We start from the raw sequence: 440,483 nt of genomic DNA, 5'->3' as shown, positions 1-440,483 counted from the left end.
GTCATCGACTTGCTCTTGACGACGGTTTCGGCGTCCTCGCCCTCGACCACCTCGCGAACGTACCGGTTGGCGTCGGCTGCGTCGGCGGCGACGTAGAGTGTGCCGCCGTTGGCTTCGACCGACTCCCGAAGTTGGTCGACGAGTTCGGGCAGTCGGTCGATGGCGTCCTTCTTGATGGCGCGGGCGCTGTCTTTCAGTTCCTCGTAGTCGTCGAGTCTCGCGACCGACTCGTAGCGACCGGCGTTGAACCCGCGGGTGCCCTCGGCGACGGCGTCGCCCTCGGTGGCGAGGAAGTGACGAATCCTCGCCGCCTTCTCGTCGCGCGTCGAACTCATTCGACGACCACCACCCAGACCTCCTTCGGTCCGTGCGCGCCCTTCACGAGCGCGCCCATGTCGGCGGTCGCGCTCGGTCCCGTGGCGATGATGGCGCTGTCGCCCGCGGCAGTCCACTCGGCGAGTCGCTCGAACGCCTCGGACATGCCGGGGACCACGTCCTCGGCGCGGACGACGGCGACGTGGCGGTCGCAGAACAGACTCACCTGCTCGGTGGGGTCCGGCGTCGCGCGAATCACGACGCTGCCGTAATCGGCGATAGCCAACTCCGCGGCCGTGACGCCCGTCTTCGCACGCTTTAGGTCGGCGGGCGTCGGGTCGGTCGGAATCCAGTCGGGCAGCGAGCAGTTCTCGAACGGCAGCGGTGCACCGACGACTGGGTCGAGGGTCGCCGACCCGAGCGCGTCGTCCAGCGCGTCGGCGCTCGTTCGGGCCACCCCTACGTCGAGGCGTCCGAGTGATCGCTCGAACGCCGAAACCGTTCCTGAACTCATGTCACCACGTAGCGTGGGGCGCACCATTGTGTTTCCGGTTGTAGAAACCTGAAACGAACCGGGCAGAGTGCGAGGAATCTGCGGGGGAGGCGGACGACTCCGGGAGTCGACGCCGTCGCGTCCGGACGTTTATAGTTCGATACCACACAACACATACCAATGGCATCTCACTCTTCGCCTCCCGCGTCCGCGGATTCGTCGACGGACGCAGACCCCTCGACGGACGCCGCCGCGAACTACGACTACCGGAGCGACGACGTCGCCAGACCGGGCGTCGTCCGCGACCTCGAATCGCGCATCGACGGCGACGTCCGCTTCGACAGTTACACCCGACAACTGTACGCGACGGACGCCTCCGCCTACGAGGTGACCCCCGTCGGCGTCGTCTTTCCTACCTCTACGGCCGACGTGGCGGCGGTCGTCCGCTACTGCGCGCAACGGCAGATCCCCGTCCTCCCGCGCGGCGGCGGCACGAGTCTCGCCGGACAGACGGTCAACGAGGCGGTCGTCCTCGACTTTTCGCGCTATATGGACGGCGTCGTCGACGTCGACCCCGGTGAAAGAAGAGCGACGGCGCAGGCCGGTGCGATACTCGGCGAACTCAACGAGGAACTCGCCCCGCACGGCCTGAAGTTCGCGCCCGACCCGGCGTGGGGCGACCGCAGCGCCATCGGCGGCGCTATCGGCAACAACTCGACGGGGTCGCACTCACTGAAGTACGGGAAGACCGACTACTACGTCGAGGAAGTCGAGGCCGTCCTCGCCGACGGCACCGTGACGAGGTTTGGCGACATCGCAGTCGACGAACTCCGCGAGAAGGCCGACCCCGACGCGGAGGCGTGGGGCGACGACGGACCCGACAGCGACCTCCTGCCGCGCATCTACGCCGAAGTCGTCCGCATCCTCGACGAGGAGACCGAAGAAATCGACGCCCGCTACCCGGAGCTGAAGCGCAACGTCTCGGGCTACAACCTCGACATGCTCGTCGACGAGGCGCGCGGCGAACGTCGCACGCCGGACAACTCGGAAATCGACCCCGACAGCGAACCTAGCGTCGTCAACCTCGCACGCCTGCTCGCCGGGAGCGAGGGGACGCTCGCCGTCGTCACCGAGGCGACCGTCTCGCTCGAACCCGTCCCGAACACGAAGTCGGTCGCGCTGTTGACGTACGAGAGCGTCGTCGACGCTATGGAGGACGTCGCACCCATCCTTGAACACGGTCCCGCCGCCGTCGAGGTGATGGACGACGTGTTGCTCTCTTTGGCCCGCGACACCGCCGAGTTCGCCGACGTGGTCGGCTTGCTCCCCGAGGGAACCGACTCGGTGCTGCTCGTCGAGTTCTACGCCGAGAACGACGACCACGGCCGCCAGCAGGTCGCAGACCTCGTCGCCGACCGCGTGAGCAAAGACGTGTCGGCGGCCGACCCGACGCCGGGCGCAGCCGAAAAGAGCGACAAGGAACGCTACGCGGTCACGGCGATGGAAGCGCACGACGACGAGACGATAGCGAAGTTCTGGAAGATGCGCAAATCCGGGCTTCCCATCCTGCTGTCGCGCACGTCGGACGCGAAACACATCGCCTACATCGAGGACACCGCGATTCCGGCCGAGAACCTGCCCGCGTACGTCGCCGACTTCCAGGAGATTCTCGACGACCACGAGACGTTCGCCAGCTACTACGCCCACGCCGGGCCGGGCGTGCTGCACATCCGCCCGCTGACGAACACCAAAACCATAGAGGGCGTCGCGGAGATGGAGGCGATCGCCGACGCGGCGACGGATCTCGTCGTCGAGTACGGCGGGTCGGTGTCGGGTGAACACGGCGACGGGCGCGCGCGGACCCAGTGGAACCGCAAGCTGTATGGCGACCACCTGTGGCAGGTGTTCCGCGACCTGAAGACGGCGTACGACCCCGACTGGATTCTGAACCCCGGAAACGTCTGCGGGGACGTCGACATGACGGAGAACCTCCGGTTTTCGCCGGAGTACGAGTTCGACGCTGGACTGGAGCCGACGCTGAGCTGGGAGAACGAGAACGGCTTTCAGGGGATGGTCGAACTCTGCCACGGCTGCGGCGGCTGTCGCGGCGGGCAGTCCACGGTGGGAGGAGTGATGTGTCCAACCTACCGCGCGGCCGACGAGGAGAGTCTGTCGACGCGGGGCCGCGCGAACATGCTCCGGCAGGCGATGAGCGGCGATTTGAGCGAAGACGAGCAGTTCGACGTGGAGTTCATGCACGAGGTGATGGACCTCTGTATCGGCTGCAAGGGCTGCGCGCGCGACTGTCCGAGCGAGGTGGACATGGCGAAGCTGAAAGCCGAAGTGACTCACGAGTACCACCAGCGCCACGGCGCGAGCCTCCGCGACCGCATGTTCGCCAACATCGACCGGCTCTCGTCGCTCGGGTCGCGCTTCGCACCGTTCTCGAACTGGGCGACGAAAGTACCCGGCGCGCGGACACTGCTGGAGAAGACGGTCGGTATCGCGAGCGAGCGAACGCTGCCGACGTTCTACGCCCAACCGTTCGCGGCGTGGTTCGAGAGTCGCGGCGGGTCGCGCGTCCCTGAGTCGCAGGCGACCCGCAAGGCGCTGTTACTGCCGGACACGTACACGAACTTCAACCACCCCGAGGCGGGGAAGGCGGCCGTCAGGGTGTTGGAAGCCGCCGGCGTCCACGTGGACGTGCCCGGCAACGTCGTCGACAGCGGTCGCCCGGCGTTCTCGAAGGGCTTTCTGAGCAAAGCGTACGATACCGCCGAGTCGAACGTCGAGACGCTCGCCCCGCGGGTCCGAGACGGCTGGGACGTCGTTGTCGTCGAACCCTCCGACGCGGTGATGTTCCAGTCAGACTACCTCGACCTGCTCGGGGAGGAGCCCGCCACGGTGACGGAGCCGACGAAGGCCGAAGAGCGAAGCCCCGGCGAGACGCTCGACACCGACGTGGGCGTCGTCGCCGCCGGGACGTACGGGATACTGGAGTACGTCGACACGTTCCGCCTCGACGAGGAGATCTCCTTCGCCGAGCGCAAGCACCGCGAGTTCCTCACCTACCACGGTCACTGCCACCAGAAGGCGACGAAGAAAGACCACCACGCCGTCGGTGTGCTCCGACGGGCAGGCTACGACGTCGAAGCGCTCGACTCCGGCTGCTGCGGGATGGCCGGGTCGTTCGGCTACGAGGCCGAGCACCATTCGATGAGCGAGGCCATCGGCGGGATTCTGGCCGAACAGGTCGAACACGCGGGCGGGACTGTCGTCGCGCCGGGTGCCTCCTGTCGGACGCAACTCGGCGACGTGGCGACCGACGAAGAACCGCCGCACCCCGTCGAGAAACTCGCGACGGCGCTGGACTGAGCCGAGTCAGTGTTCGTCCAGCACCGCTCCGAACGCGTCGAGTCCCGCGTCAACTTCGTCGGGTGCGCGGCCGAGCGACAGCCGGAACGACGACGCGTCGTCGAAGAATCGCCCCGGAACGACCAAGACGCCTTCTTCCCACGCCGCTTCGGAGACGGCGTCGCCGTCGGCCGACTCGTGAGAGAGGAACGCGTAGCTACAGCCGTCGTGGACCTCGCCCGAGAGGTCCGAGCGACCCTTGACGAACGCGGCGAGAAGGTCGTAGTTGGTCGCGAGGAGGTCGCGCGAGCGCGCCGTGAGTTCGGCCTCGTGGTGGAGTGCCCGCCGCGCCAGCGCCGTACTCGGCTCTGCGAGACAGGGGACGTGGGTGACGACGCGCCGGGCGCGTTCGACGAACGCCGGCGGACCGACGAGCCACCCGGCTTTGAGTCCGCCGAGTCCGTAGAACTTCGTGAGCGACCCGGTGACGACGGCGTTCGGCAGCCCCGTCGCCGTGACGCCGCCGAACGGTCGCGGAGCGTCTCCGTCGTCCGCAGTCGCATCCGAGTTCGAGACGAACGGGGCATACACCTCGTCGACGAGGAGGTACGCGCCGGCGTCGGCAGTCCGCTCTGCGAGCGATGCGAGCGTGTCCCGCGTCGCGAATCGACCGCTCGGATTGTGGCGGTTCGTCACCGTCACCAGCGACAACTCGTCGGTGAAGGCGTTCGCCGCACGCTCGGGGAGGAGTCCGTAGTTCTCCTTGAAGGGGCGTCGGAACCGCTCGACGCGCGCGCCGAACGCCTGCGGAGTTCGGACGAGCGGTTGGTAGCCGGGCGCTTCGACGAGAACGTCAGGCGTCGTCTCCGCTCGCTCGGTAGCGATGTCGAGGGCGGTGGCCGCCACGACTAGATTCGCGTGAGTTGCACCGGCAGTGACGAGAATTTGGTTCGAAGAGACGTCGTAGAGATCTGCAATCTGTGCTTCGAGCGTCGTCTCTGTCGGCGGGTCGTTGCGCCCCGAGAGCGCCGGTGGGACCACTTCCGGCGACGGCGACGCCCGTCGAAGGTCGCTCGAGCCGAGGTCGTAGTCGGCGGCCGCTGGGCGTCCGGCGATCCACTCGAGATAGGGTAACCGTGGAAACATCTGCGCGCACCTACGCGAGGCAGTAAAAAGAGCTACTGGTCGGAGAGCATCGGTAACGGCGTGGCGTCGCTCCACCACTCCTCGAACACCGTTTCGGCCCACTCGACCGCTTCGGGGTCGTCGTTGCCGATGAACGCGTACGCGCCGGTGTCTCCGTAGAGGAGGAGGCTGATTTCGGGACCCGTCGGCGTCTCGGCGCAGACGAGACTGTACGGCGGTTCGCTCTGTGTCTCGCGTACGTCGAGGCGGCCGGTCGAGAGGGCTTCTCGGAGTTCGTCCTGATAGACGCCGAGTATCCGTTCGATGACGGCCGTCGAGAGCGCGATCTCGGCGGTCAGATCGCCGTCGACGAGACGGTCGTGGTAGATCTGAACCTGCTGTGGGAGCACAGCCGGGGCGAGCGTGCGGACGGCATCGGCGCGCGCGACGAGATCACCGTGCCGCGTGACTGGCTGGTGCGGGGAGTGTTTCTCGGCGTAGACGATGTCGGCACCGTCGAGAACCCGCGCGTCGAACTCGGTCGTCGGATTCAAGATGTCGAGCGCGTCGAGGGAGTCGACGATACCGTCGAGACGCGACGTGAAACGGTCGTACTCCGCGAGGACGAGTTGGCCCGCGAGTGTCCGGCGGTAGCCGTCGTCGATGCGTTCGACCAACCCGTGGCCTTCGAGTTCGCGTACGCCACGGTCGACGGTCGACCTCGAAACCGAGAGTTCCTTTACGAGTCGGCATTTTCGGGTCCCGTTGTCGTCGAGCGCGCGGAGGACGTTACCGCGCCGAGCGACAGCGGCCATCATCTCGGAGGGACCCAACTGGCTCATTCAGGTAGTGTAGCCGAGACGACGAGTAAAAGCGTTCGGATGCGATACATGGTATATAAAATAGCGACGTGTTTATATATTTGTTGTCGAGGGTTGCTGAGAATCCACGATAGGTGATGTAAAGACACCCCCAGTCGTAGTTTCGGATGCCGGGGTGCCTCTGACAACCGGCATTTCGTCGGCCGTCGCCCTTGCCCGGAACGACGGCCGTCGAAGGGAGAGCATTCGGCCGGCGGGCGGCTCTGCCCGGACCGCCCGCCAGCCACGGTCTCTCCCGATGTCTCATCGATTTACTCCTTCGAGCCGCCGGCCCGTTCGTGCGCTCGTATCGCCGCCCGCCGAGCGTCGTCGACGGTGGGCCAGTGGGCGAGATGCGACAGACACCCGCAGTCGGACGACCCGAAACCGGGGACCGGACCGTCGCTGAGCGCCCGCGAGACGACGCACTCGACGTCCTCGCCGGGAGTCGTGACCACGTCGCGAATCGACGCCGCCGAATGTCCGAGCAGGTAGTCAACGTGCCAGTGACGAACGACTCGTTCGCCCGCGTCGAGCGACACCGGGAAGTCGCCGCGGGCGAACCCGCCGGACCCGAGCGCGCTGCCGGTGTACGCGTAGCCGCCGGCGAACAGATCGACCGATCCGAGCGCGCCGACGGTCAGCCGTGTATCGTCTTTCAGTTTCACGACCAGCGTGTACGTGCCGCCGTCGGCGGCGGTCACGGGCTCTCAAACCCGTCTGGTCGTTCGGCCGACGCGGCGACGAGCGCGTCGAACCGCTCGCGGGCCGCGTCGGTCAGCGGGTACACATCGTGAACGTCGTCGGGGTCGCGCGCTCGGCCGCTGGCCGCGCCGACGACGGCGGCGATGCGGTCGTAGTTGTCGCGGACGAGCGACCCGACAATGCCGGGCGTCCCCGCTCTGTCGGCGAGTTCTTCGGCGGCGGCGCGACCGGCGTAGACGCGGTTCCGGCGGGCGTCGACGAGCACCATCGCGAACGGCGTCTCGCCGAACTGCGCCGTCAACGCCTCTTGGGCGGCGTCGTTGTACCACGAGATCGCGCCGATGTCGTCGAGCGTTCGTAGCGCGCGGGCGGCGACGGAGCAGTACGGACACTCGCCGTCGAAGATGAGCACCGCGTCGTAGTCGGCCATACTCGTCGGTTGGAACCATCGGGACAAAAATCCCGCTAGCGCCGAAATCGGCGAGGCGATCCGGGCGCGAAACAGCGCGTAGAGCACCGAACAGAGACGGCAACGTGAGGATCGTCTCCCGACGACCGCAACCGTTAGGCGCGTTCACCGCCGAGCGCGGGTGTGGATGAGTTCATCGCGTGGCTCCGGGACCGACCGTACTATCAGGGACAGATAGCCGACCACCGGACGGTTCCGGCGCGCGACCCCGAATTCACCGACGTGGAACTCGAATCCGGACTTCGGTCGGCGCTCGAGGGGCGAGGGATCGACCGGCTCTACCGCCACCAGACCGAAGCGGTCAAAGCCGTCAGAGACGGCAAAAACGTCGTACTGGCGACGCAGACGGCCAGCGGCAAGAGCCTCGCGTACACGGTTCCAGCGTTCGAGCGAGCGATGGACCACGGCGGGCGGACGCTGTATCTCGGCCCGCAGAACGCGCTCGTCGCCGATCAGGCCGAGACGTTAGACGAGTTGGCGCGGGGGCTGGGGTTCGGCAGTCGGGTCTCCGTCGCCCAGTACACCGGCCGCCTCTCGCAGTCCGAGAAGCGGGCGGTTCGGGACCGCGCGCCGACCGTGTTGCTGTCGAACCCCGACATGCTCCATTACGCGCTGCTGCCGCACTCGCACCGACTCTGGGAGTGGTTTTTCTCCTCGCTCGAAACGGTCGTCGTCGACGAGGTGCACGGCTACCGCGGCGTCTTCGGCAGCCACGTCGCGCTGACGCTCCGGCGGTTGAACCGCGTCTGCGAGCGGTTCGGCTCCGACCCGCAGTTCGTCTGCTGCTCGGCGACCATCGGCAACCCTGTCGAACACGCCGCACGCATCACCGGACAGGCGAAATCGTCGTTCGCGCTCGTCGACGAGGATACCGCGGCGACCGGCGAGAAACACTGGGTGCTGTGGAACCCGCCGGAGTACGATGGCGGGGAGCGCGGAGGGGAGAGCGGACGACGGAAATCGAGTCACATGGAGACGAAGAATCTGTTCGTCGACCTCGTGGCGAACGGCTATCAGACACTGGCGTTCACCCGCTCTCGACAGGCCGCCGAGCGCTACGCCACCGACAGCAGCAAGGAGTTGCGTAGACGGGGAGAGCGCAACCTCGCGCGGAGGATACAGGCGTACCAGGCGTCGCTCAAACACGACACGCGCCGCGACATCGAGTCGCGGTTGCACGACGGCGACCTCAGGGGCGTGTGGAGCACGAACGCGCTCGAACTCGGGGTCGACGTCGGCGGACTCGACGCCGTGATCCTCGACGGCTATCCGGGTACCCGGATGTCGGCGTTCCAGCAGGCCGGGCGCGCAGGACGCGGCTCCGACGCGGCGCTGGTCGTCCTCGTCGGCGGCGAGGACCAACTCGACCAGTACCTGCTGCGGAACCCCGACGAACTGTTCGACGGAGATCCCGAACGGGCCGCTTCGGACCCCGAGAACACCGAGCTGCTGCCCGACCACGTCGCCTCCGCCGCGGCGGAAAACTGGCTCTCCGTCGACGACGAGGCGTGGTTCGGGTCGCCGTACCCCGATGTCGTCTCGGAGCTCGAATCGGCGGGGAGACTCCAGCGTCGCGACACGGCGCGCGGAGTCAGGTGGATTCACTCCGGCGACGGCAGTCCCCAGCACTCGATGAGCCTCCGGACCATCGAACGCCGCGAAGTCGACCTCCTGGTCCGCGACCGCAACGAGGTCGTCGCGTCGCTGTCGTTCTCGGACGCCTTGCGCGACGCCCACCCCGGCGCGGTGTACCACCACCAAGGGCAGTCCTACGAGGTAATCGACCTCGATCTGGACCGCGACGTCGCCGAGGTGCAAGCGACGTGGGCTGATTACTACACCCGCGTACTGACGGAGAAGGAGATCGTCGTCAACGAGGATCTGACCGAGAAACCGCTATCGGCGCAACCCGACACTCGGGTTCGGTTCGCCGACGTGACGATGACCGAGCGGATAACGGGCTTCGAGCGCCGCGACCCCAAGCGCGGGGAGGCTATCGGGCGAGAGGGGCTCGACCTCCCCGAGACGACGCTACGGACGCAGGCGCTCTACTTCACCGTCCCCGGAGATGTGGAGCGCAAGATGCGCGACACGGCGGGCGAGCGGGGGTTCAACGGCGGCATCCACGCCGCCGAGCACGGGATGATATCGCTGTTCCCGCTCACCTTGCTCTGCGACCGCGCGGATATCGGCGGTCTCTCGACGCCGCACCACCCGCACACGGGCCAGAGTACCATCTTCATCTACGACGGCTATCCGGGCGGTGTCGGCCTCACCCGCGGCGGCTACGAGCAGGTGGAGACGCTGATGGTGCGCACTGCCCGCCTCATCTCGGAGTGCGACTGCTCCGACGGCTGTCCGGCGTGCATGCAGTCGCCGCACTGCGGCAACGCGAACGAACCGCTCGCGAAGGAGCCCGCGGTCCAGTTACTCGACGCGCTGACCGGCGGGTCGTCGGCGTCGTCGGACTAGTCGTCGCGTTCTCGGACCAGTCGTCGGCGTTCTCAGAGCACGCGTCGTCGCCTGCGACGTCGAGATGAATCGTCGTCACTGTTCGGATAGGTCAGTTCGGTAAAGAGAGAGGTCGACGCGTCGACTGTCGAGTGCATGGCACGACAAACGGGGTTGTCGACCTCCTGACTGTCATGGATTCTGTACAGTCATAAGTCTTTATAAAAAGCACGTTGTGTGACGACAGCTACGTCGCCAGTTGTCGACAATCGGCCGAGAGGTTCGTGCCGACGAACGGGTTTTGCACCGCAAAAGTGGGATGGGCAGTGTAGTTATACATCTCAGACTGCCGAGTCACTGTCGTTCAACACAGTCTCGAACTCGTCGATGCGAGTCTGTATCTCACGGAGTCGCTCGCGCGCTGTATCGGAGCCATGATATAGTTCGAGCGACCGGAGGCGGTTCTCGATGCCGACGAGCAACGTGTCTATCTCGTCGTCCCAGTCTGCGCCCTGGAGGTTCGCGAACAGGTGGACGAACATCCACCACCCGGCGGAGACGGCGGCCTCGTCGTCGACGACGGCGGGGACCGGCCCGTCGAACGTCTCGTACCACTCTTTGGCGGCGCTGGTAGCAAGAAACGGCGCGTGCGCCGCGACATCCGTTCTATCGCCCGCGAACCGTTCGCTGGCGATGCTCTCGGCGTCGCTCTGCTGGGCTTCGACGCACCACGAGTCGACTAGCGGCGAGTCGCGGAGGTCGTCCCACCTGTCGCGTTCGCGGGCGACAACAGCCTCGTACTCGCCTTCGACGGCCATGCGCACCTCACCGCCGGGTAACTCGGGGTCCGCGCCGTAGCGAAACGCGCGGATTCGGTGGTCTGCGTCGAGGTCGTCGAGGCAGTCCATTGCGGGGAAGACGTACTCGCGGAGCAGGCGAACTTCATCGTCGGCCGTCGGAAGCGAGAAGACGACCATCGCGATGCCGGGCATGCCGAGAAAAGCGGACGAACGAGTGATATACTTTCAGGTGTTTGAGAGGCGGAACCCGCCGAGTGTCTCCTCACTCGTCGACCGGGAGCACCGCGACGTGGTCGACGTACAGGCCGCGTTCGTCCGCGTCGAGCGTCTCGCCGGAGACGACGTCGCGGTTCTCGACCGACGGGCCGAACGAGACGGATTTCGGCTCCTCGGCGAAGTTCAGCGCAACGACGTACTTCTGCCCGTCCTCGCGAGCAAACGCGACGACGCGGTCGGAATCGCACTCGTAGTCGACGCGGCTGAACGCGCCGTCGTAGCGGAGCGCGCCGGTCTCGTTTCGCGCGTCGATGAGCGACTCGTAGTGCGCTCTGAGCGCTTCGTTCGCGTGGTCCCACGCCAGCGCGTCGCGCCGACCCATCTGGCCGAGTTCCTGGCCGCCGTAGAGCATCGGCACACCGGGGAGCGTGAACAGCGCCCCGCCCGCGGCGTACGCCTCGGAGTCGCCACACTCGACGATGTATCTGGTTTCGTCGTGGTTTTCGAGGTAGAGCATGAACGACGCGTGGTCAGGGAAGCCGACCTCCTGACGCTGTTCGACGGCGTCGAGGATCGCCTCGGCGGGTTCGACGCCGCGGCCGACCTGCCGGAGCGTGAAGTACAGCGTCGTGTCGAAGTGCATGTCGAACGCCAGGTCGTGGAAGTCGGCGATGTACGGAATCGTCTCGTCGAGGAGCAGAAACTCGGGGTCGCGCGTCTTGAGCCGTTCGTGGAGTTCAGTCCAGAACGGACGCGAGACGGCCCACGCCATATCGCAGCGGAACCCGTCAGCGATTTCGGCCCACGTGTCGGCCGCGTCGAGCATGTGCCGTCGTACTTCCAGGTTCGTGAAGTCGAAGTTCGCGATCTTCTCCCAGTCGAAGTAGGTGCCGGGTTCGCCGTTCTCCTGCCACTCGTACCAGTCGTAGTACTCCGACTGAGGGTTTCTGTACGCGTCCTCGAAGAACGGGTGCTGGCGCGCGGAGTGGTTGAGCACGAGGTCGAACAGCACCTTCATCCCGTGGTCGTGGGCGGCGTCGACGAACGCCTCGTACTCCTCGCGGGTGCCGAGGTCCTCGGCGATGGAGAAGAAATCCGTGATGTTGTAGCCGTGCGGCGCGTCGTCGTTCTGCAGGACGGGCGTGAGCCAGAGGCAGTCGACGCCCAGTTCTTCGAGATAGTCGAGCCGCTTCGTCAGCGCCTCGAACGTGTTGCCGCTCTCCTCGTCGTCCGACGCGAAACCGCGGACGTAGATCTCGTACAGCGTCACCTCCGTCGACCACTCCGGCGGTTCGTTTAGGCGGACGACAGAGACGTCCGCGTCGACGTCGGCGGTCGAGTGACCTTCGGCGTCGACGCGCCCCGCCGACGTGACGCGGCCACGCTCGATGGCGACGGAGTCGGGAACGCTGTACGACTCGCCGACGGCAACGGCGTGGACGCGGGCGAGTTGGGGGAGTTTCTCGACGGGGACGCGGAGTTCCCACCCGTCGACCGTCACGTCGCGCGTTTCGAGCGTGTCGCGGTCGTCGACGAGGAACTCCACGTCGAGCGAGTCGCACGGCCGATCGCTGTTCGGGTTAGGCTGCGGGTTGGCGCTGACGACGACGTCGTCGCCCTCGACGGAGCCATAGAGTTGGATTCGTGGACGTCCACCGCCGTCGCCGCCGCCCGAGCCGGCGCCCGACCCGGAGCCGCTGACGCCGCCGCTCCGACCGGTCGTCCGAGCCGACCCGCTGGCGAAGCCGCTCATCCCGCTGGCACCGCCTGCTGTGTTCGCGGGGGCGAGTTCGCCGGGGAACGCCCGAATCGTCTGTCTGTGCGTCCCGTCGGGCGCGTCGAGTTCGACGACGTACGTGCCGGGCACGTCCGGGGTGATAAACTCGACAGCGTCGTCGCCGAGCGACACCCGGCTAGTGAGCGGCGCAGTCTCGACGCGCCAGCGATAGGTCGCGTCGGGGTCCGGATCGGTCGGTGCGAGTTCGAGCGTTCGTCCGGTCGCGGTGAACCGCGGCGGACCTGGGTGGTGCATGGGCGTGCTATCGCACCCTACACCATTGACTTTACGCCCATTCGAACAGTTGCCGCGCGAGCCGACAGGTTTCGGCTGCGTCGACGGCGAGTGCCACCAACGCTTATGCTATTTCGTCTCGCTTCTCCTGCATGAGACTCCGAACCGCGTTGAACGATTACAAGAGAAATCGTGGCGCGCGTTTTCCGGAGGAGTGTCCGACCGCAAACGGGGCCTTTTCGGCGCACGGCGACCGTCTCGTCTACGTCGACCCCCGCGGACGCCTCCGGGACTATTCATCTTCGCTCTCCGGGCTTTACGGCATCGACCGGTCGCGTTTCGGCATCGAAACCGACGACGGCACCCGCTGGTTCGACGAACTCGACGCCGTCAGACAGCACTACTACCGCGAGACGAACGTCGTCGAGACCGAGTACGACGCCGGAGCGTACACCGTCCACCAGTACGACCTCACGCTGGGCCGGGCACACGTCACGCACGTCGAACTCCGCGGCGCGATACCGACGGACGCCCACCTGACGGCGTTTCTCACCTTCGCACCCGAGGGCAGAGAGACGCGCGTCGGCCGCCTCATCCACGAGTCGGCGGGACCGAACGGCACGAAAGCGGTCGAGGTTTTCCACCGGACCGAACACGACTACGTAACCGCGTCGACGGGACTCACCGACGTGCGGGGGCAGATTCCGGAGCGGTTCGACGAGATGCTCTCCGAGAGCTCGTTCGAGTTCCCCCGCGAGGCGGTGTTAAACCGGTACGAGGACACCCACCTCAGCGGCGACATCGTAGTCTCCGCGCCGTTCGAGCGCGAGGGTCGCGCCGCCCGAACGACGTTCGTCACGCAACTGTCGGACCACAACGAGTTGACCCGCGAGGAGGCGCTGGCTGACCTCCGCGACTGCGCACTCTCGCACGCGACAGCCGACGACCTCCGGGAGGCGGGCCGGATGCGCGCAGAAGTGTACGTCCCGGACGGGGCACCGAACGCCCGCGTCGTCCGCTCCGACCTCCGAGCGCTGTCGCTTCTCACCGCGCCGACGGGCGCACACATCGCCGGACCCGAGTTCGACCCCTTCTACGCGCACTCGGGCGGCTACGGCTACACGTGGTTCCGCGACGACGCCGAGGTGGCGGCCAACCTGTTGGAGAGCGACGAACTGCTCGGTCTCGACGTGGACGACCAACTCCAGCGGAGCGTCCGGTTCCTCTGCGAGACCCAGGAGGACGACGGGTCGTGGCCGCACCGCGTCTGGGCCGTCGACGGGTCGCTCGCGCCGGGGTGGGCGCACGGCCGCGTCGAGGGCGGCGACAGCGACGAGTACCAGGCCGACCAGACGGCCAGCGTCGCGACATACCTCGCCACCTACCTCCGCGAGCGCGGCACGCGACTGAGTTCGGCCGAGCGCCGGGAGGTCCGCGAAAGTATCGACCGCGCGGTCACCGCGATGGACGAGACACTCGGCGCCAACGGTCTCCCGATTCGCTGTCAGAACGCGTGGGAGAACATGAGCGGGCGGTTCACCCACACGGCGGCGACGTTCCTCGAAGCGTACGCCGCCGTCGCTCGCGCGCCCGTCGACGACGACCTGAGCGACCACGCGGCGGCGCAGGCAACCACCGTCGTAGAGGGACTCGACGAACTGTGGCTCGAAGACGACGACCACTACGCGCTCCGTCTCGACGGCGACCACCGCGACGTCCGCCTCGACTCCAGCACGCTGGCGCTCGTCGACGCCTTCGACGAGTACGGCCACCTCGAAGAGCTGACCGAGGAGGTGCTCGACCGTCTCCGCGACCACGTCGGCGAGACGCTCGACGGTCTCTACCGCGACCCCGAGGGAACGCCGGTCGCCGGTCTCGTCCGTTTCGAAGACGACACGTGGCGGCGCAGCGGACAGGAGCAGCCCAAAGTGTGGTCGGTGTCGACGGCGTGGGGGGCCAACGCCGCGGCCACGCTCGCGTCGCTGCTCGCTCGCTCCGGCTACGACGGCGAGCCGTTCCTCGCCCGCGCGGAGACGTTGTACGAACTCCTGCTGCCGGACGGGCCGTTCGCCACCGAGGCAGGCTATCTCGCCGAGCAGGTGTTCGACGACGGAACGTACGACAGCGCCACACCGTTGGGCTGGTCGCACTCGCTTCGGCTCGCGACGACAGCGCTGCTGCGCGAGACCGACGCGCTCCCGATGAGCACGCCCGCGCCGTCGGGTCCCGAGGAGTGGCCGCGGTGGACCACCGGCGAGAAGTACGGCGTCGGCACCGTCGCCGACCACGACGACGAGGACCCCTCGCGAGTCTGGTTCACGCTCACCGAGGGCGCGCTGACAGAGGTCCGATTCCCGCGCGTCGACCTGATGAACCTGCGGACGCTCGATTTCCTCGTCGTCGAGGCCGACGAGGGGTCGAGCTATACGGCCAGAACGTACAACGAGACCCGCCGCGACGACGCCGCCGAGACGATAGAACGGCGGGCCGAAATCGTCGAAGAAGACGCGCTCGTCTTCCGCCACACTGTCGTCGAACGGGGTGACGGCCGCGGACACGAGTGGAACCTCACGCTCGAGTACGTCGCCGACCCCGAACACGACGCGCTCCTCGTCAACGTCGACTTCGAGGCGCGCGACGACAAGGAGTACCAGTTGTTCGCCGTCGCGGACACCTCGCTGACGAATACCGGCGCGAAGGACCGCGGCCTCCGACTCGGCAAACCCGGCAGCTACCACCTCGTCGCCCGTGACGCCGGCGCGTACGACGTGGGCGACCCGCTTCTGACCGACGAGGAGGGCGAACCGTACAGCGTCGCTCTCGCACTGGCGGCGGCGAACCGCTTCGAGTGGGCCACCGTCGGCGTCGCCGGATCGGAGTACCTCCACGGGCTGTTCTCGGGCGGCGAACAGCCCGAATCGCACTCGCGCGTCGACGACGAGAACATCGTCCTCGTGGGGCGGGTCGGCAGCGGCAGCGAACTCGGCGAGACGCTCGCGCTCGGCTTCGGCGAGAACGCCGATACGGCGGCGGCGCTCGGCGAGGCCGCGGGGGCGTTGACCCGCGGCTACGAAACGGTCCGGTCGGCGTACATCGACTCGTGGGAGCGGTTTCTCGAACCGAAGGAACTGCCGACGTGCGTCGCCGACGACGACGAACTCAGAGCGCAGTACAAGAGCTGTCTGATGGGGCTTCGTGCCGTCGAGGACAAGACGTTCCTCGGAGCGGGCATCGCTTCGCCCTCCGTTCCGTGGGGGGAGGCGGTCAGCGCCGAGGAGGCGAAGGGGTACGGCTACAACTTCGTCTGGGCGCGCGACCTCTACCAAGTGTTCACCGTCTTCGAGGCAGTGGGCGACCTCAAAACGGCGGAGGATGCGCTGTCGTACATCTACAACTACCAGCAGGACGATCACGGATTCATCCCGCAGAATTCCTATCTCGACGGTCGCACCCGGTGGGGCGGCGAGCAGATAGACAACATCTCCTTCCCGCAGGTGATGGCGTACCAGCTCTGGGAGGACGGTCTCGGTTTCGACGACACCAACTACGACTACGTCAACGTCAAGCGCTCGGCGGACTACGTCGCCCGGAACGGTCCCGCGACGGCCCAGGAGCGCTGGGAGGAGGAGGCAGGCTACTCGCCGTCGTCCATCGCCGCCGAGATCGCGGGGCTGACCTGCGCGGCGGCAATCGCGCTCAACGAGGGGAGAACCGAGGACGCCCTCGTCTGGTTGGCGCTGGCCGACGACTGGACCGAGAACGTCGAGAAGTGGACCGCCACCGAGACGGGGACGGATCTGCACACCCACACGCCGTACTACGTCCGCGTGACCCGCGACGGCGATCCGGAGGCGGGCCACCTGCGGACGCTGGCGAACAACGGTCCGACGCTCGACGAGCGCGAGATAATCGACGGCGGTTTCCTCGAACTCACCCGACTCGGCATCAAGCCGTGGGACGACGAGGTGATTCGGAACTCGCTGACGGAGGTCGACGAGACCATCCGCGTCGACACGCCGTACGGCCCGGCGTTCTACCGCTACAACGGCGACGGTTACGGCGAGCAGGGCGGCGACGAGGAGGGTGCGCCGTGGTCCATCGAGACGAAAGGACAGGGCCGACTCTGGCCCATCTTCACGGGTGAGCGCGGCGAGTACGAACTGCTCGCCGGGACCGAAGACGGTCTGCTGGCCCCCGAGAACCTGCTGAAGACGATGGCGGCATTCGCCAACAGCGGGCGGATGCTCGCCGAGCAGGTATGGGACCGCGACCAGGAGACCGAGTACAACTGGGAGTTCGGCGAAGGCACCGGGTCGGCGACGCCGCTGGCGTGGAGCATGGCGCAGTACGTCCGCCTCGCCCACGGCATCGACGCCGGGAAACCCGTCGAGATGCCCGCGGCGGTCGCCGAGCGCTACCTCGAAACCGAGCGCCCCGACGGACCGTCGATTCGCGTCGACACCGACTTCCGCGGTGACAATCTCCACGTCACCGGCAAAACCGACGCGGCAGTGGTCGCGGTCAGGACCCGTGAGGAGACGGTGATCGTCGAACCCGAAGATGGTACCTACGAAGCGACGGTCGGTATCTCCCACGGGGAGAACCAGATAATTGTCGCCGCGGCGACCGACACAGACCTCGAAGCGGCGGGGACGACGGTGAAACGATTTACGCTCTAGCGGACAGAGAAAATTCAGTTTTTAGCGGCGGTAGACGTGTAGACGGCGCAGGACGGGTTTTTCCCGAATGAGTAGAAGACGAGCGTTAAAGCGAAGAAAAACAGCCAGTAACCAAGCGGATCAGGGCCGCTCAGGTATACGTTCACCCGCTCCCGACGTCGGGGCGCGGCGGCGCGTCGCGCGCCCGCTTCTCTCGGACATAGAAGTACGCCGCCAGCGCGAGCAGCCCCGGGAAGAATCCGGCGAAGAACAGCGCGACAACTCCGAGCGCCCACGCGGGAGCGTAGTCGAACCCGTGGCGTTTCGCGTCGCTATAGACGAATCCGCCGACGCCGACTGGGATGAGCAAGAAGATGAGGAAGATGATGAGGAGTTCCGGACCGCCGGGCAATGCGCCGAAGAGTGGTGTTGGAGGGGCCATCGGCAGTTTGTTCACGTTATCTGCTAAAATACTCTGGGTTCTGTTCGGATACTTAACAGTACCGCGGGCATGCGTCACACACTCCGAGTACGGTTAAGTGACAACCGAATGTAGAGACGACTGCGACGCCCCCGTTGACGTCCACGCACGGAGGACACGACCCATGCCACTTCACATCGATCCGACCGACGCCGCCCGAAATCGCGCGCTCCGCCGCGCGTTCGGCGAATGGGCCGGGGTCCTCCGCGTCTCACTCCTGCCGACGGAGTTGCGCGGAATCTGAACCCGCCCGAATCCGTCGACGCGCTACCCGTTCGAGAGCGACCAGCGACCGGTCCGCGAGACCGGTTCGCCGAGTCGGTCCCCGCACCGCTTCGGTCCCGCCCCCGGTCGGCGCGCCCGTCCAGTTTCCGATCACCGACTACACCAGAGAACGATGTACACTACGTCACAGCACAGAAGTACCGCCCAGACGACACCCACGGCCGATCCCACGTTCGGCGTCACAGTCGCGCTCGCCGTCGCCCCCCTGGCGATATTCGTCGCACTCTCGTACGCGGCGTTCACCGCCGTTTTCGCCGTCGGCGTCCTCGCAACGCTGGCGGTCATCGCCGTCCAGCGGCGTCTCTCGGAAGCGACGGCCCGTCGCTGGAAGTCGGCGTTCGAACGCGCGACCCGCGCGTGAACGAATCCGGGAACGGACGGGCCGTTCGTCGACATAGATAGTCCGCTTTCCGACGGACGGCCTTTTGCCGCTGTCGCCCGTAGCATCAACACCGATGGCCGTCTACAAGCGACGAGTTCGCGTCGCCGCGCCGCTCCACGAGGTATGGGAGTTTCACTCTCGAATCGACGGGCTGGAAGCGCTGACGCCCGAGTGGATGGGGCTGACCGTCGAGCGCGTCCGCGGTGCCGACGGCGAGGAGAACCCCGAGACTCTCGACGTCGGGTCGGAGATTCGAATGACGATGCGACCGCTCGGCGTCGTCCCGATGCAACGGTGGACCTCCGTCGTCGTCGATCGCGAGGAAGGCGGCGGGTCGCCGTGGTTCCGCGACGAGATGCTCGGCGGCCCGTTCCAGAAGTGGATTCACACCCACGAGTTCTACGGTGATGGCGACGAGACCGTCGTCGCCGACACCGTCGAGTACGAACTGCCGGGCGGGGAACTCGGACGAACGGCGAGCCCCCTCGGGCGAATCGGCTTCGAGCCGATGTTCCGGTATCGGCACCGGAAGACGAAGGAGTTGTTAGAGTAGCCTGCCGTCGGCCGACGAGCGCCGCCGCCCGTACGATTTTGTCGCGTCGCATCGAAACTCGGCTATGGATGTTTCCGTCGTCGACATCGACCACGTCGCCATCCGCGTTTCGGATATTGACCGCGCGCTCTCGTTTTACCGCGACCTGCTGGGGATGGAAGTCCGCGACCGAGATCGGTTCGACGCGGGCGAAGTACCGTACGTCGCCGTCGTCGCCGGGGGGCGACACATCCACCTCGTTCCGACCGACGAGGACGAGCGTATCGACGTGGACGGCGAGCACATCTGCCTGTTGCTCCGCTCGAACGAGATGGAGACCGAGGAGGAACTGGAGTCGCTGCTCTCGGAACTCCGAGAGGAAGGAATCAAAGTCGAGGAGGACGAACCATACAAACGCTACGGAGCCTACGGCCGCGACTGGGCGGCGTACGTCCGCGACCCGGACGGTCGGCGAGTCGAGTTGAAACTGCACTGACCGACTCGGGCCGATCTCTCACACTCAGGCGTCGACGACGGCCGCTTCGTCGGCGGCTGGGTCGCCACGTCGCGCCGACGCGGTGACGTAGATGCCGCCGAGGACGACCGCCCCGCCGGCGAGCGTCGCGGGCGTCGGCACCTGCGAGAGCAACACGAGCGCCAGCAGCGTGCTGCCGACGGGTTCGCCGAGCAGCGAGACGCTGACGACGCTCGATTCGAGGTGCGCAAGCGCCCAGTTGATGACGGTGTGTCCGAACAGACCAGGACCGAGCGCCATCGCCGCGAACAGCAGCCACTCGCGGGCGGGGTAGTCGAACAGCGGGAGGCCGCGGGCGACGGTCAGTACGAGGAGGACGACAGCGCAGACGCCGTAGACGACGGTCACGTATGGGAAGAGCGCGACGCGCTGGCGGAGCGAGCGTCCGGCGAGCACGTAGCCCGCGGCGGTCACTGCGCCGACGACGGCGAGCGCGTTTCCGTAGAGCGGATCCGTGCCGACGACGGCCGCGCCGGTGAGAAAATCGCCGAGCGACATCACGACCATACCGACGAGCGCGATGCCGATACCGACGAGCGTTCGCCCGGTGACGCGTTCGTCCAACAGCGCCCACGCGCCGACGGCAACGAACAGCGGTTGCGCCTGTACGAGCGTGACGCTCGCGGCGACGGAGGTCCAGTTGAGGCTCTCGAACCACGAGGCGAAGTGCAGCGCCAGCGCCGCGCCTGACACGCCGGCGAAGAACAGGTCGCGGCGACCGATTCGGGCGAAGTCGCCGCCGTTTCGCGCGACGGCGACGGGGGCGACGAGCGCGAACGTGAACAGCACGCGGTAGAAGGCTTTGACGAGGCTCGGCGCGTCGCTCCACGTCACGAGGATGGCGCTGGTGCTAATTGCCAGAATAGCGACGGCGAGTCCTGCCAGCGGCGAGATGCGGACCTCTTCGGCGGCGAATCGCACGTGACGCCCGACGAACACCGGACGTTTACCGGTTGCGGATGCGGCACCTTCGGAGACGCTCGGCGGTCGAACGCCCTTCGTCTCGTTTCACGCGCCGGCCCGAATCAGCACTTTCAGGTTCGAGAACGCTCGAACCCCGTCGTCGTCGAGTTCGATTTCGTACAGGTCGCGCGCCTCGGCGGACGCGTTCCGGAATCGGCGTACGAGTTCCACGCGCTCGTCGGCCGGCACGTCGGTGCGGTCGACCCATGGGTCGTATTCGAGGCGCATCTTCGTCGCTGCGGACTCCTCGACCGAGAGCCCGGCGTCTTCGAACCACTCATGCCACCGCGACTCAGGATACAGCGAGACGTGCGCCGGGTCGCGGATACGCTCAATCTCGTCGAGAAACGCCGCGAGGTCGACGTCCTCAGGCGCGACGTTGTCCTCGAAGGCGAAGACGCCGCCGGGGTCGAGCACGCGAGCGACCTCCGAGACGAACGCCTCGGGATCGGGGAAGTGGTGCGCGGCGATGCGACACGTGACGGCGTCGAACGCGTCGTCGGCGAACGGGAGGCGTTCGGCGTCGGCGACGACGCCGGCGAGGTCGTACTCGCGGGTCGCGATGGTGACCATCTCCGGAGCGATGTCGGCGGCAACGACGTCTGAGACGCCCGCGTCGGCGACCGCGCCGGCGGTGTGACCCGCACCCGTCGCCACGTCGAGCGCGCGGTCGGCGTCGGCGCACCAATCGGCGAGCGTCTGCAGGTCGTCGCCGTCGCCGTCGCGGTGGACGGCGCTGTCGAAGTACGACGACGCCGCCCGATCGAACGACCGCGCGTTCTCCCGCTTTCGATCCGCCTGGCTCTTGTGGCCCACTTCGCTCTTGCGGTCCGTCTCCCTCTTTCGGCCCCCGTTCTCGGCCATGGTCGTCGGTCACTCGGAGGGGTCAAAACGGTAGCTTCCGTCGGAGAGGTAGAAGCCGAGAGGGGCGCCGGTCAGTCGGCGTACTGCGGCCGCTCGGCGTACTCGATCGGGTCGCGGACGCCGACGTTCTGGAACGACTGCAGTCGGTACGCACAGGAGTCGCAGGTGCCGCACGCGGGTTCCTCGGTGCGGTAGCAGCTCCACGTGTGCTCGAACGGGACACCGAGTTCGACGCCGCGCTCGGCTATGTCCGTCTTCGAGTCGTTCACGAACGGCACTTCGACCGCGATCTCGGTTTCGGGTTTCGTCCCTGTGTCGACCATCGCCTCGAACGCCTCGAAGAACTCGGGACGGCAGTCGGGGTAGCCCGCGTAGTCTTCCGAGTGCGCGCCGACGAAGACGGCCTCGCAGTCGTTCGCTTCGGCGTACGAGACGGCCATCGAGAGGAGGTTCGCGTTGCGGAACGGGACGTAGGTGTCGGGTATCTCCTCGCTGTCCATGTCGACGTCTTCGACGGCCATCGCGTCGTCTGTGAGGCTCGACACGCCGATGCGCTTGAGGTGGTCGGTCTCGATGTGCAGGAAGTCGCGCGCGTCCATCTCTTCGGCGAGTTTCGTGGCGCAGTCGTACTCTTTGCTCTCGGTCTTCTGCCCGTAGGAGGTGTGCAGGAAGTAGAGTTCGTAGCCGCGCGCTTTTGCCTCGTAGGCGGTCGTCGCGCTGTCCATCCCGCCGGAGACGAGCACGACGGCGCGCTTGTCGTTCCTGTCGTTCTGGGGTTGCGCTCGTTCTGCGTCTGCGGTCCACTCGTCGTCTTTGTCGTTGTCGCGTTTCATCGGTAGTGTCGGTTATTTCTCGGGTGCGTCGTTCCACAGGTCGACGTGGATGCGCGGGGTGTAGCGGTAGCCGTACTCGACGGCGAGGTCGGCGACCAGGGCGCGCGTGCCGTCGAGTTGATCGCGGGTCTGTCCTTCGGGCATCAGCAGCACGTCGTCGTCGGAGACGGGCACGTTCGTCGCCTCGCGTAGATCGGCGACGAGCGCCTCGATTTCGGTCATGTCGTCGCGACCGGTGACGACGAACTTCAACTGGAAGTCGAAGCGGTCGACGAGCGTCGCGAGCGCGTCGAGGTCGATGCGGCGCTCCTCGTGACGGTCGGCCCACTCGCCCTCGGCCATCGGGTCTCCCTCGGGCGTCGGCGTGCTGCTCTCCAGTTTCGGGCTGATGCTCGCCAGATCGGCCGGCGCGTCCGGGACTATCGTTCCGTTGGTCTCGACGGTGGTGTGATACCCCCGGTCGGCGAGTTCGTGCAGGAGCGTCGCCGACGCGTCGTGAATCAAGGGTTCGCCGCCGGTCAAAACGACGTGGTCAGCGTCGAACGACTCGATCTTGGCCAGAATTTCGTCCAGCGACATCCACGCGTGGGTCGGCTCCCACGAGGTGTGATAGGAGTCGCAGAACCAGCAGCGGAGGTTACAGCCGCTGGTCCGGACGAAGACGCTCGGCACGCCCGCGAGTTTCCCCTCGCCCTGCAGCGAGAGAAACAACTCGTTGATAGGGAGCGCGTCGCCGTCAGGGAGGTCGGCGTCCGCCGCATCGCCGGCGTGTTCGCGGTCGTCGACGCGCGAGGTGACGGGCATGGTTACAATCGGCCGCCGCAAAGTTCGCTCGTCTCGCTCACCTCGACGGCGATGTCGCGCACGGTGTCGGAGAGCGCCTCGCGCAGTTTCTCCTCCAAGAGGACGCTCATCACCTCGGCGGTCGGCGGCGCGTCGAGAACGACCGTCGCATCAGCGTCTCCGGCGGCGGCGAACGCCTCGACTAGCGGGTCGCCGTCTTCGAGCAGGAACATGTGGTCCCACTCGTCGATGACTCCGGTCACCTCGCCCTTGTCGACGACCCACCCCTCCTCGGTGAGTTCGCCGACGAGGCGGACCGAAATCTCGTAGTTGTGGCCGTGCGGGCGGCTACATTTCCCATCGTGGTGCAGCAGGCGGTGACCCGCGCTGATACGGATGGGTCGGTCGCGGCCGACGTGGAGGACTCGCTCGCCCGCCCACGAGGTGAGGGTCTCCGAGTCGTCTTCGAGTACGCTCCGAGTCATATCCAGAGAATATCGCTTCCTGTATAAATGCGTGGCGTCAGCTCGGCCGCGAATCTCGGAGGGCCCGGGCGAAACGCTCAGTCGAGCGCGGGTTCGTGGTCAAGGAGTTGCTCCCGCCACGCCGTCGGAACCGCGGTCGGGCGCTTGCTTTCCGAGTCGATGACGACTTGCGTCGTCTCGGCGGTGGCGGCCACCTCGTCGGTTCGGAGTTCGTACGACATCTTGAAACTCGACTCGCCCAGATTCGTCACGGAGACGGCGACGGTGAGGTCGTCGTCGTCGAACATGATCGGTTTTCGGTAATCGAGTTCGAGGTTGGCGACGACCATCGGGAGGTCGTCGACGGTAAGACCGAGTACCTCGCGAAGGTACCGGATGCGCGCCTGTTCGCAGTAACTGGCGTAGACGGCGTGGTTGACGTGGCCGAGAGGGTCGAGGTCCCGAAAGCGCACTTCGATGTCGATTTCGTAGGCGAACTCTGGCATCGACAGTAGTCGTCGGCCCACTGAGTAAACGACGGCGGTTCGTCGGCGACCGGATCGATACCGGCGTTCGGTTCGTAGCGAGTGTTGAACGACCACGACCCGGAGAAGCCGAGTTAGTCGGAGTAGTCGTCGGGGTCTATCTCCTCGCCGTCGAGATAGACCGTCGCGTCGCCGTCGAACTTCGTGAACGTGACAGGGTCCCCGCTGGAACCGCCGCCGTCCAGTCGGTAGGCGTCGGTTCCGCCGGCGGTTGCACCTGAGGCCTCGCCGTCGGAGACGGTGTCCTCGTCGTCGTACGTCGGGTTGAGGTCCAACCCGGTTCCGTCGACTTCGGTCGTCTTGATGACGTCGCCGGCGGTTCTGAACGCGTAATCGGTGCGCTCAGACCCGCCGGTGATAGCGAGATGGTGGGGCAGTTCGTCGGTGTAGTCGCCGGGATGTATCTCCTCGCCGTCGAGGTACACCGTCGCGCCGCCGTCGACGCCGACGTTCGTCAACTCGCCGGTGAAAACGTACGCGTCCGCACCGCCGGCGACGCCGCCGCAGGCGGAGTGACCGGAAACGAAGTCCTCGTCGTCGACGGTGGCGCTGTCGAACGGCGCGTCGCCGGTCTCGGTCGTCCGTTCGAGCGATCCGGTGACGGTGACGCGGTAGTAGGCGACTTCGTCGCCACCGCCGACGACGAGGCGGCGTTCCGTCGCCGGTTCGGGTTCGATCACGTCGCCGGTTCTGAACGTCGTCGACTCGCTCTCGGCGGTGTCGGCGTCCTCCTGGTCGCCCCAGAAGTCGAGCATCGTCGTGGCGGTGGCAGTGTACTCGGTGTTCGGGTCGAGTCCCGTGACGACGGTTCGGAAGAACGACGGCTCCTGATACGGGTCGTCCCGTTCGGTGACGTACCGAGGCGTCCCCGAAGTGGGACCGTCGACCGACGCTCGCGCGCCGAAAATCAGCGGTTCTTGCGGGTCCACCTCGTACTCGATAGTCGCCGTCGTTCCCGAAACCGAAACGTCGAGCAGTTGTGGTGCCGGCGCTTCCGTCTCCGGTGAGAGGCCTACTGAGTCGATGGTGTAGTACTCCGAACCGGCTTTCACGAACGCGTAGCAGGAGTACGGCGCTCGGTTCAGCGGAACTACCTTCGAAACCGTCGCCTCGCCGGACGCGTCGTTGAACCAGTACGCGGCGATGTCGACCGTTTCGTCGTTGTAGTCTTCGACGATGAACCCGATTCTGTCGACGGCGTTGTCCGGGTCAGTGACGCTGATCGTGACGTTGAGTTCCAACCCGTCGGTGAAGAAGTCGACGACTTCAGCGTCCACTGTTGGGTGGTGTTCGATGCTCTGTTCGCCTTCGAGATCCGCGGCCGAACCGAGTCCCGTAGTTGCGAGCGCCGCGCCAGCGCCGAGTGCGAGGACCTTTCGGCGGGAGGAATCGAATTTCATATCGTTGCAACGTGTCGATTCTCAGATAGTCAATATAATTGTAAGGAGAGCCAGAATGAGAAGAATATCATATGGAAGTGTATTAACATTTTCTTGGCAATTTTCCAGTTCTGAACATTGTAGATAGATTTTGTACGTTCAGTTTATAGAGGAGAAGTCGTAGTAGTCGGTTCGCTCCGCTCGCGGGGTAGCGACACGAGAAATCCGAAGTCCGCTCTCCCCGATTTGAACGCGGTCGTTCCCGTTCGCTTGCTCGGCTCGCTCACCTCCCACTCCCTGCTCAAATCGTGTCGAAGTAGACTTTTCACTCTCACGTTGTTCGCAGAAAAAGTCCGCTCTCCCCGATTTGAACGGGGGACAAGCCGATCTACAGTCGGCTGCTCTGCCAGGCTGAGCTAAGAGCGGTATCTGAAGGTAGGTCGACTGTCGAACTTAAGAATTACTCATCGCGCTCGGCGAGCAACCGCTCGACGGTGCGGTCGAGTTCGCCAGTTACGGTCTCCAGTTCGGGTATCGTCGTCCGGTTGTACGCGCGTTTACTCACGTCGACGTGGTCGGGGACGATGCCGTGCGCGCGCTCGGAACAGTCGGCGATGCGCCGAAACAGGGGGTCGTCTCGCCATTCGGGGAGGTAGAGCTTCGAGACGGTGCTCTTCGAGAGGCTCGACTTCCCCTCGCCGCCGAGTTCGCGCAAACAGCGCTGATACGGCGCGGAGTTGAGCAACCCGCAGAGCAGGTGCGCCTCCCGTCGGTCGTCGATGGCGACGAACATACAGTGGTCGCCGGGGACGACCGTTTTCTCGCCCAGTTCGGGGTCGTCGACGGTCGAGACGACCACGAAGTGGGGTTTGAAGCCGAGGCGACACCAGACTACCTTGTAGTCGGCCCACGTGTACGTCCCGAGACCGAACAGGTTGTAGAACGGCCCGCCGTCGAACCACGTCGACGCCCGCGCGTCGAGCGCCTCGCGGTGGGCGTCGAGATACTCGTACGTCCGCGGCGCGTTTCGGGCGAGTTCGGGCTCGTTTTCCTCGTTCGTGCGCCGCTGCGGGACGAGGTGGCGGTCGTAGCCGAACAGCCCGAACTTCACGACGTGTTTCGACCGGAGATACGGGTAGACGTGGTCGGGTTCCAGCGCCGAGAGCGTCTCATCGTCGACGGTGAACACGTCCTTCGCGTCGTCTTTGAGACCGTGTCGGATGTCGTGTGCGCACGGACCGAGCGCCGTGCGTTCGGCGTCGACGCGGACCCACGGCCCCGCGGTGTCGTCAGGGTCGACGGGGACGAGTCCCGTCGTCTCGGCGTCGAGCGTTCGGCGCATCGCGTCGCCGCTGTCGAACTCCGGAGATTGCGCGCCAACGCGCGCGCGCCACGTCCGCAGACCCACCGGAAACTCGGTGTCGGCGTCGGCGACGAACTCGTACAGCGCCGCGGCCGCGCGGACCTGGTCGCCGAACGGCGCGAGGTCGCCGAAATCCTCGACGCCGCGGAGCGAGAGCGGTCGGTCGCCGACCCGGAGTTCGCGGAGCAGCCGCCCCGCCGGACCGCTTCGCAGGTCGCGCTTGAGGACGAACGCCGCCCGGCCGCCCTGCCGGAGGTAGCGCTCGACACAGACCCAGACGAACGGGACCGACAGGTCGTCGTTAGCGTGGCCGAGTAACCGCTCGGCCCCCCGTCGCGGGAGGAGGTTCAGCCGGTCGATGTGGCGCGAGCACCACCGCGAACGCGCGCGCTCGCCGAGGCGTTCCCACGTCAGCCACGGAGGGTTACCGACGAGCACGTCGGCGCGGAGGTCGGTCGTCGGTGGTCGTGTCGTGACGGAATCGGGCGTCGCCGTCGACTCCTCCTGGAGGCCGAGCGAGTCGCCCAGATGGACGGGGAGTTCGACCGTCGGCGAGTCGGCGGCGGCCAGTAGCGGCGCCAACGCGAGGAGGTACGCGAGTCGGGCGCAACGGACGGCGACGGGGTTGAGATCGACGCCGACGACGGTCGAGGTGATTCGGTCGAGCGCCCGCTGCGGCGCGAGACCCGAGAGCGCCGCGCGCTTTCGGTCGGTGGCCGCGACGAGGAAGATACCGGCGCCGCACGCCGGGTCCAACACTGTCTCGTCGGCGCAGTCGGCCGGAAGCGCGAGTTCGGCGAGACCGCGCGGCGTGTAATACTCGCCGAGGGAGAGGCGAGCGCGGCGGGGGACGACCCGCTCGTACAGCTCGCCGACGACGGCGGCGTCCAGCGAGATGAGCGCGTCGGCGTCCGTCGATTCCAACCGGGCGAGTCGTACCGCGTTCTCGTCGCCGAAATCGCCGCGAATCCGCCGGTGGACCGCGTCGAACGTCCGGTCGAAGTCGGCGTCCACGTCGACGCAGTCCGGCGCATCGGGCGACGAGCAATCGACGTCGAACGCCGATTCGACTGCCCGTCTCAGGCGCGAGACCGCGAAATCCGCGGCGAGGACGTCGAGAAAGACGGCCCGCTCCGTCGGAGCGAGAGAGTCGTCGGCGTGAGATGCGTCGGTGTCGGCGGGTTCAAGATAAGTGGCGTCGGCGGCAGCGGTCTCAACGCGAGCGGCGTCGCTCTCGAAGACGTTTCCGTGGTGGTGTCGGACGAACGCCACCCACGTCTTCGCTGCGTCGACGATGGAGGGGTCGCCAGCACCGAGCCTCGTCGCCGCGGCGTCTCGGTAGGCGTCGCAGAGCGTCTCGGTGGACGCCAGGAGCGTCGGTTTCGGACTCGACTCGGTCATCGCCGACGCAACGCCGACGCGAGTGAGTCGGTGGCCAGCGCAGATGAGTCGGTCAGCGACGCGGGGACGACAAACGAGGCGGAGGTCACAGTTCTCGTGAACAGTCTGCCGGGAGCGACTTAACGATAGTCACGCGCGTAGCGGTCGGGCGGCGGTTACAGGTGGGGGCTACTGAACAGGAACGGCGGAGACGCGACGCCCGCAGTCCGAGTGCAGAGCGTTGATTACGTCGCCGTACCGTCGGTTCAACATGACCGACGAGAGACAGGCGACGTTCGGGTCCGACGGGACTCTGCGGGCTGACACGCCGCCGGAGGCGACGGGCGAGAACGACTTCGGCGAGGAGAAGGCCGAAAACGAGACCGACGGCGGCTACAGTCGGTACGTCGTGTCGAGCCTGCTCCAGAAGGCCGTCCGACGCTCCGACGAGGAGGTTGCCGCGTGGGCGGCGTGGGAACTCGCCCGCTCGGGGTTCGGATGGAACCTCTGGGACCGACTCAACCTCTACGTCGTCGAGGACCTCCGCGCGGGCGACGAGGTGGCGCTGACGATTCAGCGCTACGAGGAACTGGCGACTGACCGGTGGTCGATGGACTCGTGGAAGGGTCGCCTCTGCGCGATTCACGCCGCGCTGGCGGCCGCGCGCGCCCCGTCGACGCGGGAGGCGTCGAACGCCGACGAGTATTTCCGGAAAGTCGCCGAGGAACGCGCGGCAGCGCGAGAACGCGGCGAAGAACCGGCGCATGACTTCGTGGTCGGCAATCTCGACGTCGGGGGAAAGTTCGACGCGGTCTTCGACGGGCACACCGGCGAAGGCTCGAAACGCGGCCGCGGCACGGAGTTCTTCAAGACGCGCGGTGCGCGCGTCGGTCCCGAAGGCGAAAGCGAGTTGAGCGCCCGCTGGCAGCGACTCGCGATGGTGTTAGACGACATCGACTACACGGAAGAACAGATCCGCCGCGCCGTCGAACCGGTCGATCCCGACGAGCGGTGGGACGAACCCGAGGAGTTCTGACTCGCCTCGGCGTCGACCGGCTCCGGGGTCGACGGTTGCTACTCCCAGAGCGCGTACATCTCGTCCTCCGGTGGCGACGCGAAGAACTCGTCGCCGAGACGGAGACCGGCCGCCTCCGCGTCCGTCTCTGCGAGGCGCTCGCTGCGCTCGACGATGCCGATTTCGGCCGCATCGACGCCGGCATCGTCGAGCGCAGCGAGCGCCTCGTCAACGCAGTCCTCGGGGACCGTCGCCGCGAGCGCCCCCGATCCGAGAATTCGAAGCGGGTCGACTCCCGCGGCGTCGCAGAGTCGCCGCGTCTCGGCGCGAACCGGAACGTCGTCCGGGTCGACCGAGAGCACGGCGTCGCCGGCGACGGCCATCTCCGTGAGTCCGGCGACGACACCGCCCTCGGTCGGGTCGTGCATCGCCGTCGCGAACGGCGTGAGTGCCGCCGCGTCGGGGATGACGCTCAAGTCGTCGAAGAACGCAGTCGCGTCGGCGACGAGGTCCGCGGGTGCGCCGAACTCCTCGGCAAAGTCGCTCGCGAGGACGGCCGTTCCCTCGACGCCGGCGGCTTTCGTGAGCAGAATTCGGTCGCCGGGTCGCGCGCCGCTCGTCGAGACGTACCGGTCGGCGGTGCCCGCGCAGGTGAGCGACAGGAGCGGGCGCGAGAGCGCCGAGACGGACTCGGTGTGCCCGCCGACGATGGTGATGCCGAGGCGGTCCGCTTCGGCGTCGAGTTGCGCGGTGATAGTGTCGAGAAGCGCCGCGTCGTCGTCCGGCAGCAGAATCGTGCAGGTGAGCCACTCCGGGACGCCGCCGCAGGCGGCCACGTCGTTCGAAACAATGGCGACGCCGAGCGTTCCGATCCGCTCGGCGGCCAGCGAGATGGGGTCGGTGCTGACGACGAGCGTCTCGCCGCCGACTCGCACGGCGGCGGCGTCCTCGCCGAACGCCGGGCCGACGAGCAGGTCGTCGTTGGGCGCGCCCGCCCGAGAGAAGACGTAGGCTGCGAGATCGTCGGGCGTGAACTTCCCAGTCATGACCACCACTCCGAACGGACGGGTGATGTTTCTTCCCGTCGCCGACGGCGCAGAACGGATCGGACTGTGAGGAGCGAACGGGTGAGGGGCGCGTCGGCCACCGACGGGCTAAAGTTCCGCAGCGCGGAGAGACGAGTATGCTACTCACACCCGGTCCGACTGCGGTTCCCGAACCCGTTCGACGCGCGATGGCCCGCGAGCAACCGAATCCCGACGTGGAGGAGCGTTTCCGCCTCCGCTACGAAGACCTCACGGAGAAGCTCGCCGAGATTTACGACGCCGACCACGACGTCGTCGTTCCCGGCGGCGAGGGGATTCTGGGACTGGAGGCGGCCATCGCCTCGCTGGTCGAACCCGGCGACCGAGTGCTGTGCGTCTCGAACGGTCTCTACGGCGACGGCTTCGCCGACTTCGTGGAGTCGTACGGCGGCGAACCTGTCCTCGTCGGGGTCGAGCACACGGAAGCGCTCGACGTCGACGCCGTGGAGGCGGTTCTCGAGAAGAGCGAGGAGATGGACGAACCGTTCAAACTGGCGACGATGGTTCACTGCGAGACCCCGACGGGGACGCTCGCGAACCTCGACCCGGTGCTCGACACATTGGACGACTACGGCGTGCTCTCGGTCGTCGACGCCGTCTCGTCGCTCGGCGGGACCCCCGTTCCGACGGAGCGAATCGACGTCTGTCTGGGCGGCTCCCAGAAGTGTTTCAGCGCGCCACCGGGACTGACGACAGCGGCCATCAGCGACGAGGCGTGGGCGGCGATGGGGGCGCGCGACCCGCCGTCGCTGTACACGAACTTCTTGCCGTGGCGCGACGTGAGCGACGAGTTCCCGTACACCCACCTGGCGGCGAACGTCGCGGCGCTCGACGCCGCCGTCGACCTGCTCTTAGAGGAGGGGTTAGACGCGGTGTACGGTCGCCACGTCGCCGCCGCGGAGGTGTGTCGAGAACGCGGTGCCGATCTCGGACTGGAGCTGTTCGCCGACACTGCACGGCCGTCACCGACCGTGACGGCGTTTTACGTCCCCGGCCAGGCGACCGAGTTACAGCGACGGCTGGCCGACGACCACGACGTGATTCTCTCGACCGGGTTGGCCGACCTCGCCGACGACGTGCTCCGCGTCGGCCACATGGGATACGGTGCCGACGTCGAGAAAGTCGACCGCGCGATGGACGCGCTCGAAGCAGTTCTCTCGTAGTCGTTCATTCACGGGAGTTTTCTCGTAGTCGTTCGTTCTCAGAGATTCCCCGTAGCCGTTCGTTCTCGGAGGTTCTCTCGTACTGTAGGAAGACGCGTAGCCCTCACTTCGAAACGAGTCGTCGAGCCGGCGTTCGGATACTGCTTACGTAATTAGGCCCGTCGATTATATGTCTGGAGGGCTTTCTAGTCTTGGGTAGGGATTAGAAATAAACATGCCCGGCCAGTTCGACAGAGACGAACCGAGAGACATCAGCTACGACCCCGAGAGAGAGCAGTACAGCGTCAAGTTCAGCCGGACGAGAGACGCTCCGAGCATCGAACTCATCGTCGCGATAGCTGAGATCGAAGGCAGAGACACCGACGACATCGAACCGCTGTACGAGGCGATAGATCCCGACGCGCTCGATGCGATCTTCCAGCAGGACTCCGAGACGACCGCCGAACGAAACGGCCGCCTCTCGTTCGTCTTCAACGGACGCGACGTGACTGTGTGGTCGGACGGTCGAATCGACATCTCCCTCAGCGACACCGAGCGCGAACGGGCGGCCTCCGAGCGTGAGGACGAGGGGACGACCGCCAGAGGATGCGACGAACTGGGTCGGGACGGAAACGACGAGACCGATTCGGACGGAAACGACGCAGATACCAGGCCAGACCGGGCCAACGCCGAAACGACCGAAGCGAACGACGATCCGTCGGAGCGTTGATTCCGGGACCGACATCGGAGAGACGACGCTCCGGTGACCGCGAGCCACGCCCGCCGACGCGACCGCGAATGTCGAGGAGTCTCTACGCTTCGTCGCCACCGGTCGGCCAGGCACCCGACTCGCGAACGCGAATCCCCTTCTCGGCGAGGTGTCGGAGCTGTCGCTCGGCGAAATCTTCCTCGGGAGAGCCGCGGGTGGCGAGCACGTACATGATGGCGTTGCCGACGGGACGCATCGTCCGTCCGGCGCGCTGTGCGCCCTGCCGTCGCGACCCGCCGAGACCGGAGGCGACGATGGCGATCTCGGCGTTCGGCAAGTCGATACCCTCGTCACCGACGCGGGAGACGACGAGCGTTCGGACGTCGCCGTCGTCAGAATCGCGGAACTGCTGGAGCAGCTGCCGGCGGCGATAGTGAGGCATCTCACCGCTGATGAAGGGCACGTCGAGTTCCTCGGCTAACGCCTCGCCCTGTTCGAGCCAATCGACGAAAATCAGAGCCTTGGCGTCGAGATACTGACTGCGCAGGTGGCGAACCTCGTCGACTTTCGCGGGGTTGAGCGCGGCGAGCTTGTACCGCTCGCGGCCGTCGGCGCTGCGGTACTCGTTCTCGGCCATCTCGTCGGTCCACGGAACGTACCGAATCTCGACTTCCGGTTCCTGGACGAATCCGGCGTCGAACAGTTTGCCCCAGTCGGTTCCGATGGGCGGTCCGACCAAGGTGAATATCTCCTCCTCCTTGTCGTCCTCACGGATGGGCGTCGCCGACAGGCCGAGTCGGTGTTTGGTCTGTAAGTCGGCGCTACGCCTGAACACGCGACTCGGGATGTGGTGGACCTCGTCGTAGACGATGAGTCCCCACTCGCGCGAGTCGAACAGCCGGCGGTGGCGGTCCATCCCCGCTGTTTGGTACGTGGCGATGGTGACCGGACGAATCTCCTTGGATCCGCCGTGGTACTCGCCGATCTGGTCCTCTGTGAGCGTCGTGTGTTCGAGTAACTCCTGCCGCCACTGACCGGCGAGTTCGCGACTCGGTACGAGGACGAGCGTCTCGCCGCCGACGGCCGCGAGTACGGCCATTCCGGCGATGGTCTTGCCGCTGCCCGGTGGTCCGACGAGGACGCCCGACCTCTGGTCGACGAAGCGGTCGACCCAGTTCTGCTGGTAGTCGCGTAGCTCGACCTCGAGGTCGATTTCGAGTGGATCGCCGGTGTCGAGGTCGCGCTCGTCCGTGACGGGGTAGCCGGCCTCGTAGAGGATGCGTTTGATGGCCGCCTCCTCGCCATCGCGGACCCAGCTCTCGGTGTCGGAGATAGGGGCGTGCAGGTGCTGTTCGCTGAGTTTCTCGCGGGCGACGTTCCCCATCAGGTCCTCGTTGGCCGCTTCGAGGACGACGTAGCCGTCCTCGTGGGTTCTGAGCGTGAACTGGTGGGCGCGCTTCCACTGCCGTTCGGCCCACTCTTCGAGATGTGGGGAGCGTCGCGGCAGCACGGAGCGCATGCTCCGGAGCAGCCCCTCGAATTCGTCGAACGGGGCCTGCCAGACGTCTTCGGTGCGAATCGTGTAGAGGTAGCCGCGTTCGTCTGCGTCGCCGCCGGTGGTGTCGACGAGGTGGGCGAACTGCGACAGTTGCGCGCGGGTGTACTGCTCCGGGCGGTCGACGACGATTTCGCGGCGTTCGGGGAAGAGAATGACGCGCTCGCGTGCGGCGACCTCGCCCCACTGCGTCGGATACCAGACGACGGGGTCGGACTCCACTTCGACCCGTTGGACGGTTCCGGCGTCGGCGAGTGCGTCGAGCGCGTCGGCGGCGGCCGCTTGGGAGATGCCGAGGCGGCGGGCGACCTGCTGTGCGGTGACGAGGGGTCGTCCTTCCGCCTGCAGCGCATCGTAGAACGAGTCAAGCGTGACGGGCTCCTCAGTTTCTTCGGATTCTTCGGTGTCTTCGGTGTCTTTGGTGACTTCGGCGTCAGTGGCGCGTTCCGGGGAGGATGTGTTCGTCTCGGGATCGGGCGGGTTCGTTTCCGGGTTCTCACGAGCGTCGTCCCCGTGGTCGTCGGTCATCGTGCGGGCTACGAACGCGGGCGGAAAACCGTTTCCGACTCTGGCGGTGTCGGCGAACGGTACCGGCCGCGTCGGGTTCACGACCGCTCTCTGGAGAGCCACCGTGTGCACCGCGCGTGCCGTGCACTACCGACCCACGAAACCGTATTCAACGAGCGGACCCAACTTTCGAGGGATGAGAAAAGGCGTCGTGAGCTCGCGCGAGACCCTCCTGACCTACGGCGAGGACTGCTGCACCCGGCTCGGCTACGCAGTTCAGCGTCCGGAGAGTGGTCGCGAACCTGACGCCGTCGCCGAACCGGTCGAATCGGTCTCTACCGGAGACGCTGCGTTCGTCGCCGACGCGCCCGTCGCTATCGAACCGCTCGAAGTCGACGAAGTGACGCCGACGACAGTGCTTTCGAAACACGCAGACAACCGTGACCGGGGTCGGAAGACACTGTTCGTCGTTCCACCCGCCGACCGAAGCCGTCTCGCGAGAGAGACCCGCGCACCGTTGCCAGACCTACCGTCGCCGGACCTACCGTTGGTGGACGAGACGCTGGCAGCGACGGTCGTCGAACTGCTCTCGGACCCGGCGGGCGTCAGAACCGACGGCGGCGAACGAGAGTTCCACAACGGCCCCGACCGAATCGCCTTGGCGAGCGACACGGATGCAGACAACGAACTGTCGAGAAGGGGAGAATCCGGACCCGAGCTATCCGGCGGCGGCTACGCACTGTGCGCCGTAGCGCGGCCGGACACGCAACTGACGTGGCGCGAGGAGTTGGGCGGCGGCCCGTCGCGTGACGAAAGCGAGACGCGGGTCGTCCTCCGGGCGGACGGCGAGGTCGTGACAGCGGTCGACGACTGCGACGAACTGCGCTGTCCGCTACCGACAGTGTTTCCATACTCCTACCGACGAGGAAGTGACAAGCGGATGCACGTCCGGGACCCGGAGGGAGTCGTCGTCGGGTCGTTCGACGGCGTGAGGGACATGCGCGAGGCTGGCTTCGAACCGATCCCGATGCCGCTTGTTCCCGAACAGCTCTTCGAGGGATCGGTCGACGAAACGTGGGCCGTCGTCGTCGCGGCAGCGACGACCGACCGCCTGTACACGAGCGACGGGGCGCGATCGCTGTCATCGCTGTTCGACGGCGACGAATCTGTGTGAGTTCGCGGTTTTTAGTTTCGTTCTAGTCTGTAGAGCTGCGCCGATCGTAACTGTTCGAGCGAGGAGTTGGCGGCCGAGCCGTCGAGCGAGCGTAACGGAGCGAGTCGGTGCCGACTCCGATGTCTCGTTTTTCTCGAATCGGCTCAGCCGGGCGGCAGTTCGCGTCGGTGCCGGTGCGAGAGTTTGGCGTAAACCGGTTTGAGGTCGGTTCGGTCGACCCATCCCGGGAGTTCTTCGAGCGAGCGGTAGCCGTCGAGATACGTGTACTCGTACGGTTTTTCTTCGAAGTTCCGAAACGCCTCGACGGGTCGTTCGTTTGCGACGGCGACGAACATCCGCCCGTCAGCGTCGACGTGCGGCGTCACCCCGTGTTGTAGATACAGCGCGCTGACGGCGAGCGCACTCGCGAGTGGAGCCGGTCCTTTGGTCAACTGCCACGTCACGTCACGGTCGGTGTACTCGACCGTCGTGACGTAGCCGTCGGCGACGCCAAAGCACTCGACTGCTGTGTCGGCTTTGCGCCATCGGACTTCGCTTCGCGTGAGCCAGACGCGTTGCCACGGTTTCGACGGCTGTTCCGCCGACAGTCGAGTTTCGGCCCAGTTCATGGCGAACCGAGCCGTCTCTACGACGGGCGAGGCAACTCTCCGAAGGGTCCGTCGTGCTCGTGTCACTGTTCTATCTAGTGCTGGCGTTCGCATGGTAGAATCTCCTCATCCCGAGGGTCGTCTGACTTCCGTCAGACGGCATGGTAGCAACGCGCCGAAGGTAGTTATATCCCTGCTTGGGGGTATTCTCAGAAACTATCTCGACCGTCCGAGTGTACACTACGGTAGATAGTGCGGCCGAAATCGAATCGAGAGAAGGAGCGAGGAGAGACCAGGGAGAGACTGAAGAGAGGAACTGGGGAAGATAAACGAAGATGCGAGATAACGCTGCGTCGGAGCGGACGACGAGACAGAATGGCGTATCTCGATCCGCATCGACAGCCTCTGTGTCGACAGCCCTTTGGGCGTCCTTAACTCCGACGACACGAGATCGTCAGTAACTGGCATTTCGACCGGAATCGACCGCCGCAGTCGCAACATTCGACGTGTCCCTCGCCCGCAACGGTCGTGAGTCGGTGTCCGCCGATCTCGAACGGCCGCCCGACGACTCGGGGCCGGATACGCGACGGTATCCGGCGTTCTGGAGTCTCACTGAGCGCCGCTCGCAACTGAATCGTGTGAACGTCGTCGACCGTCCAGCGGTCGGCGGCCATCGCGCCCTCCCAATCGGCGATTTCGGTCCACGCAGTGACGACGACGGGCGAAGTCGTCTCCGTGTCGCCGACGACGACGACGAATCGAACGCCGTCGCGGACGAGCGCGAAGCGCCACCCTTCGGTACGGTTCCACCGCAGTTGCCCGTGCTCGATGGCATCACTCACGACGGGTATCGAGATGTATCGACCCGGCTGTCGGAGTCGATCTCGAAAGTGGTCGGTGAGTGCGTAGAGAGTCGGGTCTCTGAGCGGAGGGTCGTGTGGCGTCCGCCCGGCGCGGATGCTCGGCGATTCGACGCGTTGACCGCCGTGTCGAGTAGCCACTACTGACACGTATACACACAGTGCATATTGACTGTTACGCCCGTCCGCACCGTGTGAAACGTAGCTACGTCGAACGAGACACGCCGTCACACCGTGTTTCCGATGAACGAGAGTCGTGTTCAGTGGTATCGCTATCCGCCGACACCACCGTCCGAAGATGCCATTATTCGCTAATTGACAGGCGGTATCGGGAGACGGAAACGTCGGTGACAGGCCGACAGAAAGGAGGCGACACCTGATTTTCGGTGAACTGACGGTCGGAAACGGTGACCTTCGTGACAGAGGCACACCGTGTTTCCGATGAAACTCCGAGAGTGAGACGAGGCGTGTCGGGCGTCTGGTCGAGTCTATTGAGAGTCCCGACGAGAGGGGAGTACTCGGTAAACTTGGTAAACGTGAGTGCAGAGAGACACCTTGTTTCCGGTGAAATGTCCCGTTTCGACCCCTGGGGAAGGTGATACTCACGGCGGTTCATGCTTTCTCACGGCGCCTCTGTTGATAGTGACCGAAAGAGTTCGGGGAACGCGAGACCCCCGTCCGGGTGTCGGTAGATGGAGTGAGAGTGAGCCACACACTACGTTTCCGGTGAAATCAGCAGACGGGACGCAACCCGCTACTCAGATGAATAGAGAGTCGAACTGAGAGGGCTGAACAGAGTGCAGCCTCAGTTGGACGGAGAGGAGTTCGAGGAGTTTCTGGTATCTTTGCAGTCGAACAGAGATTCGTGAACAGTCGTGCAGTTGGTCACGGACACACCACGTTTCCGGTGAAGCGACCCGAAGCGTTACCGGTAGGTGCCGAACAGTCGCTTCGAAGGCGAAGCAGAAGGGGCGAAAGGAGTAGTATCGAACGACTTCTCCACGAATTGTCTCATTCGATGGCGGTTCCTAAACCTGTTGTTTTATACAACCAGATAGATAACAGCCCAGTAAACTGGTTGCAAAGTGTATTATAATAAGGTTGCAACCTCTCGCCACCGGAACCGATGGTCCGGTTATCGGGTCGAAATGAATGGGTTGTCCGATCGATGGATGATCCAATGAATGGACTGTTCGATGAATTCACCGTCCAATGAGGACCTAACGCTCAGGAATGGCGGATATCGTGGTCTACATCTCCGTCTGCGTGGTCAAGCTCGACTCCCGTTGTCCACTACCAACTCAACCCGTTCGGAGGTCACCCTCTCTCGGGGGGTCACCTCGTTTCCGGTGAACACACACCTCCGTTTCACCTGAACTCTCTCCCGCCTTCGAGCCGCTTCACCGGAAACGTGGTGTGTGTGTCGACGCTCGGAAATGAGAAACCATTTCACCGGAAACGTGGTGTGCACGGGTATGCCGGACGCAGGGGACGACCTCTTCACGCGCGAGGACCCGATATTCGCTAACAAGGAGCTACTCGAAATCAGCCACCTCCCTGGTGAGGGGCGTATCGTCGGACGCGACGACGAGATTTCGGACCTCGCGACGGCGGTCAACCCCGCCATCTTCGGGCAGAGCCCGAGCAACGTCCTCATCTACGGAAAGACGGGGACCGGAAAATCGCTCTGTGCGAAGTACGTCTCCCAGCGACTCGTCGAGACTGCCAGCGATGAGGCGGTCAACGCCACGTTCGCGTACGTTGACTGCGCCCAAGACACGACCGAGACGCAAGCGGTCCAGACTATCGCCGACAGCGTCAATCGTCCCGAACTCACCGACATTAAAGTACCCGACAAAGGGCTCAGCACGGCGACGTACTACAAGCGCCTGTGGCGAATCCTCGACGCGACGTACGACGTCGTCCTCATCATCCTCGACGAGATAGACAAACTCGAAAACGACGACATCCTCATGCAACTCTCTCGCGCCGGCGAGGCCGGGAAGATCGAGAACTGCAAACTCGGCGTCATCGGCATCAGCAACAAGATACAGTACAAGGACCGCATGGACGAACGCGTCAAGAGCAGCCTCTGCGAACGGGAGTTCGTCTTTCCCCCGTACGACGCGAACCAGCTCCGCGACATCATGGACGCTCGCAGCGACGCCTTCCGCGACGGCGTCCTCGACCCGTCGACGATTCCGCGGGCGGCCGCACTCGCCGCCCGCGAACACGGTGACGCACGGAAAGCCATCGACATTCTGCGGTACGCCGGCGAGATTGCGCAGTCCAACGGCGCGCCGACGGTCAAGGAAATCTACGTGACGCAGGCACGCGAGCGCGCGGAGACCGACCGGTTTCGCGAACTCATCCGCGGGTCGACTCCACACTCGCGGTACGTACTGCAGGCGCTCGCCGTCCTCTCGCTGTCGAATCAGCGCAAAGACGGCTTTCGAACCAGTCGCGTCTACGAGATATACGAGAGTATCTGTCGGCAGGAAGGTTCCGACAGTCTCTCGCTGCGTCGCGTGCGGGACCTACTGAAGGAACACGCGTTTCTCGACATCATCGAACAGTCGAAACACAGCGGCGGAAGCGCGGAAGGCAGTTACACTAAACACCAACTGCTCGAGAACCCCGAGGTCGTCAAAGAAGTGCTGACCGAAAACGGCGATTCGTAGCTGCTTTCGCGTCCCTGAGTCGGTTGGAGGGCCGAAACGAGTCAACGAGAGCGACTGCGTTTGGGCCGATGCCAGAGGGCCATATATATTTTATCACCGAATATGTAAAAGAAACCGTCACGTGTGATGGGGTCAGTCACAGCATCGTCGTACGCCCAGCATCAGTCGTCATTCTCGTGTGACTTCCTTCGCGCCGTCGGGTCCGGTTCGATTTCGGTTGCCGTCGCGCACACGCGGTCATACTCGGCTTCCGCCCATTCGAGCAGTTCGGAGTCGTCGCCGTCGACGCACGCGATGAGGTTCCCTCGGTCGTACGCACCCAGCCACGCATAGCCGTCGAAGACGGCGAGACCCATCTCGACCGGCGTGGGCGAGAGATACAGCGTGAACTGATCGAGTTCGTGCGCTCTCTGCACCGCTTCTGGGTCAGCGGTCGTCGACGCTTCGAGTACGGACGCGTCGACGACGAGTTCCATCTCGGTCTCCGGGCCGATGACTCTCGCCGCCGCCTCGTTGAACACGCGGCTGACGATCGGGGAGATACCGCGGTACGTCTGAACTGGCTCCGTGCCGAGTACGGAGAGATACCGATCAATCGGCGCGTGGGGGTTCTCCGTCGTTCCGGCCGTGACCGTCGCCCGTTGGAGAACCGAGTGTGAGAGCCCGGCGAGCGAACTGTCAACGTTCGTGACGAACGGCGTCAACCTCGCCGCGTTCTCGCTCGCATCGGCGAGGTCGCGGTAGTGGGTCAAGACGAGTTCACCGCCGAGCGTGAGGTGATACTCGTGTGACCGTTTTTCGACCCACCCTCGTTTGACGAATCCGGCGAGTGCTCGCTGCACTGTCTCGCGCGTGCACGGACACGTCTCGGCGAGTTCTATCGGCCGCTGCGGGGTGCGGTGCAGCTGTTCGAGTACGGCGATTCTGCTCGCCGACCCGACGAGAAATGCGACGTCCTCGCGTGCGGTCATCGGTTCGGGTTTTCTGACGCCCGCATATGACCGTTGTGTCCCGTCGACCCGGCCGTGCCCGTCACCCTTCGAGTGGTACGGCTGCCGCCTGAGTCGAACGCGTAACCGTCTCGTCGAAGGGAGCGTCTAACCCAGAAGGCCGAGGTTCTGAATCCGCTCGACGATTTCCTCGACGGCCGTCTCCGCGTCGTCGGTCCGCTTGCCGCCGGTGATCACTATTTTCCCGCTACCGAAGAGCAGGATGACCACTTTGGGCTGGTCCATTCGGTAAACCAGTCCCGGGAACTGCTCTGGTTCGTACTCGACGTCCTCGAGGCCGAGTCCGATAGCGAGTGCGTTCAGGTTGAGGTTGTGTCCGAGGTCCGCGCTCGAGACGATGTTCTGGACGGTAATTTCGGGGCTCTCTTCGACGGGGATGCTCAGATCTCGAAGCTTCTGGAAGATGATACCAAGCGCCTCGTGTACATCGTCGATGCTCTTGGCCCCCGTGCAGACGATTTTCCCCGAGCGGAAGATGAGCGCGGCCGCCTTCGGATTCTGCGTCCGATAGACGAGGCCGGGGAAGTTGTCGGGGTTGAAGTCGGCCCCTGGAAGGTCCTCCGCGAGCGCCTCCAGGTCGAGCTCCTGTCCAATACCTGTCGATGCGACTACGTTCTGTATCTCGATTGAGTCTGCCGGCGTCGTCATTGTTCGGTCTGGATTCCTCGCCCCGGCCTTATAAACCGACACGAATCTTGTCTCACACATGCGTGCGAATGATAATATTACTATCGCGTCTTTTCGTTCGGACGGCCGCTACTCGTTCGGACAGCCACTACCGATGTCGCCGGTTATCACCACCGTAACCGAAACTGAGTGTTGTGTGAATCAGTGTACCATGTTGGACGGTAACTCGAATTTGTCGGTATTTTTCGTAGATACGAGCGAATCAACAGTATTAAGTTCTACGTACCACTCAATAGGAATGCAGCAAGACGCAGTGTGGTTCGGTGACCGTTCGACCGGTCACCAATCACGGACCGCCAACGAGATTCGACGGGTTTATACCCGCGAATCGCATTGGTTCAGGTCCGAAGGAAATGAGGATTCCGCCCCTGCGGTCCGCCGTACAGACGGAATCTGATGTGAGCCAACGTAGTTCGGTGACACCCGACCGACCGACGGTCTCGTCGCCGAACTCGGACCATGCAATACCTATAACGGTGATTCGCTTTCTTCTTCGAAGAGAGCAAATCCCGCCACGCCCCCCGGACCTTGTGTCCGGGAGCATTCCGGTTGATCCTGCCGGAGGTCATTGCTATCGGGGTCCGATTTAGCCATGCTAGTTGTACGAGTTCAGACTCGTAGCGGATAGCTCCGTAACACGTGGCCAAACTACCCTACAGAGAACGATAACCTCGGGAAACTGAGGCTAATAGTTCATACCGTACTCACGCTGGAATGCAGAGTACTCGAAACGCTCCGGCGCTGTAGGATGTGGCTGCGGCCGATTAGGTAGACGGTGGGGTAACGGCCCACCGTGCCGATAATCGGTACGGGTTGTGAGAGCAAGAACCCGGAGACGGAATCTGAGACAAGATTCCGGGCCCTACGGGGCGCAGCAGGCGCGAAACCTTTACACTGCACGACAGTGCGACAAGGGGACCCCGAGTGCGAGGGCATACAGTCCTCGCTTTTGTGAACCGTAAGGAGGTTCACGAATAAGAGCTGGGCAAGACCGGTGCCAGCCGCCGCGGTAATACCGGCAGCTCGAGTGATGACCGATTTTATTGGGCCTAAAGCGTCCGTAGCTGGCCGCGTAAGTCCATCGGGAAATCCATCCGCTTAACGGATGGGCGTCCGGTGGAAACTGCGCGGCTTGGAGCCGGAAGACCCAAGGGGTACGTCCGGGGTAGGAGTGAAATCCTGTAATCCTGGACGGACCGCCGATGGCGAAAGCACCTTGGGAAGACGGACTCGACAGTGAGGGACGAAAGCTAGGGTCTCGAACCGGATTAGATACCCGGGTAGTCCTAGCCGTAAACGATGCCTGTTAGGTGTGGCACCCACTACGAGTGGGTGCTGTGCCGTAGGGAAGCCGCTAAACAGGCCGCCTGGGAAGTACGTCCGCAAGGATGAAACTTAAAGGAATTGGCGGGGGAGCACTACAACCGGAGGAGCCTGCGGTTTAATTGGACTCAACGCCGGACATCTCACCAGCATCGACAGTAGCGATGATCATCAGGTTGATGACCTCTATGTTGAGCTACTGAGAGGAGGTGCATGGCCGCCGTCAGCTCGTACCGTGAGGCGTCCTGTTAAGTCAGGCAACGAGCGAGACCCGCACTCTTAATTGCCAGCAACACCCCCGGGTGGTTGGGTACATTAAGAGGACTGCCGTGGCTAACACGGAGGAAGGAACGGGCAACGGTAGGTCAGTATGCCCCGAATGTGCTGGGCAACACGCGGGCTACAATGGCCGGGACAAAGGGTTCCAACCTCGAAAGAGGGCGGTAATCTCAGAAACCCGGTCGTAGTTCGGATTGTGGGCTGAAACTCGCCCACATGAAGCTGGATTCGGTAGTAATCGCGTATCAGCAGTGCGCGGTGAATACGTCCCTGCTCCTTGCACACACCGCCCGTCAAAGCACCCGAGTGAGGTCCGGATGAGGCTTGGATACCCAAGTCGAATCTGGGCTTCGCAAGGGGGCTTAAGTCGTAACAAGGTAGCCGTAGGGGAATCTGCGGCTGGATCACCTCCTACTGACCCGTGACCACCCCGACGTGGGTGGCACACCTTTCATTGCATCCCCGAGTTCGCTGACGACCGCTCTGTCGGTCGGGCACCTTAGAACTACGTTGGCTCGCAAAGACGCTCCTGCTCTCCGTCGAGATCAAGACGAAAGCAGGAGTGGGCCCATAGCTCAGTGGTAGAGTGCCTCCTTTGCAAGGAGGATGCCCAGGGTTCGAATCCCTGTGGGTCCATGACTCGGACTGAATCGAAGACCGTGTCCCTTAAGTGGGAGACGACACTCGATTCAGATCCGAAGCAAGAACCGATGCACCACCCCGTGTAAGCGTGGGTGGGAAGGGTTGAACACGTGACCATTCACTCCGGCACGTGTTATGAAACCGTGTGTACGTGCAATCCAGACGTCCACTGGACCCGTTCATTGACTTGAACGGATTACAGTGTCCATCACTATACCATCGTATGGCTACTCTGCCATCTGGTGGATAGCTCGGCTCGAGAACCGAAGAAGGACGCGCCAAGCTGCGATAAGCCTCAGGGAGCTGCATGGAAGCAAAGAACTGAGGATCTCCTAATGGGAATCCCTTCACAATTGCCTTTGCGCAATGGGGAACGTCGGGAACTGAAACATCTTAGTACCGACAGGAAAAGAAAGCAAACCGCGATGTCGTTAGTAACGGCGAGTGAAGACGACACAGTCCAAACCGAAGCCCTCACGGGCAATGTGGTGTTCGGACTGACCACCATCGACCAATCATCGACGAGAAGTCTTCTGGAACGAAGCGTGATACAGGGTGACAACCCCGTATCGTCGACGAGCGGTCGTGGGTCAACTCCAGAGTAGCGGGGGTCGGATATCCCTCGTCAACATGGCTGGCATCCTCAGCCAAGACTAAACATTCCTCGAGACCGATAGCGAACAAGTAGCGTGAGCGAACGCTGAAAAGCACTCCAAGAAGGACCGTGCAATAGAGCTTGAAATCAGGTGGCGATGGAACGACGGGGCATGAAAGGCCTCACGACAAACGACACGGGAGCGATCCCGCAGTAGAACTCGTGAGGAGCCGATGTCGCGTCGTGCGTTTTGAAAAACGAACCAGAGAGTGTACCTATTCGGCGAGTCTAACTCGATTATCGAGGAAGGCACAGGGAAACCGATACGACCGCAGCCTTATGGCCAGGGTCACCGTCTTCAAGGGCGGGGAGCCGCGTGGGTACGACCCGAAACCGAGTGATCTACACGGGGGCAAGGTGAAGCGTGGCGAAAGCCACGTGGAGGCCTGTTAGAGTTGGTGTCCTACAATACCCTCTCGTGACCCATGTGTAGGGGTGAAAGGCCCATCGAACTCGGCAACAGCTGGTTCCGACCGAAACATGTCGAAGCATGACCTCAGCAGAGATAGTTCGTGAGGTAGAGCGACCGATTGGGAGACCCGCCTCCGAGAGGAGTCGGCCTCCCTGTCAAACTCCGAACTTACGAACGTCGTAGAAGCTGGGAGTCCGGTCTGCGGGGTAAGCCTGTGGACCGTAAGGGAGACAACCCAGAGCTGGGTTAAGGACCCAAAATGTGGACTAAGTGCAATCGAAGATAGTCTCGAGCCCTAAACAGCCGGGAGGTGAGCTTAGAAGCAGCTACCCTCTAAGAAAAGCGTAACAGCTTACCGGCCGAGGTTTGAGGCGTCGAAAATGATCGGGGCTCAAGTCCACTTCCGAGACCCGGCGGTACTCTTATAGAGTAATCCAGTAGGTCGGCACTCTGAGCGGGCGGAAGCACGGGTGAGAATTCGTGTGGACCGCTCAGTGACGAAAATTCTGGTCACAGTAGCAGCGAGAGTCGGGTGAAAACCCCGACGGCCTAATGAGCAAGGGTTCCTCGGCACTGCCAATCAGCCGAGGGTTAGCCGATCCTAAGTCCTACCGTAATTCGAATAGGACAAAAGGGTAACTGGTTAATATTCCAGTGCTATCACCACTCAAAGTCGACGCCTGGGGGTAGATCGAGCCGGACAGTCGTCCGGTCGAATCATCAAAATCCGTGGAAGCCGTCATGGCACGAAGCGGATGAACGGTGAGACAGCGAAAGTCGATCCAACCTCGGGCCCGTGAAAAGACGAGCGTGATATTCGTACCGAGATCCGACACAGGTGCTCAGGCAGAGAAAGCCAAGGCCTGTCGGGAAAACCGACGTTAGGGAATTCGGCAAGTTAGTCCCGTACCTTCGGAAGAAGGGATGCCTGCCCCTCACAGGGCAGGTCGCAGTGACTCGGACGCTCCAACTGTCTAGTAACAACACAGGTGACCGCAAATCCGCAAGGACTCGTACGGTCACTGAATCCTGCCCAGTGCAGGTATCTGAACACCTCGTACAAGAGGACGAAGGACCTGTCAACGGCGGGGGTAACTATGACCCTCTTAAGGTAGCGTAGTACCTTGCCGCTTCAGTAGCGGCTTGCATGAATGGATCAATGAGAGCGTCACTGTCCCAACGTTGGACCCGGTGAACTGTACATTCCAGTGCGGAGTCTGGAGACCCCCAAGGGGAAGCGAAGACCCTATAGAGCTTTACTGCAGGCTGTCGCTGGGACGTGGTCGCTGATGTGCAGCATAGGTAGGAGTCGTTACGCAGGCACCCGCGCTAGCGGGCCGCCGAGACATCATTGAAATACTACCCGTCAGTGACTGCGACCCTCACTCCGGGAGGAGAACACCGGTAGCCGGGCAGTTTGACTGGGGCGGTACGCGCTCGAAAAGATATCGAGCGCGCCCGAAGGTTCTCTCATTCGGGTCGGAAACCCGAAGAAGAGCGCAAGAGCAAACGAGAGCCTGACAGTGACATTCCTAACGAGTGTCGCTGACACGAAAGTGTGGTCTAGCGAACCGACGAGGCCCATAGATGGGGCCCGTCGATGACAGAAAAGCTACCTTAGGGATAACAGAGTCGTCACCGGCAAGAGCACATATCGACCCGGTGGCTTGCTACCTCGATGTCGGTTCCCTCCATCCTGCCTGTGCAGAAGCAGGCAAGGGTGAGGTTGTTCGCCTATTAAAGGAGGTCGTGAGCTGGGTTTAGACCGTCGTGAGACAGGTCGGCTGCTATCTATTGGGGGTGCGAGGTATCTGACGTGAACGATCGTATAGTACGAGAGGAACTACGATTGGTTGCCACTGGTGTACCGGTTGTCCGACAGGGCAGTTGCCGGGCAGCCACGCAACACGGGGTAAGAGCTGAACGCATCTAAGCTCGAAACCCACATGGAAAAGAGATACCACCAAGGTCACTCGTAGAAGACGAGTTCGATAGACTCGGGGTGTACGCAACGAGGCAACGAGTTGTTTAGCCCGCGAGCACTAACAGACCAGCCAACATTCATACCGCATGAGTATGGTGAAATGAGGTTTTCAGACGCTGCATTCGTTCGATCGATCGAACGGGTCCAGGCGTTTACTGGATTGCACGTATACAACGGTTTCACAGTCACAGAAAGCCCAATGCAAACGTCTTGCATGACCGATAGTGGTTTGAGAACGGTTCGATTCCGTTCGTCGGCGTTAAGGCGGCCACAGCGGTGAGGCAACACCCGTACCCATCCCGAACACGGAAGTTAAGCTCACCAGCGTGAACGCAACTACTGGAGTGCGCGAGCCTCTGGGAACACGTTTTCGCCGCCTCCCACTCATACTTCATTCATCGCCCACCGAGCGACAGCTCCGTGGGCGACCGCTATTTCGAAACCCAGCAGCTCGCCTAGAAACACAGCCGTAGATATATTTCCTGGAAACTGAACACAATCATCAGGTGACCGGCACACTTATCTTTCTATCACGCACGACACTGATAAGGAACATCTTCATGGGTGACTCGTCAACGCCGCCGGCCGTTCGCCCCGGAGTCCACCTCCGAAACCGAGGTGAAACGGAGCCGCTGCCGCCAGAACTCGCACGACATCCGGCGCTGGACGTCGTCGCGTTGCTGACGAAGACGACGCCCGACGAGTGGGTGGACCGCTGGCGGACAGAGGTCGGCCCATCGCCGGATGGACACACCATTCTCGCCATCGACGAGGGGATACGAAGCGCTGCGACGACGCCGACGACATCCAGCACACCGATTTTCGGAGGAATCTCGCTGAAAACAGCGTCGGCTCCAGTTCGCGCGGAGGTCGTCGCCGACACGCTCGAAATCGCTCTCGCGCAACCTGCTCCCGAGCGCCAGCTGTTCGTCTGGGTAGAGTCGTTGACGCCGCTTTTCGACGGTGGTTCCGCGGTTCCGTTCCTCCGGACGCTCCGCGAACTCGGCGAGAGTCGCCCCGTGACCGCTATCTGTCACGCAGACGTCGAGCGTCTCGACGACGCCGTCGTTGACTTCTTCGACACCGCCGACATCGACGAGTCGGTGGCGGAACGCCTCGACAGACTCCGCGCCGAGAACCCGACGAACTTCGGCTACCTCCGCCGGCACTGGCGGGATACGCGCCGCGCGATCGAAGCGTCGACCAGAAGCTATCCGCAGGCCCGGCAGTTACACGGCGCGTTGACCGACACCGAGACGACGCCGCAGAGTCTCGGCGTCGCGCTACAAGCGCTCGTGGAACTCGGCGTCATCGAACTGTGGAACGACACCGTCGGGTCAAATCGCTACGACCTGACCACGTACGACGCCGAGCTGCTCGACGCTATCGGCGAGTCGCTGGCGGCCGCAGAGCAGGCCGAGTAGTTACGACTCCGTCGACGGCGCGCGGAGCGACTCGTCGACGACCGTTCCGTCGGGGTCGAGCGTCACCGTCCCCAGAGTGACCGTCTCACCGGTCGGCGTCGTCGACGAAATCTCTCGGAGCACCGTCTGTTGGTCGAGTCGTTCCCAGACGACGCGCTCGACGAGTCGCTGGAACTTGTCGGGATCGGTCCACCCCGAGTCGATTTCCGAGGGAACGTGAACGACGAACTGGAGGTCGGTCTCGGTGACGTGGATACCGACGCCGAACGTGTCACTCATAGGCGGCCGTTGGGCCGAACGCCCCAAATGTACATCGGACGTCGCCGGCGAGTAGCGCCGAGAGCGCGGAGCGTACGACAGAGTGTTTCACGCACACGCGACTCGGGTAGAACGGTTTTTGGGCGTCGCTCGGCCAGAACGACCAATGAGTTACAAAATCGGTCTGGTGGGAAAACCCTCCGTCGGGAAATCCAGTTTCTTCAACGCAGCGACGATGAACGACGTACCGGAGGGGGCGTACCCCTTCACGACGATTGACCCGAGCATCGGCGAGGCGTACGTCCGCGTCGACTGCGCTGCCCCGGAGTTCGACGAGACGTGCACCCCGAACGTCGGCTTCTGCAGTCACGGCACCCGATACGTCCCGGCGAAACTCGTCGACGTGGCCGGTCTCATCCCCGGTGCGCACGAGGGGAAAGGACTCGGCAACCAGTTTCTCACTGACCTCAACGAGGCGGACGTGCTCGTCCACGTCGTCGACTTCTCCGGCGAGACCGACATCGAGGGCGAGCCGACGGAGGGCCACGATCCCCGCGAGGACATCGACTTCCTCGAAGACGAACTCGACATGTGGTATCTCGAAATTCTAGAGAAAGGTATCGAACGGTACCAGGGCGGCTACGACGGCGACGAAAAGTACATCGAGGAGGACCTCGCGGAGCAGATGAGCGCGTTCAAAATCGACAAAGACCGGATGAAGCAGGTCATCCTCGCGGAGGGACTCGAACTCGATCCGGAGGCATGGGACGACGACGACCGCGAGTCGCTGGCGCGCGAGATTCGCAAGCGGACGAAACCGATGGTCATCGCGGCGAACAAGATGGACAAACCCGTTGCCCAGGAGAACTACGAGGAGATCACCGCCGACCCCGACTACGACCACCTCACGTTCGTCCCCGCGAGCGCGCACGCGGAGAAGGCGCTGAAGAACGCCGCCGAGGCGGGCGTCGTCGAGTATGACGCGGGCGACGCCTCGTTCGACATCGTCAACGACGTTTCGGTCGAGCAGGAGGCGGGGCTCGAACAGATTCGGGAGTTCGTTGAGGAGTACGAGGGGACGGGCGTGCAGGCCGCGCTCGAAGCCGCGTTGTTCGACGCCCTCGGCTGTATCGCCATCTTCCCCGGCAGCGCCAACGGCTCGAAGGACGAGAAAGGCGTCTTCCGCGACTGCTTCATCCTCCCGGCGGACTCGACGACGGAGGACTTCGCCTACCACCTCCACTCGGACATCGGCGACGGTCTGCTCCACGGCATCGACTGTCGTAGCGGCCGCCAGATCGGTGCCGGCCACGAACTCGGTCACCGTGACGTCGTCGAAATACTCACCACGAACTGAGCCGCTCGTCGACGGACGGACGGATGCAGATGAGTGCGGACGGATGTGAACGGTCCCAACGGGTACGGACGCAGATACCGATAAGTGAATACAAAGATGGATGACCACGACCGAACGGCGACCGACGGCGACCAGTCGGTACACCTGTGAGTCGAACGAACTATCTATCTGCCGTCGAATTGCTCGGTCGATGGTGCGTAAGCACCCGGAGACTGTTCGCGCAGCCTCGCTTCAGGAGGTGCTCGACGCTCTCGACGACCCCGACTGTCGGACCATCGTCCGGCAACTCGACGACGCCATGACCGCACGACAGCTATCCAACGCCTGCGACATCCCCCTGTCGACGACGTACCGCAAACTCGAACGACTCACCGATGCGTCGCTGTTGGAAGAACAGACCGAGATCCGCAGCGACGGCCACCACACCACGCGCTACTGGGTATCGTTTCAGTCGGTCGAAATCGGCCTCGACGAGAAGCGGGAGTTCGAGGTAACGATAACCCGCCGTCCGCAGTCGGCGGACGAGCGTCTCGCGGATATGTGGTCCGAACTCCGGAGGGAGACGTGACCGACCCGGCCTCTCTGAGCGTGCTCGTCGTCGCGCTCAAGACGCTTACTCTCGTCTTAGGCGGGCTTATCACCTACTTCGCGTACAAGGCGTACCGCCGGACCGGCGCGGTGGCGCTTCGCCTGCTCGCCATCGGGTTCGGCATCGTCACGCTCGGATCCCTTTTGGCGGGTATCGCCGACCAGGTGCTCGCGACCGAACAACTGTACGCCCTCGTCGTCGAGAGCGGTCTCACCGCCGTCGGATTCGCGGTCATCGTCTACTCGTTGTACGTCGACTGACGCTCGCTTCCTCTCTGTAGTTCGTCACCGCTGTCCGACGGTTGTCCCGCATATCAAACAGTGCCAGTCGCCGGAACCAGTTTGGTCCCCGGGAGTGTATCGACGCCCATGGTGTTCGATACGGTCGCGTCCGCGTTCGACCTCTCCGCGGACGACCGAAAGGGTCTCGCGGCGTGCATCGCGCTCTGCGAACTCGCTGGTATCGTCCCCGGGGTACTGACTTGCGACGAGATTTCCGACTGGTACACCACGCTCGAACGTCCCGCGTCGACGCCGCCGGGATGGGCGTTCGCCCCCGTCTGGACGTTTCTGTACGTCACGATGGGCGTCGCACTGTATCTGGTGTTCCGCGACAACGCCCGGTCGGTCCGCGGCCGACAGGCGCTGTGGGCGTTCGTCGGCCAACTGTTTCTCAACGCCTCGTGGACGCTGGTCTTCTTCGGACGGCGGTCGATTTTCGGCGGCCTGGCCGTCGTCACGGGTCTCTGGCTGTCGGTGCTGACAACCCTCGTCGCGTTCGCTCGCGTCAACAGGCGCGCGGCGCTGTTGTTCGTCCCGTACTTCCTCTGGGTGAGTTTCGCGGCGCTGCTGAACGCTCGACTCTGGCGGCTGAACCGCTCCGACGATTGAATCGCCGCCCGTCGCTTTCGCTTTCGTTTCCTTTCGCCAGCGCGACCGACCGTCTCCTCCGGGACGGAACGCGTACCGCCGTAACGGGCTGACTCGTCGATGCGCTGCGATCCCGCTTGCAACAGTCGCCGTCGATGCAAGTGGGGTGACGCACTTGGTGCGCGACGGGACTGACGCCACCGATACGGTCGACTGACGTGACCTGCGGGGTCGATGCACCTGACGCAGCCGACACAATAGTCACGACGGTCACGACCGTCGCGTGTCAATACTGAATGTTCTCTCACGAGACAGTGAATATGCATGTGTCCGACAGACGCGGTCGACGGATGGCGCGGCCGTACCCGCCTCTGATGCGGTCGCCGTTGCCCGCCGTGTTCGTCCCCGCCGACGCCCCTCCGCGCTGCGCGGTCGCAGCGTTTCGGGCACATGCCGGAACGCGACGCCTCCGTCGTCGGTCCGTCCCCCTCGGAAGTCGCCCGTGCTCGAAGCCCGGCGTCCTCGGTCCCCGCTGACGCGACCTCTCCCGGGTCGTTTCCGTCGACACCCGGCCCTCCATCCGTCAACGTTCGGTCCTCCACTCGTCGACATTCGGTCTTCCCCTCGTCGGCTTCCTTTCTCTCGCCGGTGGCCGTTCTGTTTCGGTCGCCACGTCCGCCGCTGCTTCCGAAGATTGATTACCTCGTTGACGACACTCCGCACATGGACGGCATCCGCGACATTCGGTCGATGCGCCGGGTGCAGATCGCACCGCTCGGCTACGAACGCGACCGCGTATTCGTCCCCGCAACGCAACTCAACGCCGACCGCCTCTACCTCCTCGTCAACGCCGACGACTACTCGACCGTGACGTATCACGAGACGCTGCGCGACGACCTCGAAGACGCCGGCGTCGACATCGAGGAACGCGAAGTGAGCCTCCACGACGTGTGCGATGTGATGGGCGTGACGACGACTATCGCGGCCGAGCACTCCGACGACGAGGTGTTCGTCAATATCTCGAGCGGCACGAACGTCGCGGCTGTCGGCGCGGCCATCGCCTGCATGACGACGCACGCCACCGCGTTCAATGTCGAACCTGAGACGTACGGCCACGACATCCGCGAAGCACCGCTGACCAGCGGCGTCGTCGACATTGGCCAACTCCCCGACTACCCCATCGAGTCGCCGACGAGCGAACAGATCGCGGTCATGGGGTACGTCCGCGACCAGACCGACCAGGGCTACACCGTCCACAAACGCGACCTCATCGAGTTCGCCGAGCGCGAGGAACTGACGTTCATGACCGACGCGCCGACGGAGAACCGGCAGTCGAAGTATCGCCGCCTCGACGCGCACGTCGTCGACCCTCTGGAGTCGAAGGGATACCTCGACCTCCGCCGGGCAGGACGGCGAACGCTCGTCTCGCTCACCGACACGGGCGAGAGCGTCTACCGAGCCTTCGAGCACAAATTCCAGTTCAGCTGACCCCCGAAGCGACTGTATCGCTGTCAAATCAGTCCTCCGTCGGCGACTGTCGTGAGAACCGCCATTGACCGGAGAAACGCCCCGTCTAAGCAGTCGTTAGCCGACGACCGACGCCGAAACGTCGCGTTACGAAAACGCCGAACGAACATTCACAGCACGTCGTCGGCGGACGACGTCGCCCGCGGCCGTTCGGCAGGTTCACCGTCGTCCGCTCGCTCACCGATAACAGACTGTGAGCTGTAGAACACATTCTAAAACAGGATCTATTCAGCGATAAAACGGGTAGAAAGCCCATTTTTATCCAAAAAACGGTATTTTCCGAACGAAAACGATATTCAAGCTGGTTCATAACAAAGGACGCATTTCCCCTCTAAACTACCGAGGATGGTGCGCGAATCAAACACTGTACGAACGCTTCTGATCGGCCTCGACGCCGCCTGCCTGCCGGTTCTCGACCCGTTGTTCGAGGACGGCGCGCTCCCGGCGCTCCGGTCGGTGTTCGAGGAGGGAACGGCCGGACCGCTGGCGTCACAGGTCCCGCCGTGGACGCCGAGCGCGTGGCCGTCAGTGTACACCGGCGTCAACCCTGGAAAACACGGCGTGTTCGGGTTTCTCCGATTCGAGGGGTACGACTGGGACGTCGTCAACGCCTCCGACGTGAAAGCGCGGACGCTGTGGGAGTATCTCGACGAGGCGGGCCTGACGAGCGTCGTCGTCAACGCGCCGGTCACCCATCCGCCGCCGGAGATAGACGGTGCGGTCGTCCCCGGCTACATCGCCCCCGAAGCCCCCGACTGCCACCCGGCGGGACTGATGGACGACCTCCGCGACGAACTCGGCGAGTATCGGGTGTACGCGCCCCCCGACGCCGGCGAGACGACCGAGTCGCGAATCGAAACCTACCGCGAGCTGGTGCGGATGCGCGGCGAGGCGTTCCGCTACCTCGCCGACCGGTTCGCCCCCGAGTTCGGTTTCGTCCAGTTCCAGCAGACGGACACGGTCTTCCACGAGTGCCCTGGGGACGACGAGGCGGTGCGCGCCGTCTACGAGGCCGTCGACCGAGAACTCGCCGGAATACTGGACGCTTGCGACCCCGACACGGTCGTCGTCGTCAGCGACCACGGCATCGGCGAGTACCGCGGCGGCGAGGTGCGGGTCAACGAGCAGTTGGCGGCCCACGGCTTCCTCGAAACTCGGCGCGGGGGCGAGGGAATGCCGTCGTGGAACCGCATCGCGACCGAGCGACTTCGGCCGGGTACCGACGGCGACGACGGAATCGGTGACGGAACTGTCGGCAGCGACGCGACAACGGCGCTTCTTTCGACGCTCGCGCGGGTCGGCCTGACGAGTCAGCGACTCGGCCGCGTGCTCTCGCGTCTGGGTCTGGCGTCGTTCGTCCTCAGACACGTCCCATCCTCGGCGGTTGAGGCCGCGAGCGAACAGGTCGACTTCCCAGCGTCGTCGGCGTATCTGCGCTCGCGCATCGAACTCGGCGTCCGCGTCAACCTCGCCGGTCGCGAACCGAGCGGCGTCGTCCCCGAAAGCGAGTACGAGGCGGTCCGGTCGGCGCTCGTCGACTGTCTGCGAGCGACTACGACGGACGAGGGCGACCCAGTCTTCGAGCGCGTCGCCCGTCGGGAGGCGTTCTTCGAGGGACCGTACGTCGAAGACGCCCCCGACGTGGTCGCCGTTCCGGCGGACTACAACTACTTTCTCACCGCCCGACTCCGCGGCGACGTGTTCGACCCCGACCCGCAGGAGTCGTGGAACCACAAATTCGAAGGCGTCGTCGCGCTCGCCGGCGGCGACGTCGATACCGCCGCGCCCCTCGACGGTGCCTCGCTGTTCGACGTCGCCCCGACGGTGCTGTCGACGCTGGGCGTCCCCTACGACGAGCGGATGGACGGCGAACCGCTTGCCCCCGTGACGGCGGTCGGTCCGCGCACGTATCCGTCGTACGACGCAGAGACGCACCGAGCGACGGCCGACCGCGTCGTCGAAACACGACTCTCCGACCTCGGCTATCTCGAACGATAACGATGGCACAATCGACCACCCCACCCACCGACTCGATAGAAAAACACGGCGTCAGTATCGCTCCGGCGACCGACGACGAACTCAAACGCTGGAACGACCTCGTCTCGCAGTCCCCGCATGGAACCGTCTACCACCGACTCGAAGCGCTGGAGGTGCAAGCCGACCACGCGGGCGCGGAACTCACGCCGCTCGTCGGCTACAAAGGACAGGAACCGATCTGTCTGTTCCCGCTGTTCTCGCTCTCGAAAGCCGGTATTCAGGGGGTTTTCTCGCCGCCGCCGGACCTCTGGGTGTCGTATCTCGGCCCGGCGCTGCTCAACTTCGAGCATCTCAAACAACGACGGGCCGAGAAACGCCATCGACGAGTCGTTGAGGCAGCGGTCGAGTGGATCGACACGGTCCTCGACCCGAGTTACACTCACTTTCGGACCGCCTGCGGCTACGACGACCCGCGGCCGTTCGAGTGGAACGAGTTCGACGTGACGCCGCGGTACACCTACCACGTCGACCTCTCGCCCGGAGAGGAGGAGCTACTTGACTCCTTCAGCAGCGACGCCCGCCAAAACGTCCGCACCGACGCTGACTACGACATCGACGTGGAGGGAGCGGCCGCTATCGAACGCATCATCGAACAGGTCCGCCTCCGTCACGAAGAGCAGGGCGAGTCGTACACGGTCACCCCGGAGTTCGTCACCGATCTCTACCGTCGGCTGCCCGACGGTTCCGTCCGGCCGTACGTGCTCCGCGCGGACGACGAATTCGTCGGCGGCATGGTGACGCTCGCACACGACGACACCGTCTACCGCTGGCAGGGCGGCGCGAAGACCGACCACGACCTCCCGGTCAACGACCTGCTCGACTGGCAGATCATGCGGGACGCGATGGAACGGGGGGAGACGACGTACAACCTCGTCGGGGCGAACAACCCCCGTCTCTGCGACTACAAGGCGAAGTTCGCTCCCGAGGTGGTCCAGTACCACAGTCTCGGGCGGCGGAATGCGGGTCTGAAAGTGGCTGCGAAGTTCTACAGACGGTTCATCCGGTAGCTCGGGTTCCTCGGCGACGTTCGCGCAGTGGCGGACCCGACGAACCCGACGAAGTCGGCGATCCGACAGCGTTCGTCAGTCGTCGTCACGAGCCGTCGTCACGTTGTCGCCGTCCGTCGTCGACCCGCCGCGCCGTCGCGAGATGAATCCCGCGGCTTCGACGACGACGAGGCCGACGACACCGACGAGACCGACGAAGATGGCGAACAGTTCGGGGATTCCCATCCACGGGGGCGTGATGTACATCAGGCCGTTGAGGTACTTCCCGGGTATCACGTTCTTGACGCCGATCCAGAATTGCTCGTCTATCGAGGCGTCGCGGGAACCGATATCCGCGGACTGCGCGCTCTGTCCTCCAGCGGACTCGTCACCCGTGCCGAGACGTTCGGACTCGTAGGGGAACGCGATGTTGACGCTCCAGACGATTTCGCCCGTCTCGTCCACCTCGAAGACGCGGTTGCCGTTGGAGTCGGAGATGAGCGTGTGGCCGTTCGGCAGTCGGTCGGCGTCGCGGGGCCACTGCATCCGGGCGTCCCGCCACTTCCACGTCTCGGTCCACTCGCCGTCCTCGCGCTGGTACTCGATGACGCGGTTGTTCTCGGAGTCACCGATGATGACGGCGGGACCGCCGTTCTCCTCGGAGATGTAGTCGGGGTTGTGCTGCTCGTTGAGGATGTCGTAGTTGTCCTCCTCGCCGAGCGTCCAGTCCTCCTGGACGCCCTCGCCGGGTTCGACGAAGATGACACGGTCGAGGTTGCGCGGACTCAGCATGAACCGGCCGTCGTCGAGCACCTCGACGTCGTTCAGGTGCGTCCAGTCCTCCGCGTACGGACCGCCGGTCTCGCCCGTTTCGAACTCCTCGCTGGCGTTCCACGTCCACGTGATCTCCTCGGTCTCGGTGTTCACGACGAACATCCGGTCGAAGAGGATGTCGGCGACGGCGTAGTGCGTCTCGTTGATGCGGTCGCCGTCGTGCCAGCGCGAGGAATGCTTGCCGGGCGTCTCGACGGAGTAGATGCGCTCGACTTCGCCGGTCGTTAGGTTCACGCGTTCGATACCGTTCTGCGTGCAGGCGTTTACGTCGCTGTGCGCGTCGAGGTAGGTGTCGAGCGTCTCCTGGTCGACCCCGAGTTCCGAGGCGTTCCACTCGTCGGGACACTCGTCGGGGTCGAGGTGATCGGCGTACAGATACTCGACCGTCGCGTCGGTGCCCTTGACGGGGTCGACGTCCCAGTACCGCGTGTGGGTGTCGTTGTAGTACAGCGTCGACCCGTTCGGGTTGAACGCGACCAGTTCAGCGCGCGCCCGCGGGCCGTCGGCGCTCTCGCCGCGCCACGAGTTCGAGTCGGTGGCAACGACGGTGATGCCGTCCGTTTCCGGCGCGATTTGGGCGCTCGGGTCGGCGACGCCGTCGTCGGCGAGATTGCTTTCGAACGTGGACTCGGTCGCAGACGACGCGTACCCGAATCCCACTGCGAGTACGGAGAGTGCGATGAGAGCGACAAAGACGACTCGGAGACTAATCCGTCCGGCCATAGGTAGGCCATCGGGAAGAGTCGGTTTATCCGTTGTGTCCATTCTCGCCGAGTAGGAACGGACTATCGCCGAGAACTAGTCTATTTGAAAGAATGTCTATCTAAATAACCATATTTCCGGCCAAAAAATCGTGTTTATCTAAAGGTCTCGTCCACCAGTTGCGGGCGTTCAGACGAGGACTGCCGTCCGTCGAGCGGTTCGTCGACGTTACGCCGACGCCATGTTCCGACAGGACTCCGCGCAGTCGCGGAGCACATCGGCGCACACCTGGCAGTGCTCGTGGTCGTGCTGCTCGCACTCCTCGGCGCACTCTTCGCACGCGCCCGCGCACACTTCCGCGAGGTGGGTACTGTAGTTCGAGTTGCGCGCCATGAATCGCGCGTGCATCGACGCCACGTCGGCGACGTCTCGGCAGAGACGGATACAGCGTTCCATCCCTTCGCCTTCGTCGATGCACTCGTCGGCGCACCACTCGCAGACCTGCGTCGCCTCGAAGCAGTTGTCGATACAGTCGCGCTGTTCGTCGGACAGATGTGAGATCTGTTGTAGTGCCATGCACGGTATGGTCAACGTCTCTCTTTTAGCCCGTTTTCCTTGCGAGGGTGCCGCTGTTGCCGACTCAGAGTTTCGTTTTCGACCCGCTCTCGGTGATAGAATTCGGTTTCCAAGCTGCGACGAACCGGCACTCCGGACGGTCACCGAACGCCCACCGAGCGCGTCATCGGTGAGTACGCTAGATTCCCTTTTGCTGTTTTTCGTCTGACACTGTCGTTGAACAGAGATACCATAACTCCTTAGGTAGGGCCCGTAGACCGTAGTGTATGGTAATATCTGGCGGTCTGGAGTGGAATGTCCGATATGCCCGATTGTGCAGATGACCATCTCGAACGGGACACGTACCGCATGACCGACGACTCGTACCGCACGACCGACGACTCATACTGGACGTTCTCCGCCAGCGGCGAGTCTATCAGCGAAGTCGTCGTCAGGGCCGTCGCAACGACCACCGGGCGCGACCCGCTCGAACTCGATCAACTGTACGGGAGGGTCGACCCCGACGCACTCGACGACCTGTTTACCGACAGGTCGGTAGACGGACAGTTCGTCTTCTCGTTCAGCGGGTGCGAGGTCGTCGTCTCCCCCGGAACGGTCGCGGTCAGACAGCTCGACGGCGGTGAACGGGAAGCCAGCGAGTGACGTGGGCTTCGATCACTCTACCGCTCAAATTTCATCTCTCGCGTACGCGAGCGTGCGCGTTCTCATACACTCAGAACTCCCGAAGCGACGAGAACTACCGAGCGACTAGACTCCCCGAAACGACCGACTCGAACGCCGCGAACAGGCGCGCAACCCAGAACGACACCGTCTCCGTCGGTTCCGTCGGGTCGGTGCCGACCGCCACCTCCCGATCGTCGTCGTAACCGTCGCCGTCGGTGTCGGCGTCGGTCGGGTCGGTTCCCCGCTCGCGTTCTGTAGCGTCCGAGAGGCCGTCACCGTCAGTATCGACGACGCCTGCGTCAGTGCGGTCAGTTCCGTCGCCGGTCTCTTCGCCCTCGCCTCCCGTCTCGGGCGTCGAGTCCGCGACGGTCGGGTCGGTTCCACGCTCTCGCTCCTCGCCGTCATCGTAGCCGTCGCCGTCAGTGTCGGCGACGAACGGGTGCGTACCGGTCGCTCGCTCCTCGGCGTTGGTGAGACCGTCGGTGTCGGGGTCGTCGCTCGGATACTGAGTGTAGTCGAGCGGCCGCGTCGAGACGTTCGGCGTCGCCGTCGACCAAACCGTCCGGTCGAGTTCCGCCGCGACCGACTCGTCGCTCACGTCGACGACTATCGCGCGGAACGTCTCGTAGTCGACGGTTCCCTCGTGGGCGTTGACCCGCTCGAACACCGCCGTCAACGTCCGCTCGCCGTCGGTGGCGTCGTGAATCGACGCGTCGAGCGCGGCGAGCGCGCGAGCGCCTTTCCGATACGGGACGAGCGGACTCGACCAGTTCGACGGCGTCGACAACACGGCGTCGTCGTACGCGTCGGTGCGCACCGTCGCTTGGAACCGTTCGAACGCGAGGTCGCCCGACTGCAGGGGCAGATAGCTGGCGTAGTATTCGGCGCTCGCCTCGCGGAACCACCGCATCTCGGCCGTCGCCTTGTACGACTGCCGCACGTGGACGTACTCGTGGACCCAGACGTTGCTCGGGGCGTCGACCGAGGCGTCGTCGCGGACCCACGCCGTCGCGCCACCGTCGAAGCTCAACCCGCCGGCGGTCGTCTGAACGTACCCCGACGGAATCGCGAACAGGTGCGCCTCGTCGCGGTCGCTCTCGGGCAGTCGCTCCGCGGCCGACGCCACCGACGCGAGCACCGCCGACGGCTCCGACGCCATTGACGCCGCGTCGGGGACGACGAGGCTGATTCGCTCGCCGTCGACGGTCCGGTTGGACACCTCAACCGGACCGAGGAAGGCGAACGAAGGCGTCGCGTGGCCCGGCCCCTCGACGGAAACGGCCGTCGAGACGCCCGTCGCTCCTGCGGTCCGTCCCCGAATCGACGGAGTGAACCGCCGCACGTCGACGGCGGCCCACGTCCCCGTGTCGACGCCCGCGCCGCGGTGGTCGAGCGTCGTCCGGCTCACCGACCGCTCGAACGTCAGCGTCGGGCGGCGGCGCTCGCCCGTCCAGCGGTAGACGCCGGGTTCGACGCGCTCGAACCCCGCCGTCTCCGCGACGGTGACGTTCGCCGCCTCATCGAACCGGAGTTCCAGCGCCGTCGCCTCGTCGTTGAGACGGTACGTCACCTCGGCGGCAACCGCGCCGGGTCCGGTGCCGTTCGAGAGGTGAATCTGCTGTTCGACGCCGACGTTCTCGGCGGCCGCTCCCGCCGCCGAGCGGTACGGGACGGACGCACCGTCGTCTCTCGGCGACGTCTCTGCGCCGACACCGACGCCGGCCGACGAGACGACCAGAAGCGCCGCGAGGACGACCGCGAGACACCGCCGAATTCGTCCGGTCACGACCGTAATATCGGCGGAGACGACTATCAGCGTTTTGTTGATACTGGCCGAGTTCGACACCCTCGTGCGCTACCCCGTCTCAACCGTGACCGAGGTCCCCGCCGCCGTCCGGACATCTCTGCTGCATCTGGGCGTCTCGAAATCCGTCCACTCGAAACGAAACAGGCTTCCGCTCCGACACGTCCGAAATCCGACGAAGCGTCGATTTATGCCCGTGCGTCCCCTGAATCGAGTGCGAACCGATAGCCTCCAGAGCACCTCGCCTCGCCGAAACACACCAGGGCGACACATGACCTCGACATCAGATACTCCCGACGCGATAACCGAATCGACCACGACCTCCGTCGACGAACGCGACGTGCGCGCGCTCACCGAGACGATGTTCGTCGACAGAGAAGCCCCCGACTTCTACCGGGTCCGCACGCAGAGCGGCGACGAGTACGTTGTCGACACGCGCGAACCGGCCTGCACCTGCCCCGACTTCCAGTACCGCGACGTTCGCTGCAAACACGTTCGACGGGTCCAGTTCGAGGTCGGCGAACGCGACCCCGACGCCGTCGTCGACGACGTCCACGACGCGCTCAACCACCTCGACGACCGACTGGCCGCGCTGGCGACCCGCCGCGCCGAGTACGTCGGTCTCCTGACGGCGCTCGAACGGTTCGACCGCCGCTGACCGTCGGCGACCGCCGGTAGCTCGTTTGTAACCGCCAGACTGTCGGTGACTGTCAGAACGTGTCGGAACTGTCGGTAACTCTCGGTCGCTTCCGACAGTGACTGCTGTCCCTCAATCAGTGCCGAACTCGCGTTCCGAGCGGGCACGTTCGCCCACTCGACGACGCAGATACCACTCCTTGGCGGGACGTGAGTAGAGATTTGTAAACTTGTACGCTTCCTACAGTTTGTAGAAATTGCACACCGTTTACAAAGTGTCGGGGTTCTCGAACCCCCGGCTATCGGTGCTGGTCGGCGTTTTCGACGCGGGCGGAAAACAGTCGTCCGAATTAAAGTTCCCCGCGTCGGCCGTACTCTTCTTCGGCGCCGGCGGCGAACGGGCTTCTCTCGACTTCGGTCTCCTCTCGGTCGGCGACATCTCTGTAGGCGTCGAGACCGGCGGTGAGCAGTTCCTCTACCGCTCGCTCTTCGTTGAGAAACTCCTCCTCGGCGAAACGCTCGAACTGTGCTTGCTTGTCGTTCGGAAGCGTGATTTCGATCTGCGCCACGGTGTGAGCTTGCGCGAGTCTCGGTGTCAAGATAATCCCGTAAGAGATTGGGATACCACTAGGTTCTCCGACTACTCAGTCGGTTGCAGACGGATACCGTCGATGTCGTCGGTTACGTCCGTGACGACCCGTTCGTCCCCGTCGAAGCAGATGATCTCTGCCTCGTCGAGTTTCGGCAGGTCGACGTGGTACAGTGCTACTCGGAGTCGTTTTCGGACCGCCGCCTCGTCGGGAACGTCCTCGGGGTTTTGTGCGACGACAGCGTCGACGAGCGTATCCAACGATATCGGCCGCGGATACGTCCGAATCGCTCGGACGACCTGCTGGCGTCGACTACTGGCAAAGAGCGTCTGGAGTTGCCCGGTAGAAAGCGACGTGACTGGACGACTATCGATATCGGGCGTAGATGAATCGACAGGTCGGTCGTACATCGACAGAACCACTGTATCGAACTCCCATATGTTAACGGCCGAAAGAGATTGGTTTCTTCGTGGAGACTCTCCCATATAGCGGTTACAAACACACACACACCCTCACTAATTATGAGCACCCAGACGATAGCCAGCGTAACGGCATCCCTGTGTGAATATAACCCGACTTCCACGTACTCGGTGTCCCCACTACGGCTACACGCTCGACAGTTTACCGGTGAGAGGAGAGTTCGATTGTGGGCCATCACAGAGAGCTGAAACACCGGTCTTCGACTACAGATCTCCCAAAAGATGACACACCAGAACCCGCCGGAAGACGGACGCCGAATCGCCTCGGGAGCGCCCGATACGACACACCGATGCACCATCTGGTTGCAGACGGACGGTACCATCGCCGCGGTGACCGACCGCTTCTTGGAGACGACTAGATACACCCGCGAAGAGTTCGTCGGTCGGGACGCGCTGTCGGTTCTGACGCGCGAGGTTGACGAACCCGACGACGAAGCGAACGACGCCCTCGCGAAGGCGATTCAGCGGCTGCTCGACGCCAACACCATCTCGGTCGAAACCGTCGAGACCGAGGTCCCGACGGCCGACGACGACACCGCCTCGTTCGCGCTCGACCTCATCTCCCGCCCGCCCGACGAGGAGTTCCGCGGCTCCGTCGGCGTCCAACCGGACGAGAGCGAGCAGGGAATCCACGGCCGCGACCGGTGGGTGAAAATCCGCGCGATGGACGACGCCTCCATCGCGCTCTGTCTCACCGACCCACGTCGCCCCGGCAACCCACTCATCTACGTCAACCGCGGATTTGAGGCAGTCACCGGATACACGGCCGAAGAAGCCATCGGACAGAACTGTCGCTTCCTCCAGGGCGACGACACCGATCCCGAAGCCGTCGACCAACTGCGCGAGGCCGTCGACGAGGGCGAACCCGCCTCGGTAGAGCTGAAAAACTACCGGAAGGACGGCACGCCGTTCTGGAATCAGGTCGAGGTCGTCCCGATTCGCGACGAGAACGGCGAAATCGTCCACTTCCTCGGCTCACAGCGCGACGTGACCGAACGGAAGCAGCGGGAACGAAAGCTCCGAGAGCAGCGCGAACAGCTGCTTGCGCTCGACCAGATAAACCGAGTCATCCAGGGTATCAACAGCGCGCTCGTCTCGATGTCGACCCGCGAGGAAGTCGAGGAGCTCGTCTGTCGGCGACTCGCCGACTCCTCGTCGTACGCGGCGGCGTGGATCGGCGAAGTCAACAGCGCCCGCGGGACGATTACGCCCCGCGCCAGCGACGGAATCGACACCGCCGCGCTCGAATCGGAGACGGAGGCGCTCGACGTGGCTAACGCCGACGACGAGCGGTTCGCCTCGCCGGCGATGCGGGCGACCCGAACGCAGGAGGTCGTAGTCGTCTCCAACATCGAAGACGAGGCCGACAGCGAGTGGAGCGCGTGGGCGCTGGAGAACGGATACAACTCGGCGGCCGCGGTTCCCATCGGCTTCCAGGAGTTCCAGTACGACGTCCTCACCATCTACTCGTCGCGCGACCACGCCTTCAGCGGGCAGGAACGCGGCGCCGTCGCCCAACTCCGCGAAATCGTCGGCCACGCTATCAACGCCATCGAGCGCAAGGAGGCGCTTCTGGACAACATCGTCGTCGAACTGGAGTTCGTCATGCGCGACCCGAGCAGCCCGCTGTTCGGCGCGACGAACGACGGGGATTGCACGGTGACGTACGAGCGGACGATTCCGCTCGCCGACGACAAAGCCATCCAGTTCATCCGCGTCAACGGGATGGGATGGGAGGAGGTTCGGACCGCGCTCACCGACGACCCCTCGGTCGACCACGCCCGCGTCGTCTCCGAGCAGGAGGACGGCTGTCTGGTCGAGATTCGCTCGCCGGAGACGCCAATCACCTCGAAACTGGCGACGTACGGCGGGCAGGTCGTCGAAGCCGTCGTCGAAGACGGCGAGTTCCGCGTCGTGGTCGAGGTGCCCCACGAGATCGACATCCGCGAAATCGCGACGGCGGTCCAGCGGGCGTACCCCGACGCCGAACTCGTCGCCCAGCGCTCAACGACGCGCAGCGTCCAGACGCTCAAGCAGTTCCAGTCAGCGCTGGCCTCGCGGCTCACGGACAAACAGCAGGCCGCGCTCGAAGCGGCGTTCGTCGCCGGCTACTTCACGTGGCCCCGCGAGAGTACCGGCGAGGAGATCGCCGAGGGACTCGGTATCGCCCCAGCGACGTTCCACGAACACCTCAGAAACGGTCTCGCGCAGTTACTCGGCGCGTCGCTCGAAGGCGCGGACCGCTCGAATTGACGGACCTTACGGAACTGGCGGCTTTCGACCGCAGAATCGGGTGCGACGCTTTGGGGTTCGGTTCTCCACTCTATCGATACGAGTACATTCCGTTCGACGCGAGTTAGTTACATCACTGTCTCCCCGGTACACTGCCTCCCATGCCCGAGGCCGTCTCTACGCTCTCGACGCTCCTGGGCGTCTCCGCGCTCGCGCTTCTCGTTCGGTTGCTCACCGACCGCGTCTCGAACGTCTCCTATTCGGTGACGCTCGTACTCGTCGGATTCGCCGTCTCTGCGCTGCAGATCCCTCTCACGCTCACGCTCTCGCACGACCTCATCATGGCGATCCTCCTGCCGACGCTGCTGTTCCAAGGTGCGGTCGAACTCGACCACGAGACGTTCCGACGGAACTGGGAACTGCCGCTCGTGCTCGTCGTCGTCGGTCTACCACTCGCGATCCTGCTGCTCGCCGTCTCGACACACGTCGCGCTGGCGGTTCCGCTGGCGGTTGCAACGCTGTTCGCGACTATCATCTCGCCGACGGACCCGGCGGCGGTGCTCTCGCTTTTCGACGAGTTGGACGCGCCTGAACGACTCTCGGTGGTCGTTGACGCCGAGAGCCTGCTCAACGACGGCGTCGCTATCGTCGTGTTCACTGTCGTCCTCGGTACCATCTCCTTCGGATCGCGAGCGCCCTCGACCTCGCAGTTTCTCTCGCTGGTCTCGATAGAGCAGTTGGCCGTCCGACTCGTCGTCGTCGGCGCGGGTGGCTTGCTCGTCGGCGTGCTCTTCGGCTACCTCGGACGCTACGCGACGCGGTACATCCGTGACCCGATGGGGACCGTGCTGTTCACGCTGCTTCTGGCGTACGGGAGCTACGTGCTCGCCGAACACACCCTCGGCGTCAGCGGTGTCCTCGCGACGGTGGGCGCCGGTCTCGCGCTGGGGCTGTCGGGCGAACAGTTCACCGAACGGAGTGACGAGGCGCAGTTCGTTCGGACGGTCTGGGACACGGCGGCGTTTCTCGTCTCGACGTTCGTCTACCTGCTCATCGGGACGAACGTCCGGTTCGACCATTTCATCGCGCAGTTCGACCTCATCGTCCTCGTGGCCGTCCTCGTCGTCCTCGCGCGCGCGGTAACAATTTATTCCGTCGTCGGTCTCGCGAACCGCGTCGCCGACGAGGGCGTCCCGCTCACCATCCAGCACGTGATGGTCTGGGGCGGCCTCCACACCGTAGTTCCGGTCGCGCTGGTGCTGAGCCTCCCCGACGGCGTCCCCCATTTGGATGCACTCCGCACGCTCGTTTTCGGCGTCGCCGTCGTTGGTACCGTCGTCCAAGGGCTCCTGATGCCGTTCGTTCTCCGCGCGACCGGAGTGACGGAGTGACCAGATTTATCAGCCACGGAACACGATTCTCGGTGCTCTTCCGTTGCCGTCTCGTACGGTTCGGTGGTGACCACCAATGACCGACTACCCGTTCCACGACGACGTCGTCGACGCCGTCGCCGACGCGCGCGGCATCGACCGCGACGGCCTCTCCGAGGCGCTGGCTGCCGTCCAACGCAGTTTCGAGTGCGACGACGGCGGGTACGAGTACTCCAACCGCCACCACTTCGGCTGGCGGGACGACCAGTCGTACTACCTCTACGGGAGCGAGCACCTCTGGGAGCGACTCGGAGAGGAACTCGAACTCGACGACGACCTGACGGCGGCGGCCCGGGACGCGCACTACCGCGAAATGGTTCGCTCGGCCGAGGACCGCGGCGAACGTGACCGGGTCCGCGAGATGCTCGACGCCGACAACGAACCGCTCGTGCTCGTCGGGTTGGAAGCGGAGGGACCGCCGCCCGGTATGGAGGGGTGAGGCGTCGCTCGCAACGAGGAGGAGTAATGATGCGCCGCTCGGACGAGGCGACGCTCTACCGCCGAAAGCGCCTGCTATCGCGGAGAGGACCCGATTCAACGCGAAAAAGACAGCCTCGGTAACCGGCACTCGGTCCCCGTCTCGCCCGACCGCCGCCGCGCTCACCCGGTGAGCTTCTGGAACAGTTCCTTGAGTTTCGACCCGGTCGCCATCGTCTGGAGTTCGTCCAGCGTTCGCTGCTCTTCGTCGAGGTTCTGCTCCAGCGGCTCGGTCACCTCGCGACCCATATCCAGCCGGTCAGCGAGCATCTGGAGGCTCTCGTAGCCCGTTATCTCGAACCGCTCGGTCTTCATTCCGGCGCCGAGATAATGGACGTTGCGGAGTTCGTCTTCTCCGACCATCTCGTCGAAGTTACGTTTGTCCTGGAGCATGCCGTCGAGCGCGTACACCTCGTGCTCGAATGGTTCGCGGTCGATGGCGTCGAACACGCGTTCGAGCCGTTCGACCTGCTGTCGGGTCTCGTCGCGGTGGTCGGCGAAGCCCTGGCTGACGTTCTCGTTCGGCGTCTGCATCGCGAGTTCGTCGAGCGCGTCGACGAGTTGGTTCTCCACGTAGTACATACAGCCGAGTTCGTACTCGAACAGGTCTCGAAGCGTCTGCAGGGATTGTGTTTCTGTGGCCATGGTTTCTGCACATGAGTTCGCCACGAGGACGCCGATAAACGTTCGTCGACAGTCATCCTGTGCAAACGGTTCCGTTTCAGGGTCTATCGATTCAAACCGATCGTCACCGTAAACGAACGACCTCGGAGACGGTCGCCTACTCCTCGCGCGTCTCGACGACCAGTGCGGCGATGTCGTCGGCGTGCTCGGCCGCGACGCGCACCAAGGCGTCGTGAAACTCCCGGCCGGTCACGTCGCGGACGCCGTGCTCGCGCCGAAGCGCGACCTCCACCTCGAACTCGAGGTCTTCGAGCGCGTCGAGCGTCTGGTCGCGGACGTAGACGCTCTTCGGGGTCGTCTCCTCGAAGGAGAACGCCGGGCCGCCCTCCTCGGGCGTCGATGCCGATGATTCCTCGTCGAGCGTTTCATCGTCCATCGTTTCGCTGCTGATTGTCTCGTCGTCCGCACCCTCAGGCGATTCCGTTCTCTGTGCTTCTTCGGCCGTTTCCTCGTCGCCGAGCGCGTCGCTCAACCCCGCGAAACGGTTGCCGTCAGGCACTGGCCGTCACCTCTTCGTTCTCCTCGCTCCTGTCGGCGTCACTGTCGGCGCCGACGTCGACCGTTCCCGCTTCGACGACGTGGGCGAGTTCGTTGAGGCGCGCGACCATGTCGTTGTCCGGTTCGTACTCGCGCAGCGTCTTGCCGTCGCGCCACGAGCGCCGGAACGCGATGCGGCGACGGAGACCGGGACCGGGTGAATCGTCGTCGTCAAACTCCGTGCTGCGGGCGAACCCGGGGAGGTACTCGGCGAACGATGAGGATTCGAGGTCGCGGATGATGCGCTTCTCCTCGTTGTTACCGCTAAGGTCGTTCGGCACGATGGCGAGCAGTTCGAGGTCAACCTCCTGGCGAATCGGAACGATCTGCTGCTCCCACATCCGCTCGAACCCGCTGACGCTCGGTTCACTCATCAGCAGCGGAACGATGACGTTACCCGACCCGATGAGCGCCGCGTCCGAGAGCGGCCCGAGACTCGGCGGTGAGTCGATGACGACGTAGTCGTAGCGCTCGCCGAGCAACGGTTCGACGATGCGACGGCGGACCCACAGCACCCCGAACGTCGAGTTTCGAACTCGGTCCTCGGCCCCGTCGAGGTCGACGTGCGCCGGAACGACGTCGAACCCCTCGCGCTCGCGGATCACCGCGTCGACGGCGACGGGGTCGTCCTCGGTGAGGACATTGCCGATGTGCGGACTCTCTGCTTCGTAACATTCCTTGAGACCGACGCCCTCCGTTGCGTTCCCCTGCTGGTCCAAATCGACGAGCAGTACGTCGTTGCCCCGCGCAGCGAGCGCGTCCGCGAGGTTGATCGCGACAGTCGTCTTGCCGACGCCGCCTTTCTGCAGCGAGACGCTGACCGCACGACTCACCGCATCTCACCCCGTCCGAACTGCGTGAACATTTTACAATTTGTAGACAGTCTCCAATTCGAACACCGCGTACCAAGTGTCGACCGTGTCATCGTCGCTCACGTCTCTCCGACGTGGCTTAACAGTATCCACGCGCACCTGACTGTCCACCCGCTTTGGAATTTCCAGAATTTGTAAAAACCACTTTCTTTAAGAAATCCTGCCGAGTCGTCTCAGTCGCGTGGTGGCTCTAAAATTTGTAAAAGTTGTAAAAATTGTAATTCTACGGGCAGCGTTACCGGTTGCGCGAGAGTGTGTCCGGCCGCAGTCGGACGATTCGAGTATCAACCGAGACAAACGAAACTGCGGTTGTTACCGTATGCGTCCATTTTATGTAAGCGCGTTACGGTAGCCTCGAATGCGACGCTCACGCACACTCTGGTCAGTCACGGTTCAGACATGCGGCGACGAGCGTCGTACCGGTCCCCGTTCTCTCTGGTGTCGTTACTTCAGTCGAGACTTAACTTATCGCCGACATTATCACCCTACTCGGCTATCTGCTGACTCGTGACCGTTCGAAACTCCCTGCTGGACGTCGCCGTCAACGCGAACGCCGTTGCACCGCCCTCCGACAAAACGCCGTCTCGTCGACGCCCGTCGGTGATTGGATGTTGACTCGACAGTCGACGTTGACCCGCGAGTCGGCAGTGCGTCGACGAACGATGCTGACAGCTGTCGCACGTGGCTTCGTCGTGTTCTCCGTTCTCCTGACTGCTGTGGGAACCGGTACCGTCGCCGCGGCTGCCGACGATTCGGACGAAGAGCTAGTCCTCCTCTACGCAGGTGACGAACTCCTGCTCGAAGCTGCGGAGAACCAGGTGGTCCACGGCGAGACGACGCTGGACGCGGGAATCGAAGTGACTGTTCGAATACGGTCGGCACACGGTGCCGACGACGTGTTCCTCGAAAGTCGGTTCACCGAGGTAGACGAGTACGGGACGTTCAACGTCTCGTTCGACCTGAGCGACAAGCAGGCGAACACGTCGTTTACCATCTCCGCATACGGCGGTGGTCTCTCGTCGGACGACGTGGACGGCCGACTCGAACCGTGCACTGACTGCACCTCGTCCCCGACGCAGATGACGCTGCCGCCCGCCGACGAAGCAACCGTTGTACCCGCCGTTCGGGTCCGACAGAGCAACACCGCGCGTATCCCAGTGACGTACGGCGACGCCAGCCGAGTGACACTCGTCATCGGCGGCGAGGATGTGGGCTTCACCGCCACTGTGACGGTTCGCGACGAGAACGACGACGGTCGCGCGGTTATCGAGTTCGACACCAGCGAAGCAGGGTTCAGTTCCTCTCCGACGCGTTCCGACGACGACGTAGTGGACGAGTCGCAGACGCAACTGAGCCGGGTTCTCGACCCCGGCGACTACCCGCTGCGACTGTATCTCGGATCGGATACCGACGGCGAACCGGTCGACGTCGGCACGCTCTCCGTGCTCGAAACTCCGGTGTTGACCGAGACACCGACGACGCAAACGGCCGAGCCGACGCCGAAGTCAGAGACGGAGACGCCCGTGCGGAATCAATCGACGGTTCTCGATAGCATGTCGAATCTTCTCGGGAGCGTCGGTGCACTCGCGCTCGGCGGCGCTCTCGCCGTTGTAGGTATCGGCGTTCTCCTCGGATTCTTCCGGTCGTAACCGGTCGTAATCGGTCGTAACTTCCGGTCGTACCGGTTCCCAAATTCTCTCTACGGACGATTTTCCGGCGAGTCAGGCAGGCGAATTACGCGTCTGCGGTGAGTGCGAGTGCGGCAACGACGAGAAGACAACCGAAGAAAAAGAGCACACCCGGTTCGACGACTCCGAAGACGACCCACGCGAGCGTCGTACCCGGGTCCGGCGCACCCCAACTGGCCGGACCGAGAACCGCGTCTCGCGACCCCCCGACCAACCGCTCGGTACCCCACTGGACGAGAACGCTCGCTCCGACGAGGATACCCAGTCCGGCGACGAGTTCTCGAAGCGATCGGTCGACGGCGGGCCGGAGTTCGTGGTTACTGACGAAGACGAGAGGGTCGCTTGTCGGCCCGTAGACGGTCATCTCACGACCCTTCTTGGAGTACTGAGTATCGACGGCCTCGGTGAGACCAGCCTCTCTGAGGTTCATGAGGTGGTAGTTGATGTTCTGGACCGACGTGTCGGTGTGGTGAGCGAGTTCCGAGGGGGTTCGGGGCTCTTCGAACAGGCTGCGAAGCAGTCGACGTGCCGTATCGGACGCGAGCGCATCGAGCACTTCGTCAGTTTCTTCGGACTGGACGTCGAGGACGCGAGGACATTCGTTCGTCGTCGAACTACGCTGGTGGAGTTTGTCGATAAATCCGGACATAGCTAGAGTGGAGTTTCGTTCGGACCGACGACGAGTCGGTACTAAGTGCTATCTATGAGTCAAATGCTGATTTAACCGTCCCGTTGCCGACGGCCGCAACCGGTTCGACACGGCCGTACCCCGTCGATGTGTCGATTCCGGTCTTCCCGACGTCTGTCGCCGTTCGTTCGAGTCGGCGCTCGACTTCCCACGGTTCGAGCGTCGGGTCCGCGTCTAGCAAGAGCGCAGCCACACCGCCGACGTAGGCGGCGGCCGCGGACGTTCCGACGAACGGCTCTTCCTGCCCGGCGACGCGGTGGCGACTCGGTGCGACCACGTCAACGCCGAGACGACCGTCGTCGGTCGGCCCGCGCGAACTGAACGGTTCGAGTCGTTCTGCCTGCTGGTCGTACGCGCCGACAGAGAGAAGTTGTCCCGTCGCCGGGGCAGTGACGCTCCGTTCGGGCGTGGTAAACTGTAACCCGTGCGTCGACGATTCGAGCGTCACTCGCGCCGTCGTCTCGTTTCGAGGGCCACGAACGACGACGAAGTACGTCCCCGAGCCGACGTGTGCGGTCAGCCGCTCGTTCGGGGTCGTGTCGGCCGTGTAGGGCTGTGACCGAGCGACGAGACGCGTTCCGTCTTCGGTCGTTCGGTATAGTTCAGCGGTGAACGCCTCGTTTCGATGCGCGTCGTCCCACGAGAGCCAGAGCGTCACCGTTCCCGTGTCGCCGCGCAGATAGTTCCGCTCGTCGTTGCCGAACTGATGGACGCCGGTCGCTCCTGACTCGTTTCGCCCCGACTGGTACCGTCCGGACCACTGCCCCCGCGCGAGATTCCCGTCCGGGGCGACGAAGACGACTCCTCGTTCGGTCGCCCTCGTCGCGAGTCGGGCGACACGCGAACTGCCGTCACCGGGTTTGCCGTAGAAAGAGACGGGGGTGACGACGATGTCAACGTTCGCTCGAAGAAACCACTCAACTGCCCGTTCGTAGCCCTCTGGCGAATCGACTGTCGCGAGATACAGCTTCGAGTCGGGCGCGGTTCGAGCGACAATGGACGCGACGCTGGTTCCGTGCGTGTTCGACCGACGGTCCAGACTCACTCCGACCGATTTGTCCGATTCGAACGTGCGCGATACGACGACTCTCTCACTCAGATTCGACTGTGAGCGGTCGAATTCGGTCACGTCTACGATGCCGACGGTGACGTTCTCGCCGGTGAGTCCAGCGCCGTGGAGTCGGTGGAGTCGCTCCTCCGACCCGACCGTCGCGGAGCTCGGGGTCGATTCGGCGGCGCTTCGCTCCCCAAACTGCGGCGAGACGGCAATGTAACAGATACCGCCGGTGAGGGCGAGTACGCAGAGACAGACGACGAACACCGTCGACGTTTCGTTTTCAGTCACGGGTGGGTCGAAAACGTCTGAGAGAGATGACCGCATTCAGGCGTTCCCGAGTACAGCTGACGATACTGGAGGGCATGCTGTCGGCGGTTCACCGGCAGGTGACAAAACGTTGCTGTGTTCGACCTCGACCACTCGTCCCGCCATCAGTTATTCCCCGCTCGCGGTCGTACGTCGCGTATGGCATCTCAACTATCCGAGGACGACGTCGGCAAATCCGTCTATGACGACGGTGGAAACGAGGTCGGTACCGTCGACGAGGTGACCGACGACGGGTTCTACCTTCGCTTCGGCGAAGGTGTCGAAGTTACGTGGGGCGGCGCGGACGAGGAGCGCTACCCCGTCGGTTCAGGTTCCGTCGCGGAAGTGACGGGCGACCGCGTGACGCTTGAAGGCGACTTCGAGGGGTAGGTACGGGCAGCCGCGAGCAATCGGGAGAAACTCGATCAGTCACGCTCCGTCGCGCTCCAACACCCGGTCGACCCGTCGAGCGGTTTCGGCCGCCCGGATGTCGGAGTACGACTCGTGCGTCGTCTCGATACTCGCGTGCCTGAGCGCTGACTGCGCGAGTTCGGCGTGACCGCTGGCGTACAGTTCGTGGCCCAGCCCCCGCCGCGCACCGTGCGGTTTGAGGTACTCGCCGCGAACGTCGATGTCCGCGTCGGCGCAGAGACGCTTCATCACGCTCCGCGCGCCGTTCGTCGTGAGCGACGGCGGCGTCACCCGCTCCTCGCGGACGACATGCGACAACGGCGCTTTCTCGCAGCGTGCGTCGATCTCCTCGTCAGTCCACCCCCGCGCGCCGAGTTGCATCTCGATAGCCTGCCGAAGTGACGGACCGTGACCGGTCGGAAACACCGGCCACGACGCGTCGGCGGGTTTACAGTACTCGCGGTGGTCGACGAGCGCCGCACTCGCGCGTTCAGGCAACTGCGCGTACTCGTACTCGCGGGACTTGCCGAACACCCGAACTGCGTTGGCGTCGGTGTCGACGTCGTTCCACGTCAGTCCCGAGCGCCTGTCGTCGGCGGCAGCGGCGAACGCTTCACCGCCGCGAACGCCGGAAAGTGCTAACAGGGCGACGAGCGCCCTATCGCGAAGCGCACGCCGTATCTCGCGCTCGGAGCCGGTCTCTTGCGCCTCCTCGGCTCGGCGGTCGACGTAAGTGAGTATAGCGTTCCGCTGTTTACGGCGCCAGAACTGACGTTCCCTGTCGCCGTGGTCTTCGGGGAGTTCGTCGGTCGCACGCGCCGATTTCGCCGGATTCACGTCGAGGAGTTCGTCGGCCACGCAGAACCCGAGAAACGCCCGGACGTAGGCGTAGTACGTGTTTGCCGTGCTCGCGCGGAGTTCACTTTCGCGCACAAGTTCTTTCAGGTGACGGGCGTAGCGCCGACAGTGCATGACGGTCAGGCCGTTGAGTGAAGCCACGTCTGCCTCGTCGCGAAGCCACGCGGCCCACCCGGCTAGCACCGAGCGGTAGTTCTTCCGGGAGTTCCCCGCCTCGACGCCGTCGAGATAGCGCTCGATAGCCGACTCGATGGTCGCCGGGTCACTCTCCTGGTGCATCGGTTCCGTTTGACGTAGCCAGCCGTAAATAGCTGTCAGTCCGGCGTTCGAGTCCGAAAACGGCCGACTGGCTCGACGGACGCGAGACTTATAAATCAGATATTACTATACAAACGACGGAGACGAGAGCTACCCTCGCTTTTACTCTCGAGGTGTTCTAACTCTCCAGACGATGACTCCGCCGACACCGGGCGATAGCCACACGGTCGAACGCACGTTCACCGCCGAAGAAGTCGACGCCTTCGCCGATCTCTCGGGTGACACGCAACCGCAGCACACCGAACCGGACGAGGAGGGGCGGCGGATGGTTCATGGATTGCTGACGGCGACGCTCCCCACCCAAATCGGCGGCGAGCAGGGAGTCCTCGCGCACACGATGGAGTTCACGTTCGCTCGCCCGGTGTACACGAACGAGCGAATCACCTGCACGTGGACCTACGAGACCGTCGAGGAGCGCTCCGACCGGTACGACCTCACCGCCACCGTTGTCTGCTCTTGGAGCGACGAAACCGTTCTCTCGGGTACGGTTACCGGACTACTCTGGAAGGAAGAGCGCCGATGACCGGCGTCTACGAGCGGGCGCTCGGGTCCGAAGCCGACGAACTCCACCCGGAGGTTCGAGAGCGATACGTCCTCGACGCCGAAGACGACGCGCTCTGCGTCGGCCGCGGTGAGATGAACATCAGTCGCGGGACGCACGTGTTGCCGGCGCTGTACGCGATGGCCTCCCGAAATCTCCTCTTTCCCGAAGCCGGTAACGACGTCCCGTTCACGCTGAAAACTGTCGGTCTGCGCGACGACGCCGGGCGCGAGGCGCTTTCGACGATTCGAACGTTCCGCTTCGACCACGGACGCCGCCGGTTCGACTCGCTGACCGTCTGGGACGCCGAGAACGGGCGATTACTCGACTTCCTCGGAACGGGCGGTCTCCTCGTCACGGAACTCCGACCATCGGTCGAGGCGGGCGCGCTCGTCGTCGAAAGCGGCCGCCAGTGGGTTCGACGCGGCGACCGGTACGTCCGACTTCCCGCCCTGCTGGCGGCGAGCGTCGAGGTTCGCGAGCGGTACGACGACGCCGACGAGCGGTACCACGTCGACGCCGTCGTCGAAAACCGACTCGCGGGTCACGTCCTCAGTTATCGCGGCACGTTCACTCAGGAGACGGAGACGCTCGAAACGATCCCCGACGAGTTCCGACCGACGCGCGGACTCGACGCGCTCCCGCCACGGTGAGGCTCCGTTCAGAACTCCACTCGGTTCCTGAGCTCCGCGGTCTCTTCGGTCTCTGCGAGCCTTTCGACGTTCTCGGCGACGATGTCGGCAACGCGCTGCCAGTACCGCGGCGTGTCCCCGGCGCTGTGCGGCGTGATGATGACGTTGCCGAACGTCCACAGCGGGTGGTCCTCGGGTAACGGTTCGGGGTCGGTCACGTCCAGCGCCGCCGCGGCAATCGAGTTTTTCTGCAGGGCGGTGACGAGCGCGCCGGTGTCGACGACGGGGCCGCGGGCGACGTTGACGAGAATGGCATCGGTCGGGAGCGTCCGGAACGCGTCGCCGTCGACGAGCCCGCGGGTCGTCTCGGTCAGCGGGCAGGCGAGGACGAGCGCGTCGGTCCGCGCGAACGCGTCGGCCAGTTCGTCGTCCTCGAAGCCGATGACCTCGTCCGTCGGCCCGCCTTTCTCCGGCGAGTAGCGCACCCCGACGGTGTGGACGCCGAACCCCGAGAGGCGTTCGACCAGCGCCTCGCCGATTGCGCCGAGACCGACCACGGTGACGGTGCTGTCGTACAACTCGCCGCGAGTCTGGAACCGCCGCCACTCGCGGCGCGCCTGCCGACGCATCCCCACGTCGAGGCGGCGGGTGAGCGACAGCAACGTCGCCAGCACGTGCTCGGCCATGTTCGGTCCGTGGACCCCCGACGCGTTCGTCACCGCGACGTCGCGGTCGGCGAACGCGTCGAGCGGCAGGTGGTCGACGCCCGCCGAGCCAGCGGCGAAGACGTGCAGGTTCGGGGCGTGTTCAAGCAGTTCTTCGTCGGCGCGGAGACCGACGAGTACGTCGGCATCTGCGGCGACGTCAAGTTCCTCGGGGCGCGTCCGCGCGTAGCGAACGTCGTGGGTCGGCAGTCGTTTGCGGAGCGCCTCGGCCGCTTCTTCGCTCGACCGACCGTGAGCGCGGCCGCGGAGAACGCCGACAGTGAGTTGTTCGGCCATCGCCCGTGACTTTGGCAACGGGGGAGGCAAGCGTTGTGGTCGACCGTCAGGGAAGCAGGCGTTGCGGTCACTGAAGGGCGGCGCGCGCCGGTCACCCAAGAGGCTACTATCTCGCGGCCGTCTCTTCCTCTATGACGCTCGAAAACCGAAGTGACACGTTCGACATCGGCGGCGACCTCACCGTGCATCGACTCGGCTACGGCGCGATGCGCCTCACCGGCGAGAACATCATCGGCGAACCCGACGATGGCGAGGAGGCCCGCCGCGTGCTCCACGAGGTCATCGCGACCGGAACCGACCTCGTCGACACCGCAGACTCCTACGGCCCGGCCGTGAGCGAACGACTTATCGGCGAGACGCTTCACCCGTACCCGGAGGACCTCGTCGTCGCCACCAAGGGCGGCCTGCTCCGCAACGACGAGGGCGACTGGATACCGAACGGCGACCCCGACTACCTCCGCAACGCCGTCCTCGGGAGCCTCGACCGCCTCCGCGTCGACAGCATCGATCTCTACCAACTGCACCGCCCGGACCCCGACGTCGACTTCGAGGAGTCGGTGCGGACGCTCGCGGAACTGAAGGACGACGGAAAAATCGAACACGTCGGTCTCAGCAACGTCTCGGTCGATCAAATCGACGCCGCTCGCGACATCCTCGACGTCGCCACCGTCCAGAACCGATTCAACGTCGGCGACCGGGAGCAGGAGGACGTACTGGAGGCGTGCGAAGACGCCGGCATCGGTTTCATCCCGTGGTACCCGCTCGGCGCGGGCGACCTGGGCGACAAAGCCGACGCCGTCGAGGAGATCGCCGACGCGCACGACGCGACGACCCAGCAGATCGCGCTGGCGTGGTTGCTCCACCGCTCGGAGGTGATACTGCCAATTCCGGGCACATCCAGCGTCGACCACCTCCACGACAACGTCGCCGCGTCCCGAATCGACCTCTCCGACGACGAGATGTCGCGGCTGAACGAGTAACCGAACGCGCTCGGCCAAACGACCTCCCTTTCCGTAGCATCTTAACGCCTCGCGCCCGTATCTACCCTATGAGCAACACGGAGACAGCGACGTTCGCCGGCGGCTGCTTCTGGTGCATCGAGGCGGCGATGAAGGAACTCGACGGCGTCCTCGAAGCCACCTCGGGTTACACCGGCGGCGACGTGGCCGACCCGACGTACGAGCAGGTCTGCACGGGCGAGACGGGCCACGCTGAGGCCGTCCAAATCGAGTACGACCCCGAGAAACTGAGTTACGAGGACCTCCTGCAGGTGTTTTTCACCGTCCACGACCCGACGATGCTCAACCGCCAAGGTCCCGACGTGGGCACGCAGTACCGCTCCGCGGTGTACTACCACGACGACGAGCAGCGGGTACTCGTCGAGTCGTTCGTCGAGGAACTCGAAGCGGAGGACGCGTTCGACGACCCCATCGTCACCGAGATCGAGCCGCTCGGGCCGTACTACATCGCCGAAAAGTACCACCAAGACTACTACGAGAAGAACCCCGGCGACGCCTACTGCACGTTCAACGCCGAACCGAAGATCAGAAAGGTTCGCGAGAAGTTCACCGACAAAGCGAAGCAAACCCCCGCGGACGACTAACGAGTCCGACACGAATCTGCGACGTACCGTACGTGTTTTGTAGCCGGGTGAGAGTCTAGAAACATGGGTTTTGGTAGCTACGACGAATCCGAGCAGCGAGACCAGACCGTGAGCGCCGACGCCGACGACGGCGTGAACGTCCACGAGAACGACCACGAGGGGAAGGTGACGTTCGACTCGGAGGCGACGACGGACGACCTGCTCTCGCAGCTCGAAGAAATAAAAGCGGATGCGGAAACGGAAGACGAGTAGCGACGGTCTCCGGCCGTCTCCGATGACGCCCGTCTGACATACGTTTATATATTGGTTGTTCATCTACGGAAGTACAGACCGTAGGTCGTCGGGAACACGGGTAGGGGTACGCGTCGTTCACGCGCCCTACGGAATTTTCAGTCGGCGAGCGATAGCTCTCGCCGTCGGCGCGGGATGCGAGGGCGGCGCTACCGGTCGCTCCGAAGCGACGACTCCCGCAGCGCCTGTCGGCGACCAGTCACCAATCGGGATGAATCCATGCGCTTATACGAGGAAACGGATTTGACGAACGCAATGTGGTTCCCCGCCCACCTCGCCGTCGGCTACCTCCTCGGCGTCCGGGTCCGCCTCTCGCTGGGGTGGTGTCTGCTGGGCGCCGCGCTGCCGGACCTCGTCGACAAATCGCTCGGCTTGACCGGTATTTTCCCCGCGTACCAGACCGTCTCGCACTCGCTTTTCGGACTCGCCGTCGTCGGCACGGTGCTGTACTCGACGCCCACCGAGTACCGAAAGACGGCGGGCGTCGCGTTCGGCGTCGGGTGGCTCTCGCATCTCGGCGCGGACCTCCTCCAGTTGACGCTCGACGGCCGAGGCGCGCATGCCGCCGGAATGCTCGGATGGCCGGTGACGCACTGGTCGAACCCCATGGTCGATGGGTCGGTTCCGGGTTACACCGACACGCTGCTGTCGGCGGTGCCGTTCCTCTCGGACGGCTACGTCAGTCAGTACCTGTCGTCGGTGTCGTTCCCACTCGAACTGCTCGTCTGTCTCGTCGCGCTCGCGCTGTTCGTCGCGGAGCGACGCCGAAAGAAGCGGTCGGTCCCGCAACGTATTCAGAGGTAACTGCCCGCGCACCACGTCCGATTACCCCGATGCTAAGGCCGCTAGACCGCCGGAAACAGTCGAAACGGAGCTTTGGATTTATCTAGCTCCCGCGTGGAGAACTCTTCTGATATGTGGGTCCAGCTCCGACCGACGATAGCCCCGTCGAAGACGGCGCAACTGCGGATGAGCGGGTCCCGTTTCTGCAGGTGGGCGGCACCGTGCCGTTGAGTATGGACGGTGACCCTGACGACGGGCCCGACCGGGACGCCGACGGCGACTCGGACCGAAACGTCGACGGAGTGGCGACGGCCGCTGGTCTCGAAACCGACCTCTACGAACTCGTCGTCGAAGCGTATCTCGCACACCCGAGCGTCGTGCTCTGCCCCACGCTCGACGCGGTCTCGGAGTCGACCCTCAAACCGCGGTCGCAGACGACGTATCGCGGCCGCGAGACGCTGTTTTTCACCGCCTCGAACGTCGACTACCGCGGCTTGGAGACGGCGCTCGTCGAAGACTCGACGGTTCGCGACCCGACGCTCGTCGGCGTCGAATCGAACTACAGGATGTACCGGGTCGGGTTGAGCGAGTCGGCGAAGTGGCCCACCGAGTTGCCCGAGGCGCTCGGTGCGTCCGTGATGACCGCCGAGAGCAACAGCAGCGGGTGGCTCGTCCGTATGCGCCTCCCGGACAGAGAGGCGCTGGCGACGCTGAGCGGCCGCTGCCGCGAGAACGACGTGGACTTCCGGGTTCGGCAACTATACACGACCGACACCGAGGAGGAGCGGGGTCAGAGAACACGCTACGGCGTCACCGACGACCAGGAACGACTGCTCCGCGCCGCCTACGAGATAGGGTACTACGACGTCCCCCGCCGGAGTTCACAGAACGAGTTGGCCGAGCGATTCGACGTGTCGCCGTCGGCGGTCTCCCAGCAACTGCGGCGCGGGACCGGCGCGCTCGTCGGCAGTACGCTCGTGACGCCGACGTTCGAGAACGAGTTCTAACCGCGATACGGGATCGCCCCGCGCCCTCTCATCGCTCGAAAAACAGCACGAGACGTCGTTTAGCAAGCTAGTAACCGTTCGAGTGACACCGGGTTTCGGACCGAAAAGCCCACCCTCGCACCGGCGTCCGTTGCGTCCGTTGCGCCCGTTCCGGTGGCGATTTGGAGGCCGGTAAGCTCCGATTAACCGCTCGTTATTGGGGGTCGGTTATTTAAAACCTACAGCACTGAACGACTGTCTATTAGACCTGATTGTTCTGTATTATTTCCACGAACGTTGCAGACCTACCAAACTGGGTGCCACGTTAGGGTCACGATAACGGGGGGAAGAACGCCGTTTTCGATACGAGGTAGGGAGCGACGCACGAGACATCATGCCTAACAATATGTACGTCTGCGGAAACGAACGTGGAGCGGAATCGAACGAACATGCGACGAACCGAACCCGACGCGGCTATCTCAAGGGCGTTCTCGGCGTGGGGGTCGCCGGGGCGGGTGTTCGACTGGGTAGCGGCGTCGGTGCGGCTACAACGAGCACCGACATGAGCGAGCTGTTCGAGGAGTACGACCGCGTGTACGACGTCGTCGAAGCGGGGGCTGACAACACGGGCAACCAGCCGATAAACGACGTTCTGGAACGTCTCCGCGGCGACAACACGCTGTTGGTGTTCCCGCCGGGCCGCTACCGGATGGACCGACAGTTCCGCTACTCGGACTTCGAGCAGTTCGGTCTCGTCGGCAACGACGCGACGCTGGTCCCGGCGAACTATCACGAGTTCGACGGCCCGCAGTACCGCCTGTTCCGCCTCGGCGTCCACTACGCGCCGGGCGCGGACATCCGGTTCGAGGGATTCGAGGTCGACTTCACCGCCGACGACACCGGAATTCGCGTCATCGACGCGCTGGCGTCGGAACGGTTGCTCGTGCGCGACGTCGACGTCGTCGGCGAGCACGACAGTGGAACGTGGGGTCCGGGGCGGTTCTGCGTCACCGACCCCGACGGTGTCGGTATCGTCGAGCGTTTCCGCGCGCCCGACGGCGGGGCGTGGGTCGACGAGACGCCCAACGACGGTAACCTCTGGAAAGGGCCGAGCGGCATCATCTCGAACGTCCACAACCACGGCGAATTGACGTTCAGAGACTGCGAGCTCGGTGCGTTCCCCGACAACGGCCTGTACGCCTCGGGCGGAACGGGGAAAATCGTCGTCGACGGCGGTCTGTACAAGAACAGCGACACCGCCAACATCCGTCTCGGCGGCACCGAAAGCGAGATTCGGAACGCGACGGTGGTCGTCGACGACAACCGCCCGCAGGACGTCAACCAGCGGGCGATTCGCCTCGAAAACGGCGAGAATCTTGCGGTTCGGGACACCGATATCCGTATCCGGTCGGTCAACGGCCACGCACTGACGGTGATGAACACCTGCGAGTCGACGTGGATTCAGGACGTTCGAATCTCGATGGCCGGCGACAAGGTCAAACACGGTATCGTCATCTCCCCGGAAGCGGGCGAGACGACCGTCTACCGAACGGCGATCGACATGAACATCCCCGGCGGCTACGGCATCAAACTCACCGACAGCAACCGGACAGCCCGGGTGAACTGCGAGGAAGTGAAGATAACCGGCGACGTGGGCGACGAGGGCGCCCGGTCGGGCATCTTCTGTGCACGGGACAACGTACGATTCTCGATGGTGACCGTCGACCAGACGGGGGTGGGCCACCGCCGCGCCATCGAGAACGTCGGCGACGACTGCAAGCTATACGGCGGCGAGTACCTCGCGAGCGAACGCCCCATCTGTAACTACGGTAACGGTTTCCGCGTCGAGAGCGTCTACGCCGAGTCCGACGACGACTACTACGGGCTGTATCTCTACGAGCCGAGTCGTGACGCATACGTCAAGAAGAGTACGCTCGTCGGCGGCATCTACGACAAGACGGAAGACAAGCTGCGCGCGTGGGGCAACGAGTTCTGATCTCGATCGACGAGAACTAAATAAACGGAGGCGTCTCGACGCGACGCGAACACCGCTGGCTTACGACCGCCCGAACTCCGGCGGCTCACCGACATAGCGTCTCTATAATAATCACCCCGGAGGGCCGAGTGGTTCCCATGTCACCGCGCCTCCACAGCATCGCCCCTGTCAGACGCCTCTCCTATCGCTACCCGGTGAGGAGCTGATGGACCGGTCCATTCTGAAAGGGATCCTCTCGGTCGGCGGCAGTCGCGTCGCCACGCTCATCATCGGCGCGGCGACGACGCCGCTGCTGTACCGCGAACTCGGCGACGCGAACGTCGGCGCGTACACGACGCTGCTGTCGGTGTTCGCGCTGATGATGATTTTCGTCAGCTCTGGCGTCACCGACGGCGTCCGCAAGTACATCGCCGAGGACCGCGACGTCGCCGACTGGGAGGACGCCGTCGTCGGCTTCTACTTCCGCGTCGCTATCGTGCTCGCTCTGCTCGGTAGCGGGACCGTTCTCGTCCTCGCCGAGACCGGTCTCGGGGGCCGACTGTTCGGCGATTCGTTCGTCCAGTACGCGACGGTCCTCGCCGGATTGGTCGTCGCTGCGCAGTTCCGCGCGTACACCCGCCGGACGCTGATGGGGTTCGGTCTGGAAGAGTACTCCGAACCGCTTCGCGTCCTCGACTCGCTGCTGTTCATCGGTATCGGCGTCTCGCTGGTCGTCCTCGGCTACGGCGTGCTCGGCGCGCTCGTCGGTCACCTCGTCTCCGGCGTCGTCGTCGGCATCATCGGACTAGTGCTGGTCGGAAAACAGGTGTCGCTCTCGGCGGTGTTCCGCGGTGCGCCGGACACCCTTCCGCGCCGCGAGATGCTGACGTTCAACGGGATGAGCATCGTCCTGATGGCGCTGATGATGTCGCTGTACCACCTCGACATCCTGATGCTGCAGTACTGGTGGCCGAACGACGTGGTGGGTCACTACAAGGGCGCGCTCGCCATCGCGGAGTTCCTCTGGTTCGCGCCCATCGCCTTCCAAACCGTGTTCGTCCACTCCACCTCCGAGATGTGGTCGAAGGGCCAGACGGAGCGTATCTCGAAGCTCGTCGCCCGGACGACGCGCTACACGCTCCTGTTTACGGGCATCATGGCGCTCGGTCTGGCGGCGCTCGCGCCCGTCGTCGTCCCGCTCTACCTCGGCGAGGAGTTCGTCAACGCGGTCATCCCGCTCATCCTGCTGTTGCCTGGAACCGTCGGTTTCGCCGTCGCGCGGCCGATTCTCGCCGTTGCGCAGGGTAACGGGACGATGAAGTTCCCCGTGGCGGCGACGGGAGCGGCGGCGGTTATCAACGTTGCGCTCAACGTCGCGCTCATCCCGCAGTTCGGGATGCGCGGCGCGGCCGTCGCCACCAGCGTCGGTTACGGGTCGATGTTCCTCTTTCACCTCTGGAGCGCGAAACGGGTCGGCTTCGACCCCGTCTCGGAGGCCCGTCTCTTCCGGAGTATCGCGACCATCGGCATCGCCGCGCCGCTCGTGCTCGTGCTGCCGTCGCTCGTCGGCAACGACCTGCTCTCGCTGGTCGTCGTGCCGCCGGTCGGTCTGCTGTTGTTCCTCTGCGTCGCGTTCCTCACGGGCGCGCTTGGCGTCGGCGAGCTACTCGAACTGCTCGCGGAGTTCCCCGGCCCCGTCGGCGGCGTCGGCGACAACCTCTACTGGCGTCACGCCCGCCTCGTCACCGACGGCGGCACCAACGTGATGCAGCGCGGCATGTTCGTCGCCGGCCTGCTGCTGTTCGTCGCCGCCGGCGGCGTCGTCCTCGCCGACGTAGGCGGCGACAGCGGCGACGACGGCGGCCCGTCGATACCCGACTACGCGAACACCACGGAGACGCCGACGGCGACGCCGGCACCCACCCCGGCGGAGGCGTCCAACGAGACGACGCCCGCGGAGGCCAACGACACCGGTCCCGGGGATACGAACGGGTCGCCCACGCCGAACTCGACGCAGACACCGCAGAGCGGCGGCGGTGATGGCGGAGACGACGGGGGCGACAGTGACGACGACTCCGGCGGTATCGGCGACTGGTTCGGCGGCGGCGACGATGACGACGATAGTGGGAACGACGGCGATAGTGACGATAGCGGCGACAACGACGACGGTGGCGACTCGGACACGCCGACGGAGACGCCCACCGAAACGACGACCTCGGAGCCGACGGGAACTCCCAACGAACCGACGACGACCACTGAACCGACGACGACCACCGAACCGACGACGACGGAGTCGCCGCCCACGACGACATCGACGCCGACGGAGACTGAGACGCCCACCGAAACAACGACGTCTGAGCCAACCACCACGTCGGAACCGATCACCACGTCGGAACCGACCACCACGTCGGAGCCAACCACTACGCCAGAACCGACCACCACGTCGACGCCCACCGAGACGCCAACGGAGACGGAGACGCCGACTCCCACGTCGACACCCGTCGAGACGACGACCTCGGAGCCGACGACGGACACGTCGCAGTCGGGGAACACGACCGAGGATACCGACGGCAGCCTGTTCGACGTGCTGACGTTCTCTCGCCTGGCGTTGCCGTTTTCGATCTGACCGGGGGATTCCCCGTCGGCGCGTACGCCGGGCCGACACCCCTCGATCCGGATGTCTACTGTTCAACCGTTTCGGACGTTGTGAATGTGTTTTAGGGCGGTTAGTCGCGTGGTAATAAAATGCGCCCAGCGGTGCGTGACAGACGTGCCTACCGACCGATCCCGCAGCACGCAGATGAACCGTCGCTCGTACCTCTCGCTCGCCGGTGCCGCCGCCCTCGGCGTCGCCTCGTTCTCCGGCACCAGCGCCGCGACGCACTCGCTGAACGACGACTTCGGAACCGTCGTCGACATCGTCGACGCCGGTGCGGACCCCGAGGGTGGCGAGTCGATAACGCCGGTGCTCCGCGAGGTAGCTGACGACGACACGCTCGTCAAGTTCCCGCCGGGGCGCTACTACATGGACGAGCAGTTCCGTTTCACCGGCTTCGAGAACTTCGGTCTCGCCTCGAACGGAGCAACCATCGTCCCGGCGAGTTACGACGAGTTCGACGGTCCGCAGTACCGCCTCTTCCGACTGGGCGTCTCCTACGACCCCGGCGTCGACCTCCACGTCGAGAACTTCACCATCGACCAGACCGCCGCCGACACGGGCATCCGCGCGTTCCACGTCGAAGTCGAGGACGGTCTCGTCGTGCGCGACGTCGACGTCGTCGGCGAGCACGACAGCGGGACGTGGGGACCGGGACTGTTCAACATCACCAGTGCCTCCGGATCGGGTCTCGTGGAAAACTTCCGCGCGCCTGATGGCGGGACGTACTCGATTCGAGCGCCCGGCGACCTTCGGTGGGGACCGACCGGCATCATCGTCGACGTGAACCACCGCGGAACCATCGAGTTCCGCGACTGCGAACTCGGCGGCTTCCCCGACAACGGACTGTACGTCTCCGACGACGACGGGCAGGTTCTCGTCCGCGGCGGCGAGTACCGAAACAGCAGGGCAGCGAGCATCCGCCTCGCCGGGCAGGGTAGTTCCGTCCGCGGAGCAACGGTCGTCGTCGACCGGAACCGCGAGTACGACGACACCCAGCGCGGCATCCGCCTCGAAAACGGGTCCGGGCTGTCGGTGTTCGACACGACGATTCGCCTCGACGCGGCCAACGGGGCGGCCATCTCGGTGCAGAACAGCGCCGAGTCGGCGTGGCTGTCGGGACTCTCGGTCAGCGTCGACGGCGACCGACCGAACCACGGCGTCGTCGTCTCGCCGGAGGCCGGCGAGACCGTCCTCCTGCGCAGCGACGTCGAGCAGCGCACCCCCGGCGGCTACGGTCTCTGGACCAAAGCCGGAACGAACTCCGACCGCGTCGTCGCCGAGTACTGCACGTTCACCGGCGACGTGGGCGACGACACCTTCCGCGCGGCGATTCGCGCCGACCGCGACGACACGCAGATCCGTGCCGTCGGCATCGACCAGATTAGCACGCGGTACCGCCACGGCATCGAACTCACCGGTGACGACTGCTTCCTCTACGCGGGTCGGTATCGCTCCGGCGGCTACCCCGTCGTCAACGTCGGCGACGACACGTGGATGGAGGAGCTCACAGCGGGTTCGACGGGCGGCAGGGAGGCGGTCCAACTGTACGACGAGAGCAGCGGCGTGACCATCAAGGAGAGCGTCCTCGAAAACGGCATCGAGAACCTCGGTTCGTCGGGACTTCGGATGTATCTGAACCAGTACCCGTAAGTCGGCGGACGAGGCGGTCGAATCAGTCCTCGCGTCGAATCTCGATGGTTGTACGGCCCTCACCAGAAGAGCAGCGCGTACAGCTACGCTCCCCCGTTCGCGGATGCAACGAAGATCACGCACTTCGTGCTGGTTTTCTACGGCTCGAACGGAGAAAGACGAGATGCGGTGCGAGAGCTGAAACGACGAGCCGACCCCGGAGCACACCTGACAGGAGCGGGAACGAGCGGGGTCGGAAGGACAGTGTGTTGCGGCGAAAACGAGTTACGGCGCGGATTTTCGCAGCTTCCAGAGCTGCGAGAAGTTGATGACCTCGACGCCCTCCTTCTGCGTGACGTGTTCGAGGAGCTTCCGGTAGTCGCTTTTGTTCATCGTGTTGTCGTTGGCGAAGTCGTGGAAGTTGAGGATGCCGACGTTCTGGTGTTTCGCACACTGGTCGACAACCCGCTTCGCGATGTCCAGATCGTGGCCGACGGTGCGGGGAAGCACCAGCGGGTCGAACGCGTACGGGCTGGTCGTGTTCAGCTCGAACGACTGGTTCATCCCGCCCATGTAGTGGTACTTGTTGACGATGTCGAGCGCGGTCGCGTCGTAGTCGTTGCCGGGGTAGACGACGAAGTTCGACCCTTCGAAGCCGTGGCCGAGGAGCCACTGCTTGTTCTGGCGGACAATCTTGTCGAGTTCGTCGCCCGACAGCGAGTGGAAGCGGTTGCTGATGCTCTCGTGGGCGACGATCTCGTCACCGGCCTCGTACCGCTCCTTCAGTTCGCCGAGCGTCATGAACTTCGACTGGCCGACAAATCGCGGGACGGCGGCCTGCACGGCGGGGACGCCGAATTCGTCGTGCATCGGCGCAGCGTCGTCGTAGTAGCTCTTGCGCCCGTCGTCCCAGCTGAAGACGATGTAGCCCTTGTCGGGTTTGTCGTGGATGCGCAGGTCGTCGACCCACACCTCGATATCGTTGCCAGTGGCGTTGTTGGCGACGATTTCGATGCGCGAAATCTGCGTGAGGTCCGGCGGCGTGTTGCTCGTCTCGTAGACGCCCGGCGCGGTGCGGAACCAGCCGACATCCGGCGTCTCCATCGAAATGTTCCGCAGTTCGAGCACCGCGTAGTTGCCGAACGGGTCGCGGAGGTAGACGAACAGCGCGAACTTCGACGGCGTCGTCGTGCGCAGCGCGAGCGAGAAGTCTTTCTTCGTGAGGTCGCGGTTGTTCTCGAACGAGCGCGCGATGCTCGCGTTCTCGCCGCCTTTGCCGATGAGTTTCGCGCTCGTGTCGCCTCTGAACGCGTGGTCGGAGGCGGACTCCATCTCGCCGGCGTTCGAGAGCCACGCCGAGAGGTCGGTGAAGTCGTCGAGCAACTCGCCGGGTTCGTTGTACTTCTCCCGACTCTGGTACTTCGTCTCCACCGTCGCCGGTTCGTCCGTGACCGGCTTTTCGGTCTCCGTCGGCTCGTCGGTCGCCGCGCCGTCGCCCGCGGTCTGGTTCGCGCTCTGGGTCGACCCGTTGGCGGCGGAGTCGTTCGCGTCGTCGGGCGACTGGCCGCTACAACCCGCGACGCCGACGAGACCGGCCAAGCCGGCCGCGCCGGTGGTCTGGAGGAACCGTCTTCGGCTTCGACTGTCGTCCTTCATCTGTACCTCCCGCTTGGCGAACTGGGTGCATTACTATGGATTCGCTATGCGTCCGAGCCACCGGCGCTTACCGACGCGCTAATCGGAGCGAGCGACTGTTCGCTCCGTTTCGAACGTTTCAGTCCGTTCGGTCGGCGGCCGCCCGGCCCGAACGTCGGCGTACAGCGACAGGAACTCGTCGACGACGCGTTCGCGCGAAAAGCGCGCCAACTGCCCCGGAATCGCCGCACGGTAGCCGTCGTATCCGTCTCGTAGACGCCCGAACGCGCGGGCGAGTGACTCGGGGTCGTCGGATTCGAAGCGAACGCCCGCGTCGCCGACGATGAAGCCGGTACTGCCGACGTCCGAGGAGAGTACCGGCGTTTCGCTCGACAGCGCTTCGAGGAAGACGCGCCCGAACGGTTCGTCGAGCAGGCCGGGGTAGACGAACGCGTCCGCGGCGGCGTACTCCGCCGGGAGGTCGTCGTGGTCGACGAACCCCAGCCAGTCGACGCGGTCGTCGACGCCGAGGTCCGTCGACAGCGAGCGAAGCGCGTCGCCGTACGGCCCGGCCCCGGCGATGCGGATGCGCACGTCGTGGCCGTCGTCGAGTATCGACGGCAACGCCCGCAGCAGCACCTGAAACCCCTTGACGTACTTGAACGCGCCGACGGCGAGCAGCGTGAACGGCTCGTCGTCGTCTCGGCCGACTCCAGTATCGCCGCCGCGCTTGTACGCCGCCGGGTCGTCGACGGCGAACTCGCCGCTGTCGAAGTGCGGAATCACCTTCAGGCGCTCCTCCGGGAATCCGAACTCGGCGTAGTCGTCGCGCTGGTGCGGCGACAGCAGGTGGTACGCCGAGATGCCGTCTCGCGCAGCGATGGAGTTCTGGACGAACTCTACCTTCGCCAGCGAGTCGTACGAAGACCGAAGGGTGGTCTCGACGCCGGACTTCCGCGTGTAGGCGCTTCCGGCGATGCAGGCCGTGCACTTCGCCCGACCCGGCCCGCCGCACTTCTTTCGGTCAAGCCACATCATGTCGCCCTTCGGGCAGACGGGTTGATAGGAGTTTAGCGTCACCACCGTCGGCGTCGACAGCGCCGACAGCGGTTCGATGAAGCCCGTCGAGTACGAGTGGACGAGGTCGTGTCGCTCCAGTCGATCTGCGAGTTCCTCCACGGCGTCGATTTTGGTCAGGAGCGGGTGCGGCAGTTTCGCGAGGCCGTCGCGGACGACGTAGTCGACGCGGTCGGTCGCGGGTAACTTCGAGCGGTCCGCGCTCCGCTGGCTGACGACGTACACCGTGAGGTCGTGATGTTTCGAGAGTTCGCGGATGAGGAGGGCGGCGGTGTACGTCGCGCCGGTGCCGTCGAGACCGGGGACTTCGACCGGGACGAACCCCACGTCGAGGCGTTCGGGCGGTTCGAATCTGGTCTCGTCGCTATCCACGAGTCGTCACCGGGGAAGCGTCCCGACGGCGTCGACGCGGGTGCGTCAATTTCGGTACGTGCGCGCGACGCTGGCGGAGGGAACTGTTCATCGTCGGTGGGTGAGTTCTTCGAGGGGATTATTATGAACCGGATAAGCCCGCATTCGGTCGTGAACCGTCGGTTACGCCCACCACAATCGATCCGATGAACTCGCTTACCCGGTTCATAGCAAAGCCCCGGGCGTTCGCAGTGAGTCGTATCCGAACCTATCGACAGCTATGATATCGACTACCCGCCGCGCGAGTCGGCACGACGCGTCGACTCCCCGCGGCACATCCACCCTTTCCCCAGTCGGACAGCGTTCAGAGCGCGTCGTTCGTCGCCCCGCGCGAGGCCGGAGCGTGGGACGGTGAGCATGAAAAAGCAGTTCTTCGGCGTCTTCGGCGACGCCGACGAGTTCGAGCGTCTGCGGTCGCCGAACGAGTTCGACGCCGTCGTCGGCGGCGACGTCGCCACCGTCGGCATCCGCGACCCGGCGCTCGGGCACCCAGGCCGCAGCGACACCTACTCGGGTCCGAAAGGCGAGTGCGTGGTCTGGGGCGAGGCGTACGCGCCGAGCACCCACGCCAACGTCGCCGAGTGGGTGCTCGACCGCTTCGCCGAGCGCGGCCGCGACGCCTTCTCGGAACTCAACGGTTCGTATCTGGTGTTCGTCGAGCGAGACGGCGAGGCGTTCGTCGTCACGGACTCCATCCGCTCGTGGGACTGCTTCTACGCCGACACCGACGACGGACGCGTGTTCAGCACTGACGCGGCCGCCGTCGCGCGGACGCTGTCGGGCCACGCCATCCGCCGCGACGCCCTCCTCGAGTTCCTCCACCTCGGCGTCGTCCTCGGCGAGAAGTCGCTGCTCGAACGGATGTTCCGCCTCCCCATCGACTCGATGCTCACCTCCTCGAACGTGTGCGACCTCTCGCGGTTCGTCTACGAACCCAAGGAGTTCGACTACGTACAGGAACTGGCTGACCGACTCGGGCGGGCGGTCCGCCGTCGCGCCCGCGCACCCGGACGGAAGGGACTGCTTCTCTCCGCGGGCTACGACTCCCGGACGGTGCTCTCGAAGATGCCCGAAATCGAGCACTGCTACACCGTCGGTCACCACGAAGACCAGGAGACCGAGGGCGCTCGGACGCTCGCCGCCCAGTACGGCGCGGAACACACCGCCTTCCCGCCGACGCACCGGTATCTCCTGGCCGACGAGGCGAAAGTCCGCTACTCGCAGGGCATCAAGGAGTCGCTGCACATCCACCACGCCGGATACACCGACGAGATGGACGTCGACTCGATGTTCCACGGCCTGCTCTGCGACACGTTCCTCCGCGGGCACTTCCTCGCGCAGGACGGCGTCGAACTGTTCGGCAAGACGGTGCCGTTCCGGCGACTCGACTCGAATCCGAACCCCGTCGAGAACCTGCTCTCGAAACTCGGCTACATGCCCGAAGCGAGCCAAGCCGTCGCCGAGCAGCTCGTCGGTCTGGACGTGGACCCGGCGACGTTCGTCAGGGACGCCGTCTCCCGCGAGTTCGAGAAGGCGTGGGACCGCGCCGACGGCGTACAGAACGCCATCGACCTCACGGGCATCAGCAACCAGCCGTCGACGCCGTTTCGGACCCACCTCGCGGACAACTTCTTCGAGTCGTTCGTCATTGCCGACGTCGAGCTGCTCGACTGGCACCTGACGACGCCGCCGCAGCACCGCAACACGGCGACGTTCATCAAGGCGCTCCGGCGTCTCGACGACGATATCCTGCGGAACCCGCCGCCGGACCGCCCCTACGACACGCAGATTTTCAACCACGTCGAGGGCTTTATCCGCCGGAAACTGCCACTCGTCGAAGGGTTCGAGTCGCCGTGGCCCAACCGCCGCGACATCTACCGCGAGTACGAACTCGACGAGGTACTGTTCCCCGACGAACCGTACGTCCACGACCTCCCGGTTCGACACAAACTCCGCATCAACGACAGCTTCGGCTGGCTCGAACTCTGCACGGAGCGGTCGATTCGCCCGAAAGAGGTGTTCGCCGTCGACGAACGCGCGCCCGACACCGGAAAACGGGGTGCCTGAGCGACGTGTCCCACTCCCCGTACTCGCGCCGCAGCCCGTGGTTCACCGACCTGCTCGCGGCCGTCGCGCTCGTCGGTGTCGCCGCCGCGGCGATTCACAGTTCGCTGTCGGGACTGCCGCGTCTCCTCCTCACGCTCCCGCTCGTGCTGTTTCTCCCTGGTTACGCGCTGGTGTCGGTCGTCTTCCCCGACCGTAACACGACCTCCCGAACCGCCTTCGACGACGCCGTCTCAGGCCTCCGCAACCCGCTTCCCACCGCGCGGTCGGTGACGGGCGTCGAGCGCGTTGCGCTGGCCGTCGTCGGGAGCGCGCTGCTCGTTCCGCTCGTCGCGGTCGGCGTCCACTTCTCGCCGCAACCCATCGAACTGCTTCCCGTCGCAATCGGCGTCGAGGGGACGACCGTCATCCTGTTGGCCATCGCCTTCGCGCGACGCGCGGCACTCGACCCGGACGAGCGCTATGCACCGCCGTATCCGACCGCTATCGCGGGACTGTTCTCCTCGCGACCGCCGGAGCACCCGATGCGCGGGCGCGCCGAGGGCGGACGGCTTCCGGCCGTCGCGCTGGCGCTGAGCCTGCTCGTCCTGCTCTCGACGGTCGGCTACGCGGCGACGGTGCCGACCGACGACGACGGCTTCACCGAGTTCTACGTCGAGACGGAGAACGTAAACGGCAACACGCAGTCGATGTACCAGAACCAGTTCGCGGCGGGCGACCCCGTGAACGTCACGTTCGGCGTCGAGAACCGCGAACAACAGGAGATGTCGTACACCGTCGTCGTACTGAGCGAACGCGTCCAGACGGACGGCAACGAGACGACGGTGACGGAGTCCGAGCAGATCGGCTCGACCGACCTCACGCTCGACTCCAACGAGAACGTCACCCGCGACGTGACCGTGACGCCGTCGATGTCCGGCGACGTTCGCTTCACGCTGTTGCTGTACCGCGACGGCGCACCGGCGGACCCGTCGGTCGAAAACGCCTACCGGAGTCTTCGCCTCTACGTCACCGTCTCCGGCGGTGACGGACAGTCCAACGCGTCGCTCGCGCCCCCGTCTCCGGGCGACGCGGCGCTCGTGACTGACTCGCTCACCAGATCGACGGCACGGACCACAGGATCTCTCTGATGTGGCCGTGGGAGCATCTCGCGTTCGGCTACGTCCTCTACTCGCTGTTTCGACACGCGACCGGTCGAAGCCCGACGGGACCTGAGGTGTTCGTCCTCGCGGCGGCAACGCAGTTTCCTGACCTCGTCGACAAGCCGCTGTCGTGGACGTTCGGCGTGGTGCCGACGGGGTACGGGCTGGCGCACTCCATCTTTCTCATGCCTGTCTTCGCCGCCGCGGCGCTCCTCGTCGGCAAATGTCTCGGCGACGTGATGTGGGGCGCAGCGTTCGTCGTCGGCCACCTCTCGCACCTCGCGGGCGATGTCGTCTACCCGCTCATTGAGGGCGACACGCTCTCGTTCGCCCCGCTGCTGTGGCCGCTGGTCAACAACACCGGCGCGGCCCCCGAGGCGGGGTCGCTTGAGCTCGTCGTCTACTACCTCGCCCGATGGTTGGTAGACCTGGTTCGACTCGACGTAGGTCTGCTGCTCGCCTTCGAGTTGGCGCTGGCGGCGTGCGTCTTCGGTCTCTGGGCGTACGACGGTTTCCCCGGCGTCGCGACGGTGGTTCGGCCGCTGCGCCGGTGACTTCTGACACGTTTTGACGCCTCTCACGATTCGTCGTCCACGCTTCACCGTCTACGCTTCGTCGTTTGGACAGCCCTCGTAGACGTACGTGAAGTTGAAGTCGCCGCCGCGCTCGATGGTCGGTCGGACCCCGAGACAGGCGCCGTCTTCGACGACTTCGTCGGTCGGAACGCAGCGTAGCGGTCCGTCGTCGATTCGAACGCTGACGGCGTAGCTACCGGGTTCCGCGAGCGGCGGCTCGAACTCGACGCGCCCCTCGCGTTCGAGGCTCCCGTCGTCCCACTCGCCCGGCGACGCGACGCTGGAGTCGAGAAAGACGAGCGAGTCGTCCTCGACTCCGACGGTCGCGTCGTGCGGTTCAGTGTCGCGGTTCTGAACGACTATCGGGGGCGAGTCGGTAGCTGAGTTCGTCGTCTCGGAGCGTTGCACATCCGGCGAGGTGGGTCGAGAAGGTCACCGAGACGAAGCCGGAGAGGACCGTTCGGCGGCGCATAAAAACAGCTGACGACGCTTCGAACCTATCGATTCCGGTCTCGACACGGAGTTCGGAGGAAGGTTCCGGTATCTAAGGGGTCACACTCTCTATGCGACTCGCGGTAGTACCACCAACCAGCACTATCACACCAGCACCACCTCACCAACAACACCACACCAACGCGCCACCCCAGACCGCCGACGAACGCGACGACGGAAATTCCGAGGAACACGACCGGCAGTTGAAGACCCCTGAGAAGCAAGCGGAGGTCCATCTCCGATGATCGGATATCGGTGTGAGACGTTCTCTGCGGCGGTAGTTCCCCGGCGGTACTCAGTCTGTGGGACGCCGTGCGCTGGCGTCCGCTGCTGACACTGCCGAAGACGTCGCGAAAAGAAAGTTAGCCGCTGGCGTCGTCGTCTACTGGCGTGACGCACATCGTCACGTCGCCGTTGTCGTACAGCGTGCTCTGGTCGGGTCGGCAGATGCGCTCCTGCGGAATGTCGCGCGTCTGTCCCACTCCGTCCTCGTTGATGAAGTACGTCGTGCCGTCGGACTGGAACTCGCGGTAGACGGTCACGTCGTGAGTGACCGGGTCGCCGTTGGTGACGTTCGCCGTGTCGGCGGTGTACGCCCCCGTTCGCTTGAACACCGTCTGATACGGGTGGTCGGTCCGCAGTTGCTGTTCGGGTCGAATCTCCATCGGTTCGGGACCACCGGTCATCTCGCCGATGGTGTGCACTGCGGCGACGGATTCCTCGTTGTAGCTCAGCGTCTCGCCCGCCGGGAGCACCGGGTTGTCGATGGTGCCGTTGCGCGAGACGACCATCGCTCCGGGGAACACCAGCGCGGCGACGAGCAGGCCCGCGACCAACACGCGCGCGTTGAGGTTCGCGGCGAGGTAGCGCACGCCGACCGCGCTCAGAATCGCCATCGGCGCGTACATGAACGCGAACCATCGCTGCGGGATGAAGTTCCGGATGCCGAACATCGGCAGCCCCAGCGTGAACACGAGCATGATGGCCGTTCCGATGAGGAGCGTGAACACCGACTGCTTGGCGTGATCGCGGTGAACCACGTACAGACAGCCGACGAACGTGCCCAACAGGAGCAAGAGGAAACCGAGCACGTCGATGTACATCGCCGCCTGTTCGAGCGGCAACGTCGCGCCTGCGCTCTCGGTGCTCGCCTCGGCACCGGCGCTCGCACCGCCCGCGAGGTTCCCGAACCCGGCGCTCGACGCCACCGTCTCCGCGAGGAAGCTCAGAATCGTCTCCAGGAACGTCCCGCCCTTGTACGGCGTAAACGACCAGAGGAAGGTGATGAGTCCCACGTCGAAGACGACGAGACCGAGGATGTTCACCGGATTTCGCGCGCGGAACACGTCCGGGCGAAGCGGCGAGACGCGGTAGATGCCCAGATTCAGGAGGAAGTACGCGATGACCGCGCCGCCGAAGACGACGAGCATGATGAACGACGACACCTGGTGGGTGAGGATGAGCGCCACAGAGAGTCCCGCTAGCAACGCGAAGTCGCGCGGTGCGTAGTCGGTCTGCATCAGTCGAATCAGCGCGTACAGCACCGTCAGGAAGATGACGAGACCCATGCTCGTCGGGATAATGTGGATGCCCCACTCGATGACGTAGTCGCCGAACGAGAACAGTGCCGCCGCGAGCACCGCCCAGCGCTCGGCGACGAGTTCGCGCGTCGCCATGTAGACGAGAAGCGGCGATAGGGGGAGGACGAGCCCCAACGAGAGGTACAGCGCCGTCCGAAGCGGTACGTCGTAGATAAGCGACGCCGACGCGACGAGCAGGTGGTACAGCGGCGAGACGTAGTGTTTGTCGTCGGAGATAGCGTCCAACGACCCCGCTTCGAGGATGCCCGTCGTCAGCTCCGGTAGGTGCGTCCAGATGTCGATGCCGACGAACCCGGGTACCGTCGCGAGCGCCGCGAAGCGGACGGTCCCGGCGACAAGGACGATCTGCAGGAGGAGTATCGAGGGGTTGAACGCCTCCTCCTTGGCGAACAGAATCTGAGAGAGAAGTAACGCGCCCGTTACCCCGGCGATCGCGTAGAAGGCGACGCCTCGCTCGCCGGCGGTCACTGCTGCAAAGAGCATCGCCGCGGTGCCGAAGACGACGACGCTCGGGAGGTACCGGGAGACGCCGACGGGTAAGACGAACGTGCCGTTCGAGTTCTCCCCTCGATTGCTGTACACCGACAGCAGGTACAGCACGGCGGCTCCGCCGAGGACCAGCGGGATGGTCTCGACGTACACCTGCGAGAACAGCAACCGCAGCGGCAACATCGCGATCGCCGCGAGCAGCGCGAGCACCGCCGCGTCCACGTCGAAGCGACGGCTTCGGAGCCAGTCGCCGACCGAACCGATGCTCATCTTAGGCCGCCCCCTGCGCGACGCACTCGTACAGCGAGGCGAGGCGCTCGCCCATTCGGTCGACGCTCACGTCCGGGGAGACCGAGCGTCGGCGCTCGCGGTCCACGAGCGCGTCCGCCTCGGCGACCACGTCGTCAAGCCCGGACGCGAGTTCGTCGCTCGTCGTTCCGACGACGACGCCCGGCGCGTCGCCGAACTCGTCGCGGACGAAACCCACGTCCGTCGAGACGACGGGGAGTCCGCACGCGGCCGCCTCCTTGACGACCATCGGACCGCTCTCGCGGCGCGAGGTGACGAGCAGCGCATCGCTGGCGTTCATATAGTACGGCATCTCCTCGTAGGGGACGTTCGAGACGGTCCGGAGGGTGACGTCAGCGTCGGCCGCCTCGACGACGGCCCGTGCGCGCGGGTAATCCTTCTCGTTGCGCGACTTCTCGTACGGAAAGAGAGCGATTCGCTCGTCGGTCTCCCACCCGATTCGTTCACGCGCCTCGTCGCGGTCGATGGGTCGAAACCGGCCGGTGTCGACGCCGAACGGGAGGTACGTGTAGTTCTCACCGAGGTGACTCGCCATCGCGCGACTCGGGAGAACGGTCTCGTCGGCAACACGCGCGCCGTAGCGACTCATGCGGCGGAGCCACCCGTACTCGCCCATGACGTCCGTCCCCCAGAGGGTGAGGACGAGCGGACGGGTCGGTTGCGCCAGCGCGAACGGGACCGTCAGGCCGTAGTTCGCGTGGACGAGGTCGTAGGAGTCGAGTCCCTCGGCGAGCACCTCGGGGTAGTATCGGAGGTAGTCGCCGACGGTACGGGGGGAGTCGGGGCTGTACTCGCCGGGAACCGCGACGACGGTGCAGTCGACGCCGTTGGCTTCGAGCGCCTCGACCTGCTGTTCGAAGAACGAACGCGTCGAGGTGATGAGTTGGAGGACCCTCATGCTGTGGCTCTGATTCGACGACCGCCGCCCGACGACTCCAGTTGGTCGACGATGACGTCGGTCACGTCGACGCGCTCGGAGAGTAGTCGGTCGCGGCGGGCGCGCCACGTCTCGGCGTCGCCGTCGTGACCCTCGAGGATGGCGACGGCGTGGCTGAGCGCGTCGCGGTGTCGGTTCGGCCCGTTGCAGCTGTAGACAAGATCGTACTCGTCGTCGAGTTCGCTGACGTAGCCGAGCGAGAGGCTGTTGACGTAGACGGCCGGCGTGCCGAGCATCGCGCACTCGGCGGCCGTCGTCGCCCCCTCGCCGACGTAACAGTCGGCGTAGTACAGCAGGTCGTGCATCCGCTCGGGCGAGAGGTCGAGACGATGCCCCGCTACGTCCGCCGGAAGCTCCATCTCGGCGGTGACGAACACCGTCGCGCCGGTGTCGGAGAGCCGTTCGACGACTTCGCCGATGTCGTCGAAGCCGCTCTGACCCATATCGTGCGACGAGCCCCAGTCGTTGAACCGAGTGACGACGAACGAGTCGCCCTCGTCGAGTCCGAGGTCGTCAAGCACCGCGGGGTCGGGCGAGAAGCGGTCGGGGTGGAGGTAGGCGAGTTCGTGGTAGCCCGGATACCTGACCTGCTTCGGGCCGATGTCGCCGACGTAGCACGACGGCGTGCAGACGGTGTGTGCGAACGGATACGCAAGGTTCTTGATGATCGTCGCGTGCTCGGTGTCGTAGAAGACGACGCTCCGCGCGCCGACGAGCGGCGCGACGTGGGCGGCTGCGACGCCGCCGATGGCCGTGATGACGTCGGGATTTAACTCGCGCGCCCGGCGGAGCAGTCGCAGTTCGTACGTCGCCTGCACTGCCGCGAGGGAGGCCAGTCCGTGCGACTCGCCGGCGAGCACCTCGTGTTCTATCTCGTAGAGTTCGAGCAGGCGGACGGCCATCTCCTTCTCGCGCGCGAAGACGTGGACGTCGTGGCCCCGCGCCTCCAGTTCGTCGATGGCGTGCTTGAAGAAGTGGACGTGACCCGGATGTTGGACGGTGACGGCGACTCTCACTCTCGGCGCACCTCCAACTCCTCGTTTTCCTGCATGTCGAACACCATCGCCAGGAGCATCGACACGGTGCCGATGGCGGCGAGGACGCCGCCGGAGCTCTCTCTGTCGTCGTCGACCGCGCTCCGCAGCGCGTCGAGGACGCCCGCGCCGGCGATGGCGGCGCCGAACAGGTAGAGGCCGGCCAGCGGGTGGAAATCGACGGTGAGGTACTTCACGCGGAGCCGCCACAGGAAGTCCCGGGCTAACAGTGCCGACAGGCGGGGGACGAACGTCTTGTACTCGATGGTGCTCTCCTCGTCGCCGTAGACGGCCGGAATCGCCACGTCGGCGACGCGGAGGCCGTGAGCGTTCAGACGGACGAGCACGTCGTTGCAGAAGCCGTAGCGCTCGTACAGCGACTTGTAGTCGATAGTCTCCAGCGCCTCCCGCGAGATGGCAGTGTAGCCGTTCTGGGGGTCCATCGTCTTCCAGTAGCCGCTGGCGGCCTTGGTGAGCAGCGTGAGCAGCCAGTTGCCGAACGAGCGCCACGCGCTCATCCCCTCGCGGTACTCGCGGTAGCGGAGGCGGTTGCCCTTCGCGTAGTCGGCCTCGCCGGAGACGACCGGGTCGATGAGGCGGTCGAGCTTCTCGGGGTCCATCTGCCCGTCGCCGTTCATCACGGCGACGACGTCGATGCCGTCAGCGAGCGCGCGTGCGTAGCCGGTCTTGATCGCGCCGCCGACGCCGCGGTTGCGTTCGAGGCGGATGGGGACGACGCGCTCGTCGAAGGCGGGCGGCGACTCGCTCGCTGCGTCGTCGTCGGGTCCGCGGGCGTCCGTGTCGTCGTCAGTCGCCGACCCGTTGCGTCGGTGAAGTTGGGCCGTGCCGCCGTCGGTTTCGACGAGGCGCCCGCCGTCGCCGACGTGCGCGGCGTTCGCGCGTTCGGCGTGGCGCCGTATCTCGTCCCACGTGCCGTCGGTCGACTGGTCGTCGACGACGTACACCCGATCGACGAACGCGGGAATCGTGTCGATGACCTCGCCGACGAGACCCTCCTCGTTGTAGGCGGGGACGACTACGCCAATTCTCGACTCTCGGTACATCAGACCCTCCGATAGGTAAAGCCGTGTCCGACGACTTCCTCGGCGTCGAGCGCCCCGCGAACGTCGAAGAGGAACGGGTCGTCGTTCATCACCTCTCGCGCGGCCGCGAGGTCGAGGTTCTCGAACACGTCGTGCGGCGTCGCGAGCACGATACCGTCTGCGCCCTCGAAGGAGGGCTGGTCCATCACGTCGATGCCGAACTGTTGGCTCGTCTGCTCGGGGTCAGCGTACGGGTCGAATCCGAGCACGTCGACGCCGTACTCTTTCATCGTGTCGATTACGCCGTCGACGACCGACGTCCGCGTGTCGGCGACGTTCGGTTTGTACGTCAGTCCGAGCACGACGACGCGACTCTCGCCGAGGACGTTACCGCAGTCGTTCAGCGTCTTCAGCGCGAGTTCGGAGACGTGCTCGGGCATCCGGCGGTTGACGTCGCGCGCCTTCAGCGTCAGTTCCGGGACGTAGCCCTCCATCTTCGAGCGGTACGCGAAGTAGAACGGGTCGACGGGGATGCAGTGGCCACCGACGAGGCCCGGCGAGTAGTCGTGGAAGTTCCACTTCGTCCCGGCGGCGTCGAGCACCTCCTGGGTGTTGATGCCGATGTGCTCGAAGGCGATGGCGAGCTCGTTCATTAGCGCGATGTTCAGGTCGCGCTGGACGTTCTCGACGACTTTCGACGCCTCGGCCGCTTCGAGCGACGACGTGCGGTGAACGCCCGCGTCGACGACGCGCTCGTAGAGGTCAGCAACGTCTTCGAGCACCGCGGGGTCGTCGGCGCCGACAACTTTCACCACGTCGCGGAGACCGTGTTTCTCGTCGCCGGGGGTCGCACGCTCGGGCGAGTATGCGACGAAGAACTCCTCGCCCGCGGTGAGACCGGACGCCTCTTCGAGCACGGGGGCGAGCACCGAGCGGGTCGCGCCGGGGAACACCGTCGATTCGAGGATGACGGTCGTCTCGGGCGTCATGTGCGTGCCGATGGTCTCACCGGCGCTCTCGACGAACCGGAGGTCCGGGTTCTCCATCTCGTCGACGGGCGTCGGCACGGTGACGATGACGTAGTCGGCGTCGGCGATGGTCGCCGGGTCGGTCGTGAACTCCACCTCGCTGTCGGCGACAGCGGCGTCTCCGAGATCACCGGTCGTGTCGGTGCCTTCGGTGAGAGTGTCCACCTTCTCGTCGTCGATGTCGTAGCCGATGACCTGCTGGTCGACGCGGTCGAAATGAACTGCGAGCGGGAGACCGACGTAGCCGAGACCGACGACACAGATGGTCTCGGTGCGGCCGACCGACTCGATGCGGCGGCCCTCGTCGCGACGACGGGTGTCGGTCAGTCCCGAACTCATCGCTGGACCTCCGCTGCAGGGAGCCGTCCGTTTTCGACCGTGCAGTTCCGTCTGCCGTGACGAAGCGTCTGTATCTCGCTCATGTGGAGTTTCCTTCCCCCTGCGTAGACCGCAGGTGGGCTTCGTCTCTCCCGAACCACGATACCGGCTTTATTATAGAGCGAGTAAGCGGAATTGCCCGATTTTCGATGCACGAGACGGTCGGAAACTGCCGTCGCGGCCCTTCTCGAGGCTCTCGCGTCCGTTCTTCGTGAAAGTGACGCCGACTGTTTCGTCTATTCACTCGTTTAGGAGGTCCACAAGCCCTCTCGCGACGCTCTCCGGATTCCTCGGACCGTCTGCGTCGACCAGGCGTCGCGCAGGCGGACCGCCGGCCGTTTCAACGAATTTCACTGTTTCCGTCATTGTGTCGCATATAACAATGTGGGTGTCTCCCCTCGGAGAATCTGCGGGAGCCTTCCCGCGAACCCCATGACGTACGCGACACCCACCGCCATCGTCCGCTCGCTCGCCGCGGAAGCGACGCTGTCCCGCGTCGCCTCCGGTTCGGCAACTCCAACCGAGGTGACCGAACAGAGCGGCGAGTGAGACGACCCGAACGGGCAATCGGACCGCCGTCAGGACGCCGCGTCTTCGACGGCGAGACGAGTGACTGTCAACCCTCTCTCCACGCCCGTTTTACCAGATTTAATACCATTTCTCGGGGCGATTCGTCTCCGATCTCGGAAAATAGCAATTCGAACTTGAGTAAATAACTATAAACAGCTAAAACGGTCGCATACAACAGTCTGAAACGGTTTGCAACAGTACGTCTGACGCGCTGCAACAGTTGCATCTATCGATACAGACATCCTGATTTATTACCTCCCCAGAGTTTGTACCTGCCACATGACAGTCACAGAGTCCGATAACATGGCCCGGTTCGAGCCCCCCCAGATGGCGGAGGAAACCCCCCTGTCGAAGGACCAGTTGTTCCACATCCTCCAGAACCGTCGCCGCCGCGACGTACTCTGGTATCTCCGCGGAACCGAAGGCCCGGTTCGCATGCGCGACATCGCAGAACAGGTTGCCGCGTGGGAGAACGACACCACCGTGGAAGCGTTGATGTCCGACCAGCGCCAGCGCGTCTACATCGCGCTCTATCAAGAACACCTCCCGAAACTCGACGAAGACGGCGTCATCGACTACAACAAAAGCCGCGGTGTCGTCGAGCGAAACGACATCGCCGACCAGTTTGACCCGTACCTGACGAACGAGATCGTCGAGGAAGCCTCCCCATCTGGGCCCGCAACCCCAGGGGTCGAGGCAGTGGAATCGGCCTCGTGGCAGAAGTACTCCATCGGCGTCTCGGGCGTCGGCGCGCTCGCACTGCTCGGAATCACCTTCGACGCCCCCGTACTCGGCCAATCTAGCGGTCTCGCGGTGGGACTCATCGCGGTGATGCTCACCATCGCCACCGTCACGTACGCCCTCTCGGGATACTCCCGATCCGCCCTCTCGACCGACACCGATAGCAACTGACTGTTCCGCTCGGAACGCCGCCCCCCGCCCCCGACGCGGATGTCGTGTTTGATTACCGCCAAGTGCGGTCGGAAAGACTAGCCCCCGGTAATGATTAATTACCCGAAAACGAGTCCTTGACGGGGCGTAAGACGCTCTCTTCGAAACCTGTCATTGGCTCGCATTTGTATCGGTAATGAGATATTACAACACCGAAAGAACTACGTTCGATATCGACCGACCACTCTCGTACCCATCAATCGAGGGGAGAGTGTAACGTGACGAAACCGAAGCACCGAGTCGCCCGAACGGTTCTAGCCCTCCTGTTGATACTCGCGAGTGTCCCGGCCGCGACGGCGGCGAACGCCCCGGCGCTCTCGCAGTCGGAGGGCGTGAGCGCCGGCTCCTCGTTCGGGGAACTACGCGTCTCCGAAGCGGGAACCGTCGAACAGGGCGAAAACCGGACGTACATCTGGCGGAACGAGTCAAGTTCCCTCTCGGCGCGCTTTCACAACGCCGGAAACAGCTCCCTGTACGAGTTCTGTGCGTACGCCGAAGACGAGAGCGGAAAGCGGGTGCAACTCGACTGCCAGCAGATGAACGTCGACCCGAACGGGTCGAGAAACGTCGTGTTCGCCTTCGAGCGCTACCCGCCGAACATCAGCGGCGAACGGAACGTCACCCTCGTCGCGAGCCGCGGGTTCGGCAACGAGGAAGCCGTCGCGTCGACCACCGCGACGTACACTTTCATCGAACGCTCCGGCGACTACGACGACGACAACCTCTCGAACGAACGCGAGGTCGAACTCGGCACCGACCTCAACTCCCGCGACACCGACGGCGACGGAATCTTCGACGGCGCGGAGGTCTACGACCGTGGCACCGATCCGCTCGACCCCGACACCGACGGCGACGGACTCCGAGACCAAGAGGAGATAATCGTCGGAACGAACATCACGAACCCCGACACCGACGGCGACGGCGTCCCCGACGGCGCGGAAGTCGACGACCACGGCACCGACCCGCTCAACCCCGACACAGACGGCGACGGTCTCACCGATAGCGAGGAACTCGCCTTGGAGACCGACCCCGTCGAAGAGGACACCGACGACGACGGTCTCCTCGACGGCGCGGAAGTCGACGAGCACAACACCGATCCGCTCGACCCCGACACCGACGGCGACGGTCTCAACGACAGCGCGGAGGCCACCGTCTACGGTACCGACCCGCTCGACACCGACACCGACGGCGACGGACTCTCCGACAGTACGGAGTTCGCGTTGGGATCCGACCCGACGAATCCGACGACGACGGTCGGGTTCGTCGGGCTTGCGCTCGCGCTACTCGCTGCGCTCGGCGTCTGGTACCGTCGCAGCGACCGCAGCATCGCCACGGTGGTCCACACGCGCGGCGATGCGCTCGTCGCGGCGCTCAAAACCGGCTCCGACGAGGAACGAGACGCCATCGAAGCCGGACGCGCCCCCGCCGAACCGTCCGCCGAGGCGTCGTTCGACCCACAGATTCCCCTATCGGACGACGGCCGCGTTTTGCAGATGCTACACGAGGAGAGCGGGCGACTCAAACAGAGTGAAATCGTCAAGCGCACCGAGTGGTCGAAGTCGAAAGTGAGCCGCCTCCTCTCGCGGATGGAGGAGGAGGGCAAACTCACGAAAATAAACGTCGGTCGCGAGAATGTCATCGCGCTCACCGACGAGACGCCCGACTGGGCCGACTCGGCGCTTCGGTGACGTTCGAGCCGTCGGCAGCTGCTGTCACCGTTCTTCGGCCGTCGACGCTGCCATCGCTTGAGATCGTCGAGAGCCGCCGGCACCCGGGGAGTCAGACCTGTTTTCGGAGACGTAGACGGTAGCGCGTACTCGGCGTCGTCCGATTCGCCCTCCGCGTCACTCGATCTGCCAGTCGACGACGCGAGGGCCCGCCCGGACACGCAACCCTCCTCCGACGCGGTGACGCTGTCGGTCGGACGACGAGACGCAACGTACTGCCTGTCGACTCGGTGTGAATCGACTCGACGGCCTCACTACGGCGTGTCGCTGGCTGCGCCGGTGGGTGTGCCGACGACAGACCCATCTCGCGCTCGAAGACGTGGTATCGAACTGTCGGTGTGTCGGCGACGGGTTTTTCGGTGGGGGTTCCGCGACCGTCACCGACACCACCGGAACCCCTGGCGGGTGCCGTGGTTGTTACTGTTGCAGGTTGAAACGGTCTTTAGCGGCGAAATAAGTTCTCATTACCTCGTTCATAGTAATTGATACAGGGTGGGAGGTCGAAGTATGGTCCGCGACAGTTCCGCCCTATCGGGACGCAGCACCGAAATCAACCGACACGCCCGCCCTCTGGCTCGAAACACCACGGAGGTAATGTAGATGTGCGGCATCATCGCTCGCGTCGGCCGGACGGACTCCGTCGGCGCGCTCGTCTCGGGGTTAGAGAGCCTCGAATACCGCGGCTACGACTCTGCCGGCGTCGCCGTCAAGAACGGCACCGGTATCAAAGTCCACAAGCGCTCGGGGAAAGTCGCGGAGCTGAAAAGCGCGATTCGCGGCGCGGAGCCGAGCGGTAACGTCGGCATCGGTCACACGCGCTGGAGTACGCACGGCGCGCCGACCGACGACAACGCCCACCCCCACACCGACGAGTCCGGTCGGGTCGCCGTCGTCCACAACGGCGTCATCGAGAACTACGAGGAACTGAAGGCGAGTCTCGAAGCAGAAGGCGTCGAGTTCGTCAGCGACACCGACACGGAAGTCGTCCCGCACCTCATCGCTTCCCATCTCGGGGAGGTCGGCACGCCCGAAGAGGCATTCCGCCGCACCGTCCGCGAACTCGAGGGCAGCTACGCTATCGCCGCGATCGTCGACGGATTCGAGGCCGTCTACGCCGCGCGACAGGGGTCGCCGCTCGTGCTCGGACTCGACGACAGCGAGTACTTCCTGGCTAGCGACGTGCCTGCGTTCCTCGAACACACCGCGGAAGTCGTCTACCTCGAAGACGGCGACATGGTCGTCGTCGAACCCGACAGCGTCACGATGACCACCGTCGGCGGCGAACCCGTCTCCCGCGAGATCGACACCGTCGACTGGGACCCCGAGGACGCCGGGAAAGGCTCCTACGATCACTACATGCTCAAAGAGATTCACAACCAGCCGACGTCGCTGGCGAACACGGTCGACGGCCGAATCGACGAAACCGGCGTAACGCTCACCGAACTCGACGCGTTCGAAGACGTGACCGAAGTACAGTTCGTCGCCTGCGGAACGTCGTACCACGCGGCGCTGTACGGCGCGCGACTGCTCAACGCTGCCGGCGTCCGCGCCCGCGCTTTCCGCGCCAGCGAGTACGGTACCTCCGACCCCATCACCGACGAGACGCTCGTCGTCGCCGTCACCCAGAGCGGCGAGACGGCGGACACCCTCAGCGCGCTCGAACGCGCCGACGCGGAAGGCGCCCGGACCGTCGCCGTCACGAACGTGCAGGGATCGACTGCCTCGCGCGAGGCCGACGAGACGCTCCTCGTCCGCGCCGGACCGGAAATCGGCGTCGCGGCGACGAAGACGTTCTCTTCGCAGGTCGCGGCGCTCTGTCTGCTCAGCCACTGCGTCGGCGAGGACGTGACCGGCGACCTGCCGTGGGACGACCCGAAGAACTTCTTCGAGTCGCTGCGCTCGCTGCCCGCGGACGTCCGCGAGGTGCTCGACGGCGACCAGGCCCACGAACTCGCCGACCGCTACCTCGGCAGCGAGGCGTTCTTCTTCATCGGTCGCGGCCTCGGCTACCCCGTCGCCGTCGAGGGCGCGCTGAAGTTCAAGGAGATCACGTACGAGCACGCCGAGGGGTTCGCCTCCGGCGAGCTGAAACACGGCCCGCTGGCGCTCGTCACGCCCCAGACGCCGGTGTTCGCGGTGTTCACCGGCACTGACGACCAGAAAACGCTCACGAACGCGAAGGAGGCGCAGACTCGCGGCGCGCCCATCGTCGCCGTCGCCCCCGAGGGTCACCCCGCCGTCGACGCCGCCGACGCGCACCTCCCGATTCCGGACACCGACCCCGCACTGGCCGGTCTACTCGCGAACGTTCAACTCCAGCTGGTGTCGTACCACACGGCGAACCTGCTGGGTCGCTCTATCGACAAACCACGGAACCTCGCCAAGAGCGTCACCGTCGAGTGAGCTAACCCCGCGGACCATCCTCTTTTGACGCCCGGTGGCCCGACCCACCGAGTTCGTCTTCGACTTCCCGCCCGATCGACTCTCCCTCCGGAGTGCTACGGCACTCGCTCTCGATTTTGACAGCGACGTGAGCGAAGCGAGGGGCACGAAAGGACAGAAGACGGGGACACGGAGAGACAGAATACGGGCACAGAACACGAGAAATACGAAAGAACAGAACGAGAGAACGCGAGAACAGCGCGGAGCGCTACCCGAGACGAGGAGAAACCGAAGCCAGAGAACCCTCGTCGGTAACGCGAGGCGAACGCGCTACGCCGACGCTTTCGCGGCTTCCTCGACCATCGCGTACGCCTCGTCGAACAGTTCCTGCGCGCGCGCCTCGTCGCGGGCTTCCGCCGTCACGCGGACCAGCGGCTGCGTCCCGCTGGCGCGGACGAGGAACCACCCATCCTCCAGTGCGACGCGGACGCCGTCCATCTCGTCCACCTCGTCGAACTCGTTGTTGACGCGCCGGGCCACCGCCGCCATCGTCGCCGTCTTGTCCTCGACTTCCACGCTGTCGCGGAGCGTCGGGTAGCGCGGCAATTCGCCGAGTAGCGTCTCGAGCGAGCCTTCGACGCTCACGAGTTCGGCGAGTTTCACCGCGGCGAGAGGACCGTCGGGACAGAGCGTCTCGTCGGGCCAGATCCACGCGCCGCTCGGCTCACCGCCGAAGGCGACGGCGGGGTCGCTAGCGGCCTCGGCGACGTACACGTCGCCGACGGGCGTTCGTTCGACCGTCGCTCTCTGCGGCGAGAGCGCGTCGTCGACGGCGAGGCTCGTGTTCAGCGGGGCGGCCACGCGTTCGCCGTCGCCGGCGGCGCGGCGGCCGAACAGCGCCAGCAGGTGGTCACCGGGGACGAACTCACCGTCTTCGGTGACGGCCATCATCCGGTCGGCGTCGCCGTCGTGTGCGATACCGAGATCGGCGTCCGTCGAGGCGACGACCGAACAGAGCGTCGTGCAGTTCTCCTCGGTGGGTTCGCTCGGCCGACCGGGGAAGCTTCCGTCGGGTTGCGCGTTCAGCGTCGTCACCACGCAGCCGAGTTCCGAGAGCGCGTGCGCCGTCAGCGCGCCGGGCCCGTTCCCGGCGTCGACGACGACGGAGAGTTCGCGCCCGAGATCGACTGCGGCGACGAGCGCCTCGATATGGTTTTCGATAGCGTCGTTTCGCTTCCGTTCGACTCCTACGGTCCGCCAGTCGGCGCGCTCGAACGACTCGTCTCGAATCCGCTTTTCGATGGCCGCGCGGTGCTCGGCGTTGAACGCCTGGCCGCTGCGCGTCCAGAGTTTGATGCCGTTGTCGGTCGCAGGGTTGTGCGAGGCCGTGATGACGACGCCAGCGTCGGCGTCGAACTCGGCGACGCTGCGTGCGACGGTCGGCGTCGACGCGACGCCGACGCGGGTGACGTTCGTGCCGCACTCCTGTGCACCCGCGGCGACGGCGTTGGCGAGGAAGGCACCGCTTTCCCGGGCGTCGCGTCCGAGGACGACGTGGTCGTAGCCCTCTGCGGCGAGGGCGCGACCGACGGCGAGGGCTAACTCCCCCGTCACGTCGTCGCCGACTGCTCCACGGATACCGCTGGTTCCGAACATTGTCTGTAGTTCGGTCTCGCGGGTGGTAGTTATAGAGGGAATAAATCGGCTCACCTGACACACCACAGTCGGGGCTGTGCCCCGACGAAAGACGAGGGGGAGAGTTGGGTTGGCGGATCCGACTGCCCTCGGGTCAAAGGGCCGTCGAACCCGTGTGGTGGGTGGTCGCGGAGAACGGGTGTGATCTCACAGACTGTGAGAGTTCGATTGCCCGGAACACCGCGCTCGACGCGACGCAATTCATCGGAGAACCGCTATGAATATTATTATGAACGCGGTAACCACTCGATCCGCACCCTCTCGTCGGTCGATGCCCCTCGCCCGAACGGTTGAACCGTTCGAAACCGAGCACAACGGTCGCCGACGGGATCCAGCGAGAACCGATTAAACGACCGATTTCGGCTTATCATGTCGATAGTAAAGTCTCGTCGGACTCGAGCGCTGGGTACGAATGCCATCGAAAGACACGACACGACGCCGATACGTCCAGGCGCTCGGGGCGGCGGCGACTATCGGTGTCGCCGGATGTGCGTCCTCGGGAGACGACGAGGGCACGCCGACGAACGAGTCGACACGGACCGCCGACCCGACCGAGACCGACGCGGCGTCGAACCAGACGACCGACGCCGCCACCAATGACTCCGTCGACGAGTCCGCCGACGCCGCCGGCTCGTTCGAGGACCTCGACGGACCGCGACACGGCGACGACCTGCCGGAGGAAACGGCCCCGCTCGACGGCTATCCGCCCGAATTCGAGACAGTGCCCGCGGAGCGGACCGTCGACACGGGTCAGTTCCCGACCAACCGGGTCGAACGCGACTCCGGCATCGTCAATGTCCCGTTGGTTCCGGTCGACGTTGCGTACTATTGGTACGCGCGCGGTGAAGCCCGTATCGTCGACGCGCGCAGCGCGGCCGCGTACGACGTCTCGCACGTGTTCGGCGCGGCCCAGAGCATCGCTCCCGACGGACTTGAGCGAAACGACCCGACAGCCGACTGGCCAAAATCCGACCGCATCGTCGTCTACTGCGACTGCCCGAACTACCTCTCCTCGCAGCGGGCGGCGACACTCATCGAGAACGGCTACACGAACGTCTTCGCAATCGAAGAGGGCTACCGCGCGTGGGTCGACAGCGAGTACCCGATGGCCGGGTCCGACACGAACCGCTCTATCGACGTTCGAACTATCGTCGGTCAGACGGACCCCGAACACGCCGACGAGGGCGCGTGGGCGTACCACGAAGCCTCCGGCCAGCAGGAAGCATCGAAGATTCAGGCTGACGGAAGTTACGAACTCGAACTCCGATGGGTGGACGTTTCCGGGTCCGACGAGGTCACCGTCGAAACCCCCGGATACACCATCACCGACTCGCTGAAGGCGATGACGAGCGCCGAGATTACGTCCGAGGGGACGCTCTCGACGGACGACGGGTCGGGGAACGACTCCTCGAACGCGCTCCTACGCCGGCTGTTCGGCTGATTACTCGCGCCGCGCTCGGGACGTTCACAGGTGTCGAACAGTGCGATGATGCGGTCAGCCACTGCCGACGCCATACCCCTCGATGGCCTCCCTGTGTCTTCTGCAGAGGTGCTGTCGTCTCTCTTCCATCGTCATCACGAGTCGACAGTGCAACCGGAGTCGATGGCACGTGAACTCCCCACTAAAACGCTCAGTTCACGCTTTCGGAACGCCAGTGGTCGTTGTGGCTATCGAAGCGTCCTTCACCGTTGACGTAACCGAGTTTCCGTTACGTCGTATCTTCGAGGAACTCCCCGACGCGACCGTAGAACTGGACCGGCTCGTCTCCACTAACAGGGAGACCGTCCCGTATTTCTGGGTTCACGCTGACGGAGTGAACGAGACCGTCTCTCGTCTCGCCGACAACGGCGGAGTAGAGACCATCACCGTAATCGACGAGGTGGGAGACCAGTTGCTCCTCCGCGTTCTCTGGGATTTTAGCCGTGACACCGTCCTGACCGCGTTCGTCGAGACCGATGTCGACCTCGTCTCCGGAATCGGGGAGAAGGACCGGTGGACGTTCGAGGTCCGAAGCACTACCCAAGAGGCAATCTCGGAGTTCCAAGCGTACTGCCGAGACCACGGTATTCCCGTCAAACTCTCTCAGCTCCACGCGCTATCGACGCTCGCCCCCGACCAAGAGTACGACCTGACAGAGGGTCAACGCAAAGCGCTGATGTTAGCGTACACGAGCGGATATTTCGACTCTCCGCGCGGAGCCACACAACAAGATATCGCCGACGCGCTCGGAATTACCCGACAGGCGGTTTCCTCGCGATTACAGCGAGGGACGCGGAGACTGATAGCGAGTACCCTCGCCACCCCGAACTAGCTGACACGTGATCGGTGAGTATATAACCGGGTTGCACGAGCAAAATCTAGCCTTACGCGGCTTCGGAGACACTAGAAACACGATGACCGGAAAATCCGCGGGGTGCGAGAAACCACCTGTCCGATACCCCAATTCGACCGAATTCGTCGACTCCATAGACACGATCAGATACCACCCCGAAGACGATGTCTTTCGGGCGCCCTACGACAGCAGTCGTGACGAACCTAGCTTGGCGGTGGTTGCTGTGTTGGCGGCCGTCGACCGGCGGGACCCGCTGGAGCTGTCTTCGCTGTTCTACACCCTCGATACCGACGCGCTCGACGCTCTGTTCGACGAGTCGACAAGCCGTGAAGGGAGTCGACCCCGTATCTCGTTCTACTACGAAGGCTTCGAGGTGGTCGTCTTCGGGGAGGACGTCATCGAGGTTAGCCCCCTGAGAAACTGATGATCGGTGCCGGTTTTCTCCTTCATGACCGTTTGTTCTGACTACGACACGCGACGTCCCGCTCGCAAGCGGTTAAATGACAGTAGATGAGGCTCAGACGGTTCGTGTTCCGTTTCGTTGAGAACGCGACTCGCTTCACTCTCTGATTCGTATTCCTTCGTCGCATTTTCGGAGAATCGAACACGACTCGTCGGGCTCGGCGGTTCGGTAGTAGGAAAAGTGCTCCGTCAGGGATTCGAACCCTGGTCCTTGCCGTGAGAGGGCAAGATGATTGGCCGGACTACACCAACGGAGCGCATCTCCTACTATCCGCGAGTGATGTTTAACGTTTGCGTTTCGACGGAACTGTGTCCCGTCCTGTCGCACCGTGCGTTACTCGTCGTCGAACGGTGACTTCGTCGCCTCGGGTTCGTGCCCGTCGAGGCTGATGACGTTCTCGCGGCCGACGCGGAGTTTCGAGATGAGACCTTCGTCTTCCATCTCCGAGAGCAGCATGCTCACTTTCGACTTCGACCAGTCGGTCTCTTCGACGATGCGCACCTGCCGCATCCGTCCGCCGTGGTCTTCGAGCATCGAGACGACGCGGTCCTCGTCCGAGAGCAACTCCTCGTCGGACACTGACGGCTCCGGCGGTGCGGCCGCAGCCTCGGAGCCGTCTGCCGTCTCGCCCTCGACGGGTTCGACCGTCTCCTCGCGGCCGCGCCGGTACCACAGCGCGGCAGCGACACCGCCGAAAACGACGAGAACCGCTCCGGCGAGCCACATACTCCCGCCGCCGCTGCCGATGGGCGTCGTCGTCACGTCGTCAGTGCCGTTCGCTCCCTCATCGTTTCCACCGGCGCCGGCGTCGATGGTCTGGGTTCCCTCGGGGACGAACGCGACCTGTGGTCGGTTGTCGGTGAACCGACGCTCGCCCATCCACGTCACCGAGTCGCTCGCCGGAAGCGAGCTCGTGTTCGACTGCGTCCCCGCTGGCGTGACGTTTTTGAACTCGAGGTTCTCACCGGCTTCGACGACCAGTGACTGGTTCTCGCTTATGTAGAGGCCGCCCTCGAACACGTCGCCGACGGTCACCGTCCCGTCGTCGTCGGTCTGCGCGAAGCCCGTCCAGACGAACGACATCTCGACGACGCCGATGGAGTTTCCGAGACTGTCGGTCACGTACGCCTGCCGCGTATGATTTTGGGCGTCCATCGGCCGTTCGGTGGCGTTCGCACCGCTTCTGACGAGCGACTCCGACTCGCTTTTGAAACCGTTGTACAGCGGCGTGTCGCTGTTGTTGAACTCGTCGGCGAACGCTTGGAAGTTCTGTCTCTCCGTCTCGTTTGCGAGCGTCTGTTCGTAGTGGAAGGTCCACCGAGCAGAGCCGTCCTCGTGGACGACGATTCGAACTTCACTGCTGTCGAACGACTGCTGCATCGCCGCCATCGAGTCTGTCGTCGAAACGGCGGCGGTCCCCCCAGCCCTCGTCCCCGAAAACGCCATCGCTGGCGGGGCTACCGCCGACGTGACGAGGAAGAAGGCGAGCAGGACGAACGTTGCCCGGCGGTGCATCGGCCGGATACACTCAGTGGTGGGCAAAAGAGTTTGTGACACTAATCGACTGTGTCTGCTGCTCTCATAATCGCTCCGTGCTGACCGTCGCACGACCATGTAAATCGTTCACGTTGATTATTTGACTCGTTACCTGGCCCGTTCTCCGCCCGCGAACACCGCCGTCGGGGACTGCCACGCCGTCGCGTCGGCGTTGGGGTCCGTCTCGAGCACTACGAGGTCGGCGCGGTACCCCTCGGCGACGCGGCCGATGTCGTCACGGCCGACGAGCTCCGCGGCGTTCACCGTCGCCGCTTCCAGCGCGGCGTCCGGTTCGAGACCGTAGTCGACCATCAGTTCGAGTTCGCGTGGAATGTCGCCGAAGTAGTTGAACGGCGTCCCGGCGTCGGTCCCCATCGCGATGTCGACGCCCGCTTCCAGCGCGTGTTCCCACGCGCGCTCGAACCGGGCTGCGGCGTCTTCCGCCTTCTCGACGGCCTCTTCGGGAATACCCGCCTCGACGCCGTTCTCGACGATGTTGACGAGGGCGCTCGCCGTCGGCACCCAGTAGGTCCCGTTGTCGGCCATCATCTCCGCCGCCTCGCGGTCCATGAACGTCCCGTGTTCGACGCTCGATATTCCGGCGCGAACCGCGTTCTTGATTCCCTCTTCGCCGTGCGCGTGTGCGGCCGTTGGGACGCCCTTGGCGCTCGCGGCCTCGACGGCCGCGCGCAGTTCTTCTTCCGTCAATTCGGGCGACCCGGTCACCGCGCCTTCGGTCAGCACGCCGCCGGTCGCCATACACTTGATGACGTCCGCGCCGCGCTTCAACTGCTGGCGGGCGCCTTTCAACACCTCGTCTGAGCCGTCGGCTTCGCATCCGAACGCGTGCCCGTGACCGCCGGTCATCACGATGTTCTGACCCGAGCCGAGCACCCGCGGTCCGGTCAGGAGGCCGTCGTTGACGGCGGCCCCGGCGTCAAGCGCCAACGTCTCGCGACTCCCCAGGTCGCGAACTGTCGTCACGCCCGTCTCGACGGCGGCTTCGAGGTTCGCGGTCGCCCGGTAACTCGCGGTGTAGGGGCTATCGTCGAAAATCGTGCTCACGTCGGGTCGTCCGTCCATCATCACGTGGACGTGCGTGTCTATCAGGCCGGGCGCGACGACCTGCCCGGAGATGTCCGTCTGGCTATCGCCCTCGGGAACGTCGCCGACGGCGACGATTTCACCGCCTTCGATAGCGACGTCCGCGTCCCGTGTCCCGTCTGCGTCCGCGACTGTCCCACCAGTCAGTACGTGCATACTCTGGAGTTAGTGGCTCGTATCCTAAAAGGCGTGGTGTCGGCAGTCCGCGACGGGTGACAGGCGTCCGCGACGGTGTCGGCAGTCTGCGACGGGTCGTCGGGTCCCGTCTGTCAGCGCGGACGCTCCGTCGTCAGTCGCGCACGCCGTCGTTCCAGTATCGCCCCGTCATCGCCGACGGCGACCTGCCGGTCGGTCGCGGCGCAGACGCCGCGGAGCGTCTCGTCGGTCGGCGTCTCCCGGCGCTGCCAATCGCCGTCGTTGCCGTCGAGCGCCGTCCCGTGTTCGCCGACCGCGACGACGCGGTCCGAATCGCCTTCGACGACCATCGCCCAGAGTCCTTCGTCGGTCGGGCGGACTGGCGTCCACCGCGCTCCGTCGTACCGGTGGACCGTGCCGTCGTCCTCGGTGACGAACGATTCGGTGTTCGACGCTCTGTCGGACACCGGTTCGACGGCGGTCAGCGTCCCGGCGTCGTCGATGCCGAGCTCCTCGTACGTCTCGCCGCCGTCGGTCGTCCGGAACACCGATCCGTTCGTGTCCGCGAGATACCCCCGGCCGTCGTCTACGAACGCGACGGCCGAAAAACTCGAACCGCTGCCGGGCTTTTCGGCGGCTTCCCACCGCACGCGTTCGCCGTCGTACTCGCCGCGGCGCACCTCCCCCGACCCGTTCACCAACACGACGACCTCCGCTCCCGCCTCGCCGACGACGGCGATATCGGACAGGGTGCTGGTGTCGCCGTCGGGCGCGGAGTGGTCGGTGTGTCGGGTCGACGCCGCGTCGACCCTGCCGAGCGCGCCTCCGTCGCCCGCAACCCACACGGCGTGCCCGTCGTCGGTGGCGTCGACGCCGGTCAGGTTCTCGCCCTGCGCCGCGGGACCGTCTTCGAGGACTGCCGACCACTCGCCGTTCGCCCGTGCGAGAACGTAGCCGTCCTCTCCGACCGCGTACACCCCGTCCTCGGCGTCGACCACGTCGGAGAAGTCGACGCCGACGGGCGAGTCGACGTCGACCCACTCCTCGTCGTTCACACCGCTCTCGTCGCCGACTGAGCCGACTGAGCCGACATCGCCCTCCGGCGTCGATCGAGGTTCGCTGCGTTCGTCTTCCGTGAGATGGTCGCTACGCTCGTCTCTCTCGTGCGTCCCGACGATCCCATCGCCTCCGCGACTCTCGCCGCCACCCGTCCCGTCTCCGTCGACCCGCTCCTCCGGCTTCTCGGCCGGCCTCCCGGCCGCCGAGGGGTCGGAACGGCCAGTCTCGGTGCTCCGGTCGTCCCCGTTCTCGGTCTTCTGCCCGTCCTCGCTTCCCCATTCGGCGTACATGTAGAGCGCCGGAACGACGTACGAAAGCAGCGCCAACACGGCGAACGCTTCGTGGTAGATGGTGAGCAGGCCGAACGCGGTCATCGCGGCGGCGCTGGCGGCGTGGATACCGCCGCGGGCGTACTCCCGGTAGAAGTTCGAGATGTCCTGCATTCGCCCGTTCGACGACATGGGTTCCGATAGTCGACGAAGCACAATCAGCGTTGTCGCCGTCGGTGGAGCAGAGCGTCGTCCCGTTTTTGCACCGGCCTCGGAAACTAAGTCACCGCCCGAGAATCGGTACGTATGGCAGACGAACTCTCCGGCCGCATCGCGCTCGTAACGGGCGCGAGTTCCGGAATCGGCGCATCGACGGCGCGGGCGCTGGCGACCGACGGCGCGAACGTCGCGCTCTCCGCACGTCGCGAAGAGCGACTCACCGAACTCGCCGACGAACTCGAAGCCGACTACGGCGTCGAGACGCTCGTCGTCCCGGCGGACGTTCGAGAGGAGGAGGCGGTCGAATCCGTCGTCGCCGACACCGTTGATCGGTTCGGGAAACTGGATATCACCGTCGTCAACGCCGGTTTGGGGCGCGGCTCCGGCGTCGACATCTCCACCGAGGAGTACCGGACGATGATGGACACGAACGTCGACGGGGCGTTCTTCACCACGCGCGCAGTGCTTCCGCACCTCCGCGAGACGACCGGGAACCTCATCTTCGTCGGCAGTTTCGCCGGAAAGTTCCCGCGTCCCGCCAACCCGGTGTACGCGGCGACGAAGTGGTGGCTCCGTGGATTCGCTCACAGCGTCGAAGCGGCCGTCGGCGAGGACGGCGTCGGAATCAGCGTCGTCAACCCCACCGAGGTCAGAACCGAGTTCGGTTCGGAGATTGACGAGGCGTTCGAGGACCGATTTGACCCCGGCGAGGTGACCGAACCGGAGGAGATCGCCGACGCCATCGCCTTTGCCGCGAAGCAGACGAACTCCACGGTGAGCGAACTCGACCTCTACAGGCGAGACAAGTTCTCGGGGTGGTAGTTCGGTTCGAGGTTACGCGGGTTCCGTCCCGCGTATCTCCAGTTCGTCGCCGACCGAGAGCGTCTCTCCCCAGTCGGCCTCGTCGACGCGGGTGTTGACCATCACCCGGAAGTGGTGATCGAACCAGTCGCCGCCGCTCCACTCGGGTATCGTCTCGCGGCGCTTCTCGACGAACCGTTCGCGAAAGCCGTCGTACTCCTCGCCGGTGTCGGGGTCGCGCGAGGGGACGACGCAGCGCTGACACGGGTTGACGCCGTCGAACGCGATCCCGTCATCGGAGTCGCCGTCCGCGTCGCCGACGGTGAACTCGACGACTTCGTCGCGACCCGCGAAGAGGCGGTCCTCCCAGAAGGGCGGAACGCCGCCGATTTCGAGGTTAGGCCGGAGGCGGCGGCGCATGCTCTCGGCGTCGATGTCGGGGTACCACGACGCGAGTTCCCGGATCGTCGCCGTCGAGATGATCGTCGGTCCCGACGCGTCGGTGTCGTCGGGGAACCCGCCCGCGCGCTCGCGCTCTAACGTGACGGGTTCGCCGAAGTACGACGAGAGCCAGTCGGTGAGTTCGTCGTCGTCGAGGGTGAACGTCCGGGCCTCGCCTTCGGGCGGTTCGAGACGAACAGCCTCGCGTTCGAAGTCGACCGCCGAGCGGAGTCGGTGCGTGTCGCGGTTACGTTTGCCGTTGACGTACCGGCCGTCGGCGTCGAACAGTGCGAACTGCCGGTCGCCGTCGAGACCGCCGTTCTCGACGATGCGCGCGGTGTCGACCGCCTGCGCGTCGAGCGACTTGATCGGGTAGACGAAGATTCGACGAAGCGTCGCCATCGCCGACCGTTCGCCGACCGTCCGCAAAAACAGTCGTGGTCGGCGGTGACGAGGGTTGTCTTGCGAGTTACTCGTCGTCGCTACCGGTGTCGATGCCGTCGATGATGGTAGCGATCTCGTCGGTGTCGTAGGTGCGGTGCCCCGACTCGTCGACCGTCGAGATGCTGACGCTCTCGGCGTCGATGTCGTCGTCTTTCGCGCCTTCGAGCAGCGCCTCGACGGCGAGCGTCACCCCGTCGTCGACGCTCATCTCGGGGTCGTACGCCTCTTCGAGATACTCGCGGATGGTCGCGCTCTCGCCGCCGATGGCGACGGCTTTCCACTCGTGGGGCGTGCCCGAGGGGTCCGTCTCGAACAGGCGTGGACCGCTGGTGTCGACGCCGGCGACGAGCAGCGCCGCGCCGAACGGCCGCGTGCCACCGCGCTGGGTGTTCTCCTGGATGAAGTCGGTGACTTCCTTCGTGAGTCCCTCCACGCCCGCCGGTTCGCCGTAGCGGAGGCGGTTGACCTGCGCCTCCCGTCGGGCGTAGTCGACGAGGCGCCGGGCGTCGGCGACGTGGCCGGCGCTGGCCGCGCCGACGTGGTTGTCGACCTTGTGGAGTTTCTCGATGCTCTCGGTGACCATCAGTGGCGAACTCGAACGGGTCCGGGCGGCGAGTACGACGCCGTCCGCCGCGCGGACGCCTACCACGGGCGCGCCGCGCTTGACCGCCTCGCGCGCGTACTCAACCTGATAGATTCGGCCGTCCGGGGAGTACAGCGAGGTGCCCCGGTCGTACGCTTGCTGATTCGAGTTGTTCATCGACCATCACCGCCGATTCGACTAGTCCGTGCGAGGACGCTGCCGGTCATCGGACCCGTCTACGAGGCCCGCCCGGAAAAACTCTCGCTAAGACGAATTTTAGCCGATATCACCGCCTGCCCGAACTCTCAGGTTCGCAAGGGTGCGCAAACACGCGCGAGCGGTACGTTCTCCCGATTACGACTCGCGACGGCGGTACTCGACGAAGTCGAACTCGCCGCGTTCGTCGCGTTCGACTTCGACCCACGAGTCGCGGTCGAACGTCGGGAACTCGGTGTCGCCCTCAACCGACTCGTGTATCTTGGTCAACACGAGTCGGTCGGCGCACGGGATGAACTGCTCGTACACCGTCGCCCCGCCGACGACGAAGACGGTTCCGTCGTTCCCGTCCCCCTCGGCGTCCTCCTCGCGCCCGTCACCCTCGTCGCTTTCGCCGTCTCCATCGCCGCCGACCGCGTCTCTCTCGTCGACGGCCTCGCGCGCCGCCGTCAGCGCGGCGTCTATCGAGTCCGCGTGAACCGCGCCTTCGGGGAGATCCATCTCGCCCCTGCTCAGCACGACGTTCGTCCGTCCCGGCAGCGGACCGTCGAGCTGTCGGGCGATGCTCTCGTACGTCCGCCGGCCCATGATGACGGGGTGGCCGGTCGTCGTCTCCTTGAAGTGCTGGAGGTCCTCGGGGTAGTGCCACGGCATGTCGCCGTCGACGCCGATAACGCCGTTGTCGGCGACGGCGGCGATGAGCGCGAGTTCCATCCCCGGTTACGGTGCGAGGCGGTTCTTCCGGTTGCGCATCTTCTCGTTGTAGTGAGCGAACGTGATGGGACACCACTCCTCGGCGAGCTCCAGCACCGACTCGGTGAGTTCTCGAATTTCCCACTGCGCGTCGGCGGCGGCGCGCATGTCGGCGACGTGCATCAGCATCCGGACGTTCATCGACATCACGATGTTGACCTCCGTGCCGATCGGAAGCACGAACCGAGCGTCCTCCGGCGGCATCCCGAGGTCCAGCAGTTCCTGGTAGTCGGCGACCGAGCGACTGACCGACTCGCGGAACACCTCCTTTCGCTTCTCGACGGTTTCCTCGTCGACCGCGCCGGTCTTCTGGTTGCGGCCGACCCAGTTGGGGTCCGACGCCGACGGCGGCGTGACGACCATCTCGCCCGCGGCCACGTCCTCGGGGTCGACGTCGTCGAAGGAGACGTAGCGCATCGACTGCACGTCGAAGCTCACGTGTCGATGCCGCGTGATCTGGGCCATGCAGGACCGACTGACGCCCTCGATGGCGAACGTGGCTTGCGGATGCTCGAACGGCCCGAAGTGGCCGTGGCTGAGCAGATGGCCGATGAGCGTCTCCATCTTCTCCCGCTGGCTGTCGCCGTCGACGGTCTCCATCGTCTCCTCGAACGACTGACTACCGACGAATCCGGCGGAGTAGTCGTTTCTCGCGCCCTTGCAGACGAGTTTCTCGGGATTCGGCGTGGCTTCGAGCAGGCGTACGTCCATATCGGAGGTGAGGTGACTCGGGGCGCAAAAAGACTCTCTTTGACGCCGGCGGTCGATCGCTCTCGTGGCGGACCGATGGAGTCGAGTTCTCCCCGCGCGAATCGGTCGTATGATTCGGAACCTCGCACAGGGCATCTCCGCCTTCACGAGCAACGCGTTTCTCGTCGACGGCGAACGAACCGTCCTCGTCGACACCGGTGCGAACTTCGACGTCGTGCCGAAAATTGGCGAGCACGTCGAAACGCTCGACGCCGTCGTCCTCACTCACACCCACCCGGACCACGTCGGCAACGTCAACGCCGTCCGCGACGCCTTCGACGCGGAGACGTGGGGGTTCGACCCCGACCAACCGGCCGTCGACAACGAGATCGCGGACGAGTCGAGCGTGCAACTCGGCGACGAGGAGTACGTCGCCCTCCACACGCCCGGACACAAGAACGACCACCTCTGCTTCTACTCGGCCGACCCCGGCGTGTTGTTCGCGGGCGACCTCGTCTTCCAGAACGGTGGGTTCGGGCGGACTGACCTGCCGGAAGGGAATCGGGAACGGCTGGTCGAGAGCATCGACCGCGTTCTCGCCCGCGTCGACGTCTCGCTCGCGGCGATGCATGTCGGTCACGGACCGAGCGTCACTCGCCGACCGTACGACCACGTCGAGATGGCCGCTCGCGCCGCGAGACTCGGGTAGGAGCGATGCGTGGGTCAGTTTTCCGCCGCGTCGACCAGCGCGCCGTACGCCTCGGCGTAGGCGTCGGCGACCCGGTCGGGGTCCCCGCGGACAGCGCTCCCGAGCGCCCGTAAGTCGACCGTCGCCAGCGGATCTATCATCTCGACGATACTATCGACGTACTCTTCGAGTTGACCCTCGTGCGGCCCGCCGCTGGCGACGTCGCGGGCCTTTAGGTATCGCTCGCCATCGTAGATGCGCGCTCGGCCCGGGTCGACGACGGCGACTGCGTCGAACGTCACGTCCGAGAGCGGGACTGCGATGTCCGCGTACGACTCGGCGACGCTCGTCTCCGTCGCCGTGACGCGCCGTGCGAGACGCTCGGCCGCGGGTACGTACCGCTCGCGCATCACCTCGTTGAACTCGGGGACAGACTCGACGCGAACGGCGCCACTGAGCGGCAGCGAATCGCTCATCGACTCCGGGAGTAGTCCCTCGGCCTCCGCCACCGCATTGACGACGAACTCGGGGCCGCTCTCGCCGGTCACCCGGTCGACTAGAAACGTTCGGCCGCTCTCGCCGAGCAGGCCGGTTCGGCCAGGCGTCGGCCGCCAGAGGCGGTGAACCGGGTTTATCGTTTCGGGGTCGACGTCGCCCACGCTCGCCGCCGCGAGTTTCCGGGCGTCCTTCCCGTACAGTCGCCCGGCGTCGACGGCAACACGGTAGTCGTCGTGGTCGAACCAGTAGTCATTGCCCGCACGGGGTTTGAAGCCGACCGGCGCGCGGCCGTTGCGCCGAAGCGAGGCGAGCAACCCGACCGAGAACGTCGTCTTTCCGGCGTTGACGCGGTCACCGCCGGCGACGAGCAGTCGCATCCGTCAGTCGTCCCCGTCGTCTCGCAACCCGTAGTAGCCGGGTTCCTCGTCGCTGGGCGGTTCGGCGACGACCATCTCGTCGGAGTTCCGCATTATCCACGGAATCGCCCAGTCGAGGAGGATATCCTCGACTCCCTCGTCGATTTCGGCGTCGGCGTCTAGTCCCTGAAGGAGGCGGGCGATCTCGTAGACGGTGTACATTTGGTCGGCGTCCAACAGTTCCTCGGGCGTGTAGAAGTCACACGGGAACAGTTCTTCGAACTCCGATTTCGGTCGTGGCATGGATCCAGATACGCCCGCCCCGTCGTAAACTCCTGCGGTCGCGCAGCGACGTACAATCCGACCGGCACACGATTTTATTGTGTACTACGTGTTGATTATATAATAGAGGAGAAACCATCTTGAGTACGGTACCACGTGCGACAAACGTCTGACAACTGTCCAATCTATCACAAAAATGATTATCACTCATCGACGAATGGAGGTCGTATGAGCGACGCGACAGAGCGACTCCTCGCGGCGATTCGGCAGTTCGGCGGCGAGTCGCTTCGCGACGTGTGGTTGTTCGACCAGTGGACGCACGAACAGCTGTACGTTCGTTCGGACGTCGCGGACGACCGCTCGACGCTCGACGTCGACGCGCTCGTCGACAACGAGCGCTACGGCTACGTCACCCGGGACACGTACGAGTCGCTGTTCGCCGACGAGTACGCCTACACGGTTCGCGGCTTCGAGCACACCGAACAGTTCCGAACCTTTCTCGCCGACTGCGACCACCGCGTCGGCGTCTTCGCCGGCTTCGACCGTCCGAACGGCGGTCACGACTTCGCGCGACTCCACGACGAGATCGTCGCCGCCGTCGAGCAGACGCCCGTCGAGGAGTTCATGCCGAGCACGTGTGACTGACCGTCGACGGCGACCGACCCGGCGTCTCCGCTCCCGGCACGGATTGCGACGTCTCTCCCTGGTCGGTCACGGGTCGCGTCGAAAAAAAATTGTCGGGGTTGTCGGCTTACTCGAACAGTTTGAGTGCCTGCTCGTAGCGTGCGCTGGGTTCGTCCCAGTCGACGACCTCGAAGAACGCGTCGATGAAGTCGCCGCGCGCCGGTCCGTAGTCGTAGTAGTACGAGTGCTCCCACACGTCGAGCGCGACGATGGGGTGTGACCCCCAGAGTGCGCCCTGGTCGTGCTTGTCGACGACGACGTTGCGCAGCTGGTTCGAGAACGAGTCGTACACCAGAAGTGCCCAGCCCGAGGCGTTCTTCGCGGCGGCCTCGAACTCGCCCTTCCACGCGTCGTAGGAGCCGAAGTCGGTCTCGATGCGTTCAGCGAGCTCGCCCGACGGCTCAGAGCCGCCCTCCGGCGACATGTTCTGCCAAAACAGGTCGTGAAGGATGTGCCCGCAGCCGTTGTGGGTCACGTTGCGCAGCGCGCTGCCCGACGACCCGAAGTCGCCGGACTCGCGGTTCTCTGCGAGTGTCTCTTCCGCCGAGTTCCAACCGTTGACGTAACCCTGGTGGTGGGTGTCGTGGTGCCACGTGAGCACCTGCTCGGAGATGTGCGGTTCGAGCGCGTCGTAATCGTACGGGAGTGGGTCGAGTTCGTAGCTCATAATGATACCTCCAGTCTATCAGATACTCCGGAACGGTGTTAAAGTTTGAGGAGTGATACGATAACACGCGACACCCGACGCGGCCCGCTCAGGCGCGCTCTCCGGCCGCTCCGGGTTCGCGAACTACCCTTGTCGGGCCAGAAAAATAGGAGGAGTGCAGCCGCCGATGACGCGAGCGGACGGCTTTAGTGGGTGTGCTGGCCGAGCAGGTCGGCGTTCTGCGCCTGCTCGTAGCGTTCGGCGACATCGTCCCAGTTGATGACGTCCCAGAAGTTGTCGACGTAGTCGCCGCGGCCGTTCTCGTACTGCAGGTAGTAGGCGTGCTCCCAGACGTCGAGCACCAAAAGCGGCGTCACACCCTGTGGCGTCTGGTTCTGGTGGTTCTCGGCCATCGTCACGATGGGCTTGTCCGCGACGTGGTCGTAGGCGAGGAACGCCCACCCGGAGCCTTCAACGCCCTTGGCGGCCTCCGAGAAGTGCTGTTTGAACTGGTCGAAGCCGCCGAAGTGCTCGTCCAGCGCGTCGGCGAGCTCGCCGCTGGGTTCGCCGCCGCCGTCGGGCGACATGTTCTCCCAGAAGACGGTGTGGTTGACGTGGCCCGAGAGGTTGAACGCGAGGTTGCGCTCGACGCCCTTGATGTCGCCGTAGTCGCCGTTCTCGCGCATCTGCTCCAGTTTGTCGAGCGCCGCGTTCGCGCCGTCGACGTAGCCCTGGTGGTGCTTGTCGTGGTGCAGTTCCATGATTCGCGCGTCGATAGACGGTTCGAGCGCGTCGTAGTCGTACGGGAGGTCGGGAAGTTCGTAAGTTGCCATTCCGTGGGAATGCTCAACGAAGAGGCGATTAAACGTACCGTCTTTTGACACTAGCGGAGACTCTCTTCGAGAGGTGTCTCTCCCGTCGACAGACTGATTCTCCGGGCGTCGATCACCCCTGGTACGGCGTCTCTCGACGCTCGTACTCCAGTTCGGTGGCGACGCGGTCTGCGATCTCCGCCCCCGCCTCGCGTTCGACCAGATGCAGCGAGAGGTCGATGCCCGAGGTGACGCCGCCCGCGGTGAGCAGGTCGCCGTCGTCGACGAACCGGGCGTCGACGACCTCCGCGCCCGACTCCCGGAGATCGTCGAGCGCGCCGCCGTGGGTCACCGCGGGCCGCCCGTCGGTGAGTCCGGCGGTCGCCAGCAGCATCCCGCCGGTGCAGACGGACGCGACAGTCGCTCCCGCACCGTGCAGGTCGGCGACGGCTTCGGGAATCGCGCCGCGTTCGGCCTCCGCTCTCGCCCCTGCCTCGCTTCGGTCATTCCACCCGCCGCCGGGGACGACGACGAGGTCCGGCCGGTCGTCCGCGTCCGCCTCGGGGAGGACGCCGTGGACGCCGACGCGGAGACCGTGACTCGCAGTCACCGAGTCGCGGTCGTCGAGCGTCACGAGTCGAACGTCGAACTCGGCGCCGAACGTCGCTGCGGTCGAGAACACTTCGTACGGGCCGACGGCGTCGAGTTCGTCGAAGCCGTCGTAGAGGACGATGTCTACGCGCATGGTGGCTGTGCGCCCGCCGAGGAGAAAGCCGTTACCCGAGCGGGTCAGTCGTCGACCGTCGTGGGTTCGCTCGGTTCCGCACGCGTCTCGTTGCTGCTCGAGTCGATGTCCGACTTGCCCGCCGACGAGACGACCGGCACCTCGACGGTGACGACCGATCCCGTCGGATCGTTCTCCTCGAACTCGACGGTCCCGCCGGCGATGCCGACCGCCCACGTGACCAGCCAGAGACCGAGACCGCTGCCGTGTTCGAGTGCCGTTTCGGTTCCGCGTTCGAGCACGGCCCGCTCGTGGTCGTCGATGCCAGGTCCGTTGTCGGCGACGACGACGTGAAGCCATCCGTCCGAAGCGGTCGCGTCCACCTCGACGCGCGCGCCGGGTTCGGTGTTGTGTTCAGCAGCGTTCTCGACGAGATTCGAGAGCGCCGGGCCGAGAACCGCGTTCACGCGGACGCCGGCGGGGAGCGGCCCGACCCGAAGGTCGACCTCCGGAAAGCGCTCGTCGGCGTCGGCGACGTGTTTGGACGCGAGGTCGTCGAACGGAACTGCCCGCGGTTCCTGACGAACCTGCTCGAAGATATCGACGATCTGTCTGGCTTTCTCGCCCATGTCGGCTATGGTTATCGCGCGTTCTTTGATTATCTCGGCGCGGTCACTCTCGGCGCCGCCTTCGTCCGCGAGAAGGTCTGCGTAGCCGTAGATGACGTTCGTCTCGTTGCGGATGTTGTGTCGGAGGACGCGGTTGAGCACTTCGAGGCGCTGTTGGTGACGCAGGTGTTCGTCGACGTTGTGATAGGAGATGACACGGCCGACGTTCCGGCCGTGGAAGTCGCTGACTTGCGTCACGGCGACGTCGTAATGTCGTTGTCCGTTCCGTTCGTTGACGGAGACGTACTCCGACGTCGTGCCGATGTCGGGAACGTTGCCGTTCCTCGGGAGGACCTCCCGAGCGGGTCGACCGAGCGCCTCTCCGGGCGTTGTCCCGAGCATCTCCGTCGCACTCTCGTTCATGTCGACGACGTAGTCGTGACTGTCGACGACGATGGCGGCGTCCTGCATGCGCTCGAAGACGAGCCGTCGCGCCCGGCGGTTGGGTGCGGGACTGGTCCCAAGCAGCCGAAATCTGGTGAGCGCACCGAGGTAGGCGACGCCGGAGACGGCGAACGCGACCGGCGTCGGGTCGAGTCCCGGAATCGGCACCGCCCCGTACAGAAAGAGGACGTTGCTCGCCCACGGCGCGGCAGTGCCGACCAAGAGTGCGACGCTCTGACCGCGGAACTGTGCGGTTTCACTCCGTACGTAGCCGACCAACGGAACAGACCCGACGGCCCCGAGGAGGTAAGTGTAGCTGGCGGCCACCCAGTACCACGGGCCGCCGATTCGCCGCAGTACGTCAACGTTGCCCCGCTCGACGAGCTCCGACCCCGTATAGAGTAAGTCGTGATAGGCGCCGGTCATCGCCAGAACGACGGTGAGAACGGGAACGACGGAGAGAAGCGCGACGTACTTCGGTCGCACGTACTGGTCGCGGCCGGTGTACTCCATCGCGAACAACACCCACGCGACGGGGATGACGACGACGCCGAGCCACTGAACGTCGGACCAGAACGCCTTGGCGGCGAGCGTCGTCGCCTGCAGTTCGAACGCGAAGAACACCGACCACCAACTCTGCCCAGCCAACATAGCGACCAGCGGCGTCGCTCCCGGTTCGGGCCGCTCGCGCCACGCGAGTAGCGCCGCGGTCAACCCGATACCGACGGTGGCGAGTACGACGACGTACAGTTGGCTGAGTGCGCTCACCGGTGTACTGTCCGATGTGACCGCTCACATATTAAGAAACCGACGGAACGGTGCCTCGGTGACGGTTCCGCTCGACCCGGACCGGTCGAGCTGCGCCCCGCTCAGACGCCCAAGACGACGACTGCGGCCATCACGCCACCGACTAGGAGATACTCGCACTCCGAGACCAGGTTGAGCAGTTCGTAGTCGTCAGTCCGTCCGATTCGGGAGACGAGCACCAGCGAGTAGAGGATTCCGACGCCCATCGCCGCAGCGACGCCGGACGAGACGAGATCGGTGCCGATCGCGAAGACGACCAGACCGAGCGAGAGGAGGTCGACGCCGTACAGCGCGTAGCGCGCTCCTCGGACGCCGAGGACGATGGGGAGCGTCGAGACGCCGGACGCGCGGTCGCTCTCGATGTCCCCGACGTTGGGCAGTTCGGTGTCGACGAAAGAACGCAGGAAGAAGTAGCAGAAGACGACGCCTGCGGCGGGGGTGAACATCCGTCCGGCGAACGTCAGCGGCAGGAAGGTCAGCGTGACCGCCCACGCGAACGCCACAACGGCCGTGTTGACGACCAGAATATCTTTGAACCGAGCGACTTGGACGCCGACGCTCGGAATCCAGTCGGAGGCGTACAACACGCCGAACATTCCCGGCAGTAGCGTGATGGCCAGCGCGAACGGCCCGCCGAGCACCGACAGCGCGACGGCGAACCCGTAGGAGACCGACGCCAGCAGATACAGTACGTCGCGGTGTCGCCTGATAAAGGCCGACTGACGCGGATTCGACATCTCGTCGGCATCGACATCGACGAGTCGGTCGTACGAGTAGACGGCGAAGGTGACGAGTGCCACGACCAGCGGCGCGGGGTTCGCTTCGATGCCGAGAATCGTCATCACGATGGCGAGTTCCACCATCGCGATGACCGCGAGGTACCCCGAACTGTACAGCAGGGCGTCGCCTGCCCGTTCGCCGTACGTCGTCAATCCCTCGACGATCTGCTCTCCCCACGGTGCCGTACGCTCCGCATCTACCGTCTGCTGTGAACTCTCGTGTTCCATGTGTACCTGTTCGGTGGGATGGCCTCCACGCGGTGTCGGCCCACCCTGTCGTTGTTCGCGACGTGAGTAAGGTTTATAATTACTTCCCCAAGAACGATGAATCTTCGACACCGAGAACCGAACCGGAGGCGTTCTGAACGTCATTGCAGGATTTCTGGCACCGCATGAGGACGGATTGGTGGTCAACAGTTCGCCCGTCTACGAGCCGGAGTTCATTCCTCCGCTCCGCCGCGCGCCCGCTCGAACATCGAGATCGCTTCCTCGCGTCGCTCGGCGTGGTCGACGATGGGGTCGGGGTAGTCGGGAGCGGCGTCTCCGCGCTCTTCGTCCAACAGTTCGTGCCACGAGTGAATCGTGTCTGCGTCGACGCCCGCCAACTCGGGGACGTACCGTCTGATATACTCGGCGTCGGGGTCGTAGCGTTCGCCCTGTGTCATCGGGTTGAACACGCGGAAGTACGGCTGGGCGTCGGTACCCGTCGAGGCGGCCCACTGCCACCCCCCGTTGTCGTTCCCAGTGTCGTGGTCGGCGAGCAGCGTCCGAAAGTGGTCGTACCCCTCGCGCCAGTCGACGAGCAAGTCCTTCGTCAGAAACGAGGCGACGACCATCCGCAGGCGGTTGTGCATGAACGCCTCCTCCCGCAGTTGGCGCATCCCGGCGTCGACGATGGGGTAGCCCGTCTTCCCGTCTTTCCACGCCTGCAACCCCTCCTCGTCGTCGCGCCACTCGACGTCGTTCTCGTACGATTTGTAGTTCTCAGAGACGACGCGCTGGTTGAAGTAGAGGACCTGCGTGTAGAACTCGCGCCACGCCAACTGCGAACGAAACTCCTCGACGGACGCCGCCTCGTCGCTGTCGGTCTCGGACTTCGCCCGTTCGGTCGCTTCGTACACCTCGCGGATGCCGATAGTGCCCCACTTGAGGTCCGCCGACAGCCGAGAGGTCGCCCCGCGCGCCGGGTAGTCACGGTCGGCCGCGTAGCGGAAGATGGCGTCGTCGCAGAACGTCGCGAGTCGCTCGCGCGCCACGTCGGTCCCGGCGCTCTGGATCGTCGCTTCGGGTTCCTCGAAGCCCAACTCCTCGATAATCGGAAGCTCCTCGTCCTCGTCTATCGACGCCAGTTGCTCCGCGCCGGGTTCCGGATACGGCTCGTCCTTGTCGCGGTCGCGCCACTTCTTCCAGAAGTAAGTGAACACCGAGTAGGGGTCGCCCGCGTTCGTCCGAATCTCACCGGGTTCGTGGTGAACTTGATCACAGAACGACTCGTACTCGATTCCCGCCTCCGAGAGCGCGTCTCGAACCGCTTCGTCGCGCTCCTCGGCGAGTCCGGAGTAGTCGTCGTTCCAGACGACTCGCTCGGCGTCGAACTCCTCGGCGAGGTCGACGAGCAGCGTCGAGGGGTCGCCGCGGACGGCGACGAGGTCGCTGCCGCGGCCGCGATATCGCTCTCGGAGTTCCGCGAGCGCGTCGAGCATGTACCGTACGCGAGAGGCGGCCGCGTGCTCCAAAACGAGGTCGTCGAAGACGAACACCGGAACGACCTCGCCGCGACGCTCGGCGTCCTCGGCCGCCGCCGCGAGCGCGCGGTTGTCCGACACCCGCAGGTCGCGGCGGTGCCAGTGTAGTTGCATACGGTGCGAAAGGACGCAGTTTCCGTTAAGCTACCGGCGAGAAAGCCGTCTCGGTTCAGAACTCGTCGATGACTGGGATGCCGACCGTCTCGAAGTCGGTCATCGCGTCGAGTTTCTCCGGGACGTCGTCGAGACCCACCGTCTCGGAGACGACGGCGCTCGGGTCGAGTTTCCCGCTGGCGACGAGGCGAAATATCTCGTCGTAGCGCGTCGGCGGCATGCCGAGCGACCCGATGAACTCGATCTCCTGCATCACCATCGCGTCCGTCGGCAGCGACACCATCCCCTGTTCGTCCTGCGTCGTCAGCCCGATTTGGACGTGTTGACCGCGGTTTCCGAGGCTCAGCACCGAGCTCTGACACGTCGTCTCGATGCCGAGCGCGTCGACGGACACCTGCGCGCCGCCGCCGGCAAGCGCCTTCACGGCACCCGGAACGTCCTCTGTGTCGGAGGCGTCGACGGTATCCACCGCTCCGGGCGATTTTCGCCTTCTCCAGTTTCTCCTCCTGCAGGTCGACGGCGACGACGTTCGCGCCGAGCACATCGGCGATGTGGACCGCCGAGAGACCGACGCCCCCGCAGCCGTGGACGGCCACCCAGTCGCCGGCGCCGACGTCGTCGCCTTCTACGCCGACCACGGCGAACGCCTCGCCGACCGACCGCTGTGGAACCTCGGGTCGGAGTGGCGCGAGGCGGTCCTCTCCGAAGACCCGTGGTGCGTCCGCGTGACGACGCGACTCGGCGACGAGGAACTCCAGTTGCTCGTCGGCGACGGCCCGACCGTCGTCGACGCCGAACGCCGATCGGTCGACCCGCTGGACGCCCCCGACGCGGGCGACTCCGCCACCACTCCCAAAGAGAGCGAGACTACCGAAGCGGCCAAAGCGGTCGAGGCGGCCGAATCGGCGAACTGACCGGTCGCTTTCGACTAACTGCCGACCGCCGAGGTGTCGTCGAACTGTTCGATTTCGACGCCCGATTCCGTCACCGTCGCCAGACAGAGACCGTTCCCGCTGGCGAGGTCGCGTTCGCTCGCGGCGGCGACCGCTCGCGCTCCGAGGATCCGCGCCTCGTCGGCATCCAAGTCCCCGGTGTCGACCGATTCGAGCAGTCCGTAGGCGTACGGGCCGCCGCTCCCGGCGGCGACGGCGTCGTGCTCGGTAAGGCCGCCGCCGCCGTCGAACTGGTACAGCGCCGCGTCGGTGACGCCGTCGACACCGCCGAGGAGCGGCATCACCCCCATCGGGTTCTCGCGCAGAAGGTTGCTCGTGTACGACGCCAGCGCGGTCGTCGATATCGGGTCGCCGCGGCGAAGTTCGTACAACCGTGCCTCCGTCGCCAGTTCGTCGGCGAGCGCCTGCGCGCCCGAGAGCGTCCCCGAGAACGCCACCGCCGCGCGGTCGCCGACGGGAAGCGCCTTCGGCGTCGACTTGCTCGACACCATCCCGCCGAGGCTGACGCGGCGGTCCGTCGCCAACACGACGGCGTCCGCCGCCGCGAGTCCGACGATGGTCGTCCCCGTCGAGAACTCACTATCTCCCGCGCTCGATTCGCCCGCGTCCGTCTCGTGTTCGGTTGGCATCGCGCTCGGGAATCGGCGATCAGTTCGGAAAACAGCTCGCTAAAAGGTACTTTAGCGCTCGGCCGTGAGAAAACTTCGAGATCGACTGCGAGCGGGGCAGACGCGGCGCGTCACAAACAGCGTACAACGGGGTTTCCGTTCACCGAAACTTATCGGCGACCGCCCCCTATGCGACCCCATGCGCGCGATTCGTGTGACCGAGTTCGGTGGAACTGACGCGCTCGAACCCGTCGACGTCGAGGAACCGAACCCAGGACCGGGCGAAATTCGAATCGACGTGAAGGCCGCCGGCGTCAACTTCGCCGACATCATGCAGCGGCGCGGTCACTACCGCGGCGGCCCGGAACCGCCGTACGTGCCGGGGATGGAGGCCGCCGGAACCGTCGACGCCGTCGGGGAAGGAGTCGACCAGGAGGTCGGCGACCGGGTCGTCGCCATGACCGGCGGCGGGGCGTACGCCGAGAAGGTCGTCACGCCGGCGAACGGCCTGTTCGACGTTCCGCAGGGGAGGGAGTACGCTGAGGCCGCCGGCTTTCCGGTGCAGTTTCTCACGGCGCACTGCTGTCTCCACGAGTGGGGCAGTCTCGACCCCGACGAGCGCGTGCTGATTCACGCTGCCGCCGGCGGCGTCGGGACGGCGGCGGTGCAGTTAGCCGACGCCGCGGGCGCAGAGTCGTTCGGCACCGCCAGCAGCCGGGAGAAACTCGACCTCGCGGAGCGTCTCGGTCTCGACCACCCGATCGACTACACCGAGGAGGCGTTCGAGAAGGTAATCGAAGCCGAGACCGACGGTGAAGGGGTCGACCTCGTCCTCGACGGCGTCGGCGGCGACGTGTTCGACGCGAGTCTCGACGCGCTGAACTACCGCGGCCGACTCGTCACCTACGGCGTCGCCAGTGGCGACCCCGCGCAGGCGGACACGACGCGCCTCCTCTTCGAGAACAAATCGGTCGTCGGATTCCACCTCGGACGGGCGATGCAGCACGACCCGCAGTCGGTGTTGAAGGCAGTGCCCGAACTGACGGAGTTGCTCGCCGCCAGCGACCTCGAAGTCGTCGTCGGGGAGCGGTTCCCGCTCTCGGAGGCCGCCGCCGCCCACGAGTACATCGAGAACCGACGGTCGACCGGGAAAGTCGTGCTCGAACCGTAAGCGCCGCCGACGGAGACGGAAAACGCGGCGCTCCCCTTTCGGAAATGTCCGTCCGGTGGCCGGTTACGCCCCACATACCTATAGCACCCGAGGCGAATTAGCCGGTAGCGTCGACGTGGCTGACGGAAACCCAAATTCGATGATTCGAACACTACTCGAACGCGCGAGAACGCCGGAGTACACCGGCGAGAATCGCTGCATCCCCTGTACGGCGGTCAACGTCGCTCTCGCGGGTGCCGCGGCGCTCGCGCTCGTCGTCGTCTCGCCGCCGGTCGCAGCGCTCGCGCTCGGCGTCTCGCTGACGCTCGTCTACCTCCGCGGCTATCTCGTACCGGGAACGCCCGCGCTGACGAAGCGGTACCTCCCCGACTGGTTCCTGCGGCGCTTCGACAAGCCTCCGCGCGCACGCACGTCGTCAGTCGACAACCCACCGAACGACCTCTCTTCGAACGAGTCCTCACCGAACAGCCACTCCCCGCCCGACTCCGCGGCGTTCGACCCTGCGACGTTCGACGCGGAGGCGTTCCTCTTCGAGGTGAACGCGCTCCGCTACGGCGACGACGACGTGCTCCTCGACGCGTCGTTCGAGCGGGCGTGGTACCGCCGTATCGACGTCATACGCGAGGGCGACGGAGGCGTCGGCCAGCTCGCCAAAACGCTCGGCGTCGACGCCGAACGGGTGTCGCTGAGCGACCACGGAAACGCCGTGGCCGCGTGGTTCGACGACGACTGGCTGGGCCAGTGGGAGTCGCGGGAGGCGTTCGCGGCGGACATGGCGGCGAGCGCCGAACTCGCCGATCGCTCCGACGTGTGGCGCCGACTCTCCGTCGACGTTCGCGGGCAGGTTCTTAGCGGGCTTCGCGCCTGCGTCGAGCGCTGTCCGGCCTGCGGTGGTTCGGTCGAACTCGGCGAGCGCACCGTCGAATCGTGCTGCCGGAACTACGATGTCATCGCGGCGACCTGTACGCACTGCGACGTTCGCTACTTCGAGGCAGAGTACGACGCCGTCGACGGTGCGTTCGTCGACTGACGGCGGTCACCACCGACCGAGTCCGACGGTCGCGTCGCTGATCGGCGTCGAAACAAGAGATGAGAGATTGCCGATGCGCGTGAAACCACAGAGCGGTTCCACCACCTTCACGTGTACTGTATCGGTTGCTCAAACCGTCAGCATCGACAATCGATTCACGATAAATAGCCGTCGGTCATAACTATTTTGATACGCACTTACTAACGAAACTTACGAAACGAGGCTCGCTGACCCCTGTTCCACTCACTCCCGCGTCTCGTCGCCGAAATCTCGTCCCTCTTCGTCGAGCGGTTCGGGGGCCGACCGCCGTCCGTCGAGCACCGAGAACTGCTCGCCTCGGCGTCGTTCCAGCCACCCGAGGAGACGCTCGGCCCACGCGAGTTTTCTCGCTTTCGTCTCGTCGACCGTCGGGTCGTCGAACTGCCATCCGGCGAATTTCAGCTCCCGGGCCCCGAACTCGTCGGCCAGAAACGCCGCTCTGTCGCCGTCGGTGAACCCGCCGTAGTCGACGACGGCTCCTACGGGGGCTGCCTGCGTCGTCGCCAGCACGTTCTCCGACCGGAACCGCGGGACCCACTCGCGAATCGCCGAGCGGTTGTCGCCGTGGGCGTGCGCCGCTACCGGGACGCCTCGCCGGGTCAACTCGCGGGCCGTCTCGGGGTTTTTGTCGAGGTCCGTCACCATCAGGTCGACCGAGACGCCGCGGTCGCACAGCACGTCGACGGCCGTCGACGCGGCGAAAACGTAGTCCGCGGCGGCGGCGCGGTCGACTTCGTCGGCGAGCGACGGTGCTGCACCGACGACGGCGACGCTCGCGCCGTCGACGACGCGCAGACGCGATTCGTCGAACGGCTCGCTGAGTTCCGCCAGTTCGTCGCGAGCGCGTTCGTCCGCCTCGCGGTCGAACCCGAACTCCGCGAGTAGCCGCTCGTAGACGGGTTCCCACGTCTCGAAGTTCACGCCGCGGACCCCCTCGGCCGAGAGGGCAGTCGCTCGCGGTTCGTGAGGGTTCGCGTCGCTACGCACGTCGAATCGCGTCGCCGGTGTTCGCGGGGCGAACGCTCGGCGATAATATTACGGTATGGGCCGGAGTGGCACCAAGTACCCCTACCCGCGTGCCGTTCCGGCGTCCACTTGCTCGGTTCAGGCCCGTTCGCCATAAGTTTTCTCGTACGTGAATGTTTCCGCGACTTCCTCCAGAACGTCGTCGAAGGCATCTGAGACACCCGATGCGGCGGTCGTAGTTCGGGTGATCGCACCCGAGGTACCGACGAGCAGCGCCCGTCCCGTGTCGCCGCCGACGAGCATCGCTCCTGACTCCTTCGTCGCGGCGACGAGCGCTCCGCGCTCTTCGGGCGACAGCGACGAGAACTCGAACACGTTCGAGACGAACTCGGGTGCGGCCCGTTCGTCGCCGCCGACGCGTTCGATGTGCCGGGCCGCCTCGTGCGGCGTCGTCACGTCGAGTTCCTCGACCCGAACGTCGCTCTCGTCGCCGTCCTCGCGGACGCGCGCTCGCGCGAACGCTGCGCCGACGAGCGCCGCATCGCGCGTCTCCGTCACGTCGTGGGTGCGAACGACGTGGGCACCGCGCTCGACCGCCATGGAGGTGGCGGCGAGGCTGACCGGCAGCGCCGCCTCGGTGGAGCGGCCGGCGAGTTCGCGGAGGAAGTTCTTCCGGTTGATGGAGACGAGAATCGGCTGACCGAGCCCGCGAAATTCCCGGAGGCGACGGAACGTCTCGCGGTCGTCTTCGAGCGTCTTCTCCTCGGACCACCCGCCGAACGCCGGGTCGACGATGGTCTTGTCCGTCAGGCCGTTGCGCTTCAGTGCCTCGTATATGTCGTCGACGTCCTCGACCGCTCCCGGTCGTTTGAGGTCCGGCGGACTTGCCATCTTGGCGATGGCGACGTCGTGAGCCTCGCACACAGCGGGCATCTTCGGGTCCGCGAAGCCGCAGATGTCGTTGACCATGTCGAAGCCGCGCGAGAGCGCCTCGTCGGCGACTTCGTGGTACCGCGTCTCGATGGAGAACACCGCGTCGCCGGAGACGTGTTCCAGCACCTCGATTGCGGTGTCGAGGCGTTCGAGTTCGTCCTCCGCGGAGAGTACCTCGAACCGCTTGTTCGCCGATTCGAGACCCACGTCGACGATGTCTGCGCCCTCGTCGATGAGCGCGGTGTCGACGTAGTCGGCCGCCTCGGCGACGTCGTTGAAGACGCTTGGTTCGTACGGCGACTCCTTCGAGACGTTGAGTACGCCCATGATACGGGGCGGATAGTCGTCGCCGATGCCGAGACCGGCGGCGTCCACGTTTCGCATGTATCTCCGGTAGGACGCATCCGTGATAGGCCGTGCGGTGTCGGTAGTTCGGGGATTCAGTCGGGTTTTCCGAGCGGAATGGCGTCCATAACTATCAACGGGCTGTCCGAAACAAGATCGATGGACGCCAGAGTGCGTAACGACGATTCTCGACGAGCGACGGAGCTATAGAATTTGAATGAGAGTTCAACGTATCGACAGGTCCCTCCTGACTCGAATGGCGCTCGCCGTCGTCCTCCTCGTCGTCGCCGTCGCGTTCGTCGTCGCCTTCGTCGCTGGATTCGGCGCCGCCGCGATGTCTCTCGGCTTCCCGTGGCACGTTTCGCTCGTCCCCGTCGGCATCGTGTTGCTCGCGCTCGCCGCGCTCGAGCTCACGCAGGGCGCGCGTGTCGTCGGTGAGGTGGACGCTTACGAGGTGGACGCCGATACGTTGCCGCGACTTCACCGCATCGCTAGCAGCGTCGCCCAGCAAGCCCACCTTCCGATGCCCGCCATCGCGGTGTCCGGTGACGACACGCCCGAAGCGTTCGTCACGGGCTACACGGCGGGCAGCGCGACGCTCGTCGTCTCGCTCGGGATGCTCAGCGCGCTCGACGACGCGGAGCTACGGGCCGTCGTCGCCCACGAACTCGCACACGTGAAGAACCGCGACGTGGCGCTGATGACCGCGCTCTCGCTCCCAACGGCGACGGCGAGCCGATTGCACGACATCGCCGAGAAACTCGGAGAAGGTAAAAGCGGAGTCATCGGAGTTGCGGGGCTGGTCGTCGCCCTCGTCGCCGGTCTGTTCTCGTTCGTTGGGCGCTCGCTCATCGCATCGTTCTCCCGCGTGCGCGAACTCGCCGCCGACCGCGGGGCCGTCGCCATCACCGGCGACCCGGCGTCGCTGGCGAGCGCGCTCGGGTCCATCGATATGGAACTCCGAAAACACCCGGTCAAAGACCTCCGGAGCGCCCGGAGCGTCGCCGCGTTCACCGTCGTCTCGCCCGAACAGGTCGAACCCGACGAGCCGATCATGCTCGGCGCGGAGGGCGACCGACCGGCGACGATGACCTACTACTCGGACCGCTACGAGGCGTTCGTCTACCGGACGTTCCTGCGGACGCATCCGTCGGTGAGCGACCGGGTCTCCCGACTCCGCGAGGCGGAGCGCGAGGTGCAGACCGGGAGTAAACAATAACAGTTCTGAGAACCATAACGAATTTCATACGGTCGCACATCTGTCAGCACATGTTCACTGGCTTGGTCGAAACGACCGGTACCATCTCGAAGACCGAATCCGCCGCGGAAGGCCGCCGTCTCCGCGTCGAAACCGCTTTCGCGACCGACCTCGCCGTCGGCAAAAGCGTCGCCGTCAGCGGGGTCTGTCTCACCGTCGAACGCCGGAGCGACGACTGGTTCGAGGCGTTCGCCACCGAGGAGACGCTGGGGCGCACCTACCTCTCGGACCTCCGCGTTGGCGACGCGGTGAACCTCGAACGACCGATGCCCGCCGACGGCCGCTTCGACGGCCACGTCGTCAAAGGAACCGTCGACGCCACGGGCACCGTCGCGGGAATCCGCGAGCAGGCCGAGGGCGTCGAGTTCGTCTTCGACGTTCCCAACTCGTTTGCGGGCTACCTCGTAGAGAAGGGGGCCGTCGCCGTCGACGGCGCGTCGCTGACCGTCGCCGACTATGGCGACCGGAGCTTTACCGTCGCCGCGATTCCCGAGACGCTTCAGCTGACGACGTTCTCGGAGAAGGACGTCAGCGACCCGGTTCACCTCGAAGCGGACGTGCTGGCGAAGTACGTCGAGCGCAGGCTGGCGGTCGAAGTGGCGCAGTAACTCAGCATCGTCGAAGTCACGTGCTTTTTATCCGACCGCCGGCTACCACCGCCTAATGGCGAAAGTCAGCGTCGGACTCCGCGGATGGCGGTTCGAGGAGTCCGAAATCTTCACCGACGAGGGTGAGTTCAAACCCCTTGACGAGATTCCGGAGGACCCCCGCCAGCGACTCCTCCGCCTGAGCCTGCTCGTAGAGAAGCCGTGTCAGGCCTGCTACCTCGTGCACGGCGACGAGAACATCGAGCGCTGCCGACAGGCGACCATCGTCTACGGCGAACCGCTCAACGAAGTCGTCCTCTGCGACCAGCACGAGGCGGACTTCCTCTACTGGTTCCGCGAGGCGGGCGGCCGCGAGTTCGTCGGCGACGAACTGTTCCGCGACGAGTTTCAGGAGTGGTTCGCCGACGGTGGCCGCGCCCCCGACGGCTACGGCGGGATGGAACACGTCGAGACCGACCCCGAGAACATGCCGAGTCCCCCCGACGCCCAGGAACTACAGGACCGCCTCAACGAGGAGTTCGAGGGCGAGCGCATCGACCTGCGCGCGTACGGCCCCGACGCGGACGAGGCAGATGTCGGCGGCGACGGCGACGCCGAGACCGAAGCGGACGCAGACGACGAGGACGAACCGGAGGAGCTGGACCTCGACGGCGTCGACCTCGGCCGAGAGTATCCGCGGAAATGAGCAGGCAGAAACCCGTCGTCGTCGTCGTCGAACCGAAGACGCCCGGCAACATCGGTACCATCGCGCGGGCGATGAAGAACTTCGGTCTCTCCGAACTGAAACTCGTCGACCCGCCGGAACTGCACCGCGACGGCGACGCCTACGGCTTCGCCGGACACGCCCGTGAGGACGTGCTCCCGAACGCGGAGACGGTCGAGTTAGACGAGATAATCGAGAACTACCACACCGTCGCCACCACGGCCATCACGAACGAGGACAGCCGTCGGCACATCCGCTACCCGTTCAAGACCCCCGTCGAACTCCGTGAGACCCTAAAATCGGTCGAGACGCGCACAGCGCTCGTCTTCGGCCGCGAGGGGACGGGGCTGAACAACGAGGAACTGGAGCGGATGGACGAGATCTGCTCGATCCCCGCCAGCGAGGAGTACCCCGTGCTCAACCTCGGACAGGCGGCGACCGTGCTCATGTACGAACTCCGCGAGTTGACCGTCGAGGAGAGACAGTTGCCCGACGTGGAACGGTCGCGCGCGCCCGAGGAGGACATCGAGCGCTTCTACGACCTGTTCGGCGACCTGCTCAACGCGACCGGTTACGACGACCACAAGCGTCAGAAGACGACGCGCTTGATGCGCCGTCTCGTCGGCCGGTCGCACCCGACCGACCGCGAGATCTCGACGCTTCTGGGTCTCTTTCGGCGGACGAACCGACAACTCCGGCACCGACGCGACCTGCTGGAGAAGTACGACGAACCCGACCGCTGGCGGTAGTCCCTCGAATCACCGCTACTCGCGACCGAACATCACCACCCCGACCATCGAGAACACCGCCTCACCCGATTGATTGAGCGTCGTCGTCTGGACGTGCGCGAGGCCGCGCTCGTCGCTCTCGACCTCCTTCTCCAGTACCTCGTTGCGCAGGGTCAGCACGTCGCCCGGGCGAACCGGCCGGTACCAGCGGAGTTCGTCGACGCCCTTCGCACCCAGCGAGGCCGCGTCGGAGAGAAACCCGTCGACGAGCATCCGCATCGTCATCGACGCCGTGTGCCAGCCCGAGGCGATGAGACCGCCGTACATCGTCTCTTCAGCCTTTTCGGGGTCGACGTGGAAGAACTGCGGGTCGTAGCGCTCGGCGAACTCGACTATCTCCTCTTGCGTCACTTCGTACTTGCCGAACTCGGTCGTCTCGCCGACCGTGAGGTCTTCGAAGTAAATCGGCATGTCCGTCCAGACACGCGAGCGGCGCAAATAGTTTTGCAGCGCGGCGGTCGAGCGAACTGTCCCGGTCGGTTGCGGAACTCGACGAGATTTTTGCTCCTCGGCCGCCGCTTCCACAACGGTATTGCGTCGAGACTTCGAACCGGGGGTATGACGCGGTCAAGTACGGTGAGTTCGGACTGATGTCGAACCGACTGGGCGTCAACTCGCAGGTGCTCGCGCTGGCGTTGGCCCGGATGACCGAGTCGGTGGGCAACTCGTTTCTCATCGTCGTTCTCCCGCTTTTCATCGGCAGCGAACTCGTCTCGGGGAACACCTTCGGATTGACGGAGGTCGCCGTCACCGGCGTCGTGCTCTCGCTTTTCGGCTTCGTCAACAGCCCGCTCCAGCCGTTCACCGGGCGACTGTCGGACCGGACGGGTCGGCGAAAGATATTCGTCCTGGCCGGACTGCTGCTCATCGGCGTGGCGAGTTTTTCGTATTCGCTGGCGTCGGCGTACTGGCACCTCGTCGGACTGCGCGTGCTGCAGGGGGTCGCCGGGGCGCTGATCATCCCGACGACCGTCGCGCTAGTCAACGACTTGGCGTCGGAGTCGAACCGCGGCGGCAACATGGGGACGTACAACACGTTCAGACTCGTCGGCTTCGGCGTCGGTCCCATCGCGGCGGGGGCCGTCGTCTCAGCCGGACCGTACACGGTCGGTCTGAGGGGAACGCAAATCCAGTTCAGCGGCTTCGACGCGGCGTTCTACTTCGCCACGCTCACCGCGAGCGTCAGTTTCTTTCTCATCCTCTCGCTGATTCGCGACCCCGATAAAATCGAGACCGACGCGGCGGCGGACGAGGCGGACGCGGGCGCTCTCGACGGATTCTCCGTTCTCGACCGGAGCGGACGGGGCTTTCTCGACCCCGTGTTCACGCTCGGCGTCGTCTCCTTTTTCATGGCGGTCGGCATCGCGCTGTTCGCCACGCTGGGCGACATCATCAACACGCGACTCGACCAGGGACCGACGCTGTTCGGTCTCCAGTTCGCGGCGTTCGTCCTGGCTCAGATATTCCTGCAGGTTCCCATCGGCCGGGCGACGGACTTCTACGGCCGGAAGGTGTTCATCGTGGCCGGCACGGTCCTTCTGGTCCCGACGACGCTGGTGCAGGGAGTCATCTACGACCCGTGGCTGATGTTCGCCGCCCGGTTCGCGCAGGGCGTGGCCGGGGCGATGGTGTTCGCGCCCGCGCTCGCGCTGGCGGGTGACCTCGCACCCGACGGGAAGTCAGGGTCAACGCTCTCGGTGCTGACGATGGCGTTCGGCTTCGGCGTCGCCTTCGGTCCCCTGGCCGCCGGCTTTCTGGTCTCGTTCGGCTTCGTCGTCCCGTTCGCCTTCGGCGCGTCGCTGGCGGCGCTCGGAGTTGTGCTGGTCTGGACGCAGGTCGAAGAGGCCATGACGCCGCGTCGCTCGCTGTTCTCGGCCGACTGACCGCGAATCGCGGGAGGGAGTGGTCTCGATTCTTTGCTACGCGATCAGTCCGCGTCCGGGTACGCGTCGGTCGCGACCGGCGCGTCGCCGACGACGAACTCGCGGAGCGCGTCGCGCTTCAGCACGCCGAAGCCGACGAAGATGGCGACGAACCCGACGAGCGCGTTCGCTTCGACTACGTGACCGACGAACGCCGCACTCACCAACGTCGCGACCACCGGTTCGGCGTAGCCGACGAGGTTGATCTCGGTCGGTCCGGTTCGGTCGAGCAACTCGAAGTACAGGAGAAATCCGACGACGCCGGAGACGAACGTCAGGTAGAGGAACGACGCGACGGCGACGGGCGTCACGTGGACCGCCGCGAGCGACTCGCCGCGCAGCGCGCCGACGACGAACAGCGACCCCGCGCCGAGCAGCATCGCCCACGCCTCCATCGATATCAGCGAGAGGTCGGACTCGAGCGGTCGCGTCAGGACGGAGCCGAGCGCGAACGAGACGGCGCTGAGGAACACGAGCGCGACGCCGAGAACCGACCCCAGTTCGAGCGTTGTCGGGTCGGGAGCGACGAGGACGACGACGCCGACGAGGCCGAAGGCGAGACCGATGATCTCGCCGAGACCGAGTCCCTTCGACGGGAGGAGCGCGCTCGCGAACGCGGCCGTCAGGATGGGCGTGAGGCTGATGACGACGGCAGCGACGGGACCCGATACCCATAATTCGCCGAGGTACAGCAGTCCGTGGTACGCGCCGATGAGAAACAGGCCGGCGATACTCACGACGAGCCACTCGTCGCGGCCCGAGGGGAGCCACCGGTCGCTCGTCGCGACAGCGTACACGAAGACGACTGCACCTGCGACGGCGTAGCGCGCGCCCGCGAAGTACAGCGGCGGGACGTAGTGAAGCCCGACCTCGATGGCGACGAAGGAGGTTCCCCAGAACGCCGCGAGGAGGGTAAACAACACTGTGGTCGAATGTTGGTGATAGAGACGACGGAGAGACATTGGTTCGTACCACGTTCGTAATTAGCCCTAGTTGTTAAACTTGTCTACAACAGAATCGTTTAAGATAGAACGTGACGGATATCGAGGAGTCGACGTTAGAGAATCCTCGATTGTATGATTGCAAAGTTAGAGAAACGTTCAACTTTCAATCGCCGGTGACTACATAGGGGCGTCGTCCGAACCGACAGGCCATGGACGAACGCGACATCACGCTTCTGAAGGCCATCTCCGACCTCGGGACCGGCAGTCCCGAACGCCTCCACGAAGCGACGGGTATCCCGGTGTCGACGATTCACTACCGGCTGAACAACCTGAAGGAGGACGGTATCATCGAGAACGACCTCTACGACGTCGATTTAGAGGAGTTCGGTCTCGGCGTCACGGTCATCGTCGAGGTGCTGGCCGACTACAGTGGCTCGTACGAGGACGTCGGCGAGAAACTGATGGAGATAGAGGGGGTGACGCAGGCGTACTTCACGATGGGTGAGACGGATTTTATCGTCATCGCGCGACTTACCGGCAGCGAGATGGTCGAACGGCTCATCTCGGAGTTCGAGGCCGTCGAGGAAGTCGACCGGACGAACTCGACGTACGTCATCTCGACGCTACGCGACAGCCAACGCGTGCTGCAGAGCTACAGCGTCGAGACGCTCATCGAGGAACTCGCCGAGGAGTAATCCCGAGTTCGAGGTCCGCCATATCGGTTCGGTGCATCGCGGCTAGCCCGCTGTCTCGGTTCGAGGTATCGCCGTCGACTCGTCGTGTCAGTCTGTCAGGGGCGAATTTCTCGCGGGAGTGGAAGCAGCCAAATTTGAGGAAATACGCTGTATTATACACCTCACTATCGTAAGGCGATCGATGTCGACACAGAATCAAGTGAGCGACACTTCGGTCCCGAGCGGTTACTGCGCCCTCTTCAACCCACACGTCGACTCCGTCGTCGAAGAGCTCGTCGAGACGGTCTCGGCGCTTCGCGGCGCTCCGCCGTTCGAAATTTCGCCCCTCTACCCCACCGTCGACCCGGACGCCCTCGAAACGCTGTTCGGAGAGCCGAACGCTTCGAACTGGACGGGCAGTCGCGTCGTCACGTTCGACTACGAGGGGTTCGAGGTGACGATCCGAAGTAACGGTTGCATGAGGCTCGTTCCCGTCGACACGGCGTGAGCAAACGTCGAAGAGACAGTGAGCAAACGTTGGAGAGACGAGTCCTCGACGGTCCCCGAAGCCCGATCCGCTGCGAGTCGAAATCGACCTCGGAGACCCCCGACTTTCGACTCAGGTGCGCTTTTGAATCTCTTCTCGGAGGACGCTACTGACGACTTCGCCGTCGGCGCGGCCGCGGAGCGCACCCATCGCCTCGCCCATGAGCCCGGAGAACGCGGCCATCCCCTCCGTTTCGACCTGTTCCTCGTTGCGCTCGACCACGTCGACGACGGCGTCGCGAACCTCGTCTTCGCTCACGCCGGAGAGCCCCGCCTCCTCGACGGCCGCCTCGGCGGATAGCTGTGGGTTCTCCGCCAGAAGCGTCAGCACCTCGTTGACGCCCTCCTTGGCGAGGTCACCGTCGGTGACGAGTTCGACGACGGCCAGGAAGTGCTCGTCGTCGAGGTTCTCGACCGCCACGTCGTCGCGCCGCAGTTCGGTCACGGTGCTCTCGACCAACCCGGCGACGAACGTCGGGTCCGCGCCGTCGTGGACGGCCCGCTCGAACAGCGGCATCCGGCGGCCGTACGCCACTTGCTCGGCTAGTCCCGCGTCGAGACCGAACACCTCTTGGTAGCGTTCGACTTTCTCGGTGAGCAGTTCCGGCACCTCGACCTCCGAGGGGTCGGGTTCGACCGGCGGCACGTCCGTCTCGGGGTACATCCGCGCTGCGCCCGGCAGCGGCCGGAGGTAGCGCGTCGTTCCGCCGTCGTTCGCGCCGCGCGTTTCCTCGGGGACGCCCTCGATGGCGGCCTCGGCCCGCGCCGCCGCCGCGTCGATGGCGAGGTCCGCCGTCTCGGCGTCGGCAGCGACGATGGCCACCGCGTCTTCGGACTCCGCGCCGACCGCCTCGCGCAGCGCCGCGACCTCCTCCTCGGTGACGCCGTAGGCGGGCAGTTCGTCGGTGTGGAAGATGCCGCCCGCGCCGTGGCGCTTGGCGTGGTCCGACAGTTCGGTTCCGAGGCGGTGGTCGGGTTGGAGTTCGCGACCGACGAGGCCGTCGAAGCCGGCGAGGCGGACGCCGGTGACTTTCCCGCCGGCGTCGAGCGCGCCGTGAATAACACCGGAATCGCTGTCGGCGAACACGTCGGTCACGTCCTGTGGGTCGCCGACGTGGGCGTCTCTGTCCCGCAACTCGTCGCGGATGGCCAGTAGTTCGACTTGTCGGCCGACCTCGTTGCGGACAATGTCGTCGATGTCGTCGAGGCTCTGGACGCCTTTCATCTCCACGCGCGCGCCGTCGGCGATCGAGACGTTCACGTCCTGTCGAATCGTACCGAGACCGCGCTTGACCTTCCCCGTCGACCGGAGCAGCATCCCGATGGTTTCGGCGGCCTCGCGAGCCTGTTCGGGCGAAGAGATGTCCGGCTTCGTGCCGATTTCGACCAGTGGGATGCCGAGTCGGTCGAGGCTATAGAGGACGCCGTCGTCGCGCTCTTCGATGCGCTGGGCGGACTCCTCTTCGAGCAGGAGATCCTCGATTCCCACTGCACCTTCGCTCGTCTCGATCTCGCCGTCCTGGGCGACGAGCGACGAGCGCTGGAAGCCCGAGGTGTTCGACCCGTCGACGACGATTTTCCGCATCACGTGTGCCTGGTTGACGACCGACATCTCCATCAGTTCGGCTATCTGCATCGCCACGTCGAGCGCTTCGGCGTCAAGTTCCGCCGGGGGTTCGTCGTCCTCTTCGACGAGGCAGGTGGTGTCGTAGGCGAGATACTCGAACTCGCGGTCGACGCGACTCTCTTCGAGCGCCGCTTCGTCGATTTCGCCGAGTTCGCTCCGCGTGGGGTGGAGGTAGCGCGTGAATGTTCGCGCCGCCTCCTCGGGTTCGCGGCGCACCGTCGGCGAGTCGCAGAACAGCTTCGTCGCGGTGTCGAGCTGCTGGTGAATCTCCAGCCCCGCGACGAGGCCCAGCTCCTCGTAATCGTACTCGGTCATTGTCTCTCCCTGTGCGCGGGGGGCGTAAAAATGGTTCAGTCTCCCGCTCGCTGACGCTCGGCCTCGACGATTTCGTCGCGAGTACGTATCGGAGTTACCTCGAACTCACGTCGCGATTACGGCGCGACCCCTCGCGAGGAGTTCGCGGCGCGGGGATGAAGGAGGAAGAGGGATGATAGCGTCCAACACGGGTCGATATCCATCCGACATCGATTTGCCGCAGCGGTCCGTTTTTGCGTCGATACAGCGTCTATCTACGGGCGCTCAGGCGCGCCGAAGTCCTTCGCCGAGTCCCTCGGCGTCGCAGTCGTCTTCGGGGCATCGATAGTGCCAGCCGTCTCGGGTCGCTTGGCCCTCAGGAAACTCCGCTCCGCACTTTCGGCACAGCAATACGTCGCGACCCTTCGACTCGCGTAGAACGTTCATCCCGACCATGGCGGGAAAATCACCCGCACACCCCATCAAGATGTCGCTTTTCGCCCGTTTCGTGAACTGTTCGCACGTCGTGTCGCCGTCTGTCGGTTTCGTCTCCTCGACACTGTGTTGCGTGCGGTCAGGTGTCGCTCGCCGACGGGAACGGGCCCCAGTTTCGTTCGCTCAGTCGTCGCCGAGGATGCCGCGGTGGGTCATCTTCTCGGGGTCGAGCACCTCGTCGGCCTCCTCCTCTGTTAGGTAGCCCTCGTCGACGGCGACTTCGCGGACCGTCTTGTTCTCGGCGAGCGCTTTCTTGGCCACCTTCGACGCCTTGTCGTAGCCGATGGCGGGGTTGAGCGCCGTCGCCAGTGCCATGCTGCGCTCGACCTGTTCGGCGGTGTACTCCTCGTTGGCTTCGAGTTTGCGGACGAAGCGGTCGGCGAACACCTCCGCGGAGTTCGAGAGCAGTTCTGACGACTCGAGGAAGTTGTGCGCCAACACCGGTTTGTAGAGGTTGAGGTCGATCTGTCCCTCCGCCGCCCCGGCGGCGACGGCGGCGTCGTTGCCGACGACCTGCTTGTGGACCTGGTTGACCGCCTCAGCGACCACGGGGTTGATTTTGCCGGGCATGATGCTGCTACCGGGCTGATTCTCGGGTTGCTCTATCTCGCCGAGACCGTTCCGCGGACCCGATGCGAGAAGTCGCAGGTCGTTCGCTATCTTGTTCATCGACCCCGCGACCGTTCGCAGCGCGCCGTGAGCCTCGCCCATCGCGTCGTGGGCGGACTGCGCCTCGAAGTGGTCGTCGGCCTCGCGGAACTCGATGCCCGTCTCCTCGGAGATGTACGACGCCGCCTTTTCGGGGAACTCGGGGTGGGTGTTGAGACCCGTTCCGACCGCCGTGCCGCCGAGCGCCAGCTCCGAGAGGTGTTCGCGGGTGTGCTCGACGCGGCGGATGCCCTTCTCTATCTGCGTCCGATAACCGCCGAACTCTTGCCCGAGGCGGACGGGCGTCGCGTCCTGCAGATGCGTCCGACCCGTCTTGACGACGTCGTCGAACTCGTCTTCCTTCTCGCCGAGCGCCTCGGCGAGTTCGTCCAGAGCCGGAATGAGATCCTTCTCGACGGCTTCGAGCGCCGCAACGTGCATCGCCGTCGGAATCACGTCGTTCGAGGACTGCCCGAAGTTGACGTGGTCGTTCGGGTGGACCTCGCGGGATCCGATCTCGGCGCCGACGAGCTCGGCGGCGCGGTTGGCGATGACCTCGTTGGCGTTCATGTTCGACGACGTGCCACTGCCGGTCTGGAACACGTCGACGGGGAACTGGTCGTCGTGGTCGCCCGCGATGACCTCGTCGGCCGCCTCAACGATGGCGTCGGCTTTCTCTTCGGGAATCAGGCCGAGATCGCGGTTGGCCTGCGCGGCGGCCTTCTTCACGACGCCGAGCGCGCGGACGAACCGTCGCCCGAAAGTGATGCCCGAGATGGGGAAGTTCTCGACGGCGCGCTGGGTCTGTGCGCCCCAGTACGCGTCGGCCGGTACCTGCATCTCGCCGAGGCTGTCCCGCTCCGTTCGGTACTCGTCGCTCATGGTCGCCCTCACGTGGAGTGGCGCGTAAAAGCCACCGATACCGGCCGACTCGCACCCGAAACGAGCGACGGACTTTCGGCCCGCCTTGTGGACTCGCATACCCTGACAGCCCGCTCACACGCTCCGAGAGGTGTGCGACGCTGTCGGGTAGTTTTCCGAGTCTGTTTCGATATATGATAACAATTCACTCGAAACCGAAGAAAGCCGGGACAATACTTAACTATCGATGGAGGACATATCTCTGCGTATATCGTTGAGGATACATCATGACAGACAATGAAACGCCCGTTTCCCGACGCTCGTATCTGAAACTGACTGGTCTCGCCGGTACCGCAGGCGTGACGGCGCTGGCCGGCTGTTCGCAGGGGTCCGATGGCGAGAACGAAGGCGGCAACGGCAGCGGTGGCAGCGGGAACCAAAGCGGTGGCGGAGACAGCGGTTCCAGCAGCGAAGAACTCGAAATCGTCCACTGGTGGACCGCCGGCGGCGAACAGGACGCGTTGAACGCGCTCCTCGAAGGGTTCCAGGAGGAGTACCCCGACGCGAGCGTGAACAACAACCCCGCGCCCGGCGGCGCGGGGAGTGCGCTCGACACGGTCATCAAGAACCGAGTGCTCAACGAGAACCCGCCGAGCACGTTCCAGATTTGGCCCGGTCAAGCGCTGACGCCGTACACCGAGAGCGACATGCTTGAAGACATCAGCGACAGTGTTTGGTCGAGCGATATGGAGAACGCCTATCTCGAGGGCGTTCGGAACGCGGCGCAGTTCGACGGCAGCTACGTCGCCGTCCCCATCAACATCCACCGACTGAACAACCTGTTCTACAACGTTTCGGTCGTCGAGGAGGCGGGCGTCGACATGCAGAGCGTCGACACGCCGCAGAAATTGCTCCAGGCGATGCAGACCATCGCGGACAGCACCGACGCGGTGCCGATGGCCCACCAGACGCAGTCGCCGTGGTCTTCGCTTCAGCTCTGGGAGGCAATCTTCCAGGCCGAACAGGGCATCGACGCCTACATGGACTTCACGAAAGGCAACGTCTCTAATCATGAACAGGGCGTCAAAGACGCGCTCTCTCGACTCAAGTCGTACAGCGAGCACTTCAACGAGGACGCCGGTTCCATCACGTGGGACCAGGGTAACAGCAAAGTCATCAACGGCGAGGCGGCGATGATTCACCAAGGTGACTGGGCGGCCGGCCAGTACGAAGGCGCCGACAACTTCAACTACGGCGAGCAGTGGGAGCACGTCCCGTTCCCCGGGACGAGCGGCCTCTACGCCGTCGTCACCGACTCGTTCGTCATGCCGACGAACAACCCGTCGCCGGAGACCACGCAACAGTTCCTGAGCTACTGCGGCTCCGTCGACGCCCAGGAGCGTTTCAACCCCATCAAGGGGTCGATTCCGCCGCGAACCGACGTGCCGAACGAGCCGTTCGGCCCGTTCCTCAAACAGCAGCGCCAGGATTTCGAGAACTCCGACTCGCAGCCGCCGACCATCGCGCACGGGACCGCCGTCACGCCGGACGTCAAGAGCAGCCTCGAAGAGGCGTTCGCGGCGTTCAACGAGAACTGGAACGTCAACGGCGCGTACGACCGCATCGCGAGCTCGTTCTAATCGCAGAGACCGATGCGCGATTTCATTCTTCGACTGTTCCGAAGCGGCGGTCGTCCCCGCGACAGCGACGCCACCGCGCGCGCAGACGACTCACAGCGTTCGCTCCACACCGACGGCGGCACGGTGACGAAAGAACGGACCGCCGGACACTCGCGTCTCCGAAACGTGCTCGAAAGCGACTTCGTCGGGTCGATGCCGTTCTGGCTTCCGCCAGCGCTCCTGATGGGGCTGTTCGTCTACGGCGCCATCGGCTGGAACGTCCTCATCTCGCTGACCGACTGGAGCGGACTCGGCCAACCCGACTACGGGTCGCTGAGTTTCGCGATGTACGAGGAGATGCTGTCGGACCCGACGTTCTGGATGGCGACGCAGAACACGTTCGTCCTGCTCATCGTCTTCACCGCCGTCACGCTGCTTTTGGGCCTCCTGATGGCGATTCTCGTCGACCAGAAGATACGGTTCGAGAACACGTTCCGGACCATCTACCTGCTGCCGATGAGCCTCTCGTTCGTCGTGACGGCCATCTTCTGGTCGTGGATGTACAACCCCGAAATCGGGATGATAAACGTCGTGCTCCGATCGCTCGGTCTCGGCTTCCTCGCCAACGCGTGGCTGTCGGACCCACAGTTTTCGCTCGGGGCGGTCATCTTCGCGCTGATGTGGCAGTTCTCCGGGTACTGCATGGTTGTCTACCTCGCGGGGTTGCGCGCGATTCCGACCGACCAGTACGAGGCGGCCCGGATCGACGGCGCGAGCACGTTCCGCATGTATCGCCGCGTCATCATCCCGCAACTGCGCGCGTCGACAACGAGCGCGGCGGTCGTGCTGATGGTGTTCGCGTTGAAAGCGTTCGACTTCCTGTTCGTCCTCTTCGGGCCGACGCCCGGTCCCTCGACGGACATCCTCTCGGTGATGATGTTCCGCGAGGCGTTCCGTTCGACGAACTGGGCGTACGGGTCGGCTATCGCCACCGTCCTCTTCGTGATGGCGCTCGGCGTCATCGGCCCGTACCTCTACCTGCAGTACAGCCGAGGTGAGCTATGAGTTCACAGACAGCGAACGAATCGGCGAGCGGATTCGACTTCCAACGCGTCGCGCTGTACGCGGTCCTCCTCGTGATGGCTGCGTTCTACCTCTCGCCGCTCGAAAGCGGCCTGATGACAGCGTTCAAGACTCAAGAAGCGTTCTTCGGATCGACGCCGTTCGTCCCGCCGCCGCCGTCGGGGTTCACCATCGACCCCTGGTTCGAGGCGTGGAGTCGCCTCCAGTTGGGCGTGTTCAACAGCCTGCTGTTGGCGATTCCGGCGACCGCGCTCTCCGCCGTCCTCGGCTCGCTCGCGGCTTACGGGCTGACGAACGTGAACTGGCGCGGGCAGGTCGCGGTCATCATGCTGTTCGTCGCCGGCATCTTCGTCCCGTACCAGTCGGTGCTGGTGCCGCTGACGCAGTTCTGGACGATGGTCGGCCTGCCGGACCTATTGGCCGGCGTTCCGGCGCTCGCGCAGCGCTCGGGACTCATCGAACTCATCGTCACCCACACCGCCTACGGCATCCCTATCTGCACGATTCTCTTTCGGTCGTACTACGCGACCATCGATCCGGCGATGCTGGAGGCGGCCCGACTCGACGGCGCGACGGTAGCGCGCGTCTACTGGAAGATCATCCTGCCGCTGTCGGTGCCCATCTTCGCGGTGACGCTCATCTACCAGTTCACCCAGATCTGGAACGACCTGCTGTTCGCGCTAGTGCTCGTCACCAACCCGGGCAATCAGGTCGTCACCCTTTCTCTGAACCAGTTGCAAGGCTCAATGGTCCAACAGTACAACTTACAGATGGCGGGCGCGTTCGTCGCGGCGCTTCCCACGCTCGTCGTCTACGTGCTGTTCGGCGAACAGTTCGCGGAAGGCGTCGCGGGAGAAACCTAACATGGCACAACTCACACTCGACCACGTTACGAAAGTGTTCGACGACAACGGAAGCGACATCGTCGCCGTCGACGACGTGAACATCGACCTCGCCGACGGCGAGTTCCTCGTACTCGTCGGCCCCTCGGGCTGCGGAAAGTCGACCACGCTGCGGATGGTTGCCGGACTTGAGACCATCACGAGCGGCGAGATTCGCCTCGGCGACCGCGTCATCAACGACAGTTCGCCGCGCGACCGAGACATCGCGATGGTGTTTCAGTCCTACGCGCTATACCCGCACATGACGGTCCGCGAGAACATGGCGTTCGGTCTCGAAGAGTCGACGGAGCTCTCCGACGACGAGATCTCGCGGAAAGTGACCGAAACGGCGGAGATGCTCGACATCGGCGAACTGCTCGACCGAAAGCCCAAAGAACTCTCCGGCGGTCAACGCCAGCGCGTCGCGCTCGGCCGCGCAATCGTCCGCGACCCGAAAGTGTTCCTGATGGACGAGCCGCTGTCGAACCTCGACGCCAAACTCCGGTCGGGGATGCGGACGGAACTGCAGCGACTCCAGGAGGATCTCGGCGTGACGACGATGTACGTCACGCACGACCAAACCGAGGCGATGACGATGGGCGACCGCATCGCCATCCTCGACGACGGCAAGCTCCAGCAGGTGGCGACGCCGCTGGAGGCGTACCACCAACCAGCCAACCAGTTCGTCGCGGGCTTCATCGGCGACCCGTCGATGAACTTCTTCGAGATGGAACTGCAGGGCGACAGACTCGTCGGCGACGAGTTCGCCTACCCCATCTCGCAGCAGACCCGCGGACACCTCGGCGGCTCGACACGCGTCGTCCTCGGCATCCGTCCCGAGGACATCGAGCTCGTCTCCGACGCCACCGGCGACCACGACTACGAGACGGTCGTCGACGTCGTCGAACCGATGGGCAACGAGAACAACGTCTACCTGAGCTTCACCGCCGACAGCGAGACGACGTTCGTTGCGACCATCGGTGGGATGCGCTCCGTCGAGGGCGGCCAACCGGTTGTCGCGCACATTCCCGAGTCGGCGATTCACCTCTTCGACGCAGAGAGCGGCGAGGCGCTCAAGAACCGCTCGCTGGACGAACTCGAAGACGCCGAACCGCGGCTGTAAGGAGCGTCAGTCGAAACTCCGCAGCGCCTCCCAGCACGCCCCGATCGGGTGGTAACCCGGTTCGACCGCCGGTCCCTCGTTCGCGTCGACGTACTCGTTCTCTCGGGTGAGTTTCGCGTACCAGTTACCGCCGGGCGCGACGAGGTTCGCTTCCGCGTACGCCCAGAGCCGGTCGTACCACTCCAGATAGCGCTCCTCGTCGCTTTCGTCGACCACGTCCGACAGCGCCGTCGCCGCGCCGATGGCCTCGGCGACCGGCCAGCCGTACTTGTCGTCGACGACCGGTTCGCCGTCACGGTCCAGCGTGTAGTAGAAACCGCCGTACTCGTCGTCCCAGCCGTCGAGCGCGGCGTCGAACAGTTCGATTCCTCGGCGCCGGAGCCACGGTTCGTCGCTGTGTCGCGAGAGCATCGCGGTCAGCTTCGCCCACTCCGCGTGGTGACCCGGTTGATACCCCCACGGCCGGAACTGGTCGTCGGGTTTGTCGCGGTTGTAGTCAAAGTCGTGCTCCCACGACTCGGTGTAGTGCTCCCAGATACGACCGCCCGTCTCCTCGGCGAGGTCGACGGTCATTCGCTGCGCGATGGCGAGCGCTCGGTAGAGATACCGCTGTTCGCCGGTCGCTTCGTACGCGCCGAGCATCGCCTCGCACATGTGCATGTTCGCGTTCTGTCCGCGGTAGGACTCGACGGGGTTCCAGTCGGCGTCGAGTTCGCTCCGGCAGAGTCCGTGCGCCTCCTCCCAGAACCGGTCGTCGATGAGCTCGAACGTCTCGGCGATGCGCGCCTCGGCGCCGCTGACGCCGATTTCGGCGGCATCCGCGTACGCGAGCAACACGAACGCGTGACCGTAGCAGGAGCGTCGCTCGTCGACGGGGTCGGTGCCAGAGAGAAGCCACCGATAGCCGCCCGTCTCGGCGTCTCGATGGTGGTCTACGAGAAAGGAGACGCCGCGCTCCGCCGCGGGTTCGCACCAGTCGGAGACGTTGAGACGCGCTCCGCGACTGAAGTTCACGACGAACCGAGCAGTGGCGACGAGATGCTTCGAGTCGGCGTCGTAGACGTGGCCGTCCCGCTCGTCCAACTGCGCGACGAAACCGCCGTACTCGTCGTCGATGCACGCCGGGTAGTAAAACTGCAGAACGTCGCGGATCTGCTTGGATACCCACGACGCGTCGCGGGCGGTAGAGTGTCCCGTCATCGTACGCATCAGAACGCGCCTGCAACCGAAAAGTGTGGGGTTGGCGTATCGGGACCGGAAACTACGGTTCGTACTCCTCGGGCGTGTACGTCTTTATCTCCATCGCGTGGATGTCCGTCGTCATGTGCTCGCCGAGCGCGTCGTACACCATCTGATGCTGTTGGACGAGCGACTTTCCTTCGAACGCCGGCGAGACGACTACCGCCGCGAAGTGTGCGTCCTCGTGGTTCTCGTCGGGACTTCGGGGTCGCGACACTGTCGCGTCGGCGTCGTCGATGCCGGCTTCGATGAGTTGCTCTATCTCGTTGAGGTCCATGTCCGATGCGGCGCGCGCAACGCCCAAAAATAAAGTGGATGTTCCGTTGACGGGTTCGGGAGTCGAGCGTCGGTTCCGAAGCGTCGCACATCTCAGGCGCTTCCGACCGTCAAGGAGTCGGCCTCCTCGCGGGCGTGGTTTCGGCCGTCCATCGCGACCATCACCATCGAGAGACCCGAGACGAGACGGGTCCCGTCGAACAGCAGGTCGACTGCCCAGGTCGCGGTGCTCGGGAATCCGACGAACAGCAGAGCGGCGACGCCGACGAGCTCCGACACCCGTTTGTACGCGCGGAGTGACGAACGCCCGTGTCTTCTGTCGCCGACCGCGTTCGAACGCACCTGCTCGCCGAGGAGTCCGCGCTCCTCGACGGAATCGCTGACTGTGCGGACGCCGTCGCCTCAGGGTGGGCCGGGGAGTCGACGACCGAACGCGCGAAGGTCGTCCCTCCGCTCAAGGCAGTCCTCGCCCGCGCAGGCATCACTGACCAGTTGCCGGGCCTGCTCGCCCGCTGCGTCGACGCCGCGGGATTCGAACTCGCGGCGCCCCCGGTCGCCGCCCCGCCGTACGTCGTCGTCACGGCGACGGGTCCGGTGCTCCGGGCGACGCTCGACCCCAGTCGACTCGTGATTTCGCTCCGCGTCTTCGAGGTCGAACGCGGCGACGACTGCCGTGACGACGGAAGCGTCGAAATTGGCCGTAGCGACGGTGACGGCGAAACCGGCGGTGATCGCTCCGGCGAACCGAGGTACCGTCGTCGGGGCGAGACGCCGGAAGAACTCGTCTGCGTCGAACTCAGATAATCAGGTCCAGCGGTCCAGTCCTGTCTGACTGAGTGCGTCGTCGATGCGCTCGAACCCGCGTCCGACCTCGTCGGCGTCGACCTCCCACTCCTCGGTGACGTAGGTACGCGCCGCCGAGACGTCGGGGTCGACGTCGGTGTCGAACTCGTACTCGTCGGTGACCGGCGGGTCCAAGAAGAGGTCGCGGATGCGGTCGGCGAACTCGACGTGCTCGCCGCGGGCCTCCAGCGCGGCGAAGAGGTCGCCGTGCTCCTTGACGAGTTTCAGCGCCGTCTTCGGGCCGATGCCGTCGACGCCGGGGTTGAAGTCGGTCCCGCAGAGGATGCCGACGTCGACGAGTTGCTCGTAGGTGAGGTCGTGTTCGGCGAGCGTCGCGTCGAGGTCCATCAGTTCGGGATTCCCGGAACTCGTCAGTTGTCGGAGCGTCAGCGGCGCGCCGAACAGCAACGTGTCGTAGTCTTCGCTGCCGACGTAGTCGGCGTCGCCGCGGCGCGCCATGTACGACGCCTGCGCCTCGCCTTCGGCTGGCGCTTCGACGTAGGGCACGTCGAGCAGGTCGAGCAACTCGCGGCTGGTCTCTTGGATGACGCTCGTCAGTCGCTGTGTGCGGGCTTCGAGTCGCGCGGCCTCGATGTAGTCGCCGCGCTCGCGGGCGTCTTCGAGCAGTTCCTCGGCCTGCCTGCGCTGCTCGCGGCGCGACTCAACCTCGTCGTCTTTCAACTCCGTCACGCCGCCATCGAAGACGAACACCGGGACGAGGTCGTTCTCGAAGAACTTCGGGAGACCCTGCACGATACCCACGAGGTTGGCGACTTCCTCGCCCTCGCTGGTCGTGTACACCTCGTCGCGAGTCCACTTCACCGTCGTCGTCAGATACCGGTAGAGCCAGTTGTGGGCGTCGACGGCGACGATTCTCCCGTTCAAATCGTTGAACGACACCTCGGAGAGCGCCGCCAACTGGCGCAACGCTGCGTTTCCCATCGGCCCACGTTAGACCGTCTCGGAGTTAAACGTCCGCACTTTCCGGCGCGGGAATCCGCCGGGGCGGTTCAGCGTCGGCTCTCGATTCGAGAAACGCCCGCTCCGCCTCGCCGAGGCCGCGTTCGCGGTACACGTCCAACCCGGACTGGTACGTCTCGCGGTCCCGGCACTCTCGTCTCCTGTCGCTTCCGTCGTCCTCGTCGCCCAACTGCCGCTCCAACACCAACTCCGCCAACCCGGTCTGCCGGCCGGTGTACGCGAACCCCGCTTTGTAGAGCGCTTCGTAGGCGAACGGGTTGTTGACCGCGATTCGAAGACGGTCGTACCCGCGTTCCCGCGCGCGCACCGCGAGAAACGCGGCCAGTTTCGGTCCGACTCCGTCGCCGCGGCGGTCTTCGTGGACGGTGACGTAGCGAATCCAGAGAGTAGAGGCGTCGGTTCGGTCCTCGTTGAACGCGACGGCGGCGAGCACGTCGCGGTCGAACTCGTCGGCTTCTCCTTGCGCTTCGTCCGCCGGTTCTTCGTCCTCGACGCGGACGACTGCCTTCCCCGTGTTCGACATGACGAACTTCCCGGCGTAGCTGAACTCCCGGTAGTCGAGGCGGAGCGTCGGACCGCCGCCCCCCTCCGGCCATCCGAGCACGAGGAACTCCATACTATTCGATTCGTACGCCGTGGCAAAGGCCGTGCGGTCCGCCGACGGCCGTCCGCGAGGAGACCGAGTGCTGCCGCCTCTGGCGAGTCTACGTACTCCCGTTCGGGACGAGTCTACGTGCTCCCGTCCGGGACGAATCCGCGTGCTACCGTCTCACGCGCGAAAACGCAAACCTGACAATCATTAGGCCCCGTACGAATCACCCGATATGGCCACCCAATCGGAATCGTTCTGGGACCAACGAATCGACCGGGGGACGCTCCCGTTAGCCGTCGGCGACGTGCTCGTCATCGGCCTCGTGCTGACGCTCGGCGTCATGATGCACAACGGCGGCGTCTCGTACCTCACAAGCGACACCACGGGCTGGTTGCTGACGCTCGTGCCGTTCTTCGTCGGCTGGCTCGTCTGCGCGCCGCTGGTCGGCGCGTACTCCGCCGGGGCGGGCGAGTCGGCGAAGGCGTCGATTCCGCTCGCCGTCCGATCGTGGGTGCCCGCGGACATCGTCGGACTCGGCATCCGCGCCTCGCCCTTTTTCGAAGGCGGCGCGGACCCCGTGTTCATCGTCGTCACGCTGGTCACCGTCGGCTTCGCGCTCGGTGTCTGGCGGTGGCTCGCGTTCAAACTCCGCTGAAAAACCGAACTTTCCTTCCGACGGTCGACTCGGACGCTCAGACCGTCGACGCATTTCGAGAGAGGTAGACGCCGACCAGCGACGCGACGGCGGCGAATCCGGCGAGCGTGACGAACAGCACGCCGGGCGAGGCGTATTCGAGAATCCCGCCCGCGATTGCGCCGCCGAGCGCGCCGACGCCGAAGACGCCGAGGTAGGTGTAGCCGTACGAGAGGCCGCGTGTCCCTGCGGGCGTATACTCCGCGACAGTCGCCTGGTACAACGGTTGGACGACGAACAGTGCGAAGCCGAGAATCGCGGCGACGACGAGCAGCGGTCCGATGCCGAGGTTAGCCACTGGGAGGAAGACGAGCGCGAGCACGGCGAGTGCGCCGAACGCGCCCGCGATGCCTTTCTCGGGAGCGACGCTGTCGGTCAGTTTCCCGCCCGCGTACTGGCCGAGAACGCCGATGATGAGCAGGCCGGAGTAGATGTAGCGCTCGGGGTTGAGCTGGCTGTCGCCGGACGCTTCCAGCCCTATCGACGCGAGGAGGTCGCCGGGGATGAACGCCGAGAGCGAGACCGGGTCTACACCCGGTAATCCGGCGAGTAACTGCGGGAGGAACGTGAGGACCCCGCGGTAGTACAGCCCCGAGCACATCACGACAACGAACACGAAGACGAAGCTTCCGGCGAACAGCCGCTTCGACTCGCCGACGAACTCGGACCACGATTCAACGCTGGCGTCCGCCTTCGAGTCGCCGCCATCGGTCTCCGCTGCCGAAGCGGTGACGGCAGCGGTCTCGTCGAACTCGGCGCGGTAGGCGAATAGCGCCGCCAGCAGCGCCGGAACGGCGAGAACGATCGCGACGACGCGCCAGTCGACGAACAGCAGCATGATGGCGGCGACGAGCGGACCGAGGCCGATACCAATGTTTCCGGCGATGCCGTGGTAGGCGAAGCCGGTTCCGCGCTCTTCGACGCCTTTACTGATGAGCGCTAGTCCAGCCGGGTGGTAGACGCTCGCCGCCGCCCCCCACATCAACAGCGCGAAGGCGATGGCGAGAACGCCCGGCGCGACACCGAGAACGAAGAAGGACGCCGACATGCCGAGCAGACAGAGCGTGATGAGACGCCGCGAGCCGAGCCGGTCGACGAGCACGCCGCCAGGTAGCGCGCCGAGGCCGAACAGCCCGTATCCGGCGGTGACTACGAGACCGAGCGTCGCCGGATTCACCGGGAACTGTGCGATGCCGAGGTCGATGACATTGAACTCGAGCAACCAGATAGTGACGAATATCGGAACGGACAATTCGTAGGTATGGACCATCCCGTGGGCGAGCATCACGAGTGCCACAATCGAACGGTCGTTACGGTTCACGGTGGTGATTCTAACGACGGAAGGGTTTAACTCTCCGATGGGGGCAAGCCGGACGAAAAATCGGTCCGAAACGGCGAGGAGGGAGAGAATAGCGTAGTCGTCACACGGCTGATGCGACCTATCAGTGACATCGATACACACGCTAGGAAACGTCGATGCCCCTCGATTCCGGGCGTGTGATGCCCTGAAACCTGGTTTTCGCGAGAGCGGCGCTTCCGGTCGTCTCCGAGGCGAAGCGACCATGTATTTGAATAACTTATAGAAATCCCACCCGCTGATTCTACAGTGGTTGTAACTTAGTCACAGGAAAGAATTATATATCCCCCATGCATACTTTGTAATACATTATGACGGGATACTACGACTACGTGCTCGGCCTCATTCCACTCGTGTTGTTCGGTGTTACTGCAATACTCACCATCGCGGGCGTCGGTCTCACCACCGCCGTCCCCATCGCAGCGATGGGCTCAGTGGGAATCATGGGTCACGCGCTGTTCGTCAACGGTCCCGTCGATACCCAACCGGTCTCGACCTCTCAGAGCACCAACACCCAGCCAGTCAACGCCGACTGAGTTCTCTTTCTCCCTCTCCCGTCTCTCCCGCTTCTCATCTTTTCGGGGGTTTCGGTTCGTTTCTCGCCTTCGACCTTCTGTTTCACTTGGCCGACGCCCGCACGGTTTTAGGCGTCGCGTCCGTTTCGACGGGTATGACAGACGCGCTGTTTCTCACGAGCGACGACGTTGCGGGACTCGCGACGCCCGCCGAGTACGTCGACGCGGTTCGCGAAGGCTATCGACAACGCGGCGACGGCGCGCCCGCCGAACCGCGGACGAAACTCGTCAACGACGACCCGCGAGGGATGCTCACCACCTACGCCGCCGTCCTCCCCGAGACAGGAGCGATGGGCGGCTACATGTACACCGCCGGATTCGGCGAGAGCGATGCCTGGTTCATGACGCCGCTTTTCGACGCCGAGTCGGGCGAACCGCTCGCGCTGCTCGACGGTGCGAGCATGAACCCATTCAAGACGGGGGCGGCCGGCGGCGTCGCCGTCGACGCGCTCGCCCGCGAGGACGCCGAATCGGTGGCGATCATCGGCAGCGGCGCGCAGGCGCGCGGGCAATTGCGCGCAGTGGCCGCCGTCCGTGACCTTGACACCGTCTGGGTCTACTCGCCGACGAAGGAGAACCGCGAGTCGTTCGCCGGGGAGATGGACCGACTGCTCGACGCCAGTGTCGCCGCCGTCGCCTCCAGCGCTGCCGCTGTCGAAGGCGCGGACGTCGTCGTCACGGCGACGAACGCGTCCGAACCCGTCTTCGACGGTGATTTGCTCGAACCGGGAACTCACGTCACCGCGATGGGTCAGTACAGCCCTAACAAGCGGGAGGTCGACGCGACGACTGTCGAGCGCTCGAAGTACGTCCTGGACCTCCGGGCGCGCGCGACGCAGGACGCCGGGTCGTTCCTCCACGCGGTCGAGGAGGGCGTCGTCACCGAGGACCACGTCTACGCCGAACTCGGCGAGGTGGTCGCGGGCGAGGTGCCGGGCCGCGAAGACGACGAGGAGATTACGCTGTTCGACAGCGGCGGTACCGGTATCGAGACGGTCGCGGCGGCGCACATGTTGTACGAGAAGGCGCGCGAGGAGGGTCTCGGCACGACGCTCGACCTGGCGCCCGCCAGCGAAGCGCTCACCGGCGAGTGACCGAACACCAACCGGCGTGTGACGGAACACGACCGGCGTGTAACAGGGCGCTCACCGAAACGTGAGGGGGACGACGGTTCGCCCTCGAACCGCCGTCAGAAACTCGCGCGGGCGACGCGAAACAGGGTGTCGAGGAACCGAGGCAACGCCGCCAGCGCGAGAAGCGAGAGGGCGGCGGGGACGACAACGACGGTCCATCCGACGCCGGTTCGCAGGTAGACGGCGGTTCCGAGATACGTCCCGACACCGACGACGCTGCCGTAGTACGCTGACCGAATCGGCATCGTCCGAAACTGTCCGACGCGCGGCCACGCGCCGACGTCGAGGTACCGTCCCCTGAAACTTCCGACGGCGACGACGGTGGTCGAAAGCGACGTCATCGCCGCCGCCGACGCCGGTCCGGCGGGACGAACGCCGAGTAGCAGTACAAGCACCGGCAGTACGAGAAACGACACCTCCATCGCCGCGAAGAAGATGAAGTCGAGCCACCGCTCGAACCGGTTCGAAAACGGCTCTCCGTCCCGTCCACGGCGGGCCACGGGAACCTGTAGGGTTCGAGACGCAAAAGCGTCATCCCCGCGACGTGACGGTCTCTTCCGTATGTGACCGGCCGTTTTCTCGTTTTACCTCTGACGGCCGGGCCACTTTGCGACGGCCAGATACCCCTGACGGCCGGTGCTACTTGAGTCGGTAGCGCAGTAGCGCCGCGATGCCACCGAGATTCTTCAGTTGCTGACCAGGCTGGAACTCCACGGAGAAGACGGTCACCTCGCCGCCTTTCTGCTCGACGGTTTCGATTATCTCGTTTACGTCCCGCATCCAGTCGCCGCGGCCCTGTCTTTCGTCCCGCAGCCGGGAGTCCAGAATCAGCAGTTCCTCTATCGCGCCGAACTCGGCGGCTTGCGCCACCTCATCGACGCCGTAGGCGGCTTTCGCGCCCTCGGCGATGCGTTCCATCAGATCGTCGATGCGCTCGGCCTCGCGGGCGATGCGGGTCTCCTTCTGGACGTCGTCGACTGCCCCGCGCTTCAGCACCTCGTGGACGCCCCGGTCGCCGACGCTCGCGGTGTCGACGGTGGTCAGTTTCTCGGCTACCTCGGGGTAGTTGTCGGCGATGTAGTCGCGGGCGTCCTGCTTCGTAAAGCCCGGCCCGGCCAGAATCACCGTGTCGGCGTCGGCGTGCGACAGCGCCGACCCGAGTTCGTCGAACAGTTCGCTTCGCGGACGCGCGTACTCGCCCTTCCCGGTCGGTGCGGTGAACGATGCGTACTCCTCGGTGCCGTACTGGGCGACGGTGTGGATGTAGGCCTCGCCCTCCTCGACGGTGGCGATGACGACATCGGGGTTCTCGGTGGCGCGTTCGGCCTCCTCGATGCGGTCGATCTGGTCCGGCTTGAAGTGCTTCTCGATGGTTATCTCGCCGCGTTCCTCGACGTTGAGCGTGTGGTGGTGGCCGAGTTGGTCCTCGCGGGAACAGCCGACGATGACGCCGCCGACGCGAAGCCGATTGGCGAAACGGGCGAACTCCACGTCGTCGACTTCGATGGTGACGTGGAGGTGTTCACGCTCGCCGCCGGTGTCGCGCATCTGGTCGTCGGCGCGCTGGATGCGCCGGGTCGTATCGCCCGAGACGTGGTCGCCGGGTTCGAGTACGTACGAGAGATGCCAGAGGTCGTCGACGTTCTCGGGGACGAGCGTGATGCGCTCGCGCCCCTCTTCGCCGCGACCACGGCCTGCGATTCGCATGTTCGAAACTCGCCCTCGGGGGTTAAGGTGGCTTTGCATCAGCGCAGCCGCGGCGGTGAACTCCTTGACGACCATCCGAGACGATCCGCGACCGTCGATTCGCGGCCGTCAACTCGGGACCGTCACCCCGCGACGGCGACGAACCCTTATCCCGGATGAGGGAACCACTCCCGTCCGTGAGCTGAGAGCTCACTGCGGGTCGCTCCGACAGACCGTCGGAGCGTGGTCGAGGCCGTCGCGTGGTCGCCGCCCGCAGACCGAGACGAAGACTGCCTGTTCGCCACACCGCCGCTTCAGTGACGCGTCATTCCGAACTTGCCGACTCCGTCCGCTCCGCCGGGACGCTCTCGCCGTAGACGCGGCCGACGAGCGCCGCCGCCGCGACTTCCGTGTAGAACAGCACGAAGAAACCAACGAAGCGCGGTAGCGACCGGGGTGCGCCCAGTACCGACACCACGGCGGCGGCGCTCAGGACGCCGGCGGCGGTGACGACGGCGACGAAGTACCGCGCATCCGTCGCCGTCGTCCGAAGCGTCGCTCGGTCGAACGCCGCTCGAAGGCGACGCGAGCGCGCGTAGCCGACGAGCGCCGCCGGGAGGAGATACGCGACGCCGAGCGCCGCGAGCAGTGCCGCCGTCGACCCAATGAGGACGGCGACGCTCGCCGTTCCGGCCAGCGCCTCGGGCGAGAGCTCGCTCGCACCACCGAGCGTCACTAGGAGTACGACGATCGGACCGACCACGTAGAGACCGACCACCAGCGTCGCTTTCAGCCCATCGACGACGAGGCCGCGTAGATCGCCGAACCCCGGAGGTGTCCCGTCTCTGAGCGCCGTCGGACCGTCGCTCCCCTCGTCGAGCACGCGGACAAGGTAGCCGAGAACCAAAATCAGTGGAACGAACGGGACGAAGACGGTGACGACGTGGAGACCGCCGCCGATCAGCAGCGTCTCCGTCGCGTCGTCACCGCGGAGCGGGTAGCGAAGCGACTCCCGTAGCATGCGCTCGTCGTTTCGGGGCGAGTCGTTTCATCGTGTCGTTACGCGTCCGTAGTGGACACGCTACGGGTCACCGGTCACCACCTTCGAAAGTGCGGCCGCGGGTTCCGTCACGGGGTCGGTCGTCGCGGGGTCGGTCGTCGTCGCGCCTCGTCCCGCCGACCCGGTCGTCGCCGCACTCGCTGCCGGACGAGAAATCGCCGTCCGTCGGCGACACCGCCTCGCCGCGGCCTTCGGCGAGGCCGACGCTCCGTCCCACCTGAACCGCCGCTTCGACCTCCGGTCGGCGCTGTCCGCGTTCGGCGCGCGCCCGATCGTCGTCGCCGAGTTCGACAGCGAGCGCCTTCCGTGCTGTCCGGCCGTACAGCGAGTGGACGACGGTCTGGAGGTAGAAGAGGACGAACACGCCGACGAGAAACAGCGACAGCGGAACGGCGACCGTCAGCGCGCCGAACAGGAGGAGGCTCGCCACCGCCCAGCCTTTCGCGTACTCGCCGTCGACGAGAACGCGGCCGACGGTCCGCGGGGAGAACGCCGCGGCGAGGCGTCCCGTCGCGGCGTACGTCACGAGCGCGGCGGGGACGAGGTACGCGAAAACCGGCAGATAGAGACCGCTGACGACCGCCGCTAGCGCCGTCGAGAGCGTGACGAACACCGAACTGGTCGGTCCGCCGAGAGTGCGCAGTTCGACCGCTATTGCGACCACGGCGACGAGTACCCACAGCGTGACGACCGGGAGCAGATAGACGAACGCGACGGCGTACGACCGGAGACCGTCGGCCACCAGTCGATTCCACCGTACGAACGACGGCGCGGCCTCCTCGCCGCGGAGTCCCGCCTGCATCACTCGGACGTAGTACCCACGCAGCAACAGCGGCGGGAGCAACACGAACGGCAACGCGAGAACGAAGAACGGAACGGTCCCCACCGTCGCCAGCCACCCAATCGGTACCAGCAGCGCGAGAAGCGACAGAAAACCGCCCAGAAACAGCGTCTGAACGGCGTCGGCGGTGCGGGCCGGAGCGTTCAGCGCGTCGCGAAACATCTACTCACACAGTCGGACTGTCGACACATAACCGTACCTCCAAAATTCGATATCTTCAAAAGACGATTCGACCGACGCCGGCCGTCAGATGGCGGCGCGTTCGGCGGGCATCTCGTCGTCGCGCATCGCGACGGGGTGCAGCTCGCCCCACGCGCGGCCGATAATGTGGTAGCCGGCGACGGCGGCATAGAACGTGACGAATACGCCGACGACGGTGCCGAGCAGCGGGACGACGTTCAGCGCGCCCGCGACGACACCGGCCACGAGGAAGACGGCGAACGCCGTCAGCCACGCGGTCGCGTAGGTACCCGAGGTCAGCGTCGAGCGGAGCATTCCGGTGTTGAACGCGGCGCCCATCCGGTCGGTCTCGGCGTAGTTCGCCAAGCCGGCGGGCAACGCGTAGACGACGGCGAGACCCGTCACGAAGACAAGCAGCGCGCCGACGAGGCCGAATAGGCCACCGACGACGCCGATGTCGCCGCCGCCGCTCGCGAGGCCGGTCAGCACCGCGAAGACGACAGCCAAGGTAAGCGGAACGAGACCGTAGGCGAGTCCGATGGCGAAGCCTTTCAGGCCGTCGACGGCCATCTCGCCCCAGTCGTCGAACGCGGGCGGTCGTTCGTCGCCGCGCATCGACCCGCGGACGACGCGGAGCAGGTAGCCGATGACGAGGAACGTCGGGACGATGAGGAAGCCGAGCAGGCTGAGGATTCCCCCGATGAGGACGTTCTTGACCCAGTCGTCGCTGTTTCGCACGTACGAGAGTGATTCGGTAAGCATGATGTTCTCCGAGAACTCCCGCGAGTCGCTCAAACGTTCGTGGCGAACGCGACGCTCCCCGTGTAGTTCTCGCTACGCAGATACTACGTCTGTGGATATATCCTTTTCTTCGTGAAAACGGGATGTTCAGGCGATGCAGCGGTTCAGACGCCCGATTAATCGACTATCTCGCTCCCGCCCGGCGGCAGGAACTCCTGTATCTTGTCGGCGCTCGCCACCTTTCTCACGAACGACTGGTCGGCGAACCGCTTGCGGAGTTCGCGGTAGCACATCTGCGCCATGTCGTTCTGGGCGTAGCGACCTGGCTGAAGTCGAATCGACGTCTCGGCCTGCGGTTCGACCGCCGACGGCGGTCCGCCGACGACGCGCGTCTCCGGTTCGCAGGCGATGCCGACGGCGACTTCGGCTTTCACGTCGCGGAAGTACGTCCGGTTGCCGCGAATCACGAACGACCCTTTCTCGACGTACTCGCCGCTCTCGGGCGTTTTCGACACCTGGTCGTGGCTCACCATGTACGCGTCCCCAGCGAAGCGCCCCTCCTTCCAGACGGAGGCGTAGGAGACGGCAAACTGCGCCGCCTCCTGTCTGCTCTGCTCCGGAATCTCTACGTCGCGGGCGGGTTCGCTCGGTCCGGTCGCTTTCAGAATCGTCACCGGACCGCCGCGGGCCTGCGTGTGGAAGAACAGGTCGCCTTTCCCGAGGTACTTTTTCACCAGTTCCTCGTTCTGGTCGGCGTTGCGGCCGCCGATGACGAGGAAGTCGTCGCTGGTCCGGAACCAGCGGAACCGCTCGAACCAGTGCTCCTGTTGCCGAATCGGCACCGACTGCCGCGAGAGCCAGTCTATCTCCTCGTGCTCCTCGTCGTCGTCTTCCTCGACCGCTTCCTCGTCGTCGGCCTCCCACTCCTCGCGGCGTTTTTCGAGCGCTTCGAGCTGTTCGCGGGTGTTTTCGATGGCTTCGAGTGCGCCCTCCTTCTTCTCCTCGATGCGCTTGGCTTCTTTGTACAGTCGGTCGGCGTTCTTCTCTACGCCTATCGACACGTCGAGGGTGACCGTCGTGTCGTCGAGCGCCACGGAGACGGTTCCGTTCGCACCGTCGACGCCGCGGACGGCCTCGGCCGCCTCGATTCCCTGCTCTCTTCCCTCCTCGAACTTCTGGCCGATCTCGTCCCACGGAACGCCCTGCTCGCGCGCGCCCCGGATCGTCGTCAGAATCTCGTTCACGAGATCGTAGCGCGCGTACACCTGTTCGGCGCGCTCTCGCTCCTCTCGGGCTTGCTCGTCGAACCCGCTGATAGCGCCTTCCTGCTGCTCGATGATGCGCTTCTTCTTCGCTATCTCCTCCTCGAAGTTCGGGCCGCCGGAGTCGGCGGCAGCCTCGGCGCCGCCGTCGTCGCCGCTCCGGTCGAGGCGGTGGAAGTACTCGTCGAGCGCGCCGTTGAACGAGTCGTACGCCTCGGCGTCGAGACCCTCTCGTTCGTGTTCTTCGAGCGGGAACGGCGTCACGTCGACGACGGCGTCGTCTTCGAGGTAGACGCGGGGGTCGAACTCGCCGCGCGAGAGCTGTTCGCGAATCCGTCCGAGCGCGTCGTACAGTCTCTCGTACTGCTCGTCGCCTGCGTCGGCGATGTCGAGCGTCTTCTCGACGCCCGCGCGACTGCACACTTCTTCGGCGTAGAGTCCGCCCAGATTCAGTTGAGTCGCGAGCGTTCGTACGACGTCGGTGTCGGAGTCGTCCATCTTGTGCGCAAACGCCTCGTAGCGCACGTCAAGCGGATTCAGCCGCGAACTCGGGAACTCGTACTGACTACCCGGCGCGACGGTCCGCGACTTCAGGCGAACGGTCGAGAGGCTGCTCACCACCTCCCGATTCTCGTCCAAAACGGCGATGTTTCCTTGCCCGAACAGTTCGGCGACGATCTCCGTGTCGGCGTCGGGTCGCTCGAATTTGAAGACGAGAATCCGGTCGAACTCGAACTGTTCGACGCCCGCGAAGTCCGCGCCCGACAGTCGGTTTCGGAGCATCTTCGCGAAGTTCGGCGGTCGACCGGGTGCGTCCGGAACGTGCTCGGCGTCGGCGACGTGCGCGCGCTTGACGTCGCCCACTTCCACGAGGAGTTCGACGCGTCCGCGGTCGAAATCCCGCATCTTGAGGCGCAGGAGGTCGTCGCCGTACAGATAGGCCTTGTCGACCTTCGCGCCCTCGTACCGGCGAAGCTCCGTCACGAGCGCGGCAAGGTCGATGCTCGAAAGCTCCCGCTTTGGGTCCATACCGTTCGATTCCCGTGGCGGCAAAAAAGGAGTGTCGTTCCGACGACCCGACGGTTCGATCTCTACTCGGTCGTCGCGAAGAACAGCCCGAAGTCGCGGTTGCCGAGTTCGTCGACGACTCCCTGCGGCGGTTCGAGGTAGCCGGAAGCGTAGGCGGTGTAACTGACGCCCGCCTCGAGCGAGGCCGGAACGCTCGCAACGATGTCGCCGTCGTTTCCGGGAGTCGCCGCACGAACCTGGATCGTGTAGTTCGTCGCCGGGACCGGCAACGGCTCGCTCGCGTTGCCGAAGCTGAGGCCGTCTATCAGCGTGAGAACGGCCTTCCCATCGTCGTTGAATCGCACTACCCGCATCGGGAGACCCATCAACACTTGCTGCGGGAGCGACCGCAGACGTTGGTTGAGTTGCTCGGACTCGACGACTGCGGTCACGTCGACTGGCGGCGCGTCGGGCGCAGCGTGAACTGCCTGCACCGTCGACAGCGCCTGAGAGCCCTGTCCGGTCAGGATCGGACTCTGCGTCACGAGCGGCTGGATGCTCCCGTCGCTCAACTCGCCGATGGCGGCAAGCGAGTAGTTACCCCTCTCGAGGGTCACCTCCGTGTCGATGACCGCCTGGCCTTGGCCCGCACCCGTCGGGGTGACCGCTACCTGGTAGCTGCCCGGCGGACCGGATAGGTACGGACTGACCTGCTGGAACTCCAACCCTTCGATCACTACCTCACCGTCGAGATAGACATCGACGGGCGGTGCGTCTGGCACGGCGTGAACCGCTCTAACGCGTGCTGACTGCTGTTGGGCCGCGACGGTCTGTGTCCCTGCACCGACCGCCAGCGCACCGCCGCCGAGAACTTTCAACGCCGTTCGACGTGACGTGTTTATCATTTCAATTTTCCTCCATGCAGTATCTGGTCTTCATCCATCAAAAAGCTCTACTCTTTCAAAAATTTTGGAAATTGTGAGCGTTAGAGTGGTTTATTGTAACGGTTTTCTGTGTCAACGTACAGACTACTCCGGCAGTATGTCTCCCGAAAGCAGACGACTTGGTCGATGCTACGACGAGCAATTTCGCTTCGCTCTCTTGCTTTCGCTCGGGTGCCCTGAAACCGCTCTCTTCGCGGTCAGAGTCGCTTACTGACGTACGGGCCGTCCTGATGGTAGCCCATCTTCTCGCGGTAGTACTGCCGCACTCCGATGCCGGAGATGACCGAGATCTTCTCGAATCCGGCGTCCGCGGCGATGTCCTCGGCCTTCCTGAGGAGTCTCTTCCCGTAGCCCTTGTGCTGCCACTGGTCTCGCGGCGTCCCGCCGCTCGACTTTTTCGAGGCACGTTGCGCCTCGCTACCCCCTTCGCTTCCGATACCTGCCTCGCTCCCGTAGACGTGGAGTTCGCGGACGAGCGCCGCGTCTTCGAGTTCGCGGCGTACCGGGTCCCGTGCGGAGAGTTCCGCGCCGCCCTCGGGCGCGGCGTGCGAGTACGACGGAAAGCGGAGGCGACAGAAGCCGACGAGCAGGTCCTGTTCCGTATCCTCGAAGCTGATGAACTTCTCCGTTCCGCCGCCGGCCTCGTACGTCATCACGTCAAGTTCCACGTCCCCGGGGTTGGGGTTCGCCTCGTTCATCCCCACCTCGCGAGCGCGGATGTCGCGGAGCCGTATTCCTCGCTCCTCGGCGCGCTGCTCGGCGAGTTGCCGGAGGTTCGACTTCCACACTCCGGCGTCGATGAAGTCGGCGGGGATGTCGCGCTGAACGCGCTGGAGGCGCGTGTACTTCGGAATCATCCCCATCGCCTCGGCGACGATGTCGGCTGCCTCCTCGTTCGTCAGCGGGTCGTAGTCGTCGCGCCGCCACCAGTCGTAGATGCGCGTGCCGCGGACGACGAGCGTCGGGTAGATTTTGAGGTAGTCGGGCCGCCAATCGGGGTTCTTGAACAACTGCCGGAAGTCCTCGACGCACATCTCGCGCGTCATCCCCGGTTGTCCCGGCATCATGTGGAAGCCGACCTTGAACGCCGCGTCGCGGAGGCGTCGGTTGGCGTCGATGGAGGCCTGGTTGCCGTGGCCGCGGTGCATCTCGCGGTTGATGCGCTCGTAGGTCGTCTGGACGCCCACCTCCACCTTGGTCGCGCCCAGATCGAGCATTCGGTCTATCTGCTCGGGGTCGCACCAGTCGGGCTTGGTCTCGAACGTTGTCCCGATGTTTCGAATCTGTCCAGTTTCGTTCTCGGCGATGACGTCCTCCAGGTAGCGGAACTCGACGTTCTCGGGGTCGGGCTTGAACGACTGGTCCTCGGCCGGTTGCGGCTCGGAGTCCAGATCGTAGTCGTTCATCGCCTCTAGCGCGCGCTTGACGAACCACTCCTGGTAGTCGTGGCTCCGGGCGGTCATCGTTCCGCCCATCAGGATGAGTTCGACCTTGTCGACGGGGTGGCCGATGTGCCGGAGCTGTTCGAGGCGCAGCGTCACCTGTCCGTACGGGTCGTAGTCGTTCTGCACGCCGCGGGCGGCGGCGGGTTCGTGGCCGGTGTAGCTCTGCGAGGAGGAGAACTCCGAGGCGGGACCGCCGGGACAGTAGAGACACTTCCCGTGCGGACACATCTCGGGGGAGGTCATGATGGCGACCGGCGAGACGCCCGACGCCGTCCGGACAGGTTTGCGACGGACGACCTCTTTCACGTCGTCGCGGTGTTCGTCGGGCGCGTACTGCAGAATCTCGGTGTTCTTCGGCACTTTCGGCGAGGAGAACTCCGAACAGACGTTCAGCTTCTCGGACTCGAGGTCGTCGCGGTCGATCTCGCCGTCGACGATTCGCCGGGCGAGTTCCGCACACGCTTCGCGGAACGCTTCGGGTTCCTCCTCGGCCGCGTCGGGGCTGTCGGTACTCATCGCGTGGGTGAGACCTCCGTACGGGCGACGAGTCGATTCATTACCTGCGTGTCATCGGTTTTCGGGGTTAAGGGTGTCGCTCCCGGGGGCGGCGACAGCGGTTACGCGACGCGCATGGCTACGATGGCCCCCGTCGCCGTCACCTCGCCGTCGTGACCGAGCTCGCTCCGGATTCGCATCCGTCGGCCGACGTCGCACCGTCCGGCGGCCGTCTCAGCGCACCTCCGAGGCTGCAATCGCCTCGTCGACTGCGTCGTCGACGACCCGGCCGGTCGCGAACGCGAGAACGACGGCGCAAACGAGCGCCGCGACGCCCGCGAACAACAGCAGCGTCGCGTAGCCCGTCGCGAGTGCGATTCCGGCGAAGATAACGGGTCCGGCGGCGCGGCCGAGGAACGTCGCGCTGTTGCGCAGGCTGAGCGCCCCGGCGCGGAAGTGCGTCGGGACGAGGCGACTCACCTCGGCGTCGACGGAGGGGAGGACGAACCCCGCGCTCGCACCGACGAACATCACTCCAACGCCGACGACGAGCACGGCCGGCACCGCCGAACCGGCACCGAGACCGGTGGCGGCCCACGCGATGCCGAGACCGACGGCCGCACAGACGAAGCCGGCGACGACGAGCGTCCCGTTGGAGACGTGCTCGGCGAAGCGGCCGTTCGACGCCGCGACGCCGACGGCGACCACCTCCGCCGCGGTCAGCGTGAGCCCGACGAGAAGCGGCGAGAACGCGAACGTCCCCGTCAGGAGGAACGGCAGCGTCGTCAGGACAGCACCGAAGAACAGCAACTCCGCGGCGAACGTCGCGCCGAAGTAGACGACCGTTCCGGAGGCGACGAGCGACCCTGCGACGCCGCGGAGGTAGCGGACCGTTCCCTCCTCCTCGGGTTCGGTGTCGTGTTCGAGGCCGGCGAGCGCGTACCACGCGACGACGGCGAGCGGGACCGCCAGTAGGTAGGCGAGGAACGGGACGTTCCAGCCGTAGGCGACGAGCGCGCCGCCGACGATGGGAAACGCCGCCGCGCCCGCCGACAGCACCGCCGTGTTCGCGCCAAGGACGGCGTTGCGCTGGACGCCGTCGAACGCGTCGCCGATGATGGTGACGGTCGTGATGAACACGCCCGCCGCCGCCGTGCCGCCGACGAGGCGGAGCGCGAGCACCGTCGCGAAGTCGCCGGCGACGTACACCGCGCCGCCGGAGAGACCGAACACGAACAGGCTCACGACGAGCACGCGCCGCCGCCCGACGCGGTCGGCGAGCATCCCGATGAACGGCGAGAGGACAATGCCGGTCAGGAAGTAGACGGTGATGAGCAAACTCGCCGACGCGTCGCTCACGCCGAAGACGTCGCGGATGACCGGGAGCGCCGGACTGACCAGCGGGACGCCCAGCGGAGCGAGCAGCGTGCTCGCGAGCACGACCAGCACGACCGGCGAGCGCCACGGGACCGACGCTTTTTCCGTGGAAGCTGTCGCGCTCATCTTAGGCCTCCAGTCGGTAGAACCGCCAGAATTCGTTCTCGATGGGCAGCACCTCGAACGTACCGAAGCCCGCGTCGTCGGCGTAGCCGCGGAGCGTGTCGGTCCGCATTACGGTCCCTGTGGCGGCGGAGTGCTCGCCGACGCGCCCGGCGGGGAGGCAGTGAAAGACGCTGCAGCCGTAGAGGAACTGCTCTAACTCGTCGGCCTCCGCGGTGAACTCGTCGCCGACGCGCTCGTCCATCACTAGGACGATTCCATCGCCGTTTGCGAGGCGGCGCATCGTCGCCAGCGCGCCGACCGGATCGGCCATGTCGTGGACGCACTCGAAGGCGGTGACGAGGTCGTACGCTCCCTCCAATTCGGGGTCACTCGCGTCGCGCACCGCGAAGGTGATCCGGTCGGCAACGCCGTACGCCTCGGCGTTCTCCGTCGCGGCCGCCACCGAAGCCTCGTCGAGGTCGTATCCGTCGACGCGGACGTTCGGGTACGCCCGCGCGATGCCGATGCTCGACCAGCCGTGTCCGCAGCCGATATCGGCGACGCGGGTGGGTGTAGCCGACGAGAGGCGCTCGTGAACGTCCGGGACGCTCGGCAGCCACGCCTCACCGAGTAGGTGGAGGAACGACGGCCGGTTCATCGCCGCCAGTCCCTCGTGCAGGTTCGCGCCGTAGTCGGCGAATGGGACGCCCGCGCCGGTTCGGTAGGCCTCCACGATATCGTCGAGCGGACCGACGAGTCCGGCGGCCGCTCGCGCCAGCGGCGCGAGGTAGTAGAGGCTGTCGGCGTCGACGAGAAGGGGTTCGTACGCCTCGGGGAGCGAGTAGCGCCGTTCATCGGCCGCGGCGCGCTCGTCGTCGATGGCGAGGATACCGGAGACCGTCTGGTGTTCGAGCCACTCGCGGACGTACCGCTCATCGGTCTCAGTTCGCGCCGCGAGCTCGCCTGCGGTCTGCGTCCCCGCCGCCGCGAGCACCTCGTACACCCCGAGTCGAGTACCGAGGAAGACGCTGAACAGCGTCAGCGTCGAGTTCGCGTCGGCGAACAGCTCGCCGGCGAGCGCTTCGGTCGGGTCCGGTGGTGTCGTGGTGTCGGTTACTTCTGCCATAGGTGTCGGGAGGCGACCGACCCGGCTATAGTTAATTTTCGAGAATCGTTTCCCGCAATCAGACGTGTCTCACGGCCTGAGACAAAGATTAAGCCGTGATACGGCCTCCAATTCTGTAAGGGTTCCTCACGGGGGGAGAGAACTATGGACAGAACATCGCTATTCGAGGAGTTACTCCAGCAGTCGTACGCGCTCCGACGCGACGTTCGGGAACCGGAGACCGACCGGCAGCGACTGGAGACGGACGACCTGCTGGACGTGCTCCGACATCGGGAACTGCTGGAACTACTCATCGAGGAACCGTTAGACCGTAGCGACATCCAGACCCGATTAGGAATCTCCCGCGCGACCAGCCATCGCTTCACCCGCTGGCTCGAGCAGCACAGACTCGCCAAGCGTCGCGACGGCCGCTGGTGTCTCACCGGACGCGGCGAGACGGTCGCTGAGGAGGTGCTTCGCTTCGAGCGGAACCTCCGTGCGGCCGCTCGACTCGAACCGCTGTTGGAGTGCATCTGTCCGGACCACAAGGACTTCGTCATCGAACCGTTCGCCGACGCCGTCGTGACGACGGCCACGCCCGAAAATCCCTACAAACCGGTCGAGCGATTTCTGCGCCTCTTAGAGACGAGCGACACCTTCCGCGGCTTCAACACGACGCACATGGTTCCGCCGGGGGTCGAGCGGTTCTACGCCTCGCTGTTCGACGACACCGAGAGCGAGATTATCTACCTCCCCAGCGTCGTTGACCACCTCCGGTCGACGCACCCGAACCAACTCGCTGACGCCATCGACCGCGGTCACCTGACGCTCCGGACGCGCGAGGCGCTCCCGTACGGACTCGCCATCTTCGACGACCGCGTCGCCGTCGGCGGTTACGACGACGAGACGGGGACGATGCGCGTCTTCGTCGACACCGACGACGGCATCGCCCGCGAGTGGGCGCGCCGCGTCTTCGAGGCGTACCGCGACCACTCGGTCCCGCTCGAATCGACCGCCGGGGCGTAACGGCACACCCGTTCACGCCACTCTCCTCGCTTTCGCGAACGTCCACCGCCGAACGAGAGCGGTCGCCGTGAGAATCGGGAGCGGAACGAGAGAAACGGAGAGACGGAGAGAAGGAGAACGCCTCGCGACAGCTTACGACAGCTGCTCGGCGATGGCTTCGACGACGGCCTCTTTCACCTGTTCGCGCCGACCCGAGAGGAACTCGATACGACCGTCGCGGATGCCGACGGCCGTGATGCCGGCTTCGGGGGCGCGTTCGCGCGCGGCCTCGGCGACGGCGCGGAGGTCCACGTCGACAGTGCTGCGGAGGTAGAGTTCGTCCATCGCGACGCCGATGGTGACGAACTGGTCACCCTCGCGCTCGCGGCGGTGGAGTTCGTCGAGCAGCAGCGCCGTCGGCGGGAAGTCGAAGCGGTGGGTGTACGCGTCCGTGTCGAGGACGGCGAACTCGACGCCGTCGGACTCCCGGGATTCGAGGTTCGCCTTCGCCGTCTCGACTTCGGCGTCGAGTTTGAGACGGAACTGCTCGGAGACGTGGCTGGCGAGGTTGCCCGCGTCCTCGCCGTCGCCGTCGGGGGTGACGCCGTTGTCGAACAGCAGGTCGGTGATGAGTTCGCGCTTATCCTCGTAGGACTGGTAGTACGCCTCCAGCGCGACGGCCTCGCGGAGTTCGCGCACGTACGTCTCGTCGTACCCCGCGTCGTTCGCGACGTCGAGGTACGACTCGGGGGCGTTCTCCCAGTAACTGACCGCCGGGAGGTGCCGCAGATCGTCGCGCACATCCTCGTTGACGGCGGCGGCGAGGTTGGCGACGAGCGCGCCCGTCGAGAGGTCCGACGCGTCGGCGTCGGCGAGCACCGGCGAGACGAGCACGTCGGTGGACTCCTCGACTTCGGCGTCGACGGCGGCGGCGTCGACGACGACGCGCTTGGCGCCGTAGATGCTGAGCAGGTCGAGTCCGTCGCTCGACTCGACGGTGGCGCCGGTGCCGACGAGGAGGACGAGCGGCAGTTTTTCACCGTGGCGGTCGCGGTCCTGCAGCATCCGCGTCACGTCGTTCGTCGCGGCGTCCATCCCGTAGACGGCCTCTTCGAGCGGGCGGCGGTCGAAGTAGTGGTACTCGGCGTCGGATTTGGCGTGCTCCTCGCGGATGAGCGGGAGGACGGCGCGCTCGACGGCGGCACCGGCGACGTAGCCGTCGGCGGTGGCGGTGTGGCGGACGATGATTGGCCGGGACTCGAAGACGGCGCGGCGGAGTTCCTCGGCGGCGTCCTGCAACTGACCTTCGACCGCCGAGACGGCGTCGTGGTCGGCCAGCGGCGTCACGCTCTCGGGCCGCGCGCGGCCGCGGAGCGCGTCGGCGAGACGCGACTGGACGACGTCGGCGTCGTCGTCCTCGAGCGAGACGAGCGCCTCGGTCTCGACCTGAATCTCGTTGCGGCGGAGTTCGACCTCGCCGTCGAGACGAATGACGGAGCCAACGTCGACTTCGGGGTAGGCGCGGACGCCCGCCTCGACGAATGCGGCGGCGTCGACGACGCCCGTCTCGTCGCGGATCTCGAAGACGGTCGGGCCGCCGGTCTGCTGGGTGCTGACGACTTCTCCCTCGATACGGACCGTCTGGCCCACGCGGTCGCTCAGCGTGCCGATTTCGACGCGCTCGTAGTCGGCTGCGGATTCGGAGATCTCCGCTCGGTTCTCACCGGCGTCGGCGGTCGACTCGCTCGCTTCGTTCTCGTCGGGTTCCGCCGTCTCGTCGTCGCTCTCGTCCTCCCGCGAGGCGCTGCCGTGTCGAACCGTCGGCGTCTCCGGTACGTCGGCCTCGGCCTCGTCGCCGCTCTCGTCTTCTTCGCGGTCGTGGTCGCCCTCGGCGTCCTGGACGAGGGCGCCGCGGAAATCACGCTCCGACTGGCGAATCGACCAGCCGAGGTCGATGTTGCCGTTGTCGCGGACGTTCTTGACCTGGACGAAGACGGTGTCGCCCGGTTCCCAGTCGAGACTCTCTAATCGGCGGTCGAGTTCGCTGCGGTGAAGCAGGCCGGTGACGTTCGGCGCGAGGTCGACGAAGACGCCGAAGTCGGCGTAGCCGTCGACGGTGCCGCTGTAGAAGCGGCCCGGCGTGAGTTGTGACTCGTCGTTACCCCGGAATTCGAACACTACGTCTTCCTGGTGGCTGTCGCAAATTCGGCCCTCGACGGGCGTGCCGCAAATGATACACGTACCCATTTGCTCGGAGAAAATGGCCCCGCCCTAAAACGGTTGTCGAAAGTCCTCTACGAGCGAGCGCCGGTCTCGACCGCGACAACTCTTCGTGACCAACCACACGTCAGCGTCGACGCGATCGGTCTCGACCCGCCGGTGTCAGCCGATTTTCACGCGATTCGGTTTCCGGACCAGCCGTATTCCACCCCCCCCTTCGACCCGATTCCGGTCCCGTAACACTCCGATTTTGGTTCCGAAGCTCTCAGTTTCACCTCGGCGGAGCTCGTGGCTCGTCTCCGCGAGCGCCCGCGACGCTCAGATGAGCGTCCACGAGCGAAGCGCACTCTCGACGAGCGCCGCGAGCGGTTCCACCCCGCCGAACGCGTAGCCGAAGATGAGAACCGACGGGATCGCCGAGACGAGCGCCGCCCGGAGCAGGGAGGTGCGGTGTATTTCACTGATGCCGACGGCGAGCAACCCCGTGCCGTAGAGCGCGCAGACGACTCGAAGTTCCGGTACCGGGACTCCGGCGAGCACGCATGGCGCGGTGGCGTAGGCGATTGTCTGCACCGTCTCGCTGACGCCCGCGCGGTCCCTGACGGCGAGGATGAGAAGCACCGTCTGCAGGGCCGCCGTCAGATGGAGCGTCGCTGGCGCGACGAACAGCGCGACGGCCAGAAGCAGGAGGAGACTCGTCAGTGCACGACTGTCGGCGACGACCGGGACGAACTCGGTTCCCAGCACCGTATCGCCGGAGAACGCCAGCGTGCCGCCGACGAAGCAGAGCGCGACGAGGACGCCGAACACCAAACCCGGAGCCTGGTCGCCGGGGGCGACGCCGTTGCGGAAGAACCGCCGCGGGCGAATCAGCACCTCGACCCACGCGCGGAGCAGTCCGCGCGGCCCGCGGTCGCGCCCGTTCCGAGGATTCTCCACCCACGTAGTCACGGTCTCACTAGTCGCTCCGGAGGGTATGACAGTTCCGACAGCGCGCCTCGTAGGACTCCTCGGCGCCGACCATGATCGTCGGGTCGTCGACGTGAGCGGGGTCGCCGTCAATGAGTCGCTGGTTCCGCGTCGCCGGTTCGCCACAGACCGTGCAGATGGCCTGTAGCTTGTCGACGTACTCGGCGAGCGCCATCAGTTGCGGGACAGGGTCGAACGGTTCGCCGCGGAACGTCTGGTCGGTCCCGGAGACGATGACGCGGCGGCCGTCGGCGGCGAGCGCCTCGCACACCTCGACGAGTGTCGCCGAGAAGAAGTTCGCCTCGTCGACTGCGACGACCTGTTCGCCGTTCAAGTCGTCGAGCATCTGCCAGACGCCCTCGCCCTCGTTGTCGACGACGGTCGCCTCCCACTGGCGGCCGTTGTGCGAACCGATGGTCGTCTCGCCGTAGCGGTCGTCGATAGCCGGTTTGAACACAGCCACCTCCTGTCCCGCGATCTCGGCGCGGCGGAGGCGTCGCAGCAGTTCTTCGGTCTTTCCGGAGAACATCGAACCGGTGATGAGTTCGACCCATCCGCTCCGGGTGATGGCGTGCATTGGGTGTTCTCGGTTCGAGCGAGACCAAAACGATTGTCTTCTTCGTCGGACTGTCGTCGCCTCGCACCGAACCGATAACCGACTCCGCGTGGCATCCAATCACGCCATGTCGACCACCACGGACGGGCGGCTCTCGGACGTTCGCGGCGCAGTGTACGTCCCCGCGCGAGCGTTCAACGCCTACCAGTTCTGGGAGGAGTACGACCCCGACGAGACCGAGCGGGACTTTCGCCTCGCGGCGCGACTGAACCGCGACGCGGTTCGCCTCTTTCTCAGCTACGAGTACTGGTTCGACGCCCCCGAGTCGATGGAGCGAAGCGTCGACAACCTGCTGTCGACCGCCGAGGAGGAGGGTATCCGCGTCCTCCCAATCCTCTTCGAGAGCGCGGGCGAAGAGCCGACCCGTGAGCGCTGCCGCGACCGCGACCCGCACACCGCCTGCGCCGTCCGCTCGCCCTCTCACGAGATCATCAACGACGAGAACCGGTGGACCGGTCGCGGCGACAGCAGTGGGAGCGACGACGGGGACGGTAGTATCTTCTCGGAGGCGAAGCGGGCGCTCGGCCTCGACGACACTGCACACACCGAGGAAGGACGCGACGCCGGCGACCGGTTCGGCCGGAAACCGGGCGGTCCGCGCGAGTACGTCGAGTGGTTCGTCGACCGCTACGGCGACGACGACGCGCTGCTCGCGCTCGAAATCATGAACGAACCCGGCGACTGGGACCAGCGGCTAAAGTTCGCTCGCCGGATGCTGCGCGTCGCCGACGACAATCGAGGGGATCTCCCGCTGACGATGGGCTGTAAGGAACTTCGGTACAACACGCTGTACGACGACCCCGAACTCGACGCGTTCCAGTTCCACCTCAATCTCCCGCCGACGGCGCAGAAGATGGACGAGCGGATGCGGAACGCCCGCGAATTCGCCGACGAGCACGACAAACCGGTCTGGATCACCGAGTGGCAGCGCACGCGCGAGGAACCGCCGAACAGGTTCCTCCCCAACTACGCGTCGCTCGCGGAGACGATTCGGAGCGGTCCTGTCGACGGCGACTTCTTCTGGTCGCTCATGCTGAAACCGGCGTATCTGCCCGACCAGCGCGAGAAGGGCCGAATCAACGGCGTCTTCCACCGAGACGGCTCGGTCTACTCTGCCGCCGACGCGCGGGCGCTCGCGGGTGACGACTCGCTAGATTTCGAGGAACGGCAACGACAACCGTCGTGGCTGCCGCCGGACCTCACCCGCGCGGAGACGAACTGAGCGGCCGCGGGTGCGTCCGGCAGCGACGACCGACTCACTCCGCCGACTGTCCGCCTGACTCCGCCGAGCGCTCGCCCGCGCCGACGTTCTGGTCGCTCTCGAACGTCGGCGGGTCGGGTTCGATGATCGCGTACTCGACGACTCGCTGCCCGAGCGTCGCGACGCGCGACTCGAGTCGCTCGTCGACGAACTCCCCCTCGTCGAACGCGCCGCTCGCCCGCGGGATCGCGACCTGATGCGGCAGTACCCAGGCATTGAACGCGCGACAGACCGAACGGAGGTGATCGAGCGCCGTCACCGGAAACGCACCCCCCGCGACGGCGAGTAACCCGACTGTCTTCCCCTCCAGTTCGTCGAACCGGCAGTAGTCGAGCGCGTTCTTCAGCACGCCCGAGTACGACCCGTGATACACCGGCGTTCCGAGCAGCACGGCGTCCGCCTCGCGTACCGCTCGGCGCAGCCGCTCGGCGTCGCCCGCGGTACGCTCGTCCGCGTTCAGCACCGGAAGGTCGTACTCCCGGAGGTCGACCAGTTCGCCGGTTCCACCGGCGTCCTCGACGGCTTCGAGCGCGCGCTGCAGCGCCAGTCGGGTGTAGCTTCGCTCCCGGAGACTTCCGCAGACCGCGACGACGGGTGTCGGCATGACGTGTTCTCGGGCGGCGCGTGGCAAAACTGTACGGCCCCACGACCGTCGACTCCGCGTTCGGTCCTCGGCGGCGTCGGGGCGGATTTGGCGGCAGGGTTGGCGGCGATTCAGCGACGGAGTCGGACGACGAGTTCGCCGTTCGTGTCGCTCTCGCCGTCTCTCTCGCCGTCGACGACTTCGACGAGACCGTCGCTCGCCAGGTCGTCGACGAGGTCCTGCAACCACTCGCGACCCGTCTCGTCGCCGTAGTCGACGCGGACCCGCGGGCCGAGCGCGTCGAGCGTGAGTTCGTCGTACTCGCCGAGCGTCCGGATCACCCGCCCACGGAACTGCCGCCGACTCCCCTCGAAACTCGGCTGCGTCGGTACGTCCGGAGCCGTGAAGTCGCCGGTCTCGTAGGCGCGACACCAGCGTCGCCACGGACACCCCGACTCGTCGCAGGTCGGCGTTTTCGTGCAGGCGACTCCGCCCAGTTCCATGATAGCGTTGTTCCAGACGCGCGACTCGCTGTCGGGCATGAGTTCGGTCGCCGCCGCCTCGAACGCCGTGTCGTCGTCCGGTACGTCGAAGGCGCGGTGCAGCACGCGCTTGACGTTAGTGTCGACGACGGCGTCGCCCTCGTTGAACGCGAAACTCGCGACGGCGTTGGCGGTGTAGGGGCCGACGCCCATTAGTTCCTGTAACTCTCCGGGCGTCCGCGGGAACTCGCCGTCGTACTCCGTCTCGACCTGATTCGCCGCCTCGTGGAGGTATTTCGCGCGGTTGTTGTAGCCGAGGCTGTGGCCCGACCAGAACGAGACCACGTCGGCGCGGTCGGCCGCCGCAAGATCGCCGGCGGACGGCCAACGGTCGAGAAACGCCTCCCACGCGGGGACGACTCGGTCGAGTTGCGTCTGCTGGCTCATCACCTCCGAGACGAGAATCGCGTACGGGTCGTCGGTCCGCCGCCACGGGTAGTCGCGGTGGTCCGCTTCGTACCACGCGACGAGGGCGTCGCGGACGGCGTCGAGATCCGTCGGTGCGGACGGGAGTCGACGATCGGCGTCGTCGGCGTCGGCCGGTACGTCAGTCATCGTCGACTGTTCTGCCGCTCGGCCGTTAAGCGGTGACGGTTCCGGACCGCGACCGGTCGACGAACGTTCTCCGGTCTCGTAGACTCGTTGACACCAACACGAATCAGGGTGAAAGTATATAGTACAGGAGTCGAATCGGCGGGTATGGAGTCAAGCACCGCTATTCAACTCGGCGTCGCCGTCATCGTTCTCCCGGCGTCGACGCTCGTTCTCCTCGCGGCCGGGCCGCTCGGTTGGCTCGTGTTGCTCGTCGGCATCTCGCTCGTCATCTCGGGCGGGCTCGAAGAACGCCACCGACTACCCTCGCGGCAACGTGGCAGCTTCACCGACTGCCCCGACTGCGGGACGCACAATGTCACCGGACGCACCATCTGCCGAGACTGCGGGACCGGTCTCGCCTGAGTCGACAGTCGACGAAGTCGAAAACGGTAATCGGCCGGCCGACCGACCCTCGGGTGTGAGCCTCGACGACCTCCGCGACGACGTGGACGCACAGTACGGCGAGTACGACGACTCGATCTCCCTCGACCTCGACCGCGAGACGAAACACGAGTTGGCGATGCTGTCGGCCGTCTTCGACGGCGACGAGGGCGAGTTGATTCGCCGTGCGGTCCACACGCTGTTTCAGTCGACCGTCGGCAGCGGCGACCTCGACTTCCACCTCCGGCAGGCGTACGACACCACCTACGACGAGTACCTCGCCGGCATGACGTACGACGAGATGACGGGCGCGAACCAGTACCCCGAGCGCGACGACGTGCGCCGGTATCAGATGTAGAAAGCCCTCGGCGCGGCCCCGGCGTGGTCCGCGCCTCGCCCTTAGCATGTCCGCCAGGCCCGCATTGCGCGAGCCGCGCACGACGGCGCGACACGCGTTGAGCTTCGTCCTCCCCAGCCGACTGCGTTGCTCGGTCGCTTCGTTCCCTGCGCTACTCGCCCCTCGCACGAGTAGTCGCGCCCACGCAGGAGCGCTCCGGCGCGCGCCGGTTGGTTGCGTCGCTCTCGCGGCTACAGCGGATGCTAACAGACGGAGTATCGCTCTCCGCTTCGACACGCAGGACGGCGCTCCGTACACCTGCCTCGACCGCTCCAGCGCCGGTTTTCAGGTCACGGAGCGAGGTGGCCGCTGCGTTCAAAAAGGTTCGTTCGCTCAGTCCGCCAGACGCGGAGTCGCCGGCGGAGAGACGCCTGGAAGAGACGGGAGGTCAAGGTCCACTCGCCGGAGGAACTGCGCGTTGATGGCGACGATGACCGTGCTCAGCGACATGAGGAGCGCACCGACCGCGGGCGAGAGGAGGATTCCGAACGGCGCGAGAGCGCCCGCCGCCAGCGGGATGGCGAACACGTTGTATCCGGCAGCCCAGACGAGGTTCTGCTGCATCTTCCGGTAGCTCGCCCTGCTGAGTTTGACGAGTCGAACTACGTCGAGCGGGTTGTTCTGGACGAGGATGACATCCGCCGACTGGACGGCGACGTCCGTTCCGCTCCCGATGGCGATGCCGACGTCGGCGCGTGTGAGCGCGGGCGCGTCGTTCACGCCGTCACCGACCATCGCGACGAGGTTGCCCCCGCTCTGAAGCTCGCCGATTTTCTCGTCTTTGTCCTCGGGAAGCACCTCGGCGAAGACGGTGTCGATACCGAGTTCCTCGGCGACGGCGCGGGCCACGTCCTCGGAGTCGCCGGTCAGCATCGCCACCTCGACCCCGAGTTCGTGGAGCGCCTCGACGACTTGGTAGCTCTCTTCGCGGACGACGTCCGCGAGCGCGAAGGCGGCGACCGGTTCGTCCTCGCGGACAAGATAGACGACGGTCTGTGCATTGCTTCCGGCGCGCTCGGCGAACTTGGTGAGCGCCGGTGGCGCGTCCCCGTCGAGTTGCGAGAGGAGGTTCGGCCCGCCGACGTATACCGTCTCGCTGTCGACCGTCGCGCGGACACCGCGACCCTTGAGCGCCTCGAACCTCGTCGCGTTCGGCGGTTCGACGCCGCGCTCATCCGCTGCTTCGCGGATAGCCTGCGCGATCATGTGCTCGGAGTCGCCCTCGACGGCGGCGGCGAGCGCGAACGCCTCGTCCTCGGCGAGGTCGTCGACGGTCTCGACGTCCACGATGCCCTGTTCGCCCTTCGTGAGCGTCCCGGTCTTGTCGAAGACGACGGTGTCGAGTTCGCGCGCCCGTTCCATGGCGATTCGGTCGCGGACGAGCATCCCGTTTCGCGCCGCCAGTGATGTGTTGATGGCGACGACGAGCGGAATCGCGAGGCCGAGTGCGTGCGGACAGGCGATGACGAGCACGGTGACCGCGCGCTCGATGACCGGGCCGCCGAACGAGGTGGCGACCGTCCACGCGACGGCGGTGACGGTGGCCGACGCCACCGCGACGTAGAACAACCATCCCGCCGCGCGGTCCGCGAGCACCTGCGTTTTGGATTTGCTCCCCTGCGCCTCCTCGACGAGTCGCATGATGCCCGCGAGCGCCGTCTCCTCGCCGGTCGCGGTGATTCGGACTCGGAGGCTCCCGTCGCCATTGACGGTGCCACCGATGACTTCGTCGCCCGGTTCCTTCGAGACCGGACGCGACTCGCCCGTAATCATCGCCTCGTTCACGTCGGAGTCGCCCTCCTCGACGACCCCGTCGGCGGGGACGTTCGCGCCGGGTCGCACGAGGACGAGATCGTTTTTGGAGAGGTCGCTCACGGGAACCTCCTCTACCCCTCCGTCTTCGGAGATCCGCTCGGCGGTGTCGGGAATCAGTTTGGCGAGTTCGTTGAGCGCGCTCGACGCGCGTCGGACGCTCCGCATCTCTATCCAGTGGCCGAGCAGCATGATGTCGATGAGCGTCACGAGTTCCCAGAAGAACGCCGTGGTCGTCGGAAAAACGACGCTCGCGAGGCTGTAGACGAACGCGACGGAGATGGCCATCGAGATGAGCGTCATCATCCCCGGCGAACGGTCGCGTAGCTCCGGAACGGCCATTCGAAGGAACGGGACGCCCCCGTACGCGAAGACGATTATCGCAAAAACCGGATTTATCCACTCGCTGCCGGGGAACGCGGGCACCGAGAAACCGAGCCACTGCTGGAGCGTCTCGCTGTAGAGCAGCACCGGAATCGACAGCAGCGTCGAGACGAAGAAGCGCCGGCGAAACATCTGTTCGTGGCCGGCGTGCATTCCGCCGTGGTCGTCGTGGTCGTCGTGGCCGCCGTGGCCGTCGGAATCACCGTGACCGTCGTGACCGTGACCACCTTCTCCATGCTCGACCTCTCGTTCGGCTTCGTCGGCGTCGGCTTCGTCTTCGAGGAGTGACTGTTCTACGCGCGGGTCCGCGGACTCATTGGTCTCCTCACTCCCTCTGTCCCGTTCTCCCTCGTGGTCGGCGTGTTCGGTAGTTCGTTCGCCGTTTTTCGAGTTGTAGTGGTCGTCCATGGCGTCATCCTCGTCAGACGCGATAGACGACAGAAACTAATGGCAGTTGTGTGTCAAAAATCGACTGTCGTGGCCGCTGTCTGGTATCGGTCACGAAACGGGGTGGTCGTGTCCTCGGATAACGGGCACCGGTGACTCAGGCCACCGCTTCGATAGCCTCACCGAGCAGGTCGCAGCCGAGCGAGATCTCGCGCTCGGTCACGTCCAGCGGCGGGAGGATTCGAAGCACCCTGTAGCCGCAGGCGAGGGTGAGCAGACCGCGCTTCAGCGCCGCCTCCTGTACCGCGTCGCGGTGTTCTTTCGTCTCGAACTCGACTGCGAGCATCAGGCCCTTCCCGCGGAGGTCCTCGACGCCCGGAAGGTCGGCGTCGGCCATCGTCTCGAGGAACTGCTCGCCGCGCACGACGGCGTTGTCCATGAGGTCGTACTCCTCGATGGCGTCGAGCGTGAGCGCCCCCTGCAGCGAGGCGACGATGTCGCCCGCGCCCCACGTCGAGGAGAGTCGGCTCTTCTCTGCGGGGAAGATCTCCTCCCGGGAGATGGTCGCGCCGACGCGCAGCGACTTCGCGGCGGTGATGACGTCGGGTTCGATGGGGAAGTGGTCGGAGCCCCACATCTTCCCGGTCCGGCCGACGCCCGACTGAATTTCGTCGGCGATGAGTGTGATGTCGTACTCGTCGACGAGGTCCGCGAGCTCCCGCATGAACGCGTCGCTCGGGATTCGGTAGCCGCCCTCGCCCTGAATCGGTTCGAGGATGATGTAGGAGAGCTCCTCGGGGTTGATGTGGCCGCGCTTGGGGTGGAGTTTCTCGCGGAGACGGGAGGTGTCGTCGACGAAGAAGCCGCACGAACAGGAGTCGGGCGAACAGGTTCGGTCGTCGCAGTACGGCATGTCGTGGATGCCCGAGATCTCGGGGAACTTTCTGCGGTAAACTTCCTTCGAGCGGTTCAGCGAGAGCGCGCCGAGCGTCCGGCCGTGGAACGCGCCGTCGAAGGTGACGCCGTACTTGCCGCCGTCGGAGTGGTCGTAGCTTATTTTGAGCGCATTCTCGACGGCTTCGGCCCCGGAGTTCGAGAGGAAGACGGTGTCCATCCCGTAGTGGTCGGTCGCGTCGACGAGGCGTTCCATCAGTCCGGCGGGACCCGGAAGCGGGTCGTCGTCGTAGTCGTGACCGCTGGAGACGTAGAAGTCCTGCCCGGCGATTTTCAGCGGGTCGACGAGGTCGAACTCCGCCAATGGGTCCATGATCTTGGGGTTGTTGTAACCCAGCGGCGCGGCGGCGACATGGCTCGTGAAGTCGAGGAGGACGTTGCCGTCGACGTCGGTGCAGAACGGTCCCTCCGCGGGGGCGGAGGTGTCCCAGACGAAGTCGTAGACGTACGTACTCGGCGCGGCGTGCTCGCGGTGCCGTTCGGCCCACTGGCGGGCGCGCTGACCGGGCATCGCTTCAACATCGGGGGTAGCCGTCTCGCGGTCCATAGACCGCGCTACGGAGACACATATGTTAAGAGATTCGTTACCTTTCAGGCAATGATTGCGACGCGGGACGAACCGTACGTTCGTCCGCCTTCGTACTCGCCCTTACCCGCCCGAGCGTCAGCGTCGCACCCACCGAGCGTTGCTCCCACGAGGCGTCGCGCTCACCCGAGCGTCGCGACAACGAACGTCGCCACGCCCGACACCGCGAGGACGACGACGCTCCAGAGCGCGACCCGCCGTGCGAACGGCTTCGGTCCCGCCGCCGACAGCGCCGCCTTGACGACGATACTGGAGGCGGTCGCCAGCAGCACGGCGATGATGGCGTCCGGTCCGGAAATGGTGCCGCTGCGGTACAGCAACACCGCGGAGGTGGTCGCGCCCGCCGAGGAGACGAGACCCGAGGCGAACGCGCTGATGAACAGTCCGGTCGAACCGAACTCGGCCTGCGCGAGCGTCCCCGTCGCGAGGATGAGCAGGAAGACGACCCCGAACGAGAGCGCGTTCTGGAGCGAGAACGGGCTTTCGAGGTCCATCTCGACGCTCGTCGCCCAGTCGGCGACGACGGCGGCGATGGCGACGCTGCCGACGACGATAACGCCGAGCGGAACGATGGCGGCAGTCAGCACCGGTCCCGACGAGTTGAGCGTGAAGACGAGGACGATAGCGAGGTTGCGCACGGCCATCGCGGCGTTGGCGAGTAACACCCCGGCGACGCCGTAGGTGGCGGCCTCCGGTCGCTGATTGACGTGGTCGAGCATCGTCCCGACGACGGCCGTCGAAGAGGCGAGTCCGCCGAAGAAGCCGGTGACGGCGATGCCGCGACTGCCGTAACTCCGGACGACAGCGTAGTTGACGATGCCGATTCCCGCGACGGTGACGACCATCAGCCACGCGACGCGCGGCTCCAGCGGGATGCCGTAGACGTCGATCTCGCCCGGCGGTAACAGCGGGTAGACGACGAACGCGAGGATGGCGAACTCCGTCGACGACCGGAGTTCCTCCCGCGAGAGCGCGCCCGCGAAGCCGTGGAGCTCCCGCTTGAGTACGAGGAGCAGCGACGAGACGACGGCGACGGTGACGCCCGCGAGTACGTAACCGGACGCGACGAGCGCACCGACGCCGTAGGCGACCAGAAGTGAGACGGATGTCGTCAACGACAGCCCGTCGTCCTCTCCGTCGCGGAGACTCTGCGCCGCCAACAACACGCCCTGGACGATGACCAGAACGCCGCCGACGGCCAACAGCGCTTCGCCGAGGTTCTCCTCGCGGGCGAGAATCGTGAACACCGCGGCGACGAGACTCGTCAGCGAGAACGTCCGAATGCCGGCGGACTTGTCCGACCACTCGCGCTCTAAGCCCATGAACAGCCCCAACGCGGCGGCCAAGACGAGGCGAGCGACCGTTTCGTCGAACGAAGGCGGCAACGGTCCTCCCGACTGCAGAACCGACAGAGACAGCATCTCCCATCAGCTACGCGACGGCGGGTGTTAACTCTCCGGGCGCGACACGTTTTTGTCGCCTCCACACAGCCTGTTTGTATGTCGACTGAGAAGGAAGTCGACGCTGAGAACCGTTTTCTTGGCGTCGGCCGCTCGCGGCTCGGCTGGTGGTTCCTCGCGCTCCTGCTAGCGCTCGCGCTCTGTTACGTCGTCTACTCGTTCGTCGGAACCGTCGTGTTCGGGCTGTTCATCTACTACGCGACGCGCCCAATATTCCGCCGACTCGACGAGCGGATCCAGCCGACGAGTCTCGCTGCCGCCGTCGCGATGTTCGCGCTCGTCCTCCCGGCGCTGGCGCTCGTGGGGTACGCGCTGCTCATCGTCATCCGCCAGATCGGAGCGGTGACGGGTAACGGAATCAGCCCCGAACAGCTCGGTATCGACCCCGCGGTGTTCGACGACCTGACGGCCCTGACGAACGTCCAATCGCTGCTCTCCGGCGACGTTCTCCAGTACGTCACCGCCTCGAACCTCCAGTCGGTGCTCGATTCGCTGGGCTCTGCGGCGGGGACGCTCGCGTTCGTCGGTATCGGACTCATCCACCTGTTCGTGATGGTCGCGTTCGCGTTCTACCTCCTGCGCGACGACCGAAAGCTGGCCGACTGGTTCCACTCCCGAATTGCCGACAAAAACGGCGTCACCGCCACCTACCTACGGGCGATCGACAACGACCTCAACAGCATCTTCTTTGGCAACATCCTCAACGCCGCCGTCACCGGCACCATCGCCGTAATCACGTACTCGGCGCTGAACGCGTTCGCCCCGCCGGGCGTCGCCATCCCCGCAGCGGCGCTCATCGGCCTGCTCGCCGGCGTCGCGAGTCTCATCCCCATCGTCGGCATGAAACTCGTCTACTTCCCTGTCGCCATCTACATGGCCGTCGCAGCGCTGGTACCGCCGCCGAACGTGGCTGGTCTCTGGTTCGTCGCCGCCTTCGCGCTCGTCTCCTTCGTTATCGTCGACACCATCCCCGACCTCGTGCTCCGCCCGTACGTCTCCGGGCGGTCGCTCCACGTCGGCGCGGTGATGCTCGCGTACACCCTCGGTCCGCTGCTGTTCGGCTGGTACGGCATCTTCCTCATGCCGCTTCTGCTCGTGCTCGTCGTTCACTTCGCGCGCATCATTCTCCCCGAACTCGTCTCCGGCGAACCGATTCGCCCCTCTGCGATCGACCCGAGTTGGATGCCCAGCGACTCGTTCGAGGCGTCGACGGCAGAGACGAGTAACGGCGGCGAGGGGACGTCCCCGGACGGAGACGAACGCTCGAAAAAGGACGTACGTTCCGACGGAGTCGAGTCGGAGAGAGACGCCACTATCGACGCGGCGGACGACGAGAAACAGTCGTAACGCTGTCGAAGTTAGTTCTCGAGTTCGGCTTCGACCTCGGTCCCAGTTTCGACGTATCGCGATTCCCAGTTGGAGCGCGCGTTGATTTCGCGCCGACCGCGTCGGGTGAGCGTATAGTAGTTGGTGCGTCGGTCGCGCTGGCCTTTGTCCACGAGACCCTTCTCGACGAGCGTGTCGAGGTTCGGATATAGCCGACCGTGATGAATCTCTTTCTCGTAGTAATCCTCCAGCTCCTCTTTGATGGCGAGACCGTGTGGTTCCTCCAGCCCGGCGATCACGTACAGCAAGTCTCGTTGGAATCCTGTCAAATCGTACATCGGTAACGTCTACGCCGGTATTTCTGTCGGATTGAAATAAGCATATCGACTACCACTCCACGTTTCGGTCCCGTGGCCGTTCTGTCTCATATCTCTCCCGACATCGCACTGATAACAGAAGTGAACGGTCGACGCGCGATTTTCGCCCATCCGGCGAATATGTCCGAAAGCCGACCATCGACTCCGCTCGCCGCTCACGTCTCGTCTCGACGGTGGTCGCCCCTGGCCGAACCGCCGTCCGCGCGGGCGGCGGGCTTATACCTCGGGTGTTCGTACGGTGGCGTATGCCAGAAGAAGTGCTCTTCGAAACCGAACAGCGCCGCTCCCGAGGCGATATCGCCAGCTACCTCCGGACCGTCGCGGATAAACTCGACGCGGGGGAGCCGCTCACGCTCTCGGCTGGAGACCAGTCGGTGACGCTCGACGTTCCGGCGCAGCCGACGTTCGAAGTGAAAGCCGAACGCGAGACGCCGTCGTCGGGTGGTTCCGGTGAACTCAGCGTCGAGTTCGAGTTGGAGTGGGACGAAGGAACGGCCGACGGCGGCGACACCAACGGCGAACTCAGTATCGAGTGACGTCGCTGGTCGGTCGGTGATCTTTCGCGACGAACAGACGCACTACTCGCGGCGTAGTGAATCAAAAGGAAAGCAAGCCACGCGAAATACCGCGTGGGTGCTTGCCGCCCTGAATTGGTCCCCGCTGACGCTTCGGCCCTCCAAGCGAAGCGTCACCAGTACGTACCGCACGTTTTTACTTAAACTTACCGACGACGCGTGAGACCTTCGTTTTCGCTTAGATGTGCTCCTCCTCGAGCACCCATCCAAGCGCCCGTTTGTAGTAGGTGAACATCTGCTTGACGCGCTCGTGACGCATCTCTTCGTCATCTAACTCCGCTTTGAGAAACTCGTACTGTTCTCGAATCTCCGCTTCGTCGCGCATGGCTCCCAGTAGGTCGACGGTCGGCAAAGAACCCGCTGTCGAAACGGCGTCGTTCTCACGTCGTCCGATCGGCTGTGTCTGCAACTCGCGAAATGGTAAGTCGCGTCCATGCTCTACGAGCGGCGGGCGCGCAGCCTGTCCGTGCGACGACGGGAAAGAGCCTCAGTTAGTCTCGTCTGCGCCGCTATTCGGGTCGCGTGGGGAGCGCTCTCCCGCCCGTGGATCGGCCCGAAACTACGCGTTGGCGGTGAAGTACTGGTCCTCCCACTCGCGACGCTGGCGAAGGAGGCTCTCCCCCGATTCGGTGATGTCGTAATAGTTCGTCCGGCGGTCGATAGCGCCCTTCTCGACGTACTCCTTCTCGACGAGTACGTCCAAGTTCGGGTAGAGGCGACCGTGGTTGACCTCCGAGTCGAGGTACGACTCCAGTTCGCTCTTGATCTCTTGCCCGGACGGTCTGTCCAATCCCGCCATCACGTACAGCAGGTCTCGTTGGAAACCACTGAGGTCGTTCATCATCGCGAATAAACTTCGACATTATACAGTATAGTTCCTCGGAGGCTTCCACGTCTGTGACTATCAGCTTTCGAAGAACTACGGCACCGAAACGACGGGCACCGGAACGACGGGCGACGACTGCTTTGGGTGTCTTCCGGCTTCCTGAGCACACCGAGCGTGCCGAGCACGCCGAACGAATCGAGCGAGTCGAATCTGCCGAGAGGACGCTTCCGGTGCCGTTTTCCCTCGGGACGCCGAAGCAGACCCATGGAGATTCGGGGCCGACGCGAGTGCGCGAAGTGCGGAACCCGCTGGTCGTACTACGAGATGGGGAGCGTCAGTTGTCCCGACTGCGGCAGCATCAGGAGCGTCGGCGTCGACGAGCGGACGCGACACACCGACTCAGCCGAACCGCTCGAATTGAACGACCTCAAAACGAAACTCGCCGACGGCAAGATGAGCGACGTGGTCGACGAGTTGAAATCGCGACTCCGGACGTACGTCAGAAAGCGCGGATTCGTGCACGAGGGCCAACTCCGCCCGCTGGACGACGAGATCCTCGTCGCGGCGGAACTGCTCCACGCCGCCGACGTGTACGACCGCTCGCGGGAGACGAGCGACGCAGAGGACCTCTACCTCCTGACGCTCGTCAACGGCGCGGAGACGAGCGACCGTCCCGACTCGACGGACGTTCCCCGGTCGATGGCGGCCGCCAGAGGTCTCGCGTACGCGACGGTCGTCTCGAAATACCGCCACGAGGCGGTTACGTGGCTGGAAGAGCACCCCGACGCCGAGGCGCAGGCGACACTGGGGACGATTCGCGACCACGAAAAACGCATCCACGCGCTCGACGGCGACGTTCCGATGGCCGACTCGGAGGCGCTGGTCCGGGCGACGCAGGAACTCGGCACGTACGTCGTCGAGGACGACTCGGACGCGCTGGCGACGGCGCGCGAGCACCTCTCGCGGTTGGGGTAACCGGCAGAGGCGGCCGGTTCAGGAGAGTTCAACGCCGACGCCGGACTGCTCGCTCGCGGCTTTGACGGTGTTGTACAGGAGCATCGCGCGGGTCATCGGCCCGACGCCGCCGGGGACGGGCGTGATGGCGCTCGCCTTCTCCTTCGCACTCTCGAACGCCACGTCGCCGACGAGTTCGTACCCCTTCTCGTTGTCCGCGTCGACGCGGTTGACTCCCACGTCGATGACGACGGCGCCGTCTTTCAGCATCTCGCCGGTAACGAGTTCGGGAACGCCGACGGCGGCGACGACGACGTCCGCCTGCTTCGTCTTCGCCGCGAGGTCCTCCGTTCGGGAATGACAGACGGTGACCGTCGCGTTGCCGCCCTCGGCCTTCTGTATCAGAAGGTTTGCCAGCGGTTTGCCGACGATGTCGGAGCGGCCGACGACGACGACGTCCTTCCCTTCGGGGTCGACGCTGGTCGCTTCCAGCAGTTTCTGGACGCCGTGGGGCGTACAGGGTTTGAAGCGGGCGTCGCCGGCGACGAGACGGCCGACGTTCTCGGGGTGGAAGCCGTCGGCGTCCTTCTCGGGCGCGATCGAGCGGAGGACGCGGCGCGTGTCGACGTGGTCCGGAACCGGCATCTGTACGAGGATGCCGTGGACGTCGGGGTTGGCGTTCAGGTCGTCGATGGTGTCGTACAGTTCGTCGGCGGGGGCGTCGGCGTCGAGTTCGACGTGGATGCCGTCGATGCCCACCTCCTCGCAGTCGCGCTGTTTCATCGAGACGTACGTCTCGCTGGCGGGGTCGTCGCTCATCAACACGGTGGCGAGGCCGGGCGTCACGCCCGCGTCTTTCAGCGTGGAGATGGAGTGTTGGAGGTCGGAGCGAATTTCCGCGGCGACGGCGTTGCCGTCGATTATCTCGGCCATGAGTGAACTGGCGGCCGCCTTCGCCTTTAATTCTCGGGTTCGTGCATAGGTCTGGCATCAAGACACGACAGATATACATGTTTGTGTGGTATCCGAAGCGTTCGACAGCGCTGCGGCGCTGTCGGCAATGCCGTGGAGACGTGGGTGTTTTATCTTCACCGTGGCCGTACCATCAGGCGATGTACGACACGATACTGCTCCCGACCGACGGGAGTGACGGTTCCCGACAGGCGGCTGCACACGCGTTCGACCTCGCGCGGCAGTACGACGCGACGGTCCACGTCCTCTACGTCGCCGACACGCAGCGCGACAGTCTCACCACCGTCGGAACCGAGATTTTCGACGCGCTCGAAGCCGACGGCCAAGAGGCGGTGTCGGCTATCGTCGAGAGCGACGTCGCCCGCGGCGTCGACGTCGAAGAAATCGTCGTCCAGGGACACCCCGACGACGAGATTCTCTCCTACGTCGAGGAAAACGGCGTCGACCTCGTCGTGATGGCGACGCACGGGCGCAGCGGTCTCGGTCGCTACCTCCTCGGAAGCACGACCGAGAAAATCGTCCGCAGTTCGCCCGTTCCAGTGTTTACCGTCCGCGTCAGCGAGTAATCAGTCGTATAGCGGGTGGGCTTCGCAGAGGTCCTGCACGCTCGCGCTCACGTCTTCGAGCACCGCCTCGTCGTCGTGGTTGTCGACGACGCGGGAGATGAGGTCGCCGACTTCCGCGGTCGCCTCCTCGTCGAACCCGCGAGTCGTGAGTCCGGGCGTGCCCGCGCGGATGCCGCTGGGGTTGAACGCCGAGCGGGTCTCGCCGGGGACGGTGTTGGCGTTGAGGACGACGCCGACCGATTCGAGCGCCTCTTCCGCCTCGCCGCCGGTGAGGTCCGGGTGCGACTCGCGGAGGTCGACGAGTACGAGGTGGGTGTCGGTGCCGCCGGAGACGACGCCGAGACCGTTCTCCTCGAACGTGTCAGCGAGCGTTTTCGCGTTAGCGACGACGCGTTCCGCGTACTCCTGGAACTCGGGTTGCATCGCCTCGTGGAAGCCGACGGCTTTGCCCGCGATGTTGTGCATGAGCGGGCCGCCCTGTGCGCCGGGGAAGACGGCTGAGTCGACGGCCTTCGCGTGTTCCTCACTCGTCATGATGATGCCGCCGCGACCTGCACGGATGGTCTTGTGCGTCGACCCCGTGACGAAGTCGGCGATACCGACGGGCGAGGGGTGGGTGCCCGCCGCGACGAGACCCGTGATGTGGGCGATGTCGGCGAGGTGGTAAGCGTCGACGTCGTCGGCGACGTCCTGGATGCGCTCCCAGTCGACCGTACGCGGGTACGCGGAGTAACCCGAGACGATGATGTCCGGTTCGAACTCGCGCGCCTGCGCTTCGAGCGCGTCGTAGTCGATGTAGCCCGTCTCGGCGTCGACGTGGTACTGCTCGACGTCGTAGAGTTTCCCGGTGAAGTTCGCGGGGTGGCCGTGGCTGAGGTGGCCGCCGTGGTTGAGTTCCAGCGAGAGAATCTTGTCGCCGGGTTCGAGCATCGCGAGGTAGACGCCCATGTTCGCCTGCGTCCCGGAGTGCGGTTGGACGTTGACGTGCTCCGCACCCCACAGTTCCTTCGCGCGGTCGACCGCGAGGCTTTCGACTTCGTCGGCGTACTCGCAACCGGCGTAGTACCGCGAACCGGGGTAGCCCTCGGCGTACTTGTTGGTCAGCGCACTCCCCTGCGCTTCGAGAACCGCTCGACTGACGTGGTTCTCGCTCGCGATCATCGCCAACGTCTCCTGCTGGCGGCTCACTTCCCCGGAGAGGGCGTCCGCGACCGCCGGATCGACTTCGCGTACGTGATCGTAGTCCATGATTCCCATGGCGGTTGAAATCGCATTAAGTGTGTCCCTCTCTCCACATCTTTCCAGTCTATCCGCCCTCTCTGCCCTCTCCGGTAGCTCGATCGTTGAGGAGTGGTCCATTATCTCCCCGCGGCGCGGTTGGTCGTCAGCGCCGCAACACGGTCGGCTCGTCGCCACTGCAACAAGTCGGCTCGTCGGTACCCCAACACGGTCGACTCGTTGCCGCAGTCTACTCGGTTCGCCGCTGCGACTCGCTCGCTTCGTCACCGCGACCCGCTTGGACCGACTGTCGAATGCTTCGAAACGCCGGTATAATCTCCGAGACGCCCGTAGAACCGCTCTCCGTCCCGCTCCGACAGAGATATACGTCGTCGCAGATTTACTTTCGTATCCTCAATGATTTCGGTGGAGTCGACCGAACAGGGAATCCGGGCCGTTGACTCCTCGAAAACCACCATCGACGTGGTTGCCGAGCGCTGGACGGAGACGACCGGCGGTCCGTCGATCCCTCGCGACCCCGACGTGACCGTCTCGGGGACAACGACCGAACTGCGCTTCCCGCCGGTGTTCGTCGTCGCCGAGGCGAGCGACGGCAGTCGCTTCGAACTCGCGAGCGAGGTCGGCCCGATAGACCTCCCGCCGGGCGACTACGTCGTCCGCGTCGACGGCAACGTGTTGACGTACGTCGCTTTCTCCGGTCCCGTCCGTCTGGAGAAACCAAACTACGAAGCGGCGATACTCTCCTTTCCGACGCGAACCACGGTGACGCTGGGCTTCCGGAATCGGACGCACGCCCCCGCCGAGACGGTGGTCGTCCCGCGGACGCCCGCAGGCGTCGCGACGGCGCTCTCGCAGTTCCCGTCGGGCCACCGAACCACGACCGCCGACCGCTCGTACCCGACGATGCGGGACCACCCGCCCCGCGTCGCGTTCGGCGACTCGGTGTCGATTCCGGACGTCGTTTCCGAACGCCGCGAGGAGACGAGCGTCGAGTTCCGCCTCCCGCCGGAACTCGACTACCTCTTTCCGGCGTCGTCGCTGGCGCACTACCTCGGCGCGACCGTCGCCGTCGAGTCGGGGACGACGCCGCGACTCGAAACCGCCGACCGCGTCCACGAACTTCCGGCGCTCCCGTCGTTCCAGTACGAAACCGCGGCCCTGCTCCGACGCGTCTTCCTCCTGGACTGTCTGGTCCGAAACGCGGGCCCGCACGGAACCGACCTCGCGGAGTTCCGACTGCTTTCGGAGCTCCCGCTGGACGCCGACGCGCTGTACGCCGCGCCGGTGGCCGAGCGCCTGAACGCGTACCTCGATGCGCCGTTCGAGTGCATCTCCGACGAGTTACCCGAGTGGCACCTCTCGATGTACGTCGAACCGACGATGTCGCACGCGAAGACGCTCCCGTATCTGCTGCAGAACGTTCCGAACGTCTTCCTGCCGGAGTCGACGCCACTCGACGGCGGCGAGCGTCTCACCCGGTCGTTGGACGACTTCTACCGCGGACTCAAGTCGCCGAGCGACGACGCCGTCGCCGTCGATCTCACGAAACCGAAACTCGGGCCGGGTCGGGCGCACGGATGGCTGGCCGGCGGCGTCCCCATCGACGTGTTCAAAGGCGTCCCCGAAGCGTACGAGAACCGCTTCGATTTCCTGGGGCGCGCCGACGACTCCATCTCCGTCGTCGCTATCCTCAACGACAGCGGGATGGAGAACGAGCACGCCGAGGCCGCCCGCATCTACCGCGAACGCGCCGCCGACCTCGACATCGACATCGAGGTGCGCGAACATCTGACGACCGAGGAACTGGCGACGGTGTTCGAGACGCCGCACGACTTCGTCCACTACATCGGCCATTGCGACCGCGCCGGGCTGCGCTGTGCGGACGGACATCTCTCGGTATCGGCGCTGAAGGAGTCGAACGTCCAGACGTTCTTTCTCAACGCCTGCGGCTCGTTCTACGAGGGCATCGGTCTCGTCGAACGAGGCAGCGTCGCGGGCGCGGTGACGTTCAACCGCGTCGTCGACAGTCAGGCCGCGAAGGTCGGAACGATGTTCGCGCGCCTCCTCGTTCACGGCTTCTGCTTCGAGCGAGCCATGCAGATGGCGCGCCGACGCATCATGACCGGTAAAGATTACGCCGTCGTCGGCGACGGCACGCACGTCCTCGCGCAGTCGGACAACTACGTCTCCTCGGACGTGGAACTCGTCCGTCTCGACTGCGACGAGTTCGAACTCCGCTACAGCGTCTACTCGCCGTGGGTAAACGGCGGCTACTTCCAGACACACGTCACGCCCGACGACGAGTCGCGTCTGCTCGGGTCGACGGGGACGTACGTCCTCGACCGAGAGAGGTTGTGCGAGTTCCTGAACCACGCGGATACGCCCGTCGTCTACGACGGCGACATCCACTGGTCGGACGGGTTAGCGAACACGCTGCGGTCCTGACCCTCTACGGCCCGGTGGACGTGCTGTGGCCGTTGTACGGCTCGACGAACGTCACCTCCGCACCGACGGTGCCCTGCGTCGCGATGCCGACCAGGAGGACGACGCCGGCGACGAGGAGGCGCGGATGTCGGGCGAGGAACGCGGTCGTAGACGACGCGATACGTCTCTGCTCTGAGTGATTGTTTGACATATACATAATGACATGTACCGTGACGGCAGTTAACAATTGTGGAAATTGTAGGTCTGCAAACAACTCGTGCGGTCGAAACCCGTTCGGCGTCCTCGGGCGAATCCAACCGTCAAGTAGCGTTAATATTAAATAATCTCCACCCGTTTATCACCACAGTAATATGGCCTCAAATTTACTCGAAGAACAGATAGAGGATATTCTTCGCGCCGCGCTCGAAGACGCAGACGACGACCTGTTCATCGTCGACCCGTCGGCGGAAGCGGTCGAAGAACTCGTCGCCGTCGCCACCTCGGTAGACACTGAACTCCCAAACATCCGGATGGTCGCCGACGAAGGCATCCTGAAAGACGTGATGGGTGATTTCATCGTCGCCAGCAACGCCGCGGACCTCATCGACGCGGGGGCGCTGTCAATGCGCACCACCACCGAGGAAGTCGACAACGCGCTGCTCGTCACTCGCGACGCCGTGATGGCACTCGTCACCGCCGACGGCCGCGTCGCCGCGCTGACGACCGAAGACGACGAGTTCGTCGAGGCCGCCTTCGAGACGTACGAGACACTCTGGCAGGAGTCGCCCGACTTCAAGCTCCGCACACCGCCGATTTCGCGCGTCCGCGACACGCTCGGCGCCGAAATCAGCGACCAGGCCGAGTCGGACTTCGATGCCGTCCTCGCCTCGCTCGAAACCGCACGCGGCGACGGCGACGGTCTCGACGAAGTGACCATCAGCCTCCTCGTCGCGGCGAAAAACGACGTGCTGCTGTACGACATCTCGAAGTGGGGCGAAGACGTCGGTATCGCCTCGAAGGCGACGTTCTCGCGCACGAAGACGAAACTCGAAGACATGGGTCTCATCGACACCGAGAAGGTGCCTATCGACGTAGGTCGCCCACGTCTCCGTCTGAAACTCGGCGACGACCGACTCCGCGGCGCCAACGGCGACGAACTCGCCAGCGTCGCGATGAGCATGCTCAACTAACGCACCTTTTTCCGCCTCGGGGCCGCGCTTCGCGCGACTCGCTCGGCGCAAAAATCTGCACCAAAAAAGCCGCGTGCTCGGTCGAGGGCCTCGCACGCGGTACTGTGGCACTTACGCCGATAGCGACTGCACCGCCTCCGCGACGGCGAACCGAGTACGTCGACGGGCGGTAGCCGCGTCGCATTGACGCTTCGAACGACGCCTTTTCTTCCCCTTCGTCCCTCTTCCGACGCATGCACGCCGGTCTCGTCGGGTCGGGTCCCGCCGCGGAGTCTGTTCGCGCCGCGTTCGCAGATATCGATGCACAGGTCTCGGAGACGACGCCCGGTGGCCTCGCCGACTTCGCGCTCGGCGTCGTCGTCGCCCCCGCCGGAAGCGACGCGTTCGCCCAGGCGAACGACGTCGCCAACCGCTGGGTCGCTGTCGAAATCGGGGGCGTCGGCGGGCACCCGCTCTCGGCGCTCGACGCATCGGTCTCCGTTTTCGCCGCCGACTCCGGCTGTTTTCGCTGTCTCCGCGCGCGCGTCGCCTCGAACCTCGATGACGACGAGGCGGCCGACCGGCCGCACGGCGACAGAGCGGCGGTCCGACTCGCCGGGGCCGTCGCCGGGCGTCGCGCCGTCGCCCTGCTCTCCAGCGAGAGCCTCGCGGGCACCGTCGTCGAAGTTCCCGGTCCCGAGCGGGAGTTCCACCCGGTTCCGGGGTGCGAGTGCCACGCGTCCGGGCCGTCGAACGCCGCCCGCGACCAGACGTTCGCGCTCGACCACCGCGACGCCGACCTCGACGACTCGCTCGCGCGCGCGGAGCGAGCGCTCGACGACCGGGTAGGCATCGTTCGGACCGTCGGCGAACGCGAGTCGTTTCCGGTACCATACTACTTTGCGCAGACCGCCGACACGACCGTGTTCTCCGATGCCCGCGCCGCCGAGTTCGCCGCGGGCGTAGACGCCGACTGGAACCCGGCGTTCATGAAGGCGCTCGGCGAGGCGCTGGAGCGGTACTGCGCGGGCGTCTATCGGAACGGTGAGTTCGTCACCGCCTCGGAGACGAACCGCGCGAATCCGGTGTCGCCGCGGCGGTTCGTCCGCCCCGACGGGTGGGAGACGGCGGGTCGAGACGAGTCGATCCCGTGGGCCGAAGGGGTCGATCTCGATTCGCGAGAGCGCGTCTCGCTCCCCGCTGAGTTCGTCCAGTTCCCGCCGCCGACCGAACGCCACAAACCGGCCATCACGACCGGTCTCGGTCTCGGAAACTCTACCGTCGAAGCCTGCTTGTCGGGTCTCTACGAGACGCTCGAACGCGACGCGACGATGCTCGCGTGGTACTCAACGTTCGATCCGCTGGAACTCGTCGTCGACGACGAGGGGTTCGAGACGTTAGTCGGTCGCGCGCGCGCTGAATCGCTGTCGGTGACGCCGCTCCTCGTGACGCAGGACGTGGACGTCCCCGTCGTTGCCGTCGCGGTCCACCGCGGCGGCGAGATCGAGGAGGCGACGTGGCCGCAGTTCGCCGTCGGCTCCGGGGCGAATCTCGATGCGGCGGCGGCCGCTCGCTCGGCGCTGGCGGAGGCGCTGCAGAACTGGACGGAACTTCGAGCGATGGGTCCCGAACGAGCGGCCGGGGAGAGCGGTGCCATCGGCGAGTACGCCGACTTCCCGCGGGCGGCGCGTCGGTTCGTCGACTCGACCGGCCGGGTCCGCGCCGCCGACGTGGGGACGGCGGAGCTATCGGGAACCGAGGAACTCGAAACCGTCGTCTCGCGGGCGTCGGCCGCCGGTCTGGGGACGTACGCAGCGCGCGTCACGACGCCGGACGTGGCGGCGCTCGGGTTCGAGGCGGTTCGGGTTGTCGTGCCGGAGGCGCAACCGCTCTTCACGGGCGAGGCGTTCTTCGGCGAGCGGGCGCGTCGGGTCCCGGCGGACCTCGGGTTCGAGCCTCGATTGGACGCGCCGTTCCATCCGTATCCGTAGCTTCGAGAGTCAGGTGTTCCGTCGTGAAGGGTCGTCGGCGTTCGCGACGCGCTCGCCGTCGTCGGGAACCACGTCGTCCCAGCTTTCGCCGTTGAAGCTCACGCTCGCGGTGCCGCTGGTCTCGTCGAAGATGAGGTGCTGGTGCGGGTAGGCGAACTCCAGCGTCGCGTCGGACTCCTCGAACAGCGTCTTGATACGCGTCTGGATCTTCGAGCGGACAGTGAGCATCTTGTACGGCTGCTTCGCCCAGTAGCGGAGCGTGAGGAGGATACCGTGATCGGCGTACTCGTCGAGGTAACACGTCGGCTTCGCCGGGTAGCGGGCGCTGCCGATGCGGATGGCTGGACCGCCCTCGATGACATCGTCGCAGTTCTGCGCCGCCCGCTCGATGAGCCGTCGCGCCGTCTCGATGTCGGATTCGTACGTGACGAGGATGTGGAGCGTGAGACGCGACCGCTCGTCCTCCGCAGAGTAGTTGACTACGTCGCGTTCGCGGATCGAGGAGTTCGGGAGGACGAGGAAGGAGTTGTCGAGGGTGAACATCTTCGTGTACCGAATCGTGATCTCTTCGACGAACCCCCGCTCGCCGGTATCCAGTTCTACCATATCGCCGATCTCGTACGGCTGGTCGGCGAGGACGAACAGGCCGTTGATGACGCTGCCGATGATGGGCGCGAGGACGATACCCACCACCGCCGTAAACACCGTCCCGAAGACGAAGATGTCGGGAAAGGTGACGTTGTACGCGCCGAGTGCCACGAACATCGAGAGGAGGACGACGGCGATTCGGATGCCCGAGAGCACTATCTGTGCGACACTCTGGCGCGCGAACCGCTTCGCGACAGGACGGCCGAGCAGTCGAACGACGAGTTTCGAGAGGTAGACGCCGGCCACTAAGATGAGCAGCGCGAGCGCGAACCGCCAGCCCGGTAACTGCTGTATCCACTCGGGGACGAGACTCGCGAGGAACTTCCCGAGACCCTCCGCCGTCGACTCGGATTCGTCCGGGGTCGTAGTCGGCGTCTGCTGGAGGGCGACCCACAGAATCGTCGATACTCGACCCGACGTCATTGCCCAAGGTGACTCAGGCTACGTGAAAAAGCGTTTTCCTCCGTCGGTCCCGCGCCTCAGACCGACCTTCCGAACCGACCGAGTCAACGGCGAACCGCTAAACCCCCGCCGATAGTAGGTCGAGTATGTCCGCTTCGCGACTCCCCTACGATTTTCACGTCTCGCACGACACCGACCCCAGCGACACGCTTCTCGCCGGCTTCTCGACGTTCGGCCTCGCCGGACTCACCGCCGTCGACTACCTCGTCGACCACCTCGAACTGGAGGAGCGAGGCCACATCACCGCCGACGGTCTCCCCGCCATCACGCCGTTCGAGAACGGCCGTCCGCGACACCACACGCGACTGTTCTCCCGGCCAGACCTCGACTTGACGGTCCTCGTCAGCGAACTGTTCGTCCCGGCGGCGGCCGGTAAGACGTTCTCGGACGCGATTCTCGACTGGACGGAGACCGCCGGCGTCGAGGAAGTCGCCATCCTCTCGGGGGTGCCGGTTCCGCACGGTCCCGGGCAGCACCGCACGTTCTACATCGCCACCGACGACTACCGCGAGTCCCGGTTGACCGAAGCGGACGTCCCGCCGATGGGCAACGGCTTCCTCGACGGGACGAACGCGGCGTTCGTCGAACGCGGTCTCTCCTCGTCGCTCGGCGTCTGCGTCTACGTCACGCCGGTCCACGCGCAGGTGCCGGACGTGGAGGCCGCCTTGCGACTTATTAACACCGTCGACGCCGTGTACGACCTCGGCGTCGAGACGGGTCCGCTAGAGGAGTTCGCCGGGCGCGTCGAACAGTACTACGGCGAACTCGCCGAGCGAATCGAGGCGCGCGAAGGGGATTCGGCCGAGGACCGAATGTACATGTAGCGCCCCGGCGGCCCTGGACCAGAACGTTGATGAATAGGTGCGCCGAACGTTCACCTACCTGTAACAACGTGTTTTCGGAACTGCGTGCTACTCGTGCTATAGTAAATCTCTTACGTGCGGAGTGAGGTCGAACTATCATGGTCGATGACCTTCGACTCACGATGGAGCGCGTCGGCGAGCGCTTCAACCTCGGCGAGTACGAGATAGACGCGTATCTCGCCGTCTTAGAACACGGACAACTGACCGCGAGCGAAATCGCCGACCGGACCGACATCCCGCAACCGCGGGTGTACGACACGGTTCGGAGCCTCGCCGACCGGGGCCTCGTCGAACTCCGCGAGTCGCGGCCGATGAAGATCGTCGCCGTCGACCCCGAGAACGCCTTCGGCAACTTCCGGAGTTCCTTCACCGAGATGGTCGAAGAACTCGGCGCGCGCTACACCGCACCGGCTCGCGAGACGGAGGCCGTCTCGCTCGTTAAATCCCGGTCGACGATTCTCCGTTACATCGAGGAGATCATCGACACCGCGGAGTTCGAACTCGTGCTCTCGCTCACGCCCGACCTGCTGCAGCGCTTCCACGACGACCTGGTCGAGGCAACGAACGACGGCGTCAGCATCGACCTCCTAGTTACGCCCGCCTCACAAGCACCCGACCCCGCAGAGTTCGACTACATGGACGTCTGCACCATCGCTCGAAGTCGCCGCGGCATCACGACGCCCGTGCTGGCCGTCGCTGACGGCGAGTACTCCATCTACGCGACGCAGGACGCCCTCCGCGACGACCGCGACCGCTACGGCGTCATCTTCAACCGTTCGGCGCTCGGCTTTCTGGTCTCGGGCTTCTTCGGGACCGTCCTCTGGACCACCGCCGACACACTCGCCGCCGGTGGCAAAGACCGACCGTTCCCCCGGCGCTACGCCTCGATTCGTCGCGCGGTGAAGGATATCCGCGACCTCGACGGCGACTTCTATGCCACTGTCGAAGGCCGTGACATCGAGACGGGCGACCCCATCGTCGCCGAAGGGAAAGTCGTCGACCTCGCGTTCGAGGACACCGAGGAAGTCGCGTCGCTCGTCGTCGAGACCGACGACGGCACTATCCGCGTCGGCGGGTTGGTCGCGGCACTCGAAGATATCGAGGGCCAAGAGATCCGCATCGGCCGCGAGGAACCGCCGGGCCGCGCCGACCGACTTCGCGACGGCGCACAGCGTCGCGCCGACGACTGACGAAGTAGCGGTGGAGAGTTTCGGCCGGTTTAGAACTCGTACAGCAGTTCGTCGCACTCCTTGCAGGCCAGCACCTCGATATCCGGTGAATCGTAGACGCCCATCGTCCCGCCGCAGCAGTTTCTCACCGTCGTTTCTTCGACCACTCCGCCGCAGACCGGACACTCCGGGAGGAACATCCGAAGTGGATTCGCCGCGTGCGCGGCGACGGCGTCGTCGACGCCCCGCGACCGCAACGAGCGAACGACGGCCGTCTCCGCAGTCGCCACCGACTCCGAGAGCCACGTCTTTGCGCCGTCGCTTTCAAGGACGACCCACTCGTCGTCGAGTTCCCACGTCGCCCCCGCGGGCATCGCGTCGGCGGCGGCCGCGGCGAGCGTCTCACGGTCGCTGGCGCGGAGGTTGCTCATCTCGGCCGTCCACTCGTCGACGAACGCGTCCGTGAGGTAGAGTTCGTCGCTGTCGGCGAACACACCTGCCGCGCAGAGTTCGCGAACGAGCGCCTCGCCGTCGAGTTTGCCCTCCGTCAACGTGTCAGAGCGGCGAGCGTCGGTATCGTCATCGCCGGTGTCGTCGTCGGTGGTGTCGGTGGCGTTGCCGTCGCCATCGCGTCCGACGTCGCCGAGACTGCCGCTGCCGCCGTTACCGTCGCCGACGGCGTACTTCGGTCCAAAGTCGACCGGGAGGCGAGAAACGAGTTTCGGCGCGAAGGCCGGGGTGTACGGGACCGCGTAACCCCGCAGATAGACGAGACCGACGCCGACAGCGCCGACGACGAGCGAGAAACCGTAGGAGAACGGAGCGAGCAGCAGACAGACGAGCGCGATGATCGCCGCGTTGACCGCCGTACACGGCCAACAGCGACGTTCACCGGTGTACTCGGGTCGCCGAACGGTGTCGAGCAGTGACATGCCCGTGAGTGGTCGCCGGGGTGACTTGAGGGTTCTGCCGCGGTCGGTTTGTACCTCGCCGCCGCCTCCACACTTTTCCCGTCCGTCGTTGAAGGTCACGTATGACGGAGATGGAGTATACGAAACTCGGCGACACCGGTTTGGAGGTGTCGCGGTTCTGCCTAGGCTGTATGAACTTCGGGTCGGGCGCGGAGTGGATGATGAACGACGAGGAGGCGAGCATCGAACTCATCCACCGAGCGCTCGATCTCGGCATCAACTTCCTCGACACGGCGAACGTCTACTCGCGCGGCGAGAGCGAGGAGATCGTCGGGAAGGCTATCGAGGGCCGCAACCGCGACGAGTTGGTCGTCGCCACCAAGGTGTACGGCGAGATGGGCGACTACCCGAACGGGCAGGGTCTCTCGCGGAAACATATCCTCGACCAGGCCGAGGCGAGTCTCGAGCGGTTGGGAACCGACTACATCGACCTCTATCAGATTCACCGCTGGGACGACGAGACGCCCATCGAGGAGACCCTTTCTGCACTGAGTCACCTCGTCGAGACGGGTAAAGTCCGCTACATCGGCGCGAGCACGATGACATCGTACCAGTTCACGAAGGCGCTGTACACGAGCGACATCGAGGAGTACGAGCGTTTCACCTGCATGCAACCGGAGTACAACGCGGTCGACCGCCACGAAGAGGCCAACCTGTTGCCGGTCTGCGACGGCGAGGGCGTCGGCGTCATCCCGTGGTCGCCGCTGGCGGGCGGCTTTCTGACCGGGAAGTACGAACGCGACGGCGACGTCGAGGAGGGACTGCGAGCGGACACCGACGAGTATACGCAGGACCGATTCACCGAGGAGAACTGGACGGTGCTCGACGAGATTCGCGCCGTCGCCGACGAGAAAGACGCGACGCCTGCGCAGGTGAGCCTCGCGTGGCTGTTGCACAAACCCGTGGTCACCGCGCCCATCATCGGTCCGCGAAGCGTCGAGCACCTCGAAGAGAACGTCGGTGCGCTCGACGTGAACCTGTCGGCGGACGAGGTAGAACGGATAGAGTCGCCGAAGACGCCCCAGTGGCCGATCGAGACGAAAAATTGAACGGCTCCATAACGTTCGGAATACCGAGATTGATTCGACGATGGGATTGCCTAACGATATCGAAAACGGTCTATACAGGCCGTCTACGCACCGAAAACCTCGTGACAGTTAATTCACTACAACGGACGTAGTAACCGTGCCGAAGCTATAAATGAGTCCTCTGCTAAGAGAACAAACTGTAATGGTTGATGCTGACTCACGCGACCGTGCGAAGCAACGAAGTAGCGTATCTCGGCGACGATTCGTGCAGGCGGCCGGTGCCTCCGGCGTCGCGTTCGGACTGGCCGGATGTATCCAGAGCCAGGACAACGGCGGCGACGGAAACGGCGGCGGGAACAACACCAGCGAGCAGTTAGACCCCGGTTCGGTGAACAACGAAGTCACCGTCCAGTGGGCGGCGGACTCCCGCGTCGCGGACAACGTCGACCGCATCACCGAGGCGCTGCGCTCGGCCGGACTTCCGGACAACATCTCCATCGACATTCTCGGTGGGTCACAGGTGACCGACGACCGGCAGAACCAGTATCAGACGTGGCTCAACTCCGGACAGGAGGAGCCGACGCTTCTGATGACCGACAGCGGGTGGACGATTCCGTTCATCGTCCGCGACCAGCTTCAGAACCTCGGCCAGTCGCTGCCGAGCGACATGGTTTCGCAGGTCAACGATAACTACTTCGGAGCGAGTGTCGAAACCGCGAAGCACCCCGACTCTGACGACCTCTACGCGGTTCCGCTGTTCCCGGACTTCCCGACGATTCAGTACCGCAAGGACCTCGTCACGGACGCCGGCTACGACCCCGACGGGAACAACTGGGGGACGGAGTCGATGACGTGGAAGGATTTCAACAACATGATCGCGGACGTCGTCTCGCAGAACGACGACGTCCAGATGGGGTTCAACTTCCAGGCGGCCTCCTACGAGGGGCTCTCCTGCTGTGACTTCAACGAGTTCATCACCGGGTGGGGCGGCGCGTACTTCGGCGACCACAGCAACCTGTTCGGTCCGGTCGGCGACCGACCGATCACCGTCAACGAGGAACCCGTCCTGCAGTCCATCCGGATGATTCGGACGTTCATCCACGGACAGGACGACGAGCACTCGCTCGACGGCTACCAGCGGATTTCGCCCGAGGCCGTCCTCCAGTGGCAGGAAGACCCCTCGAAGGCGCCGTTCGACAACGGCAACGCCGTCGCGCTGCGTAACTGGCCGTACTCCATCGTCGAGAACGGCGCGGAGGAGAACTACGGCGAGGACCTCGGCGTGATGCCGATTCCGTACGCCGTGACGCCGGACGAAGCCGAGTACGAAGGCACCGGCGGTCCGTCTGCCGCGCTCGGCGGCTGGCACATCTCGCTGAACCCGAACTCGAGCACCGAGAAGAAGAACGCCGCCGCGGCCGTCATCCAGGCGATGATGACCGACGAGTTCAACCTCAAGATGTTCGAGATTCTCGGGTGGATTCCGCCGAAGCCGGAACTGCTCAACTCCGACCGCGCGGCGCAAGTGCCCGTCATCGGTCGCTACCTCGAGCAGCTTCGAGTCGCTGGTGAGAACGCCGTTCCGCGACCTGTCACGGCCGTCTGGTCACAGCAGTCCGACCAGATCGCCTCGGAGGTCAACTCCACGTACGCCCAGCAGAAGTCGCCCGAGGACGCGATGTCGAGTCTCCAGTCGACGCTCGAACAGATCGAACAGAACGCCTAAGCGTCTGCCTCCCAACGTTAATACTTGTTACCAATGGCCACAGAACAGGAATCGCAGGGGACTGTTCGAGACGGTTCACGGTCCGGTCCGTACGTCTCGACAGTCCGCTGGATGGAAAACCTGAGCGAGACGGCGTACGCGTACTTGCTGCTCGTGCCAGCGCTGATACTGCTGCTGGTAATCGCAGTGTACCCGCTCGTCACGACGTTCTGGATGTCGCTGTTCGCCGACGCGTTGTCGGGTTCGGCTAATCTTGGCCAGTTCGTCGGCATCACCAATTACGTCGAACTCCTGACGAACCAACGAAGCTACGCGCTCCCGTCGGCGTTCATGCCCACGTCGCTGACGCCGAACGGGATATTCGCGAGTGCCCTCGGCGTGACGCTCGTATTCACCCTCGTGAGCGTGTTCTTCGAGACGATTATCGGCTTCGGACAGGCGCTCGTGCTCGACCAGGATTTCCGTGGACGGCGCTGGGTTCGAGTAGCGATAATCATCCCGTGGGCGGTGCCCATCGTCATCCAAGGGATGATCTTCTACCTACTGTTCCAGCCCGGTATCGGCTTCCTCGTCGGCACCAGTCAGAACCCGACGCTGCTCAACCAACTCACGTGGATCGGGACGACGCCGCTGGCGAACACGGTGGACGCGACGACCATCATTATCGTCGCCGACATCTGGAAGACGTCGGCGTTCATGGCGTTGCTCATCCTCGCGGGATTGCAGAGCATCGACCGCTCGCTGTACGACGTGGCGAAAGTCGCCGGCGCGTCGAAGTGGCAACAGTTCAAGATGATCACGCTGCCGCTCATCATGCCGACGATTCTCGTCGCGATGCTTTTCCGGACCATCGCGGCGATGCGCGTCTACGGCATCATCGAGACGACCTCCGCCTGTACGACGGTGCCGTCGCTGTCGTGTCTGGTCGTCACGAGCTTCAACCAGCGCGCGTACGGGACGGCGGCGTCCGTCGCGTTCATCACAGCCGCAATCATCGGCGTCGCGGTGTCCGTCTACATCGTGAAGTTCGCCGACGCTGAAGGAGGTGGATTCTGAGATGGGAAGCGAACCACAGACCGGCGATTCGACGACGACCATCGGCGGCGACGACCGCGAACTGAAGCGCGGACCGTTCAGCCGATGGGTCAGCAGTTCGATAAAGAACCCCGAGCGGACGTACCGCGCGATGTTCTACGTCCTGACGGCGTTTTTCCTGCTCACGACGCTGTTCCCGTTCTACTGGCTGCTCGTGCTGTCGCTGACGCCGCCGCGGGCGCTACAGAACGTCGGGCTCTACCCGCCGGGCGGGACGCTCAACTTCGAGTCCTTCCTGGTGGTGTTCGAGCGCGTGCCGTTCCACATCTTCATGTTCAACAGCTTCGTGCTCGGCATCTTGACCACCGTGGTCGTTCTGCTGTTGGCGAGTCTCGCGGGCTACGTCTTCGGCCGCCTCCGATTCCCCGGACGCGGGCCGCTGATGCTGGCCATCCTCGCCATCTCGTACTTCCCGCCGGCGGCGTTCCTGCTGCCGCTGTACGACCTGTTCACGGGAAACGTCGCGATCGCGATTCCCGGAACGGGGCTCGCCATCGCCTTCCCCGAGCTGTACAACACGCCGGGAGCGATGGTGCTTCCGTTCAGCGCGCTGTTCATGCCGCTGTCTATCTTCATCCTCACGACGTTCTACGGGCAGATTCCGGACGGACTGGAGGACGCCGCGCGCGTCGAGGGAACGACCCGGTTGGGCGCGCTGTTCCGCGTCATCATCCCGCTGTCGGCGCCCGGCGTGGCGACGGCGGGTGTGCTCACGTTCATCAGCGTCTACAACGAGTTCTTCTTCTCGTTCCTGATGAACAACGGTGAACCCGGAAGCTGGGCCCCGCTCGTCGCGGGTATCATCGGCTTGCAGGGCCAGTACGACACACCGTACCATCTGATGGCGGCGGCGAGTATCATCGGCGTGCTGCCGGTGGCCGTGCTGGTCATCGTCGCACAGGAGAAAATCGTCAGCGGGCTCACGGCAGGAGCACTCAAGGAGTAAGACAATGGGAGACGTAAAACTCGAACACGTAACGAAACGGTACGAGGACGTAACGGCAGTCGACGACATGAACGTGGAGATCCACGACGGGGAGTTCGTTTGCCTCGTCGGTCCGTCCGGCTGCGGGAAGTCGACGACCATGGAGATGGTCGCCGGGTTGACCAAACCCACGGAGGGGACCATCCACATCGGCGACAGGGAGGTGACGAACCTCCCTCCGAAAGACCGCGGGGTGGCGATGGTGTTCCAGAACATCGCGCTGTTCCCGCACATGGATGTGTACGACAACATCAGCTTCGGCCTCCGACTCCGCGACTACGAGAAGGAGGAGATAGACCGCCGCGTCGAGCGCGCCTCCGACATCGTCCAACTGGAGGGGATGTTAGACCGCATGCCCGACGAGATGTCCGGCGGCCAGCGCCAGCGCGTCGCCATCGCCCGTGCTATCGTCCGGAACCCCGACGTGTTCCTGATGGACGAGCCGCTGGCGAACCTCGACGCGAAACTGCGCGTCCACATGCGGACCGAACTCCAGCGCCTGCACAAGGAACTGGACACGACGATCATCTACGTCACGCACGACCAGGCGGAGGCGATGACGATGTCAGACCGCATCGCCGTCCTCGACGGCGGCAAACTCCAGCAGATAGATCCACCGCTGACCTGCTACAACGAACCTGACAACCTGTTCGTCGCGGGGTTCATCGGATCGCCGGCGATGAACTTCCTCGACGGCACCGTCACCCAGCAGGGCTTCGAGCACGACACCGGCATCACAATCGAGTTCGACCCCGCACAGATGGGCGTCGAAGTCGGTCAGGAAGTTACTCTCGGGGTGCGTCCCGAAGACGTCTACCCGATCGACCAGTCGCAGTCGCTCTCGCACCCGTCGATGAGTATCGACACGACGACGGACGTCCTCGAACCGATGGGCGACGAGATATTCGTCTACTTGATGCTGGACGAGAGCGCCGGCGGGATGGATATGGAAGCCGCACAGCAGAACCAACTGCTGATGAGCGTCGACCCCGACAGCGACATCGCCGAGGACCAAGAGTTCGACGTCGTCCTCGACCGGAGCAGGATTCATCTCTTCGACACCGCGTCGGGCCAGGCGATCCAGCACGGACTGGTCAAGCTAACGAGTAGCGAGAGCGTCACCGAAACCGAAGCCGAAAGCGACGACTGAACGCTACAGATGGTCACCGAACTCGGCTTACTGTACATCGGGGCGGTGACGCTTCTGTTCTTCTTCTGGGCGTACGGCATCGTGTCGTTCGTGCTAGATCTGAAGAACATCATCATCCCGAAGGGACGGCAGTTTCTGCGCGGAAGGCGCAGGATGAAGGAAGAAGAGCAACGCGAGGAAGAACGCGAGGAACGCGAGCGTCAGTTGTACTGAGCACGCAGGAACGTGACGCTTAACACGGCCTATAGTAAACGAGCAGTAGAGAATGACTTCGGACACGCCAGTACGGGTCGGGGTAATCGGCCTCGGTAACATCGGGCATTACCACGCCGACCGTTTGACGGATTTGGGTGCGACGCTCGTCGGGGGCATGGACATCCAAGCCGACGCTCGCCGACGCTTCGCCGAGAAGTACGGTGTCGACGCCTACGACGACAAACAGGAACTGTTCGACGACGTCGACGCGGTCATCGTGACGACGCCGAACCGGTTCCACGAGGAATACGCCGTCGCGGCGCTCGATGCCGGTATCGACGTGCTGCTGGAGAAGCCGCTCGCGCACAACTTAGAGAGCGCCGAGCGAATCGCCGCCGCCGCGGAATCGTCGGACGCGCTCTGCATGGTCGGCTTCAACAACCGCTTCGCGAACCCCGTCGAAGTCATCAAGAGCTACCAGCGCGACGGCGAGTTCGGCGAGATGCAACACGTTGAGGCCAACTACGTCCGCCGTCGCGGCATCCCCGGCCGCGGGTCGTGGTTCACCTCGAAGGATATCGCCGGCGGCGGCGCGCTCATCGACATCGGCGTCCACGCGATCGACCTCGCGCTCCACTTCCTCGACTTCCCCGAAATCGTCGAAGTCTCCGGCGTGACGCGCTCGCAGTTCGGCAACCAGGACGACTACGCCTTCGTCGAGATGTGGGGCGAGGACATCGGCCCGGAAGGGTTCGACGTAGACGACTCCGCGAGCGCATTCATTCGCTCTGCGGAGGGGCAGACCATCTCCCTTGAAGTCGCGTGGGCGACGAACCGACCGACGAACGACGAGTTCATCCTCCGCGGCTCCGAGGCCGGCGCGCGCTTCGACCGCGCGAGCCACGAACTGACGCTCTACGAAACCGGCAAGGACGGCACCGACCACCTTCGCGACACCGACATCCAGACTCAGGCCAACGACACCCACAAATCCGAACAGCGCCTGTTCCTCGAGGCCGTCGCCTCCGGCCAGAAACCGGACCGAAACACCGTCGAACAGGGACTGGCAGTCCAGCGCGTCATCGACGCAATCTACCGTTCCTCGGCGGAGGGAACGGCGGTTCGACTCGACGGCGAACCGGAAGCGACGCCGGAACTCGACTGAGTCGGCCGACAAAGAAAGCACCCGTACTGCGAGTGTCCGATTCGCTATTCTGATGGCGTTTGACGGGTTCTAACGGCTCTTCTCTGCTTTCGGCGGTCTCTGTGGTCGCCGACGCGCTTGCGTCGACTCCGGCCGGTCCGTCCTCTGCCCAGAGCGGGCACCTCTCCTGAAGTTTTATCGGCGTTCTAGATGTACCGAAAGGCATGGACATCGGAGTACTCACCGTCCCCCTCGACGGCCAGTCGCTCGAAGAGGCACTCGATTACCTCGACGGTATCGGCGTCTCCGCGGTCGAACTCGGCATCGGCGGGTTCCCCGGCGAGACCCACGTCGACCGTCAGGAACTACTCGACGACGAGGACGCGCAGTCCGAACTGTTGGACCTACTCGACGAGTACGAGATGCGCATCAGTGCGCTCGCGACGCACAACAACCCGCTGCATCCCGACGAGGAGACGGCCGGACACGCCGATACGGAACTCCGCGAAGCTGTCACGCTCGCCGACCAACTCGACGTCGACGTCGTCACCTGTTTCTCGGGGCTGCCCGCAGGCGGACCCGACGACGACGTGCCGAACTGGATAACCGCGCCGTGGCCGAACGAGCACGCCGACGCCCACGACTACCAGTGGGACGTCGCCACCGACTACTGGTCGGGACTTTCGAACCACGCCGCCGACCACGGCGTCCAGCTAGCCATCGAGATGCACCCGAACATGCTCGTCTACGAACCGACGGGGATGCTGCGTCTGCGCGAGGCGACGAACCAGTACGTCGGCGCGAACTTCGACCCCTCGCACCTCTACTGGCAGGGTATCGACGTGCTCGCCGCCATCCGCTACCTCGGGGAGGCGGGAGCCATCCACCACGTCCACGCAAAGGACACCCGCGTCTACGACGACCAATCACGCATCAAGGGCGTCCTCGACACCACGCCGTACACCGACGAACCCGACCGCTCGTGGCTGTTCCGCACCGTCGGCTACGGCCACGGCGAGGGACACTGGAAGGATATCGTCTCGACGCTCCGGATGATCGGCTACGACGGCGCGCTCTCCATCGAACACGAGGACTCGCTCACCTCGTCGCAGGAGGGGCTGGAGAAGGCGGTCGAACTGCTCCAGCGGGCGACGTTCGAGACAACGCCCGGCGAAGCCCACTGGGTGTAGTCGCCGGACCGAAGTAGACGAAACGCTCTCAGAGCACGCTCGGCAGTTTTTCGGGGTACAGCGTCTCTTCGCCGTCGGTGAACGCCGACAGCGGTTTCCACAGACAGTCGAATTCCTCGTCGAGTTCGGGCTCGTAGCCGGTGAAGGAGTCCATCTGGTAGGGCCACTGCTGGACGAACGCCGCGCCGTAGACGCGGTGTACTTCGTGACACTCTTCGCCGTCGAGGGTGAACACGTCCTCGAACGTGCCGAGTTCGTGGACCTGAGTCAGTTCGACTTCCAACTCCTCGCGGAACTCGCGGCGGAGCGCGTCGACGCTGTGCTCGCCAAACTCGACGCCTCCGCCGAGCGGGCGGTAGTACGTGCCCGACTCCTCGGAGTCGCCCTCGAAGACGAGCAGTTCGTCGTCTCGGCGGACAACGCCGAGGGCGACGACGCGAATTCGCTCGGCGGGCGGGTGAAGGTCGTCGTCGGGCGGGTGGAGGCCGTCGGCGGTCGAACCGGTGGAGGGTCGATTACTCATGCGCGGAGATGGTGGGACGGAGTCCTATCAATCTATTGAATATCAAAGGATAAGCCGCCACCGGGAGAACTCACGAGCATGACGCTAACGGTCGGTATGCTCGGTTATCGCTTCATGGGACAGGCACACTCGAACGCGTTGGCGCGACTCCCAATGTTCTTCCCGGACGCGCCCGAGGTGGTCCGTCACACGCTCGTCGGTCGCGACGAGGAGGCACTAGCTGACGCCGCCGACCGATTCGGCTTCGAACACACCGCCACCGACTGGGAGGACGTCGTCGACGAGGTGGACGTGTTCTACAACCTCGGTCCGAACCACCTCCACGCCGACCCCTCCATCGCGGCGCTCGAAGCGGGCGCGCACGTGTTCTGCGAGAAACCGCTCGCGCCGACGCTCGACGAGGCCGAGCGGATGCGCCACGCCGCCGCCGACGCCGCGGGCACTGCGGGATGCGCCTTCAACTACCGGTTCATTCCCGCCATCCAGTACGCGAAAAAGCTCATCGACGACGGCGAACTCGGCGAGATTCGCCACGTCGACGGCCGCTACATGCAGGATTGGCTCGCCGACCCCGACGCGCCGTGGGCGTGGCGGATGGACAAAGAGCTCGCCGGGAGCGGCGCGCTCGGCGACCTCGGCGCGCACACGGTCGACCTCGCGCGCTTCCTCGTCGGCGAGCAGGCGGGCGACATCGACAGCGTGAGTGGCTCTCTCCGGACATTCGTCGACGAGCGACCCGTCGAAGGCGAAGACGAGACGCGCCCGGTCACCGTCGACGACGCGTACACCGCCGAGGCCGAGTTCGAGAACGGCGCGATGGGAACGTTCGAGGCCTCCCGCGTCGCGACGGGCCACAAGAACGACCACACGATTCGCGTCCACGGGTCGGAGGGAAGTCTGAAGTTCTCGCTCGAACGAATCAACGAACTCGAACTCCTGCGCGAAGGAAACCGCGGCTACGAGACCATTCTCGTCACCGACGAGGACGACCCCTACGTCGACCACTGGTGGCCGCCGGGCCACGTCCTCGGCTGGGAGCACACGTTCGTCCACGAGAACTACGAGTTCCTCTCGGCTGCCGACGCGGGCGAAGAGTTCCACCCGTCGTTCGAGGACGCCTACGAGGCCCAGCGGGTGCTCGACGCCATCGAGCGGAGCGACGAAAACGGCGAGCGGGTCGCGCTCGACTAGCCTGTCGAACGTCGTTTCCCAGAGTCAGTAGTGCCGCGTCTGCTCGTCGGTGATGACCTCGTCTATCAGCGGCACGGGCGTCGCGTCATAGGCGGGGTTGTCGATGGTAAAGCCCTCGGCGGGTTCGAGCATCACCTCGGCGGGCGAGCGGAACTCGTTCTCGAAGCGGAAGCCGTCCTCGATGATCTTCGCGCCGGAGCCGACGATGGTGACGGGGACGCCGACCTCGTTGGCCGCGGCGACCATCGGGAACGTGCCGACGCGGTTGTACAGCACGTCGTCGACGATGCAGTCCATCCCGATGACGACGCGGTCACACTCCTCTAAGACGTAGCCCGAGGCGCTGTCGACGATGAGGTGGGCGTCGACGCGGTCCATCGCGGCGAGCGTCCGCGCGGTCTTCCGTCCGAGATAGCGCGGGCGCGCCTCCGTCGCGTACGCCGTGAGTTCGGTCCCACCGCGCGTGGCCGTCTCGACGGCCTCCAGCACCGTCGAGGAGTAGTCGTGCGTGAGAAACGTCTCACCGTCCTCGAACGTCTCGGCGGCGGTGTCGGCCGCGCGGCGCTTGCCGCGCTCGACGTCCTCGACGACTCGCTCTATCGTCTCTCGAGTTCGTGTCTTCGCTTCGTCCACCGTGTCGGCCTCTCCGACGACGCTCTCTGTGACCTCCCGCATCGCGTTGTACAGCGAGGCGTGCGACGGGTTCGCCCGCCGGAGCGCCCCCGCGTTTCGTTCGAGGTCGCGTTCGTACTCTTCGAGAGTCGCGAACTCCCGGTCGAGCAGTTCCAAAAGCGCCCGTGTTGCCTTGACGGCGACGACGGAGGAGCTGTGGGTCTGCATCTCCCGGATTTCCTCGACCGTCTCGTCTATCATACCCAAACGTCTGCCCCTCGGAGCAAAGAGTTTCCGGGAGGCGGAGGGCGGTTCCGCCGCGAGACACAAGTGCCCGTAGCCCCTATTCGGCGCGATGAGCTTCACCGTCACCTACTACTGTCCGCACTGTAAGACGCTCGTCGAACTCGAACGTGACGAGTACCTCGCGGACAAGGCGGTCACGCCGTATCCGCTCGAAGGCTGGGAGTACGCGACCCCCGACGCCGCGTATGAGGACGCTGACGGGGTCGAACTCGTCTGCGGCGAGAGCGACGCTCCCTCGGTGGCGTTCAGACCGAAAGGGTGGATTCCCGGCGAAGGTGGCGACAGCGGAATCGACGGTGAAAGCGACGGCGGAATCGACGAAGCCGGTCTCAACGGTGACCGCGACGGCGGCGGTACCGACGACAGCGGCGCGAACCAAATCGGCTGTGGCCGAGCGTTCTACCTCAGCTACATCAAATACGCCGACGGGGAGGAACTTGACCCTCGCCGTCCGTCGGAGCTCGTTGACATCGGCGGAGACGGCCGAATGGGACCCCGTGGCCCCTCTGGACCGCCCGGTCCGGGCGGATTCCAGCGCTGAGTTGTCTGACAACCGTACCTAATTTATTGGGCAGTGGTCGTATGCCTTCAGAGGTTGTCTTTCAGAACACGATGGATTCCCGAAACCCGAAACGTCGGGCTACCCGACGCCCTCCACGCGGCGAACGTGGAGTTGCGAACGAGCACGCCGCCGAGTCGGACGACGCGGAAGTGACGTGTACGTTCGACGAGGTCGACGGAGAGAAGTCGCTGGTCGTCGCCGACGTCTCTCGCGACGACGCTTGGCTCTCGATGAACGCGTCCGCCTGTGTTGCGGTCGACTCCTGGCGGTGATTCCCATGTCCAAAACTATCTCCCGCGACTACAGCTGTATCCGCGCAAGCCTCCAGCGACTGAACTCGCGTGTCAGAATCCCGTCGCGCGAGCACGCGCCCGAACCCGCCCAGTACGACTGAGCGGTACCCGTCCGAGCGGCGAAACGCTCGGAGCGACGAACGTCGGTTCTCACCCTTTGATGTTGCAGACCGGGTAGGTCCGCGCGACTTTGTCGCCGATGCCCAGCGCGTCGGAGACGCGGACGACCTCGTCGACGTTCTTGTAGACGCCCGGAGCTTCCTCCGCGACGGTCGCGCCGCTCTGGGCCTTCACGTAGATGCTGCTCTGGTCGCGCAGTTCCGACTGTACCGTCTCGCCCCAGTACTCCTTCTTCGCGCGAGTCCGACTCATCACCCGGCCCGCGCCGTGGGCGGTCGACCCGAACGAGAGCGACAGTGACCGCTCGCCGCCGCGGAGCACGTAGCTTCCCGCGCCCATACTTCCGGGGATGATGACGGGTTGGCCGACGTCGCGGTACGCCTTCGGGACCTCCGGACGACCCGCCGGAAACGCCCGCGTCGCTCCCTTGCGGTGAACGTACAGTTCGCGCTCCTCGCCGTCTACGTCGTGGGATTCCTTCTTGGCGATGTTGTGCGCGACGTCGTACAGGAGATGCATCTCCATCGCCTCCCAGTCGCGACCGAACACGCGATCGAACACCTGGCGCGTCCGGTGCATCACGAGCTGTCGGTTCACCCACGCGAAGTTGATGGCGGCGCACATCGCACCGTAGTACGCTTCGGCGAGTTCACTTTCCGCAGGTGCGGCGGCCAGTTCCCTGTCGGGCAACTGCGCGAGCAGGTCGCCGTGGCGCTTCTCTATCTTCCGGAGGTAGTCGTTGCACACCTGATGGCCGAGGCCGCGACTTCCGCAGTGGATGAGGACAACTATCTGGTCCTCCGCCAGTCCGTAGGCGTCGGCGACATCCTCACGGAACACGTCGGTGACGCGTTGTACCTCCAGAAAATGATTTCCCGACCCGAGACTGCCGAGTTGCTTTCGGCCCCTGTTCTTCGCCTTCTCCGACACCGCGTCGGCGTCGGCGTCGGGACGACGCCCCTCGTCCTCGCAGTGCAACAGGTCGTCTTCGACCGCGTAGCCCGCTTCGAGCGCCCAGTCGACGCCGCGTTCGAGCACCGCGTTCACCGTGTCGACGTCGGACTCGACGACGCCGCCGCCGCCCAGACCCGACGGAATCGCGGCGAACAGCGCATCTACGAGTTCCTCCTCTTGCCCCTGCAGGTCGTCGTAGGTGAGGTTCGTTCGCATCATTCTGACGCCGCAGTTTATGTCGTAGCCCACCGCTCCCGGCGAGATACAGCCGTCTTTCGCATCTGTCGCCCCCACGCCGCCGACGGGGAAGCCGTAGCCCTGATGGCCATCCGGCATGCAGAGCGCGTGTTTCGTCATCCCCGGCAGGTGAGTCGCGTTCTTCAGTTGCTGCAGCGTCTTGTCGTCGCCGATCTGTTCGAGCAGTTCCTCGCTGGCGAGGACGCGCGCGGGGACGCGCATCTCACCCTCCCGAGGTATCTCCCAGACGTACTCCCGAACCCGTTCGAGACGGACACCGTCGAACTCGCGCGTCGTCATGTGACACCGTAGCACCAGCGGCCGTGAATACGTTGTCCCGATTCGCCAGCTCGAGCGACGCTCTCGCGAACGTGAGAGTCGAAGTCAGAATAAGTCGAAATAAGCCAAAATCAGTCGGCTGCGACGCCCCGTTCCGAGTGGGTCTCGCGCGCCAGCCACCCGTCGAGCGAGAACGGGCCGGCCCCGGTGACGAGCAGCGCCGAGACGAGACCGAAAAGCGAGATGTGCGCCAGCACGGGGTCGTCCGGCAGGCCGAACAGCGTCGTAGTGAAGAGACCGAACGCGACGAGCGACGAAGCGCGCGTGAACGCGCCGAACAGCAGCGCGAAGCCGACGGCGGCCTCGGCCAGTCCCGCGCCGACGACCCACAATTCGGGCAACACGGGGATGACGGCCGTCAGGTCGTACTTCTCGACGACGGCGAGCGCTTCGACGGGGTTCATCAGTTTCTGCGTCACGCCGAGATACATGAACGAGAGGCCCATCCCGACGCGCAGAATCGTCGGGACGAACCCGCGATAGGGCGCGATGCGCCGCTCGAACGGGACAGTGATGCGGCGGTAGAACGGGTCGACGCGCGAGTAGAGCGTCTGGTCGTCGTCGGCCATCCGGGCGATGAGTTGGTCGGCGCTCGGTCGGCCCCCGCCGACGAGGAGGATGGCGAGAAACGCAGGGAGGTACTCGAAGGCCAACAGGAGTTCCGGCCGGAACGCTAACCCGACGAGGTAGCCGAGGAGTCCGACGACGGCGGCGAGACGCGTCGCCAACCCGAACAGGAGCAGAAAGCCGACGACGACGCCGAACAGGCGGGTCGGCGCGGAAACCAGCGGCGTGAAGAAATAGCCCGCGAAGCCCGCCCCCACGAGGGGGAGGCCGACGCTCAGGCGAAGCAGCCACGGCACTAAATCGCGGTAATCGTCCATCACCGCCCGAAACGCGCGAACGTCGTCTCCGGCGGGTCGGTACCGGAGGTAGCCCGCCGCGGCGACGACGACGGCGGCGGCAGTTCCGAGAAGCAGTGCGAGACTCAGTGGATCGGTGGCGACCGTCGCCAGCAGGCGAACGGCGTTGCCCGCGCCACCGCCGTCGACGACGTACTTCACGTGCGCGCTCGCGACGCTGGGGAGCGCGAGCAACGCGACGGTTGCGAACACCGCTCGAAGCGTGCGGGATCTCATGTTCGAATCTCGGTAGCCGAGGGCCCTAAACCCACCGCGCGTAGCTGAATTCGGCGCAACCGGGACGAACGTCCGTGACGGATTCGTCCCGTGGTGCGCGAATCTGCGGCCGTCGAGTCGGTTCGTGGCGACGAATTCGCCTCACACGTCGAAGACGACGTACGCGCGCCAGCCGTCCGGTGTCTCCGAGAGTTCCATCTCCGAGTAGGTGACCGCTTTCACCTCGCGCGCGCCGAGACCGGAGAGCGGGACGCCCCGAGCGTCGGCGTCGACGACCCACCCGCCGCCGTCGCGGCGTACCGTCGCGCGGTTCTCGACGGGCAGAACCTCGCGCACGTCGCGCTCGTAGACGAGTTCGTCTAAGTAGTCGAACAGCGCCGCTTCGCGGCTCTCGGCGCGAACGCGGAGCGAGAATCGCTCGCCTGCGTCGGGGACGGACTCGCACATCGCCGCCGCGAGGCCGTCGGCGACGGCGGCGAAGACGGCGGCGAGCGTCGGACCCTCGGCGGCGACAGCGACGTCAGCCGTGTGCTCGCACAGTTCGTAGCTCATGTGCGGATGGTCGTCTGCCGTCGCATTACTCGCCCCGGTCGGTTTGCGTTGCGCCGACCTGTGTTGCGTCGGTCTGTGACTCGCTGCCGTCGCCGCTATCGACCCCCTCGTCGCTCCCGTCGCCGCCGTCACTGCCGTCACTGCCGTTGTCACCGCCGCTCCCGTCGCCCGCGCCGTTGGACAGCTCGGGTTTCGTCCCCTCGTTTATCGCCGAGAGGCTCCGAAGCTGGCTCTCCGAGAGACCGACCTCCGTCTCCGACGCCGGGCCGATGGCGACGCCGCTGGTGACGATGGCGCGGACGCCCTCCTCGACGGTCATCTCCACGTCGTGAACCTTCGGTTCGGGGACGTGGACGAGGTGACCGCCCATCACCGGGTTCGGCGCCAGCGGCAGAAACATCGTCAGCAGCGCGTCGTGCTCAGTGGCGTCGGTGAGTCGCGGCGGGGTCTCCGTGGTGACGAATCCGAGCGTGTAGACGCCGTCGGCTGGGAACTCGACCAGTTTCACGTCACGGAAGTTCTGGACGTCGCTCTCCAACACCACGTCGCTCATCTGTCGGAAACTGTCGTACACCGCGCCGACGCCGGGAACCGCCCCGAGGACGGCGTCGAAGTAGTCGACGGCGCGCTCGCCGTACTTCGAGCCTTCGACGACGAACCCGACAAAGAGGACGATGCCGAACAGGACGACGGGGGTGAGCAGTTCGATGGCCAACTCCCGATCGATGAAGCTCACGGGGACGCTCACGCCCCACGGAAACCGGACGAGGTAGTCCGAGAGCACGTCGAGGTACTGCGAGACGGCGTCGAGCGCCACCATGAAGACGACGAGCGTGATGACGAGCGGAATCACGACCGCGACGCCGGTGACGGCGGCCTCTTTCAAACGCTCTCGCACCGTCCGGCGAACGCGTCGGTCGACGCGCGGCCGCGACTCGTCCATACTGGATAGACGCGAGTGAGCTACTAAACTGCTTCTTCAGCGTACTGTCACGCGTTGGCGAGGGTCGAAAGGGACGGTGGACTTATAACTACCTCAATACTACGGTGTGGTAGTGAGCGTCAACGTCGAACTGCGCGTCGATAAGCCGGGGCAGTCAACCTACGGGGAGGACGCCTGGGCGCTCAAAGAACGTATCCACGAGCAGGAGGACGTGCTGAAGCAGCGACGCGGCTTCTTCATGGACGCATACCGCCGCTCGAAGACGCACCTGTTCTACGAAGACGAGCGGCTCGTCGGATTCGTCTCGACGCGGCGCGACGGCTACATCCTCTTTCTGGCCGTCGCCCCGGAGGTTCGCGGCGAAGGCTACGGCGAGCGCCTCGTCGCGACGGTGGCCGACGAACACCGGACGGTCACCTGCCACGCGCGGACGACGAACACGGCGGCGTTGAACTTCTACGAGCACATTGGCTTCGAGATAACCCGCCGCATCGACAACTACTACGAGGACGGCGGTAACGCCTACTACCTCCGCCTCGGCGAGGACGGCGGTCTGCGCGAGAAACTCTCCGACTTCGTCCGTCGGTAACGCGGCCGTCGTCGACCTCGCGACGGAGCCTGTCGTCACCGCTCGACGGAAGTTCGATGGCTCTCGAACCGACTTTCGGTCAGTGTCTGGCCTTCGCGACGGGGGTCGAGCCACCGAAATCGCCGCGAGCCACGACGAACCGTGACACGAAGCGCCAATTTCGGCGCTGCATCCGGTATTTTTAATAGTCAAACCGGTGGCGTACTGTTCATGAGCGGACGACCCCTCGACGTACTCGAGGCATCCCTAAACGAGTCGGTCACCGTGCAGTTGAAGGACGGCACGTCCTACTTCGGCACGCTGGCGGGCTACGACCAGCACATGAACGTCGTACTCGAAGAGAGCCTCGAAGACGACGACGGGCTCCTCGGTGGTCTCGACGTCGAGGAAGTCGAAGACACAACGATTATACGCGGCGATAACGTGGTCACGATAACAGCATGACCGGAGCAGGAACCCCGAGTCAGGGCAAGAAGAACAAGACGACGCACGTCAAGTGCCGTCGCTGCGGCGAGAAATCTTATCACGTGAAGAAGAAGGTCTGCTCGTCCTGCGGCTTCGGCAAGTCGGCGAAACGTCGCGAGTACGCGTGGCAGTCGAAAGCGGGCGAGTAATCCCCCTTTACTGCGACGTTCTTTCTCTCTCAGCAACGCCCGGAGCGACTGCGTTTCCTCCGGTTTCCGTTTTTGCGCCGGTCGTCGCTTTCTACTGGTTGTCATTTCTACCGGTCACCGTTTTCCTCCGGCAAACGCTCGTCTCCACCTGACTCGGTTCGTTCCCACTCGGCCTTCCGGACACCCCGCGAACGGCGATTTCGAGCGCCGATTGCGGACGCCGAGCGTGACCACTGACCCCTGAGCGTCGCGTCGATCTCTACGACGGCGCGCCGACGAGTCGAATCGCCCGCGACGTGCGGTGCGTCCCCGGTGACCTAACCAAGATTGTGCATATCTGTGTCCACTATCGACCGAAATACTGCACAACCACGGGTGTTTTTACCCGTGGACCTCTCACCCTCACGTATGCATCAGGGGCGGGCTACCCGTCGAGTCGGAGACGGTCTCAACGAAAAGTGCGGCGTCGTCGGCGTCTCGCTCGACGAACGGGGGGCTGCGCGGCCGTTGTACTACTCGCTGTACGCGCTCCAACACCGCGGACAGGAGTCGGCGGGTATCGTCACCCACGACGGCTTCCAGCAGCACAGCCACGTGGAGATGGGTCTCGTCGGTGACGTGTTCGACGAGGAGTCGCTCTCGACGCTCCGCGGCACCGCGGGCATCGGTCACGTCCGCTACCCGACGGCGGGCGGCGTCAACAGCTGCTGTGCGCAACCGTTCGCCGTCTCGTTCAAATCCGGCTCGCTCGGTCTCGCGCACAACGGCAACCTCGTCAACGCCGACGAACTCCGCTCGGAACTGGAGAATCTCGGCCACGCGTTCACCTCCGACGGCGATACCGAGGTCATCGCGCACGACCTGGCTCGCAACCTCCTGGAGTCGGACCTCGTCCGCGCCGTCAAGCGGACGATGGAGCGAATCCACGGGTCGTACGCGCTCACCATCAGCCACGACGACACCGTCCTCGGCGTTCGCGACCCTGAGGGGAATCGCCCGCTCTGCATCGGAAAGATAGACGGCGGCTACGTCATCGCCTCGGAATCGGCCGCGATCGACACACTCGACGGCGAACTCGTCCGCGACGTGCGACCTGGCGAACTGGTCGTCCTCGAAACCGACGGCAGCGGCTTCGACTCCTATCAACTGGTGGAGAAGGAGAACTCGGCGCACTGTTTCTTCGAACACGTCTACTTCTCGCGGCCCGACTCGGTCATCGACGGCACGCTCGTCTACGAAGTTCGACGCAACCTCGGCCGCGCGCTCTGGGACGAGAGCGGCGTCGAGACGGACGTGGTGATGCCGGTCCCCGACTCGGGACGCGCCTTCGCCACCGGCTATGCCGAGGCGGCGGGCGAGACGACCGCCGACGGCGAGCCTCGGGCCGAGGACGACGACGGCGTCGAGTTCGCCGAGGGGCTGATGAAAAATCGGTACGTCGGTCGGACGTTCATCATGCCGACGCAGGACGAGCGCGAGCGCGCGGTTCGGCTGAAACTCAACCCGATCCGCAGTACAGTGGAGGGCAAGACGGTGACGCTCATCGACGACAGCATCGTCCGGGGCACCACGTCGACGCAGTTGGTCCAACTGCTGCGCGACGCCGGAGCCGAGGAGGTTCACATGCGAATCGGCGCGCCGCCGATTATCGCACCGTGTTACATGGGCATCGACATGCACACTCGCGAGGAGCTCATCGCCGCCGACCGCTCCGTCGCGGAGGTCCGCGACGAGATCGGCGCCGACAGTCTCAGCTACCTCTCTATAGACTCTATCGCCGAATGCCTCCAGAAATCGCGCGCCGACCTCTGTCTGGGTTGCGTCACCGGCGAGTATCCGTACGACATCGACGGCGAGACGACCGATCGCGACGTGACTCGCCCGGCCATCGGCGCCGAAGCGCCCGCCGACGACTGAGAACGACGACCGTCCGGCTCAGTTCCCGTCTTCGCTCCTCGTTACGCTTTCGCTCTCTCCGCCACTTTCGGCGCTCGGAAAGACCGCTCGGGTGAAAAATTCCCGCATTGCCCCGGTGAAGAACTCGGGGTCGTCGAGATTCGAGGCGTGCCCCGCACCCGGAACCTCCTGCACAGTGGCGTTCGGTAGCTCGGCGTGCAGTTTCGGGACGTGACGCCGGATGAACGGTGGTTCGTGTTCGCCGTACAGGACGAGCGTCGGGGCGGTAATCGCTGAGAGGTCAAGGTCCGTCTCGTGGAACGTCACGACCGCGCGAATCACCTTCGCGAACTCCTCGGTCTCCATCTTCGGTCCCGCTTCGCGGAGTCGCTCGACGTTTCCGTAGTCGCCGCTGACGCCCTCTCCCGACAGTCGTTCTTGGAGCCACACCATCGCCTTCTCGACACGTTCGTAGCCGAGCAGTCGAACCGGCAGGACGGTCGCTTGGAGCATCACCGAGCGCTGTAACCACTCGCCTCGGCTCAACAGTTCGGGCGTAAACGTGTCCGCGAGGACGAGTCCTGCTATCCGGTCGGGATGTCTGGCCGTGTACACCTGTGCAATGCAGCCGCCCATCGAGAGCCCGCAGATGACCGGACGTTCGATGCCCAACGCGGTGAGAAACGCGTCGAGGTCGTCGGCGAACAGCTCCATCGAGTAGCGCTCTCTGTCCGACCCGCCGGTACGACCGTGGCCGCGGACGTCGTAGGCGAACGTCGTGTAGTCGTCACCGAGGGCGTCCATCTGCGCCGTCCACTGGGTGTGGTCGAGAATCGCACCGTGGACGAACACGAGCGGCGGGCCGGAGCCTCGTCGCTCGTAGTACGTTTCGACGTCGTTCGTCAGTGCAGTCGGCATAGACCGCTTACGTCGCCTGCGGAGATAACGTCAACTAGAACATATGTAAGGCGTATCGGCCAAGTCGCCCGGCCCCCTCAGTACACCACGTACAGCAGCGCGTAGACGACGTTGCCGAGGACGAACGAGACGAGCCACAGTGCGGCCGCGACGCGACCAATCCGCTTGTGACGCGTCCCGTAAATCTGGGAGACGGGACGGGTTAGTGCCAGGAGGAGGACATAGTACAGAAGCGGGATGCAGACGATGGCGAGGAGGATGTGGATCGCGAGCGTCGGCAGGTAGACCCACTGGTCGACGACCGGGGGACCGGGAAACTCCTGGGTCCCCTGCGAGATGACTTTGTAGAGGTAGAGAACCAGAAACGTCGCGAACAGCACGACGGAGGTGAGCATCATCGCCCGGTGTCTGTCGACGTCGCCGCGGCGGATGGCGCGGACGCCGAGGACGATGGTGACGATGGCGACGGTGCTAATGACTGCGTTGACGTGGGGGATCGCGTCGTACAGCGGCTGAGGCGCCGTCGGAAGCAACACGTCAGGTATCGCGCCGAGCGCCGCGCCGAACACGAGACCGAGCGACACGAGTGTCAGAACTGCCGTCGTCGCCGGGACGTGGTCTCGGACACGGAGTTCCATGGTCGAACTGCGTGTTCGGGCATCAAAACGGTTGCTCTGTTGCCCTCGACGCTGCCGTCGCCGTCGACGCTATCGTCGCCGTGCCGACCGAAAACCGCCACACTGCGAACTGACGACACGCCGCCGTCGAAAGGAAGGGCTTTTAACGAACCGTGCGAAACGACTGAGTGCAGCAAGACACGCGCGAGCGTGGGTAGCCAAGCCAGGCCAACGGCGCAGCGTTGAGGGCGCTGTCCTGTAGAGGTCCGCCGGTTCAAATCCGGTCCCACGCATCGCAAGATGCAGGTGCTAACCCCTCAAAGGGACAAGCACCCACGCACAATCCTTTCCGAACTACGCCGAAAAGCGGTGGCTCTCTCCTCCGTCCGAGCGACCAGTCGGTCACATCGGCCGCGTCACCCGGCTGCGAGCGCCGCCGAAACCGGGGCACGACTTTAAATCAGCAGAGCAAGTAAGGCGGGTATATGGCCAAATACTCCACCGGAAGCGGAGGCGGCGGAGGCAACGGGGGGAGCTGCGAACTCTGTGGCAAAGAGAGTACGAAGCTCCGCCAAGAGAACGTCGCCGGTGCGACACTCATGGTCTGTCCGGACTGCGCCAGCCACGGCGAGAACCGGAGCAAAGAGCGGAAGCACCGCGACCAGTCGCGCGGCCGCGACGAGAGCGAACCCAGCCGGAAAAAACGCGCCGCCCAGCGCGCAGCTAAGATGTACGACGCCGGGAAAGGCGATTCGAAGCACTGGGAGAAGGGAGGGACCAACTACGAGCGCGACCGCCTCCCGTACCTCGTTCGCGACTACGGCGACCGCGTCACCGACGCCCGAGAGGAGACCGGACTCACGACGGGCGATCTCGCGGCCGAACTCGATATCGACGAACGCGACCTCGTCGCGGTCGAGGAAGGGCGGGCGACACGCGCGGGCGTCGGCGGCTCGGTCGTCCGAAAACTCGAAGACCGACTCGGCGTCGAACTGACCGACGAGTAGCTCCGTAACTGTAACTTTTTGTCTGCGTGCCGTCTTGGCACGTCTATGCCTGCCACGCTCGCACCCGCCCACCCCGACGTCCGGACGTTCGAGACGACCGTCGACTCCGTCGACGGCCGCGAGGTTACGCTCTCGAAGACGTACTTCTACGCCGAGAGCGGCGGCCAACCCGCCGACCGAGGCGCGCTCGACGGCGTCCGCGTCGCCGACGTGCAGAGCCGAGACGGCGACATCGTCCACGTGCTCGACGAACCGCCCGCCTTCGAGGCCGGCGACACCATCTCCGCACGCATCGACGACGAGTTCAGAACCTACTGCATGCGGGCGCACACGGCGAGCCACGTCCTCTACGGCGCAGGCCGCGGTCTGCTCGCGGACCTCGGCTACGGCGGCTTCGACATCAGCCCTGAGAAAGTGCGCGTCGACTTCACGACGACGACCGACATCGACGACGAGACACTCGTCGAACTCGAGCGGCGGGTCAACCGCGTCGTCTGGGAGTCGCGGCCGGTGACGTGGGAACAGCGATCGCTGGAGAACGCGCTCGACGACCCGAATATCGCGTTCAACACCAAAACCGAGGAGGGCGTCATGGCCGACGCCGACGCGATTCGCGTCGTCACTGTCGGCGCGCCGACGCGGCGAGGTGACACCGGCGACGGCGGAGAATGCGGAGGTGACGGACCGTGGGACGTGGCCGCCTGCGGCGGGACGCACGTCTCGAACACGCGCGAAATCGGCCCGGTCGAAGTACTGAGTCGCTCGAACCCAGGCGAGGGGATGACGCGCGTCGAGTTCGCCGTCGGGCCGAACGCCGTCGAGCGCCGCGCCGCGGTGAAGCGCGCCGCTCTCGACGCTGCCCGAGAGGTGGGTACGAGCGTCACCGAACTCCCTGCGTTCGTCGCCAAACTCCGATCGGACAAAGAGGAACTGGCTGCCGAGTTGCGCGAGGCGAAGACGGCGATGCTCGCCGCAGACCTCGATTCACTGCCGGCGGTCGAACGAGACGGTTCGACGTGGCGTGTCGGCGTCGTCTCCGGCGTCGGCCCGAACGACGTCGGCGACGAGTTGCAGTCGCGCGTCGGCGACGGAACCGACGCCGTCGCCGTCGCGGGCGAACAAGGGTCGACGTTCGTCGTCGTCGCAACCGACGGCGAAGTGAACGCGGGCGGCGTCGTGGACGAAATCACCGACGAGTTCGGCGGCGGCGGGGGCGGCAGTCCGACGTTCGCGCAGGGCGGCGGGCTGTCGGCGTCGCCCGAAGACGTGGCCGAGTCGCTCCGCGAACCATAAGATAGCGTTTGCCTCAAACTGCAAGTCGGTCATCTTTTTCCATTCGGGACCGAAGCCATGCGTATGGCAACTACAGGGGCGGACTCGTCACTCACCGGCGAGCAGCGAGCCATCCGCGACGTCGTTCGGGAGTTCGCCGTCGAAGAGATTCGACCCACCGCGCGGTCGGCCGACGAGACCGAAACCTTCCCCGAGGAGGTGTGGGATGGACTGGCAGACCTCGATCTGACGGGTCTCACCGTCCCCGAGGAGTACGGCGGTTTCGACGCCGACCGGACGACCTACAGCATCGTCAACGAGGAGGTAGCTTACGGCCAACTTGCCGTGGCGACGGCGCTGTCGGTCCACTGCCTCGCCACCGAGTGCATCGCCGCCTTCGGCACCGACGAGCAGAAGGAAAAGTGGCTACCCGACATGGCGCGCGGGCGCCCGGTCGGCATGTTCGCGCTGTCGGAACCGCAGGCAGGGTCGAACCCCGCGCAGATGGAGACGACGGCCGTCCTCGACGGCGACGAGTATGTCGTCAACGGCGACAAGCAGTGGATCACGAACGGCGAGCGCGGCGAGGTCTGCATCCTCTTCGCGAAGACCGACCCCGACGACCCCTCGTCGGTGACGCAGTTCCTCGTCCCCAAGGACGCCGGTGTCGAAGTCGGCCAAAAGGAGAAGAAACTCGGCCTCCGCGCCAGCGACACGACTGGATTGAAGTTCGACGACGTGCGCATTCCCGCCGAGAATCGGCTCACGGAGGAAGGAAAGGGCCTCTCCGCCGCGTTCCGGATTCTGACCGGCGGCCGCGTCGGCATCGCGTCGCAGGCCGTCGGTCTCGCGCAATCTGCGCTCGACGAGGCCCGAGAGTACGCCCACGAGCGCGAGCAGTTCGACAAACCCATCGCCTCCATCCAGACCATCCGCCACAAGTTCGCCGACATGGCGACGCAGGTCCACGCGTCGCGGCTGATGGTCCGCGAAGCGGCCCGGCAGGAAGACGCTGGAGAAGACAACCGCGTCGCCGCCGCGATGGCGAAGTACCACGCGAGCGAGGCGGCCGTCGACGTGACGAACGAGGCGGTCCAGATCCACGGCGGCTACGGCTACGTCACCGAGTTCGACGTCGAGCGCCTCTACCGCGACTCGAAGATCACGACCATCTACGAGGGGACCAGCGAGATCCAGAAGGAGATCATCGCCCGCGGCGTGCTCGACGACTGAGCGCGTTCTTTTCTCACTCTTCGGAGTCGTCCCACGCCGACTGGTCCACCTCGTAAATCGTCACGCCCTCGTTCTCGTACGCCACTGAGACGCCCTCGTACTGCGAGAAGTCGCGCTCGCCGTACGCCTCGCGTTCGACCGGCCCGTAGTAGATGTACTCCACCTCGTACTGCTGGAGCAACCACTTCGAGTCGATCCACTCGCTCTCGTAGATGGCGTTCACGGCGGTCACGCGCGACCCATACGCCTCCCGGCCGTGGTATCCGGCGACGTGCTCCCACCCGGCGACGGTCGGCACCCCGGTCATCGCAGAGGGAGCGTTGTACCACTGGTACGTCCCCGGCGCTGGCCGCGAGACCATCGTCGGCGTGCCCTCGCGTTCGTCCAACCAGTCGATGGCCTGCGCCTCGTGCGGGTGGTACGTCTCGACGTACGCGGTGCCGTCGAGCGAGAGGCCGAGGTGGGTCGGGTCGTCGCCCGCAGCGCGGTCGATGCGGTCGAGCGAGGATAGCGCGCCGAACGTCCCCGCGAGTACGACCAGTACGACGGCGAGGACGGCGGCGACTTTGTCGGCGTTCGGACCGACCGACAGGCTCCGACCCGTAACGACTCGCTCGCGCGCCCGGCCGAGAATCTCGGCGACCATCGCCCCGGCGGCGACACCCCAGAACAGCCACACCTGCATGTACGCCTTGTACACCGTGTTCCACCGCGGCGCGCCGGGCGAGTACGGCCACACGTCGGCGTAAACGAACTCGACGGCCAGCACGATGCCGAGACCGGCGATCATCAACACCGTCTCGTAGCCGCCGGCGTTGCGGCCGCGGAGCAGGTACCAACCGACGAAAAGCGGGGGCACGAACAGGGCCACTGCGGCGAGGTCAGCTGCGACCAGACCGGCGAAGGCGACGATGCCGACCGCGCCTACTGTGACGACGGTGCGACGCGAGACGGACGGCAGCGCCTCGCGAACCCGCGGCGCGAGAAACAGCGCGAAGATGCCAAGGAACGCGCCGTGGACGAGCAGCAGACCGCCGAGACCGCTTCGAGGCGGCAGGAAGCCGAGTCCCTCGTTCGAGGGCGACCGGAGGAGCGCGGGCGCGATAAGCACCGCCCCGACGATGCCGACCGAGACGCCGAGGCCGGTGGCCAGCGCGGTCCGACCGCCCTCGCGGAACGGCCAGTTCGCGGCGCTTTTCGACCGTTCGACTCTCGCGACGAGTACGCGCGGCAGCAGCGAGAGCGACGACGCGTCCGCGAACAGCAGCGCTAGGGCCGCGAGACCGACCGTCGTCGGGAGCGCCCATGTGCTGATGAGACCGACGATAGCGGCTACTGCCGGCATCGCGACGAAGGCGAGGGCGCGGCGACGTCGACGCTCGACTTTGGGCGTTCGGAAGTACGCGAAGCAGAGCGCCACGAACAGGAGGAGAAACGACGCGCCGACCATGTGCGCGCGGAAGTCGCCGTTGACGTAGGTCCACATCGGAAACACGTCGGGCGTGTTCGGGATGACGTAGCGCCCGTACCAGTGCGTGAACTCCGTCGGCGACTGATACTGCGTCACTACGTCCTCGTAGGGGGCGCGAATCCCACCGAAGAGGATGTGGCCGTACCGGGCGACGAACTCGCGAGGAAGCAGCGCCGTCGAGACGCGAATCGGCGTCGCGAGGTTTCCGGCGAACGCGGTGAGAAACGCGCCGACTGCGCCGCCGAGACGGGCGGAGCGTCCTCTCGCGTCGGCGAGTGCCCCGGTGAGACCGTAGGCGGTGACGACGAGTGTCGCATAGAATCCGGCGAGTCCGACGTTGTACGCGACGTTCGGCGGCGTCGCGGTGAGACGGGTCAGAAGCGCCGTCAGCAGGTAACTTCCGTAGTAGTACCGAATCGATTCGCCGGCGAACCAGATGTCCTCGGGCGGAAGCGCGTCGGTCCGCAGCAGCGCCTTCAGCAGTCCGAAGTCGAGAAACTTCTCGCCGCCGGCTGGAACGATACCCGGATCGAGCGCGCGGAGAAACAGCATGAATCCGAACGCGAGTCCGAACACGCCCGCGACTTCCGCGCAGCGTCGCCAATCGACCGGTCGCTCGGGGGCGGGGAGGAACCGTCTCGTAAGCACCGAGAGCGCGACGAGCGAGACGACAGCGGCGACGAGTCCCCACGGCCACAGCGAGACGTGCCCGACCCAGAACGCGACCAGTCCGAAGACGGTCAGCGAGACGGTGAAGCCGAACGACGCGCCGCGGTCCGGCGTGCGCGGAAACAGCCGACGCGAAATCGGGAGCGAAACCAGGCCGAGCAGGAGCAATAGCAGTAGCCAACGGAGGGAGAGGAGGGCGGCGTTCACAGTCGCGATGCTCGTTCCGGCATAAAGTGTTTTTTGAATCGACCGGAAAATAACCGAGCTCGAATCGTGCCGCCGACCGGTTCTCGGCGACCGAAGCCGTCTTTTCTGTGGCGAGCACAGTCGCGAGTAATGACTTCAGACGCTCTCGAAGGGACGAACTCCACCGACGCGCCCGACTTCGACGGGTACGACGCCGTCGTCTACGACCTCGACGGGACGCTCGTCGACCTGCTCGTCGATTGGAACCGAGCGGCGGTCGACGCCGAGACCCTCTTCGCAGAAGCCGGTGTCGACGCCTCGGGCATGGACCTCTGGGCGATGCTTGACCTGGCCGACGAGCGGGGCATCCGCGACGAAATCGGGCGCCTCCTCGCCGATCACGAGCGCAACGGCGCGCGCAACTCGACCAAAATGGCGCTGGCCGACGGCGTCGCCGACCACGCCGTCCCCGTCGGCGTCTGCTCGCTCAACTGCGAGGACGCCTGCCGCATAGCGCTCGACGTACACGGTCTCGCCGAACACGTCGACAGCGTCGTCGGCCGCGACTCGGTGGCGACGCGGAAACCAGACCCGGAACCGCTGCTGGCGACGCTTCGAGAACTGGGCGTCGACCCGGAGAACGCGCTGTTCGTCGGCGACTCGGCGCGCGACGAGCGAACCGCCGAGCGCGCGGGCGTCGCGTTTCGGTACGTGGACGGCGGGCCGTCGGGCGTCTAACTCACTCCGACGAATCGTCCGACTTTCGCGCCTTCGACCCGCCGTCGCCCGCCTCCGTCCGCCGGGCGTACGCGTAGACGCCGAGCGCGACGAGAATCCAGATAATCGCGCCGACGCGGACGGCGAAGGAGACGCGCGACTCCCACGTCGGCAACGCGACGGTCGTCGACAGCGCGGCGACGACCGGCGCGCCGACGAGAATCGTCGTGACGAACGTCACCTGCATCACCCACCCGAAGTCGACACCTTCGGGGTTCGAGCGCTCGACGGGTTGCACGCGCGAACGTTCGCGCGAGACCCTTAATGCGTGCCGGTTTGCGACACTCCCGCCTCCCGTCTCGGCTCTTCTTCTCCCCCGTTTCGCTTCCGTCTCCCGTTTCGCTTGACAGCTCGACCGATAGGCGTACGTATTTACCTTCAGGCGCGCCAACGCCGGGTATGCCAACGGTTCGGGACATCCGCGCGATGGCGGGCGAGGAGACGATAACGATGCTGACCGCGTACGACGCGCCGACGGCAGCCGTCGCCGACGACACCGGTATCGACATCCTCCTCATCGGCGACAGCATGGGCAACACGGCACTCGGCTACGAGTCGACGCTCCCGGTGACCGTCGAGGAAGTGGCGAGTCGGACGGGTGCGGTCGCCCGCGCCACCGAGGACGCGCTCGTCGTCGCAGACATGCCGTTTCTCTCCTTCGGCGTCGACGACGCCGAAAGCATCGAGAACTGCGGCCGGATGCTCAAGGAAGCCGACGCCGACGCGGTGAAGCTGGAGAGCGGTCCGCACACCGTCGAACTCACCGAACGGCTCGCGCAACTCGGTATCCCGGTGATGGCACATCTCGGGCTGACACCGCAACAGGTGAAGTCGGTCGGCTACGCCCGACAGGGTACCTCCCCGGAGGCGGCCAAAGAGATTCTCGAACTCGCCCGCGCCCACGAGGAGGCGGGCGCGTTCTCGCTCGTCCTCGAACACGTCCCCGCGAACCTCGCCGCCCGCGTCACCGACGAATTGGAGATTCCGATCATTGGCATCGGCGCGGGACCGGACTGCGACGGACAGGTGCTCGTTGTCGACGACGTGCTCGGGCTGAGCGACTACACGCCCCCGTTCGCCACGCAGTTCGGCGACGTGCGCGCGGAGATGGTGTCCGCGATCTCGTCGTACCGCGAGGCGGTCGAAAACGGCGATTTCCCGGCCAAGGAGCACAGCCACGTGGAAGAAGAGTTGGACGAACTCTACTGAACGCATCCTTTACGCTGCGGAGCAGCTTCGCCGCTCCTCGACAAAAGCTGTCTTTGCGGTAAAACCGCGAAGGCTTAGCAGACGCAAAGCGTCTGCTGTCGCACCAAAAGCACCGTCAGAGCGGAGCTCTGACGAGCCTTCGTCCGCTCACGAAGACACTCCTCCTTCACTTTGCTCACTGCATTCGCTCCGAGAGAGCTACGCTCTCCCGTGCCCTCGCTCACCCCGTTCGCGAGGACTCCGTTCAGTCGTCGGCCGAAAATTGCTCTGCGATTTTCGGGCACTTCGGGACGCAGTTCCGACGACGGCCCACTCGCTCGTTTCACTCGCTCGCGGTGCAACGAATCAGTTCGGCTCGTCGCGTCGCATCCAGCTATAGCCCCCACCCATCCAAGAACCCCGAAACCGCGTCGTTGAACGCCGCCGGTTGCTCTAGCATCGCCAGATGCGCGGCGTCGTCGACGGTGACCATCTTGGCGTCGGGAATCTCGTCGGCGAGGAACTCGTGGTACCACGACGGCGTCAGTTTGTCGTGTTCGCCGACGACGGCGAGCGTCGGCACCTCGACCTCCGAGAGGCGGTCACGCACGTCGAAGCGGTGACAGCTCAGGAAGTCGCGGCGGGTGACTGCCTGCCCGGCCTCGCGCATCGCCTCCCGCGAGAGGTCGAGATAGCGCTCGTCGGTGTCGTGGAACAGGCGGTCCTCCCCGTGGAGGAACTCGACGGCGCGGTCGAAGTCCTCCTCGAGCCACACCAACAGATCGTCGAGGACGGTGAGTTTCGCCCCCGTCCCCGTTAACACGAGCGCGTCCAGGTCGAGTTCCCGGTCGAGCGCGGCCTGCATCGCCACCGCGCCGCCGAGGGAGTTGCCGACGAGCACTCGGCAGTCGGTCTCCTCGGCGACGGCGACGACGTCGGCGACGTACACCGAGAGCGTCTCGTAGCCGGCGTCGGCGTCTGCGTCGTCGCTCTCGCCGTGCCCGCTCAAATCCAGCGCGGCGACGTGGCGGTCGTCCGCGAGTCTGAACTGCGATTTCCAGACGCCGTGCGAACCGCCGCTGCCGTGGATGCACAGCAGTCCTGCGCCGCTTGCACCGTCGGAACTGTCCGCGTCGACGCGGTCCGACACTCGGTAGGCCGTCCGACGGCCGTGATGTGAGAGTTGCTCCATGCGACGTGCTTTCGTGGCTCCGGTGATAAACACACGCCCGCATCGAACCTCTACTGGACTTTGCGAGCGGAGCGGACCACGCGAGAGCGGCGGGCCGTCAGGGTAGATTCGCCGGGGGAATTCGGCTCCCCCTCTCCGCTGTCCGAACCATCACACAGGTGTGAACTACAATTCAACCGTTCACATTCAATCCAGTCGCTGTACTGCGATTACGCCGCAGAAACATTTATAAGTCTAGATGCCTAACTTGGGGTTAGGAATCGCCCAATGAATCTTCAACAATCAGCTGGCGGTGAACGGTTTATCCGCCGATACGAGTACGACGACAGTTGGGTCATCGCCGCCGAACTCGGCGTGGCCGACGATGCCATCGACGTGGACGTGGTTGGAACGACGGCCATCGTCGTCGTCGACCACGGCGACCAAGCGACGGAAACCGAGTTCGAGTTCGAACTCCCCGGAGCGGACGCAACAGTTGAGACCAACAACGGTGTACTGACGATAACGGTCCGAAAATGAATCTCACAGTCAAACCACTCAAACAGAAAGACGCCGGCCGCGGTCTGGCCGCCATCGACAAGCAGGTCGCCGAGGAGATGGGTCTCGAAGGCGGCGACTTCATCCGCATCGAAGGCCGAGAGAGCGCGGCTATCGCCCGCGTCTGGCCAGGTTACCCAGAGGACCGCGGGTCGGGAGTCATCCGCATCGACGGCCGACTCCGCCAGCAGGCGAACGTCGGCATCGACGACCGCGTGACGGTCGAAAAAGCAGACGTGAAGCCCGCCCAGCGGGTCACCGTCGCCCTCCCGCAGCGCCTCGGCATCCGCGGGAACATCGACGCGCTCATCCGCCGCGAGCTCGGCGGTCACCCCGTAACCACGGGCCAGACGGTACGCCTCCCGCTCGGCTTCGGCTTCATGTCGAACCAGAGCCAGGCGGTGCCGCTGAAGATCGCGTCGACGCAGCCGTCGGGAACGGTCGTCATCAACGACTCGACGACGGTCGAGATAAGCGAGAAGCCCGCCGAGCAGATCCGCGAAGGTGCCAGCGGCGGCTCTGGCTCCGGTCCCGACGTGACGTACGAGGACATCGGCGGTCTCGAAGGCGAACTCGAACAGGTCCGCGAGATGATCGAACTGCCGATGCGCCACCCGGAGCTGTTCAAACGCCTCGGTATCGAACCGCCGAAAGGCGTGCTGCTGCACGGGCCGCCGGGGACCGGTAAGACGCTCATCGCGAAAGCCGTCGCCAACGAGATCGACGCCGAGTTCCACACCATCTCCGGGCCGGAGATCATGTCGAAGTATTACGGCGAGTCCGAAGAGCAACTGCGCGACGTATTCGAGGAGGCCACCGAGGACGCGCCCGCCATTATCTTCATGGACGAGCTCGACTCCATCGCCGCCAAGCGCGAGGAGGCGGGCGGCGACGTCGAGCGCCGCGTGGTGGCGCAACTACTCTCGCTGATGGATGGTCTCGAAGAGCGCGGTCAGGTCGTCGTCATCGGCGCGACCAACCGCGTCGACGCCATCGACCCGGCGCTTCGCCGCGGCGGGCGCTTCGACCGCGAGATCGAGATCGGCGTGCCGGACCGCGATGGCCGCAAGGAGATCCTGCAGGTCCACACGCGGAACATGCCGCTGGCCGACGGCATCGACCTCGACGTGTACGCCGACAACACTCACGGCTTCGTCGGCGCTGACCTCGAATCGCTCGCCAAGGAATCGGCGATGACCGCGCTCCGGCGCATCCGTCCGGAGTTGGACCTCGACGCCGAGGAGATAGACGCCGAGGTGCTCCAGTCGCTGCAGGTCACCGAGAGCGACTTCCGCGAGGCGCTGAAGGGCATCGAACCCTCCGCACTCCGCGAGGTGTTCGTCGAGGTGCCCGACGTGACGTGGGAGGACGTCGGCGGTCTCGAAGACACGAAAGAGCGCCTCCGCGAGACCATCCAGTGGCCGCTAGAGTACCCCGAGGTGTTCCAGACGATGGACATGGCCGCCGCGAAGGGCGTCTTGCTGTACGGTCCGCCCGGAACCGGCAAGACGCTGCTGGCGAAAGCCGTCGCCAACGAGTCCGAGTCGAACTTTATCTCGGTGAAAGGGCCTGAACTGCTGAACAAGTTCGTCGGCGAGTCCGAGAAGGGCGTCCGCGAAGTGTTCAGCAAGGCCCGCGAGAACGCCCCGACGGTGGTGTTCTTCGACGAGATAGACGCCATCGCGACCGAACGCGGCCGCAACAGCGGCGACTCGGGCGTCTCCGAGCGCGTCGTCTCCCAGCTCCTGACCGAGTTAGACGGTCTCGAAGCGCTCGAAGACGTGGTCGTCGTCGCGACGACGAACCGGCCGGACCTCATCGACTCAGCGCTCTTGCGCCCGGGTCGACTCGACCGGCACGTCCACGTGCCGGTGCCCGACGAGGAGGCGCGCCGGAAGATTCTGGGCGTCCACACCCAGCACAAACCGCTGGCCGACGACGTGGACCTCGACAGAATCGCCCGCCGCACCGAGGGCTACGTCGGCGCCGACCTCGAAGCGCTCGCCCGCGAGGCGGCGATGGCCGCCAGTCGGGAGTTCATCCGGAGCGTCACGCGCGAGGAAGTCGACGACTCCGTCGGCAACGTCCGCATCACAATGGACCACTTCGAGGAAGGACTCGAACAGGTCAGTCCGAGCGTGACCCAAGAGACGCGCGAGCGCTACGACGAGATCGAACAGCGCTTCGGCACCGCCGACATCGAGCGCAAGTCCGACGAGATGAGCCGAACGTTTCAGTAGTCTCGTTCGGCCTCTCTTTCCGCTCTCCGCTTCCAGCCGCTCGTTCTCGCGCTCTTGGTCTCTTCTCGCGGTCGACATCGGACGGCCGCACCCCGCCGCCGATTTCGTAAAATAATAAACGTAACGATAGTTCATTTCATCGGAAACGAGGTGTGTCCCGACAGTGACGCCACTACCGATTGTGGGGTGTCGCGCTCGGGGGTCCCGCTCCGCGCCGAGTCCGTCTACAATCTCGACGCGACGAGCGACGACGGTTCCGACCCGAACGGAACCAGTCGCCGTATTAATCAGTTTCTCTTTCGAGACCGTCCGAAACCGGCGACGCCCGCCCGGACGGACAGCCTCTTTTCCGTCGGTCGCCGACAGTCGGTGTGTCCCGATACCGAGACATTGGACTCTTCCTCCTGCTCTCGACGCTGTGGGGCGGGTCGTTCGTCGCCATCGAAGTCGGTCTGCGGGACCTTCCGCCCGTGCTGTTCGCGGCGCTGCGCTTCGACGTCGCCGCGGTGGTGCTGCTCGGCTACGCCGCGCTCCGCGTCGACGACCCGATTCCGCGTAGCCGCGGCGATTTCACCGCAATCGCCGCCAGCGCGCTGTTCATCGTCGCCGCCAACAACGCGCTGCTGTTCGTCGGCCAGACGCAGACGACCGGAAGCATCGCCTCCATCGTTTACAGTCTCAACCCGATTCTGACGACGGCGTTCGCCGCCCTGCTCGTCGGCGGTGTCAGTCTCGACGCGAGAGGCTACGTCGGCGTCCTCCTCGGCCTCGTGGGCGTCGTCATCGTCGCCGACCCGTCGCTTCTCTCCGGCGGCGGACTCTCCAGCGACGCGCTCGGCGTCGCAATCGTCTTCGGGGCAGCCGTCGCCGTCTCGCTCGGGAGCGTTCTCGTCCGCCGCGCCGACGCGCAGACGCCGAGCGTCGCGGTCACCGCGTGGTCGATGGGCCTCGGCGCGGTCGTCATCCACGCGAGTAGTCTCGCCGTCGAGGGCGTTCCATCGCCGTCTCTCTCGGCCGATACCGTCGCTGCGCTCGTGTTCTTGGGTCTCTTCGCCAGCGCCCTCGCGTACTCCATCTACTTCGACCTGCTCGAACGGCAGGGTCCGTTCCAGGCGAACCTCGTCGCCTACATCGTGCCCGTGGTGGCGACGCTGCTCGGGTGGGCGCTTCTGAGCGAGCGAATCACTCCGGCGACAGTCGGCGGCTTTCTGCTCGTCTTCGTCGGGTTCGCGCTGGTGAAGTACAAGACGCTAATCGACGAACTCCCGAAGATGCGCGCGGGTGTCCGCGCCGTCGTCGGGTTGTTCCGCTGAGAACCGCAAATCGAACGCTACGCGCCGATGTCGTCGAGGATGGCCTCGGCGTGGCCCTCCGGCGAGACGCCCTCGTAGGCGCGCTCGATGGTTCCGTCCGAACCGACGACGTAGGTGTTGCGGAAGACGCCGTCGAAGGTGTTACCGAACATGTTCTTCTCGCCGTAGGAGTCGTAGGCAGCGGCGACTTCTCCCGACTCGTCCGAGAGCAGGCGGAACGGAAGGTCGTACTCCTCGACGAACGCTTCGAGGTCTGCCACCGGGTCGTCGCTGACTCCGAGGACGTGGACGCCTCGTTCTTCGAACTCGTCGATGCTGTCGCGGAACCCGCAGGCTTCGGTCGTACAGCCCGGCGTGTCCGCTCGCGGGTAGAAGTAGAGTACCACTCGGTCGCCCGAGAACTGCGAGAGCGATACCGTCTCGCCGTCTTGGTCGGGCAGTTCGAAGTCGGGGGCGTCGTCGCCGACTGAGAGCATGGTCGATTCTCGCAGCGCGCGTAAAAACCGTTTGTGGCTTCGGGTCGCGTCAGTCCAACCGCTCGGCGGCGTCGCGGGCCAACAGCGGTTCGGCGTTCGTCGTCGGCAGCGTCACCACGTCCTCGGCGGCGAGATCGTACTCGCGCTCGTCGACGCCGAAGATGGAGCCGACGTCCTGCGTGATTCGGACCGTCATTCGCTCGATGTCCGTCTCCGCGTCGGCGTCGGTTGCCCCCTCGTCAGCGGACTCATCCGCCACGTCCGGGTTCGGGGCGTTCGGCGGAACCGCCTGCGTCGAGTCGTCGGCCGTCGCCTCGGACTCGGTTCGGGCGGGCGTCGACTCCGCGTCGGTCGTCTGGGTGTCCGACGACGGGTTTCCTGCCGACGCCTCGTCCGTCGACCCACCGCTCTCGCCCATCGCGTCAGCGAGAACACCGTCGGGCGAACCCGACGAGGGTTCGACAGTCCCGCTCTCGGGGGAGTCGCGGGCGTCGGAAACCACGTCCGGCGTCGCGTCGGCTGCAGGCCCCGCGTCGGTGGCGGCCGGGTCGGGGTCAGCGGCCTTCGACCGCGCGGCGTCGCGCTCGGCCTGAGTGGCGCGTTTCCCCGAGAGGATGTCGAGCACCGTCGACTTGTTGCGCTCGATACGCCCCACGAGGTCCTCGAACAACACCCGCTCTTCGTTCGTGAAGCCGTCCTCGTCGACGGGCATGTCGGCGGCGGCAAAGCTGGCGAGTTTGACCACCTTGCCGACGCGGCGTTCGTATACGGCCTCGACGACTTCCTCGGCCGTCTCTATCTCGTCGGTGAGTCGGCCGACCTCGGGCGAGGAGAAGGGGTCGTCGGCTTCCTCTGCGGCGCGTTTCCGCTCGGCTTTCAGTCCGGCGATGTAGTCGGCGACGTCGGCGTAGAAGCTGTCGCGGAGCTGCTGGAGGCTGTCCTTTCGGCGCTCTTTCGACTGGACCGTTCTGAGTTCGTCTAAGTTCATTCTCTGGCTTTCTCCGCCGCCCCGCGCGTCATCAGGAAGACGCCGACGCTCTCGTTCACCGTATTCTCTCCCGCTGATAGCTTAGTCGTTTCCCCGCCGAATTCGACGACCGCCGGTTCGGGGAGGTCGACGGTGATGTCCCGGCGCGTGAACCGCCCGGGGACCGCGTCCCGAAGCGGTTCGAACCCTTCGACTTCGTCGCGGTCGAGCGTCGTCACGACGAGCGACGACCCGCCGTGGAGGCTCCCCGGCAGGCGGATGAGGCGGCGCACGTCGGTCGTCACGGGCTCGTCGATGGGCGCGGTCTGGTCGGCGACGACTTCGCGGGCGATCTTCTTCACCAACGTCTTCGCCGTCCCCGCCTCCATGTTCCCCGATTCGATGGCGTCTCGGTTCGTCTCGAACGCTTTGAGGAGTTTCTTCGACGTCTTCTCGCCGACGCCGTCGAACTCCCGGAGTCGGTTCAGCGCGGCCTCTCTGTCCTCGGATTCGAGGTCGTCGGCCAGCGCGAGCAGCGCCTCGTGCGTCCGAGCGCCCCACCCTCCTTCGGTCCGGAGGGTGTCTCGGAGCGTCCCCGTCTCGTTCGGCCGCTTCTCCATCAGCCCGTCGACGTCGAGGTCGATGGCGCGGACGTAGTCGACGATTTCGCGCCGCGCCTCGCTGTCGAGTTCTTGAACTGATTCGTCGCGGACGTGGACGTGGTAGCCCCGCCCACCCGAGAAGACGGTCTCCATCTCCGAGAACGCGAAGTCGTCCTCCAGAAACGCCAGCAGGCGGAGCAGCGCGTCCTTGCAGTCGGCGAGCATCTCGGCGTAACTCGTCGCCTCCGGGTCGACGCCGGGTAAGTGGTCGGCGTCGAGGTCGAACACGAGGTCCGCGCCGCGCCAGCCCTTCTCGTCCATCTCGTTCGCGCCGGGGTCGGCGTAGCGCGCCGCCGAGAAGTAGACGTGGCGGGGGGACTCGCGGGCGAGGAAGTCGCCGAGGTCGCCGACATCGAGCAGCGACTGGTGGCGAACCATCGTCGTCCCGCCCGCGGTCCAAGGGATGTGTCCCCACTCGCGCTCGTCGGCCGCGGGCGGGAGCGACAGCGTTGCGCTCCGGTAGTAGTCGCCGAAGCGGCCCCGAAGATACTCTCGTGTTCGACCGTTCATCGCGTCACCATCGTTCCGAGTGAGGCGATAAAGTCGTTGTCGTTGCGCGCGGAGCGAGTGTCGTCGACGCGTGATTGATGGCGACGAAAGCCAGCGTTGGCCGTGGTTCCGACCGATTCGGACCGTTTTCGAATCTGCCGACTAACCCACGTAGTTTTTAATACCCCGGCGTGTAGCCCACAAGTACCAACAGCCCGCGGGTAAGTGTGGACGCGACGTGCGGCGGTGCTGTGCGCGATGCCGAGTCGACGCGACCACACGCGGGGACCAGCGACCGACGCGCTGCAAGACGCCGGGGCCGGTGGCCCCCTACGCCCTCGGATTTGCGTGAGCAACCGCAGCCACCCGACGTGGCATTTCAATGCTCTGATAAACCATGGAAATCGAAATCGCAACCATTGGCGGCTACGAAGAAGTCGGTCGGCAGATGACTGCCGTCCGCGCCGGTAACGACGTCGTCGTCTTCGACATGGGTCTGAACCTCTCGCAGGTTCTCATCCACGACAACGTCGAGACCGAGAAGATGCACAGCCTGGACCTCATCGACATGGGGGCCATCCCGGACGACCGCGTGATGTCGGACCTCGAAGGCGACGTGAAGGCCATCGTGCCGACGCACGGCCACCTCGACCACATCGGCGCCATCTCGAAACTGGCGCACCGCTACGACGCGCCCATCGTCGCGACGCCGTTCACCATCGAACTGGTGAAACAGCAGGTCCAGGGCGAGAACAAGTTCAACGTCAACAACGACCTCGTGAAGATGGAAGCCGGCGAGACGATGTCCATCGGCGACTCCGGACAGGTCGAACTCGAGTTCGTCAACGTCACCCACTCCATCATCGACGCCATCAATCCGGTCGTCCACACGCCCGAGGGCGCTATCGTCTACGGCCTCGACAAGCGGATGGACCACACGCCGGTCATTGGCGACCCCATCGACATGAAGCGCTTCCGCGAGATCGGTCGTGAGGGTAACGGCGTCCTCTGTTACATCGAGGACTGCACGAACGCCGGCCGGAAGGGCCGTACACCCTCCGAGTCCGTCGCTCGTCGCCACCTCCAAGACGTGATGACCTCCATCGAGGACTACGACGGCGGTATCGTCGCGACGACGTTCTCCAGCCACATCGCCCGCGTCACGAGTCTCGTCGAGTTCGCCCAGGACATCGGCCGACAGCCCGTCCTTCTCGGACGCTCGATGGAGAAGTACTCCGGCACTGCGGAACGGCTGAACTTCGTCGACTTCCCGGACGACCTCGGGATGTACGGCCACCGGAAATCCGTCGACCGGACGTTCAAGCGCATCATGAAGGAGGGCAAGGAGAACTTCCTGCCCATCGTCACGGGTCACCAGGGCGAGCCGCGCGCGATGCTCACCCGGATGGGCCGCGGCGAGACGCCGTACGAACTCGAAGACGGCGACAAAGTCATCTTCTCGGCGCGCGTGATTCCGGAGCCGACGAACGAGGGCCAGCGCTACCAGTCCGAGAAACTCCTGAAGATGCAAGGCGCGCGCATCTACGACGACATCCACGTCTCCGGCCACCTCCGCGAGGAGGGTCACTACACGATGCTCGACGCGTTGCAGCCCCAGCACGTCATTCCGGCCCACCAGAACCTCAAAGGGTTCGCGCCGTACGTCAGCCTCTGCGAGTCGCAGGGCTACACACTCGGCCGGGACGTGCACGTGACGAGCAACGGGAACATGATCCAGCTGGTCCAGTGATGTCATCGGACGCGACTGAGGAGCGGGTACTGGCCGCCGTCGGCGAGCGACGCGAACTCGTCAACGAGGCCATCGACGAGGAGGTGCCCATGGCCGAACCCAAGCGCCTCTACGAAGCCACTCGCTACCTTCTGGAAGCGGGCGGCAAGCGTCTCAGACCCGCCGTCGCGCTGCTCGCCGCCGAAGCGCTCGCCGACGTGCAACCGCTGTCGACGGAGTACCGCGAGTTTCCGGCGCTCGACGACGGAACCGTCGACGTGATGCGCGCCGCCGTCGGCCTCGAAGTCATCCAGTCGTTCACGCTCATCCACGACGACATCATGGACGACGACGACCTGCGCCGTGGCGTCCCGGCCGTCCACACGGCGTACGATACGGAGACGGCCATCCTGGCCGGCGACACGCTCTACTCGAAAGCGTTCGAACTCATGACCGACACGGGTGCGGCACCCGATCGGGGTCTCGAAGCGACCAGACTGCTCGCGACGACCTGCACGCGAATCTGCGAAGGGCAGGCGCTCGACGTCTCGTTCGAGCACCGCGAGGACATCCTCCCCGACGAGTATCTGGAGATGATAGAGTACAAGACTGCAGTGCTGTACGGGGCGGCGGCGGCGACGCCCGCGGTCCTGATGGGCGCGGACGACGACATCGTCGACGCACTCTACCGGTACGGCATCGACGCCGGCCGCGCGTTCCAGATTCAAGACGACGTGTTGGATCTCACCGTCCCCTCCGAAGAACTCGGCAAGCAACGAGGCTCCGACCTCGTCGAGGAGAAGGAGACGCTCATCACGCTGCACGCGCGCCAGCACGGCGTGGACATCGCCGAACTCGTCGGTAGCACTTCGGTGGACCAGGTCACCGAAGCAGACATCGACGCGGCCGTCGCCGAACTCGAACGCGTCGGCAGCATCGACTACGCCCGCGAGATGGCCGAGGACCTCGTCGAGCAGAGCAAGGAGCGACTGTCGGTGCTGCCGGACAACGAGGCGCGTAGCCTCCTCGAAGATATCGCCGACTACCTCATCACGCGCGGCTACTGAGCTTCGCTTGGTTTGCCTCGGTGAATTTTTCGGTGTCGGTTACGCCACTTGCGCCATCAACCAGACGTTGTAGCAGGTGAGTCCCGCCCCGACTGCGGCGAGAAGACTCGGCAGAACGTACGGAAACACCGGGTCGCCGACCCGGGCGGCGTGCTGACTGACGGCGAGACAGAGCGCGAACACCGCAAGTTTCAGTCCGACGAGTCCGGCGAGTCCGAACGAGGAGATGCTCGCGTCCATCACCGGATTTCCTTCGACGACGCCCGAGGCGAAAGCGACGACGGCGACGGTCGTCACCACGTCGCCGACGCCGTAGCCGGCTGTCGCCGCGATCCACGCCCAGTAGAAGCGTCGCTCGGTGACCGGCGTTCCGTTGAGAGAGAGCCACGACCGAGCGTTCACGCCGGACTCTCACCCGGGGTGATACATAGGCTTGTTGCTGCCGCTGAGTGTCACGTCCGCCAACCTCAGGTTGGTCGGCGCTGCGGGCAATCCACGGCTGTTTTTACCTGCCGGCCGAAACTCGCCGGTAATGGATGAGGACCTTCGAGAGCGTGTACAGGCGGAAGCCGAGAAACACGCGCTGTTTAACGCCGTGAAGTACGAGAGCGACGCCGACGTGGGCGCGGTGATGGGACCGCTAATGGGCGAGAACCCCGAGTTCCGACCGCACGGCGGCGAAATCCCCGGCGTCGTCGGCGGCGTCGTCGCCGACGTGAACGGGATGGACCACGCGGAGCGACGCGAGCGACTGGGCGAACTCGCGCCCGACCTGCTCGACGAACTTGACAGCGAAGACGAGGAGGACGATCGGGTGCTCTCGGACCTGCCGAACGCCGACGCCTACGATGAGGTGCGGATGCGCGCCGCACCGAACCCGAACGGGCCGTGGCACATCGGCCACGCGCGGATGCCCGCGGTTATCGGGACGTACAAGGAGATGTACGACGGCTCCTTCGTCGTCCGCTTCGACGACACCGACCCCGAGACGAAGCGCCCGGACCTCGACGCCTACGACGCCATCTTAGACGACATCGAGTACCTCGGCTTCGAGCCCGACGACGTGCTCCGGGCGTCGGACCGCCTCGAAATTTACTACGACCACGCCCGACAGCTCATCGAGAAGGGCGGCGCGTACACCTGCTCCTGCTCGGGCGAGGCGTTCTCAGAACTGAAAAACTCGGGCGAACCCTGCCCGCACCGCGACAAGGACCCCGAGACGACGCTCCGAGAGTTCGAGGCGCTCGTCGACGGCGAGTACTCTTCCGGCGAGATGGTGCTCCGCGTGAAGACCGACATCCAGCACAAGAACCCCGCGCTGCGCGACTTCGTCGCGTTCCGCGTCATCGACACGCCGCACCCGCGCGAGGAGGCCACGGAGTACCGCCTCTGGCCGATGCTCGACTTTCAGTCCGGCATCGACGACCACCTGACGGGCGTCACGCACATCATCCGCGGCATCGACCTGCAGGACTCGGCGAAACGCCAGCAGTTCGTCTACGACTACTTCAACTGGGAGTACCCGGAGGTTGTCCACTGGGGCCACGTCCAGATAGACGAGTACGGCGTGAAGATGTCCACCTCGACCATCAAGCGACTCATCGAGGAGGGCGAACTCGACGGATGGGACGACCCGCGCGCGCCGACCATCAAGAGCCTCCGACGGCGGGGAATCCGAGGCGAGGCCATCGTCGAGTCGATGGTCGGTCTCGGCACCTCGACGAGCAACGTCGACCTCGCGATGAGCACCGTCTACGCCAACAACCGAGCGCTCGTCGACGATGAGGCTCCCAGATATTTCCTCGTCCGCGACGGGGTCGAGCCGACGACCGACGATGCGTCCGAGGTCGGCCCCGCCGTCGAACTCCCGCTCTCCGGCGGTCCCGACGCGGGTCACCCGTCGATTCACCCCGACCACGAGAAGCGCGGCCGCCGCGACGTCCCCGCCGGTGACGCCGTCCTCGCCGAGGAGGCCGACCTACCCGAGAGCGGCGAGCGCGTCTGGCTGAAAGGCTACGGCTGCGTCCGCTACGAGGCCGACGCGCTAGAGTACGTCGGCGACGACATCGGCGTCGTCCGCGACGAGGGCGTCGACGTGATTCACTGGGTTCCGGCCGGCGAGAACGTCGCCGTGACGATGCGGACGATGGACGGCAACGTGACGGGCCACGCCGAACCCGACTTCGCGGACGCCACCGTCGACGACGTGGTGCAATTCGAGCGCGTCGGCTTCGTTCGCGTCGACGAACAGGGCGACGGCGAGGCGGTAACGTACTTCGCGCACGAGTAGTCCCGCCCCGGGACGTTACTCGTAGCTGTCGTCACCGGCGCTGATGCTTCTGAACTCGAAGTCGGGTGAGGTGGAATCGAATCGCGAGAGCGTGAACTCCTCCCGTGGCAGGTCGCATGCCTCGCCGGTGACGAACGACCGAACGAGCGTCGCGGCGACCGGCGCGGTCATGATGCCCCGGCCGTGGAACCCCGTCGCGACGATTAGTCCCTCGGGGGCGTCCGCGGGCGCGTCGATTATCGGGCGGGTGTCCGGCGTGGCGCCGTCGATCCCGGCCCAGCCGTCGACGAATCCCGCCCGGTCGAACTCGCGGAAGACCGACGGCACCACCTCGGCGACGTGGTCCCTGAACGCCTCGTCCTCCTGCCGACTCGCGCCCTCGGGGTCGTCCGTCGCGAACGACCAGCCGCCGACGAGCAGGTCGCCGTTGTGCTCGGCGCGGAAGTAGACGTGCTCGCCCGGAATCCACCCCATCGGAAACGTCTCCTCGAGCGGCGCTCCGGGGTCAAGGACGATGCACTGGGTTCGGTACGGGCGGACCGGAATCCGGACGACGTCGCGGAGCAGGCGCTCGGTCCGCCACCCGGCCGCGGCGACGACCGTCGGCGCGCAGAACTCGCCCTCCGCGGTCGAGACGCCGCGAATCCGACCGTCGTCGACTACCACCTCGTCGACTGCGAGTCCCATTCGGAACCGCGCGCCGCGCGCTTCGGCCTCCTCCTTCAGGGTGACGGCGAACGTGTACGGGTCGACGAACCCCGTCTCCGCGTGTCTGACCGCCCCGTCGAGCCGCGAGGCGTCGACGCGCGGATACCGCTCGCGAACCGCCTCTGGTTCGAGGTACGCGACGTCGATGCCGTCGCTCCGGAGGCGGTCGACGCGTCGGCGGGCGGCGTCGGCGCGGCCGTCACGGACGAGTTCGAGGCTCGGTCGTTCGTGAAACCGGAACCGGCCGGTCCCGTCGTAGCCGCGGAAGAAATCGTTCGCGTGGTCGGCGACGGCGAGCACGTCCGAGTACGACGGCGTCATCGTAATCTCGCCGGCCGCGAGCGCCGTCGCGCCGCCGGCAATCTGATCCTGTTCGAGGACGACGACGTCGTGGTCGGCGGCGAGCTCTCGCGCGACTGCGCAGCCGACGACGCCCCCGCCGACGACGAGGACCCCGGCATCCCGCCTGTCTCCCCGAGTCGTTCCGCGGACGGCGGTGCGGTCCCCGGTCATCGTCGGACGAGTTCAGTCCTCGTACTCGTGGTCGACGGCCCGGAACGCCTCCTCGGCGACTTCGAGCGCGCGGTCGATCTCCTCGTCCGTGTGGGTGTAGGTTGTAAAGAACCGCTCGCCCTGCATCGGATTTCCGAAGAGCACCTCGCGGCCGGCGGCTTCGAGCCACCAGTCGGCGAACCGCTGTTCGTTCGCGTGCCAGGTGTCGCGGTAGTAGTGGATGTCGTGGTCGGTCATGTAGACCTGGCCCATCGAGCCGATGTGCTGGACGTTCACCGGGAGACCGACGTCGTCGGCCACCTCCTGGAGTCCGCCGAAGAGTTTGTCGCCGAGTCGCTCGATGTGGTCGTAGACGTCACCCTCCTGCAGGATTTCGAGCGTCTTCAGCCCCGCCGCGGCCGACACCGGGTGACCGTTGTATGTGCCGCCGTGGAACGCCGAGGAGTTCCACTTGTGCCCCTCGTCCTTTCCGGGCGGGATGATCTCCTCCATGATCTCGGCCCTGCCGCCGAAGCCGGCGAGCTGGTAACCGCCGCCGGCCACCTTGGCGAACGCCGTCATGTCGGGGGTGACGCCGAAACGCCCCTGCGCGCTGTCGGGGCCGAGGCGGAAGCCGGTCATCACCTCGTCCCAGATGAGGACGACGCCCAGTTCCTCGGTAAGCTCGCGGAGGAACTCGTGGTACCCGTCGCGGGGCTTCAGACAGCCGGCCGAGAACATCACCGGTTCGATGATGACCGCCGCGAGGTCGTCGGCGTGCTTGCGCAGAATCTTCTCGGTCGCCTCCTTGTCGTTGAACGGGAACGCGACCATCGTCTCGCTCACCGCGTCTGGGATGCCGGTGCCGTAGGAGACGGTGCTCGGCTCGTCCGCCGGGCCGAGCGCCTCTTCGGTAGCGTAGACGCTCTGCAGCGCGTAATCGTGTGCCCCTGCGTAGCCGCCCTCCGGCTTCGCCACCTTGTCTTTCCCCGTGTACGAGCGCGCGACCCGCATCGCGTGCATCGTCGCCTCGGTGCCGCTGTTGGCGAGGCGGACCGTCTCGATGCTCGGCGTCATCTCCGCGACCTTCTCCATGTACTCGAAGGCGATGGGTTGCGGCGTCGCCGTCAGGTCGCACTTGTCGACCTGCGCCTTCACCGCCTCGCGAACCTCCTCGTTGCCGTGTCCGAGGATGATCGGTCCGAGCGCGAGCAGGAAATCGAGATACTCGTTCTCGTCGATGTCCGTGATGTACGACCCACTGGCGCTCTCGACGTAGAACGGATACGGGTCGAACGCGCGCACGTTCGATTCGACTCCGAGCGGCGTTATCGCCGCCGCGCGGTCGTGGAACTCGCGGCTCTTCGGCGTCCGTTCGCGGAGACGTTCGGCGTGGTCGATGTCTTGCTGTTTGTCACCGAGACTCATTGAACGCCACATGGATAACAGTGACAATAAATCTTTGGAGAGTACGAACAACATCCGAAAAAGTTCTGCTACAAGCGCGAATGGGGTGACACATTTGTCACCTCGTACGAACGGTGGGGGATAACGCCGCTCAGTCGTCTCGTTCGAGGGGGAGGATGAGCCCCTTGAGACCGCCGCCCGTCTTTCGAGTTTCGGGGATGTCCAGCGTGACGACGTCGAGACCGCGTGACTCAAGCGCCGACCGGACGGTCGGATTCCCGTTGGGCAGGAGCACGCGCCCCGGTTCGGTCATGATAGTGCTGGTCGCGCGGTTTCGCTGTTCGCGCATCGGAACCTCGACGACGTCGATACCGCGGTCAGAGAGCAGCGAGAGGAACTCGGCGGGAACGGCCTGCGGATAGACGAGCGCCAAATCGGGTGCGACCATGCCGAAGACGAGCGCGAGGTGCGTCTGGCCGGAGCTCTCGGTGCTTCCGAAGATGGGGACCTCGACGATGTCGACGTCGAACGTCTCGAGGACGGTTCGGACCTGACGGATTCCCTCGGCGTTCGTCGTCTTCGAGCGTCCGACCGCCACCGTCGACTCGTCTATCCAGATCATGTTACCCGCCTCGAACCCGCCGGAGCCGTGGACCGAGTGGTAGATGGGCGCGCCGAGTTCGACGACGCGCTCCACCAGCCGTCGCTCCTCGCCGACGCGCGTCGACTCGACCATCTTGCCGACGACGATTCCGCCCTCGACGGCGAAACCGACGTCGCGGACGAAAAGCGACTCCGCGAGCTCTGATCCGACGGTCCCGAGCGTGTCGACGGTGACGCCGTCGGCTTTCAACTGCTCGACGAGCGCCGCGTGTTCGTCGGCGACCGACTCCTGTCTGGGGAGGCCGCTCCAGTTCCACTCGTCGGGATCGACGACGGATTTGAACTCCTCGCCCGGTTCGTGGACGAGGACCCGTCGGAGGCGGCCCCACTCGCTACGCGCCGAAGGTTCGAGGTCCCACATGGTCACTCCAAGTTCAAGTCGTACTCTTCTTTCACGCTGCGGAGAGCGACCTCGGTCGCTGTCTCCGTGACGCCGTCGTACGACCCGATGGTGGCCAGAAGTTCGCTCAGCACCGCCTGTTCGCGCACCCGGACCTTCAGGAGGAGGTCCGCATCCCCCGTGATCTCGTGGATCTCCTGAATGGCCGCCTCCTCGGCCAACCGCTCGGCGACTTTCGAGAAGTGTCCCGCGTTGGTCTTCACTCGGACGAACGCGACCTGGTCGATACTGAGGAGTTCGGCGTCGAGTACCGCCCGGTACTGTCGGATGTACCCCTGAGATTCGAGGCTGTTGACGCGCTCGTGAATCGTCGCATTACCCATGTTCAACCGCCGAGCGATCTCCGAGAGTGCGAGCCGACCGTCCGCCTGTAGAATCTTCAGGATTTTGCGGTCGACCTCGTCAAGGTCCATATCGGTCGCTTGTATCCCCGGTTTCGTATGTGTTCTGCTCACGGATGTTCCCCTGTTGATTCGAGTGGGCTCCCGATACAAATTCGTTTCCTCGCCCATATTGATACTCGACTCTCGGTGGAGAGGCGGATACTGCAAAAGGTTTTTTGACTCCCGTGTTCATCTCGACCACATCGCATGGCAAGTGAAACCACGTCAAAACGTGACTCCCGCGGGCGGTCGGGCGCGGCCATCGACGCAGCGCGGAACCACCGCCTCGCCGGACTCGTGGTCAATCTCGCGCCGAGCGCGTTCTGGCTGGGGCTCTTTTTCCTCATCCCGCTCGGGGTGATGTTCTACTACAGCTTCGGCCAGCGCGGGGCGTTCGGGGAGGTGCTCATCGGTCTCGAGTATCTCGGACTCGACCAGTATCGGACGTTCTTCGTCCCCGACGGAGCGAACGTGCTGGAGGCGATCTGGTACACGCTCGCGTGGCTCGTCGAGTTCGTCGTCCCCTTCGAACTCGCCGCGACGGACCCGACCCCGTACGTCCAACTCACGCTGAAGAGCATCGCCTACGGACTGTTCGCGACGCTCGTCTCGCTCGCCGTCGGCTACCCGGCGGCGTACTACATCGGGCGCATCGCCCCCGAGGAGTACCAGGATCTGCTGCTCGTGTTGGTCATCCTGCCGTTCTGGGCGTCGTTTCTCGTCCGAATCTACGCCATCCAGATTCTCCTCTCGGGCAACAGCGTCCTGACGAACGCGCTCGGGATTCTGCCGTTCGTCGAAGCCGGCGCGTCCCTCATGAACTCGCGGCTCGCGGTTCTCATCGGCCTCGTCTACATTTGGATTCCGTTCATGATTCTCCCGGTGTACGCGACGATAGAGCAGATCGACTTCACCCTGCAGGAGGCGGCGATGGACCTCGGCGCCGACCGATTCGACGCGTTCCGCCGCGTCGTCTTCCCGCTGTCGGCGCCCGGCGTCGTCGCCGGGAGCATCCTCGTGTTCATCCCGAGCACCGGCGCCTACGTCATCCCGGAGCTGCTCGGTGGACCCGACAGTCAGATGATCGGGAACTTCATCGCCAACCAGTTCGGCGCGGCCGGCAACTGGCCGCTCGGTTCGGCGGCCTCGTTCGTCCTCATGGGCGTCATGCTCGCTGCGATCGCCGTCTACCTGCGGTATGGGGAGGCTGAGTCGGTATGAGCCTCGCCGACGGTCCCGGATTCGGCGCACGGCTCAAGCGTGCCCGCTCGCGACTGTTCGAGCGCGGGAACGGCCTCCTGCTCCTGCAGACGGTGTTGGTTTACCTCTTCCTCTACGTCCCGATTTTCGTCCTCGTCGTCCTCTCCTTCAACGACTCTCGGTACGCGCTCGTCTGGCAGGGCTTCACGACGAGGTGGTACGAGGCGCTTCTGGCCGGTGAGGTCGTCGCGCGCGTCAACCCCGAAGCGGCGTTCACCGCCCTCGCCCACTCGATCGAGATCGCCTTCGTCACCGTCGTCGTCAGCACCGTCTTCGGGACGATGCTCGCGTTCGCGCTCGACCGCCACGACTTCCCCGGCAAGCGGTTCCTCCTCGGCGTCGTCTACATGCCGATCATCATCCCGAGCATCGTGATGGGCATCTCGCTGCTTCTGTTCTTCAACCTGGTCGGGATAGGTCTCGGCGTCCACACGGCGATCATCGGCCACGTCGCGTTCGACATCAGCTTCGTCGCGGTGGTCGTCGCCGCGCGGCTCAGGAGCTTCGACCGGACGCTCGAGGAGGCGGCGAAGGACCTCGGAGCGACCGAACTCGAGACGTTCCGCTACGTGACGTTCCCGGTGATCAAACCCGGAGTCGTCGCGGGTGCGCTGCTCGCGTTCGCGATGAGTTTCGACGACTTCGTCGTGACGTTCTTCATCATCGGAAACCAGAACACGCTCCCGATCTTCTTCTTCTCGATGGTCAGACAGGGCATCTCGCCCGGCGTCAACGTCATCGCGACGCTGATTCTCGTGGTCACCCTGGCTGTGGTCGCCGCGGCGCAGTGGATCGAAGGACCGATCTGGTGAAGGAAAATCCTTCGTCTGTGGCCCCAATTTAGCACAATATTTATCCCACATACTACCCATTGGGCGAAAAGAGAAGCATGCAAGAGATGAACAAGCAACGAAAAATTAGTCGGCGGACGTACCTGAAAGCGAGCGGCTCGTTGACCGCGGTCGGTCTCACCGGACTCGCCGGCTGTACCAGCGGCGGAGACGGCGAGAACAGCGGAGGGAACGGCTCGGGGGACGGCGGAGGGAACGGCTCCGGGGGCGGCGGAGGAAGCGCAGACGGCGGCGACGCGTCGCTTCGCGAGGAGTACGGGCTTCAGGAACTGGACTACGAACTGGAGGACCGACTGAACATCTTCCAGTGGGGTGACTACTGGCCCGACGAGACAGTCTCAGAGTTTGAACAGGCGTACGGCGTGGAGGTAAACGTCTCTAACTACGCCTCGAACGAGGAGATGTTCAACAAGCTGAACGCCGGCGGGACGGGCCAGTACGACCTCATCTTCCCCAGCGACTACATGATCAGCGTTCTGGCCGACCAGGAGATGATTCGACAGGTCGAGCGGTCGAAGGTGCCCAACCTCGAGAACATCACGGAACGCTTCACTGATGCGCCGTACGACCCCGGCGATGCGCTGCACTCGGTGCCCTATCAGTGGGGTACCTCCGGCATCGGCTTCAACAGGGAGATGCTCGGCGAGGACGTGAGCATCGACTCCTGGGACGCGATGTGGAACGAGGAGTGGTCCGGCCAGATAACGATGCTCGACGACATGCGCGAGACGATCGGCGCGGCGCTGAAACAGCTCGGCTACTCGCTGAACACGAAAAACGAGAGCGAGGTACAGGAGGCGAAAGAGCTGCTCATCCAGCAGAAGGACCTGCTCAAGACGTACGACTCCTCGAACTTCAAGACGAACCTCATCAACAAGCAGGCCAGCCCGGTCCACGGCTGGTCGGGCGACGTGTTCGCGGCGTACTGGGAGACGTACGAGGACGGCTCGTCGCCCATCGACTACGTCGTCCCGAAGGAGGGCGGCGTCGTCTGGGTGGACAACGGAGCCATCACGTCGGAGGCGAAGCATCCGAACGCCGCGCACGCGTTCATGAACTACTACCTGAACCCACAGATCGGCGCGAAGATCACGAACTGGACCTACTACGCCAGTCCGAACGAAGCCGCCAAAGAGCACATCGACTCCGAGATACTGGAGAACGAGTCCATCTATCCGAGCGACCAGACGATGGAGAACCTCGAGTTCATCCAGAACATCGGCCAGGCGACGACGATGTACGACGAGGCCTGGACGGAGATCCAAAACGCCTGATCGACAGATTCCATGCCCGAAACCTACGACGTACGCCTCGACGGCATCACGAAGCGATTCGGAGACGTAACCGCGGTCGACGACGTGAGCCTCTCTATCGAGCGCGGGAAGTTTCTGACGCTCCTGGGGCCGAGCGGCTGCGGGAAGACGACCACGCTCCGCTGCATCGCGGGCTTCGAGACGCCGACGGAGGGCGACGTCTACATCGGCGACGAGCGGGTCAACGACGTCCCGCCGTTCGAACGGGACACGAGTATGGTGTTCCAATCGTACGCGCTGTTCCCGCACATGACCGTCGGCGAGAACGTCGCCTTCGGGCTCCAGATGCAGGGAATCCCCGAACGACGGACCGTCACCGGCGAGGGGACGGACGAGGCGACCCGCGCCTCGTCACAGGTCGCTGGAGACGGCGGCGAGACAAGCGACTCCGGCGGCGCGACGACGCGTCCGACCGGTATCACAGGGTCGCTTCGGCGACTCGTCCGCCGCCAAGGGAGCGAGGAGATAGACGCCCGCGTCTCGCGCGCGCTCGACCTCGTCGAACTGCCGGAGTACGAGGACCGACGCATCAGCGAACTCTCGGGCGGCCAGCAGCAACGCGTCGCGCTGGCTCGCGCGCTCGTCACGGAGCCGACCGTCCTGCTGCTCGACGAACCGCTGGGCGCGCTCGACCTGAAGCTCCGGAAGAACATGCAGGTCGAACTGAAGAACCTCCAGGAGGAGCTGAACACGACGTTCGTCTACGTCACGCACGACCAAGAGGAGGCGCTGACGATGAGCGACGAGATCGCGGTGATGAACGACGGCCACCTCGAACAGCTCGGCACCGCGACCGAGATATACGAGGAGCCGAACACCGAGTTCGTCGCGGACTTCATCGGCGAGACGAACCTCGTCCACGGCGAGTACGGGGAAGCGGGCGGAGAGGCGGTCGTCCAACGAAACGGTCTCTCCTTCCGTGTCCCGAAGACGCCGGAGGCGAGCGGCCGGGTCGCCTTCGCCGTCCGCCCCGAGAAGATACGCATCGGCGACGAGGTCTCGGGACTGCCGAACGACTTCGAGGCGGAGGTCGTCGACGAGATCTACAAGGGGAACGTCGGGAAGTTCGTCGTCCGCCTCCGCAACGGCCAGCAGTTGACCGTCGACATGCAGATTCGAGATCAGGGAGAGTATCTCAGCGTCGGGCGACAGATACGCGTCGGGTGGAAGCCGAGCAACGCCGTCGTCCTCACCGAGTGACTCCCGGTTCGACTCCGCGTTCGCGACGGCGTCGACACCGCTTCCCACCCCGTTGCAGAACTGGACCCGGCGCAGCGCCACGAGCGCGTCCCGCACAGTAGTACGACCACAGCTAACAGCGACACGAGACCAATGTCTACCGACTTCACCGACTTCACCGACAGCATCGACGAGAATCACGAACGAGCCAGGAACCGAGCCGCCGCGGAGACGTCCTTCGACGCGTGGATCGGCGGAGAGCGTGCGGCAGCCGCCGACGGCCGGACGTTCTCCCCGCGCGACCCCGCGGTCGACGAACCCATCGCCCCGGTCGCCCGCTGCACCGAAGCGGACGTCGACGCCGCCGTCGCGGCGGCCCGCGAGGGCTACGAGACCGAGTGGGCCGACAGGACCGCCTCGGAGCGCTCGGCGCTCATCCGCGAGTGGATCGACGTCATGCGCGACCACCTCGACGAACTCGCCCTACTGGAGAGCCTCGAGGTCGGCAAGCCGCTCTCCTTCGCGCGCGCGGACGTGGAGAACGGCCTCAACTTCTTCGAGTACTACGCGGACGTCGCCCGGGCGCAGGGCGGCGACCAGGTCGCGACGGGGTCGGACTCCCACGCCTACGTCCGGCGCGAACCCTACGGCGTCACCGGGGAGATTCTCCCGTGGAACTACCCCATCCTCCTGATGGGGTGGAAGGTGGGCGCGGCGCTGGCGGCCGGTAACGCGAGCGTCTGCAAGCCCGCCGAGCAGGCCCCGCTCGCCGTCGTCCGCGCGGCGCAGCTCTCGGAAGGCGTGCTCCCCGACGGCGTTCTGAACGTCGTCCCCGGCTTCGGCGAGGAGGCGGGAACGGCGCTGACGGCCCACGCGGACGTCCGGAAACTCTCGTTCACCGGGTCGGTCCCGGTCGGCAGAGAGGTCATGCGCGCGGCGGCCGACCGCGTGACGCCGGTCACGCTCGAACTCGGGGGCAAGAACCCCTTCGTGGTGTTCCCGGACGCCGACCTCGACGCGGCGGCGTCGACCGCCGCGGTCGGCGGGTTCTACAACGCGGGCCAGTCCTGCGACTCGGCCTCGCGTATCCTCGTCCACGAGGACGTCAAGGAGGCGTTCCTCGACCGCTACCTCGACGAGGTCGCCGCCTACGAACCCGGCGACCCGCTCGCGGAGGAGACGAATCTCGGACCGCTCTGCTACGAGAGCCACCGCGAGAAGGTGACGGAGTACCTCGAACTCGGGCGGGAGGAGGGGGCGACGGTGCTGACCGGCGGCGCGCGCCCCGACGGCGAGGCGCTGGCCGACGGCTACTACCTCGAACCGACCGTCTTCGACGACGTGACGCCCGACATGCGAATCGCGAGCGAGGAGGTGTTCGGTCCCGTCCAGTTCCTCGTGACGTTCGAGTCGTACGAGGAGGCCATCGAAATCGCCAACGGCGTCGAGTACGGACTGACGGCCGGCGTCGCGACGAGCGACCTCTCTTTGGCCCACCGGGCGGCCGCCGACATCCAGGCCGGGAGCGTCTGGGTGAATCAGTACTTCGGGACGGTCCCGGGGACGCCGTTCGGCGGTTTCAAGCAGTCGGGCATCGGACGGGAGTGCGCCGCGGAGGCGCTCGCGGAGTACACCCAGAGCAAAGCGGTGAACGTCGCCCTCGACGTGCCGAGCCTGTAGGAGTTTTCCTCAGGCGGGAGTTAATCCGAACTCTTTACGGGCAAAGTCGCATTCCTAAGAAAAGTTTTTCATAGACTCCCGAGTATCGTGTGTGAGAGCACGCCATGAGACAACTGTACATAGACGGACAGTGGGTCGACGCCGACTCCGACGAGGGCATCGACGTGGTGTCCCCGATCGACGGCGAGGTTATCGACACGATCCCGGCGGCGAACGACCGCGACGTAGGAAAGGCGGTTGTGGCCGCCCGCGAGGCCGAGCGCGAACTCCGCGAGATGACCGCCTTCGAGCGAGCCGCCGTGCTCGACGAGGTGACCGACTACTTCGAAGAGCACGAGGACGAGATCGCCGAACTCATCACCCGCGAGGAGGGCAAGCCCCTCCACGAGTCGTACGAGGAGACGGAGTACGTCATCAGTTCGAGCGACGACTACGCCCACGACGGGATTCGACTGTTCGGCGACGTCGTCCCCTCGGAACACCGCGGACGCTTCGCGTACACCCAGCGGGAGCCGTACGGTCCGTGTGCCGTCATCAGCCCGTGGAACTTCCCGCTGGAGGTGCCCGGCGGCAGCATCTACTCGGCCATCGCGACGGCGAACCCGGTCGTGTTCAAACCCGCCGAGGAGACGCCGCTGACCGCCTACCACATCGCGAAGGCGTTCGACCAGTCCTCGCTGCCGGACGGCGCGTTCAACCTCGTCACGGGCGCGGGCGACACCGGCGCCTCGCTCGTCGCCGACGAGGATATCCGGCTCATCGCCTTCACCGGGAGCACGGCGGTCGGACAGGAGATCGCAAAGGTGGCCGCCGAGCGAAACGCGCAGTGCCTCCTCGAGATGGGCGGGAAGGACCCCATCCTCGTGCTGGACGACGCCGACGTCGACCACGCGGCCGAGAGCATCGTCGTCGGGAGCAACTGGAACGCCGGACAGGTCTGCTGCGGCACCGAGCGCGTCATCGCCACCGAGGGCGTCCACGACGCGCTCGCCGAGGCGGTCGTCGAGAAGACGCGCGAACTCGTCGTCGGCGATCCCCTCGAGGAGGGGACCGACGTCGGGCCAATGGTCTCCGAGCGCATCCAGCGGAAGGCGGTCGACCACGTGGAGGCGGCGGTCGGCGAGGGTGCTACGCTCCTGACGGGCGGCGAGACGGACGGTCTCTACTACACGCCGGCGGTGCTCGACGACGTGACCGAGTCGATGGAGGTCGCCCGCGAGGAGACGTTCGGACCCGTCACCCCGATCATCCGCGCTCGCGACTACGACGAGGCCATCGAGATAGCGAACCGCTCGCGGTACGGGCTGCAGGCTGCCATCTTCACGGACTCGCTCGCCCGCGCGCACGACGCCGCCAATCGCCTCAAGGCGGGCGGCGTCTTCGTCAACGAGACGAACAACTACTGGGAACGACTGCTCCCGTTCGGCGGCTACGGCGAGAGCGGGTCGGGCGGTCGCTACGGCAGCAAGTGGCACCTCGAATCGATGACGCAGGTAAAGGCCGTGATGATGAACTACAGAGATTACTGAGATGAAGGTTACTGCACTCGGTGGCTGCGGCGCGATGGGCCGAGCCACCTCGCGAGAACTGGCGGAGAACGACGAGGTCGACGAACTCTGCATCGCCGACGTCGACCGCGAGGCGGCCGAGGCGTTCGCGGCCGAACTCCCCGGAACCGTCGAGACGGCGACGGTCGACGTCACCGACCACGAGGCGGTCGTCGACCTGCTGGCCGACAGCGACGTCGCGGCGAACGCGCTCCCGTACGCGTTCAACCTCGACGTGATGGAGGCCTGCCTCGAAGCCGACGCGCACTACCTCGACCTCGGCGGCCTCTACCACAAGACGCAGGAACAGCTGGAGCTGGACGACCGGTTCCGTGAGGCGGGCCTCACGGCCGTCCTCGGCATCGGCGCGAGCCCCGGCCTGACGAACGTCGCGACGGCGAAGGCGGCGAGTCACCTCAACCGGGTCGAGGAGATCCACATCCGCACCGGCGCGAAGGGCGGCGGCGAGGGGTTCGCCTACTCCGCGAAGACGATTCTTGACGAGCTGACGATGAACCCGGTCGTCTTCCACGACGGCGAGTTCGCGGAGGTCGAACCGCTCTCGGGCCGCGAGCGCTACGAGATGCCCGACCCCGTCGGCGAGGTCGAGGGGTTCCACAGCATCCACTCCGAGCTCGCGACGATGCCGTACGTCTTCGAGGGCGTCCGAGAGGTCGACTTCCGCGTCGCTTTCTCGCCGGATCTCGTGAACATCTGCGACGTGCTCATCGGACTGAACCTGACGAGCGAGGAGCCGGTCGAGTTCGAGGGCGTCGAGACGACGCCGCGGGAGTTCCTCGACTTCCACCTCGACCGACAGCCCAAGCCCGGGGCGGTCGAGGAGTGGAAGTCGTTCCGCGTTGACGTGGTCGGCGAGGCCGACGGCGAGCGGGCGCACTACCGCGAGTCGGTGGTGGTCGAGTCGCGCCTCGACGACTGGGGACTGAAGGCGACGGCCGTCTGGACCGGCGTCCCCATGGGTATCGCCGCCGCCGTGGTCGGGCGCGGAGACGCACTCTCGACCGGCGCGAAGCCGCCCGAGGAGGTTCTCGACCCCGAGGCGTTCGTCGACGAACTCGCGGCGCGCGACATCGTCATCGAAGAGGAGCGCATCGAGTGACCATGCCGGTCAGACCGATCGCCGAGGGCGAGACTGTACGAAACTTCGTCGGCGGCGAGTGGCGCGCCCCGTCCGGAGACGAGCGGCGAGACGTCGTCGACCCCGCGACCGAAGAGACGCTCGCCGAAGTCGCCTTCAGCGACGACGCCGACGTGGACGAGACGGTCGCGGCCGCCCTCGACGCGTTCGACGAGTGGCGTCGAACCCCCGTCGAGGAACGAATCCAGCCGCTGTTCCGGCTGAAGTCGCTCCTCGAGGACCAGCAGGACGACCTCGCCGAGGTACTCGTCCAGGAGCACGGCAAGACGCTCGCCGAAGCGAAGGGAGAGATTCGCCGCGGCATTGAGAACGTCGAGGTCGCCTGCGGCATCCCGTCGCTGATGCAGGCCGGACACCTGCCGAACGCCGCGCCGGGCATCGACGAGACGGCGGTCCGAAAGCCGCTCGGCGTCTTCGCGGCGATTACGCCCTTCAACTTCCCGGCGATGATCCCGCTGTGGTTCCTGCCGTACGCGGTGGCGACGGGCAACGCGTTCGTCCTCAAACCGAGCGAGCGCGACCCGCTCACGCCGACGCGCATCGTCGAACTCGTCGAGGAGGCGGGCTTTCCCGACGGCGTCGTCAGCCTCCTGCACGGCGGTCCGGAGACGGTGAACGCGCTGTTGGCACACGAGGACGTCGCCGGCGTCTCCTTCGTCGGCAGCACCCCCGTCGCCAGACACGTCTACGAGACCGCCGCGAAACACGGCAAGCGCGTGCAGGCGCAGGGTGGCGCGAAGAACCACGTCGTCGTCTCGGCGAGTGCGAACCTCGAGTTCGCCGTCGAGCAGACCGTCGCCTCGGCGTTCGCCAACTCCGGGCAGCGGTGTCTCGCGAACCCGACGGCGGTCGTCGAGGCGGCGGTGTACGACGAGTTCGCCGACCGGCTGGTCGAGGCGGTCTCCGACCTCACCGTCGACAACGGTCTCTACGCAGGGTCGGACGTGGGCCCGCTAATCACCGCCGAGCACCGCGAGCGCGTCCTGGAGTACGTCGAAACGGGCGTCTCCGAGGGGGCGACCCTCCTCTACGACGGCCGAGACGCCGAGGTCCCCGAGACGGGCACCTTCCTCGCGCCGACCGTCTTCGGCGACGTCACTCCGGAGATGACCGTCGCGCGTGAGGAGATATTCGGCCCGGTGCTGGGGCTGATTCGCGCCGACGACTTCGACGACGCGCTCGCGATCGTCAACGAGTCGCGCTTCGGCAACGCCGCGAGCCTCTTCACCGAGCGGGGCGGCGAGGCGCGGCGTTTCCGCCACGAGGTCGACGCCGGTAACCTCGGCGTCAACGTCGGCACCGCCGCGCCGATGGCGTTCTACCACTTCGGCGGAGCCAAGGAGTCGTTCTTCGGCGACCTCCACGCACAGGGCGACGATATGATACGGTTCTACACCGACGAGACCGTCTACATCGAACGCTGGCCCGACGAGAATCGCTGAGCCGAGACGCCTCTCGGCCCGGTTCCAACGCTCGGATTCCTCTTCCTTCTCGGGCCGATGGCCGAACGGATGGCGCACAGATTGCGAACAGACGACGATTCCGTTCTCGCGGGGGGTTCGCCGTACACTCGCCTCGACCGCCCCGCGACGACTCGTTAGCTCACGGCCGGGGGTGGTCGCCTTTTCGTTCAAAAACCTGCGCCCGTCGGCGTCGTCGTTCGCGTCGATTCGAACGAAATCGGTCGCTCGCTAGCTCCGTTCTCAGGCCGTCTCGGCTTCGATGGCGTCTCGGAGCGCCTCGACGGCGCGCTCCAGTTGGTCTCGGGAGATGACGAGCGGCGGCTGGAACCGCATCACGTTCTTGTAGAACCCGCCGACGCCCATCACGACGCCGTCCTCGCGGAGGCGCTCGCCGACGTGCTTCGCGAGCGCGGCGTCCGGTGCGGCGGCGACGCCGAGCGGTCCGGTCTCGTCTGGGTCGACGAGTTCGACGCCCTGCATCAGCCCGAGGCCGCGGGTGTCGCCGACGACGTCGAACTCCTCTTCCAGTTCGGCGAGTCGGTCGGAGAGCCACGCGCCCTGCTCGCGGGCGTTGTCGACGACGCCGTTCTCCAGTTCGTCGATGGTCGCGAGCGCGGCGGCGCAGGCGACCGGGTTCCCGCCGAACGTCGAGAGGTGGTCGCCCGGACCGAACGCGTCCGCCACCTCGGCCGACGCGGTGAACGCGCCAAGCGGCAGTCCGTTAGCGATACCCTTCGCCTGCGTGACGATGTCCGGTTCGACGTCGAAGTGGTCGATGGCCCACATCTCGCCGGTCCGGCCGTAGCCCGCCTGCACCTCGTCGACGACGAGGAGCGCCCCCCTGTCGTCGGCGATTTCGCGCACGCGCCGGAACCACGCCTCGGAGGGGACGATGATGCCGCCCTCGCCCATCACCGGTTCGACGACGATGGCCGCGAGGTCGTCTGACGTGTGGGTGTCGATGATGCGGTCGATTCGGTCGGCGCACTCGGCGGTGCAGGCGTCGCCGTCGCACGTCTCGCAGCGGTAGCCGTACGGCGCTGGCGCGTGCGTCACGTCGTTGATGACCGGCGCCATCCCCCGCTTGTACGTCTTGTTGCCAGTGAGCGCGAGACTCCCGAGCGTGCGGCCGTGGAACGCCATCTCTAAGGCGAGAATCTCCTTGCCGCCGGTGTACTTCCGCGCGAGTTTGATCGCCCCCTCGACCGCCTCGGTCCCGGAGTTGCAGAAGAACGACTTCTGCAGGTCGCCGGGCGTGATATCGGCGAGTTTCTCCGCGAGGTCGGCCGCGGGTTCGTGCGGGTGGACGTAGGTACAGCCGTGGACGAACTCGTCGAGTTGGGCCTTCGCCGCGTCGACGACCGCCTCGTTGCCGTGGCCGACGTTGACCACGGAGATGCCGGAGAAGACGTCGAGATACTCGTTGCCGTCGAAATCTTCGAGCGTACAACCCGACGCGCGCTCGACCGGCACGTTGAGGCTCTTCCAGATGGGCATCAGGTACTCTTCGTACCGTGTCTCGACGTCTCGATTCGATGCGGTTCGCCTAGTCTGCTCGGACATAGGTACCCATTCGCACGGAGCTACGAATTACCATCGTTTTTCCCGGAGGTCTCCAGGTACGATGTGGCCGACTCGGGTGATGCCGTCGCCGTCGAATCGTCTCCTACGGCGTCGCAGACGGCGACGAGGTCTCGGAGGGAACGGCCGAGAGACGGCGACGCTCAAACGAACACGAGAAGGACGAACGCTACGAGCATCAACAGCGTCAACACGACCTGTACGGCCGTCGACGCCAGCACGCCGACCGTCGCGAGCAGCGCCGATTTGAAACTGGCGTTGGCGTCCCGATTTCTGTAGAACTCGAGCGCGAACACCGTTCCGGCGACGCCGAGGAGGATGCCCGGCGGCCCGGCGACGAAGAACGCCAGGAAGCCCACGACGGCCGCAACGACTGTCGTTCCGTTCGACGCCCCGCCGTACCGAGCGGCGATGGGACCGGCGAAGTAGTCGAAGACCACGGCAGTGAGACCAACGAACGTGAGACCGACGACCGCCAGCAGCCCGGGTTCGCCGAACTCCGTCGACCACCAGTAGAGGTAGACGCCCGCCAGCGACGCGAGCGCGCCGGGCACCAACGGCGCGACGCTCCCGACGACCCCGACGACCAACAGCGCGAGTGCAATCCATCCGAGAGGTTCGACCATGGGCCTCGTACGCGGCCGTCCCTCTTCGGCGTACCGCCCGGTCGGCTTCGACGCGCCGCTACTCTCCCCTGTCGAATCGCGCCCGTTCCTCGGCGACGACCGGTTCGTCCGCGCCGTAGTGGTCGACGAGCGGCTGAAACGCCGTCCCGAGCGCCCGCATGCACTGCCCAGTCGAGACGTAGTCGAGTTCGTCGGCGACGACGTCCCACGGCCGGGCCTGCAGCACTTTTCGGACGAGTAAGCGCTCTTCGAGCGCGGAGAGGTCCGCGACGCCGTCGACGAGGTGCGAGAGCGCGAGACGACGGAACGCGCCGGGTGCGGCGACGTAGAGACCGGGCCCGTACGACGCGCCGACGACGACGCGCCACTCGTGGTCGGAGAGCGCCGGTTCGACCGCCGATTCGGTCGCCCGGAGCGTCGCCCGGACCACGTCGAGGTCCGCGTCTCGGAGCGGGTCGGAGAGAACGCCGATGGCGCGCTCTCGGAACCACCGCGAGTGTCGCTCGGCGAGTTTCCGTCCCGACTCGGAGAGCGGGTCGAGCATGACCGCGGAGTACTCGCCGCTGGTGTCGTTTCGCGTCGTCGAGAGGTGTACCGTCCCGTAGCCGTTCTCGCGCCAGAAGGAGAGCAGTTCGGGCGTCGCGCCGTAGCCGACGCCGAGCCAATCGGCGCTCTCTTCGAACTCGTCTCTCACCTCGGCGAGTAGTCGAGAGCCGAGTCCTCGCGACCGGACGGCGTCGTGCGTCGCGATGCGGAGCACGCGGTAGCCGACCGGCGACGCGGCCCCCTCGTCTCTGAGTTGACTCGTCAGCACGTCGGGAATCATGTTTCCGGCGACGCGCTGGCCCTCGTACATCCCGCACCGTGTCGACTCCGACAGCCCGCCCTCGCGAGCTAACAGCGCGACGGAGACGACGCGACCGTCGTACAGCAGCGCGCGAACCGAGAGGTTCGGCGCGTCGAGCAAGCGCGCGAGGTCGTTCGGCTCCGTCCGGTAGTGCGCGAGCACGAGCAGACCGAATACCTCGCGAAGCAGGTGCTCGTCGGCGAGCAGGTCGTCGGCGTCGAACGACCGATACGTGACCGACTCGGGCGTCGCGTCCGCGACCAGTTGGTCTACCGGCGGGCGAGCGTCGAGCAGCAGCGCCCGGAACGCCCAGATTTCGAGCGGATCGCCCGACGCGTAGCGAATCGGCTCCGCGAGCGTCACGTCCGTCACCGAGAGGTCGCTCTCGACGAGCCTGTCGCGGAAGCGCACCGAGAAACTGCGGCCCGCGCCCTCGTAGCCGCGAACAGTGGTGAAGAAGCCGACGGCGGGCGCGTCGAGGAACTTCGAAAGGAGGCGAACGGGGAGCGCCGCCGCCTCGTCGACGAGGACGACGTCGGAGGTGTCCTCGTCGCCGTCGGAGTTCGCGAACCGTTCGGCGGCGTCGACGGGAGTCGCGAAGCGAACTCGACCGCCGGTCGTCGTCTCGATTCGGCGTTCGTTCTCGCCCCCGTCCGACCGGCAGTCGAGGGATTCGACGACCGCGGCGGCGCGGACGAACACCTCGCGGGCGCTCCGGAACGTCGGTGCGGTGACGAGTACGTCTTTCCCCTCTGCGGCGAGCGCGCCCGCGGCGATACCCGCGGCGCTCGACTTCCCCCGTCCGCGGTCGGCCTCGACGACGACGGCGTGTCCGGGGTCGCGGAGCGCTTCCAGCGCGTCGACGGCGTCGGCCTGGTCTTCGGTGAGACAGGCGTCGTAGGCGGTCTCGGGGAATGCCGGTGTCGCCGCTGCCGTCGCCGCCGTCGTCGCCTCCGGACGTTTCCGCGGGTCGCGGCGACGGACGGGCCACGGGTCGGTGAGCCCGTCGCGTTCGACGGTTTTCGACTCGAGGTCGACGACGGCGATACCCGGATGCTCGCGGAGCGTCCCGACGAGTCGCCGACGAAACTCGCTTCCCACGTCGTCGATGCCGAACGGCGGCACGGCGAGGTGGTCGTCGAACCACTCGCGGCGCTCGGGCCACTCCGAGAGCGGGGGCGTCAGGAGGACGAGCAGGCCGCCGCCGTCGACGGCACCGACGACCTGTCCGAGCGCGTTCGGCGAGAACTTCTCGTGAGCGTCGAGGACGACGGCCTTCCGAGTTCGGCCGAGGAGGTTCGCGGCGTGGTTCGGCGCGTAGCGCTCGAAGCGGAACCCCTCGCGCGAGGTGACGATGGTCACGTCGTCGTCGTGGATTCCGGCGGCGTCGAGGGCGGTGTAGGCGGCGTCGATACCGGCGTCGCGGTCGCCAGCGAGTACGAGCAGTCGGCGTTCGTTCGCGCGCTCGGCCTCGGCGCGGAGGCGGTCGGCGAGGGCGGCCACGTCCATCGTCCGTACTGGTCGCTTGCGGGTAATGTCGATTTCGTCTGGGCGGCGGTCGACCCGACTCGACGCCCGCCCGGTTCCTGTCAACTCGCTCGCTCTCTCGTTTCTGAAAATCGCCATGCGCCGGCGTACCACGCCCTGTACGCTTTGAAAGCGCTTTTATGGGGTGCTCCGTTACAGGAGTGTACAACCTGTTCGAGGTTGATGATGCCCCACGCCATCAGGGACCGACCATCTGGTGTGGGGCGCGAGCCTACGAACAGGGAGGTGAACAACCAATGCCAGTTTACGTTGATTACGAAGTTCCGGCCGACCTCGCCGAGCGCGCTCTCGAAGCGCTCGAGGTCGCCCGAGACACCGGTACGGTAAAGAAGGGAACCAACGAGACGACCAAAGCCATCGAGCGCGGCAACGCCGACCTCGTCTACATCGCCGAAGACGTCTCCCCCGAGGAGATCGTCATGCACCTGCCCGAACTCGCGGAGGAGAAGGGCATCGCGTACATCTTCGTCGAGACGCAGGACGACATCGGCCACGCGGCCGGTCTCGAAGTCGGCAGCGCCGCTGCCGCCGTCGTCGACGCCGGAGAGGCGGACGAGGACGTCGAAGACATCGCCTCGAAGGTCGAGGACCTGCAGTAAGCGACCATGAGCGCAGAAGAGAGTACCAACGACTCGACGTCCGCGGAGGTCATCGAGATCGTTGGCAAGACCGGGATGCACGGCGAGGCCATGCAGGTCAAATGCCGCATCCGCGAAGGCTCGAACCAGGGCCGCATCATCACGCGAAACGTGTTGGGTCCCGTCCGAGAGGGCGACGTGCTCCAACTCCGCGAGACCCAGCGTGACGCGGACTCCATCGGAGGCCAGTAAGCCAATGCCACAGAATCGAAACTGCGACTACTGCGGTGCGGACATCGAACCCGGCACGGGCACGATGTTCGTCCGCACCGACGGAACAGTCATTCACTACTGCTCCTCGAAGTGCGAGAAGAACGCCGACCTCGGCCGCGAATCTCGCGACCTCGAGTGGACCGAAGCCGGCGGAGGAGCCGAATGAGCCACCACGACGAGCGTACGTTCGTGATGGTCAAGCCCGACGGCGTCCAGCGCGGCCTCATCGGCGACATCGTCTCCCGATTCGAGGACCGCGGCCTGAAAATCGTCGCGGCGAAGTTCATGCAGATCGACGAGGAACTCGCCCACGAGCACTACGGCGAGCACGAGGATAAACCGTTCTTCGACGGACTCGTCGACTTTATCACCTCCGGGCCGGTCTTCGCGATGGTCTGGCAGGGCGCGGACGCGACCCAGCAGGTCCGCCGCATGATGGGCGAGACCGACCCCGCCGACTCCGCGCCGGGCACGATCCGCGGCGACTTCGGTCTCGACCTCGGCCGGAACGTCATCCACGGCTCCGACCACGAGGACGAGGGCGCGAACGAACGAGAGATCAGTCTGTTCTTCGACGACGAGGAACTGCTCGACTACGAGCGCGTTGACGAGCAGTGGCTCTACGAAGACGAAGACCACTGAACCGCGGGCGGTTTCTCTCGCTTTTCGACTCCCGAGCGACCGCTGTTCTCGATTCGGTTTCGTTCATCCCGTGCACCTGAGTCTCCCACCCCCGAGAGAGTTCAACCGCGGCGCGCAAAGCGATATGCGCACGGCCATCTTCTCTCAGCGTGAATCAGCGGAGGCACCACGCCGCCGCGGGAAGGTAATCATGGTCGACATCTCACAACTGCTCGCCCTCTTCACGATACTCCTGGTCGTCGTCGTCGTCGGATACGTCTTCGTCGTGTTAACCGGCGCGCTGCTTCTCGCGCGGGTCGCGAGCGCGCTCACCGCGAGAACGGCGACGGTCGTCCCCGACGATCGAACTCTCGGAGACGTCGAACGGGAACTCGAATCGCTCGCGCTCGAACGCCACGTCGACACCGGCGTCGTCCGGGCCGTCGACCCCGAGCGACGCCGACCCGGCCGCGGCCCGGCGGCGTACGCCAGAGACCCCGTCGAGGGTGTCCGTATCGACGTCGCCATCCCGACGCCCGGCGGTCCTATCGTCGGCGAGTGGTTCCCGCTGCCGGAGCGACTCGACGGGCGGTCACGACTCGAAGCCCTTCTGCGGCGGTACGACGTTCCGCCGAGCAACCTCTCGGAGCTACTGGGAACCGAAGTCCCGGTCCGAAGAGCGCCGAACGGCGAGTGGATCGTCGACTGGGAACCACGGCGGGAAGCGCCTGCTGCACGAGTATTGGCGTACGGTACCGCTCGGTGGGTGTTCGAACGGTACGACCGCCGCACGTAGCTCCTGCGTCTATCAGTCCAGACTGATAGTCTACGTGTGCTGTGATATCTAAAATACTGACGAATAGGTCAAGCCGTTCTGCGGTGACTGTCGAATTATGAGCTCTGGTAACACACATCATACAGACGACAGCCACCACGCACACCACGACCACAGCGGCGTTGGCTACACGACGCCGCAGGCGGCCATCGAACAATCCGAGCCGGAAGAAGTAGCGTACGTGATGGGACTCTACGTCGGAACAGACATCGACGAGCCGGATTTTCTGGCCGTCGTCGATACCGACCCGCAATCGGAGACGTACAGCGAAATCGTCAACCGAGTGTCGATGCCAAACAAGGGCGACGAGTTACATCACTTCGGATGGAACGCCTGTTCGTCGTCGTGTCACATCGAAGGCCTGGACCGCCGGTATCTCGTCGTTCCCGGCCAGCGCTCCTCACGACTCCACATTATCGACACGGAGACCCGACGTGAACCGGAGATGGAGACCGTTATCGAACCCGAGGAGGTCTTCGAACACGGCCTCTCTGCGCCGCACACAGTTCACTGTGCGCCTGGTGGGCGCATCCTCGTCAGCATGCTCGGCGACAGAGACGGAGACCTGCCGGGTGGGTTCCTCGAACTGAACGAGTCGTTCAACGTCGTCGGTCGCTTCGACTCGCCGGGCGATATCGAGATGAACTACGACTTCTGGTACCAACCACGTCGCAACGTGATGATCTCTTCAGAGTGGGCGGCCCCGAAGATCTACCAACCGGGGTTCGACCTCGAAGACGTGGAAAGTGGGAAGTACGGCCACAAAATCCACATCTGGGACTGGGAGAACCAGACGCCGAAACAGACGCTCGACCTCGGCGAGGAGGGGATGATTCCGCTCGAAGTGCGGTTCATGCACAGTCCGGAATCGGCCCACGGCTACGTTGGGGCGGCGCTCTCTTCGAACATGTTCCACTTCTACGAGCGAGACGGCAGTTGGCACGCCGACAAGGTCATCGACGTCGAGGCGCGCGAACACGACGACTGGGAGATGCCCGTACCGAGTCTCATCACCGACCTCCTGGTCTCGATGGACGACCGCTACCTCGTCTTCTCGAACTGGCTTCACGGTGAGGTCCACATGTACGACATCAGCGACCCGTCGAACCCACGACTGAGCGATACGCTCTCTGCAGGTGGAATGTTCGGAGAGCGGTACCCGACGCAAGCAACCGAAGAGCGTGACCGACCGGTCATCGCCGGGCCACAGATGCTCCAACTCTCGCTCGACGGCGAGCGGTTGTACTTCACCACGTCGCTGTACTCGACGTGGGACAACCAGTTCTTCCCCGAGGAGGCCGAGCGAGGGTCGGTGATGATGAAAGCGAACGTCAATCCACGAAAGGGGACGATGATGCTCGACGAGGAGTTCCTCGTCGACTTCGGGGAGTTGCCTGCGGGGCCGGCGCGCGCCCACGAGATTCGCTGGCCCGACGCAGACTGCACCAGCGACGTCTGGATATGAAGTGACCGCGAGAGTCACCCTCGGTTGGCTCGACGGGAGGGAAGCGACGGTCGACGTCGAACCCGGAGAGACGGTGTTGACGGCGGCAGAGCGGGCGGGCGTCGCGCTCCCCTTCGGTTGTCGAACCGGCGCATGCGGGACGTGCACCGGCCGGTTATTAGCGGGCGAGGTCGAGTACCGTCGTCCGCCGAGAGCGCTCAAGGAGCGACAGTGTCGGAAGGGATACGTGCTCTGTTGCGTCGCCGAACCGCGCACGGACTGCCGTCTCGCGGTCGGAGCCGACGTGCAGGCCGAACTGACGGAGAACCCGTGGCTATGACCCGAACCCGTCGTCGCTCCACCCATAGTTGTCTCGATCGCGTCCGCATGCAGATCCGACCAGTCGGTATCGCGGCTGTCACCGCCGCGATGGTGGTCGCCGTCGTCGTCACCGTCCTCGCGGTTCCGGCTCCCGTCGGAGTGTCGGATATCGCCATCGCCCACGAGTCGCCGGGGTCCGGGGGACAGCCGACCGGAGTGGCGCTGAGCGTCGGTCTGGTAGTGGCGCTGTCGGTCGTCGTGAGCCTCGTCGGCGGTGTCGCCGTCGCGCGCCGTGCGGCCGGCTCAGAGTTTCCGAATCGCGCGCTCGCCGCATTACTCGTCGTCCTCGGAGGGGGTGCTATCATCGCAGCTCTCTTCGACGACCCGCTTTTCGGCCTCCTCGGCATGAGCGTCGGCGGTGTGGCGGCGACCGGTCTGCGATACCGGCGCGAGGGTCGCGAGATTGAGGCCGACGCGGCGTTCGGAGCGGTCCTCGTTCACCGGTGTCTCGAAGGAGGACTCCTCGCCACTGCTGCGGCTGCCAACGTGATCTTCGGGGTCGCGGGCGCGTTGGTGCTCGCGCTCCACGCCGCCGGGGAGACTGCGGCCGTCGGCGGTCTCTACGGCGCGCGAAGTCGGCAAAGAGGCATCGCCGCCGTCCTCGCGATTCAGGCGACCTTCGTCTTCGGGGTGGTTGCTGGCGGTGCAGCGGTCGCGGTGCTCCCGCCGGCGGTGCGCGTCGTTTCGCTAAGTCTGAGCGGTGGCGTCCTCGCGACGGTCGGTGTACACACCGCCAGGCACTCGCACGGAGTCAGACACTCGCACGGAACGCGCGTCGAAACCGACGACGCCGGGTCCGGTGTCGTCGTCCCTCCCAAGCAGGTCTCCGGAGATGAGAGTCGCGACATCGCGAAGTGAGGGGCGCTCCGTGACCGCTCCGGCCATCGCGAGCGAACCTCTTCGTTCAGTTCGCTCTGACCCCGACAGTAAAATCGTAGCCGCGACCGCTGGCTCGAGTACCGTCCGTAGCTTCCAGCGGCAGAGAGACGGCCGCTCGACGATTATTCGTCCAGCGACCGCTCGGTGCCCCGCACGCTGTCGACAACTACGTCGCCGTCGTCGCGCTCGGCGAGCCAGAACAGCTTGTAGGCGTCGACGACGCGCTCGAACTCGATGTCGGGCGCGCGGCTGAGCGAGAACTTCCGGAGCGTCCACTTGAACGCGGCCTCGCGCGCCTCCTCGTCGCAGGCGGCCGAGGAGAGTTCCGCCGGGAGCACGAGAGCGTCCGTCACCGTCTGCGTCTCCACCTCGGGGAACTCGTCGGCGCGGAGCGCCACCCGTCGCGACCGGTCGACGCTCGCGGTCACCGTCGCGACCCGGTCGCCGAGGAGAGGTCGCGCCATCGTGACGCGCGTCTCGTAGACGCGGTAGGGGTAGGCGACGACGCCGACGCGGCCGTCCGATTCGATCTCCTCTCGAGAGACAGCGGGGCTGACGACCGGAAGGTCGGCGCGTTCGACCCGTCCCACGGCCGTTCGGTCGTCGAAGACGGGTGCTGCGTCGTTCGAGACGGGCGCGGCGTCGACCATCTCACTCCTCCGTCCGCTTTTCGTCCGCCGCGCCGTCGTCCCAGTAGTTCGACGCGGCGACGTGCGCGCGGATGTTGTCGGCTTCGGTGACGGCTTTCGGCCGGTCGCGACCGCCGTCGGTCACGTAGTCGGGTGCCCCACCGCGCTGGCGCTCGGAGACGACCGCCGACAGCGGCTTCTCGAACACGTCGAAATCGTCGTCGACGCCCTCCGGCGGTCGGGTGAGAAGCGAGACGACGATCAGCGTGAGCGACGAGAGGATGAATGCCGGGAACAGCCCGTAGACGCCGACGAGCCCCGAGAGAAACGGCGACGCCTCCGCCGACGGCATCGCGTTCATCATCCCGAGTACGGTCTCCAGTTGCGTCCAGCCGATCATCGTCACCGTCCCGACGACCATGCTGGCGACGGAGCCCTCGGCGGTGACGCGCTTCCACCACAGCGCGGCGATGACCGTCGGACCGATGGCAGCCCCGAGTCCGCCCCACGCGTAATCGAGCACGAGCGTGTAGATGGGCGTCCCGGAGGCGGCGAACGCGAACGCGACGCTCGCCCCGCCGAGGACGAACGTGACGACGCGGGAGTAGCGGACCAACTGCTCCTCGGTGGCGTCCTCGTTGAAGAAGCCGTGGTAGACGTCCTCGACGACGGCGCTCGTCGCGACGAGCAGTTGGGAGTCCGCGCTCGACATCATGGCCGCGAGCGCGGCCGCGAGGACGATGCCCGCGACGACGCCCGGCAGGAGTTCGAGCGTGAGTCGCGGCATCGCGTTGTCGATGTCGGCGACGCCGTTCTGTCCGAAGACGACGAGCGCGTACAGGCCGATCAGTGCCGCGCCGATGTACGCGACGAACATGAACAGCTGCGCGACGAGCGCCGCGGTTCGGACGTTCTTCACGCGGTCGATACCCATGAACCGCACCATGATGTGCGGATTTCCGGGGACACCCAACCCGATGGCGGCGTAGCTGATGATGCCGAACAGCGCCGCCCACCCCGTCATTCCGGCGGTGATGCTGGTGAACGACGACCCCGCCGTCTCGGCGACGTCCTCGAACGGGAGCCCGTAGTTGGCGAACGCGATGACCGGGAGGATGATGAACGCGATGAGGATGATCGCACCTTGGAAGTAGTCGGACCACGCCACGGCGAAGTAGCCGCCGAGGAACGTGTAGCCAATGACGATGACGCCGCCGACGAGGATGCCGACGACGGTGTCGACGCCGGTGAGCACCTCTAGGAGGGTACCGGCGGCGACGATCTGCGCGCCGACGTAGCCGCCCTCAAACAGCATGAGGACGACCGAGGAGACGCCCTTGACCATCCCCGTGTCGTCGCCGAGACGGTACTCGAAGAACGTCGGCAGCGTGACTGCCCGCACGATTTCGGTGTACTTGCGGAGACGTTTCGCGATGCCGGCCCACGCGAACAGGTCGGCCGGAATCATCCCCAGTCCGTTGTAGAACGCCATGATACCGGTCGAGTAGGCGTCGCCCGGAACGCCGAGCGTCAGCCACCCGCTCATCTCGGAGGCGCGCTCGGAGAACCCCGTCACGACGGGACCGATGCGGCGGCCGCCGATGACGTAGTCGCCGACGGTGTCCATGAACCGGGAGGTGTAGAGCCCGATACCGATGAGTATCAGCAGGTACGCCGCGAACGTGACGAGCACCCAGGTGCCCGCGGTTCCCGCGATTCCGTCCGCTTGCAGGATCGTTCCCGCGATTCCGTCGGCCTGCAGGAGTATCCCTGCGGCGCCGTCAGCTCGCACGGTCACCCTCCGATTCGTACTCCGCGCGAAGCCGTTGTTCCCGCCGTCCTTCGAGGACGTAGTAGCCGATCAACATCGCGAAAAACGCGACGAACGGGACGACTAACCCGATCCAGTCGAGCGTGCTCATCGCTGGCATACTGTGCGTGTTGTTTGACGGGGGTCAAAAATTTATGTGAATTCGAGAAATGGTATTGACGGCTCCGTCGCCCGTCGAAACCGGCACCCTGCGGCGGCGGCGAACGCTTTTGCGGCTGCTCGTGGCACCACACCTGCATGACGCTCAGCGCGCGCACCCGTCTCTCGGGGACCATTCGGTACCTCGAAGTCGGCGAGAACACCGCGGAGGTACAGCTCAAACTCGACGACGGCCAGACGGTGACGTCCGTCATCACCGCGAACTCGGCGGAGCGTCTCGACCTCTCGGAAGGCGACTCCGTCGACGCCGTCGTGAAGGCGACCGACGTGATGATAGACGCCTGAGATCGGCGCTCGATTCCCCGCGGCGCGTCAGTCTGCCGTCGGTACCGGTGCGTCGAGGTCGATCTCGTTCGCGTCGAGTTCCTTCTCGACCTCGCGGGCGGCCGTGACCAAGTTCTTCATCTTCCCGTAGGCGATCTCGCGCGGCAGGAGTTTGAGCCCGCAGTCAGGCGAGATGGTGAGTTTCTCCGGTGGGACGACCTTCAGCCCCTGCTTGATGTTCTCCTTGATCTCCTCGACCGGTTCGACCTCGGCGGTGTGGGCGTCGACGACGCCGAGCGCGAGGTCAGGTTCGAAGTCGGGTTCGGTGAACACGTCGATCTGCTCGTAGTCGCCGTTGCAGAGTTCCACGTCGAACTCGTCGATGGGGAACTCGTTGAGTTCGGGGTAGATGCGCGAGTAGTCGCCGTAGCAGACGTGCAGGCCGATGCGAACCTCCTCGGGGATTCCGTCGGCGATGCGTTCGAGACACTCGCCGACGATGGCGTGATCGTCGGGCGTCGTCGCCAGCGCGGGTTCGTCTATCTGGACGTAGCGCGCGCCCGCTTCGACCAACTTCTCGATTTCGAGGTTGACGAGGTCCGCGAGGTCGTAGGCGAGTTCCTCCTCGTTCTCGTACGCCTCGTTGAACGACCAGTTCGCCAGCGTGTACGGTCCCGTGATGGGGACTTTGACGGGTCGTGAGGCCACGTCGCGGGTGAACTCGAACTCGTCGACGAGCCACGGTTCGTCGTACTCCACCTCGTCGGCGACGCTCGGCTTGTCGAAGTAGTTGTGGCCCCACACCTTCACCGGACCGTTGAACTCGTAGCCGTCGATGCGGTCGGCGAAGAACTCGACCATCTCGTTTCTGCGCATCTCGCCGTCGACGACGGTGTCGAGTCCGGTGCGCTCGTGTTCGTGGGTGATGACCTCCGAGGCGTCGTCGTACGCCTCCGCGAGGTTGTCGGCGTCGAAGCGCGCCTCCTCGTCCTCGGCGAGCTCTTTCGCGCGGTTGAGCCACTTCGGCTTCGGATAGCTGCCGACCACCGTCGTCAGGAGGAAGTGGTCGTTCTCGTGCACGTCCGGGCGGAACTGCGCTCTGTTGTCGGCGTCTCGGCTCATGCTTGTACCTCCGTCTCCTCGCCACGAGCGAGGGCGACGCCCTCGGCCAGCGCGGCCAGTTTCTCTCGATATTTGTTCACGGGCAGGTAGAACAGTTCGGTGTTGCTCGTCGCGTAGACGGTGTCGAACTCCTGTGCGGGGATCTGATCCTGGACCCACTCAATGCGGTCGCAGACGGTCTCGGGCGACTCGACGAGCGTGTTCTGGCCGTCGACGAGGCCGAGCGCAACGCTGTCTTTCGTGCCGTACTCGTTGATGTTGTACAGCGTCTGCGAGCGGTCGCCTGCCACCACGTCGAAGCCGACGGCGTCCACGTCGGCGTCCATCAGGTGCGCGTACACCTTCTCCTCCAGCGCGCCCCAGTAGCTGTGGACGACCACGTCGGCGTCCGTCGCCGACGCGACCGTGTCGATGGCTTCGCTCGCTCGCGCGTCGAGGCCGTCTTCGGGCGCGTTCTCGACGAGCGACGGTTCGAGGAGGAACAGTGTCTCGTGCTCGGGGAACGCTTCGACCTCACCGGCGAGGAACTCCGAGACACCCTCCAAGAACGCCTCCTCGTCGCCGTAGTGCTCGTCGGTCGCGAGGTCCGAAAGCGAGTACGGGCCGGGGAGAACCGCCTGCAGCGAGTCGTCACCGCCGAGCAGTTCCTTTGTCGCCTCGAGTTCCGCGGCCACGTCGCCGGAGAACCCGAGTTCGCCGACGACCTGCGGGTCGCGGTAGAAGTTGTTGTTGTCGTAGTACCGGACGATACCGCCTGTCTCGACGCTGTCGTGGACGGTCAGCGGGTGCGCGAGGTTGTCGTCCCAGCGGAGTTGCCCCTCGACGACTCGGTCCACCCCGGCAGACGTCTGGTCGGCGACGACTTCTTCGCGGGCGCGGTCGTACGCGTCGACGATTTCGGGACCCTCGTCACCGCTGACGAGGTCGCCTTTCTGGTGGCCTTTCAACTCCGAGAGTCGCTGTTTCGCCCAGTCGGGCAACGGATACAGCCCTGGCGTCGTGGCTACGAGTTCGGTCATCACTCGTGGCTAAGAAATGCCGACGCTTAATATTTGCTAATGGAGAAAATAATTGTGGGTTATCCGGCGCGGCGAACGGGGTCGAACGGACGGGCGTGAGTCAGTCGACGAGCCGAAGAATCGACAGCGTCTCAAACGGGTACGACTCTTCGGCGACGCTCTCCACGTCGAACCCTCGGTCTTTCGCCCGCTGAACCACCTCGTCGTAGCCCGACAGACTGCTCACGAGGAGCAGCGCCTGTCCGCCCGAAGCGAGTACGCGACCTACGTCGTCGACGAACGGGTCGATGAGCTTTCGGCCGGACTCGCCGCCCGAGAGCGCAACTTCCATCCAGTCACCCCAGTCGTTGTCGGGGTCGGTCGGAAGATAGGGCGGATTGAAAAGCACGGTGTCGAACGCGCCGTCGGCAAAGGGCGAAAAGAGGTCCCCGCGAACGACGTCGAACCCTTCCCCGCCCTCCGCTCGCAGGTCGTCCGCCCGTTTTTTCGCCTCGCGACAGGCGTGGGGGTTGAGGTCGGAGGCGACGACTTCGGCATTGGTCTCGGCGGCGACTTTCGCGGCGACCCACCCCGACCCGGTGCCGACTTCGAGCGTCCGCCCGCGGGCGCGTTCGACCGCGGCTCTCGCGAGGAGACCTGAGTCCTCGGCCGGTTGGTAGACGCGCGTCTCGACGCCGCGGCGCTCGGCCAGCGAGTGGCGGGTCGTCGCGTCTGACTCGGGCGTTTCGTCGTCGCTCATTCGCTCTCGCCTCGCCCACCGCTCTCGCCGCCGTCGGTACTGGCGCTGGCTTGCACCGAGCGCGACCCCTCGGCGAGTTTGAACCCGCCGCTGGCTTCGCGGCCCATCAGTTCGCGAACCGGGAACGGGATGTTGATTCCCTCCTCCTCGTAGGCGGATTTCACCGCCAATATGACCGCCGTCCGGGCGCGCCACTTCCGGCGCGCGCTGGGGTTGTCTATCCAGATGCGGACGCCCAGGATGACGCCCGACTCGCCGAACTCCTTGAGCACGACCTGCGGCGACGGCACTGACAGCCCCTCGTCGATACCCTTGACGGCGTCGAGCGCCACGTCGGCGGCGTGGTCGACGTCGGCATCGTAGTCGACGCCGACTTCGACGTCGATGCGGAGTCGTCCCTTCCGGGTGCGGTTGACGATGGATTTCGCGCTCACGTCGTCGTTGGGTATCATCACGTACTCGCCGTCGAACGTCTGGAGGCGGGTCGTGACGATGGAGACATGAGTGACGATGCCCTCGTTCTCGCCGATTTCGACCCAGTCGCCGATCTCGAACGGTCTCGAGAACATCAGGACGAACCCCGCCAACACCGACCCGAGCGTCTGACGGGCAGCCATCCCGACGACGATGCCGAGGAAGCCGGCACCGACGAGCAGGTTTCCGACGTTCTCGGTGAGCAGGCCGATGACGACGAGTCCGACGAGCGAGTATATGCCGACCTGCGTCAGTCGGTAGACGAGTTCGCGCTGGTGTTCGGTGATGTTGCTCGACACAGCGAGTCGCTGGATGAGGCGGCCGATGAACCCGGTGAGCGCGTACGCCGCACCGACGAGGATGAACGACAGCGCGAGTTTCGGTAACTGGGAGGCGAGATCCAAGTCGGTGTACGCGTTCTCCAACTGCGTCGTCAGCCCCCACGTCCCGATGAGGACGACGATGCCTCCCGTCGTGATGAGCGCGACAACGCCGGAGACGCCCAACTCCGAGACTTCCCACCCGCGATTGTCGGCCCACTGGTGCGCGCCGCGTCTGAACGCGAGCAGCGTCGCGGAGATGATCACCGTGACGAGAATCTGCGCCTCGGGATACGGTTCGGCGTTCGCTAACCACGGAATCAGCCCCCGCCACCCCGTCTCCTCAGCGACGAGAACGTGGGCGCTATCCATCGCCACCTCCGCGGTACTCGGCCGCGATGGCGGCGAGTTCGGCGAACTCCCTCGGCGTCACTTTCCCGGCGCGCTTTCGGAGCAGTTCCTCGGGCGCGGCGTCGACGACGGCGTTGGGGTCCGCGAGTCCAGAGATGTGCGCCGTGTTCCGAATGCTGTTTCTGACGGTCTTGCGGCGCTGGGTGAAGATGGCCTTCACGAAGTCGAGAAAGAACTGCTCGTTGTCGACGTCGTAGTCCGGGTCGCGCGGCGTCAATCGAACGATTGCGCTGTCGACGGCGGGCGGCGGCGAAAACGCCGTTGGCGGTACGGGCTCGACGAGTTCGGCCTCGGCGTAGTGTTGGGTACTCACTGAGAGGCGGCCATAGTCGGCGCTACCGGATTCTGCGACCATCCGATCGGCGAACTCCTTCTGGAACATCAGCACCATCGGGCGCTTCTCGGGCAGCAGTCGAAAGGCGATTTCGCTCGACACGCCGTACGGGAGGTTCGCGACGCACGCGGTGAACTCCGGCAACTCGACGTCGAGCGCGTCGCGTTCGACGACCGTCAACTTGCCCGCCTCGATCTCTTCGCGGAACTCCCGTTCGAGAAACGCCGCGAACGTCGGGTCGCGTTCGACGACGGTCACGCGGTCGGCGACGGCCAGCAGGCGGTCGGTCAGCGCGCCGGGACCGCCGCCGATTTCGAGGACGTGGCTCGTGTCGGTTCCTTCGGGGAGGTAGTCGGGGATGCGGTCGAGCACGCGGTCGTCGACCAGAAAGTGTTGGTCGTGGTCGGGGTCGCCGCGGACGCCCGCCCGTCGGATCAGGGCGTCCGGGTTACGTCGCTCGGGGCTGTGGGACTCTCCGTCCGACCCAGTCATTGAACGGGCTTCACACCCGACGTGGGTAAAGTTCCCGTTCGCGGTCGCTCGCCGGAGAGCGACTCTGTCGACGAGAAAGCGGTCGGAGACGCCTCATCCGTCGGCCGACCGACGGACGAACGTCTTGTACTTGAGGTCCTCGTCGCGGAGTTCCTCGATGATTCGTTCCGCGAGCACCTCCTTCGGCCTGTGGAGACCAGAGACGCGCTCTTGGAGGTCTTCGAAGTCCTCAAACGTTTTCCGCTTGCGCTGTTCGAGGATGTTGTTTCGGAGCGTCTTGCCGATTCCGGGGAGCAGGTCCAACTGGTGGAGACGGATTGTGATGGGTTGGGCGTCGTTGTAGAAGGTGACGAAACGCTCCTCGTCGGCGTCGATAACGTCGGCGACGACGTACTCCAGTTCGTTGATTGCGCTGTTCGAGAGCTCGTCGTAGTCGACGGTGCGGATACGTTGGATGTGCTCTCGCGCTGCGTTCGGTTCTATCACGACGCGGTCTCCGATACCCACGTCGGCGTCGTCGTCGAAGGTGAGTTCGACGAGGCGGAACTGCTCCTCGCCGAGCGCGTACGCTATCGGTTGCTTCTGGTACCGCGGCCGGTCGTCGTCCGGCCTCCCGTACGGGAGATAGTCGAGGACGACTGCGTACTGCGGTTGACTCTCCGCCTCGTCGTCACCGCGTTCTGAACCAGCCATAACCGTCGTATACGGTGACGGGCTATTTAAAAAATAGGCCAGGTCTACGCGTACTTGGCGACGATATCGAGAATCTCGTCGAGTTCGTCGCCCGAGAGCGCGTAGCGCTGCTGTGCGTAGACGGCGCGGAGTTCGTTGCGGTCCTGCGGGAGGAGGTCGGTGATTTTAAACGCGGTCTGTTCGTCGACCTTCTCCACCTCGAGCAGCTCTTCGACGAGTTCGCGCGACTCCTCGGGATCGAGCACGGCGAACCGGTTGACGTGCTCAATGGAGCGCGCCAACTCGTAGCGAAGCTCGCGCTCTTCGTCGGCCGCGCGCTCTGCTTCGACCTCCTGCAGCAGCGGCTTTACCTCCGAGATGGTGAGGTTCTCCTCGTCGAGCTTCTCTTTGAATATCGTCATCCTACTTCTGCGCGCGGAGGTGCGCCGGGCGCGTGATGACCGTCTTGGCCTTACCGCCGTCGTTGATTTCGACCTTGAACGCGCGGCCCTGTTTACCCAGAACCTCGCCGGTGTGGCCGTTGAAACGCGGGTGGAAACGCCCTTTACGGACGCTCGGGTCGATGTTGAGGTGGACTTTCTGTCCGACCTCGAACTCCTGGATCGCGCGCTGTGGCGGGGATGTCCCGCGCTCTCGCGGATGATTCGTCAGTTTGCCTCTCGTGCTTCCCTTGAGTGGACCGTTCGAACTCGGCATGGTCGTGGAGTGGGTTACTCACGGTCGGATTATAAAAGACACGTTCCCGCGCCGCGGAAGAGTAAGAGTAACACGTTATTGCGAACAGGTCTCCGTATGGACGACCGTTCGGAGCCACGAATCGAGACGCGCGCCATCCACGACGGACAGCAACCGGACCCCGAGACGGGAGCGCTGATGACGCCTATCTACGCCAACTCCACGTACGAACAGGACGCGCCGGGCGAGCACCGCGGCTACGAGTACTCGCGGACGGGCAACCCGACGCGGACGGCCTTAGAGGAGAACCTCGCCAGCCTCGAAGGCGGCGCGTACGGGCGATGTTTCTCTTCGGGGATGGGGTCGATAAACACCGTGATGAACCTGCTCGAATCCGGCGACCACGTTGTCACCGGCGACGACGTCTACGGTGGCACCCACCGTATCTTCACGCAGGTGTACGAGCAGTACGACGTCGAGTTCGACTTCGTCGACACCACCGACCACGACGCCGTCGCCGACGCGATGCGCCCGGAGACGAAGCTCCTGTGGGTCGAGACGCCGACGAACCCGCTCATGCGCGTCAACGACATCGCCGCGCTCGCCGATATCGCCCACGACAACGACGCACTCTGCGCGGTCGACAACACGTTCGCGACGCCGTACCTCCAGCGCCCGCTCGAACACGGCGCCGACGTCGTCAGCCACTCGCTGACGAAGTACCTCGGCGGGCACTCCGACGTGGTCGGCGGCGCACTCGTCACCGACGACGAGGAACTGGACGAGCGGTTCGGCTTCTACCAGAACAGCGTCGGCGCGACGCCGGGCCCGTTCGACTGCTTCCTCGTCCTCCGAGGGACGAAGACGCTCCCCGTCCGGATGGACCGTCACTGCGACAACGCCCGCGAACTCGCGCAGTGGCTCGACGACCACGAGGCGGTCGACCACGTCTACTACCCCGGACTCGACGCCCACCCGCAGCACGACGTCGCCGCCGCGCAGATGGACGACTTCGGTGGGATGCTCAGCTTCGAGTTCGACGGCACGCTCGACCAGGCCAGCGCCGTCGTCTCGAACACCGAGGTGTTCACGCTCGCGGAGAGTCTCGGCGGCGTCGAGAGCCTCATCGAACAGCCCTCACCCATGACCCACGCGGCGATTCCGCGCGAGGAGCGCGTCGCGGCCGGTCTCACGGATAGCCTCATCCGCGTCAGCGTCGGCATCGAGCACGTCGACGACCAGAAGGCGGACCTCCAACAGGCGTTCGACGCGGCGCTCGACTGACGCCGACGGCAGACGAACCAGAAGTCCGAGACGGACGCGGCGTTCGCAGAAGCATCTATCTCTCCCTCTGACTGTTCGTTCGTCGTGGCGACGAACGATGAAGCAAGCGAGAAATCGATTGTAGCGAACAGACGGCACAGCGATACCCACGACTCGCGGAGCGGCGCGCCGTACACCCACCTTGACCGACTCCGCAACGACTCGTCAACGCATGGGGCTGTCTGGTCCCATATTCACTGATAAACACTCGGAGCGGTTGGATGCGGTCGCTGGTGGCGGTGCGGTTCGTGTTAGGTCGTTGGACCGCGAGCGAGGTCGAACGGCCGAGCGGCCTTTTTGGTACAGATTTTTTGGCGGGGTTCGAGCGCCGCAAAGCGGCGCGAGGACCCCATTAAAAAAGGTGCGTTAGATGCGACCGACGTTCTCGACGGCGACGCTCTCGACGCCGTCGACGTTCGTGAACGCCTCCTCGATGGCTTCTGTGCCGCCGGCATCGTCGGGGACGATGACCGTCGGCAGGAGGGCGACGAGTCCGAACGCGACTTCGTCGCGCTCGAAGCCGTTGATCTTCCCGCCCTCGGGCAGCGCGTCCTCGAGACGCTCCTGCAGTTCGTCGAGGTCGATTTCGGGGCTCTGCGGCATCACTTTCATCTTGGCGGCGACTTTCCCCATGATTACGGCCCCATGAACCCGCAGTCCGGGCACTCGTAGAGGTTGCTCTGCTTGCGACACTTCGCGCACCGGTAGATGGTCAACCCGCAGTCCGGGCATTTGAACGACGCCGCGCTCATCCCGGCGATGTTGATACCGCAGGAGACACACTGGCGCTCCTGTCGCTGGTCCGTCTGGCTCATACCCAGACAAACCCGGCGACGACTTTTAATCGTTGTCTTTCACTCCCGTCTCGTCGCCCGCTCGGAACCGCCAGACGGTGTGCGGACGCGACTCAGACTCCCAGAATCAGCGGACCGACGAGCACGCCCATCAGGTGGACGCGCCGGGTTCGCAGTCGAACTGGAACGAGACCGACGAGCGACGCGACGAGGAACACGCCGACGCCGACCGGGCCGGCGAACAACCACGAGAGTGCGACCAACAGCGCGAGCACCGTCACCGAGACGACGGCGTAGTTCGCCCGCCCGACGACGCGGAGGTAGCGGTCACCGACGACCAGGACGAGGACGAATCCGACGAGTGCAGCGACGGCAGTAGCCGCGAGCAGCGCGGGCAGCGCGCCCGAACCGACGCCACCCCCGCCGTCGTCGAGCGCGACCATCACCCCGGTTCGCGGCGTGCCGAGCGCGACGAGCGCGAAGAGGGCGAACACCGTGTTCGACGTATTGGCACCGCTCGACGCGACGAGAAAGCCGCGCGCTCCTTCACCGCCGGTGTTCGGCACGAGCGGCAGCGAGAGCACCGATGCGACGGCCGCCGACACACCCGGCAAGTAGCCGACGAAAGCGCCCGCGAGCGACCCCGCCCCCGCGGTCCACCCGATCTCCCGACCCGAGAGCGTCAACGTCGCGTCGTCCTGAGGCGGGACGCCGGCGCCGTCGAACGCGTCGAGTAGCACCGGCGCGCCGAACAGGCCAGAGAACAGCGGCGCGAGCATTCCGCCGAGTGCTAGTGGCGCGTTCGGGTCCAAACCGAGCGTCGAGACGCCGAGGAGGGCCGCTAGCGCGAAACAGAACGCGCCCGCGAGCGCGGAGCGCCGCGAAGACTTGGTGACCAGCAGCGACAGGACGACGACCAGAAGGACGACAGGAAGGTGTTCTCGGACCGTTGGATACGCCTCCGTCATCAGCCACGTCACCGGGAGGGCGAGCGGAACCGCCAGCGCGACGGCGAGCACGCTCCCGAGTGCGGAGAGCCTGAGCGCCTCCCGGCCGCGCCCGGCGACGACGAGACGGTGGCCGGGAAGCGCCGTCGCCGTTATCGCCGGGTCGGGGACGCCGAGCGCGAGCGCGAACGTCGGCCGAACCGAAAGCGGGTCCATCCCGGCGAACTGGCCGCGCGTTCGTATTTAAATGGTCGTGCCAGGTGAACCCATCGTACCGGGTGAGATCATGATTTTGAGGTCTGAGCCGCCAGCGGATATCGCGGTCGCTCGTCGGGTCGAGTTCAAAAAACGCGGGATTGAGTGTCGAAACGAGACGGCGGAGTCGGCTGACGCGTCCGTTTTAACCGAACAGGTTGCCGAGACCCTCGCCGGAGGCCTCTTCGTCTTCCTCGTCTTCTTCGGCTTCTGCTTCTTCGGCTTCCTCGGCCTCGTCCTCGTCGACGGTGTCGAGTTCTTCGCTGCTGGCGGCGCCACCGGCGGGCGCGGCGGCGGGTGCCGCGGCGGCCGTCTCGATGGCGTCCTCGATGTCGACGTCTTCCAGCGCGGCGACGAGCGCCTTGACGCGGGATTCCTCGACGTCGACGCCGGCGGCTTCGAGCACCGCGGTGACGTTGTCCTCGTTGATTTCTTCGTCCGTTTCGTTCAGGATGAGAGCTGCGTAAACGTATTCCATTGTTGTGATCTCTGTTGGTGTTGATTAGCCGAACATCGCGCCGAGCGCGTCGCCGCCGTCGTCGTCTTCGTCGTCGTCGGCGTCTTCCTCGGCCGCCTGTTCGGCGTCTGCGTCTTCTTCGTCAGTCGGTTCCTCGTCCGCGGACTCCTCGGCGGGCGCCGCGGGCGCTTCCACGCCGCGAAGCTCCTCCGGGAGCGCCTCTTCGTCGTCGATCTGCGCCGCGAGCGCGCGGAGTTGCGCGTCCGCCTTCGCGACGAGGTCCGGAACGAGCTCCGGTTCGGCGATGGCGGCGCTGATGCCGACGGCCTTCGCCTCGCTCGTCGCTTTTGCGATGAGCAGCGGCGCGGTCTGCGTCGTCGGGTAGACGGCGTTGACCGAGAGGTTCGTCGCTGCCGAGACGGCGGACTGGATGTCCGCGCGGTACTCGTCAACGTCGATGTCGAGGTCCTCGGGGTCGAACAGCGTGCCCTCGGAGTAGACTGCGCGCAGGTCGAGACCGACCTCTTTTGGCTCGATACCGAGTTCGCTCAGCACGTTCGCGAGGTCGGCGCTGACTTCCTCGCCGGCTTCGAGAACGGTGGAGTCCTCGGTCACCTTGATCGAGCCGTCCATGATGCGCGCTTGCGCGCCCACCTGCTGGAGTTCGCCGACGAACGGACCCGGGTCGACGCCGGTGTCGCCCTCGGGGATGACGATGTCATTGGGCGCGATCTCGCCCGCGTTGATGGGGGCGGGTGTCTTCGACGCTTCGAGCTGTTTGTACAGCCCGAACGGGTTGTCGTTCGTCCCGACGAGCGCGACCTGCCCCTCGATGTGTTCGACGAGGTCCTCGTAGCCGCTGTCGACCTGTTCGAGCGCCCGGACGAGCAGCGTGTTGCGGCTCATCCGGACGGCCGCGCTACCGTGAAGCTCCCGCCGCATGTTCTGCAACTGTCGGCTGGGGATGCCGGTAACGCCGACGACGCCGACCGACGCGTGGTTCTCGACGAAGTCGACGAGTTCGTCGACCTCCGTCTGCTTCCACTGCGGAATGGTCTCCGTCTTGCGGACGGATTCGCTCTCGCTCATGCGCCCACCTCAACGGAGGGGCCCATGGTGGTCTTCACGTAGATGCTGTCGATGTTGAGTGGGCCTTTCTCGAGGTCCGCTTCGAGGCGACGCACGATGACGTCGATGTTGTCCGCGATTTCGTCGGCGGACATGCTGTCCGCGCCGACGCGCGTGTGGAACGTGCGCCGGTCGCGGCTCCGAAGCTGGACCGTGTTCTTCATTCGATTGACGACCTCGACGACGTCGTCGTCGGGCTGCAGCGGCGTCGGCATCTTCCCTCGGGGACCGAGCACGGTACCGAGGTAACGGCCGATGTCCTGCATCATGTTGGCTTCGGCGACGAAGAAGTCCGTCTCGTCCGCCAAGTCCTTGGCGGCGTCGGAGTCGTCACCGAGTTCTTCGAGGTCGTTTCCGTCGAGGACGTCGTCTGCGACGTCCTCGGCGCGGAGCGCCGTCTCTCCCGTGGCGAACACCACGATATGGGTGTCCTGGCCGGTGCCGGACGGAAGGACGATACTCTCGTCTACACGATTCGATGGGTCGTTGAGGTCTAGGTCGCGCAGGTTAACGGCGAGGTCGACCGTCTCGCTGAAGTTGCGAGCCGGTGCCTCGTCGAGCGCGCGAGAGACCGCTTGTACGATAGAGTCGTCTGCCATTATTCACCTCCGTAGTACGCAGGAACTGCTCCTACGGGTCAGTGAAACAGGCGTCTGCCTGTCTCACCGGAACGAGGGTCATCGCGGACTTAAAAGCGTCGAAGCGGGAGCCACCGTGTGTGAGGCGTTCGCAGTCGATAACGGCCGTCTGCGCCGGTCCACGATATCCGCTCGATGTAATTCGTCAATATGGTACACTACATTAAAAGATATTGTCCGATGGTTCCAAGCACTCTCGCGCCGGTTCTTTATCGTCTTCATCTCCGTACGGTTCGGTACGATGACCCGCGACGACCCATCGACGAGCGAACGCACCGCGACCACCGACGACGCTGTCAACACGGAAGCTGTCGATACGCACAGGACACGCGGCGACCGGTTCGACCGCCGAAACTTTCTCCGTCTCCTCGGTGTCGGGGCGGCGACGACCGGACTCACCGCGAGCGTCCCAGTCGCGAGCGCCAAGCAAGTCAACGGGGGGAGTTCCGAGAGCCAGTCGACGAGTAGATACGTCGCTGCCCTCGTCGCCGGGTCGCCGCCGCAGTCCGAGGAGACGTCGGAAACGCTCGACGTCCGACGGAGAGTCATCAGATACGTCGTCGGCACGACGACCCGGCCGGTTGTCACCGAAGGGGACGGAGCGTCACTCGACTCCCGCATCGCCGATTGCGTCGACAGCGACCCTATCCGCATCGAGTCAGACGGCACTGTCTCGGTGACGTTCTCCGTCGCCGAAGGCTGCGTACAGACGCTCTCGCTCGTCGTCTACGAACTCTCCGAAGCGGGCCTCGCACTCTCGCTCGAAGACGGCTTTCTGCTCGACTCCGACACCGGGACGTTCGAGTCGGGCGAGCACAGCCTCACCGCCGTACTGCGCGGCGAGCGGGTCGTCCCGGGTTTCGAAACCGTCGAGAGCGACGACTCGTTCGACGCGACGGTCGACCGCCTGACGAGTGCCATCGAGGACGGCCCGTTCACGCTCGTGACGACCGTCGACCACGCCCAGAGCGCTGCAGACGAGGACCTCGAGCTCCGTCCGACGACGCTCCTCGTCTTCGGGAACCCGGCCGTCGGCACGCGGCTTATGCAGGAAGCGCAGACCGTCGGCATCGACCTCCCGCAGAAACTGCTCGTCTGGGAGGACGCCGTCGGGCAGGTACACGTCGGCTACAACCGTCCGACCTACCTCGCCGCTCGCCACGGTATCACCGGACAGGCGGAGACGCTCGACCAAATCGTGCAGGCGCTTCGGGGCTTGGCGACCGGGGAGTCGGCGTAGCGACCGAAGAAGTACGTTCACAGACAAGCACCGGCCCTTTTGGAGTAGCCTCCTCTCTTTCACCCGATGCTTTCGCCGCCGTGGACGTTCGTCCTCGCTGTCGGTCTCGCGGTCATCCACCTCGAAGCCGAGCGCTTCCGCGCCACCGCGCTCGTCTCGCAGCGCGTCTGGATATCGTTCGCCGGTGGCGCGTCGCTCGCGTACGTGTTCGTCCACATCCTCCCCGAACTGAGCGAAGAACAGGAGACGCTGCGCGAGTCGAGTCTCGGTCTCCTCCCCTTTCTTGAACATCACGCCTACCTCGTCGCGCTCGGCGGGTTCGCCACGTTCTACGGCCTCGAACGGCTGGCCCAGCGGTCGCGATCCGAGGCGAACGAGGAGGAGGGCGACTGGGTGTTCTGGGTTCACGTCGCCTCGTTCGGTCTCTACAACCTCATCATCGGCTACCTGCTGGTCCACCGCATCGAAACCGGGCTTTGGAATCTGCTGTTTTTCTTCCTCGCGATGGGGTTTCACTTCTTCGTGACTGACGCGGGCTTTCGCCGCCTTCACGAGCGACCGTACCACCGTTACGGTCGGTGGCTGCTCGCGGGTGCGGTGCTCGGCGGGTGGGTCGTCGGTGAACTCGTCGGCCTCTCTGAGGTGAACCTCGCACTGCTGTTCGCCTTTCTGGCCGGTGGCGTCGTCCTCAACGTCATCAAGGAGGAACTGCCCGAACAGCGGCAGAGTAATTTCGTCGCATTCGTCGTTGGTGCAGCGGGGTACGCGGTGCTGTTGCTCTTCCTCTAAGCTCCGCGAAAAGGGCGTGAAGTGGAACTACGCCGTCGCTTCCTCGGCGAGCACGTCGTCGTACTCGCCGTCGTCGACGCGCTGTTTGAACGTGCGGGCGTCCTCGCCCTCGATGGTGACACCGAGCGTGACGCAGGTGCCGCCGACCTCCTTGGCGGCGTTCTTCACGTCGTAGGCGAGCAGGTCCAGGCTCTTCTGCTCGGCGATCTTCTTCACCTGATCGATGGAGAGGTCGGCGACGAACTCCGACTGCGGCGTCCCGCTGCCGGTGTCGAAGCCGGCCTCGTCCTTGATGAGCGCCGCCGTCGGCGGCACGCCGACGGAGATCTCGAACGAGCCGTCGTCCTCGTACTCGACGGTGACGGGGACTTCCATGCCGTCGAACGCGTCGGTCTGGTCGTTGATCTCCTGTACGACGGCCTGCACGTCCACCGGCGTCGGGCCGAGTTCCGGTCCGAGCGGCGGACCGGGGTTGGCCTGCCCGCCGGGGACGAGCACTTCGATAGTTCCAGCCATATCCCGAATATTTCTGCGACGACTTTTAACGATTGTCTTTCGGCCGCAGACGGTGTGAGAGGCTCACGCACGCCAGAGCCGTTTCTGGCGAACGGTGGACGTCGCAGTCGAGGGCTCAACAAATCGAATACTGGGTTCTCAACTGTCCATCGTCGTCGATGACGATTTCGAGGGTACCGTAACACTCGTTCGTCTCGATGCTCGAGCAATCGGACGTTGCCCGAGGCCCGGGGTCCGAATCGGAGGTCGTTACGGCGTCGGTTGCCGCTGTGTTGGTGTCGTCCGTCGCCGTAGTCGTCTCTGTCGTCGCGGTATCCGTCTTCTCGCGGGGGACCAACTTCGCGCAGACGGAGAACCGTTCCACCCCATCGGGTTCGGCGTCTCGAAGGTTGTACACCTCAATTCTCCCGCGCACAACGGGGTGTCGCTGGTCGTGTACGGTCTCCCCCGTCGCTTCCCGGACGACTTGCACTCGAACCGTCCCGCCGTCGGTGTCGCGTCCTCGAACGTAGATCGGTTTGTTCGGGTCAGGCGCGTTCGACGCTCTCTCGATCCAGTACGCCGTCGGCGTCTCGTCGGGCGTCGACGTGGGGGTCAGTCGTTCGGTCGTCACAGGTTCGTCCGCCGGCGTTTGTCGCGACTCTCGGGTCCGCGTCAGACAACCGATGCTCGTACTCCCGACGGCGACGCCGAGGGCGGCGAGCACCAAACGGCGCGTATATTTCGTCATCTTCGTGGCTCCCGTACCCCCCGCGTTCCGGCCGAAACGCTCCGCTCACCGGACGGTGACCGAAACAGAAGGTGCCGACGTGGAGGGCCGACTGTCAGCACCGAGGTGCGTAACGTCTGCTGATTAGTGGTTCGAGTAATAAGTTTTCTGTGAGAAATGAAGAACGCTCGAACCGCCCAGTTCAGATATTGACAGCGAACGACTCGATATCACCCACCTGCTCGGCCATCGCGCCGAACAGCGCCGCGATATCGTCTAAATCGTCCGTATCGACAACTTCGACCGGCGTGTGCATGTAGCGGTTCGGGACGCTGACGTTCAGCGACGGCACGCCGCCGCGCTGGGTGTAGAACGCGTCGGCGTCGGTGCCGGTCGCACTCCCCCTCGCCTCCAGCTGTATTTCGATGTCGGCCTCCCGCGCCGCTCGCCGCGCGAGGTCGACAACGACCGGATGGTTCGCACTCCCGCGGGAGACGACCGGACCGCCGCCGAGCGAGACGCCGTTTCGGTGTTCGCTCTTCACGTCCGGCGAGTCGGTGGCGTGGCCCACGTCGACGGCGACGACGGCGTCCGGCGCGAGGTCGAAGCCGACCATCCGCGCGCCGCGTAGACCGACTTCCTCCTGAACCGTGCTGACGGCGTACACCGTGGCGTCTACGTCCGCTTCGACAGCGAGTCGAAGTCCTTCGGCGGCGCACCACGTGCCGACGCGGTTGTCCATCCCTCGGGCGGCGACGCGCGTCCCGTGGAGATCTTGGACCGTGGAGGAGACGGTGACCGGGTCGCCGACTTCGACCAGCGATTCGGCCTCTTCACTGCTCGTCGCGCCCACGTCGACGTGTTGCTTTTCGATGTTCTCGAGTTCGTCGTCGGAGTTACGTAGGTGAATCGCCGTCTGGCCGACGACGCCGTGAACCGGTTCGTCGGCGTGAATCGTCACGTGCTGGCCCTTCGAGACGGTGCGGTCCGCGCCGCCGATAGCGCCAATTCGGACGAAGCCCTCCTCGTCGACGCGGCGGACGATGTAGCCAATTTCGTCGGCGTGGCCCGCGAAGGCGAGTTCGGGACCGTCGCCGGAGCCTTCGTGGACCGCGACGGCGTTGCCGTAGGCGTCGGTACGTACGTCGTCGGCGAACTCGCTCACGTAGTCGACCCAGACGCGTTGGCCGCGCGTCTCGTAGCCTGACGGACTCGGCGTGGTGAGCAGCTCGTCCAGAAACCGTCGTTGAGTGTGGTGCATGCCCAACGATTACATACCGCAGACATGAACCCGACGATGTGAGCACTCGCTGTGATGGGCGAGGAACCGCCACAACGTCTAAGTTCGTGCTCGTCGGATTATCTACAGCTATGGCAGACTTCACGATATTCGAGGTTCACCTGCACGACGGGTTCAGCTTCAGTCCGACGAACACCGCGCCGATGCTCGGCGGCGAGAAAGGCCAGCAGAGCGAGGCGGTCGAGGAGGCCAAGGGTCGCGTCTCGAAACTGCTCGGCAAGGGAGCCGCGAGCGACGACGGAACCGCCGACACCGAGGGCGACGTCGACCAGATAGAGACGGCCGCCGACGAGGTCGAAGACGACGAGAGCGACTCCGGCGGCAGCGGCGGCAAACTCCTTCTCGCGCTCGTGTTGGTCGTCGTCATCACAGCGGCCGCGCGGAGCCTCATGGGCGACGACGCCGGGTTCGACGAACTCGAAGAGCTCGACGAACTCAGCGAAGAAGCGTAAGGCGCGCGCGCCACCGGGCGTTCCGTCTCCGCGCGGAGCGGTCTCCACGCGAAGCGTTTTCTGCCGTGCGCACGGAGAGCACGTATGAACCTCTACCGTAGCGTCCGGGCAGTCGCGGGCGCGTCGGGCACCGGCGTCATCGACTGGGACGCTGTCGCAGAGGCCGCGAAAGCCGCCACCGAGCCCGGGGATCTGACTCTCTCTGACGACGAACGGGCGGGCTACGCCGCCGACGTACGCGACGCCCGCAACCGACTTCGAACGGTCGGCGACGTCGAGTTCGACCTCCCCGACGCCATCGAGGTGCAGAACCGCCACCACTGGATAGACGCCAACATCCTCACGTTCGAGCGCGTAATGCGGCCGCTCGAAGAGCGCGCCGAGGGCATTTTCCCCGGTGTCGCCCGAACCCTCAACACCGGGTCGATGGCGTTCATGCTCTCGTTTCTCGGCGGCAACGTGCTCGGCCAGTACGACCCCCTTCTCCTGGCCGAGGGCGACGACGCCCACGGTCTCTACTTCGTCCACCCCAATATTCGCAAGGTCGCCGACCAGTTGAACGTCGACTACCCCCGCTTCCGCCGCTGGATCGCGTTCCACGAAGTCTCGCACGCCGCGGAGTTCGGCGCGGCCCCGTGGCTCTCGGGTCATCTCGAATCGCGGATGGAGCGCGGCGTCGACGCACTCACTGAGGGAACCATCGACCGGGAGGCGTTCCGCGAACTCGACACCGCGATGACGGCCGTCGAGGGATACGCAGAACTGCTGATGGACCGCGCGTTCGACGATGACTACGAGGACCTCCGACGAAAACTCGACGCGCGCCGTCGCGGCGGCGGTCCGTTAGCGCAACTCGCCCGCCGCCTGCTCGGACTCGGCCTCAAGCGTCGCCAGTACGAACGCGGCGCGCGCTTCTTCGAGTCCGTCGCCGAGGTCCGTGGCGTAGCCGCCGCCAGCAAAGTCTGGGAGAAACCGGAGAACCTGCCGACCAACAAGGAACTCGACGACCCCGGCCTCTGGCTGGCGCGCGTCGACCCCTGAGAGCGGACCGTTCGAGAGCAGACGCTCGACTTCCGTTCGAATCGCCGACGCCTGAACGTTCTTCACGCTCTCTCCGCTACTGTCACCCATGAGTGACGACAACGAGACGCCGCCGTATCGACGACAGGACCTCGACACCGCCGAGCGCGTCTTGGATCTCATCGACCGGATGACGCTCGAAGAGAAGGCTGGACAGCTCGTCGGGACGTGGGGCGGTCACCTCCGCGAGGAACTGACGTTCGAGGACGTCGCGGACGCGGTCCGCGAGTACTACCTCGGCGTCGCCGCGCCCTTCGGGTGGGCCGCGCCGCTCGCGACGGACCCGGTCGACGTCGCCGAACTCGCCAACGAACTCCAGCGCGTCGCCCGCGAGGAGACGCGACTCGGGATTCCGATGCTTTTCAACCTCGACGCGGTCCACGGCAACGCCTACGTCGCGGACACGACTGTGTTCCCGAACGGTCTCGGCGCGGCGGCGACGTGGGACCCCGAATTGGTCGAAAAGAGCGCCGAAATCACCGCGACGGAGGTCAGACGGTCCGGCGCGCACCAGAACTACTCGCCGACCTGCGACGTGGCGCGCGACCTGCGCTGGGGGCGCACCTTCGAGACGTTCGGCGAGAGTCCGCTGCTCTGTGCGACGCTGGCGGCGGCGAAGGTGCGCGGCTATCAGCAGGGCGAAGATCCCGTTCTCGCGACGGCGAAACACTTCCCGGCGTACAGCGAACCCGAGCGCGGCGAGGACGCCTCGCCCGTCGACGTGTCGGAGTACAAGCTCCGAAACACGTTCACCCGACCGTTCGTGGACGCGCTCTCAGCGGGCGTCGACTCGGTGATGCCGAGCTACAACTCCGTCAACGGCGAACCCTCCCACGGCTCCCAGACGGTTCTCACCGACCTGCTCCGCGACGAGCTGGGGTTCGACGGCCACGTCGTCTCCGACTGGAACGGCGTCCGACAGCTCGCCGCCGACCACCGGACGGCGAAAGATCAGCGCGACGCCGTCCAGCAGGCCCACGCAGCCGGACTCGACGTCGCCTCCGTCGGCAGCGTCGAACACGCCGAGAACCTCGTCGACCTGGTCGAAAGCGGCGAACTCGACGAGGAGACACTCGACGCGAGCGTCCGCCGTGTCCTCGAACGCAAGTTCGAACTCGGATTGTTCGAAGACCCGTTCGTCGACCCGGACGCCGCCGTCGAGACGGTCGGCAGCGACGACCACCGCGAGGTGGCGCGCGAGGCCGCCCGCGCCAGCATGACCCTGCTCAAAAACGACGGCATCCTCCCGCTGTCGGGTGACGAGGACGTGTTCGTCTGCGGACCGAACGCTGACGATCTCGTTCACCAACTCGGCGGGTGGAGCGTGCTCGACGCCGACGACGCCGTCGGCGAGACGGTTCTGGAGGCGCTCCGCGAGTGCGCCGAGCGCGACGACAACGACGCGAGCGTCACCTACGAGCAGGGCGCGACGCTCAACGAGACGCTCGATTTGGACGCCGCCGCGGAGAAAGCCGCGGAGGCCGACGTAGCCGTACTGGCGCTCGGCGAGGGCTGGTATCTCCACGAGTTCGGTCCCGCCGCGCAGGCGGGCGTTCCGACGGGCGAGTGGCCCACGCGCTCGGAACTCGGATTGTCGGACGCACAGCGCGAACTCGCCCACCGCATTCACGAGACCGGTACGCCGGTCGTCGGCGTGCTCGTCACCGGACGCCCGCTCGCCGTCGACTGGCTCGACCGCAACGCCGCGGGTCTCTTGATGGCGTACTACCCCGGTACCGAGGGCGGCCGCGCCGTCGCCGAGACGCTGTTCGGCGAGAACGATCCCAGCGGACGGCTTCCCATCTCGGTGCCGCGGTCGACGGGCGACCTGCCGCAGTACCACGACCACCTCGCGCATCCACGGCCCATCGGCGACGACGAACATCCGCCGTCGTACGCGCCGCTGTACGAGTTCGGCCACGGGCTGAGCTACACGATGTTCGAGTACGGCGACCTCGGCGTCGAGAACGCCGAACTCGAGGAGGAGGGGGAACTCGACGTGACGGTAACCGTCTCGAACACCGGCGACCGGCCGGGCACCGAGACCGTCCACGTCTACGGCCGTCAGGAGGTGAGTTCGCGCGTCCGACCCGAGCGCTGGCTGGTCGGCTTCGAACGGGTGTCGGTCGAACCCAGCGAGTCCGAGTCGGTCACGGTGTCGATTCCCGCGACCGAGTTCGGCTTCCACAAACCGGGCGAGGGCCACGTCGTCGAACCCGGCGAGTATCGGGCGTTTGTCGGCGACGAGGAGGCGACGTTCGAGATAGCCGAGTGAGTGAGCGTCCGAGGCGAGCGGCGGAGTTACCGCGGTTCTTGTCGGAACGATCGAACGAGAAACACCAACAGCACCCACCCGACGAGCAGTCCGCCGACTGTCGAGAGCGCGAGTTCCAGCGGCGTCGGCTCGACCTGCAGGGCGATGAGACCGCCGGACGCGCCCACGAGGACGACGAAGAACAGTTTCAACCGCCTCGAAGCGGCGTCGCGCTCGTCGTCGGAGAGGCTCGGGCCGACCATCAGTAGGTCCCGTTCCGGCTCTCGTCGGTCGGAAGCGTCGCGTCGAAGGCGTTCATACCGAATCCACGGTTCGGGGGCATTTCAACGCTGTCGAGACGGTTCGACAGCGTTGACCGCGCTCGGCCACGCTCACTGTTCACTGGAAGCCGCGACCGACCTCGTCCGCTTCGACCAAGTCGTCGAGTTCGGCGTCGAGCAGGCGTTCGGCCTCCTCGAACTCGTCTGCGAACGCGTCGAGCGAGTCGGGTCGCTGCTCGGGGGCGAACTCCATCGGCCCGAACGCGGGACTGTCGAGCGCCTCCATCAAGTCGGTGAAGAGGTCGTCGGGCGTCGTCGGCGCGTCGCCGTGGACTCGGACCGTCTCCTGGACGCGCTTGGCCATCGTCTTCGCGTGCTCGTCGTCTTCCGGTGGGCTTTGGACGGCGAAGCGACCCTCGCTCTCGCGGTTCGGTAGCAGCGGTTCGATGCCGTCGTCGACGCGGCGGGCGACCCGCGCGCCGACGCCGCGGAGTTCGTAGGGATTCTTCGCGTACGTCTTCAGGAAGTAGACGCCTCGGCTCGGGTGGCCGATCACGAGGTCCTCGCCGACACCGTCGCGGCGGTGACCGGCGACCGCTCGCCAGTCTTCGGCGTCGGTGCTGTCCTCGGTCACGTCTTCGAGGATGTCTCGCCACACTCTCACGCGCATGGGTCGCGTTGGCGTGCCGCTCGAATGAGTTTGTCGGTCGGACTGTCCGGGCCGCTATCGGTCCGTGAACGTCAGCTCCCGCGTCAGGAGGAACGCGCCGAACACGAGCAGCGCGTACGTGACGAGGCTAGTGTCGCCCTCCCCGAGTCTGACCGCGCCCCACGCGACGGCCCCCGCGTAGAGCGCGATGCGGAACCGGCGCGTCCGCATCGCGTCGGTGACGACGCCGTAGGCGACGACGGCGACGACGTAGAGGCTCACGAGGATCTCAGGGAGGGCGCTCGCGCCCTCGACCTGAAACTGCAGCACCGTCGTCGCGGCGACGAAGCCGAGCATCCCCAAGAGGAGCAGACGCCACTTTCGGCCGAACTGTGGGGCGGTACCGCCTCCGTCGGTCGCATCTACCTCTCCGGCACCCCCGGCCGTATCTTCCCTCTCGTCGGCGTTTTCTCCCTTACTCATGGCTGTCGCTTGTCTCGTAGCCGTCGTTTCCTTCGTTCGCGGCACTCATATCGGTCTCTGGGGGCGGCGTCTCCTTCGGTACTCCGGTTTCTCTCGGTGACCGACAGTGTTTTTCAGACACGGGGCGCACACCTGCGGTAGTGAAGATTCGCGGTCCAATCGTGAACGTCGACGGTCCCCGGACGGTCGAGACGAAGCACGGCGAGCGCAACGTCGCCGACCTCGCGGTCCGGCCGACGGGCGAGGACGCCGAGGAACTGCTCGACGGCGACGACTCGGTGACGGTGACGCTCTGGGGGAAGTGGACCCATACCGCCGAACACGCCGAGGCGGGGATGGAACTGCTCGTCACGAACGCCGAGACGAACGAGTATCGAGGTGAACTGAGCTACACGACCGGCTCTGATTCCTACGTCGTCCTCGAACCCGGTTTTCTGGTGAACGTGACCGACATCCGTTCGTGGGTGCAGTGCCCGCGGATGTACTATCTGAACAAGCTCTCCGGAATTCCACTGAACTACCCGGTCGTGAAGGGGACCATCGTCCACGAGGTGTTCGGCGACCTGCTTCGGGGCTGTGACCTCGACGACGCCATCTCCGACCGCGTCGCGGAGGCAGGCCTCCAACTCGGGTTGCTCGGCCGCGAGCGCGACGAGGTGGAGGACGAGGTGCGGCGCAACGCCGCCGCCATCGAGGGATGGTTGGCGCAGGGGACGCTCACCGACGAGGACGAGTGGCGCTCCGAGTACACGCTCATCAGCCCCACATTCGGCGTGAAGGGGCGCGCCGACGCGCTCCGCCGCGGGTCGCCCGTCGAGCTCAAGACGGGTAAGAACCTCAAGCGCGACCCCCGATTCCAGGACAAGATTCAAGCGGCCTGCTACGCGCTGCTGCTCGAAGAGCGCGGCGTCCCCGTCGACACCGGGACGCTGCTGTACACGAAGAACACGGCGCTCGACAGCTCTGAGGAGACGGGCGACCTCTCGCCTGCGAAGGACTTCTCCATCGGCAAAGGCCTCCTCAACTTCGTGGTCCGCACCCGCAACGAGATTGCGGCGTTGGAGTACGACGGTGGCGTTCCGACGGGGTTCGAAGCCGACGCGAAGTGTCAGTACTGCTTCGAGCAGGACACCTGCATGGTCGTCTCCGGCCGCCTCGACCAGCGCTCGAAGGCTGGACAGATTGGAAAGCCGCTCCCCGACGACGAACTCGACTACTTTCGCCGATTTTACAACGCCATCGAGGAGGAGCGCCGCGAGACGCACAAGGAGTACCGCAAACTCTGGGAGCAAACCGCGGAAGAACGCGCGGACGACGACAGAGCGGTCATCGGTCTCGAACCGCTCGGTCGCCGAGAACTGCCGGGCGGGCGCTGGGAACTCCGCGCGAGGAAGACCGACGACGCCGTCTCGAAGCTCCGCGAGGGCGACGTGGCGCTCGCCTCTGACGGCAACCCGGTGACGGGTCACGCCGAACTCTGTCGCATCCAGACGCTGGGCGAAGAGGTGGTCGTCACCGCCGACGAACCAGTCGACCTGCGCCGCCTCGACGTCTACCCCTCCGACCTCTCGGTCGACCGGATGCTCACGGCGCTGCACGACGCGCTGTTGAAGGGGAACGCGGATCGGAAGGACGTGCTGTTCGGCCGCCGCGAACCGGAGTTCGAGGACGACGAGGTTGAGTACATCGACAACAACGAGGCGCAGAACGCGGCGGTGAACTTGGCGGTCAACGCCGAGGACTGCGCGCTCGTCCACGGCCCGCCCGGCACGGGGAAGACGTACACTATCGCCCGGACGATTCGCGCGCTGGTCGAGCGGGGCGACCGGGTGCTTCTCACCGCGTTCACGAACCGTGCCGTCGACAACGCGCTCGAAGCACTCCGCGACCAGGGGTTCGAGGACATAGCGCGCGTCGGCACCGAGACCGGCGTCCGCGACGACATGCAGGACCTCCGTCTCGTCCGCGACGGCGACCCGAACGAGCGCGCAGCGGAACTCAACGGGGCGAGTGTCGTCGCCGCGACGACGGCCTCCTGCGGGTCGCGCGTTCTCCGCGAGCAGGCGTTCGACGTGGCGCTCGTCGACGAGGCGTCGCAACTCACCGAACCGGGGACGCTCGCGGCGCTCAACCTCGCCGAGCTGTTCGTCCTCGTCGGCGACCACGAACAACTGCCGCCCGTGGTGAGGGCCGAGAACGACTTGCAGAAATCGCTGTTCGAGCGCCTCATCGACGCCTACCCCGAGGCGTCGGTGATGCTCGACCGCCAGTACCGGATGGCCCAGCGGATTCAGGCGTTTTCGTCCACTGAGTTCTACGACGGGAAACTGCGCCCGGCGACGCCGGAGGTCGCCGCCCAGCGCCTCTCGGATTTGCCGGGCGTCGACGGCTCTGTGCTTCCCGAAGAACTCCGCGGCGGCGTCTCCTTCGTCGACCCGGATGGGCGACGCGAGGGCAACGCTAATCCAATCGAAGCCGACCGAGTCGCGGAAGTCGTCTCGTCGTTCGAGGCGGCGGGCGTCGAAGCCACCGATATCGGTGTCATCGCGCCGTTCCGCGCACAGGTCGCCGAACTCACGAAACGCCTCGACGTGACCGTCGACACCGTCGACCGGTTTCAGGGGTCGAGCAAGGAGGTCATCGTCGTCTCCTTCGTCGCCACCGGCGAGTTGGACGGGCCGCTATTCGAGGACTACCGCCGGGTGAACGTGGCGCTCACGCGGGCGAAGAAGTCGCTCGTCCTCGTCGGCGACGCCGAGGCGCTCGAATCCGACGCGTTCTACGCCCGGATGCTCGACTGGGCGCGGTGAGGCGGCGCGTCGTTGTATCGAGTTCGCTGGACAGAGAGTGAGCGAAGCGGGACAGTACGGCCTCGACGACCCCGCGCGAATGCTTTTGCCTTGTCCTTCCCACTACCGACCTATGTCAAAGGGCTCCGACAATCCGGCGATGACAGACTCGGGCGCGACTCAAGAGACATCCGACCAGGAGGCGGGACTGAGTCTCGACATGGCCACCGTCGCCGCCGGGGCGGGGCTCGGCGGGATGGTGGCGATGACGCCGATTCTCGCCATCGGTATCCTCCTCGGTGTCCTCGAGCCGTCGGCGTTCGCGGGACTGTCCGAGATCGTCGGTCTCGGACCGAGTTTCCTCATCGGGACCGTCATCTTCGTCGGCGGCGGGATGACGACGCTCCCGCTGCTTTTCGTCTCGCTGGCGGTGTTTCTCCCCGGAGCGACGCTCGCCCGCCGCGGCGTCTCGTTTTCGAGTATCATCTGGACGGGGTTCGCCATCGCGTTCTACTCCGAGCAGACGGGCGCGGCGCTGGCGGGCTACCTCGTCCTCACGCTCGTCTCCCACTGGGCGTACGGCTACGTCCTCGGCGTGCTGTACGACCGCTACGCGGCGGTTCCGCAGTACGAGGTCTGAAACGCCGGCCCGTCGCCCGGTCGAGTCTCTCTTCGTCTCAGTCGTCGGTCCACCCAAGGTCGGCCGACGCTGTTTCGGCCTCCTCGTCGCCGAGTTCGGCGACGACGCGTTCGTGAAACTCTCTGAGCACCGCCGACTCGTCCTCGGCGAGCACCACGTCGCTGGCCATCAGCGTGGCGAGACCGAACGCCCGCGGCGACGGCGAGTCGAGTTCGCGGCGCGTCACCGTCACGTCGCCCGTCTGCACGTCCCCGAGAACCTCCCGAATCCCCCCGAGGTCGAGTTTGTCCTCGACGAGTTCGCGGTACGTTTCCTCCATCACCGCGAACTCGTCGAGTTCCCGGGCGAACGACAGCAGCATCTCCGAAGACACCTGCTGTTGGGCGGCAGTCTTCTCGTACCCCTTGTACCGCTTCAGAATCATCAGCGAGCGAGTCGCGTTGATGCGGAAGTAGCGCTTCAGGAGGTCTGTCCCGTCGAGCGCCCGCCGGAGTTCGTCGCGGGCGTCGTCGGGGTCCAGCGAGCGGATCACGTCCGCCACGTCCACCTTCCGGTTCAGTGGCATCGAGATGCTGAAGCCGTTGTCAGCGACGGCGACTTTGACGTTCGTGTTCGAGCGCCGCGCGCAGCGGGCGGCGACGAGTCGCGAGAGACCGTCGTTGAACTTTCGTCCGTAGTTGGAGTGGACGTAGAAGTTGCGGCGGTACTCGTCGCGGTCCAACACCTCCTCGACGGCGAGTCGCGACTCGGTGCTGACCGTCTCGGGACCGGCGTAGCGCACCTGTTCGTCGAACATCCGGGCGACGGCGCGGACGCTGTTCTCGTCCATTGGGAACTCGCGGAGCCACGTGCGGACGCCGGGCCGGCCGCCGCTCGCCAAGTGAGCGAGCAGTTCGCGCTGAAAGTCGAGGATTTCGCGGCCGAGGTCGTACGACAGCGGGAGGCGCTCGGAGAACCACGAGGGGACGGTGGGACGCGAGGCGGTCCGGTCGACGTACACCTTCGACCCGCGGCGGTAGCTGAACTCGAAGTTGTCGCCGCCGAGGACGAACACGTCGCCCTTCTCGAGGGTGTCGAGGTAGCCCTCGTCGAGGTTGCCGACCCACTCGTTTGAACTGCGGACGTACACGTCGCAGGTGAACGAGTCGGGAATGGTGCCGATGTTCGTCATGTAGATCACGCGCGCCAGTCGCCCGCGCTTGCCGATGAGGGGTTCGCCCACGTCGAACGCCTCGTAGTGGTGCTCGCCGTCCGGAGCGTCGTTGGTATCGCGCCAGATCTTGGCGTAGACGTTCTTCTCCTCCAGCCCCTCGTAGTCGGCGGTCAGGTACGCCATCAGACGCTCCCACTCGTCGTCCGAGAAGTTCCGGTACGGGTACGCCCGGTAGAGCGTCGCCTTCACGTCCGCTTCGCGCTCGACGCCGTTTATCGCCATCCCGTACACCTGCTGACTCGCCACGTCGTAGGCGTTCTCGGGGACGAACACCCGGTCGACGAACCCCTCCTCGGCCTTCTTCAGCATCACTGCGCACTCGACGAGTTCGTCGCGGTCGAGGGCGACGACGCGGCCCTGGACTGTCTCGCCGAGGCGGTGGCCGGCGCGGCCGACCCGCTGAAGCAGCGACGCCACCGACTTCGGCGACCCGACCTGCACGACGAGGTCGACGTGCGGCATGTCGATGCCGAGTTCGAGACTGGTTGAGGTCGTCACCACGTCCAGCTCTCCGGCTTTCAACTGCCGCTCTATCTCCTGTCGTCGGTCCTTCGAGAGCGACCCGTGGTGACAGCCCGAGTTCGACTCGTCGAAGTGCTTGGGAAAGCGCTCTCGGAGGTTCTGTAACACGCGCTCGGCGCCAGACCGGGTGTTCGTGAAGACGAGCGTGTTCGTGTGCGAGGCCACGAGCTCGCGGAGTCGGTCGTAGAAGCGACTCTGGACGACCTGCCGCGGCGTGTCGACGAGGTCGTCGGTCGGACACTCTAGTCGGAGGTCGAAGTCGCGGACGAACCGCGTGTCGACGATCTCGTACTCTCGGATTTCGCCGTCCTCCCGCCCGACGAGAAACTCCGCCATCGTTGACAGCGGTTCGACAGTGGCCGAACAGCCGATTCGCGTCGGCGACGACTCGGCAAGATTTTCGAGGCGTTCGAGCGAGACCGACAGGTGCGTCCCGCGTTTGTTCTCCGCGAGGCTGTGAATCTCGTCGACGACGACGTACTCCACCGTCCGTAGTTTCTCCTTGAACTTCGGCGAGTTGAGCAGGATGGCAAGCGTCTCAGGCGTGGTGTTGAGAATGTGTGGCGTCTCCTCGAGCATCTTCTGCCGGGCCGCGGAGTCGGTGTCGCCGTGGCGGATGGCGTGGCGAATCTCGGTGTCGACGTCGCGCTCGGCCATTCGCTCGGAGATGCCCGCCAGCGGCACCTCCAGATTGCGGTGGATGTCGTTGGCGAGCGATTTCAGCGGCGAGACGTAGAGACAGTACACCGAGTTTTCGAGGCCCTCGCCCCGCTCTCTGTCCCGTCGGAACAGTTCGTTGATGATGGCGGTAAACGAGGCGAGCGTCTTACCGGACCCGGTGGGCGCGCAGATGAGCGCGTTCGCTCGTTCGTGGATGAGGGGTACCGCCTCGCGTTGCGGCGGGGTGAAGAAACCGCCGTTGCCGGGGACGTACTCGCCGAACTGCTCGACCCACCACTCGCGAACCGACGGCTCCAGCAGGTCGAGCACCGACTCGTCTTCGATGGTTGCCGTATCGGGGTCGAAATCGACGTCCGACGCCGCCAACAGCTCCCGACCACTCATTGGTTCTCCTGAGAACCGAGCGGGTAAGTCGGTTGTGCTGGAGATGGCCACCTTCGCGAGCACCGGACTGCAGTCTCGCTCCATGTACTATCATGGTCGATAGTTATTGTCGTAGTTGCAGCTAGATTTCGCGCACCATGAACCGAGAAAACAGAGAGGGAGAGACCGACGACGAACTCGACGAGGACCGCCGCCGAACGCTGAAAGCGCTCGGCGCGGCTGGAGCGGCCGCCGGCGTCGGCGGGACCGCGGGGTGGAGCGACGTGGCGAGCGCGCTCGGCCGCGGCGGCGGGTCCACAGTTCCCAGACAGCAGACCGACGGCGCGGTGCTGGAGGACCGCTATCTCCGAATTGCCCTGCTCGCCGCCCGCGAGGCGGCGGCGATTCACGACGAACAGTTCGGCCAAATAAAGACTGCCGAGACGAAGGCCCCCCAGCAACTCGTCACGGAAGTCGACAGGAACGCCGAGCAAGCCATCCGGCAGCGGATTCGAGAGGAACTCGGCGACGAGTTCGAGGCCGACAACCACGCGCTGTTCGGCGAGGAGCAGGGCGGCACGCGTTCGGGCGACTTCGTCTGGATAATCGACCCGCTCGACGGGACGACCAACTACGTGCGCGGCATCCCGCACTTCTGCGTCTCCATCGCTGTCGTCAGGGAGGGTGAACTCCACGCCGGCGTCGTCTACTACTCGCCGCGCGACGAGGTGTACGCCGCAGTCGCCGGCGAGGGTGCTATCAAGTTCGAGGACACCGGCGGCGACCCGAGCGAAGTCGAGTCGGTCGTCCCGCTGTCGGTGACGAACGTCTCCACCATCGAGGAGTCGCTCAACTCGGTCGGCTTCTACAGTGGCGCGAGCGCCGTCGATCCGCGGTACCTGCTCCTGTTCCGCGAGTTCGTCGCGGAGTCGCTCGGTATTCGACAACTGGGCGCGGCGGCCGTCGACATGGTCCTCTTGGCTGAGGGGGCGTTCGACACGTTCTCCTGCTGGGCGCTGAAACCGGTCGACGTCGCTGCCGGGACGCTCATTGTTCAGGAAGCGGGCGGCCGGGTCACCGACTTCCAAGGCGACGACGACGTCCAGACCATCCTGCGAGGCAACGTCTTGGCGACGAACGGCGAACTCCACGAACCCGTCCTCAGTCGCTACCGGAACCCGCGGGCGACGCTCGACGACCTGATACCCGAGAACTGAACGGTCGCCGGGAGGCGGCCGACGCCCCTCTCTCGTTAGACGCGTCGTTCGTGCCGCCGCGCGTCGTCGACCGAAGCGCAGCGCGGACGCCCGAATCACTTTCCGGGTGTAGCGCAACCCTCCGGGTATGCACGTCACGTTTCTCGGCACTGGCAGCGCGATGCCGCTCCCCGAGCGCGTCCAGACCGGACTACTCCTCGAACCGAGCGCCGGCGGAGACGACGGAGACGGTGAGAGCGCCCAAAACGGCGACAGACGCCCCCTGCTCGTCGACTGCGGCGCGGGCGTCCTCCACCGCCTCAGCCGGACCGACGTGGGTTACGAGGGTGTCGCCACCGTACTGCTCACCCACCACCACCTCGACCACGTCTCGGACCTCTTAGCCCTGCTGAAAGCCCGCTGGCTGGCGGGAGAGGACCACCTCGAAGTCGTCGGCCCCGCGGGGACGAAATTGCTTCTCGACGACCTGCTGACCGCCCACGACTACCTGCAGGACCGCCTCGACCTCGCCGTCCGCGAGGTCACCGCCAACGAACCATTCGAGGTCGCCGGATTTCCGGTCGAGGCTCACGAGACGCGTCACTCGATACCGTGTCTCGCCTACCGCTTCGACGACGCGTTCACCTTCTCCGGCGACTCGGAGGCGTTCGAGGGCCTCGCGAACTTCGCCGACGGCTCCGTCGTTCTCGCGCACGACTGCTCGTTCCCTGACGAAGTCGACGTGTCGAACCACCCGACGCCAACGCAGTTGGGCGAGGTGCTGTCGGGGTGCGATATCGACCGCCTTTACCTGACCCACCTCTACCCGCACACGGAGGGCAAACACCGCGAGATGCTCGGCAGTGTCGAAGCCAACTTCGACGGCGACGTGCGAATCGCCCGCGACGGCCTGCGTTTCGAAATCCCTGAATAGCGACGCGCGAAACCTCGGGGAGTGAGTCGAAGAGACGCCGCCCTGTTCGTCGGAATCGCCGCCGTCTGGGGCACCGCGTTCGTCGCGACGAAGGCCGCGCTCGACTCGTTTCCACCCGTGACGCTCGCCGCGCTCCGGTTTTCGCTCGCGGCGCTGGCGCTGTTCGCCGTCGTCTTCGCCCTCGGAACGCGACGGGTTCCGACCGGCCGCGGCGACTGGCTGCCGATTCTCTCCGGCGGCGCGTTCAACATCGGTCTCCACCACGCGCTCTTGTTCGCCGGCCAGCAGTTCGTCACGAGCGCCGTCGCGGCGACGCTTCTGGGGCTCGTCCCCGTCGCGACGCCCGCCTTCGCGCGCCTCTCTCGGCACGATGACAGTCTCTCGGCGACGGGCGCGGTAGGAATCCTCGTCGGCTTTCTGAGCGTCGCGCTCATGGCCCGTCCGGACCCCGGCGACCTCTCGGCGAGCGTCGGGGCGGGCCTCGTACTCGCCTCCGCCGTCGCGTGGGTGTTCGGGGCCGTATTCACCCGCGAAGACGACGCAACGCTCCCGCCGGTCGCGTTGCAAGCGTGGACGCTTCTCGTCGGCGCGCTCCTGCTCGCCGCCGCCGCCCTCGCGCTCCCCGGCGAGTCGCTGGGGTCGCTCGCGTTCGCCTCGGCGACCCCGAAAGCGCTCGGCTGGTTGGTGTACCTCGCGCTGATCCCGGGCGCGGCCGGGTTCTTCGCCTACTTCCGTCTCTTGGACCGAATCGGTCCGATTCAGGCTGGGCTGTTGGAGTACGCCATCCCACCGTTCGCGGCGCTGTTCGGCTTCTTCGTCCTCGAGGAGACGCTCGACGCGACGACGGTGGTCGGCTTCGTCGGCGTCTTCGTCGCGTTCCTGTTCGTGAAAGCCGACAGCATCAGAACGGCGCTCGACCGTCGCCGCAATCGCACGACTTCGGCTGACTCGCGGTCAGACTGACGGCCGGCGACGACCGTCTGTCGCGCTGAAACGCCGTAACCCACTTACATACCGGTAGCCAACTCTACAGTGTTATGTGCCACCACTATACAGCCATCGACGAACTGACCGAGACCGAGCGCGGCGAACTGCTCGCAGAACACGACGAAGCGGAGCTACATGAAGAACAAACCGAGGACGAACTAGTGAAACTCGGCCTCGAAGCCTGAGGCTCAGTGGGTGCGCTCGCTCGGAGACCCTGATTTTTCTGCTCTCCGCTCTAACAGAGCGCAGCGTGCGGTCGATGCGCCGTCTCTGGAATCCCTCACCGCCCGTCAATGCGCGTCCCTGGCGACTCGCCCGCCAGAAACGGACCGACGCTCTCGGGACCGAACACGTGCGCCGGGGCATCCATCGCCAGCAGCGCCCGGACTTTCGCGGCCATCCCGCCGGTGACGTCCGTCGACTCGCTCTCGCCGAGTGCCGCCGCCACGTCATCGAACGACCGAATCTCGTCGACGACGGCGTCGTTCTCGTCGTAGACGCCCGGCACGGTCGAGCAGAGACCGACGCGCTCGGCCCTCAGCCCGTCGGCGAGTCGGACGACCAGTTCGTCGCCGGAGACGACGGTGACGCCGCGGCCCGCGTGCGCGACCACGTCGCCGTGGAGCACCGGGACGAACCCCTCGCCGAGCAGCGTCTCCGTCGAGTCGAGCGGGAGCGAGAGCGCCGCATCGCCGCTCCGCTTCCCGTTGCCCTCGTCCGTGTCGTGTCGCGCCGCCAGCGACAGCGGGTGGACCGGAAGCGCGGGGACGCCTCGCGACTGCAACCGCGAGACGACGGCGTCGTTCAGTCGCTTCATCGCCGCGTGGATGGCGAGCGCCCCCGCCGCGTCCGACGTCCCTTCGGTGGTGCTGACGCCGTGGGTCGCAGCGTGGTGGTGGCCGAAACTGCCGCCGCCGTGGACGACGACGAGGTCTGAGACGCCCGATGTGGCGATGGCCTCGACGGCTACCGAGAGCGCGTCGTCGTCGACGGTCTCAGGGCTGTCCTTGTCGGTGACGACACTCCCACCGAGTTTGAGGACGATCGTCATTCGGCTCCCTCGTCGCGCTCGCCGGCCTCGCCGCCGTCGTCGCCGCGAGCGCCGACGGCACTTTCGGCTTCCACGCGGACGCCCTCGGTCGCCAACTCCGCCCGGAAGACGTCCTCACAGCCGGGAGTGAACCGGAGACCGGTCTCCGTCTCCGGCGTCGGGTCGAGCGCGACGATACAGCCGCCGCCGCCCGCGCCGGTCAGTTTCGCGCCGTGTGCGCCCGCCATCCGCGCGGCCCACACCATATTGTCGAGCGAGCGCGAGGAGACGCCGAGCGCCTCCAACAACCCGTGGTTGAAGTCCATCAGGTTACCGAGTTCCGCCAGCAACTCCTCGTCGGGGTCGCCGTCGGCGTCGGCATCGGCGAGGAGCGTCTCGCCCTCGCGGACGATGTCGCCGACGGTTTCGACGGTGTCGGCCGCGAAGGCGTAGCGTTCTTTCAAGTCGCGGACGCCCGCGACGAGCGCGCCGGTGTCGCCCGCGCCGCCGTCGAAGCCGACGACGAACGGGAGGTTCGGCGTGTCTATCGTCCGGCAGTCGTCGCCCTCGACGCGGACTGCCCCGCCCATCGCCGAACAGAAGGTGTCCGCCCGCGACGCTTGGCCGCTCTGAACCTCGTACTCGGCCTGGTAGGCGCGTTCCGCTATCTCCACCGGGTCGAGTTCGACGCCCAGCGAGCGCGTCGCGGCGTCGATGCTCGCGACTACTACGGCCGCCGAGGAACCCAACCCCGCGCCGAGCGGAATGTCGCTCTCGATGGTGACGTCGAACCCCGCCTCGGGGTCGGAAACGGCGTCACGCGCCTGTTCGACGGCGGCGTCGACGTAGCCAGTCGCCGCCTCGACCAACGGCGTCGGGACATCAACGTCCGGGCGCTCGTCCGGCGACTGTCCGTACTCAACGGTGAAGCCGTCGAGGCTCAGGTCTCGCGCCGTGACGCGGATGTGGTCGTCTGCTCGCGGTTCGACGCTGACGGTCGCGCGGCGCTCGATGGCGCAGGGCACCGCGGGCTCGCCGTAGACGACGGCGTGCTCCCCGAAGAGGTACACCTTGCCCGGGGCGCTCGAAACGGTCATAAACGAACAAAGAAAGAGAGTCCGCTTAAGGGTATGCGAATCACGTCCCGCATCCGCTCTCGCTATCCTCGCGGGGTCTCGCCGCCCACCGCCGCCGGTACGTGGACGTGCGCTCGAAGCCGCTGTGCGACGAATTGCCCGACGGGACGACCGACGGTGAGTTCCCGGAGCGTCGCCCCCACTGCTCCGTCGCCGATATCGAGGCGAGCGCCACCGACTCCGACGCGAACCTCACCGATGAGGTCTACCGACGCTCGCGAGAGGACGCCGTCGTTTACGCTGTAACTCGCCGCCCGAACGTCGAGCGGGAGCGTCAATCCGTTTCGCACGGTCAGCGTCGTCGTCACAGGGGCGTCTCCGCTTCCGTCTCCGCGTTCGTCTCTATCTCCGTCCGGCCCGACGCTCACCCGCACCCCGTCGTCGACGTCGCCGATGGAGATATCGGCGACCATCTTCGGATAGCCCCAGATCTCTCTGCCGAGCACCCTCGACGCCTCCGTCGTCACCGGCAGCGCGTGGACGTAGCCGCCGATATCGGCTTCCGACTCCGAACCGTGGAACGCCCCATACGCCGACCGTTTGCCGCGCGACGGGGACGACGACCGCGAACTCCTCGTAGGGGTCGAATCCCTCCACGAAGCAGTACCGAACACCTGCGAGGGTGACCAGCCCCGACCGCGGCGCGACGCGAATCGGGGTCAGACCGTCGGGTACGACGGCGTCGAGACGGTGCTATCGTGCGGTGAACGTCGCGCCCGTGACGTCGGCCTCGCACCGCAGCGGCAGCGAGACGACGTGTCCCGTCGAGAGCCTCCTCGTTCCATCTATCCCGCTCATACACCAAAGACGTGTACCGCCGGTTTGAATCCCCTATCGACCGGTTACACGCCGCCCCGCTCGTCAGCTCGCGTGTCGCCGTGAAACGTCCTCGGCGAGACGCGGGAAGAGAGCTACGGAGAGAACCCCGACGACGAACGCGAAGAGGACCGATTCGAGCGGGAGTCCGAGTTCGCCGGATATCGCCGCGCCGCCGTAGCCCGCCAGCGCGAGTGCGGCGTTGAAGTACACGAATCGAAGGAGAACGAGCGACGGCGCGAGCGTCACCCATCCGGGGACGTCGGACCCGAGCGGCGTCACCCACCCGCCGCGGATGACCGCCGCGACGACGACCATCGTCAGCCAGGCCACCAGCGTGGCGGTTCTCGCGCCGAACACGCGGATGTCACCCGCGAGGTAGACGGCGAGTATCACGGGCAACGCCGACACCGAGATCTCCGCGAACGCGTAGGCGACGTCGTCGAGAAACAGCCCCATCGCGTCCTTCTCCACTTTCGCGCCCTCGCCGTGGCCGGACCACCCCCACCGCTGTCGGCTCTCGGCGGTCTCTGTCGCTCGGCCGGGTGGAGGCTCGGTCATATGTTCGATTGCTGTCGCTACGTGCTTAGCATCTCCGAAAATGAGTCGGAATCGAATCGGTGAAAGTCGTCGGCTTAGATGCCTTCCTCGAAGTCTTCGAGGGCGTAGACGGTGTCGGCGCCACGGCGGTCGAGCGTCTCGTTGGCGAGTAGCCAGTAGACGACCGACAGCGCGCGGCGACCTTTGTTGTTCGTTGGGATGACGAGGTCGACGTTCGACAGCTGGTTGTTCGAGTCGCACATCGCGATGACCGGGATGCCGACCGTGATGGCCTCCTTGACGGCCTGCGCGTCGCCGATGGGGTCGGTGACGACCACGACGTCCGGTTCGATGTAGCCGCGGTAGTCGGGGTTCGTCAGCGTGCCGGGGATGAACCGACCGGTGCGGGCGCGAGCGCCGATGGCGTCTGCGAACTTCTCGGCCGGGAACCGACCGTACTGGCGCGAGGAGGTGACGAGCACCTGCTCGGCATCGTAGTTCGCGAGGAAGTCCGCGGCGGTGCGGACGCGCTTGTCGGTCTGGCTCACGTCGAGGACGTAGAGACCGTCGTCGCGGACGCGGTGGATGAACCGCTCCATGTCCTTGGTCTTCTGCTGGGTCCCGATGTGGACGCCCGCCTGGAGGTAGTCCTCCACGGGGATGAGGAGGTCCGCCTCGTCGTCGGGCATCACGTCCTCGTCGAACATCGGACTGTCGTCCGCTTCTTCTTCTTCTTCAGCCTCGGGGGCCTCGTCGGCTCCCTCGGCGGGCAGGTCGTCGTCCGCCTCGATGTCGGGATCAACCTCGGGGTTGGCACCGGCTTCGCCGGTCGCCTCCTCCTCGATCTCCTCCTCGGCGGTTTCGAGTGCTTCGTTGTCGTTTTCGGTCATACTGCGTCGTCCGCGATGCGGATGAGTTCGTTGAGCTTGGCAGTTCGCTCACCGCCGACCGCGCCCGTCTTGATGAACGGCGCGGCGGTCGCGACGGCGAGGTGTGCGATGGTCGTGTCCTCCGTCTCGCCCGAGCGGTGCGAGATGACGGAGTCGTAGCCGTGTTTCGTCGCCAGTTCGATCGCGTCGAACGCGTCCGACAGCGTGCCGATCTGGTTCGGCTTGATGAGGATGCTGTTCGCGGCACCCTCGTCGATACCCGTCTGCAGGCGCTCGACGTTCGTGACGAACAGGTCGTCGCCGCAGACGAGCGTCCGGTCGCCCACCTCGTCGGTGAGGTCGGCGAAGCCCTCGTAGTCGTTCTCGTCGAGGGGGTCCTCGACGTAGGCGAGGTCGTACTCGTCGACGAGGTCGGCGATGTACGCGATCTGCTCGTCGGTCGAGCGCTCCGTGTCGCCGTAGCGGTAGACGTCGTCGTCCTCGTCGTACAGCTCCGCGGCGGCGACGTCGAGTCCGAAGCGAATCTCGAAGCCGAGGTCGTCCTCCACGTCGGAGACGGCCTCGTCGACGATTTCGAACGCTTCGCTGTCGTCTACGGCGGGCGCCCACGCGCCCTCGTCGCCCTTCGCAGCTGCGATGTCTCGCTCGTCGAGAATATCGGCGACGCGAGCGTGCACTGCGGCGTTGGCGAAGACGGCGTCTTCGATGTTCGGTGCGCCGACGGGCGCCGAGAGGAACTCCTGGATGTGCGTCGCCTTCGCGGCGTGTTCGCCGCCGCCGACGACGTTGCCGAGCGGCGTCGGGAACTCTTCGCCGCGGAACGCACCGCCGAGATGCTGGTACAGCGGCGCGCCGAGCACGTCTGCGCCGGCTTTCGCGGCCGCCATCGAGATGGCGACCGCGCTGTTGGCGCCGATCTCCGAGAAGTTCTTGGTGCCGTCGGCGGCGCGGAGCGTGTCGTCGACTTCGCGCTGATTACCGGCGTGGACTTCGCCGACGAGACGCGGGACGGCGCGTTCGCGCGTCGCCGCGATGGACTCGTTCGGCGGCAGCTCGATGGCCTCGTACTCGCCGGTCGAGGCGCCGCTCGGCGCGGCCGCCCGACCGAATCCGCCGGACTCGGTCATCACGTCGGCTTCGACGGTCGGGTTGCCCCGAGAGTCGAGCACGCGGCGGAGTCGAACGCTCGTAACGAGCGTCATCTACGTCTCCCCCCGCCGGACGGTGAACGGGAGCACCCCGGCGTCGTACTCCTCGGCCGCGATGAGGATCGGTTCGGTCTGTTTCGATTCGACGAGCACGGGTGCGCCGTACGATATCTGCAGCGCTCGTGCGCCGAGGATGCGCGCCTTCTCGTACCGATTGTAGTGTTGCATCATTGGTACGGTGCCACCACGTCGACGAGGTCTTTGTGCGAAACCATCATCCGTCGGCAGCACGCCCGCTCGACGCCGAGTTCGTCGAGAACTTCGGCGGGGTCTTCGTCACCCTCGCGGGCGCGCGCTTTGAACTCTTCCCAGTGCTCGGCGACGACGTTGCCGCACGTGAAACACCGGACGGGTATCATCATGGTTAGGTCACCTCAGCGGTAGGACTTCTGGTAGCGGGCGCGAGCGCCTGGTCCGCCCCACTTTTTGGATTCGGACTGGCGAACGTCGTTGACCAGCAGCGACCGGTCGAACTCCATGTACGCGTCGCGGAGTTCGGCGTCGTTGAAGTACTGCACCAGTCCGCGGGCGATGGCGGTGCGGGTGGCGTCCGCCTGCCCGCTGAAGCCGCCGCCGTTGACGCGCACGTCGATGTCGACGTCGTCGCGGAGTTCGTCGCCGGCGATGCGGAACGGCTCCAGCATCTTCAGGCGAGCGATCTCCGGGTCGACCAGTTCGACGGGTCGGGAGTTGATTCGTACGCGACCCTCGCCCTCGCGCACGGTGGCGCGGGCGACGGCCGTCTTCTTCTTACCGCTCGTGTTGGTTACCATGTGACGTTAGCACCCAGTTTTTCGGAGACCTCTCCGAGGGAGATGAACTTAATGTTCGAGAGTCGGTCCAGCGACGTGCCGTCGAGCACTTCGCCGTCTTCGTCGTACGGGTTGTCGAGGTAGACGCGGACGTTCTCGAACGCTTCGCGGCCGTGCGACTGCTTGTACGGAAGCATGCCGCGGATGGCTCGCTTAAAGATCCGGTCGGGGCGCTTCGGGTAGTACGGACCGCGGTCGGAGCCGACCTCCGCGCGCTTCCGGTAGACGCTCATCACGTCTTCGTCGCTGCCGGTGATGACCGCGCGTTCGGCGTTGATGACCGCGACGCGCTCGCCGGCGAGCGCGCGCTGGGCCACCTCGCTCGCGACGCGACCCATGATGCAGTCGCGCGCGTCGACGATCACGTCGGCTTCGAACTCGGCGTAACTCATCGAATCACCCGGACGTTGGACCCTTCGGGGTTTTGTTCTGCGACCTGTTCGAGCGTCAGCACGTCACCGACCTGTTCGATCTTCTTGCGGGCGGTGCCCGAGAAGTCGACCGCTGCGACGGTGACGTTTTTCTGCAGCACACCACTCCCCAGCACCTTGCCGGGGACGACCACGGTTTCGTCTTCCTCTGCGTACCGCTCGATGCGGCCGAGGTTGACCTCCGCGTGGGTGCGCCGGGGCTTTTCGAGGCGGTCTGCGATGTCACGCCATACTGCGGCGTCCGAATCGCGCGAAACCGCCTTTAGCTCGGCGATGAGACTTGTGAGTCTCGGATTCGTCTTGCTACTCATGATGAAGTAACCTCCTGAGAAGGGGAGTGCAGGGAGCAGGATTTGAACCTGCGGACTCCTATGAGACAGCGCCCTGAACGCTGCGCCGTTGGCCAAACTTGGCTATCCCTGCACGCATTTCGTTGTTCTCTTCGCCCCTTCAAACCACTTTCGGTCCGACCGTCCGACGACCGTCCGGTCGCCGCGTCGTCGGCCGACAGCACCGTCGATCGCCGGGCCTCGGCAGTACCACCGGAGCAGTGGCGCCGCCGAAGCGTCCGAAGCGAACGTCGGTGCGTGGGTGAAGGGGTCATCTGTACTAGTTTAAACCGCGACTGCGTCTTCGAGTTCCGCCGCCCGCGCATCGATGGACTCGATGGCGCGAAGCAGCAGTTCGTCGGCGCTGAACGAGCCGTCCGTCTCCACGTGGAAGACGAACGCGCCGGGGACGTCCGTCACCTCGACTTCCTTGCCGGGGTAACGGTTCGTGAGGTCGTGGTCGAACTCGTCGGTGGCGACGAGCTCACCCTCCTCCGTCTCGATGACGCCCCGGAGGATGTTCGGCTCCTCCTCGTCGAACTCGCCGGCGTCGCCGACGACTTCCACCCGCTGCAGGTGTCGGTAGCCGACTGCCACGCCGCCCTGATGTTTGGCGTGGCTCTTGCCGGTGTCGAGGACCGCGTCCGCCTCGAACTCGAGGCGTTGGCCCTCTTTCAGCTCGATTATCGGTATGTTCTCGTCGGCGGGTCTGACCAGCTCGTCGCTGGTCTCGATGTCGCCGGAGTACGCCGTCGCCGGTCCTTCGACGTCGAGCGCCAGCGTCACCGTGTCGCCGACCTCGAAATCGTCGAGGGGCGTCGTGAGCGGCACGAGGCCCAGTCGAAGACCGATCATCTCGTCGAACATCACCGAGGAGTTCTCGACGAACCGGACGGTGTCGATAGACAGCGTCGGCACGTCGGTGATCATCGCGCGGCGGATGCCGTTGGCTACCGCGGGCGTCAGCCCGCGGACGACGAACCGCGCCGACCGTTCTTCGCGTTCGATGAACTCGACCTCGAACTCGTCTACCATCGTTTCAGAACCTGCGGTTTTTGGGAGCGCGGGTGCCGTCGTGCGGAATCGGCGTCACGTCCTCGATGCGGCCGATTTCGAGTCCGGCACGAGCGAGCGCTCGGATGGTCGCCTGGGCGCCGGGTCCGGGGGACTTGTTGAGGTTCCCGCCGGGTCCGCGAACGCGGACGTGAACGCCGTCGATGCCCGCCGCCTTGACCTCCTCGGCCACGACTTCGGCCATCTGCATCGCCGCGTACGGCGACGCCTCGTCACGGTTCTGCTTCACCACGGTCCCACCGCTGGATTTAGCGATGGTCTCGGCACCGGTCTGGTCGGTGATGGTGATGACCGTGTTGTTGAACGACGCGTACACGTGGGCGATTCCCCACGTCTCTTCGCTGGTTTCGCTCATTCTTGGGCCTCCGCGCGCTCAGGGTGTAGTTCGTCCGCGAGCGGCGAGTTCTCCTCGAAGCTCACGGTGGGCTCTTCGTCGACCTCGACCTTCTTCGAGGGGACGGTGACGCGCGCGCCCTCGATGGTGACGTGGCCGTGGGTGATGAACTGCCGCGCCTGCTTCGGCGTGTTGCCGAGACCTTTGCGGTAGGCGACCGTCTGGAGACGGCGTTCGAGCAGGTCGGTGACGTCCAGCGAGAGGATCTCGCTGATGTCGTCGCTCTCGCTCAGGATGCCGAGTCGACGCAGGCGGTTGAGGAAGTCCGCGCCCTCGACGCCGGCCTCGTCGATGTCGCCCTGCGCGTTGCCGAGGAGGCGTCGTGCCTCGCGGCGGAACGAGCGAAGCTCCGACTGCGCGCGCCAGAGTTCTTCTTTGTTCTTCAGCCCGTAACGGCCGAGCAGGTCGCCCTCGCGGGCGATGCGTTCACCCTGGTACGGGTGGTTCGGCGTCTCGTAGGACTTGGTGTTCTTGCCGGTCGTCATTCGTCTTCACCCTCCTCTGCTTCCGCTTCCTCGCGGATGGCTTCGACGTTGACGCCGATGGTTCCCTCGGTGCGGCCGGTGGACTTCGTCCGCTGGCCGCGGACCTTCTGGCCGCGCTGGTGCCGGATGCCCTTGTAGGAGTTGATCATCTGCATCCGGTTGATGTCGTGGCGGCGTTTCTGCTGCAGGTCGTTGCCGATTCGATGCGTCGTCTCACCGGTGTAGAAATCGTTCTGCCGGTTGGTGAGCCACGGGGGAATCTCGTCTGCGAGGTTCTCGACGGCCGAAACGACGGCGTCGATGTCCTCCTCGTCGAGGCGACCGAACGTCGCGGTTCGGTCGACACCCGCGGTCTCGGCGACGATGCGCGCGGTGCGCTTGCCGATACCGTTCATATCTGTCAGGCTCCGCTCGACCGACTTCGTCCCGTCGAGGTCCGTCTGCCCGATGCGGACGAAATATCGGAGGTTCTCCTCCTCCTCTTCGGTCGAGCCGTCCTGTGGTTCTTCTGCACTCATGGTGGAATGTGGATGAGCGTTGCGGCGGGGATTCGAACCCCGGAGGCATGACGCCACTGAGTTAGCAACCCAGCGCCTTGGGCCACTTGGCTACCGCAACCCTTGTCTGTCGTATCGTCGCCCTTCCGGACTCGGGACGCTGTGCCCCTACAGTGACTGCATTCTGAGTAATCCGTGGACGATACTTAAACGTCACGAAAGGCGGGGGAACGTGAGTTTCGATGACACGCGACGCTGTCTCCGCGCTGTCGGCGCTTTCTCTCTCTCTTTCTCTCTGGAGGCAGCTCGTAACCGCATCGACGCGGCCCGTTCAGAGACCCAGAATTTCCCGCGCCTGCGCGGGCGTCGCGATCGGCCGTCCGAGTTCCCCGGCGATGCGAACCGCGCGCTCGACGAACTGCGCGTTGCTCTCGGCCAACTCTCCCTTTCGGTAGTAGATGTTGTCCTCCAATCCCACGCGGACGTGCCCGCCCAACAGCATCCCCATCGTCGTCAGCGGCAGCTGGTGGCGGCCGAAGCCGAGCACGTTGAACTCCGCGTCCTCGGGAAGGTGCGACACCATCGTTTGGAGGCTTCGCGGGTGCGGCACCGACAGCGTCCCCGGGCCGAAGATGAGGTTGAAGTACGGCGGCGAGTCGAGCTCGTCGACGATGGCCAAAGACTCGTTGAGGTGCCCGTCGTTGAACACCTCCAACTCGGGCTTGATTCCCCGCTCGCGCATCTCGTTGTGGAGCATCCGCACCGTCGCCCGCGTGTTCTCGCTCGTGAGACGGTCGTAGCGGTTCAGCGGTCCCATGTCGAGCGACGCCATCTCCGGGGCGGGGTCCGTTCGGAGTGGTTCTGCCCGCAACTCGTCCGGCGCACCGGTCCCACCAGTCGAGTGCTGTATCACGATGTCGTCCGTCGCGTCCCGGACCGCGTCGGTCACTTCCTGAAACCGCTCGGTCGAGAACGCCCGTTCGCCGCTCTCTCGGCGGGCGTGGAGGTGGACGATGCTCGCCCCGGCCGCCTCGCACGTGGCGGCCGCTGCCGCGATCTCCGCCGGCGTCTCCGGCAGATTCGGGTGCGCTTCCTTGCCCTGAACGCCCCCGGTCAGCGCCGCGGTGACGACGGCCGGTTTACCGTCGAGGTAGTCGTCGTAGCTCATTCGCCGTCTCCGCCGTCGCTGTCGTCTGCGTAGTCTGCGTCGCGCTCTCCCTCGTGCGCGAGGTAAATCTCGCAGTCGGCGGCGTGGTCGAGTCCGTACCGTCCGACGCAGATGTCCGCGCGCATCGGTTGGACGAACGTCTCCGCGGCGGTGCAGTACGGACGCGCCGCCTCGAACGAGCGTCCGCCTGTCTCCCGGCGGTAATCGAGGTACGGACAGCGGTTTGGCACACTCGTACTGCGTCGGCCTCGCCCATCAATCCCTGGTAACCCCCGGGTCACCTCATTAATCTGTCGCCTATTCGCTCCGCCAAGACGAGGCTCGAACGTCGCGCGGGTCCCCGTCCGATTCGTCCCCTGGACTCTCTCGACTGCCGGCGGAGATAGCACTCTTCGAACCTGTCAGGCCAGTACGAGACGTAGAGGGTTACAGACGGAGGTTCGACGCTCCGGTTTCGAGTCGGTCATCTCCCCTTCGTTTCATCGGAAGCGTAGTGTCCGATTCACCGCTGGACGGTTTCTCAGCGCGTACTCTCGGGATTTTGGCGCTGATTGGGGCGCGCCTACTTACGCAGGTAGTCCCACAAGTGAAAGTATGCGAGATATCGAGGGTAGCGAGAACGGTGTAGGTCCCCCAACCAACCTCCAGACGACCGATTCGCTCGTCGTCTACGCCGACTACGTCTGCCCGTTCAGCTATCTCGGCACCGAGGTTCTCTCTAACTATCTGACAGACCGCGAGAGTAGCGGCCTCTCGTCGCTCTCCGTCGAGTGGCGACCGTTCGACCTCCGCGAACCGCTACGCGACGCCCGCGGGGCGATACGCCGGGAGATAGACGTCGAGGAGTCGCTCGGCGCTCCGTGGTCGACCGTCGAGGAGTTGGCGGGTCGCTACGGCGTCGAGATGAACCTCTCGTCGACGACGTATCGCAGCGTCGACTCGCGAAAAGCCCAGCAACTCGCGCTGTACGTGCAAGACGAACATCCGGACCGCTTCGCCACCGTCCACAGCTGGCTCTTTTCGGCGCTGTGGCGCGACGGCGAGGATATCGGCGACGAGGAGACGCTCGTCGACATCGCCGGGGCGGCCGGGATCGACCCGGCGTCGGTTCGGTCGGTGCTCACCGAGTCGAGGTACGAACAGCGTCTCGACGAGGCGCTCTCGGAGTCCGACCGCGAGAACGTCACCGGGATTCCGTCGTTCGTCTACCAGGGCCGGACCGCGCAGGGCGCGCTCCCCGAGGAATCGCTCCAGACGCTCGTCGAGAGTCAGTGACTCACCATCGGCATCTCGCCGAACCACTGGTCTGTCTCCACATAGTCGAGCATGAACGCCGCCACGTCGGCGCGCGACACTGAACTACGCGGACCGAGTTTCAGGTAGTCACTTTCGTACTCGTCGGTGTACGGACCGCCGGTGAGACGCGGCGGTCGGACGACCATGACGAAGACGCGACGAGTCGGTGATGAAACGCGGCGAAGCGGTGAGAACCCACCCCTACGCGGGTAGGTACTTCTCGTTGAGTACCCACTCGTCGCTCTCGTCGCGGACGAGGTACTCGCCGTAGTACGGAACCCGATTTTCGACGACCTCGCGGAACGCCTCGCGAATCTCGGGCTTCGTCATGTCGCCCATCGGCCGCAGGTCGTCGTTGCGGTTGAGACAGCCCTTCAGGTACCCCTCGTGGGTGACGCGCACGCGGTGGCAGTTCGCGCAGAAGGTCTCGTTGCCGACGGGGTCGACGATTTCGACCATCCCCCCGTTCACCCAGTAGCGCTTTCTATCGTGCATCTCGCGGTGTTCGACTCGGTCGGCGATGTCCGCGAGCCAGTCGTGGACGCGCTGGATGTCGATGCTCCACTCGGGTTTACCCGTCAGTTCGGGCATGTACTCGATGAGTTGCAGTTGGAGGCCGTCGTTCTCGGCGACGTGGTCGACCATCCCCTCGACGTAGCCCGCGGTGTGTTCGAAGACGACCATGTTCAGCTTCACCGGGTCGAGTCCGGCGTCGAGGGCGGCCCGAACCCCCTCCATCACGCGGTCGTACGCGCCGGATTTCGTGATTTCGGCGAACGCCTCCGGGTCCAGCGCGTCTTGGGAGACGTTCACCCGTTCGAGCCCCGCCGCCTTCAGGTCTTCCGCGCGGCCGGGGAGGAACGTCCCGTTGGTCGTCAGCGACGTCTCGATCGAGTCGGGCGTTCGCTCGATTATCTCCTCGAGGTCCTCGCGGAGCATCGGTTCGCCGCCGGTGAACTTCACCTTCCCGACGCCGAACTCCTCGACGACTTCGAGGAAGCGCACCACGTCGTCGGCGCTCATCTCGTCGTCCTGCGGGTCCATCGGTCCCCGCGTGTCGCCCAATCCCTCGTTGTGGCAGTAGACGCAGTCGAAGTTACACCGGTCCGTGAGCGAGATGCGGACGCCGGTGACGTCCCTGCCGAAGTCGTCCGTGAGCATATGTCGTGATCTTCGTGTGTACATGCTTAAATGAGCGGGAACAATCGGGGAAGATGTAAACAGATTCGGTTGCAAGCGGTCCGCCGAGCGCGCTCGACGGTCGCCGTCGACGGGCGACGATCCGACGCTTCTCGGACGGTCTCCGCGTCACGCGCCGCGCTCGTAAACCGCGTCGGCGACGGTGTCGCGGTGGCCCTCGTTCGGTCCGCCGGCGATAGTCAGGAGGCGGGCGTCGCGCAGGTAGCGCTCGACCCGCTGCTCGGTCGTGTAACCGATACCGCCGTGGAGTTGGAGCGCGTCGTTCGTCACGTCGACGGCGGCCTCCGTAGCGTACACCTTCGCCATCCCGAACTCGCGGCTCGCGTCGCGGCCGCGGTCGGCGTTGTCGGCCGCGCGGAGCGTGAGCAGTCGCGCGGTGTCGACGCACCGGGCCATCTCGCCGACCCGCCACCGGACACCCTGATAGTTGTTGATTCGTCCGCCGTACTGCTCGCGCTGACTCGTGTACGCGACGGTGTCTTCGAGCGCGGCGCGGGCGAGGCCCACGGCGCGCGCGGGGACGTTGACCCCGGTCTTCGCGCTCCCGCGCTGGACGAGCGCCTCGTCCACCTCGCCGATTCGTCGCTCGTCCGGGACGCGGACGCCCGAGAGAGTCACCTTCGGCGACTTCACGCTCCGCGCGCCCAGCGTCTCCCAGTCGGTGTCGACCTCGAACTCGTCGGCGGGGACGAGGAAGGCGGTGACGTTCCGCGGGGCGTCCTCCTCGGGTCCCGTCTTCGCGTAGGTGAGCACCTCGTCGGCGTCGTGGAAGTTCGTCACCCAGCGCTTGTGACCGTTCAGCACCCATTCGTCGCCCTCCCGCGTCGCAGTCGTCTCGATCCCTCGCTTGTCGCTGCCGGCGTTCTCCTCGCTGAGGCCGAGCGCGCCGACGCGGTCGTAGCCGGCCATCGCCGGCAGGAAGCGCTCCTTCTGCGCGTCGGTTCCGAACCGTTCGACGATTTCGGCGACGCCGAGGTGGAGCGCGACCGCGCTCGCGACGGCCATGAGTCCCGCCGACAGTTCCTCGGTGACGAGCGCGAGTTCGACCATCCCCTCGCCGCGGCCGCCGTACTCTTCGGGGACCGTCAGTCCGGTGTACCCGCGGTCGGCGAGGTCCCCAAGAATCGTTTCGGGGGACGCTTCGTCCCGGTCAAGTTCGTCCGCGCGTGGAACGATGGTCGACTCCGCGAACTCCCGCGCGTCGTCTCTAACTGCTCGCTGCGCGACCGTGAGTGCGAATCGCATGGTGTACGCTCACGCGGAGCGGGTAATAGTTGTATGCGATGGCGAGGGTTTGGGGCCACCTTCGCCTCACCGCTTACATAACCCTTATTCGAGCCACGGACCCACCATGAGGGCATGAACGAAGCTGACGTACGAGACCTCCTGCGCGAGGTCGAGGACCCGGACCTCGGCGAGGACATCGTCTCGCTCGGTCTGGTCAACGCCGTCGAGGTCGACGACGGCGTCGCCCGCGTGTCACTCGCGCTCGGTGCGCCCTACGCGCCGCACGAAACGCAGATTGCGAGTCGCGTCCGCGAGGTGCTCTTGGACGCGGGCGTCGACGTCGACCTCTCGGCGAAGATGCCGTCGTCGCTCTCGCAGAGCGAGCAGGTGCTCCCCGGCGTGAAGAACGTCATCGCCGTCGCCTCCGGCAAGGGCGGTGTCGGCAAATCGACCGTCGCCGTCAACCTCGCGGCCGGGCTGTCGCAACTTGGCGCGCGCGTTGGCCTGTTCGACGCCGACGTGTACGGGCCGAACGTCCCGCGGATGGTCGCCGCCGACGACCACCCGCAGGCGACGGCGGAGGAGACCATCATCCCGCCCGTGAAGTACGGGATGAAGCTGATGTCGATGGCGTTTCTCGTCGGCGAGGACGACCCCGTCATCTGGCGCGGCCCGATGGTCCACAAGATTCTGACCCAACTGGTCGAGGACGTAGAGTGGGGCGAACTCGACTATCTCGTGCTCGACTTACCTCCAGGAACCGGCGACACCCAACTGACGATTCTGCAGACGCTGCCGCTGACGGGCGCGGTCATCGTAACGACGCCGCAGGACGTGGCGCTCGACGACGCCCGCAAGGGACTGCGGATGTTCGGCACCCACGACACGAACGTCCTCGGCGTCGTCGAGAACATGTCGAGTTTCGTCTGCCCCGACTGCGGCAGTAGCCACGACATCTTCGGCTCCGGCGGCGGAAAGGCGCTCGCCGAGGAGACCGATCTCCCGTACCTCGGCGGGATTCCGCTCGATCCCGACGTTCGGACCGGCGGCGACGGCGGTGAACCCATCGTGCTGGAGGACGAGGGCGAGACGGCCGACGCGTTCCGCGTGCTGACCGAGAACGTCGCCAACAACGTCGGCGTCGTCAATCGGATGAAGCTCCGCTCGCAGAGATGAGCGAAGAATCCGTCGAACCCGATGGCACGGGCGAAGAGAGTGAGGACGAACCGGACTGGCAGATGGCCCCCGACTCCGACGCCGATTTTCGGCCGGACGACGAGCGGGTTCGAGTGCTCCGCGAGGTCGCCGAGGACGTCTACGGGGACAGTTCCGAGAGCAAGCAACTCTCGGCGATTCTCTACCGCGTGAGCGACCTCTACGACCCCGACGGCGACACCTCGCCCGAGGAAATCTACCTGAACGTTCGCCACATCATGAACATCAAGGAGCAGGGCGGATTGCGGCGGTGAGCGACTTAGTTCGGAACCGACACCGCTCCCTCCCGCACCGTTTTATCTTCCCTTCCCCAACCCCCCGCCGTGGACGCCCACCAGCATACGCTGGAGAACCCCTTCAGCATGGACGAACACTGCACGAACTGTCCAGCGCTCTGCGAGACGCGCGAGCATCTCGTCCACGGCTACGGCGACGTGGGCGCGGAGTTCGTCTTCGTCGGGGAGATGCCGAGCGCCGGGGCCGACGAGGCGGGGGTTCCGTTCGTCGGCGACGCCGCGGGCGAGCGACTCCAGTACGTTCTCGGCGAACTCGGCTTCTCGCGGTCGTCGCCCGAAACGACCGAACCGGACCTCCAGAACGTCTTTCTGACGAATCTCACGCGCTGTCGCCACCCCGATCGCGGGCCGAACGACGAGGAAATCGACACCTGCGAGCCGTATCTCAACGCCGAGATTCGGATGATAAACCCCGAAATCATCGTCCCCGTCGGTCAGCGGGCGCTCGAAGCACTGGCGTTCGACTACACCACCCGGCGCGTCGACAGTTTCGACGTGGACGCCGAACACGCGACGACGATTCGCGGCCGCGGCTTCGAACTCGTGCCGATGGTCGAACTCGACAGACAGACCGACGAACAGACCGAGGCGTTCGTCGAACACGTCGTCGAGAACGTCTTCGGCCGCGATTACCGACAGACGAAGGGTCGCCGCGGGCGGTAATCTACGGCTGTGCAGCCGTCTCCGCCGCCGGTCACCAGTAGGGCGTCTCCGTCCTCGCCGTCCGCTGTATCGCAAACCGCACCGTCGCCGCGACGAGGAGGGCGAGCAGCGCCGAAGTGACGACTGTCGCCGCCGACAGCCCGACAGCGAAAAATGTGAGCAGCGCACCGAGGGCCGCGAGTCCGCCAACGGCGACGACGAGTCGCGTGAGATGTTTGACGGCGTCCATACCTCACGCATCGACGTTGACGGCAAAGAGTATTTCTCCCCGGTCACTCATCTATTTTGATACTCTGATATCAGTATCAACGAACGAAGTGTGTCGTTTTAGAGAACAACATTCACTAGTAAAATTGTAGCAAACATTCTGGGAAATAATCCATAAGGCATTTAAATCGGTATCCCGCCAGAACTGACGGACATGGATGGACCGGGCAACTCCAAGGGAGATCCAGCGGATGATTCGAGTCGAGGGTCGACTACCGAGCATTCCGCCGATTCGAGTTCCTCAGATGCGAGCGCGTCGGTGGACGAGTTCGTCTCAGCACGTCGTACCGAAGTCGCGAGTGCGACGTACGACCCCGACGACCCGGACTCGTTGACACTTGCCGTCGCGAAGGCGCTCGCGGCGGCGATGGACACTCAACCCCTCCAACTGCAACCGCCGATCGGCAACGTCATCGACCTCGGCTTCGCGGAGGCGGTGCTGTCGAGCAACTCCACACCGGAGGCGACCCCGATGCGGTACGTCGGCTTCACGTACGGAGAGTACGAAGTCGTCGTGTTCAGCACCGGCGAAGTCGACGTGTACGAACTGCCACAGCAGCGGTAACCGTTCGTCGACCGGCATCCGAGTCGGCCGATACCAGTTCGTCGGTCGGGCGGGCGCACGGGACCACGACGGACCCTCCTCCTTTCGCTTTCCTCGTCGAACGCGGCCGCTCGCCGTCGCGACACCACCGGGTTCAAGAACTCGCCGCCACGAGAGACCTGTATGACCGTCGTCGCCGTTTTCGCCGACCCGCCGCGACCGGGCCTCGTGCTCCCGAAGCTCGCCGAGACGAGTCCGCTCACCCAATCGGAGGTCACCGACCTCTACACCGCGATGCTGAAAGACGCGTTCCTCGCGGCCGTGCGCTCGGGCGGCGAACTGCTCGTCAACTACCGCCCCGACGAGCATCTCCCCGACGAGTTCGTCACCGACGAACCCGCCGCGGCGGCGGTTCGCGCTGTCGCCGCCGACGCCCTCGGCGACCTCTCGGACGTGCGCGTCGAGAAACAGGTCGGCTCGACGTTCGACGCCCGCGCGGGCAACACAGTCACGCACCTCCTCGACACCGAGGGTGAGCAGTCCGTCGCCGTCGTTCGCGGGAACGCGCCATTTCTCACGCGGACGCTCGTCGACTCGGCCGCGATGAAACTCCGCGCTTCGCCCGTCGTGCTCGGTCCCTCCGCCGACGGTCGCTGTTACTACGCGGCGTTCGCAGAGCCGATCGACTTCATCGAGGCGTTCGCCGACCCCGAAATCGAGACGCTCGCCGCCCACGGCCGCGATGCGGGTCTCGACGTGGATTTCGTTCCGATGCAACCGACCGTCGAGACGGGAGCCGACCTCCTGACGGTATTACCGATGCTGCACGCCCGCCGCGAGGCGGGGCGCATCGTCCCGAAGCACACCGCCGAGTTCGTCGCGGAACTTGGTCTCCGGGTCGCCGTCGAGGACGGAGCGAAGCAGGTCGTCCGCGTGTGAAAGCCGACGATACGTGCCCTGACCGCCGGAAGTACGACGCCGATGGGATGGCCGAGTGGACGATTGTCTTCGAGTAGGACGCGTGCAGCGTTCGGTATCTCCGGTTCGTTCCGAAAACGTTCGATTTTCGGCTTCTCCTCCCCGTCTGGTCGTCCGGATTGGACGTCCCGACTCTCCAGCAGGTGGCGCGCGAAATACAGCCATTTCGGCCACTTCAACGAAGTGAGTCGAGGACGAACATCTCCCTATGCCTCCTGCCACGGACGACGTCTCACTCGATCGGGTCGACCGCGCTATTCTTCAACTGCTCCAGCGTGACGCTCGCCACACGACCGCAGTAGACCTCGCCGAGAGGGTCGGCGTCTCCGATGGAACGATTCGGAACCGCATCGAAAAGCTCGAAGAAGAGGGCGTCATCCAGGGATACGCCCCGCTGATCAACTACGAGGCAGCGGGGTATCAACTCCAGATTCGCTTCATGTGCTCTACCAGAATCGTCGAACGTGAGGCGTTGGCGCGGGAAGCGCTCCAGATAGAGGGGGTCGTCGAGGTTCACGAAGTGATGACCGGTCGCAACAACATCGAAATCAAGGTTGTTGCACCCCACCACGACGACGTCACACGCGTCGCGACGAAACTCGACGAGATGGGAATGGATATCGAGAGCGAGGATCTGATCCGTCACCACTACTTCCGTCCGTTCAATCACTTCGGTACGGAAAACATCAGTAGCGACGTAGAGGATGAACACCCTAGCGAGTACGACGTCGGTGTCTCCTCCCGTCAAGATGATTTAGATTATCGAAGCGAATAACGGGTGTAGGCGGCGTAAACGTAGCGTTATTAGATGAGATTTATAGTACCGAAGCGTTTCTTCCACTTTACGATGGATCGTTCTCACTCGATATCCCAGCAGATCGTGAGACTGGTCGCAGACGATTCCGCTACTGAACCGGACGAGCTACCGCCCCTGTACCACAGTATCGACCCAAACGCGCTGGAGACGATTATCGAATCCATGAGTCGAGGGCACGTTCAGTTCCTCTATGCAGGCGTTACCGTACGTATCGCCGCTGACGGTACCGTCGAACTGACGGCTAACGCTCCACTGGGATCGACGAAGAGTTCCGGGGACTAGCTGTATTGTCGCTAAGAGCAGATCCGGATCCGGACATCGTCCGCCGCTAGAGTTCGGTAATGCGATTCGATTATCGAAACAAACTGAGTTTCGATTTTCGCAATCAAAGGATTGAGATTAACGAAATCTCTTTGCTATTGCGTCGGCTAAACGGTGTCGATGCAACTACCTGCCAGCACACCCACGACAAACGCGTTCGAAGTTCTTACTCATCCACTTCGATGGCACACGCTCAAAATCCTGGACGAAGTAGACACTGCTCGGAACCTAGCCGAATTAGCGGCTGAGATCACCGAAACCGTCTCGGACGAAAGTCTGAACAGAGCCGAGGAACGAATCGAACGGATACAAATCGCGCTCCACCACTGTCACCTCCCAAAACTGGTCGATGACGGCCTCATCATCTACGACCAGGAGGCTCGCACCGTGGCACTCGGCGATATCGAGCATCGTTCTCAGCTGAAACGACTGATGGACTCCGAACTCAGCCTCGTCTGAGACGTTCCCCTGTCGGGGGTGGGAGTGAGAACGATACTTTCAACTCTTGCGGGCGTAAAGAGGGTTACAGACCCCGCTGGTGGCGATTTCGCGACGGTCGGTGTTATTCGGTCGGGCCTCGGTGGTCCAAGCGGTCGCCAGTGGATTCGTGGTTCGAAGCCGCGAAACCGCGTGTCAGCGCCGGGTCGAACGCACACCGCTTGGGTGGGATGGCAGAGTGGACTATTGCGCCTGCCTTGAAAGCAGGTGGCCTTCGGCCTCCTGGGTTCGAATCCCAGTCCCACCGCATTCTGACGCGAGCACACGGCGAGCGGTGTATCCGCTTGCCTCTTCCGCGAGTGTCTGATTCGGAGACAACTGGATTCGAAGGAGAACGGTCGCAGCCCGCGACGTGAGCGAAGCGAACGAGCGGGACCGTCCGGACGTGATTCGAATCCCAGTCCCACTGGATTTTCGCGCGATCACTACGGCGAGTAGCTCGTCTACTCGCCACCGCGTGAGCGCGTAAATCGGCGTCAACGGGGATTCGAGCAGACGAGTCGCAGCGCGACCAAAGGGAGCGACCGTCTCGGCAGGTTCGAATCCCAATCCCACTGCATTATCGCGCGAACACCACGGCGAGTAAACACTCTGCTCGCCGATCGAGAACGTCACCCTAACGCGAGTCTCGCCGGCAGTGTGGCGAAGTTACAAATCCCTGTTCAGATAAGTTAACGTATGTCGCACGTACCAGAACGACCGTCCGAGTTCGTCTGCCAAGACTGCCATCTCATCTACGCCGGGAATGTCGTTGGTTCCGGCGAGAACCGTCGCTACGACCCGCCGAACCACTGCGCAGCCTGCCATTCAGAGAACTTCGTCGCGCTCAGCGAGTACTCACACATGGGGTGACCGAACGGTTTGGCGTAACGCGGCCCGCCACGGGACCTGAACTCTCGCAGTGAGGGCCGAGGCCGGACCGACGCGCGAGGCGTAACGGTTTTGCGAGTGCTATCCAACTGCCCGATATGGATTGGCCACACGACCCCGACGGAGAGCAGGGCAGCGAAGGACGCCGGAAGTACGGCCACGCCGTCATCGCCAAGAAGGTCGACGAGGACGAGGACTTCCCGCTGAACCGCGACGAGTTCGTCGCCGAATACGGCGACGACCCGATTCGCCTCGACTCCGAGCGCGTCGTCGCACTGCGCGACATCTTCGAGCACGTCGACCAGGAGGAGTTCTCGGACTTCGTCGACTTCCACAAGGCGGTCGGACGAGCGATGCGAGACAACGGCTACTGGTTCTACGAAGGCGCGGACCAGTTCACGCGAACGCGGTCGTAACGGTCTCTCCGCCTCAGGGTTCGGGTTCGCTAAGCGTCACCGTGTCGGACACCTCGCGGTCGAATGACTCCCGTTCCCAGCCGCGCGCTACGTCGCCGGCGACCTCGGCGCGCACTTTCTCCTCTAACAGGTTGACAGCGACGCTGTTTGCCCCCTCGGGGATGATGAGGTCGGCGTGCTTCTTCGTCGGTTCGATGAACTGCTCGTGCATCGGCTTGACCGTCGAGAGATACTGGCCGATGACGCCCTCCAGCTCCCGTCCGCGCTCGACAACGTCGCGTTCGATGCGCCGGAGAATCCGCACGTCGGCGTCCGTCTCGACGTACAGACGCAGGTCCATCATCTCGTTTACCTCCTCGTCGTACAGCGAGAGAATCCCTTCGAGGATGATGACGTCGGTCGGTTCGACCGTCACGCGCTCGTCCTTTCGGTTGTGCGCCTCGAAGTCGTACTGCGGCATCTCGACGGACTGGCCCTCGGTGAGCGTCGACAGCTGCTCGCGGAGCAACTCCCACTCGAACGCCGAGGGGTGGTCGTAGTTGACCTCCGTTCGTTCCTCGAAGTCGAGGTGGCTGAGGTCCTCGTAGTAGTTGTCGAGCGGGATTCGCGTCACCGACTCGCCGACGCCCTCGGTGATGAGCCGCGAGACGGTCGTCTTTCCCGCCCCCGTGCCGCCCGCGATGCCGATGACGAACGAGGGGATGGTCATTACTGGTAGGCGTTCGCCGAGCGATTTGAACTTACTGCTTCCGACGCTCGTTTCGACTCAGTTGATACGTTTCGACTCTCCAAACTGCCGACTGGACGGCAAGAGAGGATGTCGGGATACAGGGTGACAGCGAGCACGGAAGCCGAGACTGCCGGACTAAAGACGTAGCACGCGGGACGGATTAACTCTACTGGGGGTAGATTTTAGCCCGATTCCGGCCATCTTTCTAGTATGAACACGGATGTCACGGTACGCGATGCCATGGAGCGCGAGTTCGTCGGGGTGAGCGAGTCGGACCCGGTGCGGGCCGCCGCGGAGCTGATGTTCGAGGAGGGCGCCGACTGCATCGTCGTCCTTCGCGGAAACGAACCGGTCGGTGTCGTCTCCTCGCGCGCGGCGCTCGGCGTCGTACTGGACGACGAGGACGAGACGCCAGTCTCCGCGGTGATGACCGACCCCGAACCGATAGTGGAGTCGGAGATGGCGCTCGTCGTCGCCGAAGACCGGATGCGGTCGGAGGCGACGCCGTGGGCGCTCGTGGTCGACGACGGCGAACTCGTCGGGTTGCTCACGGAACGGGACATCCTGATGGCAGCGACGCTGACCCAAGAGGAACTGCGAGCGGACAGCCAGGAGGGAGCGTCCGCCGACGGAAGCGAGTTCGGCGACCCCGGCGGGAACCTCCCGAACGCCGAGACGAACGGCGGCATCGACTCGGAGACGTACTCCTCGCAGAGTATCTGCGAGGTGTGCGGGTCGCTCGCGCGGACGCTCTCGAACGTCAACGGCCAACTCGTCTGTTCTGACTGCCGAGAGGTGTGAGACGACTCCGGGCGGCGCACACTCTTTCGTTGAGAACCACGGGACCGCGTCGTGGCACCGTGTAATTCCTGTCAGCTGGAAAGGCGTAACTTTATAAACTACCCATTCCCATCCGGTAACATGACACGTGGTATCCAACGGCGTAACTTTCTGAAAGCAGTCGGTGTGACCGGTGCGGTCGGTCTCGCCGGGTGTGTACAAGGACCGGGCGAAGACGGCGGAAACGGTGGAGACGGCGGAAACGGTGGGAACGGCAGCAACGGCGGTGGGGGCGGAGGCGGCGGAAGCGGTCCCGACTCGCTCATCGTCATCGGCTACCCCGAGAGCGGGATTCAGCTGTTCCGCGACTACTACAGCGCGAGCGACGGGAGCGAGTCGATTCTCGTCCCCGACGGGTTGCAGGACGGAGACATGCCCGCACAGGTCGGCAACGATATGGAGAACGTCACCGGGACCGCTCCCGCGGCGGGCGGTCCGAACCAGGACGCGTTCAACCAACTGTTCCAAGACGAGTACGACGCCTCACCTAGCGTCTTCACGTCGCAGTCGTACGACTCCGTAGCGCTTCTCATCCTCGCGAACGTCGCCGCCGGCGAGAACAGCGGTCCGGCGATTCGCGACCAACTCCGCCGCATCGCCAACCCCGGCGGCGAGGAGTTCGGTCCGCAGAACTTCGTCGAAGCCGTCGAAGCGGCGGCCAACGGCGACGACATCAACTACCAAGGCGCTTCGAGTGCGACGAACTTCAACGAAAAGGGTGACCCGGCGTCGGCGGCGTACGCCATCTGGGAGTTCGCCGGTCAGAGCTCTTCAGAGACGCCAACGCTGGAGACGCAGGCGTTCGAGGGCGACAGCCCCGAAGGTTCCGGACCCTCGGCCGACAGCGCTCCCGGCGGTCTCGGGCGCGAAGTGTCGGTCGGCATTCTCCTCCCGGAGACGGGTGACCTCGCGTCGGTCGGACAGCCGATGATTCAGGCAGCGCAGATTCCGGCGATGCAGGTCAACGACGCGGACGTCGACCTCACGGTCAACGCGCAGGTCGAAGACAGTCAGACTTCGCCAGACGCTGGCGTCGCGGCGGCGAACTCGCTCGTCAGCGCGGGCGTCCCCGCAGTGTGCGGGTCGGCGTCGTCGGGCGTCAACGTCCCCGTCTCCCAGCAGGCGTTCATTCCGAACGAGGTCGTCGGCTGTTCGCCGTCGAGTACGGCGCTGTCGGTGTCGAACCTCGACGACAACGACTTCATCTTCCGGACCGCACCCTCGGACTTCCTGCAGGGTCGCGTGATGGCGCAGGTCGCCTCCGAGCGCCTCGACGCCAGCTCCGCGGCGACGCTGTACGTCAACAACGACTACGGCCAGCAGCTCTCGGAGCGCTTCGCGGAAGTGTTCGAGAGCGAGTTCGACGGCACGGTCACGAATCAGGTGTCGTTCAACATCGGCGAGTCCTCGTACTCGTCGGTCATCGAGACGGCGCTCGGCAACTGAACTCGACGGCAGTACCCGACTCCGATTTTATTCGTCCGACGACGCGCTCCCAGTGTCGACGATGCGGCGCTGATACTTCTCGAGCGACTCACGCAGCGCGTCGCCCGCGTCGATGTCGAGCGACTCGGCGACGGTCAGAAGCGAGAACAGCGCGTCACCGAACTCGTCGCTCTCGACGTCGAGGTCCTCAGGCGACGCGCCCCACTGAGAGGATTTCGTCGCGTCCGCGGCGAGTTCGCCGACTTCCGACGTGAGGTCGAGCAGTTGGTACGCCGGGTCGGCGTGCAGCTCGTACCGGTCGAGAAACGCGGCCACTTGCTGTTGCTCCGGCATCGAACGGTGGTCGTCTCGCATCGAGTTGGTAGGTTCGCTCGGCGAAGGAAGCCGTTTCGGAGTGTCCTCGTTCGACGACGGCGAAAAGAGACGCGCAGACGGCCGACTACCCGCCGAGGAAGTCCTGTCTGACCTCCTCGTCGTCCAACAGCGCCCGCCCGGTGTCCATGTAGCGATTCTGTCCGTTGACGAGGACGTAGCCGCGGTCGCAGCGCCGCAGCGCCTCTTTGGCGTTCTGCTCGACCATCAGGACGGCTGTCCCCGCCTCGTTGATCTCGTCTATCTTGTCGAACATCTCGTCGACGAGGTCGGGCGCGAGACCGGCGCTCGGTTCGTCCAGGAGGAGCAGGTCGGGGTCGAGCATCAGCGCGCGACCCATCGCGAGCATCTGCTGTTGGCCGCCGCTCATCGTCCCCGCCTTCTGCTCGCGTCGCTCTTTGAGGATGGGGAACCGCTCGTACACTGCGTCGAGCGACTCCTGGGGTACGTCGTCGAGGATGTACGCCCCCATCTCGAGGTTCTCCTGCACCGAGAGCGCCCCGAACACGTTGTCGTTCTGCGGGACGTACCCAAGTCCGAGTCGGATGATGTCCTCGGGGTTCGCGCCGGTGATCTCCGAGTCGGCGAACGTCACCGTGCCGCCCATGTGGCTCGTGAGGCCGAAGACGGACTTCATCACCGTCGACTTTCCTGCCCCATTGGGGCCGACGATGGTGACGTACTCGCTCTCCTCGACGTCCAGATCCACGTCGGTGAGGATCTGCAAGTCGCCGTAGCCGGCGTCGAGGTCGCGCACCTTCAGCAGCGTCATACGTTCCCTCCGAGGTACGCTTCGACGACCTGTTTGTTCTGCTTAATGTCGGCGGGCGTCCCTTCGGTGAGCACCCTCCCTTGGTGCATCACGATGACGTGCTCGCAGTTCTCCATGATGAGGTCCATATCGTGTTCGACTAACAGGAACGTGTAACCCTGCTCGCGCAGTTCGTGGACGTGTTCGAGCAGACGGCGCTCCAGCGACGGGTTGACGCCCGCGAACGGTTCGTCCAGAAGCAGCATATCGGGGTCCGTCAGGAGCGCGCGCGCCATCTCCAGCAGTTTCCGTTGACCGCCCGAGAGGTTGCCCGCGTACTCCTCGGCGAGGTGGTCTATCTCGAAGAAGTCGAGCATCTCCCACGCCCTGTCGAGCAACTCTTCCTCCTGTCGAACGACGTCGTTTCGGACGCCCGGCGTCACCGAGCGCCACAGCGCTTCGCCGCGCTGCTGCTTCGGCGCGAGCATCATGTTCTCCAGGACGGTCATCTCGGAGAGTTCGCGGGCGATCTGGAACGTCCGGACGAGTCCCCTGTCGGCGACGCGGTACGGCGGCAGTCCCGTGATCTCTTCGCCGTTGAAGACGACGCGTCCCGCGTCGGGCGTGTACATCCCCGTGATGAGGTTGAACGTCGTCGACTTCCCGGCACCGTTGGGACCGATGAGGCCCGTGAGCGTGCCGCGTTCGACCTCGAAACTCGCGTCGTCGACGGCGACGATGCCTCCGAACGTCTTGCGGAGGTTCTCGACGCGGAGCGGATACTCCGCCGCGTCGGAGGCAGTGGTTCCGGCGTCGTGCGTCTCGGTCGGTTGCTGTTCGGTCGCCGTCGACTGGGTCGTCGTGTCCGTCATCTCGTCGGTCGTCTCCGTCTCGTCGGTCGCCTCGTTCGGTCCGCTCGCTTCACTCATCGCGCTCGCCCCCGTCTGTCGCTGCCGTCGGTGTCGACGACGGACTATCCGGACGCGAGAGGTCGATACTCGCCGCGATCTCCTTGCGATGGCCCAACAGCCCCTCCGGGCGGTTGTGCATCAGCCAGATGAGTACGAGACCCATGATGACCAACTGGAGCTGTCGGATGCTGTCGAGGGTGTACCAGACGAACGGGAGCGGGTCGAGCGACTGGAAGATCGGCGCGACCGCCGGTCCGAACCCGTTCGGCGCGTCGGTCTGCGGGAGCACCGCCTCCAGGACGTTCTTGAGGTAGAGCGGTCCCTGATACAGCACCCCGGCGAAGATGGCGCCGCCGAGGACGCTCCCCGTGTTCGACCCGGCTCCGCCGATGATGAGCGCGATCCAGACGAAGAAGGTGATACGCGGGCGGAAGAAGTTCGGCGTCACCGCACCCTGTCCGGCCAGCCAGAGAATCCCAGCGAGACCCATGAGCGCACAGCCGAGCATGAACGACTTGATCTTGAACTGGTTCGTGTTCTTGCCGAGCGCGTTCGCCACGTCCTCGTCCTCGCGAATCGCCTTCAGGACGCGTCCGAACGGCGACTCGCCGGTGCGCTTCAGCAGCCAGTAGTAGCCCGCGACGAACAGCAACAGCACCCCACCGTAGACGAGGTTGTCGACGATGGGTTTCGGGTTGTTCAGGTTCAGCGGCCCGAACGTGCCGAACGCCCCCACGAAGCTGAGATACGCGTCCCAGAGTCCGAACGCTCTGAAGAACGCCTCCAGCGGCTGTGTGTAGTCGAGGATGAGTCCCGACCCGCCGCCGAAGCCGACACGCTCGCCGAACAGTTGGAACTGTTGGAACTCGCCGGCGAGAAACGAGAAGCGGACGATTTCGGACATCGCGATGGTGACGATGGCGAGGTAGTCCGCTCGCAACCGTAACGCCGGGAGCGCGACGACGAAGCCGAACACCGCCGCCGCGAGCATCCCGGCGAGCACGCCGACCCACAGCGGGAGTCCGAGTCCACCGACCTGCGCCGCGCCGCCCGGCGTGTAGACGGGTTTCGAGACGAGCGCCATCACGTAGATGCCTACGGCCATGAAGCCGACGACACCGATGTTGAACAGCCCGGTGTAACCCCAGTGGAGGTTCAGCGCCAGCGCCAGCAGCCCGAACACGCCGATGTAAAACGTCAGCGCTGCCACGGAGTTCAGCTGCCCGCGGAGTTGGTAGCCGAGGACGACGCCGCTGAGGATGTACGCGAGATAGATGCCGCCGAGGACGAGGAGAATCAACCCCGTGTCGCCGTCTCGGAGCCTCCCCATCACGTCGTCGACGCGGCTCCTCGTCGCGTTTTCGCCCGAATCGGCGTCGGCGCTCATGCCGTCGACCTCCCGGCGAAGATGCCCTGCGGACGAACGAGCAGGATGAGAATCATCACGACGAACGCAGCGGCACGGGCGAACGCCGACGGTATCCAGATGACTGCCATCGACGCAGTGAGACCGATGACGATGCCACCGGCGATAGCGCCGTACACCGACCCGATGCCGCCGAGGATGACCGCCGCGAAGATCAACAGCAGGAGCAGCCACCCGTCGTCGAACGCGAGCGTCCCTTTCCAGAGGACGAACATGTAGCCCGCGACGCCGGTGAGTGCGCCGCCGATGATCCACGTCCAGCGAACGACGTGTTCGGTCGGGATGCCGGTGATGCGTGCGAGGTCACCGTTGTCGGCCATCGCGCGCATCGCCTTGCCGAGTTTGCTCCGCTGCAGGAGCAGGTGGACCGCGAGCATCAAGCCGACGGCGATAACGAATAACGTCATATCGTGGTAGTTGACGCGGAGCCACCCGTCGATGACGTAGAACGAGTACGCGGGCGGCTGCGAAGTCGTCCCCCGAACCTCGGAGCCGAAGACGAACTGCATGAGGTACCGAAGCGCGAACGCGACGCCGATACTGGCGATGAGAAGCGTAATTCCGCCCTCATTGCGCAGCGGTTTGAACACGGTTCGGTCGACGAACAGCGACAGAAGCACCGTGCCAACGCCCGCGATGACGACGCCGAGGACGACCGCCAGCGGCGTCGTTGAGACGCCGATGCCCAGCGCGCCGCCGAACACCGACCCGCCAGCGCCCACGAGCAACAGCGACCCGATGTCCGCGCGGCCGAGACCGGCGACGAGGTACGTCGTCGCCCACCCGGAGAACGCACCCGCCGAGATGTAATCGCCGTGCGAGAAGTTCGCGAAGTTCAGAATACTGTACGTCATCGAGAGACCGACTCCGGCGAGTCCAATGACGAGTCCGCGCATCAACCCGTCCCACACCAACTCGGCGAGGTCGTGTATCTGTAGCTGTCCAGTTGCGAGCTGTGAGACGAGCACCCAGAGAAGATATACTACGAGAAGTACCCCCGCCGCAGCGCCGAGGGTGTGCGTCAGCGGTCGTCTCTCGACGAACTGACGGCCCCGAGAGTAGGTTTCAGCGACACCCATTGCTAACTATCACCATGATATGTGCGGACGGGAAACACTTATAAAAGTTTCTTCATCCAGAGCCTCGAAGGAAGTTCCACCTGCCGATTTCAGAAAACTCTATACGGACATGTGTGGAAAAATACTCTATCGCACCGAACGGAACCGACAGGATTCGGCGAGTCGTAGACGACCCCCCGTGAACGTACAGATAGAACCGGCGAGGATGGACGAGGCAGCGCGTATCGCCGAGATGTGGGTGGCGCTCGCCGTCGGACAGCGCGAGTTCGGGTCACACCTCCACGCCGAGGAGAACCGCACCCAAATTCACGACGCGATTACGCGGCATATCGTCACCGGCGGCCTGTTCGTCGCGCGCGCGGACGACTCCGAACTCGTCGGCTTCGTTATGTTCGGACCGGAGACCGACGGCTACGCCCAGGACGTTTCTCGCGGCGCGATTCAGAACGTCTACGTCGAACCGCGCTTCCGAAACGATGGCGTCGGAACCGCGCTCATGGACGCCGCCGAGAGCGCCCTCGCCGACGCTGGTGCGGAGGTGGTCCGCCTCGAAGCGATGGCCGGAAACGAGGCTGCCCGGCGGTTGTACGAAAAACGGGGCTACCGCGTCCACCGCGTCGAGTTGGAGAAGCGTGTCGAAAACGATAATAACGCCCCGACGGACCGATAACTGACGGCTGTGCCAGGAGAGCATGGGCGGTTCATGCACTCGACTTGTAATCGAGACTTCGTGGGTTCGAATCCCACTCCTGGCTTGACAGTTCAGGTTCGAAGCCTGATTTAACTTTACTTTCTAAACCCTCCCGTACACCCTCGCGCGCAATACGCAGTTCTCCAGCGGAAGCAATGGGGTGTTCGGCGTGACTCGAGACTACGACGTCGCCCGGGAGATGGACGACGCGTACGACGAGGAGCAGGCACTCGGTGTGGCGTTCCGGAAGTTCGTCAACACCGTCGGCGGCACCAACGACGACGGCGAGGTCGGCGTTATCGAGGCCACGTACCACGCTCTCGACGAGATCGACTCGCTGCACAGACGCGTCCAGGAACTCGAAGCCGAGAACGAACGGCTGAACGAACAGCTCGACGCGCTCGGTGACATCGGCGCGGAGAAGACGACGAAGGAACAGAAGATTGCGGCCGTCGTCCGCTACGCCGACCAGAAGCGTGACAACAGCAACGACGTGATGCGCGTCACGCCCTCGGAGATCAAGGGCCTGCTCGACGTCTCACGCCGCTACTCGTACGACCTGGTCGACAGCATCGCGAGCGAGTTCGAGTGGGCACGCATCCGAGACGGGCGTCTCGAACCGACTGCGAAGGACGGCGGTGGCTCCCGTCGAATCAAGAAGGCGCTTGAGATAGACTTCGCGGGAGTTCACGGCGAACCCGTCCCTGTGAACAAGTTCACCACGGACATTCCGGAACGAGGGGTGGCGTAGACGTGCAGCCACTCGGCGGAAAACCACCGCCCTTGCACTCCACGAAACTACGGTTGGAGTAGCAGTTGTAAGCAAAGGTTGGTTAGCTGTGGGTAAATCGGCTGTTGCGTCGTTGTTGCGTCGCCTCAGCCGATTTCCGGTCGGTTCACACCGGCCGAAACCTGTGGTGAACCAGTTCACACGACACCGCGGTTCCGATGAATAAGACGAAACACACGACGACGAAGACGACGAACGAGATAGAAGACGACCTCAGCCTCGCCGGCCGACAGGTCGAATACACTGACGACGCCGGCGACGTCCACTGCGCCACCATCCGCGGGACACTCGTCGAGGGACGCGACTGTACGCGCGTGCTCCTCGGCCTCGAGGACGGCGAACGCGTCGAGACGACCGACGACCACGTGGAGATGCTGTGATGCAGGCAACCGCACCCGTCCAGCAGGAGGAGGATACCCGTGGAGATCGTCGCGACCGCTACCACAAACTCCTGGGGATCGTCGAACACAACACCGGCGGAATGCAGCGGTCGACCGTCTCCCTCGGCGCCGTCCTCACCGTCGCGAGTTACTGCGACATCCAGTCGCATAAGGCCAAATCGTCGCTGCAGGCCGCCGTCTCGAACGACGACCTCCTGGAGTTCGACGGCCGCTTCGCACGCACGGACACCGAGTCGCTGCGCGAGGTCCTCATCGAGGAGTCCGAACGAAAAAGCGCGAGGAGAGCACTTGTAAAACGATGTAACCGCCTACTCGAGGCTGGTGACCGATGACGTAAGACCACGAAGCGTTCATGTCTGAGATGGCTCTCGACGACGACGTCGTGCATCTCTTCATACTGGTCGCGATGCTCGTGGGGCGGCGGTCTGGTCAGGGCTAAGCAGGTGGTGTGTTGCCGATATTGGTTACTTGAACGAAAACTCTGTTCCACTACACTTTGGGCACGAATCTTGTCCGATCGGCTTTGGACCCATTGAGGAAAATGACAAAAGCGTACAGCCACATTCCCTGCAACAGATATTCCGCATCATAACAGTTCAATGAATATCATAGAATATCACGTTATCGGTTACTTCAATCTTACAGGTCACCCGATTTCATTCCGGAATTCGAAATTGGTTTTTACCGGTTATTTCCTGAAAGTATCTGAGTAGGTTTCAGCGACTGTGCTGAATAGATGGCGCAAATGCAGCATGAGGTTCTATTCGATTTGCGAAAGTGGTGATCGCTTTGTACAGGGGAAGCAGATACCGTATCTACCGACAGAGACAAGCTTAGCGGCACAGCATTGGTACATATGGCTGATTCTGACGAGCTACCGGACCCTGACTCTGATCTGGCTATCGAGCGAGGTGGAACCTACGACCACACCGAACACGGCCAAGTCAAAGTCCTGGGGATTTGGAAAGGAATCGAACAAGTAGACGAGGCTCGTCGCACCGATGAGAAGAACATCTTCATCGTCAGCTATTCCGCCGAAATCAATGGAGAACAGGTTGATGAACTCACCGATACGTTAGATGAGTTTCTCCAAGCGATCAACTGAATTTATTGCAGTCAATAAGCAATCTACTGAACGGGTGCTTCTTGGACGTGGAACGAACGAGGCCGCCGCGCTGAACTCATCCTCTGTATCTCGCACGGTGTTTCTAACACATCCTTGGTAGTTCACAGGGATGCTGCTGAATAGATAGCGCGTATCGGTCATCGGGGCGGCATCGAATGTGAGCGAATTGAATTGATCAGTACAGAGGCTCGCTTGATCAGCGCCGACATCGCATATTACATTGTTTAGCGGAGGGGAAGTTCCGCTTCTCCTCTACTGGCCGTTGCAAGTAGCGCGCTTACATCCATTGACAGCCTCCCAACAAGAGAGGAATCTGATATGAGTAACAATACTACGGAAGAGCGGTCGCGCAGCCAGAGCGCGAACCCGGACGAGAGCGGCAAGGGATTATCGGCAGTCATCGCGCTGCTTGGGCTGTGGATGGTGATTCAAGCGTTCGTGTTCGACATCACAGCCACGCAGTTCGGGAACGACGTCATCATCGGCGGCCTCCTGTTCGCCGTCGGCGCGTACAATTACTCCCGCCGATCGAACGAAAAGGTTGGAAGCATCGCTGCCGCTTCAGTCGCTGCGCTGTTGGGTCTGTGGCTCATCGCAGCGCCGTTCATGTTCGGCGCTGACGCGGGATTCACAGAGGCCACCAACGACTTGGCGTTTTGGAACGACATCATCGTCGGCCTCCTTGCGTTCGCCCTCGGTGCCTACAGTGCCTACGAGGCGCGCGAGGACCGCAAGCAAGCGGAAGCCCGAAGAACAGCAACCTGAGAGGGTTACCTGAAGGGCATCTTCGGATGCCACGCTAGTTGTTTTCGATCCACTCTTGTGCTAGCTGCTCTCGCCGATACGCTGCGACGTGATAGGTAGTAACGTGTACCGAATACGCAGCCGTCAGCGCCGCAAAGAGGCCGATAAGTGGGAGCGAACCGCCGTACACGATGCCGTTAATCAACTGGAGGAGCGCAAACAACGGAAGACCAAACGTGAAGATTCCGGTGCGGACGGGGAACTCGCGGGCCATTCGGAAGAATAGGTCCATCTGGTTCGTTCTCTTTATGGACATTATTTCCTCGACTCTACTCTCGGTGTCACTCTCACCGTCGGATATAGCCACTTCGAAATCCCCCGGTGGAAGAATTTCGCCGAGGAACTCTCGCTGAGGTCGATAGCGATAAGGTTGTCAACAAGACGAGAGTGCAGTATTACAACTGAGTTTGGGAAGTACGTACACCCCACTACCGGTTGTTTCGTCACCAAGAGCGCGAAGCGAATGATACTCGATTGGTGAGTACATCCTCTATATTCAGCACACTGTTCATATCAGTCATTGAGCGATTCAACAGAGCCTCTGGGGTTTATGTTGTGTGTGCTGGGACTACCTCGCGGAGTTCACACCAGCAAAGCTCCCCGGGGAGGACCGCGGTCGACACGAACCGTCGACGAATCAACTCACGTTTTCAGACATCTAACCCTTCGATTCACCCCCTATACCCCCTCAACGCATTCGATGCAACCCAAAACTTATGGCGATTTGACTATGTGGTCACACATAACCAACGGTCTTCTCGGGGAGACTGTTGTCCCACGGCCACGCGTACAATCCGGTCGTCGCCCCGAGGGGAACCGAGGACGGGCGGCGATTGTCCCGTAGCTCAGCATTTCTCGTAACCATGTCTCTCGCCGAACACACCCAGAGACCCCAGTCCACACTCCCGCGTACAGAAACGCCACCCGAACGCCCCGAAGACGCGTTCGAGCAGGCCATCTGGTACAACCACGAAATCTGTAACCACTGCTTCGAGCGGTGCAAACGGACACTCACGGGGCGCGTAACGCACACCGTCGGCTACCGGGACTTCGAGCACGTCGACCGTCTCCCGACTGCGGAGCGCACGGTCGCCGTCGACGAGACCGACGCGTACGGCTACCGGGACATCTACCGACCGAGCACCGCCTGCGGAACGTGCGGGTCGGTCCGGCTGACGGCAAACTCGGACATCCTCTCGACGCAGGAGCTCGTCGACCGCGTCCCTATGCTCGTCGACCGCATGGAGGAGGAAGGCTTCCGGATCGATGTCGAGGCGATCTATCGCTTCATCCGTCATGCGAAGTCACTGGAGTCGCTGCAGGGGAAAGACCGTGAGATCTTCGAGCGCGCCGTCAAGTTCGGCGTGGAGCGTGCCTACCGATGATCACCGACGCCCAGCTCACCGACTTCTCACCGAAAGACATCGAGATCGGCGACCACGTCGCGTTCGACTTCGCGCACGCTCGCGGTCATCAACGACCGCCAACTGGTCGGCAACCACTTCGAGAACTTCCAAGAGATCGTCTCCCGGAACGGCCTCATCTCGATTACTGAGTACGAAGAATACTCGAAGCCCGTGACGATCTGCTCGCCTGGACAGGTCGTCGAGCAGGCCGACTGGACGACGCTCGACGTCGAGCGGGACAAGGACACACGCGAGTACGCGAACTCAGTGACCGCCTACGGTGCTGAAGTCAACGGAGAACGCCTCATCGCGACGGCTGAATCACAGACCGAAATCGACGCGAACGGCGAGTTTCCTGCAGTCGTCTTCGAGACCGACATTGAAAACGAGGCTGACCTGGAGTCACTCGCTCGCACAGAGTTGGAGAGACGACTCACCTCGGATGCACTCGGGGGAAGCGTCGACGTCGCCCCGAAAGCATCGCTTGTCCCTAGGAAAGCGTACGAAGTCCCCGAATTAGACGGGCAGGTGCTAATGCTCGAACAGACGGAGTTCTCGGCGCGAGGGCAGTCGTCACAATCATTGGATTTCCGCGAGTCCGACGACCTCGCCGCAGCGCTCTCGTCGATTCGGTCGGACGTCCGCCAGACGAGAGGATAGGATGTTAGCGGAGTTTCGTCACGTCGACAATATCGAACCCCCAGCGGGCGATGGGGCCGTCCGTCTTGTCCCACCGGATGACGTCCTCCCACGTTTCGAGGTCTGAGAGCTTCTTCGTACGCGATTCGACGAGCGTTTCGTACTGCGGGTCTTCCTCTCCGTCACCCCCGCTGACTAGGACGCGTATCGAACCTTCGACCTCTACCTCAACGGCGAACGGGTTGTCGTTCTGGACGGTGAACTCTATCTCGAACCACGTCTCGTCCGAGTTGGAGGGGTGGTGCATTATTCTCAGACTCGTCGTCGACGCGTCGCGACGGGTCGGGCGTTGGGCTCGGGGTAGGGGTTGGTGTCGATGTCGTAGTTGGTTCGGGCGTCGACGTTGGCGCGAACGTCTCGACCGGCGTGCTCGTCGCCGTCGCAGTCGACTCGGGCGTCGGCGTCACCGTACACGCGTCGAGGTCGGTGTTCGGGCGCTCGTGCTCGCCACCCTCGCTGTTCTGAACGATGGTCGTCTCGATGACTGCCCCGCCGTCAGTCGCGAAGGCCTCCGAGCCGCTGTAGTCGCCCTGGTGGATCGTCGACTCACCGTCGACGTGGACGAGCATGACGGTGGTGTACGAATCTGCTGTTACGTCGACCTCGTCGCAGGCGTTGTAGAGAATCGTCGCCGAGAACGACGGTTCGGGCGTCGCCGTCGCGGTGGCAGTGACGCCATCGACGATCGACGTCTCGTTCGCACTGCTCTTCGTTCCGTTCGCTGCTGAGTCGTTCGTCGATGCGGAGACGTCACCGTTGGTGTTGATATTCAGGACGTACGTGCCGCTCGCGCCGGCAGCTAACGCGCCACCGCCAAGGTAGAGGAGGTCTCGGCGTTTCATGATTCAATTTCGAATCTATCATAAAATAAGTGTTTTATCAGGAATGATGGATTCTGCGGAGCGATGACCGCCGCGGTGGCCCGCCGGGCGTGAGCGCTGTCGGGCACTGATTCATGATTCACTCACTTGCAATAGCGACAGGTACAGCTCTCGACCAACTCGATCCGGCCGAACCTATGACGATCCTCGCCCCGATCGTCTCGCTGCTCGCGACGGTCGTCCTCTTCTACGGCGTCGGCGCGAAGGGCCTCTCCCGGGAAACGGCCTTCTGGCGCACGCTCCGGTCAGTCCTCCCCGTTGTCGACGACGAGGCCCGCGAGGCCGGCTTTCACACGACCTACGAACTCTCCGAGCGCGAGCACGTCGGTGTCCTGGACCTCGGCGTCGACGGCGCCGAGGAACTGCTCACCGGTCTCGGCGGTATCCCGACGCTGCTCGCCGCGCACAAGACGTCGCCCGACGGTCGTCCCGAGGTGGGTTCGTGGGGCTTCTTCGGCTACTGCCCGTGGTTTAGCCGACTCTCGCGACCGGCGCAGTTCGCGCTGATGCTCGTCGCTCCGAAGCAACTGCACATCATGCTCTTCGAGCGCGATGACGGCCGCGTCGATGTCTACGCGCACTACGAGTGGTCGCCGTACAACCCGTTCGTCGCGCTGTGGCATCTCCGCGGCCGCGGTCTCGATATCGACGAGGGTGTTCGACGAGCGCGAAAGAAGCTCGGGCTGTGCCAATCATAGTGTAGAAAGAGCGGCTCAGAACCAGTCAAACCACTGATTCTCGCAATTTTCCCCCCACTTATCCCAGAACCCTGCCTCGGGGTCAATGCAGACATCATACTCGACGTCGACCGTCGTTGACGTGACATCGTGAATATCGCCGTCTCCATCTTCGACAGTGATTGTGAGGTCGTATTCTCCGTCCGCAGTTGCGCCTTCTGCAGCATCGATAGATATCGGCATAGTGGTCTCGCTGCCGCCACTGAGATTCTGAACACGGAGGGTCGATCCGTCCTCAACGCCGAGCTCCTCGTCAGCGTTGTGGACGACAATCTTGACGGTTTCAACTGTCTGCTTTCCAGTGTTCTTCACCGTCACATTGATCTGGCCCGATTCGCCCGCGTCGAGCGCACGATCTCCGTCGACGGTGACCGTTAGGTGGTCACCGAGGGGCGCATTCCCGTTGCCGTCTCCGGGAGCCGCAGCCGCAGGCGCTGTCACGAGGACTAGAAGGACGACGAGAAGCACCGAAACCTGTTTTCTCATTGTCTGGTAACAACGCCTTCCTATCATCATAAAATTATGTGTGTTTGAAAATATATTCTAAGAATTAAATAATCGAAGAGCCACCCAACGCGTTCATATCATGACAAAAAATATATAATACGCGTCCTTACCTCTGCGTGCGTGGCCCAAGCAGTGGACCCCATCCCATTGCACTAGACATCCTGGGCCGCGCCTTGAGGGTTTTCCGTACTTTCGGGTGAGAGCGAGTGTACTGTGGACAAATGATATTGTCCACAGTGACGCTCTCAATCCACGGCCATCAGCACTATCGTCATGAATCGTAACTAGTCCGGCATGGTTGACCGGGTCTTCCTTCGCTGTCGGTGCTGCGGGAGACATGGTCTCGGTCAACGAACCCGGGCTGGAAGACTCGTCCCGATCGGCTCGAAAGGCTGCCCCCGCTGCGGAGAGTCGGAGTTTGATGTCGTCGGGTTATAGTCGTGAGGCCCACTGTTTCCGCTGGAACACACCTCGTTACGAGTGAAATTGAGACACCGGGGCCGCAAGTGAAAATCAGGCGTTTCGAGGCTACAGCAAACCGAGTTCGTCGAGTCGGTCGTGGAACTCCTCGGGAGACATCTCCTCAATCGCCTCGACGCCGTCGATGACGACGAGCAGGTAGTAGTCTTGTTCTTCTTCGCTGTCCAGCCGAGGTCGTGGTCGCACGTGTAGCCGAGCACGGGATAAATTCGTCCTCTGTAGCGCTGTCTAACTCAATTGTCAATTTGTTGGATGCATTCGGAAGTGAACCGGTTCAGGTTTCGCGCTGCATCCGGTTCCAGTGAGACGACGATCCCACGCTGTTTGCCCATGGGGAAGTGCATGATGATGGCGCTCTCGAAGCGCCGGACGGTGACATAGAGCTCTCCAAAAGGAAACGAGCGTTCCTCGGCTGCAAGTGATTCAGGCTTCAGCCGTGCAAGCATCCGATCGATTTCACTCAGTAGTCGTTCTTCCCGGAGATCTTCTCTGAGGTAGAGGACGTCGTTTTCGTCATCGTCGTACTGCAGCACACCGCGAAGGTAACGCCCAGATCGATCCTCAAGATAGTTGAGTAGGTCAGTGGTCCCCATATATTCGAAATAGGGACGCCTGCGGCTAAACATTATTCTATCCTGTAAATTATGTTTCCAAAACAATATCTCTGAAGTGGCAGCGCTGGTGTTGCGAAGAAATGTTAACATAATAACAACAGTCGCGGAGAGTAGACAGTGCAAAAGCCTATTCTCCTCCTCGTGGCCCTCTCTCTTGGTTGTCGGCGCTGAGGAAGGGGTGCCTCTATTCAGGGGGGAGATTGAACAGGCCCGGTGCCTCGGTGTCGACAGCCGCGCCACACACGAGGGCCTCTGTCCCACTCCTCCCCCTCGTTTTGGAAGGCACTGGACGGCGTTAACGGCTAAGGTTCACATCTGAATATTGTTACAAGAGGTTCATCGAAGAGTGTCGTAGAAGGGATGGGCTGTTCCGAGGTCGACTCCCTTGTCCACAGCGCATGATTCAAAAGGTGGCCTCAGGCCGTGCAGCGGCGTTTTCCGTACTTTTCATCCTTGAAAGACTTTACTGTGGACAAACATCCTTCTACACACTAGCTAAACTTCACCTTCAACATTAACGCAGCGTAGCTATCGTATCGCCCTGTGACACGCTAGTGATGCAGCGTTGTTTGCTCCGATGCGAACGTTGCGGTAACTATGCACCCGGTCGACAGACCAAAGACGACCGACTCGTCCCGCTCGGGTCGAAGGGCTGTCCCGGCTGCGGTGGTTCTGAGTTCGTGGTCGGCGGGGCAACCCCATGAGGCGCCCAGAAGACCTACATCAGACTGTCATTTCTAAGTATTCGTAGGGGTCTTCAGTCCCGCTGACGTCTTCAGTCCAAATCCGCCAGTAGGCCCCCGCAACTCTTTCCATACCTCATAGAGACGTTCGCGTATGAACTCACCCAAATCTTAACGTCACGAACGGCGATACGAAGGGTGGCGCGAGTACACCGACAAAGGAACTGACTACGTTGAGCGCTTCGACAAAGAGGCGATGGTGAGCGTCCGCCTAGAGCTCGACGACGTCCCCGACGAAGTGATCGAGTATCGCCTCGACGTCTCCAAGAGCGCCGCGCTCGCGACGGCGAGTAGACACCCCACCGTTTCCGCTGCAAATCCTACATCGGGGCGACAAAGCCGGGCTCTGGTTCGGTGAGCTCGGCAGTGATCTCCGCCAGTGGATGATACTCTCACAGAGGAATTGTCTCGGGATCTGGTGTTGGTGTTGAAAGGTCAACATCACCCACCTCCCAAATCGCCGACGTACCCGCATACTGTATTTTAAGCTGCGGCGTTTGCTCGGACTTGATAACGCCGATAACCCAACCTGTTACCTTCGAATCAGCGTCAATGCTCGGGCGCATGGACCCTACCGGATACGTCTCTAACTTCGCTCCATTTACTCCGAGTTGGTAGCTGTAATCGTACCTCGGTCCCACATCAGGGTAGTGTCCTCCCTCACCGGACCCATAGACGCGGATATCGTTGATACCCACAGTATAGACCACACCGTCTTCTTCCTCTAGTGTCTCGTAATTCCGGGAGTTAACACCGGGGGCATCCTGCTCGGTTACGTCAGTATTGTGGGCCTTAATTTTGAATAGTGCAAAGATGCCGTTTGAAGGTGATGTTATCTCATTGCCGTCCATCGTCGCAGTCTCGCTAGTCATCGCGTCTGTAACGGTGACCTCAACTTCACCGTAATTGACTGTATCTCCGAGCGAGTGCGTCCCGCCACCTAGAGTGTTCGCAAGCTGGTCGACCTGTGACGAGCAACCAGTAAGTAGCGTCATGCCGGTGGCCGCGAGAAAGGCACGTCGATGCATGCTCTTCGGTTGTTAGTCGGATACGAAATAAACATCGGACTTAATGACTGTTCACCCGAGTTGGAATTCTTGAAGTTTTCGTCGGCTGGTATTCGACGTGGCTCTCGACGAGGTCAGATGGCTTCGACTGGTTGCATCCAGACTTCCGGGACGTGTGAAATCAGCTACTCAGAAGAGAACACATCAAGTCTGTTTTGTCTACACATATAAATGACTAGTTCTAACAAGTCTCGTAGTCCTAAACACTTAGGCACATAACTAATACTCGTACGGCGACCACTCAGTAGTGGCGAGTGACGCTCCCCCGAGCAAGCGCTCGTCAGAGGCACCCTCAAAAGGTGGTGTGTCAGACCTGAGAGGAACGCAGTGGTGTGTCAGAACCTACGTCTTCTCTGGGAGGTCCCTATCTCCCTATCAATGGAGAGTATGTCCTTTTGATATAAAATTATCTAAGTGTGTGCTTCTTTGCCACTATAGCGAGTATACTCATTCGTAGCTGTTGAGATTCTCTTGGTGGACCGAGCGGGACGTCTGCTCATCGCGACGTTTCTTCTGGCACTTCTCGCATAGTGGCTCGCCGGCGAGCGTCCTCGACGAGGTCGTGACGCCGCAGCGCTGGCAGCCGTCGGAGTCAGTCATCGTCTTGCACCTCGTACGGGTCCGGCGCGTCGGCGTACACTTCTTCGAGGTCCTCGCAGATCCGTCGCGATGCCCTGATGAGTCGCTCCATCTCCTCGCCGTCGACGGCGCCGCGGCCTCCCGCGGCGATCCACTGCATATCGTTGACGAGGTCGTCCATCTCCAGGGCATTCGAGCGGAGCTGGCGTGTGTGGTCGACGAGGTCGCAGTACTCGTTCATCCGGTCGACGGCGTCTCGGTCAGCGCTCATCGGGGAGTTCCCTCCGTGCGTTTTCGAGTTCCCCAATGGCGTGTTTGATGGCGCCGTGGCGTGTTTCGGTGTCGACGTCCTCATAGTCGGAGAGAAGCGACCGCGCGTTCGCAACGGCAATTTCGTCATCGGTAGGACTTACGTCATCGTCACCTGCGAAATCGGCGAGTATCGTCCACGACTCGTCGATACCAATGAACGCCCGTGATGCTTCTTCGGTGAGTTCTTCCTGCGACGGTTTGTCCTCTACAAGCGAGTTGACCCACGCCCGGACATCATTGCTGAATAGAAGTTCTTCCCGACTGTCGACACCGATCAGCGCAAGTTGTCGCGTCGGTTCAAGCCGTTCGAGTTTCTTGTGACAGGCAACACACACCGTCACAAGATTCGTCTCTGCGTGGATATCGAGGTCGTCTGGGATGGAATCCTCGGGAATGATATGGTGAACGTGATGCCGACGTCCACTTTTTGATTTCTTACGTCCACAAACACGGCAGGAGTGCTCATCGCGACGGCGAACACAATTGGAAACCGTTCTCCAGCGCCAACCGCGAGTAGCGACGCCGCCTTTCCAGTTCGGGTGGTCTTCACCGTACGCGACGACGTGTTTCGCTTGGCAGCTACCGGTACAGTACCTGCGTTTGTCCGAACGGTGGGCCTCAAAAAGTTTCGCCGCAACCCTCGCACTCAATCTCAATTCTGAATTGAGAGCGCATGTCGTGAACCATCAACGCATGTTGGTTGGCTCCCTGGCGAGTATCGAACATGCGTGAACAGCCGTCGGCTGGACACTCGTGCTTAGGCACCCTCCTCCTCCCGGGCGGCGTCAGCATCCTCGATGAGCCGCCAGATAACATCTTCGTAGCTCTCTCCGCGCTTCTTGCGGTCGAACAGTTCGTCTGCCAGTTCGTTAGACACGCGGATTGAGGTATCCGACATGTCCACCGTTTCGGTGTTGGTAGGCATATAGTTGTTCCAGATCGACATTATGTCTACGATGTCATAAACCTATACAGTAGATGAAGATGCATACATGCATACATTTAATAGGGCGGCCCCTGTACATGGTAGTAGAGAGCGCGGGACTGCCGAGAAATCGGCCGGTGCTAGAGACACCGACCGCGCTTTCGCCTAAGAAAGCATGTTCACGAAATCGCCTAACGCACAAGAACGTACCGGCAACGCGCTCCCGGTCGACACGACGACCGGCATCCGCGACGACCACACCCAGTTCGTCGACCTCTCCTCGCCCGAGTGGCTCGACGCCGACTCCCTCAAGGAGATGCGACTCCCCGACGACGACCCCACCGACGGCGAGGTCCGCGTCTACGCCGTCGCCCGCATCAACGGTGTCTTCCAGGACTTCGAGGCCGACAAAGAAAGCGAGGGCGCGTGCGTGCTCTACGTCACTGCCGACGACAGCCACGCCGTTGAAGTCGAGTACCCGCACACCTACGCCGACGAGTACGACGGCCTGTTCCGCGAGTACCACGTTAACGTCAACGAGCTGACGAAGAAGAACCCGAGTGACGCTGCGGCGAGCGTGCTCGCGCTCCACGAGGAGGACTCGGCATGAACACGTTCCGCGGCCACGACCGCGAGCAGTGGTGCCCCGAGTCCCGGCGGTACCGTATCTCGTGCGCACACCTCGGAGGCGACAACTGATGGGCGAGCCCGCCACCATCAACAGCTACATCTGCACGCCGTGCGGTCGCCGGTTCAAATCGTTCGAGGCGCTGAAAGACCACGAGTGCGACGGCGAGGAGGACGCGTAGATGGCCATCCCGGGCAAGTTGGCCGAAGATGAGTTCCGCATGGCCGTCGCCGAGGCCGTCGGCGCCGAGCAAGATATCCTCAAGACGCTCGGTCGCGACTGGTCCGACTCCGACAACGTCCAGACGCGACTCCCCACCGACCCGAACGAGATCGGCGTCGTCGACGACCAGGGCGAAGACGATGAGAAACTCCCGGACTTCGACGAGTTCTGCGCCGACCAGGAGGCGAGCGCATGAGCGAACATCTCGCCCAGTTGGCCGAGCGTCGCGCGGCCGAAGAGGACGAGATCGTCCGCGCGGTCGCGGCTGGCCCCGTTGACTTCGTCGAGGCGATCAAGGCCGAGGCGCGAGCCGAAGCCTATCGGACGATGGCCGAGGACGCGCGTCGCGAGTCGTCGAGAGTGCGCGATGTGACCGTGGAGTATACGCCCGCGAGCGCCCCACGACGGCGACTCGTCTTCGAGTCCGACCCGATTGCGGGGCGTACACTTCGCGAGGACGAATGGACAGGCTGCAACTGGCGCACGGTCGGGCGCGAACCTGTCCGCGACGTCGACGTCGAGGAGCACGTGGTGCGCGGTCACGAGGCGTTCCAGGCGCCATGAGGTCGTTCTCCGACCGGTCAACTCACTTCGAGATCGTCCGCTCGCAGACGCCCGTCTCGGTCGACGGGTTCGCGCTGCACGAACCGACCGGGGAGGTTCGCTGTTGCTCATGTAATGAGCAAGCACTTAACGTGGATGAAATCCCACATAAAAAAGACTGTCCGCAAAGATTTGTCAAATCCCACTGGTGGGCCAAGCACCTCGCAAACGATGAGTGACGTAATCGACCACACAGACAAGGAAGCCCTCAAAGAGCTCTACTACGGCGAAGGGCTATCCGTGAACGAAATCGCAGATAGGTCTGCCGTCACGTACCCAACAGTCATCCACTGGATGGATAAGCATGGTATCGAGCGACGGTCGCAAGGTGGGGGAAAGCACGAGAACACCCCCTGGAGAGACGAACCTCGTCTGCGCCAGTTGCATCACGAAGAGGAACTTACAGTGCCTGAGATAGCGGAGGAATTGGACACCACCGACACCACCATCCAAACATGGCTACGCCGTCACGATATCGAAAACCAGACGAACGACATCAAGCGACGGCGGCGAATGTGGGCCGATCCCGAGGAATTGCGGCGACTGTACCACGATGAGGAGCTGAGTCTTCGAGAGGTTGGAGAGGTGTTCGGAGTAGATCGGGACCGTGTTCGGTCAGAGATGGATCGGCACGGAATTCCGCGCCGGTCTCGCCTCGTCGCGGTGCGCAACACGTACGCTACGTTCCGTATAGATGATGCTGGATACGAGGGTTGGTCATCGAGGCATCGTGGGAAATATGAGTTTCTCCGAGTCCACCGATTGCTTGCCATCGCGAAAGGCTACGACGCTCACAAGGTCTTTTCTGGGGACTACCACGTCCACCACATCAACGGCGTCAAGTGGGACAACCGCCCCGACAACATCGAGCTTCTAAAGCATAGTGAACACACCAGATACCACCATCAGAAGTTAACCGGACTCGACCGTCTCCGAGTAGCTGAACTCTATGAACATGGCAAAGAGGCGAGCTACACGATCGGGAGGCAGTTTGGCGTCAGCAGCAACACGGTGTTAGAGATTCACCGAGAGTTCTTCGGAACACCTGTCTCCACGGCAGAGTAGCGAGAAGACGTCTTTTTGGCCTTGTTGAAACCCTCACGCGGTGATAGGTTTCAGAAGCCGTGCTGAATACAACGCGCGTGTCGGTCACTCGCCCTTCTCGGCCTTCGGTGTTACGTACAGAGGGAGATGGTAATGACCTCGGATACCGTATCGGTGATCCCACTGTTTGGGTCAAGAAGTACCTGGCACCGATTCTTGGGCCGAGAGATTATGCGTCCAGGCACAGTTGCGTCATGAACACGGTACGATCAGTACCAGACCTTTACAGCTGGAAGCCAACGGCATGGACGATGGCTACTGAGGCGACGTTCACGGTTCCGTCAGACCAGTTCCCCTTGGGGACAGTGTTCCACCAACTGCCGAACGTGAATGTTAAGCTGGAGCGACTGATTCCCGCACAAGACGTGGTGATCCCCTACTTCTGGGTGCGGGGAACCAAAGTCGACGACATCGAGAGCGCGTTCACCGAGCACCCAGGCGTGAAGGAGATTCGGCTCGTTGACTCTGTTGAAGACGAGTACCTGTTACGCGTCGAGTGGGCGCTGGACTACAACGACGTGCTAACCATACTGGCGGAGACAGAGGTTCCACTGATCGAGGCCACCGGTACAAACCAACAGTGGACGTTCGAGATCCGCGGTGATGATCGAAGTAACATCGCCGCCTTTCAACGACGGTGTCGAGAGCTTGAGATCCCGATCACGTTGACGAAGTTGCACGCACTTACGCCGGTTGAGACGGCGACTGAAGGCGTCCTCACTGACACCCAGCAAGAGGCGCTGGTGCTTGCCTACGAGCGTGGCTACTTCGAGTCACCCCGCGAGGTCACGTTGGCAGACCTCGGCGAGGAACTCGGCATCTCACAGCAGGCCGTCGGCTCCCGCCTCCGAGGGGGGTTCAAGCACGTCCTCGGGAACACGCTCTCCGCCCTTACAGTCCGATCCTAATTGGATACTTAAAACTGGTTTGTATATGAAAAAGTCAGTGTGATTGTCGTCCGTCGTCTGCAGTAGTATAATGAGTGAGGATTCTATCGCCTTCGACTCGGTACTCGACCTCTGTCAAAACCAGCACCGTCGGATCGTACTTGGGACGCTCGCAGAAGAACAGCGGTCATTAACGCTCAACGACCTTACGAAGATCATCCTCAAGTACAATCATCATATGCCAATTACAGAGGCGTCTGGGGATGTACTAACAGAGATTCGCCTCTCGTTATATCATGTCCACCTCCCGAAGTTGGCCTCGGAAGGACTCATCAACTATGATCCTGAGAAAGAGCTCGTGGAACCGACCGAGAAATTAAATCAGGTGCAGCCGACCCTGTCTACTATCCTTGATGCCGATTCCTCGCTCGAAGCGCCGATGAAACTGTAGTGTCGATCAACCGCTCTCAATCCTCGTTCATCCGATCGTTTCGATGTGGGAATGAAGACGGCGGACAATACATATTCGTACAATACGGCTGATTTAGCACAAATTGATTGGAACAAATGATCGAGGATTGCTGAACTTATTCTCTGTATCTTGCACGGTGTTTCTAACACATCCTTGGTAGTTCACAGAGATGCTGCTGAATAGAGGGCGCGTATCGGTCACCGGGTCGGCACTCGATATGAGCCAATCGAGTCGCTAGTAGGGGGAAGACAAAGATCGTTCGTAATTGGAGAATCAAATCCTAATGCAGAGAGAAGGTGGGAGAGGCACCCTACCTTTTCCGGCTGACCCACGAAGAACCAATCAACGAATGGACGACCGATTCAGCCGATGGCTGCTCCTCTCCGGACATCGATTCAGCGTCGCCACTGGCATACTCTTCGCCATGGCTGTGGTGGTGCTTATCCCTCTCTTCTCACGGTTCGCCATCCGCAGTCTCACGCCGCTGTTGTATATTGCGAGCGCATTGGTCGGGGGAAATATTACGCTCATCACCCTTGTGGTCGCGATCAGTCAAGTGATTCTCTCCCAAGAACTGGAGTCACCGGGGTCGCTCCGAGACGAGGTTGGCCGAACAGCCGACTACCGGCAGGCAGCCCTCGCCCAGCCAGCACCCCCGACCGATCCAGGCGACTTCCTGCAACAGCTCCTTCAGCAGACCCAAGAACGTGCCGGTTCGCTCGCGGAACTCCTCTCTGACTCCACCACCGAACCTAGTACCCACCTTATCGATGAACTACCTGAGGAATGTGCCAAGGTGAGCGAGCAACTCAAGACAGCATCGGATAAGCTCTCTTCGGTGATCGTTCCCCTCCTCGGTATCGAATACGCGACCTACATTCAGGACTGTCATCAGCTCGAGTCGGCTTACGGGGGAGGTGATCATGAACAGCTGCTTTCCACACTCGATGCTTTGAGCGCGGATTTGAAGAATCTCGATATTGCTCGACAGTACTTTACAACTATATTCATGAAGGAAGAACTCGCGAAGCTCTCTCGATCCCTCTTGTATGTCGGTATACTGGCTGTTCCTCTCCCAGTCGCGTTACTCATCCAGATTGCTTCCTATCCCACAGCGGCTGCCCCTATGCCAGTGGTAGTCGTCTTCACTCTTCTGACGGTTGTGGTTGGCCTCATCCCTCTTGCGCTCCTGATAGCGTTTATCCTCCGGGTAGCTACGGTGGCCCAGCATATCGCGTCGATCGCTCCATTCATGACGTAGCGACAACCACGACTGGAGATTGATTTCGTTAACGTCCGAGAGGACGAGTTAGTTGAATCACTCCTAGCCAGAGAGCACGGATTTCGGGCAGTAAGAACGTTCTACTTCATGGTTGATTCAGCGTAGAGAATACGAAACAATCGAGTCTCCATGATGGATTCAGCCTCTCTATTCAGTACGCACCATCTGTCAGCGACGGAAGGTTTTCAACAGAGCCGTTTTTGAGAGACCGCGACCTTAGTCAGCCGTCGCTATCGTCGAGGTCTCCGAGATACTCCCGTTTCCCTCTACATACTCCTCCATGAGTCCGCGAATGACGTGGCTCCGAGACGCGTCCCGAGGAAGCTCTCCTGCCGCCTTCTTAGCAAATATGATGTCGTCAAAATCTTCGAGAAGTTCGTCTGGTACCGTAATCCCGGTATTAGCCATACCCATACTTGGTAAATTGGTAGTCTAAAACATTACCCCAAGACCAGCATACCAAGCTACCAAACATTTATGCTGGTAACTTACCAAGCTGGTAGTGAATGGCGACGCCGACAATCAGCATGGGCGATGAGTTCCTCAAATTCGCTGAAGACCGGCGGCACGCCAGTGTGTCCCGGAGCCAGCATTTCAGAGAAGCACTGCTCGTGCGCTATCTCCTCGAAGACGAGGACGTGTGGGAAGACACGCTACAGCGCGCGCAGAGACAGTGGCCCGCTTACAGGGCAAATACCGCGAGGAACGAAGCCGACGCCTGAATTCCACGAGACGCATCGCTCGCCAACTAATCGCGCCGGTCCGTTGCAGCGGACCGGCAATCGCAAAACCCCAAATCGCATGCAAACCAACGCAGTCAGCAACCAAAGTAACGCACATCCTACGGCGCAGAAACCAGTTATTGACACCGTCACGTCGGCGGCGAAAGCAACGTCAGACGCCGGAAACGGAACTAACGGAAACAACACCCTCGGACCTATTAGCGTACCACTTTCAGTTTCAGCTAGCTTGGCGGGCGTATTTACGCTCTGCCAAGTAAGGAATGCAATAGGGTCGCGCCGGTTGATACACCGCAAAGTGTCCCGGTGTCATCATCACCGGGACGGCGTGCCCTCTCCGAAGGAGGCTAAATCGCCCTGAGGGCACATCACGAGCTTAGAATCCCGAGATATTCAATCCCCCGACGTTCCGCGCGCAAAAGGACAACTCCGGCCAAACATCTACGGTTGGCCGTGGCACTCCGAGAAACTCCTGCGCGAGGGACTCGAACGCAACGACGGTCATGTCGCCTCGCTCGCCGAAGAGTGGGACTGCACCGAAGCGACGATTTACCGGTACATCGGCCGCCACGAAATCGACCTCGACGACGTCCGCGGTGTCGATCGTGGTGACGGCCTCGTCACCGACGGGGGTCGCGACGTCTCCGGGTCGGACCTCACGAAGTTCCAGGACCGCTGTCTCGAAATCATCATCGACGAGGCGCGTTACGGGCTGGGCATCAAGCGCGAGCTTGAGGACTACTACAGCGAGGATGTCAACCACGGTCGCCTCTACCCCAACCTCAACGACCTCGTCGCGATGGGTCTCGTCGAGAAGACCGAACTCGACAAGCGGACGAACCTCTACACGGCGACCGAGCTTGGCGTCCGGGTTAGGAACGAAGACGCTGACTGGGTCGAGGAGCGTCTCACCGTCGCCATCGACGAGGAGGTGGCGTAGATGCGCCGCGCGACTGACGAGATACAAGAATACTACAGAGAAAACCGAGATTCGCTGGAGCGAGTCCTTCGGCACAGTAGTAGTCCACACGCTCGGGCGTGCGCCTGGGCGATTATCGACCGGGCATGTGAGGACCCAGAGATCGAAGACCTCGAACGAGAGCTGGACAAGCTCAAGAGCGAACGGAGGGCCACGGCATGACCGTAGACTCAGCGGTCGTCGAGGAGTCGTCGAATCTGCGTCTGCAGTTCGGGATTGTCCTCGATTACGGACATGACCTGCTCACGCTGCTCGACGTCTTCGAGCAGCGAGGGGTTACGCTGCGCGAGTCCGATGATCGCGCGCTGGACCTTCCGCTCGTCCGTTTTGAGTGTCTCGACGGCATGGGGGTCAAGCGCTTGCTCGCACCAGACACAGAACTCCTTGTCGCGAGGCGTCTGTTTGTCGCACCGCGGGCACGTGACCGGGCCGATCGGCTCAGGCTCCTCTTCGGAGACGTCGAGGCCGTGGATCTTCGCGAGTTCGTTAACAGCTGCGTCGCCGAAGACGGCGACGTATCGGGAGGCAACATTACTCCCTCGAACCCAGCCGTGATGCTCTTCGAGGTGTGCCTGCGCCATGCCCTTCGAGGCGAGGTACGACGCGCTCGACTTGCGGAAGTTCGTGAGGGTGACCGGACGCGTGACCTCAGCGCGCTCCGCAGCCGACTCGAACGCCTTCTTGAACATGTTCCACGAGAGGTCGTCGACCGAGTGCAACTTCGACCACAGCGGGGCGTCGGGATCGTCACGCCCGGGATGGTCGGAGAGCCAGCGCTGGAGGTAGGGAACGCTCGGGATGAGTGTGATTGTCCGCTGGCCGGTCTTGCCGTCGACGGTGATACGGAGGCCGTGCTTGTGGTCGGTGATGTCACCAACGCGGAGGTCTCGGAACTCTCCGCTTCGCGCGCCGGCGTCCCAAGCGACGGCGATCATCGCAGCGTCGCGAGCGTTGTACGTCGCGTCGATCATCGGCAGGATGTGTTCCTCCCAGTGGAGCATGTTCCGGGGGTTGGGCTTCGGGTCGTAGCTCTTGGACGTCCCACTGGGAACCCAGTCGATGCTCTCGGGCGGTTCCTCACCGTTCTCGTCAGTAACACGCCGTCCGAAGACGCGGAATGCGACACGGTAGTCGCGGTTGGTCTCCTCGTTGTCGTAGGTCCGGTTAATCCAGCGGAGAATGTCCTCGGCGGCTTCGCGCTCCTCGAGGGCGGCCGCGAGTCCGCCGACCTCCTCGGCCATTCGCACACAGTGGCGCAGGAGCTTGTCGTGGCGTGCGTCGGTGTACTTGGTCTTCAGGAGGAACATCTCGTCGCTGAAGCCGAACAGGACGTCCCTGTCGGCCTCAGAGATGTCGTCGCTCGTCTCGATACGCTCGCGCAACCGGTCTACGCGCTTCCCGTGGTCCATCAGTCAGAGACTCACAATGTCTTTATAAAAATGTGCCTCCGGGATTCTAACCTGGGGATTGATTCCCACTCCTGGCTCTTCTCACCCGAGCGCAGCGAGGACGTGTGAGTGAGACGGTGAGATTCGAATCAGGGAGCGAAGCGAGCACCGCGAGCGGAACGACCGTGGTTCGAATCCCGCTTCCGACTCGTTCTGTGCCCGAACGGACGTGAGACCGCGTTGACCGCTACTGTTATCTCGAAATCCGAAAAACCGACGAGTAATGACCCCGACGAGCGAAGAGGACAGTCCACAGCGGAACAACGGTGCGGCGATGGCGCTCGGACTACTACTCGGTGTCGCCATCGGCGTCGCGCTGGACCAGTTGGCTATCGGCGTCGCTCTCGGAGTGGTCTTCGGTGTCGCGTTCGATGCGAACCGGTCTCGGAAACGGCGAGAGTAGCGAAGCGACTTCCGTTCGGTCGAGCCAACCGTAACGAATCGGTCGACCCACAGACGGATAGTCCCCCCCTCACCGATTTAACGGAGGTTAGAAGGGCCATAAAAGCGTCTAAATCGGTGAATCGCATTCTCCACTCCCTCAAAAGGGTTATCAGTAGGTAGCGACTCAGTGTATATGCAATGGCGAAAGGTACGGTTGACTTTTTCAACGACACAGGCGGCTACGGATTCATCGAGACAGAAGATGCGGACGACGACGTGTTCTTCCACATGGAAGACGTCGGCGGCCCGGACCTCGAAGAGGGACAGGAAGTGGAGTTCGACATCGAGCAGGCCCCCAAAGGCCCGCGCGCGACGAACGTCACCCGACTGTAATAACCGAACGTCGCTCGGCATCGATTCTTCACTGAACCACCCATTTTTAGCGCCAACTCCGCGAGCGGGTCGCTTCGCGCTTCGAGCGCCGGCGGAACCGAACCGGACGGAACCGGGTACTTAACCGCGCGGGCGGTCACCTTCGCATATGAACCCCGACGAGATCCGTCAGCGGTGGGCCGAACGCTCCGGTGAGTTCTCCCCGGACTACTACGCCTACTACGGTCCGAACGAGTCCAGCGAGGCGATTCGTCGGTGTATCGACGCCGAACCCGGGTCGAACGTCTCGATTCTGGAACTCGGCTGTAGTTCGGGTCGACATCTCGCGCACCTCTATGATCACGGCTACCGGAACCTCCACGGTATCGACGTCAACGAGGAGGCGATGACGGTGATGCGGCAGGTGTACCCCGAGCTCGCGGCGGCCGGAACGTTCTACATCGACGCCATCGAGAACGTTGTCACTGAGTTCGACGACGACGCGTTCGACGTCGTCTACTCGATGGAGACGCTCCAGCACATCCATCCGGAGAACGGGTGGGTGTTCGACGAACTCGCGCGCGTCACGAGCGAGCGCCTCGTCACCGTCGAGATAGAGGGGAAAGCCCACGACGGTGACGAGACGGTCGGTGAGTCCGAGACCCCCGAGGAGTTCGACCCATGTGCGTATCCTGACCAGCCCGAGGTGAACTACGTCAACGACGAGTTCCCGCTGTACTATCGACACTGGGGGCGAGTCTTCTCGACGCGGGGGTTCACCGAAACGGCGTCCGAGCGGCTCAAAAACGACACGCTGCGCCTGTTCCGTCGCACACCCGAGTAGTCAGCTTCGTTCGACTGCCCAGCGCTGGCTCCGCGTCGGCGACGGCGTCGAGAAGGTGTGTCAGGATGTCGCGGCGCTTCCGCGGCGCGACGATGTGTGCAGTAGTTCGTTGTGCAAGAGTTTACTGCACGTTGATACCTATTCGGGAGCGTTAAATAGTTGTGTCAGACGTGCGCACGACGCACGTCGTCGAGGTGGCGAGTCGACGAGTTGCACCGTCTTTCGCTCTCTCGCCGACGCGCGGAGTTGCTGGGACGTCGACTGACGTTCACGCCAAACGACCGTTTGCCGCCAATTACAAATACTGGGAGCAAGGAGCCTCCAGCGTGGCTGTCGAAGATCCGATTGCCGACGCGCTCTTGGGCGAGTCCGCCTACGAGCGACTGCAAGCGGAGCGACACACCCTCTTTCAGCAGTCGATCGCGCGAAAGCTCACGTGGGAGAGCTATCTCCTCCTCTCGCTGGCGGCGCTGTATCCGACGCTCGCGGCGTTGCCCTCGGCGGTTCGAGAGTCGTACTTCGCCGGCGGCGTCGCGTTTTCCGCGCCGAAGGTCGCGTTCGTCGGGTTAGTTGCCGTCGCCCTCCTCTCGCTGACCGGTGTCGGCCACGCCGTGGTCGGCATCCGGCGACTTCGGCTCGGTCGATCGATGAACGAGACGCAGGCCCGCGAGTTGCTCAACGCCGAAGCGGTCTGCTCGCTTCTCGGGTTCGTCACCGGCGGATTCGCGACGGCGATGACGCAGGTGTTCGTCCTACTCGGATTCGGCGGCGTCAAGACCGTGGAGGGTTATGTCGCCGCCGGCGGCGACAACCCGTTCGCGCAGGCGGGTCTCGGTGTCAATGTGGTGGAGGTCTCGGTTCTCGCGCTCGTCTTCGGTATCTGTCTGCTGATTCTGGCGGCCACGCTCTCCGTCGAAGCGACGGTCCGCGGATTCGAGAGAGAGCTGTGACGACGGCGAAAACTGGCGAACGCTTATGTCGAACCGGTGTACACTCTTGACACGATGGATGCAGCAGACCGGTTTTTCGTCGGCGTCGTTTCGTTGCTGTTCGTGCTCATTCTGCTCGGAGTACTGCTGACACTGCTCTGAGTCCAAGAAATTTTATATACAGGTACCCCCGAAACGTATCGGTATGCCTGAATGTGAAAACTGCGGCGCGTTCGTCACCCGCGCGTACGCCCGCGTCTTTACACCCGAAGGGGTGGAGAACCCGCGAGTCTGCCCGCGCTGCGACGACATGGTGAGAGACGGCGCGACCGTCAGGAAAGCGCGCGCACCGAGAAATCGATGACTGAATCAGACGAGCGAGTAGCGCTCGGAGTCGGCGTCGCGTCCGACGAGTCCCTCCCCTTGTAGCGTTCGAAGGATGCTGTAGAGGGTCAGTTTCGTCATGGCGAGACTCTCCTGAAGTTCCGCGACGGTGGCGTCGCCGTGCGTCGACAGGTACAGATACACGAGTTTTGCACGGGGGGAGCAGAGCGTGTCGGGGACGGTTACCCGCTGACTCGGTTGCGACATCATCTTGCTCCCGACAACGCCTTCGACAATAATAAAACTCCTCTACGACATTCGTCGAAAACTCATCGAATCGTCGAAATCGGAGGTTTTGGCTCCCTTTGAAGGATTTCTACGGATTCGAGTAACTCGTCCGTCGCCGGGGAGGCCGACGTTTCGGGCGGTACGTTTTCGACTGTCGTCGTGATTTGCCGGATTCCGAACGATCGTTCGTGGGCGAACTGCCGGGAGTCGGACGGAAGCTGCAGGCGTCTGACGGAAGGGGCGGGAGTCGAACCACGCGAAGCCTAAGTAATCCACCGTGGATGCGTACGCACCCGAACGGCGGTTGCTCTACCACTGAGCCACCCTTCCGGACGAAACTACTACCGGCGAAAACTAATAGTCGTTGGTCGTCGGGGCGTCGAAAACGAAGAGACCGGGTTCAGTAGCTGCGAATCTTCGGCTCGTACGTCTTTTCCTCGCCTTCGAGGATGACAGGTTTGTACCAGAGTTCCGGCGATCCGTCGTTCCACGACAGCATCGTGTGTTTCAGCCAGTTCTCGTCGTCGCGTTCCTGGTGCTCCTTGCGCCAGTGCGCGCCGCGGAACTCGTCGCGTGCGAGCGCGCCGAGCGTGATGGCCTCCGCCAGGTCGAGGATGTTGCGCGTCTCGATGGTCTGGATGAGATCCGTGTTGTACGTCCGCGACGGGTCGTCGACGTAGACGTCCGTGTAGCGCTCGCGTGCCTCGCGGAGGTCCCGGAGCGCCTGCTTCAGCCCCTCCTTCTCGCGGAAGACGTTGACGTGCCGGGTCATCGACTTCTGCACCGCAGAGCGGATTTCGGCGTGCTGGACGCCGTCGTCCTTGTTCATCAGGCGGTCGATGCGGCGGTGCTCGGCGTCGACGGCGCGGTCGACGATCTCGTCGCCAGTGGTCGCTACCGCCCCGCCGTCACTTCGCTCCGCCCGTGACGAGGCTCGCCTCGCGTCGCTCGGCTCACCGCTGTCGGGCGCTTTCCCCCCGTCGGCGACGGCGTCCTCGTCCGCTCCACCAACTGCACCGGGCGCAACGGGAGTATCGACCTCGCCGGCCTCCCACTCGCCACGCTTGCCGGTCGTAATCTTCGCCGTCCCGAGGTCCTTGCCGGCGGCGTGCGCGCCGGCGCGACGACCGAAGACGATGAGTTCCGGCAGCGCGTTGCCGCCGAGACGGTTCGACCCGTGGACGGAGGCGCAGGCGCACTCGCCGGCGGCGTACAGTCCGGAGATGCAGGTCTCACCGTTCTCGTCGGTTTCGACGCCTCCCATCGCGTAGTGCTGGCCGGGCTTTACCGGCATCGGCTCTTCGAGCGGGTCGACGCCCTCGAAGTCCTCCGAGAGGTGGACGATGTTCTCAAGGCGGTCGATGATGCGCTCTTGGCCGAGGTGACGCATGTCGAGGTGGACGTACTCGTCGTCGATGCCGCGCCCCGCGTTTATCTCGGTGAGTTCGGCGCGCGACACCACGTCGCGGGATGCGAGTTCGCCGGCGTTGTTCGCGTAGCCGTACTCGAACATCAGCCGTTCGCCGTTTTTGTTGTAGAGGATGCCACCCTCGCCGCGGACCCCCTCGGTGATGAGGACGCCCGTCGACGGAAGCGTCGTCGGGTGGAACTGGATGAACTCCATGTCCTCCATCGGGACGCCCGCGCGGTAGGCCATCGCCACCCCGTCGCCGGTGTTGGCGACGGCGTTGGTCGTGTGGTCGTACACCTGGCCGGGGCCGCCCGTCGCGAGGATGACGCCGTTGCGGGCGCGGAAGCCCGACACCTCGCCTGACTGGATGTCGTAGGCGACGATGCCGTGGCAGCTCCGGTCCTCGGGGACCTCCTCGTCGGAGACCGCGAGATTGAGCACGTACCACTCGTCGTACACCTTGATGCCGCGCTTGACGAGCTGCTCGTACATCGTGTGGAGCAACTGGTGGCCCGTCTCCGCGCCCGCGTACGTCGTTCGCGGGAACGAGAGGCCGCCGAACGGCCGCTGACTGACGCGGCCGTCGTCGTCGCGGGAGAACGCCATCCCCCAGTGTTCGAGTTGGATGGTCTCCTTCGGACTGTCCTGACAGAGCGTTTCGATGGCCGGGGCGTCGCCGAGGTAGTCCGACCCCTTCATCGTGTCGTACGCGTGGTCCTCCCACGAGTCGCCGTCGCGGAGCGCGGCGTTGATGCCGCCTTCCGCCGCGCCCGTGTGACTGCGTACGGGGTGGAGTTTCGAGACGATAGCCACGTCCGCCCCCTCTTCCTGCGCCGCTATCGCGGCGCGCAAACCGGCGCCGCCCGCGCCGACTACGATTACGTCGTGTTCGTACATATCTGATTTTTGATCGTTGTTAGGACTGGGTGAGCTTGAGCGTCACTACCAGAACTTCAGGTTGTTCTTGACGGCCTCTCGCTTGAGTTCCTGGATGTGTGCCGTCAGCGGGATGTCTTTCGGGCAGACCTCGGTGCAGGAGAACTGCGTCTGACAGCGCCAGACGCCGTGTTCCTGCTCGAGGATGCGCATGCGGTGCTCCTTCATGTCCGTGCCCTCACGCTCGTCCATCGCGAAGCGGTACGCCTTGTTGATGGCTGCCGGGCCGAGGTACTCGTTGTCGCCCGCCGCGATGTTACACGAGGACATGCAGGCGCCGCACCAGATGCACCGCGTCGACATCTTCACTTTCTCGCGGTTCTCGCGCGACTGGCGCTGCTCGTCGAGCTCCCCGTCGGGCAGGTCGTTCGTCTGGAAGTACGGTTCGACCGCCTCCATCTGGTCGTAGAAGTGTTCCATGTCGACGACCAGGTCTTTGATGACCTCCTGATGCGGCAGGGGTTCGACGCGAACCGGCTCTTCGAGGTCCGATAGCTGCGTCTTACAGCAGAGTCGCTGACGGCCGTTGACGAACATCGCGTCGGAGCCGCAGATCGCCTGGCGACACGAGTGCCGGAACGTTAGTGAGGAGTCGAAGTGGTCGCGTGCGTGGATGAGCGCGTCAAGCACCGTCATCCCCTTGTAGTAAGGGACGTGGAAGTCGTCGAAGCGAGGTTCCTGTTTCCCCTCGACTTCGGGATCGTAGCGGAACACCTTGAGGTGAATCGAGTCCTCGGACTGGGCTTTCTCCTCCGGTGTGGGAATCTCCTTGCCACGCTTCTCGCGGAGTCGACGCTGCTGCGGCGAACTTCCCGCGATGATATCCTCGTCGGCCGATTCGGTGTCGGTGTCCGTCTGATTCTTGGGTTTCTGCTCTTGTGTGCTCATGTTAAATCGGAACGCCTCCGGCCCACGCGAGTGCGGTTCGAACGCCCTGTACGATGAGGACCGCGCTGGCGACGACGAGCGTCCACTTCACGACGCTCAGCTTCGTGCCTTCGAGTCCCTGGTTGACGAGCGCGTTGTAGACGCCGTTGACGCCATGGAACGTCGCGGTGACGAGGAACAGGATCATCAACGAGAAGTACGTCAGCGACTCCATTCGGGCCTGGCTCATGGCGAACGTCACCTCGTCGGCGTGGTTGACGAAGTGAAGCAGGAAGAAGTGGAACGCGAGCACGACGACGAGGAACGCCGCCGTGATGCGCTGCCACAGCCACCGTCGGCCGCCGCGCTCGAACGAGGAGTAGCGCTCCGCCATCTCAGAACGCCCCCGCGACGAACGTCGGGATACTCGCGACGACGATGGCGCCCGTCAGTACCAGCGACGCGTAGAAACTCTTGTCCTGTGCGCCCAGTCCGACGCCGAGGTCCACGAACAGGAGCCGAATTCCGTTGAGGATGTGGAACACCGCCACGGCGAGCAGCCCCACCTCGAGGATGCGCACGATAGGCTGCATCTCCAGCGCCTGGATGGTACTGGTGTAGGCTTCCGGACCCGTCAGCGCCGTCGAGAGGACGGCGATGTGGGTGAACAGGTAGCCCACCAGCACCCATCCGGTGAACTTGTGGAAAATCCAGGCCCACATGCCAGCCGAGAACTCCCGCCAGCGGCCGAAGTCCTCCACGAGGCCTCGATTGTACGATTGACTCATACTCCCGTGAGTCTCGGAACCGGGGTGCTATAGAAGTTACGTGTATCCGCGCACGGAAACGGGGCGGTCGTCCTGTTTTGCCGCTTTCCCTCCCGAACTGAAGAATGTATCTCGCGTTGACGGGAGTGCGGCGGACGCGCTACGTTTCGGCTTCCGCCGCGGGCGACTGCTCGCGTTCGAGCACCCGCCGCGTCGACGTGCTCAGTTCGACGAGGTGGCAGATGGGGTTGCCCGGATAGACGACCGGGTTCTCCAAGATACCGACAAGCAGGCCCGTAAACGGCGCTTCGACGGGAATATTGTCGTCGAGAAACGGGTTCGTGATGGTGCAGATGCGGTCTCCCTCGTGAACCAGCGCGCCGCGGGAGTAGTGCATATCGACGATGCCGCCGGCGTCGGCGCGAATCCACGTCTTCTCGCGGTCGCCCGTGATGACCGTCCGCCACCCCGGCCAGCGGACGTTCGCGGTCTCGCTGAGGTCGTACTCGGCGAAGACGCTCTCGACGCCCGCGAGCGCCTCGTCGATGAGGCCGCGCTGGAACCGGTGGGCCTCGCCCATCTCCAGGGTGATCGTCGGCACACCCGCCCGCGTCGCCTCGCCGCGGAGCGACCCGTCCGGTCCCTCGCCGTCGAGGATAACGTTCGAGCCGAACGCGCGGGCGAGGCGGTTGACCCCCTCGTCGTCGAGGTCGCCGCGGACGTGGAGCATGTTCGTCCGACCGCGCGTCGAGGTGTGGAAGTCGAGACCGAGGTCGCACGGTTCGATGAAGTTGTGGAAGATCTGGTGCGCCATCCGCTTGGCGCTCGTGGACGTCTCCGACCCCGGAAACGAGCGATTCAGGTCGCGGTCGATGATCGGGAGATATCGCTGCTGGGCGAGAAAGCCCGGCACGTTCAGAACGGGCATGCAGACGAGTGTCCCGCGGAGCTCCGTGTGGTCCCATCCGTGGGCGACGGTCCGGACGACTTCGATGCCGTTCAGTTCGTCGCCGTGCGCCGCCGCAGAGAGAAACATCGTCGGGCCGTCGCGCTCGCCGTTGATTATAGTGACCGGAATCCGAACCGGGTCGCCGAGATACGTCTCGCTCACGCTGTACCGGAGGTTCTGCGTCTCGCCCGGGTCGACCCTCCCCCCGTTGTAGGTGAAGGCCGAGTCGTCGCTCATGGGCGTCCCTCGGACGGGGCCGTATATAAACTCCATCGACGGAGCCGCATACAAAACGCCGGCGGTTCGGAATAATTCGCTGCGTCGCCGTCGGGGCCGAGACCGACGTTACCCCGCCGCTGGATGCTTCCGAGGGTGTTCGGACCGGCATATCTTTGAAACTGCATCTGGTACGTCTGCCCACATGGCTCTTTCAGACGACGAGACGGTACGCGTCGGAGTTCTCTCGCTTCACAACAGTAAGGAGACGAAAGCGATTCTGAACGCCGTCGAGGATCTCGGTCACCAGCCCGTGTGGCTCCGCCGCGAGAACACCGCGATGAGCATCGAGGACAGCGAAGTGTTCATCGAACCGAACGTCGACGTCATCGCGAACCGACTGCTGCTGTCGAACACCGAGGAACCCGCCGAGGGTCTCGGCCTGGCGACGACGTTTAACCGCGTTCGCCCGATGCTCAACGAACCCAGCGCGGTGCTGACGGCCATCCACAAGTTCGCGACGGCGGCGACGCTGGCCGACTGGAACATCCGAGTGCCGGACGCGCTGCTCGCGCTCTCGAACGACCGACTGAACCAGGACCGGCAGAAGTTCGGCGACGTGGGCGTCTACAAGACCGCGATCGGCACCCACGGCGGCGGTACGTGGAAGGTCGACCTCACCGAGCCGGTCAACCCGAAAGTCGGGAACCGACAGGCGTTCCTGCAGGAACTCATCGAGCGCGACAGCGACCGACACCGCGACCTTCGCGTCTACGTCGTCGGCGAGAAGATAATCGGCGCGATGCACCGCTACGCACCGGAGGGTGACTGGCGGACGAACGTCGCCCTCGGCGGCGACGTGCAGAACGCGACCGAGACGATGCCCGACGAGGCCGCGGAAACCGCGCTCTATGCGGCAGAAGTCATCGGTCTCGACTACGCGGGCGTCGACCTCGTCGAAGGTAACGACGGCTGGTACGTGCTCGAAGTGAACCCGACGGCCGGATTCAAAGGGCTCTATAAAGCGTCCGGCAAGAGTCCCGCGCCGTACATCGCGAAACTGGCTATCGAGCGCGTGGGCGGCGAGGTCGACGACGACCGCGTCACCGAACTGTCGGCGACGCTCGACGACTCGCGGCCGTCGGTGATGCCGCGCGTCGAACCGCCGGAGAACGAGGAGGTGCCGATGATCGGCTACATCGAAGAGGTGGTCGTCAGCGGCACCAGCGGGTCGAACCAGACGCTCGCCAAATCCGACACCGGTGCGACGCGGACGAGTATCGACACCTCGCTGGCCGCCGAAATCGGCGCAGGCCCCATCAAGAGCATGACGCGCGTCAAATCCGGCAGCATGAAGCACGGAAAAGCCCGCCCGGTCGTCGACCTCGTCATCGGTATCGGCGGCAACCAGCACACCGTCACCGCGAGCGTCGAAGACCGCAGTCACATGGACTACCCGCTACTTCTGGGCCGCGACATCCTCGAACACTACCGCGTCGACGTCCGTCGCCGCGCCGACGTCGACAGCCCGGACGACCTCGAACGCGAGGAGGAGTATCTGGAGTAACTGATCCGGTCGTCGTTCGTCTCGCGTTTCGGTCCCCTGCGTTCGGGTCGCTCCGCATCCCGGTCGCTATGCGTCGGCTCGTTCTGCCTTTCTCTACATTTCTCTCTCCATCACTCTCCTACTAACCGGTATCCGGCGTCGACAGTGAGGGCGCTCAGCGTCGGCGGCAGCGGTCAGTACCGACAGCATCCGTGCCGGCGGATTCCCGCGTAACCGAGACGCATTTCCCTCCGCGTTTCGTGAATACCACTATTCAGCGCATGATAGACGAGGCCGAGTCCGTCCTCCGTCGGGACCCAGTGATGGCGGAACTCATCGACAAACACGACCCGTACTCCGAACCGAACTGGACAGAGTACGAGCGACTCTGTATCTCCATCATCAACCAGCAGCTCTCGACGGCGAGCGCGGCCGCCGTCAGGGCGCGCGTGTTCGACCTGCTGGACGACGAGGTCACGCCGGAGGCGGTGCTGGACGCCGACGAGCAGTCGCTCCGCGACGCCGGTCTCTCCCGGATGAAGACCGAGTACCTCCGAAACGCCGCTCGCGCCTTCCGGAAGAACGACTTCACGAAGCGGGGGCTGGCCGAGCACACCGACGCGCAAGTTGTGGACAAACTCACCGAAATCAAGGGTATCGGTGAGTGGACCGCGCAGATGTACCTCCTGTTCGTCCTCGAACGCGACGACGTGTTGCCACTCGGCGACCTCGCGGTCCGGCGGGGCATCGAACTGCTGTACGGGAACGGCGAGGAGCTGACCCGCGCCGAGATGCGCGCCATCGCGGAACAGTGGCGTCCGTTCCGGTCGGTCGCGACCAAGTACATCTGGGCCGAGTACGAGTCCGATTCCTGAGCGAACTGACGTCGCTCGCTCCACCGGAACGGGGTTCGAGCGCCGGGCTCGGGTCCATCACGAACCATTTGAATAAACTAAATTCGAGTTGTTCGACCCCGCGAGGGAAACGTTGAAACTGACGGCAGCCGAGGATTCAGCCATGGAGCTGGATGACGTCAACAGTATCACGGTTCTCGGCGCGGGAAACATGGGCCACGGCATCGCGGAAGTCGCGGCGCTCGCCGGCTACGACGTGGTGCTGCGCGACATCAAAGAGGAGTTCGTCCAGAACGGCTACGACCAGATCGAGTGGAGTCTCGGTAAGTTGGCCGAGAAGGACCAGATGACCGAAGAGGAAGCCGACGCGGCGCTCGACCGCGTCACGCCAGTGGTCGACCTCGGCGAAGCCGTCGCCGACGCCGACGTGGTCGTCGAAGCCGTCCCCGAGAAGATGGAGATAAAGAAGGACGTGTACGAGGAACTGGAGGCGAGCGCCCCCGACCGCACGGTCTTCGCGACGAACACGTCGAGTCTCTCTATCACGGAACTCTCGGAGGTCACCGAGCGACCCGAGCGGTTCTGCGGGATGCACTTCTTCAACCCACCCGTTCGGATGCCGCTGGTCGAGGTCATCTCCGGGGCGCACACTGCCGACGAGACGATGGACCTCGTCGAGGGACTCGCCGAGTCGATGGGCAAGACGCCTGTCCGCGTCCGCAAGGACAGCCCAGGGTTCATCGTCAACCGCATCCTCGTCCCGCTGATGAACGAGGCGGCGTGGATCGTCCACGACGAGGTCGCCACCGTCGAGGAGGTCGACAGCACGACCAAGTTCGACATCGGCCTGCCGATGGGGAGCTTCGAACTCGCAGACCAGGTCGGAATCGACGTGGGCTACCACGTCCTCGAATACATGCACGAGGTGCTCGGCGACGCCTACGAACCGTGTCCGCTTCTGGCCGAGAAGGTCGAAAGCGAGAACCTCGGCAAGAAGACCGGGAAGGGCTTCTACGACTACGAGAACGGCGGCGTCGATATCCCGACCGACGCCTCGCGCGAGGACGTGAAGCGCCGTCTGCTCGCCGTGATGGCCAACGAAGTTGCCGCGCTCGTCGAGAACGATGTCGCCGACGCCGACGCCATCGACCGCGCGGTGATGCTCGGCGGCGGCTTCCCCGACGGTCCCGCGAAGATGGCCGACGACGCGAGCCTCTCGACGCTCGTCGAGACGCTCGACGAACTGCGCGAGTCGACCGGCGCGGAACGCTACGAAGTCGTCGACTCCCTCCGCGAACTCGCAGACGCCGAGGAAGGATTCCACGGCGGCGACGGGGAGGAGTCGGCCACGCTGGAGTTCGACAACGTCCGCGTCGAGATGGAGGGCGCCGTCGCCCACGTGGTCCTCGACCGGCCGCACCGCCTCAACACCATCAGCACCGACCTGATGGACGACCTCTCCGACGCCATCGACGCGCTGAGCGAGGACGACGAGGTTCGCGCTATCCTGCTCACCGGCGCCGGCGACCGGGCGTTCTCCGCCGGTGCGGACGTGACGAGCATTGCCGGCGGCGGCGCGGACCCGGTTCCGGCCGTCGAACTCTCTCGGAAAGGCCAACAGACGTTCGGCAAACTCGAAGACTGCGACAAACCCGTCGTCGTCGGCATCGACGGCTTCTGTCTCGGCGGCGGGATGGAACTCGCCGCGTGCGCGGACCTCCGCGTCGCCACCGAGCGCTCCGAACTCGGCCAACCCGAGCACAACCTCGGCCTCATCCCAGGGTGGGGCGGCACCGTCCGCCTCCAGCGCATCGTCGGCACGGGCCGCGCCAAGGAGATAATCTTCACCGCCGAGCGGTACGACGCCGAGACGATGGCCGACTACGGCTTCGTCAACCGAGTCGTCGACAACGGCGAACTCGAAGCCGAGGCGATGGAACTCGCGCAGTCGCTTGCGGGCGGGCCGCCGATCGCCCAGCGCTACACGAAGCGCGCGATGCATCGCGGCTGGGAGGACACCGAGGCCGGTTTAGAGGTCGAAGCGCAGGCGTTCGGCATCCTGTTCACTACCGACGACCTGATGGAGGGCGTCATGGCCTTCTCCAGCGACCGAGAGCCGGAGTTCGAGGGGAAGTAACACGCACACCGACGGCGTAACGGAATCTTTAAATTTCTCTGGGGGACAGTTGAGAACGTCGCTCGGTTGGTGTAGTCCGGCCAATCATCTTGGCCTTTCGAGCCGAGGACAGGGGTTCAAATCCCCTACCGAGCATTTTCACGAACGGAGTGAGTGATAAGCGGAGCGTAAGAAGTCGAAGCCTACCAATCGTGCACAGCGAACGAAGTGAGCGAGCACGTCTGGTTTTGGTTCAACTCCCCTACCGAGCACTTCTCTGTGGCGGTTACGACGAAGAGGAGCGCCTGTTGTACGGTGGTGAATCGGGAAACAGTCCGCTTCGACCGCGGCTCGTGTCCCCGAGCGTTTCCTGCGCCACGTGCGGAGCCTCGCATCGACCTCCGAACCGGTTCGCCGCAGTATAGTTCAATATTCTAGACAGTAACCCAAACAGATAAGAGTCCGACCTCGAATACAGCGTTCGCTAGGGGGAGTACGATGGCGAAGACGGACGTACGAGCGGGTCACCCGGCCGAGCAGACGTCCGACGGGAGTCTGTCGAGAGATGCCTCGTTCTCGATACTCGCGAACCACCGCCGCCGGTACGTGGTGCACCACCTCGAACGGGCGGACGAGCCGGTTACCGTCCGAACGCTCGCCGAGCGACTCGCCGCGTGGGAGGACGGCTGCGACGTCGAGGAGCTAACGTACAAACAGCGAAAGCGAGTGTACGCGTCGTTGCACCAGACGCACCTGCCGAAACTCGACAGCTACGGCGTCGTGGAGTACGAACAGGAGCGGGGCGTCGCCGTGCTCACCGACCGAGCGGCCGCGCTCGACGCCTATCTCGATGTCGCACCGAGAGACGACGCCCCGCGAGACGGCGCGGCAAACGATGTGCCGTGGAGTCAGTTCTACCTCGGACTGGCGAGCGTCTCGCTCGCCGCGCTCGCAGCGCTGGGTCTCGGTCTTCCGCCGTTCACGCTCGTCCCCGCCCTCGCGTACGCGACGCTCATCGCCGTCGCCCTGTTGGTTTTAGCAGGGGTCCACGCGTGTCACGTTCGGCGCACTCGCTCCCGCGGAGCGGTGACTCCTGCGGATAGCGATCGGACGCCGGTGAAAACGAACGTCTGCTCCTACGCGTTCCAGGCATCCGGTGACGAACGGGCATCTGGTGACGGACGCAGGTGATACGGCGAGAGTCGACGCCGTCGTCACTCCCGAGAGACGCGCACGTACGTCTCGTAGAGCGTCAAACCGGCGAAAAGTAGCGCACAGCCCGCAGCGGCGAACGTGTCGGAGATGGCGGGGAGACTCACCCAGAGCGCTATCAAAAGCAGGCCGAGAATGCCGATACCCAGCGCGTACGGCGGCTTCTCCGGTTCGTCGGTGCCCGAGAAGCGCATGTAGGCGAGCACCCGGTCGGCGTTCCCCTCGAGCGAAACGTTCTTCGAGTTGTCGTCGTAGTCGACGACGCCGAGGTCGTCGAGTTTCGGCAGGTGCGTCTGGTGTAAGGAGATGTAGACGCTCTGTCTGACCTTTCGCGGCGGAGGGTCCTCGCCGGACTCGATAGCGCCGATATGCTCCGAGAGCGCTCGAACCGTCTCGCTGTTCGTCTCGGCGAGGTGTTCGAGCGTCAAGCGTCGCCGGTCGTTTCGAAGTATGTCGTGAACGTCGGCTTCGGTGAGTCCGTCGACTGACGGCCCCTGAGTTTCCGTTCGCGTCATCGAGAGGTGTTCATGCTGTTCGAGGTGTTTCGAATCGTCTGGTCCTTCTTCGTCTGTCGGGTGTCGAGGCTGATGAAGCTATGCTCTCGGTCCGTCGGACGTTGGGATCGAAGTCCCGAACCGCCCGAACTCACCGCCGGAGCGAGGGGTTTCGACGACGAACGACGAAAAAACCCGCAACGAGCGTCGTCAGCGCGAGAAAAGCCAGTCCGACCACCGCGGGCGCGACGGAGAGTACGGGCGCTCCGAGAACTCCGGCGGAGACGACTGCTGTTCCGACGGCGCCGAGACCGAGATAGTACGCGTCGCGTCGGCTCTCGACGTTCGGCGTGTCCAGGCGGTAGGCGGCGACCGTCTCGGCGTGGTGTCCGGGAGTGACCTCCTTGGTTTCGGCGTCGTAGTCGACGATGTCGAGATCGTTCAGTTTCGGCAGGTGCGTTTGGCAGAGCGAGACGTAGACGCTGTGGCGGGCTTTGCGTGGGGGCGTGTCGCTGTCCGTCTCGGCGGCGGCGATGTGTTCTGAAAGCTCTCGGACCGACTGCGTCTCCGGCCGCTCGGAGAGTTGCTCGACGACGTGCTGTCTGCGCTCGTTTTTGAGCACGTCGTATATCTCCGTCTCCGCGAGCGACGTGGGTCGCTCACTTTCCCCCTCTCGCTGCCGGAGCGCTGCTCCCATGTTAGCCATTCGTCCCCGCTGAATTAACAAGAAGCTATCGGATTTCTTTGTGTATACTTCCGGTGGGAAATATACAGACGGCCGAGAACGACCGGGAGCGAACCGGAGCTATTCGCCGAAGAGTGCGCTCACGAGAGCCACTCTTCGGGCTTCGTGTCGTAGTCTATGTCGCTGGCGGCGATTCGCTCTTCGAGTTCCGGTTCGAGGTCGTGGTGCTCGAACGTCTCGCCGTCGTAGCGGACGCGGATACCCGTCTCGACGGGCGTCGGTTCGCGGTTGCGCCGTCGGGCCACCTCCACGTCGTGGTCGTCGTACTCCTTGACGATGGTCATCAGGTTGACGGGGCGACCCCAGAGGTCGTACGTCCGTTTCAGTACCTGCTTGGCCTGCTCCAGATCGAGCATGATGCCGTTGTACTGGTGGCCCAGAAGCAGTTCGTTTCGGTTACCGTAGTTGCCGTCGTAGACGGCGACGGTCGGCTTACCGAAGTTCGTGAACTGCAGCAGCAGTTTCTTCTTCACGTCCTGGTAGTCGGTGCTCGTCACGCGGAAGTCGCCGCTGGCGCGGGTGAACTCGTAGGTGAAGTAGTGGTTGTTCGTGACGAACTCCTGGGTGAGGAACGCGTCGAGGAACGTCACGTCGTTGTGGCTCTCGCGAATCTCGCGCATCCGGTTCCACCCAGCGGCGTAGTCGAGGTCCGCGAGCGCCTCCTCGACCGTCGCGTACTGCTCGTCGTCGAACATGTAGCGTGAGAGCTGTTCGAGTTCGGAGCGTCGGACTCGACCGAGGAACCCTCTGTTCTGGGGTTTGACGAGCGAGAAGTGGCGCTCGGCGAGTCCCTCGTAGGTGAGCACCTTCCACGGGTACTTCTCGACATCGACGGTGCGCGCCTCCTCGTCGAGTTCGTTGTCCGCGTACTCCGACACCGCGCGGTCGAGCGCGTCGGCCTCGACGCGCGGGTCGTCGCCGAGCGCGACGACTTCGTCCAGCGTGTCCGGGCGGATGCCGTCGAGTGCGGGTTCCGGTTTCAACAGCTCTTGGACCTCGTCGAAGTCGACGACTTCGTGGAAGTTGCGCCACGAGATGCCCTTGACGCGCAGGAGTTTGTCGGCTACCTCGCGGCGGTTCGTCGTGTTCTCGATGTACTCCCACAGCTCCTTGCCCAACTTGTACGGGTTCAGCCCCGGCGAGCCGAGCACCTTCGCCTGGTGGTCGGCGTACAGCAGGAACTCGTTCTCGCCCGCGAAGCGCTCCTCGCCCATCATCAGCGACTCCCAGTAGGCGGCCCACCCCTCGTTCATCACCTTCGTCATCTTCTGGGGGGCGAAATAGTACGCCTCCGTCCGGAGCATGTCGAGCACGTCGCGCTGCCACGGCTCCATCTCGGCGGCTCTGCCCTCCTCCTCGTCGTACTGCATCCCGTGTTGCTGGAGGTAGCCGAGGACGTCTTTCTGCGGGTCGGTGAGGTCGGCGGCGGCCTCCTCGGCCTCCGCGAAGGCGTCGAGCCACTCGTCGTCGAACACCTGTCTCCGAACCTCGTCGGAGATGTTCATCCCCTCCAGTCGCTCCCGGAGATCTTCCGGCGTCGTCCGCTCGCGGGGGTCGGCCGCCTCGCCGAACGGGCGGTGCTGGTCGATGGTGTCCTCCAGACAGAGCACCGCGTCGATGAACTTCTCGACCTCCGCGCGGTCGATTTCGGGGTTCTCCATGTAGTTCGCGATGGCCTCAGAGTGGCGTTCGAGCATCGCCGCCGCGTCGAGGTCGCCGCCGAACAGCCTGAACCAACTGTTGTTGGCGAAGAAGTCGGCGTGGGCTTCGACGTGGGTGATGACCGCCTTCTGGTCGGCCAACGTGTTCGACTCCTGGAGGAAGGCGTGGCTCGGGTTGTCGTTGTTGACGATCTCGAACGCCTTGCCCATCCCGAACTGGTCTTGTTTCTGCTGGCGGTCGTACGTCATCCCCCAGCGCCAGTGCGGGTAGCGGGTCTGGAAGCCGCCGTAGGCGATGAGCGCGTTCATCTCGTCGTAGCTGACGACCCAGTAGTTCACCGGATACGGTTCGAGGCCGAGCTTCCGCGCGAGGCGGCGAGCCTCGCGCGTCGGCTCTTCGAGCTTGCTCGCTGCTTTGCGTGCGGTCAGTCGGTTCGGTCTCATTGGTCGTCGTCCTCCGTGCTCAGGATGTCGTAGATGGCGTCTATCACGTCCTCGGGGCGCGAGACGCGCGCGACGACGACATTTCCGGCGTCGCCGAGCGCCCGTTCGACCTCCTCGGCGTGCGTCGCGTTGATGGCGTTGCCGCCGGGTTGCGTCTCGACGTACGCGTGGAGGTTCGCCGGAATATCCTCCATCAGCGGCACGACGTTCTCGGTCGTGTCGTTCGAGGAGTTCTCGCTGTCGCCCGCCGCGAACACGTAGCGGTTCCACTCGTGCCACGGGTACTCCTCTTCGAGGATCGCCGCCGCAAGTTCGTAGGCGGAGGAAATCTTTGTGCCGCCGCCCGAGCGGATGCCGAAGAATTCCTCGCGCTCGACCTGCCACGCCTCGGCGTCGTGGGCAATGTAGACGAACTCGGCGTTGTCGTACTTGCCGGTCAGATACCAGTCCAGCGGCGTGAACGTCCGCTCGACGAGTTCACGCTTCTTCTCGCGCATCGACCCCGACACGTCGCGGATGTTGACGACGACGACGTTCTTCTCCTTCTTCTCGATTATCTCGGGGTGGCGGTAGCGTTCGTCCTCGCGGCGGAACGGCACCTCGCGAAGACCGTCGCGTCGAATCCGCTGCAAGGTGGTCGTCTGCTCGACGTTCTCGTCCATCTCCTCGAAACTCGACCACTTGCCGCGCTCGTCCTCGGGGATGTCGTCGTAGGCGTCGGCGACCCACGCCCACGAGACGAGGATGTGCTGCTCTCTGGCCCACCGGAACACGTCTTCGGCGTTCTTTCCTTCGACTTTCAGCGCCTCTCTGACGTACTCCTCGTCGAAATCCATCGAGAGCTTTCGCTTCAACCCCTCCTTGAACAGGCGCTCGAAGTCGAGCGTGCTGTTCGGGCCGGTCCGGGTAACGTCGGTGAAGTCGCCCTCTATCTCCTCGATGACCTCCTTGCCTTTGGGTTCGAGATCCAGTCCGAGTTGCTCGTCGAGTTCCTCGGCGAACTCCTCGGGGTCCATCTGGTAGTACTCGTGGTCGGCGCCCTCCTCACCGGGGTCGCCCTCCTCGTCGCCGTCGCCGGGTTGCGGTGGGCCGACGGGTTGGCCCACGTCGGGCGTGCCGCCCTGCCCCTGTCCGACGCCGCCGCGGTCGCGGACGTCGTAGGCGAACTCCGGGAGGTCTACCACCTTGATGGGGATGTTGATGCTGTTCGCCCCCGACCCGCCGAGATCACCGTAGCTGATGAACTCCTCGAGGTCCTCTCTTCGCTCCTCGCCCACTTCGCGGAACCGTTCGAGGTCGTCTCTCAGTCCCATCTGTAGCTCACCTCTCGCATCACTTTTCTACTGGTCAACTCGGCGCTGGCCGCCGAGTAGCCTGCCTTCGTCATCCGTTCGATGGTCTTCTCCTTCAGCCGCGCTGTCTCGGTGTTCGCCGGCGGGTCCTCCCACTGGCGGGGTTCGAAGTCCTCGAACAGTCGCTTCACGTCGCTCCACTCGTGGTTCTCCAGCACCGTGCGGATGACCGGAATATCGGTGAAGTCGACCTTGTGGACGGCGAACCCTTCGTCGCGGTTCTCCCACGCGTAGCGGTTCAGTGCCGAGATGACCTTCTCGCGGCGGAACCGCGCCACCTGCGGCGACGGCTCGTTGCCCGCGTACGCGCTGTCGTCGAACCGGCCGAGGTGTTCGGTCTCGAACAGCTTCATCAACAGCGCGTCGGCTTCGACGGGACCGCGTTCGGTCTCTATCTCCTCGTCGCCCGCCCACGCGTAGACGTGCTCGACGTACTCGGTGACCGTCTCCTGTTCGACGTGTTTCTCCGCGAGAATCGCGTCGAGCACGTCTCGTTCCTGCTGGTCGAAGATGTAGCCTTTGACACCAGCCAGTCGCGACTCGTACTCGGCGGATTCGCCGCGCGAAAACACTGGCGCGGCGCGGAGTCCCTCGGCCATCGCGTCGAGCACGTCGTCGGGCATGACGACCCGTTCGACGGGGAGTTCGGCGTGCGCTCGCTCGCTCTCGTGTTGGAGCAGGTCCGCAACGATGTCTCGGGTGTACGTCACGGGGATGCCGTGGGTCCCCTCCTCGCCGTCGCGGTCGAACTCGAAGTCGTCGATGGTCCGTCGCTCGTCTCCTTCCTGTAGGTAGCCCCGGTCGAACAGCAGCGCCTTGTCGACCAGCGTCAGTCCCGAGGGGAGATCTTCGCCGTCGAGACGCGTGACGACGCTGTAGAGCGCCGCCGCCTCGACGGCATGCGGCGCGAGTTCCCGCTCGACGACGATGCCGCCCTCGTCGCGCACCGACACGGTCACCGGTTTGCGAATGCGCGCTTCGAGGTCGGCGTAGTCGACCTCCTCCCACACCGCCGTCTCGTTCGTCAGTTCCCGGTGGATGAGCTGACTTTCGAGGCTCAGGTTCGTCAGGTAGCGGAACTCTTGTTTGTCGAGTCGGCGCTTCAACGCCTTCAGCGGGTCGCGCCCGTTTCGGTCGGCGAACTTGTCGAGTTCGACGCCCAGATCGGGATTGGAGATGATGAGCAACTGGGTGTCGAGGTCCATCCCGATTCCTTTGTCCAACTTCACGCGCCCCTCGTCGGGGACGTTCAGTAGCTTCTGCAGCAGATCGGAGTGCTGTGTGGCGTCCTCGACGATAGTTAGGAGGCCGTTGCCCTGGGAGAGAACGCCGTCGTAGCTGAACGCCTGCGGGTTCTTTCTGCCTCGCGAGTCGAGTTCGCGGAGCATCCCCGGCATCCAACTGCCGACGAGTCGCTCCTTCGGACTGCCGTCGTCCTCGGAGTGCAACACGCCGATACCGCGGCCCACGTCGACGACGTAGTTCTTCACTCTGAGGTGGCGCGTGTCGGCCACCGCCGAGAACAGATCCGTCTTCCCGTTGCGGCGGTACTGCTCTTCGAGGTAGGAGTACGCCTCCCGCGAGAAGGGGTCGAGTTCCTCGTCGACGACCGTCGGAATGTGGTCTCCCGAGGAGTCGTTGAGGTCTGCGAGCAAGGCTCTGCGCACGTCCGGCGGGAACACCGTCAGCGGGTGGACCTGCACCGGACTCTCGTACCAGTTGTCCTCGTTCTCGCCGCCGTCGCCACCGTAGCTCAGCCCCCGAGTGTCGGAGGCCGTCGAGATGTTCCACTCGACGGTGTAGCGCCGCCCCTCCGGGGTTTTCGAGTACTCCCGAAGCCCGTTGATGAGACAGCGCTTCAGTTCGGATTTACCGGTCGCCGTCGGCCCGTCGAACCAGAGAATCTTCTCACTCTTACCGCGTTCGGCGGCGATGGTTCGGAGGTCGGCGACGAAGCCGTTGAGCACCTCGGTGTTGCCGAGGATTGCGTGTTCGCCCTCGTTGTGGGGGTCGTCGAAGAAGCGGTAGCGCTGGCGCTCCTCGCCCTCCTCGACGACGGTTCGCGTCCCCATCGACTCGATGGCCTCCAGAAGGTACTTCGAGGCGTGCGAGGCGATGGAGGGCGACTCGAACGCCGCGTCGACGTACGCTTCGAGGCTCATCGGCGCCTCGTATGCGCCGCGCAACTCGGCGTCGGCGGCGCGGATGTAATCTTCGCGCATGGGTTTACGTCTCAAGTTCGGCTTTGGCCACCTCCGCGCCGGCGAATTCGAGCACTTCACGCGCCCCCTCGCGCGAGTACCCCTGTTCTTCGAGCGCGTCTATCCAGGCGTTGCGCTCGTCGTCGTCTAGTTCGTTGGCCGACACCAGTGCGGAGAAGTTGATGTTGTGTTTCTTGTCCTCCCACAGTTTGCGCTCGAGCGCGCGGCGGAGTCGGTCGTTGTCCTGCGGATTGAACGACGTGCCCTCGCGGGCGCGGCGCGAGACCCAGTTGCTCACTTCCTGGCGGAAGTCGTCCTTGCGGTCGCTCGGAATCTCCAGTTTCTCCTCGACGGAGCGGAGGAACTTCTCGTCGGGATCCTGCTCGCGGCCCGTCAGTTCGTCGCGGACGGTGGCGTCGTCGATGTACGCCATCACGTGGTCCATGTACTTCTCGCCCTGCCGCTGAATCTCGTCAAGGTCGTAGGCGAGCGCGTGGCGCACGTCCTCGATGGCGCGCTCTTTGTACTCGTCGCGCACCATCTCCAGGTAGCGGTGGTAGCGCTCAACGTTCTCCTCGGGGATGGAGCCGTGGTTTTCGAGGTTCTCCTCGAAGTGCGTGAAGATCGAGAGCGGGCTGAGGTAGTCGCGGCCACGGTGCGTCGCGTCCATGATGGCCTCGGCGATCTCGTCACCGATGAAGCGCGCGGAGACGCCCTCCATCCCTTCCGCGATGTCGGCTTTCGACTCGCCCTCCTCGCGGAGTTTCTTCACGTCCACGTCGTCGCCGTCGTCTATTTCGCCGTTGTACGCTTTCGCCTTCTGGGTAAGCGAGATGCGCTCGCCGTCGGGTTCGGTGATGCGCGTCAAGACGCCGAACAGCCCCGCCATCTCCATCGCGTGCGGTTCGATGTGCATGTCAGGCACGTCGGCGTTCCGCAGCATCTTCCGGTAGATTTCGGCCTCCTGCGTGTACTCGAGGACGTATGGGAAGTCGATGCGCTTCGTCCGGTCGTTGAACGCCTCCATCTTCTCGTCGCCCTTCTTGTCGCGGTACTCGGGCATGTTGGTCCGGCCGACGATGACCTGGTCGATGTCGATTCGCGGGTTGTTCTTCGGCTTGATCGTCTGTTCCTGGCTGGCGTGCAGGAAGTCGTAGAGGAACTCCCGCTGGAGTTTCAACAGCTCCTCACCGGAGAACAGTCCTCGATTAGCGTTACAGAACGCCCCCGAGTAGTCGAACGCGCGGGGGTCGGACTCGCCGTAGACGGCGAGTTTCGAGTAGTTGACGTCGCCCGTCAGCTCGGTCTCGTCCTGATTCTTCTTGTCCTTCGGTTCGAACGTCTCGATGCACTGCCGCTTGTTCTCGCTGGCGACGAGTCGGATGATCTCGACGTGGTTCTCTAAAACCGATTGGAGGTCGTCGTCGTAGTGCGCCAGCAGTTTGTCCATGTAGAACTCGCTGGCGGGGTCCAGCGACTGCTCGTTGCGAATGGTGTACGGGGCGTCGAGGTTCTCGTTCAGCCGCTCGATGACTCTGTCGCGCTGTTCCTGCGGGAGCAACACGCTGGGGTCTTGATTCATCGGCGACTGGACCGTGTCGTCGGCGGGGTCCTGGTCGCGGATGACGTCGCAGAGGTTCGTCCATCGGAACGTGTACATCCGGCCTTCGTCGCGCAGCGTGTAGTCCTCGAAGTAGCGTCGGACCATCAGGTCGAAGTGCGACTTCCCGGACCCGACGGGACCGAGGAGGAGTTTGATGCGCTTTTCGGGACCGAGTCCGCGAGCGCCGCTTTTGACTTTGTTGACGAACTCGTGGATAGACTCGTGGACCTCGCGGCCGTAGAAGATGTTCTCGCCGTCGTGGAGCGGGTCTTCCGACGCCATGAGGTACTCGACGACACCGGCGTCTTCGTCGTACTCGGTGCCGTAGTAGTCGAACATGTCGGCAACGCGCTGGTGGGCGTTGCGAGCGATGCGCGGGTCGTCGTACACTTCGCGCAGATACCAGTCGAACGAATTCGCCTCACGGAGGTCCGCTGGCACGGAATCCTGGTAGTGCTGGCTCAGGTCTTCGAGGGTTTCGATATCACCGTTCATTGTATCACTGACGGAGTCTCGTGTAGTCTGCGGACGGGTGTTCGCCGTGGACTGAGACCCCGTCGGGCGACCACCGCGTCCGACTCGCCAAGCCGGTGACGCGTCGCTCGCGTCGGGTGGCGTGGCGGTCGTAGCCGGGGGTCGTTCGTCCGTGGCATATTTTGACATACCTCTCCGTTGCGCACGACGACGGTATCGGCGACAGCAGGCAACACAGAACGGCTCTCGTTCGGCGAGCGGTGCGTGGAGGGGTTGACTGCATTCACCTCGGAGTTGTCCGAGACTATTTAGAGTGTGAGTCAGTAGCATACATAAGTCTTTTCCCAATTTCGGGTCCGTTCACGAAAATGGAACGGAAAAACAAGCAGACGAGGCGGGGGTGAGAGACGTTCACCGAACCTATCACTTGAGAGATTTATGTACTTCCGCACGGTTTCGAGAGGTAAAATCGAGCGGCGAGGGCGCCGCGGCGCCCCCGCTGCGACGGCCGATCCCCCTGCGTCGTGAGCGATCTGAGTGCGGCGGCCGTCCCCGCGGTGACGACCGAGACGCCTTAACCTACGGACGACCGAGAACCGCGTATGAGCTTCGACGCGCTCCCCGACGGGTGGACCGTCTGGAACGACGAACCCGACGGCCGGGCGATTCTCGCCTACCGGCCGGACGTGTTCGACAGCCAGCAGTTCCCCGCCCCGTGTATGCCGACCGTGTTTCTCAGCAACGGCTCTCGGAGACGACGGCCCGGAGCCTCGCAGATAGAGACCGACACCTGGCACGTGACGCTCCTTTTGGAACCCGAAATCGAGGCCGAGACGACCGAGTACGACTCCCGAGCGGCCGCCGTCGACGGCGCTGTCGAGTGCGCGAGGCGGTTCGCCGACGGCGAGGTTGAGTACCGCTCGCTGTATCAGGTGCCGCGCGAGACGTACTTCGACAGACTCGACGAACTCACCGGTCGGAGCGACTAATCCGCCGCCGAGACGGTCACGAATACTCGCGACAGCCCGCCTCGTGGACGCGAGGCTTAACACCGCGGCCGTCAAACCCTCGCTCATGTCTACCGTCACGCTCATCGGGACTCGCCTGGCGGAACCGGGTCAAGAGTTCGTATACGGGGGCGAGTCCGCCGCCTGCGAGGGCTGTCCGTACCGGAAGCAGTGTCTGAACCTCTCGGAGGGGACGCGCTACCGCGTCCTCGACGTCCGCGAGAACACTCAGACGCTCGAATGCGCCGTCCACGACGCTGGCGTCCGTGCCGTTGAAGTCGAACCCGCGTCCGTCCCCGCGAACGTCCCCTCGAAGGGCGCGTACGCCGGGAGCAAAACCCGCCTGCAGGGGCCGTGCCCGCACACCGAGTGTCCGAGCCACGAGTTTTGCGAACCCGACGGGGCAGAGTTCAACGAGGAGTACCGAATTCAGTCCATCGTCGGCGACCCGCCGCACGACTACTGTCACCTGAACCGGTCGCTGACGCTCGTCGAGTTGGAACCGAAGGAGAACTGAGTCGATTTCCGGCACGTCGGTGTCTGGTCGTCTCTCGTCTCCCCTCTGTCGTTTTTTCCCTTACTCCAGCGTGCCGACCTTCTCGGCAGCGTAGCCGAACAGGTCGGGGTAGCCGTACGGCGAGAGGAGCACCGGGTAGAAGTCGACTTCCGCGGCGACGTCCTCGCCGTCGTAGACGGCGAAGCGGTCGCCCGCCTTGACCAACTCGAAGTTCGTCGCGAACACTTCGTACTCGCCTGCGGGCGGTTTCGGTATCTTGTCGGCGAGTCGGAAGACGGTCACCTCGTCGCTGAGGCCCGCGTCGAGGCGGTCGGTGCTCTCGGGGGCGGTGAGCACGCCCGTCGCCGCGAGAAAGCCTCGAATCAGATCGTAAGCGTTCTCGACGGCCTCGTCGCTCCCCTGCAGCCCGCACTCGACTTCGACGGTGTGGGCGTGGTCGATGAGTCGACCCTCGACGAAGCCGTCGGTCTCGACGAGCACGTCGACGGGGAGGTGGGGACAGACGGCGCGCGCGACAGCGTCGACCGCATCGACGACGGCGAACGGCCGAGGCGTCGACTGCGTGGAGTGCAGGGCCAACACCGTGCAGTCGCGGAGTTCCCGTACGAGATCGTAAGCGAGTCGGCGCTCGTGGCTCTCGGCGTCGGCCGCTCCCGGAAACGAGCGGTTCAGGTCGTCGTCAAGGTAGCGGACGCCGCGTTCGAGCGCCTCCTCGTTGGCGATGACGAGTTTGACGGGGCGTTCAACGGTCGGTGCCTCGGCGAGGAGCCGTTCGACTGCGAGAGGACCGCACGGTTCGTCGCCGTGAATTCCGGCGACAACGGCGACTTCAGGTGTTCCGTCACCTAGCTGATGAACCCGCATTACGTGGTCAAAGATGGGGATAGTCATATCGTTTTAGAATTCGCCGAAGAGCTGTCACCGAGCCGACGCCAGTGGCCCAGAGACGGACGCTCAATCGAGGCGCTCCGCGTACTCGTAGTCGGCTTCGTAGGCAGTGGGTTGGTGGTCGTCGATGCTGATTCGAAACCCCTCTAGGGCGGTCGGGTCCTCCAGCGCCGACCGCATCGTCCCACGAATCTCCAGCAAATCAACGCCGTAGAAGTCGTCCGGAACGCCCTGGAGATACTGGAGCGCGGTCCGAAACAGCGAGCGCATCCCGGCGTCGTCCTCAAAGTCGAAGTGCTTGTAGGCGCCCGCGGCAACCTGCACCATCCCGTGGAGGAAGGCGCTCTCGGTCGTGCCGCTACCGTAGTTGTACCACTCGTCCTCGAAGCAGTCGTGGCTCTCGTGGAACGCGCCGGCGTTGAACAGTCGGACGCCGTGTTCGACGGCGCGGCGGAGCGTAGCGTGTTCCCACCGGTTGTCCGCGCGCCACCCGGTCGGGTCGCCGAGCGGCGGAGCCACGCTCGGATCGCGGGTGTGCTCGTCCATACTGGGAGGGTCCGCGCCGAGAGGGGTAACTGCATCGGTGGTTCGCCTCCGAGGGTAGTTACTCCGCGCCGCGACGACTTCGTCGCGCGGCCAACATCTCGTCTACGAACTCATCCAACCTCGTGTTCGCCGGACCGGGCCGTGCGTGCGTCTCGTAGTCGAGTTCTTCGGGGAGCGTCGCCGTCTCGTAGCCGATTCGGTCGCCGATGTCGCTGTTGTCGCCTCGCCGTTTACGTTCGACGAGTTCGTCGGCGAGCGCGAGCAACTCGTCGTCGAAGACGTTCGGCGCTTGTTCGGCGAGGAACGTTGAGAAGTCGACGTGCGGGAGTTCGTGTTCCCCCGCTTCGCCCGTCGCGAGGAGGTACCGGGCGTTCATCACCGCGGCGAGCACCGAGAGGTTTCGTTTCACCGTCCGTCTGGTCTTCGTCGACCGGAACGTCCGCTCGACGAACTCGGGGGACGCTCCCGCTGTTTCGGCCGTCGGTCCAGATTCGACGAGTTCGACCGAAACCCGCACCGACTCTCCGGAGTCGACGAGGCGACGCGGAACCGAGAAACGCTTTCCGCTGACGCGACTGCGGACGACATACTCGTCGGCCGTCCGCTCCTGGATTGGGTACAGTTGCTTCTCGTTGTCGACGAGATGCCGCGAGAGATACTTCCGGTAGTTCGACTTCGCGATACCGCGATAACAGTGGTATAGAGCGGCCGGGTTATACGTCTCCTCGACGTACTCGCGGAGCGCGTCGGCGTCGAACCGCTCGCGGTACCGAATTGGACTCCGGAGCGCGTCGACGGCTCCGTCGTTCGACTGCGAGAGGAGTTTCGCGAACTTCGTCGCGTTCCACCCTCTCACCTCGATATCCGGATCGAACGTCCGCCCGACGGTGTCGCGCGGCGCAGAGAGGTGAAAGCCCGTCCGGAGGTCGTCGGGTGCGTAGACGACGCCCACGTCGTAGTCGCTCTCCGGCGAGGCGAGCCCCCACGCGTGGCTCCCGCGAGCGACCGCGAGGACGACCGAAACTTCGTATTCCGCTTCGAACGAGTCGAGTGCGGCGTCGATTCGATCACGCACGTCCGCCGAAGTCGTCGTCACGGGTTCGGGTGGTTACGGTGGGGAGGTAGCTGTTTCGGCCGCGCTGGTCGTGTACTCGAACGTCGCAGACAGGATTACGCCATGGCTTCCGGAACGTTTTAGCGTTCCGAGGTACCACCGAAAACTGCGTGCGAGGGTAGCCAAGCCTGGAAACGGCGGCGGACTCAAGATCCGCTCCTGTAGAGGTCCGTGGGTTCAAATCCCTCCCCTCGCACTGTCGTCCTCACCGGACGTAGTGCGGGAAGACCGCTCTTGGAGCGCTCTTCCCTCGCAACAACTCACTCACCGAAGCTAACTCCTGAGCGACGTCACTACTCGACATCTGAGGACCGAAAAAGCGGGAACGCTACTGCCTCGTCGTCGCCGACAGCTCTCGGCGCTACGTTACTTTCCGCCGTCCGTCAGCGGGCGTCCGCCTTCGGTGACGAGCGTGTCAGCGAACATCTGCGCGTCGTCGGCGGTCGGTCGGCAGCCGTCGTCCATCTCGTCGCAGATGCGAGTGACCAACTCAGTCATATCCTGTCGCCTGCCGTTCTCGTAGACGTACTCGAACACGTCGTTGTACGCGTACTCCTCCCAGTGGCTGGCACTGTCCTCCTCGAAGCGCGTGTCGGCGAGGTACTTCAGTTGTCGAGCGGCAGTTTCTGGGCGCATAGGAACGCGTTCTACGTCATCGGCTATAAAACTACTCTATTTCGGAAATGAGTTAATTAGTGGAAATGGCCGAATCGGTCCGCTCAGGCCTCGAAACTCGCGTCGAGGTACGCGTCGAGGAGCGCCGGGAAGTCGCGTCCGCGGAGGTACCGCAGGCCGAAATCCTCCGCCCAGTCGATGATACCGGTGTCCTCTGTGACGACGCCCGCGTCGAGTTCGCGCGCGAGTACCAGCAGGTCTAAATCCTCCTGCGAGTCAACGACGCCGCGCCGGAGCGTCTGCCGGTAGTTGCGGCGGAGGTTCGAGATGGCGTCGTCGGCGACGCCCGCCTCGGCGGCTTCTCGGACGGCATCCTCGGCGACGCGCAGGCCGCCGTCGACGCGCGAACTCATCTCGCGCATGAACCGCGAGACGATTTCGGCCGGAATCATCACCTCGAACCGGGAGGGGTGTTTACGGATAACCCAGGTGTTGAGTTGGGCCGTCGTCTCCTCGCCGACGCCGCGGTTCCGGAGCACGGCCATCAGTTCGTTGTGGACCGACGGCGGCATGTAACAGGAGATGTTGAGCCGCAGTTTCGCGAGCGCCAGCGTGTCGAGCAGTCGGACGAGCGCCTTCTCCATCGTCTCGTCGCCCTCGCGAATCTCGTCGGCGAGGAACAGCGACGTGTCGAGAACGAACCGCTGTTTCAGCGGGTAGTCGGCCATCGACGCCCGATACGTCGGGACGGTACATGAACCTCCGTGGCGACGGCGGCAATGGCAGGCCCGTCAACGCTCGGCAGCGGACGCGAACGTATCTCCACTCCTGAGAAAAGATTCATGTGTATAGGTAGCATACCACAGTGTGCGAGGGTCGCAAGGACACACCGGACGACCGCACCCGCTCATACCGGACGCGGTTAGACGTAAACACCGAGAAATCCGTAAGAGGAAATCGAGGTCAACGCGTCGCAGGAGAACCGACCCCGCCCGCATTCGACCGTACGAGGTCGGAAGAAGGTCAAGTAACGGACGACGCGAAAGCGGCGTTCGCGAAACCGACGAGAGTTGGACGAACCGTTAGGGCGGACGAAAACGTCTCCCGTCCGAGTCCAATTTGTGATTCTCGCTTTCTTTCACACCGAGACGCGGAGCACCGCATCTCCCGTACGTCTGAGCCTCACTCCGGCTCTCCGTCGTCGAGAAGTCTCCGCATCGACCGCAGGTACTCCGTCGCCACCGCGGGGTCGTGGTCGACCAGCGGCGGCAGTTCCACCCATCCGTGGAGCAGACGCGCTCTGAGCGTCCCGCTCGGAACCTCGTTCTTCGTCACCGCCGCACCCGTCTTGACGAGTTCGTGCGCCGTCTCCGAGTCCCCCGCTTGCACGCGTTCGCGCGTCTCGTCAAGCAACTGAGTCAACACGTCGTGCACGTCCGGGGGGAGGTCGGTCATCGGACCCGTCTTCAGCGTCCGCGCGAAAAAAAGCGGGCGATACTGACGAGACAGACGAAACCGACGATCGTTCGGTGCGCTCGGTCGACGAACGACCAAGAGCAGACGACTCCCTCCGCGTGGCCGTCGCACGGCACGGCTGTCACACGGCGCGCCCGTCGCCGATTTGCGCCATTCGGTAGGCAAAAGTCGCCGGACTGCGAGATGCGCGCATGGAACTCGACGAGACGGACCGGTCGATTCTCCGCATACTTCAGGAGGACGCCCGCACCCCGTTCAGCGAAATCGCACGTCGAATCGACATGTCGAGTGCGACCGTCCACGACCGCGTCGGACGGATGGAGAACGCCGGCGTCATCGAGGGCTACCACGCCAAAGTCGACCCGAAGGCGGTCGGCTACGGCACGTCCGCGCTGGTCGGTCTCCGCGTCGAACAGGGCCACGAGGCGGAGGCGCTCGAACGCCTCGAGGAACTCGACGCCGTCAAGGAGATCTACCTGACGACCGGCGAGTGGGACGTGATGCTCCGCGTCTTCGCCCCCGACACCGAGGGTCTGCGCGAACTGATGTTCGACCACATCGCGGCGATGGACGGCTTCTCGCGCTCGCAGACGATGGTCATCCTCGGCACCGAGTACGAGCGGGCGGGGCTGCCAGTCTGAGTTCGCGCTTCCGGCATCCGCCCAGCCTTCACCGTCCGTTCCATCTCCCGCTCGGGCGTCGGAGACGCGACAGACCGGAACCCTCAACATCCGCCACTCCGGGAGTTCGGGTATGGCAACGGTCGCAGAACGCGTGGAGGCGGACCCCGAGCGCACGTGGCTCGCGACGATGGCCGCCCTCCTCGTCGCGCTCGTCGGCGGGTCTCTCGCTTTCCCCCGCATCGTCTACGATGGTTTCCTCTGGCGCTACTTCTGGGGCCCGGTCGTCGCCGACGGCGAAGGGGCGGTGTGCGCCGTCCGCTCCGGCGGCACGACGTCGCTGCTCGACAGCGCCGGGGCGTGTCAGTCCGCGACGGGCTTCGTCGCGTATCCCGGGTACACGCTCGTCTCGGAGGCCGGGTACGTCGTCACCCTGTTGCTCATGCTCGGCGGCGTCGTCCTCCTGCTTCGCCGCCTGAACATCGGCACGAGTCGCAAGTTCTTCTACGCGCTCTTCCCGTTCATGCTGTTTGGCGGGGCGCTGCGCGTCGTCGAGGACGCCGGTATCGCGGCGATGCGCGCGGGCGTCGACCCCGCGATTCCGTTCCCGTGGAGCGCGCTCATCATCAGCCCGTTCATCTACTTCACCGTCTTCTTCGTCACGCTCGCCGCCGTCGTCGTCACGGTGATGCTCTCGCGGCGCGGCGTGTTCGACGAGTTCTACCGGCCGCTGGCGGCGATCGGAGCGCTCGTCCTCGCGACGACGCTCGCGTATCTGGGTTATCTCGCGGCGGCGACGGAGTACGTCACCTTCTACCCGCAGGTCATCACCGTGATGCTGATGTTGACCACCGTCGTCACCGCCGTCACGTGGTGGCTCATCGAGACGTACAAACCCGAACTCAACGCCGGAACCGTCTACGTCGGATTGCTGCTCCTCTGGGGGCACGCGCTCGACGGCGTCGCCAACGTCGTCGGTCTCGATTGGATGACGGCGCTCGGCGCGGGACCGAACCTCGTCCCCAAACACCCGGTGAACGCCGGTATCGTCGACATCACCGCCGCCGTCCTTCCGGCGTCGGTACTCGCGGTGACCGGCGACGCGTGGCCGTTCTTGCTGGTGAAACTCGCCGCCGCCGTCTTCATCATCTGGATCTTCGAACCGGAGATATTCGAGGAGAGTCCGCGCTACGCGATGCTGCTTCTCATCGCCGCGCTCGCGGTGGGTCTCGGTCCCGGCACCCGCGACATGCTCCGCGCGACGCTCGGTATTTGAGAGAAGGACGCCGGTGTAGCCGACCGCTCACCCGTTTATCGTACTCGTTTCGCCGTCGGCCCGGACGGTGATGACCGTGCAGTCGAGTTTCTCGCGGAGGTACGACTCGATGTCCGGGTCGTCGAGGAACTTTCGAAGCATCCGCCGCCAGCGCCCGGCCTGTTTCGACCCGATGACGACGATGTCCGCGTCTTCGGCCGCGACCTCTTCGAGAATTGTCTCCTCAACCAGAAAGCCGCGACGGATGACGTACCGCGCACGGGGGACGCGTCCGAACGTGGCCTACGTGGCCCGTTTCAGTTCCGTGCGAGTGACGTTGTCGTTGTTCTGGTAGAGGTTCACGTGGAGGACGGTCAACTCAGCGTCTCGCTCGTCGGCGATGCGAATCGCCTCGCCAAGCGTCGCCTTCGAGTGGCTGGTCAGCGGATACCGAACCGGGACGACAACCAACGTCATTACAGGACAGTCAGTGTTCGCGGGTGTGAATATTTCTATCCGCGTCGCAATATATTCCGGAAACCGAGTCCCTCGCCCACTGCCCCGACCGCGCGCACGGTCGGCGTTTCGTCACTCGCCGGTCTCAGTCGCTCGCCGGTCGCCGAATCCGCCCTTCGACGCTCGCCGAGAGGCCGACCTCGCGGGCGTACTCCGCCAGTATCTCGTGCTGGATGCCGAACTCGCCCGCGCGGTGACGCTCCTCGATGACCGGGAACTCGTGGTCGCCGTGGAGCAGGTACTCCGCCGTCGCGACGCGGTACAGTCGCTCCGGGTCGACGGGTTCGCCGCCGACGCACGCCGAGAGCAGTTCCTCCCGTTCGTCGTCCCACCGGACCGTCGCGCCGCTGAGGTGGCCATGCCACCAGTGTGGTTCGCCGAAGTCGACGATTCCGCCGGACGCCTGCCGGAACGCGGTCAGCAACTCCTCGCCCGTCAGTTCGGCGACGACGACCGGTTCGGCGAAGGGGACGACGCTCACGAGGTCCGCGACGGTCACCTCGCCCGACAGCGGCGGCCCGTTCCGGATGCCGCCGCTGTTCTGGAGACCCACGTCCGTGTCGGCGGCCCAGCGATACGCGTCAGCGACGAAGTTGCCGATGGCGCACTCGCCGCCGAAGACCACCTCCTCGGACCGTCGCAGCGGCGTCTCCGCCCGCGCGACCACAGTGTCAAGTCCGGACTCGGCGAGGCGACCCCGGAGCGCCGCTACCAGCGACTCGTCGACGGGCGCGTCGCTCTCGTTCGGGTCGTGTCGGTCGGCGCGCGTGCCGTCGTCGAGCGTCAGTTCGAGCACCGTCCGGCCGTTGACGCCCGGTCGGAGCAGCAGCGTCTCGTCGACGCGTTCGACCCGCTCGGAGTGGACGTGGCCGCCGAGAACCGCGTCGACGTCCACCCGCCGGGCAAGTTCGTCGTCGCCTGCGCCGAGGTGCGACACCGCGACGACGTAGTCGACGCCCTCGGCGCGGAGTTCGGAGACGGCGCGTTCGGCCGCCTCGTACGGGTCCGTGAACGCCAATTCGGCGGCCTGCGGGTTCAGCGAGTCAGTTGCCGGGTCGGTGACGCCGAAGAAGCCGACGTCGTCACCGCCGACGGACTCGACGGTCCACGGGACGACGCCCTCGTCGCGGCCGAATCGGTCGCCCGCCTCGTCGCGGACGTTCGTGCTCACCCACGTCTGCGGGGCGTCGGCGACCAGTTCGCGGGTCGCGTCGGGTCCGTAGTCGAAGTCGTGGTTGCCGAACGTCTCCACGTCGCTGTCGACGGCGCGGAAGAAGTCGAGCGCCTGCCGTCCCTTCGAGACCAGCGCCAGAACCCCTGGAGAGGTGTTGTCGCCACTGCCGACGACGAGCGAGTCCGGTCCGTCGAGCGAGTAGAGCAAGCCTGCGAGACGGCCCGCGCGCTCGGGGTCGTCGTAGACGTTCTCGATGTCCGAGTAGTGAAGCAACCGCGGCATTCACCCCGCGTCGGAGCGGCCGCGGCAAGAAGCCTCCGGGTTTCTTTGATTATTCGAGTTGGAAGGCGACGGTTACCTCGGCTTGGTACTCTCGGCCGTCGTCGGCGAGTTCGACCATCAGTTCGTCCACTTCGACCCAGTAGACGTTCTCCAGCGTCTTCTCCGCGCGGTCGACGGCGTTGTCGACAGCTGCGTCGAATCCTTCGTCGCTCTGACCGATGAGCGTGATCTTCTTGAACACCATCTCGGGTACGGCTACGATTCGTGGCAATAAAAATGCATGCGGCGATCACAGATCGCGATACACGTGGCTTCGGCGGCGGTTCCCGGGGCTGCATCCGGCTATGCCTTCGTCCAACCGAACCTCGCCGCCACCGCTCCGACGACATCCGAGAGGTGCGCCGTCCCCCAGATCGCGACGACGACGCCGCCGAGCGTGTTGAACATGATGTCAACGAGCGTGTCGCCGAGACCGAACTGGGTCAGCACCGGGTCGCCGCCGGTCATCGCCGCGACCTCGCCGATGGCGAACTCCAGCACCTCCCAGAAGACGCCGAACGCGACGGTGAACATGAGGATGAACACGAACATGAACCGCGGCGGAAGCTTGACCGAGTCGGTGTGCACGTCGAGTGCGCGGGTGACGGTGTAGCCGACTGCGGCGACGAGCGACGCCGACAGCGTGTGCGTCATGTGGTCCCACCACGGGAACTGGCGGTAGAACCCGGTTTCGACGCCGGGTACCCCGCCGCTGCCGATGGCGTGGAGGAAGACGGCCGTCGTCACCCACAGCGTCAGTCCGGCGTCCATCGGGATGTGGTAGTCGCGCTCCAGGAGAGCAGGCACGTACGTCACGGCGAGCCCGACGCCCGCGTTGACGACGACGCCCATCTCGCCGCGCTCGATCCCGATGGCGACCATCCCGAAGAGAAACAGTTGCATCGCCCGCGCCACCTGCGTCTGCCGCCGATTGCTGATGCCGATTTTCTCGCGGACTCTCATCGGTGCTCACCTCTCCCGACGGTCGCCGGGAGTCGCTCCCTGCCGTGGGCGCGGCGGCGGAAGTAGAACTCGAACAGCAGGCCGGCTCCGACGCCCGCGAGCGTCGCCGCGACGAAGTCCCACATCAGCGCGGTGTGGACCACGTCCCCCGGACGGCCGTCCAGCAGGAACTCGGTGCCGAGATAGAGGTCCGAGAGCCACTGGACGACGGCCCACACCCCGGCGGCGGCCATCGTCGTGACGGCGACGAAGAGGACGGCGAACGAGTAGTTCATCCGGACGGGGGTGAACACGTCGAGTTCCACGGCGACGACGAGCGCGACGGCCGCGACGGCGAAGTAGCGGACGACGCGCCCGCTGAGCGTCACGCCGTCGATGGTCTGTCCGCCGATGACCGCCTGCCCGACGACCGGCAGCACCGCAAGCGCCAGCACTTCCCACGGGAGCATCGCCCGCGGGTTCCGGTAGGCGACAGCCGGGACGACAGCCAAGCCGGCGGTGGCGAGGACGAATCCCGCCTGGACGAGTTCGCCCGTCAGCAGTTCGCCGACGCCGGCGACGCAGAGAACAACGACGCAAACCCACCCGACTGCCGCGTTTGTCCGTTCGTTCTCGACGACATCGCTCAATCCCGACCGATTCATACCCGCCTATCGTTCCGTTCCGAGCAAAAGGTTTCTGACTGTGACTATCGGCGGCAGTCGGCTTTCGGTGTTGTCAGCGCGAGCGCTGACGGCGGAACACCGCGCGACGAGGTGAAACGCTACGCGACCAGATACGCTACCGTGTAGGCAAAACCGGCGATACTCACCGCCGCGAGACCGGTGCACAGCGCGGCGATTCTGTCCGGCAGTTCGACGCGCCGACTCCGTATGCCGACACGCGGGGCCGCGCCGACCATCCCGACGGCGAGGACGCTGAAGACGAACGGGTACGAGAGTTCGAGCGTCGGCGCCGGGATGAGCAGGACGCTGACGGCGTAGCCCGCGCCCAGCGCCGCGCGGCCGTCGACGGCATCGCGGAGCGAGTAGCCGAAGAGAGAGAGCGAGACCAACAACGCCAACCAGATGGTGAGCAGTTCGAGACCGAACGCGCCCAGGAGATTCAACGTCGGGTCGACGCTGAACGACAGTCGGTCGGCCAACAGCGTCGCGTCGAACGGGTAGAGCATCGCCGGCGGCAACCCGGTGAACAGGTCGCCGAATGGGTGCGAGACGAGTCCCACGAGCGCCGTCGAGAACGTCTCCCTCGAGCCTAGGTCGGTCAACCGCTCGGTCCCCTCTGCGATGCCGACCGCGACGGCGACGAACAGTGCCATAATGAGGAGGCCGAGACCCCCCGAGACGACGGCGGCGATGGCGACGACGCTCGCGAGCAGGGCGCCTGCAGCGACGAGTTCTCGCCGTCGGCGGAGGCGACGGCCACGGAGCCACAGTGCCGCGGCGACGGCGACGACGGGCGCGAGGACGACGGAGTGCGTCATCGCTCGGTGGACGAGGTTACCGGTCTGCCAGAACTGCGAGGCGACCGAGAGCGCGTCGGTCGTCTGCGCACTGACGACGCCGACGAGCGCGTACGCCATGTCGACGTCGGGAGCGGCGGCGAACGCCGCGGCGACCGCCCCCAGCGAGAGCGCGCGCGATGAGTCGACGCCGCGAACCGCCGCCGCCCCGGCGACGAGTGCGAACGCGAAAACCGCGTGCCCGACGAACATACTCGTGGTTACGCGTCTGGATAAATAAGCAGTGCGGACGTGAGAGCATCCGACGCGCCCGTTGGTCGGCGGTTCGAAAGCCGGCCGACCTCGAAGTTCAGGCGTAGTCGTCGAGTTTCGTCCACTTCTTCTCGATCTCGGCGTTGCCGCGGACGACGGTGTCGTCTTCGACGCGCAGACGGGTCTTCCGGAGTTCGATGCTCACTACCTCGCCCGTCGTGTCGCCGGCGACGACCCGGTCGCCGGGGTTGAAGTCGGGGTCACGGAGCAGATAAACGCCGGCGACGGCGTCGGCTATCATCCCCGAGGTGGCGTAGGAGACGCCGAGCGCGACGAACCCCGCGGCGGTGCCGAGCGACGCCGCGATCCCTTCGAGACCGACGACCGAAAGAAACGACAGCGCGACGGCGAACCAGAGAAACACCGAGACGATGGTTGCAATGAACTGGCGATAGACGGGCGACTCGCCCGGGAACGCTCGACGCAGAACCGTTTTCACGACGTAGAGCACAACTTTGACGACGACGGCGGCTAGCACCAGAAACAGCGCTCCGACGAGGAGCACCGGAATCGCGTCGACCAACTGAGTGAGAAACGCCTCGATGGCGTCCTCGACGACACCGGTCTGTAAGACGGGTGAGTACACACCCGAAAACTAACAGCCGAACTGATAAATGAACGCCTTCTAACAGTCGAAAGCCGGTCAGGCGACGGCCGGGACGTCTTCGCGGATGACCCGATAGTCGTCAGCGTCGGCGTCGCTGTCACCGACGCTGATGACCGCCCACTCGTACGTTCGAGCGGTGTGCTCGAGTCGTCGACAGAGCGAGTCGGCATGTTCGTCCCAGGTAACGAAGCAGCGGAACGGCGGGCCGTCGTCGCGCCCGCCGTCGGCGAGCGCGCGACCCATCGTGTTGTCGTCTGCGACAGCCGTCACTTGTACGGTACGCCACTTTCGTTCGGCCCGTAGGTCCGTCCCCTCTCCGGATACGGTGTAGCCGAGGCGGGTGAAAATCGTTTTAGCCTCCTCGACTGGTGGCATGGTAACAGGGGCCATGTAACTGAACGTACTCTCCCTCGTATGATAAACTTTGTCACAGTCACTAGGAACAGTCACGAACGCCGAACGACGGGGAACCAAACGGACGATAACCGGACGAACGGACGGGTGTCTCGCGTCGGCTCACTCGTGGGCGGCGTCCCACTCGTCGGGTTTCTTGATGTTGCCGCAGGCGTTGCACTCGATGCGTCCCATCGTGTCCATCGCGTTGTCGAACGTCTCGCAGTTGCCGCAGAGATAGCCCCAGCGAACATCGCGCGATTCGGTGACGTAGGCGGTGAAAAACGGCGCTTTCGCCCCGCGCGTCCGCTCGCTGCGGTCGACGTAGACGGTATCGTCTGCGGGCGTCGTGGCGACTTCGAGCTCCATGCGTTCGACTACGGGTGACGGGAGTTAACTGCGTTTCTACGTGCGGAAGCTTTCGCCGCACCCGCACTCGGAGACGACGTTCGGGTTCTCTACATGAAAGCCCGCCGCCTGCAGGCCGCCCTCGTAGTCGAGGACGCTCCCGCCGATGTAGCGGCGACTCGCCGGGTCGACGAAGATCCGGAGACCGTGGTGTTCGGTCACCGCGTCGTCGGACTCGGGTTCGTCATCGAAGCGCATCCCGTAGGAGAGCCCCGCGCAGCCGCCCTGTTGGACGAACAGGCGAAGCCCCGCGACATCGGTGTCCAGCCCTTCGCTCTCGAGGAGCGACAGCGCCTCCGACGCCGCGCTCTCTGTCACCTTCACCGGCGTCTCGGCGTCGCCGTCGACGGATTCGATACTCATGACTGAGCGTATCGTCCGGAGGATGTTAACTGTGACGCTGGTTCACAGGGTTCCGTGGACTCCGCGGCGCGTAACCGGCGATTCGAAGACGGCGTACAGTCTCTAAAAGTTATGCGAATTCCACAAATTCTACAAATTCCACAAACTCATCAGTTTGTGGAATCCTCTCTTTGGAGCCTCTACTCGACGTTTTCCCCGACGATCCCGTCGTCGTTTCCGCCGTCGATCTCGTCCGCACCTTCGAGTCGGACGCGGACGCTCTCGGCGTGCGCCTCCAGCCCTTCGGCCTCCGTGAGCGTCGTAATCGTCCCCCAGAGTGCATCCAGACCGTCCTTCTCCAGTCGCTGAACCGTCGTCGAGCGGACGAACGTGTCGACCGAGAGGCCGCCGTAGAGTTTCGCGCCGCCGTTCGTCGGCAGGACGTGGTTCGTCCCGGAGGCGTAGTCGCCCGCGGCGACGGGCGTGTACGGACCGAGGAAGACGCTCCCGGCGTTGGTGATGCGGTCCAGTAGTTCCTCCTCGTCGCGCGCCTGAATCGAGAGGTGTTCGGCGGCGTACTCCTCTGCGAAGAGGACGGCCTCGGGCATCGACCGCGCGAGGAAGACGCCGCTGGCGTCGTTGTCCAACGCGTCTCGAATCACCTCGCTGCGCTCGCGGTCGTCGACACCCGCTTCGACCGCTTCGGCGACGGCGTCGGCCGTTGCCTCGTCGGCGGTGACAGCGACGACCGAGGCCTCGGGGTCGTGTTCGGCCTGTGCCAGTAGGTCGGCGGCGACGAACTCGGGAGACGCCGTCTCGTCGGCGACGACGAGTATCTCGCTCGGTCCGGCGAGGAAGTCGATTTCGACGTCTCCGCGGACTTCGGCTTTCGCGGCCGTCACCCACTTGTTCCCCGGACCGACGACTTTCTGCACCGCGTTGACTGTCTCGGTGCCGTACGCGAGCGCCGAAATCGCCTGCGCTCCGCCCGCGGCGTACACGACGTCCGCTCCGGCGGCGTGAATCGCCGCGAGCGTCACCGGGTTGATTTCGTCGGCGGGCGGCGTCGCGACGGCGACGTGTTCGACACCGGCGACCTTTGCAGGAATAACGCCCATCAGCGCGCTCGACGGGTAGGCGGCCGCGCCGCCGGGGACGTAGACGCCGACGCGTTCGAGCGGCCGGAACCGACGGCCGAGTTCGCGCCCCGAAAAGTCGTCGCGCCAGTCGACTGGCACCTGCCGCTCGTGGAACTCGCGGACATTTTCGGCCGCCGTCTCGATGGCGTCGCGCATCTCCTCGTCGATATCGTCGTACGCTCGTTCGGCGAGGTCGGTCACGTCGATGTTACCGACTTCGACACCGTCGAACTCGCGGGAGAACTCCCGGAGCGCCACGTCACCCTCCTTGCGTACGCGACCGACGATGTCGCGTACGTCGTTGCGGACGGCGTCGACGCCCGCGTCGCGCTCGAACAGCGCGTCGCGTTCGTCGGGACCGAGGTCCGCAATTCGCTTGACTTCCATGTTCGGCCATCGACGGCGGCGGGAAAAGACGTTCCGATAGGGAGACACGCGCCGCCGCGAACGTTTATACGAGAGAAGGGGACCACTGCCGGGCGTGCCCTGACGATTCGACGCGCGGGAGACGAGGCGGGTGTGCGGCGACCTCCCGTGCGACGGCAACTGCGTCGCCTGTTCGCTACCAGTACGCACCGACAGTGGTACGGCTACGCTTCTTCGATGGGCACGACGCCGAGAAACGAGAGCGTTGCTCGGAGAAACAAGTAGACGACGAGTCCGAACGCCGTAAAGAACGTCGGCGCGGCGAGCAGTCGTGCGATGCGGTACGGGAGAAAGATGCGCGTCGTCCCCATCACGACGAAACTGACGAGGATGAGGCCGAACGCCAGAAGCGAGAGTCGGACAAAGTGCTCGCGGTTCATACGTAGACAGCGGCCGAGGGTGGGAATGACTGTTGCGTTACGCCGAGTCGAGCGTCAACTGCGCGCCGTTGGAGGCGAACACTGCGTCGACTACGCGCTGGACGCGGTTCGCTTCCTCGAACGAGACCAGGTCACCGTCGCCGCCGTCGAGGGCAGTGACGAACTCGTCGACGAGCGTCAGCGTCGTCTGTTCGCGCGTTTCGTTGAGCGTCGTCTCGCGCTCCTCGCCGCCGCCCGAATCGCCGCTGCGCTCGACGAGTTTGTGCCACTCCGACAGCGTGAGCGCCGACTCCGACCCGACGACCGTAATCGAGTTCTCTTCGGGCTGGCGGTGGTCGCAGAGCAGATCAAGCGTGCCGTGGATGTCGTCGACTTCGAAGTAGCCGACTATGGACTCCTCGTACGCGTCGGGTCCGGTGTACGTCACCTCGGCGCTGAGTCGGTCGACGGAACCGAAGATCTCCTGCACGCCGAAGAGGAAGTGCGTTCCCACCTCGCGGAGCGGACCGCCCTGCTCACGACTCCTGAGCCACTCCACGTCCTGCCACTCGCGGGGCCACTGCGGGAATCTGAAATCGAGATTGATTCGCTTCGGTCGACCGATTTCGCCGTCGCGGATGCGCTCGCGCATCTCGACGAACCCCGGCGTGTAGCGGAACGGGAGGTTGATGGCCGTCGTCCGCCCCGACGACGCCGCGAGTTCGACCATCTTCTCGCCCTCGTCGGCGTTCTCGGCGATGGGTTTCTCGCAGATGACGTGCTTTTCCCGTTCGAGCGCGAAACTCGTGACGTCGAGGTGTGCGACGGGCGGCACGCCTACGTAGACGAGGTCGACGGCGTCGTTCTCGATAAGTTCTCGAAAGTCGGTGAACGCGGCGCAGTCGTACTCGTCGGCGAACGTCGCTACTTTGGAGTCGACGAGGTCGCAAGCCCCCCAGACGTTCGTTCGGTCGTGGGCGGCGAACGACTCGGCGAGCCGATTGCCGATGACCCCACAGCCGACGATTCCCACGTCGTAGACGGGTTCGGTTGGCATGGCGTCGAAGAGCGCCGTCGCGACAAGACTCTGGTCATTCCGGAACGCGCTGCGTCGACGTACCGTCGGAACGACGTGCCGGCAACGAACGGGTCGACGCCGGCGACAAGCTATCGTCGCTCGCGCCCGTGGAGAACCATACATGGACGACGCCATCCGAGTGACCGTCGAAACTGACGACGGAGACGAGACCGTGCGAATCCACGACACCGAAGGAGCGGTCGAAGTCGGCGACGCGATGTTTCGGTTCAGCGTCGACGACGAGCGCGCTGACGACGGTGAGCGGCCCTACACCGATGGGAACGTCTCGGCCGACCGTGACAACAGCGGCACCGAAACCGACAGCAGGGAGCAGGGCCCGTCAGCCGCAACTCCCGAGTCGGCGACGGACCCGCGCCGACTCGTCGCTGTCGACGACGTGCCCACGAGAGGGACGATTCGATTCGAGGCCATCGACGGCCAGCGCGGAACCGAGGGAATACTCGAACGCAGTGGCGACGGGGTGTACGCGTGGCGCAACTCCTGTCCGCACAAACCCCACGTTCGATTGGACCCCGGATTCGGCGCGCGGACGACCGACGATCACATCGTCTGTCACGAACACGGGGCACGGTTCGTCCGCGGCGACGGGTTCTGTACCCGAGGGCCGTGTCGCGGGCAGTCGCTCGACCTCATCGAAGTCGAGTGCAGAGACGGCGACGTGTATCTGACCGACGAGCGATTCGACTCGGGGCGGCGGTTGTGACCTGCCGGAGCGATATCCGCGAGTGAGAGACGGTCGGCTACTGCTCACCGCAGTCCGGCGACGCCGCTACCGAGAGTCGAAAATGATAGAATGTGGGGTCGTTTTGCCGCCGAAGGCGGCGTACTGAACTAATTTACAGACGGGTGAGGTTCGTCGCGCGCGGGCCTTTGGGGGCCTGCTCGATGTCGAACTCCACTTCCTGTCCCTCTTCGAGGTCCGGGCCGCCAACGTCTTCCATGTGGAAGAACACGTCGTCGTCCGCATCGTCCGTCGAGATGAAACCGTAGCCGCCAGTGTCGTTGAAGAAATCGACTTCGCCTTTCGCCATTGCTTCTGGAAACAATTGCCGTCCGCCAATAAGGCTTGCGAATTTGTAGCGTCCTTGGACGGAATAAATTGACACGACGGCCGGTCACAGAAGAATCAGCCGACAGCGATCTTCCCTGAACCAACGAGGCAGTGTGCTGGGAACGGTTATCGCCGGACTCGAGACCACGCTACCGGGCGACGTTTCGCGCCACACGACGCTATCAAACGCACGCGTTCTGCTCGGAGGGCGGTCGAACCCGGCTGTTTCTGAGAAGCGTAGAGCCAACATGCCGGAAGATCGTCTGGTTGGTGGCTTCCAGCGTAGAACGCAGACAAAGCGGCGCCTAACAAAGGGGTAGTGCCCCGTAGCGGATGCCATGGTATCTCTAAGAGCGCTCCTGGTCAATGCGATTGTCGGCCTCGTGATCCTGTTCGTGGCGAACGTCATCGGGCTGAGCGTCCAGATATCGATTCTCACACTACTGATCTGTGCGGTCCTCGGCGTCCCCGGGGCGATACTCGTGATACTACTCGCACTGTTCGACGTTGCCTTCGCGGCGACAGTACTCCCGCTGCTCCTCGCGTAGAGTTCGACGGCGAGATGACGAGAGGAGATCAAGTCGGCGAAATCCGTATCGGACCGATCCAGTGAACCAGAGCGAGTTGCGGAAATCATCGGTTACCGGACGGACGACCGGCTCCCATTCGACGAATACGAGTTCGTGGGATAGTCGATAAGCGAGAGAAGACGTCATCGATACTGATCGTAGACGCTTCTAGTGTCGTCTTGAAATGTTGCCCGGGACACTAACGACCGGCCTCATCCCGTGGCGGCGTGCCGCGTCGGCCGGGAAACCCTCGTGCCAGGCAGCCGTCCCTTTCGGCCGGACGGCGGTTGCACTGATGTCGCGTGCCCGGGTTCGCCGCGCGGTCATCGCTCCCAAAGTGGGAACACTCGGGCGGGGACTAAAGGCACGCAATCGATGTAGTATTCCCGCCCTCATACGGGTTTCGACCCGCTTCGCCGAGAGACCAAAACCCAACTCGACCCGCCGCCGACGGTTTCTCGGCAAACGGGTAAAACGGCCGTCAAACCGCCCAATGTTCACGAATATCCGCAAAATTGCGTCCGAATCCGAACCCACTTATGCGAGAGTCACCCACCCACAGGCTAATGTCAGTACGAGTCGGCATCCTCGGCGCCACCGGCGCAGTCGGACAGCGATTCATCCAACTTCTCGACGGGCACCCGAGCTTCGAACTCACGGCGGTGACCGCCAGCGACGAGAGCGCGGGCAAGAGCTACCGAGACGCCGCCAAGTGGCGCGTCGACACGCCCATTCCGGACGACATCGCCGAGATGGAAGTTCGACGCACCGCCGTCGACGACGTGCCCGACGATTTAGATCTCGTCTTCTCCTCGCTCCCCTCCTCGGCGGCCGCCGACGTCGAACCCGAGTTCGCCGAGGCCGGCTTCATCGTCTCCTCGAACTCCTCGAACGACCGGATGGCCCCCGACGTTCCCCTCACGATCCCGGAGGTCAACGCCGACCACCTCGGTCTCATCGAGGTCCAGCGCGACGAGCGCGGCTGGGACGGCGCGCTCATCAAGAACCCGAACTGCTCGACCATCACGATGACGCCGACGCTTGCGGCGCTCGACGCGTTCGGGCTCGAACGCGTCCACGTCTCCACCTTGCAGGCCGTCTCCGGCGCAGGCTACTCCGGCGTCACCTCGATGGAGATCATCGACAACGCCATCCCGCACATCGGCGGCGAGGAGGAGAAGATGGAGACCGAGTCGCGCAAGCTGCTCGGCTCGTTCGACGGCGCGGAGCTGTCGCTGCACGACGCCGACGTTTCGGCCTCCTGTAACCGGATTCCCACGCTCGACGGTCACCTCGAGAACGTCTTCGCCGAACTCGAAGACGACCCGTCGGTCGCAGACGTTGCCGACGCGATGCGCGATTTCCCCGGCATCGACCTGCCGAGCGCGCCGGACCCGCTCATCCGCGTCTTCGAGGACCCGACGCGACCGCAGCCGCGTCTCGACCGGATGCACGGTGACGGGATGGCTATCTCCGCGGGCGGCATTGAGGAGACGAGCACGGGTATCAAGTACAACTGCCTCGCGCACAACACGATTCGCGGCGCGGCAGGCGCGAGCGTACTCAACGGCGAGTTGTTGGTCGAAGAGGGTTGGGTCTAAACACCCACCTTTTGCGCTGCGCGAAACCGCGAAGCGGTTTCGCTCAGTAAAAGGTGGACCAAAAGCACTCCTCCTTCGCTTCGGCCTACGGCCTCCGCTCAGTCGTCGGCCGAAAATCACGGAGCGATTTTCGTAGAATAGATTTCATACAGCCGTGGGATAGTTCGTAGTCGACGGAGGGTCGCCCGATTGAGCGGCGGAGACCAACTGTGCTCTGCAGAGACGCAGTCTCCGCCGCTTCCGGTACTCCTTTCGAGGCGTAACGGGAGTAACGACCATGCGAATCGCCCGCATTCAGACCCCCGACGGCCCGCGCGAGGGCGAGTACCGAGACGGAACCGTTGTCTGCGACGACGGCGAGTACGTCGTCGGCGAAGATGGCAACCTGCTCGCGCCGTGCGAACCGTCGGCGCTGTACTGCGTCGGTCGCAACTACGCCGCGACCTTGGACCAGATGGAGTACGAACGACCCGAGGAGCCCGACTTCTTCATCAAGCCGCCGAACTCGATTATCGCCCACGAGGAGCCGATTTTCTATCCGTCGTTCACCGAGGAACTCACCTACGCGGGCGAACTCGTCGCCGTAATCGACGACGAGTGCCACGACATCTCGGTCGAAGAAGTACCCGGATACGTTTGTGGGTACACCATCCTGAACGACGTCGACGCGCTCGACCAGCAGGGCCGGACCGCGAGAAAAGCGTTCGACGGCTCCGGTCCGCTGGGGCCGTGGATCGAGACCGACCTCGACCCGCGAAACCTCGACATGCACACGGACGTGAGCGGCGAGCGCCGACAGGAGGCGAACACTGAACTGATGCTGTTCGACCCGTACGAAATCGTCTCCTACCTCTCGAAGCGGTTCACTTTCCGCCCGGGTGACGCCATCGCGTTCGGCAGTCCGGCGAATCCCGGAACAATCGAACCGGGCGACGTGGTCGAAATTACCTACGAGGGTATCGGGACGCTGCGGAACACTGTGGAGTAGCGGGCGGAACGGCTCCTACTCTGTGTCGCAAGCGTCGGGGCGAATTCGTTAGGCCTGATTCTCCAACTCCTCGAACTCGCCCGTCTCCTCGACGGTATCGAGGTTCTGCGCGATGATATCCGCCCGTCGCTCCCAGTACTTCGGCGTGTGCCCCGAGTTGTGCGGCGTGATGAGCACGTTGTCGAACGTCCACAGCGGGTGGCCCTGCGGGAGCGGTTCGGGGTCGGTCACGTCCAGCGCTGCGCCGCGAAGCCCGTTCTTCTGGAGCGCGTCGACGAGCGCGTCGGTGTCGACGATGGGGCCGCGACCGACGTTCACCAGAACTGAGTGCGGCTGCATAGTCCGCAGTTCTGATTCGCCGATGAGACCCTCCGTCGTCTCGGTCAGCGGGGCGGCGACGACGACGTAGTCGCTGTCGGCGAGCGCCTGATGAACCTCGTCGAAGCCGTACACCTCGTCGGTCGGGCCGCCCTTCTCCGGCGAGTAGCGAACGCCCGCCGTCTCGACGCCGAACGGTTCCAGTCGGTCGACGATGGCTTGCCCGATGGAACCGAGACCGACGACGGCGACTCTGCTGCCTCGAACTTCGGTAGCTTGGTAGGAGCGCCACTCGGTGCGTTCCTTTCGTCGCCACGCCGTGTCGAAGCCGCGGGCGAACGAGAGAATCGCGCCAAGAACGTGCTCGGCGATGTTCGGACCGTGGACGCCGGAGGCGTTTGTGACGGCGACGCCGCGTTCCGCGAAGGCGTCGAGGTCCAGATGTCCGGTACCGGCGAAGACGCAGGCGAACAGTTCGAGGTTCGGCGCTGCGTCGAGCGCCTCCGCGTCGAGCGAGAAGCCGGTGGCGACGCGCGCAGTCCGCAGGTACTCGCGCTCCTCGGCGGGCGTCTTCGCCAGCGCGACTTCGCGGTCGGGAAGTCGTTCGCGCAGCGTCTCGGCGTACGCCTCGGCGGAGAGGCCGTGAATCTTCTGCCGCAGCACGACGATGTCCGGGTCGGTCATGGGGGTCGTTTGGCGACGGTTCACATTACTCCTCCTCCAACGGCAGGGTCAGCCCCTTTCCTACGGCGAACGGAGCGTCTGACGGAACGTATTTACGCGGAGACTGTCTCGCGAACGAGTATGTCACCGACCGACCGCACGAAAACGACTCGCCGTCGGGCGCTGGGAGCCTGCGCGGTCGGCTTCGCAGCGCTCTCCGGCGGCTGCGTCGGCGTGCTCGGCGAAGACGGAGGCGCGGAGAGCGGCGCGGCCGAACCGACGCGGCTTAGCGGCGTGCAGATACAGAACACGCACGGCGAGGCGCACACCGTCAGTGTCGTCGTCCGGAAAGACGGCGAGATGGTCCACTGGTCGTCGCACGACCTCGACGCGATGGTCGACAACCGCGCCGACAGCGCGACCGTCTCGCCGACGTGGGAGGGCGACGCCGCCCGCTACGTCGTCCACGCACGCCTCGACCACGAGGAGTCGTGGAAAACGCTAGACCTCTCGGACCTCGGGGGTGCGCCGTGCTATCAGCTGAAAGTGAGCGTCGACTTCGACGGAACGCTCGGCATCTGGTACTCCGCGGCCGAAGCGGACTGCGCGGAGACGCCGGGAGAACCGGCCACAGAGGCGTAGCTGCGTCGAACGGTTCGGGCGAGCGCCGCACCGGTCGTTCCGATAGTTACCGTTCGCGCGACGGTTTGTCCGCTCCGAAAGATGTTCCGGACCTTTAATGGCGGTGTACTGCCGGTTACGAGGTATGCAGCGCGTAGACGTGGCCATCGTCGGCGGCGGCCCAGGCGGAACGTCAGCGGCGCACGCCGCCGCGTCGGCCGGAGCGACCGCCGTCGTGATGGAGAGAGGCGTTCCGCGGGCGGACCGAGACGGACTCGGCCCGGACTCGACGGACGCCGCGGGCATCCTCGACTACTGGGTGGACATCATGGGAATCCACCCCGACGAGATGCCCGACGGAATCGTCCTTCAGACGCTCGACCGCGCGGAGTTCGTCGGCCCGAACGAGTCGATGACGCTCCGCGCGACGGGTATCGAATCGTCGTACGACAAGTTCGGCTACACCTTCCACCGCGCCCGCTTCGACGACTGGATGCGCCAGCGCGCCGAGGACGCGGGCGCGGAGTACCGCGTCAAAGTCTCGGTGCAGGACGTCGAGACCAACCTCGCCGCCTCGGGCGACGAGCCGCGGCATCTGGTCAGGACGAAAAGCGGCGAGGACGTCGCCGCCAACTTCCTGATTCTGGCCGACGGCCCGCAGCGAACCGTGACGAACCGCGTGCTCGACCGGTTCCTCCCTGAGAACGAGAAAGCCTCCGAGCGGCTCTCCTCGCGGCGCTCGAACCACATTGCCTACCAGGAGTACCGCCGCTTCCCCGAGGAACTGTTCGAAGAGCAGAAGTCGGCCATCACGTTCTGGTGGGGCTACATGCCCGGCCACACCGCCTATCCGTGGGTGTTCCCGAACGACGACAACGTCTGCCGCGTCGGCCTGACGATGCCCATCGGGATGGACATCGACGACATTGAGGACAGAGAGAAGTACGCGCTCCTCCGCCCGGAGGACGAGCGCATCCCGCAGGGCAAGGAGTACATCCGACGCCTGCTCGACCACGTCTACGGCGACGAGTACGACCTCGACGACTTCCCGCTGGTCGAGGACCGCGGCAAACGCGGCGGCACGGAGACGTACGCTATCTCCTCTACGCGCCCCATCGACTCACCGGTCGGCGCGGACGTCGCCGTCGTCGGTGGCGCGATGGGTGCGACCTCCGCGTTCCACGAGGGCGGCGACCACGTCGCTGTCCGCACGGGCGCTATTGCGGGCGAACTCGCGGCCGCCGGCGACCTCTCGGCGTACAACGACCGTTGGAAGGAGGCGATAAACGACGAGATCCTCCGTAACGTCTCAATGGCCGATCTGGTTCACGACTACGGCCCTGACGACTGGGACTGGGCGTTCGAGACTGCGAAAAAACTCATGGACGCCGAGGACGGCATCCGGATTCTCGAAGCCGGCGCACGCGCGGGCGTCAGCGCTGCCCGCCTCGCGGGCGCGTACAAGAAACGGAAGTTCAAGTTCCGCGACGGTCGCTACGTCCAACTAAAGGAATCCGAGTACACGCTCTGAGCGGCCGTCCAGTCCAGCGACTCGCGCCCCGACTCGGACGCCGTCGCTCGTCGTCTCTCGTCCCGAATCAGAATCTTGCAGAACGAACGGTTACGCGGCGGCCGCCTGCGACTGCTTCTTGCGCGTGACGTACCCCGCGATGCGGTTGCGGACGCCTTTCGACTCGACGTTGGTCAGTTTCTCGACGTTCTCTTTGTTCGTCTCGAAGTCGGTGTTGAACGCCTGCGGATACTTCTCCAGCAGCAGACTACCCATCTGCTTCACGTACTTGGGTTTGATAGCCATACGGAAATCTTCCGGTGTAGGACACTAAAACGATTCGTTCCGCGCCTCCCGTGTGAGTGTGCGTACCACGCGGTGCGACTTTGCCGCGGTTAGCGCCCGCTGCGCCGTTCGCGCCACCCCGTCTCGGCGCTCAGTCGCTCGAACGCCTCCCGTTCGGCGTCGCCGCCGCACTTCTCGACGGTCTCCTCGAAGTATTCGAGTCGCGCCAGTAGCGCATCGGTGTCGTAGGCCGGCACGTCCAACCGCGACGCCGCGACCGACGCGTCGACGACGGCGTAGAATCCGCGGTTGATCGTTCGGACGTCCGTCCGGACCACCTCCGACTCCACGGGTCGAAGCTCCCACCGCTCGATTCGCGTCCCGTCCCGCTCCTCGGCGTCGACGCGCTCGACTTCGACGCGCACCCACGCGTCGGCGTCGTCGAGCACCGGCTCGGACTCCTCGCGTACCGTCACAGCGGCGTCGACGAACGTCCGCGAATCGGTGACGAACTGGACCACGCCCTCGCCGCGCCGGTGGAAGTTCCGGCGCGTCCGGGTGTTGCCCCACGTCGTCGCCGTCGCGGGCGCGTCCCCGTCGGCGTCGGCCCCGGCGCCCTCGGGCGCTCGAATCCCGAGCGCCGCGACGTTCCACAGGCCGTTCGGCCCGAGTGTCGTCACGACGGACTCGGTGATGCCACGGAGTTCGGCGGGCCACTCTGCGCTCGGCCGCATTCCGCCGCCACCGCCCCCGCTCACATGCGTACCCCCCGTTCGAGCGCGACGAACAGCGCCGCGGCGGTGATATCCGCCGTCGTCCCCGGGTTGACGCCTTCGGCGACGAGCGCTTCGGCGAGTTGGTCCGTCGCCGCTTCGTCGCCGCGGGCGTCGTCGGCCCACTCCGAAACCGCGGCGGCGACTTCCTCGCCGTGCTGGGTCGCGACGAGCGTGTCCGGTTCCTCGGCGAGCAGGTCGAGAAACGCCCGCGCCGCGCGGTCCGGGACGGGACCGTCGTCGTCGCAGATCGCATCGGCGGCGGCGAACGTCCGGCGGAATCCGCCGGTCCACTCGCGAGCGTTACCGTCGCGCTCGGTGCTCATCTCCATCACGTCGTACAGCGTCATCTGGCGGCGTTCGAGCGCCGGAACCGCGTCGCTCCCGCGGCGAACGTCTAGTTCGGGCGCGTCCGCCGGCGGGTCGTCGACGGCGACGTCGACGTGCTCGAAGGCGCGATAGAAGTCGACGGCGTCGGCGACGGTAGTCGCTTCGACGACGCTCGTCGCGTCCTCCGGGGTGAGCGTCTCGTCGCTCTCGGCGGCCGCGTTCACTAGCGGCACGAGCAGTAGCAGACAGCCGAACTGCGTGTTGCCACCCTCCTGCCGGCTCATTCCCTCGACCGCGCGCTCGAACGCCTCGCCCACGGGCGCGCCGTCGGCAGCCATCCGAAGCCCTTTCGCCGACCCGACGGCCCCGGCGAGAAACTGCTCGAACCGTAGGTCGTCTAGGTCGCGCTTTCGGTCGACGTTCCCCGGTTTCGGCGTGCTCGCGACCTCCAGCAGGAGCGCGAGTTCCGCGTTCTCGGCGGGCGTCACGCCGACACCTCCGACTCCTCTGACTCCTCTGGTCGGCCCGACTCGTTCGCCCCGAACCACTCGTCGACGGCGGTACGGACGCGATGGAGCACCTCGGGGTCGTCGCTCGGACGGCCGACGCTCACCGCGTCGGCCCCGTAGTCGAGGTACTCGCGAACCGTGGCGGCGTCGCGGACGCCGTTGTTGGCGACGAGAAAGAGGTCGTCGCCGGCCGCCGAGGCCACGTCGCCGACGACGGGTTCGGAGTCCATCGCGTCGACGTGGAGCACCGTCGCGCCCGCGTCGGCGACGCGTCGCGCCGTCTCCGGGAGGTCGACCTCCGGGACTTCGGTCCTGACCTTCACGCTCACTGTCGCACCGGTCTCGGCGGCGGCGGCGACGTACCGGCAGAGGAGGTCAGTGTCGGCCAACAGCGCCTCGCCGCATCCCACCGCGCGGAGTTCGTCCTGTCGACAGTGCGCGTTCACCTCGAGAATTGCCCCCCGGTCGGCGCAGACCGTCGCCGCCGCCCGAATCGGTGAGACCGTCGTACTGCGGACGTTGACCCCGACGCGAATCGGCGTGTCGGCCAATGCTTGCAACTCGGCTTCGACGAACGAGAGCGGGTCCTCGGGGAGGAACTCCGAGCGTCCGCGGGCGACGAGTTCGCGCGCCGCCTCTCGCGAGGGTTCGTCCAGCGCGATACCGCCGAGAAACGCCGCGTCGACGTGTGGGGCGGCCGCTCTCGCCCACTCCGAGTCGGACTCGCCGCTGAGGCTCGCGGCGGCGAAGCGCGGCGAGGGTAGCTCGGCGTCCTGACCGGGAGCGCTCACGAGACGGCCTCCAGCGCGTCCTCAACGGCACCCATCACGCGCGCGGCGTCGTCGGGACCGTCGAGTTTCGTGTCGGTGCGCACGACTGGTCGGTCGAGTTCGGTTCCGTCCTCGTCGTCGAGGACGAACGCGTCGGCGAAGGGGTACGCCTCCGTGACGCCCGCGGTGCTGGCTTCGTAGCCGACGCCGCGCATCAGTTCCGCCGCGGGACCGGAGAACACCCGATCCTCGACGAACGGCGAGACGGCGACGACCGGCGTCGAGTCGAGCGCCTCGCGGACGCCGGGAACCGCGAGCATCGGCCCGATGCTCGTCACCGGGTTCGAGGGACCGACGACGACCGGCGCGGCGAGCGCCGCGAGCACCGCGTCGGTCGGCCGAGCGTCGTCGGCCCCGCGGAACTCCACGTCGCGAACCGAGGGTTTGGCGCGACGAGCGACCCAGTACTCCTGAAAGTGCATCGGCCCCTCGTCGGTGTGGACGACGGAGGCGACGGGGTCGTTCGACATGGGCACGAGCGTCACCTCGAGGCCGAATGCGTCGGCCAAAACTCGGGTGACCTCGGTGAGCGTTCGGCCTTCGTCGAGGAGACTCGTCCGCGTCACGTGGACTGCGCGGTCCCTGTCGCCGAGTTCCATGAACTCCGCGACGCCCGAGAAGCGTCGCCAGCGCGCGATTTCTCGCCCGGCGGTCTGCGCGTCGTCGGAGAGGTACCGCGGGCCGCCGTCGAGTCCGGCGGCGTCGGCGAGGCGGTGGAGTTCCTCGTGGGTCTCTGTGGTGTCGCCGTCGATACCCCACCAGCGCTCCCGGTCGAGGACGCCGCCGCCGTCGAACAGCACCGTGTCGAGGTCCGGACAGACGAGCAGCCCGCCGAGTTCCACGTCGTCGCCGGTGTTGCCAACGACGGTCGTCTCCCTCGGCTCGAACTTCGACTCCCCGAGACCGTCGAGCAGCTTCGGGGTGCCCGTCCCCCCGGCGAGAAAAGTGATCATATGCCGGAGGTTGGCCGCGGGACGATTTGTATCTGACCTTCACGGCGACGCGCGAGCGCGGTGCCGCACCAGAGTTCCATGTCGCGAGCGACGCCGCGGGCGTCGACCCGGAGACCGTCATCGTCGATGTGTCGCGCCGACCGGCGCTCAAAAAGCCCGAGACGTGCGTCGTCGTCGACACGGTTCGGCGACTGGAGGAGGCCTCCGAACTCGTCAACAACTTCGGCGATGCGGCCACAAGCGTGCTCGGCGTCGACAACTGAGACGTTCTGGCCCCTCAGCTCAGAAAAAGCGACGAGAACGACAGTCCACGCCTCCAACGGTTTTTATTCGGTGACGCCGAAGCGCCTACCAATGATTACTATCAAAGACAGCGTCCACGACCACATCGAGGTCGGAGGCGTCGCCGCGGCGCTGTTAGACACGCCGGAGGTTCAGCGCCTCCGGCACATCAAGCAACTCGGGACGGTGCAGTACGTCTACCCCTCCGCGAACCACACGCGCTTCGAGCACAGCCTCGGCGTCTACCACCTCGCCTCCCGCGCGCTCGACCACCTCGGCGTCGAAGGGACCAACGCTGAGCGCGTCCGCGCCGCCGGGCTACTGCACGACGTCGGTCACGGTCCGTTCAGCCACAACGTCGAGTCGCTCACCTACCGTCACACCGGCAAGTACCACGACGACGTCGACGAACTGCTCGCCGAGGGCGCCGTCGGCGACGTGCTGCGGAACCACGACCTCGACCCCGCGCGGGTCGCCGGACTCGTCCGCGGCGAAGGCATGTACGGCCAACTCGTCTCGGGGGAGCTAGACGTCGACCGGATGGACTACCTCGTCCGCGACGCCCACCACACCGGCGTCCCCTACGGCACCATCGACCACGAGCGCCTCGTCCGCGAACTGACGTTCGTCGACGGCGAGTTGGTGCTCGCGGAGGGGAACGTCCAGACCGCCGAGAGCCTGCTCGTCGCCCGCGCGCTGATGAACCCGACCGTCTACCAGCACCCGGTCGCGCGCATCTCGAAGGCGATGCTGCGCCGGGCGGCCGAGCATCTGCTCACCGACACCGACTGCACTGCCGAGCGACTCCGCCGGATGGACGACCATGACCTGCTCGTCGCGCTCCGAAACATCGACGAGACCGCCGAGTTCGCCCGCCGACTCGACGCCCGAAACCTCTACAAACGCGGCGTTTGGGCCGAACTCTCCGACGTTCCGGAGTCCGTTCTGGAAGCGCCCCACGACGAGATTCGAGACGTCGAGGCGAGCGTCGCCGAGACGGTGGGCGTCGACCCCGACCACGTCATCGTCGACGTGCCCGAAAAACCGTCGATGACGGAGTCGACGACCCGGGTCGTCGTCAACGGCGACATCCGGCGACTCGGCCGACAGTCGCCGCTCGTCAACGCGCTCCGAACCGCCCAACAGAACCAGTGGCGACTCGGCGTCTACGCTCCCGCAGCCGTCGCCGACTCGGTCGGACGCGCCGCCGCCGACGAACTCGGTCTCGACATCGATGGTGCGCTCGTTAACGACGTTCGTGCCGGACAGCCGACGACGCTCGACCAGTTCGACTGAGGCGACGGTCTGCGCCGGCTCGCGTCGTCTGCACCGAGGCGACAGCGGAACGAGGGTTTCAAGCCGTGGCACCGTCTCGCCCCAGACGATGGAACTTGAGGGAACCGTTCTCATCGGCCAAGAGTTCGAGCCGATAGAAGGGCGGGTCGTCGTCGAAGACGGCACGATACGAACGGTCGAGGAGGCGTCGACGGACTCCACGTCGATAATCGTCCCCGCGTTCGTCAACGCGCACACCCACATCGGCGACTCGATAGCGAAGGAGGCCGGCCGCGGTCTGAGCCTCGACGAACTCGTCGCGCCGCCGGACGGTCTCAAACACCGCCTGCTCCGGGCAGCGAGTCAGTCCGAGAAAATCACCGCGATGCGACGGTCGTTGCAGTACATGCAGTCGAGCGGCACCGCTGTCTGTATCGAGTTCCGCGAGGGTGGCCGCGAGGGCGTCGACGCGATTCGCGCCGCCGCCGCCGGCGTCGACCTCCGCCCGGTCATCCTCGGCCGCGAGACGGCCGACGCGATGGAGATATCGGACGGGTTCGGCGCCAGCGGCGCGCGCGACGGAGAGTTCGGCAGCGTCCGCACTGCGACCCGAGAGGCCGGAAAGCTGTTCGGCATCCACGCAGGCGAGCGCGACCCCGACGACATCAACCCGGCGCTCGACCTGGAACCGGACTTTGTCGTCCACATGGTCCACCCGGAACCGCTGCACCTCGAACGCATCGCCGACCGTGAGGTCCCCATCGTCGTCTGCCCGCGTTCGAACCTCGTCACGAACGTCGGCGTGCCGCCAATCCGCGAACTGGTCGACCGGACGACGGTGGCGCTCGGCACCGACAACGTGATGCTCAACAGTCCGTCGATGTTCCGCGAGATGGAGTTCGCTGCCAAGTTGGCCGACGTCTCCGCCGTCGAAGTGCTCCGCATGGCGACGGTCAACGGGGCGGAGATCGCCGGATTGAACTGCGGACTCGTCGAGGAGGGTCGCGACGCGAAACTGCTGGTTCTCGACGGCGACTCCGACAACCTCGCGGGGGTCCGAGACCCAGTCCGCGCCGTCGTCCGTCGTGCGGGCGTCTCGGACGTCGAACGCGTCGTCCTCTGAGCGAACGACCGCTCGGCGGCCGACCCTCGCCGCGCGAACAGTTATTAACCCTCCAACAGTAGCTTGGTACGATATCGCATGGGGATGTACGAACGGATTCTCGTTCCGACCGACGGCTCCGAGGGCGTCGAGCGGGCTATCGGACACGCCGTCGACCTCGCAGACGCGCACGGCGCGACGATTCACGCCATCTACGTCGTCAACACGGCGAGTTACGCGGGCCTGCCGATGGAGTCGTCCTGGGACGGGATCGACGAGATGCTCCGCGCCGACGCCAAGGCGGCCGTCGAGGAAGTTCGCCGAATCGCCGCCAAGCGCGACGTCCCGGTCGAGGGCGCCGTCGTCGAAGGCTCGCCGAGTCGAGAGATCGTCAACTACGCCGAGCGCGAGGGTTGCGACCTCATCGTGATGGGCACGCACGGCCGCGGCGGAATCGACCGGCTGCTTCTGGGAAGCGTCGCCGAGAAAGTCGTCCGTGGTTCGAACGTGCCAGTGTTGACCGTCCACGTCGCCGACGAAGCGCCCGGACAACCCGCCTGAGCGTCCGGAGCGTCGGCGTCGACGACGGCCAAGTACGTGTCGGGAGCGCTCGGACGCGCCGGACTACGCCGGACGCAGGTGTTCGCAGTCGCCGGCGTGGACCGTCACCTCGCCGTCGTCGGTGTCGACGACGAGCGCGCCCGGGTGAACGACGTCGACGGCTTCGCCTTCGACGACGCCGCCGGGGGTCTCGACGCGAACGCGTCGACCGAGCGTCGCGCTGTACTCACGCCACGCCGGAAGCACGGCGTCGGGGTCGTCGCGGAGGGCGTAGAACTCCTCGACGAGTCGCTGGACGAACAGCCGTCGCTCCACGTCGTCCGCCTCTCCGCGGATGCTCGTCGCTCCCGCCGGAAGCGACGCGGCGTCGACGTTCGCGTTGACGCCGACTCCGACGACTAACCACGAGACCCGGTCGGCTTCGCCCTCTATCTCGGTGAGGATACCCGCGAGTTTCCGCCCGCCGCGGGCCGGCACGTCGTCGTTGTCGGCGCCGCCGTCGCCCTCATCTTCCTCGTTGTTGTCGGCGCCGTCCTCGTCCGCACTGCGGACCAGCACGTCGTTCGGCCACTTGATTTCGGCCGGAACGCCCGCCTCTCGGGCCGCGCGCGTCGTGGCGACGGCGGCGGCGAGGGTGAAAAGCGGGACGTGCGCGGGCGGACGCGACGGTCGGAGCACGAGGCTGAGCCAGACGCCGCCGCTGGGTGCGGTCCACTCGCGGCTGAGCCGACCCCTCCCGCCGGTCTGTTCGTCCGCGAGAACTGCCACGTCGGCCGTCCCCTCGGCGGCCAGTTCGCGGGCGCGGTCGTTCGTGCTGCCGAGTCGGTCGTGGTACTCGATGCACACCGGCGCGTCGAGACCGAACTCGACGGCCGACCCGCCGTACTCCGGAACTCTCGTCACCTCGTACCCGTCGTCGGTGCTCTCGACGACGAACCCCTCGTTTCTGAGCGCCTCTATCTGCTTCCAGACCGCCGCCCGCGAGACGCCGAGTTCCTCGGCGAGTGCCGGACCGGAAACCACACTGTCGGTCAACGCATCCAGAACCGCCCGCCGCGTGTCGCTCATGGCGACGACTCCGCGGGCGGCCGCAATGAACGCGACGGTCGGCGATGGAGCAATATTCGCTGTTGGAACGGATATCAGCGGAACGATACGCGACGAAAACCTCCGCGCCGGTGAGGCGGCGTCCCGGTCGAACCGAGCGTCACGGGCGAAAGATGTCATTCATTAGCCATTATCAAATCAACGTACGGTTGGCTACTTCTACCCGAATCGGCCGGTACTCTTATTAGTTTGTCAATGGATTTTCATACTGCCTTTTTCACCGTTGGCGACGTTCTACCCCACATGCCCAATCAGGTTCATTCCGAGTCGCAACTGACCACCACGGAGGCGGGAACGGACCCTCCACGAGTACTGGTGTTGGACGGCGACGGACCGGCCGCGTTACGCGTCGTTCGGTCGCTCGGACGGCGCGGCGTACCAGTGACGGTCGGCGGAACGAGTCGGATGGGTCTCGGGATGGTATCGCGGTACGCGGACGACCGCTACGTCTACCCGGACCCGGCGTCCGACTACCGACGGTTCGTCGACCACCTTCGCGAGTATCTGTCCGCCAACGATGTCTTCGCCGTGATACCGGTCTCGGACGCGAGTTCGCTGGTGTGTTCGCAGCACAAAGCCGAATTAGCGGAGACGGGGACGAAAGTGGCCGTCGAGGACCCCGAGACGTTCGAGAAAGCGTACGACAAGGGAGCTCTCTTCGAACTCGCCGCCGACCTCGACGTGCCGACGCCCGAGACGCGCCAGCGCGACGACTACGCGGACGTCGTCGACCTCGCCGACGGGATGTCGCTTCCGGCGGTCGTGAAGTACCGGAGCAAGACGGTGCTCGACGGCGGAAAGGCTCACACAGACCTCATCGACGACGTCAACTACGTCGAGACGGAAGCGGCGCTCATCTCGACGTATCAGGTGCTCGTCGGCCGAAACAGTCACCTCAAAGGCCACGAGCCCATCGTTCAGGAGTACGTCCCCGGCGAGACGACGGCGGCGGTCGTGTTAGCCGACGAGGGCGAGGTTCTCGCCCAGTTCCAGGAGCGACGCGTCCGCACCTATCCCGCTTCGGGCGGCAACTCCGCCGTGTTGGAGTCGATGCGCGACGAGAAGATGCACCGCTACGCCGAGCGAGTCGTTGAGGCGCTGGAGTGGACGGGACCGGCGATGGTCGAGTTCATGCGGACCGACGACGGCGAGTACCACCTCATCGAAGTCAACGGCCGCTACTGGGGGTCGGTGCCGTTCGCCGTCGCCTGCGGTGTCGACTTCCCGTGGCTCCACTACCGGCAACTGCTCGGCGAGACGCCCGAACACGATGGCGAGTACCGCACCGGCGAGCAGATGCAACGGCTGTTCTACGAGGACGTCAAGTGGCTGGGCGAGCAGATCTCTCAGCGGCGGTTCGGGGCCTTCGGCGCGTTCGGACGCGCGCTTGCGACGCACGAACACAGCGTCTCGGCGTGGGACGACCCGGTCCCGGCCGCCGGGGCGGTGATGCAGTCGGCGGCGCTGACGGCGCAGCGACTGTTCGATAGGCGGGGAACGCGGCTGGCCGACGCTGACGACCCGTCGTCGACGACGAACACGACCTGACCGACGGAGAAAATCCAGGTTCTACGTTCGGCGAGAGAAACAAGAAACCAGCGACGGCGCTACTCGATGACGACGAGCACGTCGCCCATATCGACGCTCTCGCCCTCGGAGACGACCACCTGCGTCACCGTGCCGCCGCGCTGCGTCGTCACGTCGTTTTCCATCTTCATCGCTTCGAGCACGCAGACCACATCGCCTGCGGCGACTTCGTCGCCCTCCTCGACTTCGACGGAGAGAATCGTCCCCTGCATCTCGGCGGTGACTGTCTCGCCGTCGCCCTCGACGACGACTTCGTCGTCGCCGTCGTCCTCGGCCGTCGGCGGACGGCGCGCCCCGTTACCGCTGGAGCTGCCGCCCGAGACGGGGATGGCGGGCGCGCCGCGCTCTTCGAGGTTCACCTCGAAGCGCTTGCCGTTGACTTCTACGGTGAACTCGCGTTCGGTGACCTCTTCGCCCTCGTCGTCGCCGCCGGCGTCGGCGGGACCCCACTTCTCGACGGCCTGCTCGATGCGCTCGCGGTCAAGTTCCTCGTCGAGATACTTCGTCGTGTGTTCGCCTTCGATGAACGCCTCGTCAGTGAGCATCAGGCGGTGGAACGGAATGATGGTCTCCAGTCCCTCGATGTCGTACTCTGCGAGCGCGCGCTCGGAGCGAACGAGACACTCCTCACGGTCGGAGGCGGCGACGATGAGTTTCGCGATCATCGAGTCGTAGTCGCCGCCGATCTCGTCGCCCTGTCGGACGGCGTCGTCGATGCGGACGCCGATGCCGCCGGCGGGGTCGTACGTTTTCAGCTTGCCCGTCGCGGGCGCGAACTCCTGAGCGGCCTTCTCAGCGTTGATGCGGAACTCGATGGCGTGGCCCTCGATTTCGACGTCGTCCTGCTCGAAGTCGAGTTCCTCGCCCGCGGCGACGCGCAGCTGCCACTTGACGATGTCGAGGCCGGTAATCTCCTCGGAGACGGTGTGTTCGACCTGAATCCGGGTATTGACCTCCATGAAGAAGAACTCGCCGTCCTCGACGAGGAACTCGACAGTTCCGGCGTTGGTGTATTCGGCTTCGGCGACGCCGCGCCGGGCGGCCTCGCCGATTCGGTCGCGCAGCTCGTCGGTGAGCGCTGGCGACGGCGCCTCCTCGATGACTTTCTGGTGGCGGCGCTGCAGCGAGCAGTCGCGCTCGCCGAGGTGGCGGACGTTGCCGTGGTGGTCGGCGAGAATCTGAACCTCGATGTGTCGCGGCGCTTCGAGATACTTCTCGACGTAGACGGAGGCGTTGTCGAAGTACGCCTCGCCCTCGCGCTGGGCGGTCTCCAGTTGCTCTTCGACCTCCTCCTCGCTTCTGACGACTTTCAGCCCGCGACCGCCGCCGCCGCCCTCGGCTTTGATGGCGACCGGGTAGCCGTACTCGTCGGCCACCTCCTTCACCTGCTCGGGCGAGTCGACCGGTTCGGTCGTCCCGGGGACGACGGGGACGTCCGCCTCCTGCATCAGCGCGCGCGCCTTCGTCTTCTCGCCGAGGCGCTCCATCGCGTCAGCCGACGGTCCGACCCACGTGAACTCGCTCTCCTCGACGTTGCGGGCGAACTCGGCGTTCTCGGCGAGGAAGCCGTAGCCGGGGTGGATGGCGTCGGCGCCGGCCTTCCGCGCGGCGTCGAGGATGGCCTCCTGGTCGAGGTAGGAGTCGGCCGCGCGGGCGGGCCCGACGTTGTACGCTTCGTCGGCGTAGCGGACGTGACCGCCGTGTTTGTCCGCGTCGCTGTAGATTGCGACGGTTCGAACGCCGAGTTCCTTGCAGGCGCGCATCACGCGCACCGCGATTTCTCCACGGTTGGCGACGAGAACCTTACTGAACATTTCTTGCTTTTCCATATTCGCAAGCGGAACCTCATTCTATCGGTCCGAGGTCGTACTCGTCAACTCTCAGAGAGAAACTCGTTGACAACATCGCATCGAGTTGACGGTTCTGCGGTCGAACAGTCGCGTATGCGACTCATCGGTCACCGCGGCTGTCCGGTGTACGCCCGACTCGTCTATTTAAAGAGTCGGCTATAGTCGGCGGAAAGTCCATTGGGGCCCAATGTCAAATCAGAACCATGACCGACGCGCCAGTATCTGGCCCTCCGGCCGGACGAGGGGGTGACGGCCACGACCGCGACAGCCTCGGCGACGGCTTCAACGACGACACCGACCGTACCGCGCGAGAGCGCCGAGACGCCGCGTCGTCACCCGAGTCGCTCCCGCCGGGACCGGAGGGACTCCCAATCGTCGGCAACACGTTCCGATTCGTCCGCGACCCCTTCGGGTTCTACGACGTTCTGCAGGCGTACGGCGACGTGGTAGGCTACTCCATCGCCGGGTACGACTTCGTGACGCTGCTGCATCCGGACGAAATCGAACGCGTCCTGCTCACCGATGCGTCGACCTACGAGAAGGGCGGCATCCTCCAGCAGTCGGGCGTCGAACTGATGGAGGAGGGCGTGCTCCTCACTGAAGGCGAAACGTGGCGACGCCAGCGCACCGCCATGCAACCGATGTTCTACCGCGAACGCATCGCCGCGTACGCCGACGTGATGGCCGATTACGCCGCCGAGACGGTCGAGTCGTGGCGCGACGGCGAGACGGTCGACCTCCTCAACGAGCTGTCGACGCTGGCGCTGCGCATCCTCGCGAAGAGCCTGTTCGACGTCGACAGCCGCGAGCGTGAACGGGCGATTCGACGCGGAGCCGAGGCGATACAGGAGCGCAGCGACGCCTCGTCGCTCACCTCGTTTCTCCCGAAGTGGCTCCCGACGCCGACGAACCGGCGATTCCGGCGCGCGACCGCCGAGTTCGAGGCGACCGTGGAGACGCTCGTCGCCGAACACCGCGCGGCCGACGACGCGGGCGACGACCTGCTCTCGCTGCTGCTCGGCGTCGAGTACGACGACGGGTCGGCGATGTCCGAACGGGAGGTTCGCGACCAACTCGTGACGTTCCTCTTCGCGGGTCACGAGACAACGTCGCTGGCGATGACGTACACGCTGTATCTGCTCGCCCAGCACCCCGACCGATTGCGGAAGCTACGGACCGAGATCGACGACGTCGTCGACGGGCGACCGACCGCCGCGGACGCGCTGGAACTCGACTACGCCGAGCGCGTGCTCACCGAGTCGATGCGGTGCTATCCGCCCGCTTACATCCTCTTTCGACAACCGACCGAGACCGTCGAACTCGGCGGCTATCGAGTTCCCGCGGGGACGAATATCACGCTCCCGCTGTTCCGCGTCCACAACGACCCGCGCTTCTACGACGACCCGGAGGCGTTCCGGCCGGAGCGGTGGACCGACGAGATGGAGTCGGCACTGCCCGACTACGCGTACTTCCCGTTCGGCGGCGGGCCGCGCCACTGCCTCGGGATGCGCTTTGCGATGCTCGAACTGAAACTCGTCCTCGCGACGGTCGTCAGTCGCGTCGAGTTCGATATCGTCGGCGAACGGTCGCTGACGTTTCGGCCGGGAGCGACACTCCAACCGAAAGACCCGATTCGGATGCGCGTTTGGCGACGGTGACGGCTTACCGGCCGAGCGCATCCGCGACGGCGACGTTCACCGCGTACAGTCCGGCGAGGATGACCGCGCCGTAGCGGAACGCCTCCGCGAGCGCCCACGCGAATCCGACGGGCCACCCCGCGCCGAGCGAGAGTAGCAGTTCGGGCAGGATGACGAAACCGACGAGGAGAATCGCCCCGATGTACATCCCGTGGCGGAAGAGCCACGCGGTACTCGGACCGGTCCGGCTCTCGCCGGTCGTTCCGACTAACTCGCCGAGCGTCACGCTCCCCGGCGTCGACTGCGACGAGTCCGACGAGTCCGAGGAACCGGACGGCTGCGAGGAATCCGACGCCGACAACCGACCGCCGTCGGTCCGTGACGGCTTCCCTTCGGTCGGAGCGTCTGTGTCTGCCATACTGTGTAGAACTCCGCGGCGACCGGCAAAAGCGCTCGGGAATCTGTCGGCCCGATAGCACGGTCGTGTCAACGAACAGTGGATCTCGTCGTCGGATGCTCAGAGGAGGCCCTTCCCCGTCGATTTCTCGTGCGCGCCGACGACGATGGAGCCGTCTCGGCGGACGGTTACGGTGTACCCGAGGAACGCGAGTTCGGCGAGGACGTCGTCCCCTGCCCCGCCGTCGCCTCTGACGGCGTCGTCGACGGCGAAAGTGAGCGACGCCAGTCGCGGTGGCCCGTCGGCGAGCGCCCTCACCACGGAGTCGGGGACCGCCGTCATCGAGCCTTCGACCGTGAAAGAGAGCGCGGCGGGACTCGCGTCGGCGTCCGGCGTTTCGGCCGCGACGTCACCCACCAGTTCCGCATCTGGGGAGACGTCGTCGGGCTCCGTCGGCATCGCGTCGGCGTCTGGCGTCGCTATGCCGACGTCGACCCCTTCGAGTCGCAACGTCGCCTCGTCCCTCAGGTCGATATCGACCGTCTCCGAGTCGCGGGACCCGTCAACCGCGACGCCGAGGCTGACGGGGTCCAGCGTCGTCCCCTCGAACGCCCGCAGCAGCGCGCCGGTCAGGGTGAGGTTCCCCTCGACGCGAAAGGAGAGTTCGCCGGGCGGTCGCGCCTCGAACCGCTGGTCGGTCAGTCTGACGTTCGGGTTCTCCGCGACGTGTACGGTTATGGTCATACTCGCGTTCCGTCGGTTGCGCCTACGACGCCCGAGAATGAAACGTTACCGTCGGCGAGGTGGATCGGCCCCCGAGCCGAGCGGACGGCGAGTAAGTCGAGCAGACGGCGAGTAACGCCGCGTTCCCGCCGACGGCGCTGCAACCGCCGAGCGCCGCCGTCGCACCGACGGATGCGAGAAATCGTCGTCGTTTCACTCGGTTCGTCGAAGGGGATGAAAAAGGAGCTCCCGACTCAGAGTCGGTCGGTCCGCCCCGCGGCGGTCCACGCGTCCGTCGGCGCACCGTCGGGCACTCGAACCGAGCGGCCCTGCAGCGCGTCGACGCGGGCGGCGAACCGCCAGCGCTCTCCCTCCCAGGTCTCTGCGGACTCCGAGGCGGCGGCCGCCGCGGCCACCTGTTGGTCCCGGAGGTGCGCGCCGACGGCGGCGGCGATGGCGGCCGCCTCGGCGTCGTCGGCGTTGGCGGGGACGAGGAGATCCGCCGAACTGTCGGCGAGACGCTGGCGGGTCGTCCCGCTGTCGGAGTCGTCGCCTCCGGTCTCCTCACCTTTCGCGTCGGCGTCGAGGCTCATATCGGGAGGTTTCCGTGTTTCTTGTCCGGTGTCTGCTCGCGCTTGGACTTCAGCATGTGCAGGTCGTCGACGAGTCGCGGACGCGTTTCCGGCGGTTCGATGACGTCGTCGAGGAAGCCACGGTCCGCCGCGGTGTAGGGGTTGGCGAATTCCTCGCGGTACTCCTCGATGAGCTCGTCGCGGCGGGCGTCGGGGTCGTCGGCCTCCGCGAGTTCCTCGCGGTAGAGGATGTTGACCGCGCCCTGCGGTCCCATGACGGCGATTTCTGCCGTCGGCCACGCGTAGTTCACGTCCGCGCCGAGGTGCTTCGACGCCATCACGTCGTACGCGCCGCCATAGGCTTTGCGCGTGATGACCGTCAGGAGCGGGACGGTCGCCTCCGAGTAAGCGTATAGCAGCTTCGCGCCGTGACGGATGATGCCGTTGTGCTCCTGGTCGGTGCCGGGGAGGAAGCCCGGTACGTCGACGAACGTGACGATGGGGACGTTGAACGCGTCGCAGAAGCGGACGAAGCGCGCGCCCTTCTCGGAGGCATGGATGTCGAGCGTCCCGGCGTTCACTCGCGGCTGGTTCGCGACGACGCCGACGGCGTGGCCGTCGAGGCGGGCGAAGCCGACGACGATGTTCTTCGCGTACTCCTCGTGGACCTCGAAGAAAGAGCGCTCGTCGAAGACGTGGTCGACGACGTCGTGCATGTCGTACGGCTTCCGAGGCTGGTCGGGGACGATGGAGTTGAGCTCCTTGTCGGCGCGCTCGGGGTCATCCCACGGGTCCACGCGCGGCGGGTCCTCGACGTTGTTCTGCGGGAGGTACGAGAGCAGGCGCGCTATCTCGTCGAGTGCCTCCTCCTCGGAGTCGACAGCGAAGTGCGAGACGCCGGAGGTGGAGGCGTGGGTGACCGCGCCGCCGAGTTCCTCGAACGTCACTTCCTCGCCGGTGACCGTCTTGATAACGTCGGGACCGGTGATGAACATGTGGCTCGTCTCCTTCACCATGAAGACGAAGTCGGTGATGGCGGGCGAGTACACCGCGCCGCCCGCGCACGGTCCCATTATGGCCGAAATCTGGGGAACGACGCCGCTAGCCTTCTGGTTGCGCGTGAAGATATCGGCGAACCCGCCGAGGGAGGTGACGCCCTCCTGAATCCGCGCGCCCGCGGAGTCGTTGAGCCCGACGATGGGCGCGCCGACTTCCATCGCCTGGTCCATCAGTTTGCAGACTTTCTCGGCGAACACTTCGCCGAGCGACCCGCCGAAGACGGTGAAGTCGTGTGCGAAGACGAAGACCGTGCGGCCGTCGACTTCGCCGTACCCCGTGACGACGCCGTCGCCGTACAACTGCTGTTCCTCCATCCCGAACTTGTGGGTTCTGTGCGTGCGGAACTGGTCGAACTCGTGGAACGTCCCGTCGTCGAGGAAGTAGTCGATGCGCTCGCGCGCCGTCATCTTCCCCTTCTCGTGCTGGGACTTGATGCGGTCTTCGCCGCCGCCTTTGCGCGCTTCGGCGCGCTTCTCGCGGAGTTCTTCGATACGGTCGTCCATCGTCATACCGGACCACCAACGGTCATTGTCACGAATGTCCGTTCGATGTGCAAAAGGACTTCCGCAATACGGCAAGACGCGGTTCGACAGTCGTCGAAAAATCCTCCGGGAACGGACTCGATCGAGGCGACCGCCCGGCGATGGGTGGAGTCAGTTCGCTTTCGGCAGCCGTCGAGAGGCGCGCGCGCCGAGGATGGTGACGGCGGCGACGCCGACGGCGATGGCGACGGTGGGCCAGAAGCCGACGCGGGTGTCGACGCCGAACGTCGTCAGGAGCGTGAACACCAAGAACAGGGGAATGACGACGCCGGCGGCGACGCGCCACGGGTCGGACAGCGCGCGTGCGACCGTCCCGCTACCGGAGCGGAACTCCTCGACGGCGTCGCGACCCATCACCCACCCGACGAAGACGAGGAACGCGATGAGACCGACGGTCAGGAGAATGTCGACGAGCGTTCCGGCGACGAACCCGAAGACGCTCGGGCGGAGCGCGCAGACGCCGCCGGTGACCGCGACGAGCGCCAACAGCAGGGCGACGGCGTCGCGGCGCTTCATCCCGTACTCGTCGACGAGGAAGGCGACGGGGATCTCGAGCATGCTGATGGAACTCGACAGCGCCGCCAGCGTGACGACGGCGAAGAACGCCGTCGCGATGAGCACGCCGCCCGGTAACTGCGAGAACGCGCCCGCGAGACCGACGAACAGCGCACCCTCGCCGGTCCCCGTCGACGCCGGGTCGATGCCCAGCGAGAACAGGAGCGGGAAGACGACGAGACCGGCGAGGACGCCGACGGCCGTGTTGAGCACGGCGATCGTCGTCGCGTCCGCGGGGAGCGAGCGGTCCTCGTCGAGGTACGACGAGTACGTTACCATCGTGCCCGCGCCGAGCGAGAGCGTGAACAGCGCCTGCCCGGCCGCCGGACCGAGCACCTCGAAGAAGTTCTCCCGAACGGTCGCGACGTCGAAGCGGAGGAAGAACTCGTAGCCGCCCGCCGCGCCCGTGCGCGTCGACGCCCACGCCGCGAGCGCAACGAGGAGCACGAAGACGGCGGGCATCATCACCGTCGTCCCGACTTCGATGCCGCGGCGGACGCCCGCGAGGACGATACCGGCGGTGAGCGCGAGAAACAGCACGTGGAAGAATAGCGCGCCGAGACCGAACGCGGCCGCGCCGAAGTAGTCGCCGGGGTTCGAGAAGTACGGCGCGCCGACGCCGAGGAGCGCGCCGACGCTCTCGACGAAGTACCGGAGAATCCACCCGCCGACGACGCTGTAGAACGAGAGCAGCGCGACGGACGTGACGACGCTGAAGAAGCCGACGCGACCCCAGTTCTTCGACCCCGACAGCGAGCGAAGCGCGCCGACGGGATTCCGCTTCGACCGCCGCCCGATGACGAACTCGCCGAGCAACCCCGGCACCCCGATAGCGAGGACGACGAGCAGATACACCGCGAGGAAGGCGCTGCCGCCCTGTTCGGCGGTGATCCACGGGAAGCGCCAGATGTTGCCCAACCCGACCGCGCTGCCCACCGCGGCGAGGATGAATCCGATTCGCGTGCCCCACGTCTCTCGTGTCATGAGTGCACCGACCGTCCGTTTCGTGTCATTGGCTGCCATTGGCCGGAGGTCGCTAAAGTGAGTTTCGGGTTGACAATCTCTCAACGGCCAAAAATAACGGATTATGGACGCTCTACTGGCGATATAGAAGTCGAACTTTCACTCGAAACTCGGTCCCAGTGAAGATTCCACACCTGAAAGCGAGTTGACGACACTCGTGTCGACGCGGGAACTGTAAACCGTTCAATTTGAAAATCGGCGAAAATACGGCCGTTACCACGTGCCAATGTCCGAGAAGATAATGCGGGTTTATAACACGGCACTTGGATAGGGCGTAACATGCCTGCACGAGAAACCTGGGCCACGCGGCTCGGCTTCATCCTGGCAGCGGTCGGTAGCGCAGTGGGATTAGGTAACATCTGGCGCTTTCCCTTCCTCACGGGAGAGGCGGGTGGGGCGGCGTTCCTCGTCGTCTACCTGCTGTTCATCGCCGTCGTCGGACTCCCGGTGCTTCTCGTGGAGTTCGTCATCGGACGGCGCTCCGAGCGTAATCCGGTGAACGCCTTCGAACGTCTCGGGAAACCGGCGTGGACGTTCATCGGCGCTATCGGCGCGCTCGCGGGGTTCATCATCCTCTCGTACTACAGCGTCGTCGGCGGATGGGTCATCCAGTACATCATCGGAAGCCTCAGCGGCGCGTACTTCGCCGCGCCCGAGGAGTACTTCCTCTCGACGGCATCCGGAACGAACGCGGTCGTCTTCCACGCCGTCTTCATGGGACTCGTCGCCGGCGTCGTCGCGCTCGGCATCCGCGACGGTCTCGAACGCGCGGCGAAACTCATGGTTCCGAGCGTCATCGTCCTGCTCGTCGCGCTCGCAGGATACGGCGCGACGCTAGATTCCGCGGGCGACGCGTACGCGTACTACCTCTCGCCCGACTTCGGCGAAATCGCGGCCAACGTCTTCTCCATCATCCCTGACGCGGCGGGGCAGGCGTTCTTCACGCTCTCGCTCGGGATGGGCGTGATGATAACCTACGCGTCCTACCTCGGCGAGGACCGTAACCTGCTGAAGGACGGACTGACCGTCGTCACCATCGACACGTTCATCGCGTTCCTCGCAGGGTTGGTCGTCTTCCCGTTCCTGTTCGCGCAGGGGACCGACCCCGGTTCGGGCGGCGCGGGTGCAGTGTTCATCAGCCTCGCGGCGGCGTTCGCCGAACTCCCCGCAGGCGGCATCATCGGCTTCGTTTTCTTCGTGATGCTCGGCATCGCGGCGCTGACGAGCGCGTTCAGCATCCTCGAAGTCATCGTCTCGTACGCCATCGACAACTTCGGCGTCGACCGGAAGGTGGCGACCGTCGCCATCGCCGGCGTCCTCTTCGTCGTCGGCATCCCGACGGCGCTGGACCTCACGTACCTCGACACGTACGACCTGTTCGCGAACAACATCCTGCTCATCCTCGGCGGCACCCTGATGGCTATCTTCGTCGGCTACGCCTACGCGGAGGACTCGCTGGCGGAACTCGCGCAGGGCCGGGGCAGCGACGGCGCGTTCGAGACCTACTGGATCTGGATGCTCCGCATCCCAGTCATTCTCCTGCTCCTCGTCACCCTCGCGCTTGGCGTACAGGACTACATCGGTTTCCTGCAGGAAACGTACTTCTGAGCGCGTCCGCGAGGGCGTTCCACAGCGATTTTTTGCGAACTCCGTGTCTTCAGGCCTCGCCGTAGACGGGTACCGCCGCGCCGCTCGTCACCGCCGCGCCGTCCGAGCAGAGGAACATGACGACTCTGGCGATCTCCTCCGGTTTCACCCACTTGTCGAAGTCAGCGTCGGACATCATCTCCCGGTTCTGCGGCGTGTCGATGACGCTCGGCATCACTGCGTTCGCCCGGACCGTCCCCTTGTTCTCCTCGGCGATGGTCTCGGTCAACAGTCGCACGCCCGCCTTCGACGCCCGGTAGATACCGTCGCCATCGCCGCCTTCGAGCGACGACCGCGCGGAGACGGAGACGATGGCCCCCTCCTCGTCGTCGAGGTGCGGAATCGCGTGCTTCGAGGCGAGAAACATCGTCTTCAAGTTCACGTCGAAGAGGAAGTCGAACGTCTCTACCTCCGTTTCCTCGATGGGCGATCCGCCCCGCCACGTCCCGGCGATGTTCGCGAGGTAGTCGATTCGCCCGTGGTCGTCGGCGATTTGGCTCATCGTCTCCGAGACGGCGTCCTCGTCGGTGAAGTCCGCCTCGTAGAACTGGATGCCCTCGTCGGCGTCCAGCAGCGAATCCTCGTCGCTCGGTGCCACCACGTCGCAGGCCGCGACGGTCGCGCCCGCGTCGTGGAACGCCTCGGCGACGGCGCTGCCGAGCGCGCCCGACGCGCCGGTGACGACGGCGACTCTGTCGCTGAAGTCGAAGCTCACTGTCATACGGGAGAGAGGTCAGCAGCGAGCGGCATAAAATCGTGGCGGCGAGGTGGCTAGTCTGCGATTCGAAACGAGAACTGAATCGTCGGATGGTCCTCGGGTTTCAGTTCTAACCGAATTTGCTGTTTTACCGTGTACGTCCCCGCTGGGAGGCACTTGTCTGCCTCACGTGTCCAGATTTCGTACTCCGACGTAAGGGCTTCACCCGGTTGGAGTTGATTTACCGGCATGGCAAGGTGACTTCCGAGATTACTCTGGTCTTCGTCCACGCGCCAGCACTCTGGTTTCGCCTCGTCTCGTACCGGGACATCGTCTCGGGTGAACAGCATCAGCCCCGGAGGTCACGGGAAAGTTGGCGCGAGTGAATCGGTCGAGCCGGTTCGCACATCGGTCGGTTCGTCACCGTTCCATCTCAGACTGACACGGAACGAGAGCGGATGCTCCGCCGTTGCTGCCGCGTCGACGACCTCCACCTCGAAGTCGAGCGGGTAGCCCTGCCGGTCTATCGAGCAGTCGAGCAGTTCGAGGGTTCTGAACGGGGTCGTCATTTCGCTCAGGTCGTGATGACCAACTTTCCGAGGAAGCTCTCCTCCAATACGGTGCGCTGGGCCTCGCCCGCTTCGTCGAGTCCGTACGTCTCCTCGATTTCGGGGACGACTTCGCCGCGTGCGAGCAGGTCGCCGAGGCGGGCCAGCACCGCCGCCTTGTCCGGCGTGTTGTACATCGTCATGAACTGGAAGCGCACGTCCTTACTCTTGGCCGCGCCGACGGCGGAGAGTCCCGCTTGTTCGGTCGAGTTGCCGACGCAGATGACTCGCGCGCCCTGCGCCGCCACGTCGGCGTCGAACTGGAGGTACTCGTCCATCCGCGTGTCGACAATGACCTCGGGCGCGCCGACGCGCTGGACGGACTCGGTCAGGTCGCTTCGGCCATAATCGAATACGGTCTCCGCGCCGAGTTCCTGCAGCCTGGCGCGGTAGTCGGGGTTCGCAGTCGTGAGGACGCGCGCGCCCATCGTCTCGGCGAGTTGGACGGCGACGTGGCCGACGCCGCCGTTGCCGCCGTGGACGAGCGCGAGTTCGGCGGGTTCGAGGTCGGCGTGCGCGACGAGCGCCTGCCACGCGGTCATGCCAACGAGCGCGAGCGCCGCGCCGTCCTCGAAGGAGGCACCATCGGGGAGCGTCGCGAGGAACTCCGCGGGTGTGGCGACTTCCTCGGCGTAGGTGCCGTGCATCCCATTGCCGAGGCCGGTGCCGAAGACGCGGTCGCCGGGGGCGAACCGCTCGACGCCGTCGCCGACGCTCGAAACGACGCCCGCGAGGTCCGAACCGGGTGTGAACGGCAGCGAGGGGACGGGGTACGCGCCCTCGCGGAAGTAGGTGTCAACGGGGTTGACGCCGATGGCTCGAACGTCGACGACGACCTCTCCGTAACCGGGTTCGGGCGAGTCGACGTCGTCGACGGTCAGTACGTCCGGGCCACCGTGCTCGTGGAATCTGGCTGCGCGCATGCGAGGACCGAGGACCGCAGGAGCGATAAAAGGAGGCGACGTGCGCCGAACCATGGCTCCCCGCTGTCCCGACTGCGACCTCTCGATGAAGAAAGTCAGCCACAAGACCACGTACAACGGCGACGGTCTCCGCGTCAAGTCCGGCGGTGGCATCCTCGGTGCACTCGACCTGAAGGGCGGGTACGTCGACGCGATGCTCTTGTCCGGAGTGCGGGCTAGTTCGGTTCTACGCCGACGTGTGAGGGCGGAGACGCCCAACGATTTTCGCTTGGCGACGCGTATCTCCCCTATGCCCGAAGAAAGTCACCGCTGCCCCGACTGCGGCGTCACGATGGAGCGAGCGGACCCGATGACGGCCGTTCAACAGGAACGGCTGAAACTGCGGACCGAACACGCACGCGAGGGCTTACTCGGGTCGCTCGGTCTCACGCGCACGCTCATCGCCCGCGGCTACGTCTGTCCGGAGTGCGGACTGGTCCGACTCTACGCCGACGGCGTCGGCGACGCGTCGCGCTCGTGACCGCCGCGACTATCTGACCGTGTAGCCGCCGTCGACGACGAGCGATCCGCCGGTGACGTACGACGAGGCGTCGCTGGCGAGGTACAGCGCCGCGGGGGCGACGGCTTCCGGTCCCGGAATTTCGTCCATCAGCATCTCCGAGCGCCACACCTCGCCGATGTTCGGGTTGACGTCGTCGGCCTGGTCGGTGTTGTCCGTGCGGATGTAGCCGGGTGCGAGGCAGTTCACCCGGATGTCGTGTTCGGCCCACTCGGAGGCCAACTGACGAGTGAACGATTCGACCGCGCCCTTCGAGGCGTTGTAGGCGACCTGTCGCTGCGGGTAGTTGGCGACCCGAGCGGACATCGAGGAGACGTTGAGGATGGTGCCGCCGCCTGACTCCATCATCTCGGTCCCGGCGTGTTTCGAGCAGAGGAAGACGCCCCGAACGTTGACCTGCATCACCGCGTCCCACTCGTCGACGGTCATCTCCTCGGCCGCCTCGTGGACGACGATACCCGCGTTGTTGACGAGGATATCGATACCGCTGAAACGGTCGACCGTCGCGTCGACCATCGCACGAACCTCGGCCTCGTCGGCCACGTCGACGGGGACGGCGAGCGTCTCGACGCCCCACTCGTCGGCAATCTCGTTCGCGGCCGTCTCGCCGGAGTCGGCGCTGCGGTTGGCGACGACGACGTTCGCGCCCGCCTCCGCGAGCGCGTCGGCGATTTCGCGGCCGATACCGCGGTTACCGCCAGTGACGATAGCCGTCCGTCCGTCGAGTCGAAAACTGTCGAGTACTGTCATACTTCGGAATCACAGCGGGAACGAATAAAGTCTCAGTCCGGTGCGACGGTCCTCCCGAGACAACGACACGTCTCTCGTTGGATTGAGTCGCCCCGCAGCGGGATATATCGTGGGCGCGAGTAACCGGACGCTACCGGGCACGCTTATCGAGGTTTCCGACGATATTGAGCCTTATTTCTCGACCGGTGTGCAAAATTCCGACCGTTCGGCCGCGATATCTGTTCGTGACCACGCGCCGCTGTGTCACGAATGAACGGGATTTAAGCGCCAGTCGAACGCCCTCACGTACGCATGAAGCTTCACGAGTATCAGGCGAAGGATATCTTCGCCGACGCCGGGATTCCAATCCCGGAGTCGCAGCTCGCGACGAACGTCGACGAGGCGGTGTCGGCTGCCGAGTCGATCGGATACCCCGTCGCCATCAAGGCGCAGGTACACGTCGGCGGCCGCGGGAAGGCCGGCGGTATCAAGATCGCCTCCGACGAGGAGGAGGCTCGGCAGTACGCCGACGACGTCCTCGGAATGGACCTGAAAGGCTACACCGTCGAGCAGGTGCTCGTCGAGGCCGGCGTCGACTTCACGAACGAACTGTACGTCGGCGTCACGATGGACCGCGGCGAGGGCAAGCCCGTCGCCATGGTCTCCACCGAGGGCGGCGTCAACATCGAGGAAGTCGCCGAGGAGAACCCCGACGCCATAGCCCGCGAACACATCGACCCGGCGTTCGGCCTGCACCCCTACCAAGCGCGGAAGACCGTCTACGACGCAGGCGTCGACCAGTCGGTCGCCCGAGGCGTCTCCTCGATTCTCACGACGTTGTACGACCTCTACGAGGAGCGCGACGCCTCCGACATCGAGATCAACCCGGTGATGATCACGAGCGACGGCGACGTGGTCGCCGCCGACGCCGTGATGAACATTGACGACGACGCGCTGTTCCGGCAGCCGGACCTCGCGGAGATGGAAGAGGAGACGTACGAGGACGAACTGGAGAAGAAAGCCGGCGAGTACGGCTTCGACTACGTCCGCCTCGACGGCAACGTCGGCATCATCGGCAACGGCGCCGGTCTCGTCATGACGACGCTCGACCTCGTCGACTACTACGGCGGCAAGCCGGCGAACTTCCTCGACATCGGCGGCGGCGCGAAAGCCGAGCGCGTGACGAACGCGCTGGACATGGTGTTCTCCGACGAGAACGTCGACGCGGTCGTCTTCAACATCTTCGGCGGCATCACCCGCGGCGACGAGGTCGCCAAGGGTATCAACGAGGCGCTCGAGTCCTTCGACGAGATTCCGAAGAAGGTCGTCGTCCGCCTCGCCGGCACGAACGCCGAGGAGGGGATGGAGATTCTGAACACCGACCTCGTGGAGGTCGAAGAGACGCTGGAGGACGCGGTCCAGCGTGCGGTCGAAAACGCCCAGGAGGCGAGCCAATGAGCATTCTCGTAGACGACGACACGCGCGTAGTGGTACAGGGAATTACCGGTGGGGAAGGGAAGTTCCACACCGGTCAGATGGAGGAGTACGGCACGAACGTCGTCGCGGGCGCGGTGCCCGGCAAGGGAGGCCAGGAAGTCGACGGCATCCCCGTCTACGACACGGTCGACGAGGCCGTCCGCGAGGAGAACGCTGACGCCTCCGTCATCTTCGTTCCCCCGGCGTTTGCCGCCGACGCCATCTTCGAGGCGCTCGACACCGACCTCGACCTCGCCGTAGCCATCACCGAGGGCATTCCAACGCAGGACATGGCGAAGGTGAACAAGCGCCTCTCGGAGGTCGACACCCGCCTCATCGGCCCGAACTGCCCCGGCATCATCACCCCCGGCGAGGCGAAACTCGGCATTCTCCCCGGTAACATTTTCGCCGACGGTAACGTAGGTCTCGTCTCCCGCTCCGGCACCCTGACCTACCAGGTCGTCGACAACCTCACCAGCCGCGGCATCGGCCAGACCACCGCCATCGGCATCGGCGGCGACCCCATCATCGGGACGGACTTCGTCGACGCGCTCTCGCTGTTTGAGGAGGACGACGAGACCGACGCGGTCGTCATGTGCGGCGAGATCGGCGGCGAGGACGAGGAGGAGGCCGCCGCGTTCATCGACGAACAGATGGACACCCCCGTCGCCGGCTTCATCGCCGGCCGGACCGCGCCGCCGGGCAAGCGCATGGGCCACGCGGGCGCCATCGTCTCCGGCAGCGGCACCGGCACCGCCGAGAGCAAGATCAACGCCCTGAACGACGCGGGCGTCCCCGTCGGCGACACGCCCGAGGAAGTCGCCGACGCCATCGAGTCGTTCCTCTGACTACGGTTCGACGCCGATAGTGTTGCGGACAAGCGTCACCGTCCCTCGACGGAGGCGCTCGGACGTCGCCTGTCCCGAGATACCCAGCTCGTCGGCGAGTTCGTCGAGACTCGCGCGGCGAGGGACGTCGTAGTAACCGATATCGACCGCCGTTCGAAGCGCGGAGCGCTGCTTCTCCGAAAGGCCGTACTGCTCGCTAACTCCGGGGCTGTCAGGCGTGTAGAGCCGTTTCAACGAGAACGTAGCGCCCCGTTCGCGGACGCTCTTCCGGAACGCCGAGAGCGACTTGCGGTCGGGAAACCGCATCCGAACGTGGAGTCCGTCGTACGTCGCAGTCACCTCCAGACGCGACGCACCGACTGTCGCCCCGACGGGGTAGAACACCTCGTCGCCGTCGACGCAGATTCGGTAGAGCTGCTGGTGCTCGAACCGGTCGAGGACGTCGACGGCGGTGACCGTCTCGTCGTCTTCGAGGGCGCTCTCGAAGGCGTCGAAGTCACCGCCGCTGGCCCACAGAAACAGAAACAACGGTGTCGGTTCGCGCAGCGGAACGGCCTCTTCGACGCGGAGTTCCATCGACGGTGCTGCCTCCAGGGCGGACAGCAGCGGTATCTTTGGACTCGAAAGTTCGAACTCGGCGATGTGGCTCATACGTCGTGTAGACGTACTCGTCAGATATATGTCAAGCGGCGGCCACTCCGGGCGGTGGACCGTGGTCCGTCGGCGGAGTTGCGGCCGCCGCCGGCGAGAACGCGTCGTCGGCGACGTGGAGAAACCATCCGTGAAACGTCAGCGATTGCGGCGTCGCGAGACGTCGTGTCTACGATTCGGTGTAGTGCGGTGCGGTGTGGTGCGGTGCAGTGGGAGACCACGTCGTATCCGTCTACGCGGCGACAGTCGCGGCCGCGATGAACGACCAGCGGGTGCCGGCGTCGGTCTCTTTCTTCTTTCGCTCTACGGTCGGTGTGTTGCGTCGGTGTTTCCAGTTCACACTAGTCCCGAGGATTTACTCGCTTATGAGTTTTTCGTATAGTTGATATGTCCGTCACCAACGACCACGACAGATACACGCCCTGTCTCACCACACCGTGGTGAGTTCTACCGCGGAGCGTGACACTTCGAAACGTTCGGTATCACAAAGCAATTTACCATCGGTTGAAAATATGCAAGCCAAGTTCCAGGTGTGCGCCGCGGACGCCCAACCGTCGGCGGCCGCCGGACGCCGCCGGAACCGGAGACAACGATGAAGCAATCTACAATCCGACACGCCGCACTCACCGCCGGAGTGGCGTTCGCCGTGCTCGCCGCCGCGATGGCCCTCATTGGTCCCGCAGCGACGGGAACGGTCGCCGCGCAGACGAACGGAACCGCAAACGACACCGCGAACGCAACCGCCACGGTGGAGTACAACGACCAGACGATAGACGGAGAGAACGTCGTCGTCGAGCGGGTGAACCTCTCGAACGGCGGCTACGTCGCCATCTACGACGAGGGCGGAAGCCTCGTCGGTCACTCCGACTATCTGGGGTCGGGCGAACAGACGAACGTCACGGTGACGCTCGACGAAGCGCTCTCGCGGAGTCAAGTGACGGTGGCGACCGTCCACACCGACGACGGGAATCGGGAGTTCAACGAGAGCGCTAACGCGCCGTACCGAGACGGCGGCGCTCCCGTCAGCAGCACGGCGTATCTGACCGTCGAAGGTGGGAGCGAAGAGACGACCACGACGACCACGTCGACGGACGAGACGACTACGTCGTCCGACGGTGCGAGTGCCGATGAGACGACGGCCGACAGCAGCGACTCTACGACCAGCACGGACGGACCCGGCTTCGGCGTCGTCGCGGCGCTCGTCGGTCTCCTCGCGGCAGTCGCCATCGCCCTTCGCCGCGACTGAGTCCGAGACGCCGAACCGACCGACGACTGACCCTCCGTTTTCTACGCCGCGTCGAGTTTCGACAGACAGTCGTGACAGAAGCGAACCCCGCGCGGGTTCGGCGTTCCGCAGGCCGCGCAGGCGACGGACCCCGACCTGTGACTGCGTCGTGCCGTCGGCGTCAGCACGAAGCCGCCCCCGGCGTTCGGCTCCTGGTCGTCGGTCTCGTCGAGCAACCGTTCGACGAGGCGGTCGTCCCGGAGTCGGTGTAATCCGTGCCAGAGGCCGAGAAACAGCGCCGACGGGGCGACGACGACGAATCCGGCCACCAGCACTCTGAACAGCAGTTCCATTCCCCTCGACGATAGCGAAGCGCCGATATTCATCGTTTCGCAAGCTGAGCTGACCGTCTCGGTGGTCTGACAATTCGGCGACAGCGAAGACGAGTGGACGACGCGTCAGTCGTCGGTCGGCTCGGTCTCGACGGTAGGAGCGCTCCGGTCCGACGAGAGGTCGATGTCGCGCCACGTCCCGCGGCGGTACCAGAGGAGTGCGACGACCCCTCCGACGACGTTCGAGACGGCGAAGCCGAGCCAGATACCGGACGATCCGAGACCCATCCCGAAGTCGGTCGCTCCGAAAAACGCCACCGGGAGGCGGATGAGGCCGAGCATCGACACCGAGATGATGGCGGCGACGACCGTCTTGCCCGCGCCGCGGAAACTTCCGACGAGCGACTGGACGATGCCGATGAAGCCGAACGTCGGTGCGACGTACCGGAGGAACTCCGCGCCGATGCTGATGACCTGCTGGTTGTTGGTGAAGACATCCACGATGGGACGGGCGGCGAACCAGGTAAGAACACCCAACACCGAGAGAACGACGAACATCGTCAGTGCGGCGCTGTTGGCGGCCTTCTCTGCGCGGTCGGGTTTGTCCGCGCCGATGTTCTGGCCGGTCATCGTCTCGACGCCACGGGCGACGGCGAGCGCCGGCAGGAAGATGACCGACAGCACCCGCGTCCCGACGCCGTAGGCGGCGATGACGTTCGTCGAGAACAGCCCGACGACAATAAGCAGCATGTTGATGGAGATGGCGCGGCCGGAGCCCTCGACGGACGCCGGGAGGCCGATGGCGAGGAGTTTCCGCGCGTAGCCGAAGTCCGGAGCCATGTCGCGGAGGTGGATCTCTACGCCGCGGGTTCCGTTGAACATGATAGCCAACCCGACGGCCAGCGCCAGCGCCCGCGAGAAGATGGTTGCGATCGCGGCGCCGGTGATGCCCGACCCGGTGTAGCCTGTCGCCGCAAAGAGCGTCGTCTGGAGGCCCTCGAGCCCGAGCATCGCAAAGAGGGGATTGTTCTCGAACCCGAAGATGAGAAACGGATCGAGGAAGATGTTGAGGACGACGGAGCCGAACATGACGAGCATCGGCGTGACGGTGTCGCCGTAGCCGCGCATCAGCGCGACGAAGACGAAGAAGCCGAACATGAACACGAGGCCGAGCGAGATAACCTGCATGTAACTCGTCGCCATCGGGAGCACCTCAGCCGAGGCGCCGAAGACGCTCAGCAGTTGCTCGACGAAGACGAACCCGACCAGTCCAAGGACGAGCGCGGCGAGAAGCGAGAACGTCACCGTCTGCGACGCCGCGTACTCGGCTCGTTTCTCGTCGTCCGCGCCCGTGTGTTGGGCGACGAGGACGCTCCCGGCGACGGAGAAGCCCATGCCGATGGCGATGAGCAGAAACACCATCGGGAACGCGAAACTGATGGCCGCGAGTGCGGCGGTGTCGTACTGGCCCAGCCAGAACGTGTCGGCGAGGTTGTACGCCGTCTGCAGCAGGTTCGTGAGGACGATGGGCAACGAGAGGTAGAACAGCGGTCTCACAATGCCGCCCGAAGTGAGGTCGACGTCCTCCGGGCCTTTGAACACGCTGTCGATGCGGTCGAGCAGGCTCACTCGGCCCGCACCTCAGTTCGTCTCGGCGATTCGTCCGATACCACGGTCGTCTCCACGGGGTCGTCTATCATCTGTCTCGTCTGCGTCGTGACCGACCGCGACCCGTCTCGTCTGCGCGCCGTTGACGGCGGAGAGGAGAACTCGGCGGTCTCGCCGGGAAAGTCCGGAAACGAGACTAGCAGGTCACGCTTGCCGTCGAAGGAGTAGTGGAGGCTCGCTTTGCCCTTCGAGGACTTTTCGGCGATCTCCGGCATCGTCGACGATGCGGACCTGTGTTTGCAGAGCGCGCGGTACGTCGCGCGCATCAGTTCTGTGGGGTCTCTTCGCTCATCTTCGCTCATCCCGGAGTTCTCTACTGACTGGTCGGTCAGGCTACTCGGTCGTACTAACCGACCGGTCAGTTAAACCCTTTCGCAATGAGACGGAAGTGCTGGTATGGTACCGAGTCGCTCGCGCCGTGGCGTCTCGGATAGTGACCCGTTGTCCGTGACGTAAAGTGCGTACATGAGCGCCAATCGTTCGGAGGCGCTGACAGCGACACCGAGGGCTCTGCGGTGGGGCCTACCGAGCTCTGGTTGTCGTCTGTGAGCAGCCCCTCTCGGTTCGTTCGCGGATATCGTCGTCCACAACGATGAATGCGTGAGAGCAGGGATAGAGACCGTGTGCAATGTGAAGTCGACGTCTGAGAGGATGGTACGGACAGTATCTGGATACGTATCGAATACAATTACATAAACAGTTAGGCATCAGGTTGTAGCTTGAGGAGTTACTTCCACTCAATATGGGAGAAACACGCTCTGGGCGTAAGATGTTGGAGGTTGATATCGGATCGGATGAGCTTGAACAGTATCTCAAGGTCCTTGGAAGCAAACGACAGAGAGCGGTGATTACAGTCCTCGCAGACTGTGACGAAGTGCTGGATCTCGATATGTTAGCCGAATACGTCGCGGAAGAAGTATTCGACGCTCCGCTGGACGCGTTAGGCGGTCACGAGGTTCGTCGCGTCAAGATCAGGCTGCACCACAACGACCTGCCAAGATTGGACAGTGGTGGGCTCGTTGAGTACGACTATCGGAGTCAAATTATCGTTCCGGGAGAGGACATAGAGCAGGTGAGTCGCGTCTTGCAGAACTTCCGATAGTTCAGTGAGCCATCACTCCCTCTTCAAAAAGTAATCCACTATCGCGGTTACTGGGGCATTGTAATGCCGATCTTCGGCAGGTTCGACTCTGTTGATTGCGGATCGTCGTACTCGATGTATCTGGGGATGTCGTCGCGTTCCGCCAGCAGAAGATGGGTTGGGGCAGATTTGAACTGCCGACTTCCTCCGTGTGAAGGAGGTATCATAACCAGACTAGATCACCAACCCGGCACTCAGTCGTACCCGCGGGTACGACTTAAGGATTTTCTTGTCCGACCGCGGGCCCGCACCCTCGAAACCACCCAACTGCGCGCGATTCCGCGAGATCTCACGCTCTCCGGCGTTTTAGGCAGGCCTAAATCGTAACGCTTTTGTTAATCTTAGGCTACCCTAAAACACGGTGTCGTGACCGCGCCTGTCCGGTCACGTCGGACACCGCATCTGTCCCAACCCCGGCGTCCGTGGGCATCAACTCGGACACACCGGGCTTCTTCCGACGCTGTTCGCGGAGCGGTCAGTACGTCGGCGACTCCTCTCTCTCGCCGTCGCGAGCGTTGACGACCCGACCGAAGACGAACAGCGCGTCGGAGAGTCGATTGAGGTACGTCACCGCGTGCTCGTTCACCGGTTCGTCGGCGGCGAGCGCAACGGCGCGGCGTTCGGCGCGTCGAACCACTGCCCGGGCGTGGTGCAGCGCCGCGCCCGACTCGCTCCCGCCGGGCAAGATGAAGGACTGCAGCGGTTCGAGCTCCTCGTCGAACTCGTCCATCCACTGTTCTAACTGTTCGGCGTGCTCCTCGCGCACCTGTGGGTCGTCATCGTCCGGTTCGGGGTTCGCAAAGTCCGCCTGGACGATGTGGAGGTGGTTCTGGATGCGTTCGAGAATCTCGTCCACGTCGTCGTAGCCGGTCGGTCGGAGCGTCCCGACGAGCGCGTTCGCCTCGTCGACGGTGCCGTAGGCTTCGATGCGCGGACTCGTCTTCGAGACGCGCGACATGTTCCGGAGGTCGGTCATCCCCTCGTCGCCGCGGCCGGTGTAGATCGTCATCGCGCCAGCGTCGTCTCGATGTACGTCAGAATGTTCTCGCTCTCGTTCATCGTGACGCCGCGCTCGTCGTCGACGAGCACCGGAACGCCGCGCTGACCGCTCACGCGCTTCACTTCGTCGCGCTCGGAGTGCATCGCTTCCGTCCAGTGCGTCTCGTAATCGATATCGTTGTCCTGCAGCGCGTCGTGAACTTTCTCGCAGTACGGACAGCCGTCCAGCGCGTAGAGTTCGATGGACATAGCCGGTCGTTGGTGCGCGCGCATCAAAGAGGTTCGCCCGCGGGAGAGACGAGTTGAGGAGTCGAGAGTTCGTATCACGACATAGAGTTTACGAGTACCCTCGACACAGGGTGTACGAGTGCCGCGACGCCGACGCATCGACGAACGCGTCATTCGATTTGACTCCGGTGAACTATCCTCCATCCACGCCGAACCAACATCTTCAACACGTCACACGCGCGAGACAGAAGTATGAGCCTCGAAATGGAACACGACTGCCCGAGTTGCGGCGGGAACCAAGAGTTCTACCGCTCGGCGAGTACGACACTCCACCTCGGCGAGAAGACGAAGTGGCGCTGCACCGAGTGCGACTACGGGTTCGTCCTCATCGACGGCATCGACAGCACGCAGTAGCACGTCCCCCACCACCGCTCGGAGTTCCTCGAATCCCGTCGAACCGACCGTCTCCCGAGTTCTCTCTTCCTCCAGCCGATATCGTCGCACACCGACCGGTGTCGCTTCGATCCCGAGCGATACACTATCACCTGCGATATACAGTGACGGTCCGCCGAACGTTCTTTCGTCGCTCACGACGAACGAGTCGTCCGTGTACTCACGAGTCAACATCGCGGACGTCGACGCACACGACGCGGAGGCGGGCGACGCCCGCGTCAAACCGGTCGGCTACGAACTGCGCCCGGAGACGATGCGACCGAACGTCTGGACGTTCGAGGCGGGCGAGTCGACGCCGTACCACTATCAGAAGAAACAAGAAGAGCTGTACGTCGTCCTCGACGGGCGATTCGAACTCCGGATAGAAGACGAGACGCTCGAACTCGAACCCGACGACTACGTGGTCGTCGAGCCACGGGCGAAGCGGCGGTTGACCGCCGTCGAGCGCGGAACCGTGCTCGTCGTCGGCGCGCCGAACGTCAAAGACGACGGTGTCATTCTCGACGAGGAGTAGGCGCCTCGTCGGTTCACTCGTCGCCGACGTTTATGCGTCGTCATCACTCTCGTCATCGAGCGCCCGCCACGACAGTTGCGGATTGCGCGCGGCGCTCACCTGGTCGATGCGCCGGGCGGTCGTCCGCGACGGCGCGTCGGCCAGCGTCTCCTCGTCGTCCCCGGCGGCGGCATTGAACGCGGCCGCGAGGTCGTCGAGCGACTTCTTGCTCTCTATCTCGGTCGGTTCGGTGAGCATCGCCTCCGGCACCATCTCGGGCCACTTCGTCGTCGGCGGGTGGACGCCGTAGTCGAGCATCCGCTTTGCGACGTTGGCGGCGTCCTTCTCGCCCGACGTGGCCGCGAACTCGTGGTGGAACGGACCGTACGGGATGTCGAACTCCACCTGCGAGCCGAGGTAGTTGGCGTTCAGCACGGCTTTGGCGCTCGCGTCGAGCAGCCCCTCGTCGCCGAGGCGCGCGATGTACGCGTACGCCTTCACGAGCACGAGCCAGTTGCCGTGGAACCCGTGGACCTTGCCGACCGACCGCTCGGGATCGAACAGTTCGTAGCCGGACCGGGAGGACCGCTCGCGGACGCGCGGGCTCGGGAGGAACTCGGCGAGTTCGTCGACGACGCCGACCGGACCCGCGCCCGGACCGCCGCCGCCGTGCGGGGTGGCGAACGTCTTGTGGACGTTGTAGTGCATGATGTCGAAGCCCATGTCGCCCGGCCGAGCGCGGCCCAACAACGCGTTGAGGTTCGCGCCGTCGTAGTAGAGCAGGCCGCCCGCCTCGTGGACCGTCTCGGCGATCTGTTCGATGTCGCGCTCGAACAGTCCGACCGTGTTCGGGTTCGTCAGCATCAGCGCCGCGGTGTCGTCGCCGACCGCGGCTTCGAGTGCCTCAACGTCGACGCGGCCGTCCTCGTCGGAGGGGAGTTCGACTACGTCGTAGCCGGCCATCGCCGCGCTGGCGAAGTTTGTGCCGTGGGCGCTCGCGGGGATAATAACCTCGTTTCTGTCGTCGCCGTTGGCCTCGTGGTACGCCTTCGCGACGAGGATACCCGCGAACTCGCCGGCGGCGCCCGCCGGGGGCTGGAGCGTCACGGCGTCCATGCCGCCGATTTTCGCGAGATACTCCTGCAGCCCGTGGAGCAGTTTGAGAGTGCCCTGGACGCTCCTCGCGGAGCGGTCGGGGTGGACTGCGCCGTTGGGGTCGGCGGCCACGTCCTCTGTGAACTTCGGGTTGTACTTCATCGTACAGGAGCCGAGCGGGTACGGCCCGCTGTCGATGCTCCAGTTCATCTGCGAGAGCCGGGTGTAGTGCCGCGCCAACTCGGGTTCCGAGAGGTCGGGCAACTCGACCGAGTCGCGGGTCAGGTCGTCCGGCAGCGGCGAGTCGTCGCCGCCGACCTCCACTTCGGTCGTCTCCTTCTCCGACAGCAGCGGTTCGTACTGGCCGTTCTCGACGTATCTGGCTTGGTCGTAGATCATCAGAGTACCTCCTCGAAAGCGGCGACGAGACCGTCGGCGTCGTGGGCGTTCGCGTCGGTGATACACACCTGCAGCAGGTGCTCGCCGACGACGTGGACCGCGAACCCTTCGGATTCGAGATCGCCGGCGATAGCCGCCGCCGGTTGGTCGCAGCGGACGACGAACTCACGGAAGTGATATCGGTCGTGCACCGGAGCCTGTAGTCCCAGGAGCGCATCGAGGCGCTCGGCGAGGTCGGCCGCGTCGCGGACGCAGTCTTCAGCGAGGTCGACGAGTCCCGATGGGCCGAGCCACGCGAGATGGATGGCAGCCCGAAGCGCTACCCACGCCTGATTCGTGCAGATGTTGCTCGTGGCGCGCTCCCGCCGGATGTGCTGTTCGCGCGTCTGCAGCGTCAGCGTATACGCCCGCTTGTCGGCGGCGTCCTCGCTTACGCCGACGAGACGACCGGGAACCTGTCGGAGATACTCCTCGCGCGTGGCGAACAGGCCGAGACCCATGCCGTACGCCGACGGGAGACCGAGCACGCCGGCTTCGCCGACGACAACGTCCGCGCCGACGCTCGCTGGCTCTTCGAGGAGCGCGAGCGCGACGAGGTCCGTGCCGAGACAGAACAGCGCGTCGTTCTCCGATGCGAGTTCGCCGACGTCGGCGAGTCGTTCCTCGATACTCCCGCGAACCGTCGGGTTTTCCGCATAGATCATCGCCGTCTCGTCGTCGACGAGTTCGGAGAGTGCCCCGACGTCGACGTTGCCGTCGTCCATTGGGTACGTTTCGACGGTCATCTCGGTTCCGGCGAGGTAGTTGTCGAGCACGCCGCGCTTGCCCGAGCGCAGGAACTCGGGGACGAGCACCCGCGTGCCGCTGACCTGTCGAACCCGGTTTGCGAGACGGGCTGCCTCCGCGAGCGCTGTCGCCGAGTCGTACATCGAGCAGTTCGCCACCGGAAGCCCGGTGAGTTCGACCAGCATCGACTGGTACTCGAACAGCGCCTGCAGGAACCCCTGCGTAATCTCGGGTTGGTACTGAGTGTAACTCGTCAGGAACTCCGCGCGCTGGGAAAGGTTGTCGACGATGGAGGGGACGTAGTGGTCGTAGTGACCGCGCCCCATGAACTCGGTGAGGTCGTCGTTCTTCGCGAAAAGCGCCGACAACTCTCGCCGGAGCGCCTGCTCGCTCCGCGGTTCGATGCCGAACTCGCCGTCGAAACGGACGCCCTCCGGGATATCGAACAGCGCCTCCACGTCGTCGACGCCGATAGCGTCGAGCATGGCGACCGTCTCCGCGTCGGCGTGCGGTGCGTAAGGGCTGCCTCGTTCTGACGTCATTCGGTCTGCTCGCGGTACTCCTCTGCCGTCAGTAGTTCGTCGAACTCGGCCTCGTCCGCCGGTTCGACTTCGAGCATCCACCCCTCCGCGTAGGGATCGTCGTTGACGAGTTCCGGTTGGTCGAACAACGCCTCGTTGACGCCGACGACGGTGCCCGAGATGGGCGCGTACAGGTCCGACACCGCCTTGATGCTCTCGACGACGCCGAACTCCTCGCCCTTCGCGAGTTCGTCGCCCTCGTCGGGGAGTTCGACGAACACCACGTCGCCGAGTTCGTCCTGGGCGAAGTCGGTGATGCCGATTCGCGCCACGTCGTCGGTGCTCGTCCACTCGTGCGATTCCACGTACCGCAAGTCGTCAGGTACTTCGAACATCTATTTGTCCTCCAGAAACGGTGTGTTCACGATTCGTGCGCGCTTTTCGTCGCCGCGAACGACGACCCGGACGCGCGTGCCCGGTTCCGCGTAGTCGGTATCGACGTAGCCCAGCGCGATAGCTTCTCCGAGCGTCGGACTCATCGTCCCGCTGGTCACGTGGCCGATTTTTGCTCCATTTTCGTCGCGGAGCTCGTAGCCGTGGCGGGCGATGCCGCGTTCGTCGAGTTTCAGGCCGACGAACTGCTCATCGACGCCCTCCCCCTTCGCGCGTTCGAGCGCATCGTGGCCGACGAACTCGGTGTCGAGTTTGACGGTGAACGGGACGCCCGCCTCGTAGGGATTCCGCGGTTCGGTCTCGGGGTCGAAATCCTCGCCCGAGAGCAGGAAGCCCATCTCAATGCGGAGCGTGTCGCGCGCGCCGAGGCCGCAGGGTTGGCAGTCGAACGCTGCCCAGACGGATTCGGCGGTGTCCCACGGACAGAGCACCTCGAAGCCGTCTTCGCCGGTGTAACCCGTGCGTGCGACGAGACACCCTGCGCCTGCAACGTCGGCGTACGTCGCCTCGAACCGCGAGAGGTCGATCACGTCAGCGTCCATTGCGTCGGCGACGAGGCCGGCCGCGTCGGGGCCCTGGACCGCAAACATCGCCCACTGTTCGGTCTGGTCCTTGACGGTGGCGTCAAGTCCCCACTCGTCGCGGTGGGTCGTCCACCGCTCGTACATCTGCTCGTCGTGGCCCGCGTTCGGGATGAACAGGTACGCCGAGTCCGACGCGTCGGAGCCGTCCAACTCGTCGGGCAGCGCGTAGACGACGGTGTCGTCGAGGATGACGCCCGACTCGTCGGTGATGCAGGCGTACTGCGAGTCACCCGGGTCGAGCGCCGTCACGTCGTTGGTCGTGAGTCGCTGCATCAGATCGGTCGCGTCCGGCCCGGACACCTCGATCTCGCTCATGTGCGAGACGTCGAAGATGCCCGCCGAGTCGCGAACCGCGGCGTGTTCGGCGCGGATGGAGTCGAACTCCACCGGCATCTCCCATCCGCCGAACCCGGTGAACTTCGCCCCGCGGTCGGCGTGAACTTTCCGCAGTGGCGGCTTCCGATGGGCCATATCAGTGGCTTGGGTTCGGGTAAGTAATGCTTTGGTATCTCGTCTCGGGGCGGTACCGGCAATGTACGTATCGGTGCATTGGGTACGAGAGAGAACAGGATTTTCAGTAGTATTGGAGGGGTAGTTTTGAGACACTATGCAAGATAGTGTGTCTTGGCTCGAATCGAAGACTCCACCAGTTGGCGCTACCGAACGAAGATTTATATACTCCTGTATTGTAGTATTTACTATGATTGTAGCAAATATCTCTAAACGGCCTCAGGCCGACACTACTGCTGTCACCACCAAACGCCGCACCGCGACCTTCGCCGACATGAATCGGGCGATGCAGACTTTTTAAGGCGTTCGTCTCTTCTCTTCTCTGAAGCGGTTGCGACTGTCGCAGTACTGCGTTCGAGATATTCGTCAAAACGCCGCGTGAATTGGATACCGCGATACGAAACCCGGTTTTTGGAAAAGAGTCGACGGAACAGCCGACTCGGTCGTAACAGACGAAGAGCTCCCTAAACGGAAAACGGTTCAGCGGAGCCACAGATGCCACGAAGTCTGGTTCGGTGATCTCGGTCGAGTCGAACGCGGACGGACTCGACCGGAGCGGCGATTAGTCGACGAGATTGACGTCGGAGCGCTCGTCCAACGCCGCCGCCACCCGTTCGAGGTGGTCCGGACCGCTCCCCTCGACGCTGACGCCGAGTTCGGTTTTCGCGGGGTCGAGACCCGAACGCGGCGGCAGGCGCGAGATCTCGTCGACGGTCGCACCCGTCTCTTCGACGGCCGCGGCGACCGAACCCAGCGCCCCCGGCCAGTCGTCGACGGTCAGTCGAATGGTTCGGTAGCGACTCAACTGCGCGAGTCCGATCTTCGCGTAGTCGGCGAACTGCGTGAGGTCGATGTTCGCCCCGCAGACCGGTACCGCTACCGTCTCGCCCTCTACATCGAGGTAGTCGCCCAGAAGCGCGGCGAGGGCGACGGCGCCGGCGGACTCGGTGACGAGTTTCGCTCGTTCCGCCAGAAGCGCCATCGCCGCCGTCACGTCGCCATCGGTGACATTTACGACCTCGTCGACGTGCTCGCGGACGTGCCGGAACGTGTACTCCTCGGTCCGACTGGCGGCGATACCCTCGGTAATGGTGTCGATGGAGTCGCGCTCGTACACCTCGCCGCTTTCCAGCGATTCGCTCATGTGGGCGCACCCCTCGGTCTGGACCCCGACGACGCGCGCGTCGGTGCGGGCTTTCACGGCAGTCGCGATGCCGGAGACGAGACCGCCGCCGCCGATGGCGACGACGACGGTGTCGACGTCGGGCACCGCCTCGACCATCTCCAAGCCGACGGTTCCCTGCCCGGCGATGACCGCGCGGTCGTTGAACGGGTGGACGAACGTCGCGCCCCGCTCCTCGGCGATGGCGATGGCTCGCTCGTAGGACTCCTGGTACACCTCGCCGTGGACGACGACTTCCGCGCCGTAGCCCCGCGTTGCCTCGATCTTCGCCATCGGCGTCACTTCGGGCATCACGATGGTCGCGTCCGCCCCGTGCGCGTGCGCCGCCGACGCGACGCCCTGGGCGTGGTTGCCGCCGCTGGCCGCGACGATGCCGTGCTCCAACTCGTCGTCGTCGAGTTGCGCGATGCGGTTGGAGGCGCCGCGAATCTTGAACGATCCGGTACGCTGGAGCGATTCGAGTTTCAGGTGGACGCTGTCAGCACCGCACCGTTCGGCGAACGTGCGCGAGGTGTCGACGGGCGTCCGCTTGACGACGCCGCCGAGGCGCTCTGCGGCCGCTTCGACGTCTTCCAGTGTGACGAGGGGTTCGGTCATGGGGTGAGCCTCGTCGGCGCGTCGGTTAACGTCGTCGCTGTTCGGAGCGGCCGCTTCGCTCGATTCGCCTCGCCGATGGCGTTATTTCCCCTCGGCTGAACCGACGGTCGATGGACGTGAACGAAACCGCGGTCGTGGAGCTGACTCGGACGCTCGTCGGCTGTCCCTCCCCGAACCCTCCGGGAGGCGAGGCCGCCGTCGTCGACGCGCTCGTCGAGTATCTCGACGAGAGTCCCGTCGACTGGTCGCTCGAACGCGACGAAATCGAACCGGGCAGACCGAACCTCGTTGCTCGCGCTGGCGACCCCGAGCGCGGTCGCGTGCTCCTGGCCGGCCACACCGACGTGGTCCCGGCCAACGCCGACAACTGGACCGGCGACCCCTACGAACTCCGGCGCCGAAACGACCGGCCCGACGGCGACCGCCTCGTCGGCCGCGGGGTCGCAGACATGAAAGGTGCGCTCGCCGCCAAAGTCGTCGCCGCGGAGGCGTTTCTGACGAACCACGACGACCCCGGCGAGGTCGTCTTGGGCTTCGCCATCGACGAGGAGCGCGGCGGTCCCGGTACCGAACGGATCGTCGACGCTATCGGCGGCACCGGCGCCGTCGACGCCGCGGTCGTCGGCGAACCGACCGACCTCCACGTCGCCGTCGCGCAGTACGGCGCGCTCGACTGGGAGGTGACGGCGTACGGCCGCGAGAGCCACTCCGGGCGGCCGGACCGCGGCATCAACGCCATCGACGGGCTCCGGTGCGCGCTGAACGGCGTCGCCGAGCTCACGAGCGAGGTCGCCGCCGAAGAGCACCCGATTCTCGAACCCGGCCCGACCATCTCCGTCACCCAGATCGAGGGCGGGACGGCCCCGCACGTCGTCCCCGGCGAGGCCCGCGCGACCGTCTCGTGGCGGACGCTCCCCGACGGTCCCGACCCTGCGGCGTACGACGAGCGAGTGAAACGCGCCGTCGACTCCGGTCTCACGGACGCGCCGCCCGTCGAGATCGAGGTCCGGCGGACGATGACCGTCGACGCCGCGGCCGTCGACGCCGACCACCCCCTCGTCCGACGGACGGTCGCCGCCGCTCGCGACGTCGGTGTCGAGAGCGAAATCGTCGGATTCAACGCTGGTAGCGACACCCGGTTTCTCATCCCCCGCGGCATCCCCGCGGTGCTGTTCGGTCCCGGATCCATCGAGGACGACGCCCACACCGTCGACGAGTCCGTCGCCGTCGCCGACCTCGTCGTGACCGCCCGCGTCTACGAGCACCTTCTGGAGCGGTATCTGTCGCCCCGAAGGGAGGCGTAGCGGCCGAAGAGGGTCGAAGGGTATCCGGGGCAACCGATGGTATCTGCCGGGTATACGGCGCCCACGATCTGTACAATTTCTAGAAATTGTAGAATGTCTCACGCAAACCAGTGTGTGGGTACACCGTCGAAATAGACATCGTGACAACACTTAGCAGTCACCCGCGCAAATACAGGCCCTACGACTACCACGTTCATCGTCGGACTTCCAGTTGCTATGCCAGTTGGAGACCTCGCAACAGACGACGTCGTCACAGCCGAACCGAGCACGACCATCAAAGAGATCGCGCAGATGTTCTCTTCGGAGGGAACCGGGTCCGTCGTCATCGTCGAGGACGACGAACCGCGCGGCATCGTCACCGACCGAGAGATTGCACTGTCCATCGCGGAACACGACGACATTTCGGAGATTACCGCCGAGGACATCATGACCGAGAACCCCGAGACGATCAACCAGAACGAGGAGGGGTTCGCCGTCGCGAAGAAACTCGGCGAAGCCAAAGTCCGCCGACTCCCCGTCGTCGACGACGACGGCAAACTCGTCGGCATCGTCACGCTCGACGACCTGGTCGCCACCGTCGGCGAGGAGATGACGAACATCGCCGACGTCATCGAAGCGCAGTCGCCGGGCTACTCGGCGTAAGCCCTCCGCGCGCGACAGTTCCCCCTTATTTTTCGGCCGGAGACACCGTCAGTGAGCGGCGAGTATCCTCCGAGTGAGAAACTGTCAAAGGAAGCTACGTTCGGATCGCGTACCGGCGACAACCGTTTTGCTCTCGTACGACATAACCAATCTGACAGGCGGACATCGCCTGCCGTTACCATGTCACAAGACAAACCACACCAGAATTTAGCCATTATCGGCCACGTCGACCACGGCAAGAGCACGCTCGTCGGGCGTCTCCTGTTCGAAACGGGGTCGGTACCGGAGCACGTCATCGAGCAGCACCGGGAGGAGGCCGCCGAGAAAGGTAAAGGCGGCTTCGAGTTCGCCTACGTGATGGACAACCTCGCCGAGGAGCGCGAGCGCGGCGTCACCATCGACATCGCCCACCAGCGCTTCGACACGGACAAGTACTACTTCACTATCGTCGACACACCCGGTCACCGCGACTTCGTGAAGAACATGATCACGGGCGCGTCGCAGGCGGACCACGCCGTCCTCGTCGTCGCCGCCGACGACGGTGTCGCGCCGCAGACGCGCGAACACGTGTTCCTCTCGCGAACGCTCGGCATCGAGACGCTCATCGTCGCCGTCAACAAGATGGACACCGTCAACTACGAGGAGGACCGCTACCGCGAAGTCGTTGACGACGTGAAGCAACTGCTCACGCAGGTCCGATTCGACACCGACGACGCGCGCTTCATCCCCATCTCGGCGTTCGAAGGCGACAACATCGCCGAGCACTCCGAGAACATGCAGTGGTTCGACGGCCCCACGGTGCTGGAGTCGCTGGACAACCTTCCGGAGATGTCGCCGCCAACGGACGCGCCGCTGCGACTGCCGATTCAGGACGTCTACACGATTTCGGGTATCGGCACGGTCCCCGTAGGCCGTGTCGAGACGGGCGTCCTCGAAAGAGGATCGAACGTCTCGTTCCAGCCGTCAGACGTCTCCGGCGAGGTGAAGACCATCGAGATGCACCATGAGGAGGTCGACCGCGCGGAACCCGGCGACAACGTCGGCTTCAACGTCCGCGGCATCGGCAAGAACGACATCCGCCGCGGCGACGTCTGCGGTCCCGCGGACGATCCGCCGAAAGTCGCTGAGACGTTCCAGGCGCAGATCGTCGTGATGCAGCACCCGTCGGTTGTCACCGCGGGCTACACGCCAGTCATCCACGCCCACACGGCCCAGGTCGCCTGCACGTTCGTGTCGCTCGACCAGAAACTCGACCCCGCGTCGGGCGAGGTCGCCGAGGAGAATCCGGACTTCATCAAAGCCGGCGACGCCGCCATCGTCACGCTGCGCCCGCAGAAACCGCTCAGCATCGAACCGTCGAGCGAAATTCCCGAACTTGGGAGCTTCGCCATCCGCGACATGGGGCAGACCATCGCCGCGGGCAAAGTGCTCGAGGTCAACAAGCGGTAAACCGACCCGCCTTTTTATGCCGAACCTGACCAACACCGTCGCCGTTAGAGTTTGAGACGGAGGCGCTCTCAGCGCGCGGAGACCCTGAACCCACGATTCAGCGGTCGACGCGCCTCGTCTCGAGGTCAGTCCACCTCTTGCCGACGAACTCGACAAGTTGCACGGTTCGTCGGCTCGTCGACCGCGTAGCCGAGCGCGGTGAGCGCGTCCGTCCCGAGACCGTAGCTCCGAAGGAGCGGTCGCACAGCGCCGAGCGTCCGCCGGTCGAGCGCGTCGATCTCGGTGCGGAGGTCCGCAGCGACGGGTTCGGGCAGATACGTCCCGTTCGAGAGAACGCCGTAACCCGTGTCGAGTGCGTGGTGTCGGACCGCCTCGGGTTCAACCTGTCGGTCGTAGGCGAACGCGTCGACGTCGAACGTCACTGGCTCCGCGTCGAGGTCGAGGGGGAGCAGGTAGTCGCGGTCCGTCTCGACCCACTCGCGTTCCAGCACGTCGAGTTCGGCAGTGACCCCCTCGATCGGCAGGGCGTTCGCGTACCACACGACCGCGTCGGCGTCGGTCGCGCGTTCGGCGACAAGACGCGACGCGAGGCCGTCTCCCAACGCCTCCCTGTCGACGCCGGAGACGCAGCAGCGCCGCTCGTTAACGGCGGCCAGAATTGGTCTGTCGCCCGCCGCCGCCCGGAGCGAAGTAAGGCGACTGTCGAGGTGGTCAGGCGTCCAG

The 440,483-nt window shown here is 64.8% G+C and carries 447 protein-coding genes, 12 tRNA genes, 3 rRNA genes and 2 pseudogenes (2 of these 464 cut by a window edge); 210 read left to right on the top strand and 254 right to left on the bottom strand.

What is annotated here, in order from left to right:
* Both LAQ58_RS05675 and LAQ58_RS05670 read right to left on the bottom strand, forming a co-directional pair.
* Positions 1 to 335, bottom strand: the 5' end (the start) of a protein-coding gene (locus LAQ58_RS05675; RefSeq protein ID WP_224449635.1) for an LUD domain-containing protein. The gene continues 1,879 nt to the left of window position 1, outside the view; the window shows 335 of its 2,214 coding nt (coding positions 1–335); it begins with the start codon at positions 333 to 335; its stop codon lies off the left edge, out of view.
* Positions 332 to 829, bottom strand: a complete 498-nt coding sequence (locus tag LAQ58_RS05670) for a LutC/YkgG family protein (RefSeq protein WP_224449634.1) — start codon at positions 827 to 829, stop codon at positions 332 to 334. Before LAQ58_RS05670 ends, LAQ58_RS05675 begins: the two co-directional genes overlap by 4 nt.
* A 159-nt stretch (positions 830 to 988) precedes the next feature.
* Here LAQ58_RS05670 and LAQ58_RS05665 point away from each other — a divergent pair, with 159 nt between their 5' ends.
* A complete protein-coding gene (locus LAQ58_RS05665) occupies positions 989 to 4,183 on the top strand; it encodes an FAD-binding and (Fe-S)-binding domain-containing protein (protein WP_224449633.1) in 3,195 nt (1,064 codons plus the stop codon).
* A gap of 6 nt (positions 4,184 to 4,189) precedes the next feature.
* Here LAQ58_RS05665 and LAQ58_RS05660 read toward each other — a convergent pair whose 3' ends face one another.
* The 4 genes from LAQ58_RS05660 to LAQ58_RS05645 form a co-directional block, all read right to left on the bottom strand.
* Positions 4,190 to 5,308 carry a pyridoxal phosphate-dependent aminotransferase gene (locus LAQ58_RS05660; RefSeq protein WP_224449632.1) on the bottom strand — a complete coding sequence of 373 codons (1,119 nt, stop codon included), beginning with the start codon at positions 5,306 to 5,308 and terminating at the stop codon, positions 4,190 to 4,192.
* 32 nt (positions 5,309 to 5,340) lie between these two features.
* Complete coding sequence (locus LAQ58_RS05655) at positions 5,341 to 6,129, bottom strand: helix-turn-helix transcriptional regulator (RefSeq protein WP_224449631.1); 789 nt, start codon at positions 6,127 to 6,129, stop codon at positions 5,341 to 5,343.
* Positions 6,130 to 6,419: 290 nt separating this feature from the next.
* Entirely contained in the window at positions 6,420 to 6,851 is a 432-nt protein-coding gene (locus LAQ58_RS05650) for a GIY-YIG nuclease family protein (protein WP_224449630.1), read from the bottom strand.
* A complete protein-coding gene (locus LAQ58_RS05645; RefSeq protein WP_224449629.1) occupies positions 6,848 to 7,282 on the bottom strand; it encodes a DCC1-like thiol-disulfide oxidoreductase family protein in 435 nt (144 codons plus the stop codon). Before LAQ58_RS05645 ends, LAQ58_RS05650 begins: the two co-directional genes overlap by 4 nt.
* A 162-nt stretch (positions 7,283 to 7,444) precedes the next feature.
* Here LAQ58_RS05645 and LAQ58_RS05640 point away from each other — a divergent pair, with 162 nt between their 5' ends.
* Positions 7,445 to 9,793 carry a DEAD/DEAH box helicase gene (locus tag LAQ58_RS05640; protein WP_224449628.1) on the top strand — a complete coding sequence of 783 codons (2,349 nt, stop codon included), beginning with the start codon at positions 7,445 to 7,447 and terminating at the stop codon, positions 9,791 to 9,793.
* A gap of 320 nt (positions 9,794 to 10,113) precedes the next feature.
* Here the strand turns inward: LAQ58_RS05640 and LAQ58_RS05635 are convergent, their stop codons facing one another.
* Together LAQ58_RS05635 and malA are read right to left on the bottom strand one after the other, a co-directional pair.
* Entirely contained in the window at positions 10,114 to 10,764 is a 651-nt protein-coding gene (locus LAQ58_RS05635) for a hypothetical protein (protein ID WP_224449627.1), read from the bottom strand.
* Positions 10,765 to 10,834: 70 nt separating this feature from the next.
* Positions 10,835 to 12,820, bottom strand: coding sequence for an alpha-amylase MalA (gene malA / locus LAQ58_RS05630; RefSeq protein ID WP_224449626.1), 1,986 nt, complete (start codon positions 12,818 to 12,820; stop codon positions 10,835 to 10,837).
* A gap of 131 nt (positions 12,821 to 12,951) precedes the next feature.
* On the opposite strand from malA, the gene LAQ58_RS05625 reads away from it, so the two are divergent.
* Positions 12,952 to 17,478 (top strand): DUF7997 domain-containing protein, encoded by a 4,527-nt coding sequence (locus tag LAQ58_RS05625; protein ID WP_224449625.1) that lies wholly within the window; start codon positions 12,952 to 12,954, stop codon positions 17,476 to 17,478.
* A 142-nt stretch (positions 17,479 to 17,620) separates the two neighbouring features.
* Here LAQ58_RS05625 and LAQ58_RS05620 read toward each other — a convergent pair whose 3' ends face one another.
* Positions 17,621 to 17,899, bottom strand: a complete 279-nt coding sequence (locus LAQ58_RS05620; RefSeq protein WP_224449624.1) for a hypothetical protein — start codon at positions 17,897 to 17,899, stop codon at positions 17,621 to 17,623.
* A 436-nt stretch (positions 17,900 to 18,335) separates the two neighbouring features.
* Here LAQ58_RS05620 and LAQ58_RS05615 point away from each other — a divergent pair, with 436 nt between their 5' ends.
* From LAQ58_RS05615 to LAQ58_RS05605, 3 genes are all read left to right on the top strand, one after another.
* Complete coding sequence (locus LAQ58_RS05615) at positions 18,336 to 18,584, top strand: hypothetical protein (protein ID WP_224449623.1); 249 nt, start codon at positions 18,336 to 18,338, stop codon at positions 18,582 to 18,584.
* Positions 18,585 to 18,678: 94 nt separating this feature from the next.
* Positions 18,679 to 19,158, top strand: coding sequence for an SRPBCC family protein (locus LAQ58_RS05610; protein WP_224449622.1), 480 nt, complete (start codon positions 18,679 to 18,681; stop codon positions 19,156 to 19,158).
* A gap of 64 nt (positions 19,159 to 19,222) precedes the next feature.
* Positions 19,223 to 19,633 (top strand): VOC family protein, encoded by a 411-nt coding sequence (locus LAQ58_RS05605; RefSeq protein ID WP_224449621.1) that lies wholly within the window; start codon positions 19,223 to 19,225, stop codon positions 19,631 to 19,633.
* 24 nt (positions 19,634 to 19,657) lie between these two features.
* Here LAQ58_RS05605 and LAQ58_RS05600 read toward each other — a convergent pair whose 3' ends face one another.
* From LAQ58_RS05600 to LAQ58_RS05560, 9 genes are all read right to left on the bottom strand, one after another.
* Positions 19,658 to 20,593 carry a DMT family transporter gene (locus tag LAQ58_RS05600; protein ID WP_224449620.1) on the bottom strand — a complete coding sequence of 312 codons (936 nt, stop codon included), beginning with the start codon at positions 20,591 to 20,593 and terminating at the stop codon, positions 19,658 to 19,660.
* Between the two features lie 87 nt (positions 20,594 to 20,680).
* A complete protein-coding gene (locus LAQ58_RS05595) occupies positions 20,681 to 21,499 on the bottom strand; it encodes a class I SAM-dependent methyltransferase (protein WP_224449619.1) in 819 nt (272 codons plus the stop codon).
* 71 nt (positions 21,500 to 21,570) lie between these two features.
* The gene (queC, locus tag LAQ58_RS05590; protein ID WP_224449618.1) at positions 21,571 to 22,332 is read right to left on the bottom strand and encodes a 7-cyano-7-deazaguanine synthase QueC; all 762 of its coding nucleotides are present in this window, start codon (positions 22,330 to 22,332) and stop codon (positions 21,571 to 21,573) included.
* A 12-nt stretch (positions 22,333 to 22,344) separates the two neighbouring features.
* Positions 22,345 to 23,136: a 7-carboxy-7-deazaguanine synthase QueE gene (locus tag LAQ58_RS05585; RefSeq protein ID WP_224449617.1), complete on the bottom strand. Its 792-nt coding sequence runs from the start codon at positions 23,134 to 23,136 to the stop codon at positions 22,345 to 22,347.
* Positions 23,137 to 23,138: 2 nt separating this feature from the next.
* On the bottom strand, positions 23,139 to 23,600 hold the full coding sequence (locus tag LAQ58_RS05580) for a 6-pyruvoyl trahydropterin synthase family protein (protein WP_224449616.1): 462 nt from the start codon (positions 23,598 to 23,600) through the stop codon (positions 23,139 to 23,141).
* Positions 23,601 to 23,677: 77 nt separating this feature from the next.
* On the bottom strand, positions 23,678 to 24,085 hold the full coding sequence (locus LAQ58_RS05575) for an acyl-CoA thioesterase (protein ID WP_224449615.1): 408 nt from the start codon (positions 24,083 to 24,085) through the stop codon (positions 23,678 to 23,680).
* 113 nt (positions 24,086 to 24,198) lie between these two features.
* A complete protein-coding gene (locus tag LAQ58_RS05570; protein ID WP_224449614.1) occupies positions 24,199 to 25,524 on the bottom strand; it encodes a hypothetical protein in 1,326 nt (441 codons plus the stop codon).
* A gap of 331 nt (positions 25,525 to 25,855) precedes the next feature.
* A tRNA-Tyr gene (locus LAQ58_RS05565) sits at positions 25,856 to 25,929 on the bottom strand.
* A 34-nt stretch (positions 25,930 to 25,963) separates the two neighbouring features.
* Positions 25,964 to 28,267: an N-6 DNA methylase gene (locus LAQ58_RS05560; RefSeq protein WP_224449613.1), complete on the bottom strand. Its 2,304-nt coding sequence runs from the start codon at positions 28,265 to 28,267 to the stop codon at positions 25,964 to 25,966.
* A gap of 250 nt (positions 28,268 to 28,517) precedes the next feature.
* On the opposite strand from LAQ58_RS05560, the gene LAQ58_RS05555 reads away from it, so the two are divergent.
* Positions 28,518 to 29,282, top strand: a complete 765-nt coding sequence (locus LAQ58_RS05555) for a hypothetical protein (protein WP_224449612.1) — start codon at positions 28,518 to 28,520, stop codon at positions 29,280 to 29,282.
* Positions 29,283 to 29,320: 38 nt separating this feature from the next.
* On the opposite strand, the gene LAQ58_RS05550 is transcribed toward LAQ58_RS05555, so the two are convergent.
* Entirely contained in the window at positions 29,321 to 30,307 is a 987-nt protein-coding gene (locus LAQ58_RS05550; protein ID WP_224449611.1) for an AIR synthase family protein, read from the bottom strand.
* Between the two features lie 137 nt (positions 30,308 to 30,444).
* Between LAQ58_RS05550 and LAQ58_RS05545 the strand changes: the two genes are divergently transcribed.
* Positions 30,445 to 31,509 carry a pyridoxal-phosphate-dependent aminotransferase family protein gene (locus LAQ58_RS05545; RefSeq protein ID WP_224449610.1) on the top strand — a complete coding sequence of 355 codons (1,065 nt, stop codon included), beginning with the start codon at positions 30,445 to 30,447 and terminating at the stop codon, positions 31,507 to 31,509.
* A 214-nt stretch (positions 31,510 to 31,723) separates the two neighbouring features.
* On the top strand, positions 31,724 to 32,218 hold the full coding sequence (locus LAQ58_RS05540) for a HalOD1 output domain-containing protein (protein ID WP_224449609.1): 495 nt from the start codon (positions 31,724 to 31,726) through the stop codon (positions 32,216 to 32,218).
* A gap of 82 nt (positions 32,219 to 32,300) precedes the next feature.
* Here LAQ58_RS05540 and LAQ58_RS05535 read toward each other — a convergent pair whose 3' ends face one another.
* Entirely contained in the window at positions 32,301 to 34,280 is a 1,980-nt protein-coding gene (locus LAQ58_RS05535; RefSeq protein ID WP_224449608.1) for a DEAD/DEAH box helicase, read from the bottom strand.
* A 190-nt stretch (positions 34,281 to 34,470) separates the two neighbouring features.
* On the opposite strand from LAQ58_RS05535, the gene LAQ58_RS05530 reads away from it, so the two are divergent.
* Positions 34,471 to 35,433: a hypothetical protein gene (locus LAQ58_RS05530; protein ID WP_224449607.1), complete on the top strand. Its 963-nt coding sequence runs from the start codon at positions 34,471 to 34,473 to the stop codon at positions 35,431 to 35,433.
* 143 nt (positions 35,434 to 35,576) lie between these two features.
* Here LAQ58_RS05530 and LAQ58_RS05525 read toward each other — a convergent pair whose 3' ends face one another.
* Both LAQ58_RS05525 and LAQ58_RS05520 read right to left on the bottom strand, forming a co-directional pair.
* Positions 35,577 to 36,041, bottom strand: coding sequence for a hypothetical protein (locus LAQ58_RS05525; protein WP_224449606.1), 465 nt, complete (start codon positions 36,039 to 36,041; stop codon positions 35,577 to 35,579).
* Between the two features lie 410 nt (positions 36,042 to 36,451).
* Entirely contained in the window at positions 36,452 to 37,021 is a 570-nt protein-coding gene (locus tag LAQ58_RS05520; RefSeq protein WP_224449605.1) for a hypothetical protein, read from the bottom strand.
* A 1,334-nt stretch (positions 37,022 to 38,355) separates the two neighbouring features.
* Here LAQ58_RS05520 and LAQ58_RS05515 point away from each other — a divergent pair.
* Positions 38,356 to 39,561, top strand: a complete 1,206-nt coding sequence (locus LAQ58_RS05515) for a Cdc6/Cdc18 family protein (RefSeq protein ID WP_224449604.1) — start codon at positions 38,356 to 38,358, stop codon at positions 39,559 to 39,561.
* Between the two features lie 161 nt (positions 39,562 to 39,722).
* Here the strand turns inward: LAQ58_RS05515 and LAQ58_RS05510 are convergent, their stop codons facing one another.
* Positions 39,723 to 40,532 (bottom strand): helix-turn-helix transcriptional regulator, encoded by an 810-nt coding sequence (locus tag LAQ58_RS05510; RefSeq protein WP_224449603.1) that lies wholly within the window; start codon positions 40,530 to 40,532, stop codon positions 39,723 to 39,725.
* A gap of 126 nt (positions 40,533 to 40,658) precedes the next feature.
* Positions 40,659 to 41,219, bottom strand: a complete 561-nt coding sequence (locus LAQ58_RS05505) for a TATA-box-binding protein (protein ID WP_224449602.1) — start codon at positions 41,217 to 41,219, stop codon at positions 40,659 to 40,661.
* Positions 41,220 to 41,800: 581 nt separating this feature from the next.
* Here LAQ58_RS05505 and LAQ58_RS05500 point away from each other — a divergent pair.
* From LAQ58_RS05500 to LAQ58_RS05480, 5 genes are all read left to right on the top strand, one after another.
* Positions 41,801 to 43,273 (top strand): 16S ribosomal RNA (locus LAQ58_RS05500).
* 151 nt (positions 43,274 to 43,424) lie between these two features.
* A tRNA-Ala gene (locus tag LAQ58_RS05495) sits at positions 43,425 to 43,496 on the top strand.
* Positions 43,497 to 43,720: 224 nt separating this feature from the next.
* Positions 43,721 to 46,635, top strand: a 23S ribosomal RNA gene (locus LAQ58_RS05490).
* A 178-nt stretch (positions 46,636 to 46,813) separates the two neighbouring features.
* Positions 46,814 to 46,935, top strand: a 5S ribosomal RNA gene (gene rrf / locus LAQ58_RS05485).
* The 16S, 23S and 5S rRNA genes sit together here with 1 tRNA gene alongside, the layout of an rRNA operon.
* Before the next feature lie 178 nt (positions 46,936 to 47,113).
* Complete coding sequence (locus LAQ58_RS05480) at positions 47,114 to 47,977, top strand: hypothetical protein (RefSeq protein ID WP_224449601.1); 864 nt, start codon at positions 47,114 to 47,116, stop codon at positions 47,975 to 47,977.
* Here LAQ58_RS05480 and LAQ58_RS05475 read toward each other — a convergent pair whose 3' ends face one another.
* A complete protein-coding gene (locus tag LAQ58_RS05475; RefSeq protein ID WP_224449600.1) occupies positions 47,978 to 48,256 on the bottom strand; it encodes a DUF8124 family protein in 279 nt (92 codons plus the stop codon).
* A 145-nt stretch (positions 48,257 to 48,401) separates the two neighbouring features.
* Here LAQ58_RS05475 and LAQ58_RS05470 point away from each other — a divergent pair, with 145 nt between their 5' ends.
* The 7 genes from LAQ58_RS05470 to LAQ58_RS05440 all read left to right on the top strand — a co-directional run bounded on the left by LAQ58_RS05470 (position 48,402) and on the right by LAQ58_RS05440 (position 55,621).
* Positions 48,402 to 49,592, top strand: coding sequence for a redox-regulated ATPase YchF (locus LAQ58_RS05470; RefSeq protein WP_224449599.1), 1,191 nt, complete (start codon positions 48,402 to 48,404; stop codon positions 49,590 to 49,592).
* Between the two features lie 190 nt (positions 49,593 to 49,782).
* Entirely contained in the window at positions 49,783 to 50,160 is a 378-nt protein-coding gene (locus LAQ58_RS05465) for a winged helix-turn-helix domain-containing protein (protein WP_224449598.1), read from the top strand.
* Entirely contained in the window at positions 50,157 to 50,441 is a 285-nt protein-coding gene (locus LAQ58_RS05460) for a DUF7521 family protein (RefSeq protein ID WP_224449597.1), read from the top strand. Before LAQ58_RS05465 ends, LAQ58_RS05460 begins: the two co-directional genes overlap by 4 nt.
* A gap of 108 nt (positions 50,442 to 50,549) precedes the next feature.
* Entirely contained in the window at positions 50,550 to 51,071 is a 522-nt protein-coding gene (locus tag LAQ58_RS05455; protein ID WP_224449596.1) for a TspO/MBR family protein, read from the top strand.
* A 702-nt stretch (positions 51,072 to 51,773) separates the two neighbouring features.
* A complete protein-coding gene (locus LAQ58_RS05450; protein WP_224449595.1) occupies positions 51,774 to 52,538 on the top strand; it encodes an HFX_2341 family transcriptional regulator domain-containing protein in 765 nt (254 codons plus the stop codon).
* A gap of 384 nt (positions 52,539 to 52,922) precedes the next feature.
* Positions 52,923 to 54,575, top strand: a complete 1,653-nt coding sequence (locus LAQ58_RS05445; protein ID WP_224449594.1) for an alkaline phosphatase family protein — start codon at positions 52,923 to 52,925, stop codon at positions 54,573 to 54,575.
* A 2-nt stretch (positions 54,576 to 54,577) separates the two neighbouring features.
* Positions 54,578 to 55,621, top strand: a complete 1,044-nt coding sequence (locus tag LAQ58_RS05440; protein WP_224449593.1) for a lipid II:glycine glycyltransferase FemX — start codon at positions 54,578 to 54,580, stop codon at positions 55,619 to 55,621.
* Between the two features lie 75 nt (positions 55,622 to 55,696).
* On the opposite strand, the gene LAQ58_RS05435 is transcribed toward LAQ58_RS05440, so the two are convergent.
* Both LAQ58_RS05435 and LAQ58_RS05430 read right to left on the bottom strand, forming a co-directional pair.
* Positions 55,697 to 57,157: an arylsulfotransferase family protein gene (locus tag LAQ58_RS05435; protein WP_224449592.1), complete on the bottom strand. Its 1,461-nt coding sequence runs from the start codon at positions 57,155 to 57,157 to the stop codon at positions 55,697 to 55,699.
* A 207-nt stretch (positions 57,158 to 57,364) separates the two neighbouring features.
* The gene (locus tag LAQ58_RS05430) at positions 57,365 to 57,712 is read right to left on the bottom strand and encodes a four-helix bundle copper-binding protein (protein WP_224449591.1); all 348 of its coding nucleotides are present in this window, start codon (positions 57,710 to 57,712) and stop codon (positions 57,365 to 57,367) included.
* Between the two features lie 303 nt (positions 57,713 to 58,015).
* On the opposite strand from LAQ58_RS05430, the gene LAQ58_RS05425 reads away from it, so the two are divergent.
* Positions 58,016 to 58,354, top strand: a complete 339-nt coding sequence (locus tag LAQ58_RS05425) for a HalOD1 output domain-containing protein (protein ID WP_224449590.1) — start codon at positions 58,016 to 58,018, stop codon at positions 58,352 to 58,354.
* Positions 58,355 to 58,448: 94 nt separating this feature from the next.
* On the opposite strand, the gene LAQ58_RS05420 is transcribed toward LAQ58_RS05425, so the two are convergent.
* Positions 58,449 to 60,161 (bottom strand): thrombospondin type 3 repeat-containing protein, encoded by a 1,713-nt coding sequence (locus LAQ58_RS05420; protein WP_224449589.1) that lies wholly within the window; start codon positions 60,159 to 60,161, stop codon positions 58,449 to 58,451.
* Positions 60,162 to 60,450: 289 nt separating this feature from the next.
* On the opposite strand from LAQ58_RS05420, the gene LAQ58_RS05415 reads away from it, so the two are divergent.
* Positions 60,451 to 60,837, top strand: a complete 387-nt coding sequence (locus LAQ58_RS05415) for an SWIM zinc finger family protein (RefSeq protein WP_224449588.1) — start codon at positions 60,451 to 60,453, stop codon at positions 60,835 to 60,837.
* A gap of 328 nt (positions 60,838 to 61,165) precedes the next feature.
* On the opposite strand, the gene LAQ58_RS05410 is transcribed toward LAQ58_RS05415, so the two are convergent.
* Both LAQ58_RS05410 and LAQ58_RS05405 read right to left on the bottom strand, forming a co-directional pair.
* Positions 61,166 to 61,384: a DUF7120 family protein gene (locus LAQ58_RS05410; protein WP_224449587.1), complete on the bottom strand. Its 219-nt coding sequence runs from the start codon at positions 61,382 to 61,384 to the stop codon at positions 61,166 to 61,168.
* 71 nt (positions 61,385 to 61,455) lie between these two features.
* Positions 61,456 to 61,815 (bottom strand): DUF7344 domain-containing protein, encoded by a 360-nt coding sequence (locus LAQ58_RS05405; RefSeq protein ID WP_224449586.1) that lies wholly within the window; start codon positions 61,813 to 61,815, stop codon positions 61,456 to 61,458.
* A 291-nt stretch (positions 61,816 to 62,106) separates the two neighbouring features.
* On the opposite strand from LAQ58_RS05405, the gene LAQ58_RS05400 reads away from it, so the two are divergent.
* The 3 genes from LAQ58_RS05400 (at position 62,107) to LAQ58_RS05390 (ending at position 65,985) form a co-directional block, all read left to right on the top strand.
* On the top strand, positions 62,107 to 64,137 hold the full coding sequence (locus LAQ58_RS05400; RefSeq protein ID WP_224449585.1) for a bacterio-opsin activator domain-containing protein: 2,031 nt from the start codon (positions 62,107 to 62,109) through the stop codon (positions 64,135 to 64,137).
* A gap of 140 nt (positions 64,138 to 64,277) precedes the next feature.
* Entirely contained in the window at positions 64,278 to 65,507 is a 1,230-nt protein-coding gene (locus LAQ58_RS05395; protein WP_224449584.1) for a cation:proton antiporter, read from the top strand.
* Between the two features lie 76 nt (positions 65,508 to 65,583).
* A complete protein-coding gene (locus tag LAQ58_RS05390; RefSeq protein ID WP_224449583.1) occupies positions 65,584 to 65,985 on the top strand; it encodes a DUF8048 family protein in 402 nt (133 codons plus the stop codon).
* 161 nt (positions 65,986 to 66,146) lie between these two features.
* Here LAQ58_RS05390 and LAQ58_RS05385 read toward each other — a convergent pair whose 3' ends face one another.
* The 3 genes from LAQ58_RS05385 to LAQ58_RS05375 all read right to left on the bottom strand — a co-directional run bounded on the left by LAQ58_RS05385 (position 66,147) and on the right by LAQ58_RS05375 (position 68,077).
* On the bottom strand, positions 66,147 to 66,668 hold the full coding sequence (locus LAQ58_RS05385; RefSeq protein ID WP_224449582.1) for a YciE/YciF ferroxidase family protein: 522 nt from the start codon (positions 66,666 to 66,668) through the stop codon (positions 66,147 to 66,149).
* A 136-nt stretch (positions 66,669 to 66,804) separates the two neighbouring features.
* Positions 66,805 to 67,206 (bottom strand): DUF7970 domain-containing protein, encoded by a 402-nt coding sequence (locus LAQ58_RS05380; RefSeq protein ID WP_224449581.1) that lies wholly within the window; start codon positions 67,204 to 67,206, stop codon positions 66,805 to 66,807.
* A complete protein-coding gene (locus tag LAQ58_RS05375) occupies positions 67,199 to 68,077 on the bottom strand; it encodes a ParA family protein (RefSeq protein WP_224449580.1) in 879 nt (292 codons plus the stop codon). The genes LAQ58_RS05380 and LAQ58_RS05375 overlap by 8 nt, the downstream gene beginning before the upstream one ends.
* A 701-nt stretch (positions 68,078 to 68,778) precedes the next feature.
* On the opposite strand from LAQ58_RS05375, the gene LAQ58_RS05370 reads away from it, so the two are divergent.
* Complete coding sequence (locus tag LAQ58_RS05370; RefSeq protein WP_224449579.1) at positions 68,779 to 69,765, top strand: BGTF surface domain-containing protein; 987 nt, start codon at positions 68,779 to 68,781, stop codon at positions 69,763 to 69,765.
* An 85-nt stretch (positions 69,766 to 69,850) separates the two neighbouring features.
* On the opposite strand, the gene LAQ58_RS05365 is transcribed toward LAQ58_RS05370, so the two are convergent.
* Positions 69,851 to 70,453 carry an ArsR/SmtB family transcription factor gene (locus tag LAQ58_RS05365; protein ID WP_224449578.1) on the bottom strand — a complete coding sequence of 201 codons (603 nt, stop codon included), beginning with the start codon at positions 70,451 to 70,453 and terminating at the stop codon, positions 69,851 to 69,853.
* A 52-nt stretch (positions 70,454 to 70,505) separates the two neighbouring features.
* On the bottom strand, positions 70,506 to 71,837 hold the full coding sequence (locus LAQ58_RS05360; protein WP_224449577.1) for a S8 family serine peptidase: 1,332 nt from the start codon (positions 71,835 to 71,837) through the stop codon (positions 70,506 to 70,508).
* Positions 71,838 to 72,014: 177 nt separating this feature from the next.
* Between LAQ58_RS05360 and LAQ58_RS05355 the strand changes: the two genes are divergently transcribed.
* A complete protein-coding gene (locus LAQ58_RS05355; RefSeq protein WP_224449576.1) occupies positions 72,015 to 72,245 on the top strand; it encodes a hypothetical protein in 231 nt (76 codons plus the stop codon).
* 39 nt (positions 72,246 to 72,284) lie between these two features.
* Here the strand turns inward: LAQ58_RS05355 and LAQ58_RS05350 are convergent, their stop codons facing one another.
* Positions 72,285 to 73,403: a tyrosine-type recombinase/integrase gene (locus tag LAQ58_RS05350; RefSeq protein WP_224449575.1), complete on the bottom strand. Its 1,119-nt coding sequence runs from the start codon at positions 73,401 to 73,403 to the stop codon at positions 72,285 to 72,287.
* Positions 73,404 to 73,575: 172 nt separating this feature from the next.
* Here LAQ58_RS05350 and LAQ58_RS05345 point away from each other — a divergent pair, with 172 nt between their 5' ends.
* Both LAQ58_RS05345 and LAQ58_RS05340 read left to right on the top strand, forming a co-directional pair.
* Entirely contained in the window at positions 73,576 to 73,965 is a 390-nt protein-coding gene (locus LAQ58_RS05345) for a MaoC/PaaZ C-terminal domain-containing protein (RefSeq protein ID WP_224449574.1), read from the top strand.
* Positions 73,962 to 74,636 (top strand): DUF4166 domain-containing protein, encoded by a 675-nt coding sequence (locus LAQ58_RS05340; RefSeq protein ID WP_224449573.1) that lies wholly within the window; start codon positions 73,962 to 73,964, stop codon positions 74,634 to 74,636. The genes LAQ58_RS05345 and LAQ58_RS05340 overlap by 4 nt, the downstream gene beginning before the upstream one ends.
* A gap of 8 nt (positions 74,637 to 74,644) precedes the next feature.
* On the opposite strand, the gene LAQ58_RS05335 is transcribed toward LAQ58_RS05340, so the two are convergent.
* Positions 74,645 to 75,616: a D-2-hydroxyacid dehydrogenase gene (locus LAQ58_RS05335; protein ID WP_224449572.1), complete on the bottom strand. Its 972-nt coding sequence runs from the start codon at positions 75,614 to 75,616 to the stop codon at positions 74,645 to 74,647.
* A 131-nt stretch (positions 75,617 to 75,747) separates the two neighbouring features.
* Here LAQ58_RS05335 and LAQ58_RS05330 point away from each other — a divergent pair, with 131 nt between their 5' ends.
* The 8 genes from LAQ58_RS05330 (at position 75,748) to LAQ58_RS05290 (ending at position 85,563) form a co-directional block, all read left to right on the top strand.
* On the top strand, positions 75,748 to 76,596 hold the full coding sequence (locus tag LAQ58_RS05330) for an aldo/keto reductase (protein ID WP_224449571.1): 849 nt from the start codon (positions 75,748 to 75,750) through the stop codon (positions 76,594 to 76,596).
* Positions 76,597 to 76,664: 68 nt separating this feature from the next.
* Positions 76,665 to 77,219, top strand: coding sequence for a peptide-methionine (S)-S-oxide reductase MsrA (msrA, locus tag LAQ58_RS05325; RefSeq protein ID WP_224449570.1), 555 nt, complete (start codon positions 76,665 to 76,667; stop codon positions 77,217 to 77,219).
* A gap of 63 nt (positions 77,220 to 77,282) precedes the next feature.
* Positions 77,283 to 77,471: a DUF5786 family protein gene (locus tag LAQ58_RS05320; RefSeq protein WP_224449569.1), complete on the top strand. Its 189-nt coding sequence runs from the start codon at positions 77,283 to 77,285 to the stop codon at positions 77,469 to 77,471.
* Between the two features lie 282 nt (positions 77,472 to 77,753).
* Positions 77,754 to 78,314, top strand: a complete 561-nt coding sequence (locus LAQ58_RS05315) for a metal-dependent hydrolase (protein WP_224449568.1) — start codon at positions 77,754 to 77,756, stop codon at positions 78,312 to 78,314.
* Positions 78,315 to 78,427: 113 nt separating this feature from the next.
* Positions 78,428 to 79,300, top strand: a complete 873-nt coding sequence (locus LAQ58_RS05310; protein ID WP_224449567.1) for a helix-turn-helix domain-containing protein — start codon at positions 78,428 to 78,430, stop codon at positions 79,298 to 79,300.
* Positions 79,301 to 79,673: 373 nt separating this feature from the next.
* A complete protein-coding gene (locus tag LAQ58_RS05305) occupies positions 79,674 to 81,275 on the top strand; it encodes a right-handed parallel beta-helix repeat-containing protein (protein ID WP_224449566.1) in 1,602 nt (533 codons plus the stop codon).
* Between the two features lie 205 nt (positions 81,276 to 81,480).
* Positions 81,481 to 83,880, top strand: coding sequence for a flippase (locus tag LAQ58_RS18890; protein ID WP_255595011.1), 2,400 nt, complete (start codon positions 81,481 to 81,483; stop codon positions 83,878 to 83,880).
* Between the two features lie 174 nt (positions 83,881 to 84,054).
* Positions 84,055 to 85,563 (top strand): right-handed parallel beta-helix repeat-containing protein, encoded by a 1,509-nt coding sequence (locus tag LAQ58_RS05290; RefSeq protein WP_224449565.1) that lies wholly within the window; start codon positions 84,055 to 84,057, stop codon positions 85,561 to 85,563.
* Positions 85,564 to 85,827: 264 nt separating this feature from the next.
* Here LAQ58_RS05290 and LAQ58_RS05285 read toward each other — a convergent pair whose 3' ends face one another.
* Positions 85,828 to 87,198 (bottom strand): polysaccharide deacetylase family protein, encoded by a 1,371-nt coding sequence (locus LAQ58_RS05285; RefSeq protein WP_224449564.1) that lies wholly within the window; start codon positions 87,196 to 87,198, stop codon positions 85,828 to 85,830.
* A gap of 78 nt (positions 87,199 to 87,276) precedes the next feature.
* Positions 87,277 to 88,626, bottom strand: a complete 1,350-nt coding sequence (locus LAQ58_RS05280) for a glycosyltransferase family 4 protein (RefSeq protein ID WP_224449563.1) — start codon at positions 88,624 to 88,626, stop codon at positions 87,277 to 87,279.
* A gap of 396 nt (positions 88,627 to 89,022) precedes the next feature.
* Between LAQ58_RS05280 and LAQ58_RS05275 the strand changes: the two genes are divergently transcribed.
* The 3 genes from LAQ58_RS05275 to LAQ58_RS05265 are packed head-to-tail and all read left to right on the top strand — an operon-like array spanning position 89,023 to position 92,425.
* Positions 89,023 to 90,732, top strand: coding sequence for an asparagine synthase-related protein (locus LAQ58_RS05275; protein WP_224449562.1), 1,710 nt, complete (start codon positions 89,023 to 89,025; stop codon positions 90,730 to 90,732).
* Between the two features lie 5 nt (positions 90,733 to 90,737).
* Positions 90,738 to 91,859 (top strand): DUF1616 domain-containing protein, encoded by a 1,122-nt coding sequence (locus LAQ58_RS05270; protein WP_224449561.1) that lies wholly within the window; start codon positions 90,738 to 90,740, stop codon positions 91,857 to 91,859.
* Complete coding sequence (locus LAQ58_RS05265; protein ID WP_224449560.1) at positions 91,859 to 92,425, top strand: metal-dependent hydrolase; 567 nt, start codon at positions 91,859 to 91,861, stop codon at positions 92,423 to 92,425. Before LAQ58_RS05270 ends, LAQ58_RS05265 begins: the two co-directional genes overlap by 1 nt.
* Positions 92,426 to 92,476: 51 nt before the next feature.
* Here LAQ58_RS05265 and LAQ58_RS05260 read toward each other — a convergent pair whose 3' ends face one another.
* From LAQ58_RS05260 to LAQ58_RS05235, 6 genes are all read right to left on the bottom strand, one after another.
* Positions 92,477 to 92,854, bottom strand: a complete 378-nt coding sequence (locus LAQ58_RS05260) for a hypothetical protein (RefSeq protein WP_224449559.1) — start codon at positions 92,852 to 92,854, stop codon at positions 92,477 to 92,479.
* A gap of 446 nt (positions 92,855 to 93,300) precedes the next feature.
* Positions 93,301 to 95,298, bottom strand: a complete 1,998-nt coding sequence (locus LAQ58_RS05255; RefSeq protein ID WP_224449558.1) for a hypothetical protein — start codon at positions 95,296 to 95,298, stop codon at positions 93,301 to 93,303.
* Position 95,299: 1 nt separating this feature from the next.
* Positions 95,300 to 96,235, bottom strand: coding sequence for a glycosyltransferase (locus LAQ58_RS05250; RefSeq protein WP_224449557.1), 936 nt, complete (start codon positions 96,233 to 96,235; stop codon positions 95,300 to 95,302).
* A complete protein-coding gene (locus tag LAQ58_RS05245; protein WP_224449556.1) occupies positions 96,232 to 97,290 on the bottom strand; it encodes a DUF354 domain-containing protein in 1,059 nt (352 codons plus the stop codon). The genes LAQ58_RS05250 and LAQ58_RS05245 overlap by 4 nt, the downstream gene beginning before the upstream one ends.
* Positions 97,287 to 98,372 (bottom strand): glycosyltransferase family 2 protein, encoded by a 1,086-nt coding sequence (locus LAQ58_RS05240; protein ID WP_224449555.1) that lies wholly within the window; start codon positions 98,370 to 98,372, stop codon positions 97,287 to 97,289. Before LAQ58_RS05240 ends, LAQ58_RS05245 begins: the two co-directional genes overlap by 4 nt.
* Positions 98,372 to 99,718 carry a nucleotide sugar dehydrogenase gene (locus tag LAQ58_RS05235; protein WP_224449554.1) on the bottom strand — a complete coding sequence of 449 codons (1,347 nt, stop codon included), beginning with the start codon at positions 99,716 to 99,718 and terminating at the stop codon, positions 98,372 to 98,374. Before LAQ58_RS05235 ends, LAQ58_RS05240 begins: the two co-directional genes overlap by 1 nt.
* Before the next feature lie 888 nt (positions 99,719 to 100,606).
* Between LAQ58_RS05235 and LAQ58_RS05230 the strand changes: the two genes are divergently transcribed.
* The 3 genes from LAQ58_RS05230 to glmS all read left to right on the top strand — a co-directional run bounded on the left by LAQ58_RS05230 (position 100,607) and on the right by glmS (position 105,408).
* Positions 100,607 to 101,239: a DUF7344 domain-containing protein gene (locus LAQ58_RS05230; protein WP_425490689.1), complete on the top strand. Its 633-nt coding sequence runs from the start codon at positions 100,607 to 100,609 to the stop codon at positions 101,237 to 101,239.
* A 257-nt stretch (positions 101,240 to 101,496) separates the two neighbouring features.
* Positions 101,497 to 102,966 carry a helix-turn-helix transcriptional regulator gene (locus LAQ58_RS05225; protein WP_224449553.1) on the top strand — a complete coding sequence of 490 codons (1,470 nt, stop codon included), beginning with the start codon at positions 101,497 to 101,499 and terminating at the stop codon, positions 102,964 to 102,966.
* A gap of 639 nt (positions 102,967 to 103,605) precedes the next feature.
* Positions 103,606 to 105,408, top strand: coding sequence for a glutamine--fructose-6-phosphate transaminase (isomerizing) (glmS, locus tag LAQ58_RS05220; RefSeq protein ID WP_224449552.1), 1,803 nt, complete (start codon positions 103,606 to 103,608; stop codon positions 105,406 to 105,408).
* A 309-nt stretch (positions 105,409 to 105,717) separates the two neighbouring features.
* Here the strand turns inward: glmS and glmM are convergent, their stop codons facing one another.
* A complete protein-coding gene (gene glmM / locus LAQ58_RS05215) occupies positions 105,718 to 107,043 on the bottom strand; it encodes a phosphoglucosamine mutase (protein ID WP_224449551.1) in 1,326 nt (441 codons plus the stop codon).
* A 451-nt stretch (positions 107,044 to 107,494) separates the two neighbouring features.
* Here glmM and LAQ58_RS05210 point away from each other — a divergent pair, with 451 nt between their 5' ends.
* The 3 genes from LAQ58_RS05210 (at position 107,495) to LAQ58_RS05200 (ending at position 109,839) form a co-directional block, all read left to right on the top strand.
* Complete coding sequence (locus tag LAQ58_RS05210; protein ID WP_224449550.1) at positions 107,495 to 108,523, top strand: rhodanese-like domain-containing protein; 1,029 nt, start codon at positions 107,495 to 107,497, stop codon at positions 108,521 to 108,523.
* 223 nt (positions 108,524 to 108,746) lie between these two features.
* A complete protein-coding gene (locus LAQ58_RS05205) occupies positions 108,747 to 109,394 on the top strand; it encodes a helix-turn-helix domain-containing protein (RefSeq protein ID WP_224449549.1) in 648 nt (215 codons plus the stop codon).
* Positions 109,395 to 109,476: 82 nt separating this feature from the next.
* Positions 109,477 to 109,839 carry a HalOD1 output domain-containing protein gene (locus LAQ58_RS05200; protein WP_224449548.1) on the top strand — a complete coding sequence of 121 codons (363 nt, stop codon included), beginning with the start codon at positions 109,477 to 109,479 and terminating at the stop codon, positions 109,837 to 109,839.
* Between the two features lie 220 nt (positions 109,840 to 110,059).
* Here LAQ58_RS05200 and LAQ58_RS05195 read toward each other — a convergent pair.
* From LAQ58_RS05195 to LAQ58_RS05180, 4 genes are all read right to left on the bottom strand, one after another.
* A tRNA-Glu gene (locus LAQ58_RS05195) sits at positions 110,060 to 110,134 on the bottom strand.
* Positions 110,135 to 110,211: 77 nt separating this feature from the next.
* Positions 110,212 to 111,393, bottom strand: a complete 1,182-nt coding sequence (locus tag LAQ58_RS05190) for a helix-turn-helix transcriptional regulator (protein WP_224449547.1) — start codon at positions 111,391 to 111,393, stop codon at positions 110,212 to 110,214.
* A gap of 129 nt (positions 111,394 to 111,522) precedes the next feature.
* On the bottom strand, positions 111,523 to 112,674 hold the full coding sequence (locus LAQ58_RS05185) for a metal-dependent hydrolase family protein (protein WP_224449546.1): 1,152 nt from the start codon (positions 112,672 to 112,674) through the stop codon (positions 111,523 to 111,525).
* 113 nt (positions 112,675 to 112,787) lie between these two features.
* Positions 112,788 to 114,173 (bottom strand): WD40/YVTN/BNR-like repeat-containing protein, encoded by a 1,386-nt coding sequence (locus tag LAQ58_RS05180; RefSeq protein WP_224449545.1) that lies wholly within the window; start codon positions 114,171 to 114,173, stop codon positions 112,788 to 112,790.
* A gap of 114 nt (positions 114,174 to 114,287) precedes the next feature.
* Between LAQ58_RS05180 and LAQ58_RS05175 the strand changes: the two genes are divergently transcribed.
* Positions 114,288 to 115,022: an SDR family oxidoreductase gene (locus LAQ58_RS05175; RefSeq protein ID WP_224449544.1), complete on the top strand. Its 735-nt coding sequence runs from the start codon at positions 114,288 to 114,290 to the stop codon at positions 115,020 to 115,022.
* Positions 115,023 to 115,034: 12 nt separating this feature from the next.
* Here the strand turns inward: LAQ58_RS05175 and LAQ58_RS05170 are convergent, their stop codons facing one another.
* The 4 genes from LAQ58_RS05170 to thyX all read right to left on the bottom strand — a co-directional run bounded on the left by LAQ58_RS05170 (position 115,035) and on the right by thyX (position 118,149).
* Entirely contained in the window at positions 115,035 to 115,844 is an 810-nt protein-coding gene (locus LAQ58_RS05170; RefSeq protein WP_224449543.1) for an MOSC domain-containing protein, read from the bottom strand.
* 67 nt (positions 115,845 to 115,911) lie between these two features.
* Positions 115,912 to 116,646: an archaeal proteasome endopeptidase complex subunit alpha gene (psmA, locus tag LAQ58_RS05165; RefSeq protein WP_224449542.1), complete on the bottom strand. Its 735-nt coding sequence runs from the start codon at positions 116,644 to 116,646 to the stop codon at positions 115,912 to 115,914.
* Between the two features lie 177 nt (positions 116,647 to 116,823).
* Complete coding sequence (locus LAQ58_RS05160; RefSeq protein WP_224449541.1) at positions 116,824 to 117,399, bottom strand: dihydrofolate reductase; 576 nt, start codon at positions 117,397 to 117,399, stop codon at positions 116,824 to 116,826.
* Between the two features lie 6 nt (positions 117,400 to 117,405).
* Positions 117,406 to 118,149 carry an FAD-dependent thymidylate synthase gene (thyX, locus tag LAQ58_RS05155; RefSeq protein WP_224449540.1) on the bottom strand — a complete coding sequence of 248 codons (744 nt, stop codon included), beginning with the start codon at positions 118,147 to 118,149 and terminating at the stop codon, positions 117,406 to 117,408.
* Positions 118,150 to 118,258: 109 nt separating this feature from the next.
* Between thyX and LAQ58_RS05150 the strand changes: the two genes are divergently transcribed.
* The gene (locus tag LAQ58_RS05150) at positions 118,259 to 118,837 is read left to right on the top strand and encodes an MBL fold metallo-hydrolase (protein ID WP_224449539.1); all 579 of its coding nucleotides are present in this window, start codon (positions 118,259 to 118,261) and stop codon (positions 118,835 to 118,837) included.
* A 14-nt stretch (positions 118,838 to 118,851) separates the two neighbouring features.
* Here the strand turns inward: LAQ58_RS05150 and LAQ58_RS05145 are convergent, their stop codons facing one another.
* Both LAQ58_RS05145 and LAQ58_RS05140 read right to left on the bottom strand, forming a co-directional pair.
* Entirely contained in the window at positions 118,852 to 119,691 is an 840-nt protein-coding gene (locus tag LAQ58_RS05145; protein ID WP_224449538.1) for an ATPase, read from the bottom strand.
* A gap of 3 nt (positions 119,692 to 119,694) precedes the next feature.
* Positions 119,695 to 119,973, bottom strand: coding sequence for a DUF5827 family protein (locus tag LAQ58_RS05140; protein ID WP_224449537.1), 279 nt, complete (start codon positions 119,971 to 119,973; stop codon positions 119,695 to 119,697).
* Positions 119,974 to 120,180: 207 nt separating this feature from the next.
* On the opposite strand from LAQ58_RS05140, the gene LAQ58_RS05135 reads away from it, so the two are divergent.
* Entirely contained in the window at positions 120,181 to 120,597 is a 417-nt protein-coding gene (locus tag LAQ58_RS05135; protein ID WP_224449536.1) for a DUF7522 family protein, read from the top strand.
* A 106-nt stretch (positions 120,598 to 120,703) separates the two neighbouring features.
* On the opposite strand, the gene sod is transcribed toward LAQ58_RS05135, so the two are convergent.
* The 7 genes and pseudogenes from sod to LAQ58_RS05100 all read right to left on the bottom strand — a co-directional run.
* Entirely contained in the window at positions 120,704 to 121,303 is a 600-nt protein-coding gene (gene sod, locus LAQ58_RS05130; protein ID WP_224449535.1) for a superoxide dismutase, read from the bottom strand.
* Between the two features lie 185 nt (positions 121,304 to 121,488).
* Positions 121,489 to 122,115, bottom strand: a complete 627-nt coding sequence (locus tag LAQ58_RS05125) for a superoxide dismutase (RefSeq protein WP_224449534.1) — start codon at positions 122,113 to 122,115, stop codon at positions 121,489 to 121,491.
* 112 nt (positions 122,116 to 122,227) lie between these two features.
* Positions 122,228 to 122,839 carry a DJ-1/PfpI family protein gene (locus LAQ58_RS05120; RefSeq protein ID WP_224449533.1) on the bottom strand — a complete coding sequence of 204 codons (612 nt, stop codon included), beginning with the start codon at positions 122,837 to 122,839 and terminating at the stop codon, positions 122,228 to 122,230.
* A gap of 44 nt (positions 122,840 to 122,883) precedes the next feature.
* The gene (locus LAQ58_RS05115) at positions 122,884 to 124,638 is read right to left on the bottom strand and encodes a histidine kinase N-terminal 7TM domain-containing protein (protein WP_224449532.1); all 1,755 of its coding nucleotides are present in this window, start codon (positions 124,636 to 124,638) and stop codon (positions 122,884 to 122,886) included.
* Positions 124,639 to 124,739: 101 nt separating this feature from the next.
* The gene (locus LAQ58_RS05110) at positions 124,740 to 125,684 is read right to left on the bottom strand and encodes a UbiA family prenyltransferase (protein WP_224449531.1); all 945 of its coding nucleotides are present in this window, start codon (positions 125,682 to 125,684) and stop codon (positions 124,740 to 124,742) included.
* A gap of 212 nt (positions 125,685 to 125,896) precedes the next feature.
* Complete coding sequence (locus LAQ58_RS05105) at positions 125,897 to 127,315, bottom strand: cryptochrome/photolyase family protein (RefSeq protein ID WP_224449530.1); 1,419 nt, start codon at positions 127,313 to 127,315, stop codon at positions 125,897 to 125,899.
* Positions 127,316 to 127,370: 55 nt separating this feature from the next.
* Positions 127,371 to 127,932 (bottom strand): annotated as a pseudogene (locus LAQ58_RS05100) (zinc-binding dehydrogenase); the annotation flags it as partial.
* On the opposite strand from LAQ58_RS05100, the gene LAQ58_RS05095 reads away from it, so the two are divergent.
* The gene (locus LAQ58_RS05095) at positions 127,867 to 128,229 is read left to right on the top strand and encodes a DUF7351 domain-containing protein (RefSeq protein WP_425490688.1); all 363 of its coding nucleotides are present in this window, start codon (positions 127,867 to 127,869) and stop codon (positions 128,227 to 128,229) included. The pseudogene LAQ58_RS05100 and the gene LAQ58_RS05095 sit on opposite strands and share 66 nt — an antisense overlap.
* A gap of 14 nt (positions 128,230 to 128,243) precedes the next feature.
* Here LAQ58_RS05095 and LAQ58_RS05090 read toward each other — a convergent pair whose 3' ends face one another.
* Positions 128,244 to 128,897, bottom strand: a complete 654-nt coding sequence (locus LAQ58_RS05090; protein WP_224449528.1) for a proteasome subunit beta — start codon at positions 128,895 to 128,897, stop codon at positions 128,244 to 128,246.
* A 178-nt stretch (positions 128,898 to 129,075) separates the two neighbouring features.
* Here LAQ58_RS05090 and LAQ58_RS05085 point away from each other — a divergent pair, with 178 nt between their 5' ends.
* Positions 129,076 to 130,047 (top strand): quinone oxidoreductase family protein, encoded by a 972-nt coding sequence (locus LAQ58_RS05085; RefSeq protein ID WP_224449527.1) that lies wholly within the window; start codon positions 129,076 to 129,078, stop codon positions 130,045 to 130,047.
* A gap of 139 nt (positions 130,048 to 130,186) precedes the next feature.
* The gene (locus LAQ58_RS05080; RefSeq protein WP_224449526.1) at positions 130,187 to 131,077 is read left to right on the top strand and encodes a DUF8054 domain-containing protein; all 891 of its coding nucleotides are present in this window, start codon (positions 130,187 to 130,189) and stop codon (positions 131,075 to 131,077) included.
* A gap of 243 nt (positions 131,078 to 131,320) precedes the next feature.
* Here LAQ58_RS05080 and LAQ58_RS05075 read toward each other — a convergent pair whose 3' ends face one another.
* Together LAQ58_RS05075 and folP are read right to left on the bottom strand one after the other, a co-directional pair.
* Positions 131,321 to 132,037, bottom strand: a complete 717-nt coding sequence (locus LAQ58_RS05075) for a 6-hydroxymethylpterin diphosphokinase MptE-like protein (RefSeq protein WP_224450220.1) — start codon at positions 132,035 to 132,037, stop codon at positions 131,321 to 131,323.
* 183 nt (positions 132,038 to 132,220) lie between these two features.
* Positions 132,221 to 133,399, bottom strand: a complete 1,179-nt coding sequence (folP, locus tag LAQ58_RS05070) for a dihydropteroate synthase (protein ID WP_224449525.1) — start codon at positions 133,397 to 133,399, stop codon at positions 132,221 to 132,223.
* A 178-nt stretch (positions 133,400 to 133,577) separates the two neighbouring features.
* On the opposite strand from folP, the gene LAQ58_RS05065 reads away from it, so the two are divergent.
* From LAQ58_RS05065 to LAQ58_RS05050, 4 genes are read left to right on the top strand one after another with little or no spacing between them, the layout of a single operon-like run.
* A complete protein-coding gene (locus tag LAQ58_RS05065) occupies positions 133,578 to 134,579 on the top strand; it encodes a M48 family metallopeptidase (protein WP_224449524.1) in 1,002 nt (333 codons plus the stop codon).
* 50 nt (positions 134,580 to 134,629) lie between these two features.
* Positions 134,630 to 135,226, top strand: a complete 597-nt coding sequence (locus LAQ58_RS05060) for a riboflavin synthase (protein WP_224449523.1) — start codon at positions 134,630 to 134,632, stop codon at positions 135,224 to 135,226.
* A gap of 55 nt (positions 135,227 to 135,281) precedes the next feature.
* Entirely contained in the window at positions 135,282 to 135,911 is a 630-nt protein-coding gene (locus LAQ58_RS05055) for a DUF8114 family protein (RefSeq protein ID WP_224449522.1), read from the top strand.
* Positions 135,908 to 136,678: an RNA methyltransferase gene (locus tag LAQ58_RS05050; protein ID WP_317988542.1), complete on the top strand. Its 771-nt coding sequence runs from the start codon at positions 135,908 to 135,910 to the stop codon at positions 136,676 to 136,678. The genes LAQ58_RS05055 and LAQ58_RS05050 overlap by 4 nt, the downstream gene beginning before the upstream one ends.
* A 15-nt stretch (positions 136,679 to 136,693) precedes the next feature.
* Here the strand turns inward: LAQ58_RS05050 and LAQ58_RS05045 are convergent, their stop codons facing one another.
* Positions 136,694 to 137,128, bottom strand: coding sequence for a MaoC family dehydratase (locus LAQ58_RS05045; protein ID WP_224449521.1), 435 nt, complete (start codon positions 137,126 to 137,128; stop codon positions 136,694 to 136,696).
* A gap of 179 nt (positions 137,129 to 137,307) precedes the next feature.
* Here LAQ58_RS05045 and LAQ58_RS05040 point away from each other — a divergent pair, with 179 nt between their 5' ends.
* Positions 137,308 to 138,600 carry an MFS transporter gene (locus LAQ58_RS05040; RefSeq protein ID WP_224449520.1) on the top strand — a complete coding sequence of 431 codons (1,293 nt, stop codon included), beginning with the start codon at positions 137,308 to 137,310 and terminating at the stop codon, positions 138,598 to 138,600.
* A 44-nt stretch (positions 138,601 to 138,644) separates the two neighbouring features.
* Here LAQ58_RS05040 and LAQ58_RS05035 read toward each other — a convergent pair whose 3' ends face one another.
* Positions 138,645 to 139,601, bottom strand: coding sequence for a DMT family transporter (locus LAQ58_RS05035; RefSeq protein WP_224449519.1), 957 nt, complete (start codon positions 139,599 to 139,601; stop codon positions 138,645 to 138,647).
* Positions 139,602 to 139,792: 191 nt separating this feature from the next.
* On the opposite strand from LAQ58_RS05035, the gene LAQ58_RS05030 reads away from it, so the two are divergent.
* Both LAQ58_RS05030 and LAQ58_RS05025 read left to right on the top strand, forming a co-directional pair.
* Positions 139,793 to 140,278: an Lrp/AsnC family transcriptional regulator gene (locus LAQ58_RS05030; protein ID WP_224449518.1), complete on the top strand. Its 486-nt coding sequence runs from the start codon at positions 139,793 to 139,795 to the stop codon at positions 140,276 to 140,278.
* A gap of 199 nt (positions 140,279 to 140,477) precedes the next feature.
* Positions 140,478 to 140,765 carry a HalOD1 output domain-containing protein gene (locus LAQ58_RS05025; protein WP_224449517.1) on the top strand — a complete coding sequence of 96 codons (288 nt, stop codon included), beginning with the start codon at positions 140,478 to 140,480 and terminating at the stop codon, positions 140,763 to 140,765.
* 111 nt (positions 140,766 to 140,876) lie between these two features.
* Here the strand turns inward: LAQ58_RS05025 and gatE are convergent, their stop codons facing one another.
* From gatE to LAQ58_RS05015, 3 genes are all read right to left on the bottom strand, one after another.
* Positions 140,877 to 142,745 carry a Glu-tRNA(Gln) amidotransferase subunit GatE gene (gene gatE / locus LAQ58_RS05020; RefSeq protein ID WP_224449516.1) on the bottom strand — a complete coding sequence of 623 codons (1,869 nt, stop codon included), beginning with the start codon at positions 142,743 to 142,745 and terminating at the stop codon, positions 140,877 to 140,879.
* A 264-nt stretch (positions 142,746 to 143,009) separates the two neighbouring features.
* Positions 143,010 to 143,171: an HVO_2901 family zinc finger protein gene (locus LAQ58_RS18995; protein WP_317988548.1), complete on the bottom strand. Its 162-nt coding sequence runs from the start codon at positions 143,169 to 143,171 to the stop codon at positions 143,010 to 143,012.
* A 171-nt stretch (positions 143,172 to 143,342) separates the two neighbouring features.
* Positions 143,343 to 144,749, bottom strand: a complete 1,407-nt coding sequence (locus LAQ58_RS05015; RefSeq protein WP_224449515.1) for a class II fumarate hydratase — start codon at positions 144,747 to 144,749, stop codon at positions 143,343 to 143,345.
* A gap of 266 nt (positions 144,750 to 145,015) precedes the next feature.
* Between LAQ58_RS05015 and LAQ58_RS05010 the strand changes: the two genes are divergently transcribed.
* From LAQ58_RS05010 to LAQ58_RS04995, 4 genes are read left to right on the top strand one after another with little or no spacing between them, the layout of a single operon-like run.
* The gene (locus LAQ58_RS05010; protein ID WP_224449514.1) at positions 145,016 to 146,368 is read left to right on the top strand and encodes an ABC transporter substrate-binding protein; all 1,353 of its coding nucleotides are present in this window, start codon (positions 145,016 to 145,018) and stop codon (positions 146,366 to 146,368) included.
* A 12-nt stretch (positions 146,369 to 146,380) separates the two neighbouring features.
* Positions 146,381 to 147,412, top strand: a complete 1,032-nt coding sequence (locus tag LAQ58_RS05005; protein ID WP_224449513.1) for a carbohydrate ABC transporter permease — start codon at positions 146,381 to 146,383, stop codon at positions 147,410 to 147,412.
* The gene (locus LAQ58_RS05000) at positions 147,409 to 148,293 is read left to right on the top strand and encodes a carbohydrate ABC transporter permease (protein WP_224449512.1); all 885 of its coding nucleotides are present in this window, start codon (positions 147,409 to 147,411) and stop codon (positions 148,291 to 148,293) included. Before LAQ58_RS05005 ends, LAQ58_RS05000 begins: the two co-directional genes overlap by 4 nt.
* A gap of 1 nt (position 148,294) precedes the next feature.
* Positions 148,295 to 149,434, top strand: a complete 1,140-nt coding sequence (locus LAQ58_RS04995) for an ABC transporter ATP-binding protein (RefSeq protein ID WP_224449511.1) — start codon at positions 148,295 to 148,297, stop codon at positions 149,432 to 149,434.
* Between the two features lie 6 nt (positions 149,435 to 149,440).
* Here the strand turns inward: LAQ58_RS04995 and LAQ58_RS04990 are convergent, their stop codons facing one another.
* The 3 genes from LAQ58_RS04990 to LAQ58_RS04980 form a co-directional block, all read right to left on the bottom strand.
* Positions 149,441 to 150,634: an AGE family epimerase/isomerase gene (locus tag LAQ58_RS04990; RefSeq protein WP_224449510.1), complete on the bottom strand. Its 1,194-nt coding sequence runs from the start codon at positions 150,632 to 150,634 to the stop codon at positions 149,441 to 149,443.
* A 61-nt stretch (positions 150,635 to 150,695) separates the two neighbouring features.
* Entirely contained in the window at positions 150,696 to 150,950 is a 255-nt protein-coding gene (locus LAQ58_RS04985) for a BolA family protein (RefSeq protein WP_224449509.1), read from the bottom strand.
* A gap of 92 nt (positions 150,951 to 151,042) precedes the next feature.
* Positions 151,043 to 151,228, bottom strand: a complete 186-nt coding sequence (locus tag LAQ58_RS04980; protein ID WP_224449508.1) for a hypothetical protein — start codon at positions 151,226 to 151,228, stop codon at positions 151,043 to 151,045.
* A 30-nt stretch (positions 151,229 to 151,258) separates the two neighbouring features.
* Here LAQ58_RS04980 and LAQ58_RS04975 point away from each other — a divergent pair, with 30 nt between their 5' ends.
* The gene (locus tag LAQ58_RS04975; protein WP_224449507.1) at positions 151,259 to 151,753 is read left to right on the top strand and encodes a DUF7988 family protein; all 495 of its coding nucleotides are present in this window, start codon (positions 151,259 to 151,261) and stop codon (positions 151,751 to 151,753) included.
* Here the strand turns inward: LAQ58_RS04975 and fen are convergent, their stop codons facing one another.
* Both fen and LAQ58_RS04965 read right to left on the bottom strand, forming a co-directional pair.
* Positions 151,754 to 152,734, bottom strand: coding sequence for a flap endonuclease-1 (gene fen, locus LAQ58_RS04970; RefSeq protein ID WP_224449506.1), 981 nt, complete (start codon positions 152,732 to 152,734; stop codon positions 151,754 to 151,756).
* Between the two features lie 25 nt (positions 152,735 to 152,759).
* Positions 152,760 to 153,389, bottom strand: a complete 630-nt coding sequence (locus LAQ58_RS04965) for a GNAT family N-acetyltransferase (RefSeq protein ID WP_224449505.1) — start codon at positions 153,387 to 153,389, stop codon at positions 152,760 to 152,762.
* 208 nt (positions 153,390 to 153,597) lie between these two features.
* Here LAQ58_RS04965 and LAQ58_RS04960 point away from each other — a divergent pair, with 208 nt between their 5' ends.
* Entirely contained in the window at positions 153,598 to 154,020 is a 423-nt protein-coding gene (locus tag LAQ58_RS04960) for a DUF3054 domain-containing protein (RefSeq protein WP_224449504.1), read from the top strand.
* 37 nt (positions 154,021 to 154,057) lie between these two features.
* Here LAQ58_RS04960 and LAQ58_RS04955 read toward each other — a convergent pair whose 3' ends face one another.
* Positions 154,058 to 155,344: an MFS transporter gene (locus LAQ58_RS04955; RefSeq protein ID WP_224450219.1), complete on the bottom strand. Its 1,287-nt coding sequence runs from the start codon at positions 155,342 to 155,344 to the stop codon at positions 154,058 to 154,060.
* 383 nt (positions 155,345 to 155,727) lie between these two features.
* On the opposite strand from LAQ58_RS04955, the gene LAQ58_RS04950 reads away from it, so the two are divergent.
* Positions 155,728 to 155,952, top strand: a complete 225-nt coding sequence (locus tag LAQ58_RS04950; RefSeq protein WP_224449503.1) for a DUF8015 family protein — start codon at positions 155,728 to 155,730, stop codon at positions 155,950 to 155,952.
* A 134-nt stretch (positions 155,953 to 156,086) separates the two neighbouring features.
* On the top strand, positions 156,087 to 157,085 hold the full coding sequence (locus LAQ58_RS04945; protein WP_224449502.1) for an ornithine cyclodeaminase family protein: 999 nt from the start codon (positions 156,087 to 156,089) through the stop codon (positions 157,083 to 157,085).
* Positions 157,086 to 157,180: 95 nt separating this feature from the next.
* On the opposite strand, the gene LAQ58_RS04940 is transcribed toward LAQ58_RS04945, so the two are convergent.
* The 10 genes from LAQ58_RS04940 to LAQ58_RS04895 form a co-directional block, all read right to left on the bottom strand.
* Positions 157,181 to 157,624, bottom strand: a complete 444-nt coding sequence (locus LAQ58_RS04940; protein ID WP_224449501.1) for a DUF8215 family protein — start codon at positions 157,622 to 157,624, stop codon at positions 157,181 to 157,183.
* A gap of 139 nt (positions 157,625 to 157,763) precedes the next feature.
* Entirely contained in the window at positions 157,764 to 158,831 is a 1,068-nt protein-coding gene (locus LAQ58_RS04935; protein ID WP_224449500.1) for an mRNA surveillance protein pelota, read from the bottom strand.
* 304 nt (positions 158,832 to 159,135) lie between these two features.
* Positions 159,136 to 159,831, bottom strand: coding sequence for a DUF4013 domain-containing protein (locus LAQ58_RS04930; protein ID WP_224449499.1), 696 nt, complete (start codon positions 159,829 to 159,831; stop codon positions 159,136 to 159,138).
* Positions 159,832 to 159,898: 67 nt separating this feature from the next.
* The gene (locus tag LAQ58_RS04925) at positions 159,899 to 160,873 is read right to left on the bottom strand and encodes a DUF4013 domain-containing protein (RefSeq protein WP_224449498.1); all 975 of its coding nucleotides are present in this window, start codon (positions 160,871 to 160,873) and stop codon (positions 159,899 to 159,901) included.
* An 84-nt stretch (positions 160,874 to 160,957) separates the two neighbouring features.
* Positions 160,958 to 161,653: a DUF4013 domain-containing protein gene (locus tag LAQ58_RS04920; protein ID WP_224449497.1), complete on the bottom strand. Its 696-nt coding sequence runs from the start codon at positions 161,651 to 161,653 to the stop codon at positions 160,958 to 160,960.
* A gap of 155 nt (positions 161,654 to 161,808) precedes the next feature.
* Complete coding sequence (gene rqcH, locus LAQ58_RS04915; protein WP_224449496.1) at positions 161,809 to 163,923, bottom strand: ribosome rescue protein RqcH; 2,115 nt, start codon at positions 163,921 to 163,923, stop codon at positions 161,809 to 161,811.
* A 62-nt stretch (positions 163,924 to 163,985) separates the two neighbouring features.
* The gene (locus tag LAQ58_RS04910) at positions 163,986 to 164,807 is read right to left on the bottom strand and encodes a DUF4397 domain-containing protein (RefSeq protein WP_224449495.1); all 822 of its coding nucleotides are present in this window, start codon (positions 164,805 to 164,807) and stop codon (positions 163,986 to 163,988) included.
* A 236-nt stretch (positions 164,808 to 165,043) separates the two neighbouring features.
* Positions 165,044 to 166,807 (bottom strand): tRNA uridine(34) 5-carboxymethylaminomethyl modification radical SAM/GNAT enzyme Elp3, encoded by a 1,764-nt coding sequence (locus LAQ58_RS04905; protein WP_224449494.1) that lies wholly within the window; start codon positions 166,805 to 166,807, stop codon positions 165,044 to 165,046.
* 213 nt (positions 166,808 to 167,020) lie between these two features.
* Positions 167,021 to 168,289: an MFS transporter gene (locus LAQ58_RS04900; RefSeq protein WP_224449493.1), complete on the bottom strand. Its 1,269-nt coding sequence runs from the start codon at positions 168,287 to 168,289 to the stop codon at positions 167,021 to 167,023.
* A 1-nt stretch (position 168,290) separates the two neighbouring features.
* On the bottom strand, positions 168,291 to 169,394 hold the full coding sequence (locus LAQ58_RS04895; RefSeq protein WP_224449492.1) for a class I SAM-dependent methyltransferase: 1,104 nt from the start codon (positions 169,392 to 169,394) through the stop codon (positions 168,291 to 168,293).
* A 144-nt stretch (positions 169,395 to 169,538) separates the two neighbouring features.
* Here LAQ58_RS04895 and LAQ58_RS04890 point away from each other — a divergent pair, with 144 nt between their 5' ends.
* Positions 169,539 to 170,399 carry a helix-turn-helix transcriptional regulator gene (locus LAQ58_RS04890; protein ID WP_224449491.1) on the top strand — a complete coding sequence of 287 codons (861 nt, stop codon included), beginning with the start codon at positions 169,539 to 169,541 and terminating at the stop codon, positions 170,397 to 170,399.
* A 132-nt stretch (positions 170,400 to 170,531) separates the two neighbouring features.
* Here the strand turns inward: LAQ58_RS04890 and LAQ58_RS04885 are convergent, their stop codons facing one another.
* From LAQ58_RS04885 to LAQ58_RS04875, 3 genes are all read right to left on the bottom strand, one after another.
* Positions 170,532 to 172,625 (bottom strand): DHH family phosphoesterase, encoded by a 2,094-nt coding sequence (locus LAQ58_RS04885; protein WP_224449490.1) that lies wholly within the window; start codon positions 172,623 to 172,625, stop codon positions 170,532 to 170,534.
* Positions 172,626 to 172,916: 291 nt separating this feature from the next.
* Positions 172,917 to 173,549, bottom strand: coding sequence for a YIP1 family protein (locus LAQ58_RS04880; RefSeq protein ID WP_224449489.1), 633 nt, complete (start codon positions 173,547 to 173,549; stop codon positions 172,917 to 172,919).
* A 7-nt stretch (positions 173,550 to 173,556) separates the two neighbouring features.
* Complete coding sequence (locus LAQ58_RS04875; RefSeq protein WP_224449488.1) at positions 173,557 to 174,144, bottom strand: thymidine kinase; 588 nt, start codon at positions 174,142 to 174,144, stop codon at positions 173,557 to 173,559.
* Between the two features lie 106 nt (positions 174,145 to 174,250).
* Here LAQ58_RS04875 and LAQ58_RS04870 point away from each other — a divergent pair, with 106 nt between their 5' ends.
* Positions 174,251 to 175,405, top strand: a complete 1,155-nt coding sequence (locus tag LAQ58_RS04870) for a glycoside hydrolase family 5 protein (protein WP_224449487.1) — start codon at positions 174,251 to 174,253, stop codon at positions 175,403 to 175,405.
* Between the two features lie 34 nt (positions 175,406 to 175,439).
* Here LAQ58_RS04870 and LAQ58_RS04865 read toward each other — a convergent pair whose 3' ends face one another.
* Both LAQ58_RS04865 and LAQ58_RS04860 read right to left on the bottom strand, forming a co-directional pair.
* Entirely contained in the window at positions 175,440 to 176,048 is a 609-nt protein-coding gene (locus LAQ58_RS04865) for an NADPH-dependent FMN reductase (RefSeq protein ID WP_224449486.1), read from the bottom strand.
* Positions 176,049 to 176,158: 110 nt separating this feature from the next.
* Positions 176,159 to 177,124 carry an HhH-GPD family protein gene (locus LAQ58_RS04860; RefSeq protein WP_224449485.1) on the bottom strand — a complete coding sequence of 322 codons (966 nt, stop codon included), beginning with the start codon at positions 177,122 to 177,124 and terminating at the stop codon, positions 176,159 to 176,161.
* A 144-nt stretch (positions 177,125 to 177,268) separates the two neighbouring features.
* On the opposite strand from LAQ58_RS04860, the gene LAQ58_RS04855 reads away from it, so the two are divergent.
* Positions 177,269 to 177,526 (top strand): hypothetical protein, encoded by a 258-nt coding sequence (locus LAQ58_RS04855; RefSeq protein WP_224449484.1) that lies wholly within the window; start codon positions 177,269 to 177,271, stop codon positions 177,524 to 177,526.
* A gap of 55 nt (positions 177,527 to 177,581) precedes the next feature.
* Positions 177,582 to 177,902: a ribbon-helix-helix protein gene (locus LAQ58_RS04850; RefSeq protein WP_224449483.1), complete on the top strand. Its 321-nt coding sequence runs from the start codon at positions 177,582 to 177,584 to the stop codon at positions 177,900 to 177,902.
* 372 nt (positions 177,903 to 178,274) lie between these two features.
* On the opposite strand, the gene LAQ58_RS04845 is transcribed toward LAQ58_RS04850, so the two are convergent.
* From LAQ58_RS04845 to LAQ58_RS04835, 3 genes are all read right to left on the bottom strand, one after another.
* The gene (locus LAQ58_RS04845) at positions 178,275 to 180,545 is read right to left on the bottom strand and encodes a copper-translocating P-type ATPase (protein ID WP_425490686.1); all 2,271 of its coding nucleotides are present in this window, start codon (positions 180,543 to 180,545) and stop codon (positions 178,275 to 178,277) included.
* Positions 180,546 to 180,681: 136 nt separating this feature from the next.
* A complete protein-coding gene (locus LAQ58_RS04840; RefSeq protein ID WP_224449482.1) occupies positions 180,682 to 182,025 on the bottom strand; it encodes a class-III pyridoxal-phosphate-dependent aminotransferase in 1,344 nt (447 codons plus the stop codon).
* A 161-nt stretch (positions 182,026 to 182,186) separates the two neighbouring features.
* On the bottom strand, positions 182,187 to 183,485 hold the full coding sequence (locus LAQ58_RS04835) for an MgtC/SapB family protein (protein ID WP_224449481.1): 1,299 nt from the start codon (positions 183,483 to 183,485) through the stop codon (positions 182,187 to 182,189).
* 78 nt (positions 183,486 to 183,563) lie between these two features.
* Here LAQ58_RS04835 and LAQ58_RS04830 point away from each other — a divergent pair, with 78 nt between their 5' ends.
* Positions 183,564 to 184,871, top strand: a complete 1,308-nt coding sequence (locus LAQ58_RS04830) for an AI-2E family transporter (protein WP_224449480.1) — start codon at positions 183,564 to 183,566, stop codon at positions 184,869 to 184,871.
* A gap of 11 nt (positions 184,872 to 184,882) precedes the next feature.
* Here LAQ58_RS04830 and LAQ58_RS04825 read toward each other — a convergent pair whose 3' ends face one another.
* A complete protein-coding gene (locus LAQ58_RS04825) occupies positions 184,883 to 185,188 on the bottom strand; it encodes a PadR family transcriptional regulator (RefSeq protein WP_224449479.1) in 306 nt (101 codons plus the stop codon).
* Between the two features lie 284 nt (positions 185,189 to 185,472).
* On the opposite strand from LAQ58_RS04825, the gene LAQ58_RS04820 reads away from it, so the two are divergent.
* Entirely contained in the window at positions 185,473 to 185,763 is a 291-nt protein-coding gene (locus LAQ58_RS04820; RefSeq protein ID WP_224449478.1) for an amphi-Trp domain-containing protein, read from the top strand.
* Between the two features lie 217 nt (positions 185,764 to 185,980).
* Here the strand turns inward: LAQ58_RS04820 and LAQ58_RS04815 are convergent, their stop codons facing one another.
* Both LAQ58_RS04815 and LAQ58_RS04810 read right to left on the bottom strand, forming a co-directional pair.
* Positions 185,981 to 186,127: a hypothetical protein gene (locus tag LAQ58_RS04815; protein WP_224449477.1), complete on the bottom strand. Its 147-nt coding sequence runs from the start codon at positions 186,125 to 186,127 to the stop codon at positions 185,981 to 185,983.
* A gap of 234 nt (positions 186,128 to 186,361) precedes the next feature.
* Positions 186,362 to 186,643 (bottom strand): PadR family transcriptional regulator, encoded by a 282-nt coding sequence (locus LAQ58_RS04810; RefSeq protein WP_224450217.1) that lies wholly within the window; start codon positions 186,641 to 186,643, stop codon positions 186,362 to 186,364.
* Positions 186,644 to 186,892: 249 nt separating this feature from the next.
* Here LAQ58_RS04810 and LAQ58_RS04805 point away from each other — a divergent pair, with 249 nt between their 5' ends.
* Entirely contained in the window at positions 186,893 to 187,603 is a 711-nt protein-coding gene (locus LAQ58_RS04805) for a DUF7117 family protein (RefSeq protein ID WP_224449476.1), read from the top strand.
* 18 nt (positions 187,604 to 187,621) lie between these two features.
* On the opposite strand, the gene folD is transcribed toward LAQ58_RS04805, so the two are convergent.
* Positions 187,622 to 188,515, bottom strand: a complete 894-nt coding sequence (gene folD / locus LAQ58_RS04800) for a bifunctional methylenetetrahydrofolate dehydrogenase/methenyltetrahydrofolate cyclohydrolase FolD (RefSeq protein ID WP_224449475.1) — start codon at positions 188,513 to 188,515, stop codon at positions 187,622 to 187,624.
* Positions 188,516 to 188,694: 179 nt separating this feature from the next.
* Between folD and LAQ58_RS04795 the strand changes: the two genes are divergently transcribed.
* A complete protein-coding gene (locus LAQ58_RS04795) occupies positions 188,695 to 189,120 on the top strand; it encodes a universal stress protein (protein WP_224449474.1) in 426 nt (141 codons plus the stop codon).
* On the opposite strand, the gene glyA is transcribed toward LAQ58_RS04795, so the two are convergent.
* Positions 189,121 to 190,368 carry a serine hydroxymethyltransferase gene (glyA, locus tag LAQ58_RS04790; protein WP_224449473.1) on the bottom strand — a complete coding sequence of 416 codons (1,248 nt, stop codon included), beginning with the start codon at positions 190,366 to 190,368 and terminating at the stop codon, positions 189,121 to 189,123. It abuts the gene before it with no gap.
* A gap of 387 nt (positions 190,369 to 190,755) precedes the next feature.
* Between glyA and LAQ58_RS04785 the strand changes: the two genes are divergently transcribed.
* Positions 190,756 to 192,804, top strand: coding sequence for a hypothetical protein (locus tag LAQ58_RS04785; protein WP_224449472.1), 2,049 nt, complete (start codon positions 190,756 to 190,758; stop codon positions 192,802 to 192,804).
* Between the two features lie 4 nt (positions 192,805 to 192,808).
* Here the strand turns inward: LAQ58_RS04785 and LAQ58_RS04780 are convergent, their stop codons facing one another.
* The gene (locus tag LAQ58_RS04780; protein ID WP_224449471.1) at positions 192,809 to 192,994 is read right to left on the bottom strand and encodes a hypothetical protein; all 186 of its coding nucleotides are present in this window, start codon (positions 192,992 to 192,994) and stop codon (positions 192,809 to 192,811) included.
* Between the two features lie 160 nt (positions 192,995 to 193,154).
* Between LAQ58_RS04780 and tbsP the strand changes: the two genes are divergently transcribed.
* Both tbsP and LAQ58_RS04770 read left to right on the top strand, forming a co-directional pair.
* Positions 193,155 to 193,973, top strand: coding sequence for a transcriptional regulator TbsP (gene tbsP, locus LAQ58_RS04775; RefSeq protein ID WP_224449470.1), 819 nt, complete (start codon positions 193,155 to 193,157; stop codon positions 193,971 to 193,973).
* A 233-nt stretch (positions 193,974 to 194,206) separates the two neighbouring features.
* A complete protein-coding gene (locus LAQ58_RS04770) occupies positions 194,207 to 195,943 on the top strand; it encodes a YcaO-like family protein (RefSeq protein ID WP_224449469.1) in 1,737 nt (578 codons plus the stop codon).
* A 9-nt stretch (positions 195,944 to 195,952) separates the two neighbouring features.
* Here the strand turns inward: LAQ58_RS04770 and LAQ58_RS04765 are convergent, their stop codons facing one another.
* On the bottom strand, positions 195,953 to 197,014 hold the full coding sequence (locus tag LAQ58_RS04765; RefSeq protein WP_224449468.1) for a mechanosensitive ion channel family protein: 1,062 nt from the start codon (positions 197,012 to 197,014) through the stop codon (positions 195,953 to 195,955).
* 125 nt (positions 197,015 to 197,139) lie between these two features.
* On the opposite strand from LAQ58_RS04765, the gene LAQ58_RS04760 reads away from it, so the two are divergent.
* Positions 197,140 to 197,877, top strand: a complete 738-nt coding sequence (locus LAQ58_RS04760; RefSeq protein ID WP_224449467.1) for a proteasome assembly chaperone family protein — start codon at positions 197,140 to 197,142, stop codon at positions 197,875 to 197,877.
* Between the two features lie 137 nt (positions 197,878 to 198,014).
* Complete coding sequence (trmB, locus tag LAQ58_RS04755; RefSeq protein WP_224449466.1) at positions 198,015 to 199,106, top strand: HTH-type sugar sensing transcriptional regulator TrmB; 1,092 nt, start codon at positions 198,015 to 198,017, stop codon at positions 199,104 to 199,106.
* Positions 199,107 to 199,135: 29 nt separating this feature from the next.
* Here the strand turns inward: trmB and LAQ58_RS04750 are convergent, their stop codons facing one another.
* Positions 199,136 to 200,017 carry a DUF8054 domain-containing protein gene (locus LAQ58_RS04750; RefSeq protein ID WP_224449465.1) on the bottom strand — a complete coding sequence of 294 codons (882 nt, stop codon included), beginning with the start codon at positions 200,015 to 200,017 and terminating at the stop codon, positions 199,136 to 199,138.
* A gap of 101 nt (positions 200,018 to 200,118) precedes the next feature.
* Here LAQ58_RS04750 and LAQ58_RS04745 point away from each other — a divergent pair, with 101 nt between their 5' ends.
* The 8 genes from LAQ58_RS04745 to LAQ58_RS04710 all read left to right on the top strand — a co-directional run bounded on the left by LAQ58_RS04745 (position 200,119) and on the right by LAQ58_RS04710 (position 208,569).
* Positions 200,119 to 201,105, top strand: a complete 987-nt coding sequence (locus LAQ58_RS04745; RefSeq protein WP_224449464.1) for an aldo/keto reductase — start codon at positions 200,119 to 200,121, stop codon at positions 201,103 to 201,105.
* A 181-nt stretch (positions 201,106 to 201,286) separates the two neighbouring features.
* Positions 201,287 to 202,810 carry an extracellular solute-binding protein gene (locus LAQ58_RS04740; RefSeq protein WP_224449463.1) on the top strand — a complete coding sequence of 508 codons (1,524 nt, stop codon included), beginning with the start codon at positions 201,287 to 201,289 and terminating at the stop codon, positions 202,808 to 202,810.
* A gap of 111 nt (positions 202,811 to 202,921) precedes the next feature.
* A complete protein-coding gene (locus tag LAQ58_RS04735; RefSeq protein WP_224450216.1) occupies positions 202,922 to 203,866 on the top strand; it encodes a carbohydrate ABC transporter permease in 945 nt (314 codons plus the stop codon).
* Between the two features lies 1 nt (position 203,867).
* Positions 203,868 to 204,851, top strand: coding sequence for a carbohydrate ABC transporter permease (locus LAQ58_RS04730; protein WP_224449462.1), 984 nt, complete (start codon positions 203,868 to 203,870; stop codon positions 204,849 to 204,851).
* A 4-nt stretch (positions 204,852 to 204,855) separates the two neighbouring features.
* Positions 204,856 to 206,040 carry an ABC transporter ATP-binding protein gene (locus LAQ58_RS04725; RefSeq protein ID WP_224449461.1) on the top strand — a complete coding sequence of 395 codons (1,185 nt, stop codon included), beginning with the start codon at positions 204,856 to 204,858 and terminating at the stop codon, positions 206,038 to 206,040.
* 9 nt (positions 206,041 to 206,049) lie between these two features.
* A complete protein-coding gene (locus LAQ58_RS04720) occupies positions 206,050 to 206,253 on the top strand; it encodes a DUF8005 family protein (RefSeq protein WP_224449460.1) in 204 nt (67 codons plus the stop codon).
* Positions 206,254 to 206,305: 52 nt separating this feature from the next.
* Entirely contained in the window at positions 206,306 to 207,400 is a 1,095-nt protein-coding gene (locus LAQ58_RS04715; RefSeq protein WP_224449459.1) for a Gfo/Idh/MocA family protein, read from the top strand.
* A gap of 203 nt (positions 207,401 to 207,603) precedes the next feature.
* Entirely contained in the window at positions 207,604 to 208,569 is a 966-nt protein-coding gene (locus tag LAQ58_RS04710; RefSeq protein ID WP_224449458.1) for a sugar phosphate isomerase/epimerase family protein, read from the top strand.
* A gap of 28 nt (positions 208,570 to 208,597) precedes the next feature.
* On the opposite strand, the gene LAQ58_RS04705 is transcribed toward LAQ58_RS04710, so the two are convergent.
* The gene (locus LAQ58_RS04705) at positions 208,598 to 209,092 is read right to left on the bottom strand and encodes an NUDIX hydrolase (RefSeq protein ID WP_224449457.1); all 495 of its coding nucleotides are present in this window, start codon (positions 209,090 to 209,092) and stop codon (positions 208,598 to 208,600) included.
* 78 nt (positions 209,093 to 209,170) lie between these two features.
* Here LAQ58_RS04705 and LAQ58_RS04700 point away from each other — a divergent pair, with 78 nt between their 5' ends.
* A complete protein-coding gene (locus LAQ58_RS04700; protein WP_224449456.1) occupies positions 209,171 to 210,283 on the top strand; it encodes a Gfo/Idh/MocA family protein in 1,113 nt (370 codons plus the stop codon).
* Positions 210,284 to 210,307: 24 nt separating this feature from the next.
* On the opposite strand, the gene LAQ58_RS04695 is transcribed toward LAQ58_RS04700, so the two are convergent.
* Positions 210,308 to 211,156 (bottom strand): eIF2B alpha/beta/delta subunit family protein, encoded by an 849-nt coding sequence (locus tag LAQ58_RS04695; protein WP_224449455.1) that lies wholly within the window; start codon positions 211,154 to 211,156, stop codon positions 210,308 to 210,310.
* Between the two features lie 94 nt (positions 211,157 to 211,250).
* Here LAQ58_RS04695 and LAQ58_RS04690 point away from each other — a divergent pair, with 94 nt between their 5' ends.
* Complete coding sequence (locus tag LAQ58_RS04690) at positions 211,251 to 211,742, top strand: DUF7969 family protein (protein ID WP_224449454.1); 492 nt, start codon at positions 211,251 to 211,253, stop codon at positions 211,740 to 211,742.
* A gap of 41 nt (positions 211,743 to 211,783) precedes the next feature.
* Positions 211,784 to 212,035 (top strand): DUF7556 family protein, encoded by a 252-nt coding sequence (locus LAQ58_RS04685; RefSeq protein WP_224449453.1) that lies wholly within the window; start codon positions 211,784 to 211,786, stop codon positions 212,033 to 212,035.
* Positions 212,036 to 212,206: 171 nt separating this feature from the next.
* Here LAQ58_RS04685 and LAQ58_RS04680 read toward each other — a convergent pair whose 3' ends face one another.
* The 4 genes from LAQ58_RS04680 to LAQ58_RS04665 form a co-directional block, all read right to left on the bottom strand.
* On the bottom strand, positions 212,207 to 213,667 hold the full coding sequence (locus tag LAQ58_RS04680) for an RtcB family protein (RefSeq protein WP_224449452.1): 1,461 nt from the start codon (positions 213,665 to 213,667) through the stop codon (positions 212,207 to 212,209).
* Positions 213,668 to 213,777: 110 nt separating this feature from the next.
* On the bottom strand, positions 213,778 to 214,845 hold the full coding sequence (locus LAQ58_RS04675; protein WP_224449451.1) for a DoxX family protein: 1,068 nt from the start codon (positions 214,843 to 214,845) through the stop codon (positions 213,778 to 213,780).
* A 141-nt stretch (positions 214,846 to 214,986) separates the two neighbouring features.
* Positions 214,987 to 215,397 (bottom strand): archease, encoded by a 411-nt coding sequence (locus LAQ58_RS04670; protein WP_224449450.1) that lies wholly within the window; start codon positions 215,395 to 215,397, stop codon positions 214,987 to 214,989.
* A gap of 25 nt (positions 215,398 to 215,422) precedes the next feature.
* Positions 215,423 to 216,340 carry a DUF502 domain-containing protein gene (locus LAQ58_RS04665; RefSeq protein ID WP_224449449.1) on the bottom strand — a complete coding sequence of 306 codons (918 nt, stop codon included), beginning with the start codon at positions 216,338 to 216,340 and terminating at the stop codon, positions 215,423 to 215,425.
* A gap of 112 nt (positions 216,341 to 216,452) precedes the next feature.
* Here LAQ58_RS04665 and LAQ58_RS04660 point away from each other — a divergent pair, with 112 nt between their 5' ends.
* The 4 genes from LAQ58_RS04660 (at position 216,453) to purF (ending at position 219,460) form a co-directional block, all read left to right on the top strand.
* Positions 216,453 to 216,929 (top strand): GNAT family N-acetyltransferase, encoded by a 477-nt coding sequence (locus tag LAQ58_RS04660; RefSeq protein WP_224449448.1) that lies wholly within the window; start codon positions 216,453 to 216,455, stop codon positions 216,927 to 216,929.
* Positions 216,930 to 217,139: 210 nt separating this feature from the next.
* Complete coding sequence (locus LAQ58_RS04655) at positions 217,140 to 217,373, top strand: LSM domain-containing protein (protein WP_224449447.1); 234 nt, start codon at positions 217,140 to 217,142, stop codon at positions 217,371 to 217,373.
* Positions 217,370 to 217,543, top strand: coding sequence for a 50S ribosomal protein L37e (locus tag LAQ58_RS04650; RefSeq protein ID WP_117595117.1), 174 nt, complete (start codon positions 217,370 to 217,372; stop codon positions 217,541 to 217,543). The genes LAQ58_RS04655 and LAQ58_RS04650 overlap by 4 nt, the downstream gene beginning before the upstream one ends.
* 408 nt (positions 217,544 to 217,951) lie before the next feature.
* Complete coding sequence (gene purF, locus LAQ58_RS04645; protein ID WP_224449446.1) at positions 217,952 to 219,460, top strand: amidophosphoribosyltransferase; 1,509 nt, start codon at positions 217,952 to 217,954, stop codon at positions 219,458 to 219,460.
* Positions 219,461 to 219,478: 18 nt separating this feature from the next.
* Here the strand turns inward: purF and LAQ58_RS04640 are convergent, their stop codons facing one another.
* Both LAQ58_RS04640 and LAQ58_RS04635 read right to left on the bottom strand, forming a co-directional pair.
* Positions 219,479 to 220,357 (bottom strand): alpha/beta fold hydrolase, encoded by an 879-nt coding sequence (locus LAQ58_RS04640; RefSeq protein ID WP_224449445.1) that lies wholly within the window; start codon positions 220,355 to 220,357, stop codon positions 219,479 to 219,481.
* A gap of 77 nt (positions 220,358 to 220,434) precedes the next feature.
* On the bottom strand, positions 220,435 to 220,995 hold the full coding sequence (locus LAQ58_RS04635; protein WP_224449444.1) for a DUF420 domain-containing protein: 561 nt from the start codon (positions 220,993 to 220,995) through the stop codon (positions 220,435 to 220,437).
* Positions 220,996 to 221,182: 187 nt separating this feature from the next.
* On the opposite strand from LAQ58_RS04635, the gene LAQ58_RS04630 reads away from it, so the two are divergent.
* From LAQ58_RS04630 to LAQ58_RS04615, 4 genes are all read left to right on the top strand, one after another.
* A tRNA-Leu gene (locus LAQ58_RS04630) sits at positions 221,183 to 221,267 on the top strand.
* Between the two features lie 192 nt (positions 221,268 to 221,459).
* Positions 221,460 to 221,981 carry a helix-turn-helix domain-containing protein gene (locus LAQ58_RS04625; RefSeq protein ID WP_224449443.1) on the top strand — a complete coding sequence of 174 codons (522 nt, stop codon included), beginning with the start codon at positions 221,460 to 221,462 and terminating at the stop codon, positions 221,979 to 221,981.
* Positions 221,982 to 222,026: 45 nt separating this feature from the next.
* Entirely contained in the window at positions 222,027 to 223,274 is a 1,248-nt protein-coding gene (locus tag LAQ58_RS04620; RefSeq protein WP_224449442.1) for an alanine--tRNA ligase-related protein, read from the top strand.
* A 63-nt stretch (positions 223,275 to 223,337) separates the two neighbouring features.
* A complete protein-coding gene (locus LAQ58_RS04615; protein ID WP_224449441.1) occupies positions 223,338 to 224,486 on the top strand; it encodes an acyl-CoA dehydrogenase family protein in 1,149 nt (382 codons plus the stop codon).
* Between the two features lie 13 nt (positions 224,487 to 224,499).
* Here the strand turns inward: LAQ58_RS04615 and LAQ58_RS04610 are convergent, their stop codons facing one another.
* Complete coding sequence (locus LAQ58_RS04610; protein ID WP_224449440.1) at positions 224,500 to 226,833, bottom strand: DUF2298 domain-containing protein; 2,334 nt, start codon at positions 226,831 to 226,833, stop codon at positions 224,500 to 224,502.
* Between the two features lie 129 nt (positions 226,834 to 226,962).
* Here LAQ58_RS04610 and LAQ58_RS04605 point away from each other — a divergent pair, with 129 nt between their 5' ends.
* Positions 226,963 to 227,550 (top strand): HAD family hydrolase, encoded by a 588-nt coding sequence (locus LAQ58_RS04605; protein WP_224449439.1) that lies wholly within the window; start codon positions 226,963 to 226,965, stop codon positions 227,548 to 227,550.
* 1 nt (position 227,551) lies between these two features.
* Here LAQ58_RS04605 and LAQ58_RS04600 read toward each other — a convergent pair whose 3' ends face one another.
* A complete protein-coding gene (locus tag LAQ58_RS04600; protein WP_224449438.1) occupies positions 227,552 to 227,827 on the bottom strand; it encodes a DUF5822 domain-containing protein in 276 nt (91 codons plus the stop codon).
* A gap of 161 nt (positions 227,828 to 227,988) precedes the next feature.
* Between LAQ58_RS04600 and panB the strand changes: the two genes are divergently transcribed.
* Complete coding sequence (panB, locus tag LAQ58_RS04595; RefSeq protein ID WP_224449437.1) at positions 227,989 to 228,798, top strand: 3-methyl-2-oxobutanoate hydroxymethyltransferase; 810 nt, start codon at positions 227,989 to 227,991, stop codon at positions 228,796 to 228,798.
* A 373-nt stretch (positions 228,799 to 229,171) separates the two neighbouring features.
* Here the strand turns inward: panB and LAQ58_RS04590 are convergent, their stop codons facing one another.
* Positions 229,172 to 229,969: an alpha/beta fold hydrolase gene (locus LAQ58_RS04590; RefSeq protein WP_224449436.1), complete on the bottom strand. Its 798-nt coding sequence runs from the start codon at positions 229,967 to 229,969 to the stop codon at positions 229,172 to 229,174.
* 267 nt (positions 229,970 to 230,236) lie between these two features.
* Between LAQ58_RS04590 and LAQ58_RS04585 the strand changes: the two genes are divergently transcribed.
* The 3 genes from LAQ58_RS04585 (at position 230,237) to LAQ58_RS04575 (ending at position 234,059) form a co-directional block, all read left to right on the top strand.
* Positions 230,237 to 230,488, top strand: a complete 252-nt coding sequence (locus LAQ58_RS04585) for an Hsp20/alpha crystallin family protein (protein WP_224449435.1) — start codon at positions 230,237 to 230,239, stop codon at positions 230,486 to 230,488.
* The gene (locus tag LAQ58_RS04580) at positions 230,485 to 232,746 is read left to right on the top strand and encodes a CDC48 family AAA ATPase (RefSeq protein WP_224449434.1); all 2,262 of its coding nucleotides are present in this window, start codon (positions 230,485 to 230,487) and stop codon (positions 232,744 to 232,746) included. The genes LAQ58_RS04585 and LAQ58_RS04580 overlap by 4 nt, the downstream gene beginning before the upstream one ends.
* A gap of 371 nt (positions 232,747 to 233,117) precedes the next feature.
* On the top strand, positions 233,118 to 234,059 hold the full coding sequence (locus tag LAQ58_RS04575; RefSeq protein ID WP_224449433.1) for a DMT family transporter: 942 nt from the start codon (positions 233,118 to 233,120) through the stop codon (positions 234,057 to 234,059).
* A 17-nt stretch (positions 234,060 to 234,076) separates the two neighbouring features.
* Here the strand turns inward: LAQ58_RS04575 and bcp are convergent, their stop codons facing one another.
* The 3 genes from bcp to priS are packed head-to-tail and all read right to left on the bottom strand — an operon-like array spanning position 234,077 to position 236,674.
* The gene (gene bcp / locus LAQ58_RS04570; protein ID WP_224449432.1) at positions 234,077 to 234,535 is read right to left on the bottom strand and encodes a thioredoxin-dependent thiol peroxidase; all 459 of its coding nucleotides are present in this window, start codon (positions 234,533 to 234,535) and stop codon (positions 234,077 to 234,079) included.
* 49 nt (positions 234,536 to 234,584) lie between these two features.
* A complete protein-coding gene (locus LAQ58_RS04565) occupies positions 234,585 to 235,523 on the bottom strand; it encodes a DNA replication complex subunit Gins51 (RefSeq protein WP_224449431.1) in 939 nt (312 codons plus the stop codon).
* Positions 235,520 to 236,674: a DNA primase small subunit PriS gene (priS, locus tag LAQ58_RS04560; RefSeq protein ID WP_224449430.1), complete on the bottom strand. Its 1,155-nt coding sequence runs from the start codon at positions 236,672 to 236,674 to the stop codon at positions 235,520 to 235,522. The genes LAQ58_RS04565 and priS overlap by 4 nt, the downstream gene beginning before the upstream one ends.
* 376 nt (positions 236,675 to 237,050) lie before the next feature.
* On the opposite strand from priS, the gene LAQ58_RS04555 reads away from it, so the two are divergent.
* On the top strand, positions 237,051 to 238,403 hold the full coding sequence (locus LAQ58_RS04555; RefSeq protein WP_224449429.1) for a ribonuclease J: 1,353 nt from the start codon (positions 237,051 to 237,053) through the stop codon (positions 238,401 to 238,403).
* Positions 238,403 to 239,449: a geranylfarnesyl diphosphate synthase gene (gene idsA3, locus LAQ58_RS04550; protein ID WP_224449428.1), complete on the top strand. Its 1,047-nt coding sequence runs from the start codon at positions 238,403 to 238,405 to the stop codon at positions 239,447 to 239,449. Before LAQ58_RS04555 ends, idsA3 begins: the two co-directional genes overlap by 1 nt.
* A 39-nt stretch (positions 239,450 to 239,488) precedes the next feature.
* On the opposite strand, the gene LAQ58_RS04545 is transcribed toward idsA3, so the two are convergent.
* Complete coding sequence (locus tag LAQ58_RS04545; RefSeq protein ID WP_224449427.1) at positions 239,489 to 239,851, bottom strand: DUF5658 family protein; 363 nt, start codon at positions 239,849 to 239,851, stop codon at positions 239,489 to 239,491.
* A 130-nt stretch (positions 239,852 to 239,981) separates the two neighbouring features.
* Between LAQ58_RS04545 and LAQ58_RS04540 the strand changes: the two genes are divergently transcribed.
* Positions 239,982 to 241,739: a glutamate--tRNA ligase gene (locus LAQ58_RS04540; protein WP_224449426.1), complete on the top strand. Its 1,758-nt coding sequence runs from the start codon at positions 239,982 to 239,984 to the stop codon at positions 241,737 to 241,739.
* A 15-nt stretch (positions 241,740 to 241,754) separates the two neighbouring features.
* Here the strand turns inward: LAQ58_RS04540 and LAQ58_RS04535 are convergent, their stop codons facing one another.
* The 4 genes from LAQ58_RS04535 to LAQ58_RS04520 form a co-directional block, all read right to left on the bottom strand.
* A complete protein-coding gene (locus LAQ58_RS04535) occupies positions 241,755 to 242,960 on the bottom strand; it encodes an NAD(P)/FAD-dependent oxidoreductase (protein WP_224449425.1) in 1,206 nt (401 codons plus the stop codon).
* 12 nt (positions 242,961 to 242,972) lie between these two features.
* Positions 242,973 to 244,367, bottom strand: coding sequence for an aspartate aminotransferase family protein (locus LAQ58_RS04530; RefSeq protein ID WP_224449424.1), 1,395 nt, complete (start codon positions 244,365 to 244,367; stop codon positions 242,973 to 242,975).
* A gap of 130 nt (positions 244,368 to 244,497) precedes the next feature.
* Positions 244,498 to 245,370 carry a dimethylarginine dimethylaminohydrolase family protein gene (locus tag LAQ58_RS04525; protein WP_224449423.1) on the bottom strand — a complete coding sequence of 291 codons (873 nt, stop codon included), beginning with the start codon at positions 245,368 to 245,370 and terminating at the stop codon, positions 244,498 to 244,500.
* A gap of 2 nt (positions 245,371 to 245,372) precedes the next feature.
* Positions 245,373 to 245,822: an Lrp/AsnC family transcriptional regulator gene (locus LAQ58_RS04520; protein ID WP_224449422.1), complete on the bottom strand. Its 450-nt coding sequence runs from the start codon at positions 245,820 to 245,822 to the stop codon at positions 245,373 to 245,375.
* Between the two features lie 177 nt (positions 245,823 to 245,999).
* Here LAQ58_RS04520 and LAQ58_RS04515 point away from each other — a divergent pair, with 177 nt between their 5' ends.
* The 8 genes from LAQ58_RS04515 to LAQ58_RS04480 all read left to right on the top strand — a co-directional run bounded on the left by LAQ58_RS04515 (position 246,000) and on the right by LAQ58_RS04480 (position 256,223).
* A complete protein-coding gene (locus LAQ58_RS04515; protein ID WP_224449421.1) occupies positions 246,000 to 247,013 on the top strand; it encodes an ABC transporter permease in 1,014 nt (337 codons plus the stop codon).
* Entirely contained in the window at positions 247,010 to 247,864 is an 855-nt protein-coding gene (locus LAQ58_RS04510; RefSeq protein ID WP_224449420.1) for an ABC transporter permease, read from the top strand. The genes LAQ58_RS04515 and LAQ58_RS04510 overlap by 4 nt, the downstream gene beginning before the upstream one ends.
* Before the next feature lie 86 nt (positions 247,865 to 247,950).
* Complete coding sequence (locus LAQ58_RS04505; RefSeq protein ID WP_224449419.1) at positions 247,951 to 249,177, top strand: extracellular solute-binding protein; 1,227 nt, start codon at positions 247,951 to 247,953, stop codon at positions 249,175 to 249,177.
* A gap of 12 nt (positions 249,178 to 249,189) precedes the next feature.
* Positions 249,190 to 250,416 carry an ABC transporter ATP-binding protein gene (locus LAQ58_RS04500; RefSeq protein ID WP_224449418.1) on the top strand — a complete coding sequence of 409 codons (1,227 nt, stop codon included), beginning with the start codon at positions 249,190 to 249,192 and terminating at the stop codon, positions 250,414 to 250,416.
* 132 nt (positions 250,417 to 250,548) lie between these two features.
* Positions 250,549 to 252,075 (top strand): aldehyde dehydrogenase family protein, encoded by a 1,527-nt coding sequence (locus LAQ58_RS04495; RefSeq protein ID WP_224449417.1) that lies wholly within the window; start codon positions 250,549 to 250,551, stop codon positions 252,073 to 252,075.
* Positions 252,076 to 252,179: 104 nt separating this feature from the next.
* Entirely contained in the window at positions 252,180 to 253,604 is a 1,425-nt protein-coding gene (locus LAQ58_RS04490) for an aldehyde dehydrogenase family protein (protein ID WP_224449416.1), read from the top strand.
* A 1-nt stretch (position 253,605) separates the two neighbouring features.
* Complete coding sequence (locus tag LAQ58_RS04485) at positions 253,606 to 254,742, top strand: saccharopine dehydrogenase family protein (protein ID WP_224449415.1); 1,137 nt, start codon at positions 253,606 to 253,608, stop codon at positions 254,740 to 254,742.
* A gap of 2 nt (positions 254,743 to 254,744) precedes the next feature.
* On the top strand, positions 254,745 to 256,223 hold the full coding sequence (locus tag LAQ58_RS04480) for a CoA-acylating methylmalonate-semialdehyde dehydrogenase (protein ID WP_224449414.1): 1,479 nt from the start codon (positions 254,745 to 254,747) through the stop codon (positions 256,221 to 256,223).
* Between the two features lie 261 nt (positions 256,224 to 256,484).
* On the opposite strand, the gene LAQ58_RS04475 is transcribed toward LAQ58_RS04480, so the two are convergent.
* The 3 genes from LAQ58_RS04475 to tmcA all read right to left on the bottom strand — a co-directional run bounded on the left by LAQ58_RS04475 (position 256,485) and on the right by tmcA (position 260,807).
* Positions 256,485 to 257,807: an aspartate aminotransferase family protein gene (locus tag LAQ58_RS04475; protein WP_224449413.1), complete on the bottom strand. Its 1,323-nt coding sequence runs from the start codon at positions 257,805 to 257,807 to the stop codon at positions 256,485 to 256,487.
* 161 nt (positions 257,808 to 257,968) lie between these two features.
* Complete coding sequence (locus LAQ58_RS04470; protein ID WP_224449412.1) at positions 257,969 to 258,451, bottom strand: DUF456 family protein; 483 nt, start codon at positions 258,449 to 258,451, stop codon at positions 257,969 to 257,971.
* 58 nt (positions 258,452 to 258,509) lie between these two features.
* A complete protein-coding gene (tmcA, locus tag LAQ58_RS04465; protein ID WP_224450215.1) occupies positions 258,510 to 260,807 on the bottom strand; it encodes a tRNA(Met) cytidine acetyltransferase TmcA in 2,298 nt (765 codons plus the stop codon).
* 275 nt (positions 260,808 to 261,082) lie between these two features.
* On the opposite strand from tmcA, the gene rpl7ae reads away from it, so the two are divergent.
* From rpl7ae to LAQ58_RS04425, 8 genes are all read left to right on the top strand, one after another.
* Positions 261,083 to 261,445: a 50S ribosomal protein L7Ae gene (rpl7ae, locus tag LAQ58_RS04460; RefSeq protein ID WP_224449411.1), complete on the top strand. Its 363-nt coding sequence runs from the start codon at positions 261,083 to 261,085 to the stop codon at positions 261,443 to 261,445.
* Positions 261,446 to 261,451: 6 nt separating this feature from the next.
* Entirely contained in the window at positions 261,452 to 261,676 is a 225-nt protein-coding gene (locus LAQ58_RS04455; protein WP_058582947.1) for a 30S ribosomal protein S28e, read from the top strand.
* Positions 261,677 to 261,680: 4 nt separating this feature from the next.
* Entirely contained in the window at positions 261,681 to 261,863 is a 183-nt protein-coding gene (locus LAQ58_RS04450; protein ID WP_224449410.1) for a 50S ribosomal protein L24e, read from the top strand.
* Positions 261,860 to 262,339, top strand: coding sequence for a nucleoside-diphosphate kinase (gene ndk / locus LAQ58_RS04445; RefSeq protein WP_224449409.1), 480 nt, complete (start codon positions 261,860 to 261,862; stop codon positions 262,337 to 262,339). Before LAQ58_RS04450 ends, ndk begins: the two co-directional genes overlap by 4 nt.
* Positions 262,340 to 262,529: 190 nt before the next feature.
* Positions 262,530 to 263,114: a hypothetical protein gene (locus tag LAQ58_RS04440; protein ID WP_224449408.1), complete on the top strand. Its 585-nt coding sequence runs from the start codon at positions 262,530 to 262,532 to the stop codon at positions 263,112 to 263,114.
* A gap of 97 nt (positions 263,115 to 263,211) precedes the next feature.
* Positions 263,212 to 264,618 carry a selenium-binding family protein gene (locus tag LAQ58_RS04435; RefSeq protein ID WP_224449407.1) on the top strand — a complete coding sequence of 469 codons (1,407 nt, stop codon included), beginning with the start codon at positions 263,212 to 263,214 and terminating at the stop codon, positions 264,616 to 264,618.
* 1 nt (position 264,619) lies between these two features.
* The gene (locus tag LAQ58_RS04430) at positions 264,620 to 264,937 is read left to right on the top strand and encodes a 2Fe-2S iron-sulfur cluster-binding protein (RefSeq protein ID WP_224449406.1); all 318 of its coding nucleotides are present in this window, start codon (positions 264,620 to 264,622) and stop codon (positions 264,935 to 264,937) included.
* Positions 264,938 to 264,984: 47 nt separating this feature from the next.
* Positions 264,985 to 265,836: a hypothetical protein gene (locus tag LAQ58_RS04425; RefSeq protein WP_224449405.1), complete on the top strand. Its 852-nt coding sequence runs from the start codon at positions 264,985 to 264,987 to the stop codon at positions 265,834 to 265,836.
* Positions 265,837 to 265,979: 143 nt separating this feature from the next.
* On the opposite strand, the gene LAQ58_RS04420 is transcribed toward LAQ58_RS04425, so the two are convergent.
* From LAQ58_RS04420 to LAQ58_RS04410, 3 genes are all read right to left on the bottom strand, one after another.
* Positions 265,980 to 266,507, bottom strand: a complete 528-nt coding sequence (locus LAQ58_RS04420) for a hypothetical protein (RefSeq protein WP_224449404.1) — start codon at positions 266,505 to 266,507, stop codon at positions 265,980 to 265,982.
* A gap of 1 nt (position 266,508) precedes the next feature.
* Positions 266,509 to 268,113, bottom strand: a complete 1,605-nt coding sequence (locus LAQ58_RS04415; protein WP_425490729.1) for a sodium/proline symporter — start codon at positions 268,111 to 268,113, stop codon at positions 266,509 to 266,511.
* Positions 268,114 to 268,267: 154 nt separating this feature from the next.
* Positions 268,268 to 268,417, bottom strand: a complete 150-nt coding sequence (locus tag LAQ58_RS04410; RefSeq protein ID WP_224449402.1) for a hypothetical protein — start codon at positions 268,415 to 268,417, stop codon at positions 268,268 to 268,270.
* A 137-nt stretch (positions 268,418 to 268,554) separates the two neighbouring features.
* Here LAQ58_RS04410 and LAQ58_RS04405 point away from each other — a divergent pair, with 137 nt between their 5' ends.
* Positions 268,555 to 268,761: a TOBE domain-containing protein gene (locus LAQ58_RS04405; RefSeq protein ID WP_224449401.1), complete on the top strand. Its 207-nt coding sequence runs from the start codon at positions 268,555 to 268,557 to the stop codon at positions 268,759 to 268,761.
* Between the two features lie 27 nt (positions 268,762 to 268,788).
* Here LAQ58_RS04405 and LAQ58_RS04400 read toward each other — a convergent pair whose 3' ends face one another.
* The 8 genes from LAQ58_RS04400 to LAQ58_RS04365 form a co-directional block, all read right to left on the bottom strand.
* Entirely contained in the window at positions 268,789 to 269,862 is a 1,074-nt protein-coding gene (locus tag LAQ58_RS04400) for a methionine synthase (protein ID WP_224449400.1), read from the bottom strand.
* Positions 269,859 to 270,881: a 5-methyltetrahydropteroyltriglutamate--homocysteine methyltransferase gene (locus LAQ58_RS04395; RefSeq protein ID WP_224449399.1), complete on the bottom strand. Its 1,023-nt coding sequence runs from the start codon at positions 270,879 to 270,881 to the stop codon at positions 269,859 to 269,861. Before LAQ58_RS04395 ends, LAQ58_RS04400 begins: the two co-directional genes overlap by 4 nt.
* 100 nt (positions 270,882 to 270,981) lie before the next feature.
* Positions 270,982 to 271,620 carry a HemK2/MTQ2 family protein methyltransferase gene (locus LAQ58_RS04390; RefSeq protein WP_224449398.1) on the bottom strand — a complete coding sequence of 213 codons (639 nt, stop codon included), beginning with the start codon at positions 271,618 to 271,620 and terminating at the stop codon, positions 270,982 to 270,984.
* Entirely contained in the window at positions 271,617 to 272,786 is a 1,170-nt protein-coding gene (locus LAQ58_RS04385) for a mechanosensitive ion channel family protein (RefSeq protein ID WP_224449397.1), read from the bottom strand. The genes LAQ58_RS04390 and LAQ58_RS04385 overlap by 4 nt, the downstream gene beginning before the upstream one ends.
* Positions 272,779 to 273,651 (bottom strand): 16S ribosomal RNA methyltransferase A, encoded by an 873-nt coding sequence (locus LAQ58_RS04380; RefSeq protein WP_224449396.1) that lies wholly within the window; start codon positions 273,649 to 273,651, stop codon positions 272,779 to 272,781. The genes LAQ58_RS04385 and LAQ58_RS04380 overlap by 8 nt, the downstream gene beginning before the upstream one ends.
* Before the next feature lie 93 nt (positions 273,652 to 273,744).
* Positions 273,745 to 274,344: a DUF655 domain-containing protein gene (locus LAQ58_RS04375; RefSeq protein WP_224449395.1), complete on the bottom strand. Its 600-nt coding sequence runs from the start codon at positions 274,342 to 274,344 to the stop codon at positions 273,745 to 273,747.
* A 44-nt stretch (positions 274,345 to 274,388) separates the two neighbouring features.
* On the bottom strand, positions 274,389 to 274,745 hold the full coding sequence (locus LAQ58_RS04370; protein WP_224449394.1) for an RNA polymerase Rpb4 family protein: 357 nt from the start codon (positions 274,743 to 274,745) through the stop codon (positions 274,389 to 274,391).
* Position 274,746: 1 nt separating this feature from the next.
* A complete protein-coding gene (locus tag LAQ58_RS04365) occupies positions 274,747 to 275,040 on the bottom strand; it encodes a 50S ribosomal protein L21e (protein ID WP_224268726.1) in 294 nt (97 codons plus the stop codon).
* A gap of 96 nt (positions 275,041 to 275,136) precedes the next feature.
* Here LAQ58_RS04365 and LAQ58_RS04360 point away from each other — a divergent pair, with 96 nt between their 5' ends.
* A complete protein-coding gene (locus LAQ58_RS04360) occupies positions 275,137 to 276,303 on the top strand; it encodes a cystathionine gamma-synthase (RefSeq protein ID WP_224449393.1) in 1,167 nt (388 codons plus the stop codon).
* Between the two features lie 405 nt (positions 276,304 to 276,708).
* Here LAQ58_RS04360 and LAQ58_RS04355 read toward each other — a convergent pair whose 3' ends face one another.
* From LAQ58_RS04355 to LAQ58_RS04330, 6 genes are all read right to left on the bottom strand, one after another.
* On the bottom strand, positions 276,709 to 276,975 hold the full coding sequence (locus LAQ58_RS04355) for an elongation factor 1-beta (RefSeq protein ID WP_224335270.1): 267 nt from the start codon (positions 276,973 to 276,975) through the stop codon (positions 276,709 to 276,711).
* A 2-nt stretch (positions 276,976 to 276,977) separates the two neighbouring features.
* Positions 276,978 to 277,157, bottom strand: a complete 180-nt coding sequence (locus tag LAQ58_RS04350) for an HVO_2753 family zinc finger protein (protein WP_224268723.1) — start codon at positions 277,155 to 277,157, stop codon at positions 276,978 to 276,980.
* A gap of 92 nt (positions 277,158 to 277,249) precedes the next feature.
* Entirely contained in the window at positions 277,250 to 278,299 is a 1,050-nt protein-coding gene (locus tag LAQ58_RS04345) for a tripartite tricarboxylate transporter permease (RefSeq protein WP_224449392.1), read from the bottom strand.
* Between the two features lie 184 nt (positions 278,300 to 278,483).
* Complete coding sequence (gene rpl12p / locus LAQ58_RS04340) at positions 278,484 to 278,816, bottom strand: 50S ribosomal protein P1 (protein WP_224449391.1); 333 nt, start codon at positions 278,814 to 278,816, stop codon at positions 278,484 to 278,486.
* Positions 278,817 to 278,840: 24 nt separating this feature from the next.
* A complete protein-coding gene (locus LAQ58_RS04335) occupies positions 278,841 to 279,884 on the bottom strand; it encodes a 50S ribosomal protein L10 (protein WP_224449390.1) in 1,044 nt (347 codons plus the stop codon).
* Positions 279,881 to 280,522 carry a 50S ribosomal protein L1 gene (locus tag LAQ58_RS04330; RefSeq protein ID WP_224449389.1) on the bottom strand — a complete coding sequence of 214 codons (642 nt, stop codon included), beginning with the start codon at positions 280,520 to 280,522 and terminating at the stop codon, positions 279,881 to 279,883. Before LAQ58_RS04330 ends, LAQ58_RS04335 begins: the two co-directional genes overlap by 4 nt.
* A gap of 280 nt (positions 280,523 to 280,802) precedes the next feature.
* On the opposite strand from LAQ58_RS04330, the gene LAQ58_RS04325 reads away from it, so the two are divergent.
* Positions 280,803 to 281,801, top strand: a complete 999-nt coding sequence (locus tag LAQ58_RS04325; protein ID WP_224449388.1) for a DUF302 domain-containing protein — start codon at positions 280,803 to 280,805, stop codon at positions 281,799 to 281,801.
* Between the two features lie 66 nt (positions 281,802 to 281,867).
* Positions 281,868 to 282,590 (top strand): ZIP family metal transporter, encoded by a 723-nt coding sequence (locus LAQ58_RS04320; RefSeq protein ID WP_224449387.1) that lies wholly within the window; start codon positions 281,868 to 281,870, stop codon positions 282,588 to 282,590.
* Between the two features lie 27 nt (positions 282,591 to 282,617).
* Here LAQ58_RS04320 and LAQ58_RS04315 read toward each other — a convergent pair whose 3' ends face one another.
* The 3 genes from LAQ58_RS04315 to LAQ58_RS04305 form a co-directional block, all read right to left on the bottom strand.
* The gene (locus LAQ58_RS04315) at positions 282,618 to 283,106 is read right to left on the bottom strand and encodes a 50S ribosomal protein L11 (RefSeq protein ID WP_224449386.1); all 489 of its coding nucleotides are present in this window, start codon (positions 283,104 to 283,106) and stop codon (positions 282,618 to 282,620) included.
* 115 nt (positions 283,107 to 283,221) lie between these two features.
* Entirely contained in the window at positions 283,222 to 283,836 is a 615-nt protein-coding gene (locus tag LAQ58_RS04310) for a hypothetical protein (protein WP_224449385.1), read from the bottom strand.
* 181 nt (positions 283,837 to 284,017) lie between these two features.
* Positions 284,018 to 285,076, bottom strand: coding sequence for a zinc-binding metallopeptidase family protein (locus LAQ58_RS04305; protein WP_224449384.1), 1,059 nt, complete (start codon positions 285,074 to 285,076; stop codon positions 284,018 to 284,020).
* A 110-nt stretch (positions 285,077 to 285,186) separates the two neighbouring features.
* On the opposite strand from LAQ58_RS04305, the gene LAQ58_RS04300 reads away from it, so the two are divergent.
* From LAQ58_RS04300 to LAQ58_RS04290, 3 genes are all read left to right on the top strand, one after another.
* Complete coding sequence (locus LAQ58_RS04300; RefSeq protein ID WP_224449383.1) at positions 285,187 to 285,567, top strand: hypothetical protein; 381 nt, start codon at positions 285,187 to 285,189, stop codon at positions 285,565 to 285,567.
* Between the two features lie 84 nt (positions 285,568 to 285,651).
* A complete protein-coding gene (locus LAQ58_RS04295; protein WP_224449382.1) occupies positions 285,652 to 286,608 on the top strand; it encodes a zinc-dependent metalloprotease in 957 nt (318 codons plus the stop codon).
* Positions 286,609 to 286,696: 88 nt separating this feature from the next.
* Positions 286,697 to 288,922, top strand: coding sequence for a glycoside hydrolase family 3 N-terminal domain-containing protein (locus LAQ58_RS04290; protein WP_224449381.1), 2,226 nt, complete (start codon positions 286,697 to 286,699; stop codon positions 288,920 to 288,922).
* A gap of 26 nt (positions 288,923 to 288,948) precedes the next feature.
* Here LAQ58_RS04290 and LAQ58_RS04285 read toward each other — a convergent pair whose 3' ends face one another.
* The 3 genes from LAQ58_RS04285 to LAQ58_RS04275 form a co-directional block, all read right to left on the bottom strand.
* Positions 288,949 to 289,164 carry a hypothetical protein gene (locus LAQ58_RS04285; RefSeq protein ID WP_224449380.1) on the bottom strand — a complete coding sequence of 72 codons (216 nt, stop codon included), beginning with the start codon at positions 289,162 to 289,164 and terminating at the stop codon, positions 288,949 to 288,951.
* A gap of 136 nt (positions 289,165 to 289,300) precedes the next feature.
* The gene (locus LAQ58_RS04280; protein ID WP_224449379.1) at positions 289,301 to 289,852 is read right to left on the bottom strand and encodes a hypothetical protein; all 552 of its coding nucleotides are present in this window, start codon (positions 289,850 to 289,852) and stop codon (positions 289,301 to 289,303) included.
* Positions 289,853 to 289,906: 54 nt separating this feature from the next.
* A complete protein-coding gene (locus LAQ58_RS04275) occupies positions 289,907 to 290,314 on the bottom strand; it encodes a hypothetical protein (protein ID WP_224449378.1) in 408 nt (135 codons plus the stop codon).
* A gap of 140 nt (positions 290,315 to 290,454) precedes the next feature.
* Between LAQ58_RS04275 and LAQ58_RS04270 the strand changes: the two genes are divergently transcribed.
* Both LAQ58_RS04270 and LAQ58_RS04265 read left to right on the top strand, forming a co-directional pair.
* A complete protein-coding gene (locus tag LAQ58_RS04270) occupies positions 290,455 to 293,124 on the top strand; it encodes an AAA domain-containing protein (protein ID WP_224449377.1) in 2,670 nt (889 codons plus the stop codon).
* A 112-nt stretch (positions 293,125 to 293,236) separates the two neighbouring features.
* Complete coding sequence (locus LAQ58_RS04265) at positions 293,237 to 293,743, top strand: DUF6789 family protein (protein WP_224449376.1); 507 nt, start codon at positions 293,237 to 293,239, stop codon at positions 293,741 to 293,743.
* 37 nt (positions 293,744 to 293,780) lie between these two features.
* Here LAQ58_RS04265 and LAQ58_RS04260 read toward each other — a convergent pair whose 3' ends face one another.
* A complete protein-coding gene (locus LAQ58_RS04260; protein WP_224449375.1) occupies positions 293,781 to 296,543 on the bottom strand; it encodes an ATP-dependent helicase in 2,763 nt (920 codons plus the stop codon).
* 137 nt (positions 296,544 to 296,680) lie between these two features.
* Between LAQ58_RS04260 and LAQ58_RS04255 the strand changes: the two genes are divergently transcribed.
* The 4 genes from LAQ58_RS04255 to LAQ58_RS18885 all read left to right on the top strand — a co-directional run bounded on the left by LAQ58_RS04255 (position 296,681) and on the right by LAQ58_RS18885 (position 299,824).
* Positions 296,681 to 297,739 carry an inositol monophosphatase family protein gene (locus tag LAQ58_RS04255; protein ID WP_224449374.1) on the top strand — a complete coding sequence of 353 codons (1,059 nt, stop codon included), beginning with the start codon at positions 296,681 to 296,683 and terminating at the stop codon, positions 297,737 to 297,739.
* A gap of 127 nt (positions 297,740 to 297,866) precedes the next feature.
* On the top strand, positions 297,867 to 298,652 hold the full coding sequence (locus LAQ58_RS04250) for an MBL fold metallo-hydrolase (protein ID WP_224449373.1): 786 nt from the start codon (positions 297,867 to 297,869) through the stop codon (positions 298,650 to 298,652).
* A 21-nt stretch (positions 298,653 to 298,673) separates the two neighbouring features.
* A complete protein-coding gene (locus LAQ58_RS04245; RefSeq protein WP_224449372.1) occupies positions 298,674 to 299,615 on the top strand; it encodes a DMT family transporter in 942 nt (313 codons plus the stop codon).
* Positions 299,616 to 299,689: 74 nt separating this feature from the next.
* Positions 299,690 to 299,824, top strand: a complete 135-nt coding sequence (locus tag LAQ58_RS18885) for a hypothetical protein (RefSeq protein WP_255594998.1) — start codon at positions 299,690 to 299,692, stop codon at positions 299,822 to 299,824.
* A gap of 95 nt (positions 299,825 to 299,919) precedes the next feature.
* Here LAQ58_RS18885 and LAQ58_RS04240 read toward each other — a convergent pair whose 3' ends face one another.
* The 19 genes from LAQ58_RS04240 to LAQ58_RS04150 all read right to left on the bottom strand — a co-directional run bounded on the left by LAQ58_RS04240 (position 299,920) and on the right by LAQ58_RS04150 (position 310,679).
* On the bottom strand, positions 299,920 to 300,690 hold the full coding sequence (locus tag LAQ58_RS04240) for an isopentenyl phosphate kinase (RefSeq protein WP_224449371.1): 771 nt from the start codon (positions 300,688 to 300,690) through the stop codon (positions 299,920 to 299,922).
* Positions 300,687 to 301,766 carry a mevalonate kinase gene (gene mvk / locus LAQ58_RS04235; protein WP_224449370.1) on the bottom strand — a complete coding sequence of 360 codons (1,080 nt, stop codon included), beginning with the start codon at positions 301,764 to 301,766 and terminating at the stop codon, positions 300,687 to 300,689. The genes LAQ58_RS04240 and mvk overlap by 4 nt, the downstream gene beginning before the upstream one ends.
* A 62-nt stretch (positions 301,767 to 301,828) precedes the next feature.
* Positions 301,829 to 302,419, bottom strand: coding sequence for an acetoacetate decarboxylase family protein (locus tag LAQ58_RS04230; RefSeq protein WP_224449369.1), 591 nt, complete (start codon positions 302,417 to 302,419; stop codon positions 301,829 to 301,831).
* Between the two features lie 247 nt (positions 302,420 to 302,666).
* Positions 302,667 to 303,182: a DUF8215 family protein gene (locus LAQ58_RS04225; protein ID WP_224449368.1), complete on the bottom strand. Its 516-nt coding sequence runs from the start codon at positions 303,180 to 303,182 to the stop codon at positions 302,667 to 302,669.
* Between the two features lie 74 nt (positions 303,183 to 303,256).
* Positions 303,257 to 304,051 (bottom strand): 30S ribosomal protein S2, encoded by a 795-nt coding sequence (rpsB, locus tag LAQ58_RS04220; RefSeq protein WP_224449367.1) that lies wholly within the window; start codon positions 304,049 to 304,051, stop codon positions 303,257 to 303,259.
* Complete coding sequence (gene eno, locus LAQ58_RS04215; RefSeq protein WP_224449366.1) at positions 304,048 to 305,253, bottom strand: phosphopyruvate hydratase; 1,206 nt, start codon at positions 305,251 to 305,253, stop codon at positions 304,048 to 304,050. The genes rpsB and eno overlap by 4 nt, the downstream gene beginning before the upstream one ends.
* Positions 305,254 to 305,430, bottom strand: a complete 177-nt coding sequence (locus LAQ58_RS04210) for a DNA-directed RNA polymerase subunit K (RefSeq protein WP_224449365.1) — start codon at positions 305,428 to 305,430, stop codon at positions 305,254 to 305,256.
* Positions 305,427 to 305,621: a DNA-directed RNA polymerase subunit N gene (locus LAQ58_RS04205; protein ID WP_058582900.1), complete on the bottom strand. Its 195-nt coding sequence runs from the start codon at positions 305,619 to 305,621 to the stop codon at positions 305,427 to 305,429. The genes LAQ58_RS04210 and LAQ58_RS04205 overlap by 4 nt, the downstream gene beginning before the upstream one ends.
* 12 nt (positions 305,622 to 305,633) lie before the next feature.
* A complete protein-coding gene (locus LAQ58_RS04200; protein ID WP_117595054.1) occupies positions 305,634 to 306,032 on the bottom strand; it encodes a 30S ribosomal protein S9 in 399 nt (132 codons plus the stop codon).
* On the bottom strand, positions 306,026 to 306,463 hold the full coding sequence (locus LAQ58_RS04195) for a 50S ribosomal protein L13 (RefSeq protein WP_224449364.1): 438 nt from the start codon (positions 306,461 to 306,463) through the stop codon (positions 306,026 to 306,028). Before LAQ58_RS04195 ends, LAQ58_RS04200 begins: the two co-directional genes overlap by 7 nt.
* A complete protein-coding gene (locus LAQ58_RS04190) occupies positions 306,460 to 306,813 on the bottom strand; it encodes a 50S ribosomal protein L18e (RefSeq protein ID WP_224449363.1) in 354 nt (117 codons plus the stop codon). Before LAQ58_RS04190 ends, LAQ58_RS04195 begins: the two co-directional genes overlap by 4 nt.
* Before the next feature lie 27 nt (positions 306,814 to 306,840).
* Positions 306,841 to 306,925, bottom strand: a tRNA-Leu gene (locus LAQ58_RS04185).
* A gap of 191 nt (positions 306,926 to 307,116) precedes the next feature.
* The gene (locus tag LAQ58_RS04180; protein ID WP_224449362.1) at positions 307,117 to 307,866 is read right to left on the bottom strand and encodes a DNA-directed RNA polymerase subunit D; all 750 of its coding nucleotides are present in this window, start codon (positions 307,864 to 307,866) and stop codon (positions 307,117 to 307,119) included.
* 4 nt (positions 307,867 to 307,870) lie between these two features.
* Positions 307,871 to 308,260, bottom strand: coding sequence for a 30S ribosomal protein S11 (locus tag LAQ58_RS04175; protein ID WP_224449361.1), 390 nt, complete (start codon positions 308,258 to 308,260; stop codon positions 307,871 to 307,873).
* On the bottom strand, positions 308,257 to 308,784 hold the full coding sequence (locus LAQ58_RS04170) for a 30S ribosomal protein S4 (protein ID WP_224449360.1): 528 nt from the start codon (positions 308,782 to 308,784) through the stop codon (positions 308,257 to 308,259). Before LAQ58_RS04170 ends, LAQ58_RS04175 begins: the two co-directional genes overlap by 4 nt.
* Complete coding sequence (locus LAQ58_RS04165; protein ID WP_224449359.1) at positions 308,781 to 309,302, bottom strand: 30S ribosomal protein S13; 522 nt, start codon at positions 309,300 to 309,302, stop codon at positions 308,781 to 308,783. Before LAQ58_RS04165 ends, LAQ58_RS04170 begins: the two co-directional genes overlap by 4 nt.
* A 17-nt stretch (positions 309,303 to 309,319) precedes the next feature.
* Positions 309,320 to 309,402 (bottom strand) — tRNA-Ser (locus LAQ58_RS04160).
* Between the two features lie 210 nt (positions 309,403 to 309,612).
* Complete coding sequence (locus LAQ58_RS04155) at positions 309,613 to 310,449, bottom strand: beta-keto acid cleavage family enzyme (RefSeq protein ID WP_224449358.1); 837 nt, start codon at positions 310,447 to 310,449, stop codon at positions 309,613 to 309,615.
* On the bottom strand, positions 310,446 to 310,679 hold the full coding sequence (locus LAQ58_RS04150; RefSeq protein WP_224449357.1) for a hypothetical protein: 234 nt from the start codon (positions 310,677 to 310,679) through the stop codon (positions 310,446 to 310,448). Before LAQ58_RS04150 ends, LAQ58_RS04155 begins: the two co-directional genes overlap by 4 nt.
* 364 nt (positions 310,680 to 311,043) lie before the next feature.
* Here LAQ58_RS04150 and LAQ58_RS04145 point away from each other — a divergent pair, with 364 nt between their 5' ends.
* The gene (locus LAQ58_RS04145) at positions 311,044 to 311,724 is read left to right on the top strand and encodes a DsbA family protein (RefSeq protein ID WP_224449356.1); all 681 of its coding nucleotides are present in this window, start codon (positions 311,044 to 311,046) and stop codon (positions 311,722 to 311,724) included.
* Here LAQ58_RS04145 and LAQ58_RS04140 read toward each other — a convergent pair.
* The 3 genes from LAQ58_RS04140 to LAQ58_RS04130 all read right to left on the bottom strand — a co-directional run bounded on the left by LAQ58_RS04140 (position 311,718) and on the right by LAQ58_RS04130 (position 314,190).
* Complete coding sequence (locus LAQ58_RS04140) at positions 311,718 to 311,891, bottom strand: NAD(P)-dependent oxidoreductase (protein WP_224449355.1); 174 nt, start codon at positions 311,889 to 311,891, stop codon at positions 311,718 to 311,720. The two genes, LAQ58_RS04145 and LAQ58_RS04140, sit on opposite strands and share 7 nt — an antisense overlap.
* A gap of 55 nt (positions 311,892 to 311,946) precedes the next feature.
* A complete protein-coding gene (moaA, locus tag LAQ58_RS04135; protein ID WP_224449354.1) occupies positions 311,947 to 312,906 on the bottom strand; it encodes a GTP 3',8-cyclase MoaA in 960 nt (319 codons plus the stop codon).
* Between the two features lie 147 nt (positions 312,907 to 313,053).
* A complete protein-coding gene (locus LAQ58_RS04130) occupies positions 313,054 to 314,190 on the bottom strand; it encodes an acyl-CoA dehydrogenase family protein (protein ID WP_224449353.1) in 1,137 nt (378 codons plus the stop codon).
* A gap of 114 nt (positions 314,191 to 314,304) precedes the next feature.
* On the opposite strand from LAQ58_RS04130, the gene LAQ58_RS04125 reads away from it, so the two are divergent.
* From LAQ58_RS04125 to LAQ58_RS04115, 3 genes are all read left to right on the top strand, one after another.
* Positions 314,305 to 315,348, top strand: coding sequence for an Mrp/NBP35 family ATP-binding protein (locus tag LAQ58_RS04125; RefSeq protein WP_224449352.1), 1,044 nt, complete (start codon positions 314,305 to 314,307; stop codon positions 315,346 to 315,348).
* A complete protein-coding gene (locus LAQ58_RS04120; RefSeq protein ID WP_224449351.1) occupies positions 315,345 to 315,641 on the top strand; it encodes a DUF7976 family protein in 297 nt (98 codons plus the stop codon). The genes LAQ58_RS04125 and LAQ58_RS04120 overlap by 4 nt, the downstream gene beginning before the upstream one ends.
* Positions 315,642 to 315,710: 69 nt before the next feature.
* A complete protein-coding gene (locus LAQ58_RS04115; protein ID WP_224449350.1) occupies positions 315,711 to 316,346 on the top strand; it encodes a uracil-DNA glycosylase in 636 nt (211 codons plus the stop codon).
* A 31-nt stretch (positions 316,347 to 316,377) separates the two neighbouring features.
* Here LAQ58_RS04115 and LAQ58_RS04110 read toward each other — a convergent pair whose 3' ends face one another.
* On the bottom strand, positions 316,378 to 316,575 hold the full coding sequence (locus LAQ58_RS04110) for a hypothetical protein (RefSeq protein WP_224449349.1): 198 nt from the start codon (positions 316,573 to 316,575) through the stop codon (positions 316,378 to 316,380).
* A gap of 297 nt (positions 316,576 to 316,872) precedes the next feature.
* Here LAQ58_RS04110 and LAQ58_RS04105 point away from each other — a divergent pair, with 297 nt between their 5' ends.
* From LAQ58_RS04105 to LAQ58_RS04070, 8 genes are all read left to right on the top strand, one after another.
* Positions 316,873 to 317,178, top strand: a complete 306-nt coding sequence (locus LAQ58_RS04105) for a HalOD1 output domain-containing protein (RefSeq protein WP_224449348.1) — start codon at positions 316,873 to 316,875, stop codon at positions 317,176 to 317,178.
* Positions 317,179 to 317,340: 162 nt separating this feature from the next.
* Positions 317,341 to 318,096 carry a DUF2064 domain-containing protein gene (locus LAQ58_RS04100; protein WP_224449347.1) on the top strand — a complete coding sequence of 252 codons (756 nt, stop codon included), beginning with the start codon at positions 317,341 to 317,343 and terminating at the stop codon, positions 318,094 to 318,096.
* Positions 318,097 to 318,343: 247 nt separating this feature from the next.
* Positions 318,344 to 318,910 carry an Lrp/AsnC family transcriptional regulator gene (locus tag LAQ58_RS04095; protein WP_224449346.1) on the top strand — a complete coding sequence of 189 codons (567 nt, stop codon included), beginning with the start codon at positions 318,344 to 318,346 and terminating at the stop codon, positions 318,908 to 318,910.
* 33 nt (positions 318,911 to 318,943) lie between these two features.
* On the top strand, positions 318,944 to 319,234 hold the full coding sequence (locus LAQ58_RS19045; protein WP_425490684.1) for a HalOD1 output domain-containing protein: 291 nt from the start codon (positions 318,944 to 318,946) through the stop codon (positions 319,232 to 319,234).
* 159 nt (positions 319,235 to 319,393) lie between these two features.
* Complete coding sequence (locus LAQ58_RS04085) at positions 319,394 to 319,732, top strand: DUF7344 domain-containing protein (RefSeq protein WP_224449344.1); 339 nt, start codon at positions 319,394 to 319,396, stop codon at positions 319,730 to 319,732.
* A 203-nt stretch (positions 319,733 to 319,935) separates the two neighbouring features.
* Positions 319,936 to 320,018 (top strand) — tRNA-Ser (locus LAQ58_RS04080).
* Between the two features lie 431 nt (positions 320,019 to 320,449).
* Positions 320,450 to 320,623, top strand: coding sequence for a hypothetical protein (locus LAQ58_RS04075; protein ID WP_224449343.1), 174 nt, complete (start codon positions 320,450 to 320,452; stop codon positions 320,621 to 320,623).
* 116 nt (positions 320,624 to 320,739) lie between these two features.
* Complete coding sequence (locus LAQ58_RS04070; protein WP_224449342.1) at positions 320,740 to 321,057, top strand: DUF5785 family protein; 318 nt, start codon at positions 320,740 to 320,742, stop codon at positions 321,055 to 321,057.
* A gap of 13 nt (positions 321,058 to 321,070) precedes the next feature.
* On the opposite strand, the gene udk is transcribed toward LAQ58_RS04070, so the two are convergent.
* Entirely contained in the window at positions 321,071 to 321,766 is a 696-nt protein-coding gene (gene udk / locus LAQ58_RS04065; RefSeq protein WP_224449341.1) for a uridine kinase, read from the bottom strand.
* A 231-nt stretch (positions 321,767 to 321,997) separates the two neighbouring features.
* Between udk and LAQ58_RS04060 the strand changes: the two genes are divergently transcribed.
* Positions 321,998 to 322,588: a CBS domain-containing protein gene (locus LAQ58_RS04060; RefSeq protein WP_224449340.1), complete on the top strand. Its 591-nt coding sequence runs from the start codon at positions 321,998 to 322,000 to the stop codon at positions 322,586 to 322,588.
* 120 nt (positions 322,589 to 322,708) lie between these two features.
* Positions 322,709 to 324,073 carry an ABC transporter substrate-binding protein gene (locus LAQ58_RS04055; RefSeq protein WP_224449339.1) on the top strand — a complete coding sequence of 455 codons (1,365 nt, stop codon included), beginning with the start codon at positions 322,709 to 322,711 and terminating at the stop codon, positions 324,071 to 324,073.
* Between the two features lie 27 nt (positions 324,074 to 324,100).
* Here the strand turns inward: LAQ58_RS04055 and LAQ58_RS04050 are convergent, their stop codons facing one another.
* The 5 genes from LAQ58_RS04050 to LAQ58_RS04030 all read right to left on the bottom strand — a co-directional run bounded on the left by LAQ58_RS04050 (position 324,101) and on the right by LAQ58_RS04030 (position 328,429).
* Positions 324,101 to 324,406 carry a MazG nucleotide pyrophosphohydrolase domain-containing protein gene (locus LAQ58_RS04050; protein ID WP_425490728.1) on the bottom strand — a complete coding sequence of 102 codons (306 nt, stop codon included), beginning with the start codon at positions 324,404 to 324,406 and terminating at the stop codon, positions 324,101 to 324,103.
* 106 nt (positions 324,407 to 324,512) lie between these two features.
* Complete coding sequence (locus LAQ58_RS04045) at positions 324,513 to 325,217, bottom strand: ABC transporter ATP-binding protein (RefSeq protein WP_224449337.1); 705 nt, start codon at positions 325,215 to 325,217, stop codon at positions 324,513 to 324,515.
* Positions 325,214 to 326,125 carry an ABC transporter ATP-binding protein gene (locus tag LAQ58_RS04040; protein WP_224449336.1) on the bottom strand — a complete coding sequence of 304 codons (912 nt, stop codon included), beginning with the start codon at positions 326,123 to 326,125 and terminating at the stop codon, positions 325,214 to 325,216. Before LAQ58_RS04040 ends, LAQ58_RS04045 begins: the two co-directional genes overlap by 4 nt.
* The gene (locus LAQ58_RS04035) at positions 326,118 to 327,494 is read right to left on the bottom strand and encodes a branched-chain amino acid ABC transporter permease (RefSeq protein WP_425490683.1); all 1,377 of its coding nucleotides are present in this window, start codon (positions 327,492 to 327,494) and stop codon (positions 326,118 to 326,120) included. Before LAQ58_RS04035 ends, LAQ58_RS04040 begins: the two co-directional genes overlap by 8 nt.
* On the bottom strand, positions 327,491 to 328,429 hold the full coding sequence (locus tag LAQ58_RS04030) for a branched-chain amino acid ABC transporter permease (RefSeq protein WP_224450213.1): 939 nt from the start codon (positions 328,427 to 328,429) through the stop codon (positions 327,491 to 327,493). The genes LAQ58_RS04035 and LAQ58_RS04030 overlap by 4 nt, the downstream gene beginning before the upstream one ends.
* Before the next feature lie 361 nt (positions 328,430 to 328,790).
* Between LAQ58_RS04030 and LAQ58_RS04025 the strand changes: the two genes are divergently transcribed.
* The 7 genes from LAQ58_RS04025 to LAQ58_RS03995 all read left to right on the top strand — a co-directional run bounded on the left by LAQ58_RS04025 (position 328,791) and on the right by LAQ58_RS03995 (position 332,385).
* Positions 328,791 to 329,282: a GNAT family N-acetyltransferase gene (locus tag LAQ58_RS04025; protein WP_317988541.1), complete on the top strand. Its 492-nt coding sequence runs from the start codon at positions 328,791 to 328,793 to the stop codon at positions 329,280 to 329,282.
* Positions 329,283 to 329,293: 11 nt separating this feature from the next.
* A tRNA-Thr gene (locus LAQ58_RS04020) sits at positions 329,294 to 329,367 on the top strand.
* Positions 329,368 to 329,472: 105 nt separating this feature from the next.
* Complete coding sequence (locus LAQ58_RS04015) at positions 329,473 to 330,054, top strand: hypothetical protein (protein ID WP_224449335.1); 582 nt, start codon at positions 329,473 to 329,475, stop codon at positions 330,052 to 330,054.
* A gap of 197 nt (positions 330,055 to 330,251) precedes the next feature.
* Positions 330,252 to 330,473 carry a hypothetical protein gene (locus LAQ58_RS04010; protein ID WP_224449334.1) on the top strand — a complete coding sequence of 74 codons (222 nt, stop codon included), beginning with the start codon at positions 330,252 to 330,254 and terminating at the stop codon, positions 330,471 to 330,473.
* Entirely contained in the window at positions 330,473 to 330,826 is a 354-nt protein-coding gene (locus LAQ58_RS04005) for a hypothetical protein (protein ID WP_224449333.1), read from the top strand. The genes LAQ58_RS04010 and LAQ58_RS04005 overlap by 1 nt, the downstream gene beginning before the upstream one ends.
* Positions 330,827 to 331,350: 524 nt before the next feature.
* Positions 331,351 to 331,599, top strand: a complete 249-nt coding sequence (locus LAQ58_RS04000) for a hypothetical protein (protein WP_224449332.1) — start codon at positions 331,351 to 331,353, stop codon at positions 331,597 to 331,599.
* Between the two features lie 339 nt (positions 331,600 to 331,938).
* Positions 331,939 to 332,385 (top strand): SPW repeat protein, encoded by a 447-nt coding sequence (locus LAQ58_RS03995; RefSeq protein WP_224449331.1) that lies wholly within the window; start codon positions 331,939 to 331,941, stop codon positions 332,383 to 332,385.
* A gap of 34 nt (positions 332,386 to 332,419) precedes the next feature.
* On the opposite strand, the gene LAQ58_RS03990 is transcribed toward LAQ58_RS03995, so the two are convergent.
* The gene (locus LAQ58_RS03990) at positions 332,420 to 332,680 is read right to left on the bottom strand and encodes a hypothetical protein (RefSeq protein ID WP_224449330.1); all 261 of its coding nucleotides are present in this window, start codon (positions 332,678 to 332,680) and stop codon (positions 332,420 to 332,422) included.
* 607 nt (positions 332,681 to 333,287) lie between these two features.
* Between LAQ58_RS03990 and LAQ58_RS03985 the strand changes: the two genes are divergently transcribed.
* Both LAQ58_RS03985 and LAQ58_RS03980 read left to right on the top strand, forming a co-directional pair.
* Positions 333,288 to 333,809, top strand: a complete 522-nt coding sequence (locus LAQ58_RS03985; RefSeq protein ID WP_224449329.1) for a hypothetical protein — start codon at positions 333,288 to 333,290, stop codon at positions 333,807 to 333,809.
* A 192-nt stretch (positions 333,810 to 334,001) separates the two neighbouring features.
* Positions 334,002 to 334,490, top strand: a complete 489-nt coding sequence (locus LAQ58_RS03980) for a hypothetical protein (protein WP_224449328.1) — start codon at positions 334,002 to 334,004, stop codon at positions 334,488 to 334,490.
* Between the two features lie 4 nt (positions 334,491 to 334,494).
* Here LAQ58_RS03980 and LAQ58_RS03975 read toward each other — a convergent pair whose 3' ends face one another.
* Together LAQ58_RS03975 and LAQ58_RS03970 are read right to left on the bottom strand one after the other, a co-directional pair.
* The gene (locus tag LAQ58_RS03975; RefSeq protein ID WP_224449327.1) at positions 334,495 to 334,776 is read right to left on the bottom strand and encodes a hypothetical protein; all 282 of its coding nucleotides are present in this window, start codon (positions 334,774 to 334,776) and stop codon (positions 334,495 to 334,497) included.
* Positions 334,697 to 335,371, bottom strand: a complete 675-nt coding sequence (locus LAQ58_RS03970) for a hypothetical protein (protein ID WP_224449326.1) — start codon at positions 335,369 to 335,371, stop codon at positions 334,697 to 334,699. Before LAQ58_RS03970 ends, LAQ58_RS03975 begins: the two co-directional genes overlap by 80 nt.
* Positions 335,372 to 335,547: 176 nt before the next feature.
* Between LAQ58_RS03970 and LAQ58_RS03965 the strand changes: the two genes are divergently transcribed.
* Positions 335,548 to 336,108, top strand: a complete 561-nt coding sequence (locus LAQ58_RS03965; protein WP_224449325.1) for a hypothetical protein — start codon at positions 335,548 to 335,550, stop codon at positions 336,106 to 336,108.
* A gap of 15 nt (positions 336,109 to 336,123) precedes the next feature.
* On the opposite strand, the gene LAQ58_RS03960 is transcribed toward LAQ58_RS03965, so the two are convergent.
* The 8 genes from LAQ58_RS03960 to LAQ58_RS03925 form a co-directional block, all read right to left on the bottom strand.
* Positions 336,124 to 336,633: a CARDB domain-containing protein gene (locus tag LAQ58_RS03960; protein ID WP_224449324.1), complete on the bottom strand. Its 510-nt coding sequence runs from the start codon at positions 336,631 to 336,633 to the stop codon at positions 336,124 to 336,126.
* A gap of 549 nt (positions 336,634 to 337,182) precedes the next feature.
* The gene (locus tag LAQ58_RS03955) at positions 337,183 to 337,320 is read right to left on the bottom strand and encodes a hypothetical protein (RefSeq protein WP_224449323.1); all 138 of its coding nucleotides are present in this window, start codon (positions 337,318 to 337,320) and stop codon (positions 337,183 to 337,185) included.
* A 47-nt stretch (positions 337,321 to 337,367) separates the two neighbouring features.
* On the bottom strand, positions 337,368 to 337,727 hold the full coding sequence (locus tag LAQ58_RS03950) for a DUF7522 family protein (RefSeq protein ID WP_484494508.1): 360 nt from the start codon (positions 337,725 to 337,727) through the stop codon (positions 337,368 to 337,370).
* A 1,156-nt stretch (positions 337,728 to 338,883) separates the two neighbouring features.
* The gene (locus LAQ58_RS03945) at positions 338,884 to 339,519 is read right to left on the bottom strand and encodes a hypothetical protein (protein WP_224449321.1); all 636 of its coding nucleotides are present in this window, start codon (positions 339,517 to 339,519) and stop codon (positions 338,884 to 338,886) included.
* A gap of 486 nt (positions 339,520 to 340,005) precedes the next feature.
* The gene (locus LAQ58_RS03940; RefSeq protein WP_224449320.1) at positions 340,006 to 340,158 is read right to left on the bottom strand and encodes a hypothetical protein; all 153 of its coding nucleotides are present in this window, start codon (positions 340,156 to 340,158) and stop codon (positions 340,006 to 340,008) included.
* The gene (locus tag LAQ58_RS03935) at positions 340,151 to 340,408 is read right to left on the bottom strand and encodes a hypothetical protein (protein ID WP_224449319.1); all 258 of its coding nucleotides are present in this window, start codon (positions 340,406 to 340,408) and stop codon (positions 340,151 to 340,153) included. Before LAQ58_RS03935 ends, LAQ58_RS03940 begins: the two co-directional genes overlap by 8 nt.
* Positions 340,398 to 341,099, bottom strand: a complete 702-nt coding sequence (locus LAQ58_RS03930) for an HNH endonuclease (RefSeq protein ID WP_224449318.1) — start codon at positions 341,097 to 341,099, stop codon at positions 340,398 to 340,400. Before LAQ58_RS03930 ends, LAQ58_RS03935 begins: the two co-directional genes overlap by 11 nt.
* A gap of 107 nt (positions 341,100 to 341,206) precedes the next feature.
* Positions 341,207 to 341,347: a hypothetical protein gene (locus LAQ58_RS03925; protein ID WP_224449317.1), complete on the bottom strand. Its 141-nt coding sequence runs from the start codon at positions 341,345 to 341,347 to the stop codon at positions 341,207 to 341,209.
* 202 nt (positions 341,348 to 341,549) lie between these two features.
* On the opposite strand from LAQ58_RS03925, the gene LAQ58_RS03920 reads away from it, so the two are divergent.
* The 7 genes from LAQ58_RS03920 to LAQ58_RS03890 all read left to right on the top strand — a co-directional run bounded on the left by LAQ58_RS03920 (position 341,550) and on the right by LAQ58_RS03890 (position 346,551).
* Positions 341,550 to 341,984, top strand: a complete 435-nt coding sequence (locus tag LAQ58_RS03920) for a hypothetical protein (RefSeq protein ID WP_224449316.1) — start codon at positions 341,550 to 341,552, stop codon at positions 341,982 to 341,984.
* A 199-nt stretch (positions 341,985 to 342,183) separates the two neighbouring features.
* Positions 342,184 to 342,420 carry a hypothetical protein gene (locus LAQ58_RS03915; RefSeq protein ID WP_224449315.1) on the top strand — a complete coding sequence of 79 codons (237 nt, stop codon included), beginning with the start codon at positions 342,184 to 342,186 and terminating at the stop codon, positions 342,418 to 342,420.
* The gene (locus LAQ58_RS03910) at positions 342,417 to 342,788 is read left to right on the top strand and encodes a hypothetical protein (RefSeq protein ID WP_224449314.1); all 372 of its coding nucleotides are present in this window, start codon (positions 342,417 to 342,419) and stop codon (positions 342,786 to 342,788) included. The genes LAQ58_RS03915 and LAQ58_RS03910 overlap by 4 nt, the downstream gene beginning before the upstream one ends.
* A 210-nt stretch (positions 342,789 to 342,998) precedes the next feature.
* Positions 342,999 to 343,892: an HNH endonuclease gene (locus LAQ58_RS03905; protein ID WP_224449313.1), complete on the top strand. Its 894-nt coding sequence runs from the start codon at positions 342,999 to 343,001 to the stop codon at positions 343,890 to 343,892.
* Between the two features lie 290 nt (positions 343,893 to 344,182).
* Positions 344,183 to 344,839, top strand: coding sequence for a helix-turn-helix domain-containing protein (locus LAQ58_RS03900; protein ID WP_224449312.1), 657 nt, complete (start codon positions 344,183 to 344,185; stop codon positions 344,837 to 344,839).
* A 70-nt stretch (positions 344,840 to 344,909) separates the two neighbouring features.
* On the top strand, positions 344,910 to 345,269 hold the full coding sequence (locus tag LAQ58_RS03895; protein WP_224449311.1) for a DUF7344 domain-containing protein: 360 nt from the start codon (positions 344,910 to 344,912) through the stop codon (positions 345,267 to 345,269).
* Positions 345,270 to 345,639: 370 nt separating this feature from the next.
* Positions 345,640 to 346,551, top strand: coding sequence for a DUF7972 family membrane protein (locus LAQ58_RS03890; protein WP_224449310.1), 912 nt, complete (start codon positions 345,640 to 345,642; stop codon positions 346,549 to 346,551).
* Positions 346,552 to 346,788: 237 nt separating this feature from the next.
* On the opposite strand, the gene LAQ58_RS03885 is transcribed toward LAQ58_RS03890, so the two are convergent.
* The gene (locus tag LAQ58_RS03885) at positions 346,789 to 346,980 is read right to left on the bottom strand and encodes a CopG family ribbon-helix-helix protein (RefSeq protein ID WP_224449309.1); all 192 of its coding nucleotides are present in this window, start codon (positions 346,978 to 346,980) and stop codon (positions 346,789 to 346,791) included.
* 98 nt (positions 346,981 to 347,078) lie between these two features.
* Here LAQ58_RS03885 and LAQ58_RS03880 point away from each other — a divergent pair, with 98 nt between their 5' ends.
* On the top strand, positions 347,079 to 347,294 hold the full coding sequence (locus LAQ58_RS03880; RefSeq protein ID WP_224449308.1) for a hypothetical protein: 216 nt from the start codon (positions 347,079 to 347,081) through the stop codon (positions 347,292 to 347,294).
* A gap of 592 nt (positions 347,295 to 347,886) precedes the next feature.
* Complete coding sequence (locus tag LAQ58_RS03875) at positions 347,887 to 348,252, top strand: PadR family transcriptional regulator (protein ID WP_484494510.1); 366 nt, start codon at positions 347,887 to 347,889, stop codon at positions 348,250 to 348,252.
* 209 nt (positions 348,253 to 348,461) lie between these two features.
* Here the strand turns inward: LAQ58_RS03875 and LAQ58_RS03870 are convergent, their stop codons facing one another.
* Positions 348,462 to 349,700, bottom strand: coding sequence for a site-specific integrase (locus LAQ58_RS03870; protein WP_224449307.1), 1,239 nt, complete (start codon positions 349,698 to 349,700; stop codon positions 348,462 to 348,464).
* A 262-nt stretch (positions 349,701 to 349,962) separates the two neighbouring features.
* Between LAQ58_RS03870 and LAQ58_RS03865 the strand changes: the two genes are divergently transcribed.
* The 5 genes from LAQ58_RS03865 (at position 349,963) to LAQ58_RS03845 (ending at position 352,632) form a co-directional block, all read left to right on the top strand.
* Positions 349,963 to 350,142 carry a glycine zipper domain-containing protein gene (locus tag LAQ58_RS03865; protein WP_224449306.1) on the top strand — a complete coding sequence of 60 codons (180 nt, stop codon included), beginning with the start codon at positions 349,963 to 349,965 and terminating at the stop codon, positions 350,140 to 350,142.
* Between the two features lie 179 nt (positions 350,143 to 350,321).
* Entirely contained in the window at positions 350,322 to 350,516 is a 195-nt protein-coding gene (locus tag LAQ58_RS03860; RefSeq protein ID WP_117592850.1) for a cold-shock protein, read from the top strand.
* Between the two features lie 148 nt (positions 350,517 to 350,664).
* Positions 350,665 to 351,339 carry a class I SAM-dependent methyltransferase gene (locus LAQ58_RS03855; RefSeq protein ID WP_224449305.1) on the top strand — a complete coding sequence of 225 codons (675 nt, stop codon included), beginning with the start codon at positions 350,665 to 350,667 and terminating at the stop codon, positions 351,337 to 351,339.
* A 326-nt stretch (positions 351,340 to 351,665) separates the two neighbouring features.
* Positions 351,666 to 352,289 carry a hypothetical protein gene (locus LAQ58_RS03850; protein WP_224449304.1) on the top strand — a complete coding sequence of 208 codons (624 nt, stop codon included), beginning with the start codon at positions 351,666 to 351,668 and terminating at the stop codon, positions 352,287 to 352,289.
* Positions 352,290 to 352,473: 184 nt separating this feature from the next.
* Positions 352,474 to 352,632, top strand: a complete 159-nt coding sequence (locus LAQ58_RS03845) for a DUF7563 family protein (RefSeq protein WP_224449303.1) — start codon at positions 352,474 to 352,476, stop codon at positions 352,630 to 352,632.
* 5 nt (positions 352,633 to 352,637) lie between these two features.
* Here LAQ58_RS03845 and LAQ58_RS03840 read toward each other — a convergent pair whose 3' ends face one another.
* The 7 genes from LAQ58_RS03840 to LAQ58_RS03810 form a co-directional block, all read right to left on the bottom strand.
* Positions 352,638 to 352,859, bottom strand: coding sequence for a helix-turn-helix domain-containing protein (locus LAQ58_RS03840; RefSeq protein ID WP_425490726.1), 222 nt, complete (start codon positions 352,857 to 352,859; stop codon positions 352,638 to 352,640).
* 253 nt (positions 352,860 to 353,112) lie between these two features.
* Positions 353,113 to 353,210 (bottom strand) — tRNA-Pro (locus LAQ58_RS03835).
* 70 nt (positions 353,211 to 353,280) lie between these two features.
* Positions 353,281 to 355,188 (bottom strand): FAD-binding protein, encoded by a 1,908-nt coding sequence (locus tag LAQ58_RS03830; protein ID WP_224449301.1) that lies wholly within the window; start codon positions 355,186 to 355,188, stop codon positions 353,281 to 353,283.
* Positions 355,189 to 355,233: 45 nt separating this feature from the next.
* Positions 355,234 to 356,115: a succinate dehydrogenase/fumarate reductase iron-sulfur subunit gene (locus LAQ58_RS03825; protein WP_224449300.1), complete on the bottom strand. Its 882-nt coding sequence runs from the start codon at positions 356,113 to 356,115 to the stop codon at positions 355,234 to 355,236.
* A gap of 1 nt (position 356,116) precedes the next feature.
* Entirely contained in the window at positions 356,117 to 356,488 is a 372-nt protein-coding gene (locus tag LAQ58_RS03820) for a succinate dehydrogenase hydrophobic membrane anchor subunit (RefSeq protein ID WP_224449299.1), read from the bottom strand.
* Position 356,489: 1 nt separating this feature from the next.
* Positions 356,490 to 356,882: a succinate dehydrogenase, cytochrome b556 subunit gene (gene sdhC / locus LAQ58_RS03815; protein WP_224449298.1), complete on the bottom strand. Its 393-nt coding sequence runs from the start codon at positions 356,880 to 356,882 to the stop codon at positions 356,490 to 356,492.
* Between the two features lie 139 nt (positions 356,883 to 357,021).
* Positions 357,022 to 358,047 carry a succinylglutamate desuccinylase/aspartoacylase family protein gene (locus LAQ58_RS03810; protein ID WP_224449297.1) on the bottom strand — a complete coding sequence of 342 codons (1,026 nt, stop codon included), beginning with the start codon at positions 358,045 to 358,047 and terminating at the stop codon, positions 357,022 to 357,024.
* A gap of 184 nt (positions 358,048 to 358,231) precedes the next feature.
* Here LAQ58_RS03810 and LAQ58_RS03805 point away from each other — a divergent pair, with 184 nt between their 5' ends.
* The 5 genes from LAQ58_RS03805 to LAQ58_RS03785 all read left to right on the top strand — a co-directional run bounded on the left by LAQ58_RS03805 (position 358,232) and on the right by LAQ58_RS03785 (position 363,733).
* Entirely contained in the window at positions 358,232 to 359,593 is a 1,362-nt protein-coding gene (locus LAQ58_RS03805; protein WP_224449296.1) for a putative ATP-dependent zinc protease, read from the top strand.
* Between the two features lie 260 nt (positions 359,594 to 359,853).
* Positions 359,854 to 360,447, top strand: coding sequence for a DNA-3-methyladenine glycosylase family protein (locus LAQ58_RS03800; protein WP_224449295.1), 594 nt, complete (start codon positions 359,854 to 359,856; stop codon positions 360,445 to 360,447).
* Between the two features lie 142 nt (positions 360,448 to 360,589).
* Positions 360,590 to 362,563, top strand: coding sequence for a 3-hydroxyacyl-CoA dehydrogenase/enoyl-CoA hydratase family protein (locus tag LAQ58_RS03795; protein WP_224449294.1), 1,974 nt, complete (start codon positions 360,590 to 360,592; stop codon positions 362,561 to 362,563).
* Positions 362,564 to 362,623: 60 nt separating this feature from the next.
* Positions 362,624 to 362,698: transfer RNA gene (locus LAQ58_RS03790), tRNA-Glu, on the top strand.
* Positions 362,699 to 363,040: 342 nt separating this feature from the next.
* Positions 363,041 to 363,733 (top strand): DUF7344 domain-containing protein, encoded by a 693-nt coding sequence (locus LAQ58_RS03785; RefSeq protein ID WP_224449293.1) that lies wholly within the window; start codon positions 363,041 to 363,043, stop codon positions 363,731 to 363,733.
* A gap of 23 nt (positions 363,734 to 363,756) precedes the next feature.
* Here the strand turns inward: LAQ58_RS03785 and LAQ58_RS03780 are convergent, their stop codons facing one another.
* From LAQ58_RS03780 to LAQ58_RS03755, 6 genes are all read right to left on the bottom strand, one after another.
* The gene (locus LAQ58_RS03780) at positions 363,757 to 364,269 is read right to left on the bottom strand and encodes a DUF7344 domain-containing protein (protein ID WP_224449292.1); all 513 of its coding nucleotides are present in this window, start codon (positions 364,267 to 364,269) and stop codon (positions 363,757 to 363,759) included.
* 130 nt (positions 364,270 to 364,399) lie between these two features.
* Positions 364,400 to 364,945 carry a DUF7344 domain-containing protein gene (locus LAQ58_RS03775; protein WP_224449291.1) on the bottom strand — a complete coding sequence of 182 codons (546 nt, stop codon included), beginning with the start codon at positions 364,943 to 364,945 and terminating at the stop codon, positions 364,400 to 364,402.
* 128 nt (positions 364,946 to 365,073) lie between these two features.
* Positions 365,074 to 367,098: a SpoVR family protein gene (locus LAQ58_RS03770; protein ID WP_224449290.1), complete on the bottom strand. Its 2,025-nt coding sequence runs from the start codon at positions 367,096 to 367,098 to the stop codon at positions 365,074 to 365,076.
* Complete coding sequence (locus LAQ58_RS03765; protein WP_224449289.1) at positions 367,095 to 368,411, bottom strand: YeaH/YhbH family protein; 1,317 nt, start codon at positions 368,409 to 368,411, stop codon at positions 367,095 to 367,097. Before LAQ58_RS03765 ends, LAQ58_RS03770 begins: the two co-directional genes overlap by 4 nt.
* Positions 368,402 to 370,672 (bottom strand): PrkA family serine protein kinase, encoded by a 2,271-nt coding sequence (locus tag LAQ58_RS03760; RefSeq protein ID WP_224449288.1) that lies wholly within the window; start codon positions 370,670 to 370,672, stop codon positions 368,402 to 368,404. The genes LAQ58_RS03765 and LAQ58_RS03760 overlap by 10 nt, the downstream gene beginning before the upstream one ends.
* A 4-nt stretch (positions 370,673 to 370,676) precedes the next feature.
* Positions 370,677 to 372,749 carry a PrkA family serine protein kinase gene (locus LAQ58_RS03755; RefSeq protein ID WP_224449287.1) on the bottom strand — a complete coding sequence of 691 codons (2,073 nt, stop codon included), beginning with the start codon at positions 372,747 to 372,749 and terminating at the stop codon, positions 370,677 to 370,679.
* 581 nt (positions 372,750 to 373,330) lie between these two features.
* Between LAQ58_RS03755 and LAQ58_RS03750 the strand changes: the two genes are divergently transcribed.
* The gene (locus LAQ58_RS03750; RefSeq protein ID WP_224449286.1) at positions 373,331 to 373,717 is read left to right on the top strand and encodes a DUF5820 family protein; all 387 of its coding nucleotides are present in this window, start codon (positions 373,331 to 373,333) and stop codon (positions 373,715 to 373,717) included.
* A gap of 85 nt (positions 373,718 to 373,802) precedes the next feature.
* Entirely contained in the window at positions 373,803 to 374,252 is a 450-nt protein-coding gene (locus LAQ58_RS03745; RefSeq protein ID WP_224449285.1) for a UPF0179 family protein, read from the top strand.
* Between the two features lie 60 nt (positions 374,253 to 374,312).
* Here LAQ58_RS03745 and LAQ58_RS03740 read toward each other — a convergent pair whose 3' ends face one another.
* From LAQ58_RS03740 to LAQ58_RS03730, 3 genes are all read right to left on the bottom strand, one after another.
* Positions 374,313 to 375,116, bottom strand: a complete 804-nt coding sequence (locus LAQ58_RS03740; RefSeq protein WP_224449284.1) for a M14 family metallopeptidase — start codon at positions 375,114 to 375,116, stop codon at positions 374,313 to 374,315.
* A gap of 90 nt (positions 375,117 to 375,206) precedes the next feature.
* On the bottom strand, positions 375,207 to 375,686 hold the full coding sequence (locus tag LAQ58_RS03735; RefSeq protein WP_224449283.1) for a DUF309 domain-containing protein: 480 nt from the start codon (positions 375,684 to 375,686) through the stop codon (positions 375,207 to 375,209).
* Between the two features lie 58 nt (positions 375,687 to 375,744).
* Positions 375,745 to 376,782, bottom strand: a complete 1,038-nt coding sequence (locus LAQ58_RS03730; RefSeq protein WP_224449282.1) for a nucleotidyltransferase domain-containing protein — start codon at positions 376,780 to 376,782, stop codon at positions 375,745 to 375,747.
* Between the two features lie 130 nt (positions 376,783 to 376,912).
* Between LAQ58_RS03730 and LAQ58_RS03725 the strand changes: the two genes are divergently transcribed.
* A tRNA-Leu gene (locus tag LAQ58_RS03725) sits at positions 376,913 to 376,996 on the top strand.
* Between the two features lie 170 nt (positions 376,997 to 377,166).
* Here LAQ58_RS03725 and LAQ58_RS03720 read toward each other — a convergent pair.
* The 3 genes from LAQ58_RS03720 to LAQ58_RS03710 all read right to left on the bottom strand — a co-directional run bounded on the left by LAQ58_RS03720 (position 377,167) and on the right by LAQ58_RS03710 (position 378,870).
* Positions 377,167 to 377,436, bottom strand: coding sequence for a hypothetical protein (locus LAQ58_RS03720; protein ID WP_224449281.1), 270 nt, complete (start codon positions 377,434 to 377,436; stop codon positions 377,167 to 377,169).
* An 83-nt stretch (positions 377,437 to 377,519) separates the two neighbouring features.
* A complete protein-coding gene (locus LAQ58_RS03715) occupies positions 377,520 to 378,143 on the bottom strand; it encodes an RNA ligase partner protein (RefSeq protein ID WP_224449280.1) in 624 nt (207 codons plus the stop codon).
* Positions 378,144 to 378,597: 454 nt separating this feature from the next.
* Positions 378,598 to 378,870 (bottom strand): DUF8101 family protein, encoded by a 273-nt coding sequence (locus LAQ58_RS03710; protein ID WP_224449279.1) that lies wholly within the window; start codon positions 378,868 to 378,870, stop codon positions 378,598 to 378,600.
* 212 nt (positions 378,871 to 379,082) lie between these two features.
* On the opposite strand from LAQ58_RS03710, the gene LAQ58_RS03705 reads away from it, so the two are divergent.
* Both LAQ58_RS03705 and LAQ58_RS03700 read left to right on the top strand, forming a co-directional pair.
* Positions 379,083 to 379,532: an Lrp/AsnC family transcriptional regulator gene (locus LAQ58_RS03705; RefSeq protein ID WP_224449278.1), complete on the top strand. Its 450-nt coding sequence runs from the start codon at positions 379,083 to 379,085 to the stop codon at positions 379,530 to 379,532.
* A gap of 112 nt (positions 379,533 to 379,644) precedes the next feature.
* The gene (locus LAQ58_RS03700) at positions 379,645 to 380,787 is read left to right on the top strand and encodes a DUF63 family protein (RefSeq protein WP_224449277.1); all 1,143 of its coding nucleotides are present in this window, start codon (positions 379,645 to 379,647) and stop codon (positions 380,785 to 380,787) included.
* Between the two features lie 27 nt (positions 380,788 to 380,814).
* Here the strand turns inward: LAQ58_RS03700 and LAQ58_RS03695 are convergent.
* The 13 genes and pseudogenes from LAQ58_RS03695 to LAQ58_RS03635 all read right to left on the bottom strand — a co-directional run bounded on the left by LAQ58_RS03695 (position 380,815) and on the right by LAQ58_RS03635 (position 390,245).
* Positions 380,815 to 381,243: pseudogene (locus tag LAQ58_RS03695) on the bottom strand (universal stress protein).
* Between the two features lie 124 nt (positions 381,244 to 381,367).
* On the bottom strand, positions 381,368 to 382,738 hold the full coding sequence (locus LAQ58_RS03690) for a bifunctional metallophosphatase/5'-nucleotidase (RefSeq protein ID WP_224449276.1): 1,371 nt from the start codon (positions 382,736 to 382,738) through the stop codon (positions 381,368 to 381,370).
* 49 nt (positions 382,739 to 382,787) lie between these two features.
* Positions 382,788 to 382,982 (bottom strand): dodecin, encoded by a 195-nt coding sequence (locus LAQ58_RS03685; RefSeq protein ID WP_224449275.1) that lies wholly within the window; start codon positions 382,980 to 382,982, stop codon positions 382,788 to 382,790.
* Positions 382,983 to 383,080: 98 nt separating this feature from the next.
* Positions 383,081 to 383,740 carry a DUF2238 domain-containing protein gene (locus LAQ58_RS03680; protein ID WP_224449274.1) on the bottom strand — a complete coding sequence of 220 codons (660 nt, stop codon included), beginning with the start codon at positions 383,738 to 383,740 and terminating at the stop codon, positions 383,081 to 383,083.
* Positions 383,737 to 384,384 carry a hypothetical protein gene (locus LAQ58_RS03675; RefSeq protein WP_224449273.1) on the bottom strand — a complete coding sequence of 216 codons (648 nt, stop codon included), beginning with the start codon at positions 384,382 to 384,384 and terminating at the stop codon, positions 383,737 to 383,739. The genes LAQ58_RS03680 and LAQ58_RS03675 overlap by 4 nt, the downstream gene beginning before the upstream one ends.
* Positions 384,385 to 384,503: 119 nt before the next feature.
* Positions 384,504 to 385,454 (bottom strand): metal-dependent hydrolase, encoded by a 951-nt coding sequence (locus LAQ58_RS03670; protein WP_224449272.1) that lies wholly within the window; start codon positions 385,452 to 385,454, stop codon positions 384,504 to 384,506.
* Between the two features lie 97 nt (positions 385,455 to 385,551).
* Positions 385,552 to 386,100: a mechanosensitive ion channel domain-containing protein gene (locus tag LAQ58_RS03665; protein ID WP_224449271.1), complete on the bottom strand. Its 549-nt coding sequence runs from the start codon at positions 386,098 to 386,100 to the stop codon at positions 385,552 to 385,554.
* Between the two features lie 57 nt (positions 386,101 to 386,157).
* Positions 386,158 to 386,511, bottom strand: coding sequence for a DUF7116 family protein (locus LAQ58_RS03660; RefSeq protein WP_224449270.1), 354 nt, complete (start codon positions 386,509 to 386,511; stop codon positions 386,158 to 386,160).
* Positions 386,512 to 386,637: 126 nt separating this feature from the next.
* Positions 386,638 to 386,883, bottom strand: a complete 246-nt coding sequence (locus LAQ58_RS03655) for a DUF5816 domain-containing protein (protein WP_224449269.1) — start codon at positions 386,881 to 386,883, stop codon at positions 386,638 to 386,640.
* A gap of 36 nt (positions 386,884 to 386,919) precedes the next feature.
* Positions 386,920 to 387,285 (bottom strand): HesB/IscA family protein, encoded by a 366-nt coding sequence (locus tag LAQ58_RS03650; protein WP_224449268.1) that lies wholly within the window; start codon positions 387,283 to 387,285, stop codon positions 386,920 to 386,922.
* Positions 387,286 to 387,464: 179 nt separating this feature from the next.
* Entirely contained in the window at positions 387,465 to 388,790 is a 1,326-nt protein-coding gene (gene hisD / locus LAQ58_RS03645; protein WP_224449267.1) for a histidinol dehydrogenase, read from the bottom strand.
* Positions 388,791 to 388,993: 203 nt separating this feature from the next.
* Positions 388,994 to 389,209, bottom strand: a complete 216-nt coding sequence (locus LAQ58_RS03640; protein WP_224449266.1) for a hypothetical protein — start codon at positions 389,207 to 389,209, stop codon at positions 388,994 to 388,996.
* 37 nt (positions 389,210 to 389,246) lie between these two features.
* Positions 389,247 to 390,245: a Gfo/Idh/MocA family protein gene (locus tag LAQ58_RS03635; protein WP_224449265.1), complete on the bottom strand. Its 999-nt coding sequence runs from the start codon at positions 390,243 to 390,245 to the stop codon at positions 389,247 to 389,249.
* Positions 390,246 to 390,387: 142 nt separating this feature from the next.
* On the opposite strand from LAQ58_RS03635, the gene LAQ58_RS03630 reads away from it, so the two are divergent.
* The gene (locus tag LAQ58_RS03630; protein ID WP_224449264.1) at positions 390,388 to 390,990 is read left to right on the top strand and encodes a Rieske (2Fe-2S) protein; all 603 of its coding nucleotides are present in this window, start codon (positions 390,388 to 390,390) and stop codon (positions 390,988 to 390,990) included.
* Positions 390,991 to 391,123: 133 nt separating this feature from the next.
* On the opposite strand, the gene LAQ58_RS03625 is transcribed toward LAQ58_RS03630, so the two are convergent.
* Positions 391,124 to 391,318 (bottom strand): cold-shock protein, encoded by a 195-nt coding sequence (locus LAQ58_RS03625; protein WP_058582823.1) that lies wholly within the window; start codon positions 391,316 to 391,318, stop codon positions 391,124 to 391,126.
* A gap of 358 nt (positions 391,319 to 391,676) precedes the next feature.
* On the opposite strand from LAQ58_RS03625, the gene LAQ58_RS03620 reads away from it, so the two are divergent.
* The 3 genes from LAQ58_RS03620 (at position 391,677) to LAQ58_RS03610 (ending at position 394,496) form a co-directional block, all read left to right on the top strand.
* A complete protein-coding gene (locus LAQ58_RS03620; RefSeq protein ID WP_224449263.1) occupies positions 391,677 to 391,886 on the top strand; it encodes a pro-sigmaK processing inhibitor BofA family protein in 210 nt (69 codons plus the stop codon).
* 587 nt (positions 391,887 to 392,473) lie between these two features.
* Positions 392,474 to 393,508 carry an aspartate-semialdehyde dehydrogenase gene (gene asd, locus LAQ58_RS03615; protein WP_224449262.1) on the top strand — a complete coding sequence of 345 codons (1,035 nt, stop codon included), beginning with the start codon at positions 392,474 to 392,476 and terminating at the stop codon, positions 393,506 to 393,508.
* 277 nt (positions 393,509 to 393,785) lie between these two features.
* Positions 393,786 to 394,496, top strand: coding sequence for a fumarylacetoacetate hydrolase family protein (locus tag LAQ58_RS03610; RefSeq protein WP_224449261.1), 711 nt, complete (start codon positions 393,786 to 393,788; stop codon positions 394,494 to 394,496).
* Positions 394,497 to 394,544: 48 nt separating this feature from the next.
* On the opposite strand, the gene LAQ58_RS03605 is transcribed toward LAQ58_RS03610, so the two are convergent.
* Complete coding sequence (locus tag LAQ58_RS03605) at positions 394,545 to 395,498, bottom strand: D-2-hydroxyacid dehydrogenase (protein ID WP_224449260.1); 954 nt, start codon at positions 395,496 to 395,498, stop codon at positions 394,545 to 394,547.
* A 120-nt stretch (positions 395,499 to 395,618) separates the two neighbouring features.
* Between LAQ58_RS03605 and LAQ58_RS03600 the strand changes: the two genes are divergently transcribed.
* Both LAQ58_RS03600 and LAQ58_RS03595 read left to right on the top strand, forming a co-directional pair.
* Positions 395,619 to 396,119, top strand: a complete 501-nt coding sequence (locus LAQ58_RS03600; protein ID WP_224449259.1) for a hypothetical protein — start codon at positions 395,619 to 395,621, stop codon at positions 396,117 to 396,119.
* A 124-nt stretch (positions 396,120 to 396,243) separates the two neighbouring features.
* A complete protein-coding gene (locus LAQ58_RS03595; RefSeq protein ID WP_224449258.1) occupies positions 396,244 to 397,629 on the top strand; it encodes an NAD(P)/FAD-dependent oxidoreductase in 1,386 nt (461 codons plus the stop codon).
* Positions 397,630 to 397,719: 90 nt separating this feature from the next.
* On the opposite strand, the gene LAQ58_RS03590 is transcribed toward LAQ58_RS03595, so the two are convergent.
* The 5 genes from LAQ58_RS03590 to cofD form a co-directional block, all read right to left on the bottom strand.
* On the bottom strand, positions 397,720 to 397,914 hold the full coding sequence (locus tag LAQ58_RS03590) for a 30S ribosomal protein S17e (protein WP_224449257.1): 195 nt from the start codon (positions 397,912 to 397,914) through the stop codon (positions 397,720 to 397,722).
* Between the two features lie 89 nt (positions 397,915 to 398,003).
* Positions 398,004 to 398,627 (bottom strand): DUF447 domain-containing protein, encoded by a 624-nt coding sequence (locus LAQ58_RS03585; protein WP_224450211.1) that lies wholly within the window; start codon positions 398,625 to 398,627, stop codon positions 398,004 to 398,006.
* Positions 398,628 to 398,647: 20 nt separating this feature from the next.
* Positions 398,648 to 399,484 (bottom strand): triphosphoribosyl-dephospho-CoA synthase, encoded by an 837-nt coding sequence (locus LAQ58_RS03580; RefSeq protein ID WP_224449256.1) that lies wholly within the window; start codon positions 399,482 to 399,484, stop codon positions 398,648 to 398,650.
* Positions 399,481 to 400,296 (bottom strand): tRNA-dihydrouridine synthase, encoded by an 816-nt coding sequence (locus LAQ58_RS03575; RefSeq protein ID WP_224449255.1) that lies wholly within the window; start codon positions 400,294 to 400,296, stop codon positions 399,481 to 399,483. Before LAQ58_RS03575 ends, LAQ58_RS03580 begins: the two co-directional genes overlap by 4 nt.
* Entirely contained in the window at positions 400,293 to 401,288 is a 996-nt protein-coding gene (gene cofD, locus LAQ58_RS03570) for a 2-phospho-L-lactate transferase (protein WP_224449254.1), read from the bottom strand. Before cofD ends, LAQ58_RS03575 begins: the two co-directional genes overlap by 4 nt.
* 26 nt (positions 401,289 to 401,314) lie before the next feature.
* Between cofD and LAQ58_RS03565 the strand changes: the two genes are divergently transcribed.
* The 4 genes from LAQ58_RS03565 (at position 401,315) to LAQ58_RS03550 (ending at position 404,508) form a co-directional block, all read left to right on the top strand.
* On the top strand, positions 401,315 to 401,551 hold the full coding sequence (locus tag LAQ58_RS03565) for a hypothetical protein (RefSeq protein WP_224449253.1): 237 nt from the start codon (positions 401,315 to 401,317) through the stop codon (positions 401,549 to 401,551).
* 91 nt (positions 401,552 to 401,642) lie between these two features.
* A complete protein-coding gene (locus LAQ58_RS03560) occupies positions 401,643 to 402,866 on the top strand; it encodes an HD domain-containing protein (RefSeq protein WP_224449252.1) in 1,224 nt (407 codons plus the stop codon).
* Positions 402,867 to 402,954: 88 nt separating this feature from the next.
* Positions 402,955 to 403,968, top strand: coding sequence for an amidohydrolase family protein (locus LAQ58_RS03555; RefSeq protein WP_224449251.1), 1,014 nt, complete (start codon positions 402,955 to 402,957; stop codon positions 403,966 to 403,968).
* Positions 403,969 to 404,046: 78 nt separating this feature from the next.
* Positions 404,047 to 404,508 carry a universal stress protein gene (locus LAQ58_RS03550; RefSeq protein WP_224449250.1) on the top strand — a complete coding sequence of 154 codons (462 nt, stop codon included), beginning with the start codon at positions 404,047 to 404,049 and terminating at the stop codon, positions 404,506 to 404,508.
* A gap of 63 nt (positions 404,509 to 404,571) precedes the next feature.
* Here LAQ58_RS03550 and LAQ58_RS03545 read toward each other — a convergent pair whose 3' ends face one another.
* Positions 404,572 to 405,576, bottom strand: coding sequence for a biotin--[acetyl-CoA-carboxylase] ligase (locus tag LAQ58_RS03545; RefSeq protein WP_224449249.1), 1,005 nt, complete (start codon positions 405,574 to 405,576; stop codon positions 404,572 to 404,574).
* 282 nt (positions 405,577 to 405,858) lie between these two features.
* On the opposite strand from LAQ58_RS03545, the gene LAQ58_RS03540 reads away from it, so the two are divergent.
* Positions 405,859 to 407,163, top strand: a complete 1,305-nt coding sequence (locus LAQ58_RS03540) for a carboxylate--amine ligase (RefSeq protein WP_224449248.1) — start codon at positions 405,859 to 405,861, stop codon at positions 407,161 to 407,163.
* A gap of 59 nt (positions 407,164 to 407,222) precedes the next feature.
* Here LAQ58_RS03540 and pccA read toward each other — a convergent pair whose 3' ends face one another.
* Positions 407,223 to 409,016 carry a propionyl-CoA carboxylase biotin carboxylase/biotin-carboxyl carrier subunit gene (pccA, locus tag LAQ58_RS03535; protein WP_224450210.1) on the bottom strand — a complete coding sequence of 598 codons (1,794 nt, stop codon included), beginning with the start codon at positions 409,014 to 409,016 and terminating at the stop codon, positions 407,223 to 407,225.
* A 239-nt stretch (positions 409,017 to 409,255) separates the two neighbouring features.
* On the opposite strand from pccA, the gene LAQ58_RS03530 reads away from it, so the two are divergent.
* On the top strand, positions 409,256 to 410,710 hold the full coding sequence (locus LAQ58_RS03530) for a cytochrome P450 (RefSeq protein ID WP_224449247.1): 1,455 nt from the start codon (positions 409,256 to 409,258) through the stop codon (positions 410,708 to 410,710).
* 4 nt (positions 410,711 to 410,714) lie between these two features.
* Here LAQ58_RS03530 and LAQ58_RS03525 read toward each other — a convergent pair whose 3' ends face one another.
* The 5 genes from LAQ58_RS03525 to LAQ58_RS03505 form a co-directional block, all read right to left on the bottom strand.
* Positions 410,715 to 411,107 carry a hypothetical protein gene (locus tag LAQ58_RS03525; RefSeq protein ID WP_224449246.1) on the bottom strand — a complete coding sequence of 131 codons (393 nt, stop codon included), beginning with the start codon at positions 411,105 to 411,107 and terminating at the stop codon, positions 410,715 to 410,717.
* Positions 411,108 to 411,206: 99 nt separating this feature from the next.
* On the bottom strand, positions 411,207 to 411,830 hold the full coding sequence (locus tag LAQ58_RS03520) for a hypothetical protein (RefSeq protein WP_224449245.1): 624 nt from the start codon (positions 411,828 to 411,830) through the stop codon (positions 411,207 to 411,209).
* A 233-nt stretch (positions 411,831 to 412,063) separates the two neighbouring features.
* Positions 412,064 to 412,402, bottom strand: a complete 339-nt coding sequence (locus tag LAQ58_RS03515; protein WP_224449244.1) for a DUF8022 family protein — start codon at positions 412,400 to 412,402, stop codon at positions 412,064 to 412,066.
* Complete coding sequence (locus LAQ58_RS03510; protein ID WP_224450209.1) at positions 412,399 to 413,943, bottom strand: acyl-CoA carboxylase subunit beta; 1,545 nt, start codon at positions 413,941 to 413,943, stop codon at positions 412,399 to 412,401. The genes LAQ58_RS03515 and LAQ58_RS03510 overlap by 4 nt, the downstream gene beginning before the upstream one ends.
* Positions 413,944 to 414,093: 150 nt before the next feature.
* A complete protein-coding gene (locus LAQ58_RS03505; RefSeq protein WP_224449243.1) occupies positions 414,094 to 415,521 on the bottom strand; it encodes a sodium-dependent transporter in 1,428 nt (475 codons plus the stop codon).
* A gap of 318 nt (positions 415,522 to 415,839) precedes the next feature.
* On the opposite strand from LAQ58_RS03505, the gene LAQ58_RS03500 reads away from it, so the two are divergent.
* Positions 415,840 to 417,168 carry a sodium-dependent transporter gene (locus LAQ58_RS03500; protein WP_224449242.1) on the top strand — a complete coding sequence of 443 codons (1,329 nt, stop codon included), beginning with the start codon at positions 415,840 to 415,842 and terminating at the stop codon, positions 417,166 to 417,168.
* Between the two features lie 49 nt (positions 417,169 to 417,217).
* Here the strand turns inward: LAQ58_RS03500 and LAQ58_RS03495 are convergent, their stop codons facing one another.
* The 3 genes from LAQ58_RS03495 to LAQ58_RS03485 all read right to left on the bottom strand — a co-directional run bounded on the left by LAQ58_RS03495 (position 417,218) and on the right by LAQ58_RS03485 (position 419,435).
* The gene (locus LAQ58_RS03495; RefSeq protein WP_224449241.1) at positions 417,218 to 417,928 is read right to left on the bottom strand and encodes an SDR family oxidoreductase; all 711 of its coding nucleotides are present in this window, start codon (positions 417,926 to 417,928) and stop codon (positions 417,218 to 417,220) included.
* A gap of 338 nt (positions 417,929 to 418,266) precedes the next feature.
* Positions 418,267 to 418,473, bottom strand: a complete 207-nt coding sequence (locus tag LAQ58_RS03490; protein WP_224449240.1) for a hypothetical protein — start codon at positions 418,471 to 418,473, stop codon at positions 418,267 to 418,269.
* 5 nt (positions 418,474 to 418,478) lie between these two features.
* Entirely contained in the window at positions 418,479 to 419,435 is a 957-nt protein-coding gene (locus LAQ58_RS03485; protein WP_224449239.1) for an NADPH:quinone reductase, read from the bottom strand.
* Positions 419,436 to 419,487: 52 nt separating this feature from the next.
* Between LAQ58_RS03485 and LAQ58_RS03480 the strand changes: the two genes are divergently transcribed.
* Positions 419,488 to 419,955: a hypothetical protein gene (locus LAQ58_RS03480; RefSeq protein ID WP_224449238.1), complete on the top strand. Its 468-nt coding sequence runs from the start codon at positions 419,488 to 419,490 to the stop codon at positions 419,953 to 419,955.
* Between the two features lie 9 nt (positions 419,956 to 419,964).
* On the opposite strand, the gene LAQ58_RS03475 is transcribed toward LAQ58_RS03480, so the two are convergent.
* Complete coding sequence (locus tag LAQ58_RS03475) at positions 419,965 to 420,744, bottom strand: SDR family NAD(P)-dependent oxidoreductase (protein ID WP_224449237.1); 780 nt, start codon at positions 420,742 to 420,744, stop codon at positions 419,965 to 419,967.
* Positions 420,745 to 421,035: 291 nt separating this feature from the next.
* On the opposite strand from LAQ58_RS03475, the gene sucC reads away from it, so the two are divergent.
* Complete coding sequence (gene sucC / locus LAQ58_RS03470) at positions 421,036 to 422,181, top strand: ADP-forming succinate--CoA ligase subunit beta (protein ID WP_224449236.1); 1,146 nt, start codon at positions 421,036 to 421,038, stop codon at positions 422,179 to 422,181.
* Positions 422,178 to 423,047, top strand: coding sequence for a succinate--CoA ligase subunit alpha (sucD, locus tag LAQ58_RS03465; protein WP_224449235.1), 870 nt, complete (start codon positions 422,178 to 422,180; stop codon positions 423,045 to 423,047). The genes sucC and sucD overlap by 4 nt, the downstream gene beginning before the upstream one ends.
* On the opposite strand, the gene LAQ58_RS03460 is transcribed toward sucD, so the two are convergent.
* Positions 423,048 to 423,698 carry a helix-turn-helix domain-containing protein gene (locus LAQ58_RS03460; RefSeq protein WP_224449234.1) on the bottom strand — a complete coding sequence of 217 codons (651 nt, stop codon included), beginning with the start codon at positions 423,696 to 423,698 and terminating at the stop codon, positions 423,048 to 423,050.
* 592 nt (positions 423,699 to 424,290) lie between these two features.
* Between LAQ58_RS03460 and LAQ58_RS03455 the strand changes: the two genes are divergently transcribed.
* The gene (locus LAQ58_RS03455) at positions 424,291 to 424,944 is read left to right on the top strand and encodes a DUF7282 domain-containing protein (protein ID WP_224449233.1); all 654 of its coding nucleotides are present in this window, start codon (positions 424,291 to 424,293) and stop codon (positions 424,942 to 424,944) included.
* 41 nt (positions 424,945 to 424,985) lie between these two features.
* On the opposite strand, the gene LAQ58_RS03450 is transcribed toward LAQ58_RS03455, so the two are convergent.
* From LAQ58_RS03450 to LAQ58_RS03440, 3 genes are all read right to left on the bottom strand, one after another.
* Positions 424,986 to 425,276: a DUF7577 domain-containing protein gene (locus LAQ58_RS03450; protein ID WP_224449232.1), complete on the bottom strand. Its 291-nt coding sequence runs from the start codon at positions 425,274 to 425,276 to the stop codon at positions 424,986 to 424,988.
* 105 nt (positions 425,277 to 425,381) lie between these two features.
* A complete protein-coding gene (locus LAQ58_RS03445) occupies positions 425,382 to 426,884 on the bottom strand; it encodes an MATE family efflux transporter (RefSeq protein ID WP_224449231.1) in 1,503 nt (500 codons plus the stop codon).
* The gene (locus tag LAQ58_RS03440; protein WP_224449230.1) at positions 426,881 to 427,225 is read right to left on the bottom strand and encodes a TetR family transcriptional regulator; all 345 of its coding nucleotides are present in this window, start codon (positions 427,223 to 427,225) and stop codon (positions 426,881 to 426,883) included. The genes LAQ58_RS03445 and LAQ58_RS03440 overlap by 4 nt, the downstream gene beginning before the upstream one ends.
* 440 nt (positions 427,226 to 427,665) lie before the next feature.
* Here LAQ58_RS03440 and LAQ58_RS03435 point away from each other — a divergent pair, with 440 nt between their 5' ends.
* A complete protein-coding gene (locus LAQ58_RS03435) occupies positions 427,666 to 428,025 on the top strand; it encodes a DUF7344 domain-containing protein (protein WP_224449229.1) in 360 nt (119 codons plus the stop codon).
* Positions 428,026 to 428,178: 153 nt separating this feature from the next.
* On the opposite strand, the gene LAQ58_RS03430 is transcribed toward LAQ58_RS03435, so the two are convergent.
* From LAQ58_RS03430 to LAQ58_RS03420, 3 genes are all read right to left on the bottom strand, one after another.
* Positions 428,179 to 428,253, bottom strand: a tRNA-Val gene (locus LAQ58_RS03430).
* A gap of 286 nt (positions 428,254 to 428,539) precedes the next feature.
* A complete protein-coding gene (locus LAQ58_RS03425) occupies positions 428,540 to 429,073 on the bottom strand; it encodes a cob(I)yrinic acid a,c-diamide adenosyltransferase (RefSeq protein ID WP_224449228.1) in 534 nt (177 codons plus the stop codon).
* Positions 429,070 to 429,312 carry a glutaredoxin family protein gene (locus LAQ58_RS03420; RefSeq protein ID WP_224449227.1) on the bottom strand — a complete coding sequence of 81 codons (243 nt, stop codon included), beginning with the start codon at positions 429,310 to 429,312 and terminating at the stop codon, positions 429,070 to 429,072. Before LAQ58_RS03420 ends, LAQ58_RS03425 begins: the two co-directional genes overlap by 4 nt.
* A gap of 231 nt (positions 429,313 to 429,543) precedes the next feature.
* Between LAQ58_RS03420 and LAQ58_RS03415 the strand changes: the two genes are divergently transcribed.
* Entirely contained in the window at positions 429,544 to 429,705 is a 162-nt protein-coding gene (locus tag LAQ58_RS03415) for a DUF7838 family putative zinc beta-ribbon protein (protein WP_224449226.1), read from the top strand.
* A gap of 193 nt (positions 429,706 to 429,898) precedes the next feature.
* Complete coding sequence (locus tag LAQ58_RS03410; protein ID WP_224449225.1) at positions 429,899 to 430,258, top strand: cupin domain-containing protein; 360 nt, start codon at positions 429,899 to 429,901, stop codon at positions 430,256 to 430,258.
* A gap of 30 nt (positions 430,259 to 430,288) precedes the next feature.
* Here the strand turns inward: LAQ58_RS03410 and gcvPB are convergent, their stop codons facing one another.
* From gcvPB to ilvA, 5 genes are all read right to left on the bottom strand, one after another.
* The gene (gene gcvPB / locus LAQ58_RS03405; RefSeq protein WP_224449224.1) at positions 430,289 to 431,731 is read right to left on the bottom strand and encodes an aminomethyl-transferring glycine dehydrogenase subunit GcvPB; all 1,443 of its coding nucleotides are present in this window, start codon (positions 431,729 to 431,731) and stop codon (positions 430,289 to 430,291) included.
* Positions 431,731 to 433,059, bottom strand: a complete 1,329-nt coding sequence (gene gcvPA, locus LAQ58_RS03400; protein WP_224449223.1) for an aminomethyl-transferring glycine dehydrogenase subunit GcvPA — start codon at positions 433,057 to 433,059, stop codon at positions 431,731 to 431,733. The genes gcvPB and gcvPA overlap by 1 nt, the downstream gene beginning before the upstream one ends.
* Entirely contained in the window at positions 433,056 to 433,433 is a 378-nt protein-coding gene (gcvH, locus tag LAQ58_RS03395; RefSeq protein WP_224449222.1) for a glycine cleavage system protein GcvH, read from the bottom strand. The genes gcvPA and gcvH overlap by 4 nt, the downstream gene beginning before the upstream one ends.
* Positions 433,434 to 434,546 carry a glycine cleavage system aminomethyltransferase GcvT gene (gene gcvT, locus LAQ58_RS03390; RefSeq protein ID WP_224449221.1) on the bottom strand — a complete coding sequence of 371 codons (1,113 nt, stop codon included), beginning with the start codon at positions 434,544 to 434,546 and terminating at the stop codon, positions 433,434 to 433,436.
* Positions 434,547 to 435,147: 601 nt separating this feature from the next.
* The gene (gene ilvA, locus LAQ58_RS03385; protein ID WP_224449220.1) at positions 435,148 to 436,365 is read right to left on the bottom strand and encodes a threonine ammonia-lyase; all 1,218 of its coding nucleotides are present in this window, start codon (positions 436,363 to 436,365) and stop codon (positions 435,148 to 435,150) included.
* Between the two features lie 110 nt (positions 436,366 to 436,475).
* Here ilvA and LAQ58_RS03380 point away from each other — a divergent pair, with 110 nt between their 5' ends.
* The 3 genes from LAQ58_RS03380 (at position 436,476) to tuf (ending at position 439,760) form a co-directional block, all read left to right on the top strand.
* Entirely contained in the window at positions 436,476 to 437,669 is a 1,194-nt protein-coding gene (locus tag LAQ58_RS03380; protein WP_224449219.1) for a M20 family metallopeptidase, read from the top strand.
* Between the two features lie 216 nt (positions 437,670 to 437,885).
* Positions 437,886 to 438,311 (top strand): CBS domain-containing protein, encoded by a 426-nt coding sequence (locus tag LAQ58_RS03375; RefSeq protein ID WP_224449218.1) that lies wholly within the window; start codon positions 437,886 to 437,888, stop codon positions 438,309 to 438,311.
* Between the two features lie 180 nt (positions 438,312 to 438,491).
* Positions 438,492 to 439,760 carry a translation elongation factor EF-1 subunit alpha gene (tuf, locus tag LAQ58_RS03370; RefSeq protein ID WP_224449217.1) on the top strand — a complete coding sequence of 423 codons (1,269 nt, stop codon included), beginning with the start codon at positions 438,492 to 438,494 and terminating at the stop codon, positions 439,758 to 439,760.
* Between the two features lie 125 nt (positions 439,761 to 439,885).
* On the opposite strand, the gene LAQ58_RS03365 is transcribed toward tuf, so the two are convergent.
* On the bottom strand, positions 439,886 to 440,483 hold the 3' portion of the coding sequence (locus LAQ58_RS03365; protein WP_224449216.1) for a DUF790 family protein. The gene runs 968 nt beyond the window's last position; 598 of the gene's 1,566 nt are visible here — the last part of the coding sequence; its start codon lies off the right edge, out of view; it ends in the stop codon at positions 439,886 to 439,888.

It is taken from the genome of Haloprofundus salilacus (assembly GCF_020150815.1).
GTDB lineage: Archaea > Halobacteriota > Halobacteria > Halobacteriales > Haloferacaceae > Haloprofundus > Haloprofundus salilacus.
The sequence above is the reverse complement of the archived record's forward strand: the minus strand, read 5'-3'. Positions and strand labels throughout refer to the sequence as shown.

What these genes read in the sequence shown, in the direction of transcription:
- LAQ58_RS04365 (WP_224268726.1), bottom strand. Translation starts at nt 275,040, where the DNA reads ATGCCGAGTTCGAACGGTCCACTCAAGGGAAGCACGAGAGGCAAACTG.
- LAQ58_RS05610 (WP_224449622.1), top strand. Translation starts at nt 18,679, where the DNA reads ATGGCCGTCTACAAGCGACGAGTTCGCGTCGCCGCGCCGCTCCACGAG.
- LAQ58_RS03795 (WP_224449294.1), top strand. Translation starts at nt 360,590, where the DNA reads ATGGAGCTGGATGACGTCAACAGTATCACGGTTCTCGGCGCGGGAAAC.
- LAQ58_RS04735 (WP_224450216.1), top strand. Translation starts at nt 202,922, where the DNA reads ATGGAAAACCTGAGCGAGACGGCGTACGCGTACTTGCTGCTCGTGCCA.
- eno (WP_224449366.1), bottom strand. Translation starts at nt 305,253, where the DNA reads ATGACGCTCGTTACGAGCGTTCGACTCCGCCGCGTGCTCGACTCTCGG.
- gcvPB (WP_224449224.1), bottom strand. Translation starts at nt 431,731, where the DNA reads ATGATCTACGACCAAGCCAGATACGTCGAGAACGGCCAGTACGAACCG.
- asd (WP_224449262.1), top strand. Translation starts at nt 392,474, where the DNA reads ATGTCAGTACGAGTCGGCATCCTCGGCGCCACCGGCGCAGTCGGACAG.
- LAQ58_RS05085 (WP_224449527.1), top strand. Translation starts at nt 129,076, where the DNA reads ATGCGCGCGATTCGTGTGACCGAGTTCGGTGGAACTGACGCGCTCGAA.
- LAQ58_RS04285 (WP_224449380.1), bottom strand. Translation starts at nt 289,164, where the DNA reads ATGGTCGGCCCGAGCCTCTCCGACGACGAGCGCGACGCCGCTTCGAGG.
- LAQ58_RS03885 (WP_224449309.1), bottom strand. Translation starts at nt 346,980, where the DNA reads ATGGCTAATACCGGGATTACGGTACCAGACGAACTTCTCGAAGATTTT.
- LAQ58_RS04740 (WP_224449463.1), top strand. Translation starts at nt 201,287, where the DNA reads ATGGTTGATGCTGACTCACGCGACCGTGCGAAGCAACGAAGTAGCGTA.
- LAQ58_RS05350 (WP_224449575.1), bottom strand. Translation starts at nt 73,403, where the DNA reads ATGCACCAGGAGAGTGACCCGGCGACCATCGAGTCGGCTATCGAGCGC.
- LAQ58_RS05305 (WP_224449566.1), top strand. Translation starts at nt 79,674, where the DNA reads ATGCCTAACAATATGTACGTCTGCGGAAACGAACGTGGAGCGGAATCG.
- LAQ58_RS05290 (WP_224449565.1), top strand. Translation starts at nt 84,055, where the DNA reads ATGAACCGTCGCTCGTACCTCTCGCTCGCCGGTGCCGCCGCCCTCGGC.
- LAQ58_RS03555 (WP_224449251.1), top strand. Translation starts at nt 402,955, where the DNA reads ATGGAACTTGAGGGAACCGTTCTCATCGGCCAAGAGTTCGAGCCGATA.
- cofD (WP_224449254.1), bottom strand. Translation starts at nt 401,288, where the DNA reads ATGATCACTTTTCTCGCCGGGGGGACGGGCACCCCGAAGCTGCTCGAC.
- LAQ58_RS05555 (WP_224449612.1), top strand. Translation starts at nt 28,518, where the DNA reads ATGACCGACGAGAGACAGGCGACGTTCGGGTCCGACGGGACTCTGCGG.
- LAQ58_RS05505 (WP_224449602.1), bottom strand. Translation starts at nt 41,219, where the DNA reads ATGACGACGCCGGCAGACTCAATCGAGATACAGAACGTAGTCGCATCG.
- sdhC (WP_224449298.1), bottom strand. Translation starts at nt 356,882, where the DNA reads ATGAGTCAATCGTACAATCGAGGCCTCGTGGAGGACTTCGGCCGCTGG.
- LAQ58_RS04425 (WP_224449405.1), top strand. Translation starts at nt 264,985, where the DNA reads ATGCAGATCCGACCAGTCGGTATCGCGGCTGTCACCGCCGCGATGGTG.
- LAQ58_RS04495 (WP_224449417.1), top strand. Translation starts at nt 250,549, where the DNA reads ATGTCTACCGACTTCACCGACTTCACCGACAGCATCGACGAGAATCAC.
- gcvH (WP_224449222.1), bottom strand. Translation starts at nt 433,433, where the DNA reads ATGTTCGAAGTACCTGACGACTTGCGGTACGTGGAATCGCACGAGTGG.
- LAQ58_RS04280 (WP_224449379.1), bottom strand. Translation starts at nt 289,852, where the DNA reads ATGCGCGTGAGAGTGTGGCGAGACATCCTCGAAGACGTGACCGAGGAC.
- LAQ58_RS04345 (WP_224449392.1), bottom strand. Translation starts at nt 278,299, where the DNA reads ATGGACCCGCTTTCGGTTCGGCCGACGTTCGCGCTCGCGCTCGGCGTC.
- sucC (WP_224449236.1), top strand. Translation starts at nt 421,036, where the DNA reads ATGAAGCTTCACGAGTATCAGGCGAAGGATATCTTCGCCGACGCCGGG.
- LAQ58_RS04955 (WP_224450219.1), bottom strand. Translation starts at nt 155,344, where the DNA reads ATGCTCGCCCACGGGATGGTCCATACCTACGAATTGTCCGTTCCGATA.
- LAQ58_RS05110 (WP_224449531.1), bottom strand. Translation starts at nt 125,684, where the DNA reads ATGGAACACGAGAGTTCACAGCAGACGGTAGATGCGGAGCGTACGGCA.
- LAQ58_RS05515 (WP_224449604.1), top strand. Translation starts at nt 38,356, where the DNA reads ATGCCGGACGCAGGGGACGACCTCTTCACGCGCGAGGACCCGATATTC.
- LAQ58_RS05250 (WP_224449557.1), bottom strand. Translation starts at nt 96,235, where the DNA reads ATGAGGGTCCTCCAACTCATCACCTCGACGCGTTCGTTCTTCGAACAG.
- LAQ58_RS03670 (WP_224449272.1), bottom strand. Translation starts at nt 385,454, where the DNA reads ATGTTCGTCGGGCACGCGGTTTTCGCGTTCGCACTCGTCGCCGGGGCG.
- psmA (WP_224449542.1), bottom strand. Translation starts at nt 116,646, where the DNA reads ATGAACAACTCGAATCAGCAAGCGTACGACCGGGGCACCTCGCTGTAC.
- LAQ58_RS03500 (WP_224449242.1), top strand. Translation starts at nt 415,840, where the DNA reads ATGCCTGCACGAGAAACCTGGGCCACGCGGCTCGGCTTCATCCTGGCA.
- LAQ58_RS03635 (WP_224449265.1), bottom strand. Translation starts at nt 390,245, where the DNA reads ATGCCAACCGAACCCGTCTACGACGTGGGAATCGTCGGCTGTGGGGTC.
- LAQ58_RS05635 (WP_224449627.1), bottom strand. Translation starts at nt 10,764, where the DNA reads ATGCCCGGCATCGCGATGGTCGTCTTCTCGCTTCCGACGGCCGACGAT.
- LAQ58_RS04140 (WP_224449355.1), bottom strand. Translation starts at nt 311,891, where the DNA reads ATGGTCGTCCGACCGCCGCGTCTCACCGGCGGTCCGTACACCGACGAG.
- gcvT (WP_224449221.1), bottom strand. Translation starts at nt 434,546, where the DNA reads ATGGCCCATCGGAAGCCGCCACTGCGGAAAGTTCACGCCGACCGCGGG.
- LAQ58_RS04205 (WP_058582900.1), bottom strand. Translation starts at nt 305,621, where the DNA reads ATGATGATACCCGTCCGGTGTTTCACGTGCGGCAACGTCGTCGCCGAG.
- LAQ58_RS04420 (WP_224449404.1), bottom strand. Translation starts at nt 266,507, where the DNA reads ATGGTCGACGCCGCGCCCGTCTCGAACGACGCAGCACCCGTCTTCGAC.
- LAQ58_RS04145 (WP_224449356.1), top strand. Translation starts at nt 311,044, where the DNA reads ATGCGAGATATCGAGGGTAGCGAGAACGGTGTAGGTCCCCCAACCAAC.
- LAQ58_RS05575 (WP_224449615.1), bottom strand. Translation starts at nt 24,085, where the DNA reads ATGCCAGAGTTCGCCTACGAAATCGACATCGAAGTGCGCTTTCGGGAC.
- LAQ58_RS03540 (WP_224449248.1), top strand. Translation starts at nt 405,859, where the DNA reads ATGCCCAATCAGGTTCATTCCGAGTCGCAACTGACCACCACGGAGGCG.
- LAQ58_RS04890 (WP_224449491.1), top strand. Translation starts at nt 169,539, where the DNA reads ATGGACAGAACATCGCTATTCGAGGAGTTACTCCAGCAGTCGTACGCG.
- rpsB (WP_224449367.1), bottom strand. Translation starts at nt 304,051, where the DNA reads ATGACCGAAAACGACAACGAAGCACTCGAAACCGCCGAGGAGGAGATC.
- LAQ58_RS03560 (WP_224449252.1), top strand. Translation starts at nt 401,643, where the DNA reads ATGATTACTATCAAAGACAGCGTCCACGACCACATCGAGGTCGGAGGC.
- LAQ58_RS03600 (WP_224449259.1), top strand. Translation starts at nt 395,619, where the DNA reads ATGTCACCGACCGACCGCACGAAAACGACTCGCCGTCGGGCGCTGGGA.
- LAQ58_RS04745 (WP_224449464.1), top strand. Translation starts at nt 200,119, where the DNA reads ATGACGGAGATGGAGTATACGAAACTCGGCGACACCGGTTTGGAGGTG.
- LAQ58_RS04515 (WP_224449421.1), top strand. Translation starts at nt 246,000, where the DNA reads ATGGCAAGTGAAACCACGTCAAAACGTGACTCCCGCGGGCGGTCGGGC.
- LAQ58_RS04120 (WP_224449351.1), top strand. Translation starts at nt 315,345, where the DNA reads ATGAGCGAAGAATCCGTCGAACCCGATGGCACGGGCGAAGAGAGTGAG.
- LAQ58_RS03525 (WP_224449246.1), bottom strand. Translation starts at nt 411,107, where the DNA reads ATGGCAGACACAGACGCTCCGACCGAAGGGAAGCCGTCACGGACCGAC.
- LAQ58_RS04075 (WP_224449343.1), top strand. Translation starts at nt 320,450, where the DNA reads ATGTCGCACGTACCAGAACGACCGTCCGAGTTCGTCTGCCAAGACTGC.
- LAQ58_RS03435 (WP_224449229.1), top strand. Translation starts at nt 427,666, where the DNA reads ATGGGAGAAACACGCTCTGGGCGTAAGATGTTGGAGGTTGATATCGGA.
- LAQ58_RS04320 (WP_224449387.1), top strand. Translation starts at nt 281,868, where the DNA reads ATGCTTTCGCCGCCGTGGACGTTCGTCCTCGCTGTCGGTCTCGCGGTC.
- LAQ58_RS04405 (WP_224449401.1), top strand. Translation starts at nt 268,555, where the DNA reads ATGACGCTCAGCGCGCGCACCCGTCTCTCGGGGACCATTCGGTACCTC.
- LAQ58_RS03755 (WP_224449287.1), bottom strand. Translation starts at nt 372,749, where the DNA reads ATGAACGGTGATATCGAAACCCTCGAAGACCTGAGCCAGCACTACCAG.
- LAQ58_RS05625 (WP_224449625.1), top strand. Translation starts at nt 12,952, where the DNA reads ATGAGACTCCGAACCGCGTTGAACGATTACAAGAGAAATCGTGGCGCG.
- LAQ58_RS04995 (WP_224449511.1), top strand. Translation starts at nt 148,295, where the DNA reads ATGGCACAACTCACACTCGACCACGTTACGAAAGTGTTCGACGACAAC.
- LAQ58_RS05395 (WP_224449584.1), top strand. Translation starts at nt 64,278, where the DNA reads ATGCCCGAGGCCGTCTCTACGCTCTCGACGCTCCTGGGCGTCTCCGCG.
- LAQ58_RS03680 (WP_224449274.1), bottom strand. Translation starts at nt 383,740, where the DNA reads ATGAGAGTCCGCGAGAAAATCGGCATCAGCAATCGGCGGCAGACGCAG.
- LAQ58_RS05480 (WP_224449601.1), top strand. Translation starts at nt 47,114, where the DNA reads ATGGGTGACTCGTCAACGCCGCCGGCCGTTCGCCCCGGAGTCCACCTC.
- LAQ58_RS03910 (WP_224449314.1), top strand. Translation starts at nt 342,417, where the DNA reads ATGAGCGAACATCTCGCCCAGTTGGCCGAGCGTCGCGCGGCCGAAGAG.
- LAQ58_RS04585 (WP_224449435.1), top strand. Translation starts at nt 230,237, where the DNA reads ATGAATCTTCAACAATCAGCTGGCGGTGAACGGTTTATCCGCCGATAC.
- LAQ58_RS05105 (WP_224449530.1), bottom strand. Translation starts at nt 127,315, where the DNA reads ATGCAACTACACTGGCACCGCCGCGACCTGCGGGTGTCGGACAACCGC.
- LAQ58_RS04265 (WP_224449376.1), top strand. Translation starts at nt 293,237, where the DNA reads ATGTCAAAGGGCTCCGACAATCCGGCGATGACAGACTCGGGCGCGACT.
- LAQ58_RS05475 (WP_224449600.1), bottom strand. Translation starts at nt 48,256, where the DNA reads ATGAGTGACACGTTCGGCGTCGGTATCCACGTCACCGAGACCGACCTC.
- LAQ58_RS05135 (WP_224449536.1), top strand. Translation starts at nt 120,181, where the DNA reads ATGAGCGACGCGACAGAGCGACTCCTCGCGGCGATTCGGCAGTTCGGC.
- folP (WP_224449525.1), bottom strand. Translation starts at nt 133,399, where the DNA reads ATGCGAAACGTGGACGCCGCCGGTCTCGGCATCGGCGACGACTATCCG.
- LAQ58_RS05340 (WP_224449573.1), top strand. Translation starts at nt 73,962, where the DNA reads ATGACCGGCGTCTACGAGCGGGCGCTCGGGTCCGAAGCCGACGAACTC.
- LAQ58_RS04730 (WP_224449462.1), top strand. Translation starts at nt 203,868, where the DNA reads ATGGGAAGCGAACCACAGACCGGCGATTCGACGACGACCATCGGCGGC.
- LAQ58_RS03870 (WP_224449307.1), bottom strand. Translation starts at nt 349,700, where the DNA reads ATGGACCACGGGAAGCGCGTAGACCGGTTGCGCGAGCGTATCGAGACG.
- LAQ58_RS04780 (WP_224449471.1), bottom strand. Translation starts at nt 192,994, where the DNA reads ATGTCAAACAATCACTCAGAGCAGAGACGTATCGCGTCGTCTACGACC.
- LAQ58_RS04895 (WP_224449492.1), bottom strand. Translation starts at nt 169,394, where the DNA reads ATGGCAGAAGTAACCGACACCACGACACCACCGGACCCGACCGAAGCG.
- LAQ58_RS05235 (WP_224449554.1), bottom strand. Translation starts at nt 99,718, where the DNA reads ATGAGTTCGGGACTGACCGACACCCGTCGTCGCGACGAGGGCCGCCGC.
- LAQ58_RS03715 (WP_224449280.1), bottom strand. Translation starts at nt 378,143, where the DNA reads ATGGCCGACTACCCGCTGAAACAGCGGTTCGTTCTCGACACGTCGCTG.
- LAQ58_RS03985 (WP_224449329.1), top strand. Translation starts at nt 333,288, where the DNA reads ATGTCTCTCGCCGAACACACCCAGAGACCCCAGTCCACACTCCCGCGT.
- LAQ58_RS05175 (WP_224449544.1), top strand. Translation starts at nt 114,288, where the DNA reads ATGGCAGACGAACTCTCCGGCCGCATCGCGCTCGTAACGGGCGCGAGT.
- LAQ58_RS03945 (WP_224449321.1), bottom strand. Translation starts at nt 339,519, where the DNA reads ATGCATCGACGTGCCTTTCTCGCGGCCACCGGCATGACGCTACTTACT.
- LAQ58_RS05645 (WP_224449629.1), bottom strand. Translation starts at nt 7,282, where the DNA reads ATGGCCGACTACGACGCGGTGCTCATCTTCGACGGCGAGTGTCCGTAC.
- LAQ58_RS05255 (WP_224449558.1), bottom strand. Translation starts at nt 95,298, where the DNA reads ATGAGCATCGGTTCGGTCGGCGACTGGCTCCGAAGCCGTCGCTTCGAC.
- LAQ58_RS04690 (WP_224449454.1), top strand. Translation starts at nt 211,251, where the DNA reads ATGAGCTTCACCGTCACCTACTACTGTCCGCACTGTAAGACGCTCGTC.
- LAQ58_RS04990 (WP_224449510.1), bottom strand. Translation starts at nt 150,634, where the DNA reads ATGACGGGACACTCTACCGCCCGCGACGCGTCGTGGGTATCCAAGCAG.
- LAQ58_RS04250 (WP_224449373.1), top strand. Translation starts at nt 297,867, where the DNA reads ATGCACGTCACGTTTCTCGGCACTGGCAGCGCGATGCCGCTCCCCGAG.
- LAQ58_RS05000 (WP_224449512.1), top strand. Translation starts at nt 147,409, where the DNA reads ATGAGTTCACAGACAGCGAACGAATCGGCGAGCGGATTCGACTTCCAA.
- LAQ58_RS04925 (WP_224449498.1), bottom strand. Translation starts at nt 160,873, where the DNA reads ATGTTTCGCGACGCGCTGAACGCTCCGGCCCGCACCGCCGACGCCGTT.
- LAQ58_RS03380 (WP_224449219.1), top strand. Translation starts at nt 436,476, where the DNA reads ATGGACGTGAACGAAACCGCGGTCGTGGAGCTGACTCGGACGCTCGTC.
- LAQ58_RS05570 (WP_224449614.1), bottom strand. Translation starts at nt 25,524, where the DNA reads ATGAAATTCGATTCCTCCCGCCGAAAGGTCCTCGCACTCGGCGCTGGC.
- LAQ58_RS05180 (WP_224449545.1), bottom strand. Translation starts at nt 114,173, where the DNA reads ATGTCGTCGAACGGGCGAATGCAGGACATCTCGAACTTCTACCGGGAG.
- LAQ58_RS03675 (WP_224449273.1), bottom strand. Translation starts at nt 384,384, where the DNA reads ATGAATCGGTCGGGATTGAGCGATGTCGTCGAGAACGAACGGACAAAC.
- LAQ58_RS03485 (WP_224449239.1), bottom strand. Translation starts at nt 419,435, where the DNA reads ATGCGCGCAGCCAGATTCCACGAGCACGGTGGCCCGGACGTACTGACC.
- LAQ58_RS05265 (WP_224449560.1), top strand. Translation starts at nt 91,859, where the DNA reads ATGTGGCCGTGGGAGCATCTCGCGTTCGGCTACGTCCTCTACTCGCTG.
- LAQ58_RS03460 (WP_224449234.1), bottom strand. Translation starts at nt 423,698, where the DNA reads ATGAGCCACATCGCCGAGTTCGAACTTTCGAGTCCAAAGATACCGCTG.
- LAQ58_RS04935 (WP_224449500.1), bottom strand. Translation starts at nt 158,831, where the DNA reads ATGCGAATCGCAGGCCGTGGTCGCGGCGAAGAGGGGCGCGAGCGCATC.
- LAQ58_RS04820 (WP_224449478.1), top strand. Translation starts at nt 185,473, where the DNA reads ATGCCAGAAGAAGTGCTCTTCGAAACCGAACAGCGCCGCTCCCGAGGC.
- LAQ58_RS03865 (WP_224449306.1), top strand. Translation starts at nt 349,963, where the DNA reads ATGACCCCGACGAGCGAAGAGGACAGTCCACAGCGGAACAACGGTGCG.
- LAQ58_RS05385 (WP_224449582.1), bottom strand. Translation starts at nt 66,668, where the DNA reads ATGGCCACAGAAACACAATCCCTGCAGACGCTTCGAGACCTGTTCGAG.
- LAQ58_RS05440 (WP_224449593.1), top strand. Translation starts at nt 54,578, where the DNA reads ATGGCACAATCGACCACCCCACCCACCGACTCGATAGAAAAACACGGC.
- LAQ58_RS03775 (WP_224449291.1), bottom strand. Translation starts at nt 364,945, where the DNA reads ATGGGAGCAGCGCTCCGGCAGCGAGAGGGGGAAAGTGAGCGACCCACG.
- LAQ58_RS03760 (WP_224449288.1), bottom strand. Translation starts at nt 370,672, where the DNA reads ATGCGCGAAGATTACATCCGCGCCGCCGACGCCGAGTTGCGCGGCGCA.
- LAQ58_RS05045 (WP_224449521.1), bottom strand. Translation starts at nt 137,128, where the DNA reads ATGCCGATTTACTTCGAAGACCTCACGGTCGGCGAGACGACCGAGTTC.
- LAQ58_RS04275 (WP_224449378.1), bottom strand. Translation starts at nt 290,314, where the DNA reads ATGAGTAAGGGAGAAAACGCCGACGAGAGGGAAGATACGGCCGGGGGT.
- LAQ58_RS04330 (WP_224449389.1), bottom strand. Translation starts at nt 280,522, where the DNA reads ATGGCAGACGACTCTATCGTACAAGCGGTCTCTCGCGCGCTCGACGAG.
- LAQ58_RS03490 (WP_224449240.1), bottom strand. Translation starts at nt 418,473, where the DNA reads ATGACGACCCCGTTCAGAACCCTCGAACTGCTCGACTGCTCGATAGAC.
- LAQ58_RS05240 (WP_224449555.1), bottom strand. Translation starts at nt 98,372, where the DNA reads ATGTACCGAGAGTCGAGAATTGGCGTAGTCGTCCCCGCCTACAACGAG.
- LAQ58_RS05345 (WP_224449574.1), top strand. Translation starts at nt 73,576, where the DNA reads ATGACTCCGCCGACACCGGGCGATAGCCACACGGTCGAACGCACGTTC.
- LAQ58_RS03550 (WP_224449250.1), top strand. Translation starts at nt 404,047, where the DNA reads ATGGGGATGTACGAACGGATTCTCGTTCCGACCGACGGCTCCGAGGGC.
- LAQ58_RS04435 (WP_224449407.1), top strand. Translation starts at nt 263,212, where the DNA reads ATGAGCTCTGGTAACACACATCATACAGACGACAGCCACCACGCACAC.
- LAQ58_RS03630 (WP_224449264.1), top strand. Translation starts at nt 390,388, where the DNA reads ATGGACGACGCCATCCGAGTGACCGTCGAAACTGACGACGGAGACGAG.
- LAQ58_RS05140 (WP_224449537.1), bottom strand. Translation starts at nt 119,973, where the DNA reads ATGCCACGACCGAAATCGGAGTTCGAAGAACTGTTCCCGTGTGACTTC.
- LAQ58_RS05330 (WP_224449571.1), top strand. Translation starts at nt 75,748, where the DNA reads ATGACGCTCGAAAACCGAAGTGACACGTTCGACATCGGCGGCGACCTC.
- LAQ58_RS03890 (WP_224449310.1), top strand. Translation starts at nt 345,640, where the DNA reads ATGGACGACCGATTCAGCCGATGGCTGCTCCTCTCCGGACATCGATTC.
- LAQ58_RS03530 (WP_224449247.1), top strand. Translation starts at nt 409,256, where the DNA reads ATGACCGACGCGCCAGTATCTGGCCCTCCGGCCGGACGAGGGGGTGAC.
- LAQ58_RS05415 (WP_224449588.1), top strand. Translation starts at nt 60,451, where the DNA reads ATGACCTCGACATCAGATACTCCCGACGCGATAACCGAATCGACCACG.
- LAQ58_RS05030 (WP_224449518.1), top strand. Translation starts at nt 139,793, where the DNA reads ATGGACGAACGCGACATCACGCTTCTGAAGGCCATCTCCGACCTCGGG.
- LAQ58_RS04450 (WP_224449410.1), top strand. Translation starts at nt 261,681, where the DNA reads ATGCCACAGAATCGAAACTGCGACTACTGCGGTGCGGACATCGAACCC.
- LAQ58_RS03740 (WP_224449284.1), bottom strand. Translation starts at nt 375,116, where the DNA reads ATGCGGGTTCATCAGCTAGGTGACGGAACACCTGAAGTCGCCGTTGTC.
- LAQ58_RS05550 (WP_224449611.1), bottom strand. Translation starts at nt 30,307, where the DNA reads ATGACTGGGAAGTTCACGCCCGACGATCTCGCAGCCTACGTCTTCTCT.
- LAQ58_RS04295 (WP_224449382.1), top strand. Translation starts at nt 285,652, where the DNA reads ATGAACCTCTACCGTAGCGTCCGGGCAGTCGCGGGCGCGTCGGGCACC.
- LAQ58_RS05065 (WP_224449524.1), top strand. Translation starts at nt 133,578, where the DNA reads ATGAGAGTTCAACGTATCGACAGGTCCCTCCTGACTCGAATGGCGCTC.
- LAQ58_RS05285 (WP_224449564.1), bottom strand. Translation starts at nt 87,198, where the DNA reads ATGAAGGACGACAGTCGAAGCCGAAGACGGTTCCTCCAGACCACCGGC.
- LAQ58_RS03905 (WP_224449313.1), top strand. Translation starts at nt 342,999, where the DNA reads ATGAGTGACGTAATCGACCACACAGACAAGGAAGCCCTCAAAGAGCTC.
- LAQ58_RS04325 (WP_224449388.1), top strand. Translation starts at nt 280,803, where the DNA reads ATGACCCGCGACGACCCATCGACGAGCGAACGCACCGCGACCACCGAC.
- LAQ58_RS05425 (WP_224449590.1), top strand. Translation starts at nt 58,016, where the DNA reads ATGCCCGATTGTGCAGATGACCATCTCGAACGGGACACGTACCGCATG.
- LAQ58_RS03655 (WP_224449269.1), bottom strand. Translation starts at nt 386,883, where the DNA reads ATGGAGCTCGAAGTCGCCACGACGCCCGCAGACGATACCGTCTACGTC.
- LAQ58_RS04710 (WP_224449458.1), top strand. Translation starts at nt 207,604, where the DNA reads ATGGACATCGGAGTACTCACCGTCCCCCTCGACGGCCAGTCGCTCGAA.
- LAQ58_RS04200 (WP_117595054.1), bottom strand. Translation starts at nt 306,032, where the DNA reads ATGGTAACCAACACGAGCGGTAAGAAGAAGACGGCCGTCGCCCGCGCC.
- LAQ58_RS03800 (WP_224449295.1), top strand. Translation starts at nt 359,854, where the DNA reads ATGATAGACGAGGCCGAGTCCGTCCTCCGTCGGGACCCAGTGATGGCG.
- LAQ58_RS03420 (WP_224449227.1), bottom strand. Translation starts at nt 429,312, where the DNA reads ATGTCCATCGAACTCTACGCGCTGGACGGCTGTCCGTACTGCGAGAAA.
- LAQ58_RS03455 (WP_224449233.1), top strand. Translation starts at nt 424,291, where the DNA reads ATGAAGCAATCTACAATCCGACACGCCGCACTCACCGCCGGAGTGGCG.
- LAQ58_RS05465 (WP_224449598.1), top strand. Translation starts at nt 49,783, where the DNA reads ATGGTGCGTAAGCACCCGGAGACTGTTCGCGCAGCCTCGCTTCAGGAG.
- rpl12p (WP_224449391.1), bottom strand. Translation starts at nt 278,816, where the DNA reads ATGGAATACGTTTACGCAGCTCTCATCCTGAACGAAACGGACGAAGAA.
- LAQ58_RS04720 (WP_224449460.1), top strand. Translation starts at nt 206,050, where the DNA reads ATGGTCACCGAACTCGGCTTACTGTACATCGGGGCGGTGACGCTTCTG.
- LAQ58_RS03620 (WP_224449263.1), top strand. Translation starts at nt 391,677, where the DNA reads ATGGTATCTCTAAGAGCGCTCCTGGTCAATGCGATTGTCGGCCTCGTG.
- LAQ58_RS04770 (WP_224449469.1), top strand. Translation starts at nt 194,207, where the DNA reads ATGCACGCCGGTCTCGTCGGGTCGGGTCCCGCCGCGGAGTCTGTTCGC.
- LAQ58_RS04590 (WP_224449436.1), bottom strand. Translation starts at nt 229,969, where the DNA reads ATGGAGCAACTCTCACATCACGGCCGTCGGACGGCCTACCGAGTGTCG.
- LAQ58_RS03855 (WP_224449305.1), top strand. Translation starts at nt 350,665, where the DNA reads ATGAACCCCGACGAGATCCGTCAGCGGTGGGCCGAACGCTCCGGTGAG.
- LAQ58_RS04860 (WP_224449485.1), bottom strand. Translation starts at nt 177,124, where the DNA reads ATGACTGACGTACCGGCCGACGCCGACGACGCCGATCGTCGACTCCCG.
- LAQ58_RS04195 (WP_224449364.1), bottom strand. Translation starts at nt 306,463, where the DNA reads ATGAGTTACGCCGAGTTCGAAGCCGACGTGATCGTCGACGCGCGCGAC.
- LAQ58_RS04725 (WP_224449461.1), top strand. Translation starts at nt 204,856, where the DNA reads ATGGGAGACGTAAAACTCGAACACGTAACGAAACGGTACGAGGACGTA.
- LAQ58_RS05535 (WP_224449608.1), bottom strand. Translation starts at nt 34,280, where the DNA reads ATGACCGACGACCACGGGGACGACGCTCGTGAGAACCCGGAAACGAAC.
- LAQ58_RS04005 (WP_224449333.1), top strand. Translation starts at nt 330,473, where the DNA reads ATGCAGGCAACCGCACCCGTCCAGCAGGAGGAGGATACCCGTGGAGAT.
- LAQ58_RS03450 (WP_224449232.1), bottom strand. Translation starts at nt 425,276, where the DNA reads ATGGAACTGCTGTTCAGAGTGCTGGTGGCCGGATTCGTCGTCGTCGCC.
- LAQ58_RS04835 (WP_224449481.1), bottom strand. Translation starts at nt 183,485, where the DNA reads ATGCTGTCTCTGTCGGTTCTGCAGTCGGGAGGACCGTTGCCGCCTTCG.
- LAQ58_RS04000 (WP_224449332.1), top strand. Translation starts at nt 331,351, where the DNA reads ATGGCTGATTCTGACGAGCTACCGGACCCTGACTCTGATCTGGCTATC.
- LAQ58_RS04905 (WP_224449494.1), bottom strand. Translation starts at nt 166,807, where the DNA reads ATGAGTACCGACAGCCCCGACGCGGCCGAGGAGGAACCCGAAGCGTTC.
- LAQ58_RS04380 (WP_224449396.1), bottom strand. Translation starts at nt 273,651, where the DNA reads ATGACTGGGTCGGACGGAGAGTCCCACAGCCCCGAGCGACGTAACCCG.
- LAQ58_RS04655 (WP_224449447.1), top strand. Translation starts at nt 217,140, where the DNA reads ATGAGCGGACGACCCCTCGACGTACTCGAGGCATCCCTAAACGAGTCG.
- LAQ58_RS04520 (WP_224449422.1), bottom strand. Translation starts at nt 245,822, where the DNA reads ATGGACCTTGACGAGGTCGACCGCAAAATCCTGAAGATTCTACAGGCG.
- LAQ58_RS03700 (WP_224449277.1), top strand. Translation starts at nt 379,645, where the DNA reads ATGGCAACGGTCGCAGAACGCGTGGAGGCGGACCCCGAGCGCACGTGG.
- LAQ58_RS03990 (WP_224449330.1), bottom strand. Translation starts at nt 332,680, where the DNA reads ATGTCCATAAAGAGAACGAACCAGATGGACCTATTCTTCCGAATGGCC.
- LAQ58_RS03895 (WP_224449311.1), top strand. Translation starts at nt 344,910, where the DNA reads ATGAGTGAGGATTCTATCGCCTTCGACTCGGTACTCGACCTCTGTCAA.
- trmB (WP_224449466.1), top strand. Translation starts at nt 198,015, where the DNA reads ATGGTCGATGACCTTCGACTCACGATGGAGCGCGTCGGCGAGCGCTTC.
- LAQ58_RS05170 (WP_224449543.1), bottom strand. Translation starts at nt 115,844, where the DNA reads ATGGCGACGCTTCGTCGAATCTTCGTCTACCCGATCAAGTCGCTCGAC.
- LAQ58_RS04855 (WP_224449484.1), top strand. Translation starts at nt 177,269, where the DNA reads ATGGAGTCAAGCACCGCTATTCAACTCGGCGTCGCCGTCATCGTTCTC.
- queC (WP_224449618.1), bottom strand. Translation starts at nt 22,332, where the DNA reads ATGAAACGCGACAACGACAAAGACGACGAGTGGACCGCAGACGCAGAA.
- LAQ58_RS05665 (WP_224449633.1), top strand. Translation starts at nt 989, where the DNA reads ATGGCATCTCACTCTTCGCCTCCCGCGTCCGCGGATTCGTCGACGGAC.
- LAQ58_RS04400 (WP_224449400.1), bottom strand. Translation starts at nt 269,862, where the DNA reads ATGAGCCGAGACGCCGACAACAGAGCGCAGTTCCGCCCGGACGTGCAC.
- LAQ58_RS05185 (WP_224449546.1), bottom strand. Translation starts at nt 112,674, where the DNA reads ATGCACGTACTGACTGGTGGGACAGTCGCGGACGCAGACGGGACACGG.
- LAQ58_RS04410 (WP_224449402.1), bottom strand. Translation starts at nt 268,417, where the DNA reads ATGCCAGCGATGAGCACGCTCGACTGGATCGGGTTAGTCGTCCCGTTC.
- tmcA (WP_224450215.1), bottom strand. Translation starts at nt 260,807, where the DNA reads ATGGACGTGGCCGCCCTCGCCGACCGCCTCCGCGCCGAGGCCGAGCGC.
- LAQ58_RS04335 (WP_224449390.1), bottom strand. Translation starts at nt 279,884, where the DNA reads ATGAGCGAGAGCGAATCCGTCCGCAAGACGGAGACCATTCCGCAGTGG.
- LAQ58_RS03520 (WP_224449245.1), bottom strand. Translation starts at nt 411,830, where the DNA reads ATGACCATAACCGTACACGTCGCGGAGAACCCGAACGTCAGACTGACC.
- LAQ58_RS04305 (WP_224449384.1), bottom strand. Translation starts at nt 285,076, where the DNA reads ATGCACCACACTCAACGACGGTTTCTGGACGAGCTGCTCACCACGCCG.
- LAQ58_RS04045 (WP_224449337.1), bottom strand. Translation starts at nt 325,217, where the DNA reads ATGACGCTGCTGAAGGTGCGCGACCTCGACGCCGGCTACGGCGACTTG.
- LAQ58_RS04540 (WP_224449426.1), top strand. Translation starts at nt 239,982, where the DNA reads ATGGATGAGGACCTTCGAGAGCGTGTACAGGCGGAAGCCGAGAAACAC.
- LAQ58_RS04870 (WP_224449487.1), top strand. Translation starts at nt 174,251, where the DNA reads ATGTCGACCACCACGGACGGGCGGCTCTCGGACGTTCGCGGCGCAGTG.
- LAQ58_RS03920 (WP_224449316.1), top strand. Translation starts at nt 341,550, where the DNA reads ATGTTCACGAAATCGCCTAACGCACAAGAACGTACCGGCAACGCGCTC.
- LAQ58_RS04715 (WP_224449459.1), top strand. Translation starts at nt 206,306, where the DNA reads ATGACTTCGGACACGCCAGTACGGGTCGGGGTAATCGGCCTCGGTAAC.
- ndk (WP_224449409.1), top strand. Translation starts at nt 261,860, where the DNA reads ATGAGCCACCACGACGAGCGTACGTTCGTGATGGTCAAGCCCGACGGC.
- LAQ58_RS05060 (WP_224449523.1), top strand. Translation starts at nt 134,630, where the DNA reads ATGTTCACTGGCTTGGTCGAAACGACCGGTACCATCTCGAAGACCGAA.
- LAQ58_RS03845 (WP_224449303.1), top strand. Translation starts at nt 352,474, where the DNA reads ATGCCTGAATGTGAAAACTGCGGCGCGTTCGTCACCCGCGCGTACGCC.
- bcp (WP_224449432.1), bottom strand. Translation starts at nt 234,535, where the DNA reads ATGCTCTCAGTCGGCGACGACGCCCCCGACTTCGAACTGCCCGACCAA.
- LAQ58_RS04070 (WP_224449342.1), top strand. Translation starts at nt 320,740, where the DNA reads ATGGATTGGCCACACGACCCCGACGGAGAGCAGGGCAGCGAAGGACGC.
- LAQ58_RS04055 (WP_224449339.1), top strand. Translation starts at nt 322,709, where the DNA reads ATGACACGTGGTATCCAACGGCGTAACTTTCTGAAAGCAGTCGGTGTG.
- LAQ58_RS03810 (WP_224449297.1), bottom strand. Translation starts at nt 358,047, where the DNA reads ATGAGCGACGACTCGGCCTTCACCTACAACGGGGGGAGGGTCGACCCG.
- LAQ58_RS03510 (WP_224450209.1), bottom strand. Translation starts at nt 413,943, where the DNA reads ATGGACGACCGTATCGAAGAACTCCGCGAGAAGCGCGCCGAAGCGCGC.
- LAQ58_RS04100 (WP_224449347.1), top strand. Translation starts at nt 317,341, where the DNA reads ATGACCGTCGTCGCCGTTTTCGCCGACCCGCCGCGACCGGGCCTCGTG.
- LAQ58_RS04165 (WP_224449359.1), bottom strand. Translation starts at nt 309,302, where the DNA reads ATGAGTGCAGAAGAACCACAGGACGGCTCGACCGAAGAGGAGGAGGAG.
- LAQ58_RS04300 (WP_224449383.1), top strand. Translation starts at nt 285,187, where the DNA reads ATGGCAGACTTCACGATATTCGAGGTTCACCTGCACGACGGGTTCAGC.
- pccA (WP_224450210.1), bottom strand. Translation starts at nt 409,016, where the DNA reads ATGTTCAGTAAGGTTCTCGTCGCCAACCGTGGAGAAATCGCGGTGCGC.
- ilvA (WP_224449220.1), bottom strand. Translation starts at nt 436,365, where the DNA reads ATGACCGAACCCCTCGTCACACTGGAAGACGTCGAAGCGGCCGCAGAG.
- LAQ58_RS18885 (WP_255594998.1), top strand. Translation starts at nt 299,690, where the DNA reads ATGTGCCACCACTATACAGCCATCGACGAACTGACCGAGACCGAGCGC.
- LAQ58_RS05125 (WP_224449534.1), bottom strand. Translation starts at nt 122,115, where the DNA reads ATGGCAACTTACGAACTTCCCGACCTCCCGTACGACTACGACGCGCTC.
- gatE (WP_224449516.1), bottom strand. Translation starts at nt 142,745, where the DNA reads ATGACCGAGTACGATTACGAGGAGCTGGGCCTCGTCGCGGGGCTGGAG.
- LAQ58_RS04010 (WP_224449334.1), top strand. Translation starts at nt 330,252, where the DNA reads ATGAATAAGACGAAACACACGACGACGAAGACGACGAACGAGATAGAA.
- LAQ58_RS04030 (WP_224450213.1), bottom strand. Translation starts at nt 328,429, where the DNA reads ATGCGCGGACTCGTCATTGGACTCGCCGGAGTCGGTCTCTCGATGACG.
- LAQ58_RS04355 (WP_224335270.1), bottom strand. Translation starts at nt 276,975, where the DNA reads ATGGGGAAAGTCGCCGCCAAGATGAAAGTGATGCCGCAGAGCCCCGAA.
- LAQ58_RS04110 (WP_224449349.1), bottom strand. Translation starts at nt 316,575, where the DNA reads ATGGACGCCGTCAAACATCTCACGCGACTCGTCGTCGCCGTTGGCGGA.
- tuf (WP_224449217.1), top strand. Translation starts at nt 438,492, where the DNA reads ATGTCACAAGACAAACCACACCAGAATTTAGCCATTATCGGCCACGTC.
- LAQ58_RS04375 (WP_224449395.1), bottom strand. Translation starts at nt 274,344, where the DNA reads ATGGCTGGTTCAGAACGCGGTGACGACGAGGCGGAGAGTCAACCGCAG.
- LAQ58_RS03545 (WP_224449249.1), bottom strand. Translation starts at nt 405,576, where the DNA reads ATGAGCGACACGCGGCGGGCGGTTCTGGATGCGTTGACCGACAGTGTG.
- glyA (WP_224449473.1), bottom strand. Translation starts at nt 190,368, where the DNA reads ATGGACTACGATCACGTACGCGAAGTCGATCCGGCGGTCGCGGACGCC.
- LAQ58_RS04845 (WP_425490686.1), bottom strand. Translation starts at nt 180,545, where the DNA reads ATGGACGACCACTACAACTCGAAAAACGGCGAACGAACTACCGAACAC.
- LAQ58_RS03690 (WP_224449276.1), bottom strand. Translation starts at nt 382,738, where the DNA reads ATGCCGCGGTTGCTTCACTACTCGGACATCGAGAACGTCTACGACGAC.
- LAQ58_RS03710 (WP_224449279.1), bottom strand. Translation starts at nt 378,870, where the DNA reads ATGACCGACCTCCCCCCGGACGTGCACGACGTGTTGACTCAGTTGCTT.
- LAQ58_RS03935 (WP_224449319.1), bottom strand. Translation starts at nt 340,408, where the DNA reads ATGAGCGCTGACCGAGACGCCGTCGACCGGATGAACGAGTACTGCGAC.
- LAQ58_RS03950 (WP_484494508.1), bottom strand. Translation starts at nt 337,727, where the DNA reads ATGGGGACCACTGACCTACTCAACTATCTTGAGGATCGATCTGGGCGT.
- LAQ58_RS04815 (WP_224449477.1), bottom strand. Translation starts at nt 186,127, where the DNA reads ATGCGCGACGAAGCGGAGATTCGAGAACAGTACGAGTTTCTCAAAGCG.
- LAQ58_RS03970 (WP_224449326.1), bottom strand. Translation starts at nt 335,371, where the DNA reads ATGAAACGCCGAGACCTCCTCTACCTTGGCGGTGGCGCGTTAGCTGCC.
- LAQ58_RS04385 (WP_224449397.1), bottom strand. Translation starts at nt 272,786, where the DNA reads ATGGATAGCGCCCACGTTCTCGTCGCTGAGGAGACGGGGTGGCGGGGG.
- LAQ58_RS03820 (WP_224449299.1), bottom strand. Translation starts at nt 356,488, where the DNA reads ATGGCGGAGCGCTACTCCTCGTTCGAGCGCGGCGGCCGACGGTGGCTG.
- LAQ58_RS04125 (WP_224449352.1), top strand. Translation starts at nt 314,305, where the DNA reads ATGAACGAAGCTGACGTACGAGACCTCCTGCGCGAGGTCGAGGACCCG.
- LAQ58_RS04830 (WP_224449480.1), top strand. Translation starts at nt 183,564, where the DNA reads ATGTCGACTGAGAAGGAAGTCGACGCTGAGAACCGTTTTCTTGGCGTC.
- LAQ58_RS04370 (WP_224449394.1), bottom strand. Translation starts at nt 274,745, where the DNA reads ATGACGATATTCAAAGAGAAGCTCGACGAGGAGAACCTCACCATCTCG.
- LAQ58_RS03595 (WP_224449258.1), top strand. Translation starts at nt 396,244, where the DNA reads ATGCAGCGCGTAGACGTGGCCATCGTCGGCGGCGGCCCAGGCGGAACG.
- LAQ58_RS04155 (WP_224449358.1), bottom strand. Translation starts at nt 310,449, where the DNA reads ATGAGCTACGACGACTACCTCGACGGTAAACCGGCCGTCGTCACCGCG.
- LAQ58_RS04840 (WP_224449482.1), bottom strand. Translation starts at nt 182,025, where the DNA reads ATGGACCGCGAGACGGCTACCCCCGATGTTGAAGCGATGCCCGGTCAG.
- LAQ58_RS04605 (WP_224449439.1), top strand. Translation starts at nt 226,963, where the DNA reads ATGACTTCAGACGCTCTCGAAGGGACGAACTCCACCGACGCGCCCGAC.
- LAQ58_RS04260 (WP_224449375.1), bottom strand. Translation starts at nt 296,543, where the DNA reads ATGAGTGGTCGGGAGCTGTTGGCGGCGTCGGACGTCGATTTCGACCCC.
- panB (WP_224449437.1), top strand. Translation starts at nt 227,989, where the DNA reads ATGCCAACGGTTCGGGACATCCGCGCGATGGCGGGCGAGGAGACGATA.
- LAQ58_RS05545 (WP_224449610.1), top strand. Translation starts at nt 30,445, where the DNA reads ATGCTACTCACACCCGGTCCGACTGCGGTTCCCGAACCCGTTCGACGC.
- LAQ58_RS04035 (WP_425490683.1), bottom strand. Translation starts at nt 327,494, where the DNA reads ATGAGCGCCGACGCCGATTCGGGCGAAAACGCGACGAGGAGCCGCGTC.
- LAQ58_RS05080 (WP_224449526.1), top strand. Translation starts at nt 130,187, where the DNA reads ATGATTCGAACACTACTCGAACGCGCGAGAACGCCGGAGTACACCGGC.
- LAQ58_RS03625 (WP_058582823.1), bottom strand. Translation starts at nt 391,318, where the DNA reads ATGGCGAAAGGCGAAGTCGATTTCTTCAACGACACTGGCGGCTACGGT.
- LAQ58_RS04240 (WP_224449371.1), bottom strand. Translation starts at nt 300,690, where the DNA reads ATGACGATCGTCCTCAAACTCGGTGGGAGTGTCGTCACCGACAAGGAC.
- moaA (WP_224449354.1), bottom strand. Translation starts at nt 312,906, where the DNA reads ATGCTCACGGACGACTTCGGCAGGGACGTCACCGGCGTCCGCATCTCG.
- LAQ58_RS03830 (WP_224449301.1), bottom strand. Translation starts at nt 355,188, where the DNA reads ATGTACGAACACGACGTAATCGTAGTCGGCGCGGGCGGCGCCGGTTTG.
- LAQ58_RS03840 (WP_425490726.1), bottom strand. Translation starts at nt 352,859, where the DNA reads ATGTCGCAACCGAGTCAGCGGGTAACCGTCCCCGACACGCTCTGCTCC.
- udk (WP_224449341.1), bottom strand. Translation starts at nt 321,766, where the DNA reads ATGACCATCCCCTCGTTCGTCATCGGCATCGCGGGCGGCACGGGGGCG.
- idsA3 (WP_224449428.1), top strand. Translation starts at nt 238,403, where the DNA reads ATGTCATCGGACGCGACTGAGGAGCGGGTACTGGCCGCCGTCGGCGAG.
- LAQ58_RS04085 (WP_224449344.1), top strand. Translation starts at nt 319,394, where the DNA reads ATGCAACTACCTGCCAGCACACCCACGACAAACGCGTTCGAAGTTCTT.
- purF (WP_224449446.1), top strand. Translation starts at nt 217,952, where the DNA reads ATGCATCAGGGGCGGGCTACCCGTCGAGTCGGAGACGGTCTCAACGAA.
- msrA (WP_224449570.1), top strand. Translation starts at nt 76,665, where the DNA reads ATGAGCAACACGGAGACAGCGACGTTCGCCGGCGGCTGCTTCTGGTGC.
- LAQ58_RS04810 (WP_224450217.1), bottom strand. Translation starts at nt 186,643, where the DNA reads ATGAACGACCTCAGTGGTTTCCAACGAGACCTGCTGTACGTGATGGCG.
- sucD (WP_224449235.1), top strand. Translation starts at nt 422,178, where the DNA reads ATGAGCATTCTCGTAGACGACGACACGCGCGTAGTGGTACAGGGAATT.
- LAQ58_RS05145 (WP_224449538.1), bottom strand. Translation starts at nt 119,691, where the DNA reads ATGCGACTGCTCGTCGCCGGCGGTGACCGCGTCAACGCCGGAAAGACG.
- LAQ58_RS05365 (WP_224449578.1), bottom strand. Translation starts at nt 70,453, where the DNA reads ATGTCCGGATTTATCGACAAACTCCACCAGCGTAGTTCGACGACGAAC.
- LAQ58_RS04695 (WP_224449455.1), bottom strand. Translation starts at nt 211,156, where the DNA reads ATGATAGACGAGACGGTCGAGGAAATCCGGGAGATGCAGACCCACAGC.
- LAQ58_RS05400 (WP_224449585.1), top strand. Translation starts at nt 62,107, where the DNA reads ATGACACACCAGAACCCGCCGGAAGACGGACGCCGAATCGCCTCGGGA.
- LAQ58_RS05370 (WP_224449579.1), top strand. Translation starts at nt 68,779, where the DNA reads ATGCTGACAGCTGTCGCACGTGGCTTCGTCGTGTTCTCCGTTCTCCTG.
- LAQ58_RS04700 (WP_224449456.1), top strand. Translation starts at nt 209,171, where the DNA reads ATGACGCTAACGGTCGGTATGCTCGGTTATCGCTTCATGGGACAGGCA.
- LAQ58_RS04290 (WP_224449381.1), top strand. Translation starts at nt 286,697, where the DNA reads ATGAGTGACGACAACGAGACGCCGCCGTATCGACGACAGGACCTCGAC.
- LAQ58_RS04865 (WP_224449486.1), bottom strand. Translation starts at nt 176,048, where the DNA reads ATGCCGACACCCGTCGTCGCGGTCTGCGGAAGTCTCCGGGAGCGAAGC.
- LAQ58_RS04415 (WP_425490729.1), bottom strand. Translation starts at nt 268,113, where the DNA reads ATGGACACCGTCGGCGACTACGTCATCGGCGGCCGCCGCATCGGTCCC.
- LAQ58_RS05660 (WP_224449632.1), bottom strand. Translation starts at nt 5,308, where the DNA reads ATGTTTCCACGGTTACCCTATCTCGAGTGGATCGCCGGACGCCCAGCG.
- LAQ58_RS05405 (WP_224449586.1), bottom strand. Translation starts at nt 61,815, where the DNA reads ATGTACGACCGACCTGTCGATTCATCTACGCCCGATATCGATAGTCGT.
- LAQ58_RS05455 (WP_224449596.1), top strand. Translation starts at nt 50,550, where the DNA reads ATGGTGTTCGATACGGTCGCGTCCGCGTTCGACCTCTCCGCGGACGAC.
- LAQ58_RS04930 (WP_224449499.1), bottom strand. Translation starts at nt 159,831, where the DNA reads ATGCTACGGGAGTCGCTTCGCTACCCGCTCCGCGGTGACGACGCGACG.
- LAQ58_RS04485 (WP_224449415.1), top strand. Translation starts at nt 253,606, where the DNA reads ATGAAGGTTACTGCACTCGGTGGCTGCGGCGCGATGGGCCGAGCCACC.
- LAQ58_RS04350 (WP_224268723.1), bottom strand. Translation starts at nt 277,157, where the DNA reads ATGAGCCAGACGGACCAGCGACAGGAGCGCCAGTGTGTCTCCTGCGGT.
- LAQ58_RS04360 (WP_224449393.1), top strand. Translation starts at nt 275,137, where the DNA reads ATGGACGACCGTTCGGAGCCACGAATCGAGACGCGCGCCATCCACGAC.
- LAQ58_RS03375 (WP_224449218.1), top strand. Translation starts at nt 437,886, where the DNA reads ATGCCAGTTGGAGACCTCGCAACAGACGACGTCGTCACAGCCGAACCG.
- LAQ58_RS03585 (WP_224450211.1), bottom strand. Translation starts at nt 398,627, where the DNA reads ATGCGGCCGAGCGCAGAGTGGCCCGCCGAACTCCGTGGCATCACCGAG.
- LAQ58_RS04640 (WP_224449445.1), bottom strand. Translation starts at nt 220,357, where the DNA reads ATGCCGACTGCACTGACGAACGACGTCGAAACGTACTACGAGCGACGA.
- LAQ58_RS03590 (WP_224449257.1), bottom strand. Translation starts at nt 397,914, where the DNA reads ATGGCTATCAAACCCAAGTACGTGAAGCAGATGGGTAGTCTGCTGCTG.
- LAQ58_RS03880 (WP_224449308.1), top strand. Translation starts at nt 347,079, where the DNA reads ATGGCGACGCCGACAATCAGCATGGGCGATGAGTTCCTCAAATTCGCT.
- LAQ58_RS03660 (WP_224449270.1), bottom strand. Translation starts at nt 386,511, where the DNA reads ATGGCCCCTGTTACCATGCCACCAGTCGAGGAGGCTAAAACGATTTTC.
- LAQ58_RS05615 (WP_224449623.1), top strand. Translation starts at nt 18,336, where the DNA reads ATGTACACTACGTCACAGCACAGAAGTACCGCCCAGACGACACCCACG.
- LAQ58_RS03650 (WP_224449268.1), bottom strand. Translation starts at nt 387,285, where the DNA reads ATGAGTATCGAATCCGTCGACGGCGACGCCGAGACGCCGGTGAAGGTG.
- LAQ58_RS05670 (WP_224449634.1), bottom strand. Translation starts at nt 829, where the DNA reads ATGAGTTCAGGAACGGTTTCGGCGTTCGAGCGATCACTCGGACGCCTC.
- LAQ58_RS03900 (WP_224449312.1), top strand. Translation starts at nt 344,183, where the DNA reads ATGGCTACTGAGGCGACGTTCACGGTTCCGTCAGACCAGTTCCCCTTG.
- LAQ58_RS04965 (WP_224449505.1), bottom strand. Translation starts at nt 153,389, where the DNA reads ATGGAGTTCCTCGTGCTCGGATGGCCGGAGGGGGGCGGCGGTCCGACG.
- LAQ58_RS04650 (WP_117595117.1), top strand. Translation starts at nt 217,370, where the DNA reads ATGACCGGAGCAGGAACCCCGAGTCAGGGCAAGAAGAACAAGACGACG.
- LAQ58_RS05150 (WP_224449539.1), top strand. Translation starts at nt 118,259, where the DNA reads ATGATTCGGAACCTCGCACAGGGCATCTCCGCCTTCACGAGCAACGCG.
- LAQ58_RS05200 (WP_224449548.1), top strand. Translation starts at nt 109,477, where the DNA reads ATGACCGGAAAATCCGCGGGGTGCGAGAAACCACCTGTCCGATACCCC.
- LAQ58_RS03805 (WP_224449296.1), top strand. Translation starts at nt 358,232, where the DNA reads ATGGCTCTTTCAGACGACGAGACGGTACGCGTCGGAGTTCTCTCGCTT.
- LAQ58_RS05435 (WP_224449592.1), bottom strand. Translation starts at nt 57,157, where the DNA reads ATGGCCGGACGGATTAGTCTCCGAGTCGTCTTTGTCGCTCTCATCGCA.
- LAQ58_RS05035 (WP_224449519.1), bottom strand. Translation starts at nt 139,601, where the DNA reads ATGTCTCTCCGTCGTCTCTATCACCAACATTCGACCACAGTGTTGTTT.
- LAQ58_RS05510 (WP_224449603.1), bottom strand. Translation starts at nt 40,532, where the DNA reads ATGACCGCACGCGAGGACGTCGCATTTCTCGTCGGGTCGGCGAGCAGA.
- LAQ58_RS04130 (WP_224449353.1), bottom strand. Translation starts at nt 314,190, where the DNA reads ATGCGATTCGCACTCACGGTCGCGCAGCGAGCAGTTAGAGACGACGCG.
- LAQ58_RS05120 (WP_224449533.1), bottom strand. Translation starts at nt 122,839, where the DNA reads ATGCGCGTAGACATCGTCCTCTACGACGGCTTCGACGAACTCGACGCC.
- folD (WP_224449475.1), bottom strand. Translation starts at nt 188,515, where the DNA reads ATGGCCGAGATAATCGACGGCAACGCCGTCGCCGCGGAAATTCGCTCC.
- LAQ58_RS03915 (WP_224449315.1), top strand. Translation starts at nt 342,184, where the DNA reads ATGGCCATCCCGGGCAAGTTGGCCGAAGATGAGTTCCGCATGGCCGTC.
- LAQ58_RS05050 (WP_317988542.1), top strand. Translation starts at nt 135,908, where the DNA reads ATGAGCAGGCAGAAACCCGTCGTCGTCGTCGTCGAACCGAAGACGCCC.
- LAQ58_RS03785 (WP_224449293.1), top strand. Translation starts at nt 363,041, where the DNA reads ATGGCGAAGACGGACGTACGAGCGGGTCACCCGGCCGAGCAGACGTCC.
- LAQ58_RS04705 (WP_224449457.1), bottom strand. Translation starts at nt 209,092, where the DNA reads ATGAGTAATCGACCCTCCACCGGTTCGACCGCCGACGGCCTCCACCCG.
- LAQ58_RS05190 (WP_224449547.1), bottom strand. Translation starts at nt 111,393, where the DNA reads ATGCACCGCCGGGCAACGTTCGTCCTGCTCGCCTTCTTCCTCGTCACG.
- LAQ58_RS04095 (WP_224449346.1), top strand. Translation starts at nt 318,344, where the DNA reads ATGCCTCCTGCCACGGACGACGTCTCACTCGATCGGGTCGACCGCGCT.
- LAQ58_RS04795 (WP_224449474.1), top strand. Translation starts at nt 188,695, where the DNA reads ATGTACGACACGATACTGCTCCCGACCGACGGGAGTGACGGTTCCCGA.
- LAQ58_RS04785 (WP_224449472.1), top strand. Translation starts at nt 190,756, where the DNA reads ATGATTTCGGTGGAGTCGACCGAACAGGGAATCCGGGCCGTTGACTCC.
- LAQ58_RS03480 (WP_224449238.1), top strand. Translation starts at nt 419,488, where the DNA reads ATGGCTCCCCGCTGTCCCGACTGCGACCTCTCGATGAAGAAAGTCAGC.
- LAQ58_RS04555 (WP_224449429.1), top strand. Translation starts at nt 237,051, where the DNA reads ATGGAAATCGAAATCGCAACCATTGGCGGCTACGAAGAAGTCGGTCGG.
- LAQ58_RS04170 (WP_224449360.1), bottom strand. Translation starts at nt 308,784, where the DNA reads ATGACGACCGGCAAGAACACCAAGTCCTACGAGACGCCGAACCACCCG.
- LAQ58_RS04535 (WP_224449425.1), bottom strand. Translation starts at nt 242,960, where the DNA reads ATGACCGGGGACCGCACCGCCGTCCGCGGAACGACTCGGGGAGACAGG.
- priS (WP_224449430.1), bottom strand. Translation starts at nt 236,674, where the DNA reads ATGAACGGTCGAACACGAGAGTATCTTCGGGGCCGCTTCGGCGACTAC.
- LAQ58_RS04530 (WP_224449424.1), bottom strand. Translation starts at nt 244,367, where the DNA reads ATGAGTCTCGGTGACAAACAGCAAGACATCGACCACGCCGAACGTCTC.
- LAQ58_RS04040 (WP_224449336.1), bottom strand. Translation starts at nt 326,125, where the DNA reads ATGAGTGAAGCGAGCGGACCGAACGAGGCGACCGACGAGACGGAGACG.
- LAQ58_RS04885 (WP_224449490.1), bottom strand. Translation starts at nt 172,625, where the DNA reads ATGGGTACGTGTATCATTTGCGGCACGCCCGTCGAGGGCCGAATTTGC.
- tbsP (WP_224449470.1), top strand. Translation starts at nt 193,155, where the DNA reads ATGGCCTCAAATTTACTCGAAGAACAGATAGAGGATATTCTTCGCGCC.
- LAQ58_RS05560 (WP_224449613.1), bottom strand. Translation starts at nt 28,267, where the DNA reads ATGACCGAGTCGAGTCCGAAACCGACGCTCCTGGCGTCCACCGAGACG.
- rqcH (WP_224449496.1), bottom strand. Translation starts at nt 163,923, where the DNA reads ATGGACCCAAAGCGGGAGCTTTCGAGCATCGACCTTGCCGCGCTCGTG.
- LAQ58_RS03780 (WP_224449292.1), bottom strand. Translation starts at nt 364,269, where the DNA reads ATGACGCGAACGGAAACTCAGGGGCCGTCAGTCGACGGACTCACCGAA.
- LAQ58_RS04825 (WP_224449479.1), bottom strand. Translation starts at nt 185,188, where the DNA reads ATGTACGATTTGACAGGATTCCAACGAGACTTGCTGTACGTGATCGCC.
- LAQ58_RS03505 (WP_224449243.1), bottom strand. Translation starts at nt 415,521, where the DNA reads ATGACACGAGAGACGTGGGGCACGCGAATCGGATTCATCCTCGCCGCG.
- LAQ58_RS03825 (WP_224449300.1), bottom strand. Translation starts at nt 356,115, where the DNA reads ATGAGCACACAAGAGCAGAAACCCAAGAATCAGACGGACACCGACACC.
- LAQ58_RS03735 (WP_224449283.1), bottom strand. Translation starts at nt 375,686, where the DNA reads ATGGACGAGCACACCCGCGATCCGAGCGTGGCTCCGCCGCTCGGCGAC.
- LAQ58_RS04670 (WP_224449450.1), bottom strand. Translation starts at nt 215,397, where the DNA reads ATGAGCTACGAACTGTGCGAGCACACGGCTGACGTCGCTGTCGCCGCC.
- LAQ58_RS04665 (WP_224449449.1), bottom strand. Translation starts at nt 216,340, where the DNA reads ATGGACGAGTCGCGGCCGCGCGTCGACCGACGCGTTCGCCGGACGGTG.
- LAQ58_RS04960 (WP_224449504.1), top strand. Translation starts at nt 153,598, where the DNA reads ATGGCCACCCAATCGGAATCGTTCTGGGACCAACGAATCGACCGGGGG.
- LAQ58_RS04525 (WP_224449423.1), bottom strand. Translation starts at nt 245,370, where the DNA reads ATGTGGGACCTCGAACCTTCGGCGCGTAGCGAGTGGGGCCGCCTCCGA.
- LAQ58_RS03425 (WP_224449228.1), bottom strand. Translation starts at nt 429,073, where the DNA reads ATGACGATCTACACCGGCCGCGGCGACGAGGGGATGACCGACCTCCGG.
- LAQ58_RS05585 (WP_224449617.1), bottom strand. Translation starts at nt 23,136, where the DNA reads ATGCCCGTCACCTCGCGCGTCGACGACCGCGAACACGCCGGCGATGCG.
- LAQ58_RS04310 (WP_224449385.1), bottom strand. Translation starts at nt 283,836, where the DNA reads ATGACGAAATATACGCGCCGTTTGGTGCTCGCCGCCCTCGGCGTCGCC.
- LAQ58_RS03610 (WP_224449261.1), top strand. Translation starts at nt 393,786, where the DNA reads ATGCGAATCGCCCGCATTCAGACCCCCGACGGCCCGCGCGAGGGCGAG.
- LAQ58_RS05230 (WP_425490689.1), top strand. Translation starts at nt 100,607, where the DNA reads ATGACAGTCACAGAGTCCGATAACATGGCCCGGTTCGAGCCCCCCCAG.
- LAQ58_RS04635 (WP_224449444.1), bottom strand. Translation starts at nt 220,995, where the DNA reads ATGGAACTCCGTGTCCGAGACCACGTCCCGGCGACGACGGCAGTTCTG.
- hisD (WP_224449267.1), bottom strand. Translation starts at nt 388,790, where the DNA reads ATGGAAGTCAAGCGAATTGCGGACCTCGGTCCCGACGAACGCGACGCG.
- LAQ58_RS05525 (WP_224449606.1), bottom strand. Translation starts at nt 36,041, where the DNA reads ATGAACTGGGCCGAAACTCGACTGTCGGCGGAACAGCCGTCGAAACCG.
- LAQ58_RS04050 (WP_425490728.1), bottom strand. Translation starts at nt 324,406, where the DNA reads ATGCCGGAGCAACAGCAAGTGGCCGCGTTTCTCGACCGGTACGAGCTG.
- LAQ58_RS04175 (WP_224449361.1), bottom strand. Translation starts at nt 308,260, where the DNA reads ATGAGCGAAACCAGCGAAGAGACGTGGGGAATCGCCCACGTGTACGCG.
- LAQ58_RS04565 (WP_224449431.1), bottom strand. Translation starts at nt 235,523, where the DNA reads ATGAACTTAGACGAACTCAGAACGGTCCAGTCGAAAGAGCGCCGAAAG.
- LAQ58_RS03745 (WP_224449285.1), top strand. Translation starts at nt 373,803, where the DNA reads ATGTCTACCGTCACGCTCATCGGGACTCGCCTGGCGGAACCGGGTCAA.
- LAQ58_RS18890 (WP_255595011.1), top strand. Translation starts at nt 81,481, where the DNA reads ATGGACCGGTCCATTCTGAAAGGGATCCTCTCGGTCGGCGGCAGTCGC.
- LAQ58_RS05160 (WP_224449541.1), bottom strand. Translation starts at nt 117,399, where the DNA reads ATGGAACTCGCGCTCATCGCCGCCGTCGCCGACAACGGCGTTATCGGC.
- LAQ58_RS03475 (WP_224449237.1), bottom strand. Translation starts at nt 420,744, where the DNA reads ATGACAGTACTCGACAGTTTTCGACTCGACGGACGGACGGCTATCGTC.
- LAQ58_RS04190 (WP_224449363.1), bottom strand. Translation starts at nt 306,813, where the DNA reads ATGAGTAGCAAGACGAATCCGAGACTCACAAGTCTCATCGCCGAGCTA.
- LAQ58_RS04315 (WP_224449386.1), bottom strand. Translation starts at nt 283,106, where the DNA reads ATGGCTGGAACTATCGAAGTGCTCGTCCCCGGCGGGCAGGCCAACCCC.
- LAQ58_RS03685 (WP_224449275.1), bottom strand. Translation starts at nt 382,982, where the DNA reads ATGGTGTTCAAGAAGATCACGCTCATCGGTCAGAGCGACGAAGGATTC.
- LAQ58_RS04760 (WP_224449467.1), top strand. Translation starts at nt 197,140, where the DNA reads ATGTCCGCTTCGCGACTCCCCTACGATTTTCACGTCTCGCACGACACC.
- LAQ58_RS04510 (WP_224449420.1), top strand. Translation starts at nt 247,010, where the DNA reads ATGAGCCTCGCCGACGGTCCCGGATTCGGCGCACGGCTCAAGCGTGCC.
- glmS (WP_224449552.1), top strand. Translation starts at nt 103,606, where the DNA reads ATGTGCGGCATCATCGCTCGCGTCGGCCGGACGGACTCCGTCGGCGCG.
- LAQ58_RS05540 (WP_224449609.1), top strand. Translation starts at nt 31,724, where the DNA reads ATGCCCGGCCAGTTCGACAGAGACGAACCGAGAGACATCAGCTACGAC.
- gcvPA (WP_224449223.1), bottom strand. Translation starts at nt 433,059, where the DNA reads ATGACGTCAGAACGAGGCAGCCCTTACGCACCGCACGCCGACGCGGAG.
- LAQ58_RS04875 (WP_224449488.1), bottom strand. Translation starts at nt 174,144, where the DNA reads ATGCACGCCATCACCCGGAGCGGATGGGTCGAACTCATCACCGGTTCG.
- LAQ58_RS03860 (WP_117592850.1), top strand. Translation starts at nt 350,322, where the DNA reads ATGGCGAAAGGTACGGTTGACTTTTTCAACGACACAGGCGGCTACGGA.
- LAQ58_RS19045 (WP_425490684.1), top strand. Translation starts at nt 318,944, where the DNA reads ATGAGATTTATAGTACCGAAGCGTTTCTTCCACTTTACGATGGATCGT.
- sod (WP_224449535.1), bottom strand. Translation starts at nt 121,303, where the DNA reads ATGAGCTACGAACTCGACCCACTCCCGTACGATTACGACGCGCTCGAA.
- LAQ58_RS05450 (WP_224449595.1), top strand. Translation starts at nt 51,774, where the DNA reads ATGGACGGCATCCGCGACATTCGGTCGATGCGCCGGGTGCAGATCGCA.
- LAQ58_RS05320 (WP_224449569.1), top strand. Translation starts at nt 77,283, where the DNA reads ATGGGTTTTGGTAGCTACGACGAATCCGAGCAGCGAGACCAGACCGTG.
- LAQ58_RS05470 (WP_224449599.1), top strand. Translation starts at nt 48,402, where the DNA reads ATGAGTTACAAAATCGGTCTGGTGGGAAAACCCTCCGTCGGGAAATCC.
- LAQ58_RS05655 (WP_224449631.1), bottom strand. Translation starts at nt 6,129, where the DNA reads ATGAGCCAGTTGGGTCCCTCCGAGATGATGGCCGCTGTCGCTCGGCGC.
- LAQ58_RS03750 (WP_224449286.1), top strand. Translation starts at nt 373,331, where the DNA reads ATGAGCTTCGACGCGCTCCCCGACGGGTGGACCGTCTGGAACGACGAA.
- LAQ58_RS05210 (WP_224449550.1), top strand. Translation starts at nt 107,495, where the DNA reads ATGCCATCGAAAGACACGACACGACGCCGATACGTCCAGGCGCTCGGG.
- LAQ58_RS03440 (WP_224449230.1), bottom strand. Translation starts at nt 427,225, where the DNA reads ATGAGCGAAGATGAGCGAAGAGACCCCACAGAACTGATGCGCGCGACG.
- glmM (WP_224449551.1), bottom strand. Translation starts at nt 107,043, where the DNA reads ATGTTCGGAACCAGCGGTATCCGTGGAGCAGTCGGCGACGACGTGACG.
- LAQ58_RS04490 (WP_224449416.1), top strand. Translation starts at nt 252,180, where the DNA reads ATGAGACAACTGTACATAGACGGACAGTGGGTCGACGCCGACTCCGAC.
- LAQ58_RS04475 (WP_224449413.1), bottom strand. Translation starts at nt 257,807, where the DNA reads ATGTCCGAGCAGACTAGGCGAACCGCATCGAATCGAGACGTCGAGACA.
- LAQ58_RS03720 (WP_224449281.1), bottom strand. Translation starts at nt 377,436, where the DNA reads ATGCGCCCAGAAACTGCCGCTCGACAACTGAAGTACCTCGCCGACACG.
- LAQ58_RS04500 (WP_224449418.1), top strand. Translation starts at nt 249,190, where the DNA reads ATGCCCGAAACCTACGACGTACGCCTCGACGGCATCACGAAGCGATTC.
- LAQ58_RS03765 (WP_224449289.1), bottom strand. Translation starts at nt 368,411, where the DNA reads ATGGGACTGAGAGACGACCTCGAACGGTTCCGCGAAGTGGGCGAGGAG.
- LAQ58_RS04950 (WP_224449503.1), top strand. Translation starts at nt 155,728, where the DNA reads ATGACGGGATACTACGACTACGTGCTCGGCCTCATTCCACTCGTGTTG.
- rpl7ae (WP_224449411.1), top strand. Translation starts at nt 261,083, where the DNA reads ATGCCAGTTTACGTTGATTACGAAGTTCCGGCCGACCTCGCCGAGCGC.
- LAQ58_RS04225 (WP_224449368.1), bottom strand. Translation starts at nt 303,182, where the DNA reads ATGACCGAGCCTCCACCCGGCCGAGCGACAGAGACCGCCGAGAGCCGA.
- LAQ58_RS05595 (WP_224449619.1), bottom strand. Translation starts at nt 21,499, where the DNA reads ATGGCCGAGAACGGGGGCCGAAAGAGGGAGACGGACCGCAAGAGCGAA.
- LAQ58_RS05620 (WP_224449624.1), bottom strand. Translation starts at nt 17,899, where the DNA reads ATGGCCCCTCCAACACCACTCTTCGGCGCATTGCCCGGCGGTCCGGAA.
- LAQ58_RS03995 (WP_224449331.1), top strand. Translation starts at nt 331,939, where the DNA reads ATGAGTAACAATACTACGGAAGAGCGGTCGCGCAGCCAGAGCGCGAAC.
- LAQ58_RS05090 (WP_224449528.1), bottom strand. Translation starts at nt 128,897, where the DNA reads ATGCCAACCGAACACGAGACGGACGCGGGCGAATCGAGCGCGGGAGAT.
- LAQ58_RS03415 (WP_224449226.1), top strand. Translation starts at nt 429,544, where the DNA reads ATGAGCCTCGAAATGGAACACGACTGCCCGAGTTGCGGCGGGAACCAA.
- LAQ58_RS05445 (WP_224449594.1), top strand. Translation starts at nt 52,923, where the DNA reads ATGGTGCGCGAATCAAACACTGTACGAACGCTTCTGATCGGCCTCGAC.
- LAQ58_RS03705 (WP_224449278.1), top strand. Translation starts at nt 379,083, where the DNA reads ATGGAACTCGACGAGACGGACCGGTCGATTCTCCGCATACTTCAGGAG.
- LAQ58_RS05430 (WP_224449591.1), bottom strand. Translation starts at nt 57,712, where the DNA reads ATGGCACTACAACAGATCTCACATCTGTCCGACGAACAGCGCGACTGT.
- LAQ58_RS03965 (WP_224449325.1), top strand. Translation starts at nt 335,548, where the DNA reads ATGACGATCCTCGCCCCGATCGTCTCGCTGCTCGCGACGGTCGTCCTC.
- LAQ58_RS04675 (WP_224449451.1), bottom strand. Translation starts at nt 214,845, where the DNA reads ATGAGATCCCGCACGCTTCGAGCGGTGTTCGCAACCGTCGCGTTGCTC.
- LAQ58_RS03605 (WP_224449260.1), bottom strand. Translation starts at nt 395,498, where the DNA reads ATGACCGACCCGGACATCGTCGTGCTGCGGCAGAAGATTCACGGCCTC.
- LAQ58_RS04455 (WP_058582947.1), top strand. Translation starts at nt 261,452, where the DNA reads ATGAGCGCAGAAGAGAGTACCAACGACTCGACGTCCGCGGAGGTCATC.
- LAQ58_RS05580 (WP_224449616.1), bottom strand. Translation starts at nt 23,600, where the DNA reads ATGACTCGGAGCGTACTCGAAGACGACTCGGAGACCCTCACCTCGTGG.
- LAQ58_RS05005 (WP_224449513.1), top strand. Translation starts at nt 146,381, where the DNA reads ATGCGCGATTTCATTCTTCGACTGTTCCGAAGCGGCGGTCGTCCCCGC.
- LAQ58_RS04060 (WP_224449340.1), top strand. Translation starts at nt 321,998, where the DNA reads ATGAACACGGATGTCACGGTACGCGATGCCATGGAGCGCGAGTTCGTC.
- LAQ58_RS05335 (WP_224449572.1), bottom strand. Translation starts at nt 75,616, where the DNA reads ATGGCCGAACAACTCACTGTCGGCGTTCTCCGCGGCCGCGCTCACGGT.
- LAQ58_RS03495 (WP_224449241.1), bottom strand. Translation starts at nt 417,928, where the DNA reads ATGACAGTGAGCTTCGACTTCAGCGACAGAGTCGCCGTCGTCACCGGC.
- LAQ58_RS03640 (WP_224449266.1), bottom strand. Translation starts at nt 389,209, where the DNA reads ATGAACCGCGAGCACTTTGTCCGACTCTCGCTTCTGGCGTTCGGCCTC.
- LAQ58_RS04685 (WP_224449453.1), top strand. Translation starts at nt 211,784, where the DNA reads ATGCCTTCAGAGGTTGTCTTTCAGAACACGATGGATTCCCGAAACCCG.
- LAQ58_RS04985 (WP_224449509.1), bottom strand. Translation starts at nt 150,950, where the DNA reads ATGGACCTCAACGAGATAGAGCAACTCATCGAAGCCGGCATCGACGAC.
- LAQ58_RS04580 (WP_224449434.1), top strand. Translation starts at nt 230,485, where the DNA reads ATGAATCTCACAGTCAAACCACTCAAACAGAAAGACGCCGGCCGCGGT.
- LAQ58_RS03960 (WP_224449324.1), bottom strand. Translation starts at nt 336,633, where the DNA reads ATGAGAAAACAGGTTTCGGTGCTTCTCGTCGTCCTTCTAGTCCTCGTG.
- LAQ58_RS04440 (WP_224449408.1), top strand. Translation starts at nt 262,530, where the DNA reads ATGGTCGACATCTCACAACTGCTCGCCCTCTTCACGATACTCCTGGTC.
- LAQ58_RS03940 (WP_224449320.1), bottom strand. Translation starts at nt 340,158, where the DNA reads ATGACTGACTCCGACGGCTGCCAGCGCTGCGGCGTCACGACCTCGTCG.
- LAQ58_RS04470 (WP_224449412.1), bottom strand. Translation starts at nt 258,451, where the DNA reads ATGGTCGAACCTCTCGGATGGATTGCACTCGCGCTGTTGGTCGTCGGG.
- LAQ58_RS04210 (WP_224449365.1), bottom strand. Translation starts at nt 305,430, where the DNA reads ATGATGCAACACTACAATCGGTACGAGAAGGCGCGCATCCTCGGCGCA.
- LAQ58_RS03770 (WP_224449290.1), bottom strand. Translation starts at nt 367,098, where the DNA reads ATGAGACCGAACCGACTGACCGCACGCAAAGCAGCGAGCAAGCTCGAA.
- LAQ58_RS04255 (WP_224449374.1), top strand. Translation starts at nt 296,681, where the DNA reads ATGAACCGAGAAAACAGAGAGGGAGAGACCGACGACGAACTCGACGAG.
- LAQ58_RS04750 (WP_224449465.1), bottom strand. Translation starts at nt 200,017, where the DNA reads ATGTCACTGCTCGACACCGTTCGGCGACCCGAGTACACCGGTGAACGT.
- LAQ58_RS05040 (WP_224449520.1), top strand. Translation starts at nt 137,308, where the DNA reads ATGTCGAACCGACTGGGCGTCAACTCGCAGGTGCTCGCGCTGGCGTTG.
- LAQ58_RS05010 (WP_224449514.1), top strand. Translation starts at nt 145,016, where the DNA reads ATGACAGACAATGAAACGCCCGTTTCCCGACGCTCGTATCTGAAACTG.
- LAQ58_RS03515 (WP_224449244.1), bottom strand. Translation starts at nt 412,402, where the DNA reads ATGAGCCTCGACGCCGACGCGAAAGGTGAGGAGACCGGAGGCGACGAC.
- thyX (WP_224449540.1), bottom strand. Translation starts at nt 118,149, where the DNA reads ATGGACGTACGCCTGCTCGAAGCCACGCCGAATCCCGAGAAACTCGTC.
- LAQ58_RS04395 (WP_224449399.1), bottom strand. Translation starts at nt 270,881, where the DNA reads ATGACCGAACTCGTAGCCACGACGCCAGGGCTGTATCCGTTGCCCGAC.
- LAQ58_RS04920 (WP_224449497.1), bottom strand. Translation starts at nt 161,653, where the DNA reads ATGCTTACCGAATCACTCTCGTACGTGCGAAACAGCGACGACTGGGTC.
- LAQ58_RS05055 (WP_224449522.1), top strand. Translation starts at nt 135,282, where the DNA reads ATGGCGAAAGTCAGCGTCGGACTCCGCGGATGGCGGTTCGAGGAGTCC.
- LAQ58_RS18995 (WP_317988548.1), bottom strand. Translation starts at nt 143,171, where the DNA reads ATGAACGTTCTACGCGAGTCGAAGGGTCGCGACGTATTGCTGTGCCGA.
- malA (WP_224449626.1), bottom strand. Translation starts at nt 12,820, where the DNA reads ATGCACCACCCAGGTCCGCCGCGGTTCACCGCGACCGGACGAACGCTC.
- LAQ58_RS05015 (WP_224449515.1), bottom strand. Translation starts at nt 144,749, where the DNA reads ATGAGCGACGAGTACCGAACGGAGCGGGACAGCCTCGGCGAGATGCAG.
- LAQ58_RS04620 (WP_224449442.1), top strand. Translation starts at nt 222,027, where the DNA reads ATGCCTGCCACGCTCGCACCCGCCCACCCCGACGTCCGGACGTTCGAG.
- LAQ58_RS04910 (WP_224449495.1), bottom strand. Translation starts at nt 164,807, where the DNA reads ATGATAAACACGTCACGTCGAACGGCGTTGAAAGTTCTCGGCGGCGGT.
- LAQ58_RS04625 (WP_224449443.1), top strand. Translation starts at nt 221,460, where the DNA reads ATGGCCAAATACTCCACCGGAAGCGGAGGCGGCGGAGGCAACGGGGGG.
- LAQ58_RS04765 (WP_224449468.1), bottom strand. Translation starts at nt 197,014, where the DNA reads ATGACGTCGGGTCGAGTATCGACGATTCTGTGGGTCGCCCTCCAGCAG.
- LAQ58_RS05605 (WP_224449621.1), top strand. Translation starts at nt 19,223, where the DNA reads ATGGATGTTTCCGTCGTCGACATCGACCACGTCGCCATCCGCGTTTCG.
- LAQ58_RS03925 (WP_224449317.1), bottom strand. Translation starts at nt 341,347, where the DNA reads ATGTCGGATACCTCAATCCGCGTGTCTAACGAACTGGCAGACGAACTG.
- LAQ58_RS05390 (WP_224449583.1), top strand. Translation starts at nt 65,584, where the DNA reads ATGACCGACTACCCGTTCCACGACGACGTCGTCGACGCCGTCGCCGAC.
- LAQ58_RS04680 (WP_224449452.1), bottom strand. Translation starts at nt 213,667, where the DNA reads ATGACGACGCGCGAGTTCGACGGTGTCCGTCTCGAACGGGTTCGGGAG.
- LAQ58_RS04945 (WP_224449502.1), top strand. Translation starts at nt 156,087, where the DNA reads ATGACAGACGCGCTGTTTCTCACGAGCGACGACGTTGCGGGACTCGCG.
- LAQ58_RS04505 (WP_224449419.1), top strand. Translation starts at nt 247,951, where the DNA reads ATGAACAAGCAACGAAAAATTAGTCGGCGGACGTACCTGAAAGCGAGC.
- mvk (WP_224449370.1), bottom strand. Translation starts at nt 301,766, where the DNA reads ATGACCGTTTCGAGCGCCCCGGGCAAGGTGTACCTCTTCGGGGAGCAC.
- LAQ58_RS05355 (WP_224449576.1), top strand. Translation starts at nt 72,015, where the DNA reads ATGGCATCTCAACTATCCGAGGACGACGTCGGCAAATCCGTCTATGAC.
- LAQ58_RS03975 (WP_224449327.1), bottom strand. Translation starts at nt 334,776, where the DNA reads ATGCACCACCCCTCCAACTCGGACGAGACGTGGTTCGAGATAGAGTTC.
- LAQ58_RS04900 (WP_224449493.1), bottom strand. Translation starts at nt 168,289, where the DNA reads ATGAGCGCGACAGCTTCCACGGAAAAAGCGTCGGTCCCGTGGCGCTCG.
- LAQ58_RS04480 (WP_224449414.1), top strand. Translation starts at nt 254,745, where the DNA reads ATGCCGGTCAGACCGATCGCCGAGGGCGAGACTGTACGAAACTTCGTC.
- LAQ58_RS04615 (WP_224449441.1), top strand. Translation starts at nt 223,338, where the DNA reads ATGGCAACTACAGGGGCGGACTCGTCACTCACCGGCGAGCAGCGAGCC.
- fen (WP_224449506.1), bottom strand. Translation starts at nt 152,734, where the DNA reads ATGGGAAACGCAGCGTTGCGCCAGTTGGCGGCGCTCTCCGAGGTGTCG.
- LAQ58_RS04180 (WP_224449362.1), bottom strand. Translation starts at nt 307,866, where the DNA reads ATGGTAGACGAGTTCGAGGTCGAGTTCATCGAACGCGAAGAACGGTCG.
- LAQ58_RS04805 (WP_224449476.1), top strand. Translation starts at nt 186,893, where the DNA reads ATGGAGATTCGGGGCCGACGCGAGTGCGCGAAGTGCGGAACCCGCTGG.
- LAQ58_RS05275 (WP_224449562.1), top strand. Translation starts at nt 89,023, where the DNA reads ATGAAAAAGCAGTTCTTCGGCGTCTTCGGCGACGCCGACGAGTTCGAG.
- LAQ58_RS04390 (WP_224449398.1), bottom strand. Translation starts at nt 271,620, where the DNA reads ATGAGCGACGACGAAACGCCCGAGTCAGACGCGACGACCCGCCACTCG.